Raw genomic sequence first — 364,268 nt, 5'->3', positions numbered from 1 at the left:
AAGGCGAAACAACCCAATTCAAAGCGGCATCGGGATCATCGTCCAGAGCCCCACATAGGTCAGGAAGTTGAACAGCAGCGTCGTCGCCGCAATGGTGCAGGCGGGCGGGTCGATATGGGGGGTGTCCACGAGTCAAACCAGAGCGGGGGCAGACGCCGCTTGATGCGGGTCAAACCCGCGGCGGGGCAGAGCTGCTAGGCTTCCTGCAGTCCGCCGCGGCTCTCCGGGGAGATCGGCAAAGCGAGGACCGGTCGTGCCGTCTCTCTGGAGCGATCAGAAAGGGACGCCATGCGAGACCCGAAGACAGCCCCGCCGAGCAAGCCTTTCCCGGCGCATCCCACCCTGCGCGATATCGCGCTTCCGGGCTGCGCGCCGAAGGCGCGTCGTGACGACGCCGCTGCGCCCGACCTCGTCCGCCGGATCATGGAGAACCCCAACTACCGGCTCGCGGACGAGGATGTGCAGTTCCTTGACCGCGATGTCATGCGCGGGGCGCGGCTGCAGCTCGATTACCAGAAAGCCGAAACCCTGCTCAGGGACCACGGCATCGCCCATTCGATCGTGGTCTTCGGCGGGACGCGGATCACCGAGCCGGGATGCGCCGCCGCGCGCCTCGCAACGCTCGAGGCGGAGATCGCGGATCAACCCGAGGATGCCGCGCTGCAACGGAAGCTGCGCATCGCGCGGCGCCTTCAGGAGAAGAGCCGCTACTACGACATCGCCCGCGCCTTCGGCCGCATCGTTGGAGCCGCCGAGGGCGAACACGGAAACCGGCTCGTGGTGGTGACCGGTGGCGGCCCGGGCATCATGGAGGCGGCGAACCGCGGCGCCCACGAGGCCGGTGCCCGCACCGTCGGGCTCAACATCACCCTGCCTCAGGAGCAGTTTCCAAACCCCTACGTGACGCCCGAGCTTTGCTTCCGCTTCCGCTACTTCGCCCTGCGCAAGCTGCATTTCCTGCTGCGCGCCAGGGCCCTCGTGGTGTTTCCCGGCGGCTACGGCACCTTCGACGAGCTGTTCGAAACGCTGACCCTGATCCAGACCCGCAAGATCCAGCCGGTGCCGGTGGTCCTCGTCGGGCGGGACTACTGGCGCCGCGCCTTCGACGCCGATTTCCTCGTCGAGGAAGGTGTGATCGACCCCGAGGACCGGGCGCTGTTCTGGTATGCAGAGACCGCGGAAGAGATCTGGGACGACATCCAGCGCTGGTATGCGCGCGTCGGGCGCCCTCTGATCGAGACACCGACCCACACCGAAGGAGGGGCCATGCCATGAAGTTGTCCTTTCACGGCGCCGCCGGTCAGGTCACCGGCTCGTGCCACCTTGTCGAATGCGGCGGCCGGCGGATCCTCGTCGATTGCGGCATGTTCCAGGGCGGCCACGAGCTGCGCGACGACAATGCCGGACCCTTCGGCTTCGACCCAGCCGGGATCGACCTGGTGCTGCTCACCCACGCCCATCTCGACCATTGCGGGCGGTTGCCGCTGCTCTGCAAGCAGGGCTTTCGGGGCGAGATCCTCGCGACCTCGGCCACCCGCGATCTGGCGCGGCTGGTGCTGCTCGATTCCGCCCATCTCCACGAGGAGGAGGCGCGACGCCATCACCGGCACGGGCATCGCGGCGGGCGGCACGAGGCACTCTACGACACCGTCGATGCGCTCGACGCCATCGAGCGGTTCGGACGCGCCGCTGCCTATGGCAGGACCCTCAAGCTCTTTCCCGGCATCACCGCGACCTTCTTCGAGGCTGGCCACATCCTCGGCTCGGCCTCGATCCGGCTCGAGCTGAGCGAGGCGGGCCGGGCGCGCCGGATCCTGTTCTCGGGCGATCTCGGCCCGCCGGACCGGCCGTTACTGAACGACGCGGCCCCGCCCGACGATGCTGATATCGTGGTGATGGAAACCACCTATGGCGACCGCGATCACCGCGATCTCGACGCCTCGGTCGCAGAGTTCATCGCGGCGGTGCGCCACACCTCGCGGCACGGCGGCAACGTTATCATCCCGACCTTCGCGCTGGAGCGGGCGCAGGAGCTGCTGTGGTTCCTGCGCGAGGCGATGGAGGAAGGCACGCTCGATCCCGACATGCAGGTCTATCTCGACTCGCCGATGGCAATCTCGGCGACGCGGATCTTCGCGCGGCATCCCGAGGCGTTGCGCCCGGAGCTGGCCGAGATCGTCCACGCGGGCCACGATCCGTTCCGGCTGCCGGCGCTGCACTACTGCCGCGAGGCGCAGGAGTCCGCGGCGCTCAACCGGATCCGCTCGGGCGCGGTCATCATGGCGGGCTCGGGCATGTGCACCGGCGGGCGCGTGCGCCATCACCTGCGGCACAATCTCGGCAATCCCGACAGCGGCGTGGTCTTCGTGGGCTATGCCGCCGAGGGCACGCTGGCGCGCATCATCATCGACGGGGCGAAGACGGTGAAGCTCTTCGGGCGCGAGATCCCGGTCAGGGCGCGCATTCACACCATCAACGGTTTCTCGGCCCATGCCGGTGCGACCGATCTGCTGGCCTGGCACCGCAGGACCGGCACGCCGGAGAAGACCTTTCTCGTGCATGGCGAGCAGGGCCCGCTTGAGGGGTTTGCGCGGCGGCTCGGCGGGCAGGGGGTGGAGATCGCGCAGGCCGGGAAGGTCTATGCGCTCTGACGTGCGGCACGGCGGCGGGCGTTTGACCGCAATCAAGGTGCCCCGTCGCCGCCCGGCCTAGGATTCCTCCCCTGGCAAGGGAGGAGAGGCCGATGGACGTGCAAGAGCGTGACAGCGCCGCTGCGCTGCAATGGTTCGAGGAGCTGACGCGCGAGGATGTTGCGACGGTCGGTGGCAAGAATGCCTCGCTGGGAGAAATGGTGCGATCGCTGGGCGCGAAGGGGGTTCAGGTGCCGCCGGGCTTTGCCACCACCGCGGAGAGCTATCGCCGCTACATCGCGGCTAACGGTCTCGAGGGCCGGCTGGGAGCACTGCTCGCCGATCTCGACGCGGAGCGCCTGAGCCTTGCCGAGGCCGGGCGCAACATCCGCGCCGCCATCGTCGGCGGGCGCTGGCCGGAGGAGATCGAGGCGCAGATCCGTGCCGCCTATCGCGAGCTGGGGCGCCGCACCGGGCAGGAGGCGCCCGCGGTGGCGGTGCGCTCGTCTGCCACCGCCGAAGATCTCCCCGATGCCAGCTTTGCCGGCCAGCAGGAGACCTTCCTCAATGTGCGCGGCGAGGATGCGCTGCTCGCCGCCTGCCGGCGCTGCTTTGCCTCGCTCTTCACCGACCGGGCGATCACCTACCGCAAGCTCAAGGGCTTCGGCCAGCTCGAGGTGGCGCTGTCGGTGGGGGTGCAGCTGATGGTGCGCTCCGATCTCGGCGGCTCGGGCGTGATGTTCTCGCTCGATACCGAGAGCGGCTTCGACCGCATCGTCCTGATCAACGCGGCCTGGGGGCTGGGCGAGACCGTGGTGCAGGGCGCGGTGAGCCCGGACGAATACCAGGTCTACAAGCCCTTCCTCGAGCGCGCCGAGCTGGCGCCGATCCTGCACAAGGGGCTCGGCGCGAAGGAGATCAAGATGGTCTACCAGGGAGCCGCCGAGGCGCCCACGCGCACGGTGCCGACCTCGAAGGCCGAGCGCGAGCGCTTCGTGCTCTCCGATGCCGAAATCCTCAAGCTGGCCCGTGCCGCGGTGGTGATCGAGGAGCATTACGGTCAGCCGATGGACATGGAATGGGCCCGCGACGGCGAGACCGGACAGATCTACATCGTACAGGCCCGCCCGGAGACGGTGCAGTCGCGCAGCGAGGCCGGCGCGTTCCGCAGCTACCGGCTCGGCGAGACCGGCGCGGCGCTGCTGCGCGGGCTCAGCGTCGGCAACGACATTGCCACCGGAGAGGTCTGCCTGATCGAAAGCGCCACGGATATCGATCGCTTCGTCGACGGCGCGGTGCTGGTCACGGCGAACACCGATCCGGACTGGGTCCCGATCATGAAGCGCGCGGCGGCCATCGTGACGGATCACGGCGGACGCACCTCGCACGCGGCGATCATCAGCCGTGAGCTCGGGGTGCCGGCGATCGTCGGCACCGGCAATGCCACGCATCTGCTGCATGACGGGCAGGCGATCACCGTCTCCTGCGCCGGCGGCGACGAGGGCACGATCTATGCCGGCAAGGCGGCGTTCAGCGTCGAGGAGACGCGGCTCGACGCGCTGCCCGAGACCCGCACCGAGGTGATGCTCAACATGGCCAACCCGGCGGCGGCGGCGCGCTGGTGGCGGCTGCCGGCGGATGGGGTGGGGCTGGCGCGCATGGAGTTCGTCATCAGCAACGAGGTCCGCGTGCATCCGCTGGCGCTGACCCGCTACGATCAGCTCGCCCCGGGGCCGGAGCGCGACGAGATCGACCGGCTCACCCGGGGCTTCGACGACCGTCTCGACTATTTCGTCGAGACGCTGGCCCGCGGGCTCTCGCGCATCGCGGCGACGTGGTATCCCAAGCCCGCGATCATCCGGATGAGCGATTTCAAGACCAACGAATACGCCGACCTGCTGGGCGGGCGCGGCTTCGAGCCGGCAGAACAGAACCCGATGATCGGCTTCCGCGGCGCCTCGCGCTACTATTCCGAGGCCTATCGCGACGGATTTGCGCTCGAATGCCGGGCGATCCGGCGGCTGCGCGACGAGATGGGCTTCGACAACGTGGTGGTGATGATCCCGTTCTGCCGCACCGTGGGCGAGGCCGACCGGGTGCTCGAGGTGATGGCCGAAAACGGCCTCTCCCGGGGAGAGAACGGGCTGCAGGTCTACGTGATGTGCGAGATCCCCTCCAACGTGATCGAAGCCGAGGCCTTCGCCGAGCGCTTCGACGGGTTCTCGATCGGCTCCAACGACCTGACGCAGCTCACCCTCGGCATCGACCGCGATTCCGAGGCGCTGGCCGAGCTGTTCAGCGAGCGCGATCCGGCGGTGCTGTGGATGATCGAGACGGTGATCGCCAAGGCCCGCAAGGCGGGACGCAAGATCGGCCTCTGCGGGCAGGCCCCGAGCAACCACCCCGAGTTCGCCCGGCTGCTGGTGCGGGCGGGAATCGACAGCATCTCGGTGACGCCCGACAGCTTCTTCGCGGTGAAGGCCAACGTGGCCGAGGCGGAGGCCGGTCCTGATAGCTCGCGGTCGAAACGCGGTGGATGACTCACGACGCATGTCGCAGGCGGCCTGCCGGTGCGCGGTGCGCGGTGCGCGCGCGAGGGCAGGGGCCGCGTGAAGCAACGCGGCCCCTTGTGCCCGGGTCGTCTGGGTCCCGCAGATCGCCGGGATCGCCGGTACGATCAGCGCCGCGGTCGTGCCGTCAGGGCGTGGTTTCGGTGATGCCGCCATCCACGGTCAGGCACTGGGCGGTGATGTAGCGGCTCTCGTCGCTGGCCAGGAACCGCACGGCGTGCGCCACGTCCCAGGCCCGGCCCATCCGGCCCATCGGTACCTGCGCGTCGCGATGCGCTGTGAAGCCGGCATAGTCGCCACCTGCATACTTGTCAGCGAGCCGGCGCACCAGCGGCGTGGCGATCAGGCCCGGCGCGACGCAGTTCAGGCGGATGCCACGGTCGGCATAGATCACCGCCGCGGTCTTGGTCATCTGCATCAGTGCAGCCTTGGCGGCGGCATAGGCGACCTGCGGCTTGCCGATATAGCGCAGCCCCGCGATCGAGGAGATGTTGATCACCGAGCCGCCCCCGGCGGCCTCCATCAGAGGCAGGATCTCGTGGCAGGTGAGAAAGGCGCTGTCGAGGTTGAGGCGGAACTGGGCGTTCCAGACCTCGAGCGACATGGTGCCGGGATCGCCGGGCTCGGACTGGCCGACATTGTTGACCAGGATGTCGGGCGTGCCGAAACCCGCGACACAGGCGGCAACCGCCTCGCTCACGGCGGCGGGATCGGTCACGTCGGCGACGAGCGTCTGCATCGTGCCACCGGCGTCACGCACCTGCGCGGCGGTGCGCTCCAGTGCCTCCGGGTTGCGGTCGATGCCGAAGAGGCGGGCGCCCTCGGCGGCGAGGGTGAGGGCAATGGCCTGACCGTTGGCGGCGAGCACGTCATCGCCCTCGGCCGGTCCCGATGCCCCGCAGCCCGTGATGAAGGCGGTCTTTCCGTCCAGTCGCAGCATCGTCGTCCTTTCGTCCTCTGGTCTGCGGCGGGCTCCCCGCCGCAAGCCCTGCATGTCGTCTCCGGAGCCGGTCGTCCAGCCCTTCCACGTCTGGCTTCGGCACCCCGCCGGGAGATGGGCTCATCCGGCCACCGTCATATGCCGCGCAGACGGAGCAAGCGGCGTCCGGCCGAGCGAGGGTGATCCCGAGAAGATGCGGGCGCCGGCGGCAGCAGGCCCGTCCGGTCACCGGCGAGGGCGCGGGTGCCTTGATTCATGTCAGGGGAAACCCGGCCGGGCTGCCGTAAGGTCGCGCAGCGATCGGCGCTTGCGGGAACGGAAAGGGCCGCTGTGATGACTCCCATACTCAAGGCCTTGGCGGTCCCGGCCCTCGTCCTGCCGATGCTGATGCAGTCCTGCGAACGGAACGACGGCGAGGTGGTGGCGCTCGGCGTCCTGATGCGCGAGCGCGTGGTCCTGACGGCGACCGCGAACGCGATCATCACCGAGCTTCCCGTCGCCGAAGGCCATGCGGTTGCGGAAGGCGAGGTGCTCGTACAGCTCGAGGACGCGGTGCAGCGGGCGAACCTTCAACTCGCCAGCGCGCGGCTTTCCGAGGCCGAGGCAGACCTGCACCGCGTCCGCAGCGGCGCGCGCGCCCAGGAGATCGCGATCGCGGAGGCGCGGGTGCGCGGGGCTCGCGCGGTCTACGAGGAGGCCGAGACGACGCTGGCACGCAATCGGCGGCTTCTCGAAAGCGGGACCATCACGCAGGCGCGGCTGGACCAGGATCTCGCGCGCAGCCTTTCCTCCCTCGCCGAGCTGACCAGCGCCGAGCAGGCGCTGGCGGAGCTCAGGGAGGGGGCGCGCGAGGAAGATATCCGGATCGCCGAGGCGCATGTCGAGGCCGCCAAGGCCGAGCTCGCCGCCGTGCGCACCCGGCTGGAAGACCTGACCATCCGCGCCTCGCGCGACGGCCGGCTCGACAGCCTGCCCTGGAACCTCGGCGAACGCGTGCCCTTGGGCAGTCCGGTGGCGGTGCTCCTGACCGGCGAGAGACCGCACGCCCGCATCTACATCCCCGAGCCCGCGCGTGTCGGGCTGGCCATCGGCGACCCTGTCACGGTGCGTCTCGACGGGACCGACGCCGCGTACGAGGGCCAACTGCGCTGGATCAGCCAGGAGCCCGCCTTCACGCCCTATTACGCGCTCAGCCAGGACCAGCGAAGCCGGCTCGTCTTCCTCGCGGAGGTGGCGCTCCCGCCGGAGGCGGCGGCGCTTCCGGTCGGCCTGCCGATCTCGGCACTGCTGCCATGAGCGAGATCGTTGCGGCAGCGGTTGGCATGACGCGGCGCTTCGGCGCCAATACCGCCGTCGACGGGCTCGACCTCACGATCCCCAAGGGCGTCGTCTACGGCCTGCTGGGGCCCAATGGTTCGGGCAAGACGACGGCGATGCGCATGCTGACCGGGCTTCTGACCCCGAGCGACGGCTACGCCGAGGTGCTGGGAACGCGGCTTCCCGGCAATGCCGAGGCGCTCAAGCGCCGGATCGGCTACATGACGCAAGGCTTCACCTATTACCGTGATCTGACGGTTCTCGAGAACCTCAGGTTCATCGCCGAGATCCACGATCTGCCCGCCCGACGGAAGCGGCAGCGCATCGACGCGCTGCTCGAGGCCTACGAGCTGCGCGCGCAGGCGGGGAAACTTGCCGGCGCGCTGAGCGGCGGGCAGCGCCAGCGCCTCGCGCTGGCCGCGACCGTCATTCACGAGCCCGAGCTGCTGTTTCTCGACGAGCCGACCTCCGCAGTCGATCCCGAGACCCGGCGCGGCTTCTGGGAAAGGCTCTTCGACCTCGTCGACCTCGGGACGACGATGATCGTCTCGACCCACCTGATGGACGAGGCCGAGCGCTGCCATCGCATCGCGATCCTCGATCAAGGCCGGAAATGCGCCGACGGCACGCCACCCGAGCTGATGGAGAAGGCCGAGGGCCGGGTGGTCGAGCTCGCGGGCGACGATCTGCGCCGGATCGGGCGCGAACTGGCGGGGCACCCCGACATCGCCTCCGTCGCGCAGATTGGCACCCGGCTGCGCGTTCTCGTGGCGGGGGCGCCGACGGATGCCGAGGCCGTGGTCGCGCAAGCGCTGCGGGGCCAGCCGGAGCTGTCGCTGCGCGCGGTCCGGCCCAACTTGGAGGACGTGTTCGTGCTCGCCACCCACGGGGGCGCCGGATGATCTCGGCGCGTCGCACGATGGCGATCCTGCGCAAGGAGCTGCTGCAGCTCAGGCGCGACCGGCTGACCTTCGGCATGATCGTGATGATCCCGCTCATCCAGCTGGTACTGTTCGGCTACGCCATCAACACCGAGATCCGCCACATCCCCGCCGCCGTCGTCGACCAGAGCAACACCAGCCTCAGCCTTGCGCTGACGCAGATGGTCGAGGCCACGCAGGTGGTCCGCTTCGAGCAGCGCTTTGCCACCGTCGAAGCGGCCGAACGCGCCATCGTCCGCGCCGAGGTGCGCGCGGCCTTCGTCATCCCGCATGACATCGACGACCGGCTGGTGCGCAATGCCGCCATCTTCGGCAGCCGCGCGCCGCCGGCGCAGGGAGACACGGCGCGGCCCGTGGCCCAATGGATCGCCGACGGATCGGACACGCTGGTGGCGGGGGCGATCCGGTCTTTGCGGCTCATGCCGCTGGGCGAGCTCTTCCGCGAGCCCGTCAATGCGCCCGCGCCGACATTCGAGGTCACGCTGTTCTACAACCCCGCGCAGCGGACCGTGGTGAACATCGTGCCGGGGCTTGTCGGGGTCATCCTGACGATGACCATGATCATGTTCACCGGCGCGGCCATCGTGCGCGAAAGCGAGCGTGGCAACATGGAGATGCTGATCACCACGCCGATCCGGCCGCTGGAGCTGATGATCGGCAAGATCATCCCTTATATCTGGATCGGCCTTGTGCAGGTCGTCATCATTCTCGGCCTTGGCGCCGTGCTTTTTTCGGTCGGGATCGCCGGATCACCCGGCACGCTGCTGCTGGTCACGCTGCTGTTCATCTTCGCGAGCCTGTCGCTGGGGCTCGTGCTGTCGACGGTGGCGAAGAACCAGTTGCAGGCGATGCAACTGACGATCTTCATCCTGCTGCCATCCATCCTGCTGTCGGGCTTCATGTTTCCCTACGAGGGGATGCCGCGCGGCGCGCAGCTGATCGCCGACCTGCTCCCCGCGACGCATTTCATGCGCCTCATTCGTGGCGTCGTGCTGCGCGACGCGGATCTCGCGGACCTCGGACCAGACGCGGCATGGCTCTTGGGGTTTGCGGTGCTGGGGCTGGTCGTGGCCGCCCTGCGGTTCCGCAAGAGGCTGGACTGACCGCGGAGCCTGCGAAACGTCGGGCGGCGGGCGGCCCTCCGCAGCCTCGCATCGCGCTTGCGCCGCCCGGGCGGTCAGATCGCTCCGAGATAGTAGCCGATGGCCTCTTCCAGCTCGGTTTCCTCGTAGCCGAAATGAGAGCGCACGACCTCGTCCAGCTTGCGGAAGACCGCGGCGGCTGCGGTGAAGGTCTCCTCGCGAGGATCCTCCGCCAGCGCGGCCGCGGCGCGTCCGAGGCGCAGGATCAATTCGTGCACGACCTCGTGCTCCGCCTTCAGTTTCGCCACCACCTCACGGAACTTGCCGCCGCCCGCGGCCTCGATCCGCGGAAACATGTCGGCGCCTTCGATGTCGTGATGAAACTTCAGGACCTGGCATTCGCGCCCGCACAACGATCCGAACGCCCGGAAATTCTCGGCCATGTCGAGCGAGAGCACGATCCGCTTCAGGTGATCCGGCGGTGTCTCACCCGCTTCGATCCGCGCCAGAACCGCGCCGATCTGGCCCATCTCCATCAGGTAATGACGGTGGATCGCCGCCAGCTGGCGGCCCTGGCGACGGTGAATGTCCTTGGCCTCGGGCACCGGCGGCGCCTTTGGCCGGGCGGCCTCGTCGAGGCTGAGGTCGTCGAGCGGTTGGGTCGAAAGGTCGGTCATGACGGACAAGAGAAACCTTGGAGAGGACAAGTCAAGGCCGGTCGGGCGACCGGGGCGCTTCGCGAGAGACCTGTGCGGCTCGGTGCTCCGGGGAACAGACGGGCAGGGAGGGGCGGGGCGCGCAGGCTGGCGGCGTGAGATCACCCGTCAGCGCCCTCGATCGCCACGGAGCGCATGCAGCGAGGTCCGCAGCTGCGAGCGGCATAATGATCCGCAGCGGAGCTGCCAGCCGGACTGTCAGCGCATCCGGTAGCGCAGGCACGTCGCACCGCGGGCCTTGCGATATTGAGAATGTTTTGAGGGAAGTCATTCGCCACAATCAACATTTTAAACCAAATGGTGCGGCGTTATCTCTGCCTCAAACGAAACACCGCGCTCCCGCGGTTCTGATGAGGACACGACAATGATTGATCTTTCTTCCAATATCCTTGGCGGCTTCGGCGCCGGTTCCGCAACCGCAGTCGCGCTCGCCGCGCTCCTGCTCCGGCTTGCCCTCGGCGGCCTCTTCCTGGCGCACGCCTACCTGAAATACTTCGTCTTCACGCCGAAAGGCGCAGCGGCATTCTTCGCATCGCTGGGCGTACCGGGCTGGTTTGCCTACCTGACCATCGCCGCCGAAACCCTTGGCGGCATCGCGCTGATCCTTGGCTTCCAGACCAGCCTCGTGGCGCTGCTGCTCATCCCCACCCTGTTGGGTGCGGCGATCCTGGCGCATGGCAAGAACGGCTTCTGGTTCACCAATGAGAATGGCGGCTGGGAATACCCCGCATTCTGGGCCGTGGCACTGGTTGTGCAGGTCCTGCTCGGCGGTGGGGCCCTGGCGCTCACCAACTGACCCCGGACACCCTGCGCACCCCCCGCGGGCGATGACGAGACGGCCCTGGCGCATGAGAGCGCCGGGGCCGTTTCCTTGCGTGCGGCACCGCACCGATGCCGGCATCGATCCCGCCGGCATCCGCATCGGCCGACAGACGGCGCGCGAGCCTCTAGCGCGCCGATCCGGCGTCGCCGCGTGCCAGCGCGAGGTAGCGCTCCGCCACCACGGTGATCGTGAGCGGGAACGGCTCGGCGCTACGCGCGGCTTCGGGCTCCGCAAGGCGATGCAACATGGCAGCGGCGATGGCTTCGGCATCGTCGGGGACGAGCGCCTCGGGGCCCAGGATGTCTCGCGCTCCGCCGCCCGCGCAGTCGGTGCTGACGCAGGGCAGGCCGGCCGCAGCTGCCTCCAGAAGGGCGTTGGGATAGCCTTCCCAGCGCGACGTCATCACGAAGAGCTGCGCATTGACGAGATAGGCGAGCGGCGCATCGACGAAGCCGGCGAAGCTGACCGCCGTCTCGATGCCGAGCGCCCGGGCCTGGGCCCGGAGGTCGGGGCCGAGACTGCCATCGCCAAGGATGATGAGACGCAGCGCGGTGCCGCTGCGTCGCACGAGAGCCAGCGCTTCGAGTGCAAGCGCATGGTTCTTCTGCGGTTCGAGCCGCCCCACCGCGAGCGCGACCGGCCCGCCGCCATCCAGTAGCCAGGGGTGCGGGGCTGGCGCCTGTCGGGCTGCGGCATAGTCCGCAGGGTCGGGAGGCGCATTGGGCAGCACGTGCAGCGCGCCCCGATCCAGCCCCGACAACGCCGCGAGGTCGTCGGCGGTGCCGCTGGAGACGGCGCTGATCGCATCCGCCTGCGGGTAGAGCCGGCGGATCATCCCCAGGGTCAGGGCGCGTCGCGCCGCGCCATAATCGGTGAGCACGCCGCTCACCTGCGACCTTTCGCTGATCACCACGCGGGCCGGGCGCCGCGCCAGCCGGTTGGCGATGAGCGCCGTCGCGTTGCAATAGGTCAGCGCCGAGATCACGGCCGCGGGCCGGGACGTCGCGAGCAGCCGTGTCAGCGGGACAAGGGCGTTTCGGCTCCGGGGCGCGTCGAGCGCGATCACCGGGATGTCGGGCGACAGGCGGTCGCGCGTCGGGCCGACGGCCTGATTCACCACCAGCGACACCGGCGCTCCGGTCTGGTGGAGCTGGTTGGCGATGCGCACGAAAACGCGTTCCACGCCGCCGCCCGCGAAGGACGGCAGGTAGATGTAGATTTGATCATCGGCGCGATCTTTGGGCAGGCATCCCTCCTTTTGGTTGAGTAAATATATCGAAAATCTCGTAAAGCGGTAGAAATGTCGTACCCTGATCCTGCGATACGGGTGACGCTGCGCGCCAATCGGTCAATCGATTTGCATCGACGCAGCACCCGCCGCGCCGCTGATCCGGGGCGAGGGAGAACCGACTTGCAGACAGCATCTCCGTATTCTGTGCCGGAGCTGCCCTTGCGCGGGCTGGATCTCGCCGGCTTGAGCCCGGTGCGGCAAGTACTCCGACGCTACGGGGCGCAGGATCACAGCCGGTGGATCTTCCGCGGTCTGCTCGCGCCGTTCGACGAGCCCGTCTTCGTCAAGATCTGGAACCCGGGCTACGTCCGCGCGCGCACCCTGCCGGTGGCCCTCGCCGCAGGGTTCTACGACGCCGCCAACGTGCCGGCCCTGCGCGGGCTGGTGATGTCGGAGGGGGTCTGCCGCGGCTATGTGATGGCGGCCTGCAGCCACCGGATCCGCATGGGGCCGCGCTTCTACGACTTGATCTGCCGGCGCACGCAGCAGACGGGCTTCTTCGCGGTGCAGTTCAGCCCGTCCCATACCCTGCGCATACGCGGGCTTTTGAGCATGATCGATCTCGAAGGGGTCTACCCGGTCGATCGGCTCGATCTCGTCGCCACGCACCACAGCGCCTTCGCCCACGCGCCCTACGCCGCCTTCGTGGCGGCCTGCGCGCAGGCGCCGCTGCCGCCGCTGGAGCCGCGCCGCTCGCTGGCCAAGCGGGCGCGGGCCTTCGTCCGCGCGCGGCTCATCTCACCACAACCCAACCAGAGGTGCCGAAGAGACCTGATTGCACGATAGCGTCTTAGGAGACAGCCGACATGTCCTTTCACTCCACCCTTCGCAACGCCTTGCGCCCGTATTACCAGCGCAACCCCTCCCTGAAACGGATGCTCAAGGCGGCGGATGCCAATGCCGATCTGCTCAAGCACAGCCTGGCCCGCATCAGTCCCTCGGTGATTTCGCCGGATCCGCGCTATCTCTACCTGACGCTGACGGCGGACTGTAACCTGCGCTGCAAGGGCTGTAACTACGGGCGCGATTTCATGCCCGGGCACGAGCTCGAACTGGAGCTGGTGAAATCGGCGGTCGACGATGCCAAGGCGGCCGGGATCGAACGGGTGCGGCTCTATGGCGGAGAGCCCCTGATCCATCGCGACCTGCCGGAGATCGTCGCGCATATCGCGGATCGCGGGCTCGATATGTGGATGACGACGAACGCGGTGCTGCTCAAGGCGCGCGCGGCACCGCTGGTCGAGGCAGGGCTGCGGCACATCTCGGTCGGGTTCTATGGAACGGGCGACGGCTACAACGCCTATGTCCAGCGGCCGTCGCGGTTCCAGAAGGTCGAGGAGAGCATCGCCTATATGCGCGAGACCTATGCCGAGACCGTGAGCATGCATCTCGACTGGCTGCTGATGCGGCCGACCGCCACTCCGGAGGCTTTCGAGGCGACCTGGGCGTTTGCCCGCCGCTACGAGATCCCGCTCTACATCAATCTCGTGCACTACTCGCTTCCCTATTTCGTCAAGGAAAGCCAGGAGCTGCAATTCTCGCCGCAGGACCGCCCCGCGCTGGAGCGTCTGTCGGAGCGGCTTCTGGAATGCAAGGCCGAGCGCCCCGACCTGGTGGTGAATTCCGAGCCGGGGATCCGCTCGATTCCCGACTGGCTGATCAAGGGCCCCGAGATGCGCGTGCCCTGCACCGAATACCAGCTGATCTGGGTGGGGCCGGACGGCACCGTGCAGATGTGCTACGTCACCTTCGAGCTTGGCAACCTGCATCAAGACCGCCTGTCGGAGCTGCTCTTCACCGAGGCGCACCGCAAGGCGGCGCGCGACGCGCACGCGCTCAACTGCCCGAATTGTCATTGCAGCTACGACAAGCGCGTGCTGGCGCACGGACCCTCGCGCCGGGCCTATCGCGGCGGGCCCGCGCTGGGCCCGCACTCGCCTGGATCGGCTTGATTTCCCTTCAGCCGAGCGACTTGTCGCTGGCGCCGGCGTCGCCATGCACCCAGTAGCCCGCCGCCTTGAGATGCTGCGCCGGGTGGCCGCGCTCGTCGAGGAAATGCGCCTTCAGCGCCTTGGCGACCTGCGCCTCGGCGGCGATCCAGACAAAACCCTTGCCCTCGGGAAGGGTCAGCGCGCGCGTGGCATCGAGCAGGGCGCCGGCCTGATGCGCCTCCGTGACCGGGCGGTGCACCCAGTGGCTTTCCATCAGCGCCCCGGTCTCGAAGTGCTGCTCGTCCTCGGCGCCGGGGACGGCGGCGAGGGTGATGACGCGCGGTCCGGCGGGCGTCTCCTCGACACGGCGCCCGATGGCGGGCAGGGCGGTTTCGTCGCCGATCAGAAGCCACCAGTCGAAGACCGGCGCGATGACGGCGGAGCCGCGCGGCCCGCCGATGCGCAGCTCGTCGCCGGGAGCGGCGTTGATCGCCCAGTCGGTGGCCGGGCCGGCATCGTGGACGGCGAAGTCGAGCACCAGCTCGCGGCGCTCGGTGTCGAAGCGGCGCGGGGTATACTCGCGCATCTCCGGTTTCTCGCCGCCTCCGTCGAAGATCAGCTTGATGTGGTCGTCGGCACCAAGGCTCGTGAAATCGGCCAGCTCGTCGCTGTGCAGCACCATGCGGATCATGTTCGGCGTGAGATAGCCGGTCTCGCGCACCGTGAGGGTGCGGCGCTTGAGTTCGTGGCGGTGCCTCGTGATGATTTGGTCCATGGGAATTCCTGTGTCTGAATGGGGGCTTGCAGCGTCTACTTCGCGCCGCTGGCAATCTTGTGCGCGGTCTGGCGCAGCGTCTCGGCAAGGGCCTCGATGACCGAGGCATCATTGTTGCAGGCCGCGAGGCGCTGGCGCAGGGCCAGCTTGATGTCGTCCATCGCGGCGACGATCTCCTCGGGCGCGTTGGCGCGGTGGCTGGGCGGCATGGTGCGGGTCAGCAGCTCGTCGGCAGCGGCGCGGTTGGCCTCGATGAAGGCCTCGCCCTCGGCGGTGATGCGCGAGAGCTTGCGGGCATTCTCGTCGGGCTCGACGCGGATGTAGCCAATCTCCTCGAGCCAGGAGAGGCTCGGGTAGATCACCCCGGGGCTGGGGCAGTAGGCACCGTTGAAGCGCTCCTCGATGGCCTTGATGATCTCGTAGCCGTGGCGCGGGCTCTGCGCGATCATCGCGAGGATCAGCAGCCGCAGCTCGCCATACTCGAAGAGCCGTTTCGGGCCGCGCTTGCCCTCCTTGCGGGGGCGCGCCTCGTTGGGGCCTTGCGGGCCCTTGCGGTGAGGACGAGCGGGTCGGGAGCCGTGTCGCATGGCGGGGGCCTTCGAGAGCGGGTTTCTAGATATATCGTGATATCCGATATATCGAGACAGCGGCGCGACACAAGGCGCGGGGCAAGGCAGAGCCCGCACAAGGGCTGTGCGGTCGCCGCAGAGCCGGCGCGCAAATCATTGTTTGGAAAAGGTTTCCGGCTCGGCGTAGCGGGTGTCACACGTTGACGTGACAGGGCCTCCCGCATCGAATGAATGCGACGCGCCTGCCGTGTCGAGAGCCCGGAGGGAGACCGCCCGGATCAGGTCTGGGGGATGCCTTTGCTCGGCCCGAGGCGCTTTTGCGCCGCGATGCGGAACGGCGCGTTGGGCCCGCCGAAGCCGGTGTAGCCGGGCCCGCGCTGGACAATCTCGAAGAACATGCCGCTGGCGAAGGCGCGCGAGTAGAGCTGGAAGAACTCCGCCTCGCCATCGCGGTCGTAGAGGATATTCGCGGCGCGCAGACGGTCTAGCAGCCCGTCGGGCATGTCGAAGCGCGCGGCGAGATCGTCATAGTAGTTCGCCGGGATCGGCAGCGGCGCGAAGCCGTTCTCCGTCATCCGCGCGGCGGTGGCGAAGATGTCGTCGGTGGCGAAGGCGATGTGCTGCACCGAGGCGCCGAAGGTCGAGGCGAGGAAGCGGCCGGCCAGCGTGCGGTGGGTCTCGGCGCCGTTGAGGGTGATCTTGAGCCGCCCGGCGGCACTCTCCACGACCTGGCTGCGCACCAGCCCGTCCGGGTCGATCACGTCGACCATCGGCGATTTTTCCATGTCGAAGAGCGTCGAGTAGAACAGCGTCCAGCTCAGCATGTCCTCGTAGGACATGGTCTGCGCGAGGTGGTCGATATGGGTGATGCCGGCATCGTTGCGGGGCGCGGCGCCGGTCTTGGCAAACTCCACGTCCCAGACGCTGTCGAGCCCGCTGGTGGCGTCGATGAAATGCAGCACCGAGCCGCCGAGACCTCGGATCGCCGGGATCGCCAGCTCGCCCGGCCCGGTGGGCTGGGAGAAGGGCGCGGAGCCGAGCGCCTTTGCGCGGGTCACGGTGTCGTCGGCCGAGGAGACCTGCAGGCCGATGTCGCAGACCGAGAGGCCGCGGGTGTTCCAGACATGGCTGGCATGGCCCTCGGTCTCGGAGTTGATGACGATGCGCACGTCGCCCTGCTGCCAGAGCGCCACCTGCTTGTTGCGGTGCTGTGCCGCGTGGGTGAAGCCCAGCGTGCGCAGGAGCTGAGACAGCGTCTCGACCTCGCCGTCGCGGGCGGTGAACTCGATGAAGCTGACATCCTCGGCGCGGACCCGGGGCGGGATCGCGGGCAGGTCGATCTTCGTCTCCGGCTCGACCCGGCGCACATCGTCCATCAGCGCCACCAGAGAGCGGTAGCCGTCCTGCGCGGTGGCCTTGGCGTTGGAGCCGCGGAACTGGTCGTTGAAGATCTCGAGGCTGATCGGGCCGGTATAGCCCGCCGCCATCACCGCCTGCATGAAGCGGCGCACCTCGAGATCGCCTTCGCCCGGCATGTTGCGGAAGTGGCGCGACCAGTAGAGCAGGTCCATGTCGATGGCGGGCGCATCGGCAAGCTGCACGAAGAAGATCTTGTCGCCGGGAATGGCGCGGATCGATTCCGGGTCGATCTTGCGGCCGAGCGTGTGGAAGCTGTCGAGGATCAGCCCGACATGGTCGTGGTTGGCGCGGCGCACGATTTCCCACGCGTCGCGGTGATCGTTGAAATGCCGGCCCCAGGCCAGCGCCTCGAAGCCCACCCGCAGGCCGCGCGCACCGGCGATCTCGCCGAGCTCGGCAAGGTCATCGGCGGCACGCTGGATGCCGCCGAGCGAGCGCGGATGCACCGACGAGCAGATCAGGATCAGGTCGGTGCCGAGCTCCTGCATGACGTCGAACTTGCGCTTGGCGCGGTCGAAGGCCTTGGAGCGCAGCGGCTCGGGCAGGCATTCGAAATCGCGGAAGGGCTGGAAGAGGGTGATGTCCAGCCCCTTGTCGCGGATCATCCGCCCGACTTCGCGGGCGCCGCCATCATGGGCGATGAAATCCTGCTCGAAGATCTCGACCCCGTCGAACCCGGCGGCGGCGATGGCGTCGAGCTTCTCGGGCAGGGCGCCCGAGATCGAGACGGTGGCGATCGAGGTCTTCATGGCGGGGTCTCCCACGGGTTGCGGATCAGAAGCCGAGCAGGGTCGGCAGCCAGGTGACGGTTTGCGGCACGAAGGTGAGGATGATCAGCACCAGCACCTCGACGAGGAAGAAGGGCATGATCGACCGGATGAGCCGCGCCATGCCGACATTGGCCACACCCTCGGCGACGAAGAGGCAGAGGCCGAGCGGCGGAGTGATCAGGCCGATCATCAGGTTGAATATCACAAGGATGCCGAAATGGGTCGGGTCGACCCCCATGCTGACGGCGATCGGGTGCAGGATCGGCACCAGCACCAGCATCGCAGCGATGCCTTCGAGGAACAGGCCCACGAAGAGGAACAGGATGATGACGGCGATCAGGAAGGCGGTCTTGCTGTCGACATTGCCCAGCACCCAGTCGGTCAGCATGTTGGGAATGCGGTTGTAGGTCAGCAGCCAGTTCGCTGCCGCCACCGCCGCGATGATGATCAGGATCACCGCGCTGTCGCGCATCGCCCCCGAGAAGATCCGGGGCAGGGCGGAGAGCTTGATCTTGCGGTAGACGAAGAGCCCGAGGATCAGCGCGTAGCCGACGGCGAAGCTTGCCGCCTCGGTGGGCGTCACCACGCCGGCGAGGATCGAGCCGACAACGAGCACCGGCATCAGCAGCGGGAGGATACCCTGCAGCAGCGCCTGGCCGTTGGAAGGCCCGCCGAGGTCTCCGGTCTGGTCGCCGTGGTCAACCTTCACGGTCAGCATGACATAGCCCGACAGGAACACCGCCAGCAGCAGGCCCGGCACCACGCCGCCGAGGAACAGCGCGGGCACCGAGACGCCCGAGACGATCAGCGCGTAGATGATCACCGGGATCGAGGGTGGGATGATCGGGCCGATCACCGAGGAGGCCGCGGTGAGCGCGGCGGCGAAGCTGCGGTCATAGCCGTGCTTTTCCATCTCGGGGATGAACACCCGGCCGATGGCCGAGGTATCGGCGACCGCCGAACCCGAAAGGCCGGCAAAGATCACCGAGGCCCAGATATTGACCAGCGCGAGGCCGGCGCGCATCCGCCCGACAAGCACGTTGGCGAAGGCGATGATACGGCCGGTGATGCCGCTTTCATTCATCAACTCGCCGGCCAGAACGAAGAGCGGGATGGCCAGCAGCGGGAAGGAGTTCAGCCCCTTGTAGATCTCGGTCGGCACGATGCGCAGCGTGTAGGGCGCATCGCCGGTGGCCATGAAGTAGAGCAGGGCGGCGATGATCGCGATGGCGATGGGCGCGCCCGCCAGAAGGCCCACGATGAGGATGGCATAGACCATGGCTCAGAACTCCCGTCTCTGGGTGAGGCGCTCGACGAGTTTCAGCGCGCCGGCGACGGCGAGCAGCCCGCCCCCGAAGGCGATGGCGTATTGATACGGGCCGACCTTGCCGAGCCAGACCAGCCAGTCGATGCCGGTGGAGGCGGCGAGCCAGTCGGCGGTGCTCTTGAGGCCCGAGCTGTCGACGCTGCCCCGGCGCAGGGCGAAGACGTGCCCGGCATAGGCCAGCGCGATGCCCGAGGCGACGGTGACGACGTCGGCGATCATGAAGAGCACGTGGCGCACGCGGCCCGGCAGCGTGTCGGTCAGTACGGTGAAGCGGATGTGCTGGTCATTGAGATAGGCCAGTGCGAGCCCGAACATGACGCCGTAGATCGTCAGGTAGATCGGCAGTTCCTCGCCCCATGGCACCGAGCGGCCCATGGTGTATCGCCGCAGCGAATTGACGAAGATGATCAGGAAGACGAGCGCCATCGACAGGCCGGCTCCGAAGCCGAACAGCCATCTTGCGGCGCGGGTGAGAGCGGTCATGTCGGCTCCTCCGAATAAAATGGGCCGGGCCCCCCTCGCAGCGGCCCGGCCCCGGCACAATGCGCGCGCTTACTGCGTGGAGTCTGCCACGGCAGCTTGCAGGCGGTCGATCCACTCGGCGTCATCCCCGAGCTCACCGCGCAGGTACTCGACCACGGCGGGCTGTGCCTTTTCCGCGAAGGCTGCGATCTCGTCGGAGGTCGGCGCGTAGACTTCCATGCCTTCTTCCTGCACCTTGCCGACGCCTTCGGCGGTGTTCCACTGCTGGATCGCACGGCCCATGGTGCCGGCGACGCGGGCAGCGCGGGCAACGACTTCCTGCTGCGCCGGCTCGAGCATGTCGTAGAACTCGTCGGAGATCAGGATGAAGTCGGCGGCATAGACGTGGCCGTCGAGGGTCATGTATTTCTGCAGCTTGTGCAGGCCGTTGTTGTAGATCACGCCGACCGGGTTCTCCTGGCCGTCGACCACGCCGGTCGAGAGCGCGTTCGGGAGCTCGGTCCAGGCAATCGGGGTCGGCTCGCCGCCAAGGCCCTTGACCATCTCGACGTAGAGCGGGATCGGCTGGACGCGGAACTTCAGGCCTTCCATGTCGGCGGGCGACTTGATCTCGCGCACACCGTTGGTGAAGTTGCGGAAGCCGGTCTCGCCATAGGCCAGGGTGCGCAAGCCGGTCTTCTCGAGGCAGTGCTCCGCGAGCGCGTCGCCGAACTCACCGTCGAGCACATCCCATGCGACGGTGGCCGAGGAGAAGGTGTAAGGGATGTCGAGCACGGAGGCTGCCGGGCAGACCTTCGACATCGCGCCCGAGACCAGCACCACCTGCGTGAGGTTGTCCTGCGCCTGTGCGATCAGCTCGTCCTCGTTGCCGAGCGCGCCGGCGGGGAAGACCTCGACGGTCATGTCCGACTGACCTTCGACGATGTTCTTGAAGATCTGCGCCGCGGCGCCCTTCTTGGAGCCGGTCCAGTCGTCGGGGTCGACGTGCGCGACGCGGATGGTCTGGGCCATGGCCGAGGTGGCTGCGAGGCTGCCGCAGAGCGCGGTGACGGCCAGCAGAGAAGTGGTGATGGAACGCATGTTGTCCTCCCTTTGCGTTACATGTTGCCCGCGGTGGCGAGCGGGGCCTTGTCGAAGGCGTCGAAGGTTGCCTTCATCCGGTTCGGGTCGGCGGGCCGGCCCGTGAAGAGCTCGAAGGCGCGCACCGCCTGATAGACCGCCATGCCCGAGCCCGGCAGCACGCGGCAGCCCTTGGCGCGCGCGGTTGCGATGAGCTGGGTCTCGAGCGGGAAATAGACGATGTCGGCGACCCAGAGGTCGCTGGCGATGAGATCGGCCTCGATCGCCATGCCCGGCAGCTTGGCCATGCCCATCGGCGTGGCGTTGACAATGCCGGTGGGGCGGTCCGCGGCGAAGAGCGCGGCCAAGTCGGAGACCGCCTGCGTCTCGGTGCCGGGGCGGTTGCCCGCGACCAGCCTGGCCAGCGCCTCGGCGCGGGCCGGATCGGTGTCGAAGATCGAGAGCTTCTGCACGCCGCAATCGGCCAGCGCATGGGCCACGGCAACGCCGGCGCCGCCGGCGCCCAGCAGCACCGCGTGGCGCGTGTCGGCGCCGTCGAGCCCGCGGCGGAAGCTCTCGGCAAAGCCCCAGAGATCGGTGTTGTGGCCGATGCGCTTGCCGTCCTTCAGCACCACGGTGTTGACCGCGCCCACGGCGCGGGCGTTCTCGCTCAGCTCGTCGAGCAGCGAGATCACCTCGATCTTGAACGGGTAGGTGATGTTGAGCCCGTCGAAGCCGGCGGCCTCGGCGGCGGTCACCATGTCGGTGAGCGAGAGTGTCGCGCGCTCGGGCGCATCCATGTCGAGCTTCTCGTAGACCGTGAACAGCCCCTGGGCCTGCGCCTCGCGCATGTGCATCAGGGGGGTGCGCGACAGCATGATGCCGCGGCCAATCAGGCCGGCAAGCAGAGCGTCTTCGGATGTGGTGATGGTCTCCAAACCGGCCCCTCCCCTGGCGGTGTGTCGTTCTGTCGCTGACAATGAACCGTGCGGTTAAATTCGTCAAGGGAATTGAACCGGGGGGTTAAAAAGGTAGAATGCACCTGGAGAGGGAGGCAGGGGTATCCGATGGAAAAGGAAACAAAATCACGTCGCTGGAAGCAGAATCCCGAGGCGGTGAAATCGGATATCCTGCGCGTGGCGCGGTCGGAATTTGCCCGCAAGGGGCTTTCGGGGACGCGAATCGAAGACATCGCGGCCGGCACCAAGACCTCGAAGCGGATGATCTTCTACTATTTCGGGGACAAGGAATCGCTCTACGAGGCGGTGCTCGAGGATTGCTATGCCGAGGTGCGGGCCGGCGAGGCCGAGCTCGATCTCGAGGGGCTGGCGCCGGACCGGGCACTGAAGACGCTGATCGAGTTCACCTTCGACCACCACCGCCGCAACCCGGAATTCATCCGCCTGGTGATGATCGAGAACATCCACGAGGCGCGCCATCTCGACCGCATGGAGCGGCTGCACGGGCAGAACCTGCGCGCCATCGGCGCGGTGGAGAAGATCTGCGAGGCCGGGCTCGCGGCGGGGCTCTTCCGCGAGGACGTCTCGCCGGTGGCGCTGCACTGGCAAATCTCGGCCTTCAGCTTCTTCAACGTCGCCAACCGCGCGACCTTCGCGAGCAATTTCGGCTCGGCGCTGTTCGAGCCGGCGGGGCAGGCGCTTTTGAAGGATGCGGCGGTGCGCGGCATCCTGTGCTCGGTGCTGAGCCAGCCCGAACGCATCGACACGCTGTTTCAGCGCGACCAGGGCTGAGCGCTGCGGGCGCCGGGCGCTCTCAGCCGGTGATCAGCAGGATCCGCACCGGCGCCGGGCGCTGCCGCTTGGCCAGCCGCTTGCGGGCGCTGTCGAGCTTGACCCGCGCCGCCTCGAGCCCGGCAAGCGCCCGGGCACGCTGGTCGTAGAGCTGGCGCATTCGCGAGCCGGGATCGCCCATTGCCGCGCGATAGGGCCGCGCCCCGGACGGGAACCAGCGTTTCATGTCGGACAGGGCGAGGGCCCAGGCGCGGTCGGCCTCGAGATAGCGCTCGTAGGTCAGGCGCAGCACCCGTCGCCGGGTCATCAGTTCTGACTGCATCGTCTCCTCCCTGAGTTCGGATCCAGTACATCCCGAGTATAGCAGCGCCGGAGCCTCGCGCAAAACCGCATGTCGTCGCAGGCCGCGCGGGGCGCATTGATCCCGATCAACGAGATCGGTGCGGCAGGGAGTCAAGATTGCGCGGAGCACGGGGGAGCGAACCATGAGCCTGAAAACCAAGCGCAGGGAATTGCAGGCGGTCAACGGTGCGATTGGACTGGCCTTCGGACTGGGCGGGTTCGTGGGCCATCTCTACGCGCCATCGACCGCGGCGTTCGGGGCGCTGTCGATCTGGATCGTCGGTGCGACGCTGATCAACCTGCTGACCGATCCGCCCGACAAGCGCTGACCCCATCACCTCGGCGAGGTCCCCTCCTGCGCGGCAATGCACCGCAACTGAGGGACAATCGTGCGCCGCGCGTCCTTCTCATGCACCGCGCGCCGAGGGGCCGTGCCCGCCGGGGTATCCGCAGAGCAGCCTCTGGCATCCCGCGCGACCGTCGGACATGACAACGCCCGCATCCCGAGGGAGGGGATGCGGGCGTTGGCGGCCGGTCTCGGGGAGGAGATCAGACCAGCGCGAGGGAGATGGCGGGGATGAAGGTCACCATCATCAGCGCCACGAGCAGCGCCAGCAGGAACGGCCAGCCGCGTTTCACGAATTCGGCAAAGGGTGTCTCGGTGAGGTTGCAGACCAGCAGCATCACCGTGCCGACCGGCGGGGTCAGCGTTCCGAGCGCGAGGTTGAGGATCATCACGATGCCGAAATGCACCGGATCGATCCCGAGCTGCATCACCACCGGCTTCAGCAGCGGCACGAGGATGATCAGCAGCGCGTTGCCCTCGATGAACATGCCCAGCACCAGCAGGATGACATTGACTATGAGCAGGAACAGCCACGGGTTCTGCGTCAGCGACATGATCCACTCGGCCAGCGCCACGCCGGCCTGCTCGAGCGAGAAGATCCAGCCGAGCGCCGAGGACATCATGATCACCAGCAGCACCGCGGCGGTCTGCCGGGCGGTCTGGCTGAAGGCGTCGGTCAGATCGCGCAGCTTCATCTCGCGATAGACGAAGAGCCCGATCACGATGGTCACCACGGTGGCGATGGCGCCGGCCTCGGTGGGCGTGAAGATCGCCAGGCGGATACCGCCGATGATGACGAGGATCAGCAGGAAGGCGGGCCAGGCGTTGGCCAGCGTCGAGGTGGTCTCCTTGGCGGTGGGCCAGCTGGTGCGCGAGGGCTTGTAGCCGTCCTTCTTGGCGACCCAGTAGGTCGCGGCGATGAGCAGCGCGGCGCAGAGCAGGCCCGGCAGGATGCCGGCCACGAACATCGAGCCGATCGAGACATCGGCCACCAGACCGTAGATGATCAGCGCGATGCCCGGCGGCAGGATCGGGGTGATCAGCGCCGAGGCGGCGGTGATGGCGGCGGCGGTGCCGCGATCATAGCCGGCCTTGAGCATGTCGGGCACCAGCATCCGGCACATCATCGCGGCATCCGCGAGGTTGGAGGCCGAGAGCCCGCCCATCAGGGTCGAGAGCATGATGTTGGTATGGCCGAGCCCGCCGGTCAGCTTGCCGACCAGCAGGTCGGCGACCTTGAGCAGCCGCGAGGCGATGCCGGTGGTGCCGAGCAGTGTGCCGAGCAGGATGAAGAACGGGATCGCCAGCAGCGAGGGATTCTGCGTCGGCGCGATCAGGCGCTGCACCGCGATCTGGATCGGGATCTGCTGGAAGAACAGGAAATAGGCCAGGATCGCCGCGAACATCGCGAGGTAGATCCGCATGTTCAGCGCGAACAGCAGGAACATGAAGGGGATGATGATGAACCAGTCCATGTCGCGCGCCTCAGCTCAGGTCTTCGGAGGTGTCGTCGACAGGGGCGACGGGGCGGTTGAGGATCAGCATCCCGACCTTCCACAGCATCACCAGCGCGATGCCGATGGCGCCCACTGTCACCGCGATGTCGATCCAGTACCACGACATGCGCAGGATCTGGGTCTTCTTCAGCGCCGCGCTTTCCGCTAGCCGGTAGCCCAGCAGCGCCATGTAGCCCAATAGGCCGATCGAGATCAGCCCGATCACCACGCTGAGCCAGCGGTTGAGCGTGTCGGGCAGCATCATGGTGATGACGTCGATCTTGAGGTGATGGTCCTCGATCTCGCAGGCGATGGCGCCGAGGAACACGATCCAGATCAGCAGGAACGCGGACATCTCCTCGGTCCACTGGATCGGGTTGCCAAGCAGGTAGCGGGCGATCACGGCGGCGGCGGTGATCGCGATCAGCGCGAAGACCAGCAGGCCGGCCAGCGCCGAGACGAGTTTGTAGGAAAACTTCACGAGGGACCTTCGGAATAGAGGAAGGCCCGCGCGACGAGGGTCGCACGGGCCGGGGTCGGATTACTGGCCGAGCTGCTCCTGGATCTCTTCGTAGAGACCCTCGGACCATTCGGGGAACTGCTCGTAGACCGCCATCGCCTTTTCCTTGAACGGGGCGACGTCGGGGTAGGTGACGGTCACGCCGGCGGCTTCCATGTCGGCGAGGATCTGCTCGTCGGCCTGCGCGGCAAGCTCCTGGCTGTAGAGGCCGGCCTCGTAGCCGGTCTCGTGCAGCATCTCGACGACTTCCGGGTCAAGCGTGTCGAAATAGGCCTGACCGCCGAGCCACAGCGACGTGTTCTGCAGGTAGGAGATCATCGACAGCTCCTTGGCCTGCTCGTGCAGCTTCTGGCCGAACAGCACCGGCAGCGGGTTCTCGACACCGTCGATCACGCCCTGGGTCAGCGCCGGGTAGACATCGCCCAGCGGCATCGGGGTCGGCGTGCCGCCCATCGCCTCGATGGCGCGGATCTGCATGATGTTGTTGGGCGTGCGGATCTTCATGCCCTTGAGGTCGTCCGGCGTCTCAACCTTCTTGGTCGCGAGCAGCTGGCGGGTGCCGTAGAGGTAGTTCTTGATGACGATGTGGATGCCCTGATCCTGCAGCGCTGCCTCTTTCTCCTTGAACCAGTCGGATTCGTAGATGTCGAACAGGCTCTGCGCGTCCTCGGTCAGGTACGGTCCGAACAGGATGCCGAGATCAGGGTCATAGTCGGTCAGGAAGCCCACGTCGGCGATGGTGATGACGTTGACGCCGAGCATGCCTTGCTCGATCACGTCCTTCTTGGCGCCGAGCTGCGAGGAGGGATAGAGCTCGAGCACGACCTCGCCGTCGGAGGCCTCGGCCACCAGCTCTTTCCAGCGGTTCATCACGAGGTCTGCCGGCTCGCCCGGGTTGTTCTCGTAGGCGATGCGGACGGTGGTTTCCGCCAGCGCCGGCAGCGCCAGCATCATCGCGGTGGTGGCGCCGAGCAGGGCCTTGGTGAGAGTTTTCATGGGTCTCCTCCGTATCACGGTTGTTGGGTCGGATGGGATATGCGCTGAACCGGCCAGATGGTGATCGGTTCGGAACGCTGTTCGCGGGAGGTCAGCCAGTTGGCCAGAACCTCGCCGGAATGCTGGAAATGGTCCGACAGCGCGGCGCTGAGCGCGACGGTGTCGTGGCGCTCGAGCGCCGCGATGATGCGGTCGTGCTGGGCCTTGGCGGTCGCGGTGTTGAGCTCCTGCGACTTGCCGACCTCGAGGTAGTATTTCAGCGGCACCGACAGCACGTCGTACATGCGGGTCAGCACCGCGTTGCCGGCGGCCTGCACCAGCCCGTAGTGAAAATCGTAATCCGCCTGTGCGGCTTCGGCGGCGGTCAGGGCGCCCACCATGCGATCGTTGGCGGCGCGGATCTGCGCCAGCCGCTCGGGCGTGACGTGGCAGATCATCAGCGGCGCTGCACCGGTCTCGTTGATGCGACGGAAATTGAGCACGTCGGTGAAGCTGCGTGCCGAGGTGTCGAAATGGTCGGTCAGCTCCTGGAACATGATGCCGAAATCCGGGCGGCGCACCTTGGCGCCGCGCTTGGTCTTCTCGATCAGGGACAGGGCCTCGAGGTGGATCATCGTCTCGCGGATGGTGTTGCGCGACACCTCGAACCGCTCCGCAAGCTCGCGCTCGTTGGGCATGAGATCGCCGGGCTGATAGCCCTCGGCAATCTCGCGTCGCAGCACATCGCGTATCTCCTCCACCGTCGATTTGGCCACCTGCTCCTCCTACAGATCGTGACTTTGGTTGGACCATAGGGCCACAGAAAAACTGTCGTCAAGCCGTCATAAAGCTGTTTGCGCAAACATATCGGTGAGGCAATCCAGGCGGTCAGGACCAGTTGACCGAGGCCAGAAGGGTCTCGCGGGCGGTGTGCAGGTGCTGTTCGAAGGCGTCTCGGGCCTCGCTGCTCCGGCCTTGCAGAATGGGCTGGATGACCGCGAGATGCTCGCGGATCGCCTCGCGGTTCCGCACCGTCTCGTCGCGCTTGTTCCACTGGTAGTGGTAGTGGACGATGATCGAGATGCGGTGCGCGAACTCGTCGTAGAAGCGATTGCGCGCGGCGGCGCAGACCAGCCGGTGGAAGCGCGCGTCGAGGGCGGGAAACTCGGTCATCGCCGAATCGTCACGGGCGAGGAGGTTGATGTGAAGCCGCTCCATCTCGACCATGCGGGGCAGGGCGGGATGGTCGGGATCTGCGCAGAGCCGGCGCATGGCCTCGCGCTCGATGAGCTCGCGCATGTCGCACATCTCGAGCGCGTAGTCGCGGGTGAAGCCGCGGAAGGTCCAGTGTTTGTTGGGGTTCTTCTCGACCAGCCCGCTGACGCGGAAATTCTGCAGCAGGTCGCGCACCAGCGCCACCGAGATGCCGAGCTGCCGCGCCAACTCGCTCTCGTGGATCTGCGCGTTGGGCGGCAGATCGGTGCGCAGGATCCATTCGTGGAATTGCTGCTCGGCGCGCTCCGCCGGTAGCGCGACGTCCTCGGGCGGGAAACGGTCCGCCACCACGGGAGCCCGCAGGAGCACCTTGCGCCGGCCTTCCCATTCGAGAATCCCGAGGCTTGCCAGATGCGAGAGCACGTTGCGCGCGGTGGTGCGCGAGATCTCGAGCTGCTCGCAGAGCTCGGCCTCGGTGCCCAGTTCGCTGCCCGGCTCGAGCCCGGAAAACAGGTCCATCGCCTGATTGGCGGCGGCCTTGAAGGTCTGGTTCTGTCGCGACATGCTGCGCGCCCTCTCGGGTGATCCGTATTTCAACTTGAGCTGAATGTATTTTATTTATAAAAAACCGTAAAGGGGCGCGCGACTCCCTGATCGCTTCCGCGCGCCTTCAGCCGACGGAGGATTCCCATGACCGCGACCGATATGAAGGCTCTGCTCTGCGACGAGCCGGGCAAACTGACCTGCGTGACCCGCCCGCGCCCCGAGGACAAGCCGGGCCATCTGCGCATCCGCATCGAGGCCATCGGCATCTGCGGCACCGATTACCACATCTACGGCGGCAACCAGCCCTTCCTGCAATACCCGCGCGTCATGGGTCACGAGCTCTCGGCCCGTGCCATGGGTGACAGCGCCGACGGCCGCATCAAGGCAGGCGATCTGGTGGTGGTGAACCCCTATCTCACCTGCGGCACATGCCACGCCTGCAGCATCGGCAAGCCCAATTGCTGCGAGAACATCGCGGTGCTCGGCGTGCACACCGATGGCGGCATGTGCGAGGAGATCGTGGTGCCCGAGGGCAATCTCTACCCGGCCGGCGATCTCAGCCCGCAGGCCGCGGCGATGGTCGAGTTCCTCGCCATCGGCGCCCACGGCGTGCGCCGCTCCGGTCTGGCCGAGGGCTCCTCGGCGCTGATCGTCGGCGCCGGTCCGATCGGCGTGGGGGCGGGGCTCTTCGCCCATATCGCCGGCGCCGAGGTCACCCTGCGCGACACCTCGCCCGACCGTCTGGCGCTGGCCAAGGCGATCATCCCGGCGGCAAAGACCGAGCTGGTCTCGGAGATGGCTGACACCGTCTATGACACCGTCTTCGACGCCACCGGCAATATCGGCGCGATGAACGCCGGCCTGAACTACCTCGCCCACGGCGGCAACTACGTGCTGCTCTCGGTGGTGAAAGGCGATCTGAGCTTCGCCGACCCGGAATTCCACAAGCGCGAGACCACGCTTTTCGCCAGCCGCAACGCGCTCAAGGTCGATTTCGAGCACGTCATGGACTGCATGTCCAAAGGGCTCGTACCGGTCGAGAAGATCGGCACCCATCGCACCACCATCGAGGGCGCGGTCGAGGATCTGCCGAGATGGGCCGAGGATCGCGGCAGCGTGGTCAAGGCGCTGATCGAGGTGTCCGCATGAGCGATGTAAAAACCTCCATCGTGCAGTTCGGCACCTCGCGCTTCCTGCAGGCCCATGCCGACCTGTTCTTCTCCGAGGGCACGCCCGCCCGCGCCATCACCGTGGTGCAGAGCTCGGGCGATCCTGCCCGTGCCGCGCGGCTCGGGGCTCTGGCCGCCGAGGGCGGCTTCCCGATCCGGGTGCGCGGCCAGCAGGACGGCAAGGTGGTGGATGAGGAGCGCCGCGTGACCTCGGTCAGGCGCACGCTCTCGACGGCCTCCGACTGGGCCGAGCTGTCGCGGGTGATCACCGAGGAGGCCGAGGCGATCCTGTCGAACACCGGCGACTCGGGCTATGAGCCCAAGCCCGCCGACGATCAGGCGCGCCCGGATCAGGCGATGTCCTATCCTGCCAAGCTCTTCCACCTGCTGGCGGCGCGCCATGCGGGCGGGGGCAAGCCGCTGACCATCTTCCCGATGGAGCTCATCCCCAACAACGGCCGCGTGCTGAAGGCCCGCGTGCTCGAGATCGCCGCCGGCCAGAAGGCCGACCCGGTGCTGATCGACTGGCTGAACGCCTGTCTTTGGGTCAACAGCCTCGTCGACCGCATCGTCTCCGAGCCGATCGACCCGGTGGGCGCGGTGGCCGAGCCTTACGCGCTCTGGGCCATCGAGGCGCAGGACGGGCTGGCGCTGCCGGTGGTCCACCCCTCGGTGCAGCTGGTCGAGGATCTCGAGGAGATCGAGCGGCTGAAGCTGCACATCCTCAACCTCGGCCACACCGCGATGGCCGCGTTCTGGATGGCGGGTGACGCCAATCCCGACGTCATCGTGCGCGACCTGCTCGCGGGCGAGGTGGGCGCCAAGGTCAAGGACGTGATGGCAAGCGAAGTGCTGCCGGGCTTTGCCCTGCGCGGGCTCGGCGACAAGGCCGAGGCCTATCTCGCGGTGACGCTGGAGCGCTTCGCCAACCCGTTCCTCGATCACCGCATCGCCGATATCGCGCAGAACCACGGCCAGAAGCTCGAGCGCCGCATCGGCGCGTTCCTGTCGTGGGTGCGCGAGGTGCAGCCCGACTACGCCGCGCCGGTGCTCGACGGGCTTTGCGCCCGCGAGGAGGTCTGAGATGGCCGCCCCCACGATCATGGTGCTCGACCCCACCGATACGGTGGCGGTGGTGCTGTCGGACATGGCGGAAGGCGAGACCCGCGACGGGCTGACCGCGCTCGAGCCGATCCCGCGCGGGCACAAGATCGCCCGCGTGGCGATGAAGGCTGGTGACCCGGTGCTGAAATACGGGCAGGTCATGGCGGTGGCGAGCCGCGATATCGCCGTGGGCGCGCATGTGCATGTGCAGAACTGTGCGCTGCCAGAGGGCAGCCACGGCGTCAGCGCCGTTCAGGCGCGGCTGCCCGAGGCACCGGCGCGCAACACCTTTCAGGGCTTCGCCCGGCCCGACGGGCGGGTCGGCACGCGCAACTATATCGGGGTGATCGCCTCGGTGAACTGCTCGACCACGGTCTGCGACGCCATCGCCGCCGAGGCCAACCGGACGCTGCTGCCGAAATATCCCAATGTCGACGGCTTCGCGCCCATCGTGCACGACCAGGGTTGCGGCATGGCCAACCAGGGCGAGGGGTTCGACGCGCTTGTCCGCACTCTCAAGGGCTATCGCGACCACCCCAATTTCGGCGGCGTGCTGATCATCGGGCTGGGCTGCGAGGTCAACCAGCTGACGCTTTACAAGCCGACCGAATGGACCAAGGAGCGTTTCAAGACCTTCAACATCCAGGAGGTGGGTGGCTCGCGCTCGGCGGTGAAGCGGGCGCTGGAACTGCTCGAGCCGATCGCGGCGATGGCCAACGAGGATAGCCGCAGCGAGCAGCCTGTCTCGGCGCTGACGCTCGGCATGCAATGCGGCGGCTCCGACGGCTTCTCAGGCATCACCGCCAACCCAGCGCTGGGCGTGGCCTCCGACATGCTGGTCGCCGCCGGCGGCACCTCGATCCTGTCGGAGACGCCGGAGATCTACGGCGCCGAGCACCTGCTGATCGCGCGCGCCGACAAGGAAACCGGCACGAGGATCGAGGACATGATCGCCTGGTGGCGCGACTATGCCGACCGCAACGGCGCCTCGCTCGACAACAACCCGAGCCCCGGCAACAAGAAGGGCGGTCTGACCACGATCCTCGAGAAATCGCTGGGCGCGGTGGCCAAGGGCGGTCTGGCGCCGCTCGCGGGCGCCTATGCATATTCCGAGAAGATTGACCGGCACGGCTTCGTCTACATGGACAGTCCCGGCTACGATCCGGTGGCGGCGACCGGGCAGGTGGCCTCGGGGGCGAACCTCATCGCCTTCACCACCGGGCGCGGCTCGTGCTTCGGCGCCAAGCCCGCACCGTCGATCAAGCTGGCCTCGAATTCGGACCTCGCGCGCTCCATGCCCGAGGATATCGACATCGATTGTGGTGGCGTGGTCGAGCAGGGCGTATCGCTGACCGAGATGGGGCAGCACATCTACGACCTGCTGCTCGATACCGCGTCGGGCAAGAAGACCATGTCGGAAGAATTCGGCTACGGCGACAACGAGTTCGTGCCGTGGAAGATCGGCGCGGTGCTTTAGGGCGCGATGTGAGTTACGCTTTCGAGAGGCGCGGTGCATGGAGGGCCGCGCCTCTTTCATTTCAGGTGAGTGGAAAGGCGGCGGTCCCTAAATCCGGCGGCTGAACCACTCAGGCGCGGGACAAGGCCGAAGGCCGCCGCGCCATCGCCAGCCCGCCCCCGGGGCTGGCGATCTGGTGGGGCTGGGTGCCACGTGTCGTGGTCCTTCGGATGTGGCCGGGATAAATCGAGAGGATCGCCGGTTGGATCGCCATCCCGCGGGCTGGCGACGCCACGACGGCGCCCGATCGTTTCGCTGGACGCTATCTCCGAAAGAAAAGGGCCGCCCCGGAGGACGACCCTTTCGGTTTCCAATATTTACTGCCAGTCACCCAAGCGCCGCGACGCCCGGCAGCTCCTTGCCTTCCATCCATTCGAGGAAGGCGCCGCCGGCGGTGGAGATGTAGGTGAAATCCTCCGAGGCACCGGCCTTGTTGAGCGCCGCCACGGTGTCGCCGCCACCGGCGACCGAGACCAGCTTGCCGGAGGCCGTCGCCTTCGCTGCATGGGCGGCAGCCGCGTTGGTGGCCTTGTCGAAGGGGGCGATCTCGAAGGCGCCGAGCGGGCCGTTCCAGATCAGCGTCTCGGCCCGATCGATTGCCTGCTCCACATGCGCCACGCTGTCGGGGCCGGCGTCGAGGATCATCGCGTCTGCCGGGCAGTCCTCGGCCTTCACGACCTCCGACGGCGCGTTCTCGCGGAACTCACGGGCGACGACCACGTCGCGCGGCAACAGGATCTCGCAGCCGGTCGAGGCGGCCTTCTCGGCGATCTCCTTGGCGGTGCCGGTCATCTCGTGCTCGCAGAGCGACTTGCCCACGTCGATGCCCTGGGCCGCGAGGAAGGTGTTGGCCATGCCGCCGCCGATGACGAGGATGTCGACCTTCTCGACGAGATTGCCGAGCAGCTCGAGCTTGGTCGAGACCTTGGCACCGCCGACCACCGCCAGAACCGGGCGCTTGGGCGTGCCGAGCGCCGCTTCCAGCGCCTCGAGTTCAGCCTGCATCAGCCGGCCGGCGCAGGCCGGCAGCAGATGCGCCAGCGCCTCGGTCGAGGCATGCGCGCGGTGCGCCGCCGAAAAGGCATCGTTGCAATAGACATCGCCGAGCTTGGCATAGGTCTTGGCGAGCCCGGGGTCGTTCTTCTCCTCGCCCGGCTCGAAGCGGGTGTTCTCGAGCAGCACCACCTCGCCCTTGCCGCAGGCATCGATCACGGCCTCGGCCTCGTCAAGCGTGGCGAAATGCACCTTGGTGCCGAAGGCCGCCTCGAGCGCCGGCAGCAGCATCTTGAGCGACATCTCGGGCACCACCTTGCCCTTGGGCCGGCCGAAATGCGCCAGCAGAACCGGGGTGCCGCCGCGCGCGAGAATGTCCTGCACCGTGGCGCAGACGCGCTCGATGCGGGTGGCGTCGGTGACCTCGCCGTTTTCCACCGGCACGTTGATGTCGACACGGGTCAGCACGCGCTTGCCGTCCAGGTCCATGTCGTCGAGGGTCTTCCAGGCCATCTTGTCCTCCTGTCAAAGCGTTGCCCAAGGTCTGCCCCGAAGCGCCGGCGGGGTCAATGTGCGCGCGTCCCTTGGCATTCGCGCGGGCGCGGATTAAGTCTCGGTCCGTGATATGATGCGCAGGGAGTGATGCGACATGGCCGAGATCAAGGACCCCGAAAACACCATCCTCATGGAGCTGAAGGACGGCACCGTGACCATCGAGCTGCTGCCCGACGTGGCGCCGAAGCACGTGGAGCGGATGAAGGAACTGGCGCGCTCCGGTGCCTATGACGGCGTGGTGTTCCACCGCGTGATCGAGGGCTTCATGGCCCAGACCGGCGACGTGCAACATGGCAACAAGGACAATGGCTTCAACATCGGCCGCGCCGGCACCGGCGGCTCCGACCTGCCCGACCTGCCGGCGGAGTTCTCCAAGCTGCCGCATGACCGCGGCACGCTGGGCGCGGCGCGCTCGATGAACCCGAACTCGGCCAACTCGCAGTTCTTCATCAACTTCAAGGACAACCACTTCCTGAACGGGCAATACACCGTCTATGGGCGCGTCATCGACGGCATGGCGCATGTGGATGCCATCGCCCGCGGCGAGCCGCCCGCGGATCCCGACAAGATGGTCAGTGTCAAGGTGGCTGCCGATGCGTAACCTGATCGCAGCGGCGCTTTGCACCCTGGCCGCGCCGCTCTCCGCGGCGGGGCTCGACGTGACGGTGTCGGGTGAGGGCGCCAACGGCACCTTCCACATCGATCTCTTCGAGGACGTGGCGCCGAACCACGTCGCCCAGATCACCGCGCTGGCGGAAGAGGGCGCTTATGATGGCGTCGCCTTCCACCGGGTGATCGACGGCTTCATGGCCCAGACCGGCGACGTGCAGCACGGCAAGATGGGCTCGGACATGCGCATGGCCGGCATGGGCGGCTCGGACCGCCCCGACCTCGCGGCAGAGTTCTCGGACCGCGATTTCGGGCGTGGTGTGGTCGGCATGGCCCGGTCGCAGAACCCGAACTCGGCCAACTCGCAGTTCTTCATCATGTTCGCCCCGGCGCCGCATCTCAACGGCCAGTACACGGTTGTGGGCGAGGTGACCTCGGGCATGGACGTGGTCGACGCGATCAAGCGCGGCACCGGGCGCAACGGCGCCGTGGTGGGCCAGCCGGACCAGATGGCGACGGTCACCGTCACCGAGTGATCGCTTGAGGCGCGCCCCCTCCGGGGCGCGCACTGGTTTGAGCCGGCCCGCGCCCCTGGCGCGGACCGGCGGCTCAGGAGGGCGCTGCCCTCCTCTTGCCCCGGCAGGCCGGGGCAATTCACCTCCCGGGATATTTTCGGCCAGAAGAAGCTGCGGGCTCAGCGTGACAGCCGCGCGGGGAGCTGCCGTGCGAGTGGCGCGAGGCCAGGGTGGTGCAGCCAGGTGCCGCCGAGCCTGTGGAGGCGCGCGCCGGTGCCAAGCTTGAAGCGGGTGAGGCCGGGGGCGGCTTCGGAATTCAGCATGCCGAGGTCGAGATGGCTGTGGCCGTTGCGGGCGAGCCAGCGCATGGCCTCCCAGAGCAGGGCGTTCATGGCCGAGAGCGCCCGGCCTTGCGGCAGGGAGACGCTGATCTGCCAGGTCGCGGTGGGGCCGTGGCGCAGGATGGCGATGGCGGCGACGGGCTGGCCGCTGTGGCGGGCCTCCCAGATCAGCGCGGCACCGGGATTGGCCCTGGCGAAGGCGGCGATGAATGCCGGGAGCAGGGTGCGGTAGCGCTTCTCGCGGGCCTGCCTGGCTTCGGTGCTGAGCAGCCAGTGCGCCGGCTCGAGCGGCAGGCGGCGGATGTGCAGCCTGTGGGCGGCGCTGCGGTTGAGGCGGTTGCGCCACTTGCCCTGCATCGCGGCGCGCATGGTGGCGTCAACCGTGAGCGGGAGCATGGCCAGGGTCGCGGGCGTGAGCAGGGGCCAGAAGCCTTGGGTGCGCAGGCTTTCGGGGCGCAGGCCGTCGGCGTTGAGCAGAAGCGGGCCGCGGCTCCCGCCGCGACAGAGCGCCAGCCAGTCATCGGGCGGCGTGGGCGCGGTGAGAATAGGGCCGCGGGAGATCAGCGAGACCAGTCCGAGACACGGCAAGCGGCGCGACTGCACCAGCCAGCGCAGGCCGGGGGCCGCGCCGCAACGCACCGGCAGGCTCAGCGCGCGCAGGGTGCGGGCATATTCCGGCGACTGCTGCAGCGGCAGGACGGGCGCGATCATGATCTGGATTAAGGACTCGGAAAGTGAATCCGTGGTTAACTCGGGCCATGGCACAGAGAGTTTCCCCGCGCCGGGAGGCGCCCCGCTCGATTGCCGTGGTCGCTCCGGCGCCGCGGCCCACGCTTGCCGCGGCAATGCTGCTCGCCTGCGGATTGTCGCTGCCCTTTGCGGCGCTGGCGCTGCTGCAGCTTCTGCTCTGACGGCAGGTGATCCGAAAAAGGGCCGGCATGGCGCCGGCCCTTGGAAGACGTCCGGTGTGCGAAGGCGCGCCTAGGCGAGCTTGACCAGCGCGTGGCGCTTCTTGCCCGCGGAGAGCTTCACCGGGCTCGCCAGTGCCGCCGCGTCGAGCATCAGCCCGGCATCGGTGAGGGGCGCGTCGTCGATCCGGGCGCCATTCTCGGCGATCAGGCGCTTGGCTTCCTTGCCGGATTTCGCCAGGCCCGCGCGCACGATCAACTGCACGATCGAGATGCCCTCGCCACCCAGCTCGTCGGGGGAAAGCTCCAGCGTCGGCAGGTCGTCGCCCACGCCCCCCTTTTCGAACACCTCGCGGGCGGTGGCCTCGGCGGCCGCCGCGGCCTCGGCTCCGTGGCAGAGCGTGGTGACCTCGTTGGCGAGGATGATCTTGGCGGCGTTGATCTCGGAGCCCGAGAGCGCGCCCAGCCGCTCGCATTCCTCGAGCGGCAGCTCCGTGTAGAGCTTGAGGAAGCGCCCGACATCGGCATCGGTGGTGTTGCGCCAGAACTGCCAGAACTCGTAGGGCGAGCGCATGTCGGCATTGAGCCAGATCGCGCCTTCCGCGGTCTTGCCCATCTTCTTGCCGTCCGAGGTGGTCAGAAGCGGCGAGGTCAGACCGAAGATCTGCTTGTCGATCACCCGGCGCGTCAGGTCGATGCCGTTGACGATGTTGCCCCACTGGTCGCTGCCGCCGAACTGCACCAGGCAGCCGTAGCGCCGGTTGAGCTCGAGGAAATCATAGGCCTGCAGGATCATGTAGTTGAACTCAAGGAAGCTCAGCGACTGCTCGCGGTCGAGCCGCGATTTCACCGACTCGAAGCTCAGCATCCGGTTGACCGAGAAATGCCGTCCGATGTCGCGCAGGAACTCGAGATAGTTGAGCCCGTCGAGCCACTCGGCGTTGTTGAGCATCAGGGCAGGGGCCTCGGCGCGGTCGTAATCGAGATATTTCGCGAAGACCTGCTTGATGCCGGCGATGTTGTCGTCGATCTGTTCGGGCGTCAGCAGCGGGCGCTCGTCGGCGCGGAACGAGGGATCGCCCACCTTGGTGGTGCCGCCGCCCATCAGGGTGATTGGCTGGTGGCCGGTCTTCTGCAGCCAGCGCAGCATCATGATCTGGATCAGCGAGCCCACGTGCAGCGACTTCGCGGTCGCGTCGAAGCCGATATAGCCCGGCACCACGCCCTTGGTCAGCGCCTCGTCGAGGCCCTGGTAATCGGTGCAGTCGGCAAGAAAGCCGCGCTCGATCATGACGCGCATGAAGTCCGATTTGGGATGGTAGGTCATGGGGCTTCCCTCTTATAGTCCGCGTGTTCCTATAAGGGCGGGGCGAGCAGAGTTGAAGGACAAGTTGAAGGCGGCGCCGGTCTGGGCGCTCGGGGCGATGTCGGGGACATCGCTCGACGGGGTCGACGCGGCCCTGGTGCAGACGGACGGACGGCAGATCCTGGCATTCGGAGAGAGCGGCTACCGCGCCTATACCGGCGAGGAGCGCGCTGTCTTGCGCGCCGCGCTGGGGCGCTGGCCGGGAGACGATCTCGCGGCGGCGGGCGAGGTGGTGCAGCGCGCCCATGCCGAGCTGCTGGCGGGGTTTCCGCAGGCGGAGCTGGTGGGGTTTCACGGCCAGACGCTGGCGCATGAGCCGCGCGGGCGGGGCACGCACCAGCTCGGCGATGGTGATGCGCTGGCCGCGGCGCTGGAGCGCGACGTGGTGTGGGATTTCCGCTCCGCCGACGTGACGCTGGGCGGCGAGGGCGCGCCGCTGGCGCCGTTCTTCCATTTCGCCTGCGCACAATGGATCGGCGCGACCGCGCCGGTGGCGTTTCTCAATCTCGGCGGTGTCGGCAACCTGACCTGGGTCGATCCCTCCCGTTCGGGCCCCGAAATGCCCGGCGCGCTGCTGGCCTTCGACACCGGGCCCGCGAACGCCCCGCTCAACGATCTGGTGGCCGAGCGCCTTGGCTGGGAGTGCGACCGCGACGGTGCCCTGGCGGCGCAGGGCGAGGTGGTGGACGGCGCGCTCGAGCTCTTTCTCGACGAGGGCTACTTCCGCAAGATGCCGCCCAAGTCGCTGGATCGCGACGATTTCTCGCTGATGCTCGATCTCGTGCGCGAGCTCGGCGATGCCGATGCGGCGGCCACGATGACGGCGATGGCGGCGACCGCGGTGATGCTCGGTCTCGAGCACTGCCCGCGCGCGCCGGCGCGGCTCCTGGTGACGGGCGGCGGGCGCCACAACCCGGTGATGATGAAGATGCTGGCGGCCGGGATCGACTGCCCGGTGGAGCCGGTCGAGGCAGTGGGACTCGACGGCGACATGCTGGAGGCCCAGGCCTTCGCCTATCTCGCGGTGCGCGTGGCACGCGGCCTGCCGACCTCGGCGCCCGGGACCACTGCCGTTGCGGCCCCGGTGAGCGGTGGTCGCATCAGCCGGGTTTGAAACGCGGTAGGGATCTCGGGACACAGCGCCTGCGTTACGCTCCGGCCTGCCTCCGGCCTGCCTCCGGCAGGAGTATTTTTGACGAAGAGAAGACAGGGGCGCATCGCCCTCGTCTTCTCTGGTTTCCAAATACCTCGGGGGTGAATTGGCGCAATGCGCCAAGAGGGGGCAGCGCCCCCTGAAACGGCTGTTGATCGCACTGCATTTGGCGCGATGCCGACGATGGCGGCCCGCACGAGATCACGCGCTGCGATGTTCCCAATGCCGAGCAGCAGGCAAAGGGCCGGGAGCTGATGCATGTCTCCCCGGCGACCTTCAGGCCGCATGACCCCAAGCTGGACCATTCCGTCGGCCGGGCGAGCGGGCAGAACGCCTTCGACATCTTTTCGCACAGCTACGACCGGCCGGAAGAAGGCATGATCTTCGTCCCGCACACGCAGTTGCGCGAACCGATGTCCGCAGGCAGCAACATCGGCACCATGCAAGTCGCCGCCGCCGACGTCATCGAGTTGGCCCGGGAGTATGGCCGCTACGGCTAACGCCGGATCGCCGTGCTGCTGCGGCGTGCCGGCTGGCGGGTCAAGGCACGCATCTGGCGGCGCGAAGGGCTCAAGGTCCCACACAAGCAAAAGAAACGTGGCCGGCTCTGGCTGGGCGACGGCTCCTGTGTGCGGCTGAAGCCTGCACATGCCAACCACGTCTGGTCCTACGACTTCGTGCAGGACCGGACCAGTGACGGCCGGGCCTACCGGACGCTCAACATCCTCGATGAATTTCCGCGGGAGGCGTCAATGATCCGTGTCGACAGACGGCTGAACTCCACTGATGTCGTGGACGCCCTGACGGACCTCTTCATCCAGCGCGGTCCGCCGCGGTTCATCCGGTCCGACAACGGCCCGGAGTTCATCGCGCAGAAGGTGCGCGACTGGATCGAGCCGGTGGGGGCGAAGACCGCCTACATCGAGCCAGGGTCACCTTGGGAGAGCGGCTTTTGCGAGAGCTTCAATGCGCGCTCCCGGGACGAGCTACTGAATGGCGAGGTCTTCTACTCGTTGTGGGAGGCACAAATCCTCATCGAAAGATGGCGAAAGCACTAAAACATGGACCGGCCGCATAGTGCTCTCGGAAACGGGCACCGGCGCCCGAGGTCCTCATCCCGGTAGTTCGAAGGCCGACCATGCATTAGCGATTAACCCGGACCACTCGCTGGGGTCAGCTCATGCGACGCAGGAGGTCTGCTATGATCGGCCGTCGGCGTGGTGCCGAAGATGTGGTGCGCGGGGGAACTCTGAGAAGCCGGGCCAGTCGGTCGGCGGTCGATCCGAACCTGCCCTTCTCACGTTGCGGGAAACTTGGTCTGGTACCGAGAAAACCCCGAAAGGAAGGCTCTGGCTGATACAGCCTGCCAAGGGATCATCCCCTGACGTTGGAACTGCCGAATGGCGACGTTGCCCTCTCGGACAGCGACCGTGCCGCTGGTTCAGCCGCTCGCAGCGCTCATTCCCGCGTCTTGTAGGAGGGCCAGTCTCCACAATGAAAAGCTTTGAGCCCGGCGACGTCCCGAATAACGATCTGCGCGTAGCCCGGTTCGATAAGCCCCATCTCGGCCAGCTCTCCGAGCGTGCGGTTCACCACCTTGCGCGAGGCGTTGGCGCTGCGCCCGAGCGCGCTTTGCGACATCGCGATGCGCGGTGTGGCGCTCTCGCCGATGCAGCGCAGCAGGGTCGCCGCGATGCGGCGCTTGGGATCGGCGATGAGAAGCGTGTCAATGGCCTCGAGGCAAAGGTCGATATTCTGCAGCGCGATGCAGCCGAAACGGCGCATGTTCTCTGGATCGGCGGCGGCGAGCCGCTCCATCGCGTCGAGGGGCAGGTGGAAGACGACGCTCTCGGCGGTGACCTCGAGCGTCAGGCGCCGGGGGCCGCCGGTGAAGAAGCCGCCCTCGCCGAACCAGCAGCCCGGCGACGCGAGATGGGCGAAATGCGGGCCGGTGTCTCCCGGCGCGATGAACACCGCCAGCGCGCCTTCGACCAGCGCGATCAGCCCGCCCGGAGGATCCCCGATGGACACGACCGTCGCGCCCTGCTCGTAGCGTCGTATACGACCGAGGCGAAGCAACTCGTCCTGGAAACTCGCGGACTGCGACGAGAGCCAGCCGGCTTTCCGGAGGGCGGCAAGAGACATCTCAAAAAATCCCAACTTTGTCCCATAGGACACAGTTCGGACTGTCACCTGGTGATAGCCTTTTTGCAACCTCAGTGTGTTTTGCGCAGTCGATTTCGCGCCAAGGAATTCAATGTCATACTATACCACGAAGGAGTATTCACATGACCACGAACAGGATGCTGCTGGCTCTTCCGGTTGCATTGTCGCTGTCCTGCTCGGCGGCATTCGCCCAGGAGTCGCCGCCGAATATCCTCGTGATCTGGGGGGACGATATCGGTTGGACGAACCTGTCGTCCTACGGCATGGGCACGATGGGCTATACCACCCCCAATATCGACCGGATCGCCAATGAAGGCATCCGCTTCACCGACCATTACGCCCAGCCGAGCTGCACTGCCGGCCGGGCCGCCTTCATCACCGGCCAGTACCCGATCCGCTCGGGCATGACGACGGTGGGCCAGCCCGGCTCGCCTCTGGGCCTGCAGGCCGGATCGCCCTCGCTGGCGGAAGAGCTCAAGCAGGTCGGATACCGTACCGGCCAGTTCGGCAAGAACCACCTCGGCGATCGCAACGAACACCTGCCGACGGTGCATGGTTTCGACGAGTTCTTCGGGAATCTCTACCACCTCAACACGCAGGAAGAGGCCGAGCAGCGCGACTACCAGAACTTCGGCGAGGCGTTCTCGGGCTCCCTCGAGGCCTACGAGGAGCAGTTCGGCACCCGCGGCGTGCTTCACACCTTCGCCACCGAGACCGAGGACAGCACCGAGATGCCACGCTTCGGCGTGATCGGCAAGCAGACCATCGAGGACACCGGCCCGCTGACGCAGGAGCGGATGAAGAATTTCGACATGGGCGAGATGATCCCCAAGGCGATCGACTTCATGTCGGCGGCGAACGAGGCCGGCGAGCCGTTCTTCGTCTGGCTCAACACCAGCCGGATGCACCTCTACACGCGCCTTAACGAGGAGTGGCGCTACGCGGCGGAGAAATACACTTCAGAGGCCGATCTCTACGGCTCGGGCATGATGCAGCACGACCACGATATCGGCTACGTGCTCGACTGGCTCGACGAGCAGGGGCTGAGCGACAACACCATCGTTTGGTATTCGACCGACAACGGCCCCGAGCACAATTCCTGGCCGCATGGCGGCACCTCGCCGTTCCGCGGCGAGAAGATGACCACCTACGAGGGCGGCATCCGGGTGCCTTCGATGATCCGCTGGCCGGGTCACTTCGAGCCGAACACCGTTCTGAACGGCATCCAGGGACACCAGGACATGTTCACCTCGCTGGCCGCCGCTGCCGGGATCGAGGACGTGGCCGCCGAGGTCATGGAGGAGAAGGCGCAGTATATCGACGGCGTGAACAACCTGGCCTACTGGACCGGCGAGGAAGAGGCATCGCGCCGCGATCACATCTTCCACTACTACGAGAGCAAGCTCACCGCGGTGCGCATGGGGCCGTGGAAGTTCCACTTCGCCACAAAGGAAGACTATTACGACAGCCTCTACGCGCGCACCGCGCCGCTGGTCTTCAACATCCGCATGGACCCGTTCGAGAGCTACTCCAGCACCGACGCCTATGGTCACCTGATGCAGAAGGTGTCGTGGCTGATGCAGCCGATGAACGTGCTGATGCAGCAGCACCTGCAGACGCTGGCGGATTACCCGCCGGTGCAGGGCGGGGCATCGTTCGACATGTCCAACGTGGTCGAGGACTTCATCAGCAAGTCGATGCAATAAGCCCTCGGGCTTAGGGGCCCCAAGACAGCGAAAGCCGCGCTCTCGAGCGCGGCTTTTTGGTTTTTCTGCCGCCGGGCGGAGCTTTCCGCCGAGGCTTACTGGACCTGCGTCAGGAGCTCTTGCAGCACCGACGGATCGGGGGTGGCGGCGGTGGCCGCGTTCAGTACCTCTCCCGCCGCCTCTGGCCCGTCCACCGCCCCCGCGAGCCGCCGCGGTCGTGGCCATGTCGCGCGCGTGCCCCCTTGACGCGGCAGGCGGCGCAAAATAGCGCGGGAGCCATGGCACAGGCACCGCTTCTCCAGCTCTCCGACATCTCGCTGACCTTCGGGGGCGAGCCCGTCTTCGCAAACCTCTCGCTCATCGTGCAGCCCGGCGACCGGGTCGCGCTCGTGGGGCGCAACGGCTCTGGCAAGTCCACGCTCATGAAGGTCATGGCCGGCCTCGTCGAGCCCGACACCGGCGCCCGCGTGGTGCCGGCCGGCACCTCGGTGGGCTACATGGAGCAGGAGCCCGACCTCACCGGCTTCGAAACCTTGGGCGAGTATGCCGCGCAAGGCCTCGGCCCGGCGGAGATGTATCTCGTCGAGGCCGCGGGCGAAGGGCTGGGCTTCGACCCTGACCGCCCCGTGGCCACCGCGTCGGGCGGCGAGCGGCGGCGCGCTGCGCTGGCGCGGCTGATGGCGCAGGATCCCGACGTGATGCTGCTCGACGAGCCCACCAACCACCTCGACATCGCCGCCATCCAGTGGCTCGAGGCCGAGCTCAAGCGTACCCGCAAGGCCTTCGTCCTGATCAGCCACGACCGCCGCTTCCTCGAGGAGCTGACCCGCGCCACGCTGTGGATCGACCGCGGCGCGGTGCGGCGGCAGGAGCAGGGCTTCAAGGCCTTCGAGGACTGGCGCGACAAGATCTGGGCCGAGGAAGACGAGGCCCGCCACAAGCTTGACCGCAAGATCAAGGCCGAGGCCAAGTGGGCGGTCGAGGGCATCTCGGCCCGGCGCACCCGCAACCAGGGCCGGGTGCGGGCGCTGAAGGCGCTGCGCCAGGAGCGCTCGAGCATGATCCGCCGCCAGGGCACCGCCGCGATGGAGCTGGCTTCGGCGCCGGTCTCGGGCAAGAAGGTGATCGAGGCGGAGGGGCTGACCAAGACCTTCGGTGACAAGACCATCGTGAAGAACTTCTCGCTCACCGTGCAGCGCGGCGACCGGGTCGCCTTTGTCGGGCCCAACGGCACCGGCAAGACCACGCTGATCCGCATGCTGACCGGCGAGATCGAGCCCGATGCGGGCCGCGTCAAGCTCGGCACCAATCTCGAGATCGCGCTCTTCGACCAGACCCGCTCGCAGCTCGATCCAGAGATGAGCCTCTGGGAGAGCCTGACCGGTGACAAGGAGATGCGGGTCTCGGGCAAGGCCGACCAGGTGCTGGTGCGCGGCCAGCCCAAGCACGTGGTGGGCTATCTCAAGGAGTTTCTCTTCGACGAGCGCCAGGCGCGGGCCAAGGTCGGTTCACTCTCGGGCGGCGAGAAGGCGCGGCTGTTGCTCGCCAAGCTGATGGCGAGGGAATCGAACCTGCTGGTGATGGACGAGCCGACGAACGATCTCGATGTCGAGACGCTGGACCTGCTGCAGGACCTGCTGGGCGAGTATGACGGCACCGTGCTGATCGTCAGCCACGACCGCGACTTCCTCGACCGCATCGCCACCACCACCGTGGCGATGGAGGGCAATGGGCAGGCCGTGGTCTATGCCGGCGGCTGGAGCGATTACCGCGCGCAGCGCGCCGAGACGGCCGGCGCAGCCCCCGCCGAGAAGGCGGCGAAGCCGGCCAAGGAGGCGCGCGAGGCGCCGAAGCCCAAGCCGCAGCAGGCGGGGCTGAGCTTCACCGAGAAGCACCGTCTCGAGGAGCTGCCCGGCGTCATCGCGCGGCTCGAGGCCGAGATCGGCAAGCTCGAGGAGCTGCTCGCCGATCCGGAGCTCTTCACCCGCGAGCCGGTGAAGTTCCGCAAGGCCACGGAGGCGCTGACCGAGCGGCAGGACAAGCTCTCGGCGGCGGAAGAGGAATGGCTCGAGCTCGAGGAAAAGGCCGAGGCCGCGGGCTGATCCGCGGCGCTCGGCGTCGGCTCAGTCGCGGCCGAGGTTAAGCCGGCGCTCGGCCAGGCTCATGAACAGCACGGTGAACAGGATCCGCACCACGTGGTGCAGGCTGACCAGCGCCGGGTTGGCGGCGAGGCTCAGCGCGATCACCGACATCTCGGTGACCCCGCCCGGCGAGTAGGAGATCATCAGCTGCAGGAAGGGCAGGCCGGTGGCGAGGCTGAGCCCGGCGGCGAAGCCCGCGCCGAGGATCAGCATCCACAGCACCGAGATCACGCTCAGCCCGGCGCAGCGGCGCAGCATGGCGCCGGTCATGCCGGAGAACCGCAACCCCAGCGAGGCGCCCACCACCACCTGCGCCACCGCGATCAGCCAGAACGGCAGGTGCAGATCGACGGCGCCGGTGAGCGTCACCGCGCCGGCCAGCAGCATCGGGCCGGTGATCTGTCCTGCGGGCAGGTGGATCACGCGGGCAATGGCGAGCCCCGCGGTGGCGGCGATGACGATGAACAGCAGCGCCAGCGGCGTCACGGGCTCCGGCGCGCTGGGCGTCAGGCCGGCGGCGCTGCCCACCGGGTGGCCGAGCCAGAGCGACAGCGCCAGCGGCACGAAGGTGATGACGATGATGATGCGCAGGAATTGCTGCGCGGTGAGCACCGGCAGCTCGGCCCCTGAGCGCTCGCCCATCACCAGGCTCTCCATCAAGCCGCCGGGCATGCCGGCGAAATAGGCCGTGGCCTTGGTGTAGCCGCCGAGCCGGCGGAAGATCAGGTAATTGCCGAAATGCGCCAGCACCACGAAGATCGCCAGCGCCGAAAGCGTCAGGATCAGGTCGCCGGCCTCGCGCAGGAGGTCGGGCTGCACCTGGGTGCCGATCATCACCCCGATCAGTCCGATGAAGCCGGTGCGGAAGCGCATCGGGAAGCGGTAGTTGCGCAGCAGCCCGTCCTGGAACAGCGCCACCGCGAGCGCGCCGCTGGCGAGGCTGCCCAGCATGAACGGCATCGGCAGTCCGATGGCCTTGGCGACGAGCCCGCCGAGCCCACCGAGCGCCAGCAGCGCCGCGGTCAGGCCGATCATGCGGAGGGTGAGGGTGGTGCCAAGCATGGCGCGACCTAACCGTGTTCGCGAGGAAGTTGCAACGCGAGGCGGGGCTTGCGCTTTTCGAGGCGGCGCCTCTGCCCTAGATACTCGGGCCATGCAGCGCGCGCTCTTCATCGGCTCCGAGATCTACCGTGGCTCGAAATACGGCACCCGTCATCCGCTCTCCATCGAGCGGGTGCCCGCCGCCACAGATCTGGCGACCGCTCTGGGACTGCTGCCGCGCAGTCTCTACCGCACCAGCCCGCGCGCCAAGCCGCAGGCGCTCACGGTGTTCCATACGCCCGACTATATCGCCGCGCTGCAGGCGGCGGAGGAGGAAGGCGCGGTCAGCGATGAGACCCGCGCGCGCTATGGGCTCGGCACGCTGTCGAACCCGGTCTTTCCCGAGATGTATCGCCGCCCCGCCACGGCGGTGGGCGGTGGGCTGCTGGCGGCGGAGATGGTGATGTCGGGCGCGGTGCGGGCGGTGCACAATGCCGGCGGCGGCACGCATCACGCGCTGGCCGGGCAGGCGGCAGGGTTCTGCTTCCTCAACGAGCCGGTGCTGACCATCCTGCACCTGCAGCGGCTGGGCGCGCGGCGGGTGGTCTATGTCGATATCGATGCCCATCACGGCGATGGGGTGGAGTTTGCCTTCCACGGCTCCGAGAGCGTGCGGGTGATCTCGGTGCACGAGGACCGGCGCTGGCCCTTCACCGGGGCGCTGGCCGACGAGGGCGGCGGCGCGGCCTTCAACCTGCCGGTGCCGCGCGGCTTCAACGACACCGAGTTCGCCTACGTGCTGGAGGAGCTGATCCTGCCGGCGGTGGCGAGCTTCCGGCCCGACGCGGTGTTCCTGCAATGCGGAGCGGACGCGCTGACCGAAGACCCGCTGTCGCGGCTGGAGCTGTCGAACAACAGCCATGTCCGCGCCGTGCGGGCGCTCTACGATCTGGCGCCGAAGCTCATCACATCGGGCGGCGGCGGCTACAACCCATGGAGCGTCGCGCGCTGCTGGGCCGGGGTCTGGGCGGCGCTCTCGGGGCAGGAGCTGCCCGACGAACTGAGCCCCGGGGCGCGGGCGCTGCTGGCCAGGCTCACATGGTCGCGCAAGGGGCGGCCGGGGCTCGAGCTGCTCACGACCCTGAGGGATGCGCCGCGCGAGGGGCCGATCCGTGACGAGATCCGCGCGGGCGTCGCGCGGCTGCGCGCGCGACTTTGAAGCGGGGTTGTGGGCGCGACTTTGAAGCGGGGTTGCGGGCGCAGGCTTCCAGGGCTCGGCGCGCGAGGAGCTTCGACGTGCATCTGGTCACGAGGCTCTAACGTTCACCCGGCTCCAGCGACGGGCGACGGCGCAGGCTCTGAGCCTCAGAGGTATTTCTCCGCCTCGCGCCGGGCGAAGGGCTTGAGCGTCGAGCCATGCGCCTCGAGGAAGGCCTTGGCGCGGGGGGCATCGTGCTTCGAGAGGTCGCGGATCCACCAGCCCACCGCCTTCTGGATGAACCAGTCGCGGTCGGCGGCATAGCTCGCGGCCCAGCCCAGCACCCGGTCGCGGATCGCCAGATCCGCCTCGGACGGAAAGTTCATCTTGGCCCAGGGCAGGGTGATGACCAGCGCCGCGCGGCGGGTCCACATGTGCGGGCTTTCGGTCCAGCGCTCGACGGTCTCGATGCGCGACGGATCGGCGGTCAGGCGGCGTTGGCCGGCCATGCAGGCATGATCGGCGATGGCCCAGCTGTCGAACTGGGGCACCCAGTCGCAGATCAGTCGCCACGCCGCGTCATCGGGGCGGATGCGCGCCTGGGTCAGCAGCTTGGCCGCCGCCAGCCGCGCCTCGAACACATCCGTGAGCCACAGATCGCGCGCCAGCGCCACGCGCGCCTCGACCGGGAGCGTCTGGCGCCAGCCGCGGGTGATCTCGTTGAGCGCCGGGTTGGGCACGCCCAGATAGGGGCGGTCGATCTTGTGATAGGCGCGCATGCCCTCGGCGCGGCCCGCCTCGGCATGGCTTTCGATCTCGGCAAGGGCGTCGTCGGCGGTCATGTGGCGTCGGCCTCTATTCCGGTGGGGCGGCCGTCGAGGGTCTCGGCGTTCTTCTCGGCCCAGTAGGCGCGCAGCCCGTCATAGCCCTTGTCCTCGGCCCAGTGGCGAAGGGTGTCGCGCTCGCCGGCATAATCCATGAAGGGCACCGCGTAGCCGCAGGAGCTTTGCACCATGTCGATCTTCACGTCGCAGATCTGCCGCGCGCCGGGCAGGTCGGGGAAGAGCTCGAGCATGGCGCTCCAATCGGGATCGCTGTGCTGGATCATCCGCGCGCTGCCGTAACAGCGCAGGATCAGCGGGCGCTTTTCGAAGCCGCACCACATCAGCGTCAGGCGCGGATCTTCGCGCAGGTGGCCCGCGGTCTCGTTGCCCGAGCCGGTGAGGTTCAGGAAGGCGATGCGGTTCTGCCCCAGCACCCGCAGCGTGTCCATCCCCTTGGGGCTGATGTTGACCCGCCCGGTGGCCGCCGCCGATCCGGTGAAGAACATGTGCTGCGCCTCGATGAAGGCGATGTGGTCGGCGCCGAGCGCGTCGAATCGTTTTGCCATGAGAGAGCCCTCCGATCTGCCGGGGCGCAGGGTACGCCTCCGGCAGCGGGGTGCCAGCGAAACCGGCAGAGTGCGGTCCTTACTCGACCGTCACCGATTTCGCGAGGTTGCGCGGCTGGTCGACGTCGGTGCCCTTGGCGACCGCCGCGTGATAGGCCAGCAGCTGCGCCGGCAGGGCGTAGAGCAGCGGCGCGAGGCGGTCGTCGACCGCCGGCAGGGTGATGACCTGCCAGACACCCTCACCGGCCTCCGCCGCGCCGCGCGCGTCGGTGACAAGGCAGATCTTGCCGCCGCGTGCCATGACCTCCTGCATGTTCGACACGGTCTTGTCGAAGAGATCGTCATGGGGCGCCATGACGATCACGGGCACGGTCTTGTCGATCAGCGCGATGGGGCCGTGCTTGAGCTCGCCCGACGCGTAAGCTTCGGCATGGATGTAGCTGATTTCCTTCAGCTTCAGCGCGCCCTCGTATGCGATCGGATACATCAGGCCGCGGCCGAGGAAGAGCACGTCGCGGGCCTCGGCGATCTTCTGGGCCGCGGCTTCCATGGTGTCGTCGCGGTCGAGCGCGGCGTTGAACAGCCCCGGCAGCGCGCGCAGCTGCGCCAGCAGCTGGCTCTTGTCCTCGGCGCTCATGTGGCCGCGCTCGCAGGCCGCCTTGATGGCCAGCAGAAGCAGCACGTTGAGCTGGCAGGTGAAGGCCTTGGTCGAGGCCACGCCGATCTCGACCCCGGCATGGATCGGCAGCGCCAGATCGCTCTCGCGGGCGATCGAGCTGGTCTCGACATTGACCACCGACACGATGCGGTCGGCCTTCTCCTTGCAGTAGCGCAGTGCCGCCAGCGTGTCGGCGGTCTCGCCCGACTGGCTGACGAAGAGCGCCACCGTGCCGGGGACAACCGGCGGCTCGCGGTAGCGGAACTCGGAGGCGACATCGACCTCGACGGGCAGGCGGGCGAGCTTCTCGAACCAGTATTTCGCCGTCAGGCAGGCGTAGTAGGCGGTGCCGCAGGCGACCATCACCAGCCGGTCGATCTTGGCGAAATCCAGCGTCTCGCCGGGGATGTCGATCTCGTCGCCATCGAGATAGGCGGTCAGGGCGTCGGCCAGAACCGTCGGTTGCTCGGCGATCTCCTTGGCCATGAAATGCTTGTAGCCGGCCTTGTCGACGCGGGCGGCATCCATGCGGATCTTGCGTGCCTCGCGGTTCACGAGCCGGTTGTCCATGTCGCGGATCTCGGCGCCGTCGCGGGTGATCACCGCCCAGTCGCCTTCCTCGAGATAGGTGATGGTGTCGGTCATTGGCGCCAGCGCGATGGCGTCCGAGCCGATGAACATCTCACCCTCGCCATGGCCGATGGCCAGCGGCGAGCCCTTGCGGGCGGCGATCATCAGGTCTTCCTCGCCGTCGAACAGGAAGGCCAGCGCAAACGCGCCCTCGAGCCGGCCCAGCGTGGCGCGGGCGGCCTCGACCGGGGTCTTGCCCTGCTCGAGATAGTGGCAGACCAGCATCGACACGGTCTCGGTGTCGGTGTCGGTCTCGGGGTGCTTGCCCTCGGCGGCCAGCGCGGCGCGCAGCTCGCGGAAATTCTCGATGATGCCGTTATGCACGACCGCGACGGGCCCCGAGCGATGCGGATGGGCGTTCTTCTCGTTGGGTTCACCATGGGTCGCCCAGCGGGTGTGGCCGATGCCGGCCTTGCCGGGCAGCGGCTCGTGCACCAGCCGGTCGCTGAGGTTGACCAGCTTGCCCACCGCGCGGCGGCGGTCGAGCTTGCCCTCGTTGACGGTGGCGATGCCAGCGCTGTCATAGCCGCGATATTCGAGCCGCCTCAGGGCTTCCACGAGGATCGGAGAGACCTCGTGCGTGCCCAGCACTCCGACGATTCCACACATGCCCGTTACCCCTTGTTCTGTTTTGCTTTCTTGGCCTTCAGCATGTCGAAGAGCCGGGTTGCGAAGCCCGGTTTCTCGACCTGCTTGGCCCGCCCCAGCGCCAGCGCGCCGGGGGCGACATCGTCGGTGATGACCGAGCCGGAGCCGGTCATTGCGCCATCGCCGATGGTCACCGGCGCGACCAGCATGGTGTCGGAGCCGATGAAGGCGTTGCGCCCGATGGTGGTGCGGTGCTTGAAGACGCCGTCATAATTGCAGGTGATCGTGCCGGCGCCGATATTGCTGCCCTCGCCGATATCGGCGTCGCCCAGATAGGTCAGGTGGTTGGCCTTGGCGCCCTCGCCGAGATAGGCGTTCTTGATCTCGACGAAATTGCCCACGTGGGTGTGCTCGGCCAGCTCGGCGCCGGGGCGCAGCCGCGCGAAGGGGCCGACGATGGCGCCACGGCTGACATGGCAGCCCTCGAGATGGCTGAAGGCTCGGATGCGGGCGCCGCTCTCGATGGTGACGCCGGGGCCAAAGATCACGTTGGGCTCGATCTCGGCGTCGCGGCCGATCACCGTGTCCCAGGCGAACCAGCAGGTCTCGGGGGCCTGGAGGGTGACGCCGTCTGCCATCAGCCGGGCGCGGATCGCCTGCTGGAAGGCCTCCTCGGCCCCGGCCAGCTCGGCGCGGGAATTGACCCCCAGCGTCTCGGCCTCGGCGCAATGCACGACGCCGGCGGAAAGGCCGCGGGCGCGGGCGATCTCGACGATGTCGGGGAGGTAGTATTCGCCGGCGGCGTTGTCGTTCTTCACCTCGGCAAGCAGGCTTTGCAGCACCGCGGCATCGGCGGCGACAACGCCGGAATTGCAGAGGCTTATCGCGCGCTCTTCATCCGTTGCGTCCTTGTACTCGACGATGCGGATCAGCGCATCGCCCTCGGTCACCAGCCGGCCGTAGCGGCCCGGATCGGCTGCCTCGAAGCCCAGGACCACCACGTCGTGCTCGGCGCGGGCGCGGGCCATCTCCTCGAGGGTTTCCTGGCTGATGAAGGGGGTGTCGCCGTAAAGCACGATGGCGTCGCCGTCGAAGCCCTCGAGCTCCGGTCCGGCCTGGCGCACGGCGTGGGCGGTGCCGAGCTGCTCGGACTGGATCACCACCCGCGCCTCGGGGTCGAACTCCTGCGCCGAGGCGGCCACCTGCTCGGCCTCGTGGCCGGCCACGACGATGCTGCGCTCGGGCTCGAGGCTCTGTCCGGCGCGCATCGCATGCCACAGCATCGGCGCGTGGGCGATGCGGTGCAGCACCTTGGGCAGGTCGGACTCCATGCGGGTGCCCTTGCCCGCAGCAAGGATGATCAGGGCGATGCTCATGCCGGTTTCCCGTTTGTGTTCTGTCTTTGCCCGTTCTATCGGCTCAGGGGGCAGGAGCAAGATCGCATCCATCACGTTGAATGTCGTGATGTGACAACCGGAGGTATCCCGATGCGCACGGTCATCTTCGATCTCGACGGCACGCTGGCCGACACCAGCGGCGACCTGATCGCCGCCGCCAACTGGTGTTTTTCCGAAATGGGCTATGACGCGGGCTCGGCCGCGCGGCTCGATCCGGCGGGCGATGCGCATACCGCGTTTCGCGGTGCGCGGGCGATGCTGAAGCTGGGGCTTGAGCGGGCGGGCGCCTATGAGGCCGAGGTGGTGGAGCGCTGGTATCCGCAGCTGCTCGCCGCCTATGGCGCGGCGATCGACGTCCATACCCGGCTCTACCCGGGCGCGGTCGAGGCGGTCGAGGGGCTGCGCGGCGATGGTTGGCGGGTGGGCATCTGCACCAACAAGCCCGAGGGGCTGGCCGAGACGCTGCTTCAGAAGCTCGGCATACGCGACATGTTCGGGGCGCTGATCGGCGCAGACACGCTGCCGGTGCGCAAGCCCGACCCGCTGCCCTACACCGAGGTGGTGGCGCGGCTCGGCGGCGATGTGGGCCGCAGTTGCCTGATCGGCGACACCGAGACCGACCGCAAGACCGCGGCGGCGGCGGGCGTGCCCTGCATCCTCGTGACCTTCGGTCCCGATGGCGAGGCGGTGCGCGATCTCGCCCCCGAAGGCCTCATCGGCCATTTCGACGAACTGGCGGGCGAGGTCTCGCGGCTCATCGGCTGAGGCTGCGGCTTCGGTTTCGATGGAGCCTCGGCCACGTGCGCGGGGGCATCAGGCGGCGCAGGCTGCGCCACGGCGTCAGCCATGTCGCACGCCGTCTTGCGCGCTTCAGCGCCACCAGTTCGGCCAGCGCTGCCTGCTTTTCGAGCGCGTAGCCGCTCGGCCTGTCTGCGGTGCGGCGCAGCGGGAGCAATAGAACCTGCATTGCGGCTCTCCTTCTGATATTGAAAGGCGTGCTTGTCCTGCTCCCAACGATAACGGGGGAGGAGAGGTGCGTTCAGTCGCGATGTCCCGAAGGTGAGTTTTAAAAATGAAAGATGCGCCCAGCCTCGATGACGTGATGCTGTTTCTCGCCATCGCCGAGGCCGGGACGCTGGCCGGTGCCGCCGCGATCACCGGGGCGAGCCAGCCGACGCTGAGCCGCCGCATGGCGGAGTTCGAGCGCCGCATGGGGCTGCGCCTGTTCCAGCGCGGCGCGCAGCGCTACGGGCTGACCGCCGAGGGCCGGCAACTGGTCGATGAGATGCGCGGGCTGCGCGGGCAGGCGGCGCGGCTGGCGCGCTGGCAGGCGCGCGATGGGGCCGTGCGGGTGCGCATCACCGCCGGGCTCTGGACCTCGCGTTATCTCGGGCGCGGGCTGGCGCGGGTCTGGGCGCCCGGCGCGCCGTGGATGCCGGAGTTTGCCGCCTCCAACGCCGATCTCGACATCGCCCGCCGCGCCGCCGATATCGGCATCCGCAATCGCCGCCCCGAGCAGCCCTGGCTGGCCGGGCGCAGGACCGTGCGGCTCGACTACGCGGTCTATGCGCGCGACGCGCAGGTGCAGGGCTATGTCACCCTGCCACCGGGCGCCGCGACCACGCCCTCGGAGCGCTGGCTGCGCGAGACCCGCCCCGACGAGATCACCACCCACGCCTCCGACGCCCGCCTCGCGCTCGACCTGGCGCTGGGCGGCGTGGCGCGGGTGGTGATGCCGTGCTTCGCCGGCGACGTGGAGCCGGGGCTGGTGCGGGTTTCCGATCCGATCGCGGCGCTGAGCCACGACGAATGGCTGGTCTCGCATCACGATGCCCGCCACGACCCGCCGGTGCGCGCCGCCCTCGATGCGCTTTACGCGCTGCTTTGCGCCCCCGACCGGCGCGGCCTCGGGGCAGAAGATGTTTCGTCCGAAAAATCTTGAGCGGCGGGGTGATTGACGTGGCGCCCGCCGGGGCGCAGAAACGGCGCATGACAGAGCGCTTTACCGGAAGTTTCACCCAGCAGGAGCCGATCCCCGAGGATGGCATCGAGGCCGCGCTCGCGGTGCTCCGCCACGGCCGCCTGCACCGCTACAACACCGCGCCCGGCGAGCTCTCGGAAACCGCGCTGCTCGAGCAGGAGGTGGCCGGGCTCACCGGCGCCCGCTACGCGCTCGCCGTGGCCTCCGGCGGCTACGCGCTCGGCTGCGCCCTGCGCGCCGTGGGGGTGCAGTCCGGCGAAGCGGTGCTGACCAACGCCTTCACCCTTGCGCCGGTCCCCGGGGCCATCGCCTCGGTCGGCGCGACACCGGTCTTTGTCGGCGTCACCGAGGATCTGGTCATCGATCTCGACGATCTCGCCGCCAAGCTCGGGCAGGCCCGCGTGTTGATGCTCAGCCACATGCGCGGGCACCTTTGCGACATGGACCGTCTCATGGCGCTTTGCGATGCCGCCGGGGTCACGGTGATCGAGGATTGCGCCCACACTATGGGGGCGGCGTGGAACGGCGTGCCCTCGGGCCGCCACGGCGCGGTGGGCTGCTACTCGACCCAGACTTACAAGCATGTGAATTCCGGCGAGGGCGGCTTCCTCGTCACCGATGACGAAGAGATCGCCGCCCGCGCGGTGATCCTCTCGGGCTCCTACATGCTCTACGAACGCCACCTCGCGGCGCCGGACCCGGAGGTCTTCGAGCGGGTGAAATACCACACCCCCAACGTCTCGGGCCGCATGGACAACCTGCGCGCCGCCATCCTGCGCCCGCAGCTGCGCGCTCTGGACGCCCAGGTCGCCCGCTGGAACGAACGCTACCGCACGGTCGAACATGGCCTGCGCGACCTGCCGGGGCTGACCCTGATCGACCGTCCCGAGCCCGAGCGGTATGTCGGCTCCTCGATCCAGATGCTGCTGCTCGACTGGGCGGCGGAGGCGGTCCAGGAGGTGCTGCGCCGCTGCGCCGCGCGTGGCGTCGAGCTCAAGTGGTTCGGCGGCGCCGAGCCGGTGGCTTTCACCTCGCGCTACGACAGCTGGCGCTACGCCGAGAGCGCGCCGCTGCCGCGCACAGACCGGGTGCTGGCGGGGCTGCTCGACATGCGCCTGCCGCTGACCTTCAGCGTTGATGATTGCGCCCAGATCGCCCGCATCATCCGCGCCGAGGTCTCGGCGGTGCACCAGCAGGGCTGAGCGGCCACATCCGACCAATGGCGCAGGGCGGCGCGTCCCGCCCCGTGGCAGACTGAAACCGGGAGACAAACCGATGACCCAGACCGACAGCATTCCGGAAACCGCGCTGGCCTGGCACCGCGAGGGCAGGGGCGCCGTGCTCGCCACCGTGATCGAGACCTGGGGCTCGGCCCCGCGCCGCGTCGGCGCGCAGCTGGCGATCTCGGGTGCCGCTGAGATCGAGGGCTCGGTCTCGGGCGGCTGCGTCGAGGGGGCGGTGATCGTCGAGGCGTTGGAGGCGCTCGAGGAGGGCGCCCCTCGCGAGCTGGAATTCGGCGTCTCCGATGGCGATGCCTTCGCCGTGGGGCTGGCCTGCGGCGGTACCATCCGGGTGCTGGTCGAGCCGGTGGGCAGCGCGCTGCCCGAGGCGCTGCTGGCGGATCTCTGCGCCGCCCGCGCCGCGCGCGAGCCGGTGGCCTACGTGGTCGACCTCGACACCGGCGCCCGCCGGCTCGACCACGACGGGCACGAGACGCGCTTCCGCATGGACCGCTCCGGCTTCGAGGAGGAGAGCCGGACCTTCGTTGCGATCCACAACCCGCCGCTGCGGCTCATCGTGGTGGGCGCGGTGCATATCGCGCAGGCGCTGGTGCCGATGGCGCGCATCGCGGGCTACGACCCGGCCATCGTCGACCCGCGCGAAACCTTCGGGGCCGCCGCCCGCTTCCCCGGCGAGAGGCTGCTCAACGAGTGGCCCGACGAGGCGGTGGAACAGCTCGGCCTCGACAGCCGCACCGCGCTGGTGCTGCTGACCCACGACCCCAAGCTCGACGACCCGGCGCTCATGCTGGCGCTGCGCTCGCGCTGCTTCTACATCGGCGCGCTGGGCTCCACCCGCACCCATGCCAAGCGCGTGGCGCGGATGCAGGAGGCGGGCTTCTCCGAGGCCGAGATCGCCCGCATCCACGGCCCCGTGGGGCTCGATATCGGCGCCGCCGGCCCCTCCGAGATCGCCGTCTCGATCCTGGCCCAGATGACCGCCGTGCTGAGGAAGGGCGCGTGAAATTCGGCCCCGTCCCCGTGGCCGAGGCCGCGGGCCACGTGCTGGCCCATTCCGAGGCGCTGTCCTCGGGGCGCCTGCGCAAGGGCACCGTGCTGAGCCCGGCCAATCTCGCCGCCCTGTCCGCGGCCGGTCTCACCGAAGTGGTGGTCGCCCGGCTCGAGCCCGGCGATATCGCCGAGGACGAGGCGGCAGCGAGCCTGGCCCGCGCCATCCTGCCCGATCCCGAGGCCGCCGGGCTGCGCATCGGCGCCGCCAGCACCGGCCGGGTCAACCTGCACGCCACGCGGATCGGCGTGGTGGCGGTCGATGCCGCGCGCATCAATGCGATCAACGCGGTGCACCCGATGATCACGGTGGCGACGGTGCGCCCGTTCCAGAGCCTGCCTGAGCGCGGCATGGCGGCGACGATCAAGATCATCTCCTACGCGGTGCCCGGCGCCGCCCTCGATGCGGCCTGCGCCGCCGCCGGCGGCGCGCTGAGCCTGCGCCCGGTAACCCGTCGAAACGCCCAGCTCATCGAGACGGTGATCGGCGCCGGGCCGCCGCAGAAGGGCCGCCGCGCGGTGGCCGGCCGGCTCGCACGCATGGGCGTGCCGATGCTGCCCGATGTCGCCGTGCCGCATGACATCGCGCCGCTCGCCGCCGCCATCGCCGAGAGCGAGGCCGAGATCATCCTGATCCTGACCGGCTCCGCCACCTCCGACCTGCACGACACCGCGCCCGAGGCGCTGCGTGCCGCCGGTGGCGAGGTCACCCATTTCGGCATGCCGGTCGATCCCGGCAACCTGCTGTTCTTCGGCAGGCTCGGCGACCGCCCGGTGATCGGCCTTCCGGGCTGCGCCCGCTCGCCGGCCCTCAACGGCGCCGACTGGGTGCTCGAGCGCATGCTCTGCGGCATCGAGGTCACCGCGCAGGAGATCAGCGCCATGGGCGTCGGAGGCCTCCTCAAGGAGCCCCCCTCGCGCCCGCGTCCGCGCGAGTCCTGAGCCCACCGCCCCGCTCGTCTTCTCTGGTTCAAAAATACCTCGGGGGAGGCCGCGCCCCGCGCGGACGGGGGCAGCGCCCCCAGGACACGCCTAGCCAGACAAACGGAGGCCAGCCAGACGCCCCCCCCCCAAGACCCAAAGCTCCGGCCAAAGCCCCCACGCAAAGAAAAACCCGCCGGCGAAGCGGCGGGTCGGTCTGTCGGTCTGTCGTGCTAAAGGGCGGAGACTACTTCGCCAGCGGTCCGATCATCATGATCATCTGGCGGCCTTCCATCTTCGGCATGTTCTCGACCTTGCCGAGCTCCTTGACGTCTTCCGCCACCCGCTCGAGCAGCTCGCGGCCGAGGTTCTGGTGCGCCATCTCGCGACCGCGGAACCGCAGGGTGATCTTCACCTTGTCGCCCTTCTCGAGGAACTTCAGCACGTTGCGCATCTTCACGTCGTAGTCGTGGGTGTCGGTGCCGGGGCGGAACTTCACCTCTTTGACCTCGATGATCTTCTGCTTCTTGCGGGCTTCGGATTCGCGCTTCTGCTGTTCGTACTTGAACTTGCCGAAGTCCATGATCTTGCAGACCGGCGGATTGGCATTGGGCGAGATCTCGACGAGGTCGAGCCCGGCCTGCTCGGCCAGCTCCATCGCGCGTCGCGGGGGCTGGACGCCCAGGTTCTCGCCTTCGGCGCCGATCAGACGGATTTCAGGGGCCCGGATGCGATCGTTGACGCGGGGGCCGGTGTCGCGCGTGGGGGGCGCGTTGTGAGGTCTGCGAGCTATGGTATCGGTCCTTTTACCGTGAACACTTTGGAGGCGCAAAATAGGGCTGCCGGCCCAGTGTTTCAAGCGATTATTGCTGGCTGCATGGCAGATCCGCCAGCGGCGCCGGGGCGGCGCTGCCTGGGGCCCTCCCGGGGGCGCGGCCTCGGGTCGCAGCGACGGTCTCGCGGCGCCGCCATTCTTGCCGAGGACGCGGCGCAAGCGGCGGAGGAGGCGCGTTGGCTGGTGCAAACACGGACTTGCAGAATTCTCACGAGTTTCGGTAGAATGCGGTGAGCCTGCTCAACTCCCTCTGCTCGACGGCACGTTTGAAATGACCCGCGAACATCACGTCCTTGTTCGGATCCTCGCCGCTCTCGGCGCGCTGATGATGCTGTGTGTGCTCGGCGGCTGGGCGTTGGGCGTCGATCTGCTCGTGCGGCCGGCTCCGCAGCTTGCCAGCACGGTGCCGAGCACGGCGCTGTGCCTTGCGATGCTCTATCTCTGCCTGCCGATGCTGGGGATGACCGCGCCGCTGTCCGCGCGGCTCGCGCGGACGCTCGCTTGCGCGACCATCGCGCTGGCGCTGGTCAACCTGTCGCTGTCGCTGATCGGTGGTACCGACATCGATCACCTTGTGTTCGAGCACGTGCTCGCGCCCTCCGACCGGATGTCGCACGGCACCGCGATCGGCCTGATCGTCGCCGCGGCGACGGTGCTCGCCACGCTGCGCCTCGCGGCCACGCTGGTGCCCGGCCTGATGGCGGTGGTGGGGCTCTCGAGCTTCGTGGCGATCGTGGCCGGCAATTCCTTCGAGCCCGAGTCGGCCTTCGCGATTCCGCTGCTCGACGGCATGTCGGTCTACACCGCCGGCGCGCTGGCGGTGCTGTTCTTCGCGCTGCTCCTGAGCATCGACGCCCGCAACGCCGCGCAGTCGCAGGCCGAGTACGACTGACCCTGACCTTGGTGCCGCGCCCGACGCCGGCGCGGCGCCCCGGCCATGTCGGGCCGGACGGGTGCCGGGCTTTTCTCCGATCCTTCGCACTCAGCCTATCCAGGGCCAGTCGCGGCCCAACGCAAGACCCCCGCCGGTGAGGGCGGGGGCGTGACTGCGGCACAAGCGAAGCAGGGCGATCTCAGTCGAGAAACGCCTTTTCGACCACGTAATGCTTGGGATCGGAATTGGCGCCTTCCTCGAGCCCGTATTCCTCGAACATCTCCTTGAGCTCGAGGTTGAAGGCGAGGTTGCCGCAGATCATCGCGCGGTCGGTCTCGGGGTTGAGCGGCGCGACGCCGAGATCGGCGAAGGCCTCGCCCGAGCGCATCAGGTCGGTGATCCGGCCCATCTTGGCGCTCTCCTCGCGGGTCGTGGTCGGGTAGTACTTGATCTTCTTCCAGAAGCCCTCGCCGATCAGCTCGTTGAGCAGCTCGTCGGTCTTCAGGCTTTCGATCAGCTCGGCGCCATACTTGAGCTCACCGGCCTCGCGGCAGGTATGGGTGATGATGACCTCGTCGTAATCGGCGTAGGTCTGCGGCTCGCGCAGCAGCGAGGCGAAGGGCGCGAAGCCGGTGCCGGTGGCGAAGAACCAGATGCGCTTGCCGGGCAGCAGCGCGTCATGCACCAGCGTGCCGACGGGCTTCGGGCGCAGGATGATCTCGTCGCCGGGCTGGATGTGCTGCAGCTTCGAGGTCAGCGGGCCGTCCTGCACCTTGATCGAGTAGAACTCGAGCTCTTCGTCCCAGGAGGGCGAGGCGATCGAATAGGCGCGCAGCAGGGGTTTCTGCTTGCCGGTCTCGGGATGCGGATCGCCCATCAGGCCGATCATCACGAACTCGCCCGAGCGGAAGCGCAGGCTGGCCGGACGCGTCACGCGGAACGAGAACAGGCGGTCGGTCCAGTGCTTGACCTCGGTCACGGTCTGGGCGTCGGGCAGCACCATCTTCTTGGGCGCTTCGGCTTTGGCGGCGTTGGTATCGGTCACGGGGCTCATCTCGGTCATGGCAATCAACTCGAAACGTCGCGCCTACATAGCATGAAATTCATTTGTAGGCGAACGAAACTCGAGTCCCTTTCTAGAGCGTTTTCGTATGGATTGGAAGATGACTCAGCCGCGCATGCGGCTCTGGTAGTCGTGCTGCTGCCAATTTGAGCGGAAGAGCCAGTCGGCCTCGGGCTGGCGCGCGGCGAGCTCCTCGGAGATCTCGACCTCGTCGAAGCCCGAACGGCGCGCCATGGCATATTGATCCGAGATCACGTGGCCCTTGGCACGCAGGCGGCCGGTATAGCCGCGCAGGCGCAGCAGCCGGGCCAGCGTGAAGCCGCGGCCGTCGGCGAAGCTCGGGAAGTCGATGCGGATCATCTGGGTGTCGGCGTCGAAGTCCAGCGCCTCGGGCGCGGTGTCGGAGGGCAGGTCGCGCACGGTCTCGGCCTCGAAGCCGGCGCTCCAGTCGTCGGGCGCGAAGCCCGCGTCGGTGACGATGATGCTCATGTGCTCGGTCCTTGTCTCACCATGCGGCCATTGGCAAAATGGATGCCGCATTCCACTTTCTCTTCGCCGCGCCAGCGCCCCGACCGCGGGTCTTCGCCCTCGGCCACCGGGGAGGTGCACGGCGCGCAGCCGATCGACGGGTAGCCCTTGGCCACCAGCGGGTGCCGGGGCAGGCGGTTCTCGTCCATGTAGGCCCGGACATCCTCCGGCGCCCAATGCGCCAGCGGGTTGACCTTGATGCGGCCGGTCGCGTCCTCGAGCTCGAAGAACTCGAGCGCCTGCCGGGTCGCCGACTGGAAGCGCTTGCGGCCGGTGATCCAGCCGTCGAAGCCCGACAGCGCCTGCTCCAGAGGCACCGTCTTGCGCAGCGCACAGCAGGCATCGGTGCTGCTCAGGCGCAGGTCGTCATTCGGATCGCGCTGCGCCAGCATCGTCTCGTCGGTGCGGATCACCCGCACGTCCTCGAGATGCAGCCGCTCGGCCACGTCCTGCTGGTAGACCAGCGTCTCGGCAAACAGCAGCCGCGTGTCGATGAACAGCACCGGCGTCTTGCGGTCGATCATCGCCACGAGGTGCAGGAGCGCGATCGACTCGGCGCCGAAGGACGACACCATGGCGATCTCGCCTGCCTCGGGATCGCGCAGCGCGCCCTCGAGCACCGAGACCGCGCCGTGATGCCGGTAACGCGCGTTCAGCGCCGCGACCCGTTGGCGCAGATCGGCCAGCGCATCGGCGCCGAGCGCGGGCGCACCGGAGGCCTGCGTGTCAGGGAGGGATTGAAAGCTCATGCGGTCACGCAGCCCGCTGCCGCTTGCCTGCGTCCTCGCCGTAGAGCGCCGTCTTGAAGGGGGCCATACCGATGCGGCGGTAGGTTTGCAGGAAGCTTTCGCCGGGTCCTTCTCGATGTTGCATGTAGGCGTCCACGATGCGTTCGATCGCGGGCACCACCTCTTCCGCCGGGAAGCCGGGCCCGGTGCGTTCCCCGAGGCTCGCGGTCTCGGTGGCATCACCCCCAAGGGTGATCTGGTAGTTCTCCACGCCGGCACGATCAAGGCCGAGGATGCCGATATGGCCCACGTGATGGTGGCCGCAGGCGTTGATGCAACCGGAGATCTTGATCTTCAGCTCGCCAATCTCGTTTTCGATCTTCAGCTCGTCGAACCGGGTCGCGATCTCCTGCGCGATGGGAATCGAGCGGGCGGTCGCCAGCGCGCAGTAATCCATGCCGGGGCAGGCGATGATGTCCGAGATCTTGCCGATATTGGCCGTCGCCAGACCATGCGCCTTCAGGATCTTGTGGATCTCGGGCAGGTCGGACTTGTGGACATGCGGCAGCACCACGTTCTGCTCGTGGGTGATGCGCAGCTCGTCATGGCCGAAGCGGCGGGCGAGATCGGCCATCACGCGCATCTGCTCGGCGGTGGCATCGCCCGGGGTCTTGCCGTGGGCCTTGAGGCTGATCTGCGCGATGGCATAGCCGCCGGCCTTGTGCGCGGTGAGGTTGCTGTCGCACCAGGCGCGGAACACCGGGTCGGCCTCGTAGGCGGCATCGAACGCCTCGGTCGGCGCGTTGCGGAAGGCGGGCGGGGCGAACTGCGCCTCGATCTCCTCGAAGAGCTCGAGATCGACGCCGCCGAACGCCGCCTTGGTCTCGGCAAAGCGCGCCGCGACCCGCTCGCGGATCTCGTCAATGCCGTGCTCGTGCACGGTGATCTTGATGCGGGCCTTGTACTTGTTGTCGCGCCGGCCGAGCAGGTTCCAGACCGAGACCACGGCCTCGACATAGGGCAGCAGATCGGCCTGCGGTACGAAGGGCGCGAGCTCCTTGCCGATCATCGGGGTGCGGCCAAGCCCGCCGCCCACAAGGACGCGGTAGCCGATCTCGCCGTCATGCTCGACGACCTGGATGCCGATGTCATGCGCCTTGATCACGGCGCGGTCGTTCTCGGCGCCGGTGACGGCGATCTTGAACTTGCGCGGCAGGAACTGGAATTCGGGGTGATCGGTCGACCACTGACGCAGCAGCTCGGCGACGGGGCGCGGGTCGGCGACCTCGTCGGCGGCGGCGCCGGCGAAGTGATCGGCGGTCACGTTGCGGATGGTGTTGCCCGAGGTCTGGATGGCGTGCATGCCGACCTCGGCCAGCGCGTCGAGCATGTCGGGCACGTCGCGCAGCTCGGGCCAATTGTACTGGATGTTCTGGCGGGTGGTGAAATGGCCGTAGCCCTTGTCCCACTTCTCGGCCAGCAGCGCGAGCTGGTCCATCTGCGCGCCGTTGAGGGTGCCATAGGGGATCGCCACGCGCAGCATGTAGGCGTGCAGCTGGAGATAGAGGCCGTTCATCAGGCGCAGCGGCTTGAACTCGTCCTCCGTGAGGGCCCCGGAGATGCGGCGCTCCACCTGCTGACGGAACTGGCGGTTGCGCTCTGCAACGAAGGCTGTGTCGAACTCTGTGTAGCTGTACATCTGTCAGTCTCTCCCGCGGGGGTCACGGATGGACCCCGCAAATGTCTTCGAGAAGGGGCGCGGCCTCAGCCGGCGGCCTGCTTGCCGTGGTGGTAGTTGGACGGGCCGGTGGCGCGGAACTCCTCGCGGAAATGCGTGGGCTGCGGTCCAGCCTCGGTGGGGGCCATGTCGGCGAGGTAGACGCCGACCGCCTCGGAGGCGCGGGCCTGCGCGTCGAGCAGGCGAAGCTGCGCGATGGCCTCGTCGGTGATGATCTCGGCCTCGTCGAGGCGCCGGACCCAGCGGTCATCGGCGGCGAGGTAGATCACGTCGCCCTCGAGCAGGGCATTGGCGGTGACGACTTTCGGGGTAAAGGCCTTGGGCATCAGGAAACCTCCTGTCTGGCGATTGCGAGGGCGCGGGCCGCCTGCGGGGCGAGGCCCAGCAGCAGCACGGCGGGGCCATCGAGCTCGGCGGCATCGAGATCGGCGGCCAGCATGGCGAGGGTGGTGGCGATGTGGCGCTCGTTGGGGCGCGAGGCGTTTTCGACCGCGGTCACCGGGGTGGCGGGATCGGCACCATGCATCATCAGCCGTCCCTGCAGGAACCGCGCGGCGCGCTTGCCCATGTAGATCGCGGCGACGGCACCTGGGCGGGCCAGCGTGCGCCAGTCCTGCTCGGCGAAGCCCTTGACGTCATGCCCGGTGAGCAGGCGCAGGTCGGAGTTGCGGCCGCGCTTGGTGAGTGAGACGCCGAGGCTGGCGGCGGCGGCGGTCGAGGCGGTCAGGCCCGGGGTGACGTGGTAGGGGATGCCGGCGGCGTCGAGCGCCTCGGTTTCCTCGTCGAGCCGGCCGAACACGCCGGGATCCCCAGCCTTGAGGCGGATCACGCGGGCACCGCTTTGCGCGTGCGCGATGATGAGGGCATTGATATCCCCCTGCTTCATCGACGGGCCGAAGCCCTTCTTGCCGACGGGCACCAGCGTGGCGGTCGCTGAGGCCAGCGACAGGATCGCTTCGGGCACGAGCTGGTCGTGCAGGATGACCTCGGCCTCCTGGATCTCGCGCAGGGCACGGACGGTCAGAAGCTCCGGGTCGCCGGGGCCGGCGCCGACAAAGGCCACGTGCCCGCGGGGCGGGGTCTGGGAGGTATGTGCCATGTGGGTCCGTCCGCTGTGAGTGTTTCGCTCACGGAAATATAGAACATTTTCCCCCTTTCCCGCTAGGAGGGGGCGGTTTTAAAGAACTTTGTTCTCTCTGGGTGGCGTGATATGAAACAGCGTCTACGGATGGACAGGAAAGAGGAAAACCCATGCAGCTCGACGGCACCGATCGGAAAATCCTTCGCGAACTGCAGCTCGATGCGGGCCGTTCACTCGACGAGATTGCCCGCGCGGTGGGCTCGTCCAAGACCCCGGTGTGGAACCGGATTCGCAAGATGCGCGAGGGTGGGGTGATCGGGCCGCAGGTCGTCATCGCGGATGCCGACAAGCTGGGCTTCGAGGCGTGTTTCTTCGTGCTGGTGCGGACCTCGGAGCATGATGCCGACTGGCAGGGGCGCTTCCTGCACGCGGTGCGCTCGCGCCCCGAGGTGATGGAGGCGCACCGGCTGGCGGGGGATATCGACTACATCCTCAAGGTCCGGGTTCAGAACGCCCGGGCCTATGATGTGTTCTATCAGGCGCTGATCTCGGAGGTGAAGGTGCACAACGTCACCGCGCTCTTGTCGATGGAAGAGATCAAGAACACCACGGCGCTGCCGGTGTGAGCGGTTGCGGTGCGTCTGATCCGATTGGACGGGAGACGCCGCCGCGCAGCGTCGGGCCGCGGACTGGCGATCGTCGCAGAGAATCCCTCGATTTATCCCGGCCACATCCGAAGGACCTCGAAGCTTGGCACCTGCGTCACTAAATCGCCGGTCCGGGGGGCGGCCCGGCGATGCGCGGCGGCCTGCGGCCTCTATTCCGCGCGGGCACGCTGCTCGCCCCCGGGGCTGGCGATTTGGTTGGGCCGAGCGCATCGTGTCGTGGTCCTTCGGATCTGGCCGGGATAAACCAAGAGGATCATCGGTCGGGTCGCCATCCCGCGGGCTGGCGAGGGCGCGGTTCGCGTTGGCCTCAGAACTCAGCCTTTCTCAGCCCAGAGCGTCGCCTCACCGCGTCACCAGAAGCCGCTCCAGCCCGTGGAAATGGTAGAGATCCGCGTAGCGCGGCGCCTCGGCCAGCCGCAGCCCAGGGCAGCGCGCGAAGAGGATCGGCAGCGCCACCTGCAGCTCCAGCCGCGCCAGCGGCGCGCCGACACAGAAATGCGGCCCGCCGCCGAAGGCGTGATGCGCCGGCCCCTCGCGCTCCGGATCGAAGCGATGCGGGGCGGCATAAACCTCCGGATCGCGCCCCGCCGCGCCCAGAAGCAGCCCGACCTGATCGCCGCGCGCGAAGCGGTGGCCGAAGAGATCGACCTCCTCGTAGGCGTAGCGGCTGAAGAGATGCAGCGGCGGGTCGTGGCGCATGATCTCCTCGCAGACCGGCGCGGCGGTGACCTCGGTGATCCCGTGGCCGGTCTCGAGCAGGGTCTTGATGCCGTTTCCCATGGTGTGCACCGTCGCCTCGTGCCCGGCATTGAGCAGCAGGATGCAGGTGGTGATCAGCTCCTCGGTCGAGAGCTTTTCGCCGGCCTCCTCGGCGGCAATGAGCTGCGACAGCAGATCGTCGCGCGGATCGCTGCGGCGGGCGTCGATATACTCGCTCAGGAAGGCGGAGAACTCCGACGCGGCCTTTGAGGCCGCCTCCTCGATCTCGCGCGTGCGCCGCGCCTGGTACATCGCCACCATCGCGTTCGACCAGTCGAGCAGCTGCGGCGCCATCGCGTCGGGCACCCCCAGAAGCCGCGCGATGACGATCACTGGGATCGGTTGGCAGAAGGCGGGCAACAGATCGACCGCGCCCTCGGGGAAGGCATCGATCAGCCCATGCGCCAGCGCCGCGATCTCCGGACCCAGCGCGGCGATGCGCCGCGAGGTGAAGGCGCGCAGCACCAGCCCGCGCAGGCGGGTGTGCCGCGGCGCCTCGAGCTCGAGCATCGAATGCGCCTCGACCTTGTAAAAGGGCCGCAGATGCTCCGGCACCGGCTGCAGCAGCTCGGACGGGATCTCGCGCCCGAAGCGCCGGTCGCGCAGCAGAGCGTGCACGGCGCGGTGCGAGGCGGCGCAGACCATGCCAAACTCCTCCCACCAAGCCAGATCGCCGCCCGCGCGCAGGCGGTCGTAGAACGGGTAGGGGTCTTGCACGAAGGCGGGATCGGTCGGGGATTGGGAGACGCGTTGCATGGGCGCGACCCTGCCTCCGCGCCGCTTCCCTGACAAGACGCGGCTTGCTATGTCAGGGGCATGAAGCGGACCCTGCAACACAGTCGCGGCGCGCTGCTGGCCCTGTCGCTCGCCACCACCGCCGCGCTGTCGGCGGGGGTCTGGCATTATGGCTACGTGCAGGCGCTGGGCCCGCTCGCGGCGCGCGGGCAGAGCGATCTCGAACTCGCCTCCGAGCGCCTCGTCACCCAGCTCCAGCGCTTCCGCGAGTTTGCCGTGCTCAGCGCCGATCACCCGGCGCTGAGCGGGCTGCACCATTTCGGCTCGCGCCGCACCGCCGAGGCGATGCTGCTGCGCGGGGCTGACCGCTCCGGCGCCGCCCTCGCCGCTTATGTCGATACCGAGGGACGTATCCTCGCGGCCTCCGAGCCGGGTCTGCCGGACTGGGTGCTGCAGGGAGACCCCTTCGACCGGGCGCTCGACGGGGCGCTGGGCATCGCCCATGGCGAGGGGCCCGAGGGCATCGACCGCGCCTTCTACTTCGCAGCCCCGAGCTTCGGCATGGACGGGGCGGTGCGCGGGGCGCTGATCGTTGTGGTCGATATCGCGCGGCTCGAGCAGGACTGGCGCGGCTCGCTGCCGGCGGTGTTCTTCACCGACAGCGCCGGCGAGATCTTCGCCACCAACCGCTCCGAGCTGCTGGGCTGGCGCCGCACCGGCCCGGCGGAAGTGGTCACCCCCGATGGCACCCGCCGCGAGGTGACGGTGCGCGAGCCCGGCGGCCATATCGTCTGGCAGCAGCGCTTCTCGCCCTACGTGCCGGCCCACGCGCTGCGCCTCGAAAGCGAGCTGCCGGTGATCGGCATGACAGGAGTGCTGCTGATGGACACCGCGCCCGCCACCCGCCTTGCCGGGCTGCAGGCGGCGGTGGTGGCCTCGGTGGTGCTGTTCTTCGGGGCGCTGCTCTGGCTGGCGCTGGAGCGCCGCCGGGCGTTGGCCGAGGCCAATCTCGTGCTCGAGGAGCGGGTCTCGGCCCGCACCCGGGCGCTGCAGCAATCGAACCTCGCCCTGCGCCGCGAGATCGCCGAGCGGCAGGAGGCGGAGGCGGCGCTGAAGCGGGCGCAGGCAGAGCTGGTGCAGGCCTCGAAGCTGACCGCGCTGGGCAAGATGAGCGCCGGCATCAGCCATGAGCTGAACCAGCCGCTGATGGCGATCCGCTCCTTTGCCGAGAACGGTGCCGCCTTCCTCGAGCGCGGCAAGCAGGAGCGCGCGGCGGAAAACCTCGGGCGCATCTCCGACATGGCCGGCCGCATGGGACGGATCATCAAGAACCTGCGCGCCTTCGCGAAGGCCGAGCCGGAGCCCGCACGCCGCGTCGGGCTGGCGGCGGTGGTGGAAAGCGCGCTCGAGGTGCTGGCGCCGCGCATCGCCGAGACCGGCACGATGATCGACTGGCAGCGCCCCGAGACCGCGACCGTGGTGATGGCGGGCGAGGTGCGGCTGGGGCAGGTTGTCATCAACCTGCTCTCCAACGCGATGGACGCGATGGCCGGCAGCGAGACCCGCGCCATCACCATCCGCGTCACCCGCGACGACGCGGGCGGGCGCGTGATGCTCACGGTGCGCGATACCGGCCCGGGGATCGCCGATCCGTCGCGCATCTTCGATCCGTTCTACTCCACCAAGGAGGTCGGCGCCGCCGAGGGGATGGGCCTCGGGCTGTCGATCTCCTATGGCATCGTCGAGGGCTTCGGCGGGCGGCTGCGCGGCGAGAACGTGCCGGGCGGCGCATGTTTCACCGTCGAGCTGATGCAGGCGAAGGAGATGGCATGAGCGTGCGCAGCGTGCTTCTGGTGGATGACGACGCGGCGGTGCGCGAGGCGCTGGGCCAGACGCTGGAGCTCGCCGAGTTCGACGCCATCACCGCCGGCTCCTTCGTCGAGGCCAAGGACCGCATCGGGCCGCAATTCGAGGGCGTGATCGTCTCGGACATCCGCATGCCGGGGCGCGACGGGTTCCACCTGCTCGACTATGCCCACGAGCAGGATGCGGAGCTGCCGGTGATCCTGCTGACCGGCGAGGGCGACATCCCGATGGCGGTGCGCGCCATGTCGGCGGGCGCCTTCGACTTCCTCGAGAAGCCCTGCGCGCCGCAGGACCTGATCTCGGTGATCGAGCGCGCCCTGCGCACCCGTGGCCTCGTGCTCGAGAATCGTCGCCTCAAGGCGCAGCTCGAGACCGGCGACCCGGCGGCGCGGATGATCTTTGGCATCTCGCCGCAATCCGAGACCCTGCGCGCGCAGGCCCGCGCCGCCGCCCGCGCCGGCACCGACGTGCTGATCCGCGGCGCCCGCGGCTCGGGGATCTCGAAGGTGGCCGAGGTGGTGCACCTGTGCTCGACCCGCGCCAAGGGGCCGTTCGAGAAGCGCTCGGCGGCGGGGCTCGGGCGCGAGGGGCTCGAGGCGGTGTGGCAGGCCTGCGCCGGGGGGACGCTGTTTCTCGACGAGATCGCGCAGCTGCCGCTCGACACCCAGCTGGCGCTGCAGGACCGGCTCGAGGCCGGCGGGGCACGGCTGATCGCCGGCAGCGTCGAGGATCTGGGGCAGGCGGCGGAGGCCGGGCGGTTCTCGGCCGAGCTCTATTACCGGCTCGAGGTCATGCAGCTGCGCATCCCTGCGCTGGCCGAACGCCCCGAGGACATCCCCGTCCTCTTCCGGCACTACGTGGCGCAGGCGGCAGAGCAATCGGGCATGACCCCGCCCGAGATCGGCGACGAGGTCATCGCCGGGCTGATCGCGCGCGACTGGCCGGGCAACGCGCGGGCGCTGATGTCGGCGGCGATGCGCTTCGTGCTCGGCCTCGGCGACGAGGATGCCGCGGGCGAGGGGCTGGGGCTTGCCGAGCGTCTGGCGCAGGTCGAGCGCTCGCTGCTGGCCGATGCGCTCAAGCGCACCGGCGGTCAGGCCAGCGCGGCGGCCGAGATGCTCAAGCTGCCGCGCAAGACCTTCTACGACAAGCTGGCGAAATACGGGCTGAAGCCGGAAGAGTTCCGCTGAGCCTCCTCGGCTCCTCGCGGACCCTCCTCGGCGAATCACGGGCGACTCGGCGGCGAATCGGATCTGTGCGGATTTCCGCACAAGCCGCGCTGGGCGACGTGCGGGATTTCGCACAGGCGACCGGGTTGCAATAGGAGCGGGTGGCGCCGGATCTGCGTCAAGTATATGGTTATAAATGTAAAAATGTCAAAATGACCCGGTTTTGAGCAATCCCTTGATGCGTCTGGCGCATGGCTGTCTTGTGCTCAGCGAAGGGCCAGCAGGGGAGCGGGCCCTCGCTCATCATCATCTCGGGAGGATACCGATGAAGAAGTTTCTGATGACCGCCGTGGCCGCTGCGGCCCTCACCACCGGCGCCACCGGCGCGATGGCGGCTTGCGACGATGGCGAGATTGTCATCAAGTTCAGCCACGTCACCAACACCGACAAGCACCCCAAGGGCATCGCCGCCTCGCTGCTGCAAGAGCGCGTCAACGAGGAAATGAACGGCAAGGCCTGCATGGAGGTCTACCCGAACTCCACGCTCTACAACGACGACCAGGTGCTCGAGGCGATGCTGAACGGCGACGTCCAGATGGCCGCGCCCTCGCTGTCGAAATTCGAGCAGTTCACCAAGGTGTTCCGCATCTTCGACCTGCCGTTCATGTTCGTGAACATGGAAGCGGTCGACGCCTTCCAGAACTCGGAAACCGGCCAGGAGATGAAGGAATCGATGGTCCGCCGCGGCCTGCTCGGCCTCGGTTTCTGGCACAACGGCATGAAGCAGATGTCGGCCAACAAGCCGCTGCTGATGCCCGAGGATGCCGCCGGCCTGAAGTTCCGCGTGCAGCCTTCCGAGGTGCTCAAGGCGCAGTTCGAAGCGCTTGACGCCAGCCCGCAGCCGATGGCCTTCTCGGAAGTCTACGGCGCGCTGCAGACCGGCGTTGTCGACGGTCAGGAAAACACCTGGTCCAACGTCTACGGCCAGAAGTTCTTCGAAGTGCAGGACGGCACCACCGAGACCAACCACGGCGTGCTCGACTACATGGTCGTGACCTCCGCCGATTGGTGGGACAGCCTCGACGAGGACGTCCGCGCCCAGCTCGAGACCATCGTCAACGAAGTGACCGCAGCGCGCAACGCGGCGATCGCCGAGGTCGACGCCGAGAACCGCCAGGCGGTGCTCGATGCCGGCGGCGAGATCCGCGAGCTCACCCCCGAGCAGCGCGAGGCCTGGGTCAACGCGATGAAGCCGGTCTGGGAGCAGTTCACCGACGATGTCGGCCAGGAGAACATCGACGCCGCCCAGGCGTTCAACTCCGAAGTCCAGGGCTGATCGCCCGCCAAGGCACCCGACCGGCCCTCTGCGCGAGCGGCCGGGCGGGGATCAGGGGACGCAACGCCGTCCCCTTTTTCTTACCATCCTGAAACACCAAAAAAATTGGCACCGGGGCCGGGGCCCGGACGCGGAATGGGGGACGGCATGTCCAGTCAGTACCATGGCCACAGTGCACTTGGCCGCATCGTCAACGAGATCGAGGAAACCGCCATCGCGGTGATCCTCGGCCTCATGACACTCATCACCTTCGTCAACGTCGTGCTGCGCTACGGCTTCAACACCGGCATCATCTGGGGCCTCGAGGCAGTGACCATCCTCTTCGCCTGGCTGGTGCTGTTCGGGATCAGCTACGCGGTAAAGGTCACCGCGCATCTGGGCGTCGACGCGGTCATCAACCTGGTCTCGCCGACCGCCCGCCGGGTGCTGGCGCTGATCGCGGCGGTGATCTGCATCGTCTACGCGGCGCTGCTGCTCAAGGGCGCGTGGGATTACTGGGCGAACTTCGCCAACCTGCCGCAGACCACCGGGCGCTGGTTCCCCACCGGTTTCGAGGAGATGAAACGCACCTCCTACCGCTCCTGGTACGAGGTCGTCGACATCCCGATGCCCGAGTGGCTGCGCTTCATCGAACCGTGGATCAACTACGGCGATGCCTACGAGAAGCTGCCCCGCTTCATCCCCTACGCGATCCTGCCCTTCGGCGCGGCGCTGCTGTTCTTCCGCTTCATCCAGGCCGGTGTGCGGATCTGGACCGGCGACCAGCAGAGCCTGATCGTCAGCCACGAGGCGGAAGACGCCGTCGATGACGTGGCCCACATGAACCGCGAGGACTGATCTGATGGACGTTCTTCTTCTCTTCGTTTCCGTCATCGGCCTGATGCTGATCGGCGTGCCGATCGCCGTGTCGCTCGGCCTGTCGTCGATCGTCTTCCTGCTGGTGCTCTCCGACACCTCGCTGGCCTCGGTGGCGCAGAGCTTCTTCCAGGCGATGGCCGGGCACTACACCCTGCTGGCGATCCCGTTCTTCATCCTCGCCTCGAGCTTCATGTCGACGGGCGGCGTGGCGCGGCGGATCATCCGCTTCTCGATCGCGCTGGTGGGTCACATGCATGGCGGCCTCGCCATCGCCGGCGTCTTCGCCTGCATGCTCTTCGCGGCGCTCTCGGGCAGCTCGCCCGCGACTGTGGTGGCCATCGGCTCCATCGTCATCGCCGGCATGCGCCAGGTGGGCTACACCAAGGATTTCGCCGCCGGCGTGATCGCCAACGCGGGCACGCTGGGCATCCTCATCCCGCCGTCGATCGTCATGGTGGTCTATGCCTCCGCGACCGATGTCTCGGTGGGCCGGATGTTCCTCGCGGGCGTGATCCCGGGCCTTATGGCCGGCACCATGCTAATGATCACCATCTACGCCATCGCGCGGGTCAAGAACCTGCCCAAGGGCGAGTGGCTGGGCTGGGGCGAGGTGCTGTCCTCGGGCCGCGACGCGCTCTGGGGCCTGTTCCTGATCGTGATCATCCTGGGCGGCATCTACGGCGGCATCTTCACCCCGACCGAGGCGGCGGCGGTGGCGGCGGTCTACGCCTTCTTCATCGCCAACTTCGTCTACCGCGACATGGGCCCGCTGGCGGGCAAGGACGGCGAGCGCAACCTGACGCTGCTGCGCAAGCCGATCGCGCTGGTGACGGCGTTCTTCCACCGCGACACCCGTGACACGCTGTTCGACGCCGGCAAGCTGACGATTACGCTGATGTTCATCATCGCCAACGCGCTGATCCTGAAGCACGTGCTGACCGACGAGCAGATCCCGCAGCAGATCGCCGCGGCGATGCTCGACGCCGGCCTCGGCCCGGTGATGTTCCTGGTGATCGTCAACGTGATCCTGCTGATCGGCGGCCAGTTCATGGAGCCCTCGGGCCTGCTGGTCATCGTCGCGCCGCTGGTCTTCCCGATCGCCATCGAGCTCGGCATCGACCCGATCCATCTCGGCATCATCATGGTGGTGAACATGGAGATCGGCATGATCACCCCGCCGGTCGGCCTGAACCTCTTCGTGACCTCGGGCGTTGCCGGCATGCCGATGATGAGCGTGGTTCGCGCCGCACTTCCCTTCCTTGCGGTGCTCTTCGTGTTCCTGATCATGGTGACCTACATCCCGATCCTGTCGACCTGGTTGCCGACCACCTTCATGGGGCCGGAGATCATCACCCGGTGATCCGGGGACGAGATCGCTGAAACGAGAAACGGCGCCCTTGTTCGGGGCGCCGTTTGTCGTGGAGAGGGCGGGATCGCCTCCGGCGGGAGTATTTATCGACATGAAGAAGCAGGGGCGCGGCGCGATGATCCGGCCTTGTGAGGGGGATGCGCTTGGGAGAGACGGCGCTCTTGCCCGGGGGGCGTCTGCGTAGAGAGGGCGGGATCGCCTCCGGCGGGAGTATTTGCCAACATGAAGAAGCAGGGGGCAGCGCGCCGCACCCCTGCTTCTCTACGTTTCTAAATACTCAAGCTCCGGCGCTCAGGCCGGCGCCGCGTTCAGGGCCTCGATGATCGGTACGAAATCCGCGGCCTTCAGCGAGGCGCCGCCCACCAGCGCGCCGTCGACATTGGAGACCGCGAAGATCTCCTCGGCGTTCGACGCCTTCACCGAGCCGCCGTAGAGCAGGCGCACCGAGCGGCCGACGCCCTCGCCGAAGCGCTTCTCGAGCTTGGCGCGCATGAAATCGTGCACCTCGCCGATCTGGTCGGTGGTGGGCACCTTGCCGGTGCCGATCGCCCAGATCGGCTCATAGGCAATGACGAGGTTGTGGCCGGTGGCGCCGTCCGGCACCGACTTGGCGAGCTGGCCGCCGATGATCTCGAGCGTGTTCGACGCCTCGCGCTCCTCGAGGCTCTCGCCCACGCAGAGCACCACCATCAGCCCGGCCGCCCAGGCCGCCTCGCACTTGGCGCGGACGTCCTCGTCGTGCTCGTCGTGGTCGGTGCGGCGCTCGGAATGGCCAAGGATCACGTAGGTGGCGCCGGCATCCTTCAGCATCTCCGCCGAGACGTCGCCGGTATGGGCGCCGGACGCCTTGGCATGGCAATCCTGGCCGCCGATGGCGATGTCGTCGGAGCTGGCTCCGGCGGCGGCGGCGACCAGTGTCGCCGGCGGGCAGATCAGCACCTCGGCGGCGCCCCTGGCGGCCTCGGCCATGCCCTCGAGTTCCGAAAGCGCGGCGGTGAGGCCGTTCATCTTCCAATTGCCGGCGGCGAGTTTCGTGCGCATGGTCTCTCCCTCATTCGGTTCGCGCCCATCATCGGGGGCGGGGCGGCGGCGTCAAGGGCGCCGCCCGGGGAGAAATGACGCAGGGGCCTGATTTTGCAAGGCGCAGGCACGCCCGTGGGCGTCAGTTGGCCTGGCGCTCGGCCTCGAGCTCGTCGAGATCCTTGAACTTGATCGATTCGCCGCAGCCGCAGGCGTCGGCGACGTTGGGGTTGTTGAATTGGAAGCCCGACTCGAGCAGCGAGACCTGGTAGTCGATCTCGGTGCCGAAGAGGAACATCTGCGCCATCGGCGCGATCATCACCCGGGCGCCGTCCTGCTCCACCACCTCGTCATTGCCGTCGGCGGTGTCGACGAACTCCATGGTGTATTCCATGCCGGCGCAGCCGCCTTTCTTGACGCCGATGCGCAGACCGGCGCGGCCATCGCGCTCCATCAGCTTGCGCACCTGCATCACCGCCGCCGGGGTCATGGTGACAGCCTGTTTGCCTGGAATGCCGAACATTTCGCGTCTCCTTATTCGTCTCCCAAGGTAATATGCCCGCCCTCCCGTCACAAGGGGGGCGGCGGGAGGCGGCCCTGTGCGCCAGCGCTCAGGCCTCTTCCGCAGCAGCGCGCAGCGCCCTTGCCGGGTTTCCCGCCACGGTGACCCCCGGCGCGACGTCGCGCGTCACCACCGACCCGGCGCCGATTACCGCGGCGTCGCCGATGCGGATGCCGGGCAGGATCAATGCGCCACCGCCGATCCAGACATTGTCGCCGATGGTGATGGGACGGCCGAACTCAAGGCCCGTGTCGCGGGTGGCGCCGTCGCGCGGATGGTCGGCGGTGAGGAGCTGGACGTAGGGGCCGATCTGCGTTTTCGCGCCGATGCGGATCGGGCAGACGTCGAGGCAGACGCAGCCGTAATTGAAGAATACGCCCTCGCCGAGATGGATGTTGTAGCCGTAATCGACATAGAAGGGCGCCCGAAGCGCCACCGCTTCCGGGCAGGTGCCAAGCAGTTGCTGCAGCAATGCCGGGCGTGTGTCATCGCCGTAGATCGTGACGTTGTACCGAGACATCAGCCGCTGCGCGCGCTTGCGGTCCTCGCAGAGCTCTGGATCACCCGGGTCATAGAGCTCGCCAGCCATCATCTTCTGCTTCTCGCTCGTCATGCCGGTCTCCTCCGCTGCCGCGGGGTGAGCCTGTCAAAGCGCGGGGCAGGGCGCAATGGCGGCGGTCAGGCCGCCTCGGCGGGCGTGACCTCGGGGAAGATCGCCTGCGCTTCGTCGTCGAGCCGGCGCGCCTCCTTGAGCAGCGCCTCGCGCACCTCGCAGGCCATGGTCCAGGCAAGGTTGGGATCCGGGGTCGGCACCAGGAACAGCACCTCCTGGCCGAACACGTCGTGGCCCTTGACGTAGACGCCCCGGTCCTCAGCGCGATCCTCGGGAATGTCCATGCCGTCGAGGATCTCCTCGTATTTCTGCCGCAGCGCCTCGATATCGGCCTTGTGCGACAGGCGCAGCACCACTTGCTCGATGAGGAAATGCTCCTTCATCGTCCAGTTCTCGAACGGCTCCGAGACAAAATCCACCACCGGCACGACGAGCCGAGAGCCGGTCCAGACGCGCAGCTGCACAAAGGTGAAGTGGATGCGCTCCACGGTGCAGAACCGGCCCTGGTAGATCACCTTGTCGCCGATCCGGGCCGACTGATTGAGGGCGATCTGCAGCGAGGCCATGATGTTGGTGAGCACGTTGCGCCCGGCATAGGCGAGGATGATCGTCGCGGTGCCGGCGCCGGCGAGCAGGGACAGACCGAGCGAGCGCATCACGCTGGCCTCGTTGATGGTGATGCCAGCGCCCACCAGCACCACGATGACGATCACCGCGCGGCGCGCCGCCGAGACCCGCGTGGCGATGTTGCGGCGCTGCTCCATGCCGTCGCCCATCGCGGCGAGTTCCTCGTCGTCGAAATTCACCAGCCGTGACAGGATCACGTCGGCCACGTTGACGATGAGCCAGAGCGTGGCAACCACGTAGCCGAGGATGATCAGCGGCGACAGGACGGTGTCGATGCGGCCCGAGAACACGAAGACCTTGCTGGTCAGCAGCGATATGGTCAGCGTCACCACTGCCAGCGTCAGCGGGCCGCGCGTCGCCACCAGCATCGAGGTCGGCGCATCGCGATGGGTGCGGCCAAGCCCCTTCGACATCGCCTTGTTGAACAGGAAGCCCACCAGCGCGGTGATCATCAGCACCAGCGGAAACGCCCCGACCTCGTACCAGCGCAGGCCCCAGAAGGCCTTCTGCCGCAGCGGCTCGGGCAGCATCAACTCGAACTCGGTCGGTCCGTAGGCGTCGGCCAGCGCCGGCAGCGACATCACCGTCTGGCGCGACACCAGCCACACCGGCTCGCCGATCGCCGGCTTGATGCGGTTGATGCGGATCGGCACCGGGCGGTCGCCGAGCTTGACGTACCACAGCAGCAGCGAGCGTCGCGGCTCCCCGGCCATCGGCGCGTCGGTGGTGCGCGCGTCGACCCCGTCGGGGCGATCGCGCAAGTCATACCAGTCGATGATGATGCGGCGGTCGAGCAGGGTGGCGAACTGCTCGGCCCGCTCGGGGCCGATCTCGGCCTGCTTTTCGGCGGGGATCGCCGAGAGATCTAGCAGGTGCGCCGCCTCACCCCATTCCTCGGCATCGGCGCGGAACAGGAAGCTCTCGAGGCTCGAGCGCGGCGTGGTGCGGTCGATATTGTCGGGCGGGGTGCCGAGCCCGGGATTGACCTCGGTGACCCGGTACCACGCATCGAGGCCGGCCTGCTCCTGTGCCCGCGCGGGAGGCGCGATCAGCAGCGCCAGCAGGAGCGCGACGAGACAAAGGGGAAGGGCACGGGCAAGATGCAGCATCGCGGTTCAACTGCGGATGCGGCGGGTTCGTTCCCGTTGGTGGTAAAATAAAACCGCCGGCCCCTCTGGAGGACCGGCGCAAGCCTCACATGAAGCCGAGCTCGAGGCGGGCCTCGTCGCTCATCATGTCCATGCCCCAGGGCGGGTCGAAGACCATCTCGACATCGACCTCCTTGACGCCGGGCACGGCGCCGACGGCATCCTGCACCCAGCCGGGCATCTCGCCGGCCACCGGGCAGCCCGGAGCGGTCAGGGTCATGATGACCTTCACGGCGTTCTCGGCATCGATCTCGATGGTGTAGATCAGGCCGAGATCGTAGATGTTGACCGGGATCTCCGGGTCATAGACCGACCGGCACGCCTCGACGCATGCTTCGTGAAGCGGGTGCTCGGTGGAGGAGGGCGCGATCAGCGGGGCGCCTTCGAGCGGTGCGTCATCCATTGCCTGTCCTTTGTCTGCTTTTCCGACTGATTATATAGGAAAGCTGCCGGGGCGGGTAAAGGCCGCAATCGGCGCAGGGGCGCGCCCGGCTCGGCGCGGCCTCCTCAGGCGGGGCCAAGGCGCGCGCCCGGGCTCAGACCATATGGGTGGCGATCCAGTGGCGCACGCTTTCGAGCCGGCCGCGCGCGACGGGAATCACGCTCTCGTCGACCAGCCGCAGCACCGGCTTGCCATCGTCGCGGCCTAGCTCGCGCACCGCGTGGCGCGGCACCCACCACGATCGGTGCGGCTGCACGCCATCCTCGGCGCGGGTCTGGGCCACGATGTCCGAGAGCCGCGCGCGCTGGCTGAGGGTGCCGTGGCGCAGCCGCACATGCACGTGGTGCTCGCGCGCCTCGATGAACGAGACCTCTCCAATCGAGACCGGGCGCGCTCCGATATGGATCTTGCGATCCTCGGTCCCGGCCTCCGGCTCGGCGAATTCGGGCGCCTCCGGCAGCGCCTCGGCGATTGCGGGCTCGGGCCTCTCCGGGGCCGGGCCGGGAGCAGCTGGCGGCTGGGTCACCCGGGGCAGGACGAATCGCGTGAAGATGGTCTCGAACATGATCACCGTAACCGCGACATATCCCATGCGCTGAAGCAGCAGCGGGCGAAGTTCGTCGCCGGCGATGAGGCTCAGGCCGGTCTCCATCGCGGTCAGGGTGGGGGCAAAGGCGAGCAGGCTCAGAATTGGCATGTAGACCGCGGGGGTCTGCCGTCCGCTCATGTAGCGCAGCGCCGCGAGCCCGAGCATGATCGCCACATGCACACAGAGGTAGAGGAAGAACGCTGCCGTCCACGAGAGCGCGTAGATCCCCAGCGGGACAGAGGCGAAGAGGTGGCTGGGATCGGAGACCAGGAGAATCACCAGGACGAATCCGAGGTAGACCTGTGTCAGCCGATGCTCGAACAGCGCCAGGAACTCCTGGGCGGTGAGATCGATCTGCTCCAGCGTCGTGGCCCGCAGGTTCAGGTTGGTCCGTAGAAAATCATGCACGTCAAAATATCCGGCTCAAGAGCGCGTCGTTCAGGGATGCATGGGATTGTCATGAAAATCAAGGCGCTCGCCGGGCCGTGACGCTGCGCAAGACGCGCTCTCCGCGTGCTACGGCAGGGCCGGCACCGCCGGCACCAAGCGCCCGCAAGGCCCTCCGCCGAAGCGGCCGACCGGCCCGGCGGGCAGGCCACTGCGGGGCGCGTGCTCAGAGCAGGGTCATGGGCACCGGCCGAGCGGAAGAGCGCGCCCCCTGTCGGGTATTTCCCGCGCCCGCGCCGCGCGGGCGTCTTGAGGGCAAATCCCTGTAAACCCAAGAAAATATGGTGCTCTAGACTGCTCTGGCAGGGGGCGGGACGCGGCGCTTTCGGCTTTTCTGAGAAAATGCACATTTCCCTCGCCAAAACCGCTTGACGGCATCCGGACCTCCGCCTAGAAGGGCCTCCACGTTCGGGGAGGCACTCCTCGGAGGGCAGTGAGCGGTTGTAGCTCAGTTGGTTAGAGTACCGGCCTGTCACGCCGGGGGTCGCGGGTTCGAGCCCCGTCAACCGCGCCACCACTGCCCCCAAAGATGCCGCCCCGCGGAAAGCGCGGTTGTAGCTCAGTTGGTTAGAGTACCGGCCTGTCACGCCGGGGGTCGCGGGTTCGAGCCCCGTCAACCGCGCCACTTTCCCCCCTTCGCCAAGGACTATGGAGATCACCCCCACCGGGGGCCACGATCGGTCTCACTGTCTTCTCTACGTCGATCAATAACTCCGGGGTGAATTGGCGCGCCTGCGCGCCGAGAGGGGCAGCGCCCCTTCAGCATCCCCCCACGCGCGCACCGCTTGAGAAACGCCGTCACGCAGGTTAAACCGCGCCGGATCGCGCCCTCATTCCCGAACGGACCAGACACATGAAATTTCTCGATCTTGCCAAGGTCTATCTCCGCTCCGGCAGCGGCGGGAACGGCTGCATCTCGTTCCGGCGCGAGAAGTATATCGAATTCGGCGGCCCCGATGGCGGCGATGGCGGCGGCGGCGGCGATGTCTGGGTCGAGACCGTCGATGGTCTCAACACGCTGATCGACTTCCGCTACCAGCAGCATTTCTTCGCCGAGAACGGCCGCCCCGGCATGGGCCGGCAGCGCACCGGCAAGGATGGCGAGGACATCGTGCTGCGTGTCCCCGTGGGGACGGAGATCCTCGACGAGGACGAGGAGACGGTGATCGCCGACATGACCGAGCTCGGCCAGCGCGTGCTGCTGTGCAAGGGCGGCAATGGCGGCTGGGGCAACCTGCATTTCAAGACCTCGACCAACCAAGCCCCGCGCCGCGCCAACCCGGGCCAGCCCGGCGTCGAGCGCACCGTGTGGCTGCGCCTCAAGCTGATCGCCGATGTCGGCCTTCTGGGCCTGCCCAATGCCGGCAAGTCGACCTTCCTTGCCGCGACCTCGAACGCCCGGCCCAAGATCGCCGACTACCCCTTCACCACGCTGCACCCGAATCTCGGCGTCGTGGGCGTCGACGGCAAGGAATTCGTCGTGGCCGACATCCCCGGCCTGATCGAGGGCGCCCATGAAGGCCGCGGCCTCGGCGACCTGTTCCTCGGCCATGTCGAGCGCTGCGCGGTGCTGCTGCATCTCGTCGATGGCAGCTCGGGCACGCTGCTCGAGGATTACGACACGATCATCAACGAGATCGAGCAATACGGCGCCGGTCTCGCCGATAAGCCGCGCGTCACCGTGCTCAACAAGATCGATACGATGGACGACGAGGAGCGCGCCTTCCTGCGCGAGGAGCTCGAGGCCCGCTCGGGCGGCAAGGTCATGCTGATGTCCGGCGCCTCCGGCGAGGGCACCACCGAGGTGCTGCGCGCGCTGCGCGCCTTCATCGACGAGAAACGCCTGCGCGAGGCCCCCGAGGACGACACCGAATGGCGGCCCTGAGCGCGGCGCAGCGCCTGGTCGTCAAGATCGGCTCGGCGCTGCTGGTCGACAAGCAGACCGGCGCCTTCCGCGGCGACTGGATGCGCTCCATCGCCGAGGACATCGCCCGCATCAAAGCCCGCGGCACCGATGTGATCCTGGTCTCCTCGGGCTCCATCGCGCTCGGCCGCGGCATCCTCAAGCTGCCCCCCGTGGCGCTGCCGCTCGAGCAGAGCCAGGCCGCCGCCGCCGTGGGCCAGATCCGGCTTGCGCGCGAATGGGAAGACGCGCTGGCGCCGCATGGCGTAGTCACCGGCCAGGTGCTGGTGACCCTCGAAGACAGCGCCGACCGCCGCCGCTACCTCAACCAGCGCGCCACGATGGAGACGCTGCTGGGCTTCGGCGTGGTGCCGATCGTCAACGAGAACGACACCATCGCCACCGACGAGATCCGCTACGGCGACAATGACCGCCTCGCGGCGCAGGTTGCGGTCACCGTGGGCGCCGACCAGCTGATCCTGTTGTCGGATGTCGACGGTTTCTACTCCGCCAACCCGGCGCAGGACCCGACGGCGCATCGCTACGAGGTGATCGACGAGATCACCCTCGAGATCGAGGCGATGGCCGGTGATGCCGGCTCGGGGCTGTCGAAGGGCGGCATGAAGACCAAGCTGCTGGCCGCCAAGACCGCCACCGCGGCGGGCTGCGCCATGGCGATCACCGAGGGCTCGGTGCTCAACCCGCTCTCGGCGCTCGAGGCCGGGGCCAACGCCACCTGGTTCACCTCCCGGCTCGATCCGCACGCCGCGCGCAAGCGCTGGATCGCGGCGATGAAGCCCTGCGGCGCGGTGATCGTCGACGATGGCGCCGCGAAGGCGCTGGCCAATGGCCGCTCGCTGCTGCCGGTGGGCGTCACCTCTGCGGTGGGCGAGTTCGGCCGCGGCGACCCGGTGGCGATCCACGATGCCCGCGGCGTCACGCTGGGGCAGGGGCTGACCCGCTACACCGCCGACGAGGCCCGGCTGATCACCGGTCGCCACTCGTGGGAGATGGAAGACGCCCTCGGCTATTCCGGCCGCGCCGTCCTGATCCATCGCGACGACATGGCCCTCTGACCCGTCACCCGGCGCCCCGCCCCCGTCTTCTCTGGTTCGAAAATACCTCGGGGGAGTCGCAGCTCCGCTGCGACGGGGGCAGCGCCCCCGCATCCCTTGCCCCTTGCGCTGCCCCCAGCCGAGACGCCGGACCGCGCCACCCGGCAAGAACGCCCCACGCATAGAAGACCGCGTCACGTCTCGAGACGCGACAGCGGCCGCACCCGAAGGCGCGGCCGCCCGCAGGCGGGGGCTCAGAACATCCCGTTCTCGTTCGCGGAGGTCTCGGGCACCGGCTGGATGACATCCCAATGCTCGACGATCATGCCGTCCGCGACGCGAAAGATGTCGACGATGGCGCGGCCGCGGTCATCCGCGCCGGCGGTCGAATGCACGTGCAGCCAGACCAGGTCGCCGGAGGCGGCGCTTTTCACGATCTCGTTCTTCGCGGCCGGGTTCTCGGCGAAGAGCCCGGTGAAATACGACACGAAGGGGGCCTTGCCGTCGGGCACGTTCGGGTTGTGCTGGATGTAACTGTCGGCGACCACGGCGGAGGCGGCCGCGACGTCGTGGTCGAGGAAGACGCCCTCGTAGAACTCGGTTACCAGGGCGAGGTTGGCGGCCTCCCGGGTGATGTCACGCTCCGGCGACTGGGCCAGGGCGGTGCTGCCGGCCAGCAGCGCGGCGGTGAGCGCCGCGGGCCGGGAAAGGTGGGGGAAAGACATGAGACGCACTCCTTCGTGTGGTTGTGTCGTTATGCTGTTCAGAGGCAGCAGGCGCCGCGGACCGGCACCCGCCAGGGGCGCTCAGCGCGCCAGGTAGCCGCCATCGATCGGCAGGTAGCCGCCGTTGACGAAGGTCCAGTTCGGGGCCGAGACCATGGCCACGACCGAGCCGACCTCTTCGGGCTCGCCCATGCGGCCCACCGGGTGGGCGCTTTCGAGCTCGGCACGGGAATCGGGGTCGAGATTGTCTTCCATCCCGGTCTTGATGAAGGCGGGGCCGATGGCGATGGCGCGCACGCCCTGCTCGGCGTAATCCACCGCGACCTGCTTGGTCAGCCCGACCACCGCGTGCTTGGTGGCAACGTAGGGCGCCATGCCTGGGAAGCCGACCTGCCCGAGGATCGAGGCGATGTTGACGATCACTCCGCCGCCGTTCTCGATCAGCGCCGGGATCTGCGCGCGCATGCCGTAGAACACGCCGTCGAGGTTGATCGACTGGATGCGCCGCCAGAGCGCGTCATCGATCTCGGCCAGCTTGGTGGCGGGCGGCGCCACGCCGGCGTTGTTGCAGGCGATGTCGAGCTTGCCATAGGCCTCGAGCGTGCCGGCGACCAGCGCCCGGGCGTCGGCATCCTTGGAAACATCGGTGTGCCGGAACCGCGCGGTGCCGCCGGCCTCGGTGATCAGGCGAACCGTCTCGGCACCTGCGGCGTCGTCGAGATCCGCCACCATGACCTGCGCGCCGGCGCGGGCATAGTGCAGAGCGATCGAACGGCCGAGACCGGCCCCTCCGCCGGTCACCAGCGCGACCTGTCCGTCGAGGAAAGCTGTCGTCGTTGTCATGAAAATCTCCATTCCTGAAATGCGGCGATAAAAGCGCCTGCCGGGCGCGGGGTCCGGCAGGCGAAAGCGCTCAGCGGTAGCTGAAGAGGTATTCCGCGACCATCTCGGCATTCGCCGGGGTCGCGGCGTCGAAGCCGTAATAGGCGCCGTAGGTGTCGCGCAGGCTCTCGGTGGCACGGCGCGCGATCTCGTCGTACCAGGCGGGCAGCATCGGGGTATGAGCGGTCAGCGTCGCGCTGTCGACGCCGAAGCCCCACGGCACCTCGCCCATCGCCTTGCCGACAGCGGCCTCGAGATCGTCAAGGAACTGCAGGTAGAAGGCGATGTCCTCATGCGAGCCGACATTGCCGTGGCCGCCCGAGAGATACTCCCAGTCGAGCGCGCCGATCTGCTCGACCAGCTCGCGGTAGCCGAGATAGGAGGCGGAGCCGGCGAAGGACCAGAACGGCGGCTGGTCGGGGTTGATGACGTCGGGGATATGCGCGACCTTCTCGCCTTCCAGCACGAAGATCGAGTGGTCATGGGCGTGGGCGTCGTCTTCGGCGGCGATCACGTCGACGGTCAGGCCCTCGAAGTCGAAACTGGCCTCGTCATGGCCCAGCACGCGGGTCGGCGCGGGGTGGCTTGAGCCCAGTTTCTCCATCTGCGCGGCGGTCGCCTCGGTGGCGATGATCTCGGCGTCGGGGAAGGCCTCGAGGATCACCGGCGCGTCCTGGATGTGGTCGGCGTGGTTGTGGCTGTAGACGATGGCGGTGACCGGCAGCTCGGTGACCGAGGCGATGGCGTCGAGCAGTCCGGCGCCCTGGCCTTCGAGCGCGTCGAACAGCAGCACGCCCTCGTCACCGACGTAGAACACGGTGCCGTAGAAGCCGCCCTGGTAGAAATAGACCCGGTCGGTCAGCTTCTGCAGGATGAAGGCCTGGGTCATGTTCTTGGTGAAGAGGTGCTCGATCTTCTCGCCCGGGGCCAGCGCCTCGCTGGTGGACTCGGCGCGGTAGGTGGCGCCCACGGTCGAGGGCACGTCGGCCAGCGCGCCGTGGCCGAGCACGAGGGCCAGCGCGGTGGTGGCGGCGAAACGAAGGTTGCGGGTCATGGCGATGTCTTCCTGTGGTTGCATCAGTTTGATGTGTCTCAGGTAGATTGGAGGATCGTCTGCCACTAGGCCGATAAAGCGCGATTCACTGTATTGATTTGGCATACGGTTGCGGCTAGTCCTGCCCCATGCTGAAGCTCGATCGCCTGTCCTACTTCCTTGCCGTCGCCGAGACCGGCTCCTTCACCCGCGCCGCCGACCGTCTCGGGATGACCAAGGCGGTGGTCAGCGCGCAGGTCGCCCGGCTCGAGGATGAGCTTGGCGTGTCGCTGTTCATGCGCACCACGCGCAGCGTGACGCTGACCGAGGATGGCGAGCTCTTGCTCGGCCATGCCAGGCAGATCCTGGCCGAGGCGGAGAGCGCGCAGGAGGCGCTACAGTCAAAATGGGAGACGCCGTCGGGGGTCCTGCGCATCACCGCCCCGCTCGATTACGGCCAGAGCTTCCTGATCCCGGTGCTGACGCAGTTCCGGGCGCGTTTCCCGGCCTGCAAGGTGGCGCTCGATCTCAGCGACAGCATCGTCGATCTTCACTCCGGCAACTGGGACTTGTCGATCCGGCTCGGGTGGCTGTCTGATTCCAGCCTCAAGTCACGCCGGGTCGGCAGCTTCACGCAGCATCTCGTGGCGAGCGCAGCGCTGGTCGCGCAGCATCCAGCGCCGTCCTGTCCGAAGGATCTCGCGGGCTGGCCCTTCGTGAAAAACTCCGCGCTGCGCGAACCGCTCAGCCAGGATTTCTCCCGGGGGCAGGGCGCGCAGGAGCGCATCCGCCCCGACGTGGTCGCCTCGATGACCACGACCCCGGCCGTTCTCGAAGCGGTGCTGGCCGGGCTGGGCGCGGCGATCCTGCCGGATTTCCTCGTCGCCGAGAGGCTCGCCAGGGGCGAGCTGGTGAAGCTCCTGCCCGACTGGCATCTGCCGGAGGGCGGCATTCACATCCTCTACGCCCCGGCGCGCTTCCGCCCGCCGCGGGTGATCGAGTTCGCGAAACTCCTGGTGAGCGCCGAGAAGGAGCGGCGCAAACTGTGATCCCGCCGGCACGTGCTTCCGGGGCTGGCGCCTTGCGACCGGCGCGGCGGTAACGGCAGCGGTCGGGCGCGCGCCGGATCAGCGGCGCTGGATCTGCCGCAGAACCGCCGCCACGATCGCCTCCGGCCGATCCTCCTGGACCAGGTGGCCCGCGTCGCTGACCGGCTGCACCGGGCGGTCCGAGATCAGCCCCGCAAGTTCCACGCCCTTCTCGAAGGGGATCCAGTCATCCTCGGTGCCCCAGAGCACCGAGACCGGGCAGTCGAGGCGCCCGAGCAGCGGGGCGATCTCGTCGGTGAAGCGCTGGTCCATCTGCGCGATCTGCCGGTAGAAGGCGGGTTGCCCGACCGGGCCGAGCCAGGGCGCGGAATAGATCTCGAGCGCCTCCTCCGAGAGCGGCTTGTGGGCCGCGGTCTGCAGATAGGCCCGCAGCAGCGCGCGGTGCATGTAGTCGGGCATGCCGGCGAAGGCGGCTTCGTGGTTGCGGACATGCTGCACGAAGGGCGAGCCCCAGGGCGCTAGCGCGACAGCGTCGAAGATCGTCAGCGAGGCGTAGCGCAGACCGTCGAGATACCAGGCCCGCAGCGCGGTCGCGCCGCCGAAATCATGCGCCAGGACATCGGGGCGCTCCAGCTGCCATTCCGCGAAGAGCCCGGCCAGCGCCCGGTTCTGCACCGCGAGCGAGACGTCCTGGCCGGCGCGCTTCTCCGACGCCCCGTAGCCCACCAGGTCGAAGTAATAGACGCTGCGCCGATCGGCGAGCTCGGGCAGGATCCGGCGCCAGACCTGCGAGGAGAACGGCGTGCCGTGGATCGCCACGAGCGGCGGGCCGCTGCCGATCCGGCCCCAGCGCACGGTGTTGCCAGCGATCGTCGCGGTGTTCGGAAGGTCGAGCATTCGGGTCACGTCTTTCGTCTTGGGGCCGGTCCGCGCCGGCGCGGGCGTCTCATGGCGGGCAGGGCTCCGCGGCGTCATCGTCAACCTATCCGGGCGCGCGCGCCTTCGGAAGACGCTCTGAAGCACCGCCGCCTCCCGGACCGCGCAGGCGCCCGCACAACGCCGTTCATGCCCACCGTCCCCCGCACGGCCCCCGGCAAGGGCACCACCCGCGGTCTTCTTCTGGCCAAAAAATATCCCGGGGGAGTCCGCGGCACGCGGACGGGGGCAGCGCCCCCAACCGACGCGTGCCATCCCGCGCGACGCCAGGAAAGCCAGCCCGTCGCCGCCGCGAACCCGCCCACCCGGGCACGCGAACTCCCGAGCTTCGCCACCGCGCGAACTTCCCCTAGGCCCCGCCCGCGCGAGGCGCTATAGGGAAGCCCTCTGAAACCGGAACCCGAAGGGTGAACAGCGATGAACGACATGAGCGACATTCCCGCCGTCATGACCGAAATCGGCCGTCGTGCGAAAGCGGCCGCAGCCGAGCTCGCCTTCACCCCGCCAGCCCGCAAGACCGAGGCGCTCGAGGCCGCCGCGGACGCGGTCTGGGCCAAGCGGGCCGAGATCATCGAGGCCAACGCGCAGGACCTGCAATTCGGCCGCGACAAGGGCCTGACCGAGGCGATGATGGACCGGCTGCTGCTCACCGAGGAGCGCATCAAGGGCATCGTCGGCGGCCTGCGCGCGATCGCGGCGCAGGAGGATCCGGTCGGCAAGGTGATCGCCGAGTGGGACCAGCCCAGCGGGCTGCACATCAAGCGCGTGCGCACGCCGCTCGGCGTGGTGGGGGTGATCTACGAATCGCGTCCCAACGTCACCGCCGATGCCGGTGCGCTGTGCCTGAAATCGGGCAACGCGGTGATCCTGCGCGGCGGCTCCGAGAGCTTCCACTCCTCGCGCGCCATCCATGCCTGCCTCGTCGCGGGGCTGGTCAAGGCCGGCCTGCCGGAGGATGCGATCCAGCTCGTGCCGACGCGCGACCGCGGCGCGGTGACCGAGCTCTTGCACATGACCGACTATGTCGACGTCATCGTGCCGCGCGGCGGCAAGGGGCTGGTGGGGCTCGTGCAGCGCGAGGCGCGGGTGCCGGTCTTTGCCCATCTCGAGGGCATCGTGCACATCTACATCGATGCCTCCGCCGACCCGGTGAAGGCGCTTCAGGTGGTGCTCAACGCCAAGACCCGGCGCACCGGCATCTGCGGCGCCGCCGAGTGCCTGCTGATCCACCGCGACGCGGTCGACACCATCGGGCAGGGCGTGATCCGTGCGCTGCTCGAGGCCGGGGTCGAGGTGCGCGCCGACGCCACGCTGCAGACCATCGAGGGCACGGCGGCGGCCACCGACGAGGATTGGGGCCGCGAATATCTCGACAGCATCATCGCCGCGAAGGTGGTCGAGGACGAGGACGCCGCCATCGCGCATATCCGCGCGTTCGGTTCCGATCACACCGACTGCATCCTCGCCGAGGATCCGGCGGCGATCGAGCGCTTCGTGGAGCGGGTCGACAGCGCCATCGTGATGATCAACGCCTCGACCCAGTTCGCCGATGGCGGCGAATTCGGCATGGGGGCGGAGATCGGCATCGCCACCGGCAAGATGCATGCCCGTGGCCCGGTGGGCGCGGAGCAGCTGACTTCGTTCAAATACGTGGTCCGCGCCGACGGCGCGCTGCGCCCGTAGGCCCCGGAGGGGGCCGCGGGTCTCGCGGCGGGCTCAGCCCAGCCGTATTGAGACGGCGGCCTCCCCGGTGGTGAGCTCGAGCTTGCGCCCGCGTTCGGGCGCAAGCATCGCCAGAAGCGCAAACTGCACCCGGGCGGGGGCCAGGTCTGCGGGCAGGGCGCCGCCCTGCAGGATCTTCCAGAGCGCCGGCTCGATCCCGAGCCGCGGGCCGGTTCCGGTGATGCGCCAGCCGCCGGCCTCCGATGCGATCACCACGCGCCCACCCAGCGGCAGCGCCGTCTCGCAGCAGAGCGCCGCGAGGAAGGCCAGCTGCACGTCGCGCCGCTCGGCATCTCCGGGGGCTTGCCAGAGCAGGGCGAGCCGGCTGCCCCCGGCGTAGTCGGTGAGCAGCTTCCCGGCCTCCGCCGCCCCGATCCTCTGCTCCGCCGAGGCGGCGCCGAAGGCGACGCGGAAGAAATTGATCCGTGCCGAGGCCGAGGCGCAGCTCTGCGCGATCAGCGCCATCTCGTCGCTGCCGGGGCTGCCCGACAGGGCGATCAGCTCGAGCCCGTTGGAGATCGCCCCCACCGGGCTCACCAGATCGTGACAGAGCCGGGACCCTACCAGACCTGCGATGCGCGCGTTATCAAGGCTCATGGCAGGCGCCCCGGCGCCGGGACGCGACAGCACAAGGTGGATGAAGAGATCATGGACGACCTCAACGCATTACTCGAGCCCGGCATGCTGGTCTCCCATCCCGATCGACCCGACTGGGGCGTCGGGCAGGTGCAATCCAATATCGGCGGCCGCATCACGGTCAACTTCCGCGAGGAGGGCAAGGTGGTGATCGATGGCAGCCGGGTGACCCTGCTGCCGGTCTTCGGGGAGTGATAGCCAGTCATATCTTAATGCGAGGTTAACCCAGTTTCCGCGCTGTCGCTGCGGAGCAGGCTAACCGAGACTGGCGCAGGCGCCGAGGCAAAAGCCCGGGCGAAACCGGTTTTCCTTTGCGCCGGCCCGGATTATGAACGAGCGGAGCGACCGGAAGAGGGACGCATGGCTCTGGACGACGCAGATTTCACCGTGCGGCTGGCCCGCGACGAGGCCGATCTCCGGGCCGCGCAACGCCTGCGCTACGAGGTGTTCGTCGCCGAGCTCGGGGGCGGCGGGGCGCTGGTAGATCACGCGGAGCGCCTCGAGCGCGACCGCTTCGATCCGTTCTTCGATCACCTGATCCTGACCGACGCGCGCCGCGAGGACGCGGTGGTCGGCGTCTACCGCCTGCTGCGCGACGATCAGGCCGAGGCCGCCGGGCAGTTCTATTCCGAGGACGAGTACGATCTGGCGCCGCTGCGCGCCTCGGGGCGGCGGCTGCTGGAGCTCGGGCGCTCCTGCCTGCATCCCGAGTATCGCGGGGGCACGGCGATGATGCACCTGTGGAACGCGCTGGCGGATTACGTCCGCAGCCATGGCATCGAGATCCTCTTCGGCACCGCCTCGTTCCATGGCACCGACGTGGCCGCGCTGGCGCAGCCGCTGTCGCTGCTGCATCACCGTCACCTCGCGCCGGAGCCGCTGCGGGTGCGCTCGAAGCGTTTCCAGAGCATGGACCTCCTGCCCGAGCCCGAGATCGACCGCCGCGCGGCGATGCGCGACGTGCCGGCGCTGATCAAGGGCTACCTGCGGCTCGGCGGGGTGGTGGGCGAGGGCGCCTTCGTCGATCACGCCTTCAACACCACCGACATCTGCCTGGTGATGGACACCGCACGCCTCAACGAGAAGGCCGCCGGGATCTACACGCGGGGGCGCGGGTGAGCGGGCCGACCTGGCGCGGCGACGCGCCGGAGCCGGTGCGCCTCTCCGCGGCGGATTGGGGGCGCGTGGCCCTGCGCGGGCCGGCGCTGGCGCTGGTGATCCTGCTGGGCGTGCTGCTGACGCTGCCGCTGCGGCTGATCGAGCGCCCGCTCTGCGGCCAGCGCCGCCCGCTGACGCCGCTCCTCACGCAAGCGGTGTCGCGGCTGGCACTGGTGATCCTCGGCATCGGCCTCGTGACCCGCGGCCCCCGGCTCTCCGGCCCCGGCGCGCTGGTGGCAAACCACGCGAGCTGGCTCGACATCTTCGCGCTGAACGCACGGCGCACCGTTTATTTCGTCTCCAAGGCCGAGGTCTCGGGCTGGCCCGGCATCGGGACGCTGGCGCGCCTCACCGGCACCGTCTTCATCACCCGCGATCCGCGCGCCGCGGCCGAGCAGAAGCGGGTTTTCGAGGAGCGGCTGCTGCATGGCCACCGGCTGCTGTTCTTTCCCGAGGGCACATCGACCGACGGCCAGCGGATCCTGCCGTTCAAGCCGACCCTCTTCGCGGCCTTCTTCAGCGACCACCTGCGCCACGAGATGGCGCTGCAGGCGGTGACGGTGATCTGGCACGCCCCGGCGGGCGAGGACCCGCGCTTCTACGGCTGGTGGGGGGACATGGGCTTCGGGCCGCATCTGCTGAAGGTGCTGGCGTCGCGGCGGCGCGGGCGGGTGGAGCTCATCTATCACCCGCCGGTGCGGGTCGACGATCACCCCAACCGCAAGACGCTTGCGGCGCATCTCGAGGACGAGGTGCGCAGCGTCCACCCGGCGGGGCACTGACGTTCGTTATTTCAGAGGGGTTGCGGCGCGGACTGCGTCCGCGCCGCCCGGGGGCGCGCCGCTGCGCGGCGCGCGGCCCGTGACGCCCGTGTCGCTACTGTAACTGTCGTGCGTGCCAGCGTCGGGCCTGTCGCTGACGCTTGAAGCGTCAGCCCATCGCGTCGACGAGATCCTTCAGCGCGGCGGCGGGCTCGTCCTGCGACCAGATCTCCTCGCCGATGCCGAAGAAATCGGTGACCGGGGTCAGCTTTGCCACCAGCTCCGCCGTGAGCCCGCCCTCGGCCACCACCGGCAGCTCGATCATCTGCGACCACCACTCGAAGAGGTCGGGCTCGGCCAGCGTGCCGTCGCCCAACGCGGCGCCGCCCACCGGGCCGAAGGAGACGTAATCGGCGCCGCTCTCCCCGGCGGTCATGCCGTCATGGCGCGAGGCGCCGCAGAAGGCGCCGACGATCGCGTCGGGGCCGAGCTCCTTGCGCGCCAGCCGCACCGAGCGCGCGCCGTCGGTCAGGTGGACCCCGTCGAGCCCCAGCCGCTGCGCCAGCACCACGTGGGTGTCGATCACCAGCGCCACGTCATGGGCATGCGCCACCTCGCGCACCGCGTCGGCGGCGCGCATGATACGATCCTCGTCGCGGGTCGCCAGCGCCAGCCGGATACAGGCGATCGGCGCCGCGTTCAGCACCGCGTCGAGCTGCGCCGGGAAGGCGGAGAGATCGAACTCCGGCGGGGTGATCAGGTAGAGCTGGGGCAGATCGGTGTCGGTCTCGGCCATGGGTATTCTCCGGAAAGCTTCGGCGTCCATACACCGAGTGAGCGCGCGGTGCCAAGGGGGGGCGGGGGCTCTGACAGGCGGGGCCCCGTGGCGGCGTTTGCGAGGGTGCCCGGCGTTTCGGTGGTTGAGGGGGTGGATGCCTCCGGCGGGAGTATTTGGGGACGTAGAGAAGGGGGGATGGGTTTGGGGGCCTGGGGTCGGGGGCGCCAGGTGTTGCGATGGTGGATGGGGTGGATGCCTCCGGCGGGAGTATTTGTGGACGTAGAGAAGGGGGGATGGGTTTGGGGGCCTGGGGTCGCGGGCGCCCGGTGTTGAGATGGTGGATGGGGTGGATGCCTCCGGCGGGAGTATTTGGGGACGTAGAGAAGGGGTGATGGGTTTGGGGGCCTGGGGTCGCGGGCGCCAGGTGTTGCGGTGGTGGAGGGGAGATGCCTCCGGCGGGAGTATTTGGGACGTAGAGAAGAGGGATGGGTGTGGGGCCTTTGGTTCGACGGGACGGGGGAGCCGCGCGGCATGCAGGGGCGATGCGTGCTTGCCCTTGTTTTGCTGGGCGCTTAGGGATGCGCGCGAGACAAAGGAGAGGCCATGCCGAGCGATGTGAAACAGCCCGCCTTCGTGCTGGTGCGCCCGCAGATGGGCGAGAATATCGGAGCCGCCGCGCGCGCCATGTGGAATTTCGGGCTCGACCGGATGCGGCTGGTGAGCCCGCGCGACGGCTGGCCGAACCCGGCCTCCGTGGCCATGGCCTCGGGCGCCGGGCGGTTGCTCGACGACGCGCAGCTCAGCGAGGATGTGGCCGGCGCGGTGGGCGATTGCGACCTCGTCTTCGCCACCACCGCGCGCCAGCGCGGCATGACCAAGCCGGTCTACTCGCCGGAAGAGGCGATGAAGGCGGCCGCCGAGCGCATCGCGCAGGGCGGCCGCGTCGCGGTGATGTTCGGGCCGGAGCGCGCCGGGCTCGAGAATGCCGACGTGGCGCAGGCCAACGCCATCATCTCGGTGCCGGTGAACCCCGAGTTCCCCTCGCTCAACCTCGCGCAATGCGTGCTGCTTTGCGGCTACGAGTGGCGCCGGGCCAGCGCCGCGATCGAGGCGCGGCGCGACGAGATGGCGGGTGCGGCCTGGGCCAGCGGCATCGAGGTCGAGAAGCTCGCGGAGCATTACGAGGAGCGGCTCGAGCAGGCCGGGTTCTTCTTCCCCGACCACAAGGCGCCGGCGATGAAGCTCACGCTGCGCAATCTCTGGTCGCGCATGCCGCTGACCAGCGAGGACGTGCGTACCCTGCACGGCATCCTGCGCCAGATGGTGCGCTGGAAGGAACGCGGCTGAGTCCGCGACCCGGAGCGCTGCGTCACAATGGCGCGCGCAGGTTGAAGCAAGACCGGGGCGGCCCTATCGTCCGCTCCGAACCCAAGCAGAGGTGAGGCATGGCCGGACAGCGAAAGCTCTTCGAGGAGGTCGGCGCCGAGACGCCGAAAGCGCAGCCCGCGGGCGGCATGATCGACAAGGGACGCGGCGGCGCGCGCGGCGCCATCCGGCTCTGGCTGATGCTGCTCTTCGCGCTCGTCATGGCGATGATCGTGGTCGGCGGCATGACGCGGCTCACCGACAGTGGGTTGTCGATCACCGAGTGGAAGCCGGTCACCGGGGCGATCCCGCCGCTCGATGCCAGCCACTGGCAGGAAGAGTTCGAGCTCTACCAGCAGAGCCCGCAATACCGCATCATGAACAACCAGATGACGCTCGCCGAGTTCAAGAGCATCTACTGGTGGGAATGGGGCCATCGCCAGCTCGGCCGGGTGATCGGACTGGTCTGGGCGCTTGGCTTCCTGGGCTTCCTCGTCACGAAGAAGATCCCCACCGGCTGGACCGGGCGTCTGCTGCTGCTGGGTGCGCTCGGCGGGCTGCAGGGCGCGATTGGCTGGTGGATGGTGGCCTCGGGGCTGGTGGGCGAGATGGTCTCGGTCGCCTCCTACCGGCTGGCCACGCATCTCGGCCTCGCCTTCGTGATCCTCGGCTTCATCGCCTGGTACACCTTCGCGCTGGCGCGCCCCGAGCGCGAGCTGATGCAGGCGCGGCGCGGGCGCGAGGCCAAGCTCTTCTCGATGGGCACCGGCCTGATGCACTTCGCCTTCCTGCAGATCCTGCTCGGCGCGCTGGTGGCGGGCATCGATGCCGGCCGCAGCTACACCGACTGGCCGCTGATGGCCGGCGGGTTCTTCCCGCCGCAGCCCTTCGAGATCGTGCCGCTCTGGCGCAACTTCTTCGAGGATCCGGGGCTCGTCCAGTTCATGCACCGCATGGCGGGCTACCTGCTCTTCGTCTTCGGCCTCGTGACCTGGCTCCGGGCGCGCAAATCCGCCAACCCCGACACCCGCTTCCGCTTCAACGCGGTCATGGCGATGATGCTGCTGCAGGTGGTGCTGGGTATCGTCACGGTGCTCTACGTGGCGCAGATGCATATCGCGATCACCCACCAGATCGGCGCCGTGGTGCTCTGGGTCCTGATCATCCGCGCCCGCTTCGGGGCGCAATATCCCAAGGCCCAATCGATCCGGGGGAAAGCCGCATGAGTGCCTTTGACAGTCTGATGAGCTTCCAGCGCGAGACCGGCGCGCTGGCGCAGGTCGCCGGCCGGCTGGGCTGGGACCAGGAGACCATCATGCCGCGCGGCGCCGGTGAGCAGCGCTCGGAGGAGATCGCGGCGATGGAGGCCGTGCTGCATGCCCGCCGCACCGACCCGCGGGTCGGCGAGTGGCTCGACGCCATCGACCCGGAGGCGCTCGACGCCGAGGGCAAGGCGCAGCTGCGCCATATCCGCCGCTCCTACGAGCGCACGCTCAGGGTGCCGAGCAAGCTGGCCAGCGATCTGGCGCGGCTGACCTCGCGCGCCCACCGGGTCTGGGCCGAGGCGCGGGCCGACGACAACTTCGCCGCCTTCGCGCCGGTGCTGCGCGAGGTGGTCAGCCTCAAGCGCGAGGAGGGCGCGGCACTGGCGGCGGGCGGCAATGTCTATGATGCCATGCTCGAGGATTACGAGCCCGGCGCCACCGCGGCGCAGCTTGGCGAGATGTTCGGCGCGCTGCGCCCGCGCCTCGTGGCGCTGCGGCAGGCGGTGCTGGAGAAGCCCCAGCCTCGCGCGCTGCGCGGTCCGTTCGACGAGCAGGCGCAGATGACGCTGGCGCTGACCATCGCCAAGACCTTCGGCTACGAGATGTCGCGCGGGCGGCTCGACAAGTCGGTGCACCCGTTCAGCTCGGGCTCCGGCGATGACGTGCGCATCACCACGCGAACCAACGCGCTCGACCCGTTCAACTGCCTTTACTCGACGATCCACGAGGTCGGCCATGCCTGCTACGAGCAGAACGTGCGCAAGGCCTATCGCTTCACGCCGCTGGGTGCGGGCGTGTCGATGGGCGTGCACGAGAGCCAGAGCCGGATCTACGAGAACCAGCTCGGCCGGTCGCGCGCCTTCACCAGCTGGCTCTACGCCCGCATGGTCGAGGCCTATGGCGATCTCGGGCTCGACGGGCCCGACGCCTTCTACGCCGCGGTCAACCGCGTGCAGAACGGCTATATCCGCACCGAGGCCGACGAGGTGCAATACAACCTCCACGTCCTGCTGCGCTTCGATCTCGAGCGCGCGCTGATCGCCGGCGATCTCGAGGTCGACGATCTCGAGGCGGCGTGGAACGAGCGCTTCCTGGCGGATTTCGGCTACGAGGTCGACAAGCCCTCCGACGGCGTCCTGCAGGATGTGCACTGGTCAGCGGGGCTGTTCGGCTACTTCCCGACCTATTCGCTGGGCAATGTCTATGCCGGCTGCCTGCATCGCTCGCTCCGGGAGGCGGTCCCGGATCTCGATGCGCAGCTGGAGCAGGGCGATCTGCGGACGGCGACCGGCTGGCTGGCCGAGAACGTGCAGCAATATGGCGGGCTCTACGAGCCGCGCGAGGTCATCACCCGGGCCTGTGGCGGGGCGCCCTCGGAGGGCGCGCTGCTCGATTATCTCGAAGAGAAGTTCGGCGCGATCTACAGCGTCTGAGACGGGGCGCGATCAGCGCCGGCGCGAAACCGGGCGGCCTTTCCGGGGGCGCCCGATGCGGCGCCTGTGCGCCGCGGGGTGTTGCTGTCTCGGGACGGGTGAGGGGCCGCGCGTGTCGGGGCGCCAGCGTGGCAGGTGCGGTTACGCGTCATTCGCGATGGTGGTGCCGGTGGCGTCGCCGAAGCACTTGATGATCCAGTCCACGGCGCGGCGCATGCCGGGATCGTTGCGGCGGCTCTCGTGGTAGAACAGCCAGACGTCTTCATGCCGCGTTGGCGCGTTCGGAAACACCGGCACGAGATCGGGATCGCTCGCGGCCAGCAGGTCGGGCAGGGGGCCGGGAAGCCGGGTGACCTTCATCAGGCGGTGCAGCGCCATCAGGCTGTCGACGCGCAGCTTGGGTTCGCGGCCGAAGTGGCTGTGGCCGAACTGCATGAGGGGCGAGTCGTCATGGCCCTCGCCAAGGCCGGCCCATTCCTCACCCACGGGCGCGTCACTGAAGCCGTAGAAGCGGAAATCCATCTCGCCGACCTTGCGGGCGATGATGCGGCCCTGATCGGGGCGGTTGTATTGCAGCACGAGATCGTGGTCGCCGAGCCCTTCGCGGAAGATCCGGTCGGAGAAGTTGAGCCGGACCCCCTCGAGCATCGGCTTGTGCGTCGTCAGCCCGGGAAACAGGACCATCGAGGTGATGATCGGCAGGCTGCCGACATTGATCGTTACCGGCTCTGAGTCGGTGTTGGCGGCCTGCGTGTTGAGCGCGGCCTGCAGCTCCCCGTCGAAGCTTTGGGCGAGGTTGATGAGCGAGGCCACCGCCTCGGACGGGCGCCAGCCATCCCCGGTCTTGACGAAAGCCGGCATCCCGAGCGTCTCGGAGAGGCGCTCGATCCGGCGAGACACGGTGGCGGTGTTGGTGCCGAGGCTCTTGGCGGCGGCGGTCATCGTCCCGGTCTTTGATAGCGCTACCAGAAAGCGCAGATCGTCCCAGTTATTCATCGTGTCGTGCTCAATACCTACAGAGACAGTTCATCGCTAACCGCACGGAAGATGCGGGTGAGACAGACAGGGACTTAGTCTGAGCACTGTCGGAATCGATACCTGACTATCTACTAAAGACATCTCTAGGATGCGTAATATGTTTTTGCAATAGTGCTATTACATATCTGCAAGGCGACTAAGGTATTGATAGTGCGCCAAAGTTTATCAAAATGATCGGCCCGCCACTCCTGAGGGAGTGGCGGGCCGATCATTTGTACTCACACTTTCTGTTGATCGAAGACGGCGAGAAAACCCGTGCGCGCGCCGGATCAGCCGAAATGGCCGCCGAAGCTGGACCGGTAGATCTCGGAGAGCTCCGAAAGCGCGGCCTCGCTGCCGCCGAGCTTCACGCCCTCGCCGTGGAATCGGCCCACGGTCTGCACCGTGACGCCAGCCTGTCCGGCGGCGATCATCAGCGCCTCGGCGGCGTCGAAGCTGCAGGCGATCAGGTAGCGGCCCTGGTCCTCGCCGAAGAGCTCGGCGGTGTCGGCGCTGTCGAGCACCACGCCGACGCCCGAGGCCTCAGCCATCTCGAAGGCTGCGAGCGCCAGACCGCCATCACTGAGATCGGTGCAGCACTTGATCCACTCGCGGTTGGCGCGGATGAACTCGCCGTTGCGCTTTTCTTCGGTCAAGTCGACCGCGGGCGCGTCGCCGTCCTCGCGGTTGAACACCTCCGCCAGCAGGGCGGACTGGCCGAGATGGCTGCCGGTGGCGCCGACGAGCAGGGCGACATGGCCGTCGCGGGCATAGCCGAGGATCGGCTCCTCGTCGGCGGCGATCAGGCCCACGGCGCCGATGGTGGGCGTCGGCAGGATGCCCTGGCCGTCGGTCTCGTTGTAGAGCGAGACGTTGCCCGACACGATCGGCATGTCGAGCGCCGAGCAGGCCTCGCCGATGCCGCGCAGCGCCTCGACGAACTGGCCCATGATCTCGGGCTTCTCGGGGTTGCCGAAGTTGAGGTTGTCGGTGGTGGCCAGCGGCAGCGCGCCCACGGCGGTCAGGTTGCGGTAGGCCTCGGCCACCGCCTGCTTGCCGCCCTCGACCGGGTTGGCCTTGACGTAGCGCGGGGTCACATCGGAGGTGAAGGCGAGCTTCTTGTCGGTGCCATGCACGCGGATCACGCCCGAGCCGAAGCCGGGGATGCGCATGGTGTCGGCCATGACCTGGCTGTCATACTGCTCGTAGACCCATTCGCGCGAGCAGTAGTTGGGCGAGGCGACCAGCGCCTTCAGCGCGTCGATCGGATCAACCTGCGGCACGTCGGCCAGCGCCTCGGCGGGCTCGGAAGGCACCCAGGGGCGATCGTATTCCGGCGCCGAGGACGACAGGCGCGACAGCGGCATGTCGGCCTTCACCTCGCCGTTGTGGACGATCAGGAAGCGGTCTTCCTCGATGGTCTCGCCGACGATGGCGAAATCGAGATCCCACTTGTCGAACACCGCCTTGGCCTCGGCCTCCTTGGCCGGGTCGAGCACCATGAGCATGCGCTCCTGGCTCTCCGAGAGCATCATCTCGTAGGCGGTCATGTTCTTTTCGCGCTGCGGCACCTTCTCGAGGTCGAGCCGTACGCCGAGGCCGCCCTTGTCGCCCATCTCCACGGCGGAGCAGGTCAGGCCCGCGGCGCCCATGTCCTGGATTGAGATCACCGCGCCGGTCTGCATCAGCTCGAGGCAGGCTTCCATCAGGCGCTTCTCGGTGAACGGGTCGCCGACCTGGACGGTGGGGCGCTTCTCCTCGATGGATTCGTCGAACTCGGCCGAGGCCATGGTCGCGCCGCCGACGCCGTCGCGGCCGGTCTTGGCGCCGAGATAGACCACCGGCATGCCGATGCCGGAGGCGGCGGAGTAGAAGATCTTGTCGGCATCGGCGAGGCCCGCCGCGAAGGCGTTGACCAGGCAGTTGCCGTTATAGGCCGGGTGGAAGCGCACTTCGCCGCCGGCGGTGGGCACGCCGAAGCAGTTGCCGTAGCCGCCCACGCCTTCGACCACGCCATGCACGAGGCGGCGGGTCTTGGGGTGATCCTTCTCGCCGAAGCTCAGCGAGTTCATCGCGGCGATCGGGCGGGCGCCCATGGTGAAGACATCGCGCAGGATGCCGCCCACGCCGGTGGCCGCGCCCTGGTAGGGCTCGATATAGGAGGGGTGGTTGTGGCTCTCCATCTTGAAGACCACCGCCTGGCCATCGCCGATATCGACCACGCCGGCATTCTCGCCGGGGCCGCAGATCACCTGCGGGCCGGTGGTCGGCAGGTTCTTCAGGTGGATCTTCGACGACTTGTAGGAACAGTGCTCGTTCCACATGGCGGAAAAGATCCCGAGCTCGGTGAAGGTCGGCTCGCGATTGAGGATCTGAAGGATGCGTGCGTATTCATCCGGCTTGATGCCGTGCGCCTCGATCAGCTCTTCGGTGATGGCCGGTTCCTGCATGCTCATACCCCTCTGGCAATCCTGCGCGCTCTTTAAGGCAAGGGTGACGCAGTGGGAAGGGGGCTGAGCGCCGCTCAGGGCCGGGTTGCAGAGAAAAGGTTGATGCGGGCGGGGATATGGCAGCCCTGCGCGTCGTCATAGGCGGCAAAGGCGGCGCGCATCTGCTCGACAAGCGCCGCGCGGTCGGCCTCGGTGCCGCCCTTGGCGCGCAGCTGCGCCGGGATCGGGCCGATATACTGCGTCAGCTCCGCCGCCTCGGCGCTGCCGCCGGGCATCTCGAGGGTGGTGTCGATCTCCTCTGCCCGCGGGTCCTTGAAGCCGGCCGTGGTCAGCAGCTGCCTCACCCGCGGGCCATCGGCAAAGGCAGTGGGGCCGGGGGCGTGCGGGTCGCCGGGCTCGGAAGGGCCGAGTCGCGCCTCGGCGACGCGCTTGGCGAGGCCGAACCACGGGTTGTGCGCGGCGGCGGCCCAGGCGGCGAAGACCAGCCGCCCGCCGGGGCGCAGGTGGCGGTGGAGGTTGGCAAAGCCCGCCACCGGGTCGGCGAAGAACATCAGCCCCATCCGCGAGACGCAGAGATCGAAGGGAGCGCCCTCATGCGCCCATGTCTGGGCATCGGCGACGAGGAAGTCCGGCGCGCAGGTCACCCCCTCGCTGCGCGACCGCCCGACCTCGACCAGCGGGGCGGAGATGTCGAGCCCGAGCACGTGGCCATCGCGACCGACGCGCTGGCCCGCCGCGATGGCCACCGCACCGGCACCGCAGCCGATGTCGATCACCCGCTCGCCGGGGCGCGGATCGGCGGCGTCGAGGATAATGTCGGTGAGCCGCGCGTGCAGCTGGTCGAGCTCGTGGTGCAGCCGCACCCAGTGCTGGCCGGGGCCGGTGCTCCAGAAGGCTTCCTGCCCCGCATTCGGCCCGTCTGTCATGCTGTCGGTCATCGTTGGTCCCCCCATGATGGAGCCTACCCAAGAATCCGGATGGGCGCGGCCAAAAAAAAGGCCGAGCACAAAGCTCGGCCGAAGTCCAACAGGGAGGTATGAAGATGATGCGCGCTCGGGCGCTTCAAGCTTCATCTGCCGAATATGTTATCAGTTCTGAGTCGATCAAGGGAGAAGATGCCGCAGGAGCAGCATTGCCGCCATGAATGTGGCGCATAGCTCACACTTTTAGGGCGAGTTCAGTCCGCTCCCATAGCCCGAAGCTGCCGCCGGTGGGCAAAGATTTCTTCCTGAACGAAATCTCGGAAAGCCGCTACACGCTTGGAATGGCGCAACTCTTCCGGGTAAGCGAGGAACACCGGAACCTCGTTGCTCTCGATTTCGGGCAGCACGCGAACCACCGAGGGGAAATCTTCGATGATGTAATCGGGTAGGACGCCGATGCCCAGATTTGCGACCACGGCCTGCAACACGCCGAAATAGTTGTTGACCGTGAGCGCGGTCTGGATGTCGTAGGTCAGCAGCTCCTGCACCAGCAGCTTGCCGGCGGCGACCTGCGAGGAGGAAGGATTCTGGCAGATCAGCCGGTGCTGCGAGAGCTCGTCGAGCGAGCTCGGCACGCCGTGATCGGCGAGATACTCGGGCGAGGCATACATCCGCATCCGGATCGACATCAGGCGCTTGCGGATCAGGTCGGCCTGGCTCGGCTCCTTCATGCGGATGGCGACGTCGGCCTCGCGCATCGGCAGGTCGAGCACGCGCTCCTCGAGCATCAGGTCGATCTTGAGATCGGGAAACTTCTCGTAGAGCTTGGTCAGGCGGGGGGCGAGCCACAGAACGCCGAAGCCGTGGGTGGTGGTGACCTTGAGCTCACCGAACACCTCTTCCTCGCTGTCGCGGATGCGCGCGGTGGCGGCATCGATGCGTTTGACCATCGAGGCGGTGGCGTCGAACAGCAGTTCGCCCTGCTCGGTGAGAATCAGCCCGCGGGCATGGCGGTGAAACAGGGTCGTGTTGAGCGACTCCTCGAGCGAGCGGATCTGCCGCGAGACCGCGGATTGCGACAGATGCAGCGCATCTCCCGCATGTGTCAGGCTGCCCGCATCCGCAACCGCGTGAAATATTCTTAGCTTGTCCCAGTCCATTTCGGTACCCATGCCTGCTCGCGGCGTCTGTATACGACAGATATCTTAAATAGGAACCTATCCTTTCATGACGGGCTGAAAACACGAAAAAAAACATTATCAAGGTCAGCTTTTTTGACCTATTATGTGAGCAGAATGCCATGTGATGAGCGACGGGAGGCGCACATGACCAAGCAAGAGATCTCACTTCAAGACCGCTTCGACCTCGAGAAGAGCCCGGTGCTCCTGAACGGCACGCAGGCGCTGGTGCGGCTGATGCTGATCCAGAAGGCCCGCGACGTGGCGGCTGGGCTCAACACGGCGGGCTACGTCACCGGCTATCGCGGATCGCCGCTCGGCGCGGTCGATCTGCAGATGCAGCGCGCCGGGAAATATCTCGCCGCCGCCGACGTCACCTTCCAGGAGGGCCTGAACGAGGATCTCGCCGCCACCGCGCTCTGGGGCAGCCAGCAGGCCGAGCTGCGCGGCGAGGGCAGGTATGACGGCGTCTTTGGCCTCTGGTACGGCAAGGGGCCCGGCGTCGACCGCTCGGGCGACGTGATGCGCCACGCCAACATGGCCGGCACCTCGCAGCATGGCGGCGTCATCATGGCGATGGGCGACGACCACACGGGCGAGAGCTCGACCGTGCTGCACCAGTCGGAATGGGCGATGGTCGATGCCTACATGCCGGTGGTCTCGCCGGCGGGCGTTCAGGAGATCCTCGATTACGGCGTCTACGCCTACGCGCTGTCGCGCTTTGCCGGCGTCTGGGTCGGGCTCAAGACGATGAAGGACACGGTCGAGGCCACGGCGGTGGTCGATGGCCGGCCCGAGCGCATGTCGCTGGTCACGCCGGAGTTCGACATGCCGCCCGGTGGGCTCAACATCCGGCTCGGCGATACGCCACACGAGCAGGAAAAGCGCATCATCGATTACAAGCGCTTCGCCGCAGAGGCGTTCTCGCACGCCAACAAGATGGACAAGCGCATGTGGGGCAAGCCCGGCGCCAAGATCGGCTTCGTCGCGGCGGGCAAGAACTGGCTCGATCTGGTGCACGCGCTGTCGCTTCTGGGCATCGACGAGGCCGAGGCCGAGCGGCTCGGGATCACCACCTACAAGGTCGGCCAGACCTTCCCGCTCGACATGCTGGGCTTCCATGACTGGGCCGAGGGGCTCGACCTGATCGTCGTGGTCGAGGAGAAGCGCAAGCTGATCGAGGTGCAGGTCAAGGAGGCGATCTTCGACGACCGCCGCGGCCGCCGGGTCTATGGCTGGCACAAGGGCGGCGGCGCGGGCTCGATGCACGGGCCCGAGCTCTTCCCGACGCAGGGCGCGCTCGATCCGATCATGATCGCCGAGCGGCTCGGCACCATCCTGATCGAGGAAGGCCGCGACACCGAGCGCCTGCGCGCATCGCTGCAGACCCTCGCCGAGGCGCGCAAGTCCGACAATGCCGAGGACATCGCGGCGCGGCTTCCCTATTACTGCGCCGGTTGCCCGCACAACACCTCCACCAAGGTGCCCGAGGGAAGCCGGGCCTATGCCGGCATCGGCTGTCACTACATGGTGCAGTGGATGGATCGCGAGACAACCGGCTTCACCCATATGGGCGGCGAGGGCGCCAACTGGATCGGCGAGGCGCCGTTCTCCAAGCGCCCGCACGTGTTCCAGAACCTGGGCGACGGCACCTACAACCACTCGGGCGTGCAGGCGATCCGCGCCGCGCTCGCGGCAAACACCAACATCACCTACAAGATCCTCTACAACGACGCCGTCGCGATGACCGGCGGACAGGCCAACGAGGGCGGCCTCACCGCCGACCGCATCGCCCGCGAGCTGGTGGCGATGGGCGTGCAGCGCCTCGTCGTGGTCTATGACGAGAAGGAGGACGTGAATTTCGACCTCTTCCCGCAGGGCATCGAGCATTTCGAGCGTGCCGAGATGGACGCGGTGCAGAAGCGCATGCGCGAGGTCGAGGGCGTCTCGGTGATCCTCTACATCCAGACCTGCGCCGCCGAGAAGCGCCGCCGCCGCAAGCGCGGCCTGTTCCCGGACCCGGACAAGCGCGTCTTCATCAACACCGATGTCTGCGAGGGCTGCGGCGATTGCGGCGTGCAGTCGAACTGCGTCGCCATCGTGCCGGAAGAGACCGAGCTGGGCCGCAAGCGCGCCATCGACCAGTCGAGCTGCAACAAGGATTTCTCCTGCCTCAAGGGCTTCTGCCCGTCCTTCGTCACCCTCGAGGGCGCCAAGGTGCGCAAGGGCGCGACCACCGAGCTCGCGCTGCCCGACATGCCCGAGCCGGCGCTGCCAACGATCGACGGCACCCATAACGTGGTGATCACCGGCGTCGGCGGCACCGGCGTGGTGACCATCGGCGCGGTGCTGGCGCAGGCGGCGCAGATCGCCGGGCTGGGCGCGGGGATGATGGAGATGGCCGGGCTCGCCCAGAAGGGCGGCGCGGTGCATATCCACCTGCGTCTCGCCAACCGCCCCGAGGACATCTCGGCGGTGCGCGTGGCGATCGGCGAGGCCCATGCGCTGATCGGCGGTGATCTGGTGGTGAGTGCAGGGGCCAAGACGCTGGGTCTGACCTCCGCGGGGCGCACCGGGGCGGTGGTCAACAGCCACGAAATCGTCACCGGCGAGTTTACCCGTGACACCGAATTTGCTTTGCCGAACGACCGCTTGAAGCTCGCCATTGAAGCGCGGATGCAGGAGCGCGCCAAGCTGTTCGACGCCACCGAGCTGGCCAAGGCGACGCTTGGCGACTCGATCTTCTCGAACATGATGATCCTTGGCGCCGCCTGGCAGCAGGGCCTCGTGCCGCTGCCGCATGACGCCATCGCCGAGGCGCTGCGCCTCAACGGCGCGGCGGTCGAGAAGAACCTGCGCGCCTTCGAGATCGGCCGCTGGGCGATGCTGCACCCGGAGGCGGCCGAAAAGCTCCTGAGCCCCACGGTGATCGAGAAGCCGAAGACGCTGGAGGAGAAGATCGCCTTCCGCGAGGCGCATCTGACGGCCTACCAGAACAAGCGGCTGGCCAAGCGCTATCGCGCGCTGGTCGACCGGGCGGAGGCGCCACGTCTGCGCGAGGCCATCGCCAGGGGCTATCACAAGCTGCTCGCCTACAAGGACGAGTACGAGGTAGCGCGGCTGCATCTCGAGACCGAGGCCAAGGCGCGGGCGCAGTTCGACGGCGATTTCAAGATGAGCTTCCACCTCGCGCCGCCGCTGCTGTCGAAGACCGGCTCCGATGGCCGCCCGGTGAAGAAGCAATATGGCGAGGGCATGCTCAGGGGCTTCCGCCTGCTGGCCAAGCTAAAGGGCTTGCGCGGCACCCCGCTCGACCCCTTCGGCCGCACCGCCGAGCGCAGGATGGAGCGCGCGCTGATCGCGCAGTACGAGCGCGACATGGACGAGGTGCTGCCCAAGCTCACCCCCCAGACCGAGGATGCCATCGTGGCGCTGGCCGAGCTGCCGCTGAAGATCCGCGGCTTCGGTCCGGTCAAGGAGGCCAACGAGCGCGAGGCCGCCAAGCGCCGCGAGGAGCTGCTCGCGGTGATCCGCGATGGCGGCCGGGCTCTGGCACAGGCGGCGGAGTGATCCGCCGCCCCGGCACTGTCCAGACTGCGGCAACGGTCGTAATGGATTTTTGCGCCAAAGGCCCGTAAGAGCGGGAAATGCCGTGAAAACGAGTCGCGGCACTGGGCAGTGACGGCAGGAGACAGGCCGATGGCGGTTGGCGTATTCGATTCCGGGCTTGGCGGGCTCACGGTGCTGGACGCGGTGAGCAAGCGCTTGCCCGACGTGCCCTTCGTGTATTTCGCCGACAGCGCCCACGCGCCTTACGGCGTGCGCGATGCCGACGATATCTACAACCTCACCACCGCCGCGGTGGAGCGGCTCTGGGAGGCGGGCTGCGATCTCGTCATCCTCGCCTGCAACACCGCCTCTGCCGCCGCGCTGCGCCGGATGCAGGAGAGCTGGATCCCGCGCGACAAGCGGGTGCTGGGCGTCTTCGTGCCGCTGATCGAGGCGCTGACCGAGCGCCAGTGGGGCGACAACTCGCCGCCGCGCGAGGTCGCCGTGCAGCACGTGGCGCTGTTTGCCACGCCGGCCACCGTGCGCAGCCGTGCCTTCCAGCGCGAGTTGGCGTTCCGCGCGATCGGCGTCGATGTTGAGGCGCAGGCCTGCGGCGGGCTGGTCGATGCCATCGAGGAGGGCGACATGATCCTCGCCGAGGCGCTGGTTCGCAGCCATGTCGACGCGCTCAAGCGTAAGATGCCCGAGCCGCAGGCGGCGATCCTCGGCTGCACCCATTATCCGCTGATGCAGGAAACTTTCCAGGAGGCGCTGGGAGCCGATGTCGCGGTCTATTCGCAGGCCAATCTCGTGGCCGAGTCGCTGGCCGATTACCTGCAGCGCCACCCGGGGATGATCGGCCGCGGCAGCGAGAGCCGCTTCCTGACCACCGGCGATCCGCGCAAGGTCTCGGGCCATGCGACCCGCTTCCTGCGCCGCGAGATCAGCTTCGAGGCGGCCTGAGCCGCGCCCCGCTGATGCGCGTGCTCGCCGGAAATTGATCTGTCGCACTTACATGCTGGGCTTTGCATGCCATATAGTCCTGGCTGACAGAACGGGACGTGTCGTGCAGGCTGTGCCAGCGCGATCAGGAGAGGAGAAACCATGTCGCTCAAATCGCTCAAGAAACAGCGCCGGATCCAGGTGATTGCGCTGGCCGCGGTCGCGCTGGTGATCTCGACCGCGCTGATCGGCTACGCGATGCGCGACGGCATCAACTTCTTCCGCTCGCCGAGCCAGGTGGTGGCAGAGCCGCCGGCGCCCAACGAGACCTTCCGCATCGGCGGTCTGGTCGAGGGCGGGACGTTGATCCGCGGCGACGGCCACGAGATCCGCTTCAGTGTTACCGATGGCGGTGCCTCGGTGCCGGTGGTGTTTGCCGGTGTGCTGCCGGATCTCTTCGCCGAGAACCAGGGCATGGTGGGCACCGGGCGCTATGTCGAGGGCATCTTCGTGGCCTCCGAGATCCTCGCCAAGCACGACGAGACCTACATGCCGAAAGAGGTCATGGACGCGCTGAAGGAGCAGGGCGTCTACCAGGATCCTAACAGCTGAGGCTCGGTGCTCCGTTGAGCTGACGGCGGACCGACGCCACGTTTGAACGCTTCAAGCGCGGGACAAGGCCGTAGGCCGCCGCGCATCGGTCATGCTGAAAGCATGCCTCCGGCATGACCCGCCCCCCGGGGCCGGCGATTTGGCTGGGCTGGGTCCCAAGCTTCGAGGTCCTTCGGATGTGGCCGGGCTGCACCGAGGGATTCTGGGTGTGGATCGCCAGCCCGCGGACCGGCGATGCGCGGCGGCGTCTATGTTCGAAGTGTGCTTGCGCGGGCTGGCGACTTGGTAGTGCTGGGAGCTGAGTTTCAAGGGCGCTCTTGGCTCGGGGAGACCCCCAGGGGTTCATGGTGTGGAGCGCCGTCCCGGGTGCTGGCGATAGCGCGGCGGCGCCCCATGGTCCGACCTCACAAGCGGCACCGCCTCAAAAGAAAAGGCGGGCCAGAGAGCCCGCCTTTCCAAATCTCAAAACCCGAACCGCCGGATCACGCGTTGGCTTCGCGGATCTTGTCGGCGGCATCCTTGTTGTACTCGACGCCGTTGGCCTCGAAGAGCTGGTCGAGCTCGCCCGAGAGCGTCATCTCGGTGATGATGTCGCAGCCGCCCACGAACTCGCCCTTGACGTAGAGCTGCGGGATCGTCGGCCAGTCGGAATAATCCTTGATGCCCTGACGGATGGCGTCATCGGCCAGCACGTTCACATCGTGGAAATCGACGCCCATGTAGTTCAGCACCCCGGCCACCCGGCTCGAGAAGCCGCATTGCGGCATGGTCTTGGTGCCCTTCATGTAGAGCACCACGGTGTTGGACTTCACCGTCTCGTCGATCATCGTCTTCGCGTCGGTCATATCTCTCTCCTGTCTGCGCGGCGCCGTGGCACCGGCTGGCCCCGCGTGACGCGTGGCCGGTATCTTCACAAGCCCAGGCCGGATCATCGCGGCTCTGCGCGATGCGCCGGGCGCGGGCGTTTGTCCGTGGTCAGTCCGGCGCCTTGGTGGTCAGCGCCAGCGCGTGCAGCTCGCCATGCGCCCCGTCCATCTTGCCCTTGAGGGCGGCATAGACGGCGCGCTGCTGCTGGACGCGGTTCTTGCCACGAAAGCTCTCGTCGATCACCTCGGCGGCGTAGTGGTTTCCGTCACCGGCAAGGTCGGTGATGGTGATCTGGGCATCGGGAAACTCGGCTCGGATGAGCTGTTCGATTTCCGTCGCTTCAATGGCCATTGGGGCGTGTCTCCGCTGTCGTCCGTTCCCACAAGATGTAAGCCCCGCGCGAAGCGGGTGCAAGCAGGCGCTTGGGGGCGATGAGGCCGGATCAGGCGGCGAGGTCGATCCAGACCGGCACGTGATCGGAGGGCTTGTCGCGGCCGCGGATGTCGCGGTCGATCTGCACGTCGGTCATCAGGTCCGCCGCCTGCGGAGTCAGGAGCAGGTGGTCGATGCGGATGCCGTTGTTCCGCTGCCAGGCACCGGCCTGGTAATCCCAGAAGGAATAATGGCCCGGCCCCTGGGTGCGGGCGCGGAAGGCCTCGGTGAAGCCGAGGTTCAGGATGCGGCGGAAGGCGGCGCGGGTCTGCGGCAGGTAGAGCGCGTCCTCGGTCCAGGCCTCGGGCTTGGCGGCGTCCTCGGCCTGCGGGATGACATTGTAGTCGCCCGCCATCAGCGCCGGCATCTCGCTGGCCAGCAGCTCGCGGGCGCGGGCTTCGAGCCGCTCCATCCAGGCGAGCTTGTAGTCGTATTTCGGGCCCGGCACCGGGTTGCCGTTGGGCAGGTAGAGGCCGCAGAGCCGCACCGCGTGGTGATCGCCCATCACCGTCGCCTCGATCCAGCGCGCCTGCTCGTCGCTGTCATCGCCGGGCAGGCCGCGGGTGACATCCTCGAGCGGCAGCTTCGACAGGATGGCGACGCCGTTGAAGCTCTTCTGGCCGTGGGTCTCGACCTGGTAGCCGCGCTCCTCGAAGTGCTCGCGAGGAAAAGCCTCGTCGACCGACTTGATCTCCTGGAGCAGCGCGACGTCGGGCTGGGCCTCGTCGAGCCAGTCGGTCAGGGCGCCGATGCGCGCCTTGATGCCGTTGATGTTGAAGGTGGCGATCTTCATTTGGCCCTCCGAATTTTGAGCAAGCTATCGCCGAAGCGGAGCGCGGGAGCAAGGCCGCGGCCGATTTCCGCCCATTGATTCGCCCCGGATTCGGGTGGGTGGAGGGGGTTTCAACAGGGCGCAAAAACTTATCCACAGAAATTATTCACCTGTGGACAACTTCGAATTGTGTTCTTTTTGTGTCTTTTAGGTCTTAATTCGCATGTGGATAACTCGTGTATAATTCAACCCTAACAAGAAACTATATTGCCAGAAACATGCATTGGAGGAAACCCTGAGCGTGCCAAATCGGAAACGCCACACAAGGAAGGGTTACCCCATGTCTGCACAACTCCAGCATGAAATCATTGAAGAAATCACCGAAGACTTCGGTGCCGACATGTTCGGTGGGGAAGGTGCCTCGATGTTCACCTCCTGCGCCGCACCCGAGAGCTTCGGCAGCGCCCTGACCGGCGAAGCTGTGGATATGTTCACCTCCTGCGCCGCCCCGGTCACCGGTGCACTCGCCGCAGGTGAGGCGACCGGCCTCTACACCTCCTGCGCCACGCCGCTGACCGGCTCGACCGCGACCGGCGAAGCCACCGGCCTCTACACCTCCTGCGCCGAGCCCAAGGCCACCGAGGCGCTGACCGGCGATGCCGTCGAGATGTTCACCTCCTGCGCCGCACCGACCACAAGCTCGACCGCAACCGGCGATGTCGTGGGCCTGTTCACCTCGTGTGCCACCCCGACCACCGGCTCCGTCGCCACCGGCGAAGCCACCGGCCTGTTCACCTCGTGTGCCGAGCCGAAGGCCTCCGAGACCCTGACCGGCGATGCCGTCGAAATGGTCACCTCCTGCGCCGCGCCGACCACCAGCTCGACCGATGCCGGCGACGCGGTGGAGATGTTCACCTCCTGCGCAACCCCGACCACCAGCTCGGCCGATGCAGGCGACGCCACCGGCATGTTCACCTCCTGCGCCGAGCCGAAAGCCTCCGAGGCGATCTCCGGCGACGCCGTCGAGATGTTCACCTCCTGCGCAGCCCCCGGCGGCACCCGCGCCGTCAACGGTGAAGTGACCGGCTCCTTCACCTCCTGCGCATAAGCCCAGGATGCCATCGCTGCGGGCGTCTTGAGGGGATGAGACGCCCGCGTGCGGCCGGAAACAGAACGACACAGGGAAATCAGTCATGACCAACGTTATCGCACTTCGCCCGAAGGCCCCCGTCGCATCCCAGGATGCGGGAGTCGCAGCGCTCGTGAAGAGCTTCGCCACCAACCGGCGGCGCGAGGATGACGTGTTCTGGCTGAAGGAGAACGCAGAGCTTCTCAACATCCTGGAATGCACCGGGACCTACGTGCCCCGGGCCGCACTCGCGCCGCTGCGCGGGTTCTACAAATCGGTCGAAGACCGCATGGCCTTCTTCCCGCAATACTACCGCTTCCTGCTCTCGCTCACCCTCGATCTCGAGGATCTGGGCATGGAGGGCGACACCGGCGCCAAGCTCACCGAGCGCGCCGCGCGCCAGGGCTTTGCCGATGCCGAGCTGTCGGACCTTCAGCGCATGGAAGCCCGCCGCCTTCTGGCCCGCCGCGGCCATGTCAGCGAAGACGACGAGGGGCTGGCCGACCGGCTGCGCGCCTTCTGCGCCCGCTCGCAGACCTTCGCGCTGCCCAACAAGAAGGCCGCCTACGAGCTCACCCACATCGTCTTCTACCTCAGCGAATACGGTCGCCAGGATCCCGGGCTCGACGAGGAGGCGATCAACAGCCTCTACTTCGCCGGCAACCTGGCCTATCTCGACCAGAACTCCGATCTGCTGGCCGAGATCTGCATCGCCCTGCGCTATGCCGGCGAGGTGCCGCCACCGCTCTGGACGATCTGGCTCGACCGCGAGACCCATCTCTTCAGCGTCGAAAGCGGCGAGACCCTCTCGATCGCCGACGATTACCACGATTTCCTCGTCTGCAACTGGCACGCCTCGGTGATCGGCGGCAAGCCGTTCAACAAGCCGCTGGTCGGCGGGCGGATGCGCTTCCAGCGTGCCCAGCGTGTCGCACCGCTGCGCGAGCTCTCCGAGGCGCTCTTTGCCGAAGGCTCTGCCCGCAGCGCCGACTGGGCCGGGATGCGTGAGCGCATGGGGGCGCGGCTGTCGCCGCAGACTCTTGACGTGGTTGATCAGCTGGCCGATCATTCGCCTCGGTTTGACGCATTCTTCGAGGGCTTCGCCCGGGCAGGCAACGCATGAACGGGACACGAACAGCCATCGTCGGCGCCGCCCTTGTCGCGCTCTACACCGGTGCCATCGCGGCGGCGGATGGCATCACCAAGCTCATCGCCGGTGGCTACGCCGCGCCGCAGCTCTTCGCGCTGTCGGCGGGGCTGGTGCTGCTGATGTCGCTCGGCGCCTCGCGCAAGAACGGCGAGACCCTGCGCACCACCTGCCGCGGCGCCATGGCGCTGCGCTCGCTGCTGACCGTGCTTTCGGCCATCGGCTTCTTCCAGGCCTTCCGCCTGCTTCCCTTCGCCGATGTCTTCCTGTTCATCGCGCTGGTGCCGCTGATCGCCGCCGCGATGTCGGGCCCGGCGCTCGGCGAGCCGGTGCGGCCGGCGGTCTGGATGGCGCTGCTGCTCGGCGCGGGCGGTCTGCTCTTCGTGATGCCGGCGGGCGAGCTCTCGCTCGATCCGGGCCATCTCTGGGCGCTGTTCGCCGCCTTCTCGGGCACCGGTTCGATGATCGCCGCGCGCTACATCGCCCGCATCGAGCGCGTGCCGCTGGCGCAGGTTTTCTGGCCGAACCTCGCGCTGATGCTGAGCATGGGCGTGGCACTGCCCTTCGTCTGGCAGCCGATGCCGCTTTCGGATCTGGGCTGGGTGCTGACCTACGCGGTGTTCCTCTTCGCCGCCCGCTGGCTTTCGGTCGAGGCGCTGCGCCTGCTGCCGGCCTACGTGGCGACGCCGCTGATGAACCTGCAATTCGTCTGGATGGTGGTGATCGGCTGGTTTGGCTTCGGCGAGATCCCGGCCGTGGGCACGATGCTCGGCGTGACGCTGGTTGTTGGCTCGGGGCTGTGGCTGATCTTCGACGAGGCGGTGACTCAGGAGCGCCGCAGCTCGGCCCGCGCCTGACCGCTCCCATATAAAGACACGAGACCGCCCCGCAGCGCTTGGCCGCCGCGGGGCGGTTCACGTTTCGGGGGCAGGGGCGTTGCGACTGGCTCAGGGGCTGAGGCGAAGAGCTCGGGGCCAACGGCCCAGGCGCGTCGCTCAGGCTGCGTGGCTCTGCAGCACCCCGAGCGGCACGATCTCGAGCGCGCGCATGTGGGTGGCTTCGAGCGAGACCTTGGGGGCGCAGCCCTCGTCATGGGCCTGCAGAAAGCGCGCGGCGCAGAGGCACCACGGGTCGCCGGGCCTGAGGCCGGGGAAGTGGAACTCCGGCCGGGGCGTCGAGAGATCGTTGCCGACGTAAGCCGAGTAGGCGAGGAACTCGGCGGTCATCACCGCGCAGACCGTGTGGCTGCCGGTGTCCTGCGCGCAGGTGTTGCAGTGGCCGTCCCGGAAGTAGCCGGTGAGCGGCGCCATCGAGCAGGGCGAGAGCGGCCCGCCCAGCACGTTGATCGCCTGATCCTTTTCAAGCATTGCGCGTCTCCCTCTCGGGCAGCGTGGCAAACCGCGCAGGCGCTGTCCAGCGCCGCGCGGTCACGGCGCCGTCAGCCGCGCTCTAGCGGAACTTGTCGGCGAGCTTCTGCAGGGGCGAGCGGTCGTCGGGCCGGGGCATGCGCTCTTGCGCCCCCTCGGCCTTCGGCTTGGCTTGCCCGGGCTTGGCAGCTTGCGGCGCAGGCTTCTCCTGCTTGCCGCCCGAGGAGCGCGGCGGGTTGACCCGCAGCGCCACGGCGTTCTGGAACTTGCCGGTGTCCCCCCGCGCCAATGCGTCGGCACCATCGGAGATGCCGCGCAGCAGGTCGTCGAGCCAATCCTCGTCGGCCTTGTGGAAATCGTGCAGCACATAGGCTGCCACCAGATCCTTGCGGCCGGGATGGCCGATGCCGAGGCGCACCCGGTCATAGGCCTCGCCGATATGGGCGTGGATCGAGCGCAGCCCGTTATGCCCCGCGTGTCCGCCGCCCGACTTCACCCGGCACTTTCCGGGCGCGAGATCGAGCTCGTCGTGGAACACGGTGACGTCGGCGGGCTCGAGCTTGAAGAAGCGCATCGCTTCGCCGACCGCCTGGCCGGAGAGGTTCATGAAGGTGCCGGGCTTGAGCAGGAGCACCTTGTCACCGCCGAGCCGGCCCTCGCTGACCTCGCCCTGGAACCGCGCGCGCCACGGCCCGAAGCCGTGATCCTCTGCGATCCGGTCGAGCGCCATGAAGCCGATATTGTGCCGGTTCCTGGCGTATTTGCCGCCGGGATTGCCCAGCCCCACGAAGATCTGCACACGCACCTCCATCTGTTCCGCCTCTAGATAGGGCGGGCAGGGCCCCCTCTACAACCCGGAAGCGGCTCCCTCGTGGTGCGGGCGTGCCCTTCGTGGAGTGGCCGGCAGGCCAAGTCGCGTGGGCGGGGATGCGGGGCGGAGCGTTCAGTCGCTTCGAGAAGCGCAACGAGGCGCTGAGCATGGATGCGTGTATATTCGCATTCGTGGCATCGTGCCGGCCAGGCATGTCGCGACAGGCCAAGAGTTCCCCGAAAAGACAGAGGGCGGCGCGAACGCACCGCCCTCTGTTCGCCTTGGCGTGGTCTTTAGACGAAGATCATCTCGTCGACCACGTAGGTCTCCCCATAGAGCACCGCCGCACCTTCGAAGGCGAGGCCGGCCACGTCCTCCGGGTTGTGCTCTGTTTCATTGTCGAGCGTCCTTTCTTCGCTCGCCATGAAATAGGCTGTCGCGGCAGAGCCATCGTCTTCCATGTCGACAAGACGCAGGTTCGCGGTGTCCCAGCCGTGGTAGCTGCTGAGGATCCCGGACACGAGCGGGTCGGTGCCGAGCGACTCGTCGAAGGTGAAGGCCGTCGGCTGATCGTCGACCACCGGGCCGGTCCGGTAGGCCTGTGCGGCGACGCCGTCCCAGTCGATCAGGCCATCCGCGGCGGCGGCGTCAATGGCGGCATAGCCGATCAACTCTCTGCCGTGGTCATTGTTGGTCTGACCTTCCTCCTCTTCGATGAGGTAGGTGAAACCGGTCTCGGTCACCTGTCCGACGCGGGCGATCTCCCATTCCGGGCCATTCGCGGTCTGGATCTGGAGCATCAGCACCGGAGCCTCCGAGAAGGTGGTTTGGAACTCGACCGTCTGGAACACGTTGGTCGGGCCAGTCTCGAAGACGGTCGTTCCCACCTCGAGCACGCTTCCGTCTCCGATCTCCCAGACACCCTCTTCGAATGCCACCAGGCTGACCTGCTCGGCAACGTGCCAGTCGTCGTAGCCGTCCGGTTCGTCGACCCGGATGGTCGCGCTGGTCGAGGTGATCTCGGAGATCTCCACCGTTGCCGCCTGCCAGCCATTGCGGCTGAGGGGGCTTGCAAAGACCACGGCATTGGCAAAGCTGCCGCCGAGGAAGTTGACCGTCATCTCCTCGTGATTCAGGCCCGAGACCTGCTGGACAGACCCGATCGTGCCTTCGTAGACATTCGGCTCATACTCGATCACCAGCTGCATGTCGTAGAGATCGGCCGCGTCCTGGCGGTCGCCCTTCACGTAGATCGCCGTGTCGAAAACGTTTTGCTCGAGCACCGTGCCGTTCGGCGTCACCGCCGACAGGATCAGGCCCGTGGGCATCGCGTCACCGGCGCCCAGGGTGCCGTTCACCGCGCTCCAGCCGTCGTCGATGATCCCGTCCGCATCGACATCGAGGCGGGTCGGGTCGATCACCATCCAGCCGGTGCTGTTGGCCAGCGGAGAGTCGCCATCCCAGTCGAGAAGGTTGATCGTCGTGGTGGTCAGCTCGCCGGTGTCATACTTGATGTTGTCCTTCTGGAACGGCGGTTCGCTGTTGGGCTCCAGCGGGATCTCGAGGCCCGGAAGGTCCTGCCCGAACTTGTTCGGGGTCAGGCGCCAGCGCGGACCGGAGACGAGGCTGTCCTCGGTATAGCCGGCATCCGCAGCCGCATCGGCGTCGCGGAAGCTGACGAACACGTTGGCATAGGGATCGTCCGGGTACATGTCATAGGACCACTCGAACGGCTCGCGGTCGGTCGAGGTGTACCACGAGTCGGTGAAGCCCTCGGCAAGGTCCGCGGTGCTGAAGTCGAGATCCGCCGCCGCGGCAGCCGCGACCAGCGACATGTCACGCAGCACGGTGCCGACCGCGTTGCCCTCGGCATCCTCGTTGCGGTAGCCCACGAGCACCCCGTCGGGATTGTAGACCGCGGTGCCGCCGACCACGCTCATGTCGATCTCGCCATCCGCGTCGAGCACGAAGTAGCTCGGCAGCGCGTCGCCAAGACCGTTGAACGTGTCGACCGGGGAAACCCAGAGCTCGTTGTCGGGATCGTCGGGATCCGTCACGATATAGTAGGACGGAAGCCGGCCGATCGCGGCCTCGTTCTCGTAATCCTCCGGCCGGATCTGGTCGTTGGGGTTGTTGGTGATCGTGTGGGTCACGATCAGCTCGGCCTTGGTCACCACGAAGCCGCCGGAGGCATCCTCGAGGCTGTCGGCGATGCCGTTGCCATCCTCGTCGACGGTCCATTCCTCTGGCAGGTCGATATTGACCTCCATGCGGACGTCATTGGGCCGTTTCACCGCCTCGCCCCAGCGATAGAGCAGCTTGCCATCGTCCTTCAGGGTCACCGAGTAATCCTGCCCGTAGGCAATATTGTAGGTGACGCTGGACTCGTTGGGCTCGAGCAGGTCGGTCAGGTCGGCCTCGCCGCCGTAGCCGTTGAGGAAGCTGTCGACCACGTCGAGCGAACCGTCATTGCCGATATCCACCGCGCCGACGGTGATCGCCTCGGGGACGCCGTCGCCGTCGCTGTCGAAATCGACGGTGGTCTTGGTCAGGCGATAGGTGTCGAGCGTGCCGTCGCGGTCGAAATCGACATCCGAAAGCACGGTGTCGAGCGCCGGGTCAGGGCTGTCCATCGCCGCCTGAAGCGCCGCAACGGTTTCCTTGACGTAGAAGTCGTGCAGCGGACCTTCGGTCAGGCTGCCGTCTCCGGCGACATAGAGATCCGCCATCTTGAGATCGTCGTCGAGCCCGCCAATGGCGTCTGCGTCACCGGGATAGGCCTGGTCCGACAGCAACGCCTGCATGGTGGTGTAGTGCTCTGTCGAGGCTTTCACGGTCGAGCCGCCGAGCCCCAGAGACCATGTGCCGAAGGGCGCACCGGACAGGAACAGGTCGGTTTCCGCGTTGCGCACGGCGATGCCGACGATCTCGCCGCCCTCGCCATAGATATTGCCCGCGTAGCCTTCGGCAAAGTCGCCGTCGAGCTCCTTCTCCTCGGCGCCGACGAAATCGGTCACATGGAAGCCGAATTCATTGTCGATGCCATACAGGATGGTGCCCGCGTGGCTTACGTAGGGCTCGACCACCGCACCTGCGGTGTCGAGCATTTCAGGATAGTCCGGAAATTGAATGCCGCTGAACGTCGCTGTCAGGTCATCGACCGAAAACACGTGCAGGGCCGAGTTAAAGGTTGCCATAGTACCGTCTCCCAAAGGCTCCTCCCGGGACCGCTTTGGATTACCCTTCCCATGGTCTTTCCCCTGGCCGTCCCAACTGAATTAGGCCACAAAGTCACATGCGAAAGCCATGATATATGTCAACGTGCATGTGTTGGACTTGGTGGGTGATGGCGGCGGGGCGGTCGCGGCCGGGGCAAATCGCGGAGCTGACCGCTTTCAGGCCCTTGATCTGGAACCGCTTTTTCGTCGACACTGAGTCTGTCCCGCCGGTGCACCGTCGGATACAATTTTTTCTCAAATCGGGAGTGTCTGATGTCCGGACCGCAGCGCACACGGGTCACGTCGAGCCATTGGGGGGCCTTCGAGCTCGACGTGGAGGGCGACCGCATCACCGCCGCGCGGCCCTTCGGCGCCGACCCCAACCCGCCCGAGATCCCGCAGGCGATCCCGGCTGCCGTGCATCACCGCAGCCGCGTGGCGCGGCCCTCGATCCGCAAGGGCTGGCTCGAGGGGCGCAAGCGGGGCGGGCGCGGCACCGAGCCCTTCGTCGAGCTGCCCTGGGACGAGGCGCTCGACATTGCCGCGGCCGAGATCGACCGGGTGCGCCGCGCGCATGGCAACGAGGCGATCTTCGGCGGCTCCTACGGCTGGTCTTCCGCCGGGCGCTTCCACCACGCCCAGAGCCAGGTGCACCGCTTCCTCAACAGCGTTGGCGGTTATGTCGCCTCGTTCGGGAGCTACTCCACGGGCTGCGCGCAGGCGATCATGCCGCATGTGTTCGGGCGGGATTTCATCTCGCATCTCTACGATCACCAGGAAAACTGGCAGACCCTGCACGCCGAGACCGAGACGCTGGTGATGTTCGGCGGCATCAATCCCAAGAACAGCCAGGTCAGCATGGGCGGGGTGACCGAGCATGGCACCAAGGGCTGGATCGACAGGTTCCTCGCCAAGGGCATGTATTGCCTCAACATCGGCCCGCAGCGCGGCGACGCGCCGGAGGGCTGCGAATGGCTGCCGGTCAGGCCTGGCTCCGACACCGCCCTGATGCTGGCGCTGGCCCATGTGCTCGAGACCGAAGGGCTGGCGGACCAAGCGTATCTCGACCGCTACACCACCGGCTATGACCGGTTCCGCCCCTATCTTCTGGGCGAGACCGACGGGGTGCCCAAGGCGCCCGAGTGGGCCGCGCCGCTCTGCGGGGCCGCGCCCGAGGCGATCCGCGACCTGGCCCGGCGCATGGCGTCAACCCGCACGATGATCACCGTGGCCTGGTCGCTCCAGCGCGGCGAGCATGGCGAGCAGCCCTACTGGATGTCGGCGGTGCTGGCGGCGATGCTGGGCCAGATCGGCTTGCCGGGCGGTGGGGTCGGCTATGGCTACGGCGCCATCGGCGGGGTGGGGCACGCGTTTCGCCGGATGCGCGGCATGACCCTGCCGCAAGGCGTCAACCCTGTGGGCAAGGTGATCCCGGTGGCGCGCATCGCCGACATGCTGCGCAATCCCGGTCAGCCCTATGATTTCAACGGCAGGAACGAGCCCTATCCCGACATCCGGCTGATCTACTGGGCCGGCGGCAACCCGTTCCACCACCACCAGGATCTCAACGCCTTCCACGAGGCCTGGCAGCAGCCCGAGACCATCCTCGTCAACGAGCCGTGGTGGACGCCCACCGCCAAGCGCGCCGACATCGTCTTCCCGGCGACCACGCCTTACGAGCGCGAGGATATCGGCCGCTCGCCGCTCGATGACTACCTCGTCCACATGCCGGCGATGATCCCGCCGGTGGGCGAGGCGCGGGACGATTACGACATCTTCGCCGGGCTCGCCGCCCGCATGGGCGCGCTTGAGAGCTATACCGAGGGCAAGACCAGCACCGAATGGATCGAAACGCTCTACGAAGGCTATCGCCGCAATGCTGCCGAGGATGGCATCGAGGTGCCGGGTCTCGACGAACTGCGCGAGGTCAATTGGCTGAAGCTGCCGATCACCTACGAGGGGCCCAACCCGAGCTTCCTGCGCCGCTTCCGCGACGATCCCGACGGCGCGCCGCTGGGCACACCATCCGGCCGGCTGGAAATTTTCTCCGAGACCATCGACGGCTTCGGCTACGCCGATTGCCCTGGCCACCCGGTCTGGCTGCCGCCCTCGGAATGGCTCGGCGCGGCGCGGGCGGAGGCGCCGCTGCACCTCGTCTCGCCGCAGCCCGGCGACAAGCTGCACAGCCAGCTCGAGGCGGCGCTGGCCGATCGCCCCGGCGCGCGCCCCGAGACGCTGGTGATGCATCCCGAGGACGCCGCGGCGCGTTGCATCGCCAGCGGCGATCTGGTGCGGGTGTTCAACGCGCGCGGCGCGGTGCGGGCGCGGGCGCGGGTCAGCGACGAGATCCGTCCCGGTGTGGTGGCGCTGCCGACCGGCGCATGGTTCGGCGATCCCGGCGAGAACCTCGACCCGCACGGCAATCCCAACGTGCTCACCGCCGATATCGGCACCTCGAAGCTGGGGCAGGGCTGCAGCGCCCATACCGCGCTGGTCGAGGTGTCTGGCCTCGAGGCGTGAGCCTGGCGGGCGCCGGCCTCAGCCGGGCGCCCGCTCCGATCGCAGCCAGCGGAACACCAGCATCAGGATGAAGGTGGTGGCGATCAGGCCGAGCAGGTCGCCCACCGCGTAGACCACCAGCACCACCAACGACCATTCCGGCAGGATCGCCCCGGAAAACACCAGCGACTGGCCGATCGAGTTCAGCACCGAGGCCAGCATCCCGACCAGCAGCAGCCATTTCCAGTGCACCCGGAGTCGCTCGGTGGCGTAGAGGTTGAGGCCGAAGGCGCGCATCAGCTCGAAGGCCACCGCCGCCGAGGCGGCGCCCACGAGGATCGAGACGAGGATCACCGGCTCGGTTGCGGAGCCGATCCCGGCATCGGCAAACATCCATTCCGACAGGAAGGCACCGACGCAGAGCGGCAGGATCGCGATGCGGCCGATCAGCCAGGTCGCGAGAACTCGGACGCCGTGCGGCAGGTAGAGCAGGCTGGCAAAGCTGGTGACGTCGGGCAGCAGCCGGGCCTGCAGCGGGGAAATCAGCATGGCAGTCAGACCGTGGGCCAGAAGGTAGGCCACGACGGTCACACCGAAGGATCGGATTTGCATCAGTAACGGGTCTTTCTCATCCGGTAGCGCGCGGCCTCGACCGCGCGGCATGCCTGGAGTGTCGTTCGGGGATCAGCTTCGCTGTAGATCCTTGCCGACAAGATCGCTGCGCACAACATAATTCCGAGCCTTGCTCTGCCCGGCCCGCTCCAGGAGGCCGCGGCCGAGAAGAGTCCGAATGGCGCGGTAGAGCGTGGCCTGCGCCACCGGCTCCAGCAGGGAATGATTGCGCATCTGCTCGGTGCTGATCACGTCGCCGACTTGGTTGGTCAGGCTGTGCGCGGCCAGCAGCACATCGCGCTCGGTGCGGCTGAGATCCTCGAGGCCGACATCCCGCTCAAGCTGCCGCAGCATCTCGCGAAGTTCGAAGATCGGAGTCAGCTTGTCCATGTCCTGCATCCCGCAGCGCGCGCTGCACAATCGTCAACCCGTGGAAATTGAATGTGTTTCCCATCTTTATCACAATGATAAAGCATTGGAACCCCCTTCGTGACGTGTTAGTATGGCTATGACGACGTTCCGTGAGTGGTGCCGCCGTCTTGTATTTAGATCAGTGTAGCCTCGGTGACCCCGGTCGCCGAGGCGTTTTATTTTACACACTTTCTACGTGTTCCGAAGCCGCTTCCCAAAATATTTACGCTACGTCAGTGGTTGCGCCGTCGAAACGCGCCATCTGCCCGAACTGCCTGCAAGATCCGGCGCGTCGCTACTGTGCGCTTTCGTTTCGCGTGACACGCGGGAGGTGAGCTCGGCGCGCGCTCCCGCGCGGCGGGCAGCGACAGGGCCATCCCCGGCTGCCGGTGTCGCGACGCGCGCGAATCGCAGCGATCACGGCAGAATCGATTCGCTTCCGGAAACCAAAACGGCCCTGCCGCGGGGGCAGGGCCGTCTCTCGATCTGTCGAAGCTGCGGAGGATTATTCCTCTGCCGCCTCCTCTTCGCCTTCATCGCCGTCATCGGCGCGCAGGCCGCGCGGAGCCGAGATGTTGGCGATCACGAAGTCGCGGTCGATGGTCGGCTTGGCGCCTTCCGGCAGGGTCACGTCCGAGATGTGGATGACGTCGCCGATCTGCTTGCCTGCCAGGTCCACGGTGATGTGGTCCGGGATGTCGCCGGCCAGCACTTCGAGCTCGACTTCCTGGCGCACGATGGTCAGGACGCCGCCCTTCTTCAGGCCCGGTGCCGCTTCTTCATTGATGAAGTCGACGTGGATGAAGAGGTTGATCCGGCTGGTGCGGCGCAGGCGCATCAGGTCGAAGTGGGTCGGAAGGTCCTTCACGACATCGCGCTGCACGTCGCGGCAGATAACGCGGACATCGTCGTGACCGTCAACCTTGAGGTTGAACAGGGTCGACTTGAAGCGGCCTGCCTTCAGGCGCTTGAGCAGCTCGTTGAAGGGCAGTTGGATTGCCAGCGGCTCTGCATCGCCACCGAAAACAATGCCCGGAACCATGCCGTCGCGACGGACTTGACGAGCGGCGCCCTTGCCTGTCCCCGTACGTTCCAGAGCCACGAGATCAGGAATCTCACCAGCCATGTTGATATCTCCATAAATAAGGGCAGGGTGCCTCCAAGGCTGTCACCCCGCGTAAGAGCCGCTCCGATAGACCGGATCGCCCCGTTTCTCAAGTCTCTTTTTGCCCGCGCGCGTTCTACCGCCCTTGCAGGCGCCGCTCTGGACGCCGCCGCGCCGCCGTGGCAGGGCGCTGGGATGGGATACAAGCACGATCTTCTCGCCAGCCGTGGCCCCGCCGCGGCCTTCGCCGTCATGGGGCTCTACTGGGGCGGCTTCGCCGCGCTGGTGCCGGCGTTGAAGCCGCAGGCCGGGCTCTCCGACGAAGGCTTCGGGCTGGCGATGCTGGTCTCGACCTGCGGCGCGGTGCTTGCGATGTGGCTGGCCCCGGTCGCCGAGCGACGGCTCGGCCGGCTGGCGCTGCCGCTGCTGTCGGTGGTTTTGGCCGGTGCCTTCCTGCTGCCCGGTTTCGCCTCCGGCTGGCTGGGCTTCGCGCTGGCGATGCTCGCCGCCGCCGCGGCGGCCGGGCTGCTCGACGTGGTGATGAACGCGCAGGTGGCGGGGCTCGAGGCCTCGGGCCGCAGGCCGCTGATGAACCTCAACCACGCGGTCTACTCGTTGATCTACGCGGTCTCGGCCCTGGGCACCGGCCTGGCGCGCGAGTTTGGCGCCTCGCCGGTGGCCGCCTTCACCGGGCTCGGCCTGGCCGCGCTGGTCCTCGTGGCGCTGATGCGCGGGGCGCCCACTGCCGCCAACCATGACGGCGGCGTCGCGCCACGCGGTGCGACGCCCTGGCGGCTGATCCTGCCGGCGGGGCTGGTGGTGCTGATCGGCTTCCTGTCGGAGCAGGCCACCGAAGGCTGGTCGGCGCTGCATCTGGAGCGCAATCTGGACGCAGGCGCCGCTGCCGGCGCCGTCGGCCCGGCGCTGCTCGGCATCACCATGACGGTGGGGCGCCTGTTCGGGCAGGGGCTGGCGCAGCGCTTCGCCGAACCGGCGGTGATCCGCATCGGCGCCACGGTCTCGGCCTCCGGCGCGTTGATCGCGGCGCTCGCGCCGAGCCTGTGGATCGCCTACGCGGGCTTCGCCATCCTCGGCCTCGGCGCCTCGGTTGTGGTCCCCATGGCCTTCGCCTTCGTCGCTGCCCGCTGCCCCGCGGAGCGCCGCGCCCAGGCGATCTCCCGGCTCTCGGTGATCGGCTATGCCGGCTTCTTCCTCGGACCGCCGCTGATGGGGCTGGTCTCGGGCCGCGTCGGCCTCGCCGCCGCCTTCGCCACGGTGGCGCTGGTCCTGCTGCTGATCCCGCTCGCCCTCATCCCCTGGATGCGCCGCTCCTCACCAGCCGCCTGACCCCCGTCTTCTCTGGTTCAAAAATACCTCGGGGGTGAATGGGCCGCAGGCCCAGAGGGGGCAGCGCCCCCCCCCCTTCTCTCTCAGCACGGTCCAGCGCCGGTGACTGCGACCCGGCGTCCTCACGCCTCCCAGTCGCCGGAGAAGCCCTTCGGGATCATCAGGATGTCGCGGTCGACCTGCGTGATGTCGGTGCGCCCGCAGAGCCCCATCGAGCTGTCGAGCTCCTTGTGGATCACCCGCAGCGCCTCGGAGACGCCCTGTTCACCCATCGCCCCCAGCCCGTAGACATAGGCGCGGCCGATCCAGCAGCCCTTGGCGCCCATCGCCACCGCCTTGAGCACGTCCTGCCCCGAGCGGATGCCGCTGTCGAGATGCACCTCGATCTTGTCGCCCACCGCGTCGAGGATCGGCGCCAGCGCCCGGATCGAGCTCAGCGCCCCGTCGAGCTGGCGGCCGCCGTGGTTGCTCACCACGATGGCATCAGCGCCGACATTGCAGGCCTCGAGCGCGTCGCGGGGATCGATGATGCCCTTGATGATCAGCGGCCCGTCCCACATCTTGCGGAACTCGCGGATGCGGTCCCAGTTCAGCGCCTGGTCGAAGCTCTCGGCGGTCCAGGTCGACAGGCTCGAGGGATCGTCGACGCCCTTGGCGTGGCCGACAATATTGCCGAAGAAGCGCCGCTTGGTCTGCAGCATCTCCAGCCCCCACGGCACCTTGGTCATCATGTTGGCAACCGATTTCGGCGTCAGCTTGGGCGGCGCGGAGAGGCCGTTCTTGATGTCCTTGTGGCGCTGGCCCAGCAGCTGCAGGTCGACGGTGATCACTGCCGCCGAGCAGTTCGCCGCCTTGGCGCGGTCGAACAGGCGCTGCATGAAATCGTCGTCCTTGAGCGTGTAGACCTGCATCCAGAACGGCGCCGAGGTGTTCTCGGCCACGTCCTCGATCGAACAGATCGACATGGTCGAAAGGCAGTAGGGCACTCCGAATTTCTCTGCGGCGCGGGCGGCGAGGATCTCGCCATCGGCATGCTGCATGCCGGTGAGGCCCACCGGGGCCAGCGCCACCGGCATCGCCACGTCCTGGCCGATGAGCTTGGTCGCGGTGGTGCGGCCGGTCATGTCGATGGCGACGCGCTGGCGCAGGTAGATGTCGTCGAAATCCGAGCTGTTCTCGCGGAAGGTCTGCTCGCTCCAGCTGCCGGATTCGCAATAATCGTAGAACATCTTGGGGACACGGCGGCGGTAGATCCGCTTGAGGTCCTCGATCTCGGTGATTTGGGGCATGTGGAGCGGTCCTTCCGGGCGATGCGGTCAGGTTTGATTACCAATCCGCGACAGTTTGCGCAATCTCCCGCACTGGACATTTCGCCTCCGCGGCGGGTTAGTGGCGGCAGGGAGGGACAAGGCATGCCAGCAGGAGGCGATGCGATGATCCTATGGGGCTTTCTGGCCAGTCTCGGCGCCGGTCTGATGACCGGGGTGGGGGCGCTGCCGGTGCTGTTCGGGCGCGAGATCACGCGCCGGACCAACGACATGATGCTGGGCTTCGCCGCAGGGGTGATGATCTCGGCCTCGTTCTTCTCGCTGATCCTGCCGGGTATCGAGGAGGGCGCCGAGATCTACGGCTCGACGGTCGGGGCGGCGCTGCTGGCGGCGGTCGGCATCGCGCTCGGCGCGCTCGCGGTCGCGGGCATCAACCGCTGGGTGCCGCACGAGCATTTCGTTTCCGGCCCCGAGGGCTCGGACCCCGGCGCGCTGTCGAAGCTCTGGCTGTTCATCCTCGCGATCACAATCCACAATTTCCCGGAGGGCATGGCGGTGGGCATCGGCTTCGGCGGTGGCGACGTCACCAACGGCATGTCGCTGGCCACCGGCATCGGGCTGCAGAACGCACCCGAGGGGCTCGCGGTGGCGGTGGCGCTGCGCGGGCAGGGCTACGGCCGGCTGCGCAGCGTCTGGTACGCGACGCTGACCGGGCTGGTGGAGCCGATCGGCGGCCTGATCGGCGTCGCGGCGGTGTCGGTCTCGGTCTACGTGCTGCCGGTGGGGCTGACCTTCGCCGCCGGCGCCATGCTGTTCATCATCAGCCACGAGATCATCCCCGAGACCCACCGACACGGCCATCAGAACCGCGCCACCACCGGGCTGATCGTGGGGCTGATCCTGATGATGTTCCTCGACGTGACGCTGGGCTGAGGCGAGGAGAGGCCGCAGGGGCTCGAGGAGCCGCTCCTCCGCCCGTTCGGGCGTCCTCGCCGTTTCCTTTTCACGGGGGCTCTGCTATGGCAGGGCCTCGAAACAATGGAGGCGTGACATGGCCCACAAGGTGTTCATAGACGGCGAAGCCGGAACCACCGGATTGCAGATCCGCGAGCGTCTCGAGGCGCGCGCCGATATTGCCCTGGTCCAGGTTGCCCATGAGCGCCGCAAGGACCGCGACGCGCGCTCCGAGGCCCTCGCCGAGGCCGACGTGGCGATCCTCTGCCTGCCGGACGACGCGGCGAAGGAGACGGTCGAGCTGGCAGTGCCGCATGGCACGCGCATCATCGACGCCTCGACCGCGCACCGGGTGGCCGATGGCTGGGTCTTCGGCTTCGCCGAGATGGCCAAGGGCCAGCGCGAGGCGATCGCGGCGGCGCAATACGTCTCCAACCCGGGCTGCTGGTCGACCTGCGCGATCGCGCTGATCCGGCCGCTGGTCGAGGCGGGGATCCTGGCGGCGGACGCGGCGCCGGCGATCTCGGGCGTGTCGGGCTATAGCGGCGGCGGCAAGGCGATGATCGCCGAGTTCGAGGGCGGCGAGACCGACGGCGCCTTCCTCTACGGCGTGTCGCAGGGCCACAAGCACCTGCCGGAGATCTCCAAGCACGGGCTGCTGAGCGCCGCGCCGGTCTTCGTGCCGTCGGTCGGGCAGTATGCCCAGGGCATGGCGGTTGCCGTGCAACTGCCCGGGCTGGGCGCGGAAGGCATTGCCGCGGCAGAGGCAGCGCTGCGCGCGGCCTACGAGGGCGAACGCTTCGTCTCTGTGGTCGCGCCGTCGGTGCACGAGCCGCGGGTGCTGCCGCAGCGCCTGAACGGCAGCAACCGTCTCGAGCTCTCGGTGCATGGCAATCCGGCGAGCGGCGCTGCGGTGCTGGTCGCGGTGCTCGACAATCTCGGCAAGGGCGCCTCGGGCGCCGCGGTGCAGAACCTCAACATCATGCTCGGCGTCGACGAGGGTGCCGGGCTCGAAGGGCCGGAGGCGCAGGCGGCCGAGTAGGCGGCATTGCGCCTGGTTGCGGACGGAGCAGGGGGCGCTGCCCCCGCCGCCACGGAGGTGCGCTTTCCAGAGGAGCGGGGGCGCTGCCCCGTCGCACCGGGGGCGCGCTTGCCAGAGGAGAGGGGGGCGCTGCCCCCGTCGCACCGGAGGTGCGCTTGCCACGGGGAAAGAGGGGGCGCTGCCCCCTCTGGGCCTGCGGCCCATTCACCCCCGAGGTATTTTTGAACCAGAGAAGATGCGGGGCCGCGCTAAGGGGCGATGCAGGCAATGGAAAAGGGGCGGCCGGTGGGGCGCCCCTTTGTCATGTCAGCGGTGGCGCGGCGCTCAGGCGCGGTGGGCGCCGTCGGCGAGGGATTTGACGAAGGCGAGGACCTCTTCGGTGGGCTTGCCTTCGGCCTGGGCGGCGACGATGGCCGAGCCAACCACGCAGCCATCGGCGACGCTTGCGATGCTCTCGGAGGTCTCGGGCGTGCGGATGCCGAAGCCCACGATGACCGGCAGGTCGGTCTTGGCCTTGATGCGGGCCACTTCCGGGGCGACATCGGCGGCCTGCGCCGCCGCGGCGCCGGTGATGCCGGTGATCGAGACGTAGTAGACGAAGCCCGACGTGTTCTGCAGCACCTTGGGCAGACGCTTGTCATCGGTGGTGGGGGTCGCGAGGCGGATGAAGTTGAGTCCGGCCTTCTGGGCCGGGATGCAGAGCTCCTCGTCTTCCTCGGGCGGCAGGTCGACCACGATCAGCCCGTCGATGCCGGCCTTGCCAGCGTCCTCGAGGAAGCGCTCGACGCCGTGGTTGTAGATCGGGTTGTAGTAGCCCATCAGCACGATCGGGGTGGTGTCGTCGCCGGCGCGGAAATCGCGCACCATCTGCAGCGTGCGCTCCAGAGTCTGGCCCGCCTCGAGGGCGCGCTGGCCGGCGAGTTGGATCGTCGGGCCGTCGGCCATCGGGTCGGTGAAGGGCTGGCCCAGTTCGATGATGTCGACGCCGGCGGCGGGCAGGCCCTTCACCAGTTCGAGCGAGCGGTCGTAATCGGGATCGCCGGCCATGACATAGGCGACGAAGGCTTTCTTGCCATCTGCGCGGAGCGCGGCGAATTTTGCATCGATGCGGGTCATGACTGTCCTTCCCTGATGGTCGCGGCCCCGGCGATCGCGGCCCGGAGTGTCGCGGCCCAGATTATCGCGGCCCAGATAATCGCGGCATGTCTGCCGGAATGGCGGGCGGAAATCAATAAGCTGCGGACCGCCGGAAGACGGGTTTCTTGACACTGGTCAAGGCGGGGCACAGCCTGAAGGGCGTAGGCCGGACAAAAGCCCGCTGGAGAAAGGCCCCCGATGAGCGCAACACCCCCCGAGACGGACACCGCCGCCCATATCCCCGCCGCCGACGACGCCATGGCCCCGGCGCCCGATGGCGCCGCTGCCGCCGCCCCGCGCGGGCCGCGCCGCCCCGCACCGACGCCGGACGAGATCCGGCTCGCCTTCGAGACCGGCGCCTATCCCTACGACACCAAGATGTCGACCAAGAGCTACGAGCGCCAGAAGGCGCAGCTTCAGGCCGAGCTTCTCAAGGTGCAGCTGTGGTTCCAGCAGACCGGCCAGAAGGCGGTCTTGCTCTTCGAGGGCCGCGACGCCGCCGGCAAGGGGGGCACGATCAAGCGCTTCACTGAGCATCTCAACCCGCGCCACGCCCGCGTGGTGGCGCTCAACAAGCCCAGTGACCTGGAGCGCGGCCAGTGGTATTTCCAGCGCTACATCGAGCATCTGCCGACCGCCGGGGAGATCGTGCTCTATGACCGCTCCTGGTACAACCGCGCCGGGGTCGAGCGGGTGATGGGGTTCTGCGAGCCCAACGAATACCTGGAGTTCATGCGCCAGACGCCGGATCTCGAGCGCATGTTGGTGCGGGCCGGGATCAAGCTCTACAAATACTGGTTCTCGGTCACCCGCGAGGAGCAGCTGCGCCGTTTCAAGAGCCGCGAGACCGACCCGCTCAAGCAGTGGAAGTTGTCGCCGATCGACAAGGCCAGCCTCGACAAGTGGGACGATTACACCGAGGCCAAGGAGGCGATGTTCTTCTACACCGACACCGCCGATGCGCCGTGGATCGTGGTCAAGTCGAACGACAAGAAACGCGCGCGGATCAATTGCATGCGGCATTTTCTTTCGACCCTGGATTACCCCGGGAAGGACCGCCGGGTGGCCACGCCCGCCGACCCGCTGATCGTTGGCGGCGCGGCGCATGTGATCCATCGCTCCGATCATATCCTCGGCACGGCGCTGCACCCGGACACCCGCAAGAGCGGCGGCTGACGCGGCGAGACGATGCCGCCCGGCGCGCCGCTCAGAGATGCGCGCCGAGCCAGTCCTGCAGCGGCGCGAGACGGTCGAACCGCTCGCGCAGGGTCGCCTCTGGATCCTCTGAGAGCGCCTCGAAGAGATCATCATACCAGAGCACGCAACCGGTGCGGCGCAGCAGCTCGGCGCGCGGATGGTCGGCAGCATAGGGCTCGGGCACGGTTTCGAGGGTCGGCGGGTCGAGCCGCGCGTCGAGCCGGCCGAGCAGGCTGGCCAGGCCCTCTCCCGCAACCCCGGAGACCGAATGCCGCCAGGCGATGGTCTGCTCGGCGTCGAACCCCATCACACCGGCGCCGGCGGTGGCGTATTCGGGCGAGAGGCCGAAATACCAGCCCCGACCGTCGGCCAGGGTCCAGACCGCGTGGAGATGGGTGTAGAACGGGGTCTTGTCGCTCGAGTAGCGCCCGTCGCGATGCGGGCGGAACAGCTTGCCCCGCACCGGCCGACCGGTGCGCTGTGTGAGCGTGTCGGCAAGGATATCCACCAGCCGCTCGCCCGGTCGCCTGACATCGCGATCGTAGCGCAGCTTGTTCCTGCTGAACCAGCCGCGGTTGTTGTTCTTGGCGAGCTCGGCGAGAAATCCGCGCGTGTGCGTCGCGAAACGGGACAGGTCAATCTGCGCGGACATCGCGCAACTCCAATCATGCAAAACAATCTGACTCGTAATCAACGACCGAGTTTAGCACAGACCTGCCGATCCCGCTGCACGGAACTTGCCAAGCGCGCGGGCGCTCTCTAATCCGGGGGCATGTTGCGCTGGAGTGCCTGCTTTCTGTTCCTGCTGCCTGCCGTCGAGGCGGTGGCGCATCCGCATGTCTTCGTCGACAGCGCCCTGCGCATCGAGACCGACGCCGACCGGCGTGTTACCGGGATCGAGCTGAGCTGGGCCTATGACGAGTTCTTCACGCTGCTGATCTTCGAGGATATGGGGCTCGACCCCGATGGCGACGGTCAGCTCACCGAGGCGGAGCTGGAGCAGCTCCAGGGCTTCGAGACCAACAACTGGCCGGCGGATTTCGAGGGCGATCTATATCTGGTCGCCGGCGGCGCGCCGGTGGCGCTCGGGCCGCCAGAGCCGCGCGAGACCCGGATCGAGGATGGACGCATCATCTCGTCGCATTTCCGGCCGGTGCCGGAGGTGCCGGCGCAAGGGCTGGAGATCAAGCAATACGATCCGACCTTCTACGTCTCCTACGAGATCAGCCGCGGCGTCGAGATCGCCGCGCCCTGCAGCGCCGAGATCGAGGCGCCCGACCGCGAGGCGGCCGATGCCTACGTGCAGGAAGAGCTGCAACGCGTCCCCGAGGACATGTTCGAGCAGCTCGAGGTCGGTGAGCAATATGCCGACCGGATCAGCCTGACATGCGATCCCTCGTCCTGATCGGCGCCGCCGCGGTGGTGGCGCTGGCGGTCTGGCTCTGGGGCTTCGGCGGCGCCGCGGTCGTCGAGGCCACCGCGGCGCAGGGCCAGCGCGAGGCGCAGGTGGCGATGGCAGGGGGGCTGCGCGCGCTGCGGGCCGGCGAGCCGGGGGCGCTCACGGCGCTGCTGGGTCTGTGCTTTGCCTACGGGTTCTTCCATGCCGCCGGGCCGGGCCACGGCAAGCTGCTGATCGGCGGCTACGGGGTCGGGCGCCGCGTGCCGGTGCTGCGGCTGTCGATGCTGGCGCTGCTGTCGAGCCTGGCGCAGGCAGCGGCGGCGGTGGCGCTGGTCTATGCCGGGGTCTGGGCGCTCGGCTGGGGGCGCGAGCAGCTCACCGATGCCGCCGAGGACTGGTTCGCCCCGGCAAGCTACGCCGCCATCGGGCTGATCGGCCTCTGGCTGGCGCTGCGCGGGCTGCGCAAGCTGCTGGCACGTCCCGAGCCGAGGCCTTCCGTGGCCCCCGATCACCTTCATGATCAACCTCGTGACGATCAGCACCCTCACAGCGATCATGAGCATGACCATGACACCGGCCCCCATCAGCCCCACGATCACGACGGCCATCACCATGCTCACGCTCATGGCGAGGCCTGCCCGAGCTGCGGCCATGCCCATGGCCCGAGCCTCGAACAGGTCGAGCAGGTCCACTCGCTGCGCGACGCGCTGGTTCTGATCGGCGCCATCGCCATCCGGCCCTGTACCGGGGCGCTGTTCCTGCTGATCCTGACCTGGCGCATGGGCATCGATCTCGCCGGCATCCTCGGCGCTTTCGCCATGGGGCTCGGCACGGCAGCGGTGACCATGGCGGTGGCCCTGGCCTCGGTGACGCTGCGCGAGGGAGCCCTCAGCCGGCTCGCCACCGGGCCCGCCGCGCTGCGGCTGATGGGCGGCATCGAGGCCGCCGCCGGGGCCATGATCGCCATCCTCGCGGCGCAGGTGGTGTTGCACGCGATCTAGAGCTGAACCACAGTTTCGCGGCTCCCTTCACGCGAGACTTGCCCGAGCGCGCCGGCGTCTCTAAAGCGCGATCATGAGGAATGAAGACACATATTGGGCCCATGCCCGCGCCATCCTGCTGCTTGCGCTGCCGCTGATCGGCGGCCATCTCGCGCAGCTTGCCATCGTGTTCACAGACACCGCGATGATCGGCCGCTACGGCGTTGCCGAGCTGGCGGCGCTGACGCTGGCCTCGACGGTGTTTTCGGTGTTCTTCCTCTTCGGCTCCGGCTTTGCCTGGGCGGTGATGCCGATGGTGGCCTGCTATGAGGCCGCCGACGATCACACCAAGATCCGCCGCGCCACCCGCATGGGGCTCTGGCTGTCGGCGGGGGTGTTCGCGCTGGTCATGCCGCTGCTCTGGCATTCGGGCAGCATCCTCCTGGCGCTGGGGCAGGAGCCGCAGGTCGCGGCCGATGCCCAGACTTACCTCCGCATCGCCGGCTGGGGGCTCTTGCCGGCGCTTGGCGTCATGGTCTTCAAGAGCTTCCTCGCCGCGCTCGAGCACACCCGCGTAGTGTTCTGGATCACCGTCTGCGCCGCCATTGCCAACGCGCTGGCCAATTACGCGCTGATCTTCGGCAACTGGGGCGCGCCCGAGCTCGGCATCCGCGGAGCCGCCATCGCCTCGCTGGTCTCGCACGGGCTGTCGCTGCTGGGGGTGATCGCCTATGCCCGCCTGCGCCTGCCGCTCTACCCGCTCTGGCAGCGCTTCTGGCGCCCCGATGTCGAGATGATGCGCGAGGTCTTCGCGCTCGGCTGGCCGATCGGCCTCACCACCCTGGCCGAGGTCGGGCTCTTCGCCGCCACCGCGCTGCTGATCGGCCTGATCGGTCCGGCGCCGCTGGCCGCGCACGGCATCGCGCTGCAGCTCTCGGGGCTGACCTTCATGGTGCATCTGGGCCTCGCCAACGTCGCCACGGTGCGCGCGGGGCAGGCGCGTGGCCGTGGTGACACCGAGTTCCTGATGCGCGATGCGCGCACGCTCTTCGGGCTCTCCATCGCCACGGTGATCATCACCGTCGTGGCCTTCCTGACCATTCCCGAGGCGCTCATCGGCCTGTTCCTGTCGCCCGACGATCCGCAGCGAGACACCATCATCGCCATCGGCGTGGTGCTGCTGCTGGTCGCGGCGTTGTTCCAGCTGGTCGACGCGCTGCAGGTCATCGCGCTCGGCATGCTGCGTGGCCTACACGACACCCGCGCGCCCATGATCATCGCGGCGCTGTCCTACTGGGGGCTCGGACTGCCGGCAGCCTACTTGCTGGGCTTCCCGGCCGGCTACGGCTTCGTCGGCGTCTGGTTCGGGCTGGTGATCGGGCTCGGGGCGGCGGCGGTGTTGCTGCTGCACCGCTTCCTCGTCCGCGCCAACCCGCGCCGCGTCGCACCGCCCGCCGGCGCCAAGGCCTGAGCCGCCGCTCCGCGCCTGTGCCGGGGCCGCGACGCTCTCTTGCGCTTGCACCGATCCGCGCCTAGAAGGCGGCCAACCAAAGCCAGAGGAGCCGCAAGATGGGATTTCGCATGGGGATCGTGGGTCTGCCCAACGTGGGCAAGTCGACCCTGTTCAACGCGCTGACCAAGACCGCCGCGGCGCAGGCGGCCAACTTCCCGTTCTGCACCATCGAGCCCAACGTGGGCGACGTGGCGGTGCCCGACGCGCGGCTCGACAAGCTCGCGTCCATCGCCAAGTCGCAGAACATCATTCCCACCCGGATGACCTTCGTCGACATCGCGGGCCTGGTGAAGGGCGCCTCGAAGGGCGAGGGTCTGGGCAACCAGTTTCTCGCCAACATCCGCGAGACCGACGCCATCGCCCACGTGCTGCGCTGCTTCGAGGATGACGACGTCACCCATGTCGACGGTCGCGTCGATCCCGTCGCCGATGCCGAGACCATCGAGACCGAGCTGATCATCGCCGACATGGAGAGCCTCGAGAAGCGCCTGCAGAACATCGTCCGCAAGGTGCGCGGCGGCGACAAGGAGGCGGTCCAGCAGGAGCGCCTGATGAAGGCCGCGCTCGAGCTCCTGGAGCAGGGCAAGCCCGCGCGCCTGCTCGAGGTCGATGCCGAGGATCTCAAGCAGTGGAAGATGCTGCAGCTTCTGACCTCGAAGCCGGTGCTCTACGTCTGCAACGTCGACGAGGACGAGGCCGCCACCGGCAACGCGCTCTCCGAGAAGGTCGCCGCCATGGCCGCCGCGCAGGGCAACGCTCACGTCGTGATCTCGGCCAAGATCGAGGAAGAGATTTCCCAGCTCGATGGCGAGGAGGCGGAGATGTTCCTCTCCGAGCTCGGGCTCGAGGAGGCCGGTCTCGACCGTCTGATCCGCGCCGGCTACGAGCTGCTGCATCTCGAGACCTACTTCACCGTCGGCCCCAAGGAAGCCCGCGCCTGGACCATCCGCAAGGGCACGCTGGCGCCGCAGGCCGCCGGTGTGATCCACGGTGATTTCGAGAAGGGCTTCATCCGCGCCGAGACCATCGCCTACGAGGATTTCGTGGCCTTGGGCGGCGAGCAGCCCGCCAAGGAAGCCGGCAAGATGCGCGCCGAGGGCAAGACCTACATGGTCAAGGACGGCGACGTGCTGCACTTCCTCTTCAACACCTGAAGCCAAGGGCCGGGAAGGGGCCTGACGCACCCGCCCGGCCGTCCTCGCGGCGCCGCCCCGGCACAAGGCGCGCGCCGGGACGCCCCGATCGCAAGGTTCAGCCCGCCGCGGTGGCCTCGATCTCGACCATGAGCCCGGGCAGGGCGAGCCGGGTGACGCCCAGCAGGGTCGTCGGCGGCGCCACCTCTGCCGCGCCGAACCGCATCCCCATCAGATCGAAGTTCTTCAGGGCCGCGTCCATGTCGGTGGCGAAGACCCCGAGCCGGATGACGTTGCCGAGCCCCATGCCGGCCTGCCTCAGCACCGCTTCGAGATTGTCGAGCGCGAGGTCAATCTGCGCCCGCATGTCGCCCGCGTGCTGCGGCGTGCCGGTGCCGTCCACCGCCGTCTGTCCGGCGACGATGAGCTGCCGCGCGGCGCCTTCGATGATCTCGGCCTGGTTGTAACCGAGCTTGAGCGACCAGTCCCACGGGTTCACTGCACTGCGTTTCATGATGACCTCTCCTTGGTTTCGCTTGCCGACCCATCGGTAGAGGCAAACAGTGCCAAAATCTGGCACCATTCGTGCTAGGCTCCCGCCATGACCGTGAGACACAGACAGGACGCCATCGTCCGCAGCCTGCGCCGCAATGGCAGCTCCACCATCGACGCGCTGGCGGCCGAGGTCGGCGCGTCGCGCCGCACCGTGCTGCGCGACATCGCCGCCCTGCGCGAGGACGGCTACGTGATCCATTCCGATGTCGGGCGCGGCGGCGGGCTGCAGCTCGACCCGCAATCCGTGCAGACCCATGCGCGGCTCACGGTCGACGAGGTGTTCGCCCTGCTGATCAGCGTCGCCGCGATGCGCGCCGCCGGGACCCTGCCGTTCTCCGAGCTGGCCGATGCCGGGCTGGCCCGGATCGAGAAGGCGCTGCCGCGGGACAAGGTCCGCGATTTGCGCGCCGTCCTGGGCTGCCTGCATGTGGGCCGGCTGCCGCCGCGGCAGGATCTCTCCGATCTGGGCCAGGTCGACGCGGCGCTGCTCCCGGCCTTCGAGACGGCCTTCCTCGCGCGCCGCTTCCTGCGCTTCGGCTACCGCGACGCCGGGGGCCGCGAGACCCGGCGCGAGGTCGAGCCGCAGGCGCTGCTGATCCTGCTGCCGATCTGGTATCTCGTCGGATGGGACCCGATGCGCGAGGATTTCCGCCATTTCCGCATGGACCGGATCAGCGCCCCGCATTGTGTCGAAGACAAGCGCTTCCGCCGTCGACGCGTGCCTTTCGAGGCAGACGTGTGCCCCTATGCAGAGCTGTCCAGGGGCCGGTCCTGAAAGCGCCCCTCCCCAAGCTCGGTGATTCTCGCAAGTGCTGCGACGCACAGGCCGCGCCAATAAGGCCCCCTGCCAGCCTCGACAGACCCGGTTCCCCAAGGTCCCGAGGTGTCATTCGAGAGGCAAACGCAAACCCGCCCCTCGACCTTTGCCTTCTTCTGGCTGAAAATATCCCGGGGAGCGCGAGGGGCAGCGCCCCTCGTCTCCGACGCCCCCACCAAGCGCAGGGCCGCCCGATGCAGATTTCCGCCAATCTCGGCTTCCTCTACGCCGACCTGCCGCTGCCTGCGCGCATCCACGCCGCAGCCAGCGACGGCTTCGACGCGGTCGAGTGCCATTTCCCCTACGACCATGACCCGGGTGAGATCCGCGCCGCCCTCGACGCCACCGGCCTGCCGATGCTGTCGCTCAACACCCGGCCCGGCGACACGGCGGCAGGCGAATTCGGCCTTGCGGCGCTTCCGGGGCGGGCCGAGGAGGCCCGTGCCGCCGTGGCGCAGGCGGTCGCCTTCGGCGCGGCGATCGGGGCGGGCGCGGTGCATGTCATGGCAGGCCGAAGCCTCAGGGCGGCAGGGTCCGAGGAGGCCTTCCGCGCAACGCTGGCCCACGCCTGCGATCTCGCCGCCGCGCATGGCATGACCATCCTCATCGAACCGATCAACACGCGCGACGTGCCCGGCTACCACCTGACCTCTCTGGAGCAGGCGACCGAGACCATCACGGCACTGGACCGCGACAACATCCGCATCATGTTCGATTGCTACCACCTGCAGATCCTGCAGGGCGACCTGACGCGGCGCTTCGAGCAATATCTGCCGTTGGTCGGTCACGTGCAGATCGCCGCGGTGCCGGACCGCGGCGAACCGGATGCGGGCGAGCTTTGCTATGCAAGGCTTCTCAAAGCCCTCCGCGAGGCGGGCTACCACGGCGCCATCGGCGCCGAGTACCGCCCCCGGGGCTGCGACACGCGCGCGGGGCTGGACTGGCTGCCAAGGCTCCGCGCCGCGCTGGCAAGCGCCTAGGCGGGCGTCAGCCCGGCCTTGCTCACCGCGTCGGCCACCAAGGCGCCGCGACCCTGGATCACCTGGCCCGCCAGCGCCATCGCACCGCGCGCCGCGTCTTCGAGCGGACGGCCGAGCGCCAGCCCCGCCAGCAGACCGGCGGCGAAGCTGTCGCCGGCGGCGGTGGTATCGACAACGCTCTCGACGCGCGTCGCCGGGATCACCTGGGCGCCGCTGTCACGCTGCCAGAGCAGAAGGTCGCCCGGGCCCTGCTTCACCGCCACCAGGTCGGCGCCCTGGGCGCGGTAGCGCTCAAGACTCTGCGCCGGGTCGGTGTCGCCGAACAGCACCTGCTCCTCGTCGAAGGAGGGCAGCACGATGTCGGAGGTCCGCGCCCCCATCATCAGGCCGGCGCGCATCGCCTCGGGGCTCTCCCAGAGCTTCGGCCGCAGGTTGGTATCAAAGGCCACGATGGCCCCGCGCGATCGCGCCCTCGCCAGCGCACCGCAGAAATACTCGCGCTCCTTGGGCGGCAGGATGGCCAGGGTGATGGCGGAGAAATGGATCATGTCGCGGCCCTTGAGCGCCGCATCGAGCCATTTCAGATCCTGCGCCATGCGCTTGGCCGCCGATTGTCCGCGCCAGTAGGAGAAGCTGCGCTCGCCATCCTCGATCGAGATCATGTAGAGCCCCACCGTCGCGTCCGGCAGACGGCGCACCCCGGAGGTGTCGATGCGCTCGCCCTCCATGTAGGCCAGCATCTCGTGGCTGATCGCGTCCTCGCCGACGCAGGTGGCGTAGCCCACGCCCCAGCTCTCCGGCAGCATCCGGCGCATGTACCAGGCGGTGTTGAAGGTGTCGCCGGCGAAACCGCGGCGATAGAGCCCGTCACCGGCCTCGGACAGTTCGACCATGCATTCGCCAATGGCGAGAAAGGCGCTCATTGCGTCACTCCTTCGTCTCCGGATGAGCGGGCGGGGCGCCCGTCAGCTTTCCGGCGGTAACAGTTTGCCGGGGTTGAGGATAGCCTGCGGATCGAAGGCCGTCTTCACGCGGCGCATGATGGCCACAGCGGCGCCGTGCTCGGCATCCATGTATGTCTGCTTCCCGAGCCCGATGCCATGCTCGCCGGTGACCGTGCCGCCAAGCTTCAGTGCCACCTTGGCGAGCGCGCCGGAAAACGCCAGCACCTCGGCGATCTCGTCCGGATCGCCGGGATCGAAGCGCAGGCCACAGTGGAAATTGCCGTCGCCGACATGACCGACGATGGTGCAGGTGAGCGCGCGCGCCTCGGCCTCGGCGCGGGCCGCGGCGATGGCCTCGGCCAGCCGCGAGATCGGCACGCAGACATCGGTGGAATAGGTGCGCTTGCCGGGGCGCGGGTCGAGCGCCCCGATCGCCGGCAGCGCACCGTGGCGCAGGCTCCAGAGCGCGGTGCGTGCCTCGGTGGTCTCGGCCTCCTGCCAGCCTTGCGCGCCGGCATCAGCAGCGATCTCGCGGAAGCTTGCCACCTGTTCGCGTGCTGCCTCAGGCGCGCCGTGGAACTCTAGGAAAAGATGTGGTTTTTCCGGCATGTCGGTGCCGCTGTGCAGGTTGAATCCGCGCACCATCATCTCGTCGACCAGCTCGATCCGCGCCATCGGGATGCCGCTCTGGATGGTCAGGATCACGCAATCGACCGCGGCTCCCACATCGTCGAACCGGCAGGTCGCGGCGGCGACCGCCTCGGGCTGGCCATGCAGCTTCAGCGTCAGCTCGGTGATCAGCCCCAGCGTGCCTTCCGAGCCCACCAGCAGGTGGGTGAGATCGTAGCCCGCCGAAGACTTGCGCGCCTCGCTGCCGGTGCGGATCACCGTGCCGTCGGCCATCACCGCCTCGAGCGCCAGCACGTTCTCGCGCATGGTGCCGTAGCGCACCGCCGTGGTTCCGGAGGCCCGCGTCGCGGCCATGCCGCCGAGCGAGGCGTCGGCGCCGGGATCGACCGGGAAGAACAGCCCGGTGGCGCGCAGGTCCTCGTTGAGCTGCTTGCGGGTCACCCCGGGCTGGACCACCACGTTCATGTCTTCCGCATGGACCTCGAGCACCTTGTTCATGCGAGAGAAATCGAGGCTGATGCCGCCGTTCACCGCGAGGTGCTGGCCTTCCAGCGAGGTGCCGGTGCCGAACGCCACCACGGGCACGCCGTGCTCGGCGCAGATCCGTACGATGGAGGAGACCTCTTCGGTGCTCTCGGGAAAGGCCACCGCATCGGGCAGGACCTCGTCGTAATGCGCCTCGTTGCCGGCGTTCTGCTGGCGGGCGGCAAGGGTGGTGGTGAAGCGCGGGCCGAGCAGCTGCCCGAGCGCGTCGAATGCGGTCATCTTGGTGGTCTCCTGCGCCGGGGGAATGCGCTTGCATTCGGTATACCAGCCGGTGACACTGTGGCAAGCAACTGCCGGAGGGGCGCGTCCCCAACCGGCCGGCAAGAGGGCGCGAAACGGCGTCGAGGGAGGAGGGGTCATGACCCGGAGCATCGTCATCACCGGCGCGGGCAGCGGCATCGGACGCGTCACCGCGCAGGCATTCCTGAAGGACGGCTGGCGCGTGGCGCTGGTGGGCCGCCGCGAGGCGCCGCTGCGCGAGAGCGCCAATGGCGATCCTAATGCGCTGGTGCTGCCTTTCGACGTTTCGCAGCCTGAGGCGGTGGATCAGGGCTTTGCCGAGGTCGCCCAAAGCTGGGGCCGGGTCGACGCGCTGTTCAACAATGCCGGCATCTTCACCAGGGGCGCGCCGATCGACGAAATCCCGGTCGAGGACTGGATGCAGCTCTGCGCCGTCAACATCACCGGCATGTTCCTCTGCGCCCGCACGGCCTTTGCCCAGATGCGCCGGCAGGACCCGCAGGGCGGGCGCATCATCAACAACGGCTCGATCTCGGCGCATGTGCCGCGCCCCGGCTCTTCGCCCTACACGACCTCAAAACACGCGGTGACCGGGCTCACCCGATCGATCAGCCTCGACGGGCGGCCGTTCAACATCGCCTGCGGCCAGATCGATATCGGCAACGCCCTGACCGAGATGGCCGCGCCGATGGCCACGGGCGTCAGGCAGGCCAATGGCGAGATCGCGGCGGAGGCGGTGATGGATGCGGAGCACGTGGCCAGCTCGGTCCTGCACATGGCGGGGCTGCCGCTCGATGCCAATGTGCAGTTCATGACCGTGATGGCGACCAAGATGCCCTATATCGGGCGGGGCTGAGCGGCATGGACGCGCCGCAGGAGACCCTTGCCGAGCAGATCGCCGCGCAGTTGCGCCGGGCGATCCTGTTCGGCACGCTGCCGCCCGACGCGCCGATCAAGGAGCGCGACACCGCCGCCGCCATGGGGGTGAGCCGCACGCCGATGCGCGAGGCGATCCGCATCCTTGCCAAGGAGGGGTTGGTGGTGCTGCGCCCGGCGCGCAGCCCGGTGGTGGCGCGGCCCTCGATCAAGGAGGTGCGTGATCAGGTGGTGGTGCTGCAGACGCTCGAACAGCTCTCGGCTCGGCTCGCCTGCGAGGCCGCCACCGAGGCTGATCTCGACGAGATCGAGGCACTGCACCGGCGCATTTCCTCGAGCTACGATCAGCTCGACGCGCTCGACGCCTTCGAGCTCGACATGAGCTTTCACCGCCGCATCGCGCGGGCGGCGCATAACGCGGCGCTGGCGCAGACCCACAACCGCTATCTCGCGCGGCTGTGGCGGGCGCGCTATCTCTCGGCCCGGATGCGGCACAACCGTGCGCGCGTCGTGGGCAATCACGAGATCATCCTGCAGGCGCTCCGGGCCCGCGACGTGGACGCGGTGACCCGCGCCGTCGAGGACCATCTGGCGAGCCTCGCAGACGACATCGCCGCCGCCCTCGAAGCCGAGGCGGCGGCCGCAGACCAGGAGGACGAGACATGAAACTGATGCGCGTGGGGCCGAAGGGCGAAGAGCGCCCTGTGGTGCTGGATGGCCAGGGCCAGATGCGGGATCTGTCCGGCGTTGTGCCGGATCTTGGCGGGCAGGGCGTGTCGCTCGAGGCGCTCGAGGCGATCCGGGGGCTCGATCTCGCGACGCTGCCGGTACTGCCGGAGGGGGTGCGCATCGGTGCCTGTCTTGCCGGCGTGCCCAACTTCTTCTGCGTCGGTCTAAACTACGCCAAGCACGCCGCCGAGACCGGCGCGCAGCCGCCGAAAGAGCCGATCCTGTTCTCCAAGGCGGCCTCGGCGCTGGCTGGGCCGAACGATGCGGTGACGATCCCGCCGGGCTCGGAGAAATCCGACTGGGAGGTCGAGCTCGGCGTGGTGATCGGAAAGACCTGCTGGCAGGTCTCCGAGGCCGAGGCGCTGAGCCACGTCGCGGGCTATTGCGTGGTCAACGACCTGTCGGAGCGGGCCTGGCAGATGGAGCATGGCGGGCAGTGGATCAAGGGCAAGTCGGCGCCGGGCTATGGCCCCTGCGGGCCGTATCTGGTGACGACGGACGAGATCTCCGACCCGCAGGCACTGTCCCTGTCGCTGGCGCTGAACGGCGAGACGGTCCAGGACAGCGACACCTCTGACATGATCTTCGGCGTGGCCGAGATCATCGCCTATATGAGCCGTTTCATGGAGCTGGTGCCGGGCGACCTGATCGCCACCGGCACGCCCGCGGGCGTCGGGCTCGGGATGAAACCGCCGCGCTTCCTGCGCGCCGGCGACGTGATGGAGCTGAGCGTCGAGGGGCTGGGCACGCAGCGGCAGGAGATGGTCGCGGGGTAGGGCAGCTTGTCGACGGTCGATCAGAGCCCGCGCGGAACAAGGCCGCGGGGGGCTGGTGTGAATGTCGAGGACGCAGAGGAGGTGCCTACGCTCCGCGTTTGAACCTTGCCCGCGCGGAACCAAGGCCGCAGGCCGCCTCTCACACATCGCGTTTCGCGATGTGTTGCCGGCGGGCATTTGCATGCAAACGCCGAGAGGCGCGCTATCGGTCATGCCGGAGGCAGGCCTTCGGCGTGACCCGCCCCCCGGGCCGGCGATTTGGTAGGGCTGGGCGCTGAGCTTTGAGGTCCTTCGGACTTGGCAGCGATAAGACGAGGGATTCCGAGGCAGGATCGCCTTCCCGCGGACCGGCGATGCGCGGCGGGCGTTACTCTTGCGATTACCTCGAACATCAAAAAGGCCGCGCCAAAGCGCGGCCTTTTCGTTTGTCCTGCGACGTGCCGAGGCGTCAGACGCCCCGGCGCTCAGCCGATCAGAAGTGCACCGAGCGGGTGGTCTCGGGGGTCGCGGCGGGCGGGGCGAACTTGGTCAGGTCGATGCCTTCCACCGCGCTCTTGTACTCGTCGGCATTCGGCGTGCGGCCGAGGATTGCCGAGAGCACCACCACCGGGGTCGAGGCGAGCAGCGACTCGCCCTTCTTCTCGGAGGAGTCCTCCACCACGCGGCCCTGGAAGAGGCGAGTCGAGGTGGCGAGCACGGTGTCGCCCTTCTCGGCCTTTTCCTGGTTGCCCATGCACAGGTTACAGCCCGGGCGCTCCAGATAGAGGATGTTCTCGTACTCCTTGCGCGCCTGGGTCTTCGGGAACATGTCGTCGAACTCGAAGCCCGAGTACTTCTGCAGGATCTCCCAGTCGCCCTCTTCCTTGAGCTCGTCGATGATGTTGTAGGTCGGCGCGGCCACCACCAGAGGCGCCTTGAACTCGACCTTGCCGTTGGCCTTCTCGAGGTTCTTCAGCATTTGCGCGACGATCTTCATGTCGCCCTTGTGAACCATGCAAGAGCCCACGAAGCCAAGGTCCACCTTCTTCTCGCCACCGTAGTAGGAGACCGGGCGGATGGTGTCGTGGGTGTAGCGGCGCGAGGCGTCGGCGTTGTTGACGTCCGGGTCGGCGATCATCGGCTCGTCGATCTTGTCGAGATCGACGACGACCTCGGCAAAATACTTGGCGTTGTCGTCCGGGGTCAGCGCCGGCTTCTCGCCCGAGCGGATCTCGGCGATACGCTTGTCGGCCTTGTCGATCAGGCCCTGCAGGGTCTGGGCGGCGTTGTCCATGCCCTTGTCGATCATCACCTGGATGCGCGACTTGGCGAGCTCCAGCGAGCCGATCAGGGTCTCGTCGTTGGAGATGCAGATCGAGGCCTTGGCCTTCATCTCCGCGGTCCAGTCGGTGAAGGTGAAGGCCTGGTCGGCGAGCAGGGTGCCGATATGGACCTCGATGATGCGGCCCTGGAAGACGTTGTCGCCGAACTGCTCGAGCATCTGCAGCTGGGTGGCGTGCACCACGTCGCGGAAGTCCATGTGGTCGGCCATCTTGCCCTTGAAGGTGACCTTGACGGACTCGGGGATCGGCATCGTCGCCTCGCCGGTCGCCAGCGCCAGCGCCACGGTGCCCGAGTCCGCGCCGAAGGCTACGCCTTTCGACATCCGGGTGTGGCTGTCGCCGCCGATGATGATGTCCCAGTCATCCACGGTGATGTCGTTGAGCACCTTGTGGATCACGTCGGTCATGGCGTGGTATTCGCCCTTGGGATCGCGCGCGGTGATCAGGCCGAAATCGTTCATGAACTTCATCAGGCGCGGGATGTTGGCCTCGGCCTTCTTGTCCCAGACCGACGCGGTGTGACAGCCCGACTGGTAGGCGCCGTCGACGGTCGGCGAAATCACCGTCGCCGCCATCGCCTCGAGCTCCTGGCTGGTCATCAGGCCGGTGGTGTCCTGGGAGCCCACGATGTTGACCTTGACGCGCACGTCCGAGCCCGCGTGCAGGGTCTTGCCCGGGGTGGTGCCAAGCGCGTTCTTGTTGAAGATCTTCTCGACGGCGGTCAGGCCCTGGCCTTCGATCGAGACCTCCTTGGACGGCGCGAAGACCGGGGTCGGCTCGACGCCGAGGGTCTCGGCCGCAAACGTCTGCAGCTTCTTGCCGAAGACGATGGCATAGGACGAGCCCGCCTTCATGAACTCGACCTTCTGCGGCGTGAAGGCGGAAGAGACGTCGACCAGCTCCTTGCCGTCCTCGTCGGTGAGCTTCATCGCCTTGGTGTCGATCTTCAGCACGGTGCCGGTGGCAACCGAGTATTTCTGCTCGAGCACCGGGTTGCCGTCATTGTTGAGGATCGGCTTGCCGTCGGCGTCGACCTTCTTGACCCAGTTCTTCAGGTCGAGACCGATGCCGCCGGTCACGCCCACGGTGGTCAGGAAGATCGGCGAGATGCCGTTGGTGCCGGCCACGACCGGGGCGTAGTTGACGAAGGGAACGTAGGGCGAGGTCGGCTTGCCGGTCCACAGCGCCACGTTGTTGACGCCCGACATCCGCGACGAGCCCACGCCCATGGTGCCCTTCTCCGCGATCAGCATCACGCGCTTGCCCGGGTGCTGCAGCTTGAGCGCCTCGATTTCCTTCTGCGCGGCCTCGGAGATCATGCACTTGCCGTGCAGCTCGCGGTCGGAGCGCGAGTGCGCCTGGTTGCCGGGCGAGAGCAGGTCGGTCGAGATGTCGCCCTCTGCGGCGATGTAGGTCACCACCTCGATCTCTTCGTCGATATCGGGAAGCTTGGTGAAGAACTCGGCCTTGGCGTAGCTCTCGAGGATGTCCTTGGCGATCGCGCTGCCCTCGGCATGGGCCTTGGCAAGACGGTCCATGTCGGCCTCGTAGAGGAAGACCTGGGTCTTGAGGACCTCGGCGGCCTGCTGCGCGATCTCGCCGTCCTGGTTCAGCGCAAGGTCGAGCAGAACCTCGACCGAGGGGCCGCCCTTCATGTGCGACAGCAGCTCGAAGGCGAAGGCCGGGGTGATTTCCTCGACCTTGGTCTCACCAAGGATGATCTTCTTGAGGAAGGCGGCCTTCACGCCTGCGGCGGATGTGGTGCCGGGCAGGGTGTTATAGATGAAGAACTGCAGGGAGTCGTCGCGGTGCTCGCTGCCGGCATCCTCGATCTGCGCGATCAGCTCGGCTACCAGCGCGCCATCGTCGATGGGCTTGGGGTGCAGCCCCTCCGCCTTGCGCGTTTCGATCTCATTTAGGTAGTCTGTGTACAAGCTCATGACGGTCCCTGCGGTTCAGTGTGGGCGAAGCTGGAGCAGCGGGCGCGACGGCGTCGAACGGTCGCGGCGCGCTTATTGTATGCGGCAGTATACGATTGAGGGCTTGCTGGCAAGAGCTTCGACAGCGTCAATTCGCTGCACCTGCATCATGTCATGGAATGCAGCCAAGCAACAGAGCTGGTATGTCCTCCTGCGCGCCGCCGGATCCGGCGACCGGGGGCCGGACAGGTGATCAGTGCAGCATTGCGACTGTCGCGCGAAGGATACGAGCCTATCCGAACCGTCGCCGGGGGCGATGTTGCGGCGATCGCGGTTCCCGCTGTCCAGAGTATTCGGAACCGACGAGTCCGATCTTGAACCGAGCCCTCCGGCCGCTTCAACCCGAGCCGGACATCTTCTCGAGGCGGGCAAGCTGCTTCAATGTCTGCTCAAGCGCTTCGGACAGCGTTTCGAGCCGGGACTGGTCTTTTTCAAATCTCTTTCCGATGCCTTCCGAAGCGTCATCGAGTACGGGTTCGCTGTTGGGCAAATCCTTGCGAATGCGCTCTCGAAGTCGATCGTTGCCAAGCTTGTCCCGCGCCTCTTCGGCGCGCTTCTTGGCCGCCTCCAATCCGGCTCCGGCCTCTTCGAGCCCAAGCCTTGTGTCGGCGATGGCGCGCGCCAGCAGCGGTCCGAGCGGAGTATCGCGCGCGGTGGCGCGCGGCGTCGCACGAAGGCCGGGTACGACCGGGACGATTACCGTCCCACCGCTGGCGAAATTATCGCGCGAACGCAGCTTCGGATTCAGGCGCAGGAGCTCGCGTTCGGCCCGGCGTCGCTGGGCCGGTGTCGCGTTCGAGAGGTCGAACAGGTTGCGAGCCAGCCCGGCGATGGTCTTTTCACGTTCGATGCGGGCGATGGTGAAGGGCATGGTGGTCTCCTCAGTCGATGACGTTCAGCGCGTCGAAGGGCGCCGGAAGCGGCCCGCCGTTCAGAAAGACGCCCCGGCTGGTCACGTTGCCGAGCGCGGTGACGCCGGACGATCTTGCGAGGATGCTTATCGAGATGGCGCCGGACCGCGAGTGAAGCACCGAGTTGTTGCCTGCGGTCACGGTGGCCCCGCCAATCAGCACGACCTCGCGCGCCTGCGTGTCTCCGCTCTGCAGGCATTGGTTCGCGTGACACCCAACTGCGCGCGCGGCCGGATCGACGGCGCGCACGACCGGGCGACGCACGGTCGCGGTGTTGCTCGTCTGGTTGCCCGAAAGCACGATCTGCGACAGCCGGCCTTTGCTCGGCGTGACGGCGAAGGATGTGGCCGAAAGGGCGAAGGTTTCTTCCGCCAACTCGACGAACACGGCATCGGTGTCGGACATGCCCGGAAGCGAGGCGGCATTGGCCAAGACGGCTTCGCCAAGCTCGAAATCACCGTCGCGTTCGGGCGCGCCGATATCGATTGCGGCCCAGCCGGTGAAGTCGTCGGTCCGTGCCACGGTGCCATCGATGCGGTTGCCCGATAGCGAGACGGTGCCGTAGGGGCGTCGGACGAAGATGCCGGTGGCCACAGTCTCGGCCCGGTCGGGGCCGATCTCGGCGATGCGGTTGCCGCCGATCTCGAGGCTTCCCACCGCCTGCGCCGCGATGCCGGCAAACCGGCGCCCATCGTCGCCACCGAGCCCGACGCCGCGAATGCTGTTTCCGACGATCTGCGCCGAGGCGGCGGAGAACAGCATGACGCCGGCACCGTCCGGGCTGCCGGTCGGATCGGCGATCTCTTCCACGACGTTGTTGTCGATCGCCACGTGACCGATCTCGGCCGACGGCTCGACGAAGATGCCGGCGAAACCGCAATTCCGCACCACGTTTCTCTTGATCAGCGCGGTGGATTGCACGCCTGAGATCCGAACGCCGCTTCCGGCGAAGTTCAAGACGCTGTTGCCGATGATCTGTACGTCGCCGGGCCGTTCGGGGACGAGGTTTTCGAGGATGACGATGCCGTCCCCCGGCTGTTCGCCATTGCCGCCGCCGATGCGGCAATCCTGAATGCGAAGATCCGACGAGCCGAGCGCGACCCCGTCCCCCGCGGCGATGATCGTCGAGCCCTCGAACCGGATCGAACCGGAGGGCAATTCGCCGAAGTTGATGCGGACGGCGTCGGCCAACCCGAGGGCGAGGTTTCGTTCGAACCGGGCCTGCGACAGGCTCAGGCAGGCGCGGTCGAACAGCATGGCGGCGCGGGCCCCGAAAAGAATATTGTCGCACACGCGCAGGTCGCCGAAGGCAGCGAAGGTAAGGTCCCCGTCCTCGTCGAGCCCGTAGGTCGAGCGTGCACCGAGCGCGTGCGCCCCGACGACGAAGCACTCCTCGACGATGGTTCCGAAGTTAAAACCGTCGAGCGCGATGCCAAAGTCGAACCGTTGCCCGGCGCCCGAGGCGGCGACGATGATGGCCATCCGGCGGAACGCGGAGAACGGCGAATTGACCGACGTCACTCCGTGGGCGATGGGAACATTGCCGTTGCCGTCCTCGCCGGGGGTGGCCAGAACGGCGAAATCCTCGAGCACGACATCGGTCGAGCTGTCGATCTGGATTGCGCCGCCGGGGCCCTGGTAGAAGAGCAGCGTTCCGATCCCCTGACCCCTGATCCTGAGGCTGGCGCGGTCGGAGATCGTGACAGGAGCGTCGAGAGCATAGGCTCCTGCATCGAGGCACACCGTACCGCCGGCGGTTTCGACCTGATCGATCGCCGCCTGGATCGTCAGCGCGCCGGAATTGTGGCCTTCGGCCGAGACGCAGACCGTGCAGCCGCAGCTTTCGGTCTCGCCGCCGCCCGGGAATTCTGGAGGCCAGTGGGTGCGACAATCGAGTTCGGAGCTGGGCATGTTGACGACGGCCAGGCGGGCGTAATGGCGCTGGATGCCCTCCGGCGGAGCGGCCGACAGCTCGTCGATCGTGGTGGTGGCCGTTCGGGCCGAGAAGCGCCAGTAATCCATGTCACGGAAAGTGCCGGGCCCTTCGGCGGTGGAGAACTCGATCGTGATGCCTTTTTCGAGATGGAGAACCGTCCCGGCGGGCGGGATCGGGATCAGACCGTTCGAGCCGGGGCCGAGATTGACCCATTCAGTGACGTTGTCGGCCTCGCGGATGACGTCATTCTGATCCCAACGGATCAGTCGCGGGCGGCGATCCGCGAACGTATCGCCTTCGTCTCCCGACGGAATTAGATCGCCACTCACGGCCGCGCCGGCCTCGAACGTGATTTCGCGGGTTTCGACATTGACCGTCGCGACCCTGAGGATCTGCCCTGATCGGTGGTTGAATTCGCGGATATTGTCCGTCACCTCGACCCAATCGTTGGGGGAGAAGCGAAGGATATCGTCGCGGCCGATGCGGCTGACGGTGATGCTTGCGGCGTCGCTGGCAATCGCTTCGATGGCGGCGGTCACCGAGGCGTTTTCGCGCGAGTACTTGAAATGCGTGGGCGCCACGCCGGCTTCGAGGCTGTGAAGCTCGACACGGTAAAGCTGGTTTTCGATCCCTGTATAACCGTCCGTGGGCGGAACGAGGCACGGGTCTTCGGGAGTGTCGATATCGATGGTCGAGGTCGTAAGTCGCGCGGTGGACGGCGCCCGTTGCTCGATCCAGCCGGGGACATCTTCGTCGGGCGTGGCGCAGGTTGTCCCGGTGCCGACATTCTCCAGAAGCCGCACCTGCCAGACAGTCTGCCAGCGGGTTGTGGTGTCGAGGCCGCCGAGCGCGGGATCGAGCAGCGACGGATCCTTGACCGGTGTCACCTCGCGCTGCCAGGCGACGAGATAGGCCAGATGGGTGCCGCTGGTGGGCAGCGCCGCCGGCGTGGGCCAGTACGGCTGTGCCTCATAGGGCAGATGCGGAGCGTCGGGCGGCGCTGTCAGTTCGTCGAGGACGCCGAGCCCGCCATCCTCGACCTCGACGCCCCGGTCCTGTACCGGGGCGGGGCGGTCGGGAAACCGACCATCGAAATTGGCGAAGCCATGGTTCTGAAGGCGCATTCCGTCGAGGTAGAAGCTTCCCGGGCCGATCGTGATTTCTCCGGCGTTCACTCGGATGCGGAAGCCCTCCATTGTCTCTCTCGGCACCACCGCCCGGCCGATCGTGTCGATGGTTCCGGCCCGGATCCGGCGCTCGAAAATCTCGACGAGCTCGTTCCAGTCGGCGTCCAGCACCGCTCGGCCCTGCTGCAGAAAGACGCCGGCGAAATCCCGCAATGCGTCGAAGCTGTCTCGGCTGTTATCTCCGCTCATGGCACTCTCCTCAGGTTTCGAAGAACAGCCCGGCTTCCAGCGAGAAGCGCAGGTATTCCTCCAAACGCACCCTCAGGTTGGTGATGCGTTGTGGCTGAAAAAGATGATGGTAGACGCCCATTTCGCTGCCGTCGGAAGCGCCCGCGGCAATCCCGGCCAGCGTGGCGTGCGACAGTTGGGCATAGGCAGGGCTGGCCGATCCCAGCGCGGTAAAGCCCGGAACCATGCGGCGTATCGCGTTGCCGCTGATCAGTGCCGCCTCGGCCTCCGTCAGTGCGCTTCCCTTCGCCTCTCGCGCGGTTTCGAGCGCGGCCGCGATGCCGAGCTGGGGCTGGCAGCGGAACCGTCTCGGGGTGATCGCGCCGAAGGGAACGAAGGAAAAGCGCATGCAGCCGGTCTGACGGCGAAGGGCGCGCACCGGCGGCGCGCTGTCGTTGCGTGCATGGAGGATGGAGTTGGACACCAGCGGGAAGCTTCGGGCCAGGATTCTGCCGATGACCGTCGAGGCGATGATGGTCAGCTCGCCCGCCGGCGTGCCCGGGGCGACACCTTCGATGGCCGAACCATCCGGGCTGTCGCCGCTATCGAGGGCGGCGGCGTCGACAATGCTGTCCGAGAGACGCATGGCGGCGGTGTCGGTCGCTCGCACCGGGCCGCTGATCGACCTCTCGAGCCGGAGCTCCACGCCGCTGGCTTCCACGACGAGGCTGGGAGCGCCGGGCGTGCGCGGCAGGCCGCGCCGGGTGAGGCCGCGACCGGGGATCAGCGTCATGTTGCGGAGCGTCAGCTCCCCGAGAGACGCGCCGTCGCCGTCCGGTTCGACGCGGATCTGCGGGCCGTCGAGGGTCAGGCCGTCGAGGACGACGCGCGCGTTGGGACCGCCCGAGACGACGATCTCGACATCGCCGCGCAGGATCGGGCGGAACCCGTCCGCCGCGCGGAGCACGACCTCGCGATCGGCGGAGGCGGTCAGCAGGACGGGCGCGGCGAAAATCTCGTTCGCGGCAAGTTCGATGATGCCGCCGCTCGCGATGGCTGCGAGTTCCGCATCGAGGTCGGTTGTCGGGTCGGTGATGGCGGTGGGCGTCTGATCGGTCGCCGGAAAATCCGCGGCGCGGCTGTACTCGCCGCCGCCGATCGTCGCGGGGAACGCGTCGGAGAAGGTGGTCCGGACCTCGCCGGGGTTTGCGTCGCGGAAGGCGATCCGGCCAAGCTCGGGATCCACCCGCACGTCACCGCCGTCGGTCGAGACATGCGGAGAGTGGTTCCAGACGCCCCCGACATCGGACAGGTCACAGGCTTCGATCTCTTCGATGGGCACAGCCACGCCATCGACAAAGATCTGGAAGGCACGCGGGTAGTAGAGCGCCTTGTTCGCATGCAGCGCTGCGCGCGTGATGTTGGCCGGAACGTGCTCCGGACGGGCGAGACTGGCGATACCGTCCTCGGGCAGAGGCGGGTTGACGAGCTGCCGCGGCGCGCCGAGCGGGTCGAACAGAAATCGGCGCGGGCCGACCCGCGTGGAGGGCACGTTGCTGTGCGGCCGGTCGAGAAGGCGCCAGAGGTGCAGGCCGATATTCGGGAAGTTATGACGGCCGCCGACGGACTGGCGGGCCGGCGATTGCTGGATCGATCGGACATCGACCGTGCGCGTGATCCTGTCGAAGGCCGTGGTGAGCGCTTCCAGTGGAAACGGATCATGCAGGTCAGGTGCCAGGGCGTGGTCCGGACGAACGTGGTTCATGTGCTGGCAGGTCGCGGTCAGCTGGAAGTATTCCACGACCTTCGCCGGCCAGCCCGTGACGTCGCGCGCCAGTTGCTCGAGGACCGCCGCGGTTCCCTTGCGGCGCCTGTAGCCGATGGTGTTGGCCACCTCGGCACGGGTTCCGACCGTCAGGCCCTCGATCGGATGCAGCGTCTTGTAGCCGATCGTGCCGCCGATATAGGGCGCTGCCCAGTCGGCGCAGGTCTCGATGAAGAGGTTGTCGAGCAGTTCCTCGATGCTCTCCTCGACGACGGCGCCTTCGCGCGCGATCACGGCAAGCAACTGGCGAAGCGGTTCGCCCTCCTCGGCATCCCGCAGGCGGAGAATGGAGGGTAGCAAGCGATAGAGCGCATCGGGGGTGACGCGGTTCATGTCATCTCCTCCAGGCGGACTTGCGACAGCATCAGGATCTCGGCCGGGTGCAGCGTTCCGCCGGCATTGAGCCGCGCCGTGCGCGAGACAAGACGCGGGTAGGCCCGGAAGCCGGTCTGGGGCCCGGTCTCGCGTCGCAGACGATCAATGTCGACGGCGACCACGCCGGCGACGAGATGCGCGACCTCGGCCACTTCCGACAGCGCCACAGGCTGCGCGAAATCGCGTTTGTCGAACGAGAAGGCGTCGAACAGCGCGGCCTCCAGTTCGCCCAGCACCACGTCGGCCTCGAAGGCTGGATCGACCTTGACGCGCATACGCAGGCGGAAATGGGCCGGCACGTAGCTGTGGAGCTCGAAGGACGCCAGCGGATCGCCCAGCTTGCGGAAGGCTTTCAGCAGGTTGTCATGGGTGGTCGAGCCGGGGGGCAGCGTTTCGCCTTCCTCTCCCGCCACCGTGACGATGATGCGCGTCTCCTCTCCGCGCCAGATCCAGCGCGCCTCGGCCTTCTCGATGCCGGGAAAGCCCAAGGCGAAGTCGCGGTAGTCGGTGACTGAAACGACGCGGCCGAGGGTCAGGGTGTAGAGTGCGGCGTTCTTACGGGCACTGGCGGTGCGCTCGGGATCGCTGCCGCCCGACGCGGGCAGCGGATTTCCAACCTCGCGCAGGCCGAGCGGGCGATCGAGGGGCAGCGTCAGTTGTCCGGCGCGCAGGTTGCCCGCAGCGCCGATGCCCTTCGAGTAGTCGGCGACGATGTTGTCTCGGCCGGCCATCGGGCGGGCCCCGGACACGCCATCGCCGAATTCGACAACGGTTTCGCCGGTATCGGTCAGCGAGGTCTTGAAAACGCGGGCGGATGCGCCGCGCTGGTAGAGGTCGGGAACTTCCTGCCATTCGACCCCGTCGACACGGAGGCTGAGCGTGCTCTCGACCCCGGTCTCTGTCGGGGCAAGCCGATGGGTCACGGGGGCCTGTTTCAGCTTGAACTTCTGGAACGGGCGCTGCGGGTCGCCGTGGCCGAGGATCTCGGTTGCGCCTTCGCCATGTGCGGCGCGGGCAACGTTGGCGTGGATGACGAGGCTTTCGCGGTCGAAGGCCGTGCCGAGCGCTTCGACAAGGTCGAGACGCTGGCGGGCGGTGCCGATGCGGACGGCCTGTTTCAGGACGGCGGCGACCGCGATGGTCTCGGCGTCCTTCGGAGCGGGGGCGGGACGGAAGGCATCGGCGGCTTCGGTTAAGGAGCCGCTGAAACCGGAGGCATTGCGCACCGGGAACCGCATGCTGCCACCGCCAAGGTCCTCCGGGGCATCGAGCAATGTCAGGACCTCGCCGCGCAGAACGCTTTGAACCGCCCCGTCCGCGTGTTCGAGCGTGCCGGACGGGCGTTGGAAGGCAACGCGGGCGCGCTTGCCGCGAAAGATCAGCCGGCGGTTCTCGGGCAGGCCGTCTGCCATGCCCTCGAGCTCGATCTTGTCGCCAGCGACCCAGTCGCTTCGCGGGACCTCACTGAAGTTCAGCTCGTCGCTTGCCCCATAGATGGAAGTGCCGCGATAGCGGCCCCTGTCGAACAGTCCGATGCGGTGCTCGGTATCGAGGTCAAGCCGGGTGGTCTTGCCGCTGATCGCGTAGGCGGCCCGCGAACTTTCGCGCGCAGCAGACACGCGGTAGAGCTGGTTTGCGCCGGCAGCCCTGCGTAGGACGACCCAACTGCCGGTCACGATGGATTTGTAGACCGCGTCGAGATGCACGCGCGACGTGCTGGGAAAGTCGAAGATCCAATCCGTGGGGGCACTTGCATTGCCGCCGATCGTCGAGGGCGAGTTGGCGTTGGTCGCATCGGAGAAACCGAAGCCGTCGCGCTGATCCGGGGTCAGGACAAGCGGATGGGGCGCGTTGTATCCGAAGAAGCTGGCGCGCTCGCGAAGGTGGAACAGGCGGAGCGACGGCTCGGGGCCGAAGACGGGAGTCCCGAGGTTCGCCAATGCACCCGACCAGGCGATCCGGGTGCGTTTGCCGTCGGCGGAGGGCGTGACCTCGGTCAGCCGGCGGAACTGCCAGCGATTGGAGGTCGCGTCGAAGCCGGGGGCGGTCGTATCCCACCTGTCGCGGTCGACGAAGACGACCGCATCGCCGGTTTGCAGCGCCGGGGTGCCCTGCAGCCAGGCTTCGGTGTCGTTGTTGCCCGGAAGCTCCTCGCGTCCGAGCCTCGGGCGCAGCGTGTTCCAGGCCACGCGAGTGAGGAGGGGGGCGACGGTCTCGAAGATCTGGGCATCCTCGTCGGGGCCGGGCTGGCTCTGGACCCGCGTGCCTTCCGGGACCTCGAGGTCGGTGACGTCCGGTTCCGCGCCGGGGGGATCGTCCATCAGGATGACGAGATCGGTTTCTGCGGCAGAGCCCGGGTGCAGCCGATAGCCGATCAGCCGGGCCAGTTCGCCGATCGAGAAGCGCTCCGTCGCGGTGCCCATATATGCTTCGTTGGCAAGGCGCTCCTGGTAGAAGGTCAGCACGTCGCATGCGGAGGCCCAGGCGTCGATCAGGGCGATCGAGAAGTCGTCATCGTCGCGCGTCCCGAGCGTCTTCAGTGCCGGGAAGGCGGAGGAGGACAGCGCGGTCTGCATCGACGCCTTGAAATCCCCATGCGTGCCGGCCCGGAACGCGATGGCCGTGAGATCGGGCCGGTTGCCCGAGGGCCGGACCGTCATGAGTTCGGCGCCGTCGCAACAGCCGCAGGCGTCGGCAAGCGGGCTGTCGGGGAAACCGATCCGGATGGGCACGTCGCTCATTTTCCCCCTCCCATCGTGATTGAGAACGTGCCGCGCTCGGGGAAGTTCGGGTCGTTGTCCAACTGGGCGATCTCGAGGCGGCCGAAGGTGATGCTGCCATCGAGGAGCGGCCTCGTGTCTCTGCTTCCGCGCCGGCGGAAGACCTTGGCCTCGACTGAGACGATGCCTTCAATCTCCATCAGCCGCGCATAGATCTGGCTGAGGTAGAGGGTCTGGCCGAAGCTGAAATTGTCGGGGTGGAAGAAGCCTCGCGAACCGTCGACAAGACGACCGGTCCCGAGCGCCTCAAATGCGGCGCGGTGGATCTCGGAACGGAAATGATCGCTTCCGGCACAGATAAACAGCTCGAGTTCGACAGCGACGAAGCGGGGGCCGTCGATTTCGAGATCGTAGCCCGCCATCCGAACGGTGTCGAGGAAGGCCCGGATCCCGGCTTCGTACTCCGCGGTGATCGGGCGCCCTTCGCGGCGGTCGACGGTGATGAAGACGGTATGGCCGTGGCCGTTCCAGCGAAAGCTGGCCGCCGCGCGCTGGACGTCGGGAAACCGTTCGGCCATGGCGGCGTAATCTTCCGGGGTGACCGCGCGTTCCTGCCGCCGATAGGCGTAGGGGGCCGCCTGTCGCACCTCCTCCATGCTTTCGGCGTTCACGCCGCCGGTCGCGGGAAGCGGATTTCGGATCGCTCGGATCGTCGCCAGCCCGGTGAAGGCATGTCGGATGGCGTCGCGTCCGACATTTCCGACCGTGCCGTTTCCGCTGCGGTATTCAGCGCGGAATTCCTGTCCCGCGTTCGGGCGCCGGCCGTTCCTGCCATCGCCGAGCCGCACGAACGCGCGTCCTTCGCGTTCGACTTCTACGACGATATGTTGATCCCCGGGTCGGCTTTGCAGCAGGTCGGGTCGGGTGGTCCATCTTTCCTCGTTGGCGCCGCTCCCGGACAGAAGCGTCACGTCCGCGCGGCGTGCTGCGAGCCCGATATGGGTTGCCGCGAAGGCGGATTGCGGATCTCCGAGCAAGGCGCTCTGCGTGATATCGCGGCGCTGCAACGCGGGACGGAAGCGTGGAGGCACCGGGCGCGGGGGCGGTTTCGCGCAAGGGTCGTCACCGTCCTCGCGAACCAGGAAGAGGTGCGGTTCGGGAACGCTGCCGAGGGCTTCGTCGCGGATGGTCTCGCCGTGATCGGCAAGCACAACGTTGCCGAGAGCATGCGAGACACGCCTGGCCAGGCCACCTCCGAGCGTCTCGTCGATCGCCGAGGAAATGCAAACCGGGAACGGCAGAGCGTCTTCTTCGGCCCAACGGATCTCGGTGATCGCGGTGCCGGTCAGCTCGTCGGTCAGCCCGTTCTCCACCTTTGTCAGCCGCACCGCGTGGCGTTTGCCGGGATCGGCGTCGGCCTTGCGGCCGGTTCGAGGACCGAGCCGTTCCTCGAAGATCAGCACGGCGCCCTCGACGAGGTCGGTCAGGTCTCTCTCCAGCGTCGCCCGGGTGGCGCCGCGCGGCAGGCAGCATTCCTCGTTGCCCCAGTCGTAGAAGTCGATGGCGTTCAGACTGGGAAAAAGCTCGTACTCGGCCATGGTCTCGAAGATCAGCGGGTTCCGGTTGCGGGCTTCGCGCTCGGCCTCGGTGCCCGATATGGTGGGTTCAACCCCGACCAGCCGGGTGAGAAACTGGGTGTCTTCGGGAAGTGTCGTCGGCGCGTCGACATCGAGCTGGAGCCAGACACGTGCATTCGCGCCGTCATGCATCCGGTAGTCCACGAGACGGGCATGCCGCCGGATCGACGAACGCAGCCGCGCCGAGGCGAGGTAGGCCTCCGTCGAGGCGGCGTCCTGGGCATAACTCAGCCGGTCGGCGGTATAGGCAAGCGTTTCGACCAGGGTCACGCCGAGATCTGCCGGGTTCCTCTCGCGCCAGTCCGGCATGATCTGCGCCATTCGGGAAAGCATCATCCGGCGGAAGCTCTGGTAGTCCTTCGCGAGGTAGGAAAATTCCGGCGACGCCTTGATGTCTTCGGGGCAGGGCACGGCGGGCGCACAGTCAAAATCGCTGGGGCATTCGACCTTGAACGAGAAATCGACCTGCGACAGCAGCCGGTCGATCTCGTTCGGCGGCGCAAGAGAGCCCGGCGAGGCCACGAGACGAAGCGTGTAGGTCGAGTGGTCCCCTGTCGAGGAGGTGCGCAGGACGAGCACCTGCTCGGGCGCGTCGAGCGTCTGCAGGTAGGTGTCGAGGCTTGGCTCGACCAGTGTCAGGTCGGGCGCATCGGCGCGCGTCCGCCAGAGCACGCTGACGCCGACGACGCGTTCGCCGCCGGTCAATTCGAAACTGTCCAGCGGCAGGTCGGGCGCCGTCGTCAGGAAGCGCAAGAGCAGCGTGCGCTGTCTGGGCGTGTCGACGGGGGGCTCGAGATCGAGCAGTTCCCGGTCAAGCACCTCGAGGAAATCGATACCATTGAGCGCGGCGCCGTCGGCAATCGCCTCGAGCACTCTTCTCCGTCTCTGGGGCTCGCAGCAACGATAGATCATGGGCCTGCTCCGGTGGTAAGCTCGACGCGGTGCTGCGTGCCGCTGCGGAGGATCCGGTGGACGATCGTGATATGCAGTGTCGCGTCCGCGCTGCTGGTTTCGACATCGATCACCTCGATCCGCTGACCGAGATATTGCTGAAGTGCGCCGCGGATCATCAACTCGGCCGCCGCGATCGCCTCGGAGCTCAGGGGAGAGAAGACCAACTGATTGATCCCGACACCGAACTCGGGCCGGTTCACCCGTTCGCCGGGCTGGGTGAACAGCAACTGCTCGATCAGGTCGCGTATGTGCTCCGCCTCGTCAGTTTCCGCCGTGCGGTCGCGGGGATCGAAGTGATATGGGAAATCGATCTGCATGGCTCAGGTCGCAATCACTCTTGTCTGGATCTGGACCGGCAGAAGCGGTGTGCCGGTCGGCTGACAGATGCTGATGCTGTCGGCCAATACGAGCGGCGTGCCTCCCGCGAAAACGCGGGTCGAGCCGGAGACGACGGTGGCGCTGACGCAGGGGCCGTTGCCGGCGGTGGGCGCGAAGCCGCAGCCGGCGACCGTGTAGGGCGATGCCAGGGTGACAACGGGCTGGCCCGAGACCAGCACGCGCGAGAACGGCGCCGAGGGCAACGCCTGGCCGCCATGCGAGCAGGTGACGGTTGCTCCGAGGTGCAGGACGGGGCCGGGCATCAGGGGTCTCCTCTTTCTCGCAGGGACATCATCAGATCACCGTGAGCGCGCCGTTGTTGACCGTGACCGTCGGTCCGGTCATGACGATCGACGCGCCCCTGCCGTTCTGGATGTAGATGCCGGTGTCGTTGACGATCAGCGACGCGCCGGTGGCCGTTTTCAGGACGATGCCACCGGTCGGTCCCGGCAGGTCGGTCACGGTGATCCCGTTCTGCAGCAGCGTCTGGATGGTGAAGGCCGAGACGCCGGGGGGCGTCAGGTTGTGCAGTGCAGGGACCTCGGCTGCGGTGCCGTAGAAGCAGCCGGACCAGATCGGATAGTCGGGGTCGCCGCGTTCGAACTCGACCCAAACGCCGGCGCCGATGGGCGGCACGGCGAGCTGGCCGGTCTGGATGCCGGCGACCGGGAAACAGGGCATGGCCCACGACGTAAGGGCAACAGAGGAGACGTCGGGAACGATCGCCTGAATGCGCCCCGTCAGAAGGGGATCGACATTGTTGATGACGGTGCCGCGATATTTCCCGAGATATTCCTGGGTCATCGGCCCTGCCTCCTATTCTGCGGGGACCGCGCTTTGGGTGGGCAGAAGCCCGTTGCGTTTCAATTCGACGCTTTGCTTGTAGGAGCCGCGCGAGATGTCGTGCGTCACGCTCTTGACGTAGTGTACGCCGTCGAATGCCTGCCCCGCGCCGCGCACGCCGATGAGGCTGCGGGCGCGAATGATCCGGCCATAGCGCAGGACATCGATCCTGCCCTGGCCGGTGACGGGGTCGGCATTGCGGGCTGCGTGCGCGAAGCCGCGCTGGATCGCCTCGGCGGGTTTCAGGCGCGCGGTGTCGGTCAGCCGGTCTATTCTCGGCGGCAGCGGCGGGATGGCGCCGAGCGGTGGATGGAACGGCGTGACCGGCGGTATCGGAATGGGGATGGGCGCCTTGGTTTCCTGATTGTGGATAAAGACGACCGGGATCGAGAAATCTTCCTTCGCGTAGGAAAATCGCAGCTCTTCCACGTTCGTTGCCGGGCCGCTGTCGACTGTCAGAGCCGGCTGCACCTGACCGATGCGTATCTCGGGCCCCCAATAGGCGATGCTGCTTGCCGGCGCCGGGCCCGGCTTGAAGAAAAACGTGTATCCGGCTTCATGCGCCAGCCGCATGACGTAGTCGTAGTCCTTGTCCTGGTGGCGCGGGATTTTGTCGGTCGGAAGCGGCGGACCTTCGAGCGAGGGGATGACCTGCGGTATGACTCCCAGCCACGCGTATTTTGCCAGAATGAGGTTTACGCGGGCGAAGGGCGGCATGGCGGGATAGGGCAGGCCGGAGAAGTCCAGAAGCGACATCGTCGCCGAGAGATCCTTGCCGATCACGCGGAGGATCGACTGCTCGCCACCCCCGCCCGGGCGGATATCCGTCATCGTGACGACGCCGTTGATCAGGTTGATCTGACGCCCCGACAAGGTGGCCACGAGGGCAACGCGCAGGATCGGTATCGCGCCGCCGCCAGAGAGCAGGAAGATGGTGTTCAGGGGCGAGTTCTTGTCGAGAGAGAAGGTCAGCTCGAACCCTGAAGGTGTCTCGCCCGAGTTCTCCTCGATGCGGACCGTCTGGATCGCCTCCACGACCTCGCGCGGCGCAGGAACCGGTACGCCCGGACCGAAGAGAAGCGACAGATCGATGCCCTTGATCACAATTCGTCCTCCGGCGGAGCGACACCTTCCGGAAGGGTCAGACGGATCGCGGTTCCGGGCTCTTCCAGATCCTCCGGGAAGACCCCGCCATTGGCATCGCACAGGCGCCAGAACGCGAGGGGATCGCCGAAGACGGAGAACGCCACGTGATCCAGCCGCTCGTTGCCGCGAACGGTGTGGAAACCGACCGTGGCGAACCCGTCCGGCGAAGGCACGATGCGGCGGCGCAAGTAAGGTACCGTTCGCCCTCCCGCGAGTGACGCCGTCGCGGTCGGGATGCCGTGGTAGCGACTGTCGGGCGGAAAATCCGTCGCTTCGACGACGCCGGCCTCGAACATGGCCTGAATGGGGTTCTTCATGGCAGCCCTCCGATCCCGAGCGTGGTTAATTCACCGGCGGAGAATTTGCGGGCCAGACTTTCCTTCGACCTGAGATAGGCCAGGAAGAGCCCACCACCGCGATGCCTGAACCCGAGATCGTCGACCGACAGGACCCGAAGCGACACCGACAGACGCGCTCGGATCGGGTTCAATGCGGCGTCGAAGAACTCCTCTGTTATCGACAGGCTGGTCAGGCGCACGGGCACGATCCGGTTCCGTGACCAGACGAAGATCGAGAGCGGGGTTTCTGCCGGCGCGATCTCGAAACTGCCCGACGCGCCCTGCCGGTTCTGTCGTTCCAGTTGGGCAACGGTCGGGTAAAGCATGGTTTCCATCGCCGCCAGCGCGGGGAAGATGCCGCTTTCACCGGCTTCCGGGAAATCGTCCGGCTTCTCAAGCTGGTCGGTCGCGTCGATCTCGGCCTCGAACGTGATGGTCTCGATGGCCGGTCCGGTCAGCCGCAGCGGCTGCGACCGGTCGGGTTCGTCCGCGACGGACTGTGCTTCGATGGTCCGCTGCAAGGTCTCGGCGGCGTATTGCAGCGTGATGATCCGATCAACGGCACCGCTTTCGGGATCGATCAGCACGAGGCCGGCGCGCGTCAGGCGGGGAGATCGTGGGAAGCCGGTCAAAACAGCTCCTCCACGGTCTCGTCGGTCAGTTCGACATTCATCTCGAAGCTGCGTTCATTGGCGTAGGGGAGGCCCACGCCGATGCCAACGGTGACGGTGACAGTCGCTTGCGTGGCGCCGGCGGCGTGGAGCTCGCGCAAACGCGCGCGTGTCGCGTCGCCCAGCACGGCGCGGTGCTCCGTGTTGCCGACTGCGAATGTCGGGTCGGCCGCGAGCGGCAGCGACACGCCACCCGTCTCGATCTGCCAGTCGAACTCGAAGCCACTGTTCTCGGGAACCCCGTCGAGGGAAAAGCGCTCGTAGTCAATGTCCTCGCCGAGATAGATCCTGTGTTGCAGCGCGACGGCGAAGGGATGGTCGAAGGTGTATTGCAGGCGCAGGTTCTCGCCCCTCTGGCCGGCGGCGCGTTCGGCCAGCGTTTCCCCTTCTTCCGCGCCCTCGAGATGGGCGAGAAGCTGCACGAAGCAGGCATAGGAGTCCGCGGTGTCGAGAAGGTCGGCCTCGGTCAGGCGGGCGGTGCTTTTCTCTGCGGACGGGTCATACTGTACGCAGTTCGAGCCGAAATAGCCGTGGTCGTCGACCCCGAGAAACAGGTGCGCGGCCTCGTGCGTGATCAGGTTGCTGCGCTCCGCCATGCTGTCTTGGCGCAGGAGGTTCTTGTCGTTGGGAGCGGTCTCGCCCTCGGGGATGTCGACCGAATAGTCCCGCTCCGGCATGAAGCAGATCGAGATGCCGCGGGCTGTCGTGTTGAAGCCGGCGTAGCCTAAAATGTCCGGCTCGCGGCAGCGCGAAGCCCTTTCCTCGCCGTGGTCGCAGAAGTAGCGCACGGTCGAGACGTGGCGGCGAATGCCTGCCAATTGCGAGCGCAGCAGGGTGAGCCTGTCCGGGTCCGGCTCCTCGGAATGGAAGGCGAGAAAATAGGCATTGCGGACGGCGGTGGCCTGGTCGGGATCGCCAAGGATCTCGAGCGCGCGACCGAGATCCGCTTCGGCGGCTTCGACCGCCCCTGCAATGGCATCGGCCTCCTCCTGAGCGCAGCCGACATTGTCTTCGGGCCGGGTCAGATCCTCGGCAGCGATTCCGAATGCCAGCAGGATGCGGTTCAGCCGGGCCTGGTTTTCATCGTCGACATCGCTGCGGAGGGCGTTTGCATCAAGTGCGTTGGGGGACTGGAAAAACTGGTGGAACTCGCCGGGATTGGTCGTGGCCAGAAGATTGATGATGGCGTTCTCCTCGTCGCCGAGGGTTGCGCCATCCTGCATGTCGAGGATCAGGATCTTTCGCAGCCCGACATCGCTGTCGTGACCGAGAACCTCGGTTGTGCTGCGGTCGATCCTGCCGGCGATGGCGAGCGCCTTGTTGTCGCTGTCGTAGTCAAGCTCCGGGCCGCCGATCTCGGCGACATGGTCGAGGTACCCCTGCATGTCCTCTTCCGAAATCGACGCGCCGAAAAACAGCGCGATGTTGTGGAAGAAGCCTCCCGCGGTGCCGCCAGCCTCGCGCTGGAGCGTGCCGGACGCACCGGTCTGCTGCAGCGTATGCGTGATCTCATGCGCGATGAGACGGCGCCCCTCGGTGGTGCCGGGGGCATACTCGCCCGGGGCGAAGGCGATGTGATTGCGGTGCGTGAAGGCGCGTGCCGAGATGCCTTGCGCGGCCCGCCCGGCACGGATGTCGGTATGGAGCCGTACCGCCGAGAGGTCGCGCCCGAACCTCGGGTCGAAATATGCGCGTTCATTCGGGGAAAGCGGCGTGCCGCCGGTCTGCGTTGAGGCGGCTGCCGCCAAGGCGGCGGAACCGCCGGGGGCGCCGGCCGTGCTGCCGCTGCCGGCCCGTTGCGCCAATGGCGTCACCGGGCTGACACTGGCGGGCGTGGGCGCGGTATCGGAGACGACGCTGTCGGCGAATTTGTCCGCTTCGCGCTCGAAACGGTCGCCCGGCGCATTGACCGTCAGCTTCGCCTGGATCTCATCGGTTTCGTCGGCGCAACTGCAAGATCCACTTCGGGCTCCGCCGCAGGCGCAGGCGCGTTGCAAAAAGACGTCGGAGTGCGGCGCGACGCAGGTTGCGGTCGGGGCCTCGAGGGCCGGGACGGCGCTTCGGGCCGTCATTGCCCCAGATCCCGGATGAGGTTGGCGTAGGAGTCCGCGTTATGCTGGGCCGTGTACGCGTTTGGAGGATAGTCGGCGTTGCCCTCATAGGCGACATCGCCCATGGACTCCCAGGTGTGCATCATTTCATGGATGGCGACGGTCGCGCGCAGCCGGTTCTTCGAGGTTTCCCCCGGTTCGGCAAAGAAGGGCGGGCAGAACTCGTAGCAATTGTTGCCGGCGCCGCGCTGCGCTCTGGCGTAGACGTCGCCGTCGTCGCTGGGACACTCCGTGGGACAACTCGGGCAGATGATGGCTCCGAAATGGCCCGGCAACCGGTCGATCACGGACAGGACGAGATCGGGCGTCGGGCGCAAGGGGGCGCCCTGTCCAGACGGCCAGGAGAAATGGCGTCGCAAGGCGGTCGCAGCCGGGGTGCCTCGCCGCTGCTGGGGTGTCGAAGAGACGTAGCGTCCCATCTTCGCCGAGGCTGGAGCGATCCATGTCGCGGCCAAACGGAAGGCCGCCTCGATCATGCCGGTCTTCTCATCGTCGCAGCGAGGCCGCGTGCTGCATGGACAGGTTTCGTCCTGGGCCTGCTGGCGCTGGATCTGTGCGTCGCCGGTGCCGTCTTGTCTGCGCGAGGGATGCGAGATCGCATGCGCCATATGCGTGCGGCGCGCCTCCGCTCCGCGGAACGGGGCATGGCCCGCCGTAGAGCTCAGACACGCCTTGTCGGACAGCCTTTCGACAGTGCTGGCGGTCGGACCGGTCGGAATTGCACATTCTCGCACGGGGACCGTCATGGTTTTCGGGCGGGCGAAGGTTCTCATGCCAGTGGCCCCGCGCCGTTCTCGGGAATGTCCTCGGATGGCTCGAAGAAAGCCAGGGCGCTGTCGCTGTGCTGTGGTCCGACGGCGCTGGCAGACGAGTCGCAACGCTCAGAGGTCCGGCGATTGCGGCGGGCCCCGGAGGCCGAGGGATAGCACTGGCGGCCGTTCCATTCGTCGTTCACCTGCACCGGCGTGCCGATGGGCGCATTGTCGTAGATGATCTCAGATCCGGTTTCACTGGTCCGGACGCAACCGTGCGACGCGGGGAAACCGGGGCGGGGGCCGGTGTGGATGGCGATGCCGCGTCCGAGAGAGTCGGCGAAATAAGATGCATTGTGAGCCCAGCTCGTGTTGCCGAGCTGGCAGCGCGGGTTTCGCGTGCTTTTTCGGTCGATCGTCCAGCCTGATCCGATCGGTGTGCAGAGGCTTCCGCCCGCCCGGCTGTCTTCGCGCTCGTTGCAGCAGCGGTTGCACCGCCCGGCTCCGGGAGAGATCGGAAACGTCGAGGGCAGGGCCCGCGTTTCGGCATTCGACGTCTCCCAGGTGATCGAGAGGCCGGCTCCCATGTCGTTCATGTCAACCTCGATCCGGCTGATCCGGCTGCCTGCAACGGTCGTATCGTCGCGGCCGCAGACCTGTGCGGCGGGTTGTCGTTCCTCGGGAGCCTCCTCGGAGGGCGCGTTCTCGCCGACCCAGACCTGCACGACGAAGACGCTGCCGCTTGGATGCACCCGATAGGTCCTGTCCGGATGCTGCTCACGAAGCTGCCGCATGCGCGTCTCGGCACCGGGGCGATCGGTGAAGGCTTCGCGCCGCTCACCTGTCACGACATCCTCGAAGGCGCGCTGGATGACGTCTTCAGGGGCGCGGTGAACCGGCTGTCCGGCGGATCCCGATTGCTGCATCGTGTGCGTGATCTCGTGTGCCATGAGGCGGCGGCCCTCGGGGCTGTCGGGCGCGTATTCGCCCGCGGCGAAGGCGATGTGGTTCCGGTGGGTGTATGCACGGGCGGAAATGCCGCTTGCCGCACTCTGCGCCGCCGCGTCGGTGTGAAGACGCACGTCGGAAAGATCGCGCCCGAAGCGGGGTTCGAAATAGCATCTTTCGCTGGCGGAAAGCGGCGTGCCGCCCGAGCTTGCGATCGTCGCTGCCCGGGCGGCCGCGTCGGCGCCCGGAGTTCCGCCAGCGCGCTTCGTCTGCACCTCCTCCTCGTCTTCCACGTCCCCCCCGGGCGCACGCTGGACAAATGGCGTGATCGGGCCGAGGGCCGATGCCGTGCGGCTGTCCGAGACGACGGCGTCGGCCACCCGGTCTGCCTCGCGTTCGTAACGGTCGCCCGGCCTGTTGACCGAGGGCTTGGTCTGAACGTCCTCGAAATCTTCATCCTGTCCGCAGGAGCAGGCCCGCTGGAGATCTGCGGTCGGTGCCGTGCCAACCGGAAGGCGGCTTCTGCTGGCGTGGACACCGATCATTTCGACACCGCCTTCGCGGTCGAGGCCGCCACTCTGGACGCCAGCGATGACCCCTCGGCGGGAACCTGATCGCGCATCGCCTCGACCGAGCGCGATGCCGTGTCCTGCCAGCCGCCGGCTGCCAGGCGTTCGGCGACGGCGCGTTGCAACTCGCGGCGGATGTCCTGTTCGGTCAGCTCTGCCGTGTCGGCGACGATCCGGTCGATCTTTATGGTGACACGTCTGCTCATTCGAAGGCCCTCGCTTCCGTCGGCGTAAGCGACTTCTCGAGTTTGGCGTATTCCCGAGCAGCGGCGCGCCGGATGGTCTGCATGGTGACCTTCTCGCCGGCGCCAGCGGCGAGGAAACTGGCATTCAACGCAATCGAGCGGATCGATCCGCCGGTGAGGTTCAATTGCGAGAGCTTTTCGAAGTCCAACCCCTCGAGCGGAGTTTCCGCCGGGAAGATCCGTTGCCAGATCGCCTGCCGCGCGCGGGCGTCCGGGAAGGGAAAGGAGATCGCATAGCGCAGTCGGCGCAGGAACGCCTGATCCAGCGAGGATTTCTGGTTTGTCGTCAGGACGGCGAGCCCGCGATAGGCCTCCATCTCCTGTAGAAGATAGCTCACCTCGACATTCGCGTAGCGGTCATGGCTGTCTTTGACTTCGCTCCGTTTGCCGAACAGGGCATCGGCCTCGTCGAAGAGCAGCACGGCTCCGCCCGCGTTCGCCGCGCTGAAAATGCGCGACAGGTTCTTTTCGGTTTCTCCAATATACTTGCTGACGACCTGGCTCAGATCGATACGGAAAAGATCGAGGCTCAGGGACTTCGCGAGGATTTCCGCGGCAAAGGTCTTCCCGGTGCCGGAAGAGCCGGAGAACAGCACGGCTGTGCCGAGCCCCCGAGCGGTCTTTGTCTCCCAACCCCAGTCTTCGCGGACCGTCCAAAGCTCGAGCACATGGGCCTCCAGATCCCGCAGGATCGAGGTCTGACTGTCGGGCAGAACCAGATCGGTCCACCCGGCGCGGGTCGAGACGCGCTCAGCGACATTGTCGAGACCACGCCGTGCCTGGCTGCGCGCGGCAGCCCAGACCGGCTCGTAGCCGTCGCGCGAGGTCATGCGAGCGAGGCCGGCGGCGGTGGCGATGCCAGAGGCGTCCAGCGTGAATTGCTCCGCCAGTCGCTCGAGGCTGCGCGGCTCCATCGCGGCCGCGTCGTCGCCGAGCTCCCGCTGCCAGATCGCCAGGCGTTCGCTCCGGTCCGGGCCCGACATGTCGATCCGGATGCGGGGCGCGCGCTCGGGCATTTCCGGGTCGCGCGCGGACAGCATGGTCGGTCCGGTTATCCGCTCGGCGAAGCGCGCCGCCCTTGTCGAGGTGTCGTCGTCGGCCTCGATGAGCACGGCTGCCCGGGACAGCGCGAGCTCGCGATCGATCAGGATCGCAAGCGACGCCCGCTGCGCCCATGTCTCGGGAATGTCGCTGGCATCCAGGCGGTAGAGCATGCAGCCGTTCAGACGGGCCGCTTCGGATGCAGCGCGTCGCTTCGAGAGGCGGTCGGGCCCGGCAAGGGAAATGACCGGCAGGCGCGGATCTTGGCGCCAGATCGCGGCGAGGCGCGCAGCGTCCGGTTCGCCCTCGGCGGGAAGGGCGACCGCCTCTAGAATGCCTTCCAATCGCGTGTCGCGATACGTCGCACCGAGGATGAAGTGGAGGATGCGCTCATCGGCAAGAAGGGGACGGCGCGCATACGATCCGGTTCCGATCAGGCTGAGCAACCGCCAGTGGCGCAGGGGCGCCTCTGGGCAAAGCGCCTCCCAGGCGGTGGGATAGATGCGCTGGAGAAAGGAGGTGTCGACCTCGGCCGATCCATGGGTTTTCGCGATCTCGGCGGAGAGGCCCTGGTCGAGATCGGCGCCGACGACCATCGCCATGATCTCGACCTCGGTCTGGTTCAGAAGAAAGATGCGGGCCAGTTCCGCGAGCGCAGGGTTGGAGGGCAGGGGCCGCTCCGGCTGCGGAGCACCCGCAGCACTCGCCGCAACCTTCCGTCTGAGTGCGCCGAAGACGGCCGACAGATCGGTGCTGTCTGGCACCTCGCGTGCTTCGATATGGGGGAGCGGCGCGGTCATGGGATCGTCACGCTTTGGAGGACCGGCGGCGTTGCCTGCTTGTCGATGACCGGGCTGTCGATGCCATCGACCCGCAGCCGCACCGGATGACGGCTGTTCGAGACGAGGTCGGTATATATCTGGCTGACGGAGTCGATTGCCGCGACGGGGGCTTCCTGAACCGTCATCTCGCGTCCAAGCACGATCGCGACGGATTGACCGGGCCGGATACGCGGCGAGCAGGACATCGAGATCTCGATGCCGCCCGGGACCGTCGCCGCAGAGGGGGTTATTCGCGGGGCGAGGATCACCGCAAGGGCATTGCTGATTTGCGCGCGGCCGTCGCGATCGGTCACCCTGACGTCGACGATGTAGGGGCCGATCCGCCATGTGCCCGGATCGTACGCCGTTCCCGCGCGGGGATCTGCAACGGTCAGGGGCGGGCCGTCGGGCAGGCGGATGGTCAGCTTGTCAGCACCGACGGGATCGATTGGAACCATTTCGCGTATCTCGCCCGTGGCCGCGCTGGAAAAACGGACGACGGTCTCGCCGCCGGACAGGGCCAATCCGAAAATCTGGACGTCGCCGCCAAGCCGCATCACTTGCTGGCCGTCCGCAGGCTCGATCGAAACCAGTGTCGGAGACGTCGTGCCAAGGCCCGGGCGCAGCAGGATGCCAGGATCGCGGTCGGTCATCGGATCGACGGGCCCACCGCGGCTCAGCACCGGAAGCGCCGGCTGGACCGGCACCTCGCGCTCGATCAGCACCAGTGACACGTCGTAGGCGACGGTCGTCCGGTAGCTTGCCTGCAGGGCGGTCCACATCTTCGACGTGTCGTCCATGGAGAGCGTATGCGGGGTGATCTTCAGTAGCTCGATCTGGTCGGCAAGTTCGGCTGGATGCGGCAGGTCGGGCGCTGGCGGGATACCTCCGATGCCGCCCTGGAGAAGCTGGCGCACCTGCTCGCGAGGCAGGATGGTCATCTCGTTGAAGAACTGCATGGCATGGCCAAGCAGGATCTCGGCGTGCAGTTCTTCCGCGGCCAGTGCGGTCAGGATGTAGTGCAGATCGAGCGCCAGCCGCGGTCGGCACTTGAGGGTTCCATCCGCGCCACGCGTCGGCAGATCCGCGTTGCGGAGGGCGGCGTTCGGCGTCACGCGATGAAGGAACAGGTTCAGCTGGGCATCCTGCGCCGTCGGATCCTCGCTGACCACGCGATCTGGCGGCAGGGCGGTGACGGTGAAACTCCCGCCGATCGCGGCATTTGCGTTCCAGGCCACGAGCGCATCGTTCAGCATCTCCTTCAGGAGATGGGTGACCGACGCGATGGCGAGGACGTTGCTCACCGTTCCGCCCCCTTCAGGTAATCGGCGAGCGACGTCATGTCGGGTTTGGTGCGCTTCTGGCGGCCGGGCCGGGCCTCGGGGGAGGTGGTTCTGAGCTCGAGGCGGCCGATATGAATGGAGATATCGGGTGGGGCGTCCGCGGCGCCGGCCCTTGGCAGCCCGCGTTTCCCGTTTGCTGCGCGAGATTGGAAGGACGGGGCCGGTTCGGGCGCCTCCAACTCGGCGGTGGGCCGGTCGGCAGCGACTGCGGTCACGGGGATTACAGGCGCCGGAAGAAGCGGGGCAGGCGGGGGCGATGCCGGCGGGGCAGGCGCTGGCGCGCCATCGCGGATGGTGACGGAGGATGTCGTTTCCGGCCGCCGCTCTTCCGGCGAGTGATGCGCGCCGGAAGGCGCTTCCGAGACGGTCGACGCGCCTTCCGACGTGATCGTGGGCCCGCGCTGCGGAGCTGACGGCGCCGCTGGGGTGGACGGTTCGCGCAGGGCCGATGGCGTGTTGCGGCTCGAGGCTGGTGTCGGCGCAGGGAGGTGGTCGGCGGTCTCGCTTATGCCGCCGTCGCAATCGATACTCTGGGGGGCAGCGGTTTCGGTGGATGTCTCGTGGAAGCCGGTGCTCTCGGTTGCCGCAGCCTCGAACCGGGCGATCGGCCTCGGGCGGAGGCCCGGCGCAATCTGCCCGGTCGCCCGTCCGATCATTCGCGAGAGGGCGCTCATATCCCCCTCGCATGGGCAAGGTAGACGGCGCGGCGCGCCGCCGGCACTGCCAGCGATTGCGCCTCGCTCCATCCGAATGCGCCGGCAAGGTCAGCCACGTCGGCCATCAGGCGCCGCGCCGCGGTGTCGACCTCGACCCAGAGACAATCGGCAATGTCGAGGGTTTCGCGCCACGATGTGCCGCAATCCGTGCAGACGAGCCTGACCGTCAGCTCCGCCTCGGCAAGCTGTGCTTCGATGGCGTTGTAGATCGCCGTCCGGGCGGCGGCCGGGAGCGCGGGCGTCAGCCGGTCGCAGGCGGCGGCTTCCCTCTCGTCCTCGGGAACGCTGGAGATCTGAGCCAGATCCGCGCTCGTCATGGCGCGCAGCGTGACCGGCCCATCGGGCGTCTCGACCATGACCTCGCCACAGTCACCAAGATGACGCTGGAGGTCCTGCGTATCCACCGAGATCTCGACCTGCGCGGCGCAGCCCGGGCACGTGGCGAGCAAAGCGATCTGGCGTCCGAACAGCGCCTCGCGGAGCCGTAGAAGCCTGCGATCCCGGTCTGCCAGGGGCAGATCCTGCGCGGCGTCTGTTCCCGTGGCCCAGAGCAGCCAAAGCGCGCGATCGAGCGGCCGGCGTGCGCGGCCGGCGTCCCATGCCGCGAGCAGGTCGCTGGAGGAAAGCGCCGCCATGACGGATCACCCAAAAGCAGGTTCGGTTGGCTCGACGACCTCGGCGTCTCGAAGCCAGCCCTCGTTTTCCAGCTTGATCGACTGGATGGCGACGGCATTGGCATTCGCGTCGAGCTCGGGCAGGGCCTGGAATTCGGAGACCCAGCACCGGAAGACCTGGTAGGCGACGGCAAGCTGGCCGGCCTCGTTGTACATCTCGATCGTGATGTCCTTGCGGAAATCGGCCAGCGACACTTCCGCGCCCAGCCCGGCCTGGACGTTCCAGACCAGATTTGCCCAGCGTTCGAAATCCTCGTCATGGGTCACACCGCGTTCCAGCATGATCGCCTCGAAACTCGATCGGCCCGGCGACTTGCGGCTTGTCGAAGAGTCTCCTCCGACCCTGTGTTCAACCACTTCGGTGGTGCGTTTCAGGGCGCCGACTTTCGAGATACCGGCGACAAAACGGCCATCCCAGCGGACACGGAACTTGAAATTCTTGTAGGGATCGAACCGCTGGGGATTTGCGCTGAATTCAGCCATGATCTGAGCGCTCCTTATGTCTGGCTCTGGCCGGCGATCTGCTGGATCTGGAGAATGACAAACTCGGCCGGCTTGAGCGGGGCGAAGCCCACCTGAATATTGACGATGCCGAGGTCGATATCGGCCTGGGTTGTCGTTGTGCTGTCGCAGCGCACGAAATAGGCCTGTTGCGGCGTCATGCCCTGGAATGCCCCTTGCCGGAACAGGTTGTTCATGAATGACCCGACGGATAGCCGCACCTGGGCCCAGAGCGGCTCGTCGTTTGGCTCGAACACGACGAACTGCGTGCCGCGATACAGGCTCTCCTCGATGAAGAGCGCGATCCGCCGCACGGGCACGTATTTCCACTCACTGGCGAAGGCATCGGCGCCGACAAGCGTGCGGGCGCCCCAGGACACGGTGCCGAAGACAGGGAAGGTTCTCAGGCAATTGAGGCCGAGGGGGTTGAGCACTCCGTTTTCAGGATCCGAGAGCACATAATCCAACGCCTGGACGCCGCGCAGCCGCGCCTCGATGCCCGCCGGCGCCTTCCAGACGCCACGCTGGGCGTCGGTACGTGCCCAGAGCCCCGCCATCACACCCGAGTTCGGAAAGCTTTGCAGACGTCCGTTCTGCAGCGGATCGGCCAGCATGACCTGTGGGAAATACGCCACGGCGTTGCGGTGCTTCAGCCCCGAATTGGCTGGATCGTTCACCCAATCCCGGGCGTCGTCGAGCGTGTCGATATTCGGATCGAGGTCGATGAGCACCATCGACCGGCGCTCCTCGGCATAGGCGATCGCCTCGGTCAGGGCCGGCACGTCCGAGATGCCGGGCAGGTTCAGGATGTTGAAGAGGCTGACATCCTCCAGGGCGTACAGCCCAGATTTCTGCGCCCTCGTTCCAGAGACCAGGTTCGCGGCGGGAACCGATCCGTCGTCGCCGGGGCTGACCGCGCTTTGGAACAGCGTCAATGGCCCGTCGCCCATCTCGTATCGCGCGACATTCTCCACCGCGCCGATCAGTCCAAGGGGTGTTGCCGCATCGCCGCCGCCGCCCGCGACGAAGGTGAAATTCCGCGACCCGATGTCACCGCCCGGTGTGAGCACCAAACTGTCTTCCAAGACAGCAACGGTGGCGGTGGAAATCGCCGCCACGGTGCTGCTGCGCAGCGCCGCCTCGATGATCGTGCGCGCTTCGGCAAGGCTGCCTGGAACGGCATCGAATTCAACGACGGTGGCATCGTCGATCAGTACGCCAGAGGCGTCGCGCAGTTCCACGACGATCTGGTCGCCGGCGGCGACGGAAGACGGATCGGCGGCCGAGCCGGTCGTGCCGGTCGGCGCCGGACGCGCATCGCTCGAGCCGTCGGTCTCGCGGGCGCCGAAAGCCGTGCCCAAACGGAGTGCTGCCGTGGCACTGTTGCGCGATGCCGTCCGGAAAGACACCGACGAGGTGCGGTCGCTGCCGCCTGTGACGGTGAGCTGGAACTCACCCGCCCCGGGCCCGGCGATCGCCCCGAAGGTCAGGCCGAGACCCGCCTGTTCCGCCGTGAGCAGGGCGACAAGGCTCGCCACGTCGGCCAAGGGATTGGCCTCGCCATCGCCGAACAGGTCGAACTCTATCGGAGGGTCTCCGTCGATCGATACGGCAAGCCGGCGCGTTGTCGGGCCAAGCCCTGCGACAACCGCATCCGTGATGATGCCGCTCGTGACCGACGCGACGACGCCCGGCAAGCCAAGATCGGTCAGCCGGATCATCTCGCTGTCGCTCTCGATCGCGCTGACGGCATAGTTCGACGACGCGCTGTTCATCGAGAGGTTGCGGTGGGTTTCACTTCGTGCTGCGAAGAGCCGCCCGTTGCGTTCCTCGATCTGCGAGACCGTCAGGTTGAACGTGGTACCGGGATTCGACGTGGCGTAATCCACCGCCAGAACCACGGCGTTGGCCCAGGCCCCGTCTGCGGCAGCCTCGACCAGAAGGCTCGGGTTGCCGTTGAGGGCATCGATGGTGACCGAAGCGGTCTGCGCGCCGTCAGCGACCCGCACGATCCACGCGACCGCGCCGCCATTCAGGAAGAAGTGGTTGACCGCGTAACTGAGCGGGCTGTCGAGATCGAAGCCACCGAAGTTGCGTTCGTAATCCGCGTAGCTGAAGATCTGGATCGGATCGTTGGTCGGGCCGCGTGAGGTGTATCCGACGAAGGCCGCAACCGATGTCGGCACACCGGCAATCGCGCGCGAACCGCTCGGGATTTCGTCGATATATACGCCTGGATAGGAAACCTGCACTGGCATTTATTCGTGTCTCCCTATCAAATCTGGGACGAACGACCGGAGTGTCTGAAGCCGGGCGAGGGCAATGCTGATGGTGACGCTGAATGAAATATTCAGAGTGTCGAGGCTGAATTGATCGCGTCAATCGGACATAACAAGATACATAAAGCCCTAGGGCTCACAACAACTTAAGTATGAGTGAAACCCGCGTTTCTCGCAAGTCCCTTTCTCGAAAGGCGGGTCAAGGCAAGACGCAAATTCTGTGCGAGTCACGATCCGATGATCCCGAAAATCGTTATCTGATAAGGTCTTGGCGAAGGTGTGGGTGATACAGCCTATGCGCGAGCTGACGGTGACTGGATAGCCTGAAATCAGATCGGCTTGATGCGTCCTGAGCGGCGAGGTTTTCCGCCCATGAAATTGAAAATAAATGATTTTCGTGGAAATATTTCTCCGGTGATCCCTTGATTCTTAAGTTGCAGAGGAGTTCTGCAGGTGTGTTTGGTGACGTCTTCTCAGATCAGGTTCGTGACGCATCTTCGGGATACGAGGCTGTACATCACGTTCAGTGTTCAATAGATGAAACGGGAAATACATTTAGCTAAATGTTTCTGACGGGTGGCTGACGGGGCTGAGTTTATGGGCGTCTGATGATTGAGTTGGGGTAGGGTTTTATTATAGTCCGGTTGGCAATGTGGTCATTGGTTTTTTCAAAATCTGGGTGAATAAGTTGAGTAATGGTTTGGGTCGTATTCAAATTTAATGAAGGGATTAAATTCGCCCGTAATTTGGATTTCAAGTTTGTGGCGGGAGATGGTCGGGAACGATGTGCTTTTACCCGATAGATGAGAAAGTGGTGTTTCAAGGGGTGATGTGTCCCGGTGGTGGATATATTTGGTTAGGCGGAGACAGTCATACATGAATTCGCGTCGTTTGGCTGTGTGAGGATCGGAGGAAGGCTGTCCGCTAGAATTGTCGTGCGATCGGGTAATGTGGCAGAAAAAGTCGATGTGTCGTTCTGCGCTCAAGACCTGTCGGCGGGCACTTTCCGGTTTTGGAAATCTGCACTGAAGACGCGGATGAGAGCGGATATCGCTCGGTGAGCGGAGCTGTCCATGCGGCGCCCTCTTGCGGCGATTGAAGGCTGTCCGCGTGCTGATGGCCGAAAGGTTTCGAGTTGCATTTCTTCATCAGCGAGAATGGGTTGCGCTCGTCGGCGACGCCGGCAGCGGGCCTGCTCGCTGCAGCATGGGCGCTCTCCGGCGTCCTCCATTCGGCTCTTCGGCAGCCTCCGGCTGGAGTGTCACAGAGCGAGAGGGTGTGCTGGTCGAAATTCGCGAGGACCTGTGATGATGCTCATCGTTAGATGATGTCTGTCGCGCGCAACTGTGCGGAAGACGGTGCCAGCACCAACTCGCCCAATGTTGCTTCTGTCTGGTATTTTGAACGAACCGCGCTGCCGGTTGACGATGACGGGAAAGATCCGGTGGCGCCGCCGAATGGGGGCATGACAAAGTGGGCTTGCTGTAGCGGTGCTGCCGAAGTCCGAGGACCGAAGCGACAACTTGGTCACTATGTCAGAAGTGCGGGCCTGCGCACATGACGCCATTGGACAATGACTTGACCAGAGACGTGTTCAGGGCGGGGTGAACAGCCGTATCAGCCCATCTACATAGTCTCTGGCAGCCGCCCCAAGGCCATTCAATGAAATGGTAGGTGGCGGAGACGAAGGGATTCGAACCCTCGAGACGGTTTCCCGCCTACTCCCTTAGCAGGGGAGCGCCTTCGACCACTCGGCCACGTCTCCGTCGACGCGTATATCCAAGCGAAAGCGGGGAGCACAAGGCGAAATGTGGGAGGTTGCGAAATCTTTTCCGGACGTTCTTCGCGCTTTCGGAAATTGGGCTCGAAGCCCGGCACACCCCTGACGCTGAAGAGGCTGGCCGGAGGCGACCGGCAGAGAAACCTGTCACGTGAGCGCAACGGTGCGGCGCGACTGCAGCACTCGCCGAGGCGTGTGGAGCAGAGGCCAGCGCGACGTTGTGCGAAGTGCTAGCTCCCGCCATATGCTCAAGCATCGCCCTTGTGCACGCCGGCGCCTCCGGCCTGCCGCGCCCTTGCACGGAGACTTGTCCGATGTTCGATCCTGTCCGTCCCTTCGGAGTCCCCGGCAGCCATGTCGCGCAGGGTGGCAAGGCGATCTATGGCGCGCCGCTCGGTATCCTGATGCTCGAAGCGCGCTTTCCCCGCGTCCATGGCGACATGGGCAACGCCACGACCTGGCCGTTCCCGGTGCTCTACCACGTTGTGCGCGGCGCCAGCCCGGCCAAGGTGGTTTGCGACCGCGCCGAGGGGCTGCTCGAGCCGTTCATCGCCGCGGCGCGGGATCTGGTCGATCTCGGGGCAGAGGGCATCACCACCAATTGCGGCTTCCTGTCGATCTACCAGCGCCAGCTGGCGGAGGCGGTGCAGGTGCCGGTGGCGACCTCGTCGATGATGCAGGTGCCCTGGGTGCAGGCGACGCTGCCGCCGGGCAAGCGGGTGGGCATCGTCACGATCAACGCCTCTGGGATCACGCCGGCGCATCTCGACGGCATCGGCGTGCCGCTCGACACGCCGGTGGCGGGGTGCGAGGAGGGCTGCGAGTTCTTCCCGGTGCTGATCAAGGCCGAGCGACAGGAGCTCGATCTCGCGAAGGCCTGCGCCGACGTCGTCGCGGCGGCGCGAGCGCTGCAGGCGCGGCATCCGGAGCTCGGCGCCATCGTGCTGGAATGCACCAACATGGCGCCCTACAGCGCCGCGGTGCGGGCCGCGACCGGCCTGCCGGTCTACGACATCTACTCGATGACCGCGTGGTTCCAGGCCGGGCTGCAGCCGCGCCGCTTCTGAGCGGGCGGCCCGGGCTTAGCCCATCCAGCGGCGCACCGGCGCGTTGGCCTCCTCGAGCGGCTGGGTGACGATGTCGACCAGCGTCGGGCCGTCATGCGCCACCGCCTCGGCCAGCACCCGGTCGAGCTCGGCCGGATCCTCCACGCGCCACGACTTGACGCCGTAGGCCGCGGCCACGGCGGCCTGGTCGACGCGGTTGAAATCGACATTGTAGTAGCGGCTGCCCTTGTCGGCCATCTGGCTGGCCTTGATCCAGCCGAAATTCGCGTTCGAGAACACCACGAAGGTGATCGGCGCGCGCGATCGGCAGACGGTCTCCAGCTCGCCCACGGTGAAGCCGAAGGAGCCGTCTCCCATCAGTGCCACGGTCTTGCTTTGCGGCCGCCCGTACCACGCGCCAAGCGAGGCCGAGAGCGAGTAGCCGAGCGCCCCGTGGGCGCGGTTGGTGATGAAATACCGGCCCGCCAGCGCCTGCCGGTAATAGGCCGAGGCGTAGGGGCAGGAGGTGCCGGGGTCGGAGACCACGGTGGCATCAGACGGCAGCACCTTCATGAGCGATGCGATGACGCGCTCGGGGCGGATGGGGCGGCTGTCTTCTGCGGCGATGCGGTCGAAGATCTCGAACTTGCGGCGCTTGATGTCGGCCACGGCGGCCGCACCGCCGAAGGTCGCGGCGCCCTGGCCACGGCGGTCGAGCTCTGCGTTGACGCTCTCGAGCGCGAGGCGCAGGTCGCCCACGACGCCGACCTCGGTGGGCAGGTTGGCGCCGATCACCATCGGGTCGACGTCGAAATGCACGATGCGGGTGCCGGGGCTCGGGGCCTCCCAGCGCGAGGTGGTGGTGGAGCCGGCGCGGCAGCCCATGAAGATCACCAGGTCCGCGGCCTCCATCATCTCCCAGGTCTGGTCGGTGCCGCCGTTCGAGCCCACGACGCCGAGCGCGTTGGGGTGGCTGTCGGCCAGCGCGCCTTGCCCCGAGATCGAGGTGGCGACGGCGATGTCGAGCCGCGTGGCGAGCCGGTCGAGCTCGGCCATGGCGCCGGAGACGACGATGCCGCCACCGCAGACGATGAGCGGGGTCTTGGCCGAGAGCATCGCGTCCACCGCCGCCTCGACGGCCGCCGGGTCGGGGCCGGTGCGGTAGGCGGGGTAGGTGGCGAGCGCCGGGTCGGCCCAGATCTCGGCCGGGTCGACGCTGTCGTACTGGATGTCATAGGGCAGGCCGAGATGGGCGGCGCCCGAGCGCCCGGTGGTCATGGCGCGGAAGGCGGCGCGGACCATGCGCGGGATGTGATCGGCGCGCTTGATCACCGTGTTCCACTTGGTCAAGGGGCGCATCAGCGCTTCCTGGTCGACCTCGGTGAGTGGGTATTTCCCGTAGCTGGCCACCGAGATGTCGGTGGTGATGCCGAGCACCGCGTAGGAGCTTTCCGAAGCCTCGATCAAGCCCGGCAGGATATAGGTCGCACCGCCGCCAGAGGGGCCTTCGCAGACGCCGGGGCGGCCGGTGACGCGGGAATAGCCGTCGGCCATGTAGGTGGCGCAGCGCTCATCGCGGGTGAGCACGTGTTCGATCTTGTGATCGAGCAGGTGCATCGCGTCGTAGAAGGGCAAAGTGGTGTCGCCGCAAAGGCCGAAGATATGCCGCACACCCTGCGCCTCGAGCATCCGCACCATCGCCTCGGCGCCGTTCAATCTGTTGTCCATGTGGGGTCTCCTTGGCGGGGATGCGAGGCGGGGTCGTCAAATATCTGTATTCTTTCTTGTATACAGCGCTGTCGGCAGCGCGACAACGCCTCTCGGGCCGCTCAGCTGCGCGCGCTCGTGTAGACATGCCCGTAGGCGGCCTTGACCGCGGCGAGGATGTCTTCCTTGCGGTGCAGGATATGCACCCGCATGGCGGCCATCGCCGCCTCGGCGTCGCGGTCGCGCAGATGTGCGAGCATGTCGCGGTGCTGGGTCTGGGTCTGCTCGCGCCGTCCTTCCATAGCGATCCAGCGGATCAGGTGCAGCCGGTCGTTGAGATTGGCGAGCATCTGGCGCAGCACAGCATTGCCCGAGAGGCGGGCGATGCGGTCGTGGAAGCCGATATCGAGCTCGATCAGCCGGCCGACCGAGGCCTCCGGCGATTCCGCGCCGCTCTCCTCAAGGAAGGCGGCCAGCTCATCGAGCGCGGCGGGATCGGCACGTTCGCAGGCGAGGCGGATGGTGGCGCATTCGATTTCGAGCCGGGCCTCGAACAGGTCGAAGACGCGCTCGGGATCGAGCGACGGCGCGGCGAAGCCCCGGTCGTGATGCACCAGAAGCCCCTCGGCATTCAGCCGGTTGAGCGCTTCGCGCAGCGGCGTGCGGCTGAGTGCGAGCTCGGCGGCCAGAGCGACTTCGTTGAGCTTCTCCCCGGGGAGAAAGGTGGCACGCAAGAGCCGCTCGCGCAGCTCCGCATAGGCGCGCTGCGATGTACTGGCGGGGCTGGGCTGAGGGGGCATGTCGCGACCTGTCTGGATCTCTGTATGCAGCAGCGTATGCAGCGCTTGCCGGCAGGGTCAACGGAGCGACGCAGAGGCAAGTCGAATTCCCGTAAAGATTGAGCGGAACCAAACCCCACCCGCCTCTGTTGGGTTCCGAACTCATTGGAAAAACACAAAGGCTTGATCCTTGGAACAGCTGTCCCGCCGTCTCGGCCTGAGAACCGATCCGACGATATTCTTCGTATCCGCCGGGTTCACCGTCTTATTCGTCCTTGCCCTCATCCTCTTCCCGGAGCCCATCGGGGATGCCTTCGCCGCCGGGCGAAGTTGGATCGTCACCAATCTGGGCTGGTTCTTCGTGCTGGGCGTCAATGTCTGGCTGGGCTTCCTGATCTGGGCCGCCATGTCGCGCCACGGCCATATCCGGCTGGGCCGCAAGGGCGAGCGTCCGGCCTATTCCAACCTGTCGTGGTTCACCATGCTGTTTGCCGGCGGCATCGGGACGGTGCTAATGTTCTGGGGGGTGGCCGAGCCGATCAGCCATTTCTCCAACCCGCCGCTGCAGGGAGTCGAGCCCTATTCCGAGGCCGCTGCCAAGGATGCGATCTCCATCGCGATCTACCATCTCGGCCTGCACACCTGGACGATCTTCACCCTGCCGGGCCTGGCCTTCGCCTATTTCATCAACCGCTACGACCTGCCGGTGCGGGTGAGCTCGGTGTTCTATCCGCTGCTGGGCGAAGGTATCCACGGCCCCGTCGGCAAGGCCATCGACATCGCCTCGATCCTCGGCACGCTGTTCGGCGTCGCGGTCTCGCTGGGGCTCGGCTCGAGCCAGATCGCCGCTGGCCTCAACGCGCTCTTCGGCACCGGCTCGGGGGCCTGGGTGCAGGTGATGATCCTCGCGGTACTGACGGCGGTGGCCGTGGGCTCGATCGTCGCCGGGCTCGACAAGGGCGTGAAGCTGCTCTCCAACCTCAACATCGGCATGGCGGTCGCTCTGATGGTCTTCGTGCTGGTCTGCGGCTCGACCCTGTTCCTGCTGCGGGGCATCGTCGAGACCTTCGGGCTCTATTTCGGCAACCTGCCGCGGCTTGCCTTCTGGAACGACATGCTGGCCAACGAGAACCCGACCACCGATGGCTGGGGCTGGCAAGGCTCGTGGACGGTGTTCTACTGGGCCTGGACGGTCACCTGGTCGCCCTTCATCGGGCTCTTCGTGGCGCGTATCTCGCGCGGCCGCACGGTGCGCGAGTTCGTCTTCGGCGTGCTGCTGGCGCCGTCGCTCTTCACCCTGATCTGGTTTGCGATCTTCGGCTGGCAGGCGATGGATTTCGACGGGCTCGGCCTTGCCGCCCGCGAGGCGATGGGCGAAAGCGCCGGCGAAATCAGCCGCGCGGTGGCCGACAGCGTGCCGCTGGCCATGTTTGCCTTCTTCGAGCACTTCCCCTTCACCGCCTTCATCCAGGGCTTCGCCGTGGTGATCGTGGCGATCTTCTTCGCCACCTCGTCGGACTCGGCCTCGCTTGTGGTCGACATGCTCTGCACCGGCGAGGCGACGCCGGGACCGACCCATCAGCGGGTGTTCTGGGGCGTGGCCGAGGGGCTCGTCGCGGCGATGCTGATCCTGCTCGCGGGCGAGGCGGGTCTGACGGCGCTGCAACAGGTGATCACCGTGGTGGGGCTGCCGATCTTCGTGCTGGTGAGCATGATGATCCCGTCGATCATCCGCGGTTTCGCGGCCGAGGATATCGACCACATCACCATCGGCACCCGGCCCGAGCTGGAAGAGTTCGGCCACGGCCCGGCCAGCGAAGAGAGCACCTCGGGCGGCCTGCGCGAGCAGTCGAGCCCGGCGGAATGACCGGTGACGGCGTGAAGAACGGCGCGGCTTAGCGGGGCCGCGCCGTCATAAGGGCCTCGACCGGCGGCTGCGACAGCGCATCGAGCGCGGCCAGCAGGCGCCGGAAGAGTGAGAGCACGCCGGGCAGGGAGACCGCCCGGCGTTTCGCGTCAGTAGCCGCGCGACGCATCGGCGAGATCGGCGCAGGTGCCGGTCTCCTCGAAGGTCTTGAGGTTGGCGGCGATGATGCGCCCGCCGGTGGCGGCGTCGATCTGGGAGGCCACGTGCGGGGTCACGGTGATGCCCGGGGTGGTCCAGAACGGGTTGTCGGTCGGCAGCGGCTCCTGGTGGAACACGTCGAGCGTGGCCTGCTTGATCTGACCGCTCTCGAGCGCCGCCAGCAGGTCGGCATCGACGAGGTGCGGGCCGCGGGCGCAGTTGATCACGCAGGCGCCCTCGGCGAGCTTGCCGAAGAGCTCGGCGTTGAGGATGCCGGTGGTGTGCTCGGTCAGCGGCAGCAGGTTCACGAGGATCTCGCAGCCGTCGAGGAAGGCGTCCATCTGCTCGGGGCCGGTGAAGGTCTCGACGCCCTCGATCGACTTCGGCGATTTCGACCAGCCGCGGGTGGTAAAGCCCAGCATCGACAGGGTCTGCGCAGCGGCGGCGCCGAGATTGCCGAGCCCCATGACGCCGACGGTCCGGTTGGGCGCGACGGGCACCACGATGGCGTGCCAGTCGAGCTCGGCCTGGGCCTGCAGCTGGCGCGGCATGTCGCGGTGATGGCGCAGCACGTGCAGCGCCACGTATTCGCGCATCCGCTGGGTCAGGTCATCGCCCACGGTGCGGATGATCGGCACACCCTGCGGCAACTCCTCGTCGCCCAGCACGTGGTCGATTCCCGCCCCGATTGAGACGATTGCCTTGAGATTGCTGAATTTTGCCAGATCGCCTGTACGCGGCCGCCAGACCACGGCATAGGTGACGGCGTCGGGATCGGTGATGGCGTCGATCGGGGCGATGTCCCAGCCGGGCATCAGCTCCTGCAACATCTCTACCCACCACTGGGTCTTGTCTTCGAGGGGAAGGTAGACGGCGACGGTCATGTTTGCTCCTTTGGGTCGGTCATCTTTGAGGAATGGGAATGAATCTCAAGCAGCTCGAGGCGTTCTACTGGCTGAGCCAGTTCGGAAACCACCGGCAGACGGCCGAGTATCTCGGCCTGACACAGCCTGCGGTCTCGGCGCGGATCACGTCGCTTGAGAAGGATCTTGGTAAGACCCTGATCGACCGCGAGGCCAACGGCTTCGCGCTCACCGATCAGGGCTTGGAAGTTGCGGAATTCGCGGTTCAGTTCCTGAACCTGCGCGAGGCGATGCTGGGCCGGTTGCAGGACCGGCACAAGCAGGGCGTCAGCATCGGCCTTGTCGGCATGGCGGCGCTCACCTGGGGCCCGCTGCTGCGTGACAGGGTGGCCGAGGAGGCGCCAGAGCTGATGTTCGACATCTACGTGGGCTCCGACCTGCAGCTGCGCCGGCTGGTCGAGGCGGGCACGCTGGATGCGGCCTTCACCGCCACCGGCGACCGCGCCCGCGGCGCCGATTTCGCGGTGCGCTACGAGGTCGGCTGGGTGGCTCACGCGGGGGTCATCAAGGGATGCGAACAGCCGATGAGCCCGGACGCGCTGCGCGCCCTGCCGCTGGTGCACTACCCGAAGACCTCGCCGCTGTTCAATCCGGTGGCCGACTACGTCGACAACATGGCCGAGCGCAGCGCGGCGCGGCATTACGGCAATTCGCTCTCGACGATCTGCGAGATGGTGCGCTTGGGCTACGGGGCCTCGGCGCTGCCGCTGGCGGCGCTCGAACGCGAGATCGCCAGCGGCAAGGTTGTCGAGATCGCGGCCACCGAAGGGCTGGCGCCGCTGCATGTCTCCTGCACCCATGCCAACCGCGCCCGCCGCAAGCAGGTAGGCGAAGTGCTCGAGCTTGCGCGCGAGGCGGCGAGGGCATGGTGCGGAGAACATCGGCGCTACAGCTCCTTCGAGGACCTCTGAGCCTCAGCCCTTGGTCTTTTCCTCGACCATCTTGGTGGCGCCGGACATCTCGCCGAGATGGAGGCCGCCGGTGACCTTGGCCTCGTTGACGCGGCCGCGCTCGGTGAGGAACTCGCCGCGCTCGATGACCTCGTCGAGATCTTCCGGCGCGATGAACAGCACGCCGCAATCATCGGCCAACACCGCGTAGCCCGGCAGGACCGCCGCGCCGCCGATCGACACCGGCACGTTGAAGCCGCCGCCGGTGTTGTAGAGGCGGGTGGTGACCGGCGAGGCACCGCGCGACCACATCGCGAAATCCTGATCGGCGATCTCGGCGGTGTCGGTGTGCGGGCCGTCGACGCAGCCGCCCTCGAGGCCGATCATCGCCGCCATGCGGGTCACGCCGCCGCCCCAGCAGGCATACTTGGTGTCGCCGAGGCGATCGACGGCGAGGAAGTAGCCCGGGCCGCACTGGCTCAGGCAGTGGTGCAGCAGCGTCGAGTCGAGGCCGGGGATCGCCAGCGTCGCCAGCGTGCCCACGACGACCTTGCCCGGCAGCACCGGCTGGATCGCGGGGGCGGCGAAGCCGTAGTGGTAGAAGTGGCCGATGGTGGCGGTCTCGAGCTTCGCGAGACGGTCGAGCTTCTCCTGCGGGATCTTCTCGGGCATCGGGTTGAGCTTGTAGATGAGGTTGGACATGGGAGGTCCCTTCTTGGGTCTTGGTGTCAGGAGATCAGTTCTGCGGGCCCAGGATCAGGTCCGGCAGGAAGGTCACGGTCTGCGGCACGTAGGTGAGCAGCAGCAGCACGGCGATCAGCGGGATCAGCATCGGCAGCACCGCCATCGTCACCTTCTCGAAGCGGACGCGGCCCACCTCGGCGACGATGTAGAGGCCGATGCCCATCGGCGGCGTGGCGATGCCGAGCAGCAGGCCGAGCTGGATGATGATGCCGAAATGCACCCGGTCGATGCCGTAGGCGTCGATCAGAGGCAGCAGCGTCGGCACCAGGATCAGCTTGGCCGGCACCCCCTCGACGACGCAGCCGACGAGGATGATGAAGACCAGCAGCAGGGCCAGGAAGACGTTCTTGTTCTCGGTGAAGGAGAAGGTGAAGTCAGCCAGCTTCTGCGGCGTCTGGTCGATGGCCAGCAGCCAGCCCATCGCGATCGAGAAGGCGATGATGATCATGATCACGGCGGTCATCATGGCGGTGTCGCTGAGCGCGGCGAAGAAGGCGCGGAAGGTCAGTTCCTTGTACCAGATGCCGATCAGGATGCAGTAGATGCAGGCCAGCACGCCCGCCTCTGTGGCGGTGACGAAGCCGAACATGATCGAGCCCAGGATGATCGCCGGGGCGACGAGCGCCAGGAAGCCGTGCTTGGCGGTGCCCGCGACCTCGCGCACGGTGGCGCGCGGCTGGGTCGGGAAATCCTGGAACTGGGCGCGCACGCGGACGTAGATCATCAGTGACAGGCCGACGAGAATGCCCGGTATCAGGCCCGCGAGGAACATCCGCTCGATCGATTGCTGCGCCAGGAAGGCATAGAGCACGAGGCCGATGGAGGGCGGGATCAGCGGCCCGATGACCGAGGAGGCCACGGTGATCGCGGCGGCGAAATCGGGCTTGTAGCCGCTCTCGCGCATCGCCTTGATCTCGATGGCGCCGAGACCCGCGCAATCCGCCACAGCGGCGCCGGAGATGCCGGCGAAGATCATCGACGACAGGATGTTGACCTGCGCCAGGCCGGCCTTGAGGTGGCCCACCAGCGAGTTGGCGAAGGCGAAGATGCGCTCGGTCACGCCGGTGGCGTTCATCAGGTTGCCGGCCATGATGAAGAACGGCACCGCGGTCAGCGAGGCCTTGTTGACGCCCTCGAGCATCTGCTGCGGGATGATCTGCAGCGCCGTCGAGAAGTCGGAGGTCAGGAAGGTGAGAACCGTCGCCGTGCCGATGGCGATGGAGATGGGCACGCGCAGGAGGATCAGCGCGATGAAGGTGCCGAAGAGGATCCAGGCCATAGGTCAGACTTCCGGGTGATGGTCGGTGACGTTCTCGGGCATGCCGGCCGCCAGCTTCACGATGTCGAGAATGGCGGTCAGTGCGACGAGCACGGTCGAGAGAAACAGCGGCAGCGACAGCGCGAGGCGCGGCAGCTCGGAGCCGATGGGCAGGGTGGCGCCGTCATAGATGCCGGTCGAGGTCGCGATAACCTTGGGTACCTGGAGCAGCAGCACGCCGGTGACGAGCAGCGTCGCGGCGTCGGAGACGATGCGGGTGATGAGCATGCCCGACGGTCCCATGCGCTCGGCGATGAAATCGATGCGCACGTCCTTGAGCCGGGCATAGAGCGCGAAGAAGCCGAAGAAGCTCAGCCAGATGAAGAACACCATGGTCCAGGGCCAGAGCCAGTAGGGCGCAAACCCCATCGGGCGCAGGATCATGGTGGCGGTGGTGAGGCCGAGCATCGCCAGCAGGCAGGCATTCGAGATCCACAGGAAGGCGCCGCCCAGCGTCCAGTTCAGCCGGTCAATTCGGTTGAGAGCCCGCTGAAGCGGGCTCTCTGGGGCATAGTCGAACGGCGTCACTGGGTAACCCGCGTCGCTTCGATGGCGTCGAGAAGGCCTTCGGGCAGGGCGCCGGCTTCGTCCTGCGCCTCGTAATAGGCCTTCATGGTGTCGACCAGCGGCGCGGTGTCGAGCACGGTGTAGGTGGCACCGGCCTCGACCATGCGCTCGATGCTTTCATCGGCGACCGAGAACATCAGCTCCTGCGACATGGCACCGGCCTCGTCATAGGCCTTGAGCAGGCCCTCGCGGGTCTCGTCGTCGAGCGCGTCGAGCGCATCTTCGTTGACCATAAAGCCGATCGACTGCCAGTACTCGTCCATGCGGGCGATGTTGGGCGCGACCTCGTTGAAGCGCATCGCCTCGACCAGCGCGATGGGCGAGTTCACCGCTTGCACGATGCCTTTCGAGATCGACTGGTAGACTTCGGTCCAGGGCAGGGTGATGACCTCGGTGCCGATCGCGTCCCAGGTCTCGATGGCGCTCTTGCTCTCGTGCATGCGCAGCTTAAGGCCCTGGTAGTCTTCCGCGGTGGTCAGCGGCACGTTGGCGACGGTGACGCGGAACGGACCGCGCAGCACGCGGGTCGGATCGCCGAGCGGACGCACGCCGGCCTGCGAGGCGGCGTTGTCGAACCAGCCCTTGACGAGGTCCGAGTTCATGAAGCGGACCCAGTGGTCGTAATCGTCGAAGGCGAAGGCGGGGGTGGTCCAGTCAAGCGCCGGCTCCCACTTCTTCATGTAGCTGTAGCCCTCGGCGTAGACTTGGATGATGTTGGCCTGCAGCTGCTCGAGAACAGCGTTCTCCTTGCCGAGCTGCTCGTTGGGATAGACAGTGATCTTGAGCTCGCCGCCGGTGTATTCCTCGGTCAGTTCGGCGAACTTCTCGAAGACCTGGCCCTCGGGGCTGTCGACCGGCATCTTGGTCGCCATCTTCCAGGTGGTTTCGGCGTGGGCGGCACCGCCCAGGATCATGGCGAGGCTGGTGGCCAGGCCGAGGAGTGTCTTGGTTTTCATTTGGTTGAACCTCGATGTTGAAGGTGGGTTTGCCGGCTTTCCTGCCGGTCTTCGGGATGGGTCAGTCGTGCAGGCCCTTGGCGACATGGTCGCGCACGAGGCCGGCTCCGATCGCGGCGAGGCGCTTGACGAGCACGTCGCCGGTCTCGGCCGAGCACAGGGTGGGATCGCAGCCATAGGCGCCGGTCGCGGTCGCCTCGAGCGCTTCGATGGGCGCCTGGATCTTGGCGCCGTCATAGACCACCGACGAGAAGCCGCCGATTTTCATGCCCTTGATCTCGCTGCCGGTGGGCGCGGGCTTGATCATGTCGGCGCGGATCAGGTCGGGGTAGAAATGCAGGCCCACGGAGGTCAGCGGGTCGCCGCCATGGCCGGAGCTGGCCTTGGCCTTGTCGGCGCCGATCAGCGCGGGAAGCTCGCCATAGGCGACCTGCCAGAGATACATCGACGGGATGAAGAGCCCGGCCTTCTGGCGCCAGCGCAGCGCCACCTCGGTGATCGCGGGGACGTTGCCGCCATGGCCGTTGACGATCATCAGCTTGCGGATGCCGTGACGCTCGAGGCAGCCGAACATGTCGTCGAGAATGCCGCAGAGCGTGGCGTGCGAAATCGAGATGCCGCCGTGGCTCGATTCGAAATAATCCTTGCCGCCAAAAGGGATGACGGGCGCAACGAAGGTGGGGACGCCATCCTCGCGCGCCGCCTTGGCGATCTCCATCGCCATCAGGTCGGCGGCCATGTAATCGCCCATCGGCGCGTGGATGCCCTGATCCTCGAGCGAGCCCATGGGCAGCAGCACGACCGCCTCCGAGGTGAGTTCCTGGCGCGCCTCTTCCGAGGTCAGCTCCGCGATCCGGATCTTTTCGATCATGCCGTCATGTCCTTGTCATCTTGTCCGTCGATCTTGACGGTTAGTGAACGGGGCCGCGCCCCGAGGGTCCAATTCAATCGGCTTGCGGGCCGATAAACGGAATTTGTCAGCCGCTCATTCTGCCGCCGCCGCCGCGGGAGCGGCGCCCGCCAGCGCCCCGAAACGGGACAGGCGGAACGGTGTCGGGTCGACCATAAGGGGCTGATTCAAAGCGATTTCTGCGGCCAGCTGCCCGGCGGCGGGACCAAGCCCGAAGCCATGCCCCGAGAAGCCGGTCGCGATCACCAGGCCGGGGATCTGCGCGGTGTGGTCGATGACCGGAACCGCGTCCGGCGTCACGTCGATGATGCCGCCCCATTTTTCAGCAATCTTCGCATCCTTGAAGACCGGGAAGACCTTGGTCACCGCCCGCAGCGCCTCGTCGAGCATGGCGTGCTGCGGCTCGGGATCGAGCACACGGCACTTCTCGAACGGCGTGATGCTGTCGGCGCTCCAGCGGCGCGGCGTTACCAGCCCGTCCCAGAGACCGCGATCGAGGGTCAGCGAGACCTCGCCGCGATGCTCCTTCAGGCTCTTCATGAAATGCGGCAGCAGGCGGAAGCTGTCGGGGGTGATCTGCACCTTGGCGCGGCCCCGGCGCGAGATCGTGTAGCCGCCGTCGAGCCGCGGGCGGATGCCGAACTGGCCGTTGCCGAGCGCGTATTTCGGCCCGCCCTCAAGCGGTTCGGTGCGCATCACCGAGCCGCGCACCCGGAGCTGCGGCAGCGAGACACCGAGATTGCCGAGGAACAGCCGCGACCAGGCGCCGCCGGCGAGGATCGCCGCGCCGCAACGAATGCGGCCTCTTTCGGTGAGGACCGCCGAGACGCGGCCACCCATGGTCTCGATGTCGCGCACGGCGCAGTTGGTGAGGATCGCGGCACCCTTGGCGCGGGCGCCCTTGGCCAGCGCGGGAGCGGCGAGCGCCGGTTCGGCGCGGCCATCGTCGGCGGTCAGCAGGCCCGCGCGGGCCGGAACGGTGCCGCCGGGGAAATGCTCCTGCAGTTGCGCACCGTTCAAGCGGCGCGCACCGATGCCGAAGGTCTCGGCATCCTGCGCCACGCTCTCGATCCAGGTCATCTCGGCATCGGTCTGGGCGGTGTAGACGATGCCGGTGCGGCGGAAGCCGGTGTCATGGCCGGTGCGCTGCTTGAGGGTGTCCCAGATCCGCAGGCTCTCGATGCCCAGCGGATACTCGGCGGCGTCGCGGCCCATGCGGCGGACCCAGCCCCAGTTGCGGCTCGATTGCTCGCCGGCGATGCGGCCCTTCTCGATCAGCACCACGCGGAAGCCCTGTTCGGCGGCCCAGAAGGCGGCGGCGCAGCCGATGATGCCGCCGCCGATGATGGCGAGATCGACCTCGCCCGGCAGCGACGCATCGCCCTCGACGCTCTCGACGAACGGTCTCATCACAGCCCCGGCTCGTAGCGCCAGTTCACCACCAGCTCGGAGACGCTGGCGGTGTTCGGCAGGGTGACGACCTCGGCGACGAGCCGGGCGAGGTCTTCGGGCTGGGTGATCTCGTGGCGCGGCAGGTCGTGGCGCAGGGTGAGATCGGTGGCGACGAAGCCGGGACAGACGACGCAGGCGCGCACGCCCTGATCCCAGCCCGCCCGCCGCGCGGCGTGGGAGAGCGCCACCGCGGCGTGCTTGGTCATCTGGTAGCCCGCGTTGAGCCCGAGCACGCGCTTGCCCGAGGCCGAGGCCAGAACGATCACCCGCCCCGCGCCGCTGCGGCAGAGCGCCGGCAGCGCCGCGCGGGTCAGGCGGAAGGGCGCCTTGATGTTGATCGAGAGCAGCGCCTCGAGCATGTCTTCCATATCGTCATCCGGCTGCGGCTCCTCCGGCATCAGCTCGAGCGGCCCGGCGATGCCGGCATTGTTCACCAGCGCGTCGATGCGACCGAAGCGCTCTTCCGTGGCCACGACGAATGCGCGCGCGTCCTCGGGCTTGCCGGCATCGTAGGGCACCACCAGCGGGTCGTATTGCGCAAGGCTTTCGGGCAGCGAGGACGGATCGCGCAGGCCCAGAGACAGGGCATAGCCGCGCTCGGCCAGAGCCTGGGCGATGGCGGCGCCGATGCCGCGGCTCGCGCCGGTGATCATGGCGACGGGGGCGTCACTCATGCCGGAACCTCCTGAGCGGCGGTCACGGGGCCGGCCTTGATGCAGCGCACATTCCAGTGCTTGCCCACCGGGTCGAGCCCCGGCACGGCGCTGGCGCAGGCCTCCTCGGCGAGCGGGCAGCGGGTGCGGAAGGGGCAGCCCGAGGGCGGGTTTGCCGGGCTCGGCAGCTCACCCTTGAGGATGCGGTCGCCATCCGAGCCGTCGCCCGGGTGCAGCGAGGGGGTCGCTGCGAGGAGGGCGCGGGTATAGGGGTGCGCCGGCGAGCCAAAGACCTTCTCGGCGGGGCCTTCCTCGACGATGCGCCCGAGATACATCACCACGATGCGGGTGCAGAGGTGGCGCACCACGTGCAGGTCGTGGCTGATGAACAGCATGGCGAGGTCGAGATCGCGGCGCAGATCCTCGAGCAGGTTCACCACCTGCGCCTGGATTGACACGTCGAGCGCCGAGACCGGCTCGTCGGCGACGATGAAATCGGGCCGGGTCGAGAGCGCGCGGGCCACCGCGATGCGCTGGCGCTGGCCGCCGGAGAACTCGTGCGGGCGGCGCTGCGCGGCGGAGGTCGGCAGGCCGACCTGTTCGAGCAGCCGTGCCACCTCGGTCTTGACCTCGGAGGCGGGCACGATGTTGTGGGTCCTGAGCCCATCGGCGATCTGGGCGCCGATGGTGCGGCGCGGGTCGAGCGAGCCGAACGGATCCTGGAACACCATCTGCATCCGGCGCGAGAGCTTGCGCATCTCGGGGCCCGACAGTGCCGAGAGGTCGCGCCCGTCGAAGCTCATGGTGCCGGTGGTGGGCAGGTCGAGCCCCATCATCATGCGGCCCAGCGTGGACTTGCCGCAGCCCGACTCGCCGACGATGCCGACGGTCTCGCCCTTGGCGATGGTGAGGCTGACGTCGCGCACGGCCCAGACATCATGGGCGCGGCCCAGCAGCCCGTGGCGGGTGGGGAAGTTGCGGCCCAGGCTCTCGGCCACGACCAGCGGGGCGGTGGAGGGCGCTTCGGTCATGTGACGTTCTCCCAGTGGAAGCAGCGGGTGACGCGGCCCGGGGCCGGGTGCTCCGCCGTGGGCGGATGGGCGGTGCAGCGCTCGGTGGCGAAGGCGCAGCGCGGCGCGAAGCGGCAGCCGGCGGGCATCTGGCGCGGCGAGGGCACCGAGCCGGGGATCGCGGTGAGCCGCTCCGCGCCGCCCTCGGGGACGGAGGCGATCAGCGCGGCGGTGTAGGGGTGGCGCGGGCGCTCGAAAACCTCGGCCACCGGGCCTTCCTCGACCACCTCGCCGGCATACATCACCGTCACCCGGTCGGCGATCTCGGCCACCACGGCGAGGTCGTGGGTGACGAAGATCATACCCATGCCCGGGGTCTCGCGCTTGAGCTGCGCGAAGAGTTGCAGGATCTGCGCCTGGATCGTCGGGTCGAGCGCGGTGGTCGGCTCGTCGGCGATCAGCAGGCGCGGGTTGTTGGCCACGGCGACGGCGATCATCGCGCGCTGGCGCTGGCCGCCGGAGAGCTCGTGCGGGTAGGCGCGGGCGCGGCGCTCGGGGTCGGGGATGCCGACATGGCGCAAGAGCTCGACCACGCGGGTCTGCAGCGCCTCGCCTTCGAGATCGTGATGGGCGCGGATCGCCTCGGCCACCTGCTCGCCGATGCGCAGCACCGGGTTGAGCGCGGCGGCGGCGTCCTGGAACACCATCGATACCTCGTCACCGCGCAGGGCGCGGATGCCCTCTTCGTCGAGCTTGGCGAGATCGACCGCCTTGCCCTCACGGGTGGTGTAGAGCGCCGAGCCGCCGGTGACGCGCAGCGTGTCGGGCAGCAGGCCGGTCATGGCAAGGCCGGTCAGGGTCTTGCCCGAGCCGCTCTCGCCGACCAGCGCCACGGTCTCGCCGGGGCGGACGGTGAGCGACACGCGGCGCACCAGTTCCATGTCACGCACGGCGATCGACATGTCGCGGATCTCCAGCAGCGGCGCGTCGGCAGGGGCCTCGACCGGAGCGGCGGGGGTCTTCGCCGCCGCCGAGCGCGGGCGCAGCCAAAGCGCGCCACCGGCGGTGACGGCGCGGGGATCGAGCGCCGATTGCAGACGGTCGCAGAGCAGGTTGAAGGTCAGGATAGTGCCGGCCAGCGCCAGCGACGGCCAGACCAGCAGCAGCGGAGCGACCTCCATGGCGCCACGCGCCGAGCGGATCATCAGGCCCCAGGACGGGGTGGGCGGCACGACGCCGAGGCCGAGGAACGAGAGCCCGCTTTCGATCACCATGGCCGAGGCTACCACGAGCGACATCTGCACCAGCAGCGGCGGCAGCACGTTGGGCAGGATGGTGCGGACGAGGATCTTCAGCGGATGGGTGCCCATCGAGCGCTGCGCGGTGACGAAATCGAGCCCGCGCACCTGCTGGGTCGCGGCATAGACCACGCGGGCGTAATTGGGTGTGTAGAGGATGGTCAGCGCCAGCACGAGCGGCCAGGTGCCGGCACCGAGGATCGTCACCACCAGCAGCGCCAGCAGCAGCGGCGGCAGGCAGAGGATGATCTCGGCGGCGCGGACCGTCAGCAGCTCGACGACGCCGCGGAAATAGCCGCCGAGCAGGCCGAGCGCGGTGCCGATGATGGCGGCGAAGAGCGCCGAGCCCACGGCGATGAACAGCGAGGCGCGGCCGCCCCAGATCAGCCGGGCGAGCACGTCGCGACCGAAATCGTCCTGTCCGAGCCAATGGGCGGCGGAAGGGCCGGCGAAGCGGTTGGGGATGTCCATGCCGCGCACGTCCTGCAGGGGCAGGACCGGGGCGAGCAGCACGGTGGCGACGATCAGCGCGGCGATTGTGCCGGGCAGGATCAGCTTGCGGGTAGACCGGCTCATTTAGCGCACCAGGGAAATTCGGGGGTCGAGCAGGGCGTTCACCACATCCACGACGAGATTGAGAAAGACGAAGAGGACCGAGATCGTCATCACGATGCCGACCACTTCGGGATAGTCACGCGCATCGACGGCGGCGACGAGGTAGCCCGAGAGGCCCGGCCAGTTGAACACGAACTCCACCAGCACGGTGCCGCCGATCAGCGTGCCCATCTCAAGGCCGAGCACGGTCAGCACCGGGATCAGGGCGTTGCGCACCACGTGGCGGCGCAGGATCGGGTTGCGGGGCAGGCCCTTGGCACGGGCGGTGCGCACGTAGTCGCGTTGCAGCACCTCGAGCACCGAGGCGCGGCTCATCCGGGTGATGACGGCGAGCAGCGACAGCGCCACGGTGCCGGCGGGCAGCAACAGCAGCTGTAGGTGTTCGAGCGGGTCTTCGGAGAACGGGGTGAAGCCGCCGGCGGGGAGCCATTGCAGCTTTTGGGCGAAGATCAGGATCACCACCGAGCCCACCACGAAGACCGGGGTCGAGAGCGAGGCGGAGGCGAAGAACGAGATCACCGCATCGGCCTTGCCGTCGGCGCGAATGGCCGCGTATGTGCCCAGCGGCACGCCGATGCCGGTGGCGATCAGCGAGGCCGCGAGGATCACCTCGAGGGTGCGCGGCAGGCGCAGGGCGATCTGTTCGATCACCGGCGCGCCGTCGCGGAACGACGCGCCGAGATCACCGGTGAGCACACCGGCCATATGGTCGAGATATTGCTGCCAGAGGGGCGCATTCAGCCCCATCTGCTCGCGCAGGGCGGCCACTGCCTTGGGGTCGGCGGCAACGTTGCCCTGGCTGAGCAGCAGCTCTGCCGGATCGCCCGGGATGAGGTGCAGGAGGAGGAACACCACCGTGACGACGATCCACACGAGGAACAGCGCCACGAGACTTCTGGAAGCGATATATCTCAACATGGGGTCAGCTTCAGCCCAGCACGGTTTCTTCCAGCGTCATGCCGGAATAGAAGACAAGCTGGCCGGGCATCACCGAGAAGCCCTCGGCATTGGCGCGCATGCCGTAGCCCTGCGAGCGCCACGACAGGCCGACCATCGGCACGGTCTCGATGGCGATCTCTTCCAGCTCCTTGTAGATCGCCTTGCGCTCCTCGGTGTCGAAGGTGGCGCGGCCCTTGGCGAAGAGCTCGGAGATCTCGGGCGTCTCCATGGCGTAGCTGCGCACGAAGCTCGGCGAGAGCGAGCCGTCGACCACGGTGGCGAGGCCGTCGGGGTCGTTGTTCATCGCGGCGGTGCCCATGACGGCGAGGTCATAGGTGCCCTCGTTGCCCTTCTTCACGCGGGTCGACCATTCCGGCAGGTCGAGCTGCACGTTGATGCCGATCATCGACAGGTAGGCCTGGCAGACCTCGGCGGTGGACTGGTGCATGCCGTATTGCGCGGTCGACAGCATGACGCAGTCGAAGCCGTCGGGGTAGCCGGCCTCGGCCAGCAGCGCCTGCGCCTTCTCGGGGTCGTAGTTCCACGCGTTGGCCAGTTCCGGGTTGTAGAACTCGGAGCCCTCGGCGATCGGCAGGTGCTCGAGCGCACCGCCGCGGCCATAGAACGCCGCCGCCGCGATGTCTTCGCGCTTGATGGCGTGGGCCACCGCCTGGCGGACCTTCGGGTTGTCGAAGGGCGGGCGCGAGGCGTTGAAGGTCAGGTACATGAACGGGCCGTCGGTGGCCTGCAGGGCGAGGTCGTCATTGGCCTCGATCTGGTCCATCGCCTGCCACGGCACGTATTCGATCAGGTCGACATCGCCGGCCTCGAGCGCCGCGACGCGCAGGTTCTCGTCGGCATAGACGATGGCCTCGATGCCGGCGACCTTGGGCATCTCGTCCTTGTAGTAGCCATCCCACGCGGTGAGCGAGATCGACACGCCGCGATCGGCGCTGTCATAAAGGAACGGGCCCGAGCCCATGGTGGTGTCGCGGGCTTCGCCCTTCTTGATCATCGGCATGTTGAAATGCGCGAACCAGCCCGGCAGGACCGCCAGCGGCTCGTCGGTGACCATGCGCACGGTCTTTTCGTCCGGGGTCTCGACCGCGGTGATCGCGGAGAGCTGGCCCTGCAGAAAGGCGGCGCTGTCGGGCTTCTGCGCTTCCAGGACGTTCCATGCAATGTCCTCGGCGGTGACGGGGGTGCCGTCATGCCAGGTGGCGTCGCGCAGCTTGAAGATCCAGGCGCCTTCGTCGTCGACCTCCCAGCTCTCGGCCAGCTCGCCGCGCATCATGCCGTCGGGGCCATAGCCCAGCAGGCCGCGGTGGATCATCAGCTTGATGGTGCCTGCGGCGGTGCCGTTCGAGGCCCAGGCGTCGAGGCTCGGCGGGTAGGTCGAGAGGCCGAAGCGCAGCGTGCCGCCCTCCTGCGCGTGCAGCGCCTTGGGGCCGAGGAAGCTCAGCGCGCCTGCGGCGGCGCCGGTGGTGGCGAGAAAGCCGCGACGGTTCATACGCGTTGTCATTGCAAGTGTCTCCTTGTCGGGTTGAGGCGGGCTCTTGTCGGCCCTGTTGAATTCGGTTCCAGTCCCGCTCGGGCGGATCATTCCGCCGCGATCGGGGTTTCGCTGTCTTCCTGCGGGGTGCCGTAGCCGCCGCCGCCGGGGGTGATGACCTCGAGCCATTCGCCGGCTCGCAGGGTGCCGTAGCCGCGCTCGAAGGGATCGCAGTCGGGGCTGGTGACATAGCTGCCATGGCCGCCTTCGCCGCCGCCCTGCAGGCCCCAGGAACGGGATTTGTTGCGCGATACGTCGACATGCACCATGCAGTCCTCGGTGGCGCGGTAGACCCGGCGGAGGCCCATGCCGCCGCGGTGCTTTCCGGCGCCGCCGGAGCCATCGACGAGCTCGTAACGCTCGAGGATCAGGGGATATTCGCCTTCCAGCGCCTCGACCGGCAGGTTCGAGGTGTTGGTGGCGTGGACGTGGATGCCATCGAGCCCGTCGGCATGTGGGCGCGCGCCGCCGCCGCCGCCGATGGTTTCGAGATAGACCCAGTAGGTGCCCGCGTCCGGCCCGCTCTGGCGGGTGCCCGAGAACACCGCCACCGAGCAGGTCGAGTTGGTACAGGCCGAGACCCGCTCCGGCACCGCCTGCGCCAGCGCGCCGAGGATCAGATCGGCGACGCGCTGGCAGGTCTGGACCCGGCCATTGACCGCGGCGGGGTGCTTGCAGTTGAGGATCGAGCCGTGCGGCGCGTCGACGGAGATCGGGCGGGCAAGGCCCGCGTTGGGCAGCACCGTCGGGTCGATCACCGATTTCACGATGTAATAAACCGTCGCCAGCAGCGCGGTGCGGGTCATGTTGATCGGCGCGCGGATCTGGTCGGGTGCCTCGAAGGCCAGCGAAAGCTCGTCACCGGCGACCGTGACGGTCACCGCGAAGGGGATCGGATCGTCGAAATCGAGGTTGTCGAAGACATCCTCGAAGCGCCAGCTGCCATCGGGCAGGGCGGCAATGCCCGCGCGCATCTTGCGCTCGGCGTAGTCGAGCAGCGCCTCGCCGGAGGCCAGCACCACATCCGCGCCGTGGCGCGCGCAGAGCTCCTGGAAGCGCTGCACGCCGACCCGGTTGGCGGCCATCTGGGCGCGCAGGTCCGACAGGCGCTCGCGCGGCACCTGGCAGTTGAGCAGGATCAGCTCCTGGATGTCCTTCTGCAATTCGCCGGCCTTGTAGAGCCGCACCGGCGGGATCCGCAGGCCTTCCTGGTAGATATGGGCATGCGCCCGGTCGACGAAATCCGAGTGGTGCGCGAGGTTCACCGTCCAGGCGACGAGCTGGTCGTCGACGAAGATCGGCTCGGCCAGCACGATGTCGGGCAGGTGGGTGCCGCCGCCGCGATAGGCGTCGTTGCCGACGAACACATCGCCCGGGCGTAGGTCCTTCTCGTCGTGATCCGCCAGCAGCATCGGGATGAAATCGAGGAAGCTGCCGAGGTGGATCGGGATGTGCTCGGCCTGGCAGAGCGTGCGGCCCTGCCGATCGAAGAGCGCCGTAGAACAATCGCGGCGTTCCTTGATGTTGGTCGAGTAGGAGGCGCGGACCAGCGCTTCGCCGGTCTCCTCCACGATCGAGGAGAGCGCGGCACCGATGACCTCGACGGTGATCGGGTCGAGAGCGTGAGTGGTGGTTTGGCCGGTCATGCGCTGAGCTCCAGGATGAGGTTGTCGATCTTGTCCACGGTGGCGCGGACCCCGGGCGGGATCAGCGTCGTGGTGTCCATCTGTTCGACGATGGCGGGGCCTGCAAAGGCCATGCCGGGGGCAAGCTTTTCGCGGGCATATAGCGCTGTCTCGGTGAAGCCGCCGGTCTCGGGATACCAGACCTCGCGGCTGCCGATGACGGCGGCGCTGGGATCGGGATCGCCCAGCTCGCGCTCGGGCAGCTCGGCCTTCTGCACCAGCCCCATGGCCTCGGCGCGGAAGGTCACGCAGAGGATGCGCTCTTCCGGCACGGCAAAGCCGTAGAGCCGCTCATGCGCCTCGGTGAAGCCCTGCTTGAGCGTCGCGAGCATGGCCTCGGTTACCGGGCCCTCGGGCAGTGGGATTGAGAGCTCGTAGTTCTGGCCATCGTAGCGCATGTCGATGCGGCGGGTCAGGCGGCGCTTGTCGTCGGCGATCTCCTCGGCGTCGAACCAGCCGGTGGCCTCGGCCTCGACGGAGGCCACGGTCTCGGCGATGGTGCCGACGTTGCCGGGCTCGAGCGCGGTCAGCTTGGTGGCGGAGAAATCGGCGCGCAGATCGGTGAGCAGCAGGCCCATGGCGCAGAGGATGCCCGGGCTGCGCGGCACGATGACGGTGGTCATGCCCAGCTCCTGCGCAAGCCGCACCGCGTGCAGCGGGCCCGCGCCGCCGAAGGCCATCAGCGCGTAATTGCGCGGGTCGTGGCCGCGCTGTACCGAGATCACCCGGATCGCCTTGGCCATATTCGCGGTCACCACCGAGATGATGCCCTGCGCCACGTCCATCGTCTCCATGCCGAGCCGCTCGCCGAGCTTGGCGATGGCCTCGACCGCGAGATCGCGGCGGACCTTCATGCGGCCGCCGAGGATCTCGACCGGGTTGAGGATCTGCAGCACGATATTGGCGTCGGTCACGGTCGGGTCGGTGGCGCCGCGGCCATAGCAGACCGGGCCGGGGTCGGCGCCGGCGCTTTCCGGTCCGACCTTCAGCAACCCGCCGGAGTCGATCGAGGCGATCGAGCCGCCGCCGGCGCCCACGGTGTGGATGTCGAGCATCGGCGCCTTGATCGGGTAGCCGTGCACGACGCTTTCATTGGTCTGCGCTGTCTCGCCGCCGGCCATCAGCGCGACGTCGGACGAAGTGCCGCCGACATCGAAGGTGATGATGTCTTCAAAGCCCGCGCGGGCGCCGATGGCCTGTGCCGCGACAACGCCGGTCGAGGGGCCGGAGAGCACCGCCCGCACCGGGGTCTGCGCCGCCGCCTCGAAGCGCACCACGCCGCCGTTGGATTGCGTCAGGTGCGGCGCCACCGGCAGGCCGAGATCCTGCAGGCGCGGGGTCAGACGGCTGATATAGCGGTGCATGATCGGGCCGAGATAGGAGTTGACCGTTGCGGTCGAGAGGCGCTCGAACTCGCGGAACTCGGGGGCGATCTCGTGGCTGGCGCAGAGGAAGACGCCGGGCATTTCCTCCTCGACGATGCGACGCGCGGCCTGCTCGTGGACCGGGTTCACGAAGGCGTAGAGGAAGCAGATGGCAACCGCCTCGACCCCGGCCTCCTTGAGCGCGCGGGCGGCCTTGCGCACCGCCTCTTCATCGAGCGGCGTGTCGATCTCGCCGGTGCGCAGCATGCGTTCGGGCAGCTCGAAGCGCAGCTCGCGCGGAACCAGCGTCTGCGGCTTGTCGGCGAAGAGATCGTAGAGGTCGGGGCGCTTCTGTCGGCCGATCTCGAGCAGGTCGCGGAAGCCTTCAGTGGTCAGCAGCCCGACCTTCGCGCCGCGATGGGTGATCAGCGCGTTGGTGGCCACGGTGGTGCCGTGGCCAAGATAGGCGATGGCGGCGGCGGGATCGCTCTCGGCGCCGTCAGCGTGCTCTTTCATGCCTTCCTCGACGCCCTGCGCGATGCCGCGCGACGGGTCGTCCGGGGTGGAGGAGACTTTCCAAACCTCGATGCGGCCGCTGGCCTCGTCGAAGAGGCAGACATCGGTGAAGGTGCCGCCGGAATCCACGCCGACGCGCCATGTGCCTGCGGGGGTGATGCCTTGCGATCCGTCCATCATCGAAGTTTTGTCCTCTTGGCGTGTACTTCATGTATACAAGGAAGCGAGATCGATTCTGTCCAGCCCTGTTTTGCCTGAAAGGAAACATTCGGCTGGTTTTTGTGAAAGTTTGATGAATGAGCAGTCACACTAATGTGGATACGGGCAATATTGCCGGTTCGGAAGGCCTTTCTGCGCGGGATCGGGCGTATCAGGGCGTCCGGGCGGGCATTCTGAAGGGAGAGTTCCCACCGGGTAGCTTCATCGAGGAGGCCACCGCCTGCGAGGTGACCGGCGTGTCGCGCTCGCCGGTGCGCGAGGCGCTCAACCGGCTCGCGGCGGAGGGCTATCTCGAGCTGCACCGGCGCCGCGGCGCCATGGTGCGGGCGCTTTCGGCCACCGAGCTGCGCGATCTCTACGAGGTGCGTCTGATGGTCGAGACCCACGCGGTGCGCAAGATCTGCCGCGAGGAGCGGGCGCTGCCGGCGGAGCTGCTGCGGCTCTGCGAGGTGCACGAGGCGACCCCGGCGGAGGATCTGCTGGGCTGCGTCGAGATCAATCGGCTGTTTCACCAGGCGCTGGTGGCGGCGGCTGGCAACCGGGTGCTGGTCGACGTGTTCGACGGGCTGCAGGCGCCGCTGTCGCGGGTCGCGATGGTCTCGCTGCAACAGGGCTTCGGCAAGACCGAGGTGATCGAGGAAGAGCACCGCGAGATGATTGCCGCACTCCGCGCGCATGACGAGGCGCGGGCGCTGGCGGTGGTCGAGCGCCATCTTGCCCTGATGCCGCGCCTGCAATCGGCGCTGTCGTCCTGAGGCGACGACGCGACGAAGCGTGCGGTGCAGGGCGGCGGGATGTCGCAGCGGTCTGGCCTCGGCGTTCAGGGATCTGGGTGCCGCGAAGTGAGCCGAGCAGGTGACGCCGCGTCCAATTCAAAACTTTTGATGCGCGGAAGAAATTATTTATCGGGCCGGGTGCGCCAGGCGCCCGGTGAGCGCGGGCCAGAGCGCCGCGAGAGTTGGAAAGCCCAATGAAACAGGGGCCGGCCGAGCGGCGGGCGCGCCGATCCGTCAGGTACCGGATCTGCCCGCGATCAAGGGCTGCGCGACGCGGGGGATGGGCTGCTTGATGGTCACTGCCTGCTGTCTAGGCAAATTCGCCTACGGATCCGACCGCTTGCCGCCGTCCCGACCCGCATACCACGCCGCGAGATCGGCGATGTCCTCGTCGCTGAGCGGCTTGGCGGCGGCCTCCATCAGGTGGGCGCGGGGGCTCGTGGGCACCGGGCCGTCGCGATACATCTTGAGCCAGTTGTAGATCCAGTAACCGTCCTGACCGCTGATGCGCGGGGTGTCGGAGCGTCTGGGCGAGAGCCCGTCGGGGCCTGCGCCCTCGTGGCAGGCGGCGCAGCTTGCGATGTCGTTGTGCTCGTCGCCTTGCTCGGCCAGTTCGCGGCCGCGCGCGGCATCGCCAATGGGCAGCGGGCGGCCCTGCCAGCCGGCCTCCATCCCGGAGTACCGCGCGGCGATGCCCGCGATGGTCTCGTCGCCCAGAGGTGCTGCGAGGGGCTCCATGAAGCCGCTCTCACGATGGCCTGTCGCGTAGGCCTCGAGCACGGTAACCAGCCATTCCTCGGACTGTCCGGCGAGCTTCGGCGCGGTGCCGTCGCGGCCCAGACCGTCCTCGCCGTGGCAGCGGGCGCAGGCCAGCTCCGGCTCGATGGCCCCCGGCAGGCCGCCGAAGCGGACCCCGGCGCTGTCATAGCCCCCAGCCTCTCCGAAGGACGCAATTTCAAACGCTTCCCGGTCAAAGCTATCATATTGGGTCAAGAAGGCGGCGAGCGCCCAAGGCTCGTCTTCGCGCTTTTCGCCGGGCCAGGCTGGCATGCCGGTATACTTGAAGCCATGCCGCGCGATCCACCAGAACTCCTTGGCGTCGTAATCCTCCGATGTGAGCAACGGCGGCGCCGGGCGCATGCCCTCGACCACCGGGTTCCGCGGGATGCCGGGGGCACCGTGGCAGGTCAGGCAGCCGGTGGCGAAATGGCCCGCGCCAAGCCGGATCAGGCCGGGATCCTGAAGGTCGACCTGCCGGGGGACTTCGATGGATCTGGCGCGGATTGCCACCGCGTTGCCGAGATAGCCGTGCAGGATATTGGCCACCCCCGGCAGGTGCGGCACCGAGGCGGCGATGTTGTAGGGCGCGAGGAAGAAGAACGCGCCGCCTGCGGCGGCGAGCGCCGCGAGCCCTCCAAGAATGTAGCGCCTCATGTGGCGGCCTCCGTCAGTTTCAGCGCCAGCCCCAGCCGGCGCAGCGCGGCGATGAGGTAGATCGCGCCACCGGCGCCCGCCATCATCGCGCCGGCGACCTGCTGTTCCTGCAGCGCGCTGAGGCCGAGATGGCCGGCGCAGATGTCGCCGTAGAGATCGCGCGGCGAGAGGCCGATCAGCGCGCCGAGAAGGGTCATGTGCATGGTGGTGGCGAGCAGCACGATGGCGCCGCCAAAGCCTCCGGCGGCGCGCACGCTGGCCCAGAGCAGCATCCCGGCGCCAAGGAAACTTGCCTGTTCGAGGACAAAGCCGGTGGCGCTCAGCCGCGCCCAGAGATGCAACGAGGGCAGGTGCCAGGCCCAGACCACCAGCATCTCGACCACCGCGCCCAGCGTCAGCGCCATGGCGCCCGCCGGCAGGCGCAGCCGCGGCGCGTAGAGCGCGGGGACCACGGCGGTCACCCCCAGATGCAGCACCATGTGCAGCACCATCGAGCCGGTCGCCAGCCCCGGCAGCGGCGAGAGCCAGAGGACCGCCAGCAGCGTCAGCGCGAGGAGGCGGCGCGGGCTCAGCATGTGGCGAAGACCAGCCCGGGGATCACGGTGAAGCCGATCGCCACCACCGAGAGCACACAGAGCAGCAAGGCCACGTGGCCGACAAAGCGGTCGCGGCCGCGCTCGGAGCTTTCGGTGATCTCCTCGAAAATCACGAAGACCCCGCCATAGCGCCGAACCGCGATGACCCCGAGCCATGCGATCAGCGCCGCCGAGATCAGCCCCAGCGCCACGATGATCCAACGCGGCTCGACCAGCGAGGCCATCGGCCCCGCCTTCGCGCACCAGATCGCCGCGACCCAGTAGCTCAGCAGGAAATGCGCCGCCCAGATCGAGGGCGCGGCCACGAGGATCCAGACCGAGCCCTGATCGATCACGCGGGGCGCGTCTCCGGGCGGGGTGAAGTGGCGCGGTTGCTCGTCGGAGCCGTGTCTCATGAGCCTACCCCCATCAAGAGCGGGAACAGCGCCAGCAGGGCGAAGATGGTGATCACCGTGAGCGCGAGGAAATGGCTGTAGAGGGCAAGGTTCATCAGGTCGGCGCGGTACTCGGGCGTGCAATGGCCGAACTTGATGCGCGCGGCGACGTAAAGGCTCATCACCCAGTTCAGCAGCAGGTGCAGCGCCGGCCACAGGATCAGCATCCAGACCATCGCGTCGAAGCTCTGCGCGGTCGGGTCGAGCCCCTTGGCATAGGCCGACCAGCCCCATGCACCGATCCCCAGCGCGCCCACCGGAAGCGCCCCGATCAGCAGCGCCATCGACAGCCCGCGCTGGCCGCGGCCCAGCGTCTCGCGCGCGCCCACGGTCATGCCCCACGCGCCGATCAGCAGCGCGAGGCCGACGAGAAGCCAGGCGAAGCTTGGCAGGTGCTCGGCGGAGGGCAGGAAATCGGGCAGGGCGGTCCAGTAGAAGAAGTAGGAGAACACCAGCCCCATGAAGGCGGTCATGTCGCCGGTCATGGTGATGAAGACGGCCCACCAGCCCGGAGATCGGTTGCCCTGCGCATAGGTTGGCAGGGTGAGCCCGCGCCCGGCATATTTCTCGGGCTTTTCCGGGATCAGTGAGGTGCCGGTCCAGAGCCACCAGAGCGTGAAGCCGACGAAGCCCGCGCCGAAAATTAGCGTGATGGTCCAGAGGTGGAAGGTGGCGAGGATGAACGACGCGCCGAGGCAGAAGGCCGCGCCTAGGGTCAGGAAGCTCGGCCCGCCGACGCGCTGGACGAAGAGCGGGCGGGCGTCGAGGATGTCGGTCACGATGAGCTCGCGCTTGCCTTCCTCGGCATCGGGCAGGAACCATTCGCCGCGGTCGATCTGATCCACCAGCCCCTCCTGCTCCCAGAGCGGGTAGCGGGTGTGGATATAGGGGATCGAGCGCACGCCCCACGGCTTGTCGGGCACTTCGGCGGCCCATTCCATCGTCCCGGCGTTCCAGAGGTTGCGCTTGACAAGCGGCGCCTTGCCGCGCGGCCAGAGCACGTTGAGCGCCAGCACCGCGAAGCCCGCGGCGAAGACGAAGGCGCCGATGGTCGAGACCATGTTGAGCAGCGCCCAGCCGTCGGAGAGGTCGTAGGTCCAGACCCGGCGTGGCATGCCCATGATGCCGGTCCAGTGCATCGGCAGGAAGGCGACGTTGAAGCCGCCGAACATCAGCCAGAAGCTCCACTTGCCGGCCCGGGCGTTGAGGGCCTTCTGGGTGACGAAGGGATACCAGTAGTGAATGCCGGCGAAGAGCGGGAAGAGCATCCCTCCGATCAGCGTGTAATGCAGGTGGGCGACAATGAAATAGCTGTCATGCGCCTGCCAGTCGAAGGGCACCAGCGCCACCATGACTCCGGTCAGCCCGCCAAAGACGAAGATCGCCAGCGCGCCGCCGGCAAACAGCATCGGCACCGAGGGGCGCACGCGGCTTACCAGCATGGTGGCGATGAAGCAGAAGATCTGGATGCCGGTCGGCACCGCCACCGCCTCGGAAGCGGCGGAGAAGAAGCTCAGCGAGATCTCCGGCAGGCCGGTGGTGAACATGTGGTGCACCCAGAGCCCGAAGCTCAGGAAGGCGACGCCCACGGCGCTGAGCACGATCCACGAATGCCCCACCATGGGACGACCCGCAAAGGTCGGCAGCATGGTGGCGATGAGCGCGATCGACGGCAGGAAGATGATGTAGACCTCAGGGTGACCGAAGATCCAGAACAGGTGCTGCCAGAGCAGCGGGTCGCCGCCGCGGTCGGGATCGAAGAAGGCCCATCCGAAGGCGCGCTCCATCTCGAGCAGCAGGTCGCCGGCGATCAGTGGCGGGAAGGCGAAGAGGATCATCCCCGCCACCACCAGCACGTACCAGCAATAGAGCGGCATCAGGTTGAGCCGCATCCCCGGTGGGCGGGATTTCAGCACGCCCACGATCAGCTCGACCGCCGCCGCGATCGAGCTCACCTCGATGAAGGACAGGCCCAGCAGCCAGATGTCGGTGCCGAGCCCGCTATAGGCCGGGTCCGACGACAGCGGCGTGTACATGAACCAGCCGCCATCGGGCGCCACGCCGAAGAAGATCGAGCCGCAGACGAAGATGCCGCCGATGATGAAGCACCAGAAGCCGAAGGCCGAGAGCCGCGGGAAGGGCAGGTCGCGCGCGCCGAGGATCTCGGGCAGGATGATGATCGCCACCGCCTCGAAGATCGGCACCGCGAAGAGGAACATCATCGCCGTGCCGTGCAGGGTGAAGAGCTGGTTGTAGAGCTGCTGCGAGAACAGGTCGTTGCCCGGCACCGCGAGCTGCATGCGGATCATCAGCGCGAGGATGCCGGCGAAGGTGAAGAAGGCGAAGGAGGTCAGCAGGTACCACTTGCCGATATAGGAGTTGTTGACCGCCGAGATGATTTTCCAGCCCGGTGGCTCGCGCCAGACATCCATCAGGCGCTTGCGCTGCGCCTTGTCGCGGGCCTCGTCATAGGGCTCGGGCGGGGGCAGGCGGGAGAGGTCGATCTCGTCGGTCATGGGCGCGTCAGTCCAGGCTCATTAGGAAGGCGACGAGCCGGTCGAGCCGCTCGCCCTGCAGGTCGGGATAGGGGGGCATGTCGATGTCGGGCTTCATCGCGTGCGTGTCGGTGATCCAGCGCGCCATGTTCTCGGGCGTCATGTCGTAGATCCCGGCGCCGAGCTTGTCGCGGGAGGCGAGATGGGTGAGGTCGGGGCCGACGGGGCCCTGCGCCTCGGTGCCGCGGATGGTGTGGCAGGCGCCGCAGCCTTCCTCTTGGAAAATCTCGAAGCCCGGGTCGCCGGCGGCGATCTCCGCGGGCTGAGCCTCGGCCTCGAGCCAGCTATCGAAGGCGCTCTGTTCCATCACGATGGCATCGAAGCGCATCAGCGCATGCGCACCGCCGCAATACTCGGCGCAGAGCCCGCCCCAGTTGCCGGTCTCGATCGGGGTGAGGGCCAGTGTGGTCTCGCGGCCGGGGATCATGTCCATCTTGCCGCCAAGCGCCGGCACCCAGAAGGAATGGATCACGTCGTCGGCGGTGAGCCTGAAGAGCGCGGTGCGGTCGACCGGCAGGCGGATTTCGTTGGCCGTCACCACGTCGCCCTCGGGCGTCTCGTAGATCACCCGCCACCACCAGCGCTCGCCATCGACGCGCACCGTCAGGTCGCCCTCATCGCTGGTGATGTCGCGCAGGATGACGAGGCCCCAGACCAGCAGCGCGCCGACCACCACGGTCGGGAACACCGCGCCGCCCCAGAGGATGAAGCGCCGCGCCTGGGTTTCGAGGGAGGGGTCGACCTGCCGCCGATGCGCATAGACCGCAGCGCCGATCACGATGCCCCAGATCACCGCGGCGCCGACCAGCAGCACCCAGAACAGATCTTCGACGCGTTGCGCCTCGGCGCCGGCGGAGGCCAGCCAGTTGTGACGCCCCTCGCAGCCCGCGAGCAGCGCTGGAATGATCAGGAAAATGCTTCGCCGCAATCGCTTGCCCGCCCCGTGACGTCTCTGTCCCTCGGGGCGCAACCTGCGACGGCGCGTCGCGGTTCCCGAAAAAGTGACACGGAGTGAGATATTTGCGCGGAACGCCCGCGCGGGCAGCGTCAGACCTTGCCGGAGGCCGATAGCAGGATGGCGAAGGGGCGGGTGGCGTCGATCTCGGCCATGACGATGATCAGGCTCGCGGTCAGCGGCACCGCGAGCACCGCGCCGGGCAGGCCCCAGAGCGCGCTCCAGAAGGCCAGGGCCAGCAGTACCACGAAGGGGCTGAGGTTGAACGCCCGACCGAGCATCCTCGGCTCGAGATAGCCAGCGACGAAGAGCTGCGCCGCGGTCAGCGACACCGCCACCAGCGAGGCCACGGTGAAGGAGCCGAACTGCGCGAGGCTGAGCAGCACCGGGAAGATCACCCCGATCAGCGAGCCGATATAGGGGATGTAGTTCAAAAGCGCGATGAGGATCGCCCAGAACAGCGCGAAATCGATCCCGAAGAGCAGCATCACCCCGTAGGACAGCGCGCCGAGGATGACGTTCACCACGGTCTTGACCGACAGGTAATCGCCGATCCGGGTGTTGATCCGGTTGATGAGCGCGATGGTCCGGTTCTCTGCATCCGCATTGCCCTCGAGGGCGAGGTTGAGCTTGCGCGCCATGCCGGCGCGCTCGGCGGTCAGGAAAGACGCGTAGAGTACCACGAGGAAGAGCGTGCCGCCGAGGCCGCGGATCGACAGGATCACCGGCCCGATGAAGGGCTGGATCTCGACCCGGTCGAAGGTCATGGCGCGCAGCTGCGCCCAGCTCGGCTCGTCATCGACGCCGACAAGCTGCGCCACGTGGGTCATCAGGCTGTCGAGGTTGGCCTTGTAGCTTGGCAGCACCGCGGCAACCTGCGTGAAGGTGTCGAGCACGTAGGTGAAAAGAGCGATCAGCGCGATGGTGAAGGTGAGCAGCACCAGCACCCGCCGCAGGATCGACGGCAGCAGCCCCAGCACCGGCACCCGTCCGAGGCGGGCGGTGACATCGAACAGGATGTAGACCGAGATCACCGCGATCAGCACCGGCAGCAGCACCGGCTTGCCGATATGCAGCAGGTAGCCAATCATGATCAGCAGCGCGAGCAGGTAGGTGGTTTGTCTCAGGGTGACCATCATTGGCGCATATCGGGTCTTGCGGGCCTCTGTTCAGCTGCGGCGTTCACGTGCCGCCCTATCCTCATGGCATATCTAGGGTTTCCGCAAGCCGATTACCTCCCCGCACGGGCCCCGCGCAGCGATTTCTTTGCGACAAATGCCCGCAAACGCGCCGGTCCCGCCCCGTGGGGTGTCAGAGGCCCTCGTGGAATTCGTCGATCAGGTGGCTGACCACGGCGCGCATCTGTTCTTCGCCATCCTCGGGATGGGCCGCCGCCACCGCGCGCTGGCGCGACGAGGAATTGCCCTCGGCCACCACCTTGCGGCAGCGCTCGACCTCGGCCACGCAGCCCAGGGCCTCGGCATCCTCGGCGATCAGCGCGATCAGCTCCTCGGTGAGATCCTCGAACGGGGTGATGCGCGCGGCGCCGAAGTCGATCAGCCCCTCGGTGATGCCGTAGCGCTGCGCCCGCCAGCGGTTTTCGCCGATCAGGAAATTCTCGTAGATCCGCCAGCGCAGGTTCTGCCGCCGCAGCCGCCACAGCATCCGCAGGACGCACTGGTTGATCGCCGCCAGCATCAGCGCGTCCTCGAGCCGGGGCTGGACGTCCATGATCCGGGTCTCGAGGGTCGGGAAGCGGGCCGAGGGGCGCAGGTCCCACCAGATCTTCGAGCTGTCCTCGATGATGCCGAGATCGATCAGCGCCTGCACCGAGCGCTGGTAATCCTGCCAGTTGGCGAAATGCGGCGGCAGGCCGGTGCGTGGCAGGTTGTCGAAGACCGAGATGCGATAGCTGGCGAGGCCGGTATCCGTTCCCTGCCAGAACGGCGAGGAGGTCGACAGCGCCAGCAGGTGGGGCAGGAAGTAGCCCGCCTGCCGCATCAGGTCGGCGCGCAGCTGGTCATCGCCGAGCCCGACATGGACATGCATGCCGCAGATCAGCATGCGCTGCACCACGCCGCCGAGATCGCGGCGCAGGTCGCGGTAGCGCTCCTTGTCGGTGTGGTGCTGGTTCTTCCAATGCGCCAGCGGGTGGCAGGAGGCGGCGATGGGCGCGAGGTTGTAGCGCGCCGCGTGTCTCGAGATCGCTGCCCTGAGCCGCTTGAGATCTTCGCGGGCGGTGGCGATGTCGGGACAGGGCTTGGTGCCGATCTCGATCTGGCATTGCAGGTATTCCGGGCTGACCTGGCCCTCGAGTTCCTCGCTGCAGGCTTCGAGCAGGCGCTTCGGCGCCTCGCTCAACGCCAGCGTGTCGCGATCGACGAGGAGGTATTCCTCCTCGATCCCGAGGCTGAATTCCGGCGTCTGCATCGGCCCCTCCCTTGGCTGCTTGGCCGAGGAAAGCAGAGCGGCGGCCACCGGGCAAGCCCGGCGCGGCCTTAGCCGTGATCGGCGAAGAGGTCGGAGAAGCGGTCTTGCTGCAGGCCCAGCACCGAAAGCGCCTCATCGGGCTGCCGCTGAAGCAGCGGCACCACCGCATCGACCCCCTCCCAGGAGCGCAGGATCATCCGCGATACCTCGAGCGACAGGTCGGTCGGGCAGACATAGACCTTGAGGGTCTGGGCACCATGCCCGCAGAAGAAGCCAGCCTTGATTGCCTGCAGCCGCATCAGCTTCAGGTAGTCCCAGGTGATGCCGGTGACGCGCGAGAGATCGACAAGGTGCTTCTGGCCGGGATCGGCCAGCGGATTGCGCGCATAGCTTTCAAAGGCCTCGATGATCTCGTCGATCAGAAGCTGACCTTCAAAACGGACGTAGACAAGCCCGGAACTGGGCATGATTCGAAAAGCGACGGGCATGTGCGGCTCACCAATAGGTTGTTCCGATTACTTAACTTCTCGCCGGAGCCTGCCATCCACAAACCACGCGGGACCTCAGCGACCCCGTCATTTGCCGCGAGACACCCCCGAGACGCAAGGTTTGAAGGAGAACAAATCGGAACCGACACCGAGATGACACGTCGCGGGGCGGGCGCTGGAACGGCAAGCGCCCCGGACTTTCCGGTCCGGGGCGCCTGGTCTTGCTTGTCTTTAGGCTGAAGGTCAGTCCATCGCCTTGAAGTTGAACTCGCCGCCTTCCTTGATGCCCGAGAACCAGCGCGCGGTGACGGTCTTGGTCTTGGTGTAGAAGCGGAAGGCGTCGGGGCCGTACTGGTTGAGGTCGCCGAAGCCGGACTTCTTCCAGCCGCCGAAGGTGAAGTAGCTCAGCGGCACCGGGATCGGGAAGTTGATGCCGACCATGCCCACGTTCACACGGTGCGCGAAGTCGCGCGCGGTGTCGCCGTCGGCGGTGAAGATCGACGTGCCGTTGCCGTAGTCGTTCTTCATGATCAGGTCGAGCGCCTCGTCATAGGACTCGGTGCGCACCTGGCAAAGGACCGGGCCGAAGATCTCTTCCTTGTAGATGTCCATGTCCTTGGTGACATTGTCGAACATCGACGGACCCACGAAGAAGCCGTCCTCGTAGCCCTGCAGCTCGAAGTCGCGGCCGTCGACCACGAGGCTTGCGCCCTGGTCCACACCCGAGGCGATGAGCCCGTTGATGCGGTCCTTGGACGCCTGGGTGATCACCGGGCCGTAATCCACGTCGTTGCCGGCGGTGTAGGGGCCGACCTTGAGCGCTTCGATGCGGGGAACCAGTTTCTCGATCAGAGCGTCGGCGGTCTTCTGGCCGACCGGAACCGCGACCGAGATCGCCATGCAGCGTTCGCCGGCTGCGCCGAAGCCGGCACCGACCAGCGCGTCGGCGGCCTTGTCGATGTCCGCGTCGGGCATGATGATCATGTGGTTCTTGGCGCCGCCGAAGCACTGGGCGCGCTTGCCGTTGGAGCAGGCACGGCCATAGATGTACTGCGCGATCGGGGTCGAGCCCACGAAGGCCACCGCCGGGATGTCCTCGTGGTCGAGGATGCCGTCGACGACGTCCTTGTCACCGTTGACCACCTGCAGGACGCCCGCGGGCAGGCCCGCTTCGATCAGCAGCTCGGCGAGGCGCAGCGCCGTCGAGGGCACGCGCTCGGAGGGCTTGAGGATCATCGCGTTGCCGCAGGCGAGGGCGCCGGCCATCTTCCACAGCGGGATCATGGCGGGGAAGTTGAAGGGCGTGATGCCTGCAACGACGCCCAGCGGCTGTCGCATGGAGTAGAGGTCGATGCCCGGGCCGCCGTTGTCCATGAACTCGCCCTTGAGCATCGCCGGCGCGCCCATGCACACCTCAACGAACTCGAGGCCGCGCTGCACGTCGCCCTTGGCGTCGGGCAGGGTCTTGCCGTGCTCGAGGCTGACCAGCTCGGCCAGCTCGTCCATGTGCTCGTTGATCAGGGCACCGAACTTCATCATCACGCGGGCGCGACGCTGCGGGTTGGTGTTGGCCCAGCCGATCTGTGCCTCGGCCGCCTTGGCCACGGCGTCATTCAGCTCTTCGAGGGTCGCGAGCGGCACCTTGGCGATGGCTTCGCCGGTGGCGGGGTTGAAGACTTCGGTGAAGCGGCCCGAGGTGCCCTTCACGTGCTCGCCGTTGATGAAATGCGTCAGTTCTTTCATGATCGCTCCTCCTGTCATTCGGATTTGGCGTCACCTTAGTCTTGCGGAAATGCAGGCAACAGAGGTAATCGGACAAAAGGGTTTTGCAAAAATGCAGGTGCTGACATGCGCGGGAACTGGGATGATTTGCGGATTTTCCTCGCCGTGGCGCGGGGCGACAGCCTCTCGGGCGCCGGCCGCGTGCTGCGTATGGACCCGGCCACGGTGGGCCGGCGCGTGGCGCGGCTCGAGGAGACGCTGGGCCAGCCGCTGTTTGCCAAGAGCCCGCAGGGCTATGCGCTGACCGAGGCCGGGGCGCGGCTGCTCTCCCATGCCGAGGAGGCCGAGCAGGCGCTCGGGCAGGGCGCCGAGGCGGTGCGCGGGGCGGGTGAGGGGCTCTCGGGCCAGATCCGCATCGGCGCGCCGGATGGCTGCGCCAATTTCCTGCTGCCGCAGGTCTGCGCCGAGATCGGCGCGCAGAACCCCGATCTCGAGATCCAGATCGTCGCCCTGCCGCGCATCGTCAACCTGTCACGGCGCGAGGCCGACATCGCCATCGGCGTCTCGGCCCCCACCGCGGGGCGGCTGGTGGTGCAGAAGCTCGCCGATTACAAACTGCACCTCGCCGCCTCCGAGGCCTATCTTTCGCAGCACCCCCCGATCCGCAGCCGCGACGACCTGCGGGAGCACCGCATCATCGGCTACATCCCTGACATGATCTTTGACAAGGAACTCGACTACCTCGCCGATCTCGGCGTCGAGCGGGTGCGGCTGGCCTCCAACAGCGTCTCGGTGCAGTTTCACTGGCTGCGCCAGCACGCCGGGCTCGGCATCGTGCATGATTTCGCGCTGCCCGCGGCGCCGGGGCTGCGCAAGGTGCTGGCTGAAGAAGTCGAGATCACCCGCAGCTTCTATCTGGTGCGCCACGAGGATGACCGCCGGCTCGGGCGGCTCAACGCCTTCGCCGAGGCGCTGGGGCAGGGGATTCGCAAAGAACTTACCCTGCTCGAAGGTCTGACTTGACAGATTGTCGCAGGGGCCGGACGCTGGATGCACGCGCAGAGAAGGCATGGAGGAGAGCCGGATGCAGGTGCAACAGATTCTCAAGGACAAGGCGGATGACGGCGTCGTCACGGTAACGCCCGCGACCACGGTGGCAGATGCCGCCAAGATGCTGGCCGAGCGCCGCATCGGCGGCGTGGTGATCTCCGAGGACGGTCAGACCCCGCTGGGCATCCTGTCCGAGCGCGACATCGTGCGCCGTCTCGCCACCGACGGGGCCGCCGTGCTCACCACGCCGGTCGAGAGTCTGATGACCACCGATCTCAAGACCTGCACCTCTGCCGATGACAGCGACGTCATCCTCGCCCGCATGACCGAGGGCCGCTTCCGTCACATGCCGGTGGTCGAAGAGGGCGTGATGGTCGGAATCATCACCATCGGTGACGTGGTGGCAGCGCAGATTGCCGAGCTCGCGATGGAGAAGGACGCGCTGCAGGGCATGATCATGGGCTACTGATCCGGCCCGAGCATGCCGCGGCATTTTGGTCAAGGGGTTGCATTCGGCAACGCAATATTGTTGCGTGCGGCAAACTGACAGATCAGGGGCAGCCCCATGCGCATTGGCCTTTATCCCGGCACGTTCGACCCGATCACGCTGGGCCATATCGACATTATCCGGCGTGCGGCGGCGCTGGTCGACAGGCTGGTGATCGGCGTCGCGATCAATCGCGACAAGGGGCCGCTCTTCGACCTCGAGGCGCGCGTCGCGATGATCGAGGCGGAATGCCGCGCGCTCTCCGACGAGACCGGCACCGAGATCGTTGCCCACCCGTTCGAGAACCTGCTGATCGACTGCGCCCATGACGTGGGCGCGCAGATCATCGTCCGCGGCCTGCGGGCGGTCGCGGATTTCGAGTATGAATTCCAGATGGTCGGGATGAACCGGGCGCTCGATGACAGCGTCGAGACGGTCTTCCTGATGGCGGAGGCTCGGCACCAGGCGATCGCGTCGAAGCTGGTCAAGGAGATCGCGCGGCTCGGCGGCGACGTGAGCAATTTCGTCACGCCGCCGGTTCACGACGCGCTGAAGGCGCGCTTCGCGAAGTCTTAGAGGCCGTAGACCGCGCGGCGGGCGAGCTCGTTCTCGTGGCCGGCGATGTCGCAATCCATGCGGGTGCGCTCGGGCAGGTTGCGCAGGGCGCTGAGGGTGCGGCGGTAGGCGTAACGGCGGTAGATGGTGTTCAGAACGGTCATGTCATAGTCCCTTCGGATGTGATTTGGGCCTGCGGTCAGGCGCGGGCCTGGCCGTAGACGGCCTCGGATGCGATGCGGCGCAGGTCGCCGCGGTAGATGTCCAGATCGAGCGCAGTGTCGAGCGACATCCGGCGCAGTTCGCGCAGCGTGCGCTTGTAGCGCGCGTGCTGATCGAGACGGGTTTTGAGCGTTGCGATAAGGTGGGTCATGCTGTGTCTCCGTAGCTCCCCCCTTCGTTGCTGTTGGCGCTAACCTAGGGATTGCTGCGGCGCAGCACAATTTCCGAAATTCCAACCCCGTTCTGCAGTTTTTGCATGGCGACGGGTGACGCTCTCGGGCGCGGTATCGCCGTCAGGAAGATCTTAACCTTCCGCGCGTAGGGTTAACGGCATCAAGACAGACACAGATATCGAGGCTTCGATCTTGAAGCAGCCAATCATCAGGAGGTGATCGCATGGATATCCGATCCTCGGGCGCGCGCTCGACGCGCCGGCTGACACAGGCCCCGGCATCGCGCCAGCGCTCGACCGGCGCCATCCAGAGCGCCGCGCGCGGCGGCGATGCGCCATCGTACGAGCGGGGGGCGTCCGGGCTCCTGAGCATGCAGGCCGTGCCGCCGCGCAGCGCCCGGCAGGGCTATGCGCTGGCGCGGCGGATGCAGGAGGAGTGAGTGGACGGGCAATCTCGGCAACGGCAGAGCGGGAGAGCCAAGGCAGGACGGCCTGAGATCGCTGGCGGTGTGTCTGAAATGGCAGGCCCGGGGCCGTGAGCTCGGGCGAGCGGTCAGGCGTCCGAGGCAACAGGCGCGCGAAGATGGGCAGGGGGGCGGTGGCCGGCGACTGGGCAGAGGCCAGCGGCGAAAGACGACGGCGCAGAGACCTCCGGCGCGCGACGCCAAGGCAGAAACGACAGGCAAACCAAGACAGGCAAGCGACGGCAGGTCAGATACGATTGGCGGGAGACCAGCGGTCAGAAACCTGCAGGCAAGAAACCTACAGGCAAGAAACAGGGCGGGGCCGTTTCCGACCCCGCCCCGAGCGGTTTCCGTGCGGCCGGCAGCCGCAATCAGATCGGCTTGATCAGATCAGCTTGCCCATCGCAACGGCCGTGTCCGACATGCGGTTCGAGAAGCCCCACTCGTTGTCGTACCAGGTCAGGATGCGGCACATGGTGCCTTCCATGACCTTGGTCTGGTCGGTGTGGAAGATCGACGAATGCGGATCGTGGTTGAAGTCGATCGAGACGTTGGGCTTATCGGTGTAGCCCAGAACGCCCTTGAGCGGGCCATCGGCCGCGGCGCGGATGGCGTCGTTGATCTCTTCCACGGTGGTGCTCTTCTTCGCCTCGAAGGTCAGGTCGACGACCGAGACGTTCGGGGTCGGCACGCGGATCGCGACGCCGTCGAGCTTGCCGTTGAGTTCCGGCAGAACCAGGCCCACGGCCTTGGCCGCGCCGGTCGAGGTCGGGATCATCGACAGCGCCGCGGCGCGGGCGCGGTAGAGATCCTTGTGCATGGTGTCCAGCGTCGGCTGGTCGCCGGTGTAGGAGTGAATCGTGGTCATGAAGCCCTTTTCGATGCCGATGGCATCGTTGAGCACCTTGGCCACCGGCGACAGGCAGTTCGTCGTGCAGGACGCGTTCGACACCACGATGTCGTCCTTGGTCAGCACGCTGTCATTGACGCCGAAGACGATGGTCTTGTCGGCGCCCGAGGCCGGGGCCGAGACCAGGACGCGCTTGGCGCCGTTCTCGAGGTGCAGCGCCGCCTTGTCGCGGGCAGTGAAGATGCCGGTGCATTCCATCACCACGTCGACATCGCCCCACGGCAGGTCGGCTGGGTTGCGCTCGGCGCTGACCTTGATCGGGCCGCGGCCGACATCGATGGTGTCGCCGGAGACGGTCACTTCCTGCGGGAAGCGGCCATGAACGCTGTCGAACTGCAGCAGGTGGGCATTGGTCTCGACCGGGCCGAGATCGTTGATCGCGATCACCTCGATGTCGGTACGGCCCGACTCGATGATGGCGCGCAGCACGTTACGGCCAATGCGCCCGAAGCCGTTGATTGCGACTTTGACGGTCATGGGGATCTCCTTGCTATCGAAATACTGAAGGTTGCGCGCAGGTCATCAGGTTGCCGCCGCTAAGTCAACCTGCCCCTTTGTCGCGACCGCGATTAGCGCCAGAAGGCGACCCAATCCAGCAATGCGAAGAACTTACGCCCGAGGAACACCAGGTGCTCCGTGCCCCACAGCACCGTGTCCACGGCCAGGGCGAGAAGGATCAGCAGGCCGATCCATATGGCGATCCGATTGGTCATGACGCTCCTGATGCCAGAGCGCGCGGAGGCTGTCACGCCCGATCTGCCGGCGCATCTGCGGGGGTGTTCATCAGCTCCTCGATGAACAGGCTGAGGAAGGCGCCGCGGCCGCTGACGCCGGCCTTGCGGTAGATGCCGTTGAGATGGGATTTCACCGTGCCCTCGGCCGAGCCGCGCAGCGCGGCGATCTCGGCGATCGACAGGCCCTTGAGGGTGAACATCGCCACGTCTTCTTCCGAGGGCGTCAGCCCCCAGCCGCGGAACTGGGCCGCGACGATGTCGTGGAAGGCGCCGGCGGCCAGAGAGAGCTGGCGCTCGAGATGGGCCTTGCGGCGCAGCAGCGCCATCAGCCAGCGGATCTCGACCGCGACGGCGGCGATCAGCCCGAGCGCCGCGGCAAGCTCGACCATGAAATGCCAGTGAGTGAACGGCGGCCAGCCGATCTCGAGGCCGTCGCTGGCGACATCGGCGAGAAAGAACGCCGCGCAGAGGCTCTGCACGGCGATCAGGGCCACCATCGGGGACGCCCGCTCGGGCGCCGGGTTCGCTCGATCCGTCATGGCTCGATCTTTGCACCCTCCGGGACGGATTTGACACCCGTAACCATGGCCCGCGGCAGATTGACCCCGGTGCGCAGGCTCTCGAACAGCACGGCGCCCACGTGCAGCAGCACCGAGACCTCGGCCCAGCTGACCAGCGCCTCGTGTAGCTCCTCGACCCAGTCGACGCCCCAGAAGGCATTGGTGGTCATCATCACGCCGGTGGCGACGATGGCGGCGAGGGTGAGCAGCAGGTTGAAGATCATCAGCGCGCCGAGCGGCGTGTGCATCAGGTGCACCCGGCGCCGTCCGGTGGCGATGTCGGTGAGCTGGTCGCGGATGCCGGCTCGGTTCGGCAGAAAGCTGGTGAAGCGCGCCGCGTGCGGCCCGACCATCCCCCAGACCAGCCGGATGACCAGCAGCGCCGCGATGGCGTAGCCGAGGGTCTCGTGCAGCGTGCTCTCGGGATCGGTGAAGAGTGCGTTGGTGATGAAAATGCCCGCAAGGCTCCAGTGGAACAGCCGCAGCAGCGGGTCCCAGATGTAATGGCGTGTCATGGGGATGCTCCCGAAGAAGGAGGCGCAGCCCGGGCACAGGCCACGGGCCGCGCCGGGGATGGCTCAGTCGTCGGTCTTGCTGCGCACGACGTTGAGCCCGGCGTCGAGATAGAGCTCGAACCGTTCACCGTTCTTCAGGGCGTAGACCTCGATCATGCCGTCTTCGCTGTCGATCTTGCGGACCTCGTAGCCTTCCGCGGTGAGCTTCTCGCGGATCTGCGCCTGGGTGGCGGCGTCGACGTCGGGCGAGGCGAAGGCCGGACCGGCAAGGGCGATTGCGGTCAGCGCGGCGGCGATGGACTTGAACATGGGGGATCTCCTGTAGCGAGGGACGGGGCCGGGACATCCGGCGCCTCGATTCAGGAGATGACAGCGGCAGCGGGCCTGGACCATGCACCGCGGGGTGCAGATCCGGGCCCCTGCAACTTTGGTTCAGGCCTTGCTTTTCAGGGCGGCCCAGATCCACAGCGCCATGAAGGCGAGGCTGGCGAGGGTGTTCCAGCTGGCCATCGACAGGCCGAAGAGATCCCAGATCACCTCGTCGCAGCGCTGGATCTCGGCATTCATGATCTGGTTCAGCAGGTCGTCGGCGCTGATCCCGGTGACCGAGCCGGAGGCGGTGCAGGTGGTCGGGCCCTCCCACCAGGCGCGCTCGACGCCGGTGTGGTAGAAGCCGACGGCGGCGGTGGCCAGCGCGGAGAGCGCGCCGAGGATAGGCAGCACCGAGCCGCGGGTCGCCAGCGCGCCGAGGCCGATCACCACGGCGGCGAGATGCGGCCAGCGCTGGTAGATGCACAGCTTGCAGGGCGGCAGATCGCCCAGGTACTGGAAGCCGAGCGCGCCGAGGAGCAGCGCTGCGGAGCCGCCGGCGGCGAGCAGGATGAGAAGTGTGCGAGTCGGTGTCATAGGTATCTCACGATGTAGAAGCCGCCCACGAGGAGCAGCACGAAGAGCGTGAAGACGATGCCGAGCCGGCGCTCGATGAAGTGCCGGATCGGCTGGCCGAAGCCCCAGAGCAGCCCGGCCACCACGAAGAAGCGCAGCGCGCGCGCCACGATCGCCGTGACGATGAAGGTTCCGAGCGGCATCGCCGTCCAGCCCGACATAATCGTGATGACCTTGAACGGGAAGGGCGTCACGCCGGCGATCAGCACGGCCCAGAACCCGACACCGTTGAAGCGCGCGTTGAAGGCTTCCATCTGGTCGGCCTTGCCCATCGCCTCGAGGATCGGCCGGCCGAGGCTTTCGAAGAAGAAATGCCCGATGCCGTAGCCCGCGAGGCCGCCCAGAACCGAGGCGCAGGTCGCCACCAGCGCGATGAGCCACGCCTTGCGCGGCGCGGCAAGCACCATCGGGATCATCAGCACATCTGGCGGGATGGGGAACACCGAGGCCTCGATGAACGAGACGAGGGCCAGCGCCCAAAGCGCTTTCGGGTGGTCTGCCAGCGACATGGTCCAGTCGTAGAGGCGGCGCAGCATGGGCGATCTCCGTTTGTCCTCGACCGAGGAACCATGCCCGCGCGCGCCACGCAACAGACGAAAACGTGTTGTGGCTTGGATCGCGTCCTGCGGGTGACACAGCGCTGGTCTGGCGGGCAGAATCGGGCCTCAGCCGCGCCGCCGCCGGCGCCGCCCGCCAGCCTCGGCGTGGGCGTTGAAGCGCGGCTCGGGCAGGGTGACGTGCCGGGAGAGCTCCGGGAACGGGTCGGAGGCGTGCGGGATCGCGTTGGCGGCGACGAAATGCTCCTGGAAGCGCGGCTCGATGGCGGTCTCGACCTTGGTGATGGCAGAGACGTCGCGCTCGATCTGGCGCCGCGCCGCGAGGCTGCAGAGCGCGATGCGCGCGCCGGTGCCGGCGGCGTTGCCGGCCGAGCTCACCCTGTCGAGCGGCACGTCGGGGATCATCCCCAGCACCATCGCGTGCAGCGGCGAGATATGCGCCCCGAAGGCGCCGGCCAGAACCACCCGGTCGACCCGCTCGACCCCGCGCGTGTCCATCAGCAGCCGCGCGCCGGCGTAGAGCGCCGACTTGGCCAGCTGGATTGCCCGGATATCGCCCTGGGTGACGGTGACCAGCGGCCCGCCCGTCGCGGTGCCGTCATGCAGCACGTAGGAATGGGTGCGGCCCTCGCTGATGCAGCGCGCGCTGCCGGTCTGCTCGGCGGAGCCGATGAGGCCGCCGGCGTCGAGAAGCCCCGCGATGCGCATCTCGGCCACCGCCTCGATGATGCCCGAGCCGCAGATCCCGGTGATGCCGCTCACCGCCGTGGCCTCGGCAAAGCCCGGCTCGTCAGACCAGAGCTCGCAGCCGATCACCCGCAGGCGCGGCTCCTTGGTCTCGGGATCGATGCGCACCGCCTCGATGGCGCCGGGGGCGGCGCGCTGGCCCGAGCTGATCTGTGCGCCCTCGAAGGCCGGGCCGGTGGGAGAGGAACAGGCCAGCACGCGGTCGCGGTCGCCGAGCAGGATCTCGGCATTGGTGCCGACATCGACCACCAGCACCAGGTCGTCCGACAGGCCCGGCTGTTCCGAGAGCGCCACCGCCGCCGCGTCGGCTCCGACGTGGCCCGCGATGCAGGGCAGCAGGTAGATCTGCGCGCAGGCGGGCAGGGAGGTGAGGCCGAGCTCATGGGCGCTGAGGTCGAGGGCCGAGGAGGTCGCCAGTGCGAAGGGCGCCTGTCCGAGCTCCACCGGGTCGATGCCCAGCAGCAGGTGGTGCATCACCGGGTTGCAGACGAAGGTCGCCTCGAGGATCAGCGCCGGGTCGATCTCGGCCTCGTGGGCGATCTCGCTGATCAGCGTCGAGAGCGCCTCGCGCACCGCGCGGGTCATCTCGAGCGCGCCGCCGGGGGTCATCATGGCGTAGGAGACCCGGCTCATCAGGTCTTCGCCGAAGCGGATCTGCGGGTTCATGATCCCCGCCGAGGCGACCACCGCTCCGGTGTCGAGATCGGTCAGATGCGCGGCGATGGTGGTCGAGCCGAGATCGATGGCGAGGCCGTAGATGCCGGCCTCGTGCAGCCCCGGCCAGATCGCCACCAGCTCTGGCACCGCGTCGTCGGCGCGCCGGTGCAGCGCCACGGTGACCTTCCAGTCACCCTTGCGCAACGCCGGCTGGAGTTGCGCGAGCAGCGGCAGCCCGGAGCGGATCTCGGCGATGCCCCATTGCGCCTCGAGTGCCCGCGCAAGCCGCTCGAGATCTCCGGTGGGCTCGTGCATGTCGGGCGCCTCGACCTCGACGTAATGCAGACGCGTCGCCGGATCCATCTCGATGGCCCGCGCGGTCGCGGCCTTCCGCACCACCTGCCGGTGCACCTGGCTGGAGGCGGGCACGTCGATCACCACGTCGCCGAGGATCTGTGCCTGGCAGCCGAGACGGCGACCCTCCGCCAGCCCGCGCTTCTCGTGGTACCGCGCCTCGACCTTGTTCCAGTCCGACAGCGCCCCGGGCTCCGAGCGGATGCCATGCTTGGCGAAGTCGCCGAAGGCCGGTGCGACCTGGCATTTCGAGCAGATGCCGCGCCCGCCGCAGACCGAATCGAGATCGACCCCGAGCTTGCGCGCCGCCGCCAGCACCGGCGTTCCGGCCGGCACGCGGCCGCGCTTGCCCGAAGGGGTGAAGACGACGAGGGGGTCTTGGGTCATGGTCGGGCCTGCCTGTTGCGCCCCCTAAGCATAGCTCCGGGAGCGGCAGGAGATGGCCCGGAAGCGACACCGCGCGGCGGCTGCGCGTCAGTCGGTGTCGAGCCAGCGCAGGATATCGGCGCGGTTGCCGTCGAGCTCGGGCGGGGCCGGGCGCGCCGGGCGGTCTTCCATGCCCGAGATCTTGATCGGGTTGCCGGCAGCCTTGAAGGTGGCGCGGCCATAGCGGTCGAGCACGTCGACGATCATGTTGCGGGCCAGCAGCTGCGGGTCCTTCATCACCTGCTCCATGCTCTGGATCGGCGCGCAGGGGATGCCGGCGGCGGTGAGCTTGGCGAGCCAGTGCGAGCGCGGGAATTCCAGCGTCACCGCCTCGATCAGGCGCTTCAGGAGCCGCGCGTGGGTCAGCCGCGCGGCGTTGTCGGCAAAGCGCGGATCGTCGGCCAGCGGCAGCTGCAGCGTCAGGCAGAGCTTTTCGAACTGCGCGTCGGTGCCGGCGGCCAGCACGAAGGGGCCATCGGAGGCCGCCACCGCCTCGCAGGGCGCGATCGAGGGGTGCCGCGTGGCGTTGGCCGGTGTCGCGTCGGTCATCGCCGCCTGGGCGATGGCCTGGTCCATCAGCGCCACCTGCGCGTCGAGCTGACCGACGTCGATGCGCCGGCCCTTGCCATCGGCCTGGCGGGCATAGAGCGCCGCGAGGATGCCCTGAACGAGAAACATGCCCCCGGCGAGATCGCCCACCGAGCTGCCGGCGCGGCGCGGCTCGTCCGGCGTGCCGGTGAGCCCCATCAGCCCGCCGCGCGCCTGCACCACGGTGTCGTAGGCGGGGCGCTTGGCGTCAGGCCCGGTCTGGCCGTAGCCGCTCACCGAGGCGTAGATCATCTCGGGATGGCGGGCGTGCAGGCTGTCCCAGTCGAGCCCGTGCCGTGCCATCACCCCGGGGCGGAAATTCTCCACCAGCACGTCGGCGCGGGCCAGCATCCGGTCGAGCAGGGCGCGGTCGGCCTCGATGTCGAGATCCAGCGCGATCGAGCGCTTGCCGCGGTTCACGGCGGCGAAATAGGCGCTCTTGCCGTCCTTGAGCGGCGGCAGCCGCCGCGCGTCATCGCCCTTGCCGGGGCGCTCGACCTTGATCACGGCGGCGCCGAGATCGGCAAGGATCATCGTGGCATAGGGCCCGGAGAGGATGCGACTGAAGTCGACGACGGTGACGCCGTTGAGGGGAAGGGGCATGGGCCTTTGGCTCTCATGTTGTTTTTCTGCTCTCCCCCGAGCTTTCCGCAGCTTCGCCGGTCCCGCAAGCGGTTCCTCGCCGATGCGGCACGCTTTGCGCGCTTCGCGTGGAGGTTGTTTCCTGAGTGCCGCAGTTTCTGGGCCATTGTTTGACCCAAGTTGGGCGGCCTGCCTATCCGGCAGGCATCCGTTGCTTGCGGGCATGGAACACGAAACCCAGCAGGTTCATCAGGATCTGCGCCGCGAGGATCGAGGTCGAGCCGGTGGGATCGTAATCGGGCGCCACCTCGACGAGGTCGATGCCGACGATGTCGTGCGCGTGGGCGACCTGCTGCAGGATCTCGAGCACCTCGTAGTAGAGAAAGCCGCCATGGCTCGGCGTGCCGGTGCCCGGGGCGATGGAGGGGCAGAACCCGTCGATGTCGATGGTGATGTAGACCGGCACGCCCTCGGGAATGCGCTGCGCCACGCCATGCGCGCCCAGCCCACGCGCCTGCCGCACCGAGAGGATGTCGGAGCCCATGGCGCGGGCGGCGTCATAGCCTTCCTTGGCGGTGGAGCTGACATTGCGGATGCCGACCTGCGTCAGCCCGCTGACCCAGTCCTTCTCGGCGGCGCGGCGCATCGGGTTGCCATGGCCCCGGGTGACGCCGTGGCGCTCGTCGACGAAATCGAGATGGGCGTCGATCTGCAGGATCTGGAACGGCGCGTGGCCCTCGTAGGCCTCAATGCAGGGGATGTTGACCGAGTGGTCCCCGCCGATCACCACCGGCAGCGCGCCGGCCTTCAGCGCCGCCTCCACCCCGGTGCGGATGTTGCGATGGCTGGCGATGGTGTCGGTGTGCACGATATCGGCATCGCCCATGTCGACGATGCGCACGTCTTCGCCCAGGTAGGTGGCGTCATCCTCGTGATCATAGGCCCCGGCATGGCCGAAGGAGAACAGCGTCGAGGCCTCGCGCACGCCGCGCGGCCCGAACCGCGCCCCGGCCCGCCACTGGGTCCCGGCATCGAAGGGCGCGCCGAGGATGGCGGCATCGGCGTCGATGGCGCTCCAGTCGGCGACGAAGGGCTTCTTCGCAAATGTGCAGATGCCGGTGAAGGGCAGGTTCAGCCGGCCGCTCTCGTATCCATGTGCCAAAGGCGCCTCCATCTCGTTCGATCTCGCCGCCACCCTGCGCCAGCGCGGGCCCCGACGCAATCTCCGGGGCCCCGACCCGGCCACCGTTCTCCCGGCGCCGCGTCCGTGGCAGAGCCCGGACGCCTCCGGCGGGAGTATTTTCGACGAAGAGAAGCCAGGTGCGCCGCGCCCTCGTCTTCTCTGGTTCAAAAATACCTCGGGGGTGAATTGGCCGCAGGCCAAGAGGGGGCTGGCCCCCTTGTTTCCCTTGCCAGCCGCAGGGCGCCGGGCAGGGGGCGGCGGCGCGCAGGATGCGGAGGCCGAGGAAGGGGGCTTTCGCCTCCCGCGCATCCATGCAATAGGGACGTGCCAACCGATCCCCTCCCAAGGAGCCACCCCATGGAGATTCGCGAGGCGCTCACCTTCGACGACGTTCTTCTCGTTCCCGCGGCGTCCAGCGTGCTGCCCAGCACCGCAGACACCCGCACCCGCGTGACCAAATCCATTGCCCTCAATATCCCGCTCTTGAGCTCGGCCATGGACACCGTGACCGAGGCTCGCATGGCCATCACCATGGCGCAGGCCGGCGGTATCGGCGTGATCCACAAGAACCTCACCGTCGAGGAGCAGGCGCAGCAGGTGCGCCGGGTCAAGCGCTTCGAGAGCGGCATCGTCTACAACCCGGTGACCCTGACCCCCGACCAGACGCTGGCCGATGCCAAGGCGCTGACCGAGCGCTATGGCTTCACCGGTTTCCCGGTGGTCGACGAGAAGAAGCACGTGGTCGGCATCGTGACCAACCGCGACATGCGCTTCGCCCAGAAGGACGACACCCCCGTCCGGGTGATGATGACCTCCGAGAACCTCGCCATCCTGCAGGAGCCCGCCGACCGCGACGAGGCGATCAGCCTGATGCGCGCGCGCCGCATCGAGAAGCTGCTGGTGACCGACGCCGCCGGCAAGCTCACCGGCCTGCTGACCCTCAAGGACACCGAGAAGGCCGTGGTCAACCCCTCGGCCAGCAAGGACCGGCTCGGCCGCCTGCTCTGCGCCGCCGCGAGCGGCGTCGGCGAGGCCGGGTTCGAGCGCACCGAGGCGCTGGTCGATGCCGGTGTCGACATCGTGGTGATCGACACCGCCCACGGACATTCGCAGGGCGTGCTCGAGGCCGTGGCCCGCGCCAAGCGGCTGTCCAACGAGCTGCAGGTGATCGCCGGCAACGTCGCCACCGCCGACGCCACCCGCGCGCTCATCGAGGCCGGGGCCGACGCGGTCAAGGTCGGCATCGGGCCGGGCTCGATTTGCACCACCCGCATGGTCGCCGGCGTCGGCGTGCCGCAGCTCACCGCGGTGATGGATTGCGCCAAGGCGGCCGGCGACGTGCCGGTGATCGCCGATGGCGGCATCAAGTTCTCCGGCGATTTCGCCAAGGCGATCGCCGCCGGCGCCTCCTGCGCCATGGTCGGCAGCATGATCGCCGGCACCGACGAGAGCCCGGGCGAGGTCATTCTCTACCAGGGCCGCTCGTTCAAGGCCTATCGCGGCATGGGCTCGCTCGGCGCCATGGCGCGCGGCTCCGCCGACCGCTACTTCCAGAAGGACGCCGCCTCCGACAAGCTGGTGCCCGAGGGCATCGAGGGGCAGGTGCCCTACAAGGGCGCGGCCGGCGCGGTGATCCATCAGCTGGTGGGCGGCCTGCGCGCGGCGATGGGCTATACCGGCAACGCCACCGTCGACGAGATGCGCAAGAACTGCAGCTTCGTGAAGATCACCAACGCGGGCCTCAGCGAGAGCCACGTGCACGACGTGCAGATCACCCGCGAAAGCCCGAACTACCGCGTCGGATGACGCCGGCGGCACGGGTTCAGGCCGCGGCGGAGGTCCTCGACCGCATCGCCGCGGGCACACCGGCCGAGCAGGCGCTGCTCGGCTGGTCGCGGGCCTCGCGCTTCGCGGGGGCCAAGGATCGCGCCGCGGTGCGCGACCATGTCTTCGACGTGATGCGCCGCTGGCGCTCGACCGCGGCCACCGGCGGCGGCGAGAGCGGGCGCGAGCGCATGCTCGGCCTCCTGCGCCAGCAAGGCACCGATCCCGACACGCTGTTCACCGGACAGGGCCATGCGCCCGCGCCGCTGGGCGCGGCCGAGCGCGCCGGCGGGCATGTGCCCGAGGGGGCCGAGGCGCTGGACCTGCCCGACTGGCTCTGGCCGGACTGGCAGGCGAGCCTTGGCGAGGAGGCGGCGCAAGCGGCCGAGGAGCTGCGCCACAGGGCGCCGGTCTTCCTGCGCGTCAACACCCTGCGCGGCAGCGTCCCCGAGGCTATCGCGGCGCTCGCGGCGGAGGAGATCTCGGTCCGCGCGCATCCGCTCGCCGAGACCGCGCTCGAGGTGCTCTCGGGCGCCCGCAAGGTGGCGCGGTCGAGGGCGTTCACCGACGGGCGCGTCGAGCTGCAGGATGCCGCCAGCCAGGCGGTGATCTCGGCGCTGCCCCTGGCACCGGGCCAGCGCGTGCTCGACTATTGCGCCGGTGGCGGCGGCAAGGCGCTGGCGATGGCCGCGCGCATCGCCGGCCCGGTCGAGGCGCATGATGCCAACCCCGCGCGGATGTCCGATCTGCCCGCCCGCGCGGCCCGCGCCGGGGCGACGATCCCGACCACGCAGACGCCCCGCGGGCCCTATGACCTCGTGCTCTGCGACGTGCCCTGTTCCGGCAGCGGCTCGTGGCGTCGTGCGCCAGAGGGCAAGTGGCGGCTGACCCCGGAGGGGCTCGCCGAGCTTGTCGCGATCCAGGCGACGATCCTCGACACCGTGGTTCCGCTGGTCGCGCCGGGCGGCACGCTCGCCTATGCCACCTGTTCCATGCTGGCCGCCGAAAACCACCAACGCGTGGCCGCATTCCTCGCCGCCCATCCGGGCTGGCGGCTGTCGCACGAGCGCCAGTTCCTGCCCTCCGATGGCGGCGACGGATTCTATATCGCCTGCCTGACCGCCCTGGCCTGAGCCAGGCGCGGCCTTGACGCAAAGGCCGGCGCGCCTGCACTCTGAGACCAAGGGGAGGTCTTCGGGGCGTGGTTTACCTTTGGTTAATTCGCGGCGGCTAAGACCGGACGTGGCGCGGCCGCGGCGTGTGGCGCGCAGCGAAGGGGGGCGAGGTGAGCGATGTGATGGCGGCAGGGCGGCCGAGGCCGGGCGGAGGGCGAGGCGTGCTGCGCAGCTCCGCACTGCTTTCGGCGCTGGCCCTGGCCTGCGGTCTCACCGCGATGCTGACGGCGGAGCCCGGCCTGCGCATCGGCATGCTCGCCGCGGCGGCGGCCTTCGCCACCACCGCGATCCTGGCCCTGGCGAGCTTTGGCCTCGGGCGGCGGCGCGACGCGCGCAGCTTCGCCGCGGTTTGCGCCTTCGCCGAGGGCGATCCGGCGCCGATCCTTGTGTCCGATCCCGCGCTTCACGTTCTCTATGCCAATCCCGCCGCGCGGCGCGAGGTCGAGGCGCGTTCCGGCGATGCGCTGCCCGAGCTGCTGGCCGGCCAGGTGGCCGGGGCGGAGGCGGTCAGCCGCCGGCTCTGGCTGCAGGCGCATGAGCGCGGCCACGCCCGCGAGGAGGTCGCGACGCGGGGTGGCCGGCGGGTTCTGGCGCTGCGCGTGCTCGATGCCGAGCGCTGGGTCTGGCGGCTCGACAGGCTGCCCGATCGGCCGGAGGCGGAGGCCGGCGCGGCGTCCGAGCGCGATCCCCCGGTCCTGACCCTCGGGCGCAGCGGCGCGGTGCTCTACATGAACGCCCGGGCGCGGGTGCTGCTCGGGCGCAGGGTCAAGCGCATCGACGATGCGCTGGAGGACCCGCCGCTGCGGCCGGGTGCCATCCACCGCTTCCTGACCCCGGAAGGCCCGGTGAGCTTCGCGGTGCGCTGCGTCGATGCCGGCATCGGGCGCAAAGAGGTGGTTCTGGAGCCGCTCGAGGATCCGACCTTGCCCGAAGCCTCCGGGCCGGACGGGTTCGAGGAGCTGCCGGTGCCCTTGCTGCGGCTCGATCCCGAGGGCCGTATCCTGCGCGCCAATGCCAGTGCGTGCCGCCTGCTCGACACCGAGCGCGCCGAGGGCCGCAACCTGTCGGAATTCATGGAGGGGCTCGGGCGCTCGGTCGCTCTCTGGATCGGCGAGGCGGCGGCGGGGCGCGGGCTGCACCGCTCGGAATTCCTGCGGCTGATCCGGCCGGATCGCGAGATCTTCGTGCAGGTCACCCTGAACCGCCTGCGCTGCAGCGGCGCCCCTGAGATGGTCGCGGTGCTCAATGATGCGACCGAGCTCAAGACCCTCGAGGCGCAGTTCGTGCAGAGCCAGAAGATGCAGGCAATCGGCCAGCTCGCCGGCGGAGTCGCACATGATTTCAACAACTTGCTGACCGCGATCTCCGGCCATTGCGATCTGCTGATGCTGCGCCACGACCAGGGAGATCCAGATTACAGCGATCTGGTGCAGATCAGCCAGAATGCCAATCGCGCGGCGGCGCTGGTGGGCCAGCTGCTGGCCTTCTCGCGCAAGCAGACCCTGCGGCCCGAGTTGCTCGATCTGCGCGAGACGCTGTCAGACCTGACCCATCTTCTAAACCGGCTGGTGGGCGAGCGGGTCGAGCTTGTGCTCAAGCACGACCCGGTGCTGCCGGAGATCCGCGGCGACCGGCGGCAGCTCGAGCAGGTGATCGTGAACCTCGTGGTGAACGCGCGCGATGCCATGCCCGAGGGTGGCGAGATCCGCATCGACACCGAGCGCATCACCCTGATGGAGCCGATGCAGCGCGACCGGGCGATGGTCGAGCCGGGGGAATACGCCGTGGTGCGGGTGCGGGACCAGGGGCGCGGCATCGAGCCGGAAAAGCTCCAGAAGGTGTTCGAGCCGTTCTACACCACCAAGCGCACCGGCGAGGGCACGGGCCTCGGGCTCTCGACGGTCTACGGCATCGTCAAGCAGACCGGCGGCTTCATCTTCGTCGACAGCGTGGCGGGAGAGGGCAGCTGCTTCACCCTGTTCTTCCCGGCCTTCGCCGCGGCGGACCAGGCGGTCGCCGCCCCGGCGGAGGCGGAGCCTAGCGCGCCGGAGCCGCAGCGCAGCGGCAGCGGCACGGTGCTTCTGGTCGAGGACGAGGCGCCGGTGCGGGCCTTTGCCGCGCGGGCGCTGGCGATGCGCGGCTACGGGGTGATCGAGGCGGGCACCGGCGAGGAGGCGCTGCAACGGCTCTCCGACCCGAAGATCTCGGTGGACCTGATCGTCACCGACGTGGTGATGCCCGGGCTCGACGGGCCGAGCTGGGTGCGCGAGGCGCGGCGCGATCGACCGGAGACGCCGGTCGTCTTCATGTCGGGCTATGCCGAGGACGTGTTCTCGGAAGGCGGGCCGGGGCTGCCGAACGCGGTCTTCCTTCCCAAGCCCTTCTCGCTGACCGAGCTGACCGAGACGGTGAACCGGCAGCTCGCCTGAAAGCGGCGTGAAACAGGGGCGCCTTGGGTTGAGGGCAGCCGGGGCAACCCGATCGCGCTCAGCCTTCGGCGCGCTCCCAGACCTCGAAATCGGCGGCGCATTTGCGCCGCAGCTTCGCCGCGAGCTCGCGGGAGAGCTGCAACTCGCCGCGCGGCGAGACATTCTCGCGCGGCAGGTCGAGCGTCACGCCGAGCCGGTCCTCGAGGAAGGCAATGATGCCGGACTGGTTCTCGTAGCGAAACAGCCGGCTGACCTCGGTGCCGTTGGGCCGCGGCTCGACGAACTTGGCCTGACTGCCGACATTGGCGAAGGCCGGGCGCTCACCACGGGTATAGGCCTCGACGAACTCGTCGAAGCTGAGCCCCTTGGTCGAGGTCGGCTTACCGTCAAGGAAATCGCGCTGGCGATAGCGGTACCACGAGCCCAGCCACGACACCGGCTCGCGGATCACCGCCACAAGCTCCATGTGCGGCGTGCCCATCTTCTCGAACATCGGCCGGAAGAAGCGATTGTAACGGTAGACAGGCGCGTGTTTGAGCTCGGGCGGATCGAGGACGGTCATCGAGGCGTGCGGCGCGAGCGCGGATTCGTAGGCCGAGCTGCCCGTCTTGGGCACCGCCAGCAGCACCAGCCGCGCCTTCCAGAATACCAGCATCGATGAATTCCCCCGGATCTTCCGCCTGTAAACCACTCTTTAACCTTGAGAGAGAAGAGTGGTCCACGGAAAAGATCTTGAAATGTTCTCCTTTTGGCCTCATAACGGTGTGAGAACAAGAGGCGAACAAAGCAGCGATTGCCGCCCTCGCACGGGTGTGGAATAAGGACCGAAACGCATGGCAACGGCAGATCTTCTGACAATGGACAGCAAGAAAGACGCAAACCGGCAGAAAGCCCTCGATTCCGCGCTGGCGCAGATCGAACGGCAGTTCGGCAAGGGCTCGATCATGAAGCTCGGTGGCGATAACGCCATGAAGGATATCGAGGCGACCTCGACCGGCTCGCTCGGTCTGGATATCGCGCTCGGCATCGGCGGCCTGCCCAAGGGCCGGATCATCGAGATCTATGGCCCTGAGAGCTCGGGCAAGACCACGCTCACCCTGCACGTGGTGGCGGAAGAGCAGAAGAAGGGTGGCGTCTGCGCCTTCGTCGACGCCGAGCACGCGCTCGATCCGCAATACGCCAAGAAGCTGGGCGTCGATCTCGACGAGTTGCTGATCTCGCAGCCCGACACCGGGGAACAGGCGCTCGAGATCACCGACACGCTGGTGCGCTCCGGCGCGGTCAGCCTGGTGGTGGTCGACTCGGTGGCGGCGCTGACGCCGAAATCCGAGCTCGAGGGCGACATGGGCGATTCGAATGTCGGCGTGCAGGCGCGCCTGATGAGCCAGGCGATGCGCAAGCTCACCGGCTCGATCAGCCGCTCGAACTGCATGGTGATCTTCATCAACCAGATCCGGATGAAGATCGGCGTGATGTTCGGCTCGCCGGAGACCACCACCGGCGGCAACGCTCTGAAATTCTACAGCTCGGTGCGCCTCGATATCCGCCGCATCGGCGCCATCAAGGACCGCGACGAGGTCGTCGGCAACCAGACCCGCGTCAAGGTGGTGAAGAACAAGGTGGCGCCGCCGTTCAAGCAGGTCGAGTTCGACATCATGTATGGCGAGGGCATCTCGAAGATGGGCGAGCTGCTCGATCTCGGGGTCAAGGCCGGCGTGGTGGACAAGTCGGGCGCCTGGTATTCCTACGGCGACGAACGCATCGGACAGGGCCGCGAAAACGCGAAGACCTTCCTGCGCGAGAACAGCCGCGTCGCGCTCGACATCGAAGACAAGATCCGCGCCGCCCACGGGCTCGAGTTCCACATGTCCGAAGAGGACGGTGGCGACGACGTGATGGAGAGCTGACGCGGCTTTCTCCGGGTCGCTTCGACACGCGGTTTCGGATCGGGGCGCTCCTTCGGGAGCGCTTCTTTTTTGTTTTGGGGCAGGGGCGCTGCCCCTCTGCCGCGCGGGGCGCGCGGCATTCACCCCGAGGTATTTCGGAACCAGAGAAGATGCGGGTGGGCCGAGGGCGGAGACGACGATCGGGGGGAGACCGGGGGCAGAGATGCGGAAGGCTGGTCGGACCCTCGTGGGGCTGGGCTGCGCGGCTTTTCTGTCGCGGCTTATGGACAGGGGGCGGGCGTGGCGATACACCTGCGCGAACCGCTGAGATGCCAGCCAGACAAGGACGAACATGCCGAGCCTGAACGATATCCGCTCAACCTTTCTGGGCTATTTCGAGAAGCAGGGCCACCAGGTGGTGCCCTCGAGCCCGCTCGTGCCGCGCAACGACCCCACGCTCATGTTTACCAACTCGGGCATGGTGCAGTTCAAGAACCTCTTCACCGGGGTCGAGACGCGCGATTACAAGCGCGCCACCACGGCGCAGAAATGTGTCCGCGCCGGCGGCAAGCACAACGATCTCGACAACGTGGGCTACACCGCCCGCCACCACACCTTCTTCGAGATGATGGGCAATTTCTCCTTCGGGGATTACTTCAAGAAAGAGGCCATCCCCTTCGCATGGGAGCTGGTGACGCGCGAACTCGACATCCCCGCCGAGCGCCTGCTGGTGACGATCTACCACACCGATGACGAGGCCGCCGAGATCTGGAAGAAGACCGGCGTGCCGGAAGACCGGATCATCCGCATCGACACCACCGACAACTTCTGGATGATGGGGCCGACCGGGCCCTGCGGCCCGTGCACCGAGATCTTCTTCGATCACGGCGACAAGTACTGGGGTGGCCCTCCGGGCTCGCCCGAGGAAGACGGTGACCGTTTCGTCGAGATCTGGAACCTCGTCTTCATGCAGAACGAGCAGTTCGAGGACGGCTCGATGCGGGCGCTCGACATGCAGTCGATCGACACCGGCATGGGCATCGAGCGCGTCGCGGCGCTGCTGCAGGGCACCAATGACAACTATTCGACCGACCTGATCCGTGCGCTGATCGAGGCCTCGGCTGATGCCACCTCGAGCGATCCCGACGGGCCGGGCAAGACCCATCACCGGGTCATCGCCGATCACCTGCGCTCGACCTCCTTCCTGATCGCCGATGGCGTGATGCCGTCGAACGACGGCCGCGGCTACGTGCTGCGCCGGATCATGCGCCGCGCCATGCGCCACGCCCACATGCTGGGCGCCAAGGACCCGGTCATGCACCAGCTGGTGCCGGCGCTGGTGCGTCAGATGGGCCAGGCCTATCCCGAGCTGGTGCGTGCGCAGCCGCTGATCGAGGAGACGCTGAAGCTTGAGGAAACCCGCTTCAAGCAGACGCTCGACCGCGGCCTCAAGCTGCTCGACGACGAGCTGGTGGGCCTCGGTGACGGCGCCAAGCTGCCGGGTCAGGCGGCGTTCAAGCTCTATGACACCTACGGCTTCCCGCTCGACCTGACCCAGGACGCGCTGCGCGAGCGCGGCCGCGAGGTCGACACCGACGGGTTCGACGAGGCCATGGCCGAGCAGAAGGCCAAGGCGCGCGCCGCGTGGTCGGGTTCGGGCGAGGCGGCGGACCTGGCGATCTGGTTCGAGATCGCCGACGCCAAGGGCGCCACGGATTTCCTCGGCTACGACACCGAGACCGCAGAGGGCCAGATGCTGGCGCTGGTCAAGGATGGCGCCGAGGTCGACGCGCTCGAGGCCGGCGAGAGCGGCTGGGTGGTGCTGAACCAGACGCCGTTCTACGGCGAGAGCGGTGGCCAGGTCGGCGACAGCGGCTGGATGCGCCGGCTCGAGGACGAGCACGACCTCGCCGAGGTCACCGACACCCAGAAGATGGGCGGCGGCAAGGTGTTTGCGCACCAGGTCACCGTCAAGCAGGGCCGTTTCGCCAGGGGCGAGGCGGTGGCGCTCGAGGTCGATCACGCCCGCCGCGGCAAGATCCGTGCCAACCACTCGGCGACGCACCTGCTGCACGAGGCACTGCGCCGGGCGCTTGGCGATCACGTCGCGCAGCGTGGCTCGCTGAACGCGCCGGAGCGTCTGCGCTTCGATTTCAGCCATGCCAAGGCGCTGACACCCGAGGAGATTTCCCGGGTCGAGCGCGAGGTCAACGCCTTCATCCGGCAGAACTCGCCGGTGAACACCCGCATCATGACGCCCGACGATGCCCGTGCGCTTGGCGCGCAGGCGCTCTTTGGCGAGAAATACGGCGACGAGGTGCGCGTGGTCTCCATGGGTACCGAGGCGGGCTCCGGAAAGGGCGCCGACGGGCAGACCTATTCGATCGAGCTCTGCGGCGGCACCCACGTGGCCCAAACCGGCGATATCGGCACCTTCGCGCTGACCTCCGAGACCGCGTCGGCGGCCGGCGTGCGCCGGATCGAGGCGCTGACCGGCGAGGCCGCGATGGCCGAGCTGCGCAGCCGCGACAAGGCGCTCGGCGAGATCGAGGGCATGCTCAAGGCGCATGGTGCCGAGGCGGTGTCGCGGGTGGCCTCGTTGCTCGAGGAGCGCCGCAGGCTCGACAACGAGGTGGCGCAGCTGCGCCGCGACCTCGCCATGGCCGGCGGGCCGGGGCAGGGCGGTGGTGCCGAAGCGCGCGAGGTGGGCGGTGTCTCGTTCGTGGCGCAGGTGCTGAGCGGTGTCTCGGGCAAGGACCTGCCGCCGCTGATCGACGAGCACAAGGCGCGTCTCGGCTCGGGCGCTGTCCTGCTGATCGCCGATACCGGGGGCAAGGTCGCCGTGGCGGCGGGCGTCACCGAAGACCTGACCGGCAGCCATTCGGCGGTCGATCTCGTCAAGGCGGCGGTCGAGGCGCTTGGCGGAAAGGGCGGCGGTGGCCGCCCCGACATGGCGCAGGGCGGGGCCAAGGATCTGGCCGAGGCCGATGCGGCGATCAAGGCGGCAGAAGCCGTGCTGGCGGGCTGACCATGCCCGCTTATCTGATCGCCCGCATCGACGTCACCGATCCCGAGGAATACGCCATCTATGCCGGCCAGACCGTGGCGCTCGCCGAGAAATTCGGCGGGCGGTTCCTGGTCAAGGGCGGTCCGCAGGAGGTGGTCGAGGGCGCGGCGCCGAGCCGCCATGTCATCGTCGAGTTCCCGAGCCGGGCCGCTGCCGAGCGCTGGTTCAACTCGCCGGAATATCAGCGCATCCTGCCGATCGCCCTCCGGGCGTCGAAGCGGGATGTGGTCATCGTCGAAGGAGTCTGAGATGCCTGCACTGTGGATCGCGCATGTGACGGTCACCGATGAGGAGGCCTATGGCCGCTACGCCGCGCTCGCCGGGCCGGCCATCGCCAAGCATGGCGGGCATTTCATCGCCCGCGCCGGCCGCTACGTGCAGCTCGAGGGCAAGGACCGGCCGCGCAATGTCGTGGCGAAGTTCGACAGCGTCGAGGCCGCTGAGGCCTGCTATCACTCGCCCGAATACCAGGAAGCGCTGAGCCACGCGCGCGATGCCTCCGAGCGGGAACTGCTGATCGTCGAGACCAGCGAATAAGCCGCAAGCCGGCAAGGCGCGCTCTTCGGGGCGCGCTATTTACGCGCTCTGGAGGCCGGGCGGCGCGGATCTTCGCTGTCACGTTTTGGCGAGGCGGAGAGGCTGGCCGGCAAGACAGGCTGGATAGGTGGTACGGGCGGTGGGGCTCGAACCCACACTTCCTCTCGGAAATCGGATTTTGAATCCGACGCGTCTACCATTCCGCCACGCCCGCACTGACCGTCGATCTAACCAAGGCTGAGAGGCCCGTCCAGCCTGAAATCGCAGGCCTGGCCGCGACGCGGGCCGCGGGGGTGGCATTGGCATCGTCGGGCAGCGCTTGGCCGCGCAATCGCCGCGGCCCGAACCGCGACAGGTGCAGGGGGGATCACTCGGCACCGTAGGGAATACGCGGCCGGCGCAAGCACCGGCTGCACTGGCAACTCCCCCTGCAGTGCTGTATGTTGCCCCGTAAATCTTAAGATATTGCGGGGAAGAACCGTTGCGCGACATCAAGATCCCGACCCAGCGTCACCCGGAAAAGGCGCATCGCAAGGACAATCCGCAGCCCAAGAAGCCGGACTGGATCCGCGTCAAGGCGCCGACCGGCAAGGGCTACCAGGAAACCCATCGCATCATGCGCGAGCACAAGCTCGTCACGGTCTGCGAAGAGGCGGGCTGCCCCAATGCCGGCGAATGCTGGAACCAGGGCCATGCCACCATGATGATCATGGGCGACATCTGCACCCGTGGCTGCTCGTTCTGCAACATCGCCACCGGCCGGCCCGACGCGCTCGACGTGTTCGAGCCCGGGCGCGTGGCCGACGCGGTGCAGAAGCTGGGGCTGAACCACGTGGTGATCACCTCGGTCGACCGTGACGATCTCGAGGATGGCGGCGCGGAGCATTTCGCGCAGACGATCCGCGCGATCCGCCACCGCTCGCCGGGCACCACGATCGAGATCCTGACGCCGGACTTCCTCAAATGCGCCCCCGAGGTGCTCGAGACAGTGGTGCGCGCCAAGCCTGACGTGTTCAACCACAATCTCGAGACGGTGCCGGGGCTCTACCCGGAGGTGCGCCCGGGCGCGCGCTACTTCCATTCGCTGCGCCTGCTGCAGCGGGTGAAGGAGCTCGACCCGTCGATCTTCACAAAGTCGGGCATCATGGTCGGCCTCGGCGAAGACGCGCAGTCGGTGCGGCAGGTGATGGACGACATGCGCGCCGCGGATGTCGATTTCCTGACCATCGGTCAGTATCTGCAGCCGACCTCCAAGCACCATGCGGTCGACCGCTTCGTGACGCCCGAGGAGTTCGCCTCCTATGAGAAGGCCGCCTTCGGCAAGGGCTTCCTGATGGTGTCGGCCACCCCTCTGACCCGCTCGAGCTATCACGCCGGCGATGATTTCGCCCGCCTGCGCGCGGCGCGGGAGCGCAAGCTGGCCGAGGCCTGAGAGACCGGCCTTGGCAGGCGGAAGTCTCGAGACTGAAAGAAGGGCGCCCTATCGAGGGGCGCCCTTTCTCTTTAAAGAGGCTGGCGACTGCGCTCCGGCCCGAAATTTCTTTGCAAAAGAAATTTCCGCCCCGCTCAGGCGTCGGCGCGGGCCTTGACGTACTTAAGGACATAGACGCGGATCGCCGAGGCGAGCCCGGCTTCGAGCCCGCGGGTCTCGTCGATCTCCGCGGCGAGGGCGTTGAGCGCCTTGCCTTCGGCCTTCGCGATGGCGCGGAACTCGTTCCAGAACGCCTCTTCCAGCGAGACGGAGGTGCGGTGACCGCGTAGGCTGAGGGAGTGCTTGATGGGCCGTCCGGTCATTCGTCCCGCCTGTGACCGTCAAGATCGCGCTCGGCCTTCTCGACCGTGTTCTTGTCGAGGGCCTTGTCGGCCTTGCTGCGCCCGTGCAGCAAGGCATTCCGATCGGCCGCGGCGCGCTTGTCCGCCTTGTCGCGAGCCTTGCGGACCTTGTTGAGATTGATGACTTTGCTCATGACGCGAAACTTAGCGCGGCATATGGGTTTCGCAACGGGGATCTCACAACTGAGGGGAGAATTTGCCGCCCTCCGTCGCCGCGGGGGGACGGGGCAGACGGAGGCGCGGCGGGACCCGACCGTAAGTAGCGGCCCGTCGGCAGATGCGGTTCCTGTTCAGGCACCTGCATCACAGGTGATACGCGGCTCTTCGGCCCGTCCGTCGCCAAGGGCGAAAAATTTTCGATAAAATTTTTGCGCCCTCGGGGAGCGGCACCGGGCAAAAAAAGAAAGCGGGCCGTGAAGCCCGCTCTCCGTGTCATGCGTCTGGCAATGCCGGGGATCAGTCCTTCGGGCCGATCATCTGCTCCGGGCGCACCACGCGGTCGAAGGTTTCCTCGTCGACGAAGCCGAGCGCGATGGCTTCCTCGCGCAGGGTGGTGCCGTTCTTGTGTGCGGTCTTGGCGACCTTGGTGGCGTTGTCGTAGCCGATGGTCGGCGCCAGCGCGGTCACCAGCATCAGCGACTCCTTCATCAGCTTCTCGATCCGGGCCTCGTTGGCCTGGATGCCCACCACCATGTTGTCGGTGAAGGCCGAGGCGCTGTCGCCCAGGAGTTGCATCGACTGGAGCACGTTGTAGCTCATCATCGGATTGTAGACGTTGAGCTCGAAATGGCCCTGGCTGCCCGCCATGCCGACGGCGGCGTCGTTGCCCATTACGTGGGCGCAGACCATGGTCAGCGCCTCGGCCTGGGTCGGGTTCACCTTGCCGGGCATGATCGACGAGCCGGGCTCGTTTTCGGGCAGGATCAGCTCGCCGAGACCCGAGCGCGGGCCGGAGCCCAGCAGACGGATGTCGTTGGCGATCTTGAACAGCGAGGCGGCCACGGTCTTGAGCGCGCCCGAGAACATCACCATGGCGTCATGCGCTGCCAGCGCCTCGAACTTGTTCGGCGCGGTGACGAAGGGCAGGCCGGTGATCTCGGCCATGTTCGCGGCCACGGCCTCGCCCCAGCCCTTCTTGGTGTTGAGCCCGGTGCCCACGGCGGTGCCGCCCTGCGCCAGCTCGTAGATGTCGGGCAGGCAGGCCTCGACGCGGGCGATGCCCTTGCGGACTTGGTGCGCGTAGCCCGAGAACTCCTGGCCGAGCGTCAGCGGCGTGGCGTCCTGGGTGTGGGTGCGGCCGATCTTGATGATGTCCTTGAACTCGTCCGACTTCGCCTCGAGCGCCGCCAGCAGCTTGTTCAGACCCGGCAGCAGCACGTCGCGCGCCTGCATGGCGATGCCGACGTGCATCGCGGTCGGGAAGGTGTCGTTCGACGACTGGCCCATGTTGCAGTGATCGTTGGGGTGGACGGGCGTTTTCGAGCCCATCTCGCCGCCCAGCATCTCGATGGCGCGGTTCGAGATCACCTCGTTGGCGTTCATGTTCGACTGGGTGCCGGACCCGGTCTGCCAGACCACCAGCGGGAAGTTGTCGTCGAACTTGCCCTCGATCACCTCGCCGGCGGCGGCGATGATCGCGTCGGCGATCTCGGCCTCCATCGCGCCGTTGGCCTTGTTGGCCATGGCGCAGGCCTTCTTCACCACGCCGAGCGCGCGGATGATCGGCACCGGCTGCTTCTCCCAGCCGATCGGGAAGTTCATGATCGAGCGCTGGGTCTGCGCGCCCCAGTATTTGTCGGCGGGAACCTCGAGCGGGCCGAAGCTGTCGGTTTCGGTGCGGGTCTGGGTCACGGGAACCTCCTTTGGTACGCGGTCGCGCAATCTCTTACCCCGTGGCTCGGGAAAGGCAAGGCTGCATACCAAGGGATACCGTTAACATCCGGGTCGCGAGCAGACCCGGCGGCCGGGATCACTGCTTGCGGAAGGAATCGAGCCGCACGACCTCGGCGTCGTGCTGGCCCTCGGAGGGCCGGTCCGGGCCGCCCTCGGGCGGGGTCGGATCGTCCTCGTCCTCGTCATCCTCGTCGTCGTCCTGGGTCTCGAAACGCAGGCCGAACTCAACGGACGGATCAACGAAGGTCTTGATCGCGTGGTAGGGGATATAGAGCCGCTCCGGCGCCTCGCCGAAGCTCAGGGTCACGGCGAAGCCATCCTCGCCGACCTCGAGATCGTCGAACCGGTGCTGCAGCACCACGGTCATCTCGCCCGGGTAGCGATCGGACAGCCAATCGGCCAGTTCGACATCCGGGTACTGGGTGTCGAAGGTGATGAAGAAATGGTGGTCGCCGGGAAGCCCCCGCTCGGCGACATCCGTGAGGACGTCGTGAATCAGGCCGCGCATGGCGCGATGCATGAGATTGCCGTAGTCGATGCCGCCGGACATGGCACAATTCCTTGTGGTCTTTCGGGATACCTTATTCGATCTGGCGGCGAGGAAAAGCCTCTGCGGCAGGAAAATGCAAGCAGGTCGTCGGAGTTTTCCGCGCCGCGTCCGGCCCGCGAGCCCGCCACCCGTCAGTGCACCAGGAGCCCGAACGCCCAGCCCGCAAGGGCCGTCAAGGCCAGCGTGAGCGGCACCGACCGCTTGAGTTTCAGCATCAGGACCGCGGCGAGCGCGACGAGGAAAATCGCTTCGGGGCGCAGGCTCGGGAGCACCGGCAGGGTGGCGGTGAGCGGCGCGGGCGCGGTGATCGTTTCCGCGAAGAGCACGTGCAGTGCGAACCAGAGCGACAGGTTGGCGATGACGCCCAGCACCGCCGCGGTGATCGCCCTGAGCGCGCCCTGTAGCCGGGGCCGGGCCAGCAGCCGCTCGAGATGCGGCGCGAAGGCGAAGATCCAAAGGAAGCAGGGCAGGAAGGTCATCCAGAGCGTCAGCACAGATGCCGCGAGGGCCAGCCCCCAGCCGCCCGCCTCGGAGCCGATCAGCTGCCCGGTGAACTGGGTGACGAGAATCAGCGGCCCCGGCGTGGTCTCGGCGAGCCCCAGCGCGTCGACCATCTGTTCCGGCGTCAGCCAGCCGCGGATCTGCACCACCTCCTGCGCCATCCACGCCAGCACCGCATAGGCGCCGCCGAAGGAGACCACTGCGAGCTTGGCGAAAAACACCCCGAGATCGAAGAGCAGCGTCTCGCCGGCGAGCCAGAGCAGCGGCAGCGGCAGCAGCCAGAGCGCGCCCCAGAGCGCGATGCGCGGCAGGGTCGGGGCGGCGTGCTCCGGCGGCGGAGCGCTTTCGCCCGGCGCGGCGCTGCTCGACAGCCAACCCCAGAGCCCGGCGGTTGCGATGACCAGCGGGAAAGGCGCGCGGAACAGGTAGAGCGCGGCGAAGGCTGCGAGCGCGATGAGCAGGGCGGCGCGGCCGGAGAGTGCCTTGGCCTGCAGCCGGATCAGCGCCTGCAGCACGATGACGATGACCGTGGCCTTGATGCCGAGCATCAGCGCCTCGGTCTGCGGTGCAGTGCCGAAGGCGGCGTAGAGCGCCGCCAGCGCGGCAATGACCAGCGCGCCGGGCATCACGAAGAGCGCCCCCGCGAGCAGGCCGCCCGCGGTGCCGCGCAGGCGCCAGCCGGCATAGGTGGCGAGCTGCATCGCCTCGGGCCCCGGCAGCAGCATGCAGAAGCTCAGCGCCGAGAGGAATTGCTGCTCGCTGAGCCAGCGGCGCTCGTCGACGAGCACGCGGTGCATCAGGCCGATCTGCGCGGCGGGGCCGCCGAAGCTCAGGAGGCCGATGCGGCCGAATTCGCGGAAGAGGAGGGAAAACTCAGGCATGGGAGGGCTTTGCCGGGGCTCTGTAACAGCGTGATGACGCATGGGCAGAGGCCGCGCTCAGCCGGTCACGCGCGAGATCTCTCGCAGGATCTTGCGCCGCAGGGTCTCGGTATAGGCGCGGTGGCCGCGTGCGGTGATGACGAAGCCGTCGCGGGTGATCAATGCGCGGCGGAAGAAATTGCTCACCGCGAGCCCGTGGCCGGGGGCCTCGATGGCCAGCGCGTTGACGGTGATCCCCGCGCGCTCGGCGCGCTGCCGCGCGGCGGCGGGGGAGCCGCCGGAATTGGGCGTGCCGTCGCCAGAGACGTCGATCACCTTGCGGCGGCAGTCAGGCGCGCTGCCGAAGGCATCGATGGCGGCGTGCAGCGCCGGGCCGGGCGCGGTGTCGGAGAGCACGAAGGCGCGCTCCATCGCCATGGCGCGGGCCGCCAGCCCGGCCACCGAAGCGGCGCTGGTCATGCTGGTCCAGCCGATGCTGAGCTGTTGTCGCTGCTCGCCGGCCCATTGCATCACGGCGATGGCGATCTGGTCCTGGACCAGGATCTCGGAGATCACCGGATCGGCCAGCGCGAGGGCCAGCCCCTCGGCCTGGATGCGGTACTCGGCCACGTCGACCGAGTTCGACACGTCCATCGCCAAGAGCAGCGCGGTCTCGCAGGCGGTTGCGGGGCGTGGGGCGAGGCAGGCAAGGCAGAGCAGGGCGGGGCGCAGCATGGGCGCGATGCTGGCAGCCGGGCGTGCTTCGGTCAATCGTGGCGGTGCGGAGAAACGGCGCGTTGCGACGGCGCTGGCCTCCGGCGGACGGGCCGCTGCCGCAAAACGCGACGCGAATGCAGGGGGGCCGGTTCGGGATGTCGGGGAGGGAAGTGCAGGCTTCTGTTGCCAGGTGCCTGCGAACCCCGCCTTACGCTGCTAGGCGCAAGGACTTAGATTTCGATCTTTCGGACTGCTTACGCAGCCAGAGCGACCGGAGCACGATTGTCGTTGGCAATTATGCAATTTGAACCGATAACGGTGGTATCTCACCGGGACAAAGCTACATCTTTACACGTTCGTCGATCCTGTTTCGGCCCCATGCCTCCCCCCAACGAAGGGTGATTTGGTGGAGCCGCCGGGTACCGCCCCCGGGTCCGATCCGCTTATTACATGCGCGTTTATGCCCATAGTTCCCGAGGGAACGATCTGAATATAGGCAGGTTGCGGGCGGATTCAAAGGGGGTGCGGGGCGGTGGTGCGAAATTTCCTGCGGCTGGAGCGGGCGGAGAGGGCGGGCACGCCTCCGGCGGGAGTATTTTTGACGAAGAGAAGAGGCGGGTAGCGCGAGCGGCCTGAGCTTCGTGCGGGCGGTGGGCGCGAAATGCCTCCGGCGGGAGTATTTGCGACATAGAGAAGGGATGGGGTTCGCGCGGGGGCCGGCGGGGCGTGTTGGTGGGGAGGTCGGATGCCTTCGGCGGGAGCTCTTGGGCCGCAGAGAAGGTCGGGGCGGCGCACGGGCGGGGCGCTTGGCGCTTTTCTTCGCGGCGCGACTGCGCTAAGCCCGCGCGCAACGAACCCGGAGGGCGATATGAGCGACGGCAAGAACGGCATTACCTACGCGGATGCGGGCGTGGACATCGACGCGGGCAACGCGCTGGTCGACCGCATCAAACCGGCGGCGAAACGCACCAACCGGTCCGGCACCATGTCCGGCCTCGGCGGCTTCGGGGCGCTCTTCGATCTCAAGGCCGCGGGCTACTCCGACCCGGTGCTGGTGGCCGCGACCGACGGGGTGGGCACCAAGCTGCGCATCGCCATCGACACCGGCCACCTTGATGGCGTCGGCATCGACCTCGTGGCGATGTGCGTCAACGACCTCGTCTGCCAGGGCGCCGAGCCGCTGTTCTTCCTCGACTACTTCGCCACCGGCAAGCTCGATACCGACAGCGCCGCCCGCGTCATCGAGGGCATCGCCGAGGGCTGCGTGCGCTCGGGCGCGGCGCTGATCGGCGGCGAGACCGCCGAGATGCCCGGCATGTACCCGGCCGGCGATTTCGACCTCGCGGGCTTTGCCGTCGGTGCCATGGAGCGCGGCAGCGACCTGCCGGCCGGCGTCACCGAGGGCGATGTGCTGCTGGGTCTCGCCTCCGACGGCGTGCATTCCAATGGCTACAGCCTGGTGCGCAAGCTGGTCGAGGTCTCGGGTCTTGGCTGGGATGCCGATTGCCCCTGGGCGGATGGCTCTCTGGGCGAAGCGCTGCTGACGCCGACGCGGCTTTACGTCAAACAGGCGCTGGCGGCGGTGCGCGCGGGCGGCGTACACGCGCTGGCCCACATCACCGGCGGCGGCCTGACCGAGAACCTGCCGCGCGTGCTGCCCGAGGGCATGGGCGCCGAGATCAGCCTCGACGCCTGGGAGCTTCCCCCGGTGTTCAAGTGGATGGCCGAGACCGGCGGCATCGCGCCCGCCGAGATGCTCAAGACCTTCAACTGCGGCATCGGCATGGTGCTGGCGGTCGACGCCTCCCGCGCCGAGGCGCTGGCCGAGCTGCTGCGCGCCGAGGGCGAGACCGTCTACACGCTCGGCACCGTCACCGGCGAGGCCGGCATGGCCTATGAGGGCACGCTGTCTTGAAACGGGTCGCCATCTTCATCTCGGGCGGCGGCTCGAACATGGTGAAGCTGGTCGAGAGCATGACCGGCGATCACCCGGCGCGCCCGGTTCTGGTGTTGTCGAACAGCGCCGAGGCGGGCGGGCTGGCGAAGGCCGCAGAGATGGGCGTGCCGACGGCGGTGGTCGATCACCGGCCCTTCAAGGGCGACCGCGAGGCCTTTCAGGAGGCGCTGCAGGCCGAGCTGGTGAAGGCCGCGCCCGACATCCTCTGCCTTGCCGGCTTCATGCGGGTGCTGACCGCGAGCTTTGTCGAGAAATGGCAGGGGCGGATGCTCAATATCCACCCCTCGCTCTTGCCCAAGTATCGCGGGCTGCACACCCATGCCCGTGCCCTTGAGGCCGGCGACGCGGAGCATGGCTGCACCGTGCACGAGGTCACCCCCGAGCTCGACGAGGGGCCGATCCTCGGCCAGGCGGTGGTGCCGGTGCGCCCGGGGGATACCCCCGACGCGCTCGCGGCGCGGGTGCTGGTGCAGGAGCACCGTCTCTACCCGGCGGTGCTGCGGCGCTTCGCCGAGGGAAACCGCGAGCCCCTTCGGCTCAGCGCCGAGTGATCAGCGACGGCGCGGCATTGCCGTGCCAGTCGCCCGGATCGAGCGCCGCCGGCGGCGCGACCAGCGCCGGCACTCCCATGACGAGAAGCAAGGCCAGCGCCGCGGCGAGCGGCGCGAGGGGGATCCGTGCCGCGCGGCGCGCGGGCAGGGGCGTTGTGTCGAGGCATGTCATGAGGGTATCTCCGTTTTGGATGTGTCATGACTTCGAGATACGCCGTGAGCGGGCATCTTTAAAATGAATGTTTGGCGCCTTCATCTTCACGAAACGTGATGAGATGATGCAGCGCGGACGCGTGCGGGGGATGGCTGTGCCGCTTTCCGGTTCGGGGGCTTTGCTCGGCGCGTCGGCGGGTGTAGGACAGGCCAACCCGCAAGAGCGAAGCAACAAGATCACAAGCGCCCGGAGCCCGCATGAAGACCATCACCTCGACCGAAGATCTCGCCGCCTTCTGCAGCGAGGCAGCCACGGCACCCTACGTCACGGTCGACACGGAATTCCTGCGCGAGCGCACCTACTACTCGAAGCTCTGCCTGATCCAGCTGGCCTATCCGGGGCAGGGCGACGAGAACGCCGTGCTGGTCGATCCGCTGGCCGGCAACCTGTCGCTGGAGCCGCTGCTCCAGCTGTTCCGCAACACCGACGTGGTCAAGGTTTTCCACGCGGCGCGGCAGGATCTCGAGATCTTCTTCATCGATCACGGCGTGATCCCCGATCCGCTCTTCGACACCCAGGTCGCGGCAATGGTCTGCGGCTTCGGCGAACAGGTGGGCTACGAGACGCTGGTCAAGCGCATCGCCAAGCAGGGGCTCGACAAGTCGTCGCGCTTCACCGACTGGTCGCGCCGCCCGCTGACCGACGCGCAGAAGAAATACGCGCTTGCCGACGTTACGCATCTGCGGGTGATCTACGAGTATCTCGCCGCCGAGCTCGAGCGCACGGGCCGGGCCCGCTGGGTCGCCGAGGAGCTTGGCGTGCTCACCGATCCAGAGACCTACATCACCCGCCCCGAGGACGCCTGGCAACGGGTCAAGACGCGCTCCTCGAGCCCGCGCTTCCTGGCGCTGGTGCGCGAGCTGGCGGCGTTCCGCGAGGACTATGCCCAGTCGCGCAACATCCCGCGCAACCGGGTCTTCAAGGATGACGCGCTGACCGAGCTGGCCTCGACCAAGCCGGTGACGATGGAAGATCTCGGCCGCTCACGCCTGCTGCTGCGCGAGGCCCGCAAGGGGCCGATCGCCGAGGGCATCCTCGCGGCGATCAAGGCGGGACTGGAATGCCCCAAGGAGGAGCTGCCGAAGCCCGACACCAGCAAGGACCAGTTGCAGGTGAACCCGGCGCTGGCCGACCTGCTGCGGGTGCTCCTGAAGGCGCGCACCGAGGCCTCGGGCGTGGCGGCGCGGCTGATCGCGCCGGCGGCGGATCTCGATGCCATGGCAGCGGGCCTGCGCGACGTGAAGGCGCTCACCGGCTGGCGGCGCGAGGTCTTCGGGGAGGATGCGCTGCGGCTCTGCGAGGGCCGCATCGGCCTCGCGGTGAAAGGCCGCGACGTCGAGGTCATCGAAATCTGATCCATCGCTTCGCGTGGTCCGAAAACAGCAACGGCGTCCCGAGCGGGACGCCGTTTTGCGTTTGAAGGCTGGCGGTTGCCTAGCGGCGCGAGACCAGCACGTTGCTGCGGCCGGCGACGCGGATCTCGCGGATGCCGAAAAGCTCCTGATCGGTCAGCCAGATCGCCGCGGTGACGCTGCGCGCATCGGCATCGACATTCACCGGTCCGGCGGATTGCAGCGCGTTCATGGTGTAGGCCAGCGTGTCGCCGTCGGTCTCGGCCTCGTCGGGGAGCAGGCGGACCTCGAACGGGCCGGCACGGTTGGCGGTGCCGGTGACACGGATGATGGCGCCGCCCGGGCGGCGCTCGATCAGCAGCTCGGAGATGGTTTCGATGCGGCTGCCGAGATAGAGCTCGGCGGCGTCGCTGCGGAAGATCGAGGCGCGGCGGGCCGGGATCAGCGGGTTGCTGGCGCCGGTGGCCGAGGTGTCGATAGTGGTCGGCACGGTTTCGCTCTGACCGAACCAGTTGACCGGGTTCCAGCTGCTGCTGCAGCCCGCTAGGACGACGCCCGCGACGATCAGGACCGTGAGAGATTTCTTCATGCCGTTTCTGCCCCTTGCCTGCCTTGCGCAACGGGTTATCGCATTGCGCCAGACTTGAAAAGCGCCGCGTTCGGGGGCTGGACCTTTGGCCTCTCCCTGCCTACCTGTTGGGACGACAGCAGGAGACACGCATGGCACAGGCAGCCTTCGAAGAGGTGGTCGAGGATTTCGAGTTTCTCGAGGATTGGGAAGACCGCTACCGCATGGTGATCGAGATGGGCAAGGCGATGGCGCCGCTGCCCGAGGCGCTGAAGGTGCCGGCCACCAAGGTCGAGGGCTGCGCAAGCCAGGTCTGGCTGCATCCGCAGATCGAGGCCGGGGTGTTTCACTTCCAGGGCGACAGCGACGCGATGATCGTCCGCGGCCTTATCGCGGTGCTGCACAAGCTCTATGACGGCCTGCCCGTGGCCGAGGTCGCCAAGCTCGACGCCCGCGCGGAACTCGGACGGCTGGGGCTGAACGAACATCTTTCGGCGCAGCGCTCGAACGGTCTGCGGGCGATGGTCGAGCGCATTCAGACGACCGCCTCCGAGGCCTGATTCTTTTTTTGATTCAGATCTTTGAAGGTCGATTTTTAGATTTGGAGTGAGGCGAGGACGCGATGGGTGCAGCCGCCGCAGGCCTTGGCCGCCGCTGAAGGGGGCGTTGCCCCCTCTTGGCGCTGTGCGCCAATTCACCCCCGAGGTATTTGTAAATCAGAGAAGACACGGGGAGAGCGCCCCTGTCTTCTCTTCGTCAAAAATACTCCCGCCGGAGGCAGGCCGAAGATCGCGGCCGGGCGGCGCGTCAGCCGTGTCCGTTGCGGCGCAGCCAGCCATGCGCGAAGGCGAGCTTGTCGCGAACCCCTTGGGCCAGGACGAACGGGTAGAGATCCGGCAGGTCCATGGCGCGGTTGACGTGATTCATGGCGATCGAGAGGTCGACGGCCATGGTGATCTCGGCCTCGGTATCGGAGGCGGCGTAGGCATCGTGTCCGGAGGGCGGACCGCCTGGGAGCGCGAGCTCGGCGGCGGCGGCACTGTCGACGAGGTCGATCAGGTGCAGCAGGTGCGCGATGGTTTCGGCCCAGTCCTCGTGCGGGTGGGCGGTGGCATAGCTGGTGATGTGGGTCTCGTCGGCCGGCTGCGGGTTGGCGTAGTGCTGTTCGAGCGCGGCGCCGTAATCGGCGCGCTCGTCACCGAAGAGGGCGCGGAACTGCTCGAGGAAGTCCGGGTTCTCGGAGAGCCGCAGGTGCAGGAAATGCGCCGTCTCGTGGCGCATGTGGCCCAGCATGGTGCGGTAGAGCTCGCCGAGCTCTTCCTGCCGCTTGGCCAGCACCGCGTCGCTGGCCTCGGTGACGTTGATGGTGATGATGCCGTTGGCATGGCCCATGATGATGTCGGCCTGGCCGGCGGCGGTCTGCTCCGAGAGCAGCTTGAACACCGGACGGGAGCCGGGATCGACCGGGGTGAACCAGCCCCAGCGGGCGAGGTTGGCCAGCATCCAGCGCTTCGCCAGCTCCGAGGTCTCCCAGAGCGGGCGGTTGCCGTTCTCGCGCAGGTCGGGGAGCATCTCGGTCATGGCGCAGGAGCGGCAAAGCTCGCCGTTCTCGGCCATCCAGTTGCAGCCGATGAGCTCGCGATTCGCGCAAGGCTCGGCCAGCGGCAGCATGCGCTGCGCATCGGGGTCGAAGCTGACCTGCTGGCCGCAGGTGCAGCCGGTGTTGTGAAAGTAGAGCGGGGCGCCGCAATTGGGGCACTGAAAGATCTGCATCGTGGGGTCCTGACCCGGGGGTTCCGTGTGCCAGTAACGGCGGCGGCGCGGTGCGAGTTCCATCGCGCCGGCCCATCAGGCGCAAGAGCCGGGGATGACGCCGGGTCAGATTGCGGAAAAGCGCCGCCGGTGCAAGCGCCGTGAGGCGCTCACTCGGTGTCGGTGCCGCGCAGCGCGAGAATGGCGAAGATGCCGACCACCGAGAGCCCGACCACGGCGATGTTGAGCGGCGAGGAGTTGGCGACGATCACCGCCACCAGCGCCCAGATCACCGTGATGCCATAGAGCGGTGCGCGGTGCAGCCGGTACTGGATCACCAGCGCGATCGCGAGCGCGATCGCCAGCGCCACCAGCGCCGCCGGCGTCGGCCCGAGCAGCCCGTAGCCTGCCAGAAGCAGGCCGATCGACACCGAGGAGGCGGCGGTGAGCCAGCCGGCATAGACCGCCAGCGGCGAGACCTGCAGCCAGCGGTCCATGTCGCCGGTGCGGAACAGCGCCAGCAGCGCGGTGACCAGCATCACCCAGATCATCGCGGTGGCGGCGATCGGCGAGAGCTGCGCCACCGGCAGCCAGACCACGCCCACCGCGAGGCTGATGAACAGAGGCTGGCGGTGCGGCTGCCAGTCGGGCGCGTCGGCGCGGCGGAACAGGCCGAAGCCGGTGCCGGCGATGAGCCAGAGATAGATCAGCCCCCAGATCGCGAAGGCATAGCCCGCCGGCTGCACCGGCGGGTTGTCCTGCGGGACGGGGAAGGCGGCCGGGTCGAACCCGTTGAAGCCGGGGAACAGCACCGGCCCGGCGGCGAAGACCACCGCGGCCAGAAACACCAGGACCGCCCAGAGAAGCTGCATGATCAGACCAGCTCGCCGTCGGCGGTGAGGGTGGTCTTGCCGCCGAGCCACGGGTGCAGCGCCTCGGGCAGCTTGACCGATCCGTCTTCCTGCTGGCCGTTCTCGAGCACTGCGATCAGGCAGCGGCCCACGGCGAGGCCCGAGCCGTTCAGCGTATGGACGTATTCCGGCTTGCCGCCGCCCGCGGGCTTGAAGCGGGCGTTCATCCGGCGGGCCTGGAAATCACCGCAGACCGAGACCGAGGAGATCTCGCGGTAGGTGTCCTGCCCGGGCAGCCAGACCTCGATGTCATGGGTGCGGCGCGCGCCGAAGCCCATGTCGCCGGTGCAGAGCACCACGGTGCGGTAGGGCAGGCCGAGCTTCTCGAGGATGCCCTGCGCGCAGGCTGTCATCCGGTCATGCTCTTCGCGGGATTTGTCGGGATGGGTCACCGAAACCATTTCGACCTTCTCGAACTGGTGCTGGCGCAGCATGCCAGAGGTGTCGCGCCCGGCCGAGCCCGCCTCGGAGCGGAAACACTGGGTGTGGGCCACATAGCGTCGCGGCAGGTAGCTTTCCTCGACGGTCATGCCGTTGACGATGTTTGTCAGCGTCACCTCGGCGGTGGGCACCAGCCACCAGCCCTCGCGGGTCTGGTAGCTGTCCTCGCCGAATTTCGGCAGCTGGCCGGTGCCGTACATCATCTCTTCGCGCACCAGCACCGGGGTCCAGGTCTCGGTGAGGCCGTTCTCCTCGATATGGGTGTCGAGCATGAACTGCGCCAGCGCCCGGTGGATGCGCACGACGCCGCCCGACAGCACCACGAAGCGCGAGCCGGAGAGCTTGGCCGCAGTCTCGAAATCCATGCCCTTTTGCACGCCGGCAATCTCGAAATGCTCCTTGGGAGCGAAATCGAAGCTGCGGGGAGTACCCCAGCGGTGGATCTCGACGTTGTCCTCCTCGTCTGCGCCCTCGGGGGTGTCGTCGAAGGGCAGGTTGGGCAGGCCCATCAGCAGCGCGTCGAGCTCGGCGTCGAGCGCCTTGGCGCGGTCCTGCATCTCGGAGACCTCGGCTTTCTTGGCGCCCACCAGGGCGCGCAGCCGTTCGAATTCTTCCTCGTTGCCGGCGGCCTTGGCGGCGCCCACATCCTTGGCGGCCTTCTTCTGGTCGGCCTGTGCGGTCTCGGCGGCGTGGATCGCCGCGCGGCGGTCCTCGTCGATCTTCAGGATCGAGGGCGATTGCGGCTCCATGCCGAGGCGAGAGAGCGCCGCGTCGAAAGCGGCGGGGTTTTCCCGGATGGCGCGGATGTCGTGCATCGTCCCTTGTCCTTCTTTTCGGGTTCGAGTCGGGGCGGTTATGCCCTCTTTTCACTCGGAGGTGTAGGGGGCGCCCTGCAACAGCTGCGCGCGGACCCATTCATCGACCGGCACCACCAGCGCATTGCCGCGCGCCGAGGCGGTCACCACCCCGACGATCTGCCAGTCCGGGCCGCCGCTGAGGGCGGGGCCGCCGGAATTTCCGGGGCGCACCGGGCAGTCGACGAAGAGCAACTGGTGGACCGGGCGGCCCGCGCAGTCGAACCGGGCCGAGAGCCGGTGCGGGCGGTGATCGTGGTAGCCCGCCAGCGCGAAGGGCGGGGCGAGACGGCTGCCCAGCGGCAGCGGGTCGACCTCGGAAATCGGCTCGGCGAGGTAGACCAGCGCGATGTCGTGCTCGACGTCGAGCTGGACTCGGGCATAGGCCTGCGGGTGGATCTCGTAGGACGCGACAGGGCTGTCGGCGGCCGAGTCGCCGCCATACCAGCCCGCGGCGAAGTGCAGCATGTCGGGCGAGGTCGGGTTGCCATCCGGGCCGGCAAGGCAGTGGGCGGCGGTGAGCAGCGTGTCGGGGGCGACGAGCGCCGCGCTGCACATGCCGAGCCGGCTGACGCCGCGGGTGTTGAGCCGGCCCACGGCCTGCCAGTCCGCGAGCTGGTCGCGGGCGACAGCGGGCAGCTCGCCGTCGCGCGGGGTCATCATGCGGGTCTCGGGATCCTGCGCGGCGAGCGGGACGGGCAGGGCGAGGGCCAGCGCCGTGAGGGCGCCGGCAATGCGGAGTGGGCTCACCACCAGTTGGGGTGGTAATACTCCCCGGCACTCATGCCGACATAGACCGGGCCGCAGCGTTGTCCGACATTGACGCCGGTGCGCACGCCGCCGGTGCCGACCCCGACATTCACATTGGCGCTGGGTTTGGGATTGCAGCGCTCGCAGCCGGCAAGCGCGGTGCCCGCGAGGGCGAGGATCAGGAACAAACGCATGGGGCTCAACCTCTTCTTGCGCCCGAAGCGCGGGCTCTCGCCTCAGCCTAGGCGCTGGGGGCGGGCTGCGGCAAGGGGGCAGGCGGTCGCGGTGCCGGGGCGGACCCCGTCTGGCGCGGTCTGTGCAATGCAGTGGCAGAGCGGGGCGGCCAGTCGTTGCCCGGCGGAACCGGGCGCCGGCTTCGGCGCTGCAACGCTGCTCGGGTTGGGCGCCGCGACAGTTCACCCGACGGCACCCGGCGCATCTGGCCGGCCCTCAGGCGCTTGCGCCCGACGCTCCTTGCATCCGTCCACGTTCGCACATAGGTTCCGCGCGACCTGACCGGGGGCTTCCCCCGCTTTCATTCCATCTGAGGAGCCCGCCCATGGACCCAGCCGCGCTTGGACAATTCCTTCCGCTCATCCTGATCTTCGCGATCATGTACTTCCTGCTCATCCGTCCGCAGCAGAAGAAGATGAAGGAGCACCAGAAGATGGTCGCGGCGCTGCGCCGGGGCGACCAGGTCGTTACCCAGGGCGGCATCATCGGCAAGGTGGCCAAGGTCAAGGACAACAACGAGATCGAGGTCGAGATCGCCGAGGGCGTGAAGGTCCGCGTGGTGCAGAACACCGTGACGCAGGTCCTGTCCAAGACCGAGCCGGCCGAGAGCTGAGCCCCTAGGCGCCGACATGCTGCAGATCGATACCTGGAAACGCGTCCTCATCTGGGCGCTGGTGGTGGCGGGGCTGGTGCTGGCGGCGCCGAACCTCTTCTATAATCGCGTTGAATCGCACAATGATGCCGTGAAGGCGATCGAGGCGCAGGGCAGCACGCCCGAGCGCGAGGCGCAGGCGGCGGCGTGGCCGACCTGGCTGCCCTCGGACCTCGTCAACCTCGGCCTCGACCTGCGCGGCGGCGCGCATCTGCTGGCCGAAGTGCGGCTTTCGGATGTCTATGCCGCGCGCATGGAGGCGCTCTGGCCCGAGGTGCGCGACGTGCTTCGCGGCGCCCGCGACGAGGTCGGCACGATCCGGCTTCAGCCCTCCGATCCCGGCACCCTGCGGGTGCGCATCTCCAATCCCGACGGCATGGCCCGCGCGCTCGAGCTGGTGCGCGGACTGGCGCAGCCGGTGGTCTCGCTGACCGGGGCCGGCGCCACCGACCTGCAGGTCGCGGGCGATGGCAGCGACATCGTCGTGACGCTCTCGGAGGCCGAACAGCGCGCCACCGACGAGCGCACCATGCAGCAATCGCTCGAGATCATCCGCCGTCGCATCGACGAGGTCGGCACCCGCGAGCCGACGATCCAGCGCCAGGGCTCCGACCGGATCCTGATCCAGGTGCCGGGCATCGGCTCGGCCGCCGAACTCAAGGACATCATCGGAACCACCGCCCAGCTGACCTTCCAGCCGGTCGTCGGCCGCGCCTCGAGCGCGGGCGAAAACGCCGGCGTCGGCAACGAGGTTCTGCCCTCGCTCAACGAGGTGGGCGTGTTCTACATCCTCGAGACCGCCCCGGTGGTCACCGGCGAGGAGCTGGTCGACGCCCAGCCGAGCTACGACCAGAACGGCCGTCCGGCGGTCAATTTCCGCTTCAACCCGAGCGGCGCGCGCAAGTTCGGCGATTACACCGCCGAGAATATCGGTTCGCCTTTCGCCATCGTGCTCGACGACGAGGTGATCTCGGCCCCGGTGATCCAGAGCCACATTCCCGGCGGCTCGGGCATCATCACCGGAAACTTCACCATCGAGGAATCGACCAACCTCGCGGTGCTGCTGCGCGCAGGCGCGCTGCCGGCGGGGATGGAATTCCTCGAGGAGCGCACCATCGGCCCCGAGCTCGGGCAGGACAGCATCGACGCGGGCAAGCTCGCCACCGGCGTGGCCTTCGCCGCGGTGCTGATCTTCATGTTCCTCAGCTACGGCCTTTTCGGGCTCTTCGCCAACGTGGCGCTGATCCTCAACATCGGCCTGATCATGGGCATCCTCTCGGCCATCGGCGCGACGCTGACGCTGCCCGGCATCGCGGGCATCGTGCTCACCGTCGGCATGGCGGTCGACGCCAACGTGCTGATCTTCGAACGCATCCGCGAAGAGATCAAATCGGCACGCGGCCCGGCCCGGGCCATCGAGCTCGGCTATTCGAAGGCGCTCTCGGCCATCGTCGACGCCAACATCACCACGGTGATCACCGCCATCATCCTTTACGTCATGGGCTCCGGCCCGGTGCGCGGCTTCGCCATCACGCTCGGCCTCGGCATCGTGACCTCGGTCTTCACCGCGATCTGGGTCACGCGCCTGCTGATCGTGATGTGGTTCGAACGCCGCCGCCCCAAGACGCTGGAGATCTGACATGCGCCATCTGAGACTGGTGAAGGACGGAACCTCCTTCGACTTCTTCAAGCACTGGAAGCTGTGGCTCGGCATCTCGGCCTTCATGATCGTGCTGGCGATGGTCAGCTTCGGCGTGCGCGGCCTGAACTATGGCATCGACTTCCGCGGCGGCACCACGATCCGCACCGAGAGCGCGCAGCCCGTCGATGTCGGCGCCTATCGCGACGCGATCAGCGCGCTGGGGCTGGGCGACAGCACCATCTCCGAGGTCTTCGACCCGACCTTCGGCCCGGACGAAAACGTCGCCATGGTCCGCATCGCGGCGCAGGACGGGCAGGAGGCGGTCACCGCCGAGACCGTGGCTGCGGTCGAGGCGGCGCTGCAGGAGGTCGCCCCCGACATCCGCTTCGTCTCGGTCGAGAGCGTCGGTCCCAAGGTGTCGGGCGAGCTGATCCAGACCGCCTTCATCGCCGTGGGCCTCGCCATCGCGGCGGTGCTGATCTACATCTGGCTGCGCTTCGAGTGGCAATTTGCCGTGGGCGCCGTCGCCGCGCTGGTGCATGACGTGCTGCTGACCATCGGGGTGTTCTCGGAAGTCGGCATCAAGTTCGACCTCGCGATCATCGCGGCGCTGCTGACCATCGTGGGCTACTCGCTCAACGATACGGTGGTGGTGTTCGACCGGGTCCGCGAGAACCTGATCAAGTACAAGAAGCGCCCGCTGAAAGAGGTGCTGGTGCTGTCGATCAACGAGACCCTGAGCCGCACCATCATGACCTCGCTGACCACGCTGCTGGCGCTGTTCGCGCTGTTCGCGCTCGGCGGCGACGTGATCCGCGGCTTCGTCTTCGCGATGATCTGGGGCGTCTTCGTCGGCACCTACTCGTCGATCTTCGTGGCCTCGGCCATCCTGCTCTGGCTCGGCGTCAAGCGCGACTGGTCGAAGCCGGAAGCGGAAGGCGAGGCCAAGAAGGCCGCCGGCGGCGCGAGTGTCTGAAATCCTTGCCCAGAGCCTCGCCATTCCGGGGCTTTGGGTGATGCTGGCCACCTGCTTCATCGCGGGGCTGGTCTACGGCTTTGCCGGCTTCGGCGCGGCGCTGGTCTTCATGCCGGTGGGGACGATCTTCCTGCCGGTCGAGGCCGCCATCGCCTCCTTCAACCTCGCCACCCTGGTTTCGATCTTCACCGTGCTACCGCGGGCGCTGCCACAGGTTGACCGGCGAGGCACCACGCTGATGGTGCTCTGCGCGCTGCCGATGGTGACGCTCGGCATCTGGGTGCTGAAGCAGGCCGACGTGACCCTGCTTCGCTGGGCGGTGATCGCGGTGGCTGCGATCACGTTGGTGGCGCTGGTCAGCGGGCTGCGCTACCGCGCCACGCCGGGGCCGACCGCACGCGCGGCGGTGGCCGGCGCCACCGGCTTCGTCGGCGGTGCGACGGGGCTCCTGGGGCCGGTGCTGATCCTGTTCCAGCTCGCCGGTCAGGACAGCGTGGCCCGCTCGCGCGCCACCATCCTCGTCTTCCTCACCATCACCTCGACCCTGCTGCTGCCGCTCATGGCGCTGCAGGGCGCCTTGAGCCCCTCGGCCATCCCGCTTGGATTCCTCATGTTTCTGCCATATGGTCTGGGCACGAAACTTGGTCAGGCCTTGTTCGATCCGGCGCGGGAAGGGGAATATCGCACCGTATCCTACCTGATCATCGCAGCGGCGATCCTTCTGGGGCTGCCGGTATGGGACTAGGGGAAATACCATGCAGATGAATGACGTGAGCTTCGGCGCTGCGACGCCGGTGGATGGCTACGGCCCCGGCTTCTTCCGTATCGGCGGCCAGCCGCTCGACGGTGCGCTCTGCGTCTCGATCGAGGGCGCGCGCAGCTGGGGCGGGCTTGAGGACGAGGCGGCGCTGCTCGACCTCGCCGCCGACATCGACGTGCTCTTCGTCGGCACCGGCGCCGAGCTGGTGCCGCTGCCCAAGCCGCTCTCGGCCAGGCTCGAGGCCGCGGGCGTCGGCGTCGAGGTGATGAGCACGCCCTCGGCCTGCCGCACCTACAACGTGCTTCTGGGCGAAGGCCGCCGCGTGGCGCTGGCGGTGCTGCCGGTCTGAGCCGGCGCTGATGCGGATCTGGCGGATGCGGGCTGCGGGCCCGCGCGGTTTTGACGCTTCCGCTCCTGCCGTGGCTGCGCTACTCCCATCCTCATGAACTTGAGCGTGACCGATCTTGCGGTGTCCCGGGGCGGGGTGCCGGTGCTGGAAGGGGTGAGCTTTGCGCTCGCCCCGGGCCGCGCGCTGGTGCTGCGCGGGCCGAATGGCTCGGGCAAGACCACGCTGCTGCGCACCATCGCCGGGCTGCAGCCGGCCTATGCCGGCCGCATCGAGGGCGCGGGCGAGCGCATCGCCTATGCCGCGCATTCCGACGGGCTCAAGGCCATGCTGAGCGTCACCGAGAACCTGCGCTTCTGGGCGCAGGTCTTCGGCACCACCGACATTTCCGCCGCCCTGCGCGATTTCGACCTCGAGCGGCTCGAGGATCGTCTTGCGGGCAATCTCTCCGCCGGGCAGAAGCGCCGGCTGGGGCTGGCGCGGATGATGGTCACCGGCCGCCCGGTCTGGGTTCTGGACGAGCCCACCGTGTCGCTCGACACTGCCTCCGTGGCGCTCTTCGCGCAAGCGGTACGGCGCCACTTGGAAGGCGGCGGGGCGGCGCTGATGGCGACCCATATTGATCTCGGCATTCCCGAGGCGGAGGTGTTCGACGTGACCCCGTTCAAGGCCAGCCCGCGGGCGGCGCTGCAGGACGAGGCCTTCCTGTGATCGCGCTGCTGACACGCGACCTGCGGCTCGCGGTGCGGGCCGGCGGCGGCTTCGGGCTCGGGCTCGCGTTCTTCCTCATCGTGACGGTGCTGGTGCCCTTCGGCGTTGGCCCCGAGACCGGGCTCCTGTCGCGCATCGCGCCGGGGGTGCTGTGGATCGGCGCGCTGCTGGCCTGCCTCCTGTCGCTCGACCGGATCTTCGCGCTCGACTGGGAGGACGGCTCGCTCGACCTGCTGGCCACCGCGCCGCTGCCGATGGAGGGGATCGTCTCGATCAAGGCGCTGGCGCATTGGCTCACCACCGGGTTGCCGCTGGTGCTGGCCGCACCGGTGCTGGGCGTGCTGCTGAGCCTGCCGCTCGAGGGCTATTTCTGGGTGCTGGTCTCGCTTGGCGCCGGAACCCCGGCGCTGTCGGTGATCGGCACCTTCGGCGCGGCGCTGACGGTGGGGCTGAAGCGCGGCGGGCTGCTTCTATCGCTGCTGGTGCTGCCGCTTTATGTGCCGACGCTGATCTTCGGCGCCGAGGTGGCGCGGCGCGGGGCGGAGGGGCTGGCGGTGCAGACGCCGCTCCTGATGCTGGCGGGGATCAGCGCGGGGGTGATCGCGCTGCTGCCGTTTGCGAGTGCGGCGGTGCTGCGCATCAATCTGCGCTGAGGCGTGGCTCTCGCGACCGTCCTGACATCCGAGCAATGCCCGCGCGGAATCAAGGCGGAGCCGCCTCTCACACATCGCATCTTGCGATGTGTTGCCGGCAGGCGTTTGCAAGCAAACGCCGAGAGGCGCGCCATCGTCTTGCTGAAAGTATGCCTTCGGCATGACCCGCCCCATCGGGCTGCCGATTTGGTGACGCTTGGTGCCGTGTGTCGAGATCCCTCGGATTTGGCCGGGATAAATCGAGAGGATCAACGGTCCGTTCGCGATCCCGCGGGCCGGCGATTGGCGCGGCGGCGCCCGTGTCTCGAGGGCGAGGGCGGATCCTGTTTTCGAAACCATCCCAATCCTGCAATCAACCCTCGCGCGTATCCCCTGCAGCGCCGGGGCCTATAGAAGCGGCCTCCACCAGCCCCTGCGGCGCCACGACCCTTGCTCCTGACGGAAAATTCAGGTGAAACACTGCGACACTTGCGCTACGGGGAGAGCCATGTCGATCTGGGAATACGCCAACCCTGTCAAATTCATCCGCACCACCGACAAGGTCCTGCCGTGGATCTCGGTCGGGGCGGTGCTGTGCCTCGTGACCGGGCTGGTCTGGGGCTTCTTCTTCACCCCGGATGACTTCCGGCAGGGCTCGACCGTCAAGATCTTCTACCTGCACGTCCCCGCCGCCATGATGGCGATCAACGCCTGGGTGATGATGCTGGTGGCCTCGCTGGTCTGGATCATCCGGCGCCACCATGTCTCGGCGCTGGCCGCCCGCGCCGCCGCGCCCGTGGGGGCCACCTTCACGATCATAGCGCTGGCCACCGGCGCGCTCTGGGGCCAGCCGATGTGGGGCACCTGGTGGGCCTGGGATCCGCGCCTGACCTCGTTCCTGGTGCTGTTCCTGTTCTACCTTGGCTACATGGCGCTCTGGGCCGCGATCGAGAATGACGACACCGCCGCCGACCTGACCTCGATCCTTTGCCTCGTGGGCTCGGTCTTCGCCATCCTGTCGCGCTACGCGGTGCTGTTCTGGAACCAGGGCCTGCACCAGGGCGCGTCCTTGTCGCTCGACAAGGAAGAGAACGTCGCCGACGTGTTCTGGTACCCGGCGCTGGTCTGCATCGCGGGCTTCGTGCTGCTGTTCATCTCGCTGGTCTTCCTGCGCACCCAGACGGAAATCCGCGCGCGCCGCGCCCGCGCGCTCATGGCACGGGAGCGCCAGGCATGATGCCCGATCTCGGAAAATACGCCTTCGCAGTGCTCGCCTCCTACGGTGTCGGGCTCGGGCTTCTGGCGGTTCTGGTCATTGCCAGCATCGCAAGGTCGCGCCGGGTCCGGGCCGAGCTGGAAAAGATCGAAGAGCGGAGCAAGCGCCCCCATGGCTGAGACCAATCCCGAAACCCGCAAGCGGCGGATCTCGCCGCTGATGATTCTGCCGCCGGTGATCTTCCTCGCCTTCGCGGTGATGGCCTATTTCGGCATGCAGCGCGGTGACACCACGACGCTGCCCTCGACCTTCCTCGGCCAGCCCGCGCCGGGGCTGCCCGAGACCACGCTCGAAGGCTTCCCGGCGGTGACCGATGCCGATCTGCGAGCCGGGGAGGTGACGGTGGTGAACTTCTGGGCCTCCTGGTGTCCGCCCTGCCGGGCCGAGCATCCGCGCCTTCTCGAGCTGCAGGACGAAGGCGTGCGCATCGTCGGCGTCAATTTCAAGGACAAGGCCGGGCCGGCGTCGGGCTACCTGACCGAAGAGCGCTCGCCCTTCATCGGCGTTCCCTTCGATCCGCAGGGCCGCGCGGCGATCAACTGGGGGGTCACAGGCCCGCCGGAGACCTTCATCGTCGCGGGCGACGGCACGGTGCTGCACAAGCATGTCGGCCCGCTTGCGGGGACGCTCTACACGGATGTGTTCCTGCCGAAGCTCTACGAAGCGCTGGGGCGCTGACGGAGACCTTTAAGGACGCCCGGAGGGCGCGGCCGAAACCGCGCCCCGAGTGGGCGTCGCTCGGCGATCAGAGATCGCAGGGCGTGCTCATGTCGAGGCTGCTGCAGCTCGGCTGTATCGGCTGCGGATGGCCCTGCGCCGCGAAGGCGCCAAAGATGGCCAACAGCGCGAGCGCGCCGGCCTGAATGATCGTGATAGTCCTGACTTTCCTGCTCTTGTTCATGAAACTGCCTGCGGTTTGTTTTTTTCTTGTAAGGAAATAAGAAAGCACGACCGCGTGCCGTTTCAAGCGCCCAGTGCGGGGATCTTGCGCGCATGGATGCCGCATTGGCGGGCTTTCGCCCGATTTCTGCACGGAGCGACGCGAAAGCGCCGAAGCTTGCAGAGGTTCGTAACCTTTCGTGAGGATGAAGTGCCTGAAAACACGGCAGGGTTCTGCCGCCCGCGCGAGGTGGCGGTGCGGTAGGGTGGCGCAATCGCCTTAAGAGGCGGCAGGCAGGCGCGGATCAGCCGGAAGGCAGGATGGGGCGGGGTTAGCGGACGACGATCTCGTCGGAGCGCATCACGCCCAGCACGTCGCGCGCCTGCTGGTCGAGCAGGTCGAGATCGAGGTAATCGTCCGACAGGCGGCGGGTGAGGTTCTCCATCCGAGCGACCTCGCCCTCGAGGGTTTCGAGTTCGGCGGCGAGACGCGCGCCCTCGACCTCGATCTCGGCGCGGCGGAACAGCCCGAAATCGCCCTGCACGGCGGCAAAGACGAAGTAGCCCGAAAGGCTCAGGGTAATCGCCGCGTAGATCACGACACCGAATGCGGGTTTGCGCCTTGCGCTCATCTCTGCGCCCTTGCTCTGCCTTGTGGCGCACCTCTGACGGGTGCGTTTCGAGCAGTATGACACAGGCGATTCTTGAAGGGAATCCCTCGCGTTGCCTGCCACGCATAAATCCTCGTGAGGTCGACTGCTCCGATCGGGGCGGTGCGCTTCGGAAGGGCGTGGCGAGTGGGCTTCTGTGCGGTCGGTTCGCTCGGGGCATATCAGACGAACGCGTGGATTATTTACTAATTTGTCAATTTAAAGCATGGGCTTGCAGACCATTCTTCAGTCTTTGAATGACCTATGTCCGGCGCGTCTCGCGGCGGCCCGGGCGCCGATGCCAAAACGGGACCGGGCGAGCTGCCCGGCCCCGGCCGTCGGTCTCTCCTCTTTGCTGCTGGGGGAGAGGGAGTCAGCCGAAGAGATCCGACAGCAATCCGTCCTCCTCGTCCTGATCGGGATGCTCGTGATGCGCCGCATCCTCCGAGGGTGCGTCCTCCCAGGACCCCAAGAGGTGGCGGACCGCATCACTGACATCGAACGCTTCACCGCCGAGCAGTTCGTCCACCGTGCCACCATTACCCAGCAGGTCATCGGCGGTGCCGTCGGTCTCGCTGCCATCGGCCGCGTCATCGCCGGTGAGCAGGTCGTCCACGGTGCCACCGTCGCCGAGCAACTCATCGACGATGCCGCCCTCGGCCAGAAGGTCATCCACGGTGCCGTCCGTCTCACTGCCATCGGCCATGTCATCGCCGGTGAGCATGTCATCCACGGTGCCACCGCCGCCGAGCAGCTCGTCGACGATGCCGCCCTCGGCCAGCAGGTCATCCACGGTGCCGTCCGTCTCGCTGCCATCGGCCATGTCATCGCCGGTGAGCAGCTCGTCTACCGTGCCACCGTCGCCGAGCAGCTCGTCGATGATGCCGCCCTCGGCCAGAAGGTCATTCACGGTGCCGTCCGTCTCGCTGCCATCGGCCGCGTCATCGCCGGTGAGCAGGTCATACACGGTGCCACCGTCGCCGAGCAGCTCGTCGATGATGCCGCCCTCGGCCAGAAGGTCATCCACGGTGCCGTCGGTCTCGCTGCCATCGGTCATGTCATCGCCGGTGAGCAGTCCGTCTACCGTGCCGCCGTCGCCGAGCAATTCGTCGACAAGTCCAGCCTCATCAAGCAGCCCGCCTTGATCCGGATGCCCAGAGCCGATCTCTGCCTCTATCAGCTCGTCGCCAAAAAGCTCGTCTACCGTGCCACCGTTGCCGAGCAACTCATCGACGATGCCGCCCTCGGCCAGAAGGTCATCCACGGTGCCGTCCGTCTCGCTGCCATCGGCCATGTCATCGCCGGTGAGCAGGTCATCCACGGTGCCACCGTCGCCGAGCAGCTCGTCGACGATGCCGCCCTCAGCCAGAAGGTCATCCACGGTGCCGTCCGTCTCACTGCCATCGGCCATGTCATCGCCGGTGAGCAGGTCGTCTACCGTGCCACCGTCTCCGAGCAGCTCGTCGACGATGCCGCCCTCAGCCAGAAGGTCATTCACGGTGCCGTCCGTCTCACTGCCATCTGCCATGTCATCGCCGGTGAGCAGGTCGTCTACCGTGCCGCCGTCGCCGAGCAGGTCATCGATCAGACCGCCTTCGTCGAAGAGCGAAACGACGGAAGCGGGGGTCTCGGGCTCGGTGGGGGTGGGCAGGTGGATGCCGCTCGGGTCCATCGGCGTGAAGCAGATCAGCTCGCAGTCGCTGATCGTCACCGTGCCGGTGTCGGGATCCTGCGGATCGACGGTGAGATCGAAGGGGCTGCCATCGAGCGCGACCTCGACCCTGACCTCGGCACCGAGCTCGGCGGTCAGGTTGTGCGCATTGGCCGCGAACAGCGCGTCTTCGTAGCTGGTCTCCGCGCCGGGACCGAAGCTCAACGGCCCGTCCTGCAGTAGTAGTCGCCCCGAGATCGCGCCGGGATCCATGCCGAATGCGAAGTCGGAGCTGTCCGACAGCACGCCCTCGATCAGCGCGACATCGCCGCCGTGGCTGTCATCCGCGCTGCGCGGGGAAAGCTCTTTGACGCCGCGCGAAAATCCGTTGAAAAGGCCCATCATCCAATCTCCTCTGAAAGCATCTCCCGGGCGCACCCGGCTGTCATGAGGTCAGGCTGGGAGCTGCAGCTGCGCGCAGCAAGTAAAATATCGGAATGATACTAAATTTGGGGAAATTTTACCTTCGCAATATGCTGATTGTTGCGCAATATGGGTCAGAGGTGCGTCAGGGCTCGTATTGTTTTACTTTGCAATGGCAAAGTCATACGAATTGCGGCGTCGACGCGGCGATTCTCTCGTGGCGCGTCGGATCAGTTCTGATCAATTCATATCGAAATGAAAACGGGGGCGGCGCCGGCCGCCCCCGGTATCAAGGTCCGCACTGCGGTTCTTATTGGACCAGCCGGATCGTGCAGTTCGCTTCTAGGACCGTGAGTGATGCTGGCGCGATGGCCAATCCGACAAAGTCGTGTACCACCTGCCCGAGCAGAGTCTCGAGCGGTGTGGCGAGGGAGGCGACGCCGGACAGGAGCCCACCGACCGCCGATGTCAGACCGTCGGGCGCAAGCTGGCCCAGCAGGTCGGTCGCCTGGTGCGCGGCGCTTTGGGCCGTGCCGTCGATGCGGGGCGCAACCCGCTTCGAGACGCGCTGCTCCACCTCCTGCGCGCTGAAGGAGAGGCTGCGCGTGCCGGTCGCGACCAGCTCGATCTCGTCCGTCAGGGTGAGCCCGCCCGCGGACAGCGCCACCTCCAAGCCCGCGAGACCGGATTCGACGGGAACGAAGCGCGCCGCCGGATGCGTGCCGGGCGGACGGCATATGCTGCCTTCTGGACCGAGCCGGGCCGAGGCCTGCGCGACGCGCAGATCGAGATCGAGTTGCAGCAGCCCCAGCAGGTCGAGCCCGTCCACGGCGAGCCGGATCTGAGCGGTCTCGGCATAGGCCCCGGGAGCGCCGGGCTCGACATTGCTGACGATGCGGCGCGGCTCGAGCACGGTCAGCCTCACCGGCAGGTTTGCCAGCGGCCCCAGATCGGCGGAGAAGTCGAGGTCCAGCCCGTTGCGGCCCATCAGCTCGAGTGAGGCAAAGACAAGATCCGCGCCGGCGACGCGGCCGCCCGGCAGACCGGCCCCGAGCGTGAGCTCGCGCGAGGCTTCGTCCAGATGCAGCAGCTCGCCAAGCCGAATGGTTCCCGGTGGCACCGGCACATTGGCGCCGAGGGCAAGGGACCAGAGGCGCGCCAGCCCGATCTCGGCGTCGAGCACATCGCCATAGGTGAGCGGAGCATCGAGATCGAGCGCCAGTGTCTCGAGCAGCAGGTCGGTGCGCCGCGACAGCGCCGCGCTCGAGCACAGCAGATCGAGATCGCTTCCGAGCAGCGGGCGCAGCGCGCCTTGCAGCAGCGAAAGCGAGGCGAGGCAGTTGGAGAGGGCAAAGCTGACGCGCTCATCGGCGAGCGCGGTGGCCTGCCGCGCGATCGGCTTGTCGAAGCCGCGCTTCAGCAGGGCGGTGAGGTTGGTCTTGGCGGTCGAGGCGACCTCGACCCGCGCCGCATTGGGCCGAAGCGGGCTGCCGCCGTCGATCTCAAAGCTGCCATCCTCCCAGCGGCCCAGCGTCACCTGTCCGGGCGCGGGCGGGGTGGCGCTGAACGCGTCGTTCAGGCGCACCGAGTTACGGGCCTGTCTCAGCGCGGTGCCCGCATCGGTGGTGTAGCGCGCCGCCTCCAATGCCGCGAGATCGGCCTGGGCCTGGAGGTGGCTGCGGTGATTGTTGAGCAGGAGCAGGTCGAACAGCATGGCGATGCCGATCAGGATGCCGGGGAACAGCACCGTCGTGCCGGCGGTGACCGAGCCGCTTTCGCCGCGCAGGATCATCTCAGCCTCCCATCACGATGGCGGTGCCGGTGATCTGGTCCGAGCCGTCATTGAGCGAGCGGAACAGCGCGTTGAAGCCCATGAAGGAGGCATCATAGGTGAGGGAGATTTCGCTCCAGCCGTCGCGCGCGCCGGGCCCGCAGCTGACCGCACCGAGCCGCTCCGGCTCGATCATCACGAAGGTTTGCATCAGATCGCCCACAAGGCTCTGCTCAATTCGCGAGCAGATTTCCGCGCGGGTCAGGCCGCTGCCGTGATGTTGCAGCGATTGCCGGGCGACCTCGTGAGTCAGTTGCTGGATATTCGCGATGGTCAGAAGGTAGAGCGCCAGCCAGGCGGTGCCGGTCAGGATCGCCATGAATACCGGAAACAGGATCGCGAACTCCACTGTCGCGCTGCCGGTTTCATCGATCCAGAAGCGTGATGCCTCGTTGCGTCGGTCTGACCGTGCCATACTTGGCCCTCCTCGTTAATGTATCAATTTGATACAAACTGAGTGGGGCGGGCACGTGTCAGGAATGAGGCGTCAATATGGTCCTGAGGCTTTTTTCAGAGCCGCGCGATCGCGGCGAGTCGCAGTTTCAGAGCGACTGCGCGTTCGCGCCGAGCCTGTAAACCTTGGTCTTGTGGTTCGGAGAGTGCTCGATGTAGCCAAGCTCGATGAGCCGTTTCATGGCGCGGTGGAAGGTCGCGTGCTTCATCTCCTCGACGGCGGTGGCCCGGCGGACCTGATCCGAAGAAATATCAGCCGTGCCATCGCTTTGCGCTGCGATGGAGTGAAATGCGTAGAGCAGATCGCGTTCGTTGCGGTTGAGGTCCTCGAGGCCGAGGTCCTTTTCCATCTGCCAAAGGGCAGCTCGAAGCTTTGCGATGCCTGATAGCGCGCTCATTTGAAACGTCCAATCCGTCTAAAGTATCTCCATGATAAATTTTAGACGGATTTGACGCAATAGCGGTTTCTGCAAAGGCAGATTTGTGTTTGTGCCCGCCTATCGATGTGGCTGTGTCGCCCTGAAAATTCCGATCAGGATGAGCATGAAAATCGCCAGCCCGGCAAGATTGCTGAGCACGGTCGGGTAGGCGATGTCGAAGGACAGGGTCTGCGTCGGATGCAGGTCGGTCAGCAGGCTGCGCAGGATCAGCGCGAAGGCCGAGGCCTTGATGCCAGCCAGCAGGATGATCTTCCAGACCCGGCGCCCGCCCGTGAGGTCGACCTCGGTATTGATGCCGGCCCACCGCATGGTGGTGAAGGCGAAGGGGGCGCAGATCGTCGCCATGAGCGCGTGGCCGTCGGCGGAGGCGAGCAACTCGGAATAGCCGTAGCCCTGCATTACCGCCTGCAGGATGATCCCCGGCAGCAGGTAGACGATCGAACGCCAGCCATAGAGCCAGGCTGCCAGGACGATCAGGCCGAAGCCGAGGATCACGTATTGCCGCTCGCAGTCGAGGGCGCTGCAGACCATGCCATGCATCTGAAGCAATATGACCAGCACGCCCGAGAGTGTCGCAGCACGCATGACATGCGCCCTGAGCGGGCTCGCCGCTCCGGGTTGTTGGTTGATATTCGTCTTCATCCCCAAGGGATAGCTCCTTCAAAATGGAAGCGTCACGATCCACCTCGTTGCAATCGCAACGTGATAGGTCTGAGCGGGGTGAGTGTTCCCGCGGATGACCCTTCCGATCTCCCCCCTGGCGAGATCTGGACCGAAGCAAAGCCCGTCGCTCGTCAGGTTGCCGTTCGGCGCCCCCAGGCATGCATGATGATCAGCAGCCTAACAGAATGCTACAGAACTGAAACGGAATATTCCACGTCTAAGCGCGCTGATAACCGCTTTTTGAGGTCGCAAACCGGGCGTGTTCGCCTCTGTGCTGCCTGCCGGGCGGCCGGGCGGTCGGTGAAAAGTTGAAAATTTCAAAGAGATACAGTCCTTTCGTCGAGGGAGAATAAGGATCGGAAATAAATTCGTCCCGTGCGAAATATGTATTTTTGTCGGATATTCGTGAGGCGGGTTGATGTCGCCGGTTTAATTCGGCAGACGGGCGAAGATTCCCGTTTTTAACGATATGTCCTGTGACATATCCTACCTATGGCTGAATCTGCCCTTTGAGCGGCTGTGCAGGCCGGCTCCGAGTTTGGCGCGTGTTGGCGCTGGTCGGTCGCGCTGTTGCACGCCTTGCGCGGGCTGGCGTCTTTCAGAGCTGGATCTCGTCGAGCAGCCAGCTTCGGAAGCGCTGCACATGCGGGCTGGCCAGGGCCGGTTCCGGCAGGATCAGTGCGTACTGCTCGCCGGTCTCGAAGCGCCGCGGCGCCGCCAGCGCAAGGGCCCCGCGCTCAAGCGCGGGCCGGGCGACGATCTCGGGCACGATGCCCACGCCGAGCCCGGCGATGGCGGCGTCGACGATCATGTCGAAATGATCGAACCGCGCGCCGCGCAGGATGCGGCGGGGGTCGGTGTCGGAGCCGCGGAACCAGTCGAGCCAGAGGGTCGGGCGCGTCGATTGCTGCAGCAGGGGGAGCTCCAGGAGGTCGGCATCGCTGAGCGCATCCTGCCCCGAGAGCAGGGCGGGCGCGGCCACGATCACCATCGTCTCGGGGATCACCGGCTCGGTCGAGACGCCGGGCATATCATGCCGGCTGCGCATAATGGCGAGGTCGAAGGGCTCGCGCCCGAAATCCACCGGCAGGAGTCGTGCCGACAGGTCGAGGCTGATCTCCGGGGCGACCTGGGCGAAGCGCGCGAGCCGCGGGATAAGCCAGATCCGGGCGAAGCTCGGCAGCACTGCCATGCGCAGCACCGCGTCGCGCCCGCCGAAGGCCATCACCCCCATCGCGGCCTCGTCGAGCCCCGCGAGCAGCGACTCGGCGCGGTCGAGAAACGCATGCCCTGCGGGAGAGAGCACCAGCCGCTGGCGCACCCGGTTGAACAGGGCGACGCCGAGCCGGTCCTCGAGGGAGGCCAGGGAGCGCGAGATCGCGCTCTGGGTCAGGCCGAGGCTGTCGGCCGCCATCGTCGTGGTGCCGCGGCGGGCGCAGGCTGTGAACGCCTCGAGCTCGGCGACGGAAGGGATATAGGCTTTGCGCATCGGGGCTCCGGCGAAAACGGGGATGGGCAGGTTTATGAGAAATTCTCATTCCTTGCGCAAATTAAATCGTTTCCATCCGGCCACGCGCGAGCGTAGGGTGCGCGTCAGAACGCTAAAAGGATTCCGATCATGGCCGACGCCCCCAATCTTCGTCCCAAGGACAACCCCGCGCTCGCCGGATTCTCGTGGGAGGATCCGTTCCTCTTCGACGCCCAGCTCGAGGAAGACGAGCGCATGATCGGCGAGAGCGCCCGCGCCTTCGCGCAGGACAAGCTGCTGCCGCGGGTCGAGCACGCCTACATGGAAGAGCAGACCGATCCCGAGATCTTTGCGGAAATGGGCGCGCAGGGCCTGCTCGGCGTCACCGTGCCCGAGCAATATGGCGGCATCGGCGCGGGCTATGTGAGCTACGGGCTTGTGGCGCGCGAGGTCGAGCGGGTGGATTCGGGCTATCGCTCGATGATGTCGGTGCAGTCCTCGCTGGTGATGTACCCTATCTACGCCTACGGCTCCGAGGCTCAGCGGCAGAAATACCTGCCCAAGCTCGCGTCGGGTGAGTGGATCGGCTGTTTCGGTCTGACCGAGCCCGATGCCGGCTCGGATCCCGCGGGCATGAAGACCCGCGCCATCAAGACCGAGGGAGGCTACCGCCTGAAGGGCGCCAAGATGTGGATCTCGAACGCGCCGATCGCCGATGTCTTCGTGGTCTGGGCCAAGTCCGAGGCCCATGGCGGCAAGATCCGCGGCTTCGTGCTGGAGAAGGGCATGAAGGGTCTGTCGGCGCCGAAGATCGGCGGCAAGCTGTCCTTGCGCGCCTCGATCACCGGCGAGATCGTCATGGACGATGTGGAGGTGGGCGAAGACGCGCTGCTGCCCAATGTCGAGGGGCTCAAGGGCCCGTTCGGCTGCCTCAACCGGGCGCGCTACGGCATTGCCTGGGGCGTGATGGGCGCGGCGGAATTCTGCTGGATGCAGGCGCGCCAGTACGGGCTCGACCGCAAGCAATTCGACAAGCCGCTTGCCGGCACCCAGCTGTTCCAGAAGAAGCTCGCCGACATGCAGACCGAGATCGCCCTCGGCCTGCAGGCGGCGCTGCGCGTGGGGCGTCTGATGGACAGCGCCAAGGCGGCGCCCGAGATGATCTCGCTGATCAAGCGCAACAATTGCGGCAAGGCGCTGGATATCGCCCGCATGGCGCGCGACATGCATGGCGGCAACGGCATCCAGATCGAATACGGCGTGATGCGCCACGCGGCCAACCTCGAGACGGTCAACACCTACGAGGGCACCCACGACGTGCACGCGCTGATCCTCGGTCGGGCGCAGACCGGGATCCAGGCGTTCTTCTGATCGTCTGTTCAGAGGCGGAGACTTTGGGGCGGTGCCGCGTGGTGCCGCCCTTTTTGCGTCTTGAGGCCGAGCGACAGACAGGGGGGGGGGCGCTGCCCCCTCTTGGCCCGTTGGGCCAATTCACCCCCGAGGTATTTGGAAACCAGAGAAGGCAAGGGCGCAGCGCTCCTGGCTTCTCTTCGTCAAAAATACTCCCGCCGGAGGCGTCCGGCATCGCCACGCGCGCGGGGCCGGGCAGGGGCCTGCGGCGGTCTCACCGGAAGATGCGATGCGGGGCTGGTCAAGCGGCGGGGATATGCCTTAGACAAGGCCAACTCAGAGACGGAGAGGCGCGATGGACGATCTGTTCAATTCCTTCATGAACGGCCCCGATGAGAAGGGCCGCTTCGGCATCTATGGCGGGCGCTTCGTGTCCGAGACCCTGATGCCGCTGATCCTCGAACTCGAGGAGCAGTACGAGCGGGCCAAGACCGATGACAGCTTCTGGGCCGAGATGGACGATCTCTGGAAGAATTATGTCGGTCGCCCGTCGCCGCTGTATTTCGCCCAGCGCATGACCGAGGAACTCGGCGGCGCCAAGATCTACCTCAAGCGCGACGAGCTGAACCACACCGGGGCGCACAAGATCAACAACGTGCTGGGCCAGATCATCCTCGCCAAGCGCATGGGCAAGACCCGCATCATCGCCGAGACCGGTGCCGGCCAGCACGGCGTCGCCACCGCCACGGTCTGCGCAAAGTTCGGGCTGAAATGCGTGGTCTACATGGGCGCGCATGATGTCGAGCGTCAGCAGCCCAACGTCTTCCGCATGCGCCTGCTGGGCGCCGAAGTGGTGCCGGTGACCTCCGGGCGCGGCACCCTCAAGGACGCGATGAACGACGCGCTGCGCGACTGGGTGACCAATGTGCGCGACACGTTCTACTGCATCGGCACGGTGGCCGGGCCGCACCCGTACCCGGCCATGGTGCGCGATTTCCAGGCCGTGATCGGCAAGGAAGTGCGCTGGCAGCTGGCAGAGCAGGAGGGCGAAGGCCGTCTTCCCGACACGGTGATCGCGGCGATCGGTGGCGGCTCCAACGCGATGGGCCTGTTCCACCCGTTCCTCGACGATGCATCGGTCAAGATCATCGGCGTCGAGGCCGGCGGCAAGGGCGTGAACGAGAAGATGGAGCACTGCGCCTCGCTGACCGGCGGCCGCCCGGGCGTGCTGCACGGCAACCGCACCTACCTGCTGCAGGACGAGGACGGCCAGATCCTCGAGGGCTTCTCGATCTCTGCCGGGCTCGACTACCCGGGCATCGGCCCAGAGCACGCCTGGCTGCACGACACCGGCCGGGCCGAGTATGTCTCGATCACCGACAAAGAGGCGCTGGAGGCGTTCCAGTTCTCCTGTCGCACCGAGGGCATCATCCCGGCGCTCGAGCCCAGCCACGCGCTGGCGCATGTGATGAAGATCGCGCCGACCCTGCCCAAGGACCATATCCTCGTGATGAACATGTGCGGCCGGGGCGACAAGGACATCTTCGCCGTCGCCAAGCATCTAGGACAGGATCTGGGCTGAGCGCTGCCTGCCTCTGGGCAGGGACATATCCAATGAGCGGCCGCGCGGGAGCGATCCCGTGCGGCCGTTTTCGGTGCGAGTTCGGTGCGTGGGAGGGGCAGGAAAGGCGGTCATGTCTCCTGAGCGATTTGGGTAACCGAGCTTTAAGTCGCAAAATTGGATAAAAGATTTGACAGGTCTTGCTTAAATTTTGAATTCTCTGGGTGAGTTCTCCGGGAGGGTCGCAATCTGAAATTGCGTGGAGAACCGCTTTAGGGAGGAAGATCATGACCAAGACGACACTGCTTCCGGGCCTCGTGCTCGGAACCATCCTTGCTGTGCCCGCGCTGGCGCAGGACAACATGGACAAGCTGTCCAACATGCAGCGCACCGACGCGACATTCACCAATATCGACCAGACCGGCGACCGGGCCGAGGCGCTGAAGGGCATCCTCGAGCATATCAACCTGCCGGACGGCTTCGAAGTGAGCCTCTACGCGGTTGTGCCCGATGCGCGCTCGATGGCGGTGGCGCCGCAGGGCACGGTGACCTTCGTGGGCACCCGCAAGGACAAGGTCTGGTCGGTGGTCGACCGTGATCGCGACCGGGTGGCCGACGAGGTCTTCGACTTCGCGCCGTCGATCACCTTCGACGTGCCCAACGGGCCGTGCTTCTCGCCGGACGGGTTCCTCTATATCGCCGAGCGCAACCGGGTACTGACCTTCCCGGCGGCGGAGTTCTTCTTCGAGGGGCCGGACCCGGCGGTGGGCACCGTGGTCGCCAAGGGCGAGCTGGTGCCGGCGGAGGAAGAGAGCTTCAACCACACCGCGCGGGTCTGTCGCGTGGGGCCGGACGGCAAGCTCTACATCTCGCTCGGCCAGCCGCACAACGTGCAGCCGAAGGACAAGCTCGAGATGTATGACCAGATCGGCATCGGCGGCATCATCCGCATCAACACCGACGGCTCGGGGCGCGAGGTCTATACCCGCGGCATCCGCAACTCGGTCGGGCATGATTTCAACCCGGCCAATGGCGATCTGTGGTTCACCGACAACCAGGTCGACGGCATGGGCGATGACATCCCGCCGGGCGAGCTGAACCGGCAGACCGCAGCGGGGCAGCATTTCGGCTTCCCTTGGACCAATGCGCGCGTCGAGATCCCCGATTACAAGGACGTGCCGCGCCCCGAGGGGGTCGAGTTCGTCGAGCCACAGGTCGAGATGCAGGCCCACGCCGCGGATCTGGGCATGAGCTTCTACACCGGCTCCTCGTTCCCGGAGAAATACCAGGGCGGCATCTTCTCGGCGCAGCACGGCTCGTGGAACCGCACCACGCCGGTGGGCGCGCGGGTGATGTTCACGTCGCTCGATGAAGAGGGCAACGCCGCCGGCACCGAGGTCTTCGCCGATGGCTGGCTCGACGAAGCGACCGGCGAGTATCGCGGCCGCCCGATGGACATCGCCTTCCTCAAGGACGGCTCGATGCTGGTGTCGGACGATTTCGCCGGCGCGATCTGGCGCATCGCCTACAACCCGGCGCCGGCCAGCGAATGAGGCTTGGGGCTGTTCTCCTCGGCGGGCTGATGCTCGCCGGGGCAGGGCCGGCGGCGGCGGATGATCCCGCCGCCGGCCGCAAGGTGGCCAACATGTGCCGCACCTGTCACGGGCTCGACGGGCTGGCGCAGATCCCCATCGCGCCGAATATTGGCGGCGAGCCGGAAGAGTATCTCGAGGCCCAACTCATGGCCTTCAAGACCGGCGCGCGCGAGCACGAGATGATGTCGGTGGTGGCGGCGGGGCTGAGCGCGCAGCAGATCTCGGACGTGGCGGCGTGGTACGCCTCGCATTCGGCAAGCGCGCGCCTGCCCGAGGGCGTGAGCGAGAGCGACGCGCCGGCGGCCTGCGTCTCGTGCCACGGGGCCGACGGCATCGCCGAGTTTCCCGATGCGCCCAACCTCGCGGGCGAGGTCAACATCTATATCGACACCCAGCTCAAGGCGTTTCGGAGCGGCAAGCGGGTGCACGATATCATGTCGGACATCGCCGCCGAGATGAGCGACGAAGAGATCCGCGCCGTGGCCGACTGGTACGGTGCGGTGACGCTCGAGATCGAGATGTCGGAGTAGGGCGGGCAGAGGCTGTGGCTGCGGCTGCGCCTCTGCCCAAGACTTCCTCTCGCGCCGCGCGGCGCGGCATATTTTGCCGCGCGCCCCTTGCGCCCCGCAGTCCCATGCGGAACAGATAGCGCAAAGGTTACGGGCCCCGCATCGCGGTCGGACCGGCCGCGAGACAACCAACAGGGACAGCCCATGAAACACCTCCTGACCGCCACCGCGCTCGTCTGCAGCCTTGCCGGCGCCGCCTCCGCCCAGACCGTGCTCACCGTCGCCAACTGGCTGCCGCCGTCGCACCCGCTGGTCAGTGAGTTGATCGTGCCGATGACCGAACAGATCGCCGAGGCCACCGGCGGCGAGGTGACCGCCAATATCCTGCCCGCGCCGCTTGGTCCGCCGCAGGCGCATTTCGACTTTGCCGTCAACGGCGTGGCCGACATTACCTTCGGCGTTCAGGGCTACAACCCGGGCCGCTTCAAGACCACCAACATCGTCGAGCTGCCCTTCCTCGGCGACAGCGCCGAAAACATCTCGGTGGCCTACTGGCGCGTCTTCGACGAGATGCTGCGCGACGCGGGCGAGTATGACGACGTCAAGGTGCTGGCGGTGTTCAGCCACGGGCCGGGCGAGATCTTCCTCAAGTCGGGCGATGTCTCGAGCGCCGATGCGCTCAAGGGCGTCAAGCTGCGGGTCGGCGGCGGTATCGTGCACGAGGTCGCCTCGGCGCTTGGCGCGGTGCCGGTCGAGGGCCCGTCGTCCAAGGCCTACGAGCTGCTGAGCCAGGGCGTCGCCGACGGCATCCTTTTCCCCTACGAGTCGGTCAATTTCTTCAAGCTGATCCCGCAGCTGAATGACGCGATCTCGGTGCCCGGCGGGCTTTACAACACCTCGTTCTACATCGTCATGAACAAGGCCAAGTGGGAGAGCCTCGACCCCGCGCAGCAGGACGCCATCGACAGCGTCACCGGCGAGGCGCTGGCGCGCATGGCGGGCCAGATGTGGGACGCTGCCGACGCCGCGGGCAAGGCCGCGATGGAAGGCGAGATCACCATCACGCCCGCCACCGACGAGCAGCTCGCCGCCTGGGAAGGCGCGCTCTCGCCGCTGGTGCAGGCCAAGCTCGACGAGGCCGCCGAGACCGGCGTCGACGCGCAGGCGGCCTATGACATGCTCAAGGCCGAGATCGCCAAGGAAGCCGCCGAGTAATGCCCGAGGCCCTGCCCGAGACGACCCGCCCGTGCGGGGCCTTTGGCCTGCGCGCGGCGCTCGCGGTGCTGGGCGGCGTGCTGCTGATGGCGCTGATGGGGATGACGGTGACCGACGTGATCGGGCGCTACGTCTTCAACGCGCCGCTCCGGGGCGCCACCGAGCTCACCGAGCTGCTGCTCGCAGCGGTGGTCTTTCTCGGGCTGCCGGCGGTGGCGCTGGCCGACGAGCACGTGACCGTCGATCTGGTGACCGACCGGATGCCGGCTGCGGTGGAGCCGTGGCGCGGGGCGGCGACGGGGCTGTTTTCGGCGCTGGTGCTGGCGGTGGTTGCCTGGCGCGTCTGGGTCTATGCGGCGCAGATCGGCGGCTATGGCGGCACCACCACGACGCTCGCCGTCCCGATCGCGCCCCTGGGTTATTTCTGCGCGGTCTGCACCGGCTTCGGTGCGCTCCTGACCGCGCTCGTGCCGGCGCATGCGCTGATCCGGCACCTGAAAGGACACTGACATCATGGAAAGCTGGCCGGTCGGCATGGCCATTCTCGGCGTGCTGCTCCTCGTGGGCGTGCCGATCTCGATGGCGCTCGCGGGGGTGGGCCTCGTGGGCGTGGCCTCGATCATCGGCTGGACCCCGGCGCTGTCGCTGCTGGGCTCGGCCTTCTTCGACAACGGGCGCGACTACTCGCTCTCAGTGCTGCCGCTGTTCCTGATGATGGGCAATTTCGTGGTGCAGTCGGGCATCGCGGAGGAGCTCTACAAGTCGGCCTACGCCTGGCTGCGCCACCGCAAGGGCGGGCTCGCCACGGCCACCGTCATCGCCTGCGGGGCCTTCAGCTCGGTCTGCGGCTCGTCGATGGCGACGGCGGCCACCATGACCCGCATCGCGCTGCCCTCGATGCGGCGCTACGGCTACCCCGACCGGCTCTCCACCGCCTCGATCGCCGCCGGCGGCACGCTCGGCATCCTGATCCCGCCCTCGGTGATCCTGGTGTTCTACGGCATCATGACCCAGCAGGACATCGGCAAGCTCTTCCTCGCCGGGCTGATCCCGGGGCTGATCGGCATCATTGGCTACACCATTGCCGTGCGCATCACGCTGGTCACGCAAAAGATCGACCTGCCGGTCGAGCCGAAACTGCCCCTGCGTGAGCGCATCCGCGCGCTGAAGGGCACCGCCGGCGCGCTGATCCTCTTCGTCTTCGTGATGGGCGGCATCTATCTCGGCGTCTTCACCCCCACCGAAAGCGCCGGCATGGGCGCGGGCGGGGCGTTCCTCCTGGTGCTTCTCTCGGGGCGGTTCAGCCGCGAGAAGATGATCGCGGTGCTCTATGACACGATGAAGACCACCTCGATGATGTTCTTCATCCTGTTCGGCGCGCTGACCTTCACCAATTACGTCAACATGTCGGGCATGACCCGCGACATCCAGGCGGCGCTGAGCGTCTTCGGCGACACGCCGATGATGACCATCCTCGTGATGCTCTGCATCTACCTCGTGCTGGGCTGCGTGCTGGAGAGCCTGTCGATGATCATGCTGACGGTGCCGGTCTTCTATCCCATCGTCGCGGCGCAGGGGATCGACCTGATCTGGTTCGGCATCTTCGTGGTGATGGTGACTGAGATCTCCTACATCACCCCGCCGGTGGGGATGAACGCCTTCGTGCTGCGCTCGGTGGTGCCCGATGTGCGGCTTGGGACGATCTTCGGCGGGCTGGCGCCCTTCGTGGCGATGGACGTGCTGCGCGTGGCGCTGCTCACCGCCTTCCCGGGGCTGGTGCTGCTGCTGACCTGAGCGGTGCGCCCGTTATCACAGGCCCTCCGGATACATCAGGGCCGCGAGGGTGTCGCCTGCGTCAGCCGCGCGCGTCCACCGCATGGGTCAGCGTGGCGCCGAGCTCGTAATAGCTGCCTTTGAGCGCGGTGAGGCTCTCGTCGTGGCGCTTGACCGGCGTCAGCGGCAGACCCGAGAGATCGCCCGAGAGCAGCGCCTCGGCGGCGGCGGTGCCGAACACCGTGCCGGGGCCGATGCCACGCCCGGAATAGCCGAAGCAGGACAGGGCGTTGGGGCCGATCTCGACGATCTTCGGAATATGATCCGAGGTCATGGCGATGCGCCCGCACCAGGCGTGCTCGAAGGGCAGGTCGCCGATCTCGGGGAAGAGCTGGCGCAACTTGCGCCGCGCCCAGCCGGCGTGGATCGCGCGGCCGGGGCCGTCGAGATTGCCCATCGCACCGATGATCATCCGCCCCGCGGCATCGGTGCGGAAGGAGGACATGACCAGCGCCGTGTCCCAGCAGCCCTCGCCACCGGCGAGGATGCGCGCGCGGGCGGAGGCGGGCATCGGCGCCGTGGCGAACTGGCCGAAATGCACCGGCGTATAGGCCGGGGCATGCGCGCCCGAGAGCGGCGCGTGATAGGCATTGGTCGCCATCAGCAGCGCGCCTGCCACCACGCTGTGACCATTGCAGCTGATGCGCCAGCCGTCGCCGTCGCGCGCGATCCCGGTCACCGGGCTCTGCTCATGGACCCGCGCGCCCGCGCGCTGCGCCGCCCGTGCCAGCCCCCGGCAATAGGCCAGCGGCTGCACCGTGCCGGCGCGCGGATCGAAGAGCGCGCCATGCACTGCTTTGCTGCCGACACGCTCTTGCGCCTCGGCGGCGTCCAGCAGCTGCAGCGGTGCGCCATGGGCGTTGCCCTGCCGGAAGCGGGCACGCAGGTCCTCCATGCCCGAGGCCGCATGGGCACAATGCAGCGTGCCGTTGCGGGTCGCCTCGCAGGAGATCTCCTCGCGCGCGATGAGGCCGTAGACCAGATCCGGCGCCGCGCCCAGCCGGGCGATCAGCGCACGGCCCGGCGCATCGCCCAGCTCGGCGAGGATCTCGTCGGGCTTGAGCCAGAGCCCGGCATTGGCGAGGCCCACATTTCGGCCCGAGCCGCCATGGCCGATGGTCCGGGCCTCGAGCAGCGCCACCGACGCGCCGCGCCGCGCCGCCTCGAGCGCCGCCGAAGCGCCGCTGAAGCCGCCGCCGATCACCGCCAGATCGACCGTCAGCTCGGTGTCGAGCGGGCCCGCCGAGATCGCCTCCTCGCTGGAGGCGCGCCAGAGATTGCCGTGATCCGATGCCGTCATGCTGCCTGTCCTTGATCGCTGGAGCCGGCCCTGCGCGATGCCGCGCAGCCGGTCCCATGACAGAGGTGTAACAGCGCGCGGCGCGGATGGAAGAGCCTGCGGAAGAGGCATGGGCGCCGGGGGGAACCGGCGCCCGGAAACGCGGCGGGCCTCAGCCCTGCGGCACCAGCTTGCCGGGGTTCATGATGCCCTTGGGATCGAGCGCCTGCTTGATCTGGCCCATGACCTGCCAGCCATCGCCATGCTCGGCCTGCATGTAGGCCATCTTGCCAAGCCCGACGCCATGCTCGCCGGTGCACGTGCCGCCGAGCGCCAGCGCGCGCTCGGCCATGCGGTGCGACAGGCGCTTGGCCTCCTCGAGCTCCTCCGGCTTCTCGGGGTCGATCAGCAGGATGGCGTGGAAATTGCCGTCGCCCACATGGCCGAGGATCGGGCCCGGCACGCCGCTTTGCGCGATGTCGGCCTGGGTCTGCTCGACCGCGGTGGCAAGCTCGGAGATCGGCACGCACATGTCGGTCACCACCGCGCGGGCGCCTTTGCGCGAGGCGAGGATGGCGTAATAGCCGTTGTGGCGCAGCGCCCAGAGTGCCCGGCGCTCCTCTTCGCGGGCCGACCACCGGAACGGCGAGGCGCCGTGATCGGCGACGATCTCGCCGAAGCGCTCGGCATCCTGCGCCACGCTCTCGGGCGAGCCGTGGAACTCCACCAGCAGGTGCGGGGCGGCGTCCATCTCCATGCCGGAATAGGCGGTGAAGGCCTGCGCGGTGGCGGCGTCGACGAACTCGATCCGTGCCATCGGGATGCCCATCTGGATGGTCTCCATCACCGCCGTCACGGCCGAGCCCATGTCGGGGAAGGCGCAGATGCCGGCGCTGGTGGCCTCGGGGATGCCGTGCAGCCGCAGGGTCAGCTCGGTGACGAGCCCCAGCGTGCCCTCCGAGCCCACCATCAGCGCGGTCAGATCGAATCCGGCGGCGCTCTTGCGGGCGCGGGTGCCGGTGCGGATCACCCGGCCATCGGCCAGCACCACGGTCATTCCGAGGACGTTGTCGCGCATGGTGCCGTAGCGCACCGTCGTGGTGCCCGAGGCGCGGGTCATCGCCATGCCGCCGAGGCTGGCGTTGGCGCCGGGATCGACCGGGAAGAACAGCCCCGTGGCGCGCAGCTCCTCGTTCAGCGCCTCGCGGGTGACGCCGGGCTGCACCGTCACGTCCATGTCGTCCATGCGGATCTCGAGCACCTTGTTCATGCGCGAGAAATCCACCACCACGCCGCCCTTCACCGCGAGCCCGTGGCCCTCGAGCGAGGTGCCGGCCCCCCAGCCGATCACCGGGCAGTCGTGTTCGGCGCAGATCTTCACCAGCGCCTGCACCTCTTCGGTGCTCTCCGGATAGGCCACCGCATCGGGCGGGGTGGTCGGGAAATGGGACTCGGATCGGCCATGTTCGGCCAGATCGGGCTTGGACCGGCTGAGCCGTTCGCCTAGGAGTGAGGCGAGAGCATCAAGGGCGGCGTCTTTGGGCATTGGTAACCTCCGGGGAAATCGCGGGGACCATAGCGACGCCGCTCGTCAGGCGAAAGCGAAAGGGGCCCGGCGAAAGCCAGAGGGGACAGGGAATGTTGCGCGACGTCGCCCGCCAGTGGCACGAAATGCGCGCCACGTGCGGGCGCGGCTGGGACACGCTGAGGCACAAGGCACCGGGGCAGGTGACCTTCTGGCTGATCGCGCTGGTGGTCGGCGCCGCCGCGGGCTTCGCCGCCATCCTGTTCCGCTCCGCGATCAACCGCCTGCAGGCGGCGCTCTACGGCACCGAGGATGTCAACACGCTGGCCAGCTTCGTCGGCGAGCTGCTCTGGGTCTGGGTGCTGCTGATCCCGCTCGGCGGCGGCATCGCGGTCGGCCTGATCATCCAGTTCCTGACCCCGGACGGCCGCGTGCGCTCGGTCTCCGACGTCATCGAGGGCGCAGCGCTCAACGATGGCCGGGTCGAGAAGAAGGCCGGCATCGCCTCGGCGCTGTGCTCGTGGATCACCCTCTCGACCGGCGGCTCGACAGGGCGCGAGGGGCCGGTGGTGCATATCGCGGCGATGATCTCGTCGTGGGTGTCGAACCTGCTGCGCGTCGACGGCATCACCGGGCGCGACCTGCTGGGCTGCGCGGTGGCGGCGGCGGTCTCGGCCAGCTTCAACGCGCCGATCGCGGGCGCGCTGTTCGGGCTCGAGGTGGTGCTGCGCCATTTCGCCCTGCATGCCTTCGCGCCGATCGTGGTGGCCAGCGCTGCCGGCACGGTGATCAACCGGCTGGCCTTCGGCGATGTCACCGAGTTCCTGCTGCCTGGCACCACCACCGTCGAGTTCTATCTCGAGCTGCCGGCCTTCTTCCTGATGGGGCTGGTCTGCGGGCTGGTGGCGGTGGTGATGATGCGGGCGATCTTCTGGTCCGACGACTTCGGCAACCGGGTGCAGAGGCGCATGGGGCTGCCGATCTGGCTGCGCCCGGCCGCCACCGGGCTGCTGCTCGGCGCCATCGCGCTGCAATTCCCGCACATCATCGGCGTGGGCTACGAGACCACGTCGCTGGCGCTGACCGGCGGGCTCGGGCTGCGCGAGGCGTTCCTCTTCGCCATCGTCAAGGTGGCGGCGGTGTCGATCACCATGGCCGGGCGCATGGGCGGCGGGGTGTTCTCGCCGTCGCTGATGGTCGGTGCGCTGACCGGGCTGACCTTTGCTCATATCGCCACCGGCCTGTTCCCCGAGCAGAGCTCGGCCTTCACGCTCTACGCGCTCGCCGGCATGGGCGCGGTGGCGGCGGCGGTGCTGGGGGCGCCGATCTCGACCACGCTGATCGTCTTCGAACTGACCGGCGACTGGCAGACCGGGCTGGCGGTGATGGTCTCGGTGTCGATGTCGACCGCGGTGGCCTCGCGGCTCGTGGACCGCAGCTTCTTCCTGACCCAACTCGAGCGCCGCAACGTGCATCTCGCCGCCGGGCCGCAGGCCTATCTGCTGGCGATGTTCCGGGTGGCGGGGGTGATGCGCCGGCCCGGCGATCCGGGAGCGGCGGACGAGGAGGCCTGCCTGCGGATGATCGAGCAGGGGCTTTACGTGCAGCATTCGGCGACGCTCGAGACCGCGCTGCCGCGGTTCGAGAAATCCGGCGTCGCCTATCTTCCGGTGGTGACGCTGCAGGGCGAGGCGCAGACCCCGGTGCTCGAGGGCGCGCTGTTCCATGTCGATGCGCTCAAGGCCTATAACCGCGCGCTCGCCGCGACCGCCGCGGAAGAGCATTCGTGACTCTACGGCGGCGAAAGAGCATTGCTGTCGTGACGGCGCCGGAAGAGCATTTCTGACGCGACGGCGGCCGAAGAGCATGCGTGAGGTCGTCGTTCTGGCGGAGCGATTTGATCGAATTTTAGGCATCTGGGTGCGGGGCGCTGCGGGCGCGCGGACGGAAACGCGGAACGTTGACCGAACATGCGCGGATTTCTGCCGAGTGCGCATCTCGAAGCTTTGAAATGGTTTACGGTTGGTAAAAAGATAACGCGAGCCGCCGGGAAGAAGGCGGCCGAGCAGAAACAACCGTTCGAGGGACGAATGAGCGTGACCGGCGCCCGCAAGGCCAGATTTGGCCTGCCCATCCTCTGTGCTATTCTTCTGGCCACAGCGGCCTGTTCCACCAAGGCACCCGACATCGCCTATAGCTCCAGCGGCATCGATCTCGAGCGTCGCGCCATGGCGCTGCGCGAGGTCCGCGAGCTGCAGAATGCCGGCCAGCGCGTCTGGTGCGTGCCCTTCGCCCGCAATGCCAGCGGCGTCGAGATCCGCGGCAACGCCAACACCTGGTGGGGCAAGGCGCGCGGGATCTACGATCGCGGCGTGCAGCCCGTCGAGGGTGCGGTGATGGCCTTCGCCGCCACCCGCGGCATGCCGATGGGCCATGTGGCCGTGGTCTCCGACGTGATCTCGCCGCGCGAGGTCCGGATCGATCACGCCAACTGGAAGCGCAACAAGGTGACGCTGGGCATGACGGTGCAGGACGTCTCCGCCGCCAATGACTGGTCGGAAGTGCGGGTCGAGAGCAACCCGGGCAGCTTCGGCAAGGTCTACCCGATCAACGGCTTCATCTATCCCAGCCGGGTTCAGTGAGATTGCTTTGAAGATGCGGTGCGCGCCGGGGGCGCGCGCAGGTTACCTCTCCCGCGGCCCCTTGGGCCGCGGTTTCGTTTGTGGGTGGCGGGCTGACGCTCTTGAGACTCGGTCCGCACGGCGCAGCGGTGAGCCTGCCTCCGGCGGGAGTATTTTCGACGAAGAGAAGACAGGGGGACGCGCGGGTAAGAGAAGGCAGGGGCGCGCGCGGGGGCGGGGACGCGGGCGCCATTCCGGGCGGCCTGCGCCGGGACGAGCAACGAGAGCGTAGCGCCGGTGCAGGGCATGCAAAAAGGCAGGCGCGGGGCCTGCCTTTTCTGGTCTTGCCGTAGGTGCCGGTGTTCAGACCTGCTCGACCGCGACGCCGTCCTGGACCTGGAAGGCGAGGTAGCCGGCGAGCGGTGCGGCCTCGTCCTTGGGGCTCTCGTAGGACAGCACCGCGTTCTCGTAGCTGCGGCTCTTGGAGGCGATGGTGAAATGCGTCGCCTCGCCGATATGCTGGTTGATGGTGCGGTAGTCCGAGGGCTCGAGGAAGGCCATGGCGATGTCTTCCCGCGGGAAGAAGATCTGACCGGGCATGTCGCCCTCGGTCAGCTCCAGCGTGCGGTTGCTTTCTCCCAGCACCGCGCCGCCGGCGCGGATCACCCAGGTGCCCTCGGTCGGGCGGATGGTGATGTGGTTCATCATGTCGTTTCTCCCCGTTTCCTCACGGATCATATACCAGCCGTCTTACGACAGTCCTGTGTCAAAGCGGCGCGCAGGCCGCGGCCAGCCAGTCTGCGTCGGCGCCCTCGACGAGCGGTCCGATGCGGGCCAGCACCTCTTCGTGATAGGCGTCGAGCCAGCTGCGCTCGGCCTGCGTGAGCAGCGCCGGCACTACCAGCCGCCTGTCGATCGGCACCCATGTCAGGGTCTCGAAGCGCAACATCCGCGGCACCACCTGGCCCGGAAGGGGCGGGGCGTGCTCCACGGCGATGAGGTTCTCGATCCGGATACCATAGGCGCCCTCGCGGTAAAAGCCCGGCTCGTTCGACAGGATCATCCCCGCCTCGAGCGGCACGGTGCCGGTGCGGGCGATGCGCGCCGGGCCCTCGTGCACGCTGAGATAGGCGCCGACGCCGTGGCCGGTGCCGTGGCCATAGTCGAGCCCTTCCTCCCAGAGCGCGGCGCGGGCGAGAGCGTCGATGTCGCGCCCGGCCAGCCCCTCGGGGAAGCGCAGCCGCGACAGCGCGATCATGCCCTTCAGCACGCGGGTGAAATTGGCGCATTCCTCCTCGCCGACATCGCCCACAGCGATGGTGCGGGTGATGTCGGTGGTGCCGTCGACATATTGCCCGCCGCTGTCGACCAGCAGCAGCTCGCCCTCGTTCACGGCGCGGTCGGTGGCCTCGGTGACGCGGTAATGCACGATGGCGCCGTTGGGGCCGGCGCCGGCGATGGTTTCGAAGGAGATGTCGCGCAGGGCATTGGTGGCGCGGCGCTCTGCCTCGAGCGCGGTGACCACGCCGATCTCGGTGAGGCTGCCCGGCGCCTGCCGGTCGAGCCAGGCGAGGAAGCGCACCATGGCGGCGCCGTCGCGCAGATGCGCGGCGCGGGCGCCCTCGAGCTCGGCATCGTTCTTGCGCGCCTTGGGCAGCAGGCAGGGATCGGGGGCCTCGACGATCTCGGCGGTGGCGAGCGCATCGGCGACTGCCACGGGGCAGGTGGCGGGATCGATCTGCACCTTGCCGCCGAGCGTCGCCACTGCGGAGAGGAAGCCCTCGGGCGGCAGCACCTTGACCTTCGGGCCGAGATGGTCGCCGAGCCCCTCGAGCTTGGCGGCATCGATGAAGAGCTCGACCGTGCCATCGGCGTTGAGCAGGGCGAAGCCGTGCGGCACCGGGTTGCGCGGGATGTCGGAGCCGCGGATGTTGAGCAGCCAGGCGATGCTGTCGGGCAGGGTGATCACGCAGGTCTCGGCCTCGAGGCCGCGCGCTAGCCGGTCGATCTTGTCATCATGCGGCTCGCCGGCAAGCTCGAGGGCCTGGGCAAAGACCGCACCTTGCGGCGGGGCGGGCTGGTCGGGCCAGATCCGGTCGACGAGATTGTCGGTGCGGATGAAGCCGGTGCTCTCGAGCTTCGCCTCGAGCCCGCGCAGCTGGTCGACCGAGAACAGCCAGGGGTCGATACCGATGCGGCCGCCCTCGGGCAGCTTGGCGGCGATCCAGTCGGCGAGGCTGGTTTCGGGCCAGTCGACAGGGGCGAAGACATCGGCCACCTGCGCCTTGACCTGGACCCGGTAACGGCCATCGACGAAGACGCCGGCCTCATCGGTCAGCGCCACGCAGTAGCCCGCGGAGCCGGTGAACCCGGTAAGCCAGGCGAGGCGGTCGTCGCGCGGGGCGACATATTCGCCCTGATGCGCGTCGGCGCGCGGCACGATGACCCCGTCGAGCCCTTCGCGGGCGAGCTCTTCGCGCAGGCGGGCCAGCCGCGGTGGGCCCTGCTCTGGGCGGGCGGTCTCCTGAAAGGTCTGAAACATGGCTCGGCCTCCTTTTTCGCAGACCCTATCAGGCCTGCGTCCGGGTGCCAGTGGCAACTGTCGGGGCCGGAGCGTGACAACGGGACACCTGTTCGCGACAGGCTCCGAGGGATAGAGTCGTGCCGCGCCGTGACCGGGGGACATGGCGCGGAGGCAGCCCATGTTCTCACCTTACGATCTCGCTCACCTGCATCACATCGCGCGGCACTACGTTGCCGCGGGCCTTGCCACGCAGCTTGCCAACCGGCAGCGCCGGGCCCTGCGCTGGCAGCATCTGCGCGGTGCGCTTGGCTGGCTGGTGCCGGATCCCGCAAGCCCCGAGGGGCAGGCAGCTCACGGGTAGAATTCGCACCACGCGGTGTAGATCCAGCCCTGGAACCGGGCTTCGCGCCCGTTGAGGGCGCCGTTCTGCACGAAGCACCACTTGCCCTCGCAGGCGCGCAGATAGGCGGCGTCGCCATTGTGCAGGCTGCCGATCTGCGCATAGCCCGAGCCGGGGCCGGCGCGCAGCGCGAGGAAGCCATCGCCGTTCGGGTCGAGCCCCGTCACGAGGCAGCCGGTGTCGGTGATGATCTCGCCCCGAGGCGGCACGATGTTTTGCGCCTGCAGTGCGGTCGCGCAGCCCAGGGCGAGCGCGAGGCCCGAAAGTATCTTCATGGCAATGCTCCTGATCTCGAAATGCGCGATCAGGGTAGCAGGGCGCGCCCGCATTCCCTAGCGGGACGGGCGCGGCACGGGCTCAGCTGGCGCGCTTGATGCCCATGAAGCGGGCGCGGGCACGGGGATCGCTGTCGAAGAGCGCGGCGAGCTGCTCGGTCATGGCGCCGGCCAGCTGCTCGACATCGGTGATCGTCACCGCGCGGTCGTAGTAGCGGGTGACATCGTGGCCGATGCCGATGGCCAGGAGCTCGACCTGCTTCTTGCGCTCGACCATGGCGATCACGTCGCGCAGGTGCTTCTCGAGATAGTTGGCCGGGTTGACCGAGAGCGTCGAGTCGTCGACCGGGGCACCGTCGGAGATCACCATCAAGATCTTCCGCGCCTCGGGGCGGCCGACCATGCGGCGGTGCGCCCATTCCAGCGCCTCGCCGTCGATGTTCTCTTTCAGCAGGCCCTCTTTCATCATCAGGCCGAGATTGTCGCGCACCCGGCGCCACGGCGCGTCGGCGCGCTTGTAGATGATGTGGCGCAGGTCGTTGAGGCGGCCGGGCTGCTGCTCGCGGCCCTCGTTGAGCCATTTCTCGCGGGCGAGACCGCCCTTCCACGCGCGCGTGGTGAAGCCGAGGATCTCGACCTTGACCGAGCAGCGCTCGAGGGTGCGGGCCAGAACGTCGGCGCAGATCGCCGCGATCGAGATCGGACGGCCGCGCATCGAGCCGGAATTGTCGAGCAGCAGGGTCACCACGGTGTCGCGGAACTCGGTGTCCTTCTCGACCTTGAAGCTGAGCGGGGTGGTCGGGTTGGCGACCACGCGGGCGAGGCGGCCGGCATCGAGGATGCCTTCCTCGAGGTCGAACTCCCAGCTGCGGTTCTGCTGCGCCTGCAGGCGGCGTTGCAGCTTGTTGGCAAGCCGCGAGACGGCGCCCTTGAGCGGCTCGAGCTGCTGGTCGAGATAGGCGCGCAGCCGCTCGAGCTCCTGTGCCTCGGCGAGCTCCTCGGCGGCGATCTCCTCGTCATGCGAGGTGTCGAAGACGCGATATTGCGGATCGGCCTCCGAGGCGGGCGCGGGGGCGGGCGGCTCCATCGGCGCCTCGCCCTCGGGCATCTCGGTTTCCTCGCCCATCTCCTGATCGGCCATGTCATCGGCCGAGACCTGCGCCTGGGAGGCGTCCTGGGTCTCGTCCTGGCTCTGCTCGGGCGAGGCCTCGGCCTCGTCCTGCTGATCGTCGTCCTGGCCGGTGCTGTCGGGCTGCTCCTCTTCGCCGCCTTCGGGTTCGGCCTCGGCTTCGTCCTCGTCGTCGATCTGGTCGGGATCGTCTCCGAGCTGGTCGCCATAGCCGAGATCGGTGATCATCTTGCGCGCGAAGCGGGCGAAGGCGGCCTGGTCGGAGAGGGTTTCCTCGAGCTCTTCCAGCGTGCCGCCGGCCTGCTCCTCGATGAAGCCGCGCCACAGCTGCATGACGTGATCGGCATCCTTGGGCAGGTCGCGCCCGGTGGCGAGATGGCGGATCAGGTAGCCCGCGGCGACCGGCAGCGGCGCCTCGGAGGGCTGGGTGATCTGGCCATAGCCGCGGCGGGCGGCCTCGTGGCCGATCTTGGCATCGATATTGCCGGCGGTGCCCGGCATGTCGCGCGCGCCCATGGCCTCGCAGCGGGCGGTCTCCATCGCCTCGTAAAGCTCGCGGGCGATGTCGCCCGGGGGCGCGTAGCGGGCGTGGGTGCCGGCATCGTGGTAACGGCGGTAGAGCGCCAGCGCGTCGGCGGTGCCGCGGGCCAGCAGAACCTCGTCGCGGGTCATGCGGCGACTGACCTGCGGCAGGCGCATGATGTCGCCCGACACCCCGGAGGGATCGACGGTGTAGTTGACCGTCAGGTCGGAATCGTCGGCCATGACCTTGGTTGCCTCGGCCAGGGCCTTCTTGAACGGATCTGCGGGGTTGTCGTCATTGCGCGCCATGGCCACAGGTTTCGCGCTCCGCGAAGCGATTGGCAAGGGGCAAAAATCGCCGCTCAGCGCGGCAGGATGGCGGTGCAGCGCGCGAGCTCCCGCTCGGCCAGTTCACGGGCGTGGGCGGCGCGACGCGTGTCGCGGTGGAAGCTGGCGGTGTGCAGCAGCTGCGCCTGGGCGAATTTCGCGGCGATGCGCTGGTGCAGGATGCGTGGCCCGTCGAGCCCGGCGGCGTGCGCGTCGGGCAGGATGGCGGCGATCAGATCCTCGAAGCCGCGGCGCTGGCGCTGCTCGGTGCGGCCGTCGCCGATGTTGGTGAGCCAGCCATGCTCGATGGTGGCGGAGAGGCGGCCGGCGCAGCTCGCGAAGAGGCGGACCCGTTCGGCCGTTTGCGCCGGGGCAGCGTCCGCGACGGACGCCACCGAGAGGGCGACGAGAGCGCCGCTGAGAAATGTTTTCAAAGCGCCCATGTTTTAGACATTAGCGCGGATGGATTAATCGTACATAGCGGGAAATGAAGATTTCTGACCCGATGGTCAAAAATCAGCGCACCTCAGGGCGGCGACGCTCGCCGCGATCGGGGCCCGCGCCGCCCGGAGGGCGCGCCCCTGCGCAAAGAAAAGGCCGCGCCTCCGGCTGGAGACGCGGCCCGTTCAGGTCGTGGATGCGCGATCAGGCGATGCTGAGGCTGGCGGCGCTCTCCGGCAGCTCCTCGTCGAAGCAGCGCTGGTAGAACTCGGCCACGGTCTGGCGCTCGAGCTCGTCGCACTTGTTGAGGAACGACAGGCGGAAGGCGTAGCCCACGTTGCGGAAGATCTCGGCGTTGGTGGCCCAGGCGATCACCGTGCGCGGCGACATCACCGTCGAGAGCTCGCCGTTCATGAAGGCGCGGCGGGTGAAATCGGCCACCGTCACCATCTGGCGCACGGTCTTGCGGCCCTTCTCGGTGTTATAATGCGGCGCCTTGCTCAGCACGATGTTCACCTCGGCGTCGATGCTGAGATAGTTCAGCGTCGCCACCAGCGACCAGCGGTCCATCTGGCCCTGGTTGATCTGCTGGGTGCCGTGGTAGAGGCCGGTGGTGTCGCCGAGGCCGACGGTGTTGGCGGTGGCGAAGATGCGGAAATACTTGTGCGGGGTGATGACCTGGTTCTGGTCGAGGAGGGTCAGCTTGCCGTCGGTCTCGAGCACCCGCTGGATCACGAACATCACGTCGGCGCGGCCGGCATCGTATTCGTCGAACACGATGGCGGTCGGGTTGCGCAGCGCCCAGGGCAGGATGCCTTCCTGGAACTGGGTGGTCTGCTTGCCGTCCACCAGCTTGATGGCGTCCTTGCCGATCAGGTCGATACGGGAAATGTGGCTGTCGAGGTTGACCCGCACGCAGGGCCAGTTGAGCCGGGCCGCGACCTGCTCGATATGGGTCGATTTGCCGGTGCCGTGGTAGCCCTGGATCATCACCCGGCGGTTGTTGCGGAAGCCCGCGAGGATGGCCATCGTGGTGTCGGGATCGAACTTGTAGGTGCTGTCGATATCCGGCACCCGGTCGGTGCGCTCGGGGAAGCCGTGCACCACCATGTCGGTGTCGATGCCGAAGACCTCGCGGACCTCGATCTCCTCGGTCGGTTTCGCATTGATGTCGATATCACTGCTCATGGCGGGCCTCTGTCGGATCTGTAAAACGCTTTGCCCCGTGGTGCCCGATATCTCCGGCAGTGGCAAGAGCACCGCGGCCGCGCCGATTGCGTTTGCTCCGTCAGCGCCACCACGTTAGGCTTCCGGCAAGAAACGAATTTTTGCAGGCCCCGCAGCACGTGACCACCCCGCAAGCCGAGATCGAGGATCTGATCGCCCGCATCGCCATGGGCGACCGCGCCGCATTCCGGTCGCTTTATGATCGGACGGCGGCGAAACTCTTTGGCGTCTGCCTGCGTGTCTTGAACGACAAGGCGCTGGCCGAGGAGGCCCTGCAGGACGTGTATTGCAAGATTTGGGCGCGGGCCGGCCAGTACCGGGTCAACGGGTTCTCTCCGATGACCTGGCTGATCACGCTGGCGCGCAACGCCGCCATCGACCGCCGCCGCAAGCGCGACGCCAGCGAGCGCCGCAAGCAGGATCCGATCGATGCTGCCGAGATGATCGCCGATCCGGGGCCCGGGCCGGCGCAGCAGCTGCAGTCGCGGGCCGAGGCCGAGGCGCTGTTCGGCTGCATGGCCGAGCTGCCGCCCGAGCGCGCCGAGATGGTGCGCCGCGCCTATCTCGAGGGTGCGACCTATAACGAGCTCTCCGATGCCACCGGCGTCAAGCTCAACACCGTGAGAACCTGGCTGCGCCGCAGCCTGATGCAACTGAGGGAGTGCCTGAGCCGATGAGCGGGCCAGAGGATACGGATCTACCGGGCGGCTGGGAAGCCGCGGCGGCGGAGTATGTCCTCGGGCTGCTGCCGGAGGACGAGCTGCGTGCCTTCGAGGCGCAGCTGGGGCAGGACCAGGCGCTGCAGCAGGATGTCGAGGCGTGGGAAGCGTATTTCGCCGCCTTCACCGACGACATCAAGGAGGTCGCGCCACCGCCGCAGATCCTGCGCCGCACCGAGGCGCAGCTCTTCGGCAAGCCGCGCGCGCCGCTCTGGCAGCAGATCCTGCCGTATTTCCTCGGCGCGGTTGCCGCCGCGGCCATTGCCTGGATGGCGATGTTCGGCGGGCTGCTGCAGTCGAGCGACGAGCCCGATCTCTGGGCCGATCTCGAGACGCCGTCGCGCGGGCTGGTGATGCTGGCGCATTACGCGCCCGACAGCCAGACCTTCATGGTGCGCCGCGATGCCGGCGACTATCCCGAGGACCGCTCCTTCGAGATCTGGCTGATCGCCGATCCCGACAGCGCCCCGGTCTCCATCGGCCTCGTCGATCGCGAAGGCCTGACCGAGATCCCGGTCTCCGACGAGATCGCCGCGCAGCTTCCGGGCGCCACGGTCGCCATTTCCGAGGAGCAGCCGGGCGGCTCGCCGACGGGCGTTGCGCAGGGGCCGGTGCTGTCTCTGGGGCAACTTGCGCCGCGCGAGGATCTGTAAGCGGGACTTCTACGCCTTTAGGGTTCAACGCTTACGGCCTGACGCCTGACCTTCGTCTGTTTTCTCGGTCTCTGACTGGGGCGCGCAGCGGCAATACAGCCGTAGCGCCTGCGCCGGATCATTCCTCGTGCTTTTCTGATCGTCCATCGCGCGCGCGACGTTGATCTCTCCGTCAGGCCGTGAGCCGGCGCAGTGTCCACGGCGTCACGTGTCGCGTGGGCCGATGGGCGCAGGCTCGCCGGGCGCGATCGCTTGGGCGCTCGACCCGACAAACAGAAAGGGCGGGAGATGTTCTCCCGCCCTTTCGCATCTTCATGCCGGTCCGGATCAGCGGCCGCGGATGCGCGGATCGAGCGCGTCGCGCAGGCCGTCGCCGAGGTAGTTCACCCCCAGCACCGTGAGCGAGATCGCCACGCCGGGCAGCAGCACGCGCTCGGGGAAATCCTCCATCCGGGCCACGGCGTCGGCCAGCATCTTGCCCCAGGTCGGGAAGTCCGACGGGAAGCCCACGCCGAGGAAGCTCAGCGCCGACTCGGTGATGATCGCGGTGGCCAGCCCCAGCGTGGCCGAGACCATGATCGGCGACAGCACGTTGGGCAGCAGGTGCCGCTTGATGATCTGGAACGGACGGGTGCCGATGGAGCGCGCCGCTAGCACGAATTCGCGCTCCTTGATGGCGAGCACGTCGCCGCGCACGATGCGCGCGGTGGGCATCCACGAGGTGATGCCGACCACCGTCACGATCAGGATGAACATGCCGCCCTCGGGGCCGAAATTGGCCCGTAGCGGCTGCCGGAACAGCGTCACCGCCACCAGCAGCAGCGGCAGAATCGGCAGCGACAGGAACAGGTCCGTCAGGCGCATCAGCGGCCCGTCGAGCTTCTTGAAGAAGCCCGCCAGAACGCCCACCCCAGTGCCGATGATCAGCGACAGCAGCATCGCCGCCCAGCCCACCGCCATCGAGGCGCGGCCGCCCGCGATCAGCTGTGAGAGGTTGTCGCGGCCGAGCTGGTCCGAGCCCAGCGGGTGGTTCCAGCCGACCTTGGCCTCGCTGTTCCACAGCGCGGTGTAGATCGGGCGCATGTCCTTGTTGCGAATGTCGAGCGCCTGCGGGTCGAGGGTCCAGAGATAGGGGCCAAGGAGCACGCCGAAGGTGATGATGAAGAGGAAGAACGCTCCCATCATCGCGCCCTTGTGCTTGCGGAACTGCTCCCACACGTCGCGCCACTTGGAGCGCGGAGGGGCCAGCGGGCCCTTGTCCTTGAGCGCCTCGATCGGCGCCGCGCGGGCGCCTTCGGCGAGGATCACGTCGTCTTGCGGGCTGTCAGTCATAGCGGATCCTCGGGTCGAGAAGGCCGTAGAGGATATCGGCGATCAGGTTGAACATCACGATCAGGAACGCGAAGATGAAGGTCAGCGTCATGACCATGGGAAGGTCGTTGGCGAAGAGCGCGGTGATCAGGAGCTGGCCGATGCCGTTCACCTTGAACACGTTCTCGGTGATGATGGCGCCGCCGAAGATCGCCGGCACGCCGAGCGCGATGACGGTGATCACCGGGATCATCGAGTTGCGTAGCACGTGCACCATCACCACGACCGCCTCGCTCAGGCCCTTGGCCCGCGCCGTGCGGACGTAATCCTGGTTGAGGTTGTCGAGCATCGAGGCGCGCATGTAGCGCGAGAGCTGCGCCGTGGTCTGCAGCGCCAGCACCATCACCGGCATGATCATCTGGCTGAGCTGGTACTTGAAGCTTTCCCAGTCGCTCACGACGTGGGTGGTGTCGTAGATCGACGGGAACCAGCCGAGATAGACCGAGAAGATCACGATCAGCAGCGGGCCGGTGAAGAAGGGCGGGATCGAGAAGCCGACCATCGTCACGAAGGTGCCGGCCTGGTCGAAGACCGAGTATTGCCGGTAGGCCGAGTAGATGCCGATGGGCAGCGCGATCAGCACGCCCACGATATACGACATGCCGACCACCCAGAGGGTCTGCGGGATGCGCTGCAGCACGATGTCCATCACCGGCGAGCGGGTCTGCCAGGACAGCACGCGCAGCTCGCCATTGTAAAGGCTGGTGTCGGGCAGCCAGCCGAACAGGAAGCTGTCGCGGGTCAGCCAGTCGATGAACACCTTGGGCTCGGTCCAGAACATTTGCACCAGCCACTTCCAGTATTGCACCAAGGGCGGTTCGCCGAGGCCGAGGGCCTGGCGCATCTTCTCCTTCACCTCGGGCGGCACCGTCAGCGGCACCTGCGCCATCGGGTCGCCGGGGGCGAGCTGGAGCAGCATGAAGATCACGAAGCTGATGAACAGCAGCGTCGGGATCGAGAGCACGAGGCGTCGCGCGGCATAGGTCAGCATCGGCGGGTCTCCGGGCGCGGGGCCGTCAGGGCGGCGCCGCGGAATGCGGGCTGCCGGCGGCAGTGTAGCACAGGCGGGCGCTGTCGGCGGAACAGCGGGCGCGCCCTCGTTGCGGCGTGGGTCGGGGTCACCGTGTCTCCTGGATCTTGGGGGAAGCGGGCGCTCCGGGCGGGCGCGGCGCGGTCGGGCGCGGCGACTCCGGCGGCGGGAGCGGGACGGCAGGGCGCGGGGCCGGCAGGCGAATGCAAGGACGGCCGGGTCATCCCCGGCCGGTCGTCGCAGCGCGCGGCGCATTGGCAATTCCGGTCACTGTCGTGCAAGGCGGTCATCCGGGCGGTTGGCGCGCCCCCGCGAGGGGAGCGCGCCGGTTCTTATGACATCAGTCGATGCGGTACCAGTCGGCTGCGTTCCACAGCTCGGAGTCCCAGGTGTTCAGCACCACGCCGCCCAGCGTGTTGGAATGCGCCGAGACCCGGCCACGATCGACGAGCGGAACGATGGTCATGCTTTCCTTGGTCAGCATGTCGTTGAGCTTCTTGGCGATCTCGCCGCGCTTCTCCAGCTCGCCGGTCTTGCCGAGCTCGTCGAGCAGGGCATCGTACTCTTCGTTGCAGAAGCGGTTGATGTTCTCACCCTGCCACTGCGACGACGGCTTCGGCTCGTTGCCGCACTCGTACATCGACAGGTAGGACTGCGGGTCGGTCCCGTCGAAGTTGTTGGCGTACATCTCGACGTCGGCATAGAACTTCTGGAAGGTGTCGGGCGAGCCCGGGTCACCGCCGAAGAACACCGACGCATCGACGTTGCGCAGCTCGGTTTCGACGCCGATCTGGTTCCACCAGTCCTTGATCAGGGCCTGGAAGTCCTGACGCACGGCGTTGGTCGAGGTCTGGTAAAGCAGCGACAGCTTCATGCCGTCCTTCTCGCGCACACCGTCGCCATCGCTGTCGGTCCAGCCGGCTTCTTCGAGCAGCGCCTTGGCGCCTTCGAGATCCTGGGTGAGGCATTCCTCGTTGTCCGAGGCGTAGAGCGCCGGGGCGGGGACGAGGTTACAGGTCGGACGGCCGGCCTGGCCGTAGCCGATCTCGGTCAGCAGCACGCGGTCGATCGCCATGGAGAGCGCCTTGCGGACCTTGAAGTCCGACAGGATCGGGTGCGGATGCGCCACGGTCGAACGCTCGCCTTCCGGAAGGTCCGGCGACGGGTCGGTCATGTTCATCTCGATACGCTCGACCAGGGTGCCGAAGGCCGAGACCGGGGTGCCGGCGCCGGCTTCCGCCATCGAGGCGAGGACGTCGGGGGCAAGCTGCAGGTTCCAGGCGTAGTCGAACTCGCCGGTCTGCAGCACGGCACGGGCCGCGGATTCCGCGTCACCGCCGCCCTTCAGGGTCACGGTGGCGAAGGCGGGCTTCGCCGGGTCGCGGTAGTTGGGGTTGGCGGAGAGCGAGATCACGTCGTTGGGCTTGAACTCGTCGACCACGAAGGGGCCGGTGCCGATCGGGCCGAAGTTGGCCTCGGTGCAGGACGAGGCGTTGGCGCCGAGGCACTGCTCGAACTGCGCTTTCTGCAGGATCGGCGACTGGCCGCCCATGAACGGGCCGTAGGGGTTCGGCATCGGCTCATCGAAATTCACCACCACGGTCAGGTCGTCGGGGGTGTCGATGCTCTCGACGCCGGTGAACTTGGCGAGCTGGGCGCAGCCGCCCTCGGGGTGCATGCAGTACTCGGCGGTGAAGGCGACGTCAGCCGAGGTCACCGGGGTGCCGTCGGACCACAGAAGACCTTCCTTCAGTTTCCAGGTGATCGTGGTCAGGTCTTCCGACACGCCACCGTTCTCGACGGTGGGGATCTCTTCGGCGAGGTAGGGAACCAGCGCGCCGGTCTCGGTGTAGCGGCCCAGCGGCTCGAGCACGAGCGAGGCGGCTTCGATGTCCTTGGTGCCACCCGAGAGGTAGGGCGTCATGATCGACGGAGCCTGCCAATAGATGATGTTGACGTGACCGTCCTCGCCGCGCTCGGCAAAGGCTGCGGGGGCAAGCGCACTGCTGGCGACAGCCCCTAGCAATAGGGTCTTGAGCGTCATGGGGTTCTCCTCGTTGGACGCCGGCGCTTTGGCCGGCTTTTTGGTTTTGTCTGAAAGCGGAGTCCGTTTGGACACGAACGATCATCACCGATCGCCGGGCCCCTCGTCCATCCCGATCATGGCCGGTATCGAAAACAGAACGAGACGAAAATGCAAGCACTGCCTTGGCGGAACCTGACAGCAGGGTTTGACACCGTCCGAAACCTGCCCTTAGCTTTGGCATCCGCCATCTCAGGAGAATATGGATGCTCGACAACGCCATCGCCCGGATCGAGAAACTTCGGGTCGAATTTGAGACGAAAGACGGCACGGTTGCAGGCGTGGAAGATGTCAGCTTCGACGTCGGGCCGGGGGAAACCGTCTGCATCGTCGGCGAGTCGGGCTCGGGTAAGTCGGTCTCCTCGCTGTCGCTGATGCGGCTTATCGAGTATGGCGGCGGCGAAATTGCCAACGGGCGCCTCATCTTTGATCGCAAGGATGGCCACGAGCTGGATCTGGCCCAGGCCGACCAGGACATGATGCGCGACATCCGCGGCAACGAAATCGGCATGATCTTCCAGGAGCCGATGACCGCGCTGAACCCGGTCTTCACCATCGAGCGCCAGCTCACCGAGGGGCTGCGTGTCCACCGCGACATGAACAAGGAGCAGGCGCAGGCGCGCGCGCTCGAGCTGATGAAGCAGGTGCGAATCCCTGAGCCGGAGCGCCGCCTGAAGCAGTATCCGCACGAGCTTTCCGGCGGCATGCGCCAGCGCGTGGTGATCGCCATGGCGCTGGCCTGCAAGCCGCGCCTGCTGATCGCCGACGAGCCCACCACGGCGCTCGACGTGACCATCCAGGCCGAGATCCTCGCCCTGATGGACCGGCTCAAGCGCGAGACGGGCACCGCGGTGATGTTCATCACCCACGACATGGCGGTGGTGGCGCAGATGGCCGACCGCGTCGTGGTGATGTTCCGCGGCAAGAAGGTCGAGGAGGGCACCGTCGAGGAGATCTTCGAGAACCCGCAGCACCCCTATACCAAGGCGCTGCTGGCGGCGGTTCCGAAGCTCGGCGAGATGCAGGGCAAGCCGCTGCCCGAGCCGATGAAGCTGCTGGGCCATGAGCAGGACGAGATCAAGCCGATCACCGGCACCGATGAGCCGCTTCTGGTGGTGGAAAACCTCACTACCCGGTTCCCGGTCAAGGGCGGGTTCTTCCGCCGCACTGTGGCAAATGTGCATGCAGTCGAAGACCTTAGCTTCACGCTGAACAAAGGGCAGACGCTCAGCCTCGTGGGCGAATCGGGCTGCGGCAAGTCCACGGCGGGACGCTCGATCCTGCGCCTGGTCGAGCCGATGCGCGGCCGGATCTCGCTCGACGGGGTCGATGTCATGGGGCTCGGCCCCAACATGCTGCGCGACGAGCGGCGGCAGATGCAGATGATCTTCCAGGATCCCTTCGCCTCGCTGAACCCGCAGATGCAGCTCGCCGACCAGGTCGCAGAGCCGATGCGCAACTACGGCAGCCACGCCGGCGCCGAGATGATGGACCGCGTCGAGATGCTGTTCGACCGCGTCGAGCTGCCGCGCAGCTTCATGCGCCGCTACCCGCACGAGCTTTCCGGTGGCCAGCGCCAGCGCATCGCCATCGCCCGCGCGCTGGCGCTCAACCCCAAGCTCATCGTCGCCGACGAGGCCGTCTCGGCGCTCGACGTGTCGGTGCAGGCGCAGGTGGTCAACCTGATGATGGAGCTGCAGGCCGAGCTGGGCCTGTCCTATCTGTTCATCAGCCATGACATGGCGGTGGTCGAGCGCGTGAGCCACAACGTGGGCGTCATGTATCTTGGCCGCATCGTCGAGATCGGCCCGCGCGCTGCGGTGTTCGAGAATCCGCAGCACCCCTACACGCAGGCGCTGATGAAGGCGGTGCCGGTGGCCGATCCGCACCAGCGCAAGTCGGAGAAGGACCTGAACTTCAAGCCGATCCCGTCGCCGATCCACCCGGTGGGCTACGAGCCCGAGCCCAACACCTACAAAGAGGTCTCGCCGGGCCATCTCGTGCTGACCTCGAACAGCGGCTACTGACCCGGCGCCGATGCAGCGCCCCGCGCCAGGCATCGGCTTTGCCACGCGCCAGCACGCGTGCCGCGGGGGCAGGGCGTGATGCGCTGGCTGCGGCTCGCTCTGAAGGCGCTCCTTTCGGTGCTGGCGTTGGCCGCGCTGGTCGCTTGCGCGCAGCAGATCCGACTCAGCGAGGGCGAGGGTCTGCCGCCGGCGCCCGATGGCGGGCTGCGCGTTGCCACGCTCAATGTCCATTACATTGATCTGCGCGGGCAGGGCGACGGCCCCTGGAGCCGGGCCGGCTGGGAGCGCCGCAAGCCGGCGCTCGGCGCGGTGGTGGCGGGGCTGGATGCCGATATCATCGCCTTCCAAGAGATGGAGAGCTTTCGCGGCGGCAATGCCGATACCGACAACCTCGCCCGCCGCTACCTGCTCGACCGGCTGGAGGGCTACGAGGCGGCGGCGGTCGGCGACTGGCGCAGCTTCCCCTCGACGCAGCCGATCTTCTACCGCTCGGACCGGCTGGAGCGGATCGATCAGGGCTGGTTCTTCTTTTCCGAGACGCCCGAACTTATCTATTCGCGGACCTTCGATGGCTCCTGGCCGGCCTTTGCCTCCTGGGCCGAGTTCCGCCCCCGCGACGGCGGCGCGGCTTTCCGGGTGATGAATGTGCACCTGGAATACCGCAGCCCCAGCAACCGGCGGCTCTCGGCCGAGCTGATCGCAGAGCGGCTGAGCCCGGTGATCGCGGCGGGAACGCCCGTCATCCTCGCGGGCGATTTCAACGCGCTGCGCGGCTGGCGGGTGATGGAGATCCTCACCGGTGCGGGGCTCGACTTTCCCGCCGTGCCGGCGGCGAGCTATCATCTCAACCGCGGGCTGCACCTGCTGCCCGCCATCGACCATATCGGCCTCGGCGCCGGGCTTCGCGCAACCGGTGGCCCCTACGTGTCGCAACGCGCCGTCGGGGGCGTCTGGCCCTCGGATCACCACCCGGTGGTGCTCGATCTTGAGCTGCCCTGAGCGCCGCGAAACCGGGCAGGGCGCTGCGGTGGGAGGCGGCCTTGCACGCGCCCCTCTTGCCCGCCCGCGCCGGGCAGCGTAGGCCATTTGCAGACAAACGAAGGAACCCAGATGCCGACCCGCCTTTCGCCCCGCGAGATCCTCGAGAAGCTGGTGAGCTTTCCCACCGTCAGCCGCGACACCAACCTGCCGCTGATCGATTGGGTGGCCGGATATCTCGCCAGCCACGGCATCGAGAGCCAGCGCCACGCCAAGCCGGCCGAGCCGGATCTCAAGGCGGCGCTCTTCGCCCATGTCGGGCCGGAGGTCGATGGCGGGGTGATCCTCTCGGGCCATACCGACGTGGTGCCGGTGGACGGGCAGGAGTGGAGCTCGGATCCTTTCGTGCTGACCGAGCGCGATGGCAAGCTCTTCGGGCGTGGCTCGACCGACATGAAGGGCTTCGACGCGCTGGCGGTCTGGGCGATGGTCGAGGCGAAGCATCGCGGCGTCACGACACCCCTGCAGATCGCGCTGAGCTACGATGAAGAGATCGGCTGCATGGGCGGCAAGGACGTGGCCGAAGCTATGCGCGCGGCGCTGCCCAAGGCGGCCTCGGTGATCGTTGGCGAGCCCACGGAGATGAAGGCCGTCACCGGTCACAAGGGGGGGCTGACCTTCTGGATCCACGTGCATGGCGTCGAGGTGCACAGCTCGATCCTGCATACAGGCGTGTCGGCGATCATGTATGGCGCCAAGCTGATCGAGTGGGCCAACGAGGTGAACGCCGAGAACGCCTCCGCCAGCCCCGGCGAGATCGCGGCGCTCTTCGAGCCGCCCTACACCAACGTGCATGTGGGTCAGATCCGCGGCGGCACGGCGCATAACATCACCGCCAAGGATTGCGAATTCGGCCTCGGCTTCCGCGTTGTCCCGGGCGAGGATCCGAAAAATTGGGAGCAGCGGCTTCGCGACAAGATCGCAGAGATCGAGGCGCAGATGCAGGCGGTCTGCCCGGAGGCATGGATCGAGGTCAAAACCCTCTTCGAGCTGCCGCCCCTGAAGCCGGTGCCGAACAACAGCGCCGAGGAGCTGGTGCGCCAGGTGACCGGCGACAATGGCGTCATGCAGGTCAGCTACGGCACCGAGGCCAGCCATTTCCAGGCCGCCGGATACAATGCCGTGGTCTGCGGGCCGTCCGACATCGCCATCGCCCACAAGCCCGATGAATACATCGAGATTGCCCAGCTCAACGCCGGCCAGGCCTTCATGGAGCGCCTGCTGGAGCGGCTGGCGTGAGCGTAATCTTCCCGTTCCGCGACGAGGGGCCGGTCGAGCATGACGGCCCGCTGCCCGAGGCCTGCGACCTGGTGGTGATCGGCGGTGGTGTCATCGGGGTGTGTACAGCACTGTATGCAGCCCGCGCCGGCCTGTCCGTGGTGCTGCTGGAGAAGGGGCGCGTGGCCGCCGAGCAGAGCTCGCGCAACTGGGGCTGGATCCGGGTGCAGGGCCGCGACATGGCCGAGATCCCGATCGCCTTGGAGGCACAGCAGCTCTGGCCGGAGCTGGATGCAGAATGTGGCGGCAGGCTCGGGGTGCGGCAGGTGGGCGTCAGCTATCTCGCCCGTTCCGAGAAAGACATGCAGGGCTTTGCCGGCTGGCTCGACGAGGCCAAACCCCTTGGCGTCTCGTCGGAGCTGCTCGATGCCGCCGCCACCAAGGCGCTGCTGGGCGCCGAGGACAGCCCCTGGGTCGGGGCGCTGCACACGCCCACCGACATGAAGGGCGAGCCCTGGGTCGCGGTGCCGGAGCTGGCGCGGCTGGCGGTCGCCAGCGGGGCGCAGATCCGCGAGCGCTGCGCGGTGCGTGGTCTCGACATGCAGGGTGGCGCGCTTGCCGGCGTGGTGACCGAGAAGGGCCGCATCCGCTGCGCCAGGGCGGTGCTGGCCGGCGGTGCCTGGTCCTCGCTCTTCCTGCGCCGTCACGGGGTGAAGATCCCGCAGCTCTCGGTGCGCTCCACCGCGATGGCGACCGAGCGCCTGCCGCAGGGCGTCAACACCGCCGCGGTGGATGACAAGCTGGCCTTCCGCCCCCGCGCCGATGGCGGCTATACCCTTGCGCCGGCAGCGTTTTCCGAGCTCTTCATCGGGCCCGACGCGTTCCGTGCGCTGCGCAGCTACCTGCCGCTGGCGGTGTCTGGCGAGTTCGAGGTGCGGCTCAAGACGATGGCGCCCGCGGGCTACCCGGATGCCTGGGGCACGGCGCGGCACTGGTCCGACGACGAGCAGAGCCCGTTCGAGCGCATGCGCATCCTGTCGCCCGAGCCCAACGCCTCAAAGGTTGCCGAGTGCCGCGCCCGCTTCGGTCAGCATTTCCCGCAGATGGGCGAGGCGCCGCTGCAGGCCGCCTGGGCCGGCATGATCGACGTGCTGCCGGATGTTGTGCCCGTGGTTGATCGCTGCGCCGCGCTGCCCGGGCTTACGGTGGTCACCGGCATGTGCGGCCACGGCTTCGGCATCGGCCCGGCCTTTGGGCGCGTCGCGGCGGCGCTTGTGCAGGACGCCGATCCCGGGCACGATCTGAGCCGCTTCCGGCTGTCGCGCTTTTCCGACGGGTCGAAACTCGTCACCGGGCCCAATCTGTGAGCAGATTCGGCGCCGAAAGGTCTTCTTAAATGACTTCAATAAATGCTCACAAGTATCTGTATTGGCGCTGTTATGGCCTATGTTTGTCGCGCCCGTGAGGGGCGCACTCCGGCCGCGATCCCCGGCTTCCGCCGCGCCCCGCTTGCAGGGCTCGCCGCGCGGTGGCATTTTCGCGGAAAATGATCAAATCTCAGGGAGCTACCCATGCCCGTCAAGAACCGTTTTGCCGAACTGCATCAGGACATCACCGCCTGGCGCCGTGACCTGCACGAGCACCCCGAAATCCTCTTTGAAACCCACCGGACCTCTGGAATCGTTGCCGAAAAGCTGCGTGCCTTCGGATGTGACGAGGTTGTCGAGGGCATCGGCCGCACCGGCGTGGTGGGCGTGATCAAGGGCAAGAGCGACAGCTCGGGCAAGGTGATCGGCCTGCGCGCCGACATGGACGCGCTTCCGATCCACGAGGTGACGGGGCTGGAATACGCCTCCAAGACCCCGGGCGCGATGCATGCCTGTGGCCACGACGGTCACACCGCCATGCTTCTGGGGGCTGCGCAATATCTCAGCGAAACCCGTAACTTCGACGGCACGGTTGTGGTAATCTTTCAACCCGCCGAAGAGGGTGGCGGCGGCGGTCGCGAGATGTGCGAAGACGGCATGATGGCGCGCTGGGGCATCCAGGAAGTCTACGGCATGCACAACTGGCCGGGCATGCCCGCGGGCAGCTTCGGCATCCGTCCCGGTGCCTTCTTCGCCGCAACCGACCAGTTCGAGATCAACGTGAAGGGCAAGGGCGGCCACGGCGCCAAGCCGCACCAGGCGATCGATCCGCTGGTCACCGCGGCGCATATCATCACCGCGCTGCAGAGCATCGTCAGCCGCAATTCCGACCCCGACGACCAGATGGTGGTCTCGGTGACCGGCATCGAGAGCTCGTCGAAAGCGTTCAACGTGATCCCGGCCTCGGTGATGTTCCGTGGCACCATGCGCACCATGTCGAAGACCAACCGCGAGCTCGGCGAGGAGCGCATCAAGGCGCTGGCCGCCGCCACGGCGCAGGCCTTCGGCTGCGAGGCCGAGATCAAGTGGCTGCCGGGCTACCCGGCGATGGTCAACAGCGAGGCGCAGACCGAGTTTGCCGCCGACGTGGCCGAGGCGGTGGCGGGCGCCTGCGACCGCGACGCGCCGATCACCATGGGCGGCGAGGATTTCGCCTACATGCTCGAGGAGCGCCCCGGCGCCTACATCCTCGTCGGCAATGGCGACACCGCCGATGTGCACAACCCGGAATACAACTTCAACGACGAGGTCATCCCGGCGGGCTGCTCCTGGTGGGCCGAGATCGTCGAGCGCCGGATGCCGGCCGCCTGATCCTGCGCGGCGCGCCCTGCCGACGGTGGGGCGCGCTGGTCACGCGCGCGTCTGCAAGGCACAAAAAACGCGGCCCTCCGAAGAGGGCCGCGTCTTTCTTCGCGTCTCTGCGCCGTTATCAGGCGAGGGCGAGGTTGGTAGCCGACTCGCGGCCGTCACGGCCGGATTCGAGGTCGTAGGTCACTTTCTGATCGTCCGAGAGGCCGGTCAGGCCGGCGCGCTCGACGGCCGAGATGTGCACGAACACGTCCTTGCCGCCCGTCTCGGGTGCGATGAAGCCGAAGCCTTTGGTGGTGTTGAACCATTTCACGGTGCCAGTGGCCATATCCGTGGTCTCCTCTAAAAAATCTACCCGCAGGATGCGGTAGCGTGGCGTGGTCCGTCCGGATCGAGAGACTGAGCGCCGTATGAGGGAGACAGTGGTCGACATAGAAAAACGTTAGCCACCGCTTGCTAGACCGCTTTGAGCCCAATGCCAATGCTTCATTTGGTGTCGGCGATGTTTCGCGTGCCGCGCAGGGGCGCTCACTCCCCGGCCTTGGCCTTCGCTCTCGGCTTGGCAGAGGCCTTGGCCTTTGCCGCAGGCTTCGGCTTGGCGGCCGCCTTTGCCTTGGGCTTCGCCGCGACCTTCTCCGCCTTCGGCTTCGCCGGCGCGCGCTTGCGCTTGGGTGCCTCGGTGATGGTCAGTGCATCGATCGCGGCCTGCCAGTGCTCGGCATCCCTGCCGTCGGGGCAGCCCGCCTCCATCCAGAGGAAATAGGCGGTCTCGGCGATCTCCGCCTCTGTCGGTGTCGTGGTGCTCATACGTGTGGCCTCCCATGCCAGCTGTCGTGTGAAACCTGATCGCGCGTCGGGAAACAGTCTGCCAGAGCAGGCGGGTTCGGCAAAACGCCGGTGTCGCTTCGGCGCCCGATGCGCGGGCCTGCGCTCAACGGGATGGCACCGACGCGGCAATTCGGCTAAAGCGCGGGCAAACCCGCACAGGAGGGGTCCGTGACCGATCGAGCCAACATCATCTGCATCAAGTGGGGCACGCTCTTTGGCCCGGAATACGTCAACCGGCTGTATTCCGGCGTGCGCCGCAACATGTCGCGTCCGATCCGCTTCTTCTGCATGACCGAGCACGCGGAGGGGCTGCACCCGGATATCGAGGTGCTGCCGCTGCCCGTCGAGCCCTTCGCCGATCGCATGGCCTCGGCGCTGGCGGTGGCGAACCGGCAGGGCGCGATGCGCAAGGTCTCGCTGTTCCGCCCCGGGCTGGTGCCCGATCTCGAGGGGCCGTTCCTCGGCTTCGATCTCGACGTCGTCATCACCGGCAGCCTCGACGAGATCCACGACATGGCGCCGGGTATGGTCGCGATGCGCCACGACTGGACCGAAAAGCGCAAGGGCCGTCCCACCGGGCATGGCTCGGTGTTCCGCTTCGACCCCGCCTTGCACGGCTTCCTCTACGAAGACATCGCCAAGAACGCCTATCGCGAGGTCGAGGCGGCGCGCGGGTCCGAGCAGCGCTACACCAGCCACAAGGCGATGGAGCGCGACTGTTTCAAATATATTCCAGAGCCTTGGGTGGTGTCCTTCAAGTATGATTGCAATCCGTTCCCGGGCAACTGGATGCACCCGCCGCGGCTGCCCGAGGACGCCCGCGTGGTCTGTTTCCACGGCCGCCCCAAGATGACCGACGCTCTAGAGGGCTGGAACGGCAGCATCATCCGCCACTCCAAGCCCTGCGACTGGCTGCGCGAGCACTGGATCGACCGGGCGAAGGCGGATCTCGGCCCGGACTGGGCCTGAACCGGCCCGATGCCCTTGCCGACGCCCCAACGGGCGGGGTAAGAGCGTGGCCACGAAAGAATTCTGAGGAAGGGGCAAGCAATGCGTCGCGTTGTGGTTACCGGGCTGGGGCTTGTGACGCCGCTGGCCGATGGTGTCGAAAAGAGCTGGGAACGGATTCTCGACGGTCAGTCGGGCGCCGGGCCGATCACCGGGTTCGATCCCGAGGGGCTGGCAACCACCTATGCCTGCGAAGTGCCGCTGGGCGAGGGTGAGGGCGAGTTCAACGCCAACGCCTACATGGAGCCGAAGGAACAGCGCAAGGTCGACACCTTCATCCTCTTCGGCCTCGCGGCCGCGCAGCAGGCGGTGGAAGATGCCGGCTGGACCCCGACCGAGAAGGAAGATCTGGAGCGCACCGGCGTTCTGATCGGCTCCGGCATCGGTGGCCTGAACTCGATCGCCAACACCGCCGTGATGATGGAGGCGAAGGGCCCGCGCCGCGTGTCGCCGTTCTTCGTTCCGGGCGCGCTGATCAACCTGATCTCGGGTCAGGTCTCGATCAAGTACGGCTTCAAGGGCCCGAACCACTCGGTGGTCACCGCCTGCTCGACCGGCGCCCACGCCATCGGCGACGCCATGCGCCTGATCAAGTACGGCGATGCAGACGTGATGGTCGCCGGCGGCGCCGAGGCGGCGATCTGCAAGATCGGCATCGCGGGCTTCAACGCCTGCAAGGCGCTCTCGACCAAGCGCGCCGACGAGCCGCAGAAGGCCAGCCGTCCCTATGACGCCGACCGTGACGGTTTCGTCATGGGCGAGGGCGCGGGCATCGTCGTTCTCGAGGAATACGAGCATGCCAAGGCGCGCGGCGCCAAGATCTATGCCGAGGTTCTGGGCTACGGCCTTTCGGGCGACGCCTATCACATCACCGCGCCCTCCGAGGATGGCGACGGCGCGCTGCGCTCGATGGGGGCGGCGCTGAAATCGGCCGGACTCGAGGCCAGCCAGATCGACTACATCAACGCCCACGGCACCTCGACCATGGCCGACACGATCGAGCTTGGCGCGGTCGAGAAGCTGCTCGGGGAGCACGCCGCCAATGTGACCATGTCGTCGACCAAGTCGGCCACCGGCCACCTTCTGGGCGCCGCCGGCGCCATCGAGGCGATCTTCTCGATCCTCGCGATCCGCGACCAGGTCGCGCCGCCGACGATCAACCTCGACAACCCCGCCGTCGAGACCCCGATCGACCTCGCGCCCAACGCCAAGCGCGAGCGCAAGGTGAGCTACGCGCTCTCCAACTCCTTCGGCTTCGGTGGCACCAACGCGAGCGTGATCTTCGGAAAGGTCGACTGACATGTGGCGGAACATCGCCTCGAACGCGCTGACCTTCCTGGTCGTGCTCGTCTTCCTGATGGGCGGCGTGCTGCTCTGGGCGCAGAACGAGTACGCCTCCGAGGGGCCGCTCGGGGCGCCGATCTGCCTGCAGGTGCGCAGCGGCAGCAATTTCACCCGTGTTTCGGGGGATCTCGAAGAGCAGGGCGCGATTTCGTCCGGCACGATCTTCCGGCTCGGGGCGCAGTACACCGACAAGACCAGCCAGCTGAAGGCAGGCTCCTTCCTGTTGCCCGAAAACGCCTCGATGTCGGAGATCGTCGATATCGTCACCCGTGGCGGGGCCTCGACCTGCGGCACCGAGGTGGTCTACCGCATCGGCGTCACCAGCGCCGAGGTGCAGGTGCGCGAGCTCGACCCGACCGCCGGCCGTTACGAGGAGGTCCTGGCCTTCGACCCGGCCGAGGAGGCCCCGGCGGACTATGCCGGCTTCCGTGACGATGTCGGCACCCGCTTCCGAGTGGCGCTGGCAGAGGGTGTGACCAGCTGGCAGGTGGTGCAAGAGCTGAACCAGGTCGATATCCTCGAAGGCGAGGTCGCCGAGATTCCGGGCGAGGGCACGCTTGCGCCCGACAGCTACGAGATCTCCAAGGGTGACAGCCGCGAGGCGCTGCTGCAGCGCATGGAAGAGGCGCAGCAGGTGATCCTCGCCAGCGCCTGGCAGAACCGCGCCGACGATCTGCCCTACGACGATCCGATGCAGGCGCTGACCATGGCCTCGATCGTCGAGAAGGAAACCGGCGGTGCCGAGGAGCGTCCGCTGGTGGCCAGCGTCTTCGTCAACCGCCTCGAGCGGGGGATGCGGCTGCAGACCGACCCGACGGTGATCTACGGCATCACCAACGGCCAGGGCGTGCTGGGGCGCGGCATCCGCCAGTCCGAGCTGCGCGCCGAGACGCCCTACAACACCTACGTGATCCAGGGCCTGCCGCCGACGCCGATCGCCAACCCGGGCCGCGCCAGCATCGAGGCGGCGCTGAACCCGGCGGAGAGCGAGTACATCTACTTCGTCGCCAAGACGCTCGACCCCGCGGACGGGCACAACTTCGCGACGAATTTGGACGAGCACAACAACAACGTGGCGGCCTATCGCCGGCTCGAGGCGGAGCGCGCCAACCAGTAGGCGCGCGGCGGATTGCCCGCCAAAGCATCACCGACGCAACGGCGCGGCGGGATCGGGAGACCGGTTCCGCCGCGTCTCTTTCTGCGCCCCGCGCGGGCTGCTAAGGGCAGGGCATGACACAGGATCGCATCAACGCACTCGCCACGCTGCTGGTGGCCAGCTTCGGGCTGCTCTGGGGCTTCTACTGGATGCCGGTGCGGGCGATGGTCGATCTCGGCCTGCCCGGCGCCTGGGGCACGGTGCTGGCCACGGTGACGGCGGCCGTGGTGCTGGCACCCTTCGTGGCGCTGCGCTGGCGGGCGCTGGTGTCGGCCGACAAGATCGGCCTGCTCTCGGTGGCGGCGGGCGGTGCGGCCTTTACGCTCTATTCCATCGGGCTGGTCTATGGCCGGGTGGCGATCATCATCCTGCTGTATTTCCTGACCCCGGTCTGGAGCGTGCTGATCGCGCGCTACGTCATGGGCTGGCACACCCCGGCGCTGCGCATCGTGGCGATCTTCATCGGAATCGCCGGGCTTCTGGTGATGCTGAGCGCCGGCGGCACGCTGCCGATGCCGCGCGGGGTGGGCGAGTGGATGTCGCTGATCGCGGGCATCCTCTGGGCCGTGGGCACCACCGGCATCCGGGTGAAATCCGATCTCGGCGTGATCCCGGCCACCTTCGTCTTCGCCATCGGCGCGACGCTGGCGGGGCTGGCGCTGGCGCCGTTCTTCGAGCCGCTCCCGAGCCTGTCGCTGGGCGAGAGCGGGGCTGGGCTGCTCGGGCTGGCTCTGGCCACCGGCGTGCTGTGGTGGGGCGTGTCGCTGGCGGCGCTGATGTGGGCCACCATGCGGCTCGATCCGGCCCGCGTCGGCATCCTGATGCAGACCGAGGTCATCGTCGGCGCGGTCTCGGCGGCGCTTCTGGCCGGCGAGCATCTGGCGACGCTGGAGATCATCGGCGGCGGCATGGTGGTTGCGGCGGGGCTGCTCGAGGTCTGGCCGGTGGGGCGAGGACGGCGCGGCGCGCGGGCGTAGGTCCGGCGCGGGAGACATGCGGTGTTGGCTAAGCCTCTCGCGGAGTGAAAAACTTTCCGTTTGACCTCAACCGAACTCGAGGTCCGATCCTGAGAGTCCTCTGATCCAATGGCCGCAAGGAACCGCATCATGATCGCCCGACTGGAACACGTGAACATCGCCGTCCCCGATCCCGACGCCACCGCGCGCCTGCTCTGCGATCTCTTCGGCTGGCGTATCCGCTGGCAGGGCCCCGCGATTGGCGATGGCTGGTCGGTACATGTGGGCGGCGAGAGCGATTACCTCGCGCTCTACCGCCCCGCCGACAAGACCCTCAGCGACCCCGAGCGCTATGTTCGGCAGGGCGGGCTCAACCATATCGGGCTGGTGGTCGAGGATCTCGATGCCCTCGAGGCCCGCGTCCGGGCTGCGGGCTTCACGCCCCACAGCCACGCCGATTACGAGCCGGGCCGGCGCTTCTATTTCGACGGCCCCGATGGCGTGGAATACGAGCTGGTGAGCTACGGCTGAGCCCCGGCCCGGATCCCGGGCTTGATCCGGCCCCGTGCCTGCCGCAAGGATCGGGCAGGAGGTACCGGTGATGGCCAAGGTGGCGCTGTTGCGCGGGATCAACGTGGGCGGGGCAAACGCCCTTCCGATGGCAGAGCTGAAAGCGCTCTGCGCGCGTCTCGGCTGGCACGACGTGCAGAGCTACGTGGCCTCGGGCAACCTCGTCTTCGACGCCGAGGGCACGCCTGAGGCGCTTTCGGAGCGGCTGGAGCAGGCGCTGCGCGAGACGCACGGGCTCGAGGTTCCGGTGCTGGTGCTCGACGGCGAGACACTGCGGGCCGCCCATGCCGGCTGCCCGTTCGTCCCCGACGATCCGCGGCAAGTGCATCTCTGCTTTCTCTACGCTTCGCCGGATCCCGACCTCGCGCTTTACGAGCAGCGCAAAGCCGAAGGGGACGGGCTCGAGATCGGGGAGGGCGTGGCGTGGCTCCATACGCCCGGCGGCTTCGGGCGCTCGAAGCTCGGGGCGGCGCTGGAACGCATCCTCGGCACGCAACTCACCGCGCGCAACCTGCGCAGCGTGGCGCGGCTGGTGGAAATGCTGGACGCGCGGCGCTGATCGGCGTATGAGCGGGGCATGACCACGCAAGCAACCCTCATTCGGATCTGCTGCATTACCTGCTGAATTCTTCGGCGGGCCGGTCTTCTATTCCAATCCTGAAATGAAGTTGCTACTCCCGCCGCGATCTTCGTGCGAAGGAGCGCGCCATGAACGTCCCTATCTGGCTGACCAATTCCCGGACCCGGAAGAAGGAACTCTTCAAAGCCATCGACGATGAGAACGTGCGGATCTACGTCTGCGGCCCGACGGTCTATGACCGCGCGCATCTGGGCAACGCGCGCCCGGCAATCGTCTTTGACGTGCTATTCCGGCTGATGCGCGAGGTTTACGGGCCGGAGCACGTCACTTACGTGCGCAACTTCACCGACGTGGACGACAAGATCAACGCCCGCGCGCAGGCGAGCGGTCGCTCGATCGGCGAGATCACCGCCGAGACCACGCAGTGGTATCTCGACGACATGGCGGCCGTGGGCGTCATGGAGCCGACCCATATGCCGCGCGCCACCGAATTCATCGCCGAAATGATCGCGATGATCGAGGGGCTGATCGAGAGGGGCCACGCCTATGCGGCGGAGGGGCACGTGCTTTTCGCGGTGGAGAGCTACAAGAGCTACGGCGCTCTCTCGGGGCGCTCGGTCGACGACATGATCGCCGGCGCGCGGGTCGAGGTGGCGCCCTACAAGCGCAACCCGATGGATTTCGTGCTGTGGAAGCCCTCCGACCCTAAACTGCCGGGCTGGGAGAGCCCCTGGGGCCGGGGCCGTCCGGGCTGGCATATCGAGTGCTCGGCGATGTCGGATGAACTGCTCTGGAAGCAGCCTCTGGCGGAAGGGCGTCTCTCGGCTGAGGCGATCGCCCGGCCGCATCTCTTCGACATCCACGGCGGCGGCAATGACCTGACCTTCCCGCACCACGAGAACGAGATCGCCCAGAGCTGCTGCGCCAACGGCACCGAGCAGATGGCGCAGATCTGGCTGCACAACGAGATGCTGCAGGTCGAGGGCAAGAAGATGTCCAAGTCACTGGGCAATTTCTTCACCGTGCACGATCTGCTCGAGGGTCATGACGGGCAGGCCGGCGTGCCGGGCGAGGTGATCCGCTTCGTGATGCTCTCGACGCACTACCGCAAGCCGATGGACTGGACGGCGGAGAAGGCGCGCGACGCCGAGGCCACGCTTCGCAAGTGGCGCGGCATGGTGGCAGGCGTCGAGGCGGGCGCGGTGCCGGAGACCGTGGTGGCGCTGCTGGCGGATGATCTCAACACCGCCGGCGCAATTGCCGAGCTGCACAAGTTGGCGTCTAGCGGCGATCTCGCGGGGCTGAAGGCCGGGGCCAGTTTGCTCGGCCTTCTGACGCCCGAGCTCGGGGGCTGGGCCGAGGTTTCGGTCGATCTCTCGGACCTCGCGGACAAGCTCGCGGGGGTACGGGCGGCGGCGATGGAGAGCAAGGATTTCTCGGAAGTCGACCGGCTCAAGACCGCGCTGGTCGAGGCCGGGGTCGAGGTGCGCATGTCGAAGGCCGGGGTGGAGCTGCTGCCCGGGGCCGGGTTCGACGCGGCCAAGCTGGAGGGGCTGTGATGACCATGTGCGTGTGCGCCTGTGACCGGCGCGGGAGGGGGGCTGTCTGCCCCCCGCTCGGGCAAGCCGAGCCCCCCCGAGGATATTTCCGGCCAGAAGAAGCGGGGGCGTGGTGATGGCGGAAAAGCTATATCTGTACGACACCACGCTGCGCGACGGGCAGCAGACGCAGGGGGTGCAGTTTTCCACGGCTGAGAAGCTGCGCATCGCCGCTGCGCTGGATGAGCTGGGCGTGGATTACATCGAGGGCGGCTGGCCGGGGGCGAACCCGACGGATTCGGCCTTCTTCGAGGAGGTCGGGGCGACGCGGGCCGTGATGACCGCCTTCGGCATGACCAAGCGGGCCGGGCGCTCGGCGGAGAATGACGACGTGCTGGCGGCGGTGCTAAATGCCGGGACGCAGGCGGTGTGTCTGGTGGGCAAGACGCATGACTATCACGTCACTGCGGCGCTGGGGATCACGCTCGAGGAGAATGTCGAGAACATCCGCGCCTCGGTGGCGCATATCGTCGGCCAGGGCCGCGAGGCGCTGTTCGACGCGGAGCATTTCTTCGATGGTTGGAAGGCCAACCCGTCCTATGCGCTGGAGTGCCTGCAGGCGGCGCTCGGGGCCGGGGCGCGCTGGATCGTGCTGTGCGACACCAATGGCGGCACGCTGCCGCACGAGGCGCATGGCATCGTGCGCGCGGTGATCGAGGGCGGCATTCCGGGCGAACGGCTGGGCATCCACACCCATAACGACACCGAGACCGCCGTCGCCACCACGCTTGCGGCGGTGGATGCGGGCGCGCGGCAGATCCAGGGCACGCTCAACGGCCTCGGCGAGCGCTGTGGCAATGCCAACCTGACCTCGCTGATTCCGACGCTGCTGCTGAAGGAGCCCTATGCCAGCGCCTATGACATCGGCGTCAGCCGCGAGGGGCTCGAGGGGCTGACCCAGACCAGCCGGATGCTCGACGAAATATTGAACCGCGTGCCGATGCGGCAGGCGCCTTATGTGGGCTCCTCGGCCTTTGCCCACAAGGCGGGGCTGCATGCCAGCGCGATCCTCAAGGACCCCTCGACCTACGAACATATCGAGCCCGGACAGGTCGGCAATCGCCGGGTGATCCCGATGTCGAACCAGGCCGGGCAGTCGAACCTGCGCCGGCGCCTGGCCGAGGCGGGTCTCGAGGTCGAGAAAGGCGATCCGGCGCTGGCGCGCATCCTCGAGCGCATCAAGGCGCGCGAGGCCGAGGGTTACACCTACGACACCGCGCAGGCGAGCTTCGAGATGCTGGCCCGCGAAGAGCTGGGCCGCTGCCCGGAATTCTTCGAGGTCAAGCGCTACCGGGTCACCATCGAGCGGCGCAAGAACAAGTATGACCAGATGGTCTCGCTCTCGGAGGCGGTGGTGGTCGTCAAGGTCGATGGCGAGAAGAAGCTGTCGGTTTCCGACAGCCTCGACAATGCCGGCTTCGACCGTGGCCCTGTCAACGCGCTCGCCAAGGCGCTGGCCAAGGACCTCGGGCCGTACCAGTCGGTGATCGACGACCTGCGGCTGGTCGATTTCAAGGTGCGCATCACCCAGGGCGGCACCGAGGCGGTGACACGGGTCATCATCGACAGCCAGGACGGTTCGGGCCGGCGCTGGCAGACTGTGGGGGTGAGCGCCAACATAGTCGATGCCTCCTTCGAAGCGCTGCTCGACGCGGTGCGCTGGAAGCTCATTCGCGATTGTGGAGAGGACGGACGCCGTGGATCTGCCGCCTGAATTCCTGACGCTCTACAGCCGGCTCGACCGGCAGGGGCCGGGGCTGCCCGAGGATGTGACCTGGGCGCTGGGGCGGCTGGGGCTCACGGGCGCGCTGCGGGTCTGCGACGCGGGGTGCGGCACCGGGGCCGACACGGTCACGCTGGCCGAGGCCTTGCCGGAGGCGCAGGTGGAGGGGATCGACGCGGTCGCCGCCTTCATCGAGGCCGGGCAGGCACGGGTGGCGGGGTTGCCGAATGCCGCGCTGCGGGTCGGCGACATGGGCGCGCTCGAGGGGCCGTATGATCTGATCTGGTCGGCGGGGGCAATCTATTTCCTCGGCGTGACCGAGGGGCTCCGGGCGTGGCGTGCGGCGCTGGCGCCCGGTGGCGTGGTGGCGTTCTCGCAAGGGGTCTTCCTTGGCGGCGATGAGCCGCAGGCGGTGCGCGACTTCTGGGCGCCGGAGCCGGGGCTCACCGACCGCGAGGGGCTGCGCGCGCAGGTGGCGGAGGCGGGCTACGAGATCCTCGACACACGGCTTTTGGTGGGCGCGCCGTGGGCGGCCTATTACGGCAGCGTGGCGCGCGAGATCGCGGCGCTGCGCGAGGGCGCAAGCCCGGCGATGACCGCGGTGCTCGACAATAGCGCGCGCGAGGTCGAGCTCTGGCAAGAGGCGCCCGAGCGCATCGCCTACGAGCTGGTGCTGGCGCGGCCCGACTGAGGCTTTCCTTTCCGCTTCGGGCGGCCTAGGTGAGCGACATGGACTTCGATGACGATCTCACCGCCTGCGCCCGTCTCGTGGAGCGCGGCGACCCCGACCGCTTCGCCGCCGCGATGGCGGCGCCGGTCCGCGCGCGCGCCGTGCTTTTCCCGCTCTATGCCTTCAATCTCGAGGTGGCACGCGCGCCCTGGCTGACGCAGGAGAGCATGATCGCCGAAATGCGACTGCAATGGTGGCGCGATGCGCTGGAGGAGATCCGGGGGGGCGGCCTTGTGCGCCGGCACGAGGTGGTGACGCCGCTGGCGCATGTGCTCGATGCGCAGAGCGCCGAACGGCTTGACCGTCTGGTGGGCGCGCGGCGCTGGGACATCTACCGCGATGCCTTCGAGGACGAGGCGCATTTCACCCGCTATATCGAGGAGACCTCTGGCGAGCTGGTGCTGGCGGCGGGGCGTGCGCTCGGGACCATGCCCGAGGCGGTGGCGCTCGATGCGGGATATGCGGCGGGTCTGGCGCAGTTCCTACGCGCGGTGCCGGAGCTCGAGGCCAAGGGCCGGGTGCCGCTGGTCGATGGGCGCGCGGAGGCGGTGGTCGCGTTGGCGCGGGGCGGTCTCGACCGGCTCAAGCGGGCAAGGGCGCGGCTCGGGGAGGTGGACCGTCCCGCGCGGGCGGCGTTGCTCGCGGGATGGCAGGCGGGGCCGCTTCTGAAACAGGCGGTGCAGGCGCCGCAGCGGGTCGCCGAGGGGACGCTTCAGCTCTCGGAGTTCCGTCGCCGCAGCGGGCTGATGGCAGCGGCGCTGTCCGGACGGATCTGAGGCGGGGCCACTTCAGGCAAGCCCGACCGCTCTAATCGGCCGGTCTGCGCAGCGGACCTACTCGGCAGCCTGCGCGCGCGGGCTGAGCATCAGCCAGATCAGCGCGCCGCCCGCGAGCATCAGGAACGGCGCCATCGCCATGTTGACCGCCGTCCAGCCCTCCTGCGGGTTGCCGCCCGAGCAGTTCATCAGCCCGCCCGAGGCCAGCGAGGCGGTGGTCACCGCGCCGAAGACCAGCAGGTCGTTGAGCCCCTGCATCCGGCCGCGCTCATGCGGCTCATGGGCTCCGGCGAGCATGGTTGTGGCGCCGATGAAGCCGAAATTCCAGCCCACCCCCAGCAGCACCAGCGCGACGAAGAACTGCTCGAGCTCGACGCCGGTCAGCGCGACGCCACCGGCTGCGGCGAGGATCGCCAGACCCAGCGCCATGACCTTCTCGACTCCGAAACGGGCGATCATGTGTCCGGTGAAGAAGGACGGAATGTACATCGCCAGCACGTGCGCGGTGACGATGTTGGCGGCATCCGCCGTCTCGAAGCCGCAGCCCACCACGGCGAGCGGCGTCGAGGTCATCACCAGGTTCATCAGCGCGTAGCTCACCGCGGCGCAGATCACCGCCACGGCAATGCGCGGGGTGGCCAGAAGCTCGCGCCGGCTGCGGCCCCTGGGGGCGTCCTCGGAGGGCACCGGGGGCTTGGGAATGTCGAGGAACAGGAAGACCAGCGCGCCCACGAGGTTGATCGCGATGACCGCGGCATAGGTGCCGAGGAACGGGATCACGAAGGCATCCGCCGTCCACTTGACGAGCTGCGGCCCCAGCACCGCCGCCAGCAGCCCGCCCGCCATGACATAGGAGATCGCCTTGGGGCGGAACGCCTCGGAGGCGGTGTCGGCGGCGGCGAAGCGGTAGAAGCCCTGCGCCGACATGTAGATGCCGGTGAGGAAGCTGCCGGCGAGGAAGATCGGGAAGGAGGCTGTGTAGAGCCCGTAGGCGCCGACCGCGCCGCCGAGCGCGCCGCCCAGCGTGCCGAGCATGAAGCCGGCGCGGCGTCCGAAGCGCTGCATGAAGGCCGAAACCGGGGTCGCGGCGCACATCGAGCCGAGCACGATCAGCGAGATCGGCAGCGTCGCGAAGCAGACATTGCTGGCCAGCGACTGGCCGGCGAGCCCGCCGATGGTGAAGATCATCGGCATCTGCGCGCCGAGGATGGCCTGCGCCATCACCAGCACGATCACATTGCGCTTCGCGCGGCTGTCGTGAGCGGTGTCCATGCGCCATAGCGGTAGGCGGGATTGGCTGCTAGAGCAAGGGGGGCGGGCTGTGGCAGGTTGGCGCTGCCGCCGGAACGAAGGAGGGGCACATGGTCGGACGGATCATCGAGACGGAGGCCTGCGTGGCCGAGGGCGCGGACTGGCTCTGCGGCGCTGAGCCGCGCTTTGCCGAGGCACTGGACCTGACCGGGCCGCTGCCGCTGCGCCTGCGGCCCGACGGGTTCGGCCAGCTCCTGTCGGCGATCGTCAGCCAGCAGGTCAGCGTGGCCTCGGCGCGGGCGATCTGGGCCCGGCTCGAAGCAGCGGGGATGACCACGCCCGAGGCCATCCTCGGCAGCGATGAAGAGGGGCTGCGGGCGCTTGGGCTGTCGCGCCAGAAGGCGAGCTATGCGCTGGCGCTGGCCGAGGCGGGGATCGATTTCGACGCGCTGCGCAGCGCCCCCACCGAGGAGGTGGTCAAGACGCTGGTGGCGGTGAAGGGCATCGGCATCTGGACGGCGGAGATCTATGCGATGTTCTCGCTCGGGCGGGCGGATGTCTTCGCGCCGGGCGATCTCGCGCTGCAGGAGGCGGCGCGGCTGCTCTTCGGGCTCGAGGCACGGCCCAAGGAGCGCGAGCTTCGCCGCATGGCCGAGGCCTGGAGCCCGTGGAGATCGGTTGCGGCCCGGGCGCTCTGGGCCTACTACCATGTGGCAAAACAGCGAGAGGGGATCGCATGACGCGTGTTCTGCAAACCGGCCGCAAGGAGCCCGTCTCGGGCGAAAAACGCTCCTGCGTCGTGTTCCTGCACGGCTACGGCGCCAACGGGGCCGACCTCCTGGGACTGGCCGATCCGCTCGGCGAGCACCTGCCGGACACGCTCTTCGTGGCGCCCGACGCGCCCGAGGCCTGCGTCGGCGCGCCGATGGGCTTCCAATGGTTCCCGATCCCGTGGATCGACGGCTCCTCCGAGGAGGAGGCCATGCAGGGCATGGCCCGCGCGGTCGAGGATCTCAACGCCTTTCTCGAGGCGCTGATGGTCGACGAGGACCTGCTGCCGGAGCAGGTGGCGCTGTTCGGGTTTTCGCAGGGCACCATGATGGCGCTGCACGTGGCGCCGCGCCGCGAGGACGAGTTCGCCGGCATCGTGGCCTTCTCGGGCCGGCTGCTGCAGCCGGAGCTGCTCGAGGACGAGGTGGTCTCACGCCCGCCGGTGCTGCTGGTGCATGGCGACATGGACGACGTTGTGCCGCCCGAGTCGCTGCCTGCCGCCGCCGAGGCGCTGCAGGGCGCGGGCTGGAGAGAGGTCTTCGCCCATATCCAGAAGGGCACCGGCCACGGCATCGCGCCGGACGGGCTGTCTGTGTCGCTGGCGTTCCTGCGCGACAAGTGCGGGTTCTGAGGCCGCGCCCTTGACCTGAGGGATTGCGCCGGCCCTTCGGGCCGTCGCCGGATGCGAGGGGCGCTGCCCCTCGCGCTCCCCGAGGTATTTTAGAACCAGAGAAGAGCGGGCGGGGCGCTGGCTGGCCGGGGGCGGAGCGCTTCGGGGCTCAGCGGGCGGGGCGGTCGAAGGTGAAATCGCCGGCGGCGACGTGGCGCAGGTAGGCGCAGGGATCGTCGCGCTGGTTGAGATGGGCCCAGGCGCGGGCGGCGAAGGCATCCGGCGCGAAAAGCAGGACGATCTTGTTGACGGCATCGTGCGAGACCGGGCTCTGCATGTCGAGCGATGCCTCGACGCGGGCGCGGTCTTCCGGCGCGAGGCCGAGGATCTGGAAATTGTAGGCCAGGTATTCGCTCGTGGCGAGGCAGAGGCCGCTCGGACAGGGGCGGGCATCGTGGGCGGCATGGGCCAGCTCGTGCATCACGATGCTGTCGAAATAGCGCGCGTCGGGAAGGGCGGCGAAGACGCCGTCGGTGCGGCGCTGCTCGGAGAGGGCCTCCGGGGCCAGCAGCTCGATGCGCTGCTCGCCGCAATGGTAGAGCCCGAGGCAGTCGCCGGGCAGGCTGTCGGTCAGGGTGATCGAGACCGGCGTCTCGAGCGCGAGCCCGCAGGCGGCGAGCCGGGGCAGGGCCTGCTGAACGGCGGTGCAGAGCGTTTCGGCCTGCGCGGGCGGCGCGGTCATGCGGACCGGCGTGCCTTCGCAGAGCGTCTCGGCGGAGGCGGGCAGGGCGAGGACCAGGGCGAGGAGCGGAAACGGCAGGCGCATGTTCGGAGCCTAGCACAGCGGGCCTGCTCCGGGCGCGAAAGAAAAAGGGCGGGCCGCGATGGGCCCGCCCGGGATTTCTTGCTTACTGGGTCTTCGACATGCGCTTGCGCTCGTGCGGATCGAGGTAGCGCTTGCGCAGGCGGATGGCGTTCGGCGTCACCTCGACGAGCTCGTCGTCGTTGATATAGGCGATCGCCTCTTCAAGGCTCAGCGTCACCGGGGTGGTCAGGCGCACCGCTTCGTCGGTGCCGGAGGCCCGCACGTTGGTGAGCTTCTTGCCCTTGAGCGGGTTGACCTCGAGATCGTTGTCGCGCGAGTGCTCGCCGATGATCATGCCGGTATAGACCGGGGCCTGGGCGCCGAGGAACATCTTGCCGCGATCCTCGAGGTTCCACAGCGCGTAGGCCACCGCCTCGCCGTTCTCCATCGAGATCAGCACGCCGGCGCGACGGCCCGGGATCGGGCCCTTATGCGGGGTCCAGCCGTGGAACACGCGGTTCAGAACGCCGGTGCCGCGGGTGTCGGTGAGGAACTCGCCGTGATAGCCGATCAGGCCGCGCGACGGCACATGCGCGATGATGCGCGTCTTGCCGGCGCCGGCCGGGCGCATTTCGACCAGCTCGCCCTTGCGGTTGCCGGTGAGCTTCTCGATCACCGCGCCCGAGTACTCGTCATCGACGTCGATGGTGGCTTCCTCGACCGGCTCCATGAGCTGGCCGTCTTCTTCCTTCATGATCACCTGCGGGCGCGAGATGCTGAGCTCGAAGCCCTCGCGGCGCATGTTTTCGATCAGCACGCCCATCTGCAGTTCGCCGCGGCCCGAGACCTCGAAGGCCTCGCCGCCGGGGGTGTCCTTGATCTTGATCGCGACGTTGCCCTCGGCTTCCTTCATCAGCCGCTCGCGGATCACCCGCGACTGCACCTTCTTGCCGTCGCGGCCCGCCAGCGGGCTGTCGTTGATGCCGAAGGTCACGGTGATGGTCGGCGGGTCGATCGGCTGCGCGTCGAGCGGCTCGTCGACGGCCAGGGCGCAGATCGTGTCGGCCACGGTGGCCTTGGTCATGCCGGCAAGCGAGACGATGTCGCCCGCGAGGCCTTCCTCGATATCGGCCTGCGCGAGGCCACGGAAGGCCTGCACGCGGGTGACGCGGAACTGCTCGATCTTCTGGCCGATGCGGCTGATCGCCTGCACCGTCTGGCCGACCTTGACGCGGCCGGTCTCGATGCGGCCGGTCAGCAGGCGGCCGACGAAGGGGTCGGAGCCCAGCGTGGTGGCCAGCATGCGGAAATCTTCGTCCTGGTGCTTGATCTGCTTCGGCGCCGGGACGTGGTTGACGATCAGGTTGAACAGCGCCGAGAGATCCTTGCGCGGACCGTCGAGCTCGCTGTCGGCCCAGCCGTTGCGGCCCGAGGCATACATGTGCGGGAAGTCGAGCTGGTCTTCGTCGGCGTCGAGCGAGGCGAAGAGGTCGAAGCATTCGTCGAGCGCGCGATCGGGCTCGGCGTCGGGCTTGTCGACCTTGTTGAGCACCACGATCGGGCGCAGGCCCAGCGCCAGCGCCTTGGAGGTCACGAACTTGGTCTGAGGCATCGGGCCTTCGGCGGCGTCGACCAGCAGCACGACACCGTCGACCATGCTCAGGATACGCTCCACCTCGCCGCCGAAATCGGCGTGGCCGGGGGTGTCGACGATGTTGATGCGGGTGTTCTTCCACTCGACCGAGGTGGGCTTGGCGAAGATGGTGATGCCGCGCTCGCGCTCGAGGTCGTTGCTGTCCATCGCGCGCTCGGCGACGGCCTGGTTTTCGCGGAATGCGCCGGATTGTTTCAGCAATTCGTCGACAAGCGTGGTCTTGCCGTGGTCCACGTGAGCGATGATTGCGATATTGCGCAGGTCCATGGGGTGAGCCTTTAAAGGGGAGGGTTGCGCGCCCCCTACCGGGGACCGCCGCAAAAGGCAAGCCGCTTGCCCGTTGCGCCTTCATATACTGGCTCTGCGTTTCCGCTTGGGCGCGGGTTTGGGCGGGGCGTAGAGGAAAGCGGGTGTCGGAAACGCCTTGCCTGACGATAGCGCCGATGCGGAGGGTCGAACGGAGCTCGAGCGCGGAATCAAGGCCGCAGGCCGCCGCGCCATCGCCGGCCCGCCCCCCGGGCTGGCGATTTGGTGACGCCCGCACTGAGTGTCGAGGTCCTTCGGATTTGAGCCGGATAAAACAAGAGGCTCAAAGTGCTGTGTCGCCATCCCGCGGGCCGGCGATGGCGCGGCGGCGTCCCGAGCTTGCTCGTGAGTTTCTGGGGCCCTGGTGAGAGCGTTGGAATTGAGGCTTGGTCGAGCAGGATCGAAGGCCCCCCAATGTCTACGGCGCACAGTCGCGCGCCCTGCTGGCGGGGCTGGCCGTCTCGCCCCCCCCCTCAATGCCCCGTCGTCGCGGAGAACAGGTTGATCACCAGGATGCCCGCGAGGATCAGCGCAATCCCGAGCACCGCCGGCCAGTCGAGCCGCTGCCCGAAGACCACCAGTCCGATGATGGCGATGAACACGATGCCGAGCCCCGACCACAGCGCATAGGCGATGCCCACCGGCAGGCTGCGCAGCACGATCGACAGCAGCCAGAACGCCAGTGCGTAGGAGATCACCACCAGCACCGAGGGCAGGGGCCGGGTGAATTGCTGGCTGGCCTGCAGCGCGGCGGTGCCGATAGTTTCGGCAAGCACGGCGAAGGCGAGGATCACGTAGGTCATGGCGGCGGTCATGGCGGCACTCCGGCAGTTGCGCGCAAGTCATGGACCGGATCGCGCGCCGGGGCCAGCCTTGCCGAACTTAGGCACCGACAGCGCCGAAAGCCGTGGCATTCCAGCCTGGGCCCGCCAAGGCGACGTTGGGTCAGGATCGCCCATAGGTGGATTGACCCATTGCCAGCTGTCATCCGCTTGTTACAACTTCGTCACAGCTATGAATACGAACCGGATTAACCGGCGATCCATCCGGGCCCGAAGAGCCCGCGATTTCCAACAGAAGGGATTAAGAGATGAAGATCACCCGTCGTTCCGCGATGAAGATGACCGCGACCGCGGTCGCGGCTCCCGCCGTGCTGCGCGCGCATGATGCGCTCGCCGCCTCGGGCACCGTCAAGGTGCTGACCTGGCAGGATTACGTACAGCCCAACATCGCCGAGAAGTTCGAGGCCGAGACCGGCATCAAGCTCGAGATCACCACCTACGGTTCCAACGACGAGGCGCAGTCGATCGTGCGCGCTTCCAATGGCGGCGATTTCGACGTGGTCTTCCCCTCGATCGACACCGCGGTGAACTATCTCGACGAGGACGGCGAAAGCTACTTCGCGCCGGTGCCGGCAGACGTCAACATGGACGCGATCTATCCCAGCTTCCTGCGCGACAGCGTGGCGCTCGGCGCCTCGCACAATGGCGCGCAGATCCTGCTGCCGCATGACTGGGGCACCGAGGGCATCACCCTCAACCGCGCCGCGCTGCCGATCTCGGACGCCGATCTCTCCTTCGGCGACCTGTTCCTGCAGGACGCCGCCCAGGGGGCCGCCGCCTTCCGCCAGAAATCAGTGATCATCGGCGCCGGGCTCTACCTCGACGCCACCGGCGAGGTGCCCTCGAACCGCATGCTCGATGTCTACAAGTCGGAAGAGGACGCGCACCGGGTCTGGAAGGCCGTGACGGAATGGATCCTCTCCAACAAGGAGAACTTCGGCGCCTTCTGGAACAACGCCACCGAGGCCACCGCCGCCTTCAAGGATGCCGGCTGCGTCATCGGCCAGACCTGGGACACCACCGGCCTGCTGCTCAACCGCGAGAACCCGGACTACGTCTACCGCGCGCCCAAGGAAGGCATCATCACCTGGATGGACACCATGGGCATCCTGCGCAACGCGCCGAACCCGGAGCAGGCGGTGGCCTTCATCAACTTCATGCTGACCCCGGAAGTGGGCGGCATGTTCGCCAACAACACCGGCTACAACTCGGCGGTGATCGGTGCCGCCGACTTTGCCAGCGAGGAGTTCAAGCGCCAGTTCAACGAGGTCTATACCGACGAGGTGCTCGGCAACATGTGGTGGTGGCAGGCCTCGACGCCGTTCTTCGATCCGATCCGCAACGAGTATGTCGAGATCATCACCAACGCCTGACCGGCCCTGGTGATCCTGAACGACAGGGAGGGCGGGCCGCAGGGCCCGCTCTTCGCACGCATCGGGCGCGCCCTCTAGGCCCCCGGCGAAAGACCCCACGGAGCAGGCCATGCGCGGCAAGGACGTGACGCTCGACAGCGTCTCCATCACCTATCCCAACGGCTTCACCGCCGTCGAACCCACCGATCTCGTCATCGAGGCGGGAGAGTTCTTCTCGATCCTCGGCCCCTCGGGCTGCGGCAAGACGACGATCCTGCGCGCGGTCTCGGGCTTCATCGAGCCAAGCGCGGGCCGGGTGCTGATCGGCGGCGAGGACATGGCCGGCAGCGGCCCCAACGCCCGGCCCACGGCGCTGATCTTCCAGAACCTCGCGCTGTTTCCGCTGATGCCTGTCTGGGAAAACGTGGCCTTCGGGCTCGAGGCCCGCGGCGTCGGCAAGAAGGCCCGCCGCGCCAAGGCGCAGGAGCTGCTCGATCTGGTGGCGCTCGGCGATCAGGGCGACAAGCTGCCCTCCGAGCTTTCCGGCGGCCAGCGCCAGCGCGTCGCCATCGCCCGGGCGCTGGCGGTGGAGCCGGCGGTGCTTCTGCTCGACGAGCCGCTCTCGGCGCTCGATCTCAAGCTGCGCCAGCACATGCGCGCCGAGCTGCGTGCGATCCAGAAGAAGACCGGTGTCACCTTCATCTACATCACCCACGACCAGGGCGAAGCGCTGACCATGTCCGACCGCATCGCGGTGATGAACAACGGCGTGATCGAGCAGGTGGGGACCGGAGACGAGATCTATTCCCGCCCGCGCACCGCCTTCGCCGCGAGCTTCGTGGGCGAGACCAACCGTTTCGACGGGCGCCTCGTGGCGGTCGAGAACGGCATGGCGCAGATCGAGACCCCGCTGGGTCGGTTCCGCGCCCGCAACCCAGAGCAGCTGGCGCCCGGCGCAGAGGCGATGCTCTTCGTGCGCCCCGAGGCGATGACGATCGGCGGCGGCGAGAACGGGCTCGAGGCGCAGCTTCAGCGGCGCGACCTCGAGGGTGCCTTCCTCAACCTGTTCTTCGACGCGCAGGGCAGCGAGATCGCGGTGCATGTGACCAATGACGGCCACGCGCCCGAGCTTCAGGGCGCCGCGGCCATGCGGCTGGGCTTCGCGCCGGAGCAGGCGGTGATCCTGCCGCGCGGCGCGCTGGCGCGCACCGGGCAGGAGCTGGCGGCGCAATGAGCGGGCTGCTGCAGGGCTATGGCCGGGGCCTGACGCTGGTTTTCTTCCTGGCCGCGGCGGCCTGGGGGCTGATGCTGATCGTGCTGCCGCAGCTCACCATGGTTGAACGCGCCCTGACCGCGCCCTCGCGGGCGCTCGACAGCTCGGTGGCGCAGGGTCTGGCGCGGGATGCGCGCACCTGCATCTCGGTGCTGAAGACCTATGACACCGACGACGCCCCCGCCGCCGCGACGGGCGGCATGGCGATCCCGTCGATGTCGGGCGGGGCGGCGTCTTCCGGGGGGATGGCCATTCCGTCGATGTCCGGCGGCGCCTCCGAGCCCGAGCCCGCGCCCTCGGGCGGTCTGGCGATCCCCTCCATGACCGGCAGCGCATCTGAGCCTGCCCCGTCCGGCGGCCTCGCCATCCCCTCGATGACCGGCGGCGCTGGCGCTGCCGAGGAGGCGGCGCCAGCGGCCGAGGAGGCCATCCCCACGCGCCCCTACATCCTGCAATGCGAGCGCGCCACCACCCACCAGCCGCTCAGCGGCGGCGAGACCTGGCTCGACGAGGCCTACGGCCTGCCGCTTCTCACCGTCTCCGACACCGCGCCCATCGATGACCAGATCGCCGCCGCCGAGGAGATCGAGGCGCTGGCCCGCGAGGCCTCGGTGCGCATCCGCGAGGCGGAGGCCAGCGCATCGCCCTACACGCTGTCGAACTTCGGCACGCTGTTCGAGGCCCGGCTGATCCCGCAATCCGACTCCCAGCGCGCCATCGAGAACGCCAAGCTCTCCAACAAGCTCATGGGCCTCGTCGGGCTGCGCTTCGAGCGCGACGGCGAGACCTACAGCCGCATCGGACTGGTGACGCTGACCCGCACGCTGATCCAAGCGGTGATCGCCACCGCGCTGGCGCTGCTTCTGTGCTACCCCATCGCCTACAAGGTGGCGCTGGCGAGCCCGCCGCGGCAGGCGGTCTGGCTGTTTCTCGGGCTGATCATCCCCTACGCCATCGTCGAGCTGATGCGGATCTATGCCTGGACCACGATCATCGACAATGCTGGGCTGATCAACGGGCTGCTGCAATGGCTCGGGCTGATCGACGTGCCGATCCAGTTCAAGCGCTTCCCGGGCACCGTCTTCCTCGTCATCGTCTACACCTATGTGCTGTTCATGGTGTTCCCGATCTACAACGTCATGAGCACGCTCGACCGCAACCAGATCGAAGCCGCCCGCGATCTCGGCGCGAGCCCGTGGCGGGTGCATCGCCGCATCATCATCCCGCATTCCAAGCCCGGCATCGCGGTCGGCACCATCGCCACCTTCATGCTCGCCGCCGGCGCCTTCTCGGTGCCGCGCATCATCAGCCGCGGCCTGCAGGCGGAATGGTTCAGCCAGACGATCTACAACAAGTTCTTCGAGAGCCCCAACGCCAATGCCGGCGCCGCCTACAGCTTTGCCTACACCATCGTCTGCTTCCTGCTGGTGGCGCTGTTCATGTGGCTGATGCGCACGCGGCTCAAGGATTTCGCGAGGGTGCAATGACCGATCTCTCCCACACGCCCCCGCGCCGCCGGCTCCGCCTGCTGACCGCCGACGGCCTGCTCACCGCCTACACCTGGGCCTTCCTGGTGTTCATGTTCCTGCCGCTGCTCTTGATGATCCTGTCGTCCTTCAATGATATCTCGCCGCCCTCGGTGACCGAGTGGCGCGGCTTCACCACCAAGTGGTACGCGTTCTTCTGGATGCCCGACGAGGCGCTGCGGGCCGACCCGGTGCTGCGCGCCCTCGACCGGGGCCGCTTCATCAGCTGCTTCGGCAATTCGCTCTACGTCGCCGCCATGGTGGTGCCGCTGTCGCTGCTGTTGGGGCTTTCCGGCGCGGTGCTGCTGACCCGCTGGCGCTCGCGTGCCAACAGCGCGCTGTGGTGGGTGCTGCTGTCGCCGATGCTGGCGCCGGGGATCGTTCTCGGCCTCTCGGCGCTGGTGTTCTGGAGCCGCATGGGGGTCGATGCCGGGCTCTTCACCATCGTGATGGCGCAGACCACCTTCATCGCCGGCTACCCGATGCTGATCCTGATGGCGCGGCTGCAGCGCCAGCCGGTGGAACTCGAGGAGGCGGCGCTGGATCTCGGCGCGACGCCGTTCCGCGTCTTCCGCCGCCTGACGCTGCCCTATCTCGCCCCGGCGCTGGCCTCGGCGGCGGTGATCGCGCTGATGGCGAGCATGGAGAACTACAACACCACCATGTTCGCCAAGGGAGGCGCCTGCACCTTCGCCACCGAGATCGGCGCCATGGCGCGCAACCCCAACGGCCACCCGCCGGTGATCAACGCCGTCGGCACGGTGATCATCCTGCTGACCGTGGCGGGGGCGCTGCTGCACACCTTCCTCAGCCGGCGCGAGCAGGGGCGGTAGCGGGCGGGCATCCTCAGACGGCTGGCTTCGAAGGAGCCACGCTGCGGGCGAGAAAGCGCGCTTCGAGGAAGACCCAGTGGAAGCGCGTCAGAAGGGAAAGTGCTCGAGCGCGAAGCCCGCTGCGCGGAATCAAGGCCGTAGGCCGCCGCGCATCGGTCATGCCGGAGGCATGCCTTCGGCATGACCCGCCCCCCGGGCCGGCGAAATTGTGACGCTGGGCGCACAGCTTCGACGTCCTCCGGACGTGGCCGGGATAAATCGAGGGATTCCACCGTAAGATCGCCAACCCGCGGACCGACGATGCGCGGCGGCGCCCCTGGCAAGAGGCGCTTGAATAGGTCTCGTTGATCGGTCAGGTCGAGGGGGCCTAGATCGCGCTCCCCTGAGCCCTCAATACCCGCGCCAGATCCAGCCGCCGCCGAAGATCCGGCTGCTCTCGGGATCGTAGAACACGCAGGCCTGACCGGGCGAGATGCCTTCCTCGGCGACCACCAGCTCGACCTCGGCCTCGGTCTCGGAGATCGGTCGAACGATGGCCTCGCGCGGCGGCCGCGTCGAGCGCACCTTGACAGAGAGATGCCATTCCTCGCGCGAGGTGAAGGGCTCGTCGCCCAACCAGTTGATCTCGCGCACCGGCACCTTGCGGGTCGCCAGCATCTCCTTGGGGCCGACGATCACCCGCTTGGTGTCGACATCGAGCTTCACCACGTAGAGCGGCTCGGTCAGCCCGCCGATGCCAAGACCCCGGCGCTGGCCGATGGTGTAGTGGATCACGCCACGATGCTCGCCCAGCACCCGGCCGTCCGCATGCACGATCTCGCCCGGCTCCGCCGCACCGGGGCGCAGCTTCTCGATCACCGACGCATAGTTGCCGTCGGGGACGAAGCAGATGTCCTGGCTGTCGGGCTTGTCGGCCACGCTCAGCCCGTATTTCGCCGCCAGCTCCCGGGTCTCGGCCTTGCTCTTGAGATGCCCCAGCGGGAAGCGCAGGTAGTCGAGCTGCTCGGGCGTGGTCGAGAACAGGAAGTAGCTCTGGTCGCGGTTGGCATCAGCCGCGGAGTGCAGCTCGGGGCCCTTCGCGCCCACCATGCGCTGGATGTAATGCCCGGTCGCCATGCAATCGGCGTCGAGATCCTTGGCGGTCTCGAGCAGGTCCTTGAACTTCACCCGCTCGTTGCAGCGGATGCAGGGCACCGGCGTGGCGCCACCGAGATAGCTCTCGGCGAACTCGTCGATCACCGCGTCGCGGAAGATGTTCTCGTAGTCGAGCACGTAATGCGGGAAGCCCATCTGCTCGGCCACGCGGCGGGCATCGTGGATGTCGATGCCGGCGCAGCAGGCGCCTTTCTTGGCCAGCGCCGCGCCGTGATCGTAGAGCTGCAGCGTCACGCCGACGACGTCATAGCCTTCCTCGGCCAGCATCGCGGCGACAACCGAGCTGTCGACGCCGCCGGACATGGCGACCACGACACGCGTCTCGGACGGCGGCTTGGGCAGGCCGAGCGAATTGAGGGTCGGGGCATCAAGGGGCATGGCGGTCTCCTGGGAACAGGTCGCGAATATAGGAAAATGCTTTGCACTCTCAAGGGGCGGTTTTTAGACCGCGTTAAATCCGCCGCGCTCAAATACCCTCCAGCCGGAATGAGCGGGACAGAAATGGGATGTACCTCAAGAAGATCAAAGGGCCGCGCGCGATAACCCTCCCCGACGGCACCATGATGACCCGCGCCGACCTACCCCCGGTCGAAACCCGGCGCTGGGTGGCCTCCCGCAAGGCGGCGGTGGTCAAGGCGGTCCGCTTCGGCCTGCTCTCCGAAACCCAGGCCATGGAGCGCTACGGGCTCAGCTCCGAGGAGCTTGGCGAATGGGTGCGCGCGGTCGCCGATCACGGCGAAGAGGCGCTGAAAGCAACCCTAGTGCAGCGCTTCCGCGCGCCCGGGGCCGAGCCCTCCGAGCCCTGAACCGGGGCCTGCGCAAGGCGTAGGCAGGGGGCAATTGAAAAGCCGTTCGGGTTGTCTACAGTAAAGAAGCGTTAACTTATTTGCCGCAGGGTCGGATCGACAGGACAGAAACAGCGGAGAACCATCAATGCGAATCCTCCTGGTGGAAGACGATCCGACGACCTCGAAGAGCATCGAGCTGATGCTGACCCATGCCAATCTCAACGTCTATGCCACCGATCTCGGGGAAGAGGGGATCGACCTGGCCAAGCTCTATGATTACGACCTGATCCTGCTGGATCTGCATCTGCCCGACATCGACGGACACGAGGTGCTGCGCCAGCTGCGCATGTCGCGGATCAACACGCCGATCCTGATCCTCTCGGGGGCCGACGATACCGAGAGCAAGATCAAGGGCTTCGGCTTCGGCGCCGACGATTATCTCACCAAGCCGTTCCACCGCGACGAGCTGGTCGCCCGCATCCACGCGATCATCCGGCGCTCGAAGGGGCATTCGCAATCGGTGATCCGCACCGGCAAGATCTCGGTTAATCTCGATGCCAAGACCGTCGAGGTCGCCGGAAAGTCGGTGCATCTGACCGGCAAGGAATACCAGATGCTCGAGCTGCTCTCGCTGCGCAAGGGCACCACGCTCACCAAGGAGATGTTCCTCAAGCATCTATATTAGCACGTAAGGTATTGAAGTCGCTCATCACTATTTTTGCGTTTCAGAGATGTTTCAAGGTTCTCGCTTCGTATTCGTTCTGTCCGCACGCGCCTTCTGTGCCTCGGTCGCTCTGATCTTCTGAACGGCGGCACCGGCATAGCGGCGGATCATGGCAGCGTCAGCATGGCCGGTAATTGCCTGGATGTGTTCGCGGGTCATGCCGGGGATTGCGGCGATCTCGGACGCCGCGGCGTAGCGCAGCGCGTGAATGTCGTACTCATCCGCGCCAATCTTCTTCCGCACAGCCATCACGTCCTTGTGGGCAAGCTGGTAGCTGATCTTGGTTCCGTCATCGTGACAGATGATGAACAGGCCGCGCCGCTTCTGAGACGCCAGCACAGAGCGCAGGCGGTCTGTCAGAGGGATGTATAGTTCGGTCTTGGTCTTGCCTTGCGTGAGGGTGAAGCCGTCGCCGTCTAGGTCTGACCAGCGAAGAGACAGCACGTCATTGATGCGCTGGCCGGTGCCGAGCAGCATTTCAAAAATGAGCAGCGTTCGGCCATCCGCCTCTGCGCGGAAGGCTTCGATCAGATCGACCGGCCACGGCTTTCGCTTCCGTCCCGTCGCCTTCAGGCGCTCGACGCCGTGCGCAGGGTTTCTATCGATCCAGCCGATCTGGATGCCGTAGTTCAGGAGCGCCACGAGGGTGTCGATCTTCCGGTTCGCATCGGTCGGCTTGTCCGCCAAGGCGTCCCGCATCTCATAGACATGGACGGTGCGCAGCTTAGCTGGGTCAATATTCCCGGCAGTCTCCCGAAGGTAGGTGAGGTGGCGCTCATAGCCGCGCCGCGTGTTGTAGGCATAGTTGGCCCACTTAGGCGAACGCATGAAAAGCTCGATGAGCTTTCCAATGTTGCGCTTTGGTGTAACAGGCCGGCCCCTCATCAGCATGGCGTAATCGGCCGCAAATTCCGGCGTTCCCGGCTCGCTGTGGATGCGCTGGCAGACGCCGGAGCGGATGAAGTAAAGATACCCCTTCTTCCCGCGAGCGTAGACATATGCCGGGAGAGAGCGCTTCACTTGCGGCTCCAATTCACGAGGTCGGGCTCATTGCCTTCGCGCGAGGGCGGAGTGACTTCGATGGTGCCGTCTGAGCCGATCTTGACCGCGCAGCCCAGCCCGGCCCACTCAGCAACAGCCTTGCGAAGCTCCGCGCCCTTAAGGGGCTGCGCGGTGGGATCTGCGGCGGGCATCAGTCGTCACCTCCGTTGGCAAGGGCGCGTAGGGAGGTTCGAGTGGCGCGAAGGCTCAATCGCCGTTCTCGCATCGCTTTCAGGGCAACCTCGATGCGCCCCGATTCAGCCGCCCTCCCGGCCTCTGCCATGCAGTTGCGGATCACACCTTTGATGGACCGTGACGCACTCTTCCAAGCGACAGCCTTCGCCGCTTCGGGATACATGAATTCGATGTGTTCCGCGACTTGCTCAGCAACCTCTCTTGCCACCCGGTCGATCACGTCGTCTGGGAGTGGCGTTGTGGGTAGTTTGTCTCGGCTCATCCTTCACCTCCATTGGCAAGGGCGCGGAGGGCGGCGCGTAGGGCTATCTCGGCGGTTTCACCGGACCCCAAAACGCTCCCTGTCGAATTATCAACAATCACCCATGAGCCATCATCCTCTTGCCAAAGCTGCAACGGCAGGTGGTGATACGTCATCCACTCCAGAAGATACGCGGCAGAGACGTCGGCCTCCTGCGGCGTGACCTGCCGGGGTGGGGCGTCGTTCGACTGGTCCGCGAGATCTCGCAAGTCCCAACGCAGATCATCCAATGCCTGGAATGTTTTTCCATCTGCGCGCTGTCCAGCCTCTTTCCGATAGGCTGTCACTATCCGCAGGATTTCAGCTATAGCCTCCGCCCGCGCTTCTGCGACAAGGCGCTGCACCTCGGCGTCATCTCGGGTGTTCCAAGCGGCGATGGCCTCGCGCTTCGTGGCGCGGTGCGGCCCCTCAACAAGACAATCGGTTGCCGTGCAGAGGACAGCCCACCTCCGGCCATCAGATTGCAGGCGGTCAACGTATACGTCTGACGGGTCGGACGCGCCGCAAAACGGGCAGGGTTTCAGCTTCGGTGCCTCGGTCATGCCTTGTCCTCCTGTGCGGCGCGGAACGCCTCGGACGCAACACGCTTCCCGGCGTTGTAGCAGGCCATGCAAATCCAGCGCCCAGCCATGTGGCTCATCGATCGAACGTCACGCTCGCAGCCGCAGTGGCTGCACTTCGCGCGCTCTGTGTCGTCATACACCGCCATTGCCGCCTCCATTAAGGAAGGCGCGGGCCTCGTCCAAGGCTGCGCGGCAGTTATCCATGAACACCTCCGCGACTGTCTTTTCGCTCGGCGTCCCTTCGTGGTGGTTTACAGCGATCCAGCCAACGTCAGCGTCACCCTCCCCGGTTGGGATAGGGAAGCATTTCACGTCGAGGTACTCAGACTGGATTAGGTCAATCCTCGCAACGTCCTTCTCCGCCTCATCCAGCCGCGCGCGCAGGGCGTCTCGCTCGTCTTCCAAATCACGCGCCAGAACGGGCTTTCCGTCCTTGCCGATGTAGGTGTAGCTCTGGGCGGCGAGCACGACTTCAAGGATCGCATTGGCGGTCACGTATGCTGACGCAGAACATTCCGGGTCTTGTCGGTAGATATCACCGTCAACATCGAAATCTTCGAGTAGTTGAAGGTGGTCTAGCGTGATTATGCGCGCCACCTTGTGCGTGAGATCGGTCGCCAGCCGCTCCACGCTCTCTGTCGTGTGGTGGGTCATGGGGTGATCTCCTTCCGACGCGCCTCTCTGCGGCGCTGCGCCATCTCAGCCCGGTACTCAATCCGGCAGACGGCGTGAGGCCAGAAGCCGCGATATTCGTCCAAATAGTAATCATCGCACTGATCGTCTTCGTCGCGGCCATCGTTGTGATGTACGTGCATGTCGGCGCAGTCTTCGTGTGCCTTTATCGACCACCACGATCCGTCGAATACGCCGGAGCAAAAAACGTATTTGCCTTTCGGCTCTATATCGCACCCGCAAATTTGGCAGACGTGCGACTTTCTAGCCGTCCGCATCTCGCGCCGTGAAAACCCGCTCATCCACTCCACCCCGCAGCCATGATGAGCGCCGGAAGCCACTCGGTGACGGACCAGAACAGCGCCCAGACGGCCATTCCGATAACGCCCCACAGGCAAAGCCCGATGGTGATGAACAGCAGCACCCACCAGCCAGACGGCAGCGGTCGGCGTTCGTGATACTCAGCCCAGATGCGGGAGCCGGGTTCCTGCGTTTCGTCGGGAGGTGTCAGAGGCGGGAAGGGGTGCGCGGTCATTTGCAGGCCTCCCGGAAGGCGGCTAGTGCGGCGTATTCGTGCGGTGTTCCGCCCTCGCCATCAAGCCGCGCTGCGAAACTCTCAGCGATTTCCTCCGCAGCCAGTAGAGCGGCCTCCATGCGGGGAACGGCGGCGATGCGGGCGGCTGTCCTATCAGCTGTTCCGTCATGCAAATCAATTACAATCGCTGGATCGCCAACATCCGAAAACATACCGGTAAGGCCAAACCGCCACACCTTCTTGATGATGTGATAGTCCCACGGGCCCGGCGTGCCTTTCTTCGCGTTCTCGCGGATCTCGTCAATCAAGCTCATCCCTCCGCCCTCCGCTCAGTCTCACGCACCGGCATAGGCGCGCAGAGCGTCGGCTTGCGGCGCTCGATCACGCCAGACACCGCGCGGGCCTCCGCGATCAGGTACGTGCGAACCGCCAGCGCAATCGCAACGTCGCTCGTGTAGGTCATGCTGTCGTCGTGGGTCATTGCGAAATTCTCTCCTCGGTCCATGAAATCCAGTCGGTGTCGTCGCCGTATGCAGCGCGCCAGCGAAGTGGCTCTCGGTGCAGGGCGATCTTGGTGGTGTCGAAAAAGCCGGAATGGTGCCCATGACAGAGCGGGATAGCCATTCCGTCTGGAGCCTTCCGCGTCCCGTATCGACCGTGAATGCAATGGTGCGCCTCAGTGGGGGAGTTCTGCGGCATTCCGAACTCGTGGCAGATGCAGCACGGCAGCGCGCGCACTGCGGCTAGATATGCGCGATCTGGCTTGGCCTTTCCGGGCTTGAGGCCGAGAGGCGGCTTGCTCATGAGGTTCATTGCGCCACCTCGTAAGGGTTGGGCGTGGACCACTGGACGCCGTGGCGGTCGCCGTACTCCAGCACCACTGTCAGCAGATCCGCGAACTGGCGCTTGTTCAGCCTGGACGAGCGGAAGCCGACCGGAAGCGGGTCATTCGACAGACCCTGCACCCAGCGGATCTCGTGGCCAAGCGCCTGCAAAAACGCCGACTTCCAGACCTCAGTTGACCACTGACGCCCTTCCGGCGCTGCCTTGGCAATGTCGCTCAGGCAGGCCCAAAGCATCGCGTTCTGAGACGTGCTGCGCGTCGGCTCGCGGATGACAACTTCGAAGCCCTCAGGAAGCTGTGAGACCTCCCCTGCCACGGCTTCGCGGTTGTGCGGGCGGATGATGCGGAGAGCGCCCTTCATTGGTACTGCGCCCCGTTCTCGGGAGCCTGACACACGCGCGCCGTCTGCTCCCTGTAGACCTTGGCGAGCTCGCCTTTCATTGGCTCGGGAAGGACGGAGAAAGCCTCCTCGGTGGCCTTGTGCTTCCACACGCCGTCAAGCGACTTCACATCCTTCGCCCGCTGTAGAGCGGCCTTGATACGGTCGCGCACCTCGGCAGGGGGCGTTACGCTGTCAGACGCAGGGTCTTTGCGGTCATGGTCGATGCTGTCGTGATCGGCATCGTCGCCGGTCTCTAGGCCCATCGCCTTGAGGAGCGCGTATTTCACGGCGTATGACATGGCCTTGCCAGGGCCTTTGTCTTGAGGGTCGATCCCATACCCGAAGGTCGGAACATCGAAGAAGTCGGACGGCTCATCGATGTTGACGAAACGCACGGTCATGGCGCACTCGGCGCGGTTGCCATTGTGCTGGTGCTCGCAAGATACCGGGTAGTAGACGATGCCATGCTTGAGCAGGACTGGGCGCACCTTCGCGGTCACAGCGTCATGCGACACGATCGTGTACTGCATACCCTTCTTCCGCTCTTTCTGGATGTAGGAGACCTCGCCCATAGCTGCCGCGAGGCGCTGGTGTACGTTCTTGCTCATCATTCCACCCATTTCGTTGTCGGCACGCCAAGGTGCATCCAGAGGTACTTGCGGGCGGCCTTTGTGCGCCAATCCCACTCGCCCGAGCCGCGCGGGAACCGGCGGCGCTGGCGCATCATGTCGAGAAAGCATTCGCGCATGGTCATGCCGCTTCCTTCCGTGTGTTCTGAGCCACGACAGGCGCATCGCTGATGCTGTCGTGCAGGGCGTTGCAGATCGTGGTGGTGGTGGCGTCGGGGTAGTCGCGGAGGAATGCCGCAACGGCCTCGTTCAGCGCCTCGTTGAGCCGGGATTGGAGGATGACCTGACGCATCAGATTGCCCCCTGTTCGATAGCCTTAGCGGCCTGAATGATCGCGCCGATAAGCCAGCCAGTGGCGAGGCTGAACGCGGCGAAGAAAAGCCAGTCGGTGAAGCTCATTGTGCCGCCTCCACAACGTTGAAGCGCAGGCCGGAACCGTTGCAGCAGTAGCAGCGCGCCTCGGTCCATTTGCCGTGGTCGTACTCCTCCATCTGCCAGCCCTGACCATTGCAGCTGCGGCAAATGGCGCCGCCGCATCCGCCTGCCTTGAGGTGCTCCTCAGCAGCGCTGGCGAGGGGGCGGCGGGGCTTACGCGGGCGGGGGCCGATGAAGCCCTCGAAAGCGGCGCGGCGCGCGCGCTGGCTGGCGTCGAAGGCGGCAAGCGCCTCCTCAACGATGCCGGGGCGCGGCGGGCCGGGGGCTTTGGTAATGTCGCGGAACATGGAAGGCTCCTTTCTCTGGCCCATGGTGCAGCGCCCCGCGTGGAGGCGCTGGCGACGGGTCAGGCGGGATTGTGGATCTCGGCCTCTGCCTCATTGATCTCGGCTAGTTGCGCTTCGACCTCGGCCCTGGCTGCTACCGCAGCCTCCTTCTCCCGCTGGCGCAGAAGCTCCATTGCCTCGGCTTGAAGGTCGGACCAGCGTTTCCGCGTGACGGTAGAGAGGGCCTCATCAAAGGCCTTGCTTTTGTGGTAGTTTGTCGCGCCATCGTAGGGCTGGAAGTGGATCTCAGTCTGGACAACCAGCTTCGTGAGAGATCCGGCGGTGACATGCTCACCTTCTCTCGCAGCGACTGTGCTACGAGTGGTCGTCTTGCCGATCAGTGCGATGTATTCCTCGGCCTCTAGGCGCGCCGCTCGCGACATAGCCCATGCTTTCGTCTTGCTCATTTGTGTTCTCTCCCATCTCTGCCCGCGATCAGCCTTGGCGTCTTCGGCGGGTGGTGTATGGGGAGATAATTGCACGCCATTGCGTGCATGGCAAGAGAAAAACACGCGATAGCGTGCAGTGCGAGCCAGCAAGGGTCCGACTCAGCGCCTACTTAAGGTTTTGGAGGTGAATAGCTCGGTGTTCTTGGGCGCTTAGTCGCGACCAGACCGGAATCCGGAGGCGATCCAAAGCGAAACCAAGCCAAAAACGAGCGCGATAAGCGGCGGTGCTGCTATGTAAGTAAGCGCTCCGTTTAACTGCCGCGTCCTGACCGCTATCCGTACGTCATTCTGCATGATCTTGAGCGACGTTCGTTTCGCCTCGGCCTCGGTTTCGTGGGTTGCCTGGGAGAGATCTAGGCCCTCGGCGATCAGATTTCGCCGCTCCTGCCATACATGCACTGGATCGGTACTAAGAGCGGCCCATGCAACCCAGAGGATCGCACCTACAACCCACAGACGAAAAACGCCTTTTCTCCAATTCAAGCGAGTCATGCTTGACCCGACTCGCGCCGGGGGAATATCGTGAACGAATTGCGGCGGAGGGTGAGAGAGTTGTTGGATAAAGAGTTGATCGAGCTGATTACGGAGTTCAAATCTCTCAATCGCATTCAGCAGATTGACGTTCTAGCTGAACTTCAGGCGCTGAGAACCTTCGCACCACGGTCATCACGTCACGAACCGCAGCGGCGTCAAGACCAGACACGAGCTCTAAGAACTCAATGTCAACCGGCTGAAGGCGGGAACCGGTAAGAACGTAGAACTCTGCCGGTTTCCCCAGGGCGTCTAGCAGCTTTGAAAGCTGGCTGGCGCGCGGATCTTTTCGGTATTTGAGGAGCTGTTGAACGAAGTTCGGCCCGAGCTTCGCATCTTCGCTTAATTTGCGAAGGCTGCGGCCATCTGCTTCGATGACCTCCTCAAGTCTCTGAAACCAATCTTCTTTCATGCTACGTTTGTAGCACGTGGAAATGTGTTGATCGCGAACGTTATTGCGTGCATTGACCTGCACGCTAAAGCGTGTAGTATCACTCATACCATGAACACTCTTCTCTCAGAACTAGACGCCTTTGTGGCAGATTCCGGCCTCTCCGAGCACCGGGTTGGCATCCTTCTTGCGAAGAATGGTCGGTTGATCCCGCGTCTTCGTGACGGTGGCCGCATTTGGCCCGACACGGAGAAGCAAATTCGCCGAGCGATCAGGAAGGAGCGCGCGGCACGAAACCTGGCGGTGTCTGGCGCGGCATCTCTTGAGGTTGTTTCGAAATGACCATGTTTTTTCTCCGCCTGTATCAAGAGGATGGGTGCCGCCTGAACGATGTTCAAGGCGTTCACGGGAAAATCACGAAATCCGGCGCGTGCTGCTCCGCCGGTAAGCGCGGAGAGGAGTTCTCCTCCTCCCTTTGCCTCTCCGCGCAACAGAATGCCCCCACCAACCTCACGGAACCGGGGCGGCGTCCGGTGGCTCTTCCAGCCCCCTCCCAGACCGCCGGACGCCACGAATTTCCTAATGCTGGGCACTCCGCCCGCATCGCCCGCCGCTTCTTTGCCGTGCCGGTATCTTCGCGGCGGGCGCGTATCTCCCTGACCAGCGCTATTCCGCCTTCCCGGGCGCTGGCAACTGCCGGGGCTTCGGCCTCGGCCTTTTCTTCCGAGGTGGCGTGATGGGGAAGACCTCGAACATCACCGCCGAGACGCTTGCGCCGATCTGGGCCAATCGCGGAATCCCGACGCAGAAGGTGGCCGACATGCTCGGCATCGAGCGATCCACTCTTTGCTGGAAGCGGTCAACTCTCGGCATTCCCCCTCGCGTCACCGGGCGCGTTCCGAAGGCAGACGAAGACACCTTTCGCCGCATGTGGCTGGCTGGGGTGAACGTGCGCGAGATGGCCGAGTTCTTCGGCTACCGATGCAAGCAGGCCGTAAAGAAGCGCCGCACCCGTCTCGGACTGCCGCCGCGCCCTGTGGGCTCGAAAGGTAAGAGTATCACCCTCGCGCAATTTCACGAGCAGGAAATCGCCCGCCGCATGTCGGCGCAGGCTGGCGGGAAGAAGATCCGCGCAGCCGGTGGCGAGGACCGCTCGCAGATGTGGAGCTAACCCATGCGTGACGACTACCTCTCCGCCCTGATCCTCCACGAGATCGCATCAGCGCAGGTACACCACGCCCGCGCCTCGGGCTGCACTCAGGCTATCAGCGCCGCAGAGAAGCGCGCACGGGCCGCTACGAGCGCCGTTCTGGCGATGGAGGCGGGGCGATGATCCAGAACATAGTTCTACCCTGGCCGCCCACGAAATCATCGCTGAACGGATCGCAAGGCGACTTCCGAGGCAAGGCCGAAGCTGGTCGGCAGTACAAGCGCACCTGCGCCCTTGAGTGCATGGCTCAGAAGGTCCGTCCGATCGACGCCAAGCGCGTATCTGTGCGTGTGATCTTCTGCCCGCCGGCCGCAGCGCCTCGCGCCTTCGATTGGGACAACATGGCAGCACGCTGCAAGCGCGGTTTCGATGCCGTGGCAGATGCTATCGGCGTTGATGACAAGCATTGGTGGCCGGTCACGCTTGAAAAGGGCGAGCCGGTCAAGGGCGGCGCTGTCGTGATCGAGGTGACGCCATGACGGTATCACGGCCGGTCCTCAGATGGCACGGCGGGAAGTGGATTCTCGCCCCGTGGATTATCTCGCACTTCCCTTCGCATCGGGTCTATGTCGAGCCGTTCGGCGGAGCTGCGTCTGTGTTGATGCGCAAGCCGCGTAGCTACGCCGAGGTCTACAACGATCTGGATGACGAGGTGGTGAACCTGTTCCGCGTTCTCCGCTCGGACAGTGCGTCAGATCTCGTTGAGTCCCTGAGGCTGACACCATTCGCTGCTCAAGAGTTCTTCGACGCCTATTCGCGTGGTGGCGACGACTTCGAGCGCGCCCGTCGCACTGTAGTCAAGTCGTTCATGGGGTTCGGGTCTAACGCTATCCATCGCAAAAGCGGGTTCCGGTCAAACAGCAACCGCAGCGGCACAACGCCTGCGAGAGATTGGGTCAACTACCCAGACAGTTTGGCACGGGTGATAGAGCGGCTGCGCGGCGTCGTGGTGCTTAACCGTGACGCACGCGAGGTTATGGAGGCTCACGACGGGCCAGATACGCTGCACTACGTAGATCCGCCCTACGTGGCAGCCACACGCGATGCTGGGTGCGACTATGCCCACGAGATGACGGACGCTGACCATCGCGACTTGCTGGAGTTCCTGCGCACGCTCACGGGCCGTGTAGTGCTCTCCGGTTACCCGCATCAGTCCTATGACGACGCCCTAGATGGGTGGCGGCGCATCGAACGCGCCTCGCTGGCGGATGGGGCGAGAAAGCGAACTGAGGTTCTATGGATGAACTTCGACGACGCGCAGATGCAGCTATTCGAGGTGACGCCATGAGCGAGGGCTACGGCATCCGCGAGGACGGCGACACGGTGGTGATCCGCATCCCGCGCGACCAGGTGCATTCTCTCCGCGTGGCGCTGCAACCGATGCGCGCCGGAGAGACCGTCAGCACATCAACACAGAACATCAGGGACCGGCTCGATAAAGCGCTGGCGAAGGTGGGGAAATGAGCGGAAAAGCCTTTAGAAATATGGCGGAATCCGCTAAAATGAAGCGGCCCGGACAGGTGCTACCAACACCAGCCGGGCCTAACCGAAACCCGAACTCAGGAGGTACGGGCATGGCTGTTAAGGCCAATATAACACCGCGCGGTGATTCCGCAAACACATCCCATTGGAAGAGCATCGGCGCGCTTGCTGCGCTCATCGCCGGAAAGGCGGTGAGGGGATGACGAGTTTCAAAGACAGCCAAGAGCAATCCTTCCGCCGCCTCGTTCGGCAGTCGATCAGGAAGGGTGAATTCACCAAGGGTGAGCGCGATGTGATTATCGCACTGGTGAACCATTGGTTCCACCACCGGGCTAAGGGACCGATCCATCCGGGGCGCCAGAAGATCGCCAAGAAGGCCGGCGTGAGTGTTCGAACGGTGGCAAGCACCATGTCGATGTTGCGCGCTGCCGGTGTTCTAAATCCCGTCTCCAACCTCAAAGGCGGGCACGGTGCGGCCACCCGTTACAGCGTCAACACCTACGCCCTTTTCGTGCTCTGCGGGTGTGATTGGGTCGATGATTTCGTGCGCGGAAGGGGTCAGGATTGCACGGTTGTTGGACCCGAAATTGCACGGTTGTCGCGTGCAAAAATTGCACACGGTATATACCCCGTCAAAGGCGACCCTAGCCAGAATGGCGAAGGAGGTTCGAATGCTTGACCTCCTGACCGGCCAAAGCGCCAAGCCGAAAACCCTTCGGCCTCACCAAGCCAGAGCCATCGAGGCAATCCGTCAATCTCTTGGCAAGGGAAACCGCCGTGTCGTCTGCCAAGGGCCAACAGGCTTCGGGAAGACGCTGACCGCTGCCAAGGTCATCGAGGGTGCTCTCGCCAAGGGCAACCGGGTAATCTTCACTGCCCCGGCTGTCTCGCTGATCGACCAAACCGTGAGCGCATTCGAAAACGAGGGCATCCGCGATATCGGCGTGATGCAGGCGAACCATCCCCGCACCGATGCTCTGGCAAGGGTTCAGGTGGCATCGGTGCAGACCCTTGCCCGTCGTGAGATCCCCGAGGCCTCGCTCATCATCGTTGACGAGTGCCACCTGCGGGCAAAGGTCATCGAAGAGCTGATGGATAGCCGCGAAGACGTGTTCTTCATCGGTCTGAGCGCTACCCCGTGGGCGAAAGGCATGGGCCGTCGCTGGCAGGATCTGGTGATCCCGTGCACCATCGGCGAGCTCATTGAAGCCGGATATCTCTCGCAGTTCACGGCCTACGCGCCGGACGTGCCGGATATGACCGGCGTCAAGGTCAGCAAGGGAGACTACGCCGAGGGCGATGCGGCTGAGGTGATGCAGGGCAACGCGCTCATGGCGTCGGTTGTCGATACGTGGCTGGGAAAGGGGCAGAACCGCCCGACGCTGCTATTCGGGGTGAACCGGGCGCACGCCAAGGCGCTGTCGGAAGAGTTCGAGCGGGCCGGGGTGGCGACGGCTTACGTTGACGCCTTCACCGACACGGTAGAGCGCTCGATCATCGAACGCCGGTTCCGTTCCGGTGAGGTGAAAGTCGCGTGTTCCGTGCGCACCCTGACCACTGGTGTCGATTGGCCGGTGTCCTGCATCATCGACGCCGCGCCCACAAAATCCGAGATGCTGCACGTCCAGAAGATCGGGCGCGGCCTGCGGGTGAACCCCGGAACCGAGGATCTTCTCATCCTCGACCACGCTGGGAACAGCCTGCGCAACGGTCTGGTGACGGATATCGAACACCACACGCTCGACAAGACCGCTCCGGGTGAGCGCCAGGAGCGCAAGCCGTCCGAGAAGCTGCCGAGGGAGTGCGCCAACTGCGCCGCCCTTCACACAGGCCTGACCTGCCCGTTCTGCGGCCACGAGCGCAAGCCGGTGGCTGGCGTTGAAACCGTGGATGGGGAACTTGTCGAACTCACGCCTAAGCGCGCCAAGTCCGAGAAGGCGACCCGCGAGGAGAAACAGTCAGTCTACAGCATGGCGCTCTGGATGGCTGACCAGCGAGGATACAAGCCCGGCTGGGCGGCGAACAAGTACCGCGAAAAGTTTGGCGTATGGCCGCGCGGCCTCAGCGATGAGCGCCGCCCAGCCGATCAAGGCTTCCTGAATTGGGAGAAGAGCCGCCGCATCGCGTGGGCCAAGTCCAAGCAGAAGGGGGCGAGCTGATGTTTCACGATAAGACGACGCACGCCGCCAGGGGCAAGTGGCGCGGCATCCTCATGACGCTCGGCGTCCCCGAGCGAAGCCTGCGCGACAAGCATGGCCCATGCCCTCTCTGCGGCGGTACTGATCGGTTTCGCTTTGACGATAAAGAGGGTCGCGGGACGTACATCTGCAATTCTTGCGGTGCTGGCGATGGGATGAAGCTTGCCTGCGAATACACCGGGAAGCCATTCCGCGAGGTGGCCAGCATCATCGACGGCATGGTCGGCAACCTCAAGGCCGAAGCGCCGAAGCCGGAGATGACGCAGGAGACGCGCCGCGATGTTCTGCGAAATACTTACAAGGCCACCGAAGCCGTCAAGCCGGGGGATCTGGTGCACCGCTACCTCGAAGTGCGCGGCGTTGCCGATCTGACGTACACGGATGCGCTCAGGTTCGCGCCGAAGCTGCGGGACGGTGAAGGCGGCATCCGGCCTTGCATGGTGGCGATGGTCACCGGCCCGGACGGAAAGCCGGTCACGATGCACCGGACATTCCTCAAGCCTGATGGCTCGGGAAAGGCTGAGATGGCCGCGCCTCGCAAGCTCATGCCCGGTGAGCTGCCTGACGGCTCATGCGTCCGGCTGAGCGAGTACGTGGCAGGCGGGCCGCTCGGCATCGCTGAGGGTATCGAAACCGCGTTCGGAGCCTCGGCGCTTTTCGACATGCCGGTATGGGCAGCGATCAACAGCGGCGGAATGGCGAAATGGCTCCCGCCCGAGGGCTGCAACGAGGTCGCGATCTTCGGAGACAACGACCCGAAATTCGGAGGCCATGCTGCGGCGTGGGCTCTCGCTCACAAGCTGGCCGTGAAGGGGATCGAGGTGAGCGTGCATATCCCGCCGCGCGTCGGGGCCGATTGGGCCGATATCAATTTGGAGGCAAGCAAATGACCACCCTAAACGCATCAGTCCGCCCCAAGGCCCACCACTTCCCCAAGGCACAACCAATGACCTCGCCAACAAAGACGATGGCAGAGTACGCCGCCGAGGAAAACAAGCGGATGCGCGACAACGCCAAGGGCGAGGCTGGCCACACCACCAGCAGCGCGACCATGCGTGCGAAGATCTTCGCCGCGATCAAGGACCGGGGCCGCGCAACCTCGCGCGACGTGTGCGACGAGACCGGATTTAGCCTGGCCTACGTGTCTCGCATCCTTGGCATGGAATACCGCGCAGGACGCCTGACCCGAGAGCGAGCTCACCGGGTAGACCCCTATCTCTACGAGGTGGCGCAATGACCACCCGCGCGAGCATAGACCAGATCCGCCAGCGCGAGGGCGACAAGCGCCGCTTGATCCGCAAGTTGATGAAGGACGCCACCACAGCGCACGCGACAGGGCTCAGCGACGAGGCCAAGGCCCAGCGATACGACGCCATCATGGCAAGGCTCAACGAGATCGAGGAGGGCGAAGGATGACCACGGAAGAACTGCAACGGCTGGTGGAGCTAAACGAGGGTTGCAACGATGAGGCGCAGAGCATTCTCAAGATGATGGCGGCTTCATTGGCGCGCGAACTGATCGCAGCGCGCCGCGTGGTGGAGGCGCTTGAGTTCTACGCCGACAGATCGTTCGACGGCTACGATGTGGAAATCACGGACTACGGAATTTCCATGTCAGTTGGGGATATCATCAAGGATGGCGGCGACAAAGCCCGCGCCGCCCTCTCTGCATACGAGGAGGCGAAGGGATGAGTGCGCCTGAGAAGATTTGGGCATGGCCGAACGCAGATTTCCGAAAGTGGTATGCGGGCGGTTGCTCTACTGAGCCAATCATAGACGGGACGGTCTGCACCGAATACGTCCGCGCCGACATCATCGCCCAAGCCCGCCGTGAGGCGCTGGAAGAGGCGGCGCAGGTCGCGGAGAAGCATCTGAACGGCTGGAAATCTGTAGGTAAGGGCGTTCCGGTCTTTGACTACATCCCGATCGATATCCGCGCCCTCATCGACAAGGAGGGCAAGGCGTGAGCTACCGAACAGGCATGACTGCAGATGAGTGGATGGCGGAGCGCCGAGATGACTTGCGCGGCCAACTTCAGATGGCAGAGGCGCACAAGGCGACATGGCAGCGCGAAATTGACCGGATCAAAGCGCTCCTCGGGCCGGAAGACCTCCCGTTTGACCAGAGGTGCCCATCCTGCGGGATGAGCGGGCCGTGCATGTGGGAGCAGTGCGCGCATCCGCTCGGCGGCGCGAAGGCAGGCAGCAAGAGGGCAGGTGAATGACATACCACATCGGCAGCATCGAGCGCGCCAACCTCGACACATGGGGCCGGCGCGCGGTCAACGTCTGCGGCGACGCCAGATGGCACGCCCTCACTGTCGCGCCCCAAAAGGAGCAGGCGGCGGGAGCGTGGCTCGAACTTCGGGACGTTTACGCCTTCCACCCAGTCACGCGCCGCACCACCGTCATTCGCGGCAAGCGCATCGAGCGGGAGAGCCGCTATCTGCCGGGGTTTGTGTTCGCGCTCTTCAAGGGGCCGGCGATCTACTCTCGGATTCTCGACAGCCCGTTCATCACCGGTGCGCTCACAATGCAGAGCGGCCACTGGGGCATTATCAGGCCGAACGATATCCGTAAGCTGCACGCGATGCGATCCGTGGACGAAGCGCAGAAAGCCCAGGTTGAAGAGGCCAAGCGCATCCGAAAAGGTGATCGGGTTCGCGTCCTATCCGGCCTCATGGGTGAGGGACAAGAGGTCGAAGTCATCGAGTTGCGTGCTGGAAAAGCACGGTTCAAGCTCCATATGTTTGGTGCAGATATCTCGGCAGAGGCAGATGTTGACCGCCTACACAAGCTGGGGTAGCCTGCGAGATATAAGCTCTACGCCGGTAAGACCCCGCCACGCGGGCAACACTGCCGGAAGGGTGAGCGGCGGCTTCGGGTTTTACGCCCGAAGACTGGCGCTCTGACTGCGCCCGTAGGAAACTCGCGGGCCTTTCGCATTTCCAGAACATCAGGGGCAAGCCATGTCCACCATGCACGTCACCATCGGCGAGGCTGTCCAGGCCGGCGCCCCGGTCTTCGCAACGCACCCTCGCGCGGCTGAGGCCGTCACCACAAGCGGCACAGCGGCGAGCGCAACGCTCTTCCCTCTTAGTGGAGAGATTGCGCGCATCTCAGCGGTTGATGCGGCGCTCTACGTCTCGGCAGACGTTACCGCATCCGCAACGACCGGCTACTACGTCGCAGTCGGCACCACCATCGAGCTCGGCCCGCTCAAGGATGGTTCGATCATCTCGGGGATTGAGGCCTAACCCCACCAACAGCGAGAGGCGTGCCCCTAGTGCGGCGCGATCGAGCATGGGAAATAAAATAGAGGGCGAGAAAAATCTTACTCGTCGGGGCCGTGGCAGGCCGAAAGGCAGCCCAAACAAGACAACAGCGACTGCCAAAGCGATGATCGAGGAGGCCGCTGATAAGCTCGGCGGCGCAAAGCGAATGGTCGCATGGGCGCAAGAAGATCCGGCAAACGAGCGCGCCTTCTGGGCAACCATCTATCCCAAGCTCATCCCCGTGCAGGTCGCCAACCCTGACGGCGAGACCTTCAAGACCGAGGAGGTCGGCAAGGGCGCAACCAAACTGGCGGAGTTCCTGAATGGCATCGCAGAGCGGAGCGGAGAGACTGGCGAGCCTTCCGCCTGATGAGAGGGCCGCGTTTCTCTCGCAGCTTACCGATGCGGAGGCCGAGGCCCTTCTTTGCGACTGGCGCAACTTCCTCGCACGACCAGACCAGATCGCGCCGGATGGCGAGTGGGATGTATGGATGTGCTTGGCCGGGAGGGGCTGGGGAAAAACGGAGACTGGCGCACGCTGGATCAAGGAGCAAGTAGAGGCCGGGGCGAAAAGCATTGCCCTGGTGGCAGAGACGCAGAAAGACCTTGAGGAAGTCATGGTCGCGCGCCTGCAAAAGATCTGCCCCGATATCAGCGTGAGGTTCAAACCGGTGCGCGTGTCGTGGCCAAATGGCGCGATGGCGATGGGCTACAACGGCACGGAGCCGAACCAGCTGCGCGGCCCGGAGTTTGACACCGCATGGGTCGATGAGCTTGCGAAATACCGATACGCCCGCGAGACGTGGGACATGCTGCAATTCGGCATGCGGCGCGGCAACCATCCCCGAACGCTGGTGACGACGACACCGAGGGCAACCGAGATCATCAAGGCCATCGTCGCTGGGCAAGAAGGCAAGGTGCATGTCACCCGGGGCTCAACCCTCGACAACAAGGCAAACCTCGCTGGCAGCTTCATCCGTAAGGTTTACGAGCGCTACAGCGGGACGCGTCTAGGCCGTCAGGAACTCAACGCCGAGATCCTCGCAGACCTTCCCGGCGCTCTATGGTCGCAAAGCGTGATAGACAGCTACCGGATCAACACCGCTCCCGACATGGTGCGCACGGTCGTTTCTCTCGACCCTGCGGTGACGAACACCGAGGAAAGCGACCAGCACGGGATCATCGTTGCTGGCGCTGCGGAAGATCAGGCTGGGTATGTGCTGGAAGATGCGAGCATCAGCGGAAGCCCGATGGATTGGGCGCGCGAGTCCATCGCCATGTATCACAAGTACGGCGCTGACGCGATCGTGGCTGAGGTGAACAACGGCGGCGACATGGTGGCTCATACGATCAGAGCCATCGCGCCGAACGTCAACGTGATCGAGGTCAGGGCGAGCCGAGGCAAGCATGTGAGGGCAGAGCCGGTGGCGGCTCTCTACGCACAAGGCCGCGTGCGTCACGTCGGTCAATTCCCCGAGCTCGAAAACCAGATGACGCAATTCACGAACGAGGGCTACCATGGCGACGGGTCACCAGACCGCGCCGACGCTCTCGTTTGGGCGCTCACAGAGCTGTTCCCCGACATGGTGGACACCGTGCCCGACGCATCGAACTTCAAGCTGACGCCCTCAGGGCGCGGATGGATGGCATGAAAAACGAAGACATCCTCGAAGCCGCCCGGACGCGCATGGAGGAGGCCATTGACGCAGACCGCGAGAACCGTGGCCGCGACATGGATGACCTCCAGAAGCTGATCGGTGAGCAGTGGCCTGACAAGATCCGCCGCCAGCGCGAGGCAGACGGGAAGCCGTGCCTCACCATCAACCGGCTGCCGCAGTTTGTCCGGCAGGTGACTGGCGATATTCGCAAGATGAATCCGGCGATCAAGGTCGGCCCGAGCGACAACAAGGCGACGGAAGAGGTCGCGGAGATCTACGAGGGGCTGATCCGCAATATCGAGCAGCGCAGCGATGCCAGCACGGTCTATGAGCAGACGGCAGAGACGGCAGCGGCGTGCTCGATCGGCTGGTTTCGGGTGATCAACGAGTGGGAGCGCGAAGACAGCTTCGACCAGGAGATCCGCATCCAGCGCATCCGCAACAGCTTCTCCGTCTACTGCGATCCGGCGGCGCAAGAGAGCACGCGCGAGGATGCCGGCTACATCTTCATCACCGAGACCATGCGAGAGGCTGACTTCGAGAAGGCCTACCCCGGAAAGAAGGCCTCTGATGTAGCCTACGACGCCGAGACGGATGGACTTGAGCATTGGCACAGCGACGGCAAGGTGACTGTCGCGGAATACTACTGGAAGCAACCCGTCACGCGCACGCTTCTGATGCTGCAAGACGGCTCCACGCTGTTCAAGGACGAGGCTGAGCAAGAAGTGCCCGAGGCGCTGATCCTGCGTGAGCGCGAGGTGGACACCCACAAGATCATGTGGGCGAAGATCACCGGAAACGAGGTGCTTGAAGGCCCGCAGGAGGTGCCGTGCAAGTACATCCCGGTCGTCGCCGTCGTCGGTGAGGAATGGCACGTTGGCGAGGAAGTCTATCGCTCCAGCGTGATCCGCTTCGCGAAGGACAGCCAGCAGATGTACAACTTCTTCCGCTCCTCGTCGGCGGAAGTCGTGCAATTGCAGCCGAAGGCTCCATATATCGGGACGATCAAGCAGTTTCAGGGGCTTGAGCGCTACTGGCAGAACGCCAACAGCTCGAACTACTCGTTCCTGCCTTACAACCCGGATGAGAAGGCTCCGGGGCGTCCGCAGCGTGAAACGCCTCCGCTCGCCTCGCAGGGGCTTTCCTCCGAGGCGATGACCGCCGCAGAGGACATGAAGGCCACCACCGGCATCTATGACGCGGCTCTTGGCAACCGGTCGAACGAGGCCAGCGGCGTTGCAATCCGCCAGCGCCAGATGGAGAGCGACGTTTCCACGTCGATCTACACCGACAACATGGCCAAGGCGATCGCGACCTGTGGCCGTATCCTGATTTCGATGATCCCCAAGATCTACGACACCGAGCGCGTGGTGAAGATCCTCGGGGAAGATGACGCAATCAAGGATATCCGCATCAACACGACCGTGATGCAGGAGGGCTATGCCGTCCCGGTCAATGACCTGTCGATCGGCAGCTATGACCTGCGCGTGAGCACCGGCCCGAACTACTCGACGCGCCGCCAAGAGACGCAGGAGGGCATGATCGAGTTTATCCGCGCTGTTCCTGGTGCGGCTCAGATCATTGGCGATCTCGTGGCGAAGGCGATGGACTGGCCCGACGCTGACAAGATCGCGGACCGGCTCGCCAAGGCGCTTCCGCCGGGCATGCGCAGCATCGAGGACCTGTCGCCGGAAGAACAGCAGGCGGCGCAAGCCGCGCAGATGCAGCAGGCCGAGCAGGCTCAGCAGCAGCAAGCCGCCATGGCGATCGAGATGCGTAAGAACGCAGCGGAGGCCACAGAGGCCGAGGCTGATGCGGTCAAGGCAGGTTCCGAGGCTGAGCAAGCCCGATACGAGGCCGCAGAGAAGCAGCTTGAGCTCCTGATGAGCTCGGGCGCACTGAACGAGGCGATCGCGGCTGCGGTGCAGCAGCAGGTCGCCCGTGTGCTGATGAGCACGCCCGCCCCACAAGGGCAATTCCCAGCGTAGGAAAAGGACCATGAGCGAAGAGACTGGCGTTGCCCCTGAACAGGAGGCGACCGAGGAAGGCGTGACTGAAGAGGCCACGCAAGAGGAAGACCAGCAGGCCGAGGAGGCGACCGAAGGTGAAGAGGGCGAGCAGCCGGAAAGCACCGAGGGCGACGACAAGCCGAAATCGCGACACCAGCGCCGCAAGGAGCAGATGGAGCGATACCGGCAGGAGGCCGAAGAGGCGAACCGCAAGTATGAGGCCGTTCAAGAGCGGCTGAAGCGGCTCGAAGAAGCGGCTGGCACCTCTCAGCCCCCGAAAGAGGGCGATTTCGCCTCTTACGAGGAATACCAAGCGGCTCTCAGCGCCCATCACGCCATGCGTATGATGGACGGCAGAACCAAGCAAGAAGCCGAGCGCGAGGCGCAGGCCTACCAGCAGGAGATGCAGCGCATCGAGCAGGAACGGAACCAAGAGGTTGCCCAAGGATGGGCTGCCCAGGTGACGGAAGCGCGCGAACGCTACGCAGATTTCGAGCAGGTTGCCTTCAAAGCCCCGATCTCGGATCAGGTCGCACAGATGATCGCTGGCATGGATGCTGGCGCTGATGTGGCCTACCAACTCGGACTGAATCCAGCAGAGGCCCGCCGGATCTCGTCTCTGTCGCCCATGGAAGCGGCGATGGAGCTTGGACGGATGGAGGCTCGCGTTTCAGCCCCCAAACCCCGCACAGCAACGCAGGCCCCCGAGCCCGTCAAGCCGGTTCGCCCGAAGGCATCGACGCAAAAAGACCCGTCGAAAATGTCTATCAGCGAATATCGGAAATGGCGCGCCGGCCAGGCCTAACCAGGAGAACTGACAGATGGCTAACACCCTTGTCACTCCGAGCCTGATCGCGAAAGAAGCGCTGATCCAGCTCGAAAACAACCTCGTCATGGGCAACCGCGTCCACCGCGAGTACAAGAAGGAATTCACCGGCGGCCAGGGCGACACCGTGTCGATCCGCAAGCCCGTGAAGTTCTACACCGCAGACGGTGCAACCCGCGTCAACCAGGACGTGGAGGAGAAGACCACCTCGATCACCATCGACCAGCGCAAGCACGTGTCGTGGAAGTTCTCGACCGAGGATCTGACCCTGTCGATCGAGCAATATTCTGAGCGGTACATCAAGCCCGCGATGATCACGCTCGCCAACACCGTGGACCGTTCGCTGCACGGCCTGTACACCACCGGCTGGAACAGCGTCGGCACCCCCGGCACCACCCCGGCGAACTTCGCCGCCGTGGCGGCTGCGGCTCAGCGCATGGACGAAATGGCGGTTCCCTCCGACATGCGTTCGATGGTGATGAACCCGGCAGCGCACTACGCCATCGCCGGCAACCAGCTCACGCTGGACTCGGTGGGCGCGATGGGCAAGTCTGCCTATGAGCGGGCGCAGGTCGGCTACGTCGCTGGCTTCGACACCTTCTCGACGCAGAACGTGCAGAGCCACACCGTTGGCGTTGCAACCGGCACGCCGCTGGTCAATGGCGCGAACCAGGATGTGACCTACGCGGCCTCGACTGGTGCGAACTCGCAGACGCTCGTGACTGACGGCTGGACCAACTCGACCACGGGCATCCTCAAGGCTGGTGACGTGTTCACCATCGCTGGCGTGTACGCAGTCAACCCGGTTCCGGGCGAAGGCACCACTGGAAAGACTGTCCTGCCGTACCTTCAGCAGTTCACCGTGCTGGCCGACGCCGACTCCGGCGCTTCGACCGGTCCGGCAACGCTGACCATCTCACCGGCGATCATCACCTCGGGTCCGTTCCAGACCGTTTCGGCGGCTCCGGCGGACAACGCGGCGATCACCGTGCTCGGCACCGGCGGCACTGCCTACCCCCAGAACCTCGGCTTCCACAAGAACGCCCTGGCTCTGGTCACCGTGCCGCTGCAAATGCCGGATGGCGCTGCCTTCAAGGCGCGTGAGAGCGACAACGGCCTCTCGGTTCGTGTCATCAAGGACTACGACATCGACACCGACGAGGACATCATTCGTCTCGACATTTTGTACGGCTGTCGCGCCATTTATCCCGACCTCATGACGCGCCTTTGGGGGTAATGGCATAAGTCTTGAACCCATGATAACATCACCTCCGGATTGGTTCCGGAGGTGATGCATGAAGACCTGCAAGATTGAAGGCTGCAATAAGCCGAAATTCGGTAGAGGCTGGTGCTCTAAACACTACGCCAAGTGGCGAAAGTACGGAGACCCAACGGTCGTCAGGCAAAATCAGGCTCACGGCCTGTGCGAGTTCGAGCGCTTCTGGATGAACGTCTCTGTTTCCGAGGGGTGCTGGGAGTGGACGGCTGGCAAGGACCCCAACGGCTATGGGCGGTTTGCAATCAAGGAAACGCCTAATTTGGCCCATAGGGTTTCTTGGCGATTAGCGCACGGTGAGGACCCAGGTCCGAAGCATGTGCTTCACTCATGCGACAACCCCGGGTGCGTGAGACCTAGCCATCTGCGCCTCGGAACTCACGACGACAATATGGCGGATAAGATGAGCCGAGGACGCCACGTCTACGGCACCTCGAAGGGAGAGGCTCACGGCTGCTCTAAGCTCACAGCCGCGCAAGTCTTAGAAATTCGTGCTAGCGCAGACACAGGCGTAAATCTGTCTAAGCGGTTCGGCGTATCTACGACGCAGATTTCAGACATTCGAAACAGACGGGTGTGGAAGCATCTGTAGATGGAGGGCGACATGGCCGAGAAGAAGAATCCCCCCGAGTGGGGCTATCGCATCGCGGACGGCAAGATCGAAGCCAAGCTGTTCCCGGAAGGACGTCCGCCGCGCGGTTGGGCTGACACGCCCGCTGGCATGGCTGAGAAGATCGAGAAGGCCGAGAAGTGACCACCGCGCGCGATATCATCAAGGCGGCGCTCACCAAGATCGGCGTGGTCGGCATCGGGCAAGAGCCGAGCGCTGATGAGGCTGACGAGGCGCTCTTTGCGCTCAACGCCATGATGTACGGGTGGAAGGCGCGTTCGGTGGATACCGAGCACGTTGAGCTCACGATGAGTGACACGTTCCCCCTTGGGAATGAGTTCATCGAGGGCACGGTCTACCTGCTCGCGGGGCGCATGTCGTCGGACTTCACCGTGCCGCCGAGCTTCGATGCTGACGACTGGTTCCGCACGCTGCAAGCCGCGTATGTGGAGATTCCGACGCTCACAGTTGACGCGGCGCTCCTGCGCCCGCCGTCGCGTGAAGACAGGGACGGCAATTTGCCGCTGACCACCACGTGAGTTTCAACCCGTTCGCTCGCCAGTCCAAGCCCGGCAGCCGCAGCTATAGCGGCGAGCGGGTGGTGAACTACTTCGCGCGCCCTTCTGAGGGCGTGTCGCAGATCGTGCTGGTTGGCACGGGCGGGCTTTCAGAGTTTGCGGATACCGGCACGGGCGATCCGGTTCGTTCGATGATCCAGATGGGCGGCAACATGTTCGTCGCATCTGGCGGGATCGTCTGGAAGATCACGGCGGCTGGCGTGGTGTCGAATGTCGGCACGATCACGGACGGCGAGACCTACATGGCTGCCAACCGCACTCAGGTGGCGATCGTGGTTGGCGGCGTCTACTACGTCTGCAACGGCCTGACGACCGCGAGCTACAGCACGGGCGCTGTTGATACGCCTGTGGGCGTGACGAGCGCTGACGGCTACATGATCGTCATCGGCACGGGAGCGGGTGTCGACGACCTCATCCAGCTTTCCGCGCTGGACGATGCGACGACCTTTGACGCGGCTGACTTCGTGGCGGCGGAATACAATGCCGACCCGCTGCTCGCGGCGTACTTCGACCACGGCGAGGTGTATTTCCTCGGCTCCGAGACGGTGGAGCGGTTTTACAACTCGGGCGCTACTGACTTTCCCTTCACGCGAAACCAGGGTGCAATCATCGAGATCGGCACCATCAGCGGCAAGACCGTCGCAGAGGCCGACAACTCGCTCTTCTGGGTGACGCCTGACAAGAAGGTGGCCCGCGTGCTCGGCGCAGATCCTCAGTGGATCAGCACGCCGGAAATCAAGGACGAGCTTGAGCGGTCAACCGTGACCGGCGGGTTTACCTTCTCGGATCAGGGGCACGAATTCTACGCCATCACGCGAGAGGGCGGCACAACGCTTGTCTTCGACCTTGTGACCGGCCTGTGGCACGAGCGGTCGTCCGGGCTGAGCTATGGCCCCTGGCTGGCCGAGGCCGCGCTCCTGTTCCAAGGTGAGCAGTATTTCGGGTGCAGCAACGGCAAGATTGCCACGGTCAGCGAGAGCGATTTCTCTGACTTCGGGGAGACGATGCAGGCTGAGGCTGTTGCGCCGCTGGTGGCCCGAGGTGGCCGCTACTTCCGTGTCACGCGCTTCTATCTCGACGTGGAGGGCGGAACGGGTGGTCTCGGGCGCGCGCCGGAGGTGATGCTGCAAACCAGTCGCGACGGCTATTCGTGGGGGCCGGAGATGTGGCGCGAGATGGGCGGGCTCGGCCAGTACGCCAAGCGCGCGCAGTGGAATGCCCTAGGCTTGTTTGAGGTCGGTAAGGCGCGTCTTCGCATCACGGACAACGTGCCGCGCAACATCGTTGGGGTGGCGGTAGACTATGGCTAAGCTGCCGTCCTTTGCGCCTCGGCAGGAGATCGCGGTTCGGGACCAGACGGGTCGTCTTATCGCAACTCCGGCCTTTCTGCGGTGGCTCGATCTAAGCCTGAGGCCCTCCGTCGATACGGTTGTCGAGCTCAGCGAAGAGCAACAGACGCAGATCGAGCAGAACACGATCGATATTGCGGCCAACGCAACGCAGATCGCGACAAACACCGGCAACATCGCCCTGAACGCTGGGAACATCGCGACGAACACGGCTGCTATCGCGGCCAACGTCGCGGCGATCGCGCTGCTAAGGACGGATCTTGAGAGCGTCACCGTCAAGGAGATGGAAAGCATCACCTTCGCGGATAGCCCGCACAACCCTGGCGACGTGACGACCGTTCTTTGCGATGCGAGCTCAGGCGCGATCGTGGTCAACCTCACCGCAGAGGATGGCCGTGTGCTGAACATCAAGAAAACCGACAGCACGACAAATGCTGTCACCCTCACGCCAGCGACTGGCACCGTGGAGGGCAGCGCCACCGCGCCGATCACGCTTAGCGGAATGTCCCTGACCGTCCACTGCGACGGAACGAACTGGTTTATCGTATGACCTATGTCCCGCCGCCAACGAACATCGCGACCAGCGGAACGATCGACGCGCTGAACGAGACGGTTGAGCTGGATATCAACAACTGCGCCTCAGGCATCATCACTGTCACAGGAACGTTCACCGGGACGCTCACAGTGACCGGGCTGGCGACCTCGACCAGCACGGCGGAAGGCGGACGGCTTCTCTTTCAATCTGGTGTCGGGTCGATCGGCACGAACCAGATTGTTGGTACGGGGTCGGCGGTAAGCCGGGAATATCGGTTCGTTGCTGGCGGCTCCGTCGCGAAGGTTGAGGCGACGGCGTGGACCAGCGGGTCCGTTGATATCGAGATCGTCGCGCATGCCGCGCCAAACACGGTGTTCGTCATCGGACCTGTGCACGATGCCTTCGAGGAGGCGCAGCGCGCAGGGCGGGCATACTCTGTCGGGACAAGCACTCAATCCGTGACGGCGTCCAACTACCTTCAGGCGCGCTTTCAGAATGACAGCACCGACAAGCGCTACTTCCTGACGCAGCGCCTGATCTCCAACAACAGGGCCTCCGGGCAAACCAACCTGGAGCTTGAGTTCTTCCCGACATACTCGACAGCCCTGACAGGTGGGACGTCGGTAACACCGAACAACCTCAAGCCGGGTGCGGCGTCATCGGCGGCGGATTTTGAATACGCGGTCAACGGGACGAGCCTTGGCACGCCAGCGCTCGGGCAGATCCTCCCGGTGGACGGCGTGCAGTTTCGCATTGACGTGAATCGCATCATCGAGCCCGGCCAGAGCTTTGCCTACCAGATCGGGGGCGCGGGTGGCTCTCTCTCGAATGCGGCGCGAGTGGCTCTTACCCTCATTTGGTACGAGGAAGACCTCCAATGACGGCGAGAGTTTGCAGCAATTGCGAGATGTCTTATCCGCGCGATGACGACACGGTGTATTGCCGTAGATACCCGCCCGCGCGCCTCTGGGAGCGCGAGGATATCGGCCTGAATAACTTCCCGATCATGAGCAATGACGGGTGGTGCGGCGAGCACAGCGTTACGCCGCTTGGAACACTAGAGGCGGCTCTCCTGCCGTGAGGCAACTCACCGCGATCGAGGCCGCGCCGTTCTTCGAGCACAAGTCGCAGCGGCTTTTTGACCTCGACCCGTATGCGCTGCCCGAAGAGGGCTTTGAGTATTGGGCTGATCAGCATGTCTGCGGGGTGTTCCACAAGATGCCCTGGCCGGGCGTCTGGGGCGGCCACTACGGGGTCAAGCCAGAAGGCTGGGGCAGGTCGACTGAGCCAGCAAAGCGCATCCTCAGGGCGTTCTGGGACGCTCACGAGTGCGAGCGCATCATCGGCTGGACGCCGGAAAGCAATAGGGCTGCGATCGCGTTCGCGCGCCGTCTCGGCTTCGTAAAGGATGGAACCATGCCACTCGGTTCCGGCAATCTCATCATGCAAGGATGGACGCCATGGCAATAGGTGCAGCAGTCGGCAGCATCGCAAGCGGTCTGATTGGTTCGCGATCCGCCAGCAAAGCAGCAGATGCACAGGCTGATGCGGCTGAGGATTCGACGGAACTCCAGCGCGAAATCTATTACAACAACATCGACCTGCAAAAGCCGTGGTACGATGCCGGGACCAATGCGCTTGCCGCTCTGAACTACGAGCTCGGCCTTGGCGCGAACCCGAACGATATCCAGCCGGTGATTTCGCAAACGACCACGCCAGCACCACAAACGGCGCAAAGCGGAACGCAAGGCGTTTGGTCTCCTGATACGCACCCGGCCAGATATATCGCCCGCAACTTTCCACTCTTCCAAGCGGCGGAAAAGCTTAGGGCCGCTACCGGGCGCCAACCGCTTTTCGATAGTGGCCCGGCAGCAGCACAGGCAGCAACCACGACCTACAGCGTCGGTGGAAAGACCTACAACACGATGGGCGAGGCGCAGCGCGCAGCAAACAACGCGGCGGGCTACGAGTATCAAGGCTTTCAGGAGACGCCCGGGTTTCAGTACGCCCTCGACCAGTCGCAGGAGGCGATCAACCGCAACGCAGCGGCGCGCGGAATGCGTCTCAGCGGGGCAACGCTCAACGCTCTCGCGACTGACGCACAGGGGCGGCAGAACCAAGAATACAACAACTGGCTAAACCGCATCGCCGGTCTGGCAGGGCAGGGGCAGAGCTCGGCCTCTCAAACCGCCGCATATGGCACGAACTACGCCAATCAGGCGGGGCAAAACATGATGGCCGCAGGTCAGGCTCGGGCAAGCGGCTACCAAGGCGTCAACAACGCGCTGCAAGGCACGTTCAACAACCTCGGCACTATCTACGGCATGTCGAGAGCTGGTTACTTCGGATAAGGACACGACATGGCCAACGTTTTCGACCTCGGCGGCTCTGTCGGTCGCGGGATGCAGCTTGGGCAGAACATGCAGGCGATCCGCCAGCAGAACAGCCTCGCGGACCTCTACCGCACGGAAGGCGCAGGCATCGCGTCTGGCGATCCGAATGCGCTGGCGAAGCTGGCTCAGATTGACCCGATGGCGGCGTTTGACATGCGGCGGCAGAGCGCGGCGGACGCGCGGGCTCAGCAGCAGTTCGACATGGGCATGCAGGTGGACCGGGCGCAGCTGGACGAGCTCAAGGCGCGCGGCAAGCGGGCGGCGGAAGAGCACGCTGCGAAGATGACCGAGTACCAGCGCGCGCAGGAGGCTCAAGGCATTCGCCAGAGCCTATCGCAAGCCGCTGTCGCCTATCGTCAGGGCCCGGACGCCTTCGGGCAGTTTGTCCAGCAGAACGCGCAGGCGATCCAAGGCGCTGGCATCGACCCGTCGCAAGTCACCTACGAGACGTTCCCGGTGATCGCGGCTGGCCTGACCGGTGCGGCTGAAGCGTTCGAGATGGCGGAGACGCTGGTTCCGGGACCTGCCAAGCCTGCTGATGAATACGGAAGGTATGTAGCGGAGGAAGAGGCCGCAGGTCGTACGCCCATGTCGAGGATCGACTATAAGCGCGCTGGACAGAAAACGACGCGGACCTCTGTTGGGCCGGATGGCAGCGTGACTATTGACGAAAGCTTCGGTGGGGGCGCACCGGAACTGAACGTCGAGCAAGGAAAGAACACCGGCTTCTACATCAGAATGCAGGATTCAAACGAGATCCTCGATCAGTTTGATAGCCAAGGTCTCGACTTCTGGCAGGGGATGGCTGGGAACCTTCCCGGCGGTCTCGGGAATTTCGTGCGCACACCGGAATATCAGAAGTTCGACCAAGCACGCCGAGACTTCATCAATGCGCTTCTGCGTCGGGAATCTGGTGCCGTCATTTCTGTGGAAGAATTCGCAAACGCTGAACAGCAGTATTTCCCTGTTCCGGGAGATAGCCCGGACGTGATGGAGCAAAAGCGCCGCAACCGCATCAATGCGATCGAAGGTATCAAGTTGGGTTCTGGCGGCGGCGCTGACTACGTTGATCAGCGGGAGACGCAGGGCGGCGACAGCGGCCAACCTGAAAAGCCTACAATCGAAATTCCTGATTTCGGCGGCATGACAGACGAAGAGCTTGACGCATGGATTGCAGAAAATGGCCAATGATGCACTAAAAGCAGCTCTTCTTGAGCGAGCTAAGCGGGAGAAGGCCAATCGCGTGTCTGCGAAGGCCCAGCAGCAGGCGGCGCCTCAGGCTGATATGTCGCTCATGGGGCGTTTGAAAGACAACGTGGTTGGCGTTGATGATGGTGTAATGTCGGTTGGGGAGAAGGTCGCGACAGGGCTGAACTCTTTTGCCGAGGCGCTCTCTCTGGGATTGGTTGGAGACGAGGCAAACGCAGCCTTTGACGCCGCTATCGGGCGGGGCGATTACGAGGGTCGGCGCGAGAAATACAGAGCGGATCAGCAGCAGTTTCGGGAGGAGAACCCGAAGACAGCTTTCGCCGTTGATGTAGCGCCAGCGTTTGTCCCCGGTGCTGGGGCCGCGGGCCTCGCCGCGAAAGCTGGCAAGGTTGTGGGCCGTGTGGGTGCTGGCGCCGGACTTGGAGCTGGGGCGGGCGGTCTTTATGGCTTCATGGAGGGTGAGGGGGGTGCTCAGGAGCGCGCCAAGTCTGCGGCTACGGGCTTCGCTCTCGGTGGCTTGTTCGGCGCAGCGGCCCCCAAGATTTCCGACGCGGTTCAGGGGCTGCCAAAGCGTGTGTCTCGGCTGTTTGACAACTCTCAGCAGCGCCCGTCTGTCGGGTCTTTGAAAGCAGCAAAGAATGCGGCGTATGATGCGGTAGACCAGAGCGGCTTTACCTTTCAACCTGACGATATGCAGGCGCTATACCAGCGGGTCAGCGATGCGTTTGACGCCCAAAATTACGTCGAGGAAACGGACAACGCGAGTCGGGCTGTTCTTAAGATCCTTGATCGTCGGCAAGGAACGCCGACAACGCTTTCTCAACTCGACAATATCCGAAAGAACCTTTGGTCCCGATACAGCGGGGCGAAGGATCAGCCGCGCATTCTAGATGCGATCGGGCAGATCGATGAGCTTGTTGCAAGCAAGGAGGGGGCGTCCAACTTGATGAGCGCCGCCCGCGCGGCGAATTCGCGATTTGCAAAAGCACAGCTTCTCGAGGACGCCTTTCAAAAAGCCCGCGATCAGACCAGCGCAACAGGGTCCGGTGGGAATATCCTGAATAAGTACCGGCAGGCGGTAACGAGCATCATCAACGACAAGAGGAAGTCGAAGTTCTTCAGTGATGAGGAAATCGGGGTGATGCGCCGGTTTGTCGAAGGCTCTAAGACCGAGAACATTCAGCGCCTCGTCGGGAAGCTGTCGCCAAGTGGGAATGGCCTCATGATGGCGCTTCACATCGTCGGGGGCATGTCCTCTGGGGGCGCCACCTTGCCTCTGATGGGCGTCGGGGCAATGTCGAAAGCGGCAGCAGATCGTGGCGTTCAGCGCGGTGCTGATAACATTCTGGATGTGGTTTCCGGATATCGCCCGGCGAATCCCGCCGCGCCTCAGCTCACCAGAACGCAGGCGGGTCTTATTACAGGCGCAGCGCCCGCAATAGAGAGTGCCAAACGTGGACTGCAAAGATAGCGAAACCGAAAGCAGCGAGCGCGCCTCCAAGCATGCACATGAGCAGCGTTAGAAACGGCGAAATATCCCTGCCCAGATAGAGCAGCAGTCCTGAAATCCAGACGACACTCAGGAACAGGTATGAAGGGCCAGTGCGACCGGTTTCCGTTTCGATCCTGCCAACACGCCGACCGATAGCAATCACTGACAAGACGACAAGGGTGGCGAGAACCGCCACAGGAGCGGCTAGGTAGGGGTCTACTTGGTTCATTCGCTCAAGATAACCACGCCTATGGTTAGCCGCTAGACCATCTCACAAAAATTCACGGGGCCTCCCATGTTCAACACTGTTCCCTCGGGTTCGGGTTTCAACGTGCTGTCCATTGCTGCGCCTATCGCGGCGAAGCGGCAGGAAGAATTCCGCAACCGTCTCGCCAATATGGGCACTCAGCAGGGCGCGGGCAACACGCAAGCGCGAAACAATGCCCTTGCGACCTATGGCGGGCCGACGCGCGCGGCGGCGGCAAGCTATGGCGGCAACGATGTTGCGGCGGGGATCATCGACACGGCATCGGCCCTCGGGGTGGACCCGATCGACCTTGCGACGGCCATCTCATACGAGACAGCCGGAACGTTCGACCCAACCAAAGCCGGCCCGACCACACAGTGGGGTCAGCATCGCGGCCTGATCCAGTTTGGCGAGCCACAGGCCGAACAGTACGGCGTCGATTGGGACAACCCAGTCGGCTCTCAGCTTGGCGCTGACGGGGCCGTAGCGCGCTACCTGCGCGAGAATGGCGTGACCCCAGGCATGGGCCTTCTCGATATCTACAGCACGATCAACGCGGGCGCACCGGGTCTCTACAATCGATCCGATGCGAACAATGGCGGCGCGCCGGGGACCGTGCGCGACAAGGTGGAGAGCCAGATGGCTGGCCACCGTCGAAACGCCGAACGTCTGCTCGGGTCATCCTCCGATCAATCTTTCGACGCTCTGGCATACCTCGGGCTCTAAGAAGGCTTCTCACATGGTGCAAATCTCTCTCGCGGACCTCGGGCTCCGCGCTTTCGACGCGAACGGCTTCACTGTGTCTGGCGCGCTCTGCTACGTCTACGATGCCGGGACGACCACGCCGGTCACGACCTACAGCGACAACGGACTGACGACCCCGCAGACGTTCCCGGTCCCAGCCAATGCGAACGGAGCCTTCCCGGAGATCTACGTCCCGGTCGGTGTCTACAAGGTCGATCTGACGGACGATGAGGGTGCGAGCCTTCCCGGCTTTCCTAAGGACTACCTCCCGATTCCGTTCAGCGCTTATGCCGTCACGGCTCGGACGCGCGAAGAAGTCGCAGCGAGAGCGCTTCAGCTTGAAGATGGCGCAATCATCTGGCTCGGTACTCTGCCGTTTCAGGTGCAGGACGGCGCGACGGTCATCAGCGATATCGCGAATGTTGTTCCGGCTGGTGATGTGTACCCGGATCATTTCGCGGAGAACGCCACGCCGGGCACCACGAACATGACGGCAGCCATCAACTCGGCGGCTGACTACGTGATTTCCCTGACCGGCGAGACGACCGACTACGGGGCAACCCCGACCGCCGAAGTCCACTTCATGGCTGGCTCGACGTATTACCTCGCCAGCACCTTCATCTTGGAGGAAGGCAAGAGCGCCATTCACTTTGTCGGCCACGGCGCACGGCTTGTCACAGACAACTCAAACCCGATGATCCGCATCAATGAAAGCTACATCACGCTCGGCGGCGATGTGGCTGGGTCCACCTTCGTCTCTGGCACGAAGTTCACCGACTTCACGTTCCAGAATACCAATGTTGCCAGCACGTCGAGCCGCTGCATCACGGCAGGCAAGGCGAACGACTGGTATATTGAGCGCTGCCACTTCATCGACTTCTACACCACGCTTGATCTGCACCGCAGCAGCAATCTGCGGCTGAACAACTCGCGCTTCTGGCTCAAGAGCAAGACAGGCTCGGCGCGGACCTTCGTGCGCTTCCAGGGCGTCAATGAGGGCGGCGACACTCTTCCGGGCGGCGGCAACTTCATCCAGCAGTGCGAGTTCATCGGCCTTGCGTCTGACCACACGCTCTTGAGCTCCTGTATCGAGGTCAACAGTTCGGATGGCCTCTACGTCGATTTCTGCCACCTGATCCGCGCACAGAGCGAATTCCTGATCGCGCCGGACGGCACGACGCAGAACAACAAGGTGACGGATATCAAGGTTGCACAGTGCTACATGGATGGCGTCTGCGACCGAAACGTTCAGATCACCGGCAGCGTGGCGGGGGCTGGCAACGGTCTGTATCAGGATATCGAGTTTGACCAATGCCTGTTCCGGGCTGGCTTCATCGGGGCCTATGGCATTCTCATGTCCGTCACCGACGCTGGCGGCTTTGTGTCATCGCAGGGCGGAATTGAGGGCCTGAAGATCAACGCCTGCAAATTCCGACAGCACAACACCGCAGCGATTTCCGTGGCGGGGGCCTCAACCAGCAAGGTACCGGTCATCGGCATGCACATTCAGAACAGCGATTTCCGAGAGAATGACGGGGCGACGAATGTCATCTCTCTGGATTGCACGTCTGTCATGGTGTCTGGGAATGAGTTCGGCGCGGAGATCTCGGCCCCTGGCAGAACCGCGCTGATCAACCTGACCGATGCGGAGAAGCAATCCGCCATCATCTCGGGTAACGACTTTAGCCGTTCGACCTATTCGCAGCGCGCCTGGGAAGTCACCGGGCTATCGACGGACAATCTGTCGGTGTTCGGAAACATCCTCGCGGGCGGAAATGGCGTGTCGATCGACCAGACGTACACCGCGCTCACCAGCAACTACTCGGCGAACCAGATATTCACCTATGATTTCAGCGGAAACAACCAAGCTGTGACGCTGAACACCGAGATTGTAGGGACCGACACCAGCGGCGGGAACAACTACTTCCAGTATGAGTACCGCGTGCTGGCGCGCCGCAATGCGTCCGGTACATCGGCTGTCGTGGCAAAAACGCAGGTGGTCGGCGTGGACACCATCAGCAACAACCAGCGTCCGGTTGACGTGGTCATGCTGAACGGCACCGCGTGGAGTGCGCAGACCTACACCGTTGGCGATCTCGTGACCAATGCGGGGAACGTCTACCTCGTCATCACGGTCACTGGCGCATCGGCAACCGCCCCGACGCACACATCTGGTGCCGCTCTCCTCGATGGCACGACGCGCTTCCTCTACCTCGGGGCTATCAACGCCAACCGGCTCGCGCTGATCGTCTCGGCAGAGAACACCATGTCTGTCCGCTGGGCTGCGCATGTCAGCGCGAAAGGCACGTCATAAGCAGCGCCGCCGCCCGTGCTGGAACATGGGCGACGGCTACCACTGACCGGCCATAGGAGGGCCTGACGATGGGTAAACTCATATTTCGTGACGCCAAGCAGCGTCCGCAATGTTCGGTTTTGTGTCAGCTATGAGGTTCTGGGATGTTCTCGTCGCGCCGGACGACTTCGCGCGCGATCCATACGGCGAGCTAACGAACCAGCTTGGCCATACGATGCTGGGGCTTCTTTCCAGCCTCCTGATCATCTGCGCTTATCGCGAGATCTCCGGGGAGATGCCGTATCGGGTTGTCGTCTTCGGCACGGTGAGCGGCGTCTACGCGGTACTGATCGAGGCGAAGATCCAAGGGTGGAAGCCGGGGGATAGCTGGTTCGACTGGCTGATGGTGTCGCTCGGCAGCGCGGGCGTGCTGTTTCCGCTGAAAGAGGCGGGTATTCACGGAAACCTCACGCTGCTCACCTTCAACCATTCGATCTTGGCGTGGATCTTCTGCGTCTGGGCTGTGGCCCTTGGGTTCCGGGTTGGCAAGAGGGTGAAGCAATGGATCTAGAGCCCGTTCTGAGCGTTTACGGTCCATTGGGTGTCGGCGTTTTGGCGCTTGGCTATGCCATCGTCAAGCTGCACGCGATGTTTATCGCGGTATCGGATGCTAGGCTCTCGGATATGAGAGCGCACTACAAAGAGCGCCTGGAAGACGCCGCCCGCCATCAAGAGCAGACGGCAGAGAACATCAAGACACTGCAAAAGGCTCTCGATGTTTTGGAGGCAACGCGCAATGGCTAGATGGTGGCCCTTTCGCCACAAGACCCCGTCTCAGGTTGCAGAGGAGCTTGAGGAGATGCGGCGTCTTGCGCGCGCCGCACGGGACAGTGCGAACCAGACCAGCAGCCATGCAGAGGAACTGCGCCAGAGGCTTGAGGCTATGGCGCATCGTGAAGACTTGCTGCGCGCTATGGTGCCGCGCCGGGAAGGGACGAACGGAAAGTGATTTACTACCTGAACGAGCTGACGGCGCTTATCGCTGTTCCGCTCCTGCTACTGTGCTTCCGGGGGTTCTGGCCGCACATGTGGCGACTGTGGAAGACCGACGCGCAGAAAGACCGAGCCCTAGCCGCCATGCTTGGCATGGTGATGCTGGTTGACGTGAAAGGCGTGATCCGGATGGCCTATTGGGATCTGTGGCGATCGTACCAGACCGGAGGCCTGCAAAGCCTCGACGGCACACTGATCAATTCCGGGATGAACATGATCGCGTCTGTCGCTGCACTGGCTGGCCTCATGGCGCTTTTCTACAGCATCCCTGACGATGAGCGTCACAAGTACAACTGGTTCACCGCGCCGTTCTATCCCGGCCCGTGCTGGTGGATGAAGTAACATGCGTATCGCGCTCGAATGGCTGTCCTGCGGCATTCATGGAGCGCTTTACGGTGATCGGCGCATGAGCCTCTGCGCGAGAGCATGGCAGCATCGAGAGCACTGGTTCTGGGCTGTCTGGGTGATCGTCTGGGACGCGCTGCTCGGTTGGTATGAGGCGGATCACTGCCGCGCCAGCTTTGAGCGGTGCAGGAAGTGAGCGCGGGCCGGTCGCTACTCCGGCTGCGGGGCGGATTGGCCGGGCGGCGTTCGTACCTGCCCCATATCCCGAATTTTCGCGTGTCTGCTTTCCACGCCGCCGCGCTCGGGAGGATGCACCGGACATATCGCCCCGGCCAGTATGCGCGCCCTGACCTAAATGCACCCACCAGAAGGCGGTTGGTTGCAGGGGCGGGATTCGAACCCGCGACCTCCAGGTTATGAGCCTGGCGAGCTACCTGACTGCTCCACCCTGACAATCGTTAGCGCGTCCCGGAGATTGTCGCCCGCGTGGCTACCCACCTTTGACCCGGCGCTCCGCGCTCTATGCGGATGCTTTCGCAGCGCCGCAACACGTCTGTTCTACCACATCACAGGAGTAAGGCCAATGCAGATCACTGCACGGGTCGCGGCTGAGGTTGCGGCTCACGAAGGGCTTGTGCGCCAAGCCTACAAGGATTCCGTAGCCGTGTGGACCTGGTCGATCGGCATCACCGCCGCCATCGGTCACGAGGTGTCGCGCTACATCAACAACCCGCAGCCGATGAAGCGCTGCCTTGAGGTGTGGGTATGGGTTCTCGAGAAATACGCCGACGATGTTCTGCGCGCCTTCTCCGGCCATGAACTGACCGAGGCGCAATTCGCCGCCGCTCTCAGCTTCCACTACAACACCGGGGCCATCGGGCGCGCCTCGTGGGTCGAGCGCTGGAAGGCTGGTGATATTGCAGGCGCGCGCAAGGCGTTCATGAACTGGAAGAAGCCCGCCGAGATCATCCCGCGCAGGCAGGCAGAGCGTGACCTGTTCTTCAATGGCAAGTGGTCTGGCGACGGCCATGTGACCGAATACACCCGGGTCACGGCATCCTACACGCCGGTTTGGTCCAGCGCGCAGCGCGTCGATATCCGGCCAGCGCTGGCGGAGATCTACGACGCCCCTGCGGCGGCAAAGCCTGTCACCCCTCCGGCCACGTCTGGCGCGTTCGCCGCGATTATCTCGGCGCTTCTCAGCATCTTCCGAAAGGACAAGGCATGATCGAGATCATCCGAAAGCCGCAAGTGCAGGGCGCGCTTCGGCACCTCCTGACGAGCATGGGGCCGCTGCTCGCTGCGCACGGCATCACGACCGACGCTTACTGGCAGGGCGTGGTCGGCATCTTCATGGCGCTTCTGGGATTCTGGCTCAGCGTCACCGCGCCGGAGAAGAAGCAATGATTGCCGTCCCAAGGTGGGCGCGCTGGACGCTTTCCGTCGCCGCACTCATCGCAGCCGCGTTCCTCGCCGGGCAGTGGAAAGAGCGCCAAAGCATCAAGGCGAAATCCGCAGAGGATCGCTTCGAGAATATCGAAACCGGAAACGAGATCAGGAGCGAAACCGATGCGCTTGATGATGACAGTCTTGGTCGTGAGCTTGATGACCGCCTGCGCTCCTCTGGGGAGTGACGCCTTGTTTAAGGATGTGAGCCAGCGCCCGCCAGATGCGCGGGCTGAAACTGTCTCCGCTCTGAAAGCCGACCCGGCCTTTGGGCGCTGGGTTATCTATCAAGATCGCCTCTGCGATGAATTTGGGTGTGTGAAATGAAAATCGGGCTTGGGCTTGGCATCACTGGCACGGGATCGGCTGGCGAGCCGCCCGTAATCACGGCAACCTCCGCGCCGACTATGGCCGCGCTGGATGATAGCCAGACGCCATCGGACGGATTCACGGCTGGCAGCTACCAATCGAGCGAGGGCACAATTTCCTCGGCTGTGGTGGCGTATCTCGTCAACGGCTCACCGCAGGCCGGCACGTTCGACCTGACAGCAGGTGACGTGGTTTCCGCGACCGAGACCGTGACCGACAGCGCGGCGAACGAGCGCGTGTTCTCGACGGGCTCCGTTGTCGTGACGCCCTCTGTCGCGCTGGCGAACAGCGTTGTTCCGGCCATCAGTGGGACACCTGAGATTGGCCAGACGCTCAGCGTGTCAGATGGAACGTGGACCGGATCGGCATCGCGCACCTACGGCTACCAGTGGACGCGAGACGGCGCAAACATCGACGGCGCGACGGCGAACACCTACACGCTCGTTGCCGCCGATGATGGGGCGGATATCGGATGCACTGTCACGGCTGATGATGGGTTCACCACGGTTCCGGCTGATGCTGTCGCGGTTGCTGTGACCTACGCTGCGCCTGTGGCCTCTGGCGCGCTGCCAGATCGCACATATGACCAGAACACCGGCGTTCAGACCGTTGATGCCTCCGGCGACTTTACCGGCTCGGTTGGCGGCACATGGTCGGTCAGCGGCGCAAGCGCAAGCATCGATCAGTCTGGCGTGGTCTCGATCCCGACAAGCGCCACGCTCTCGGCTGTTACTGTCACCGTGGCCTACGCCAACTCCGGCGGCTCTGACAGCAGCGCGTTCAGCGTGACCGTGAATGCTGAGGCTCCGGCGGGTGACAACATCCTCCTGTTCGTGGCGGGTCAATCCAACGCTCGTGTTGCGGGCAACAGCTCTGCAACGCCGCCGACAAAATACACAGACGGCTCGCTCGGCAATGTGCAGATCCTCGTGCGCGATGAGACCGGCACGGTGATGGAGCAGATCGCCGCAGCGACATTCCAGACCTACGATGTGACCTCGAATGCTGACCCTGACAACACGCTTACCGCGTGGGGCTCGGAGGCCGAGTTCATCTACCAGCTGCGGCAGGCTGGCGAGACGCGGACGGTCTACGTGGTCAAGGAGGCCGTGAACGGTCAGAACCTGTTCGAACAGTGGAATCCGGCCACCAGCAACGACAAGTTCGACTACCTGGAGGCCAAGGCAGCGCGGGCACGCGCACTTGTCCCGGCTGGCTTCGGCGACGAGTACCTGATCTGGAACCAAGGCGAGGCCGACGCGAATGTCGGCGCAGGCCCGAGCGGGGACGGAACGGCGGCAGATAGCTACAACACCAACTTCACCGCGTGGTTCACGGCGCTGCGCTCGCGCGTCACAAGCTCGGCGTTCGTCATCGTGCAGCGCATCCGCCCGCTTGGATATGATGCTGGCGATGGCGTGACCACCGAGGCGGGCTGGCCGCGCGCCTGGACAATCCGAGAGGCGCAGATCGCCGTGCCGATTGCTGACGGCAACGCCACCACGATCGACACCGACTTCATCCCGTCAAACTTCGGGCTGATCCACCCGGCGGAGCCGTGGACGGAGGGCATGGGCCTGCGCAGCTACGCGGCGGTGGCTGGCACATACGACGCAACCTACGGCGCGATCACGGATACCACGCCGAACGCCTTCACCTTCACCGATCAGACGGACGTGACACCCTCAAGCGTGATCCTATCCAACGCGCTCCTTATCGGAGGCATTGAACGTCGGTCGGCGGTCACGGTATCCGGCGGCGAGTTCCGCACGCTTAACAGCCTGAACGGCGACAGCGTGGTGAGCGATTGGGCCACATCGGGCTTTGTGGACAAGTTCCAGAAAATCCAGATCCGACAGACCGCTTCCGGGAGCACCAGCACCGCGACCTCTGCGACGGTAACGATCGGCGGAGTGTCGGACACTTGGACAGTCACAACCTATGCCAGCGCGCCGTCGTTCGAGGCTGAGACGCAGGCCTTCATTGATCAGGTGTCGGCCAACGGTGGCGGAACGATTGCCGGTGCTGATGCGACCGCGCTCAACGACTTCTACGTGGCGGCGAAGGCGACGACGTGGTGGTCGAAGGTCATCAAGCTCTATCCCCGCCTGGGGGATGAGGTGGCTTCGCGCCTCGACCTAAAGGGCCAAAGCCTGAGCCTGCTCGATGACTTCGCCGACCCCGGCGACGAATGGGTTTGGTCTGCGGCAAGCGGCTGGACCGGCGGCGGAGGGGCTGGTGTGGGTGCAACCGGTGGCCTCGATATGCGAGTGAACCCGTCCACCGAGCTTCCGCAGAATGACGCCACGGTCATGGTGTTCTACTCGGCACTTGCCTCCGGTACGCAGACCGAGTTGAACGCTGCCAACAGTACGACAGAGGTAAGCGGCTCTGAGCTATTCCTGCGCATCGTGAACAACGGCGCGGCGCGGTATCGCCTCAACTCCGGCGGCAACACATCCGTGACCTCTGGCACGCTTCCTACTGATGTGGGAATGCGGGCTATTGTTCGTAGTGGAGCGTCGGCAATTGCCCTGCACGGCGCTGACGGTACGGAGATCCACAGCGCAACAACCGCGTCTGCGACAACGGCAGAGAACAAGCTGCACATCGGCAACCGATACGGCACTTACTCGGATGCTCAGATCTTCGGGGCAGGGGCCGCTAACTCCGCGCTCTCGGCGGCAGAGCTCACGTCGCTGGCGACGATCTACGGCGATCTCCTGACGGCCTTCGCCCCGTGATCGAGGACGCTGCGCTAATGAGGGAGCGTCTGGCTGTGGACGCTCCCCGGATGACACTTCTCGTGCTGGTGCTATTCCTGCGCCGCAATGGGGCCGTTTACCCGCATAGCGCCGTCTCAGATCACATCTACGAGGCGACGGGGAAAGACCCCAGCATGGACGCGATGCGGATCGCTGTCAGGCGCGCACGGTCGGTGATCGCTCGCGCTGGCTGGCCGGTGATGATCCGCACGGCATACGGTATCGGTTACAGCGTGACGTGGCCGCACGGCTGGACGATGCCGCAGGCGGGCGGTAATGCCATGCCATGCGCCGAGGACACTTTGCCTACCTCACATGCGCCTGCGGGCGACACACGGTCCTGATAATGGCCGACCTGCCGCGCTCCGACAGGGACGCGACAGGCTGGGTGATGACCGACCACGCCTTGGCACGCCTCAGGTGCTCAACCTGCGGGCGGGTAGGGCGTCCCGCTGAAGTGCGATTTGGATGGTCGGCGGGGATGCCTGAGAGGGGTTAGGTGGATCAAATGTCCGGGCAGAGCTGGTCATAATATTCTAGGCCCTTCTTGGTCAGGCCGTATCCGGCTCCTGCCACTTGCCCATCCTCATTGAACAGGCCCCTGCTGAAATAGCAGAAGCCTCGATCGGTCAGGTCGCGAAGAAGGGCCCGCGCCATGTCTTTGGTGATCCAGTCGTTGGTGAACCACGAAAGCCCCCAGCAGGTTTCGAGCGGGCCGAAGCTGCCGCCGCTTTCCGCCATCTGCTGAATGATGTGTCGGTCAAGGAACGCTTTAACGGCGGGGTATGTGCTATCCATTTGCTCTGCCATGGTGCCTCCGGGGCTAGTTGAGGTTTTTCTCAGTTTCCAAAGTCGGATGTAACGCATTGAATCTCAGTGCGGCGCGGCAGGGTGCGTTTCCAGCGCATGCGGTTGGAATCTCGGCGTTCGAGGAGACCTATCGGGTGCGCCACGTCTGAAAACAGCCGTTTCAAGATTCACGATGCGTTTTCGCTTTGTCCGTTGAAACGTTTGGCCTAGTTCCGTTGATTCTATTGGCATTTTCCAGACTATCCTCAACCACCTCTATGGCGGCATGGACGAACCTGAGCTCAAGATCATCGACGTGTTCATCTGCAAACTCCGCAAGAAGCTGAGCGAGGCCACGGGCGACGAGAACTATATCGAAACGGTCTGGGGCCGGGGCTACGTGCTGCGCGATCCCGAGCCACGATCCGAAGAGCCGCCCGCCATGGCCGCCTCCGCCTGAGCGGCTGGACGCCGCCGGTCTCGCGCCCTAAACCATCCGGCAGATGGCTGAACGACGGGGGCCCGAGATGGCAGAGCAGGCGGCAGGCGAGAGCGCGCGCGAGATTGCGGTCGACGCGCTGAGCGAGAATCAGGCGCAGGCCGAGCTTGCGCGGCTGGCGGAGCTCTTGGCGCAGGCCAACCGCGCCTACCATACCGAGGACGCGCCCGAGATCAGCGATGCGGAATACGACTCGCTGAAGCGCCGCAACCTTGAGATCGAAGAGCGTTTCCCGGAGCTGAAACGCGAGGATAGCCCGAGCGAGCAGGTCGGAAGCGCGCTGGCCGAGGGCTTTGGCAAGATCCGCCACGCGCAGCGCATGATGTCGCTGTCGAACGCCTTCGATGATGACGAGGTGCGCAGCTTCGATCGCGGCATCCGCCGCTATCTCGGCCTGGATGACGCAGCGCCGCTGCCCTTCACCGCCGAGCCCAAGATCGATGGGCTGTCGCTCTCGCTGCGCTACGAAAACGGCGTTCTGATCCAGGCGGCAACGCGGGGCGATGGCGCCACCGGCGAGAACGTTACCGCCAATGCCCGCACCATCGACGACATTCCGCAACAGCTCGACGGCGCGCCGGAGCTGCTCGAGGTGCGCGGCGAGGTCTATATGAGCCACGCCGATTTCGAGTCGCTGAACCAGCGGCAGGAGGCCCGCGGCGGCAAGCCCTTCGCCAACCCGCGCAATGCCGCCGCCGGCTCGCTGCGCCAGCTCGACCCCGAGATCACCCGCGCGCGCCCGCTGAAATTCTTCGCCTATGCCTGGGGCGAGCTCTCGGCGCCGCTGGCCGAAACCCAGATGGGGGCGATCCAGCGCCTCGCCGCGCTCGGCTTCCAGACCAACCCGCTGACACGGCTCTGCGACGGCCCGCAGGAGATGCTGGATCACTACGCCTCGATCGAGGAGCAGCGCGCGACGCTGGGCTACGACATCGACGGCGTGGTCTACAAGGTCAACGATCTCGCGCTGCAGGCAAGGCTCGGCTTCCGCTCGACCACGCCCCGCTGGGCCATCGCCCACAAGTTCCCCGCCGAGCTCGCCTGGACGCGGCTCGAGGCCATCGACATCCAGGTCGGGCGCACCGGCGCGCTCTCGCCGGTCGCGCGGCTCACCCCGGTGACCGTTGGCGGCGTGGTGGTGTCGAACGCCACGTTGCACAATGAGGACTACATCGCCGGCCGCGATGCCAGCGGGACCCCGATCCGCGATGGCAAGGACATCCGCGTCGGTGACTGGGTGCAGGTCTACCGCGCCGGCGACGTGATCCCGAAGATCGCCGATGTCGACCTGTCGAAGCGTCCGGACGATGCCGTGCCCTATGCCTTCCCCGAGACCTGCCCGGAATGCGGCTCCGAGGCAATCCGCGAGGAGGGTGATGCCGTTCGCCGCTGCTCCGGTGGTCTCATATGTCCGGCGCAAGCGGTTGAAAAGTTGAAACATTTCGTCTCTCGCGCCGCGTTCGACATCGAGGGGCTTGGCGCCAAGCAGGTGGATCAGTTCTACCGCGATGGCTGGGTCTCGGAGCCGGCAGAAATCTTCACGTTAAGAGAGCGTTACGGCTCGGGCTTGCAGCAGCTGAAGAACCGCGAGGGCTGGGGCGAGAAGAGCGCGAAGAACCTCTTCGATGCGATTGACGAGAAACGTAAAATCGAGCTTGGAAGGGTGATCTTCTCGCTTGGCATTCGCCATGTCGGCGAGGTCGTCGCCAATGATCTCGCGCGCCACTACCTGGGCTGGCAGGCGCTGATTTCGGCTGTCGATACGGCGCGCCCCGCCGCGGAGCGCTATCGCCGCGCCGAACAGGCGGTCGAGGCCGAGCGCATGGCCGCCAAGGCCGAGGGGCGCCGCGCCCGGCTCAAGGAGATCCGCGATGCCGCCTGGGCTGAGGATCCGGCGGTCTCGCCGGAGGCGCGCGCCGCGTGGGACGATCTCGTGGGCGTCGATGGCATCGGTCAGATCGTCGCGGTTTCGCTTGTCACCTCACTGGGGCAAGAGGCCGAGCGCGCCTCTATCGACCGGCTGATCGCGCAGCTCAACGAGATCGAGGCGCCCGAGCGCCCCGCCACTGAGGGCAGCCCGGTGGCCGGCAAGACCGTGGTCTTCACCGGCAGCCTCGAGAAGATGACCCGCGCCGAGGCCAAGGCGCGGGCCGAGGCCCTGGGGGCCAAGGTTTCCGGCTCGGTCAGCAAGAAGACCGACATCGTCGTCGCCGGCCCGGGCGCCGGCTCCAAGGAGGCCAAGGCCAAGGAGCTCGGCGTCGAGCTGATGGACGAGGACGCCTGGCTGGCGCTGATCGGGGGCTGAGCCGATGAGCCAGAGGCCCGAAGCCCTCTGGGCGCTCTTCGCCGAGCTCAAGACGCTGGACGGGGTCGGGCCGAAGACCGCGCAGGCGCTTGAGGGGCTCGACATCGTGGCGCCGCGCGACCTGCTCTTCACCCTGCCGCACGGGGTCATCGACCGGCGCCCGCGCGAAACGGTCGAGGGCGCGAACCTGCCGGGGGTGGTCACCGTCGAGGTCACCGTCGGGCGCCACATGAAGCCGGCGCAGAAGGGCCGGCCCTATCGCATCCACGTGGAGGATGCGCAGACGAGCTTCCAGCTGATCTTCTTCCACGGCCGATCGGACTATCTCGGGCGGGTGCTTCCGGAGGGATCGCGACGCATCGTCTCGGGCCGGGTCGAGCTCTTCGACGGGATGGCCCAGATGGTCCACCCGGACCACATCCTGCCGCCCGAGGAGGCCGCGAGCCTGCCCTCCTTCGAGCCGGTCTACCCGCTCACCGCGGGCGTGACGCAGAAGCTCATGGCGCGGGCCAGCGCCGATGCGCTCGCCAAGGCGCCGGAGCTCGACGAGTGGATCGACGGGCCCCTGAAGGCGCGCGAGGGCTGGCCCGACTGGCGCGCGGCGCTGGAGGCGGCGCATGCGCCGGAAGGGGCCGGGGCGCTGTCGCCGGCGGCACCGGCGCGGGCGCGGCTGGCCTATGACGAGTTGCTGGCGCATCAGCTGACCCTGGGGCTGGCGCGGGTGCATCGCCGCAAGGGCAAGGGGCGGGTCACGCGCGGCGATGGGGCATTGCGGCGCAAGGTCCTGGCGGCGCTGCCGTTTCGTCCGACCGGTGCGCAGATGCGCGCGATGGACGAAATCGCCGAGGACATGGCGGGCGCGGAGCGGATGAACCGGCTGCTGCAGGGCGATGTGGGGGCCGGCAAGACGCTGGTGGCCTTCATGGCGCTGCTGGTCGCCGTCGAGGCTGGCGGGCAGGGCGTGATGATGGCGCCGACCGAGATCCTTGCGCGGCAGCATCTCGAGGGGCTGCGGCCCTTGGCCGAGAGCGCCGGTGTGGTGGTCGAGATCCTCACCGGGCGCGACAAGGGCTCGGAGCGCAAAGCCAAGCTCGCGGCGCTGGAGCGCGGCGATATCCAGATCCTCGTGGGCACCCATGCGGTCTTCCAGGCCGACGTCGCCTTCCGCGACCTGCGGCTCGCGATCGTCGACGAGCAGCATCGCTTCGGCGTGCGGCAGCGGCTGGAGCTCGGCCGCAAGGGGGCCGGCGCGGATGTCCTGGTGATGACGGCGACGCCGATCCCGCGCAGCCTCTCGCTGGCGCAATATGGCGACATGGATGTCTCGGTGCTCGACGAGAAGCCGCCCGGGCGCAAGCCGATCCGCACCGCGCTGGTCTCGGCCGAGCGCATGCAGGAGGTGGTCGAGCATCTCGTGCAAGCGGTGGCCGAGGGGCGGCAGGCCTATTGGGTCTGTCCGCTGGTCGAGGAGAGCGAGGTGGTCGATCTGACCGCCGCCGAGGAGCGCTTCAAGCGGTTGCGCGCGGTGCTGGGTGAGGGCGTGGTGGGCCTCGTGCATGGCCAGATGCCGCCGGCGGAGAAGGACGCGGCGATGGCGCGCTTCGTGGCCGGCGAGACGCTGGTTCTGGTGGCGACCACGGTGATCGAGGTCGGGGTCAACGTGCCCAACGCCACGATCATGGTGATCGAACGCGCCGAGTGGTTCGGGCTGGCGCAGCTGCACCAGCTGCGCGGGCGCGTGGGCCGGGGCGAGGGCGACAGCACCTGCCTGCTGATGTACCAGCCCCCTCTGGGCGAGGCCGGCATGAAGCGGCTCAAGACACTGCGCGAGACCGAGGACGGCTTCCGGATCTCGGAGGTCGATCTCGAGATGCGCGGCGCGGGTGACCTGATCGGCACGGCGCAATCGGGCCTTCCGCGCTTCAAGGTGGCCGATCTCGAACATCAGTCCGGACTGATGGCGATGGCGCAGAGCGATGCGCGCACGCTGCTGGCCGAGGATCCGACGCTGGAGAGCCCGCGCGGGCGGGCCGCGAAGATGCTGCTCTGGCTGATGCGGCAGGACGAGGCGATCCGGCTGATCTCGGTCGGGTAGGGCCGCGCTGCTCGCCGATGTTCTCATTTTGTTCAATCCTCCGTCTCGCGGAATATCAAGGGCTTACCTGATATATCCCGGGGTGTTCCGCCTGATGTTCACAAATGTTCTCAGAAAGTTCTTTACAGAACGTTTCGCGTATGAGAACAAAGTGGCAACAAGATTGAGAACAGGGATCGAGACCATGATTGATACGCTTCGCAAGGTTCTTTCGCGCACCGACAACACGCTGATCCATGACATGATCGGCGGCGTTTCCCTAGTCGTCATCCTGATGGGGGCGCTGCACCTGCCCGGTTTCTGACAGTTTCTGCCTGCGGTCTTTCCGGTCGGCCCGGTCCGCGTGTCATCTGTCCCCGATGCGCGGCGGCTGTCCCCGCCTGATGCTCTACTGCCTGGGAGCGATGGCCGGTCCGACCCTCGATAAGACACGCCACTGACCGCCGCCTCCATGTCCCCCGGAGCGCGGCGGTTTTTTCTTTTTCGAGGGGGAGAGAAGGGGCGAGACTGCCCCCGCCGGCCTAAGGCGCGAGGGCTTCAGGCGCTTTGGGCCTCGGCGGCCTGGGTCGCGGCCTCGGTGGCGGCGTCGAGCGCCAGAAGGATCGAGGCGTGGCGGTTTTTGTAGGCCTGTGCCGGACGCAGCACCTCGAGCTCTTCGAACGGCGCCGGCGGGGGCGGGCCATCCTCCTTCAGCATGGCGCGCAGCGCGTCGCGCGCCGCGGCGATCTCGGTCGGGCTGCGGCCGATGATGGCATCGCCCACCACCGCGGCGGAGGCCTGGCCGAGGGCGCAGGCCTTCACGTCCTGCGCGTAGTCCGACACCACGCCATCGCTCATCTTCAGATCGACCGTCACGGTGGAGCCACAGAGCGGCGAGCGTTTCTTGACGCTGGCATCGGGCGCTTCGAGCCGGCCGGTGCGCGGGATGTCCGCCGCGAGGGCGAGGATGCGCTGCGAATAGAGCTTGATGAGGTCGGTCTCGGCGGACATGGCTTTCCCTTTCCGGTCTTGTCTCCTAGATAGGGGCTGATTTCCCGGCTGCAAAAGGATTTTTGCCCCATGAGCTTCGATCCCGAGACTTTGGTCTACGATGCCAAGGGCCTCATTCCCTGCATCGCGCAGGAGGCGGAGACCGGCGAGGTGCTGATGATGGCCTGGATGAACGCCGACGCGGTGGCGCGCACGCTGGAGAGCGGCCGGGTGACCTACTGGTCGCGCTCGCGGTCTTCGTTCTGGGTCAAGGGTGAGAGCTCGGGCCACGTGCAGGAACTGGTGGAACTGCGGGTCGACTGCGACCGCGATTGCCTCCTGGCGCTGGTGCGTCAGACCGGGCCGGCCTGCCACACCAATCGCCGCTCGTGCTTCTATACCGCGCTGCGGGACGGGGACGAGGTGGAGATCATGGCGCCGATGGCGGAGTGACCGCGCAGCGCTGATTGCCCGGCGGTATGTCGGGTGAGGAGGGGTTTGGGGGCGCTGCCCGGCTGTTGATTGCACTGGGCGTCCGTTCGCTGCAATCCCGCCGTTCGAGCTTCCCTTCCCCACAGGTCGTCGCGGTTGGCTGGGCGCCCGGCCACAAACTGACCTTACCTCACGTCATCGAGGCTGTGCTAATCTCACCCTGTGGGACTAAGGGCGTCAAGTGTTCCGCATGGTGCGGGTAAAGCATCGGGTCCCCTTTTTCGGGGAGGATACGGATGCCACGCTACATAACTACCGGTAACTACACGCAGGCCGCCGCAAATGGGATGTTGGCCCATCCAAGCGACCGCGGTGCGGCTACTGGCGCGCTAGTCGAGGCCGCTGGCGGCACAATGGAGGTCTTCTACGCCACCACTGGCCTGAACGACTTCACTATCATTGCGACTGCCGATGACGTCACCGACATTATCGCGTCTTTGATTGTCGCCGGGGCCTCCGGCGCGGCCCGCAATCTACAGACGCAACGCGCCTTCACGTCGGAGGAACTTCTAGCAATGCAAAAGAAGGCTGGCGACCTTGTGACGGCCTATTCTTCGCCGGCCTGAGTCCGGCTCATCGCTTCCGCTCGGGGCGCGGCAAGCGCGGCCCGAGCTTAAGGGATTAAGCTTCTGCTGTTGCTCGAAGTGGAACTTCCGATTGGGTCGGACCTGAAAAAGTCTTTGAAGCGATCCTCGGGATCAGTTCGTTGGCATCATCAGATGGGCATAAGGTGTACCCGGCCACATGACCCAAGGCTCGCCCGCGTTCTCCGGGACTTCCGTCGGATAGCTGTCTAGCAGTGGCTTTGCACCGGAGCCAAGAAGCATAACGTGAGGCCCGGTAACGACCCAATGGTTATCAGAAGTCTCGCTCTCGGCGTACGGATCGGTGTTGCTCGCGCCTTCGTCGCCCAGCAACATGTAGACGAAGCCGAGCGTTTCCGGAGGGTCTTCATTCATCATCCAGGATTGGAGAAAGCTCATGGCCTCTCCATCCGCGCACATTGGGTTTGTGCCAGGATACATGCACGTCCATCCGTTGGTACCTTCGCGCAGCACTTGCATATCACCGCTTTCGGTGGGGTTCAGAATGACCTGCTCCCCATAGAGTCCGCGTTTATGAGTTAGCTCTGTTCAGGGTTTGGTCCTCTACTGACCGTTGGTGATGCTCCCACGGGGTGAGCCCGTCGAGGCTCGTGTGGGGGCGGTGATGGTTGTAGTCGTTGCGCCAGCCGGCGATCAACTCGTGGGCGTGGCGCAGATTGGCGAACAGGTGCTCGTTCAGGC

General features: G+C 66.9%; 355 protein-coding genes, 5 tRNA genes, 1 other RNA gene and 3 pseudogenes. 177 read left to right on the top strand and 187 right to left on the bottom strand.

The features are described 5' to 3' along the window. Nucleotides 1–288: 288 nt before the first annotated feature. The 3 genes from KUV62_RS17420 (at nucleotide 289) to ppsA (ending at nucleotide 5,170) form a co-directional block, all read left to right on the top strand. Complete coding sequence (locus KUV62_RS17420; protein ID WP_222604993.1) at nucleotides 289–1,275, top strand: LOG family protein; 987 nt, start codon at nucleotides 289–291, stop codon at nucleotides 1,273–1,275. Next, nucleotides 1,272–2,651, top strand: coding sequence for an MBL fold metallo-hydrolase RNA specificity domain-containing protein (locus KUV62_RS17415; RefSeq protein WP_222604992.1), 1,380 nt, complete (start codon nucleotides 1,272–1,274; stop codon nucleotides 2,649–2,651). The genes KUV62_RS17420 and KUV62_RS17415 overlap by 4 nt, the downstream gene beginning before the upstream one ends. 92 nt (nucleotides 2,652–2,743) lie before the next feature. Continuing rightward, nucleotides 2,744–5,170, top strand: coding sequence for a phosphoenolpyruvate synthase (gene ppsA / locus KUV62_RS17410; protein ID WP_222604991.1), 2,427 nt, complete (start codon nucleotides 2,744–2,746; stop codon nucleotides 5,168–5,170). 157 nt (nucleotides 5,171–5,327) lie between these two features. On the opposite strand, the gene KUV62_RS17405 is transcribed toward ppsA, so the two are convergent. After that, nucleotides 5,328–6,140 carry an SDR family NAD(P)-dependent oxidoreductase gene (locus KUV62_RS17405; protein WP_222604990.1) on the bottom strand — a complete coding sequence of 271 codons (813 nt, stop codon included), beginning with the start codon at nucleotides 6,138–6,140 and terminating at the stop codon, nucleotides 5,328–5,330. Between the two features lie 333 nt (nucleotides 6,141–6,473). Here KUV62_RS17405 and KUV62_RS17400 point away from each other — a divergent pair, with 333 nt between their 5' ends. The 3 genes from KUV62_RS17400 to KUV62_RS17390 are packed head-to-tail and all read left to right on the top strand — an operon-like array spanning nucleotide 6,474 to nucleotide 9,501. After that, on the top strand, nucleotides 6,474–7,436 hold the full coding sequence (locus tag KUV62_RS17400) for an HlyD family secretion protein (RefSeq protein ID WP_261395721.1): 963 nt from the start codon (nucleotides 6,474–6,476) through the stop codon (nucleotides 7,434–7,436). Beyond that, nucleotides 7,433–8,359, top strand: coding sequence for an ATP-binding cassette domain-containing protein (locus KUV62_RS17395; protein WP_222604989.1), 927 nt, complete (start codon nucleotides 7,433–7,435; stop codon nucleotides 8,357–8,359). Before KUV62_RS17400 ends, KUV62_RS17395 begins: the two co-directional genes overlap by 4 nt. After that, nucleotides 8,356–9,501: an ABC transporter permease gene (locus tag KUV62_RS17390; protein WP_222604988.1), complete on the top strand. Its 1,146-nt coding sequence runs from the start codon at nucleotides 8,356–8,358 to the stop codon at nucleotides 9,499–9,501. Before KUV62_RS17395 ends, KUV62_RS17390 begins: the two co-directional genes overlap by 4 nt. A gap of 74 nt (nucleotides 9,502–9,575) precedes the next feature. Here the strand turns inward: KUV62_RS17390 and KUV62_RS17385 are convergent, their stop codons facing one another. After that, complete coding sequence (locus tag KUV62_RS17385) at nucleotides 9,576–10,157, bottom strand: hemerythrin domain-containing protein (RefSeq protein ID WP_222604987.1); 582 nt, start codon at nucleotides 10,155–10,157, stop codon at nucleotides 9,576–9,578. 403 nt (nucleotides 10,158–10,560) lie between these two features. Here KUV62_RS17385 and KUV62_RS17380 point away from each other — a divergent pair, with 403 nt between their 5' ends. Further along, nucleotides 10,561–10,992, top strand: coding sequence for a DoxX family protein (locus KUV62_RS17380; protein WP_222604986.1), 432 nt, complete (start codon nucleotides 10,561–10,563; stop codon nucleotides 10,990–10,992). A gap of 151 nt (nucleotides 10,993–11,143) precedes the next feature. On the opposite strand, the gene KUV62_RS17375 is transcribed toward KUV62_RS17380, so the two are convergent. Continuing rightward, complete coding sequence (locus KUV62_RS17375) at nucleotides 11,144–12,202, bottom strand: glycosyltransferase (RefSeq protein WP_222604985.1); 1,059 nt, start codon at nucleotides 12,200–12,202, stop codon at nucleotides 11,144–11,146. Between the two features lie 228 nt (nucleotides 12,203–12,430). On the opposite strand from KUV62_RS17375, the gene KUV62_RS17370 reads away from it, so the two are divergent. Together KUV62_RS17370 and KUV62_RS17365 are read left to right on the top strand one after the other, a co-directional pair. After that, nucleotides 12,431–13,096 (top strand): hypothetical protein, encoded by a 666-nt coding sequence (locus tag KUV62_RS17370; protein ID WP_222604984.1) that lies wholly within the window; start codon nucleotides 12,431–12,433, stop codon nucleotides 13,094–13,096. Nucleotides 13,097–13,116: 20 nt separating this feature from the next. After that, complete coding sequence (locus tag KUV62_RS17365; protein ID WP_222604983.1) at nucleotides 13,117–14,262, top strand: radical SAM protein; 1,146 nt, start codon at nucleotides 13,117–13,119, stop codon at nucleotides 14,260–14,262. Between the two features lie 7 nt (nucleotides 14,263–14,269). On the opposite strand, the gene KUV62_RS17360 is transcribed toward KUV62_RS17365, so the two are convergent. The 7 genes from KUV62_RS17360 to KUV62_RS17330 all read right to left on the bottom strand — a co-directional run bounded on the left by KUV62_RS17360 (nucleotide 14,270) and on the right by KUV62_RS17330 (nucleotide 21,581). Beyond that, a complete protein-coding gene (locus KUV62_RS17360) occupies nucleotides 14,270–15,016 on the bottom strand; it encodes a siderophore-interacting protein (RefSeq protein WP_222604982.1) in 747 nt (248 codons plus the stop codon). Between the two features lie 35 nt (nucleotides 15,017–15,051). Further along, a complete protein-coding gene (locus KUV62_RS17355) occupies nucleotides 15,052–15,603 on the bottom strand; it encodes a PadR family transcriptional regulator (protein ID WP_261395720.1) in 552 nt (183 codons plus the stop codon). A 260-nt stretch (nucleotides 15,604–15,863) separates the two neighbouring features. Next, nucleotides 15,864–17,753, bottom strand: coding sequence for a bifunctional sugar phosphate isomerase/epimerase/4-hydroxyphenylpyruvate dioxygenase family protein (locus KUV62_RS17350; protein WP_222604981.1), 1,890 nt, complete (start codon nucleotides 17,751–17,753; stop codon nucleotides 15,864–15,866). A 25-nt stretch (nucleotides 17,754–17,778) separates the two neighbouring features. Continuing rightward, on the bottom strand, nucleotides 17,779–19,053 hold the full coding sequence (locus KUV62_RS17345; protein WP_222604980.1) for a TRAP transporter large permease: 1,275 nt from the start codon (nucleotides 19,051–19,053) through the stop codon (nucleotides 17,779–17,781). Nucleotides 19,054–19,056: 3 nt separating this feature from the next. Further along, nucleotides 19,057–19,584 (bottom strand): TRAP transporter small permease, encoded by a 528-nt coding sequence (locus tag KUV62_RS17340; RefSeq protein WP_222604979.1) that lies wholly within the window; start codon nucleotides 19,582–19,584, stop codon nucleotides 19,057–19,059. A 69-nt stretch (nucleotides 19,585–19,653) separates the two neighbouring features. Next, entirely contained in the window at nucleotides 19,654–20,664 is a 1,011-nt protein-coding gene (locus KUV62_RS17335; protein WP_222604978.1) for a DctP family TRAP transporter solute-binding subunit, read from the bottom strand. Between the two features lie 17 nt (nucleotides 20,665–20,681). Next, nucleotides 20,682–21,581, bottom strand: a complete 900-nt coding sequence (locus KUV62_RS17330) for a shikimate dehydrogenase (RefSeq protein WP_261395719.1) — start codon at nucleotides 21,579–21,581, stop codon at nucleotides 20,682–20,684. A gap of 129 nt (nucleotides 21,582–21,710) precedes the next feature. Between KUV62_RS17330 and KUV62_RS17325 the strand changes: the two genes are divergently transcribed. Further along, nucleotides 21,711–22,394, top strand: a complete 684-nt coding sequence (locus KUV62_RS17325) for a TetR family transcriptional regulator (RefSeq protein ID WP_222604977.1) — start codon at nucleotides 21,711–21,713, stop codon at nucleotides 22,392–22,394. A gap of 22 nt (nucleotides 22,395–22,416) precedes the next feature. Here the strand turns inward: KUV62_RS17325 and KUV62_RS17320 are convergent, their stop codons facing one another. Then, on the bottom strand, nucleotides 22,417–22,716 hold the full coding sequence (locus tag KUV62_RS17320) for a hypothetical protein (protein WP_222604976.1): 300 nt from the start codon (nucleotides 22,714–22,716) through the stop codon (nucleotides 22,417–22,419). Between the two features lie 163 nt (nucleotides 22,717–22,879). Between KUV62_RS17320 and KUV62_RS17315 the strand changes: the two genes are divergently transcribed. Beyond that, a complete protein-coding gene (locus KUV62_RS17315; RefSeq protein ID WP_222604975.1) occupies nucleotides 22,880–23,065 on the top strand; it encodes a hypothetical protein in 186 nt (61 codons plus the stop codon). A 220-nt stretch (nucleotides 23,066–23,285) separates the two neighbouring features. Here KUV62_RS17315 and KUV62_RS17310 read toward each other — a convergent pair whose 3' ends face one another. The 5 genes from KUV62_RS17310 to KUV62_RS17290 form a co-directional block, all read right to left on the bottom strand. Next, nucleotides 23,286–24,557 (bottom strand): TRAP transporter large permease, encoded by a 1,272-nt coding sequence (locus KUV62_RS17310; RefSeq protein ID WP_222604974.1) that lies wholly within the window; start codon nucleotides 24,555–24,557, stop codon nucleotides 23,286–23,288. A 10-nt stretch (nucleotides 24,558–24,567) separates the two neighbouring features. Next, nucleotides 24,568–25,059 (bottom strand): TRAP transporter small permease, encoded by a 492-nt coding sequence (locus tag KUV62_RS17305; protein WP_222604973.1) that lies wholly within the window; start codon nucleotides 25,057–25,059, stop codon nucleotides 24,568–24,570. Between the two features lie 60 nt (nucleotides 25,060–25,119). After that, nucleotides 25,120–26,094 carry a C4-dicarboxylate TRAP transporter substrate-binding protein gene (locus tag KUV62_RS17300; RefSeq protein WP_222604972.1) on the bottom strand — a complete coding sequence of 325 codons (975 nt, stop codon included), beginning with the start codon at nucleotides 26,092–26,094 and terminating at the stop codon, nucleotides 25,120–25,122. 14 nt (nucleotides 26,095–26,108) lie between these two features. Next, the gene (locus tag KUV62_RS17295) at nucleotides 26,109–26,849 is read right to left on the bottom strand and encodes a FadR/GntR family transcriptional regulator (protein WP_222604971.1); all 741 of its coding nucleotides are present in this window, start codon (nucleotides 26,847–26,849) and stop codon (nucleotides 26,109–26,111) included. A 112-nt stretch (nucleotides 26,850–26,961) separates the two neighbouring features. Then, nucleotides 26,962–27,852: a GntR family transcriptional regulator gene (locus KUV62_RS17290; protein WP_222604970.1), complete on the bottom strand. Its 891-nt coding sequence runs from the start codon at nucleotides 27,850–27,852 to the stop codon at nucleotides 26,962–26,964. 126 nt (nucleotides 27,853–27,978) lie between these two features. Here KUV62_RS17290 and KUV62_RS17285 point away from each other — a divergent pair, with 126 nt between their 5' ends. Genes KUV62_RS17285 through KUV62_RS17275 form a run of 3 tightly spaced genes read left to right on the top strand, consistent with a single transcriptional unit; the run spans nucleotide 27,979 to nucleotide 31,584 of the window. Continuing rightward, a complete protein-coding gene (locus tag KUV62_RS17285) occupies nucleotides 27,979–28,983 on the top strand; it encodes a zinc-binding alcohol dehydrogenase family protein (protein ID WP_222604969.1) in 1,005 nt (334 codons plus the stop codon). Next, nucleotides 28,980–30,086 carry a mannitol dehydrogenase family protein gene (locus tag KUV62_RS17280; protein WP_222604968.1) on the top strand — a complete coding sequence of 369 codons (1,107 nt, stop codon included), beginning with the start codon at nucleotides 28,980–28,982 and terminating at the stop codon, nucleotides 30,084–30,086. The genes KUV62_RS17285 and KUV62_RS17280 overlap by 4 nt, the downstream gene beginning before the upstream one ends. Nucleotide 30,087: 1 nt before the next feature. Further along, nucleotides 30,088–31,584: a UxaA family hydrolase gene (locus tag KUV62_RS17275; protein ID WP_222604967.1), complete on the top strand. Its 1,497-nt coding sequence runs from the start codon at nucleotides 30,088–30,090 to the stop codon at nucleotides 31,582–31,584. A gap of 366 nt (nucleotides 31,585–31,950) precedes the next feature. Here the strand turns inward: KUV62_RS17275 and KUV62_RS17270 are convergent, their stop codons facing one another. Then, nucleotides 31,951–33,129: a phosphoglycerate kinase gene (locus KUV62_RS17270; protein WP_222604966.1), complete on the bottom strand. Its 1,179-nt coding sequence runs from the start codon at nucleotides 33,127–33,129 to the stop codon at nucleotides 31,951–31,953. Between the two features lie 136 nt (nucleotides 33,130–33,265). Between KUV62_RS17270 and KUV62_RS17265 the strand changes: the two genes are divergently transcribed. Both KUV62_RS17265 and KUV62_RS17260 read left to right on the top strand, forming a co-directional pair. Further along, on the top strand, nucleotides 33,266–33,772 hold the full coding sequence (locus KUV62_RS17265) for a peptidylprolyl isomerase (RefSeq protein ID WP_222604965.1): 507 nt from the start codon (nucleotides 33,266–33,268) through the stop codon (nucleotides 33,770–33,772). After that, nucleotides 33,765–34,316 carry a peptidylprolyl isomerase gene (locus tag KUV62_RS17260; RefSeq protein ID WP_222604964.1) on the top strand — a complete coding sequence of 184 codons (552 nt, stop codon included), beginning with the start codon at nucleotides 33,765–33,767 and terminating at the stop codon, nucleotides 34,314–34,316. The genes KUV62_RS17265 and KUV62_RS17260 overlap by 8 nt, the downstream gene beginning before the upstream one ends. A 158-nt stretch (nucleotides 34,317–34,474) precedes the next feature. Here the strand turns inward: KUV62_RS17260 and KUV62_RS17255 are convergent, their stop codons facing one another. Next, nucleotides 34,475–35,347, bottom strand: coding sequence for a GNAT family N-acetyltransferase (locus KUV62_RS17255; protein WP_222604963.1), 873 nt, complete (start codon nucleotides 35,345–35,347; stop codon nucleotides 34,475–34,477). Between the two features lie 47 nt (nucleotides 35,348–35,394). Between KUV62_RS17255 and KUV62_RS17250 the strand changes: the two genes are divergently transcribed. After that, entirely contained in the window at nucleotides 35,395–35,547 is a 153-nt protein-coding gene (locus KUV62_RS17250) for a hypothetical protein (RefSeq protein ID WP_222604962.1), read from the top strand. Nucleotides 35,548–35,617: 70 nt separating this feature from the next. On the opposite strand, the gene tyrS is transcribed toward KUV62_RS17250, so the two are convergent. Then, nucleotides 35,618–36,871, bottom strand: a complete 1,254-nt coding sequence (tyrS, locus tag KUV62_RS17245; RefSeq protein WP_222604961.1) for a tyrosine--tRNA ligase — start codon at nucleotides 36,869–36,871, stop codon at nucleotides 35,618–35,620. Between the two features lie 97 nt (nucleotides 36,872–36,968). Here tyrS and KUV62_RS17240 point away from each other — a divergent pair, with 97 nt between their 5' ends. Beyond that, nucleotides 36,969–38,024, top strand: a complete 1,056-nt coding sequence (locus KUV62_RS17240; protein ID WP_261395736.1) for an anhydro-N-acetylmuramic acid kinase — start codon at nucleotides 36,969–36,971, stop codon at nucleotides 38,022–38,024. Between the two features lie 494 nt (nucleotides 38,025–38,518). Next, a pseudogene (locus KUV62_RS17235) lies at nucleotides 38,519–39,210 on the top strand (integrase core domain-containing protein); the annotation flags it as partial. Between the two features lie 311 nt (nucleotides 39,211–39,521). Here the strand turns inward: KUV62_RS17235 and KUV62_RS17230 are convergent. Then, nucleotides 39,522–40,208, bottom strand: coding sequence for a Crp/Fnr family transcriptional regulator (locus KUV62_RS17230; RefSeq protein ID WP_222604960.1), 687 nt, complete (start codon nucleotides 40,206–40,208; stop codon nucleotides 39,522–39,524). A gap of 143 nt (nucleotides 40,209–40,351) precedes the next feature. Between KUV62_RS17230 and KUV62_RS17225 the strand changes: the two genes are divergently transcribed. Together KUV62_RS17225 and KUV62_RS17220 are read left to right on the top strand one after the other, a co-directional pair. Then, on the top strand, nucleotides 40,352–41,935 hold the full coding sequence (locus tag KUV62_RS17225; RefSeq protein ID WP_261395718.1) for an arylsulfatase: 1,584 nt from the start codon (nucleotides 40,352–40,354) through the stop codon (nucleotides 41,933–41,935). A gap of 278 nt (nucleotides 41,936–42,213) precedes the next feature. Beyond that, the gene (locus tag KUV62_RS17220; protein ID WP_222604959.1) at nucleotides 42,214–44,037 is read left to right on the top strand and encodes an ABC-F family ATP-binding cassette domain-containing protein; all 1,824 of its coding nucleotides are present in this window, start codon (nucleotides 42,214–42,216) and stop codon (nucleotides 44,035–44,037) included. A gap of 21 nt (nucleotides 44,038–44,058) precedes the next feature. Here the strand turns inward: KUV62_RS17220 and KUV62_RS17215 are convergent, their stop codons facing one another. Beyond that, nucleotides 44,059–45,138 (bottom strand): AbrB family transcriptional regulator, encoded by a 1,080-nt coding sequence (locus tag KUV62_RS17215; RefSeq protein WP_261395717.1) that lies wholly within the window; start codon nucleotides 45,136–45,138, stop codon nucleotides 44,059–44,061. A gap of 91 nt (nucleotides 45,139–45,229) precedes the next feature. Here KUV62_RS17215 and KUV62_RS17210 point away from each other — a divergent pair, with 91 nt between their 5' ends. Continuing rightward, nucleotides 45,230–46,336, top strand: a complete 1,107-nt coding sequence (locus tag KUV62_RS17210; protein ID WP_222604958.1) for an acetoin utilization protein AcuC — start codon at nucleotides 45,230–45,232, stop codon at nucleotides 46,334–46,336. Between the two features lie 146 nt (nucleotides 46,337–46,482). Here KUV62_RS17210 and KUV62_RS17205 read toward each other — a convergent pair whose 3' ends face one another. The 4 genes from KUV62_RS17205 to glmU form a co-directional block, all read right to left on the bottom strand. After that, complete coding sequence (locus KUV62_RS17205; protein WP_222604957.1) at nucleotides 46,483–47,157, bottom strand: DNA alkylation repair protein; 675 nt, start codon at nucleotides 47,155–47,157, stop codon at nucleotides 46,483–46,485. Then, nucleotides 47,154–47,705: a pyridoxamine 5'-phosphate oxidase family protein gene (locus KUV62_RS17200; protein ID WP_222604956.1), complete on the bottom strand. Its 552-nt coding sequence runs from the start codon at nucleotides 47,703–47,705 to the stop codon at nucleotides 47,154–47,156. The genes KUV62_RS17205 and KUV62_RS17200 overlap by 4 nt, the downstream gene beginning before the upstream one ends. A gap of 79 nt (nucleotides 47,706–47,784) precedes the next feature. After that, nucleotides 47,785–49,602, bottom strand: coding sequence for a glutamine--fructose-6-phosphate transaminase (isomerizing) (gene glmS / locus KUV62_RS17195; protein ID WP_222604955.1), 1,818 nt, complete (start codon nucleotides 49,600–49,602; stop codon nucleotides 47,785–47,787). A gap of 5 nt (nucleotides 49,603–49,607) precedes the next feature. After that, nucleotides 49,608–50,957: a bifunctional UDP-N-acetylglucosamine diphosphorylase/glucosamine-1-phosphate N-acetyltransferase GlmU gene (gene glmU, locus KUV62_RS17190; protein ID WP_222604954.1), complete on the bottom strand. Its 1,350-nt coding sequence runs from the start codon at nucleotides 50,955–50,957 to the stop codon at nucleotides 49,608–49,610. Between the two features lie 111 nt (nucleotides 50,958–51,068). Here glmU and KUV62_RS17185 point away from each other — a divergent pair, with 111 nt between their 5' ends. Next, nucleotides 51,069–51,743 carry an HAD-IA family hydrolase gene (locus KUV62_RS17185; protein WP_222604953.1) on the top strand — a complete coding sequence of 225 codons (675 nt, stop codon included), beginning with the start codon at nucleotides 51,069–51,071 and terminating at the stop codon, nucleotides 51,741–51,743. Here KUV62_RS17185 and KUV62_RS17180 read toward each other — a convergent pair. Further along, complete coding sequence (locus KUV62_RS17180; RefSeq protein ID WP_222604952.1) at nucleotides 51,733–51,945, bottom strand: hypothetical protein; 213 nt, start codon at nucleotides 51,943–51,945, stop codon at nucleotides 51,733–51,735. The two genes, KUV62_RS17185 and KUV62_RS17180, sit on opposite strands and share 11 nt — an antisense overlap. A gap of 105 nt (nucleotides 51,946–52,050) precedes the next feature. On the opposite strand from KUV62_RS17180, the gene KUV62_RS17175 reads away from it, so the two are divergent. The 4 genes from KUV62_RS17175 to KUV62_RS17160 all read left to right on the top strand — a co-directional run bounded on the left by KUV62_RS17175 (nucleotide 52,051) and on the right by KUV62_RS17160 (nucleotide 56,189). Further along, entirely contained in the window at nucleotides 52,051–52,920 is an 870-nt protein-coding gene (locus tag KUV62_RS17175) for a LysR family transcriptional regulator (RefSeq protein ID WP_222604951.1), read from the top strand. Nucleotides 52,921–52,967: 47 nt separating this feature from the next. Then, nucleotides 52,968–54,161 carry a DegT/DnrJ/EryC1/StrS family aminotransferase gene (locus KUV62_RS17170; RefSeq protein WP_222604950.1) on the top strand — a complete coding sequence of 398 codons (1,194 nt, stop codon included), beginning with the start codon at nucleotides 52,968–52,970 and terminating at the stop codon, nucleotides 54,159–54,161. A gap of 73 nt (nucleotides 54,162–54,234) precedes the next feature. Next, nucleotides 54,235–55,203 carry an XdhC family protein gene (locus KUV62_RS17165; RefSeq protein WP_222604949.1) on the top strand — a complete coding sequence of 323 codons (969 nt, stop codon included), beginning with the start codon at nucleotides 54,235–54,237 and terminating at the stop codon, nucleotides 55,201–55,203. Then, complete coding sequence (locus KUV62_RS17160; protein ID WP_222604948.1) at nucleotides 55,200–56,189, top strand: molybdopterin-binding protein; 990 nt, start codon at nucleotides 55,200–55,202, stop codon at nucleotides 56,187–56,189. The genes KUV62_RS17165 and KUV62_RS17160 overlap by 4 nt, the downstream gene beginning before the upstream one ends. A 226-nt stretch (nucleotides 56,190–56,415) precedes the next feature. Here KUV62_RS17160 and infC read toward each other — a convergent pair whose 3' ends face one another. Further along, entirely contained in the window at nucleotides 56,416–56,961 is a 546-nt protein-coding gene (gene infC / locus KUV62_RS17155; protein WP_222605008.1) for a translation initiation factor IF-3, read from the bottom strand. Between the two features lie 313 nt (nucleotides 56,962–57,274). Between infC and KUV62_RS17150 the strand changes: the two genes are divergently transcribed. Beyond that, entirely contained in the window at nucleotides 57,275–57,895 is a 621-nt protein-coding gene (locus KUV62_RS17150; RefSeq protein ID WP_222604947.1) for a hypothetical protein, read from the top strand. Nucleotides 57,896–58,076: 181 nt separating this feature from the next. Here the strand turns inward: KUV62_RS17150 and KUV62_RS17145 are convergent, their stop codons facing one another. The 6 genes from KUV62_RS17145 to cobA all read right to left on the bottom strand — a co-directional run bounded on the left by KUV62_RS17145 (nucleotide 58,077) and on the right by cobA (nucleotide 63,033). Further along, nucleotides 58,077–58,940, bottom strand: a complete 864-nt coding sequence (locus tag KUV62_RS17145) for a ferredoxin--NADP reductase (protein ID WP_222604946.1) — start codon at nucleotides 58,938–58,940, stop codon at nucleotides 58,077–58,079. Nucleotides 58,941–59,045: 105 nt separating this feature from the next. Then, on the bottom strand, nucleotides 59,046–59,429 hold the full coding sequence (locus tag KUV62_RS17140; RefSeq protein ID WP_222604945.1) for a DUF934 domain-containing protein: 384 nt from the start codon (nucleotides 59,427–59,429) through the stop codon (nucleotides 59,046–59,048). Continuing rightward, complete coding sequence (locus KUV62_RS17135) at nucleotides 59,426–60,217, bottom strand: phosphoadenylyl-sulfate reductase (RefSeq protein WP_222604944.1); 792 nt, start codon at nucleotides 60,215–60,217, stop codon at nucleotides 59,426–59,428. Before KUV62_RS17135 ends, KUV62_RS17140 begins: the two co-directional genes overlap by 4 nt. Nucleotides 60,218–60,221: 4 nt before the next feature. Further along, entirely contained in the window at nucleotides 60,222–61,895 is a 1,674-nt protein-coding gene (locus KUV62_RS17130) for a nitrite/sulfite reductase (protein ID WP_222604943.1), read from the bottom strand. Between the two features lie 65 nt (nucleotides 61,896–61,960). Continuing rightward, complete coding sequence (locus KUV62_RS17125; RefSeq protein WP_222604942.1) at nucleotides 61,961–62,260, bottom strand: DUF2849 domain-containing protein; 300 nt, start codon at nucleotides 62,258–62,260, stop codon at nucleotides 61,961–61,963. Then, entirely contained in the window at nucleotides 62,260–63,033 is a 774-nt protein-coding gene (gene cobA, locus KUV62_RS17120; RefSeq protein ID WP_222604941.1) for a uroporphyrinogen-III C-methyltransferase, read from the bottom strand. The genes KUV62_RS17125 and cobA overlap by 1 nt, the downstream gene beginning before the upstream one ends. Nucleotides 63,034–63,185: 152 nt before the next feature. On the opposite strand from cobA, the gene KUV62_RS17115 reads away from it, so the two are divergent. Continuing rightward, complete coding sequence (locus KUV62_RS17115; protein WP_207075586.1) at nucleotides 63,186–63,641, top strand: Lrp/AsnC family transcriptional regulator; 456 nt, start codon at nucleotides 63,186–63,188, stop codon at nucleotides 63,639–63,641. Nucleotides 63,642–64,025: 384 nt separating this feature from the next. On the opposite strand, the gene KUV62_RS17110 is transcribed toward KUV62_RS17115, so the two are convergent. Further along, on the bottom strand, nucleotides 64,026–65,198 hold the full coding sequence (locus KUV62_RS17110) for a cytochrome P450 (protein WP_222604940.1): 1,173 nt from the start codon (nucleotides 65,196–65,198) through the stop codon (nucleotides 64,026–64,028). A gap of 60 nt (nucleotides 65,199–65,258) precedes the next feature. Between KUV62_RS17110 and KUV62_RS17105 the strand changes: the two genes are divergently transcribed. The 5 genes from KUV62_RS17105 (at nucleotide 65,259) to KUV62_RS17085 (ending at nucleotide 71,766) form a co-directional block, all read left to right on the top strand. Next, nucleotides 65,259–67,010, top strand: a complete 1,752-nt coding sequence (locus tag KUV62_RS17105; RefSeq protein ID WP_222604939.1) for an ATP-binding protein — start codon at nucleotides 65,259–65,261, stop codon at nucleotides 67,008–67,010. Beyond that, nucleotides 67,007–68,233, top strand: a complete 1,227-nt coding sequence (locus KUV62_RS17100) for a sigma-54-dependent transcriptional regulator (protein ID WP_222604938.1) — start codon at nucleotides 67,007–67,009, stop codon at nucleotides 68,231–68,233. Before KUV62_RS17105 ends, KUV62_RS17100 begins: the two co-directional genes overlap by 4 nt. A 304-nt stretch (nucleotides 68,234–68,537) precedes the next feature. Then, complete coding sequence (locus tag KUV62_RS17095; protein ID WP_222604937.1) at nucleotides 68,538–69,548, top strand: TRAP transporter substrate-binding protein; 1,011 nt, start codon at nucleotides 68,538–68,540, stop codon at nucleotides 69,546–69,548. A gap of 147 nt (nucleotides 69,549–69,695) precedes the next feature. Further along, nucleotides 69,696–70,385, top strand: coding sequence for a TRAP transporter small permease (locus KUV62_RS17090; RefSeq protein ID WP_222604936.1), 690 nt, complete (start codon nucleotides 69,696–69,698; stop codon nucleotides 70,383–70,385). Nucleotides 70,386–70,389: 4 nt separating this feature from the next. Beyond that, complete coding sequence (locus tag KUV62_RS17085) at nucleotides 70,390–71,766, top strand: TRAP transporter large permease (protein ID WP_222604935.1); 1,377 nt, start codon at nucleotides 70,390–70,392, stop codon at nucleotides 71,764–71,766. 300 nt (nucleotides 71,767–72,066) lie between these two features. Here KUV62_RS17085 and tpiA read toward each other — a convergent pair whose 3' ends face one another. The 6 genes from tpiA to KUV62_RS22830 all read right to left on the bottom strand — a co-directional run bounded on the left by tpiA (nucleotide 72,067) and on the right by KUV62_RS22830 (nucleotide 77,184). Further along, nucleotides 72,067–72,816, bottom strand: coding sequence for a triose-phosphate isomerase (gene tpiA / locus KUV62_RS17080; protein WP_222604934.1), 750 nt, complete (start codon nucleotides 72,814–72,816; stop codon nucleotides 72,067–72,069). A gap of 121 nt (nucleotides 72,817–72,937) precedes the next feature. Next, a complete protein-coding gene (locus tag KUV62_RS17075; protein ID WP_222604933.1) occupies nucleotides 72,938–73,318 on the bottom strand; it encodes a HesB/IscA family protein in 381 nt (126 codons plus the stop codon). A gap of 88 nt (nucleotides 73,319–73,406) precedes the next feature. Further along, nucleotides 73,407–73,970 carry a sugar O-acetyltransferase gene (locus tag KUV62_RS17070; protein WP_222604932.1) on the bottom strand — a complete coding sequence of 188 codons (564 nt, stop codon included), beginning with the start codon at nucleotides 73,968–73,970 and terminating at the stop codon, nucleotides 73,407–73,409. 65 nt (nucleotides 73,971–74,035) lie between these two features. Then, a complete protein-coding gene (locus tag KUV62_RS17065; RefSeq protein ID WP_222604931.1) occupies nucleotides 74,036–75,706 on the bottom strand; it encodes a mechanosensitive ion channel family protein in 1,671 nt (556 codons plus the stop codon). Nucleotides 75,707–75,791: 85 nt separating this feature from the next. After that, nucleotides 75,792–76,148, bottom strand: a complete 357-nt coding sequence (locus KUV62_RS17060) for an SUF system Fe-S cluster assembly protein (protein ID WP_222604930.1) — start codon at nucleotides 76,146–76,148, stop codon at nucleotides 75,792–75,794. A gap of 133 nt (nucleotides 76,149–76,281) precedes the next feature. Beyond that, on the bottom strand, nucleotides 76,282–77,184 hold the full coding sequence (locus KUV62_RS22830; protein ID WP_222604929.1) for a LytTR family DNA-binding domain-containing protein: 903 nt from the start codon (nucleotides 77,182–77,184) through the stop codon (nucleotides 76,282–76,284). Nucleotides 77,185–77,660: 476 nt separating this feature from the next. Here KUV62_RS22830 and KUV62_RS17050 point away from each other — a divergent pair. The 4 genes from KUV62_RS17050 (at nucleotide 77,661) to proB (ending at nucleotide 80,202) form a co-directional block, all read left to right on the top strand. Beyond that, a tRNA-Asp gene (locus tag KUV62_RS17050) sits at nucleotides 77,661–77,737 on the top strand. Between the two features lie 34 nt (nucleotides 77,738–77,771). Then, nucleotides 77,772–77,848: transfer RNA gene (locus tag KUV62_RS17045), tRNA-Asp, on the top strand. Between the two features lie 228 nt (nucleotides 77,849–78,076). Next, a complete protein-coding gene (gene obgE / locus KUV62_RS17040) occupies nucleotides 78,077–79,108 on the top strand; it encodes a GTPase ObgE (protein ID WP_222604928.1) in 1,032 nt (343 codons plus the stop codon). Further along, nucleotides 79,096–80,202, top strand: a complete 1,107-nt coding sequence (proB, locus tag KUV62_RS17035) for a glutamate 5-kinase (protein WP_222604927.1) — start codon at nucleotides 79,096–79,098, stop codon at nucleotides 80,200–80,202. The genes obgE and proB overlap by 13 nt, the downstream gene beginning before the upstream one ends. A gap of 233 nt (nucleotides 80,203–80,435) precedes the next feature. On the opposite strand, the gene KUV62_RS17030 is transcribed toward proB, so the two are convergent. The 3 genes from KUV62_RS17030 to KUV62_RS17020 form a co-directional block, all read right to left on the bottom strand. Then, nucleotides 80,436–80,906: a nuclear transport factor 2 family protein gene (locus KUV62_RS17030; protein ID WP_222604926.1), complete on the bottom strand. Its 471-nt coding sequence runs from the start codon at nucleotides 80,904–80,906 to the stop codon at nucleotides 80,436–80,438. 81 nt (nucleotides 80,907–80,987) lie between these two features. Next, on the bottom strand, nucleotides 80,988–81,749 hold the full coding sequence (locus KUV62_RS17025) for an SDR family oxidoreductase (protein WP_222604925.1): 762 nt from the start codon (nucleotides 81,747–81,749) through the stop codon (nucleotides 80,988–80,990). Between the two features lie 70 nt (nucleotides 81,750–81,819). Then, complete coding sequence (locus tag KUV62_RS17020) at nucleotides 81,820–82,842, bottom strand: MBL fold metallo-hydrolase (RefSeq protein WP_222604924.1); 1,023 nt, start codon at nucleotides 82,840–82,842, stop codon at nucleotides 81,820–81,822. Nucleotides 82,843–82,970: 128 nt separating this feature from the next. On the opposite strand from KUV62_RS17020, the gene KUV62_RS17015 reads away from it, so the two are divergent. Continuing rightward, complete coding sequence (locus KUV62_RS17015; RefSeq protein WP_222604923.1) at nucleotides 82,971–83,870, top strand: LysR family transcriptional regulator; 900 nt, start codon at nucleotides 82,971–82,973, stop codon at nucleotides 83,868–83,870. Nucleotides 83,871–83,948: 78 nt separating this feature from the next. On the opposite strand, the gene KUV62_RS17010 is transcribed toward KUV62_RS17015, so the two are convergent. Further along, nucleotides 83,949–84,767, bottom strand: coding sequence for an alpha/beta fold hydrolase (locus KUV62_RS17010; protein ID WP_222604922.1), 819 nt, complete (start codon nucleotides 84,765–84,767; stop codon nucleotides 83,949–83,951). Between the two features lie 456 nt (nucleotides 84,768–85,223). Here KUV62_RS17010 and KUV62_RS17005 point away from each other — a divergent pair, with 456 nt between their 5' ends. After that, complete coding sequence (locus KUV62_RS17005; protein WP_222604921.1) at nucleotides 85,224–86,489, top strand: glutamate-5-semialdehyde dehydrogenase; 1,266 nt, start codon at nucleotides 85,224–85,226, stop codon at nucleotides 86,487–86,489. A gap of 33 nt (nucleotides 86,490–86,522) precedes the next feature. On the opposite strand, the gene KUV62_RS17000 is transcribed toward KUV62_RS17005, so the two are convergent. Continuing rightward, entirely contained in the window at nucleotides 86,523–87,125 is a 603-nt protein-coding gene (locus KUV62_RS17000; RefSeq protein WP_222604920.1) for a histidine phosphotransferase family protein, read from the bottom strand. Nucleotides 87,126–87,176: 51 nt separating this feature from the next. Between KUV62_RS17000 and KUV62_RS16995 the strand changes: the two genes are divergently transcribed. The 3 genes from KUV62_RS16995 (at nucleotide 87,177) to KUV62_RS16985 (ending at nucleotide 89,104) form a co-directional block, all read left to right on the top strand. Next, complete coding sequence (locus tag KUV62_RS16995; RefSeq protein WP_222604919.1) at nucleotides 87,177–87,359, top strand: DUF3553 domain-containing protein; 183 nt, start codon at nucleotides 87,177–87,179, stop codon at nucleotides 87,357–87,359. Nucleotides 87,360–87,524: 165 nt separating this feature from the next. After that, on the top strand, nucleotides 87,525–88,283 hold the full coding sequence (locus KUV62_RS16990) for a GNAT family N-acetyltransferase (RefSeq protein WP_222604918.1): 759 nt from the start codon (nucleotides 87,525–87,527) through the stop codon (nucleotides 88,281–88,283). Further along, on the top strand, nucleotides 88,280–89,104 hold the full coding sequence (locus tag KUV62_RS16985) for a lysophospholipid acyltransferase family protein (RefSeq protein WP_222604917.1): 825 nt from the start codon (nucleotides 88,280–88,282) through the stop codon (nucleotides 89,102–89,104). Before KUV62_RS16990 ends, KUV62_RS16985 begins: the two co-directional genes overlap by 4 nt. Nucleotides 89,105–89,252: 148 nt before the next feature. Here the strand turns inward: KUV62_RS16985 and KUV62_RS16980 are convergent, their stop codons facing one another. Continuing rightward, nucleotides 89,253–89,879 (bottom strand): thiamine phosphate synthase, encoded by a 627-nt coding sequence (locus KUV62_RS16980; protein WP_222604916.1) that lies wholly within the window; start codon nucleotides 89,877–89,879, stop codon nucleotides 89,253–89,255. 585 nt (nucleotides 89,880–90,464) lie between these two features. On the opposite strand from KUV62_RS16980, the gene KUV62_RS16975 reads away from it, so the two are divergent. The 3 genes from KUV62_RS16975 (at nucleotide 90,465) to KUV62_RS16965 (ending at nucleotide 93,924) form a co-directional block, all read left to right on the top strand. Next, nucleotides 90,465–91,208, top strand: a complete 744-nt coding sequence (locus KUV62_RS16975; RefSeq protein WP_222604915.1) for an RNA methyltransferase — start codon at nucleotides 90,465–90,467, stop codon at nucleotides 91,206–91,208. A gap of 98 nt (nucleotides 91,209–91,306) precedes the next feature. Next, nucleotides 91,307–92,452 carry a heme A synthase gene (gene ctaA, locus KUV62_RS16970; protein ID WP_222604914.1) on the top strand — a complete coding sequence of 382 codons (1,146 nt, stop codon included), beginning with the start codon at nucleotides 91,307–91,309 and terminating at the stop codon, nucleotides 92,450–92,452. Beyond that, nucleotides 92,449–93,924, top strand: a complete 1,476-nt coding sequence (locus KUV62_RS16965; protein ID WP_222604913.1) for a carboxypeptidase M32 — start codon at nucleotides 92,449–92,451, stop codon at nucleotides 93,922–93,924. The genes ctaA and KUV62_RS16965 overlap by 4 nt, the downstream gene beginning before the upstream one ends. A gap of 141 nt (nucleotides 93,925–94,065) precedes the next feature. Here the strand turns inward: KUV62_RS16965 and KUV62_RS16960 are convergent, their stop codons facing one another. The 4 genes from KUV62_RS16960 to KUV62_RS16945 form a co-directional block, all read right to left on the bottom strand. After that, on the bottom strand, nucleotides 94,066–94,920 hold the full coding sequence (locus KUV62_RS16960) for a LysR family transcriptional regulator (RefSeq protein WP_222604912.1): 855 nt from the start codon (nucleotides 94,918–94,920) through the stop codon (nucleotides 94,066–94,068). Nucleotides 94,921–95,231: 311 nt separating this feature from the next. Continuing rightward, a complete protein-coding gene (gene purL / locus KUV62_RS16955) occupies nucleotides 95,232–97,391 on the bottom strand; it encodes a phosphoribosylformylglycinamidine synthase subunit PurL (RefSeq protein ID WP_222604911.1) in 2,160 nt (719 codons plus the stop codon). Between the two features lie 74 nt (nucleotides 97,392–97,465). After that, on the bottom strand, nucleotides 97,466–98,329 hold the full coding sequence (locus KUV62_RS16950) for a class I SAM-dependent methyltransferase (RefSeq protein WP_222604910.1): 864 nt from the start codon (nucleotides 98,327–98,329) through the stop codon (nucleotides 97,466–97,468). Nucleotides 98,330–98,568: 239 nt separating this feature from the next. Beyond that, nucleotides 98,569–99,474, bottom strand: a complete 906-nt coding sequence (locus tag KUV62_RS16945; RefSeq protein WP_222605007.1) for a LysR family transcriptional regulator — start codon at nucleotides 99,472–99,474, stop codon at nucleotides 98,569–98,571. A 165-nt stretch (nucleotides 99,475–99,639) separates the two neighbouring features. Here KUV62_RS16945 and KUV62_RS16940 point away from each other — a divergent pair, with 165 nt between their 5' ends. The 3 genes from KUV62_RS16940 (at nucleotide 99,640) to ccmE (ending at nucleotide 104,595) form a co-directional block, all read left to right on the top strand. After that, nucleotides 99,640–103,062, top strand: a complete 3,423-nt coding sequence (locus KUV62_RS16940; protein ID WP_222604909.1) for an indolepyruvate ferredoxin oxidoreductase family protein — start codon at nucleotides 99,640–99,642, stop codon at nucleotides 103,060–103,062. A 129-nt stretch (nucleotides 103,063–103,191) separates the two neighbouring features. Then, nucleotides 103,192–104,004 (top strand): glutamate racemase, encoded by an 813-nt coding sequence (gene murI, locus KUV62_RS16935; protein ID WP_222604908.1) that lies wholly within the window; start codon nucleotides 103,192–103,194, stop codon nucleotides 104,002–104,004. Between the two features lie 141 nt (nucleotides 104,005–104,145). Then, nucleotides 104,146–104,595 carry a cytochrome c maturation protein CcmE gene (ccmE, locus tag KUV62_RS16930; protein WP_222604907.1) on the top strand — a complete coding sequence of 150 codons (450 nt, stop codon included), beginning with the start codon at nucleotides 104,146–104,148 and terminating at the stop codon, nucleotides 104,593–104,595. Nucleotides 104,596–105,077: 482 nt separating this feature from the next. Here the strand turns inward: ccmE and grxD are convergent, their stop codons facing one another. The 3 genes from grxD to xth form a co-directional block, all read right to left on the bottom strand. Then, on the bottom strand, nucleotides 105,078–105,440 hold the full coding sequence (grxD, locus tag KUV62_RS16925) for a Grx4 family monothiol glutaredoxin (RefSeq protein WP_222604906.1): 363 nt from the start codon (nucleotides 105,438–105,440) through the stop codon (nucleotides 105,078–105,080). Between the two features lie 130 nt (nucleotides 105,441–105,570). Continuing rightward, complete coding sequence (locus KUV62_RS16920) at nucleotides 105,571–105,813, bottom strand: BolA/IbaG family iron-sulfur metabolism protein (RefSeq protein ID WP_007799660.1); 243 nt, start codon at nucleotides 105,811–105,813, stop codon at nucleotides 105,571–105,573. 91 nt (nucleotides 105,814–105,904) lie between these two features. Further along, nucleotides 105,905–106,687 carry an exodeoxyribonuclease III gene (xth, locus tag KUV62_RS16915; protein WP_222604905.1) on the bottom strand — a complete coding sequence of 261 codons (783 nt, stop codon included), beginning with the start codon at nucleotides 106,685–106,687 and terminating at the stop codon, nucleotides 105,905–105,907. 319 nt (nucleotides 106,688–107,006) lie between these two features. On the opposite strand from xth, the gene KUV62_RS16910 reads away from it, so the two are divergent. The 3 genes from KUV62_RS16910 (at nucleotide 107,007) to KUV62_RS16900 (ending at nucleotide 109,799) form a co-directional block, all read left to right on the top strand. After that, a complete protein-coding gene (locus tag KUV62_RS16910) occupies nucleotides 107,007–107,774 on the top strand; it encodes a DUF6749 family protein (RefSeq protein ID WP_222604904.1) in 768 nt (255 codons plus the stop codon). Nucleotides 107,775–107,859: 85 nt separating this feature from the next. Next, a complete protein-coding gene (locus tag KUV62_RS16905; protein ID WP_222604903.1) occupies nucleotides 107,860–108,918 on the top strand; it encodes a DUF6902 family protein in 1,059 nt (352 codons plus the stop codon). Then, a complete protein-coding gene (locus KUV62_RS16900; RefSeq protein ID WP_222604902.1) occupies nucleotides 108,915–109,799 on the top strand; it encodes a DMT family transporter in 885 nt (294 codons plus the stop codon). Before KUV62_RS16905 ends, KUV62_RS16900 begins: the two co-directional genes overlap by 4 nt. Before the next feature lie 138 nt (nucleotides 109,800–109,937). Here the strand turns inward: KUV62_RS16900 and KUV62_RS16895 are convergent, their stop codons facing one another. From KUV62_RS16895 to KUV62_RS16885, 3 genes are all read right to left on the bottom strand, one after another. Further along, a complete protein-coding gene (locus KUV62_RS16895; protein ID WP_222604901.1) occupies nucleotides 109,938–110,309 on the bottom strand; it encodes a DUF2237 family protein in 372 nt (123 codons plus the stop codon). An 82-nt stretch (nucleotides 110,310–110,391) separates the two neighbouring features. Further along, a complete protein-coding gene (pth, locus tag KUV62_RS16890; RefSeq protein ID WP_222605006.1) occupies nucleotides 110,392–111,108 on the bottom strand; it encodes an aminoacyl-tRNA hydrolase in 717 nt (238 codons plus the stop codon). A gap of 305 nt (nucleotides 111,109–111,413) precedes the next feature. Further along, entirely contained in the window at nucleotides 111,414–114,317 is a 2,904-nt protein-coding gene (locus KUV62_RS16885; RefSeq protein WP_222604900.1) for a hypothetical protein, read from the bottom strand. Nucleotides 114,318–114,611: 294 nt separating this feature from the next. On the opposite strand from KUV62_RS16885, the gene KUV62_RS16880 reads away from it, so the two are divergent. Continuing rightward, the gene (locus KUV62_RS16880; RefSeq protein ID WP_222604899.1) at nucleotides 114,612–116,858 is read left to right on the top strand and encodes a molybdopterin-dependent oxidoreductase; all 2,247 of its coding nucleotides are present in this window, start codon (nucleotides 114,612–114,614) and stop codon (nucleotides 116,856–116,858) included. Nucleotides 116,859–116,876: 18 nt separating this feature from the next. On the opposite strand, the gene KUV62_RS16875 is transcribed toward KUV62_RS16880, so the two are convergent. From KUV62_RS16875 to KUV62_RS16865, 3 genes are all read right to left on the bottom strand, one after another. Beyond that, nucleotides 116,877–117,449 carry a hypothetical protein gene (locus tag KUV62_RS16875; RefSeq protein ID WP_222604898.1) on the bottom strand — a complete coding sequence of 191 codons (573 nt, stop codon included), beginning with the start codon at nucleotides 117,447–117,449 and terminating at the stop codon, nucleotides 116,877–116,879. A 72-nt stretch (nucleotides 117,450–117,521) separates the two neighbouring features. Continuing rightward, nucleotides 117,522–117,839, bottom strand: a complete 318-nt coding sequence (locus KUV62_RS16870; RefSeq protein ID WP_222604897.1) for a hypothetical protein — start codon at nucleotides 117,837–117,839, stop codon at nucleotides 117,522–117,524. A gap of 526 nt (nucleotides 117,840–118,365) precedes the next feature. Next, nucleotides 118,366–118,986, bottom strand: coding sequence for a 50S ribosomal protein L25/general stress protein Ctc (locus KUV62_RS16865; RefSeq protein WP_222604896.1), 621 nt, complete (start codon nucleotides 118,984–118,986; stop codon nucleotides 118,366–118,368). Between the two features lie 174 nt (nucleotides 118,987–119,160). Between KUV62_RS16865 and KUV62_RS16860 the strand changes: the two genes are divergently transcribed. Further along, nucleotides 119,161–120,312 carry an MFS transporter gene (locus KUV62_RS16860; protein WP_222604895.1) on the top strand — a complete coding sequence of 384 codons (1,152 nt, stop codon included), beginning with the start codon at nucleotides 119,161–119,163 and terminating at the stop codon, nucleotides 120,310–120,312. Nucleotides 120,313–120,434: 122 nt separating this feature from the next. Here KUV62_RS16860 and KUV62_RS16855 read toward each other — a convergent pair whose 3' ends face one another. Then, the gene (locus tag KUV62_RS16855; RefSeq protein ID WP_222604894.1) at nucleotides 120,435–121,601 is read right to left on the bottom strand and encodes an alpha-hydroxy acid oxidase; all 1,167 of its coding nucleotides are present in this window, start codon (nucleotides 121,599–121,601) and stop codon (nucleotides 120,435–120,437) included. A 144-nt stretch (nucleotides 121,602–121,745) separates the two neighbouring features. Between KUV62_RS16855 and KUV62_RS16850 the strand changes: the two genes are divergently transcribed. Next, nucleotides 121,746–122,513 carry a ZIP family metal transporter gene (locus KUV62_RS16850; RefSeq protein ID WP_222605005.1) on the top strand — a complete coding sequence of 256 codons (768 nt, stop codon included), beginning with the start codon at nucleotides 121,746–121,748 and terminating at the stop codon, nucleotides 122,511–122,513. A 118-nt stretch (nucleotides 122,514–122,631) separates the two neighbouring features. Beyond that, a complete protein-coding gene (gene argC / locus KUV62_RS16845) occupies nucleotides 122,632–123,576 on the top strand; it encodes an N-acetyl-gamma-glutamyl-phosphate reductase (protein ID WP_222604893.1) in 945 nt (314 codons plus the stop codon). Between the two features lie 324 nt (nucleotides 123,577–123,900). Here argC and trpA read toward each other — a convergent pair whose 3' ends face one another. Beyond that, entirely contained in the window at nucleotides 123,901–124,692 is a 792-nt protein-coding gene (gene trpA / locus KUV62_RS16840; protein ID WP_222604892.1) for a tryptophan synthase subunit alpha, read from the bottom strand. A gap of 219 nt (nucleotides 124,693–124,911) precedes the next feature. On the opposite strand from trpA, the gene ppk2 reads away from it, so the two are divergent. Beyond that, on the top strand, nucleotides 124,912–125,889 hold the full coding sequence (ppk2, locus tag KUV62_RS16835) for a polyphosphate kinase 2 (protein WP_410000867.1): 978 nt from the start codon (nucleotides 124,912–124,914) through the stop codon (nucleotides 125,887–125,889). A gap of 31 nt (nucleotides 125,890–125,920) precedes the next feature. On the opposite strand, the gene KUV62_RS16830 is transcribed toward ppk2, so the two are convergent. After that, nucleotides 125,921–126,562: a TIGR02453 family protein gene (locus tag KUV62_RS16830; RefSeq protein WP_222604891.1), complete on the bottom strand. Its 642-nt coding sequence runs from the start codon at nucleotides 126,560–126,562 to the stop codon at nucleotides 125,921–125,923. 120 nt (nucleotides 126,563–126,682) lie between these two features. On the opposite strand from KUV62_RS16830, the gene KUV62_RS16825 reads away from it, so the two are divergent. The 4 genes from KUV62_RS16825 to ychF all read left to right on the top strand — a co-directional run bounded on the left by KUV62_RS16825 (nucleotide 126,683) and on the right by ychF (nucleotide 130,956). Then, nucleotides 126,683–127,315, top strand: a complete 633-nt coding sequence (locus KUV62_RS16825; protein WP_222604890.1) for a DUF1007 family protein — start codon at nucleotides 126,683–126,685, stop codon at nucleotides 127,313–127,315. After that, nucleotides 127,297–128,310: a nickel/cobalt transporter gene (locus tag KUV62_RS16820; RefSeq protein ID WP_222604889.1), complete on the top strand. Its 1,014-nt coding sequence runs from the start codon at nucleotides 127,297–127,299 to the stop codon at nucleotides 128,308–128,310. The genes KUV62_RS16825 and KUV62_RS16820 overlap by 19 nt, the downstream gene beginning before the upstream one ends. 73 nt (nucleotides 128,311–128,383) lie before the next feature. Continuing rightward, on the top strand, nucleotides 128,384–129,760 hold the full coding sequence (locus KUV62_RS16815; protein WP_222604888.1) for an MATE family efflux transporter: 1,377 nt from the start codon (nucleotides 128,384–128,386) through the stop codon (nucleotides 129,758–129,760). 98 nt (nucleotides 129,761–129,858) lie between these two features. After that, nucleotides 129,859–130,956, top strand: a complete 1,098-nt coding sequence (gene ychF / locus KUV62_RS16810; protein WP_222604887.1) for a redox-regulated ATPase YchF — start codon at nucleotides 129,859–129,861, stop codon at nucleotides 130,954–130,956. A gap of 97 nt (nucleotides 130,957–131,053) precedes the next feature. On the opposite strand, the gene KUV62_RS16805 is transcribed toward ychF, so the two are convergent. Further along, a complete protein-coding gene (locus KUV62_RS16805) occupies nucleotides 131,054–131,449 on the bottom strand; it encodes a RidA family protein (RefSeq protein WP_222604886.1) in 396 nt (131 codons plus the stop codon). 87 nt (nucleotides 131,450–131,536) lie between these two features. On the opposite strand from KUV62_RS16805, the gene KUV62_RS16800 reads away from it, so the two are divergent. After that, nucleotides 131,537–132,265: a helix-turn-helix transcriptional regulator gene (locus KUV62_RS16800; protein ID WP_222604885.1), complete on the top strand. Its 729-nt coding sequence runs from the start codon at nucleotides 131,537–131,539 to the stop codon at nucleotides 132,263–132,265. Between the two features lie 236 nt (nucleotides 132,266–132,501). After that, nucleotides 132,502–133,287, top strand: a complete 786-nt coding sequence (locus KUV62_RS16795; protein ID WP_222604884.1) for a hydroxypyruvate isomerase family protein — start codon at nucleotides 132,502–132,504, stop codon at nucleotides 133,285–133,287. On the opposite strand, the gene KUV62_RS16790 is transcribed toward KUV62_RS16795, so the two are convergent. Both KUV62_RS16790 and KUV62_RS16785 read right to left on the bottom strand, forming a co-directional pair. Further along, the gene (locus KUV62_RS16790) at nucleotides 133,284–134,210 is read right to left on the bottom strand and encodes a sugar kinase (protein ID WP_222604883.1); all 927 of its coding nucleotides are present in this window, start codon (nucleotides 134,208–134,210) and stop codon (nucleotides 133,284–133,286) included. The genes KUV62_RS16795 and KUV62_RS16790 overlap by 4 nt on opposite strands. A gap of 42 nt (nucleotides 134,211–134,252) precedes the next feature. Beyond that, the gene (locus KUV62_RS16785; protein WP_222604882.1) at nucleotides 134,253–135,626 is read right to left on the bottom strand and encodes an FAD-binding oxidoreductase; all 1,374 of its coding nucleotides are present in this window, start codon (nucleotides 135,624–135,626) and stop codon (nucleotides 134,253–134,255) included. A gap of 139 nt (nucleotides 135,627–135,765) precedes the next feature. Here KUV62_RS16785 and KUV62_RS16780 point away from each other — a divergent pair, with 139 nt between their 5' ends. Genes KUV62_RS16780 through KUV62_RS16770 form a run of 3 tightly spaced genes read left to right on the top strand, consistent with a single transcriptional unit; the run spans nucleotide 135,766 to nucleotide 138,028 of the window. Next, nucleotides 135,766–136,503, top strand: coding sequence for an SDR family oxidoreductase (locus tag KUV62_RS16780; protein WP_222604881.1), 738 nt, complete (start codon nucleotides 135,766–135,768; stop codon nucleotides 136,501–136,503). Nucleotides 136,504–136,508: 5 nt separating this feature from the next. Further along, nucleotides 136,509–137,189: a GntR family transcriptional regulator gene (locus KUV62_RS16775; protein WP_222604880.1), complete on the top strand. Its 681-nt coding sequence runs from the start codon at nucleotides 136,509–136,511 to the stop codon at nucleotides 137,187–137,189. Next, nucleotides 137,186–138,028: a fumarylacetoacetate hydrolase family protein gene (locus KUV62_RS16770; protein ID WP_222604879.1), complete on the top strand. Its 843-nt coding sequence runs from the start codon at nucleotides 137,186–137,188 to the stop codon at nucleotides 138,026–138,028. The genes KUV62_RS16775 and KUV62_RS16770 overlap by 4 nt, the downstream gene beginning before the upstream one ends. Nucleotides 138,029–138,500: 472 nt before the next feature. On the opposite strand, the gene KUV62_RS16765 is transcribed toward KUV62_RS16770, so the two are convergent. From KUV62_RS16765 to KUV62_RS16655, 23 genes are all read right to left on the bottom strand, one after another. Then, on the bottom strand, nucleotides 138,501–141,290 hold the full coding sequence (locus tag KUV62_RS16765) for a bifunctional aconitate hydratase 2/2-methylisocitrate dehydratase (protein ID WP_222604878.1): 2,790 nt from the start codon (nucleotides 141,288–141,290) through the stop codon (nucleotides 138,501–138,503). A gap of 376 nt (nucleotides 141,291–141,666) precedes the next feature. Beyond that, the gene (locus tag KUV62_RS16760; protein WP_222604877.1) at nucleotides 141,667–142,200 is read right to left on the bottom strand and encodes a hypothetical protein; all 534 of its coding nucleotides are present in this window, start codon (nucleotides 142,198–142,200) and stop codon (nucleotides 141,667–141,669) included. Nucleotides 142,201–142,210: 10 nt separating this feature from the next. Further along, nucleotides 142,211–145,552 carry a DUF6519 domain-containing protein gene (locus KUV62_RS16755; protein ID WP_222604876.1) on the bottom strand — a complete coding sequence of 1,114 codons (3,342 nt, stop codon included), beginning with the start codon at nucleotides 145,550–145,552 and terminating at the stop codon, nucleotides 142,211–142,213. Between the two features lie 10 nt (nucleotides 145,553–145,562). Beyond that, the gene (locus KUV62_RS16750; RefSeq protein WP_222604875.1) at nucleotides 145,563–147,689 is read right to left on the bottom strand and encodes a hypothetical protein; all 2,127 of its coding nucleotides are present in this window, start codon (nucleotides 147,687–147,689) and stop codon (nucleotides 145,563–145,565) included. Beyond that, the gene (locus tag KUV62_RS16745) at nucleotides 147,686–150,472 is read right to left on the bottom strand and encodes a hypothetical protein (RefSeq protein WP_222604874.1); all 2,787 of its coding nucleotides are present in this window, start codon (nucleotides 150,470–150,472) and stop codon (nucleotides 147,686–147,688) included. Before KUV62_RS16745 ends, KUV62_RS16750 begins: the two co-directional genes overlap by 4 nt. Next, the gene (locus KUV62_RS16740) at nucleotides 150,469–153,000 is read right to left on the bottom strand and encodes a putative baseplate assembly protein (protein WP_222604873.1); all 2,532 of its coding nucleotides are present in this window, start codon (nucleotides 152,998–153,000) and stop codon (nucleotides 150,469–150,471) included. Before KUV62_RS16740 ends, KUV62_RS16745 begins: the two co-directional genes overlap by 4 nt. Continuing rightward, entirely contained in the window at nucleotides 152,997–153,359 is a 363-nt protein-coding gene (locus KUV62_RS16735; protein WP_222604872.1) for a GPW/gp25 family protein, read from the bottom strand. Before KUV62_RS16735 ends, KUV62_RS16740 begins: the two co-directional genes overlap by 4 nt. A 3-nt stretch (nucleotides 153,360–153,362) precedes the next feature. Further along, the gene (locus tag KUV62_RS16730; protein ID WP_222604871.1) at nucleotides 153,363–153,683 is read right to left on the bottom strand and encodes a hypothetical protein; all 321 of its coding nucleotides are present in this window, start codon (nucleotides 153,681–153,683) and stop codon (nucleotides 153,363–153,365) included. A gap of 31 nt (nucleotides 153,684–153,714) precedes the next feature. After that, nucleotides 153,715–154,224: a phage baseplate assembly protein V gene (locus tag KUV62_RS16725; RefSeq protein ID WP_222604870.1), complete on the bottom strand. Its 510-nt coding sequence runs from the start codon at nucleotides 154,222–154,224 to the stop codon at nucleotides 153,715–153,717. Nucleotides 154,225–154,236: 12 nt separating this feature from the next. After that, complete coding sequence (locus KUV62_RS16720) at nucleotides 154,237–155,367, bottom strand: hypothetical protein (RefSeq protein WP_222604869.1); 1,131 nt, start codon at nucleotides 155,365–155,367, stop codon at nucleotides 154,237–154,239. Continuing rightward, complete coding sequence (locus KUV62_RS16715; RefSeq protein ID WP_222604868.1) at nucleotides 155,364–155,726, bottom strand: hypothetical protein; 363 nt, start codon at nucleotides 155,724–155,726, stop codon at nucleotides 155,364–155,366. The genes KUV62_RS16720 and KUV62_RS16715 overlap by 4 nt, the downstream gene beginning before the upstream one ends. Beyond that, nucleotides 155,723–156,379, bottom strand: a complete 657-nt coding sequence (locus KUV62_RS16710) for a hypothetical protein (RefSeq protein ID WP_222604867.1) — start codon at nucleotides 156,377–156,379, stop codon at nucleotides 155,723–155,725. Before KUV62_RS16710 ends, KUV62_RS16715 begins: the two co-directional genes overlap by 4 nt. Further along, nucleotides 156,376–158,490, bottom strand: coding sequence for a DUF4157 domain-containing protein (locus tag KUV62_RS16705; RefSeq protein ID WP_222604866.1), 2,115 nt, complete (start codon nucleotides 158,488–158,490; stop codon nucleotides 156,376–156,378). The genes KUV62_RS16710 and KUV62_RS16705 overlap by 4 nt, the downstream gene beginning before the upstream one ends. Continuing rightward, the gene (locus tag KUV62_RS16700) at nucleotides 158,487–159,302 is read right to left on the bottom strand and encodes a hypothetical protein (RefSeq protein WP_222604865.1); all 816 of its coding nucleotides are present in this window, start codon (nucleotides 159,300–159,302) and stop codon (nucleotides 158,487–158,489) included. Before KUV62_RS16700 ends, KUV62_RS16705 begins: the two co-directional genes overlap by 4 nt. After that, nucleotides 159,299–160,774 (bottom strand): DUF4157 domain-containing protein, encoded by a 1,476-nt coding sequence (locus tag KUV62_RS16695; RefSeq protein ID WP_222604864.1) that lies wholly within the window; start codon nucleotides 160,772–160,774, stop codon nucleotides 159,299–159,301. Before KUV62_RS16695 ends, KUV62_RS16700 begins: the two co-directional genes overlap by 4 nt. Beyond that, nucleotides 160,771–161,004 carry a hypothetical protein gene (locus KUV62_RS16690; protein ID WP_222604863.1) on the bottom strand — a complete coding sequence of 78 codons (234 nt, stop codon included), beginning with the start codon at nucleotides 161,002–161,004 and terminating at the stop codon, nucleotides 160,771–160,773. Before KUV62_RS16690 ends, KUV62_RS16695 begins: the two co-directional genes overlap by 4 nt. Further along, nucleotides 161,001–162,884, bottom strand: a complete 1,884-nt coding sequence (locus KUV62_RS16685) for an ATP-binding protein (protein ID WP_222604862.1) — start codon at nucleotides 162,882–162,884, stop codon at nucleotides 161,001–161,003. Before KUV62_RS16685 ends, KUV62_RS16690 begins: the two co-directional genes overlap by 4 nt. Beyond that, nucleotides 162,881–164,209, bottom strand: coding sequence for a DUF4255 domain-containing protein (locus KUV62_RS16680; protein WP_222604861.1), 1,329 nt, complete (start codon nucleotides 164,207–164,209; stop codon nucleotides 162,881–162,883). The genes KUV62_RS16685 and KUV62_RS16680 overlap by 4 nt, the downstream gene beginning before the upstream one ends. Continuing rightward, a complete protein-coding gene (locus KUV62_RS16675; protein ID WP_222604860.1) occupies nucleotides 164,206–164,922 on the bottom strand; it encodes a hypothetical protein in 717 nt (238 codons plus the stop codon). Before KUV62_RS16675 ends, KUV62_RS16680 begins: the two co-directional genes overlap by 4 nt. Further along, nucleotides 164,919–165,599, bottom strand: a complete 681-nt coding sequence (locus KUV62_RS16670; protein WP_222604859.1) for a hypothetical protein — start codon at nucleotides 165,597–165,599, stop codon at nucleotides 164,919–164,921. The genes KUV62_RS16675 and KUV62_RS16670 overlap by 4 nt, the downstream gene beginning before the upstream one ends. A gap of 6 nt (nucleotides 165,600–165,605) precedes the next feature. Continuing rightward, nucleotides 165,606–166,121, bottom strand: a complete 516-nt coding sequence (locus KUV62_RS16665; RefSeq protein WP_222604858.1) for a phage tail protein — start codon at nucleotides 166,119–166,121, stop codon at nucleotides 165,606–165,608. 14 nt (nucleotides 166,122–166,135) lie between these two features. Next, complete coding sequence (locus KUV62_RS16660; protein ID WP_222604857.1) at nucleotides 166,136–168,397, bottom strand: phage tail sheath C-terminal domain-containing protein; 2,262 nt, start codon at nucleotides 168,395–168,397, stop codon at nucleotides 166,136–166,138. A 1,696-nt stretch (nucleotides 168,398–170,093) separates the two neighbouring features. After that, a tRNA-Ser gene (locus KUV62_RS16655) sits at nucleotides 170,094–170,183 on the bottom strand. A 329-nt stretch (nucleotides 170,184–170,512) separates the two neighbouring features. Here KUV62_RS16655 and KUV62_RS16650 point away from each other — a divergent pair. Continuing rightward, a complete protein-coding gene (locus tag KUV62_RS16650) occupies nucleotides 170,513–171,265 on the top strand; it encodes an aspartate/glutamate racemase family protein (RefSeq protein ID WP_222604856.1) in 753 nt (250 codons plus the stop codon). A 15-nt stretch (nucleotides 171,266–171,280) separates the two neighbouring features. Here KUV62_RS16650 and KUV62_RS16645 read toward each other — a convergent pair whose 3' ends face one another. Further along, nucleotides 171,281–172,972 (bottom strand): thiamine pyrophosphate-binding protein, encoded by a 1,692-nt coding sequence (locus KUV62_RS16645; protein ID WP_222604855.1) that lies wholly within the window; start codon nucleotides 172,970–172,972, stop codon nucleotides 171,281–171,283. A 101-nt stretch (nucleotides 172,973–173,073) separates the two neighbouring features. Continuing rightward, nucleotides 173,074–173,751, bottom strand: a complete 678-nt coding sequence (locus tag KUV62_RS16640; RefSeq protein ID WP_222604854.1) for a GntR family transcriptional regulator — start codon at nucleotides 173,749–173,751, stop codon at nucleotides 173,074–173,076. Nucleotides 173,752–173,920: 169 nt separating this feature from the next. Between KUV62_RS16640 and KUV62_RS16635 the strand changes: the two genes are divergently transcribed. Further along, on the top strand, nucleotides 173,921–175,597 hold the full coding sequence (locus tag KUV62_RS16635; RefSeq protein ID WP_222604853.1) for a BCCT family transporter: 1,677 nt from the start codon (nucleotides 173,921–173,923) through the stop codon (nucleotides 175,595–175,597). Nucleotides 175,598–175,746: 149 nt separating this feature from the next. Here KUV62_RS16635 and KUV62_RS16630 read toward each other — a convergent pair whose 3' ends face one another. After that, nucleotides 175,747–176,679, bottom strand: coding sequence for a 2-hydroxyacid dehydrogenase (locus KUV62_RS16630; protein ID WP_222604852.1), 933 nt, complete (start codon nucleotides 176,677–176,679; stop codon nucleotides 175,747–175,749). 38 nt (nucleotides 176,680–176,717) lie between these two features. Between KUV62_RS16630 and KUV62_RS16625 the strand changes: the two genes are divergently transcribed. Continuing rightward, complete coding sequence (locus tag KUV62_RS16625; protein WP_222604851.1) at nucleotides 176,718–177,629, top strand: LysR family transcriptional regulator; 912 nt, start codon at nucleotides 176,718–176,720, stop codon at nucleotides 177,627–177,629. A gap of 3 nt (nucleotides 177,630–177,632) precedes the next feature. On the opposite strand, the gene KUV62_RS16620 is transcribed toward KUV62_RS16625, so the two are convergent. From KUV62_RS16620 to KUV62_RS16560, 13 genes are all read right to left on the bottom strand, one after another. Beyond that, nucleotides 177,633–178,310, bottom strand: coding sequence for an RraA family protein (locus KUV62_RS16620; protein ID WP_222604850.1), 678 nt, complete (start codon nucleotides 178,308–178,310; stop codon nucleotides 177,633–177,635). A 34-nt stretch (nucleotides 178,311–178,344) separates the two neighbouring features. Continuing rightward, on the bottom strand, nucleotides 178,345–179,631 hold the full coding sequence (locus KUV62_RS16615) for a TRAP transporter large permease (RefSeq protein ID WP_222604849.1): 1,287 nt from the start codon (nucleotides 179,629–179,631) through the stop codon (nucleotides 178,345–178,347). Nucleotides 179,632–179,634: 3 nt separating this feature from the next. After that, nucleotides 179,635–180,198 carry a TRAP transporter small permease gene (locus tag KUV62_RS16610; protein WP_315901591.1) on the bottom strand — a complete coding sequence of 188 codons (564 nt, stop codon included), beginning with the start codon at nucleotides 180,196–180,198 and terminating at the stop codon, nucleotides 179,635–179,637. Continuing rightward, on the bottom strand, nucleotides 180,195–181,193 hold the full coding sequence (locus tag KUV62_RS16605; RefSeq protein WP_222604848.1) for a TRAP transporter substrate-binding protein: 999 nt from the start codon (nucleotides 181,191–181,193) through the stop codon (nucleotides 180,195–180,197). The genes KUV62_RS16610 and KUV62_RS16605 overlap by 4 nt, the downstream gene beginning before the upstream one ends. A gap of 61 nt (nucleotides 181,194–181,254) precedes the next feature. Further along, nucleotides 181,255–182,064, bottom strand: a complete 810-nt coding sequence (locus tag KUV62_RS16600) for a creatininase family protein (protein WP_222604847.1) — start codon at nucleotides 182,062–182,064, stop codon at nucleotides 181,255–181,257. 114 nt (nucleotides 182,065–182,178) lie between these two features. Next, nucleotides 182,179–183,513 carry an NAD(P)/FAD-dependent oxidoreductase gene (locus KUV62_RS16595; RefSeq protein ID WP_261395715.1) on the bottom strand — a complete coding sequence of 445 codons (1,335 nt, stop codon included), beginning with the start codon at nucleotides 183,511–183,513 and terminating at the stop codon, nucleotides 182,179–182,181. Then, nucleotides 183,513–184,229: an SDR family NAD(P)-dependent oxidoreductase gene (locus KUV62_RS16590; RefSeq protein WP_222604845.1), complete on the bottom strand. Its 717-nt coding sequence runs from the start codon at nucleotides 184,227–184,229 to the stop codon at nucleotides 183,513–183,515. The genes KUV62_RS16595 and KUV62_RS16590 overlap by 1 nt, the downstream gene beginning before the upstream one ends. Next, on the bottom strand, nucleotides 184,226–185,239 hold the full coding sequence (locus tag KUV62_RS16585) for an ABC transporter ATP-binding protein (protein WP_222604844.1): 1,014 nt from the start codon (nucleotides 185,237–185,239) through the stop codon (nucleotides 184,226–184,228). The genes KUV62_RS16590 and KUV62_RS16585 overlap by 4 nt, the downstream gene beginning before the upstream one ends. After that, a complete protein-coding gene (locus KUV62_RS16580) occupies nucleotides 185,236–187,092 on the bottom strand; it encodes a dipeptide/oligopeptide/nickel ABC transporter permease/ATP-binding protein (RefSeq protein ID WP_222604843.1) in 1,857 nt (618 codons plus the stop codon). The genes KUV62_RS16585 and KUV62_RS16580 overlap by 4 nt, the downstream gene beginning before the upstream one ends. Next, entirely contained in the window at nucleotides 187,093–188,049 is a 957-nt protein-coding gene (locus tag KUV62_RS16575) for an ABC transporter permease (protein ID WP_222604842.1), read from the bottom strand. 10 nt (nucleotides 188,050–188,059) lie between these two features. After that, nucleotides 188,060–189,592, bottom strand: a complete 1,533-nt coding sequence (locus KUV62_RS16570; RefSeq protein ID WP_261395714.1) for an ABC transporter substrate-binding protein — start codon at nucleotides 189,590–189,592, stop codon at nucleotides 188,060–188,062. Between the two features lie 77 nt (nucleotides 189,593–189,669). Next, entirely contained in the window at nucleotides 189,670–191,268 is a 1,599-nt protein-coding gene (locus tag KUV62_RS16565) for a hydantoinase B/oxoprolinase family protein (RefSeq protein ID WP_222604841.1), read from the bottom strand. Then, complete coding sequence (locus KUV62_RS16560; RefSeq protein ID WP_222604840.1) at nucleotides 191,265–193,367, bottom strand: hydantoinase/oxoprolinase family protein; 2,103 nt, start codon at nucleotides 193,365–193,367, stop codon at nucleotides 191,265–191,267. The genes KUV62_RS16565 and KUV62_RS16560 overlap by 4 nt, the downstream gene beginning before the upstream one ends. 116 nt (nucleotides 193,368–193,483) lie before the next feature. Here KUV62_RS16560 and KUV62_RS16555 point away from each other — a divergent pair, with 116 nt between their 5' ends. Next, nucleotides 193,484–194,161 (top strand): GntR family transcriptional regulator, encoded by a 678-nt coding sequence (locus KUV62_RS16555; protein WP_222604839.1) that lies wholly within the window; start codon nucleotides 193,484–193,486, stop codon nucleotides 194,159–194,161. Nucleotides 194,162–194,506: 345 nt separating this feature from the next. Here the strand turns inward: KUV62_RS16555 and KUV62_RS16550 are convergent, their stop codons facing one another. From KUV62_RS16550 to KUV62_RS16510, 9 genes are all read right to left on the bottom strand, one after another. Further along, nucleotides 194,507–195,616, bottom strand: a complete 1,110-nt coding sequence (locus tag KUV62_RS16550) for a c-type cytochrome (RefSeq protein WP_222604838.1) — start codon at nucleotides 195,614–195,616, stop codon at nucleotides 194,507–194,509. Next, nucleotides 195,613–196,191 (bottom strand): cytochrome c oxidase assembly protein, encoded by a 579-nt coding sequence (locus KUV62_RS16545; RefSeq protein ID WP_222604837.1) that lies wholly within the window; start codon nucleotides 196,189–196,191, stop codon nucleotides 195,613–195,615. The genes KUV62_RS16550 and KUV62_RS16545 overlap by 4 nt, the downstream gene beginning before the upstream one ends. Continuing rightward, nucleotides 196,185–196,607 carry a hypothetical protein gene (locus KUV62_RS16540; RefSeq protein WP_222604836.1) on the bottom strand — a complete coding sequence of 141 codons (423 nt, stop codon included), beginning with the start codon at nucleotides 196,605–196,607 and terminating at the stop codon, nucleotides 196,185–196,187. The genes KUV62_RS16545 and KUV62_RS16540 overlap by 7 nt, the downstream gene beginning before the upstream one ends. Continuing rightward, nucleotides 196,604–199,162 carry a cytochrome c oxidase subunit I gene (gene ctaD, locus KUV62_RS16535; RefSeq protein ID WP_222604835.1) on the bottom strand — a complete coding sequence of 853 codons (2,559 nt, stop codon included), beginning with the start codon at nucleotides 199,160–199,162 and terminating at the stop codon, nucleotides 196,604–196,606. The genes KUV62_RS16540 and ctaD overlap by 4 nt, the downstream gene beginning before the upstream one ends. 7 nt (nucleotides 199,163–199,169) lie before the next feature. Next, nucleotides 199,170–200,129, bottom strand: a complete 960-nt coding sequence (gene coxB / locus KUV62_RS16530; RefSeq protein ID WP_222604834.1) for a cytochrome c oxidase subunit II — start codon at nucleotides 200,127–200,129, stop codon at nucleotides 199,170–199,172. A 119-nt stretch (nucleotides 200,130–200,248) separates the two neighbouring features. After that, the gene (locus KUV62_RS16525) at nucleotides 200,249–201,295 is read right to left on the bottom strand and encodes an AI-2E family transporter (protein WP_222604833.1); all 1,047 of its coding nucleotides are present in this window, start codon (nucleotides 201,293–201,295) and stop codon (nucleotides 200,249–200,251) included. 172 nt (nucleotides 201,296–201,467) lie between these two features. Then, nucleotides 201,468–202,586 carry a carboxylate-amine ligase gene (locus KUV62_RS16520; RefSeq protein ID WP_222604832.1) on the bottom strand — a complete coding sequence of 373 codons (1,119 nt, stop codon included), beginning with the start codon at nucleotides 202,584–202,586 and terminating at the stop codon, nucleotides 201,468–201,470. Between the two features lie 68 nt (nucleotides 202,587–202,654). After that, nucleotides 202,655–203,074, bottom strand: a complete 420-nt coding sequence (locus tag KUV62_RS16515; RefSeq protein ID WP_222604831.1) for a hypothetical protein — start codon at nucleotides 203,072–203,074, stop codon at nucleotides 202,655–202,657. A gap of 243 nt (nucleotides 203,075–203,317) precedes the next feature. Further along, nucleotides 203,318–204,817 carry a CoA-acylating methylmalonate-semialdehyde dehydrogenase gene (locus KUV62_RS16510; protein WP_222604830.1) on the bottom strand — a complete coding sequence of 500 codons (1,500 nt, stop codon included), beginning with the start codon at nucleotides 204,815–204,817 and terminating at the stop codon, nucleotides 203,318–203,320. A 105-nt stretch (nucleotides 204,818–204,922) separates the two neighbouring features. Between KUV62_RS16510 and KUV62_RS16505 the strand changes: the two genes are divergently transcribed. The 3 genes from KUV62_RS16505 to coaD all read left to right on the top strand — a co-directional run bounded on the left by KUV62_RS16505 (nucleotide 204,923) and on the right by coaD (nucleotide 206,909). Further along, on the top strand, nucleotides 204,923–205,819 hold the full coding sequence (locus tag KUV62_RS16505; protein WP_222604829.1) for a LysR family transcriptional regulator: 897 nt from the start codon (nucleotides 204,923–204,925) through the stop codon (nucleotides 205,817–205,819). A gap of 61 nt (nucleotides 205,820–205,880) precedes the next feature. After that, nucleotides 205,881–206,315, top strand: coding sequence for a CBS domain-containing protein (locus KUV62_RS16500; RefSeq protein ID WP_222604828.1), 435 nt, complete (start codon nucleotides 205,881–205,883; stop codon nucleotides 206,313–206,315). A gap of 96 nt (nucleotides 206,316–206,411) precedes the next feature. After that, complete coding sequence (gene coaD / locus KUV62_RS16495) at nucleotides 206,412–206,909, top strand: pantetheine-phosphate adenylyltransferase (RefSeq protein WP_222604827.1); 498 nt, start codon at nucleotides 206,412–206,414, stop codon at nucleotides 206,907–206,909. Here coaD and KUV62_RS16490 read toward each other — a convergent pair. Continuing rightward, nucleotides 206,906–207,052, bottom strand: a complete 147-nt coding sequence (locus KUV62_RS16490; protein ID WP_222604826.1) for a glyceraldehyde-3-phosphate dehydrogenase — start codon at nucleotides 207,050–207,052, stop codon at nucleotides 206,906–206,908. The two genes, coaD and KUV62_RS16490, sit on opposite strands and share 4 nt — an antisense overlap. A 35-nt stretch (nucleotides 207,053–207,087) precedes the next feature. Further along, entirely contained in the window at nucleotides 207,088–207,261 is a 174-nt protein-coding gene (locus KUV62_RS16485; RefSeq protein ID WP_222604825.1) for a hypothetical protein, read from the bottom strand. A 245-nt stretch (nucleotides 207,262–207,506) separates the two neighbouring features. Here KUV62_RS16485 and KUV62_RS16480 point away from each other — a divergent pair, with 245 nt between their 5' ends. Then, nucleotides 207,507–207,722 (top strand): hypothetical protein, encoded by a 216-nt coding sequence (locus tag KUV62_RS16480; RefSeq protein WP_222604824.1) that lies wholly within the window; start codon nucleotides 207,507–207,509, stop codon nucleotides 207,720–207,722. Between the two features lie 409 nt (nucleotides 207,723–208,131). Here KUV62_RS16480 and gap read toward each other — a convergent pair whose 3' ends face one another. The 10 genes from gap to speB all read right to left on the bottom strand — a co-directional run bounded on the left by gap (nucleotide 208,132) and on the right by speB (nucleotide 216,495). After that, entirely contained in the window at nucleotides 208,132–209,133 is a 1,002-nt protein-coding gene (gene gap, locus KUV62_RS16475) for a type I glyceraldehyde-3-phosphate dehydrogenase (protein WP_222604823.1), read from the bottom strand. Between the two features lie 92 nt (nucleotides 209,134–209,225). Beyond that, nucleotides 209,226–209,369 (bottom strand): hypothetical protein, encoded by a 144-nt coding sequence (locus KUV62_RS16470; protein WP_222604822.1) that lies wholly within the window; start codon nucleotides 209,367–209,369, stop codon nucleotides 209,226–209,228. 32 nt (nucleotides 209,370–209,401) lie between these two features. Next, nucleotides 209,402–209,929 carry a helix-turn-helix transcriptional regulator gene (locus KUV62_RS16465; protein ID WP_222604821.1) on the bottom strand — a complete coding sequence of 176 codons (528 nt, stop codon included), beginning with the start codon at nucleotides 209,927–209,929 and terminating at the stop codon, nucleotides 209,402–209,404. Continuing rightward, nucleotides 209,926–210,465, bottom strand: coding sequence for a cytochrome b/b6 domain-containing protein (locus KUV62_RS16460; RefSeq protein ID WP_222604820.1), 540 nt, complete (start codon nucleotides 210,463–210,465; stop codon nucleotides 209,926–209,928). Before KUV62_RS16460 ends, KUV62_RS16465 begins: the two co-directional genes overlap by 4 nt. Before the next feature lie 63 nt (nucleotides 210,466–210,528). Further along, the gene (locus tag KUV62_RS16455; protein WP_222604819.1) at nucleotides 210,529–210,774 is read right to left on the bottom strand and encodes a PepSY domain-containing protein; all 246 of its coding nucleotides are present in this window, start codon (nucleotides 210,772–210,774) and stop codon (nucleotides 210,529–210,531) included. A gap of 123 nt (nucleotides 210,775–210,897) precedes the next feature. Continuing rightward, nucleotides 210,898–211,371: a disulfide bond formation protein B gene (locus KUV62_RS16450; RefSeq protein WP_222604818.1), complete on the bottom strand. Its 474-nt coding sequence runs from the start codon at nucleotides 211,369–211,371 to the stop codon at nucleotides 210,898–210,900. Beyond that, nucleotides 211,368–211,946 (bottom strand): YqaA family protein, encoded by a 579-nt coding sequence (locus tag KUV62_RS16445; protein ID WP_222604817.1) that lies wholly within the window; start codon nucleotides 211,944–211,946, stop codon nucleotides 211,368–211,370. Before KUV62_RS16445 ends, KUV62_RS16450 begins: the two co-directional genes overlap by 4 nt. A gap of 129 nt (nucleotides 211,947–212,075) precedes the next feature. Beyond that, nucleotides 212,076–214,112, bottom strand: coding sequence for an ASKHA domain-containing protein (locus KUV62_RS16440; protein WP_222604816.1), 2,037 nt, complete (start codon nucleotides 214,110–214,112; stop codon nucleotides 212,076–212,078). Between the two features lie 87 nt (nucleotides 214,113–214,199). Continuing rightward, nucleotides 214,200–215,342, bottom strand: a complete 1,143-nt coding sequence (locus KUV62_RS16435; RefSeq protein WP_222604815.1) for a CaiB/BaiF CoA transferase family protein — start codon at nucleotides 215,340–215,342, stop codon at nucleotides 214,200–214,202. A 172-nt stretch (nucleotides 215,343–215,514) separates the two neighbouring features. After that, nucleotides 215,515–216,495 carry an agmatinase gene (gene speB / locus KUV62_RS16430; RefSeq protein WP_222604814.1) on the bottom strand — a complete coding sequence of 327 codons (981 nt, stop codon included), beginning with the start codon at nucleotides 216,493–216,495 and terminating at the stop codon, nucleotides 215,515–215,517. A gap of 366 nt (nucleotides 216,496–216,861) precedes the next feature. Between speB and guaB the strand changes: the two genes are divergently transcribed. The 3 genes from guaB to KUV62_RS16415 all read left to right on the top strand — a co-directional run bounded on the left by guaB (nucleotide 216,862) and on the right by KUV62_RS16415 (nucleotide 221,932). Further along, complete coding sequence (gene guaB, locus KUV62_RS16425) at nucleotides 216,862–218,310, top strand: IMP dehydrogenase (RefSeq protein WP_222604813.1); 1,449 nt, start codon at nucleotides 216,862–216,864, stop codon at nucleotides 218,308–218,310. Beyond that, complete coding sequence (locus KUV62_RS16420; RefSeq protein ID WP_222604812.1) at nucleotides 218,307–219,461, top strand: RsmB/NOP family class I SAM-dependent RNA methyltransferase; 1,155 nt, start codon at nucleotides 218,307–218,309, stop codon at nucleotides 219,459–219,461. The genes guaB and KUV62_RS16420 overlap by 4 nt, the downstream gene beginning before the upstream one ends. Before the next feature lie 164 nt (nucleotides 219,462–219,625). Continuing rightward, complete coding sequence (locus KUV62_RS16415; RefSeq protein ID WP_222605001.1) at nucleotides 219,626–221,932, top strand: ATP-binding protein; 2,307 nt, start codon at nucleotides 219,626–219,628, stop codon at nucleotides 221,930–221,932. Nucleotides 221,933–221,990: 58 nt separating this feature from the next. On the opposite strand, the gene KUV62_RS16410 is transcribed toward KUV62_RS16415, so the two are convergent. After that, nucleotides 221,991–222,587: a gamma-glutamyl kinase gene (locus KUV62_RS16410; protein ID WP_222604811.1), complete on the bottom strand. Its 597-nt coding sequence runs from the start codon at nucleotides 222,585–222,587 to the stop codon at nucleotides 221,991–221,993. 178 nt (nucleotides 222,588–222,765) lie between these two features. Between KUV62_RS16410 and recA the strand changes: the two genes are divergently transcribed. The 4 genes from recA (at nucleotide 222,766) to KUV62_RS16390 (ending at nucleotide 227,422) form a co-directional block, all read left to right on the top strand. Next, complete coding sequence (recA, locus tag KUV62_RS16405; RefSeq protein WP_222604810.1) at nucleotides 222,766–223,839, top strand: recombinase RecA; 1,074 nt, start codon at nucleotides 222,766–222,768, stop codon at nucleotides 223,837–223,839. A 331-nt stretch (nucleotides 223,840–224,170) separates the two neighbouring features. Beyond that, nucleotides 224,171–226,846 carry an alanine--tRNA ligase gene (alaS, locus tag KUV62_RS16400; protein ID WP_222604809.1) on the top strand — a complete coding sequence of 892 codons (2,676 nt, stop codon included), beginning with the start codon at nucleotides 224,171–224,173 and terminating at the stop codon, nucleotides 226,844–226,846. 2 nt (nucleotides 226,847–226,848) lie between these two features. Next, nucleotides 226,849–227,133, top strand: a complete 285-nt coding sequence (locus KUV62_RS16395; RefSeq protein ID WP_222604808.1) for a DUF1330 domain-containing protein — start codon at nucleotides 226,849–226,851, stop codon at nucleotides 227,131–227,133. Nucleotide 227,134: 1 nt separating this feature from the next. Then, complete coding sequence (locus tag KUV62_RS16390; protein ID WP_222604807.1) at nucleotides 227,135–227,422, top strand: DUF1330 domain-containing protein; 288 nt, start codon at nucleotides 227,135–227,137, stop codon at nucleotides 227,420–227,422. A gap of 128 nt (nucleotides 227,423–227,550) precedes the next feature. On the opposite strand, the gene KUV62_RS16385 is transcribed toward KUV62_RS16390, so the two are convergent. Then, nucleotides 227,551–227,636, bottom strand: a tRNA-Leu gene (locus KUV62_RS16385). 267 nt (nucleotides 227,637–227,903) lie between these two features. On the opposite strand from KUV62_RS16385, the gene lipA reads away from it, so the two are divergent. After that, nucleotides 227,904–228,854: a lipoyl synthase gene (lipA, locus tag KUV62_RS16380; RefSeq protein WP_222604806.1), complete on the top strand. Its 951-nt coding sequence runs from the start codon at nucleotides 227,904–227,906 to the stop codon at nucleotides 228,852–228,854. 134 nt (nucleotides 228,855–228,988) lie between these two features. Here lipA and KUV62_RS16375 read toward each other — a convergent pair whose 3' ends face one another. From KUV62_RS16375 to ssrA, 7 genes are all read right to left on the bottom strand, one after another. After that, nucleotides 228,989–229,216 carry a ribbon-helix-helix domain-containing protein gene (locus KUV62_RS16375; protein WP_222604805.1) on the bottom strand — a complete coding sequence of 76 codons (228 nt, stop codon included), beginning with the start codon at nucleotides 229,214–229,216 and terminating at the stop codon, nucleotides 228,989–228,991. Then, entirely contained in the window at nucleotides 229,213–229,389 is a 177-nt protein-coding gene (locus tag KUV62_RS16370) for a DUF4169 family protein (protein WP_222604804.1), read from the bottom strand. Before KUV62_RS16370 ends, KUV62_RS16375 begins: the two co-directional genes overlap by 4 nt. Before the next feature lie 322 nt (nucleotides 229,390–229,711). After that, nucleotides 229,712–231,106, bottom strand: a complete 1,395-nt coding sequence (gene fumC / locus KUV62_RS16365; RefSeq protein ID WP_222604803.1) for a class II fumarate hydratase — start codon at nucleotides 231,104–231,106, stop codon at nucleotides 229,712–229,714. A 118-nt stretch (nucleotides 231,107–231,224) separates the two neighbouring features. After that, the gene (locus KUV62_RS16360; RefSeq protein ID WP_222604802.1) at nucleotides 231,225–231,698 is read right to left on the bottom strand and encodes an SspB family protein; all 474 of its coding nucleotides are present in this window, start codon (nucleotides 231,696–231,698) and stop codon (nucleotides 231,225–231,227) included. Nucleotides 231,699–231,829: 131 nt separating this feature from the next. Further along, complete coding sequence (gene chrA / locus KUV62_RS16355) at nucleotides 231,830–233,080, bottom strand: chromate efflux transporter (RefSeq protein WP_222604801.1); 1,251 nt, start codon at nucleotides 233,078–233,080, stop codon at nucleotides 231,830–231,832. Nucleotides 233,081–233,137: 57 nt separating this feature from the next. Then, on the bottom strand, nucleotides 233,138–233,794 hold the full coding sequence (locus KUV62_RS16350; RefSeq protein WP_222604800.1) for a DUF1194 domain-containing protein: 657 nt from the start codon (nucleotides 233,792–233,794) through the stop codon (nucleotides 233,138–233,140). A gap of 151 nt (nucleotides 233,795–233,945) precedes the next feature. After that, nucleotides 233,946–234,298, bottom strand: a transfer-messenger RNA (tmRNA) gene (ssrA, locus tag KUV62_RS16345). A gap of 346 nt (nucleotides 234,299–234,644) precedes the next feature. On the opposite strand from ssrA, the gene purM reads away from it, so the two are divergent. Continuing rightward, entirely contained in the window at nucleotides 234,645–235,691 is a 1,047-nt protein-coding gene (gene purM, locus KUV62_RS16340) for a phosphoribosylformylglycinamidine cyclo-ligase (RefSeq protein ID WP_222604799.1), read from the top strand. Further along, complete coding sequence (gene purN, locus KUV62_RS16335; RefSeq protein WP_222604798.1) at nucleotides 235,688–236,284, top strand: phosphoribosylglycinamide formyltransferase; 597 nt, start codon at nucleotides 235,688–235,690, stop codon at nucleotides 236,282–236,284. The genes purM and purN overlap by 4 nt, the downstream gene beginning before the upstream one ends. Here the strand turns inward: purN and KUV62_RS16330 are convergent. Beyond that, nucleotides 236,271–236,456: a hypothetical protein gene (locus KUV62_RS16330; protein WP_222604797.1), complete on the bottom strand. Its 186-nt coding sequence runs from the start codon at nucleotides 236,454–236,456 to the stop codon at nucleotides 236,271–236,273. The genes purN and KUV62_RS16330 overlap by 14 nt on opposite strands. Nucleotides 236,457–236,695: 239 nt before the next feature. Between KUV62_RS16330 and rnd the strand changes: the two genes are divergently transcribed. After that, a complete protein-coding gene (rnd, locus tag KUV62_RS16325; RefSeq protein WP_222604796.1) occupies nucleotides 236,696–237,853 on the top strand; it encodes a ribonuclease D in 1,158 nt (385 codons plus the stop codon). Nucleotides 237,854–237,932: 79 nt separating this feature from the next. On the opposite strand, the gene KUV62_RS16320 is transcribed toward rnd, so the two are convergent. Further along, nucleotides 237,933–238,439, bottom strand: coding sequence for a hypothetical protein (locus KUV62_RS16320; RefSeq protein ID WP_222604795.1), 507 nt, complete (start codon nucleotides 238,437–238,439; stop codon nucleotides 237,933–237,935). Nucleotides 238,440–238,570: 131 nt separating this feature from the next. Between KUV62_RS16320 and KUV62_RS16315 the strand changes: the two genes are divergently transcribed. After that, nucleotides 238,571–238,978, top strand: coding sequence for a SufE family protein (locus tag KUV62_RS16315; protein WP_222604794.1), 408 nt, complete (start codon nucleotides 238,571–238,573; stop codon nucleotides 238,976–238,978). Nucleotides 238,979–239,225: 247 nt separating this feature from the next. On the opposite strand, the gene KUV62_RS16310 is transcribed toward KUV62_RS16315, so the two are convergent. From KUV62_RS16310 to KUV62_RS16290, 5 genes are all read right to left on the bottom strand, one after another. Beyond that, complete coding sequence (locus KUV62_RS16310; RefSeq protein ID WP_222604793.1) at nucleotides 239,226–240,191, bottom strand: putative zinc-binding metallopeptidase; 966 nt, start codon at nucleotides 240,189–240,191, stop codon at nucleotides 239,226–239,228. Between the two features lie 149 nt (nucleotides 240,192–240,340). Then, nucleotides 240,341–241,042 carry a hypothetical protein gene (locus KUV62_RS16305; RefSeq protein ID WP_222604792.1) on the bottom strand — a complete coding sequence of 234 codons (702 nt, stop codon included), beginning with the start codon at nucleotides 241,040–241,042 and terminating at the stop codon, nucleotides 240,341–240,343. Between the two features lie 2 nt (nucleotides 241,043–241,044). Then, nucleotides 241,045–242,337 (bottom strand): serine--tRNA ligase, encoded by a 1,293-nt coding sequence (gene serS, locus KUV62_RS16300; protein WP_222604791.1) that lies wholly within the window; start codon nucleotides 242,335–242,337, stop codon nucleotides 241,045–241,047. A gap of 51 nt (nucleotides 242,338–242,388) precedes the next feature. Beyond that, nucleotides 242,389–243,129 carry a serine protease gene (locus tag KUV62_RS16295; RefSeq protein ID WP_315901590.1) on the bottom strand — a complete coding sequence of 247 codons (741 nt, stop codon included), beginning with the start codon at nucleotides 243,127–243,129 and terminating at the stop codon, nucleotides 242,389–242,391. Next, entirely contained in the window at nucleotides 243,123–243,320 is a 198-nt protein-coding gene (locus tag KUV62_RS16290) for a hypothetical protein (protein ID WP_222604790.1), read from the bottom strand. Before KUV62_RS16290 ends, KUV62_RS16295 begins: the two co-directional genes overlap by 7 nt. A 365-nt stretch (nucleotides 243,321–243,685) precedes the next feature. On the opposite strand from KUV62_RS16290, the gene yajC reads away from it, so the two are divergent. The 10 genes from yajC to KUV62_RS16240 all read left to right on the top strand — a co-directional run bounded on the left by yajC (nucleotide 243,686) and on the right by KUV62_RS16240 (nucleotide 251,033). Further along, nucleotides 243,686–243,973 (top strand): preprotein translocase subunit YajC, encoded by a 288-nt coding sequence (gene yajC / locus KUV62_RS16285; RefSeq protein ID WP_222604789.1) that lies wholly within the window; start codon nucleotides 243,686–243,688, stop codon nucleotides 243,971–243,973. Nucleotides 243,974–243,989: 16 nt separating this feature from the next. Then, nucleotides 243,990–245,651: a protein translocase subunit SecD gene (gene secD, locus KUV62_RS16280; protein ID WP_222604788.1), complete on the top strand. Its 1,662-nt coding sequence runs from the start codon at nucleotides 243,990–243,992 to the stop codon at nucleotides 245,649–245,651. Nucleotide 245,652: 1 nt separating this feature from the next. Continuing rightward, nucleotides 245,653–246,630 (top strand): protein translocase subunit SecF, encoded by a 978-nt coding sequence (gene secF, locus KUV62_RS16275; protein WP_222604787.1) that lies wholly within the window; start codon nucleotides 245,653–245,655, stop codon nucleotides 246,628–246,630. Then, nucleotides 246,623–247,375: a sulfite exporter TauE/SafE family protein gene (locus KUV62_RS16270; RefSeq protein WP_222604786.1), complete on the top strand. Its 753-nt coding sequence runs from the start codon at nucleotides 246,623–246,625 to the stop codon at nucleotides 247,373–247,375. Before secF ends, KUV62_RS16270 begins: the two co-directional genes overlap by 8 nt. A gap of 10 nt (nucleotides 247,376–247,385) precedes the next feature. After that, entirely contained in the window at nucleotides 247,386–247,739 is a 354-nt protein-coding gene (locus tag KUV62_RS16265; protein WP_222604785.1) for an Mth938-like domain-containing protein, read from the top strand. A 93-nt stretch (nucleotides 247,740–247,832) separates the two neighbouring features. Further along, nucleotides 247,833–248,447 carry a heme ABC exporter ATP-binding protein CcmA gene (ccmA, locus tag KUV62_RS16260; RefSeq protein ID WP_222604784.1) on the top strand — a complete coding sequence of 205 codons (615 nt, stop codon included), beginning with the start codon at nucleotides 247,833–247,835 and terminating at the stop codon, nucleotides 248,445–248,447. Then, a complete protein-coding gene (gene ccmB, locus KUV62_RS16255) occupies nucleotides 248,444–249,100 on the top strand; it encodes a heme exporter protein CcmB (protein ID WP_222604783.1) in 657 nt (218 codons plus the stop codon). The genes ccmA and ccmB overlap by 4 nt, the downstream gene beginning before the upstream one ends. Before the next feature lie 487 nt (nucleotides 249,101–249,587). Beyond that, nucleotides 249,588–250,316, top strand: a complete 729-nt coding sequence (locus KUV62_RS16250) for a heme ABC transporter permease (RefSeq protein ID WP_222604782.1) — start codon at nucleotides 249,588–249,590, stop codon at nucleotides 250,314–250,316. Further along, nucleotides 250,313–250,474, top strand: coding sequence for a heme exporter protein CcmD (ccmD, locus tag KUV62_RS16245; protein WP_222604781.1), 162 nt, complete (start codon nucleotides 250,313–250,315; stop codon nucleotides 250,472–250,474). The genes KUV62_RS16250 and ccmD overlap by 4 nt, the downstream gene beginning before the upstream one ends. Next, a complete protein-coding gene (locus tag KUV62_RS16240; protein WP_261395712.1) occupies nucleotides 250,467–251,033 on the top strand; it encodes a DsbE family thiol:disulfide interchange protein in 567 nt (188 codons plus the stop codon). Before ccmD ends, KUV62_RS16240 begins: the two co-directional genes overlap by 8 nt. A gap of 67 nt (nucleotides 251,034–251,100) precedes the next feature. On the opposite strand, the gene KUV62_RS16235 is transcribed toward KUV62_RS16240, so the two are convergent. The 8 genes from KUV62_RS16235 to KUV62_RS16200 all read right to left on the bottom strand — a co-directional run bounded on the left by KUV62_RS16235 (nucleotide 251,101) and on the right by KUV62_RS16200 (nucleotide 258,834). Continuing rightward, nucleotides 251,101–251,256, bottom strand: coding sequence for a hypothetical protein (locus tag KUV62_RS16235; RefSeq protein ID WP_222604780.1), 156 nt, complete (start codon nucleotides 251,254–251,256; stop codon nucleotides 251,101–251,103). Between the two features lie 310 nt (nucleotides 251,257–251,566). After that, nucleotides 251,567–251,866 carry an FtsB family cell division protein gene (locus tag KUV62_RS16230; RefSeq protein WP_222604779.1) on the bottom strand — a complete coding sequence of 100 codons (300 nt, stop codon included), beginning with the start codon at nucleotides 251,864–251,866 and terminating at the stop codon, nucleotides 251,567–251,569. Nucleotides 251,867–252,257: 391 nt separating this feature from the next. Beyond that, nucleotides 252,258–253,937, bottom strand: a complete 1,680-nt coding sequence (locus tag KUV62_RS16225) for a hypothetical protein (RefSeq protein WP_222604778.1) — start codon at nucleotides 253,935–253,937, stop codon at nucleotides 252,258–252,260. A 331-nt stretch (nucleotides 253,938–254,268) separates the two neighbouring features. Then, nucleotides 254,269–255,750 (bottom strand): pilus assembly protein TadG-related protein, encoded by a 1,482-nt coding sequence (locus tag KUV62_RS16220; protein ID WP_222604777.1) that lies wholly within the window; start codon nucleotides 255,748–255,750, stop codon nucleotides 254,269–254,271. A 1-nt stretch (nucleotide 255,751) separates the two neighbouring features. Continuing rightward, nucleotides 255,752–256,204 (bottom strand): TadE/TadG family type IV pilus assembly protein, encoded by a 453-nt coding sequence (locus KUV62_RS16215; RefSeq protein WP_222604776.1) that lies wholly within the window; start codon nucleotides 256,202–256,204, stop codon nucleotides 255,752–255,754. A 127-nt stretch (nucleotides 256,205–256,331) separates the two neighbouring features. Continuing rightward, nucleotides 256,332–256,640, bottom strand: coding sequence for a MarR family transcriptional regulator (locus KUV62_RS16210; RefSeq protein ID WP_261395711.1), 309 nt, complete (start codon nucleotides 256,638–256,640; stop codon nucleotides 256,332–256,334). A gap of 99 nt (nucleotides 256,641–256,739) precedes the next feature. After that, nucleotides 256,740–257,267: a hypothetical protein gene (locus KUV62_RS16205; RefSeq protein ID WP_222604775.1), complete on the bottom strand. Its 528-nt coding sequence runs from the start codon at nucleotides 257,265–257,267 to the stop codon at nucleotides 256,740–256,742. A gap of 676 nt (nucleotides 257,268–257,943) precedes the next feature. After that, a complete protein-coding gene (locus tag KUV62_RS16200; protein WP_222604774.1) occupies nucleotides 257,944–258,834 on the bottom strand; it encodes a LysR substrate-binding domain-containing protein in 891 nt (296 codons plus the stop codon). Nucleotides 258,835–258,963: 129 nt separating this feature from the next. On the opposite strand from KUV62_RS16200, the gene KUV62_RS16195 reads away from it, so the two are divergent. From KUV62_RS16195 to KUV62_RS16165, 7 genes are all read left to right on the top strand, one after another. Further along, nucleotides 258,964–260,184 carry an acyl-CoA dehydrogenase gene (locus KUV62_RS16195; RefSeq protein ID WP_222604773.1) on the top strand — a complete coding sequence of 407 codons (1,221 nt, stop codon included), beginning with the start codon at nucleotides 258,964–258,966 and terminating at the stop codon, nucleotides 260,182–260,184. Nucleotides 260,185–260,518: 334 nt separating this feature from the next. Then, on the top strand, nucleotides 260,519–261,745 hold the full coding sequence (gene trpB, locus KUV62_RS16190; protein WP_222604772.1) for a tryptophan synthase subunit beta: 1,227 nt from the start codon (nucleotides 260,519–260,521) through the stop codon (nucleotides 261,743–261,745). Nucleotides 261,746–262,011: 266 nt separating this feature from the next. Next, the gene (locus KUV62_RS16185) at nucleotides 262,012–263,277 is read left to right on the top strand and encodes a PQQ-dependent sugar dehydrogenase (RefSeq protein WP_222604771.1); all 1,266 of its coding nucleotides are present in this window, start codon (nucleotides 262,012–262,014) and stop codon (nucleotides 263,275–263,277) included. Continuing rightward, complete coding sequence (locus KUV62_RS16180) at nucleotides 263,274–263,849, top strand: c-type cytochrome (protein WP_222604770.1); 576 nt, start codon at nucleotides 263,274–263,276, stop codon at nucleotides 263,847–263,849. The genes KUV62_RS16185 and KUV62_RS16180 overlap by 4 nt, the downstream gene beginning before the upstream one ends. A gap of 183 nt (nucleotides 263,850–264,032) precedes the next feature. Next, the gene (locus KUV62_RS16175) at nucleotides 264,033–265,043 is read left to right on the top strand and encodes a TRAP transporter substrate-binding protein (protein WP_222604769.1); all 1,011 of its coding nucleotides are present in this window, start codon (nucleotides 264,033–264,035) and stop codon (nucleotides 265,041–265,043) included. Then, nucleotides 265,043–265,552, top strand: coding sequence for a TRAP transporter small permease (locus KUV62_RS16170; RefSeq protein ID WP_222604768.1), 510 nt, complete (start codon nucleotides 265,043–265,045; stop codon nucleotides 265,550–265,552). The genes KUV62_RS16175 and KUV62_RS16170 overlap by 1 nt, the downstream gene beginning before the upstream one ends. A 4-nt stretch (nucleotides 265,553–265,556) precedes the next feature. Continuing rightward, nucleotides 265,557–266,837: a TRAP transporter large permease gene (locus tag KUV62_RS16165; protein WP_222604767.1), complete on the top strand. Its 1,281-nt coding sequence runs from the start codon at nucleotides 265,557–265,559 to the stop codon at nucleotides 266,835–266,837. Nucleotides 266,838–266,898: 61 nt separating this feature from the next. Here the strand turns inward: KUV62_RS16165 and KUV62_RS16160 are convergent, their stop codons facing one another. Both KUV62_RS16160 and KUV62_RS16155 read right to left on the bottom strand, forming a co-directional pair. Beyond that, entirely contained in the window at nucleotides 266,899–268,176 is a 1,278-nt protein-coding gene (locus tag KUV62_RS16160; RefSeq protein WP_222604766.1) for an NAD(P)/FAD-dependent oxidoreductase, read from the bottom strand. 151 nt (nucleotides 268,177–268,327) lie between these two features. Then, complete coding sequence (locus KUV62_RS16155; RefSeq protein WP_222604765.1) at nucleotides 268,328–269,701, bottom strand: FAD-binding oxidoreductase; 1,374 nt, start codon at nucleotides 269,699–269,701, stop codon at nucleotides 268,328–268,330. 92 nt (nucleotides 269,702–269,793) lie between these two features. Between KUV62_RS16155 and KUV62_RS16150 the strand changes: the two genes are divergently transcribed. Continuing rightward, nucleotides 269,794–271,470: a chloride channel protein gene (locus KUV62_RS16150; RefSeq protein WP_222604764.1), complete on the top strand. Its 1,677-nt coding sequence runs from the start codon at nucleotides 269,794–269,796 to the stop codon at nucleotides 271,468–271,470. Nucleotides 271,471–271,770: 300 nt separating this feature from the next. Next, nucleotides 271,771–272,322, top strand: coding sequence for a CHAP domain-containing protein (locus KUV62_RS16145; RefSeq protein WP_222604763.1), 552 nt, complete (start codon nucleotides 271,771–271,773; stop codon nucleotides 272,320–272,322). A gap of 342 nt (nucleotides 272,323–272,664) precedes the next feature. Here the strand turns inward: KUV62_RS16145 and KUV62_RS16140 are convergent, their stop codons facing one another. Together KUV62_RS16140 and KUV62_RS16135 are read right to left on the bottom strand one after the other, a co-directional pair. Continuing rightward, entirely contained in the window at nucleotides 272,665–273,009 is a 345-nt protein-coding gene (locus KUV62_RS16140; protein ID WP_222604762.1) for a DUF427 domain-containing protein, read from the bottom strand. 58 nt (nucleotides 273,010–273,067) lie between these two features. Beyond that, entirely contained in the window at nucleotides 273,068–274,843 is a 1,776-nt protein-coding gene (locus KUV62_RS16135) for an aminopeptidase P family protein (protein ID WP_222604761.1), read from the bottom strand. 160 nt (nucleotides 274,844–275,003) lie between these two features. Here KUV62_RS16135 and KUV62_RS16130 point away from each other — a divergent pair, with 160 nt between their 5' ends. After that, nucleotides 275,004–275,186 (top strand): hypothetical protein, encoded by a 183-nt coding sequence (locus KUV62_RS16130; protein ID WP_222604760.1) that lies wholly within the window; start codon nucleotides 275,004–275,006, stop codon nucleotides 275,184–275,186. On the opposite strand, the gene KUV62_RS16125 is transcribed toward KUV62_RS16130, so the two are convergent. The 4 genes from KUV62_RS16125 to cobS form a co-directional block, all read right to left on the bottom strand. Then, the gene (locus KUV62_RS16125) at nucleotides 275,177–275,500 is read right to left on the bottom strand and encodes an SH3 domain-containing protein (protein WP_222604759.1); all 324 of its coding nucleotides are present in this window, start codon (nucleotides 275,498–275,500) and stop codon (nucleotides 275,177–275,179) included. The two genes, KUV62_RS16130 and KUV62_RS16125, sit on opposite strands and share 10 nt — an antisense overlap. Nucleotides 275,501–275,582: 82 nt before the next feature. Further along, the gene (gene cobT, locus KUV62_RS16120; RefSeq protein WP_222604758.1) at nucleotides 275,583–277,460 is read right to left on the bottom strand and encodes a cobaltochelatase subunit CobT; all 1,878 of its coding nucleotides are present in this window, start codon (nucleotides 277,458–277,460) and stop codon (nucleotides 275,583–275,585) included. Between the two features lie 53 nt (nucleotides 277,461–277,513). Then, the gene (locus KUV62_RS16115; protein ID WP_222604757.1) at nucleotides 277,514–277,912 is read right to left on the bottom strand and encodes a hypothetical protein; all 399 of its coding nucleotides are present in this window, start codon (nucleotides 277,910–277,912) and stop codon (nucleotides 277,514–277,516) included. A gap of 211 nt (nucleotides 277,913–278,123) precedes the next feature. Further along, the gene (gene cobS / locus KUV62_RS16110) at nucleotides 278,124–279,107 is read right to left on the bottom strand and encodes a cobaltochelatase subunit CobS (protein WP_222604756.1); all 984 of its coding nucleotides are present in this window, start codon (nucleotides 279,105–279,107) and stop codon (nucleotides 278,124–278,126) included. Between the two features lie 158 nt (nucleotides 279,108–279,265). On the opposite strand from cobS, the gene KUV62_RS16105 reads away from it, so the two are divergent. Together KUV62_RS16105 and KUV62_RS16100 are read left to right on the top strand one after the other, a co-directional pair. After that, on the top strand, nucleotides 279,266–279,823 hold the full coding sequence (locus tag KUV62_RS16105) for a sigma-70 family RNA polymerase sigma factor (RefSeq protein WP_222604755.1): 558 nt from the start codon (nucleotides 279,266–279,268) through the stop codon (nucleotides 279,821–279,823). Beyond that, the gene (locus tag KUV62_RS16100; RefSeq protein ID WP_222604754.1) at nucleotides 279,820–280,518 is read left to right on the top strand and encodes an anti-sigma factor domain-containing protein; all 699 of its coding nucleotides are present in this window, start codon (nucleotides 279,820–279,822) and stop codon (nucleotides 280,516–280,518) included. Before KUV62_RS16105 ends, KUV62_RS16100 begins: the two co-directional genes overlap by 4 nt. Before the next feature lie 327 nt (nucleotides 280,519–280,845). Here the strand turns inward: KUV62_RS16100 and KUV62_RS16095 are convergent, their stop codons facing one another. The 3 genes from KUV62_RS16095 to KUV62_RS16085 all read right to left on the bottom strand — a co-directional run bounded on the left by KUV62_RS16095 (nucleotide 280,846) and on the right by KUV62_RS16085 (nucleotide 284,963). Continuing rightward, nucleotides 280,846–281,850, bottom strand: a complete 1,005-nt coding sequence (locus KUV62_RS16095) for an ABC transporter permease (protein ID WP_222604753.1) — start codon at nucleotides 281,848–281,850, stop codon at nucleotides 280,846–280,848. After that, nucleotides 281,843–282,880, bottom strand: coding sequence for an ABC transporter permease (locus KUV62_RS16090; protein ID WP_222604752.1), 1,038 nt, complete (start codon nucleotides 282,878–282,880; stop codon nucleotides 281,843–281,845). The genes KUV62_RS16095 and KUV62_RS16090 overlap by 8 nt, the downstream gene beginning before the upstream one ends. A gap of 379 nt (nucleotides 282,881–283,259) precedes the next feature. Continuing rightward, complete coding sequence (locus KUV62_RS16085) at nucleotides 283,260–284,963, bottom strand: peptide ABC transporter substrate-binding protein (RefSeq protein WP_222604751.1); 1,704 nt, start codon at nucleotides 284,961–284,963, stop codon at nucleotides 283,260–283,262. Between the two features lie 245 nt (nucleotides 284,964–285,208). Between KUV62_RS16085 and KUV62_RS16080 the strand changes: the two genes are divergently transcribed. The 5 genes from KUV62_RS16080 to KUV62_RS16060 all read left to right on the top strand — a co-directional run bounded on the left by KUV62_RS16080 (nucleotide 285,209) and on the right by KUV62_RS16060 (nucleotide 292,023). Continuing rightward, nucleotides 285,209–287,029, top strand: a complete 1,821-nt coding sequence (locus tag KUV62_RS16080) for an ABC transporter ATP-binding protein (RefSeq protein WP_222604750.1) — start codon at nucleotides 285,209–285,211, stop codon at nucleotides 287,027–287,029. 78 nt (nucleotides 287,030–287,107) lie between these two features. Then, nucleotides 287,108–288,028: an endonuclease/exonuclease/phosphatase family protein gene (locus KUV62_RS16075; protein ID WP_222604749.1), complete on the top strand. Its 921-nt coding sequence runs from the start codon at nucleotides 287,108–287,110 to the stop codon at nucleotides 288,026–288,028. Nucleotides 288,029–288,139: 111 nt separating this feature from the next. After that, the gene (gene argE / locus KUV62_RS16070; RefSeq protein WP_222604748.1) at nucleotides 288,140–289,306 is read left to right on the top strand and encodes an acetylornithine deacetylase; all 1,167 of its coding nucleotides are present in this window, start codon (nucleotides 288,140–288,142) and stop codon (nucleotides 289,304–289,306) included. Next, nucleotides 289,303–290,652 (top strand): NAD(P)/FAD-dependent oxidoreductase, encoded by a 1,350-nt coding sequence (locus tag KUV62_RS16065; RefSeq protein WP_222604747.1) that lies wholly within the window; start codon nucleotides 289,303–289,305, stop codon nucleotides 290,650–290,652. Before argE ends, KUV62_RS16065 begins: the two co-directional genes overlap by 4 nt. Nucleotides 290,653–290,856: 204 nt before the next feature. After that, on the top strand, nucleotides 290,857–292,023 hold the full coding sequence (locus KUV62_RS16060) for a M20 aminoacylase family protein (RefSeq protein WP_222604746.1): 1,167 nt from the start codon (nucleotides 290,857–290,859) through the stop codon (nucleotides 292,021–292,023). Nucleotides 292,024–292,141: 118 nt separating this feature from the next. On the opposite strand, the gene KUV62_RS16055 is transcribed toward KUV62_RS16060, so the two are convergent. After that, on the bottom strand, nucleotides 292,142–292,348 hold the full coding sequence (locus KUV62_RS16055) for a cold-shock protein (protein WP_222604745.1): 207 nt from the start codon (nucleotides 292,346–292,348) through the stop codon (nucleotides 292,142–292,144). 200 nt (nucleotides 292,349–292,548) lie between these two features. Continuing rightward, the gene (locus KUV62_RS16050; protein WP_222604744.1) at nucleotides 292,549–292,827 is read right to left on the bottom strand and encodes a DUF2934 domain-containing protein; all 279 of its coding nucleotides are present in this window, start codon (nucleotides 292,825–292,827) and stop codon (nucleotides 292,549–292,551) included. 189 nt (nucleotides 292,828–293,016) lie between these two features. Here KUV62_RS16050 and KUV62_RS16045 point away from each other — a divergent pair, with 189 nt between their 5' ends. The 10 genes from KUV62_RS16045 (at nucleotide 293,017) to KUV62_RS16000 (ending at nucleotide 303,289) form a co-directional block, all read left to right on the top strand. Further along, nucleotides 293,017–293,817, top strand: a complete 801-nt coding sequence (locus tag KUV62_RS16045; protein ID WP_222604743.1) for a glycosyl transferase — start codon at nucleotides 293,017–293,019, stop codon at nucleotides 293,815–293,817. Between the two features lie 81 nt (nucleotides 293,818–293,898). Further along, nucleotides 293,899–295,155, top strand: coding sequence for a beta-ketoacyl-ACP synthase II (gene fabF, locus KUV62_RS16040; protein ID WP_222604742.1), 1,257 nt, complete (start codon nucleotides 293,899–293,901; stop codon nucleotides 295,153–295,155). 1 nt (nucleotide 295,156) lies between these two features. Further along, the gene (mltG, locus tag KUV62_RS16035; protein WP_222604741.1) at nucleotides 295,157–296,317 is read left to right on the top strand and encodes an endolytic transglycosylase MltG; all 1,161 of its coding nucleotides are present in this window, start codon (nucleotides 295,157–295,159) and stop codon (nucleotides 296,315–296,317) included. Between the two features lie 113 nt (nucleotides 296,318–296,430). Next, complete coding sequence (locus KUV62_RS16030; protein ID WP_222604740.1) at nucleotides 296,431–297,333, top strand: DMT family transporter; 903 nt, start codon at nucleotides 296,431–296,433, stop codon at nucleotides 297,331–297,333. 129 nt (nucleotides 297,334–297,462) lie between these two features. After that, a complete protein-coding gene (locus tag KUV62_RS16025) occupies nucleotides 297,463–297,843 on the top strand; it encodes a VOC family protein (RefSeq protein WP_222604739.1) in 381 nt (126 codons plus the stop codon). A gap of 70 nt (nucleotides 297,844–297,913) precedes the next feature. Beyond that, entirely contained in the window at nucleotides 297,914–298,441 is a 528-nt protein-coding gene (locus KUV62_RS16020; RefSeq protein ID WP_222604738.1) for a DUF1697 domain-containing protein, read from the top strand. A gap of 149 nt (nucleotides 298,442–298,590) precedes the next feature. Continuing rightward, nucleotides 298,591–300,021 carry a cysteine--tRNA ligase gene (gene cysS, locus KUV62_RS16015; protein ID WP_222604737.1) on the top strand — a complete coding sequence of 477 codons (1,431 nt, stop codon included), beginning with the start codon at nucleotides 298,591–298,593 and terminating at the stop codon, nucleotides 300,019–300,021. 115 nt (nucleotides 300,022–300,136) lie between these two features. Then, entirely contained in the window at nucleotides 300,137–301,774 is a 1,638-nt protein-coding gene (cimA, locus tag KUV62_RS16010; RefSeq protein ID WP_261395710.1) for a citramalate synthase, read from the top strand. Further along, complete coding sequence (locus KUV62_RS16005) at nucleotides 301,758–302,474, top strand: class I SAM-dependent methyltransferase (protein ID WP_222604736.1); 717 nt, start codon at nucleotides 301,758–301,760, stop codon at nucleotides 302,472–302,474. Before cimA ends, KUV62_RS16005 begins: the two co-directional genes overlap by 17 nt. A gap of 38 nt (nucleotides 302,475–302,512) precedes the next feature. Further along, nucleotides 302,513–303,289: a squalene/phytoene synthase family protein gene (locus KUV62_RS16000; RefSeq protein ID WP_222604735.1), complete on the top strand. Its 777-nt coding sequence runs from the start codon at nucleotides 302,513–302,515 to the stop codon at nucleotides 303,287–303,289. Nucleotides 303,290–303,346: 57 nt separating this feature from the next. Here the strand turns inward: KUV62_RS16000 and KUV62_RS15995 are convergent, their stop codons facing one another. After that, complete coding sequence (locus KUV62_RS15995; protein WP_222604734.1) at nucleotides 303,347–304,561, bottom strand: MFS transporter; 1,215 nt, start codon at nucleotides 304,559–304,561, stop codon at nucleotides 303,347–303,349. 89 nt (nucleotides 304,562–304,650) lie between these two features. Here KUV62_RS15995 and KUV62_RS15990 point away from each other — a divergent pair, with 89 nt between their 5' ends. Together KUV62_RS15990 and KUV62_RS15985 are read left to right on the top strand one after the other, a co-directional pair. Further along, nucleotides 304,651–305,280 (top strand): DNA-3-methyladenine glycosylase family protein, encoded by a 630-nt coding sequence (locus KUV62_RS15990; protein WP_222604733.1) that lies wholly within the window; start codon nucleotides 304,651–304,653, stop codon nucleotides 305,278–305,280. Next, nucleotides 305,277–305,942, top strand: a complete 666-nt coding sequence (locus KUV62_RS15985) for an alpha/beta hydrolase (RefSeq protein WP_222604732.1) — start codon at nucleotides 305,277–305,279, stop codon at nucleotides 305,940–305,942. The genes KUV62_RS15990 and KUV62_RS15985 overlap by 4 nt, the downstream gene beginning before the upstream one ends. 148 nt (nucleotides 305,943–306,090) lie before the next feature. Here the strand turns inward: KUV62_RS15985 and KUV62_RS15980 are convergent, their stop codons facing one another. The 3 genes from KUV62_RS15980 to KUV62_RS15970 all read right to left on the bottom strand — a co-directional run bounded on the left by KUV62_RS15980 (nucleotide 306,091) and on the right by KUV62_RS15970 (nucleotide 309,489). Further along, complete coding sequence (locus tag KUV62_RS15980) at nucleotides 306,091–306,747, bottom strand: DUF6639 family protein (protein ID WP_222604731.1); 657 nt, start codon at nucleotides 306,745–306,747, stop codon at nucleotides 306,091–306,093. Between the two features lie 82 nt (nucleotides 306,748–306,829). Further along, nucleotides 306,830–308,647, bottom strand: a complete 1,818-nt coding sequence (gene typA / locus KUV62_RS15975) for a translational GTPase TypA (protein WP_222604730.1) — start codon at nucleotides 308,645–308,647, stop codon at nucleotides 306,830–306,832. A gap of 512 nt (nucleotides 308,648–309,159) precedes the next feature. Further along, on the bottom strand, nucleotides 309,160–309,489 hold the full coding sequence (locus KUV62_RS15970; protein WP_222604996.1) for a DMT family transporter: 330 nt from the start codon (nucleotides 309,487–309,489) through the stop codon (nucleotides 309,160–309,162). Between the two features lie 287 nt (nucleotides 309,490–309,776). On the opposite strand from KUV62_RS15970, the gene KUV62_RS15965 reads away from it, so the two are divergent. The 4 genes from KUV62_RS15965 (at nucleotide 309,777) to KUV62_RS15950 (ending at nucleotide 314,512) form a co-directional block, all read left to right on the top strand. Beyond that, entirely contained in the window at nucleotides 309,777–310,901 is a 1,125-nt protein-coding gene (locus tag KUV62_RS15965) for an extracellular solute-binding protein (RefSeq protein ID WP_222604729.1), read from the top strand. A 109-nt stretch (nucleotides 310,902–311,010) separates the two neighbouring features. Next, complete coding sequence (locus KUV62_RS15960; RefSeq protein WP_222604728.1) at nucleotides 311,011–312,114, top strand: ABC transporter ATP-binding protein; 1,104 nt, start codon at nucleotides 311,011–311,013, stop codon at nucleotides 312,112–312,114. Further along, nucleotides 312,111–313,640 (top strand): ABC transporter permease, encoded by a 1,530-nt coding sequence (locus tag KUV62_RS15955; RefSeq protein WP_222604727.1) that lies wholly within the window; start codon nucleotides 312,111–312,113, stop codon nucleotides 313,638–313,640. Before KUV62_RS15960 ends, KUV62_RS15955 begins: the two co-directional genes overlap by 4 nt. Next, on the top strand, nucleotides 313,637–314,512 hold the full coding sequence (locus KUV62_RS15950; RefSeq protein ID WP_222604726.1) for an ABC transporter permease: 876 nt from the start codon (nucleotides 313,637–313,639) through the stop codon (nucleotides 314,510–314,512). Before KUV62_RS15955 ends, KUV62_RS15950 begins: the two co-directional genes overlap by 4 nt. Before the next feature lie 390 nt (nucleotides 314,513–314,902). Here KUV62_RS15950 and mnmA read toward each other — a convergent pair whose 3' ends face one another. Beyond that, nucleotides 314,903–316,045, bottom strand: coding sequence for a tRNA 2-thiouridine(34) synthase MnmA (gene mnmA, locus KUV62_RS15945; protein ID WP_222604725.1), 1,143 nt, complete (start codon nucleotides 316,043–316,045; stop codon nucleotides 314,903–314,905). Between the two features lie 128 nt (nucleotides 316,046–316,173). Between mnmA and KUV62_RS15940 the strand changes: the two genes are divergently transcribed. Both KUV62_RS15940 and KUV62_RS15935 read left to right on the top strand, forming a co-directional pair. Next, the gene (locus KUV62_RS15940) at nucleotides 316,174–316,473 is read left to right on the top strand and encodes a DUF1153 domain-containing protein (RefSeq protein ID WP_222604724.1); all 300 of its coding nucleotides are present in this window, start codon (nucleotides 316,174–316,176) and stop codon (nucleotides 316,471–316,473) included. A gap of 127 nt (nucleotides 316,474–316,600) precedes the next feature. Beyond that, nucleotides 316,601–317,137 (top strand): annotated as a pseudogene (locus KUV62_RS15935) (response regulator transcription factor); the annotation flags it as partial. A 54-nt stretch (nucleotides 317,138–317,191) separates the two neighbouring features. On the opposite strand, the gene KUV62_RS15930 reads toward KUV62_RS15935, so the two are convergent. The 15 genes from KUV62_RS15930 to KUV62_RS15860 all read right to left on the bottom strand — a co-directional run bounded on the left by KUV62_RS15930 (nucleotide 317,192) and on the right by KUV62_RS15860 (nucleotide 324,581). Beyond that, nucleotides 317,192–318,199 carry a tyrosine-type recombinase/integrase gene (locus tag KUV62_RS15930; RefSeq protein WP_222604723.1) on the bottom strand — a complete coding sequence of 336 codons (1,008 nt, stop codon included), beginning with the start codon at nucleotides 318,197–318,199 and terminating at the stop codon, nucleotides 317,192–317,194. Next, nucleotides 318,196–318,372, bottom strand: a complete 177-nt coding sequence (locus KUV62_RS15925) for a hypothetical protein (protein ID WP_222604722.1) — start codon at nucleotides 318,370–318,372, stop codon at nucleotides 318,196–318,198. Before KUV62_RS15925 ends, KUV62_RS15930 begins: the two co-directional genes overlap by 4 nt. After that, nucleotides 318,372–318,677, bottom strand: coding sequence for a hypothetical protein (locus KUV62_RS15920; protein ID WP_222604721.1), 306 nt, complete (start codon nucleotides 318,675–318,677; stop codon nucleotides 318,372–318,374). Before KUV62_RS15920 ends, KUV62_RS15925 begins: the two co-directional genes overlap by 1 nt. After that, nucleotides 318,674–319,258 (bottom strand): Lar family restriction alleviation protein, encoded by a 585-nt coding sequence (locus KUV62_RS15915; protein WP_222604720.1) that lies wholly within the window; start codon nucleotides 319,256–319,258, stop codon nucleotides 318,674–318,676. The genes KUV62_RS15920 and KUV62_RS15915 overlap by 4 nt, the downstream gene beginning before the upstream one ends. A 153-nt stretch (nucleotides 319,259–319,411) precedes the next feature. Further along, a complete protein-coding gene (locus tag KUV62_RS15910; protein WP_222604719.1) occupies nucleotides 319,412–319,933 on the bottom strand; it encodes a hypothetical protein in 522 nt (173 codons plus the stop codon). 316 nt (nucleotides 319,934–320,249) lie between these two features. After that, nucleotides 320,250–320,486 carry a hypothetical protein gene (locus KUV62_RS15905; RefSeq protein ID WP_222604718.1) on the bottom strand — a complete coding sequence of 79 codons (237 nt, stop codon included), beginning with the start codon at nucleotides 320,484–320,486 and terminating at the stop codon, nucleotides 320,250–320,252. Further along, on the bottom strand, nucleotides 320,483–320,800 hold the full coding sequence (locus tag KUV62_RS15900; RefSeq protein ID WP_222604717.1) for a hypothetical protein: 318 nt from the start codon (nucleotides 320,798–320,800) through the stop codon (nucleotides 320,483–320,485). The genes KUV62_RS15905 and KUV62_RS15900 overlap by 4 nt, the downstream gene beginning before the upstream one ends. Further along, a complete protein-coding gene (locus tag KUV62_RS15895) occupies nucleotides 320,797–320,967 on the bottom strand; it encodes a hypothetical protein (RefSeq protein WP_222604716.1) in 171 nt (56 codons plus the stop codon). The genes KUV62_RS15900 and KUV62_RS15895 overlap by 4 nt, the downstream gene beginning before the upstream one ends. 328 nt (nucleotides 320,968–321,295) lie before the next feature. Continuing rightward, nucleotides 321,296–321,691, bottom strand: coding sequence for a recombination protein NinB (locus tag KUV62_RS15890; RefSeq protein ID WP_222604715.1), 396 nt, complete (start codon nucleotides 321,689–321,691; stop codon nucleotides 321,296–321,298). After that, nucleotides 321,688–322,323, bottom strand: coding sequence for an ERF family protein (locus KUV62_RS15885; protein WP_222604714.1), 636 nt, complete (start codon nucleotides 322,321–322,323; stop codon nucleotides 321,688–321,690). The genes KUV62_RS15890 and KUV62_RS15885 overlap by 4 nt, the downstream gene beginning before the upstream one ends. Next, nucleotides 322,320–322,466: a hypothetical protein gene (locus KUV62_RS15880; protein ID WP_222604713.1), complete on the bottom strand. Its 147-nt coding sequence runs from the start codon at nucleotides 322,464–322,466 to the stop codon at nucleotides 322,320–322,322. The genes KUV62_RS15885 and KUV62_RS15880 overlap by 4 nt, the downstream gene beginning before the upstream one ends. Then, complete coding sequence (locus tag KUV62_RS15875) at nucleotides 322,463–322,633, bottom strand: hypothetical protein (RefSeq protein ID WP_222604712.1); 171 nt, start codon at nucleotides 322,631–322,633, stop codon at nucleotides 322,463–322,465. The genes KUV62_RS15880 and KUV62_RS15875 overlap by 4 nt, the downstream gene beginning before the upstream one ends. A 103-nt stretch (nucleotides 322,634–322,736) precedes the next feature. Next, complete coding sequence (locus tag KUV62_RS15870) at nucleotides 322,737–323,063, bottom strand: hypothetical protein (protein ID WP_222604711.1); 327 nt, start codon at nucleotides 323,061–323,063, stop codon at nucleotides 322,737–322,739. Between the two features lie 59 nt (nucleotides 323,064–323,122). Continuing rightward, entirely contained in the window at nucleotides 323,123–323,509 is a 387-nt protein-coding gene (locus tag KUV62_RS15865; RefSeq protein WP_222604710.1) for a hypothetical protein, read from the bottom strand. A 640-nt stretch (nucleotides 323,510–324,149) separates the two neighbouring features. Beyond that, the gene (locus tag KUV62_RS15860) at nucleotides 324,150–324,581 is read right to left on the bottom strand and encodes a helix-turn-helix domain-containing protein (RefSeq protein ID WP_222604709.1); all 432 of its coding nucleotides are present in this window, start codon (nucleotides 324,579–324,581) and stop codon (nucleotides 324,150–324,152) included. Between the two features lie 628 nt (nucleotides 324,582–325,209). On the opposite strand from KUV62_RS15860, the gene KUV62_RS15855 reads away from it, so the two are divergent. From KUV62_RS15855 to KUV62_RS15680, 36 genes are all read left to right on the top strand, one after another. Next, nucleotides 325,210–325,644, top strand: a complete 435-nt coding sequence (locus KUV62_RS15855) for a hypothetical protein (RefSeq protein WP_222604708.1) — start codon at nucleotides 325,210–325,212, stop codon at nucleotides 325,642–325,644. Between the two features lie 3 nt (nucleotides 325,645–325,647). Then, entirely contained in the window at nucleotides 325,648–325,806 is a 159-nt protein-coding gene (locus KUV62_RS15850) for a hypothetical protein (protein ID WP_222604707.1), read from the top strand. Beyond that, nucleotides 325,803–326,162: a hypothetical protein gene (locus KUV62_RS15845; protein ID WP_222604706.1), complete on the top strand. Its 360-nt coding sequence runs from the start codon at nucleotides 325,803–325,805 to the stop codon at nucleotides 326,160–326,162. The genes KUV62_RS15850 and KUV62_RS15845 overlap by 4 nt, the downstream gene beginning before the upstream one ends. Continuing rightward, nucleotides 326,159–326,971 carry a DNA adenine methylase gene (locus KUV62_RS15840; RefSeq protein ID WP_222604705.1) on the top strand — a complete coding sequence of 271 codons (813 nt, stop codon included), beginning with the start codon at nucleotides 326,159–326,161 and terminating at the stop codon, nucleotides 326,969–326,971. Before KUV62_RS15845 ends, KUV62_RS15840 begins: the two co-directional genes overlap by 4 nt. After that, a complete protein-coding gene (locus tag KUV62_RS15835; protein WP_222604704.1) occupies nucleotides 326,968–327,147 on the top strand; it encodes a hypothetical protein in 180 nt (59 codons plus the stop codon). The genes KUV62_RS15840 and KUV62_RS15835 overlap by 4 nt, the downstream gene beginning before the upstream one ends. Before the next feature lie 217 nt (nucleotides 327,148–327,364). Beyond that, nucleotides 327,365–327,844, top strand: a complete 480-nt coding sequence (locus KUV62_RS15830) for a hypothetical protein (protein WP_222604703.1) — start codon at nucleotides 327,365–327,367, stop codon at nucleotides 327,842–327,844. Further along, a complete protein-coding gene (locus KUV62_RS15825; RefSeq protein ID WP_222604702.1) occupies nucleotides 327,837–329,324 on the top strand; it encodes a DEAD/DEAH box helicase in 1,488 nt (495 codons plus the stop codon). The genes KUV62_RS15830 and KUV62_RS15825 overlap by 8 nt, the downstream gene beginning before the upstream one ends. Further along, nucleotides 329,324–330,253, top strand: coding sequence for a toprim domain-containing protein (locus KUV62_RS15820; RefSeq protein ID WP_222604701.1), 930 nt, complete (start codon nucleotides 329,324–329,326; stop codon nucleotides 330,251–330,253). The genes KUV62_RS15825 and KUV62_RS15820 overlap by 1 nt, the downstream gene beginning before the upstream one ends. Then, a complete protein-coding gene (locus tag KUV62_RS15815; RefSeq protein ID WP_222604700.1) occupies nucleotides 330,250–330,600 on the top strand; it encodes a hypothetical protein in 351 nt (116 codons plus the stop codon). Before KUV62_RS15820 ends, KUV62_RS15815 begins: the two co-directional genes overlap by 4 nt. Continuing rightward, on the top strand, nucleotides 330,597–330,779 hold the full coding sequence (locus KUV62_RS15810) for a hypothetical protein (protein WP_222604699.1): 183 nt from the start codon (nucleotides 330,597–330,599) through the stop codon (nucleotides 330,777–330,779). The genes KUV62_RS15815 and KUV62_RS15810 overlap by 4 nt, the downstream gene beginning before the upstream one ends. After that, complete coding sequence (locus KUV62_RS15805; protein ID WP_222604698.1) at nucleotides 330,776–331,054, top strand: hypothetical protein; 279 nt, start codon at nucleotides 330,776–330,778, stop codon at nucleotides 331,052–331,054. The genes KUV62_RS15810 and KUV62_RS15805 overlap by 4 nt, the downstream gene beginning before the upstream one ends. Next, entirely contained in the window at nucleotides 331,051–331,329 is a 279-nt protein-coding gene (locus KUV62_RS15800) for a hypothetical protein (protein WP_222604697.1), read from the top strand. The genes KUV62_RS15805 and KUV62_RS15800 overlap by 4 nt, the downstream gene beginning before the upstream one ends. Further along, nucleotides 331,326–331,586, top strand: a complete 261-nt coding sequence (locus KUV62_RS15795; protein WP_222604696.1) for a hypothetical protein — start codon at nucleotides 331,326–331,328, stop codon at nucleotides 331,584–331,586. Before KUV62_RS15800 ends, KUV62_RS15795 begins: the two co-directional genes overlap by 4 nt. Next, complete coding sequence (locus KUV62_RS15790) at nucleotides 331,583–332,167, top strand: transcription termination/antitermination protein NusG (protein ID WP_222604695.1); 585 nt, start codon at nucleotides 331,583–331,585, stop codon at nucleotides 332,165–332,167. The genes KUV62_RS15795 and KUV62_RS15790 overlap by 4 nt, the downstream gene beginning before the upstream one ends. 163 nt (nucleotides 332,168–332,330) lie before the next feature. Beyond that, nucleotides 332,331–332,618 (top strand): hypothetical protein, encoded by a 288-nt coding sequence (locus tag KUV62_RS15785; RefSeq protein ID WP_222604694.1) that lies wholly within the window; start codon nucleotides 332,331–332,333, stop codon nucleotides 332,616–332,618. A gap of 46 nt (nucleotides 332,619–332,664) precedes the next feature. Beyond that, nucleotides 332,665–333,006 carry a hypothetical protein gene (locus tag KUV62_RS15780; protein ID WP_222604693.1) on the top strand — a complete coding sequence of 114 codons (342 nt, stop codon included), beginning with the start codon at nucleotides 332,665–332,667 and terminating at the stop codon, nucleotides 333,004–333,006. Next, nucleotides 332,960–334,288, top strand: coding sequence for a DNA-packaging protein (locus tag KUV62_RS15775; RefSeq protein ID WP_222604692.1), 1,329 nt, complete (start codon nucleotides 332,960–332,962; stop codon nucleotides 334,286–334,288). Before KUV62_RS15780 ends, KUV62_RS15775 begins: the two co-directional genes overlap by 47 nt. Next, nucleotides 334,285–336,282, top strand: a complete 1,998-nt coding sequence (locus KUV62_RS15770) for a portal protein (RefSeq protein ID WP_222604691.1) — start codon at nucleotides 334,285–334,287, stop codon at nucleotides 336,280–336,282. The genes KUV62_RS15775 and KUV62_RS15770 overlap by 4 nt, the downstream gene beginning before the upstream one ends. Nucleotides 336,283–336,292: 10 nt before the next feature. Next, the gene (locus KUV62_RS15765; RefSeq protein ID WP_222604690.1) at nucleotides 336,293–337,108 is read left to right on the top strand and encodes a hypothetical protein; all 816 of its coding nucleotides are present in this window, start codon (nucleotides 336,293–336,295) and stop codon (nucleotides 337,106–337,108) included. Between the two features lie 16 nt (nucleotides 337,109–337,124). Further along, nucleotides 337,125–338,366 carry a P22 phage major capsid protein family protein gene (locus KUV62_RS15760; RefSeq protein ID WP_222604689.1) on the top strand — a complete coding sequence of 414 codons (1,242 nt, stop codon included), beginning with the start codon at nucleotides 337,125–337,127 and terminating at the stop codon, nucleotides 338,364–338,366. Nucleotides 338,367–338,424: 58 nt separating this feature from the next. Continuing rightward, a complete protein-coding gene (locus KUV62_RS22865; protein WP_222604688.1) occupies nucleotides 338,425–338,997 on the top strand; it encodes an HNH endonuclease signature motif containing protein in 573 nt (190 codons plus the stop codon). Between the two features lie 12 nt (nucleotides 338,998–339,009). Beyond that, entirely contained in the window at nucleotides 339,010–339,159 is a 150-nt protein-coding gene (locus KUV62_RS15750) for a hypothetical protein (protein WP_222604687.1), read from the top strand. Then, complete coding sequence (locus KUV62_RS15745; protein WP_222604686.1) at nucleotides 339,156–339,554, top strand: hypothetical protein; 399 nt, start codon at nucleotides 339,156–339,158, stop codon at nucleotides 339,552–339,554. Before KUV62_RS15750 ends, KUV62_RS15745 begins: the two co-directional genes overlap by 4 nt. Beyond that, nucleotides 339,551–340,903 carry a hypothetical protein gene (locus KUV62_RS15740; RefSeq protein WP_222604685.1) on the top strand — a complete coding sequence of 451 codons (1,353 nt, stop codon included), beginning with the start codon at nucleotides 339,551–339,553 and terminating at the stop codon, nucleotides 340,901–340,903. Before KUV62_RS15745 ends, KUV62_RS15740 begins: the two co-directional genes overlap by 4 nt. Further along, nucleotides 340,896–341,492, top strand: a complete 597-nt coding sequence (locus tag KUV62_RS15735; RefSeq protein WP_222604684.1) for a hypothetical protein — start codon at nucleotides 340,896–340,898, stop codon at nucleotides 341,490–341,492. Before KUV62_RS15740 ends, KUV62_RS15735 begins: the two co-directional genes overlap by 8 nt. After that, nucleotides 341,489–342,358 (top strand): hypothetical protein, encoded by an 870-nt coding sequence (locus KUV62_RS15730; protein WP_222604683.1) that lies wholly within the window; start codon nucleotides 341,489–341,491, stop codon nucleotides 342,356–342,358. Before KUV62_RS15735 ends, KUV62_RS15730 begins: the two co-directional genes overlap by 4 nt. A 196-nt stretch (nucleotides 342,359–342,554) precedes the next feature. Further along, complete coding sequence (locus KUV62_RS15725; RefSeq protein WP_222604682.1) at nucleotides 342,555–342,947, top strand: GNAT family N-acetyltransferase; 393 nt, start codon at nucleotides 342,555–342,557, stop codon at nucleotides 342,945–342,947. Next, nucleotides 342,938–343,828, top strand: a complete 891-nt coding sequence (locus KUV62_RS15720; RefSeq protein ID WP_222604681.1) for a hypothetical protein — start codon at nucleotides 342,938–342,940, stop codon at nucleotides 343,826–343,828. Before KUV62_RS15725 ends, KUV62_RS15720 begins: the two co-directional genes overlap by 10 nt. 9 nt (nucleotides 343,829–343,837) lie before the next feature. Beyond that, on the top strand, nucleotides 343,838–345,061 hold the full coding sequence (locus KUV62_RS15715; RefSeq protein ID WP_222604680.1) for a hypothetical protein: 1,224 nt from the start codon (nucleotides 343,838–343,840) through the stop codon (nucleotides 345,059–345,061). After that, complete coding sequence (locus KUV62_RS15710) at nucleotides 345,051–346,550, top strand: hypothetical protein (protein WP_222604679.1); 1,500 nt, start codon at nucleotides 345,051–345,053, stop codon at nucleotides 346,548–346,550. The genes KUV62_RS15715 and KUV62_RS15710 overlap by 11 nt, the downstream gene beginning before the upstream one ends. A gap of 316 nt (nucleotides 346,551–346,866) precedes the next feature. Further along, a complete protein-coding gene (locus KUV62_RS15705; RefSeq protein WP_222604678.1) occupies nucleotides 346,867–347,544 on the top strand; it encodes a hypothetical protein in 678 nt (225 codons plus the stop codon). Between the two features lie 13 nt (nucleotides 347,545–347,557). Continuing rightward, on the top strand, nucleotides 347,558–349,876 hold the full coding sequence (locus KUV62_RS15700; protein ID WP_222604677.1) for a hypothetical protein: 2,319 nt from the start codon (nucleotides 347,558–347,560) through the stop codon (nucleotides 349,874–349,876). A gap of 109 nt (nucleotides 349,877–349,985) precedes the next feature. Next, the gene (locus KUV62_RS15695; protein ID WP_222604676.1) at nucleotides 349,986–350,426 is read left to right on the top strand and encodes a hypothetical protein; all 441 of its coding nucleotides are present in this window, start codon (nucleotides 349,986–349,988) and stop codon (nucleotides 350,424–350,426) included. Continuing rightward, on the top strand, nucleotides 350,417–350,659 hold the full coding sequence (locus tag KUV62_RS15690; protein ID WP_222604675.1) for a hypothetical protein: 243 nt from the start codon (nucleotides 350,417–350,419) through the stop codon (nucleotides 350,657–350,659). The genes KUV62_RS15695 and KUV62_RS15690 overlap by 10 nt, the downstream gene beginning before the upstream one ends. Before the next feature lie 201 nt (nucleotides 350,660–350,860). Next, nucleotides 350,861–351,250, top strand: a complete 390-nt coding sequence (locus tag KUV62_RS15685; protein WP_222604674.1) for a hypothetical protein — start codon at nucleotides 350,861–350,863, stop codon at nucleotides 351,248–351,250. Nucleotide 351,251: 1 nt separating this feature from the next. After that, nucleotides 351,252–351,449 carry a hypothetical protein gene (locus tag KUV62_RS15680; RefSeq protein ID WP_222604673.1) on the top strand — a complete coding sequence of 66 codons (198 nt, stop codon included), beginning with the start codon at nucleotides 351,252–351,254 and terminating at the stop codon, nucleotides 351,447–351,449. Between the two features lie 180 nt (nucleotides 351,450–351,629). On the opposite strand, the gene KUV62_RS15675 is transcribed toward KUV62_RS15680, so the two are convergent. Continuing rightward, nucleotides 351,630–351,707, bottom strand: a tRNA-Met gene (locus KUV62_RS15675). 129 nt (nucleotides 351,708–351,836) lie between these two features. Here KUV62_RS15675 and KUV62_RS15670 point away from each other — a divergent pair. The 5 genes from KUV62_RS15670 to KUV62_RS15650 all read left to right on the top strand — a co-directional run bounded on the left by KUV62_RS15670 (nucleotide 351,837) and on the right by KUV62_RS15650 (nucleotide 356,177). After that, nucleotides 351,837–352,481 (top strand): lysozyme, encoded by a 645-nt coding sequence (locus KUV62_RS15670; protein ID WP_222604672.1) that lies wholly within the window; start codon nucleotides 351,837–351,839, stop codon nucleotides 352,479–352,481. Further along, the gene (locus tag KUV62_RS15665; protein ID WP_222604671.1) at nucleotides 352,478–352,660 is read left to right on the top strand and encodes a hypothetical protein; all 183 of its coding nucleotides are present in this window, start codon (nucleotides 352,478–352,480) and stop codon (nucleotides 352,658–352,660) included. Before KUV62_RS15670 ends, KUV62_RS15665 begins: the two co-directional genes overlap by 4 nt. After that, entirely contained in the window at nucleotides 352,657–352,887 is a 231-nt protein-coding gene (locus KUV62_RS15660; RefSeq protein WP_222604670.1) for a hypothetical protein, read from the top strand. The genes KUV62_RS15665 and KUV62_RS15660 overlap by 4 nt, the downstream gene beginning before the upstream one ends. Nucleotides 352,888–353,022: 135 nt before the next feature. Continuing rightward, nucleotides 353,023–355,812 (top strand): sialate O-acetylesterase, encoded by a 2,790-nt coding sequence (locus KUV62_RS15655; protein ID WP_222604669.1) that lies wholly within the window; start codon nucleotides 353,023–353,025, stop codon nucleotides 355,810–355,812. 50 nt (nucleotides 355,813–355,862) lie between these two features. Next, a complete protein-coding gene (locus KUV62_RS15650) occupies nucleotides 355,863–356,177 on the top strand; it encodes a winged helix-turn-helix domain-containing protein (RefSeq protein ID WP_261395708.1) in 315 nt (104 codons plus the stop codon). 160 nt (nucleotides 356,178–356,337) lie between these two features. Here KUV62_RS15650 and KUV62_RS15645 read toward each other — a convergent pair whose 3' ends face one another. Further along, nucleotides 356,338–356,643, bottom strand: coding sequence for a hypothetical protein (locus tag KUV62_RS15645; protein ID WP_222604667.1), 306 nt, complete (start codon nucleotides 356,641–356,643; stop codon nucleotides 356,338–356,340). A gap of 235 nt (nucleotides 356,644–356,878) precedes the next feature. Here KUV62_RS15645 and KUV62_RS15640 point away from each other — a divergent pair. From KUV62_RS15640 to recG, 3 genes and pseudogenes are all read left to right on the top strand, one after another. Then, a pseudogene (locus KUV62_RS15640) lies at nucleotides 356,879–357,082 on the top strand (helix-turn-helix domain-containing protein); the annotation flags it as partial. 67 nt (nucleotides 357,083–357,149) lie between these two features. Further along, entirely contained in the window at nucleotides 357,150–359,426 is a 2,277-nt protein-coding gene (ligA, locus tag KUV62_RS15635; protein ID WP_222604995.1) for an NAD-dependent DNA ligase LigA, read from the top strand. A gap of 4 nt (nucleotides 359,427–359,430) precedes the next feature. Further along, entirely contained in the window at nucleotides 359,431–361,521 is a 2,091-nt protein-coding gene (gene recG / locus KUV62_RS15630) for an ATP-dependent DNA helicase RecG (RefSeq protein WP_222604665.1), read from the top strand. A 537-nt stretch (nucleotides 361,522–362,058) separates the two neighbouring features. Here the strand turns inward: recG and KUV62_RS15625 are convergent. Further along, entirely contained in the window at nucleotides 362,059–362,511 is a 453-nt protein-coding gene (locus KUV62_RS15625) for an iron-sulfur cluster assembly scaffold protein (RefSeq protein WP_222604664.1), read from the bottom strand. Between the two features lie 69 nt (nucleotides 362,512–362,580). Here KUV62_RS15625 and hisI point away from each other — a divergent pair, with 69 nt between their 5' ends. Continuing rightward, nucleotides 362,581–362,943, top strand: coding sequence for a phosphoribosyl-AMP cyclohydrolase (hisI, locus tag KUV62_RS15620; RefSeq protein ID WP_222604663.1), 363 nt, complete (start codon nucleotides 362,581–362,583; stop codon nucleotides 362,941–362,943). Nucleotides 362,944–363,218: 275 nt separating this feature from the next. Then, a complete protein-coding gene (locus tag KUV62_RS15615; RefSeq protein WP_222604662.1) occupies nucleotides 363,219–363,548 on the top strand; it encodes a GYD domain-containing protein in 330 nt (109 codons plus the stop codon). A gap of 132 nt (nucleotides 363,549–363,680) precedes the next feature. Here KUV62_RS15615 and KUV62_RS15610 read toward each other — a convergent pair whose 3' ends face one another. Together KUV62_RS15610 and KUV62_RS15605 are read right to left on the bottom strand one after the other, a co-directional pair. Next, nucleotides 363,681–363,965 (bottom strand): hypothetical protein, encoded by a 285-nt coding sequence (locus KUV62_RS15610; protein WP_222604661.1) that lies wholly within the window; start codon nucleotides 363,963–363,965, stop codon nucleotides 363,681–363,683. A gap of 133 nt (nucleotides 363,966–364,098) precedes the next feature. Beyond that, the coding region (locus tag KUV62_RS15605; RefSeq protein WP_222604994.1) for an integrase core domain-containing protein at nucleotides 364,099–364,268 on the bottom strand (170 nt) is incomplete at its 5' end.

The sequence above is a fragment of the Salipiger bermudensis genome (assembly GCF_019801965.1).
GTDB lineage: Bacteria > Pseudomonadota > Alphaproteobacteria > Rhodobacterales > Rhodobacteraceae > Salipiger > Salipiger bermudensis_A.
The sequence above is the reverse complement of the archived record's forward strand: the minus strand, read 5'-3'. Positions and strand labels throughout refer to the sequence as shown.

Bases quoted from the DNA above. Each gene is read 5' to 3' on its own strand.
- KUV62_RS17285 (WP_222604969.1), top strand. From the start codon at position 27,979: ATGACCGCGACCGATATGAAGGCTCTGCTCTGCGACGAGCCGGGCAAA.
- KUV62_RS17325 (WP_222604977.1), top strand. From the start codon at position 21,711: ATGGAAAAGGAAACAAAATCACGTCGCTGGAAGCAGAATCCCGAGGCG.
- KUV62_RS17095 (WP_222604937.1), top strand. From the start codon at position 68,538: ATGAAGAAGTTTCTGATGACCGCCGTGGCCGCTGCGGCCCTCACCACC.
- KUV62_RS16875 (WP_222604898.1), bottom strand. From the start codon at position 117,449: ATGCAAATCCGATCCTTCGGTGTGACCGTCGTGGCCTACCTTCTGGCC.
- KUV62_RS16625 (WP_222604851.1), top strand. From the start codon at position 176,718: ATGAATCTCAAGCAGCTCGAGGCGTTCTACTGGCTGAGCCAGTTCGGA.
- KUV62_RS16170 (WP_222604768.1), top strand. From the start codon at position 265,043: ATGCCCGAGGCCCTGCCCGAGACGACCCGCCCGTGCGGGGCCTTTGGC.
- gap (WP_222604823.1), bottom strand. From the start codon at position 209,133: ATGACCGTCAAAGTCGCAATCAACGGCTTCGGGCGCATTGGCCGTAAC.
- KUV62_RS17175 (WP_222604951.1), top strand. From the start codon at position 52,051: ATGAAAGATGCGCCCAGCCTCGATGACGTGATGCTGTTTCTCGCCATC.
- KUV62_RS16740 (WP_222604873.1), bottom strand. From the start codon at position 153,000: ATGATCTATCGTTGCTGCGAGCCCCAGAGACGGAGAAGAGTGCTCGAG.
- KUV62_RS16135 (WP_222604761.1), bottom strand. From the start codon at position 274,843: ATGTTTCAGACCTTTCAGGAGACCGCCCGCCCAGAGCAGGGCCCACCG.
- KUV62_RS15720 (WP_222604681.1), top strand. From the start codon at position 342,938: ATGGCAATAGGTGCAGCAGTCGGCAGCATCGCAAGCGGTCTGATTGGT.
- KUV62_RS15905 (WP_222604718.1), bottom strand. From the start codon at position 320,486: ATGACCGCGCACCCCTTCCCGCCTCTGACACCTCCCGACGAAACGCAG.
- KUV62_RS17390 (WP_222604988.1), top strand. From the start codon at position 8,356: ATGATCTCGGCGCGTCGCACGATGGCGATCCTGCGCAAGGAGCTGCTG.
- KUV62_RS16555 (WP_222604839.1), top strand. From the start codon at position 193,484: ATGAGCAGTCACACTAATGTGGATACGGGCAATATTGCCGGTTCGGAA.
- KUV62_RS17170 (WP_222604950.1), top strand. From the start codon at position 52,968: ATGACAGAGCGCTTTACCGGAAGTTTCACCCAGCAGGAGCCGATCCCC.
- purM (WP_222604799.1), top strand. From the start codon at position 234,645: ATGAGCGACGGCAAGAACGGCATTACCTACGCGGATGCGGGCGTGGAC.
- KUV62_RS16230 (WP_222604779.1), bottom strand. From the start codon at position 251,866: ATGAGCGCAAGGCGCAAACCCGCATTCGGTGTCGTGATCTACGCGGCG.
- KUV62_RS16770 (WP_222604879.1), top strand. From the start codon at position 137,186: ATGAAACTGATGCGCGTGGGGCCGAAGGGCGAAGAGCGCCCTGTGGTG.
- KUV62_RS17250 (WP_222604962.1), top strand. From the start codon at position 35,395: ATGGCACAGAGAGTTTCCCCGCGCCGGGAGGCGCCCCGCTCGATTGCC.
- secF (WP_222604787.1), top strand. From the start codon at position 245,653: ATGCGCCATCTGAGACTGGTGAAGGACGGAACCTCCTTCGACTTCTTC.
- KUV62_RS16620 (WP_222604850.1), bottom strand. From the start codon at position 178,310: ATGTCCAACCTCATCTACAAGCTCAACCCGATGCCCGAGAAGATCCCG.
- KUV62_RS15965 (WP_222604729.1), top strand. From the start codon at position 309,777: ATGAAGATCACCCGTCGTTCCGCGATGAAGATGACCGCGACCGCGGTC.
- KUV62_RS16490 (WP_222604826.1), bottom strand. From the start codon at position 207,052: ATGACCGTTCTGAACACCATCTACCGCCGTTACGCCTACCGCCGCACC.
- KUV62_RS17405 (WP_222604990.1), bottom strand. From the start codon at position 6,140: ATGCTGCGACTGGACGGAAAGACCGCCTTCATCACGGGCTGCGGGGCA.
- KUV62_RS17200 (WP_222604956.1), bottom strand. From the start codon at position 47,705: ATGGCAAAACGATTCGACGCGCTCGGCGCCGACCACATCGCCTTCATC.
- KUV62_RS15780 (WP_222604693.1), top strand. From the start codon at position 332,665: ATGGGAAATAAAATAGAGGGCGAGAAAAATCTTACTCGTCGGGGCCGT.
- KUV62_RS15655 (WP_222604669.1), top strand. From the start codon at position 353,023: ATGAAAATCGGGCTTGGGCTTGGCATCACTGGCACGGGATCGGCTGGC.
- trpA (WP_222604892.1), bottom strand. From the start codon at position 124,692: ATGACCCGCATCGATGCAAAATTCGCCGCGCTCCGCGCAGATGGCAAG.
- KUV62_RS16695 (WP_222604864.1), bottom strand. From the start codon at position 160,774: ATGATCGGTGTCCACGCCAGCAGAAGCCGCCTTCCGGTTGGCACGGCA.
- KUV62_RS17380 (WP_222604986.1), top strand. From the start codon at position 10,561: ATGATTGATCTTTCTTCCAATATCCTTGGCGGCTTCGGCGCCGGTTCC.
- KUV62_RS15710 (WP_222604679.1), top strand. From the start codon at position 345,051: ATGGCCAATGATGCACTAAAAGCAGCTCTTCTTGAGCGAGCTAAGCGG.
- KUV62_RS16790 (WP_222604883.1), bottom strand. From the start codon at position 134,210: ATGAGCGCCTTTCTCGCCATTGGCGAATGCATGGTCGAACTGTCCGAG.
- KUV62_RS17165 (WP_222604949.1), top strand. From the start codon at position 54,235: ATGACCCAGACCGACAGCATTCCGGAAACCGCGCTGGCCTGGCACCGC.
- KUV62_RS17360 (WP_222604982.1), bottom strand. From the start codon at position 15,016: ATGGACCAAATCATCACGAGGCACCGCCACGAACTCAAGCGCCGCACC.
- KUV62_RS16965 (WP_222604913.1), top strand. From the start codon at position 92,449: ATGAGTGCCTTTGACAGTCTGATGAGCTTCCAGCGCGAGACCGGCGCG.
- KUV62_RS16415 (WP_222605001.1), top strand. From the start codon at position 219,626: ATGGCGGCAGGGCGGCCGAGGCCGGGCGGAGGGCGAGGCGTGCTGCGC.
- KUV62_RS16440 (WP_222604816.1), bottom strand. From the start codon at position 214,112: ATGACCCAAGACCCCCTCGTCGTCTTCACCCCTTCGGGCAAGCGCGGC.
- KUV62_RS17005 (WP_222604921.1), top strand. From the start codon at position 85,224: ATGAACGACATGAGCGACATTCCCGCCGTCATGACCGAAATCGGCCGT.
- KUV62_RS15940 (WP_222604724.1), top strand. From the start codon at position 316,174: ATGTACCTCAAGAAGATCAAAGGGCCGCGCGCGATAACCCTCCCCGAC.
- KUV62_RS15800 (WP_222604697.1), top strand. From the start codon at position 331,051: ATGAGTGCGCCTGAGAAGATTTGGGCATGGCCGAACGCAGATTTCCGA.
- KUV62_RS16560 (WP_222604840.1), bottom strand. From the start codon at position 193,367: ATGATGGACGGATCGCAAGGCATCACCCCCGCAGGCACATGGCGCGTC.
- KUV62_RS16055 (WP_222604745.1), bottom strand. From the start codon at position 292,348: ATGGCCACTGGCACCGTGAAATGGTTCAACACCACCAAAGGCTTCGGC.
- KUV62_RS15860 (WP_222604709.1), bottom strand. From the start codon at position 324,581: ATGAGTGATACTACACGCTTTAGCGTGCAGGTCAATGCACGCAATAAC.
- KUV62_RS15690 (WP_222604675.1), top strand. From the start codon at position 350,417: ATGGATCTAGAGCCCGTTCTGAGCGTTTACGGTCCATTGGGTGTCGGC.
- KUV62_RS15735 (WP_222604684.1), top strand. From the start codon at position 340,896: ATGGCTAAGCTGCCGTCCTTTGCGCCTCGGCAGGAGATCGCGGTTCGG.
- KUV62_RS15950 (WP_222604726.1), top strand. From the start codon at position 313,637: ATGACCGATCTCTCCCACACGCCCCCGCGCCGCCGGCTCCGCCTGCTG.
- KUV62_RS15820 (WP_222604701.1), top strand. From the start codon at position 329,324: ATGTTTCACGATAAGACGACGCACGCCGCCAGGGGCAAGTGGCGCGGC.
- obgE (WP_222604928.1), top strand. From the start codon at position 78,077: ATGAAATTTCTCGATCTTGCCAAGGTCTATCTCCGCTCCGGCAGCGGC.
- KUV62_RS16445 (WP_222604817.1), bottom strand. From the start codon at position 211,946: ATGCTGCGCCGCCTCTACGACTGGACCATGTCGCTGGCAGACCACCCG.
- KUV62_RS17135 (WP_222604944.1), bottom strand. From the start codon at position 60,217: ATGAGCTTTCAATCCCTCCCTGACACGCAGGCCTCCGGTGCGCCCGCG.
- KUV62_RS16990 (WP_222604918.1), top strand. From the start codon at position 87,525: ATGGCTCTGGACGACGCAGATTTCACCGTGCGGCTGGCCCGCGACGAG.
- KUV62_RS16870 (WP_222604897.1), bottom strand. From the start codon at position 117,839: ATGGACAAGCTGACTCCGATCTTCGAACTTCGCGAGATGCTGCGGCAG.
- KUV62_RS16615 (WP_222604849.1), bottom strand. From the start codon at position 179,631: ATGGCCTGGATCCTCTTCGGCACCTTCATCGCGCTGATCCTCCTGCGC.
- mnmA (WP_222604725.1), bottom strand. From the start codon at position 316,045: ATGCCCCTTGATGCCCCGACCCTCAATTCGCTCGGCCTGCCCAAGCCG.
- KUV62_RS17090 (WP_222604936.1), top strand. From the start codon at position 69,696: ATGTCCAGTCAGTACCATGGCCACAGTGCACTTGGCCGCATCGTCAAC.
- KUV62_RS15770 (WP_222604691.1), top strand. From the start codon at position 334,285: ATGAAAAACGAAGACATCCTCGAAGCCGCCCGGACGCGCATGGAGGAG.
- KUV62_RS16940 (WP_222604909.1), top strand. From the start codon at position 99,640: ATGACCAAGCAAGAGATCTCACTTCAAGACCGCTTCGACCTCGAGAAG.
- KUV62_RS15650 (WP_261395708.1), top strand. From the start codon at position 355,863: ATGACACTTCTCGTGCTGGTGCTATTCCTGCGCCGCAATGGGGCCGTT.
- KUV62_RS15880 (WP_222604713.1), bottom strand. From the start codon at position 322,466: ATGACCATGCGCGAATGCTTTCTCGACATGATGCGCCAGCGCCGCCGG.
- KUV62_RS15985 (WP_222604732.1), top strand. From the start codon at position 305,277: ATGACGCGTGTTCTGCAAACCGGCCGCAAGGAGCCCGTCTCGGGCGAA.
- KUV62_RS16250 (WP_222604782.1), top strand. From the start codon at position 249,588: ATGTCGATCTGGGAATACGCCAACCCTGTCAAATTCATCCGCACCACC.
- KUV62_RS16095 (WP_222604753.1), bottom strand. From the start codon at position 281,850: ATGACTGACAGCCCGCAAGACGACGTGATCCTCGCCGAAGGCGCCCGC.
- KUV62_RS16905 (WP_222604903.1), top strand. From the start codon at position 107,860: ATGACCAACGTTATCGCACTTCGCCCGAAGGCCCCCGTCGCATCCCAG.
- KUV62_RS17010 (WP_222604922.1), bottom strand. From the start codon at position 84,767: ATGCTCGACCTTCCGAACACCGCGACGATCGCTGGCAACACCGTGCGC.
- KUV62_RS17110 (WP_222604940.1), bottom strand. From the start codon at position 65,198: ATGCAACGCGTCTCCCAATCCCCGACCGATCCCGCCTTCGTGCAAGAC.
- KUV62_RS17015 (WP_222604923.1), top strand. From the start codon at position 82,971: ATGCTGAAGCTCGATCGCCTGTCCTACTTCCTTGCCGTCGCCGAGACC.
- cysS (WP_222604737.1), top strand. From the start codon at position 298,591: ATGAACGTCCCTATCTGGCTGACCAATTCCCGGACCCGGAAGAAGGAA.
- KUV62_RS16715 (WP_222604868.1), bottom strand. From the start codon at position 155,726: ATGAAGAACCCCATTCAGGCCATGTTCGAGGCCGGCGTCGTCGAAGCG.
- KUV62_RS16050 (WP_222604744.1), bottom strand. From the start codon at position 292,827: ATGAGCACCACGACACCGACAGAGGCGGAGATCGCCGAGACCGCCTAT.
- KUV62_RS16165 (WP_222604767.1), top strand. From the start codon at position 265,557: ATGGAAAGCTGGCCGGTCGGCATGGCCATTCTCGGCGTGCTGCTCCTC.
- KUV62_RS15875 (WP_222604712.1), bottom strand. From the start codon at position 322,633: ATGCGTCAGGTCATCCTCCAATCCCGGCTCAACGAGGCGCTGAACGAG.
- KUV62_RS16575 (WP_222604842.1), bottom strand. From the start codon at position 188,049: ATGTTGAGATATATCGCTTCCAGAAGTCTCGTGGCGCTGTTCCTCGTG.
- KUV62_RS15615 (WP_222604662.1), top strand. From the start codon at position 363,219: ATGCCACGCTACATAACTACCGGTAACTACACGCAGGCCGCCGCAAAT.
- KUV62_RS17020 (WP_222604924.1), bottom strand. From the start codon at position 82,842: ATGACCCGCAACCTTCGTTTCGCCGCCACCACCGCGCTGGCCCTCGTG.
- purL (WP_222604911.1), bottom strand. From the start codon at position 97,391: ATGCAGGAACCGGCCATCACCGAAGAGCTGATCGAGGCGCACGGCATC.
- ccmA (WP_222604784.1), top strand. From the start codon at position 247,833: ATGAACTTGAGCGTGACCGATCTTGCGGTGTCCCGGGGCGGGGTGCCG.
- KUV62_RS15760 (WP_222604689.1), top strand. From the start codon at position 337,125: ATGGCTAACACCCTTGTCACTCCGAGCCTGATCGCGAAAGAAGCGCTG.
- KUV62_RS16465 (WP_222604821.1), bottom strand. From the start codon at position 209,929: ATGACGGATCGAGCGAACCCGGCGCCCGAGCGGGCGTCCCCGATGGTG.
- KUV62_RS16350 (WP_222604800.1), bottom strand. From the start codon at position 233,794: ATGCTGCGCCCCGCCCTGCTCTGCCTTGCCTGCCTCGCCCCACGCCCC.
- KUV62_RS16215 (WP_222604776.1), bottom strand. From the start codon at position 256,204: ATGGCACGGTCAGACCGACGCAACGAGGCATCACGCTTCTGGATCGAT.
- KUV62_RS16745 (WP_222604874.1), bottom strand. From the start codon at position 150,472: ATGAGCGACGTGCCCATCCGGATCGGTTTCCCCGACAGCCCGCTTGCC.
- KUV62_RS17315 (WP_222604975.1), top strand. From the start codon at position 22,880: ATGAGCCTGAAAACCAAGCGCAGGGAATTGCAGGCGGTCAACGGTGCG.
- argE (WP_222604748.1), top strand. From the start codon at position 288,140: ATGCCGACCCGCCTTTCGCCCCGCGAGATCCTCGAGAAGCTGGTGAGC.
- KUV62_RS16780 (WP_222604881.1), top strand. From the start codon at position 135,766: ATGACCCGGAGCATCGTCATCACCGGCGCGGGCAGCGGCATCGGACGC.
- KUV62_RS16760 (WP_222604877.1), bottom strand. From the start codon at position 142,200: ATGCCCTTCACCATCGCCCGCATCGAACGTGAAAAGACCATCGCCGGG.
- KUV62_RS16860 (WP_222604895.1), top strand. From the start codon at position 119,161: ATGGGATACAAGCACGATCTTCTCGCCAGCCGTGGCCCCGCCGCGGCC.
- KUV62_RS16025 (WP_222604739.1), top strand. From the start codon at position 297,463: ATGATCGCCCGACTGGAACACGTGAACATCGCCGTCCCCGATCCCGAC.
- KUV62_RS16645 (WP_222604855.1), bottom strand. From the start codon at position 172,972: ATGGACAACAGATTGAACGGCGCCGAGGCGATGGTGCGGATGCTCGAG.
- KUV62_RS15970 (WP_222604996.1), bottom strand. From the start codon at position 309,489: ATGACCTACGTGATCCTCGCCTTCGCCGTGCTTGCCGAAACTATCGGC.
- KUV62_RS17300 (WP_222604972.1), bottom strand. From the start codon at position 26,094: ATGAAAACTCTCACCAAGGCCCTGCTCGGCGCCACCACCGCGATGATG.
- KUV62_RS16510 (WP_222604830.1), bottom strand. From the start codon at position 204,817: ATGAAAGAACTGACGCATTTCATCAACGGCGAGCACGTGAAGGGCACC.
- KUV62_RS17290 (WP_222604970.1), bottom strand. From the start codon at position 27,852: ATGTCGCGACAGAACCAGACCTTCAAGGCCGCCGCCAATCAGGCGATG.
- KUV62_RS17065 (WP_222604931.1), bottom strand. From the start codon at position 75,706: ATGCTGCATCTTGCCCGTGCCCTTCCCCTTTGTCTCGTCGCGCTCCTG.
- KUV62_RS16825 (WP_222604890.1), top strand. From the start codon at position 126,683: ATGTTGCGCTGGAGTGCCTGCTTTCTGTTCCTGCTGCCTGCCGTCGAG.
- KUV62_RS16145 (WP_222604763.1), top strand. From the start codon at position 271,771: ATGAGCGTGACCGGCGCCCGCAAGGCCAGATTTGGCCTGCCCATCCTC.
- ychF (WP_222604887.1), top strand. From the start codon at position 129,859: ATGGGATTTCGCATGGGGATCGTGGGTCTGCCCAACGTGGGCAAGTCG.
- KUV62_RS15865 (WP_222604710.1), bottom strand. From the start codon at position 323,509: ATGAGCAAGACGAAAGCATGGGCTATGTCGCGAGCGGCGCGCCTAGAG.
- KUV62_RS16480 (WP_222604824.1), top strand. From the start codon at position 207,507: ATGGATATCCGATCCTCGGGCGCGCGCTCGACGCGCCGGCTGACACAG.
- KUV62_RS15955 (WP_222604727.1), top strand. From the start codon at position 312,111: ATGAGCGGGCTGCTGCAGGGCTATGGCCGGGGCCTGACGCTGGTTTTC.
- KUV62_RS17420 (WP_222604993.1), top strand. From the start codon at position 289: ATGCGAGACCCGAAGACAGCCCCGCCGAGCAAGCCTTTCCCGGCGCAT.
- KUV62_RS15730 (WP_222604683.1), top strand. From the start codon at position 341,489: ATGACCTATGTCCCGCCGCCAACGAACATCGCGACCAGCGGAACGATC.
- KUV62_RS17030 (WP_222604926.1), bottom strand. From the start codon at position 80,906: ATGTCTTTCCCCCACCTTTCCCGGCCCGCGGCGCTCACCGCCGCGCTG.
- KUV62_RS17355 (WP_261395720.1), bottom strand. From the start codon at position 15,603: ATGCGACACGGCTCCCGACCCGCTCGTCCTCACCGCAAGGGCCCGCAA.
- KUV62_RS16665 (WP_222604858.1), bottom strand. From the start codon at position 166,121: ATGGCTGAATTCAGCGCAAATCCCCAGCGGTTCGATCCCTACAAGAAT.
- KUV62_RS16600 (WP_222604847.1), bottom strand. From the start codon at position 182,064: ATGATCGAAAAGATCCGGATCGCGGAGCTGACCTCGGAAGAGGCGCGC.
- rnd (WP_222604796.1), top strand. From the start codon at position 236,696: ATGAAGACCATCACCTCGACCGAAGATCTCGCCGCCTTCTGCAGCGAG.
- KUV62_RS16725 (WP_222604870.1), bottom strand. From the start codon at position 154,224: ATGACCCAGGAATATCTCGGGAAATATCGCGGCACCGTCATCAACAAT.
- KUV62_RS15810 (WP_222604699.1), top strand. From the start codon at position 330,597: ATGACCACCCGCGCGAGCATAGACCAGATCCGCCAGCGCGAGGGCGAC.
- typA (WP_222604730.1), bottom strand. From the start codon at position 308,647: ATGGACCTGCGCAATATCGCAATCATCGCTCACGTGGACCACGGCAAG.
- KUV62_RS17230 (WP_222604960.1), bottom strand. From the start codon at position 40,208: ATGTCTCTTGCCGCCCTCCGGAAAGCCGGCTGGCTCTCGTCGCAGTCC.
- KUV62_RS16130 (WP_222604760.1), top strand. From the start codon at position 275,004: ATGTTCTCACCTTACGATCTCGCTCACCTGCATCACATCGCGCGGCAC.
- ligA (WP_222604995.1), top strand. From the start codon at position 357,150: ATGGCAGAGCAGGCGGCAGGCGAGAGCGCGCGCGAGATTGCGGTCGAC.
- KUV62_RS16175 (WP_222604769.1), top strand. From the start codon at position 264,033: ATGAAACACCTCCTGACCGCCACCGCGCTCGTCTGCAGCCTTGCCGGC.
- KUV62_RS15705 (WP_222604678.1), top strand. From the start codon at position 346,867: ATGTTCAACACTGTTCCCTCGGGTTCGGGTTTCAACGTGCTGTCCATT.
- KUV62_RS17345 (WP_222604980.1), bottom strand. From the start codon at position 19,053: ATGGTCTATGCCATCCTCATCGTGGGCCTTCTGGCGGGCGCGCCCATC.
- KUV62_RS17085 (WP_222604935.1), top strand. From the start codon at position 70,390: ATGGACGTTCTTCTTCTCTTCGTTTCCGTCATCGGCCTGATGCTGATC.
- KUV62_RS17225 (WP_261395718.1), top strand. From the start codon at position 40,352: ATGACCACGAACAGGATGCTGCTGGCTCTTCCGGTTGCATTGTCGCTG.
- KUV62_RS16700 (WP_222604865.1), bottom strand. From the start codon at position 159,302: ATGAGAACCTTCGCCCGCCCGAAAACCATGACGGTCCCCGTGCGAGAA.
- KUV62_RS16545 (WP_222604837.1), bottom strand. From the start codon at position 196,191: ATGCTGAGCCCGCGCCGCCTCCTCGCGCTGACGCTGCTGGCGGTCCTC.
- KUV62_RS16140 (WP_222604762.1), bottom strand. From the start codon at position 273,009: ATGATGAACCACATCACCATCCGCCCGACCGAGGGCACCTGGGTGATC.
- KUV62_RS16305 (WP_222604792.1), bottom strand. From the start codon at position 241,042: ATGCAGCTTCTCTGGGCGGTCCTGGTGTTTCTGGCCGCGGTGGTCTTC.
- KUV62_RS15840 (WP_222604705.1), top strand. From the start codon at position 326,159: ATGACGGTATCACGGCCGGTCCTCAGATGGCACGGCGGGAAGTGGATT.
- KUV62_RS16775 (WP_222604880.1), top strand. From the start codon at position 136,509: ATGGACGCGCCGCAGGAGACCCTTGCCGAGCAGATCGCCGCGCAGTTG.
- KUV62_RS16450 (WP_222604818.1), bottom strand. From the start codon at position 211,371: ATGACACCGACTCGCACACTTCTCATCCTGCTCGCCGCCGGCGGCTCC.
- KUV62_RS16320 (WP_222604795.1), bottom strand. From the start codon at position 238,439: ATGAAGAAATCTCTCACGGTCCTGATCGTCGCGGGCGTCGTCCTAGCG.
- KUV62_RS16150 (WP_222604764.1), top strand. From the start codon at position 269,794: ATGTTGCGCGACGTCGCCCGCCAGTGGCACGAAATGCGCGCCACGTGC.
- KUV62_RS15980 (WP_222604731.1), bottom strand. From the start codon at position 306,747: ATGCGCCTGCCGTTTCCGCTCCTCGCCCTGGTCCTCGCCCTGCCCGCC.
- KUV62_RS15695 (WP_222604676.1), top strand. From the start codon at position 349,986: ATGTTCGGTTTTGTGTCAGCTATGAGGTTCTGGGATGTTCTCGTCGCG.
- KUV62_RS16235 (WP_222604780.1), bottom strand. From the start codon at position 251,256: ATGAACAAGAGCAGGAAAGTCAGGACTATCACGATCATTCAGGCCGGC.
- KUV62_RS16225 (WP_222604778.1), bottom strand. From the start codon at position 253,937: ATGGGCCTTTTCAACGGATTTTCGCGCGGCGTCAAAGAGCTTTCCCCG.
- KUV62_RS16455 (WP_222604819.1), bottom strand. From the start codon at position 210,774: ATGTTCAAGTCCATCGCCGCCGCGCTGACCGCAATCGCCCTTGCCGGT.
- hisI (WP_222604663.1), top strand. From the start codon at position 362,581: ATGAGCTTCGATCCCGAGACTTTGGTCTACGATGCCAAGGGCCTCATT.
- tpiA (WP_222604934.1), bottom strand. From the start codon at position 72,816: ATGCGCACGAAACTCGCCGCCGGCAATTGGAAGATGAACGGCCTCACC.
- KUV62_RS15910 (WP_222604719.1), bottom strand. From the start codon at position 319,933: ATGACCCACCACACGACAGAGAGCGTGGAGCGGCTGGCGACCGATCTC.
- KUV62_RS16240 (WP_261395712.1), top strand. From the start codon at position 250,467: ATGGCTGAGACCAATCCCGAAACCCGCAAGCGGCGGATCTCGCCGCTG.
- KUV62_RS16980 (WP_222604916.1), bottom strand. From the start codon at position 89,879: ATGGCCGAGACCGACACCGATCTGCCCCAGCTCTACCTGATCACCCCG.
- KUV62_RS17125 (WP_222604942.1), bottom strand. From the start codon at position 62,260: ATGCCCAAGGCCTTTACCCCGAAAGTCGTCACCGCCAATGCCCTGCTC.
- KUV62_RS16815 (WP_222604888.1), top strand. From the start codon at position 128,384: ATGAGGAATGAAGACACATATTGGGCCCATGCCCGCGCCATCCTGCTG.
- KUV62_RS15790 (WP_222604695.1), top strand. From the start codon at position 331,583: ATGACATACCACATCGGCAGCATCGAGCGCGCCAACCTCGACACATGG.
- KUV62_RS16000 (WP_222604735.1), top strand. From the start codon at position 302,513: ATGGACTTCGATGACGATCTCACCGCCTGCGCCCGTCTCGTGGAGCGC.
- KUV62_RS17100 (WP_222604938.1), top strand. From the start codon at position 67,007: ATGAGCGTGCGCAGCGTGCTTCTGGTGGATGACGACGCGGCGGTGCGC.
- ppk2 (WP_410000867.1), top strand. From the start codon at position 124,912: ATGAGCGCAACACCCCCCGAGACGGACACCGCCGCCCATATCCCCGCC.
- proB (WP_222604927.1), top strand. From the start codon at position 79,096: ATGGCGGCCCTGAGCGCGGCGCAGCGCCTGGTCGTCAAGATCGGCTCG.
- KUV62_RS17215 (WP_261395717.1), bottom strand. From the start codon at position 45,138: ATGCTTGGCACCACCCTCACCCTCCGCATGATCGGCCTGACCGCGGCG.
- KUV62_RS17350 (WP_222604981.1), bottom strand. From the start codon at position 17,753: ATGAAGACCTCGATCGCCACCGTCTCGATCTCGGGCGCCCTGCCCGAG.
- KUV62_RS16410 (WP_222604811.1), bottom strand. From the start codon at position 222,587: ATGCTGGTATTCTGGAAGGCGCGGCTGGTGCTGCTGGCGGTGCCCAAG.
- KUV62_RS17150 (WP_222604947.1), top strand. From the start codon at position 57,275: ATGACCCGCGAACATCACGTCCTTGTTCGGATCCTCGCCGCTCTCGGC.
- KUV62_RS15995 (WP_222604734.1), bottom strand. From the start codon at position 304,561: ATGGACACCGCTCACGACAGCCGCGCGAAGCGCAATGTGATCGTGCTG.
- KUV62_RS15885 (WP_222604714.1), bottom strand. From the start codon at position 322,323: ATGATGAGCAAGAACGTACACCAGCGCCTCGCGGCAGCTATGGGCGAG.
- KUV62_RS16180 (WP_222604770.1), top strand. From the start codon at position 263,274: ATGAGGCTTGGGGCTGTTCTCCTCGGCGGGCTGATGCTCGCCGGGGCA.
- cobA (WP_222604941.1), bottom strand. From the start codon at position 63,033: ATGGCACATACCTCCCAGACCCCGCCCCGCGGGCACGTGGCCTTTGTC.
- KUV62_RS16945 (WP_222605007.1), bottom strand. From the start codon at position 99,474: ATGGACTGGGACAAGCTAAGAATATTTCACGCGGTTGCGGATGCGGGC.
- KUV62_RS15870 (WP_222604711.1), bottom strand. From the start codon at position 323,063: ATGTTCCGCGACATTACCAAAGCCCCCGGCCCGCCGCGCCCCGGCATC.
- KUV62_RS17335 (WP_222604978.1), bottom strand. From the start codon at position 20,664: ATGCGTTCCATCACCACTTCTCTGCTGGCCGTCACCGCGCTCTGCGGC.
- argC (WP_222604893.1), top strand. From the start codon at position 122,632: ATGGCCCACAAGGTGTTCATAGACGGCGAAGCCGGAACCACCGGATTG.
- KUV62_RS16550 (WP_222604838.1), bottom strand. From the start codon at position 195,616: ATGAGGCGCTACATTCTTGGAGGGCTCGCGGCGCTCGCCGCCGCAGGC.
- KUV62_RS15900 (WP_222604717.1), bottom strand. From the start codon at position 320,800: ATGAGCTTGATTGACGAGATCCGCGAGAACGCGAAGAAAGGCACGCCG.
- KUV62_RS15925 (WP_222604722.1), bottom strand. From the start codon at position 318,372: ATGCCCGCCGCAGATCCCACCGCGCAGCCCCTTAAGGGCGCGGAGCTT.
- trpB (WP_222604772.1), top strand. From the start codon at position 260,519: ATGGACGATCTGTTCAATTCCTTCATGAACGGCCCCGATGAGAAGGGC.
- KUV62_RS15645 (WP_222604667.1), bottom strand. From the start codon at position 356,643: ATGGCAGAGCAAATGGATAGCACATACCCCGCCGTTAAAGCGTTCCTT.
- KUV62_RS15610 (WP_222604661.1), bottom strand. From the start codon at position 363,965: ATGAGCTTTCTCCAATCCTGGATGATGAATGAAGACCCTCCGGAAACG.
- KUV62_RS16420 (WP_222604812.1), top strand. From the start codon at position 218,307: ATGACGCCGGCGGCACGGGTTCAGGCCGCGGCGGAGGTCCTCGACCGC.
- KUV62_RS17025 (WP_222604925.1), bottom strand. From the start codon at position 81,749: ATGACAACGACGACAGCTTTCCTCGACGGACAGGTCGCGCTGGTGACC.
- KUV62_RS15715 (WP_222604680.1), top strand. From the start codon at position 343,838: ATGGCCAACGTTTTCGACCTCGGCGGCTCTGTCGGTCGCGGGATGCAG.
- tyrS (WP_222604961.1), bottom strand. From the start codon at position 36,871: ATGACCTACCATCCCAAATCGGACTTCATGCGCGTCATGATCGAGCGC.
- KUV62_RS17275 (WP_222604967.1), top strand. From the start codon at position 30,088: ATGGCCGCCCCCACGATCATGGTGCTCGACCCCACCGATACGGTGGCG.
- KUV62_RS16670 (WP_222604859.1), bottom strand. From the start codon at position 165,599: ATGGCGGCGCTTTCCTCCAGCGACCTGCTCGCGGCATGGGACGCCGGC.
- KUV62_RS16500 (WP_222604828.1), top strand. From the start codon at position 205,881: ATGCAGGTGCAACAGATTCTCAAGGACAAGGCGGATGACGGCGTCGTC.
- KUV62_RS16735 (WP_222604872.1), bottom strand. From the start codon at position 153,359: ATGCAGATCGATTTCCCATATCACTTCGATCCCCGCGACCGCACGGCG.
- KUV62_RS16390 (WP_222604807.1), top strand. From the start codon at position 227,135: ATGCCTGCACTGTGGATCGCGCATGTGACGGTCACCGATGAGGAGGCC.
- KUV62_RS16885 (WP_222604900.1), bottom strand. From the start codon at position 114,317: ATGGCAACCTTTAACTCGGCCCTGCACGTGTTTTCGGTCGATGACCTG.
- KUV62_RS16960 (WP_222604912.1), bottom strand. From the start codon at position 94,920: ATGAATAACTGGGACGATCTGCGCTTTCTGGTAGCGCTATCAAAGACC.
- KUV62_RS16160 (WP_222604766.1), bottom strand. From the start codon at position 268,176: ATGACGGCATCGGATCACGGCAATCTCTGGCGCGCCTCCAGCGAGGAG.
- recA (WP_222604810.1), top strand. From the start codon at position 222,766: ATGGCAACGGCAGATCTTCTGACAATGGACAGCAAGAAAGACGCAAAC.
- KUV62_RS15915 (WP_222604720.1), bottom strand. From the start codon at position 319,258: ATGACCGAGGCACCGAAGCTGAAACCCTGCCCGTTTTGCGGCGCGTCC.
- guaB (WP_222604813.1), top strand. From the start codon at position 216,862: ATGGAGATTCGCGAGGCGCTCACCTTCGACGACGTTCTTCTCGTTCCC.
- xth (WP_222604905.1), bottom strand. From the start codon at position 106,687: ATGAAGATCGCCACCTTCAACATCAACGGCATCAAGGCGCGCATCGGC.
- KUV62_RS15765 (WP_222604690.1), top strand. From the start codon at position 336,293: ATGAGCGAAGAGACTGGCGTTGCCCCTGAACAGGAGGCGACCGAGGAA.
- KUV62_RS17220 (WP_222604959.1), top strand. From the start codon at position 42,214: ATGGCACAGGCACCGCTTCTCCAGCTCTCCGACATCTCGCTGACCTTC.
- KUV62_RS16265 (WP_222604785.1), top strand. From the start codon at position 247,386: ATGCAGATGAATGACGTGAGCTTCGGCGCTGCGACGCCGGTGGATGGC.
- KUV62_RS16995 (WP_222604919.1), top strand. From the start codon at position 87,177: ATGGACGACCTCAACGCATTACTCGAGCCCGGCATGCTGGTCTCCCAT.
- serS (WP_222604791.1), bottom strand. From the start codon at position 242,337: ATGCACGACATCCGCGCCATCCGGGAAAACCCCGCCGCTTTCGACGCG.
- glmU (WP_222604954.1), bottom strand. From the start codon at position 50,957: ATGAGCATCGCCCTGATCATCCTTGCTGCGGGCAAGGGCACCCGCATG.
- KUV62_RS16785 (WP_222604882.1), bottom strand. From the start codon at position 135,626: ATGACCGCATTCGACGCGCTCGGGCAGCTGCTCGGCCCGCGCTTCACC.
- KUV62_RS15750 (WP_222604687.1), top strand. From the start codon at position 339,010: ATGGCCGAGAAGAAGAATCCCCCCGAGTGGGGCTATCGCATCGCGGAC.
- KUV62_RS16060 (WP_222604746.1), top strand. From the start codon at position 290,857: ATGCCCGTCAAGAACCGTTTTGCCGAACTGCATCAGGACATCACCGCC.
- KUV62_RS15845 (WP_222604706.1), top strand. From the start codon at position 325,803: ATGATCCAGAACATAGTTCTACCCTGGCCGCCCACGAAATCATCGCTG.
- KUV62_RS16200 (WP_222604774.1), bottom strand. From the start codon at position 258,834: ATGCGCAAAGCCTATATCCCTTCCGTCGCCGAGCTCGAGGCGTTCACA.
- KUV62_RS16570 (WP_261395714.1), bottom strand. From the start codon at position 189,592: ATGACAACGCGTATGAACCGTCGCGGCTTTCTCGCCACCACCGGCGCC.
- KUV62_RS16185 (WP_222604771.1), top strand. From the start codon at position 262,012: ATGACCAAGACGACACTGCTTCCGGGCCTCGTGCTCGGAACCATCCTT.
- KUV62_RS15890 (WP_222604715.1), bottom strand. From the start codon at position 321,691: ATGAAGGGCGCTCTCCGCATCATCCGCCCGCACAACCGCGAAGCCGTG.
- KUV62_RS16155 (WP_222604765.1), bottom strand. From the start codon at position 269,701: ATGCCCAAAGACGCCGCCCTTGATGCTCTCGCCTCACTCCTAGGCGAA.
- cobS (WP_222604756.1), bottom strand. From the start codon at position 279,107: ATGAGCAGTGATATCGACATCAATGCGAAACCGACCGAGGAGATCGAG.
- KUV62_RS15815 (WP_222604700.1), top strand. From the start codon at position 330,250: ATGACCACCCTAAACGCATCAGTCCGCCCCAAGGCCCACCACTTCCCC.
- KUV62_RS16515 (WP_222604831.1), bottom strand. From the start codon at position 203,074: ATGCCCGTCGCTTTTCGAATCATGCCCAGTTCCGGGCTTGTCTACGTC.
- KUV62_RS16030 (WP_222604740.1), top strand. From the start codon at position 296,431: ATGACACAGGATCGCATCAACGCACTCGCCACGCTGCTGGTGGCCAGC.
- murI (WP_222604908.1), top strand. From the start codon at position 103,192: ATGGCGGTTGGCGTATTCGATTCCGGGCTTGGCGGGCTCACGGTGCTG.
- KUV62_RS16080 (WP_222604750.1), top strand. From the start codon at position 285,209: ATGCTCGACAACGCCATCGCCCGGATCGAGAAACTTCGGGTCGAATTT.
- KUV62_RS16585 (WP_222604844.1), bottom strand. From the start codon at position 185,239: ATGACCGAAGCGCCCTCCACCGCCCCGCTGGTCGTGGCCGAGAGCCTG.
- KUV62_RS16750 (WP_222604875.1), bottom strand. From the start codon at position 147,689: ATGAACCGCGTCACCCCCGATGCGCTCTATCGCTTGCTACCCTCCATT.
- KUV62_RS16850 (WP_222605005.1), top strand. From the start codon at position 121,746: ATGATCCTATGGGGCTTTCTGGCCAGTCTCGGCGCCGGTCTGATGACC.
- KUV62_RS17340 (WP_222604979.1), bottom strand. From the start codon at position 19,584: ATGACCGCTCTCACCCGCGCCGCAAGATGGCTGTTCGGCTTCGGAGCC.
- KUV62_RS16565 (WP_222604841.1), bottom strand. From the start codon at position 191,268: ATGACCGGCCAAACCACCACTCACGCTCTCGACCCGATCACCGTCGAG.
- KUV62_RS16375 (WP_222604805.1), bottom strand. From the start codon at position 229,216: ATGACCGGACGGCCCATCAAGCACTCCCTCAGCCTACGCGGTCACCGC.
- KUV62_RS17265 (WP_222604965.1), top strand. From the start codon at position 33,266: ATGGCCGAGATCAAGGACCCCGAAAACACCATCCTCATGGAGCTGAAG.
- KUV62_RS16330 (WP_222604797.1), bottom strand. From the start codon at position 236,456: ATGACATGCCTCGACACAACGCCCCTGCCCGCGCGCCGCGCGGCACGG.
- KUV62_RS16675 (WP_222604860.1), bottom strand. From the start codon at position 164,922: ATGAGCGCCCTCTCGCGAATGATCGGACGGGCGACCGGGCAGATTGCG.
- KUV62_RS15775 (WP_222604692.1), top strand. From the start codon at position 332,960: ATGGCATCGCAGAGCGGAGCGGAGAGACTGGCGAGCCTTCCGCCTGAT.
- KUV62_RS16820 (WP_222604889.1), top strand. From the start codon at position 127,297: ATGCGATCCCTCGTCCTGATCGGCGCCGCCGCGGTGGTGGCGCTGGCG.
- ccmE (WP_222604907.1), top strand. From the start codon at position 104,146: ATGTCGCTCAAATCGCTCAAGAAACAGCGCCGGATCCAGGTGATTGCG.
- KUV62_RS16020 (WP_222604738.1), top strand. From the start codon at position 297,914: ATGGCCAAGGTGGCGCTGTTGCGCGGGATCAACGTGGGCGGGGCAAAC.
- KUV62_RS15665 (WP_222604671.1), top strand. From the start codon at position 352,478: ATGATCGAGATCATCCGAAAGCCGCAAGTGCAGGGCGCGCTTCGGCAC.
- KUV62_RS16830 (WP_222604891.1), bottom strand. From the start codon at position 126,562: ATGTCCGCGCAGATTGACCTGTCCCGTTTCGCGACGCACACGCGCGGA.
- KUV62_RS15855 (WP_222604708.1), top strand. From the start codon at position 325,210: ATGGGGAAGACCTCGAACATCACCGCCGAGACGCTTGCGCCGATCTGG.
- KUV62_RS17145 (WP_222604946.1), bottom strand. From the start codon at position 58,940: ATGACCGAGATGAGCCCCGTGACCGATACCAACGCCGCCAAAGCCGAA.
- KUV62_RS17210 (WP_222604958.1), top strand. From the start codon at position 45,230: ATGCAGCGCGCGCTCTTCATCGGCTCCGAGATCTACCGTGGCTCGAAA.
- KUV62_RS15680 (WP_222604673.1), top strand. From the start codon at position 351,252: ATGCGTATCGCGCTCGAATGGCTGTCCTGCGGCATTCATGGAGCGCTT.
- KUV62_RS16205 (WP_222604775.1), bottom strand. From the start codon at position 257,267: ATGCGTGCTGCGACACTCTCGGGCGTGCTGGTCATATTGCTTCAGATG.
- cobT (WP_222604758.1), bottom strand. From the start codon at position 277,460: ATGGCGCGCAATGACGACAACCCCGCAGATCCGTTCAAGAAGGCCCTG.
- KUV62_RS17320 (WP_222604976.1), bottom strand. From the start codon at position 22,716: ATGCAGTCAGAACTGATGACCCGGCGACGGGTGCTGCGCCTGACCTAC.
- KUV62_RS16125 (WP_222604759.1), bottom strand. From the start codon at position 275,500: ATGAAGATACTTTCGGGCCTCGCGCTCGCCCTGGGCTGCGCGACCGCA.
- yajC (WP_222604789.1), top strand. From the start codon at position 243,686: ATGGACCCAGCCGCGCTTGGACAATTCCTTCCGCTCATCCTGATCTTC.
- KUV62_RS16595 (WP_261395715.1), bottom strand. From the start codon at position 183,513: ATGAGACCGTTCGTCGAGAGCGTCGAGGGCGATGCGTCGCTGCCGGGC.
- alaS (WP_222604809.1), top strand. From the start codon at position 224,171: ATGCCGAGCCTGAACGATATCCGCTCAACCTTTCTGGGCTATTTCGAG.
- recG (WP_222604665.1), top strand. From the start codon at position 359,431: ATGAGCCAGAGGCCCGAAGCCCTCTGGGCGCTCTTCGCCGAGCTCAAG.
- KUV62_RS22865 (WP_222604688.1), top strand. From the start codon at position 338,425: ATGAAGACCTGCAAGATTGAAGGCTGCAATAAGCCGAAATTCGGTAGA.
- KUV62_RS16950 (WP_222604910.1), bottom strand. From the start codon at position 98,329: ATGACCGACAGCATGACAGACGGGCCGAATGCGGGGCAGGAAGCCTTC.
- KUV62_RS16920 (WP_007799660.1), bottom strand. From the start codon at position 105,813: ATGGCCATTGAAGCGACGGAAATCGAACAGCTCATCCGAGCCGAGTTT.
- KUV62_RS16795 (WP_222604884.1), top strand. From the start codon at position 132,502: ATGCAGATTTCCGCCAATCTCGGCTTCCTCTACGCCGACCTGCCGCTG.
- KUV62_RS16660 (WP_222604857.1), bottom strand. From the start codon at position 168,397: ATGCCAGTGCAGGTTTCCTATCCAGGCGTATATATCGACGAAATCCCG.
- KUV62_RS16090 (WP_222604752.1), bottom strand. From the start codon at position 282,880: ATGCTGACCTATGCCGCGCGACGCCTCGTGCTCTCGATCCCGACGCTG.
- KUV62_RS17255 (WP_222604963.1), bottom strand. From the start codon at position 35,347: ATGATCGCGCCCGTCCTGCCGCTGCAGCAGTCGCCGGAATATGCCCGC.
- KUV62_RS17070 (WP_222604932.1), bottom strand. From the start codon at position 73,970: ATGACGAGCGAGAAGCAGAAGATGATGGCTGGCGAGCTCTATGACCCG.
- KUV62_RS16360 (WP_222604802.1), bottom strand. From the start codon at position 231,698: ATGTCCGGCGGCATCGACTACGGCAATCTCATGCATCGCGCCATGCGC.
- KUV62_RS16220 (WP_222604777.1), bottom strand. From the start codon at position 255,750: ATGATCCTGCGCGGCGAAAGCGGCTCGGTCACCGCCGGCACGACGGTG.
- KUV62_RS16640 (WP_222604854.1), bottom strand. From the start codon at position 173,751: ATGCCCCCTCAGCCCAGCCCCGCCAGTACATCGCAGCGCGCCTATGCG.
- KUV62_RS16605 (WP_222604848.1), bottom strand. From the start codon at position 181,193: ATGAAAACCAAGACACTCCTCGGCCTGGCCACCAGCCTCGCCATGATC.
- KUV62_RS15785 (WP_222604694.1), top strand. From the start codon at position 332,331: ATGTCCACCATGCACGTCACCATCGGCGAGGCTGTCCAGGCCGGCGCC.
- KUV62_RS16540 (WP_222604836.1), bottom strand. From the start codon at position 196,607: ATGAGACACGGCTCCGACGAGCAACCGCGCCACTTCACCCCGCCCGGA.
- KUV62_RS15670 (WP_222604672.1), top strand. From the start codon at position 351,837: ATGCAGATCACTGCACGGGTCGCGGCTGAGGTTGCGGCTCACGAAGGG.
- KUV62_RS16310 (WP_222604793.1), bottom strand. From the start codon at position 240,191: ATGCAGATCTTTCAGTGCCCCAATTGCGGCGCCCCGCTCTACTTTCAC.
- KUV62_RS15625 (WP_222604664.1), bottom strand. From the start codon at position 362,511: ATGTCCGCCGAGACCGACCTCATCAAGCTCTATTCGCAGCGCATCCTC.
- ppsA (WP_222604991.1), top strand. From the start codon at position 2,744: ATGGACGTGCAAGAGCGTGACAGCGCCGCTGCGCTGCAATGGTTCGAG.
- fabF (WP_222604742.1), top strand. From the start codon at position 293,899: ATGCGTCGCGTTGTGGTTACCGGGCTGGGGCTTGTGACGCCGCTGGCC.
- KUV62_RS17130 (WP_222604943.1), bottom strand. From the start codon at position 61,895: ATGTACAGCTACACAGAGTTCGACACAGCCTTCGTTGCAGAGCGCAAC.
- KUV62_RS17400 (WP_261395721.1), top strand. From the start codon at position 6,474: ATGACTCCCATACTCAAGGCCTTGGCGGTCCCGGCCCTCGTCCTGCCG.
- KUV62_RS16855 (WP_222604894.1), bottom strand. From the start codon at position 121,601: ATGCCCCAAATCACCGAGATCGAGGACCTCAAGCGGATCTACCGCCGC.
- KUV62_RS16210 (WP_261395711.1), bottom strand. From the start codon at position 256,640: ATGAGCGCGCTATCAGGCATCGCAAAGCTTCGAGCTGCCCTTTGGCAG.
- KUV62_RS15990 (WP_222604733.1), top strand. From the start codon at position 304,651: ATGGTCGGACGGATCATCGAGACGGAGGCCTGCGTGGCCGAGGGCGCG.
- KUV62_RS16895 (WP_222604901.1), bottom strand. From the start codon at position 110,309: ATGCTTGAAAAGGATCAGGCGATCAACGTGCTGGGCGGGCCGCTCTCG.
- KUV62_RS17385 (WP_222604987.1), bottom strand. From the start codon at position 10,157: ATGACCGACCTTTCGACCCAACCGCTCGACGACCTCAGCCTCGACGAG.
- KUV62_RS15850 (WP_222604707.1), top strand. From the start codon at position 325,648: ATGCGTGACGACTACCTCTCCGCCCTGATCCTCCACGAGATCGCATCA.
- KUV62_RS17280 (WP_222604968.1), top strand. From the start codon at position 28,980: ATGAGCGATGTAAAAACCTCCATCGTGCAGTTCGGCACCTCGCGCTTC.
- KUV62_RS16590 (WP_222604845.1), bottom strand. From the start codon at position 184,229: ATGAGTGACGCCCCCGTCGCCATGATCACCGGCGCGAGCCGCGGCATC.
- KUV62_RS17185 (WP_222604953.1), top strand. From the start codon at position 51,069: ATGCGCACGGTCATCTTCGATCTCGACGGCACGCTGGCCGACACCAGC.
- KUV62_RS17115 (WP_207075586.1), top strand. From the start codon at position 63,186: ATGCAGCTCGACGGCACCGATCGGAAAATCCTTCGCGAACTGCAGCTC.
- KUV62_RS16470 (WP_222604822.1), bottom strand. From the start codon at position 209,369: ATGACCAATCGGATCGCCATATGGATCGGCCTGCTGATCCTTCTCGCC.
- ctaA (WP_222604914.1), top strand. From the start codon at position 91,307: ATGGCCGGACAGCGAAAGCTCTTCGAGGAGGTCGGCGCCGAGACGCCG.
- KUV62_RS16705 (WP_222604866.1), bottom strand. From the start codon at position 158,490: ATGACGGCCCGAAGCGCCGTCCCGGCCCTCGAGGCCCCGACCGCAACC.
- KUV62_RS15825 (WP_222604702.1), top strand. From the start codon at position 327,837: ATGCTTGACCTCCTGACCGGCCAAAGCGCCAAGCCGAAAACCCTTCGG.
- KUV62_RS16520 (WP_222604832.1), bottom strand. From the start codon at position 202,586: ATGCAGACGCCGGAATTCAGCCTCGGGATCGAGGAGGAATACCTCCTC.
- KUV62_RS16630 (WP_222604852.1), bottom strand. From the start codon at position 176,679: ATGACCGTCGCCGTCTACCTTCCCCTCGAAGACAAGACCCAGTGGTGG.
- KUV62_RS17310 (WP_222604974.1), bottom strand. From the start codon at position 24,557: ATGGACTGGTTCATCATCATCCCCTTCATGTTCCTGCTGTTCGCGCTG.
- KUV62_RS16525 (WP_222604833.1), bottom strand. From the start codon at position 201,295: ATGATGGTCACCCTGAGACAAACCACCTACCTGCTCGCGCTGCTGATC.
- KUV62_RS16290 (WP_222604790.1), bottom strand. From the start codon at position 243,320: ATGCGTTTGTTCCTGATCCTCGCCCTCGCGGGCACCGCGCTTGCCGGC.
- KUV62_RS16395 (WP_222604808.1), top strand. From the start codon at position 226,849: ATGCCCGCTTATCTGATCGCCCGCATCGACGTCACCGATCCCGAGGAA.
- KUV62_RS16800 (WP_222604885.1), top strand. From the start codon at position 131,537: ATGACCGTGAGACACAGACAGGACGCCATCGTCCGCAGCCTGCGCCGC.
- KUV62_RS15830 (WP_222604703.1), top strand. From the start codon at position 327,365: ATGACGAGTTTCAAAGACAGCCAAGAGCAATCCTTCCGCCGCCTCGTT.
- KUV62_RS16460 (WP_222604820.1), bottom strand. From the start codon at position 210,465: ATGACACGCCATTACATCTGGGACCCGCTGCTGCGGCTGTTCCACTGG.
- KUV62_RS17270 (WP_222604966.1), bottom strand. From the start codon at position 33,129: ATGGCCTGGAAGACCCTCGACGACATGGACCTGGACGGCAAGCGCGTG.
- KUV62_RS17205 (WP_222604957.1), bottom strand. From the start codon at position 47,157: ATGACCGCCGACGACGCCCTTGCCGAGATCGAAAGCCATGCCGAGGCG.
- KUV62_RS17395 (WP_222604989.1), top strand. From the start codon at position 7,433: ATGAGCGAGATCGTTGCGGCAGCGGTTGGCATGACGCGGCGCTTCGGC.
- KUV62_RS16690 (WP_222604863.1), bottom strand. From the start codon at position 161,004: ATGAGCAGACGTGTCACCATAAAGATCGACCGGATCGTCGCCGACACG.
- KUV62_RS16865 (WP_222604896.1), bottom strand. From the start codon at position 118,986: ATGGCTGGTGAGATTCCTGATCTCGTGGCTCTGGAACGTACGGGGACA.
- KUV62_RS16315 (WP_222604794.1), top strand. From the start codon at position 238,571: ATGGCACAGGCAGCCTTCGAAGAGGTGGTCGAGGATTTCGAGTTTCTC.
- KUV62_RS16195 (WP_222604773.1), top strand. From the start codon at position 258,964: ATGGCCGACGCCCCCAATCTTCGTCCCAAGGACAACCCCGCGCTCGCC.
- KUV62_RS16100 (WP_222604754.1), top strand. From the start codon at position 279,820: ATGAGCGGGCCAGAGGATACGGATCTACCGGGCGGCTGGGAAGCCGCG.
- KUV62_RS17105 (WP_222604939.1), top strand. From the start codon at position 65,259: ATGAAGCGGACCCTGCAACACAGTCGCGGCGCGCTGCTGGCCCTGTCG.
- KUV62_RS16435 (WP_222604815.1), bottom strand. From the start codon at position 215,342: ATGCCCCTTCCCCTCAACGGCGTCACCGTCGTCGACTTCAGTCGCATC.
- KUV62_RS16505 (WP_222604829.1), top strand. From the start codon at position 204,923: ATGCGCGGGAACTGGGATGATTTGCGGATTTTCCTCGCCGTGGCGCGG.
- KUV62_RS17060 (WP_222604930.1), bottom strand. From the start codon at position 76,148: ATGGATGACGCACCGCTCGAAGGCGCCCCGCTGATCGCGCCCTCCTCC.
- KUV62_RS16650 (WP_222604856.1), top strand. From the start codon at position 170,513: ATGTTCGATCCTGTCCGTCCCTTCGGAGTCCCCGGCAGCCATGTCGCG.
- KUV62_RS16805 (WP_222604886.1), bottom strand. From the start codon at position 131,449: ATGAAACGCAGTGCAGTGAACCCGTGGGACTGGTCGCTCAAGCTCGGT.
- mltG (WP_222604741.1), top strand. From the start codon at position 295,157: ATGTGGCGGAACATCGCCTCGAACGCGCTGACCTTCCTGGTCGTGCTC.
- glmS (WP_222604955.1), bottom strand. From the start codon at position 49,602: ATGTGTGGAATCGTCGGAGTGCTGGGCACGCACGAGGTCTCTCCGATC.
- grxD (WP_222604906.1), bottom strand. From the start codon at position 105,440: ATGACCGACGCGAAGACGATGATCGACGAGACGGTGAAGTCCAACACC.
- coaD (WP_222604827.1), top strand. From the start codon at position 206,412: ATGCGCATTGGCCTTTATCCCGGCACGTTCGACCCGATCACGCTGGGC.
- KUV62_RS17075 (WP_222604933.1), bottom strand. From the start codon at position 73,318: ATGTTCGGCATTCCAGGCAAACAGGCTGTCACCATGACCCCGGCGGCG.
- KUV62_RS16370 (WP_222604804.1), bottom strand. From the start codon at position 229,389: ATGAGCAAAGTCATCAATCTCAACAAGGTCCGCAAGGCTCGCGACAAG.
- KUV62_RS17240 (WP_261395736.1), top strand. From the start codon at position 36,969: ATGTCGGGGACATCGCTCGACGGGGTCGACGCGGCCCTGGTGCAGACG.
- KUV62_RS16755 (WP_222604876.1), bottom strand. From the start codon at position 145,552: ATGAGCGGAGATAACAGCCGAGACAGCTTCGACGCATTGCGGGATTTC.
- KUV62_RS15895 (WP_222604716.1), bottom strand. From the start codon at position 320,967: ATGACCCACGACGACAGCATGACCTACACGAGCGACGTTGCGATTGCG.
- KUV62_RS16880 (WP_222604899.1), top strand. From the start codon at position 114,612: ATGTCCGGACCGCAGCGCACACGGGTCACGTCGAGCCATTGGGGGGCC.
- chrA (WP_222604801.1), bottom strand. From the start codon at position 233,080: ATGCCTGAGTTTTCCCTCCTCTTCCGCGAATTCGGCCGCATCGGCCTC.
- KUV62_RS17415 (WP_222604992.1), top strand. From the start codon at position 1,272: ATGAAGTTGTCCTTTCACGGCGCCGCCGGTCAGGTCACCGGCTCGTGC.
- KUV62_RS16910 (WP_222604904.1), top strand. From the start codon at position 107,007: ATGTCTGCACAACTCCAGCATGAAATCATTGAAGAAATCACCGAAGAC.
- KUV62_RS17365 (WP_222604983.1), top strand. From the start codon at position 13,117: ATGTCCTTTCACTCCACCCTTCGCAACGCCTTGCGCCCGTATTACCAG.
- KUV62_RS16580 (WP_222604843.1), bottom strand. From the start codon at position 187,092: ATGAGCCGGTCTACCCGCAAGCTGATCCTGCCCGGCACAATCGCCGCG.
- KUV62_RS16485 (WP_222604825.1), bottom strand. From the start codon at position 207,261: ATGACCCACCTTATCGCAACGCTCAAAACCCGTCTCGATCAGCACGCG.
- KUV62_RS15960 (WP_222604728.1), top strand. From the start codon at position 311,011: ATGCGCGGCAAGGACGTGACGCTCGACAGCGTCTCCATCACCTATCCC.
- cimA (WP_261395710.1), top strand. From the start codon at position 300,137: ATGGCGGAAAAGCTATATCTGTACGACACCACGCTGCGCGACGGGCAG.
- speB (WP_222604814.1), bottom strand. From the start codon at position 216,495: ATGGAGGCGCCTTTGGCACATGGATACGAGAGCGGCCGGCTGAACCTG.
- KUV62_RS15660 (WP_222604670.1), top strand. From the start codon at position 352,657: ATGATTGCCGTCCCAAGGTGGGCGCGCTGGACGCTTTCCGTCGCCGCA.
- KUV62_RS16765 (WP_222604878.1), bottom strand. From the start codon at position 141,290: ATGAGCTTGTACACAGACTACCTAAATGAGATCGAAACGCGCAAGGCG.
- KUV62_RS15920 (WP_222604721.1), bottom strand. From the start codon at position 318,677: ATGAGCCGAGACAAACTACCCACAACGCCACTCCCAGACGACGTGATC.
- KUV62_RS16085 (WP_222604751.1), bottom strand. From the start codon at position 284,963: ATGACGCTCAAGACCCTATTGCTAGGGGCTGTCGCCAGCAGTGCGCTT.
- KUV62_RS17180 (WP_222604952.1), bottom strand. From the start codon at position 51,945: ATGCAGGTTCTATTGCTCCCGCTGCGCCGCACCGCAGACAGGCCGAGC.
- KUV62_RS17000 (WP_222604920.1), bottom strand. From the start codon at position 87,125: ATGAGCCTTGATAACGCGCGCATCGCAGGTCTGGTAGGGTCCCGGCTC.
- KUV62_RS16075 (WP_222604749.1), top strand. From the start codon at position 287,108: ATGCGCTGGCTGCGGCTCGCTCTGAAGGCGCTCCTTTCGGTGCTGGCG.
- KUV62_RS16685 (WP_222604862.1), bottom strand. From the start codon at position 162,884: ATGACCGCGCCGCTCCCCCATATCGAAGCACGCGAGGTGCCAGACAGC.
- KUV62_RS16975 (WP_222604915.1), top strand. From the start codon at position 90,465: ATGCCGAGCGATGTGAAACAGCCCGCCTTCGTGCTGGTGCGCCCGCAG.
- KUV62_RS16900 (WP_222604902.1), top strand. From the start codon at position 108,915: ATGAACGGGACACGAACAGCCATCGTCGGCGCCGCCCTTGTCGCGCTC.
- KUV62_RS17260 (WP_222604964.1), top strand. From the start codon at position 33,765: ATGCGTAACCTGATCGCAGCGGCGCTTTGCACCCTGGCCGCGCCGCTC.
- KUV62_RS17140 (WP_222604945.1), bottom strand. From the start codon at position 59,429: ATGAGCATCATCGTCACCGACGCGGGCTTCGCGCCCGACGACTGGAGC.
- KUV62_RS16730 (WP_222604871.1), bottom strand. From the start codon at position 153,683: ATGCCCGGCCCCGTCCTGCACCTCGGAGCAACCGTCACCTGCTCGCAT.
- ccmD (WP_222604781.1), top strand. From the start codon at position 250,313: ATGATGCCCGATCTCGGAAAATACGCCTTCGCAGTGCTCGCCTCCTAC.
- KUV62_RS15805 (WP_222604698.1), top strand. From the start codon at position 330,776: ATGACCACGGAAGAACTGCAACGGCTGGTGGAGCTAAACGAGGGTTGC.
- secD (WP_222604788.1), top strand. From the start codon at position 243,990: ATGCTGCAGATCGATACCTGGAAACGCGTCCTCATCTGGGCGCTGGTG.
- KUV62_RS15700 (WP_222604677.1), top strand. From the start codon at position 347,558: ATGGTGCAAATCTCTCTCGCGGACCTCGGGCTCCGCGCTTTCGACGCG.
- ctaD (WP_222604835.1), bottom strand. From the start codon at position 199,162: ATGACCGACGAGATCGACCTCTCCCGCCTGCCCCCGCCCGAGCCCTAT.
- KUV62_RS15835 (WP_222604704.1), top strand. From the start codon at position 326,968: ATGAGCGAGGGCTACGGCATCCGCGAGGACGGCGACACGGTGGTGATC.